Raw genomic sequence first — 461,373 nt, forward strand, 5'->3', positions numbered from 1 at the left:
GAAGATAGTGATGGTCCGGTTCGAAATCGCAAAGGGCGCTCACCACGAAACGGCTGTAGTTTCCCAGCCCGGTGAAATTGTTGAACAGCCGCTTGGCGTCGAAGCCGATATTCACTTGCGATAGGTCTTTTTATAGAGTTCGATGCTCTGCTGGATGATCTCCATGGCTTTGGCTTTCGAATCGAATTCGTCTACCACCACCTTTTTGTTTTCCAGTGTCTTGTAGTTTTCGAAGAAGTGTTTCAGCTCCATGCGGAAATACTCCGGAAGCTGTTCCACGTCGTTGATGTGGCTCACGCTCACATCCTGTTCGGCCACGGCAATGATCTTGTCGTCGGCCTCGCCGCGGTCGATCATGCGCATCACGCCGATTACCTTGGAAGGAATGAGACAGCGTGGCACTACCGTCACCTGTGTGAGCACTACGATGTCGAGGGGATCGTGGTCTTCGCCCAGCGTTTGGGGGATGAATCCGTAGTTGAGCGGATAGTACATGGAGGCGTAGAGCACGCGATCCAACTTGATGAGACCGCTGTCTTTGTCGATCTCGTATTTGGCGCGCGAGCCTTTCGGGATTTCAATGATGCCGTTTACATGTTCCGGCGGATTGTCGCCAATCGATACTTCGTGCCACGGGTGCTTTACCATAAAGGGGTTCGTTTTGCCCGTAAAAATAAATAAAAAAGCCCCCCGATCATTACCGGGGGGCCTTGTCTGGGGCAATTACTTGTCTTTTTTCTCGGGCTCTTTCTTCTCCATCTTCCGCACCTTCTCACCTTCCTTCAACCGTTTGGATACCGCCAGGAACGGCCCGGTGATCACTTCCGTGCTGTCGCCGACACCCGACAGGATCTCGATGTTGTCGTAGTCGCTGATGCCGGTCTTCACCTCCACCATTTTTGCCACGCCCTTTTCGTTCACAAAGATCACGGTCTTGTCCTCTTTTTTCTTCTCTTTCTTCTGGTCGTTCACCACCTGGCGATCATTGTTATTCGGCGGGCCGTCATTCGGTTTGTCGCCTTCCTTCAGGTCTTCCGGGTTTCGGGTGGTCACTGCGGCCAGGGGCACCGACAGGACGTTAGCCTTGGTGGTGGTCTGAATGTCGACACTGGCTGTCATGCCCGGGCGGAACGGGAACTTGTTGCCGGCGGCCACCAGGTCCTGGTAGGATGAACTGAGGATGAGGATGCGCACCTCAAACTCGGTGATGGCATCCGCCGACGCTTTGTCTTTTGCTGTATTGGCGATGAGGGTCACGATGCCTTTGAATTCTTTCTTCTGACTGTTGTAGGCATCCACATCGATCACCGCGGTGTCGCCCAGGTGCACGCGCACGATGTCGTTTTCGTTCACGTTCACGCGCACTTCCATTTTGCGAAGATCGGCAATGCGCAACATCTCTGTACCGGCCATGGTCGCTGTTCCCACCACGCGCTCGCCGTTTTTAACGATGAGCTTGGATACCACCCCATTCATGGGCGCGACAACCGAGGTCTTCCGGAAATTCTCCTGTGCCTCATTCAACGAAGCCTGTGTGCTGTTCACTCCCGAGCGGGAAGCCTCCACGGCTTGTTGCGCTGCGGCAACATCGTTTTTGGCAACCTCATAGTTTTGCTTGGCCAACTGCCAGTCTACATCGGAGATCACCTTTTCGTTGAAAAGTTTTTCATTGCGTTTATACTCCGCCTCTGAACGGATCAATGTAGCCTGCGAGCGTAGCAGGTTGGCCTTGGATTGCTCCAGGTTGGCACTCTGCTGGCCCAGTCCGGCTCTGGCGCGTTGCAGTTGACTCTCCCAGGTATCGGGGCGGATGCGCACCAAGGTTTTACCTTTGATCACCGAATCTCCCTCTTCAATGAGCAGGTCGATGATCTCGCCCGAAACTTCCGGGGCGATCTTCACTTCCGTTACGGGTTGTACGGTTCCAGAGGCGCTCACTTTTTCCACGATCGTCACACGCTTGGCCTTGGCCAGTTCAACTTCAATCTCCTTCGGCTTGCCGATCCAACCCATCGATTTGGCGGCTATTAAGAAAAGTATCAGGAATACGGTGGCCCCGATGAGCCAATAAATCATTTTGTTTGACTTGCGTTTTTGCTGTGCCATTGCGTGGTTTTATTAATATTCGAGTGGTTTGCCTTGATAGAAGTCGAGAACTTTCTTCTTGAAAATAAAATCATATTTCGCCCGCGACAGATCGGCTTGGGCCTGGAACAAGTTGTTCTGGGCGATCTGGTATTCAAAGGAAGTTGCCGATCCTGCGGAATAACGTTGCTCCATCATGCGGTAGGCTTCCGTGCGCGCCGTCACCTGCCGCAACGCAGAGTTGTAGGTCTTGGACGCCGAGATGGCATCGTTGTAGGCAGTCTCTACATTCTGACGAAGGGTTTGTTCAATTTCCTGTGCGTTGATCTTTGCCTGTTGGTTTTGCACGATCGAACGTTGCACCGTCGCCCGGGATGTAAACCCGTTCAGTATGGGGATCGTCAGCTGGAGCCCAAGCGTTTTGTAAATGTTGTCTTTGAATTGATCTCCTAAGCCATAGGTATTTCGGTAGTAGCCATTCGGAGACCGGGTGTATACCGGCTGGCTGGCATCCGCATTCCCCACATACGCCACGGGTTTGTCGCTGAAGGTGTAGCCGGTGAAATCCGGATAAAACTGGGCTTCCTGCGTGCTCGAAAAGTTGGTGTTGATACCACCATTCAAGCTCAATCTCGGATAGAGGTTTCCGCGAGCAGCCTTTACGGCATACAATGAACTTTGGATCTTGAACTCGGCGGCGCGTACTTCCGGCATGGTTTGGCGCGCCACGCTATAGATTTCGTCGCGGCTTTGATCGATCACCAATTCTTCCGGGGTCAGGTTGGGGATCTCTACATCCAGGTCTTGCGTGGCGGGAATGCGCAACGCTTGCTTTAGACGCAGGATCGATAACGCCAGCGCATTTTCCTGCTGGATCAAGGTCACTTCGTTTGTCGCCACCTGTGCATCGAGGTTCAGTTGCTCCGATTTGGGGAGGGCGCCTGCGGTCACCTGCTTGGTGGTTCGCTCCAATTGGTGTTGGCTGGATTCCAATTGAAAGCGGGCGTTGTTTACCAACTCCTTGTTGAAGACGACATTGATAAAAATATTTGCCACATTCAGGATCAGGTCATTCTTTGCCTTGGCCAGGTCCTCGACAGAACCCTGATAAGCATTTTGGTATTGCTTGACCTGGTTATTGATCCGAAAACTGTTGAAAAGGAGCAACGACGAGTTTGTCGACAGGTTAGAGGATTTGATCTCCTGCGTCACGAACTGGTTGCTTACGGGGTCAAGACCGCGACCCCAGCTATAGCCATAGGAAGCGCTACCGTTGAGCGAAGGCAGTCGCGAAAATTGTGACTGGCGCAAGTCCACTTCACTGCTCTCCACATTGTAGGCACTGCGTTGTACGGCCAGGTTGTTGGCCAACGCATAGTCTATGCATTGCTTCAGGGACCATTTCGCGCCCGCGGGCACGTTCTGGGCTTCCTGCTTCAAGGTGTCGATTTGGGCCCAGGTGGTGGCACTACCGGCCATAAGAATCAAAAATGCTAGTACGGTTCTTTTCATGTTGCTATCAGCGATCAATATCCGGTATATAAATAATTTGTTTTACCCAGCTAAGACTCTTTAAGTATGCTAATGTTACATCCTTGAGTCCGGAATCCATTTCAATGACCAGGCCGGCCAGGTCGTTCTTGCCTTTGCGGGAAACCGACATGGTGGCGATGTTGCAATCGTCATGGGCCAGTACATCCGCGATGAAGGCGACGCTGCCCTTGACGTCGGCGGCGGTGATGATGAGGGTGTGCAGGTTGGCGCTAAAGTCAGCCTTGAAGCCGTTCACTTCGGCGATGTTGATGAGTCCTCCTCCCCGGCTCTCTCCCACCACTTCCAGGGACTGATCTCCTTTTTTGATATTTAGTTTGATCGTATTGGGATGCATCGTCGAGGCGTTCCCCACCGATTTGAAATGGTAGGTAAGCCCCTGGGTCTTGGCGATGTCGAGGGCATCTTTGATGCGGGTGTCGTCGGTTTTGAAATCCAGCAAACCGGCGATGATGGCACGGTCGCTGCCGTGACCTTCATAGGTACGGGCAAAGGAATTGTAGAACGTAATGTCGGCCGTGTCGGGGGTTCCGCCCAGCAGCTTCACGGCCGCACGGGCAATGCGCACCACACCGGCCGTATGGGAACTGGAAGGTCCGATCATCACAGGCCCGATCATATCAAAAACACTGCTTTTCTCCGCCATAATGGGTTAGAATACGCAATCTGTCGCCAAAAAGATGAAATAGTTACAACAAATCGGCTGGGGAATTCAAAAAGATGCGGGCGTCGAAATCAGACGGCAATGGGTGCCTTTATGGAGGGATGCGCCTGGTAATTCACGATCTCGAAATCCTCGAACTGGTAGTCAAAGATCGACGCCGGCTTGCGCTTGATCTTCAATTGCGGCAGCGCATAGGGCTCCCGCGAAAGTTGGAGTTGGGCCTGCTCGAGGTGGTTGCTATACAGATGAACGTCGCCACCGGTCCACACGAAGTCGCCGGGGGCCAGGTTGCATTGTTGGGCGAACATATAGGTCAGCAGGGCATAAGAGGCAATGTTGAACGGCACGCCCAGGAAGTAATCCGCGCTGCGCTGATAGAGCTGACACGACAGCTTGCCATCGGCCACATAGAATTGAAACAAGGCATGACAGGGCGGCAAGGCCATCTTGTCTACCTCCGAAGGGTTCCAGGCCGTGACGATGTGGCGGCGCGAATCGGGCTTGGCTTTTATCTGCTCGATCACTTGCGTGATCTGGTCGATATGCCTGCCATCGGGGGCAGGCCAGCTGCGCCATTGGTGGCCGTAGACGGGCCCCAACTCGCCGTTGGCGTCGGCCCATTCGTCCCAGATGCTCACGCCATTGTCTTTCAGGTATTTGATGTTGGTGTCGCCGTTCAGGAACCACAACAGCTCATAGATAATGGAGCGCAGGTGCAGTTTCTTTGTGGTCACCAGCGGAAACCCCTCCGAGAGATCAAACCGCAGTTGCCGTCCAAAGACCGAAAGCGTACCGGTGCCGGTGCGGTCGGTTTTTCGTGCGCCGTTCTGGAGGATATCGTTCATGAGGGCGAGATAGGGCTTCATCGGGACATGGGTTTTCCGGGTGCAAGGTAATGCATCTCCGCGCGGCGGCCAATACGAAGTGGCGTTGAAAAAAGGTGTTTTTTGATGAATTGATATTGTACGATTGGTCCTCAAAGAATGCCGGCCAGGTCGCTTTTTTCTACGGCTCTTGCGATCCCTTTTCTGGCGATTCATGGAACCCCGAAATCCCGCTTCATGAAAATCGTTTTAAAGAAAAAAGGCCGCCTCAAAATTGAGACGGCCATTCTATTTTCAGCGGGCGGACGAGTAAAACCTGCCCGATCAATTCACACTCAAGCTCCGGCTAATGCCGTTGACGGTGATAACCACCGACTTATCGCAAGTGCCATCGCCATAATCGATCGTGATCTCCTTGCTGCCGTCGATGAGGTATTTCTTGATGCCTTCCACGGCAATACCACAGAAGCGCTTGTATTTCAGGGCTTTCGATAAAGAAACCGCATACGTTCTTCCGCCGCGGGTCTTGCCGCTCGCCGTGCTCGCCTGGTCGATCAGCAGGTAATCTTCCAGGGGATTAGCCTCTCTCACCCATTGCCAGGTGATGTTGGACTCGCGTTCGGCCACCGTGCCGTCGGACGTGAAGGTGGCTTTACCATTGGTGAGTACCGCGTTGAATTTGGGAGCCTCCGAGGTGCTGCCCGTTACGTTGGTAAGGGTTCTGACGCCTTCCAGTTTCACACCGTTGATGGTATAGTTGTCGGTCGTGGTAACAATGGTTGAGCCGGGTTGGAACCGACGGCCGTTATAGGTAAAGATCAACTTGCCGGTGCGGACGTTGCCCTTGTTGTCGGGGCAGGCGGTCGTTCCGAAATCCACCGTGAGTACGCCTTTGGGCACATCAGCCGTTGAACCGGCAGCGGGTGTAACGGTGATTACAATGCCGGCGCAATCCAACCGGTCGTCATCCACCGTGATGGTATAGGTAGTCTGCTCGCGTCCACTGGAATATTGGGCATCGGAAGGCGTGCTAACCGACACGCCGGCCATATCGTCCATATCCTGGTAGTAGGAATCGGTGACCGCTTCCTCCGTAATATCCTGCGTATCGGCAAGGGTGAGCTTGTCCTCGTCCTTACAGGAAAAAACAAAGGCGAACATCCCCAAAAGGGACATAGAAGCAATTTTCCCAAATCGATTATTGGCTTTCATAAGGTAATTGGTGGTTTCTGATTTAAATTCGACGCCTTAGACCGGCCTTTTGTATAAAGGTTTAAGGACAAAGTAAATTTTTTTCCACCTTTGGATCATTAAAACCATGCCATGGTAACAACCCGTGTAAGATTTGCGCTCCTGTTCCTTGTTTCCCTGGGCACTTTTGGCGTTCAAGCCCAATTGCGCATGAAAGTGGCCAAACTCAAATACAACGGAGGCGGTGACTGGTATGCGAACAAGACGGCACTCCCCAACCTGATCAAGTTTTCCAACACCGAGATCGGTACCCTGCTTGACCCGGAAGAAGACGATGTAGAAGTCGGCAGCCGCGATATTTTTCTTTATCCTTACATCTATATGACCGGCCACGGCAACGTGGTGTTCTCCGATGCCGAAGCCGCCAACCTGCGCAAGTATCTCACCGCCGGGGGCTTCCTGCACATCGATGACAATTACGGACTCGACAAATTCATCCGCCTGGAATTAAAAAAAGTGTTCCCCGAACTGGAGCTCATCGAGTTGCCGTTCGACCATCCCATCTATCATCAGAAATTCGATTTCCCAAAAGGCCTGCCCAAGATCCACGAGCACGACGGCAAACCCGCACAAGGCTTTGGCCTGATCTATGAAGGACGTCTCGTGGTTTTCTATTCCTACGAATGCGACCTGGGCAACGGCTGGGAAGATCAACGCATTCACAACGACCCCGAAGAAAAGCGAACGCAGGCCTTGCGCATGGGGGCCAACATCCTCAGCTATTGCTTTACCCACTCGATGTAAATAGTGTTCCGACCGTGAAGTCCACCACACGCATACTCCTGGCCGCAGCCGTGGTTTGGATCACCGCTCTTTCGTGCACCAATCAAAACCAATACGAGGAACAAGTGGCGCGGCAATATTGCGGCAGTTGTCATTTGTTTCCCGAACCTTCCCTCCTTCCCAAGCATGTGTGGGCAGAAACCGTTATGCCGCAGATGGCCTTGCGCATGGGGGTTGACTTTGGAAAGCTGGTGGAAATACCAGAAGCCGACCGCCCTTACGTACTACCTTCCTTGCCAGCAACTTCCATGGTGTCTGAAAAGGAATGGAAGGCCATCCAACATTATTTCCAGCGCATGGCCCCGGATTCGCTCAACGTGCCGCCGGTGAGCATAGCCGATACGTTGCGTCAGTTCGATGTCACAGCTTTGTCTCTTTCCAGCCTTGGCCAGCCCATGGCCACGCTGGTGAAAGTGGACACCGTAAGGGATCGCATCTTTATCGGCGGCCGGCATGGTGTGTTACACGAATTTGATACGAAGTTTCAGTGGAAGGCTACTCACCCGCTGAGCAGCCCACCGTCACAACTGCTGCTGTCGGAAAAAGAAGATCCGCTCGTGTTGCAAATGGGCATCATGGATCCCAATGATCAGGCGCTGGGTTCGGTTGCCCAGTGGCATGAGGGGACGCAGACCTTCACGACCTTGATCGATTCGCTGCAACGGCCGGTCTATCTCGAGCGTGTTGATCTGAACCAGGATGCGAAGAAAGATCTCGTGATCTGCTCTTTTGGAAATTATACCGGCTCGCTCGACGTCTATGAGACGTTGGACAGCGGAAAATATAAACGTCACATCCTGCAAAACCTGCCCGGCGCACGCAAAGTGGTGGTGCGCGACTTCGACAACAATGGGCTCCCCGATGTGATGGCCCTGATGACGCAAGGCGACGAACGGGTCATCGTGTTATTGAACCAGGGCAATTTCCGGTTTCGCATCGTCACTTTGCTGCGCTTTCCTCCCGTATATGGATCGAGTTACTTTGACGTAGCGGATTTCAACCACGACGGCAAAATGGACATCCTCTATGCCAACGGCGACAACGCCGACTATTCCACGACGCTCAAACCCTATCATGGCGTGAGGATCTTTCTAAACGACGGCTCGAATCGTTTTACAGAATCCTGGTTTTACCCCCTCAACGGCGTAGGCCAGGCCGAAGCCGTCGACTTCGACAAAGACGGCGACCTCGACATTGTCGCCATTGCCTTCTTTCCCGACTTTCGACATCACCCGGAACAAGGATTTGTTTACTTTGAAAACACGGGCCATGATTTTAAACCATCCATCACCCATCTGGCCACGCAAGGCCGCTGGCTCGTCATGGAAATAGCCGACCTCGACCACGATCGCGACGACGATGTGGTGGTTGGTGCACTGGATTTTCCGGGCACCGTTCCCGAAAGGTTGATGACACAATGGATGAAACGCGACGTTTGGGTTCTTCTTCTCCGAAATAAATTGCATTGATAAACTGAGTGGCGTCCTCGTGTGCCTAGTTCTCCCGGTTCACTTTTTCAGTGATCTGCCGGATGTCGCGCACCAGGGAATAGATAATGGAGAGCGGGTTCAACGCCTGGTTGGCGATCACGGGGTTATGCGCAACACCCTCCATCTCGAGATCGTATTTATTTTTCTTCTCCGAAAGCTGCGCAGCGTGCTGCAACTCTCTTTCAATGGCCTGCGCCAGGCTCTCCAACTCCTGCCGGTTCACGGCAACATTGAACGACTTGTCGGTTGCCAGCGACGTGATGTGGCCGGTAAGCATATGGTTGGCAATGACAAACTGGTGGATGTGCGTGGACTGGTCCAGCGTTTTGGGTTCGGCCAGGATGCGTTGAAAATTATCGGATAAGTTCGTGAGGTTTACCAATGCCTCTTGTCGCGCGGTCTTATAGGCATGGCGTGAAGAGGTGGGATTCAAGAGAAATTGCCAGGTAGCGGCGAAGAAAGCCTGGTTGGCCAACAGCATTTCGCGCATGTTCTTGTCAATTTCCTGGCGCCCCCACGTAGGTAAAACATAACGCGAGGCGATGGCCGCAATGATGGACCCGATCAACGTATCCAACATCCGTTCCTTCACCAGCGTGTTCAGGTCAACGGGATAGAGGAAATGAAACGTGATCACGATATAAATGGTGAGGAACAACACAAACCCAAAATAATTGAGGCGGAGCAAACTGTAGCTTATCAACATGCAAAGGATCATGATGACCAGCAGCGCCGTGTTGCCCCGGATGACGAAGAGGATACCCGTCGCTACGATCGCGCCACCCAGCGTGCCCAAAAGGCGTTGCGCATTGCGCTTTCGCGATACGGTGTACACCGGTTTTAGAATGGTGACGATCGTTAGCAAAACCCAATAGGTATGTTGCAACGACAGGAAGGCGGAGACACTGAAGCCCACCAGGATGGCCAGCGTGAGCCGCACCGCATGACGAAAGTCGTTGGATTGCAGCGTCAGGTTCTCGCGAAACGTTTGCCAGTCGATGGGATGCCCGACGATGGCCTTGTCGCTTTCCTTCCCCGTGTCGGTCTTGTTGATCTCTACTTGCAGCCGTGTGTACATGACCAGCCGGTGCAGGCGGTTCACGATGTTTTGAATATTGAAAAGCGTTTTCTCCAGCGCATGCAGGCTGCTTTGCACTTCTGGGTCGACGGTGCTTTGCTGGTGTTCGCGCAGGGCATCCTGCAGGGCGCTGGTGATGGAAATCAAGTCAAGCTCGCGCCGCACGGTGGCGCCCCGCTGAATGGTGATGCCGATGTACTCCAAGGCGGCCGCCACTTGCAGGATGGCGCCATAAAATTTATTGAGCAGACCGGTGCCGTCGAGATTTTTATGAAGCTCGCCATAGTCCTGGTAGGACGATATGGAATGCTCGAAAAGATCGACAGCGTCGAGGAAGATCATCATGAGGCTGCGGCTTTTGGGGCTGGCGTCCATCACGAACTGACGGGTCTTGAAGAGCAGCTCGCGGGTTTGATCCTGGCTCTTCATGACCTTGATCTGTTCTTCCATCACCAACGTAAAGCTGTGGCGAATGTCGGCGCCGTCTTTATACAGTGCGCCACGGGCCCGGATAAAGTCGGCCACGGCGATGAGCATCTCCCCTATGGCTTGCTCGGCCAGCCGGTAGGGTCGCAGCCGGTAGAGCAGCAAACTGAACAGCGTGTACCAGATCCCGCCGGCGGCGATCAGGGCCGCCACATAGAAGCTGTTTTGCGGCACATGGCTCGGCACGAGGTTCAATAGAAGAATGATCAGGGCCAACGTTCCTACGGCCCCCGCGCGGGCGCCATATACTCCCAGCAACGAATAGAGAAAGCAGAACACCATCACCTCTATTAATAGCAGCGCCTGGTGATCGCGCAGCAACAAGGTTACCAGCGCCGTGAACGCATTCAAGGCAACCGATGCCAACAGGCCGTTGCGCCGGTGGTGGATGGGTCCGGGGGCGTCGGTGAGACTGGCGAACAGGGCGCCCCAGAGAAACGGAAGACCGGTGATCAACCAATCGTTCTCGGCAAAGATCAACGTGGGCACCATTACCCCGGCCGTGATGCGCACGCCGGTGCTCCAGTATTGGCTGGTGGTGAACTTCTGTACTTCTTTTAAATAGTCGTTGCCGTTGAGCATGTCTCCCTAAAAATACAAGAAAGAAATCTTTTGCGAAGACCGCACGCCCGGTTGCGTTGAATTAGGTTGAGCGGCTGTCTACACGCCGGAATGGCCTTATCGGGCAATGAAAAAAAAATTCCGCGAACGCTTGCAATTTTATAACTAAGACTTTAGTTTTATACCTAAATACATAGTCAATGAAAGATATCAAGGAACTGACCAAAGCCGAGGATCAGGTGATGCAGATTTTGTGGAAACTCGAAAAAGGGTTTGTGAAAGACATCGTGGAAGAGATGCCGGAACCCAAGCCTGCCTACAATACCATCTCCACGATCGTACGCATCCTGGAAACGAAGGGCTTTGTCGATCACAAAGCGTATGGAAAAACGCATGAATATTTTCCGCTGATCACCAAAGAGAAGTACACCAAGTTCTATTTGAACAATCTTCTCAAGGGCTATTTCAACGGATCGTTTCAAAACCTCGTGTCCTTCTTTGCGAAGGAAAATAAACTGGACGCCAAGGAGATCGAGAAGATCCTTCATGAACTAAAAAATAAATAACACCATGAACGGCTATATCAATTACCTGCTGGAGGCCAACTTCGGGTTGCTGCTCTTCCTGGTTCTCTATGTCTTATTGTTGAACCGGGAAACGGATTTCTCCTTTAAGCGAAAGTACTTGCTGGTAAGTTTGATCGTGTCAGTGTTGTTTCCTTTGTTGAAAATCAGCGGCGAGCAGGGTGCCATTCCCTCGATCAGCCAGTTGATCCCCACGTATTGGCTCCCGGAAATCGTGGTCACCGACGGGCTCCCACGTGCGAGCGCTGAAGCCGCGCCGCTAAATTTCTGGCCCATCGTTTTCTGGATCTATGCCGCGGGTATTATTTTCTTTGCCCTGCGACTGATCGTGCAGGGTTGGCAGTTGGTCCGGTATATCCGGCGTGCCCATGTCTATTCTGAATCCGGTAAATACCGGGTCGTCGAAATGCAGGAAGCGTTTCCCTCCTTTTCATTTTTCCACCACATCTTCATCGGCCATGCCGGTGATCTGACGGCGGAAGACAAGGCGTTGATCATCCGCCACGAAAGCGTGCATGCCGACCATTTTCATTCGGTGGACGTGTTGTTGCTCGAGGTGTTACGGATCGCTTTCTGGTTCAACCCCCTCCTCCTGCTCTACAAAAAGATGTTTATCAATCTTCATGAATACCAAGCCGATGCCGAGGCTGTGGAAGATCATGATGTGAACCAATATTGCAATCTCCTGGCGAAGGTTGCCTTGATGTCGGCCGACTTCAAACTCGCCAATCATTTTAATCAATCACTCACCTTAAAGCGAATTATCATGATGAAATCCATCAAAAAGAAAATGCGGGTGTGGAAAATAGCGGCCGTTGCACTGATCATGGCCGGCTTCTTCTTCACCGTGGCTTGTCAGGACCAGGTTGTCAGCGAAGCCACCGACATTGCCAAGTCGTCTACCGTGGCCCTCGATATCCCCGAAGAGGTACAACGGACATTTGAGAAAATGCAAAAGGAAAAACCGAACACCAAATTCATTGTCGTCGAGGTAGACGAAGCTGGACAAGCCAAACTCGAGAGCATGAAGCCTGTGATGAACGAGCTGAAGCAAGCTGGCGACAAGGTGATTGCTTCCATGAACGTGATCACTCCAACCGCCAAGCCTTCCGAACCCGTGCGTACCTTCGTGATCGTCGAGTTCAAAAATGAGCTGCAACAGATTGGCGAAAATTCCAAAAACGGCGACGTGTACACGATAGTTGAAGAGTCAGCGAGTCCCGTGGGCGGCTTCGAATCGGTAGCCAAATTGATCGCGGCCAACCTGCAATACCCTGCCGAGGCACGGATGAAGGGAATCGAAGGAACGGTGTTCGTCACGTTCATCGTGAACAAGGATGGCTCGCTGTCGGACTTCGAAGTAAAAAAGGGCGTCGATCCTGTAGTTGACAAAGCAGCGCTGGAGGTGGCACAGATGCTTCCGGCCTGGGTCCCCGGCAAACAAAATGGCAAAACCGTGCGTCAACAATTTGTACTGCCGGTTGCCTTCCGGTTGGGGCCGGATAAACCAAAAGAGACTTCACAAATTAAATCCATTGACCAGCCGCTCAAGGTGTCGACCAACCTTATCCAGGAACAAGGCAAAAACATTGTTAAGGGAACGGTGACCGATGCTTCCGGAAATCCGCTGCCGGGCACCAATATTGTTATCATGGGCACAACAACAGGGACCTCAAGTGATAGCCAGGGAAATTTTAGTCTCGAGGTAGGCCGTTCCGGGCAACTCGCCGTGTCATTTGTGGGGTTTAAGACGGAATTTGTTTCGTTTTGATGATCGTGATGGTATAAAAAAAGGACTGGCTGTTTACTTCAGCCAGTCCCTTATTTCTTCATAAGGAATCAATATTTCTGTAGGGCCCGTGGCAAAGGCTGCGATCTCGTAGTTATTGTAGTAGAATGCGATCCCTTCCTTTTTAAAACCGTAGTTCTGATTCAATTGAAACTTGTCGTCCGCGAATTCAAAATAGTTGGCGTTTAGCGAGGCTGTGTCGGCCAGGTTGCGCACGTGGCGGAACGCTTTCTCGCCTGCTTTAACCAACGCTTCCTGGTAGCCGTGGCGAAGGAGATGGTCGAGCGTGAATTCTGCACCCGTCCGGGGATTCACATTGATGTAGTAAACGCCATAACTGCCGTGTGCGGCACCTGCATAGTATTCTTCATGAACCGATAGGCTCACCAAGGTATCGATCAATGTTTCTACAGTTACATGGCCCTTGTAGTACCATCCCCCGGGCACGTCGGGCGATTCCTTCCGGAAGTCTTCATAGTCCTGGACAAACTCCGCGCCGATCTGCTCCATGGCCTTTCCCTCAGCCTCGGGGTTGCCCATGCTCACCGTGCGGTCGATGTCTCTCTTGAGTTGGATCGCTACGGCGGTGTCGAGGCCCGTAAAGATGGGGTAGGTCACTTCGTAAAAAGCACATTGCAACGAGTCGGTCTTGCACCCTCCCGGCGACTCTACGCGAAAAGTCTTGTTTTGGAACGTGATGTCACCCGCTGTTTTCTCTTCCTTTTTTGCGCACGCCACCACAACAAGGGCAAGCGCGATGGCGGGAAAAAGATGCCTCATCCCAATCCTACTTCGGAGTGTTAAATATTTCGTTCAGTTTTCTCTCCAATGCGGGTCCGCGCAAGTTCTTGGCAATGATCACGCCCTTGGGATCCAGCAACACCGAGAAAGGAATACCGGTGATGTTGTACGTTTTGGCTGCTTCGGACTGCCAGTATTTCAAATCCGACACGTGCGTCCAGGTCAGGTTGTCTTCGCCAATGGCCCGCATCCAATCTTCCTTGCGACGGTCCAGTGACACGCCAAATACGGTGAAGCCTTTATCTTTAAACTTGTTATAGACCCGCACCACGTTGGGGTTTTCCTGGCGGCAAGGGCCACACCATTTTGCCCAGAAATCTACCAGCACATATTTGCCTTTCATCGACGAGAGCTTCACCACTTGGCCGGTAGTATCCGGAAGCGCTATTTCAGGCGCGGGTTGACCGATGGCAATGGTCTTCATGGTATTCACCAGGGTAACGAACGCCTTGGCGTGGTCGTAGTTGGGCCACTCTTTTTTAAGCTTGTCGGCCACGGCGAGATAGACATCAAAGTATTGATCTTTATCGAGCACCGTTCCGCCTTGCAGCAAATTGATCACGCCCAATGAAGGTGGTTCGTTGCGCAGCAGTTCGGCCACCTGGTCGCGGCTCTTTTTTATAAGCTGCATATAGGTGTCCTGGAGCGCTGCCATTTTCTTTTCGTCGTGCGCTTGCACGGCCACCTGGAAGTCGCCATTCAGTTTGGCAATCTCAGGCGACGATTCGCCACTGCGCAGGATGCCTTGTGTCTTACGGATCACCTCGATCTCGGGCGAGCCTTTCACTTCGGCAAACCCGTTTGGATCGTTGCCATCCACATTCACTTCGACATTGCTCTTATACAGGATCAGGTCGATGGATTGCTGGCCATAGAAGTTGATCTTATAATAGCCCGGTTGCGACAACGGTACTTTTTTAGAGAACGTATAGTTGCTTTTCAACTGGATGGTATCCTGCCAGCCACCGCCGTTCTTCATTTCCTGGATCACGATCTGGCCGGTCTGCGGGAAGCCGACCTTACCGGTCACCGTCACTGTCCACGTGTCGCCGCCGACCGCATTTGCTTCAGCGTTCTGCTTCGAAGAAAACGAGCAGGAAAGTGAAATCGCAAAGAGCAGAAAAAAGAATGCCGACCGCTTCAAACGCGGGAGGTTCGATGCACCCTCTTTTGCAGGGTGATTTTTATTTTCGGCGATGGGGTCCATCGCGTTGGGGGTCGTTGTCATACCTCTTCCAGTTTTTTAGTTATCAATGCATTGGCCACTTTCGGGTCGGCCTTTCCCTTGCTGCGCTTCATGACTTCGCCCATGAACATGCTGACGATGCCTTTCTTGCCGTTCTTATATTCTTCCACCTTCAGGGGAAATTCTTTGATCACTTCGTCGACGATGGGGAGTATAGCATCCTGGTTGCTATCCTGGATGACATTCAATTGTTGTGCCACGTCCAGCGCCGACTTGTTCGGATTCTTCAACAGCTCGGGAAAAACCCGTTGTGATGCTGTAGAGAAGCTGATTTTATTGTCGTCTACCAGGTTCATCAGTTCCACCAGCACCTGCGGCGGAATGGGGAATTCGTCCGCAGAAAGGGTAAGCTCGTTCAGACAGGATTTCACGGGGCCCATCACCCAGTTGGATGCCGCCTTATAGTTCTTGGTGAGCTTGCACACTTCCTCAAAATAGAGCGCCACGTCTTTTGAGTCGGTCAACACCTGGGCGTCGTATTCGGAGAGGTGGAATTCTTTTGTGTATTTGTTGTACAGATCGCGGGGAAGTTCCGGCATAGAGGCCTCGATCTTGGCCAGCCATTCTTCCGAGACTTTGAGCGGGCTGAGGTCGGGATCGGGAAAATAGCGATAGTCGTTCAACTCCTCTTTCGTACGCATGCTGTAGGTGAGGCCGGTGCCGGCATCGAACGTGCGGGTCTCCGAAAAGATGACATTGCCTTTTTCGGTTTCGATGATCTGGCGTTCGATCTCGTGATCGATGGCGTGCTGCACGTTGCGGATGGAGTTCATGTTCTTTACCTCCACCTTCTTTCCAAATTCCTTTGCCCCTACCAGCATGACGGAAATGTTGGCATCACAACGCAGCGAGCCTTCTTCCATGTTGCCGTCGCAGATGTCGAGGTAACGCACCAGCTTGCGGACTTCCGTAAGGTAAGCGTAAGCTTCATCGGAGGTCTTAATGTCGGGTTGAGTCACGATCTCAATGAGGGGAACGCCGGCGCGGTTAAAATCCACCAGCGTATCGGTCTCTTGCGCCAAGTGCATGGACTTGCCTGCATCTTCTTCGATGTGAATGCGGTGGAGCTCGATATTGCGTTCACCTTCTTTTGTATTGATCGTCACATAACCGCCCACGCAAATCGGCGTGCGATCCTGTGTGATCTGATAGCCTTTGGGAAGATCGGGATAGAAATAATTTTTCCGGTCGAAGATGTTGAATCGCGTGATCGTGGAGTGGCAGGCCAACCCCATTTTGATGGCATACTCCACCACGGTCTTGTTCAGCCTCGGCAAGGTGCCGGGGTGCGCCAAGGTGACGACGCCTACATTCGTGTTGGGCAAGCTTCCGTATTCTGTCGAGTCGCTGTTGTAGATTTTACTTTTGGTCAGCAACTGCGCATGCACCTCGAGGCCGATCACTGCGATATACTTATCTCTGATTGATTTATCCATGTCTTCTCTTATAAACGTATGCAGGTCCAGTGACCTGGCATTTCATTTTTTAAATACAGCCTTTTCTAATCGGTCGATCCTCTCGACATGATCTGCCAGTTTCAGAATTGATCGTGAATTTTCGGCTGCTATAAGGTTCAACTTTATCATTTCACCCTTCATATCCTTTACGTCTGATTTAAGATCATTCACGTCCGATTTAAGATCATTGACATCTGATTTAAGATCATTCACGTCCGATTTAAGATCATGAACATCTAATTTAAGATCATGAACATCTAATTTAAGATCATGAACATCTGATTTAAGATCATTGACGTCCGATTTAAGATCATTAAAGTCCGATTTAAGGTCATTGACATCCGATTTAAGGTCATTAACATCTGATCTCAAGCCCCCGATCTGATCCGACAGACGATCCGACTTCCTGAGCGACTCGGCCAGCAGCTCTTCAATCCTCGATTGATTCTCCATAACATACATAGTTTTAAAATTTACAACTTGTTATTTTATGAGGATCAAAATCTTGCTTCTACTCTCTTAATTCTTCGACCCGGCTGCTGAGTTCATCCATCCGGGTCGCCAATATATCCAGCTTTATGATGACACCATCCACCTTTTTTGCCAGTCCATCGATCCGGGTACCGAAGTAACCGAGCCGCGTGGTGAGCAAATCCCTTTCATTGGTGGGTAGCTCAAACTTTTTCAACAACTCCGTTAACAATTCCTCTATCCTCATTTGATTTTCCATAACCATTATCATTTAGGTTTAATATGCTATGCATCACGAGGATCAAATCATTGTCAAAAAGACGGGTTTATTTCATTATCAATTTACGTGCTTTTTCAGTAACGGCATCCAAACCGCTTAAGTTCTTTCCACCGGCTGTCGCGAAAAAGGGTTGACCTCCCCCACCGCCGTCGATTTCCTTGGCCAATTCCTTCACCAGGTTGCCGGCATGGTAGGTGTTGGTCTGCGCCAGCTTTTCGCCGATCATCACTGCCACCTGCGGTTTGCCATCCACATCGGCCGCCAACACCAACAAGAGATCGTCGAATTGGTTGCGTAAGCCGTAAGCGATGTTTTTCAACACATCGGCCGTGGGCACAGAAACTTTTTCGAGAATGAGGTGATAGCCATTTTGTTTCACCGCTTTCAAGGCCAATTTATCTTTCAACTGGTTGGCTTGTTCCTGCTGATACATCTCCAGCTTTTTCTCCAGCGCGTGCTTTTCGTCCAGGAGATTCTTTGTCGTGGCGATGAGGTCCTTCGGATTTTTCAAAAGACTTTTCACCTGGTCGAGCATGTCCACCGATTCCCGCACAAAACGCTCGGCTTCCTCGGCCGTGATCGCTTCGATCCGTCGGACACCGGCGGCCACCGAGCTTTCGGACACGATCTTGAACAACCCGATCTGCCCCGTAGACGACACGTGCGTACCGCCACAAAGCTCTACCGAAAACTTCGGATCAAAGGTAATGACCCTGACAAAGTCACCATATTTTTCCCCAAACAGGGCCATGGCGCCCAGGCCTTTGGCTTGCTCGATAGGCACGTTTCTTCTTTCATCCAGCACGATGTCCTCCCGCACCTTCCGGTTCACGATGTCCTCCACCTTGCGGATCTCTTCGGGGGTCATGGCGGCAAAATGAGAGAAGTCAAAACGAAGGATCTTATCGTTTACCAACGAGCCCTTTTGCTCCACGTGCTTGCCCAACACCTGGCGCAGCGCCGCGTGCAGCAAGTGTGTAGCCGAGTGGTTGTCCATGCTCAACTGTCGCTTGTGACGGTCTACCACGGCGTGAAAAGTAGCTTCCATATTCACCGGCAGCTTGTCGGCAAAATGAACGATGAGTTCGTTTTCTTTTTTTGTATCGGTAATAAAAATTTTCTCGTTCGCGCTTTCGATATATCCGGTGTCACCTTCCTGTCCGCCACTTTCTGCATAGAAAGGGGTGCGGTCGAAGACCAGTTGGAAAAGTTCTTTGTTCTTCTGTTTCATCTTGCGATACTTCACCACGGTCACTTCCGATTCCAGGTGGTCGTAGCCGATGAACTCGGGTTTCTGATCGTCGCCCACCAGTACCCAGTCGCCGGTTTCTTTTGCAGCGTCGGCCTTGGAGCGGTTCTTTTGTTTCGCCATCTCCACCTTGAACCCATCTTCGTCGACGGAAAAACCTCGCTCACGCGCGATCAATGATGTGAGGTCGAGCGGAAATCCAAACGTGTCATACAATTCAAAGGCCTGTTCACCGGTCAGGGTCTTGTTCGCGAGCTCACCCTCCAGGCTTTCAATGCGTTTCAATCCCTTATCGAGTGTTCTCAGGAAAGCGTTCTCTTCTTCAAAGATCACTTTGCTGACATAGTCTCTTTGCGCTTCCAATTCCGTGAAGACATCTTTCAGTTGGTTCGACAAAACAGGGAGTAGCGAATAGAGGAACGGTTCCTTAAAATTCAAAAACGAATATCCATAGCGCACCGCTCTTCTCAGGATGCGGCGGATCACGTAGCCTGCGCCCGTGTTAGAGGGAAGCTGTCCATCGGCGATAGCAAAAGACACGGCGCGAATGTGATCGGCTATGACCCGCATCGCGATGTCCGTTTTCTCGCTGCTGCGCAATCGCGGGTTGGTCAGATAGGTAGTGTCCTGATAAGCAATATTCGATTGCTCGGAAATGAAACGGATGAGCGGCGTAAAAACATCCGTGTCGTAATTCGAACTCACCAGATTGATGGCACGACACAACCGTTCGAAGCCCATGCCGGTGTCCACGTTCTTGTTGGGAAGGGGTTTGAGCAGGGTTAGATTGGAGCGTAGCTTTTCGCGGGCTGCTTTCTTGTCGGCTCCTTTATATTCCAGGTCGAACTTCAGCATTTCGCCACTGCCTCCCTTTTGGGGATTCCAGTAGCGTTCGAATTCCATGAACACGAGGTTCCATATTTCAATCACCTGGGGATGATCATTGTTGACCAGTTCCCGGCCGGGCACGGCCTTTCTTTCGGCATCCGATCGCAGATCGACGTGGATCTCCGAGCAGGGTCCGCACGGCCCGAGGTCGGCCATCTCCCAGAAATTGTCCTTTTTGCTGCCTTGAATGATCCGGTCTTCGCTCACGAAAGACTTCCAGAGGTCGAATGCCTCCTGATCGAAGGCCAGGTTATCGTCTTTATCGCCACCGAACACGCTCACGTAGAGCCTGTCTTTGGGCAGTTTATATTCCACCGTCAGCAGTTCCCAGGCCCATTCGATGGCTTCCTTCTTAAAATAGTCGCCAAAAGACCAGTTTCCCAGCATTTCGAACATGGTATGGTGGTAGGTGTCGATCCCCACTTCTTCCAGGTCGTTGTGTTTTCCACTCACTCTCAGGCACTTCTGAGTGTCGGCAATGCGCGGGCTCTTCGAAATGGCGTTTCCCAGAAAAAAGTCCTTGAATTGCACCATACCGGAGTTGGTGAAGAGCAAGGTGGGGTCGTTTTTCAGCACCAAAGGCGCTGAAGGCACGATCGTATGGCCTTTGGAGGCAAAAAAATCTAAAAACTTACGTCTGATCGAACCCGAGTCCATTACCTGTTGTGTGGTTTAAAAATTTTGAACGTTACGATTTTTACTATCTTAGCCCGCAAAAAAATACGGCAAGCCACAAAATTAAGCGCATATGACGGAGAATAAGCAGGTATCGAGGATTTTTTTATGGCTTGGATCACCTTTAAACGCTTAATGTTTTCCCGGACCTGATGTCGAACTTCAAGTATCACTACAATCCAAAAACCTGCCAATACGAACGTGCCCGCTGGGATGTGAAAGACATTTTGTGGTATGTCGCCGGATTGGTTACAATGGGGCTCCTCTTTTGCGGGGCCATGATCTTCGCCCACGACTCCTTCATCGAATCCGAAACCGAAAGGCTGCTGCGAGCGGAAAACCAGGTGCTGGAAAAGCATAAACCGGTGCTCGAAGAACAACTGGCCACTGTGGAAGCCACCCTGGTCAGCTTAAAAGAAGACGATAAGGCGCTATACACCAAGGTATTCAACAGCGACCTGCCACAATCGGAAACCTCCGCCTCCACCCTCTCGAAAGAAAAAATCCTACTCGCCGACGCTGCCGGTTTCAAGGACATGATGGAAATCCTGAAGTCCAAATCGGAAGCCCTGCGAAAAACTTCTGCCAACAGCAACGCCTTCTTTGGCAACACTACCCACATCACCAAAGACCAGTTCGACATCATGGGTTCCATACCCTCCACACAACCCGTGGCGAATACGCAACTGGATTTGTTAGTGTCGGGCTTTGGCGAACGCATCAATCCTTTTCACAAAGGCAACTATAAACATCCCGGTGTTGACTTTGCAGCAGCGCGCGGCACAGCAGTGTCCGCCACGGCGAATGGCAGAGTCGTCACGATCAGCAAAACTACCCTGCAAGCCGGCTATGGCAACTACATCGACGTAGACCACGGCCATGGTTTCGTAACGCGCTATGCGCACCTGGAAGAGATCAAGGTGCAACGCGGGCAAAACGTTTCAAAGGGCACAGTGATCGGCACCGTGGGGAGTAGCGGAGGTTCTACGGCGCCACACCTGCACTATGAAGTGATCCGTGATGGCGAACCGGTGGATCCTGCGCGTTACCTGATGGAAGGATTGTCGAGCGAGCAACACATGAAGTTGCTGAAACTAAGTTCCAAACAAAACCAGTCGCTGGACTAATGGGAAAAGTTAAATACCGATACAATCCGAAAACCTGTAAATACGAACCGTGGTATTTGAGAGGAAAAGCGCTGCAAGATCAGGCTGCTATCTTCATCGGATTGTCGCTCCTTCTGGGCGGACTCTTTTATTTTGGTTATTCGCGCAACTTCGATTCGCTGGAAGAACAGTTGCTGAAAAAGAAAAACATCACGTTGAAAGTAGAGTGGCAGATCCTGGAAGATCGCATTCAGGCGGCCTTCGCCGAATTGAATACTCTTGTAGAGCGCGACGACAAAAACTATCGCGTCATCCTCGACTCCAGCCCGCTGGCACCCGAGATCCGCGAAGGCGGTGTTGGGGGTAGCGAAAAATTCAGCACCGAAGGGTTGAAGGATTTTCCCACCGTGATTTCCGACTACGCCATCCTGGAGAAATTGAAGAGCAAAGTCGACGTGGAAGTGCAGTCCTATAAAGAACTCAATTCCATTTTCACCGAACGCATACAAATGTGGGCGTCGCGTCCGGCGATACAACCCATTAACAACAAACAATTGGAGCGGCTGCACATGAGCTATGGCGCGCGTTTTCATCCCATCTACCACCGCTTCATGGAACACAAGGGCCTTGACTTTGCCGCCGCCAACGGCACGCCTGTATACGCTACGGGCGATGGCAAGGTGATCATGTCCCACTACTCTAGTTCCTATGGCAATGTGATCTACCTCGACCACGGTCATGACTATGAAACCCGTTATGCCCACCTTTCCCGTTTCGCGGTGAAAGAAGGCGACATCGTGAAGCGCGGCCATGTGATCGGCTACGTGGGCAACACCGGAACGTCGGTTTCGGATCACTTACATTATGAAGTGCTATTCAAAGGCCAGCACGTGAACCCCATCAATTTCTTCCAGCGCGACCTGAATAACAAAGAGTACGAACGACTCATCGAAGCCGGCAGCACCGACGCCAAAGTGCTGGATTGATTTCCTGGATAAAATAATGTCCAGTCCATGAGCACCTTGAACGAAGCAGGAAGCATCCCTTCGTTTTTTGCTTGTAGCTTTATGAAATCTCCCTTTCTTTGTGTTCCGTTCTACAAATCTGTTTCGCATGCGCCTTTTATTCCTGTTCATTTTCGTTTCGATCTCTACTGCACTAACCGCCCAGGTGGTGGATAGCACGATGGTGGATAGCACCGCGGCCAAACCACCGGCACCCCATGTGGTGAAAGACACCGTGACGCTGGTTGGCGTGGGCGACATCATGATGGGAACGAACTACCCGGAAAGCATGCTTCCCCCGGACGACGGCGCCTTCCTGATGAAAGACGTTGAGCCTTACCTGAACGATGCCGATGTCACCTTCGGCAACCTGGAAGGCACGCTGCTGGACACCGGCGGAACTCCAAAGACCTGTCGCGATCCAAAAGTGTGTTATGTCTTCCGGACACCCGTCCGTTTTGTAAAGAATTTGAAGAGCGCAGGGTTCGACATGATGAGCCTGGCCAACAACCACGCCGGCGATTTTGGCGAAACGGGCCGTCAAAGCACCATGAAGACCCTGAATGCCGAAGACATCAAACATGCCGGCCAAGTCGTGCAGAAATATGTGTTGTTCACCAAAGACAGCCTCACCTATGGCCTTGTCGCCTTCGCTCCCAATAGCGGCTGTGTGAACCTGAACGACCTGGAAGGCGCAAAACAATTGGTAGCCCACCTGGATTCGATCTGCGACGTCGTGATTGTGTCGTTTCACGGGGGCGCTGAGGGTGCTCAATACCAAAACGTGCCCCGCACCCACGAGCTCTTCCACGGCGAGGATCGCGGTGACGTCTATAAGTTCTCGCATACCCTGATCGACGCAGGCGCCGATGTGGTGTTTGGACACGGACCGCATGTTACGCGTGCCGTTGAGGTCTATAATGAGCGGTTCATTGCCTATAGCATGGGCAACTTTTGCACCTACCGGGGCATTAGCGTATCAGGGGTGAATGGTCTTGCCCCCATTATCAAGCTTTATACCGATGCGCATGGCAAGTTTTACAAGGGTAAAATCACACCCACCTATCAAACTTATGGCGGCGGCGTGAAAGTTGATCCTCAAAATCAGGTAATTAAGAGGATACAGGAGCTCACAAAAAAAGATTTCCCGGAATCAAAAATTCAGATTGCCGAGAATGGTTTAATTACTTACCTTGCTCAATAACATGGCGTATAAGGAAAAGGAAATCGAGAAACTTTACTACTCCATTGGAGAAGTTGCAGAAATGTTTAGCGTGGCTCCATCACTCATTCGTTTTTGGGAATCGGAGTTTGACCTCATTAAGCCGAAGAAAAACCGCAAAGGAAATCGTCAGTTTACCAAGGAGGACATCGATCATGTCCGGACGATCTACCACCTCGTAAAAGAGAAAGGCTTTACCCTGCAAGGTGCCAAAGAGATGCTGCGCAACGACACACAAGCCGTGCGCGACAAAATGGAGTTTATGGACTCCTTGAAAAAAGTCCGCAGCTTCCTGGTGGAGCTTCGCGAAAAGTTACATTGATCGTTTTCCTCCTTTTAACCAAGATGTTGTAGACACGCGAAGAAAACCCTTCGCCCATCTTTTGTTCGATCCTCCCTTATTTTTTTACCCGCATGGATCAGAACAGGCTTTCATTGCTCGCTCTTCACTTTATTCCTGGCATCGGAAATCATCTTGTCCGCCAGCTAATCAGCTATTGTGGCTCGGCTGAAAAAGTCTTTCGCACACCCCGCGGCAAGCTCTTGAAAATTCCCGGCGTGGGCATGGTCACGGCCGAAAGCATTCTGTACGGCCGTCCCTTTACCCTGGCGGAGGCCGAAGTGCTTCACGCGGAAAAAGAAAACGTGCAACTCATCTTCTTCACCGACAAGAACTATCCCTCACGCCTGAAGCAGATCAATGATGCTCCCTCCCTGCTCTATGCCCGTGGCAACATCGACTTTGAAATACCCAAAACGGTGGGCATCATTGGCACGCGGCGGGCCACCCCGTATGGCAAACAATGTGTCGATGACCTGATGACCGCATTGGTGCCGCACGCACCCCTCATTGTAAGCGGGCTAGCCTATGGCATCGACATTCACGCCCACCGGCAGGCATTGAAAAATAATCTGCCAACTGTGGGTGTCATGGGTAGCGGCATCGATGTGATTTACCCTTCGCTCCATACGGAAACCGCCCGACGCATGGAAGCCCAAGGTGGCCTCATCACTGAAAATCCTTTTGGGGCCCGGCCTGACGCACATAATTTCCCAGCCCGCAACCGCATCATCGCCGGGCTGTCGGATGCGCTCATTGTTGTAGAAGCTGCCGAGAAAGGCGGCGCGCTGATCACGGCCGAGATCGCCAACAGTTACAACAAAGATGTGTTTGCTTTTCCCGGGAATGTCGGGCAAAGTTATTCGGAGGGATGCAACGTCCTCATCAAATCCCACAAGGCAAATCTGCTCACCCACGTGAAAGACCTGGAGTATCACATGAACTGGAGCGCCGGTGTGAAGCCCCTGAAAAAGAGAATACAATTCGATCTTGATGAATACGACGCCGACGAGCAGGAGGTATTAAAGCGGCTCCTTGAAAACAACCACCAGCTCACCATCGACGAGATCAGTTGGCGGACGGCATTGCCGATCGGCAAACTAGCATCTATTTTATTGGGATTGGAATTAAAGAATATTGTCGCGGCGCTTCCCGGAAAGGTGTATAAGCTGCTGGTGGGATAAATCTTATTGTCCCTGGTCTTTCTGGTTACATTTTTCCTTGATCACCTCATAGGCTTTCAGATCGCCCAACTCGCCGGCTTTGCTCAGGTCGAGGCAACCATTTTTCATATCGCCGAACTCGATGCGCAGGATACCCCGCATATAGTAAGCATCCACATTCTTGGGATTGATCTGGATGATCTTGGAACAGTCGTTGATCGCATCTTCATAGGCTTGCAAGAACTGTTTGGCTTTGCCCCGGTTGAAGTAGGCTTCGATATAGTTTTCGTTGATGGTGATGGCCGAGGTGAAATCGGCAATGGCGCCGTAATAATCCTGGAGCTTCATCTTCACGTTGCCACGGGCAAAGAAAGCGTCGGCAAATTTCGGATTCTTTTCGATGGCGGTGTTATAGTCCTTCATGGCGCCGTGGCGATCGTCGAAGTTGTCTTTGATGTTGCCGCGAATGAAGTATGCCGGAGCGTAGTTGGGGTCGATATCGAGGGCCTTGTTCAGGTTCAACAGCGATTCCATGAACTCATGTTTCTCATACAGCTCACGGCCTTTTTGGGTAAGGTCCTTGGCATTCTGCGCGTGGGACAAGATCGAAACGAGTAACAAGCCAAAAAGAATAAAACCGGGGCGCTTCATATTATCGAATTTAATCAAAGTTAACAGATTAAGATCAGGCCTTCGGCGAGAAGTAATATTTTCAATGCTTTGGGAATATTTCGTCCGCCATTTTCCATGCGGCGCTGAATTGGGTTGGATCAATGCCGGTGGCCACGCCTTTTTCTTGCAGGTAGGACAGGATGGTTTCGGTGGCCAGGTTGCCGACCAGGTCGTCGTTGGCCATCGGACATCCGCCAAAGCCTTTGATGGCCCCGTCGAAGCGGCGACAACCCGCCTCATAGGCGGCTTCGATCTTTTCGCGGGCCGCTTGCGGTGTGGAGTGAAGATGAACGCCTATTTCGGCTTGTGGATAGCGCGTCGACAGGGTGGTGAACAAGGACCGTATCGCCGGCGGCGTGGAAACTCCAATGGTATCGGCCAGGGACGTGACGTCGGAGCCAAGGATCATCAGCCGGTCCACAAATTGAGCAACACCTTCGGCGTCGTATGGATCGCCATAGGGATTTCCAAAACCCATGCTGATGTAAGTCACCAATTTTTTACCCGACCGCAGGCAGATGTTCTTGATCGCCTCCAAAGTTTGCAACGCTTCGGCGATGGACTTGTTGGTGTTGCGTTGTTGAAACGTTTCGGACATCGACAACGGGAAGCCCAGATAAGTAACGCTTTCAAAGGTCGCCGCTTCTTCCGCACCCCGGGTATTGGCCACGATGACCAGCAGCTTGGATGGCCCCCCATCCCAATCCAACTGATTCAATACGTCGGCTGTATCGCGCATTTGAGGGATCGCTTTTGGCGATACAAAGCTTCCCGCATCGATTGTGTCGAAGCCTGCTTTCAGCAACTGGTTAATATATTTAACTTTCAACGTTGTGGGTATAAACGTGGAGAGGCCTTGCATGGCATCGCGCGGACATTCGATCAGTTTCATAGGCGATTATGCATTTTTTGGGAAGCGGGGGAGAAAAAAGCCGGATTAAACATACAAACGAAAGCCGGTAACTCGCAACGGAAGGGAAATATTTACAACTAACGGTGACTAATGCGCTTCATCCCCCATTTTTATAGTTTTACAAGGAAAGCAAGATTAACCCTCTATTGAAACCACTCTACCACTAACACTATGCCTCTACCGGAATTTAGCGGCGCCCTGGGAATAAAACGAGCCGCCCATCTGTTACGACGGGCAACGTTCGGGGCGACCAAACAGCAGATCGACGCCTTCGCGGCGTTGACCCCTGCACAAGCCATCACTTCCCTTTTCCGGCAATCACTACCCGACCCTGCCCTACCCATCGATCCCAAAACGGGCCAGGTATGGGTGCTGTCGCCGGTAACGGATGCCAACAGCGACGACCTCGACAGCTTCCTCCGGAAATGGATCATCGGTCAGATGATCAGCGCCGGGGTACCCTCCGGGATCTCGCTCGCCTACAGTGCCCGCGAAAAGATGGTGCACTTTCTGCACACGCACTTCACCACCATCATGTCGAAGGTGAGCAACAGCCGTTCGATCTATTACCAGAACCAGTTGTTCCGAACGTTTGCCCTGGACGCCCTCAACGGCAACCCCGACATCAACTTCAAGAACCTCACCGTAAAGGTCAGCGTCGACAACGCCATGTTGCGCGTGTTGGATGGCAACCTGAACGTGAAGGGAAGCGAAAACGAAAACTATGCCCGCGAATTGCTGGAGCTCTACACCATCGGCCGTGGCCTCGAGGGCACCCTTCCGCCAACGACCGAGCAAGGCGACTACGGTGTCTATAAAGAAGACGATGTAAAAGCCGCAGCCAAAGTGCTGTCGGGCTGGGATGTGGATGAAGACTTTGCCAACCTCGACCCTGACACCAACCTGCCCCGGGGCAAAGTGAAAGGCTCTCCGACCAATGCTTCGTCGCACGACAATACCGTAAAACAATTCAGCGTACACTTTGGAAATGCAACGGTCCAACCCGACCCCACCCTGCTGAGCGGCGGCAACCCCACCGAAAAAAGTGCCCTGGACGAAATCCGCCAGTGGATCGACCTGATTTACTCCAGCCCCCAAACCGCGAAGAACATTTGCTGGAAGATCTATCGCTTCTTTGTGTATGCTCCGCATACACCGGAAGAAAGCATCGCCATCGACGGCGCCATCATTACTGAAATGGCCAATACGTTTAAGGCCGGCGGTTATAAACTGCAACCCGTTATCGAGAACTTGTTGCGCAGTCAACATTTCTATGAAGCCACCTCCGGCACGGTGACGGACGATAACTTTGGAGGCATCATCAAGTCGCCGCTTGACCTGATCATCCCAACCCTGCGGTTCTTCGACATCACTGTACCGGACATCGTCTCGTCCACTACTGAGTTTTATGATGCCACCGGCGAGATCGAATCACAGGTGACCACGCAGGCGATGAAATTCTACGAGCCCTCCGACATTGCCGGTTACGAATCCTATTTCCAATTCCCCATCTATCACCGCTGGTGGATCACGCCGAACACCTTGGCCAACCGTTATAATTTCATCCGCACGCTCATCACGAGCATGGAGCAAGGCATGTTCAAAGTGAACGTCTACGATTTTGTAAAAAACAACATCCCGAATGCCATCGCCGCCGACGCCCGACTGCTCACGATGGAACTGGCCAAATACCTGCTCCCGGTGACGGACAATTTAACCTTCGACGATGCAGCCGATGATACCTCGGGCCTGACCGCCAAGCGCCTCAACTATTTTAAGGAACGCTTCCTGCAAACTTTTGACGAAGCCTATTGGACCACACGCTGGAACGCCAACGAACCCGATTTGCGCGACCAGTTGGAATACCTGTTCAACAGCATGCTGCAGTCGCCCGAATATCAACTTGCATAAAGACAAAAGACATGAACAAATCGAGAAGAGACTTTTTAAAGAAGCTTCCGTTGGCGATGAGCATACCCTTCGCGATCGGAGGTATTCCCCTGCGTGTGTTAGGCGAAGGCAGCTCATTAGCGCGCATGGCGGCGGCCAGCGGCAACGACCGCGTGCTCATCATCCTGCAATTGGCCGGTGGCAATGACGGATTGAATTGCCTTATCCCCGTTGAGAAATACGACGAGTACCATACCCGCCGCGCCAACATCGCCATCCCTGCCAAGAACAGCTTGCGCAAATATATTCCCCTGGACAGCACGTTGCCGTCCGACGCACAAGTAGGGCTTCACCCAGACATGCTGGCCATGAAGGGCCTGTATGACCAGGGACGTGTCACCTTCGTGCAAGGCGTATCGTACAAGAACAACAACGGCTCTCACTTCCGCGGACGCGACATCTGGTTCATGGGCGGCTCGGCCGATGACTATTATCAATCCGGTTGGGTTGGACGTTATTTGGAGGGAGAATTCGCTCCGAAGAAATACCCGGAAGATTTCCCCAATCCGGAAATGAAAGACCCGCTGGCCATCGAAATGGGCAACGACGTGTCGCTCATCTTTCACCAGCAAGGAAATATCCCCACATCGATCTCGATCAGCAGTCCGGAACAATTCGCGCAACTGGTAGGCGAACTGGAAGGCTTCCTTGACGAAGAAGTGGATCCCCGTGGTTTGCCACCCGATTATTTGAAAGGATCTCCCTACTATAAAGAGTTGGACTGGATCCTGAGCCTGGAAGATAAATCCAAGGACTATGCGCAACGCCTGGCCGAAGTGTATGAAGCGGGCGGAAGCAGTTCGGTGACGTACCCGGAAAACTACCCCTTCAATGCGCCCAAGGGAAGCCTGAAAAATCCTTTGTCGGGACAATTGAAATTGATTGCCCAATTGCTGGCAGGCGGATGTCAGACAAAAGTATTCCTCGTGAAGGTGGGTGGTTTCGACACCCACGCCGACCAGGTTGAAAAATACGACACCACCATGGGAGGCCATGCCGCATTGATGTATCACATCTCCACGGCCATGAGCGCGTTCCAGGAAGACCTGCGTTCGCGCGCCTTGGAAGAGCGCGTGCTGAGCGTAACGACTTCGGAATTCGGACGACGGATACAATCCAACGGAAGCTATGGCACCGACCACGGTACCGGCGGGCCGTTGTTTATTTTTGGACGCGGCGTTCAGCCTGGCGTGGTCGGTAAGGTGCCGGACTTGTCGAAAGGCAACGTCGACATGCAATACGACTACCGCCTCGTCTATGGGAACATCATGAAAGACTGGATGTTGGTGGACGACACCCATCTGAACGAAATTTTCCCCGGCCTGATGACCTCCACCGGCACTACCGATGGGGTGACCTTCCAAACGCTACCGCTGGCACAACAGATCATCACCGGCACGGAAGGATTCATCAGCGACCGTTTCTCGCTGGGAGAATGCTTCCCGAACCCCGCCAAGGACAAGACTTCCTTGTCGTTTACGTTGAACAGCACCAACCAGGTGAATGTGGACTTAATGGACAACCAGGGAAAAGTAGTGAAGGCCATGGTGAACGGCGTATATGAACCGGGTGAGCACAAAGTCGATGTAGAGCTAACCGGTTTGCCGACCGGGCACTATATTTATCAGTTCAAAACCGGATTTTATAAAGAATCCAAGAAACTAGTTATCATAAAATAAAACCCTAAGACCTTACCCGTGATGAAACGACGCTATCTCGTGCTGCTATTTTTTCTCGTAGCCGCTACGGTCCACGCCCAGGAAAAAAAACGATCCGGTTCCGACAAAAAAAGAAAATCGGCCGCCTACAACAAGAAGTCAAAAGAAGATGACAAATTTCTGGAGAAGCAATGGTGGCTCGGCTTCAAAGCCGGTCCCAACTTGTCGAAGGTGTCGGTAGATAAGAGTTATGCGGTGGTCTCTCCCACCAATTATGATGCATCCAACATCGGCAAAACCTACAAGAATTTCAGTTTGATGGGTTCACAAGCCACCCTCGAGGTGTCGTTTTACTTTAAGGGATTTCTGATCAGCTTCCAACCGACGTATCAGCGAAGCCGGTTTGAGTACAGCAACCAATTCAACTGGATGGATACCATCCCGGAGCATAACGTGACGTTGAACTATCACCAGGAGCAAAAACTGAGTTACGCCGTGCTCCCGCTGTTGGTAAAATACGATTTCCTTCATGGCCGCCTGCGTCCTTATGTGCAGTTGGGCATTTACTCCGCGTTGTTGTTGGATGCCACCACCATCGTCACCGTGAGCGGTGTGGACCAGGCCAGCGGGGGCGCTAACGAATTCAAAAATGAACCCATCATCGTAGGCTCGAAAGATCTGTTTGCCAAATCGCATTGGGGTCTTCTGGGGGGCGTCGGATTGAACTATAACCTGGGCAATAACGTCCGCCTCAACTTCGACGTATCCTATAAGTATGGCATGAGCAACATTTCGTCTACCAAAAACCGGTACAGCAGCGACCGGTTGTCGGGCGTGGGCGATGCAATGGACGACCTGACCCTGGACAACGTGGCCGTTACCCTAGGGTGTCTGTTCCCGCTGCGTTTCCTCTCCAGTGGTTTTAAAACATTAGATAAAAAATGATTTCTGTCATGCTAAAAAAATACTATTCGTTGCTGCTGTTGGTCTGGGGAGTATCGCTCTTGTCCGGATGTTCGGAAAAATCCAACCCCACATTCGATCAGCAAAATTTCGCTTCGATCTTTGACAACAGCAAGTTCGACGCCTCCTACTTCCCCATCGACATGCGCGAGACCCCCGACGGTGGCTACATCGTGCTCGGTGGCCGACGCCTGAGTGAGAACTCCGACTTTGCCGGCATCTACCTCTTGAAAGCCGATAAGTATGGAAAATTTGTAAAAGAGATCGAAGTTCCAGCCTCCACCGGTGTTTATCCCGTGGGCAAGCTCATGGAATATCAGACGAAGTACTACTTCTTCTGCATGGACGCGCAATCCCTTCAGGCTCAGATCGCCAACGTGGATGCCTTGTTAGAAGCCGTAAGCGTTACACCCGTACAAGGAGACCTCACGTATCCGGCGGCAGCATCGTTCGCCAACAATAACTTTATATTGCTCAGTTACAATAACAACGACAAGCTTTCAGTGATCTCCGTCTTGAATACAGACGGTGGCATTCTGAAATCCAAAGGCTACGACATCGGTGTAGGCTCCGACGACCAGATCATCACCGAAAAATATGTCATCGAACACTACCTCCGTACCGGAAGACAGTGGCCCTTTGAAGCCGGCGTGATGGCGAATGGGTTGTACTATTTTAATGGATTCTATAACTACACGTTTTCCCTCGTGTTCACAAACGCGTCGTCAGACGAACCGTCGAATGTGGCTCAGGGACAAAGTGATAAGGGTGGATTGAGCGGTGTCTCCTACCTGGGCGCCAACAAGTTCGCGTTGTCGCGCTTCAGCTATGGCAATAATTATTTCCTGCCCGGCAAAGACATTCCCGGTGGCGACCCGGCGAGTTCCGACTTTGGTGGCTTCACCCTTCCCGAACTGGTGCCCGACGCTCCAGTGAAGATCCTGCAAGCCAAGACCGACACCAAGAATGCGTTGGTATACGCCAGCAACACGAAGTCGAAACAGATCGGTTTATATTTCTATGAACAGGAAACCGGAACCTTTATCAGCAGCCGTTACCTGGGATTCTCCAATCCCTATGAGATCGCCAGTCTCATCCAAACATCCGACGGCGGCCTGGCAGTGTGTGGTACCACCTATCTGGCGGGACGGTTCCCCCGGATCTGCATCTTTAAAATTTCCAAAGACGAGTTGAGCGGACAGCTCGACAAATAGTATCGCGCGATGCGCAAGTGCATTACCCCGGGGTAAAGGACCAACCTATATCCCGGGGTAATTACTTTTTTATACCTTGCCAGGGAATCTTTTGCGTATGAATGTCCAGGAAAACGTAGAGTTGCTCCCCTACAACACCTTTGGGATCAAAGCCAAGGCAAGATATTTTACTGCGATCCGGTCCATCGCCGAAGCACAGGCGTTGATCGCTTCCAATCTCTTCCGGAAAGAGAAGCACATCTTTTTAGGCGGTGGCAGTAACATTTTGCTGACCAAAGATTACGACGGACTGGTCGTGAAGGTGGAACTGCGGGGCAAAGAGATCGTTCGGGAAGACGACAACACGGTGACGTTGAAAGTCGGCGCGGGCGAAAACTGGCATGCTTTGGTTATGCATTGTGTGGCGCAGGATTGGGGTGGCGTGGAGAACCTTTCCCTCATTCCGGGCACCGTCGGAGCCGCTCCGATGCAAAATATTGGTGCTTATGGGGTAGAAATAAAAAAAAATATTTTGGCCGTTGAAGGGGTGGAAATCGGCGGCGGCGAGGTGACTTTGATGAGCAACGAAGCATGTCATTTTGGGTATCGCGAAAGCGTCTTCAAACATGAAGCAAAGGACAAGTTTTTAATCTCAAGTATTACTTTAACCCTCACCAAAAAAAATCACGCGTACAACATCAGCTACGGTGCGATCGAAGAAACGTTGAAGCAAATGGGACGCGAAAAGTTGTCGGTAAAAAACATTAGCGATGCAGTTATCCACATTCGTCAAAGCAAATTACCGGACCCCGCGCGCGTTGGAAATGCCGGAAGTTTTTTTAAAAATCCTTCAATACACGCTGATTTACACGATTTTTTAAAGAAGCGTTATCCTTCCCTCCCATCTTTTCCATCGTCCGATAGCCTTGTAAAAATTCCTGCAGCATGGTTGATCGAGCAATGTGGATGGAAAGGAAAAACATTCGGAGCCATCGGTGTTCATCCGCTTCAACCCCTGGTGTTGGTGAACTATGGAGGTGGTGAAGGCGAAAAAATATGGCAACTCGCCATGGACATTCAAGGCAGTGTAAAAGAAAAATTCGACATCATTCTTCAACCTGAAGTGAATGTTTTATGAACGATGAAGTGATGAAAATCCGATCGATCATGCATCACTTGCACATGAAAAAAAATCTCGCCTTGAAAAAATTTTTCGTAAAAAATTTTTGTGTGTAAATATTTTGTTATAACTTTTCGTATCGTTTAACAAAAAAATCAAAACGCTATGGCAAAAACAGCGAAGAAAACAGCTAAAAAAGCAGCCAAGAAAACTGCTAAGAAAGCTGCTAAGAAGAAGAAGTAATTAGGCAAGGCCTAAGGAAACTTTGCGAAGGGAAGTAAATTAGATTTACTTCCCTTTCGTTTTTCATAAGCGTTGTGTCGCCATCAACGGCATTTTAATTTCCATCACACCGTCGCTCATCGACCGTTACATCTTCCCCTCCTCGTCTCTTTCCAATTCCATGGTTGCTTGAAATATGTCGTGATGCAGGCCCGGTGTTAAACTTTTGCTTGAACTCGCCGCGTATTCATTCGGTTGCGTAAAATTTATAAATCAACTGCTTGTCTTCCCCGGCGAACGCGTGTAACTTACTCACATCAAAACACTTTAACCCACTGGTCATGGCAAAAACACCCGCTAAAACTCCGGCAAAGACGCCCGTAAAGAAAGCTTCCACTCCTGCCAAACCGAAGGCCGCGGCATCCAAAGCCAGCGTCTCCATCGACAAAGTTTGTGAGGAAGCACTGAGCAAGCTGAAAGCACTCGGCATCGACACGCAGCTTCAGGCCGATCTCGAATGGTGCCTGGGAAGTTACAAAGCCGATAAAAATCCTACGGGTCTCTACGAAATGGCCGACCGCGCCCTGGTCATCTTCAACACCGAGAAAGCCAAGAAGACCAAAGGCGTTACCGCCAAACTCACCGGCGATCTCGAAAAAGCATTGAAGAGCCGGTAAGCCGTCACCTTGTTGGCGTTCGTCACCAACAACCTCACGCGATCACCCCTCCTTTTGTTGGCATTCGCCAACAACCTGTATCACTCGCCCCAATCTCAAAAGCATACCCAGTCATTCAAAAGAATGCAGCATCACCTTTGTTGGTGTCCCACCAACAAAGTCTCCATCCTTACCCTCCCCTATTTGAGTTCTCTACACCAGAAAGATTACCACCCAACGGCAATCATCTCACCCTAAATCATATGTGTAACATTCGAAAGTTGGCCCTGATACCGGTCCACCTCCACACCAAACCGTTTTAAAAAGTCTACACCCTCATCCGAGGGTATCCCTTTATATTCGGCATACGACCGCAGGTAGATCACGCGCCGGATGCCCATCGAAAAAATAATGCGGGAGCAAGCCAGGCATGGCGACAATGTAATATAGAGCGTAGCCCCCTCCACCGAAGTTTTATTTTTTACGGCATAAAGAATGGCATTTTGTTCCGCGTGTATGGCCAGCGAGCAACCGCCCTTCGAATCACGGGGGCAGCCGGTCTCAGGCCATTGTTCGTCGCAGTTGTGGGTGCCGGAGGGCGGGCCGTTATAGCCGATGGAGATGATGCGCGTATCTTTGGTGAGCACGGCCCCTACGTGCCGCTTGATGCAGTGGGAACGCTTGGCCAGGTTCACGGCCAACTCCATATATATATCGTCGAATGCGGGGCGTGTCATAGGTGAAATAAGTTTTTACAAAATCAGAATTCAGCACGGTTTATGCAAAGGAACACAAGGTTGTAGTCTAAATTACTATCTTTAAAACGCTATGTGGGGTAAACGACTTCTAATTTCCGCCATGTTCCTATCCCTTCTGGCCCTGGTTACCGCCCGGGCGCAGGAAGCCGCCAAGCCTCGGCCCAGTCCCATGGCCGTGACCACGGTGAAATATAAGGACGCCTACATCAAGATCACTTATTCGCAGCCCCTGAAACGCGGACGCGAGATCTTTGGAAGCCTCGTGCCCTATGGTCAGGTCTGGCGCCTCGGCGCCAACGAGGCAACGGAGATCACCACCACAAAAAATATTTCACTCAACGGCTTCCTGCTTAAAGCCGGCACCTATTCCATGTTCGCTATCCCTCAAAAAGATAAGTGGACCATCATCATCAACAGCGAATTGGGTTTGTGGGGCGCTTATAATTATAATTACCGGCTCGATGTGCTCCGTTTCGATATCCCCGTTCAAACCACGACCGACGCTGTTTACGAACCATTCACCCTGCAATTTGACCAGCGAAACGACGTCGCCGACCTTTTGATACTCTGGGATAGGATTAAACTTTCCATTCCTGTTAAGTTTATAAATTGATGAACATACGCGTAGTTACTGCCCTTCTATTATTCGTCGTCGCTGCCCCCTGTTTTGGTCAGGATACGTTGGAGCTCGACAAGCGAAACGGATTCAAAGACATCCATTTGAATGCCCCCATCGATTCGGTGACGGGCTATAAACTCATCAAAGAGTTTAAAGAGAAAGATGAATTCCCAGCCAAGCTCTATGAAGTGGTCAATCCCTTGTACGAGAAGATCGGCGAAGTGAATGTAGAGAAAGTCGAGTTAAAGACCTATAAAGATATGGTCTATGAGATCCGCATACTCGCCGACAAAGATCCCCGGCTCATGAAGGCTTTGGAGTCACTCTATGGCAAGGCAGACTATGATATAAAAAATGAAACGTACTTCTGGAAATCCGATAAGCTCATCCTCAAATTTCACGCCGCCGGCAAACACAAGCTGGAGATGCTCTACATCTCCTATGGCCTCCACAAGATGATGAAAGCTGACAAGGACAAAAAGGTAGACGACATTGCAAATGATTTTTAACTCTATAAAAACTATGACCAGGATCCATAAACCCGTATTGTTCATCGCCGCTCTGACCTTGGGGGTTGGGGCCGCTTTTGCCCAACCCAATCCGAAGGCCACACCCGAGTCATCCGAAGTATGGGAACCTCAACCCAAGATCGTTACACCCGGCGACAAGCCCAGCGACGCTCCCTCGGATGCCATCGTGCTGTTCGACGGAAAGAATCTCGACAACTGGGTGAGCATCGACGGTGGCGCGGCCAAGTGGCCTGTCAAGGACGGTGCTTTCACGGTGCTGCCCGGCGGCAAAGACATCAAAACAAAAAAAGAATTCGGCGACTTTCAATTGCATGTGGAATGGCATTCCCCCGCCGAAGTGAAGCCCGAGCAAACCAGCCAAGGCCGCGGCAACAGCGGTATCTTCTTGCAAGAGCGCTATGAAGTGCAGGTGCTCGACAACTACAACAACAAGACCTATGCAAACGGCCAGGCCAGTGCTATTTATAAGCAGCATATTCCCATGGCCAACGCCTGCAAAAAACCGGGTGAGTGGCAATACTACGACATCTATTTCACGGCGCCTCGTTTCGACAAGGACGGCCGCGTATTGCTTCCGGCCTATGTTACCGTAGTGCACAACGGCGTGCTGTCCCTCAATCACGTGGCCATCTGGGGACCGACGGAATACATCGGCTGGCCTGTATACAAGCCTTATGAAACCGGCTCGATCCGTCTGCAAGATCACGGCAACCCGGTGGCGTACCGGAACATCTGGATCCGCGAACTATAATCTCTTTGACCTGGGCTGGCCGGGCGCACGGCAACATTCGGCCAGCCCCGGTTGTTATCTCGTGTAAAGTTTTAACTTTACATAGACCGACATTTTTCTGCCATGAAAAAACTCCTCATTCTCTCGCTGGCATCCCTCGCCCTCTTTCAATGCAAATCCTCTAAAACTTCTACCGCCACTACGCTTGAAAACACGCGCTGGAAACTGGCGGAGATGAACGGCATACCCGTCATTACGCCCGACAATGGCAAGGAAGTTTACTTCCTGTTGAGCGACAAAAAAGTGCAAGGCTTTGCCGGATGCAATACCATCACGGGGAGTTATACACTTACCGGGGAAAAGATCACCTTCACCACCGCCTCCACGCGCATGATGTGTGGGAAAGAGCAAATGGATATCGAAGAATTTTATACCTACGCCCTCACGCACGCCGCCACCTACAAGATCGATGGTAATAAACTGGAGTTGTATGAGGGAGAGACTTCGTTAGCGGAGTTTCAGGCGGTGAAATAAATTCATATTGAACCACAGAGACGCAAAGAGCGTAAAGTTATCGCAGAGAATTCTTTGCGATAACTTTACGCTCTTTGCACGTCCTCTCTGCTTCGCCGAAACTTTAAGCGAAGCGAGGCGGGTTAACCTTTATACGATATCCGATAGATCACATTCGCCTGATCATCCGAAACTAACATCGATCCATCCGGCAATAAAAGAACATCCACAGGCCGCCCCCAAACTTTCTGCGATGCGTCATCCATCCAGCCGCTGGCAAACACTTCGTGACCGGTAACTTTATTACCATTCAACTTCACCAGACTCAGATTGTATCCACTTTTCTTGCTCCGGTTCCAGGAGCCATGTTCAGCAACGATCAACTGATTCTTATACGACGCCGGAAACATGCTGCCGGTATAGAACTTCAATCCCAGCGGCGCCACGTGTGGTCCGAGCTTATCGGCGGGTGCCGTGAACTCCGAGCATGGTCGCTTATCGCCAAACTCAGGATCCTTTATGCCGCCTTCATGACAATACGGATATCCGAAATGCATGCCAGGCTTTGCCGCCAGGTTGAGCTCGCACGAGGGCACATCATCGCCCAGCATATCGCGGCCGTTGTCGGTGAACCACAGTTCCTTCGTGACGGGGTGCCAGGTGAACCCCACGCTATTGCGTACACCCTGTGCAAAGATCTCGCGGCCCGACCCATCCTTATTCAGACGTGTGATGCTGGCATAGATCTCATCCTTCGATTCACAGATGTTGCAAGGTGCCCCTACGGGTACATACAGCTTGCCATCGGGACCAAAGGCAATGTATTTCCAACCATGATGGGTTTCTTTCGGATAGTCGTCCTTGATCACGACCGGTTTGGGTGGATTGTCCAGCTTAGATTCGATGGCCGGGAGCTTGGTGATGCGGCTCACCTCAGCCACATACAAGTCGCCGTCGCGGAAGGCCACGCCGTTGGGCATGTTCAGGCCACTGGCCAGTACCCATTTCTTGTCGGCCTTGAAGTCGCCGTCGGTGTCTTTGAGGGCATACACCTTGTCTTTATTTCTATTGCCCACGTAGATCACGCCCGAGGGGCTTATCGCCAGCGAACGGGCGTCTTCCACTTCGGCGTACACCTCGATCTTGAAGCCGGCAGGGAGCTTTATTTTGTCCAGGGGCAAGGTGGCCGCGTAATCGGTCAGGGCCGGCGCGCTGGCGTCGGCCTTGGATTCGGGTGGTCTCACTTCCGTGGAGTTGCCACAGGCCAGCATAACGACCAGCGCGGCGGCGGGAATAGTCTTTAGGGTTATCATAAGTGGTTTTTTCCAGTGAAAGTTGAAATTTAGAGGTTTCCGGTCTCATAAAACAGCCTCTTTTATGAATGGTTTAGGCTGGACGGATGTTGTAAGTTTTTAAAAATCGAAGGAGCCCAAATCCTGGCAATCCTTCCTTATTTTTGCGCCATGATCTCAGTTTCCAACATTTCCTATTTTATCGGCGGCCGTGCCCTGTATGAGAACGCCAGCATGTTCATCAAACCCAAGGACAAGATCGGGCTCATCGGACTCAATGGCCGGGGGAAATCCACGTTGCTGAAGATCATCAATGGCGAACTCAAGCTGGACGCCGGCTCGGTGAGCAAAAGCGGCGACTGCACCATCGGGTTCCTCAACCAAGACCTGCTCTCCTACCAAACCGAAGACTCTATCCTCACGGTGGCCATGGGCGCCTTCAAAGAAGTGGTGGACATCGAACGGGAAATGGAGCACGTCATCAAAACCTTGGAAACCGAATATTCCGACGCCTTGGTGGAAAAACTCTCCAAGCTCCAGGAAAAATACGATCACCTCGACGGCTACACCATCCAATCCAAAGCAGAAGAAGTGCTGGAAGGGATCGGCTTTGCCACCGCCGACCTCCACCGCCCCCTGAAACAATTTTCCGGCGGCTGGCGCATGCGCGTCATGCTCTCCAAACTGCTCCTCGAAAAGCCATCGCTGCTCATGCTCGATGAGCCCACCAACCACTTGGACCTTCCCTCCATCGAATGGGTGGAAAACTATCTGCGGAGCTATGAAGGCGCCGTCATGATCGTCTCGCACGACAGAACCTTCATCGACAACGTGGTGAGCAAGATCGTGGATGTCACACAACAACAGCTCATCACCTACGAAGGCAACTACAGCTTCTACCTGGAAGAAAAAGAACTTCGTCAAGAGATCCAGCAAGGCGCTTATGAGAATCAGCAACAAAAAATAAAACAAACCGAGCGCTTCATCGAGCGCTTCCGCTCAAAAGCCACCAAGGCACGCCAGGTGCAGTCGCGCGTAAAAGCGCTGGAACGGATGGACCTGGTCGAGGAAGTGGTTGACGACACCGCCGCCGTAAACTTTAAGTTCAAATTCAACCAGCAGCCCGGCCGTTTCATCGTGACGCTAAAAGATGTGTCCAAAGCATACGGCCCGCTGGAAATATTGAAACATACCTCCATCTCCATTGAACGGGGTGACAAGATCGCGTTGATCGGCGCCAACGGAAAAGGAAAGTCCACCCTGCTGCGCATCCTCTCCAATACCGAGCCCGTGGACGGCGAACGCATCATGGGCTTCAACGTTATCCAGGCATTTTTTGCCCAGCACCAACTGGAGTCACTTCACCTGGAGAACGAGATCCTGGAAGAGTTAAAACAGGCGGGATCCGGCAAGTCCGAACAAGAGCTGCGCGGCGTGTTGGGATGTTTTCTTTTTTCGGATGAAGATGTGTTTAAGAAGATCAAAGTCCTTTCGGGAGGTGAGAAATCACGGGTTGCACTTGCCAAAACGCTTATTTCCGAAGCCAACTTCCTGTTATTGGACGAACCCACCAACCACTTGGATTTCATCTCCGAGAACATCCTGATCCAGGCGCTGCAACAATACCTGGGCAGCTTTGTGGTCGTGTCGCACAACCGCCACTTTGTTTCGCAGATCGCCAACAAGATCTGGTATATCGAAGACAAACAGATCAAAGAATACCCCGGCACTTACGACGAATATGAATACTGGCGCAAAAAGAACGAAGCCAGCGGCTTGAAAAAGGTCGAGCCCCCCAAAGCGCAAAAGAAAGCCGAGGAGCCCAAGCCCAAACAAACCCACACGCCTTCTGTCGACGCCAAGCTGAAAATGCTGGAGAAGGACTTGAGGAAAGCCGAAGACCTTGTCACCCAACTCGAAGGCCGCAAGGCCTCCATCGAGCAAGCCCTGGCCACTCCCGAGGTATTCAGCAATGTGGAAAAGCTAAAGAGCACACAGGCCGACTTCAAAAAAGTGCAGGAAGATCTGGCCCAAGCCAACAAAAAATGGGAAGCCCTGGCCGAAGAGATCGATCAGCTCAACGCACAGTAGGGCAATCTGATTTGGACACCCCTTCCCTCTTTTGCACCACGACCGACGCCAGCGTGGCGACAACCAGAAGAACAGCGCTAAGGAAAAACGAAATCGTGAGGTGAATCTCGAACCCTTCGGCTAAACATTAATGCCAGCCAAAGCCCATCTGCAGGACAAGCCGTTGCATGTCCTCCCGGATCGTATACTTTGGAGGTTCATATGAACTGGCAAAGTCGTCGTATGGAAGGTAATTATAGCCGTAGGTATATGTATTTCGTTGAAATTTATAGCCCATAGCGATGTAGATCCGGAATCTGTCGGCCTTGATCCGGTAGCCCAGCATGGGATTGAACATCTTCCCACCACCATTGTCGAGATTCATCATACCTTCGCGATCACCGGTGTAAATGGCGCGGCCATAGCCCCCGTTCATTTGAATAAAAAAGGCATCATTTTTTACACGGGCAAAATCAAATGACGCACTGGCAAACAGCGGAAAGACTTTCCAATCGCCATACGCATCCAAGCCGGTTCCTAACCCCACCGCCAGACGTCCCACGCGAACACCATGGATTGTGGCCAGAGAGAAGGACGTTTGTTTGTGATCTCCCTGAAGACCTCCCAAAAGGAAATTATTCCAGTACCGGACCTTTCTGCCGGCATGACCAACACTGTCGGTCTGCGCAACGGCCTGGTACGTCAGGAGCGAAAACAGAAGAAAGAAAAGACGAGATCTAGTCGACATGGGGAACTACTTCGATATGACTGAGCAACGTGATCTTGGAAGTATTGGAATAGTCATATTGATAGATGCCGTCCGTGCCGATCATCATCAGCACATCTTCGAACGGAATAACATCGGTGGCGTTGATATTTTTGTAGTGGGCCAGCATGTGCTGATCGATGGCGTTCACGTCGGACGCATCGAAGGCCTTGAGGCCGTCATCACCATCGCATATGAACAACGTGGTGTTGTCGATGCCCAGGCCATGAGGATTCGTAAAGGGATAGATCTTCACCACCTGGGGTGAGGCCAGGTTCTTAATATCGATCACTTCCAGTTGATTGGAGAACCCTTGGCAGGTCGTTCCCGAGCGGAGGGTAACGTAGGCATACTGCCCGTCTACCACTACGGGGTCGCAACTCCGGATGTGCTCGTAGGTGCTCACCTTCGCCGGGGCTTCGGGTGTGGAGATGTCATAGATGTACATGCCCGCCGTGGACCCCACGAAAATATTCTTGTCGTATGGAAAAATGGTTTCGATTCCCCAGGCCACGTTCAACCGCGCCTTGGCCACGGGACTGTTTTCCGTGGTCACATCGATCACCTGCATGTCGGCGCCGTCCAACATATAGAGATGGCCGGCGTTGATGGCAAACCGATTCAAGGACCCGCCCACTCCAGGGCCAGAGCCGGTCCCCGGAGTGATAGCGGACCTTGCACTAAAGTTCGATGCGGCATCACTCGCCAAGGCGATGCCACCACCATAATATACTCCCCCCCAGGGCTGCAAAACCGTCTCACAGTCTGGTTCGGATAAGGTCACCATTTTCTTTTTCTCCCAATTGGTCACTACGCCGTTCGCATTGACAATAAACCCCAGGGAATTCACATTGGTGAAGACATTCTGCAGCCGGGCGGTTTCGTGGATGTTGTTCAGGTCGCGGATGTCGAAAGCCACCAGGTCCACATAACTATCGGTATAGAGTGTATTGCCTTTCACGGCCAGTTCGAAGCTGCCGGGCACACTCAAAAATTTCTGCGATACGGGGTGGGCCGGGTCGGCGTTATTGATGACGTGAATGCCGTTGCCGGGTTCATTCACAAACAGGGTCTCTCCTTTGTAATAGATCTTACCCACGCTTTCCAGCGGCTTAGGGTCCTCCACGCGGACACTCGAGCGCAGTTCGTCCAGGGTGGTGTAGACCGGTTCGTAATAGGCATACTCGCTGGTCAGTTGACATTTGTCGGAGCAGCCTTCCAGCAGAACACTGATCCCTAAGAGTACCGTCAAAAAAAGCAAGGCATACAGAGATACATGTATCCGTCGCTGCAGTCTGTTCTCTAGTGTATCCATATAACGGTGGGTTTTTGGGTTTACGTGTTAGACACAACCATCCGTTAAAAGGTTGGACAGGCTAGCGAAAAATGTAGCGGAACCGGAGGCCCACATCAAAGGTGAGCGGCGTGGACTGAATACCGATGTCGGACTTGTAGACGGAATTGATAGGATAGCGCAATCCCGGGTTCAAAGCAAGCCTGTAACGTTGTCCGAATTTGTAACTCAATTCTGTTCCCATTAGTCCGCTAAAATTCACCGACCGATACGGTGAATCGTCCCCTCTTCCCTGGGTTGTCTTATCTAAACTGCCACCCTCGGGAGTTATTGTATTCTGGAGGAACAAATCCGTCGACAATCCCGCGTTCAGTTGGAGTCCGAATTTCTTGTTGATCACCAGATAGCCTGCCTGCACCGGCACGCTCACAAATTGAACATTGTTGTTTACCGTATACGGGAAGGTGCCGGCCACCTTACTTCTGGAACTTGCATCCGCAGACTGCGACTGCTGGGTGATATCTCCATACGACGCATTGATGGACTCCGCCTTGAGTGACTGGAAATTGTCCTGCACCACCACGCTGTTAGCAGTATAGTTAGAGGACTGCGTGAGGTAGTTCACCCCCCCTTGAATCAGCCACCGTTTCGAAAGTTTTGCTCCCATACTCACGCCAACCGAGTACGCGACGCCCGACGCTTTGGCCTGCTTATCGGCGACGTTACTGCCATTGGAGGCTGGGCTATTGAACGCAGCTAAGCTTGCAGAAGTGCTAGGTGAAACACTGCTATTCATCGAGTTAAACCCACCTGCCGCAAACCCAACGGACGTCCACAACCTTTCCGACTGCTGCTGCTTTTCCTTCTTATCCTCGGCCGCGTAGGCTTCTTCTTTCAATTTCAATTCCCGCAGCATCTTCTCACCCGGATCGAGTTGATTACCAGGGAGCTTTAAACCCGGAGTCTTCATCTTATAGAAGGAAGGCAATTCCCGGTCGGTAAACACAAACGGCCTGTAGCTATTCCATTCCGTCTCCGATGAGGCTAAAGCCTGGTTCTGAGTGGCGAAAACGTCTTGTTTGGCTACTTTTTGGTTATTCGATTCTTCATTTATTACATCCTTATAATCAGATGATTGAATAGTTGTAGATAAAGCCAAAGATGAAGATTTTTCAAGTGAAACCGCATTTTCTTCTGCCATTCTGGAGGCATTCGACTTCGAATCAAGCACCCCATTTTTCGGATTTGTCACACCCCGATTCGCTTTTTGAGACGCTTCTGCCGTCGCCAAAGCGGGCTGGCCAGCTTGAACCGATTCGGATGTCAATTGATCTTTATCATTGATTGTCTGTGACTTAACCGAAGCCTGGAGCGTCCCAGTTTCCTTTTTTACGGGAGCACTCTTCTTGGCTTGAGCGATCAGGATATCCCCATCACGCGATGTCTCCGGTCTGAATGAAGCATCGTCGCCCTCCTCCGAGCCGTTCACCGTTTCATTACTATTTTTTAATATATCTTTTTGATTATCAGATATTTCAACCGATTCACTTGTAGTTTTATCAGAAGACAAAGTTTCTTCTCCACCAGACGTGCCTTCCGTGCTGTTGATGGCCAAGGTATTGCCCCCTACTCCAGCGTCATTCTTCGTTACGGCATAATAGCCGACACCTGCCACACACATAGCGAAAGCAACCGAGGCGGCTGCCACCAGTTTATAGAAGACGATCCTGCGGCGCATCTTTTCGCCCTCAGCGCGTTCCAGGTCCAGCTCGATGTTTGTCCATACCGTTTCGGTCGGACTCGCCTCGGCGCCCGAAAATGCGTCCTTTACCGCATCCTCAAATTTTCGCCTCTCCATATCGTTCATAGTACGTTGATTCCTTTAATAACTTGGCCTGCAACAGGCTCTTGGCTCGCGCAAACTGCGACTTCGATGTCCCCTCCGATATCCCCAATGACTCTGCTATTTCTTTATGGCTGTAGCCCTCGATGGCAAATAGGTTGAACACGATCTGGCATCCCTGTGGCAGGGCTTGGATCATCTCCAGCAACTGGGTGAAGTGGATCCCGGAAATGCTCATCTCTTCTTCGGGAAGATTGATCTCTGCCACGTCTACCATGGGATAGAGGTATAGTTTTTTGCGCTGAACATTAAGGGCTGTGTTCACCATAATGCGCGTGATCCAGGTCTCCAACTTTGCTTCCTGGCGGAAGTCCTTTATGCCCTGAAATACTTTTACAAACCCCTCTTGCAGAATGTCTTCCGCTTCGGCAGTTGTTTTCGAATAACGGAGGCATACGACCAGCATTTTTCGGCAATAGCGGTCATACAAAGCCTTTTGGAAAGCCCTGCTGCCTTTGCGACATCCCTCAATGAGTTCCTGTTCGCTGAGCATGTAACTCTATCGTTCCGCCATTTTACACATTAGACACCAGCATTAACGGAAAAGTTGGAAATGGTTATCTTTAACGCCAATGAAGTATAGCTACCTTTTCCTGTTGTGTGTCAGCCTGTCGGCCTGCACACCCATCGCTCAAAGTTCGTCGAATTCCGACGGTAATGCTAAAATACTGAGGCTGTTGGACTTTGCCTACGAACCCCAGATCAAAACCATCCAATTGGGCCCCGACGGCGCACCCAACGCACCTGCCGTAACGGCGCTCGGGCAATGGAACCTGTTGCTTCAATTCGACGACCTGCGCCCGGAGCGCGACACCTACTACGTAAAGTTGGTCCACTGCAACCACGACTGGACCAAATCCGATCTGCAGGACCTGGATTTTATGACTACCTACAATGAATTTCCCATCAACAACTCCGAATTCTCGGTCGATACCCACATACCTTTCGTGCACTATTGGGTGGGCCTGCCGGGGGTGAAGATCCCCGGCAACTATGTGGCGGTCGTCTACCGCGGGAGTGATAAGGCGGACATCGTGCTGAGCAAACGCTTCCTGGTGTTTGATTCGCAGGTGAGCTTCACCAGCAACGGCAACCTGCTGGGCCCGGGCGCAGTGGCCAACCTGAACCAGCAGCTCAACTTCAGTGTCAACTATCAGAACCTGGACATCAACAACCCGCTGATCGACGTGCACGTGAGCGTTCGGCAGAACCAGCGGTGGGACAACATGGCCAGCGACATCAAGCCGAGCTTCGTCCATGAAATTGAAAAGGAATTGGAGTACCGCTTCTTCGACGAGTCCAAGATGTTCAGGGGTGGCAACGAGTTCCGGTTTTTCGACCTGCGCTCGCTCAACTACCCGGGCCGGAACATCGCCTTTGTTGACAAGAAACAAAAACCCTTCGACGCCTTCGTTGCCAAAGACAAAAGCCGCAACGGCGAAGCCTATTCGCAATACAACGATCTCGACGGTGCCTTCAACATCGACAACCTGGACTACAACAAGGAGCTGGCCTTTTCCAACTATGTGAATGTGAATTTCTCGTTGTCCAGCCCGCCCGTAGCCGGCGACGTATATGTGACTGGCGCCTTTAACTACTGGAATCTAAACCAGATCAACAAGATGCAATACGACTCAGCCAAGAGCCAATATTCAGCCCGCATTTTGTTAAAGCAAGGCTGGTATGACTATCAATACCTCGTAAAATCAACCACCCTGCCCCCCTATTACTTTGAGGGCAGTCATTTTGAAACGGAGAACTATTACGAGATCCTGGTGTATTACAGACCCTTCCAGCCCCGTGCGGACCTGTTGATCGGTTATATACGGTTGGATAAGAACCCGCGCTAGGCGTAGTTCATGTCGTGCTGGGGCGCACGGTGAATGGAGTCGTTGTTGGCCACGTCCAGCATGCCAAAGCCTTTGTGCGTGAAGTAGCCCAATCCATTTTCATAGATGAACTGTTGCACTTCCTTGGCGGCGTATAGCGTGAACGGGAACGTGTAGCCACGCACTTCGAACTTGACGTCGTTGTCGTATAACGGATAAATACGCGCAAATTTCTTGTGTGAGGCCTGGATACGTTGGATGTAATCGTGGTCGGCCACGATCTGGAATTTATAGAACGAGGCCAGTTGCTCGGCGGTGTACTTGCCAGTGGCTTCCATCCGCGAAAGCGTGGCATCGTAAAGCAGATCGGAAAACTCGTCGCTTTCGGGCGACACGAATTTCTTGCCGCTTTCGTCGTTGAAGGTGGCCGGGATCACAACGATGGGCGAAATGCAGAGGAAACGCGATTCGTCCGTGATCGTTACGGGTTCCTCCTCCTCTACCGATTCGGGCACCAGGTGCATGTTGCCGACAATCACTTCCTTTTGTTCGAAAAGACGCGCAAGGAAATAGTCCATAAACGCCTTGTCGGAACAGGCGAACACGAGCGTGACCTTGGCGGAGAAATAGTGAAGACCTTTGCGGCTTACTTTGGTCTGACCTTTCAGTCCGGAGAAATTATACTGGTTGAATTCCACATAACTTTTCTCGGGCCCGAAGATGAGCAGCCCTTTGATCACTTGCGCCAGCAAGTATTGATGGTGAAATGGAACGTAAGCACCCCTGTTTTTCAGCGAAAAAATAATTCTGGTTCTCAAACCCAAAAAAGTTAAATGGGGTTAAAAAATTACCGTAGCAAAAAGCCTGCTTAATACTGAATATGAGCAGTTTATAAAACTAAGAAAAAAACAGAAAGGTTCTAATGAATTTTACGGGAAAACTTTACACGTTGAAGCGGAAGTGCATTATGTCGCCATCTTCCACTACATACTCCTTGCCTTCAACGGACATTTTACCGGCCTCTTTGCAGGCCTGTTCGGTCTTATATTTCTGATAATCAGCCAATTTAATGACCTCCGCCCGGATAAAACCCTTTTCAAAGTCGGTGTGGATCACTCCCGCAGCTTGGGGAGCCTTCCAGCCCTTTTGAATGGTCCAGGCCCGCACTTCTTTTTCGCCGGCGGTGAAATAAGTGATAAGATCCAATAAATGGTACGAGGCCCGGATGAGCTTATTGAGGCCAGATTCCGTCAAACCGTACTCCTGGAGGAACACCTCACGGTCTTCCTGGCTCTCCAACTCGGCGATCTGCGCTTCAATAGCGGCACTGATCACCACCACCTCGGCATTTTCGTGTTGAACGTGGGCTTTGAGTGCGTCAACATGTTTGTTGCCCGTGTGGATAGAATCTTCTTCAACGTTGGCCACATAAATGACTGGCTTAGCGGTGAGTAGCTGCAAGTCGGCAACGGCCGCTTTATCTTCTTCGCTCACCTGCACAGCACGGGCGTTCTTGCCAGCCAAAAGGGTCTCTTTGTATTGTTGGAGGACAGCCAGTTCCTTCTTCATTTTCACGTCGCCACTTTTGGCAGCGCGTTCAACGCGGGAGATTTTTTTGTCGATCGATTCAAGGTCTTTCAGCTGCAGTTCGGTGTCGATGATCTCCTTGTCGGAAACGGGATCGACGCGACCATCAACGTGGACGATATTGTCGTTTTCGAAACAACGGATCACGTGCACGATGGCATTCACCTCGCGGATGTTGGCCAGGAACTGGTTGCCCAGCCCCTCTCCTTTGCTGGCGCCTTTCACGAGCCCGGCAATGTCCACAAACTCGATGGTAGTGGGCAGCACGCGTTGCGGGTTCACCAGGCCTTCCAGGATCTTTAGCCGGGGGTCGGGCACGCTGATAATGCCCACGTTGGGCTCGATGGTGCAGAAGGGGAAATTGGCGGCTTCCGCCTTATTGTTGGAAATGGAATTGAACAGGGTCGATTTTCCAACGTTTGGCAATCCTACTATTCCGCACTGAAGTCCCATAAAAAGTCTATTTCGATAAATTTCAGGCCGCAAATATAACTGCCTGGCGCATACCGGGACACCCCGGGCCGGATTAAATCCTGGACGGCCCGCCGGCAAGGGCAAATATGGAGGGAGAATCGGCCGGAAAGGCCTAAAAACAAAGAAGCCCCCGATTGCTCAGGGGCTCCTATGGATTTAGATTAGGTAGGTATGTGTCATTCAGTAGTGTTTTAGTCCCACTTGAGTTCTGTATCCAGACCGGGTGTTTTTGCCGTGGTGGTCTCGGCTTCGGCCTCTTCGCGTTCGTGTACGTGGTCGAACTGGCTGAAATCCACATTGGGCATCAGTTCGTGCTTCACGTGGTTTACGGTGTTGTTCAATGCCTCTACGAATTTATTGAAGTCTTCTTTATACAAGAAAATCTTGTGCTTCTCATACGTAAATCCATCTTCCTTGAAACGCTTCTTACTTTCCGTGATGGTCAGGTAGTAGTCGTTGGAACGGGTGGCCTTAACATCGAAAAAGTAAGTTCTCTTACCGGCTTTTACTTTCGTTGAGTAAATTTCATCCCTGCCGTTTGTCTTATTTTCTTCCACAATCCTTCAGTTTTTAGGGTTAGATTTATGTTTGGTTTAGTCTAAGGTAGTATTTTGAAAAATCATTGCAAACAACCGATTTAATATTTTAAATCGGTTTTGTGCGTTTAACCATGCATTTGACCGTTAACGTACAATAGGGCAGGAATGTAAAAACAGCTTTTTAAAACGATTGTGAAGATAGATCAGCAGGACGTAAAGCAGCACGCAAGCCTGGAATTGCTTGCCCGTCAACTAGTTGAGGGGTTCATTACCGGGCTCCACAAGTCCCCTTACCACGGGTTTTCCGTGGAGTTTGCCGAACACCGGCTCTACAACGAGGGGGAGAGTACCCGCCATCTGGACTGGAAAGTTTATGCCCGGACGGATAAACTTTTTACGAAAAGATATGAGGAGGAGACCAATTTACGGTGTCTGATCGCCATCGACACCTCTTCTTCCATGCTTTATCCGGTGGCCACCAAGGCTAAGATCCGGTTTGCCAAGTACGCCGCGGCGGCCCTGAGCTACCTGCTTCACCGGCAAAGGGATGCCGTGGGATTGTGCCTGTTTTCCGACACCATCAAGACCCTCACGCCCGTGAAGTCGTCGGCCACCCACCTCACCAAGATGCTGGGCCTGCTCAACGACATCGATGAAACCCCCGTAAAGGAACTGCAAAGAAGCAACGTGGCCGGTGTACTACACGAACTGGCGGAAAAGATCCACAAGCGCTCCCTGGTGATGATCTTCAGCGACATGTTCGACAGTGCCGAAGACACCGACGACCTCTTCAAGGCCCTCCAGCACCTGAAGCACAACAAGCACGAAGTGATCGTTTTTCACGTGATGGACAACCAGACGGAGCTGCACTTCAATTTCGAAGATCGTCCCATGGAATTTATCGACCTGGAAAGCGGCGATAAGCTGAAGCTAAACCCAGGCGAGGTAAAACTGAACTATAAAACGGAGGCAACACGTTTTTACAACGCTCTGAAAATGCGGTGCAATCAATACAAGATCGACTTCATCGAAGCCGACGTGCAGAGCGATTACAATACCATTTTGCAGACCTACCTGATCAAGCGGGAAAAAATGCGTTAAACATTCGACAAAATAAAAGGCGCAAGATCGAAGCTGTCACGCTCAGTTCTTGCGCCTTCTTCTATAGCCTTGCCGACTCGACAAGCGCCTTCGAAGATCTTTAAGATCTCACAAATTATTCTTGTTCCACTTCCTGGTGCAGCCAGGCCTTTTTGGCGAGAAGCTCTTCTTTCACTTCCACCATATCGGGATCGGGCACGCAGCAGTCTACCGGGCAAACAGCCGCACATTGAGGTTCTTCGTGAAAGCCCGAACATTCGGTACACTTTCCGGATACGATATAATAAAATTCATCGGAAACCGGGGCTTGTGCAGTTTTTGCATCGATCGCCGTACCGTCTTCCAATTCTACTGTTTCTAACTTTGTGCCCCCGGCCCAGTTCCATTCCCGGCCGCCTTCATAGATAGCTGTGTTGGGGCATTCCGGCTCACATGCACCGCAGTTGATGCATTCGTCCGTAATCATTATTGCCATGCTTTTTCTATTTTTGACCCGTTTATCTTACAAAAGTACACCAAACATTTCTTAAAACGGACACGTCGCCGCAAAAGTTTACTACATATGAAAGTTGAGGAAAGATTAAACGCATTTGGTGAATTGGGCCGAATGCTGCGGGAAATGGGTGACGATGCGCTTCAATCGTTAGCGTGGAAAACCCGTAATGAGAATTCGTGGTTTACCGAGGATTCGGTACGAATGGCCGTTAGTGGAATAGCCAAATTTCTCTCTGTGGAAAGCCTCCGCCGGTGGACTTCCGCGTACGATCTGGAGTCCATTGCTCCCAAGAAGATCGCCGTGGTGATGGCGGGCAACATCCCGTTGGTGGGCTTTCACGATTTCTTATGTGTGCTCATCGCCGGCCACTCCATCCTCATCAAGCGCAGTTCGAAAGACAGTGCCCTGATCCAATTTGTCGTGGACAAACTTGTCGGGATCGAGCCGCGGTTTGCTGCACAGATCACGTTCTCCGAACAGTTGAAAGGCTTCGATGCCATCATCGCCACGGGCAGCGACAATGCTTCGCGCTATTTTGAATATTACTTTAGCAAATACCCACACATCATCCGTAAGAACCGGACCTCGGTGGCGGTGCTGGACGGCACCGAGTCGGACGACGATGTCAATCGGCTGGGCATCGACGTGTTCAGTTATTTTGGTTTGGGATGCCGCAACGTCTCGAAACTTTTCGTGCCCACCGGCTACCCGCTCGCCAACGTGCTCCGGCCCTGGGAATCTTTCCGCGAGATCGTCAACCATCACAAGTACGCCAACAACTACGACTACCAGAAGTCCGTACTGCTGGTTTCGCAGACGGCGTTCCTAGACAACGGTTCGGTTATCCTGCAGGAAAATCAAAAGCTGGTCTCCCCCATCTCGGTTGTTTATTATGAATACTACGAAAGCGTTGCTGCGCTTCGGCTGTTGCTGGAGCAATCGAAAGACAAGATCCAGTGCGTGGTGGGCGATTCGAAAGAGGCTAAAATGAAATTTGGTCAGTCACAGTTTCCGGAAGTCGGAGACTATGCTGACCAAATTGATACGTTACAGTTTTTGATCGCGCTTCCTTAAGGCTTCGTGCCTCTCAACACTTCCACCCATCCGGTGTAGGTTGCGCCGCCATCCAATTGCAGGCGGTAGAAGTAGATACCGTCGGAGGCTTCTTTTGCATCCCAGAAATTTCCTTCGTGATAATCGGTTGACTTGAACACCTCGTTACCCCAGCGGTTGCTGATGATGAGCGTGTGTTTGCCACCCGCCGGCAAGTTCAACACTTCAAACTGATCGTTGACGGCGTCGTCGTTCGGCGTGAAGATGTTGGGGACGTAGACGCTGGGATCGAGGTCGATCTGGATCTGTACAATCTTGGGATTACACTGTGAATCATCCTCTACCGTGATCGTGTAGATGCCCGGCGACAGGTAGTCGAAGGACTCCGAGAACTTCTTCTGCGGGTTCAACGTCACGGGCTGCGAGTCGATGACCGTGGCCCCGTTCTCGTCGGTTATCGTGACGTTATAGTACAGCTGATTGTCGGCAGAATGGAAAGGCGTTCCTCCAAAAATGTTATCGATCACGATGCTGCCGGTCCGCTTCGGATTCGGGAACGAAGGCTTCGATGTTACCGTGAGATCCAGTCGTTGATTGATGACCTGCAGCTTGTCGGCCGAAGTGATCGTGCAACTGGTTTGCTCCTGAACGATGACGAAGCGGTATGTATTTCCATATCCTGTCAGGAACGAGTGCTCCGTCGGAGTATAGTGGAACGTCGCGGTCGTGGCGTTCGCGGTTACGGCGAGTTCATCGATCTGGAAGAACGGATCCGCATTGTCGTAAACCTGGATCACCATGGGTTTACCCGGCTCGCCGCTGATGTTGGCGATGGTGATGTCCGGCGTGGAGCAGCTCGGTATGATCTCAAAATCGCCAATCTGATACGGGCCATCCACCACGACGGGATTGTCGGTGCGAGTAGGACAAGGACTTGTGTTGGACTTCACATAGAAGTAGTAGCCGCCTCGCGCCAGTTGATCAAATTTCACGTTGGGCAACACCAGGGTGTTGTAGTCCACGAACTGATCGTCGGCCGGTACGTTGAGCGGGTCTGCACTGATAGCCACTTTGTAGATGCCATCCGGTGCTGAGATCTTAAATAAGATCGATCCGCTCTTGCCACCGTTTGAACAATCGGCGTTGGTCACGGCAAGGGCCGGTATGGTCAGACTCAATCCGGGAGCTTTGATCTGGATCGCGCTCGGATAGGTGGTCACACAGTCGCCGTTGTCTTTGATGTCGACATAGTAGTCGCCTTTGCCAAGATCCGAATAGGATTTTGCAGCCGATACCACGTCTTCGTAGTCAAACAAAACTTCGGTATCTCCTAAAGCGCTGGTCAATCTTCTCAACCGGATCTTCAAAGCACCGGATGTTGTATTTCCACCGCTGATGTTCAATACGTCTATCACACCGTCGCTACCGTTACACGTCGTTACATCGGTCGTGTTGACGGTCATGTTCACCTTGGGGAAGAGATTTTTGATCCTCACCATGGCCGTATCTGGACAAGTGAAGTTTTGGTTGTCGTCTACTTTCAGAATGATGAAATCGGTGTCGTCTGCCGGAAGTCCCTCGGGCAGCGGGGCGCCTGGCGTGAAGGTTTGTGCACTGGACTCTTGTCCCTGGTACACATACTTATACCAATACTGACCGGTCAGTGATCCGTCGACGGTAAGTCTTACATTTCCGTCTGTTCCGCCAAAACAGCTGACGTTGCTGAGCACTTCTTTGTCGAGGATATGCACTTGTGTTTTCAGATCCAGGAAGAAATCAACCGGACCGCACGACTTGCCATTGCCCTCGTCGATAACCGTGTAGGTATACAAACCTGACTTGAGGTCGCTGAAGAGGACTGTTCCATTGGTGAACTTGGTTTGCGTGGTCGGTGGCGTCACACCTTTGTAAGTCCATATCACCCGGAAAGTGGTTGCCGTAGCGTTTGCGCGCTGAATGTTGAATGACACCTCGCCGGCATCGCGATCGCTACACGTCGGTTGTGTGGTGATGGTCGGGATGATCGCGCTGAAGTTAGCACAATCGGAGCCTGTTCCACCGCAGGTAACGTCGTTGGCAGCTTTCACCTGGATGGAGATCGCTCCTGAAACCGGTCCACATCCCGTTGAGGTATATTGTACCGTGACGGTAACCGTTGTCCCGGCCGAGCCGGAGGGGTCGAAAGTGCTTCCCGTGACACCCGTTCCGGTGAAGGTGAAGGTTCCTCCTGCCGGTGTTCCATTCACCAGTGACAGCAGATCCACTGTTCCGCCACCTGGACATACCACAAGGTTGTTTGTTGTGAGCGTCGCATTCGGCGATACATTGATGGTGAATTGTTTTTGCACCGCTACGCAAGAACCAGCGAGCGAATAGTTGACTGTGATCACTTGGTTACCGGTGAGACCGGTAGGATCAAAGTTATCACCTGTAATGCCGGTGGAACCTGCGAAGACGAAGTCACCACCTGCGGGCAATGCGCTCACCAACGTGTTCAGATCGATCACACCGGCGCCTTGACAAATCGCCAGCGCTGCGGCGGGCACGGTAATGTTCGAGGTATTGGTCACGTTCAACGTCAATGTGCCTTGCGGGGCCGAGCAGGCTCCAATCGCATAGTTTACAGTGATCGCGACGGGGCCACTCAATCCGGTGGGATCAAACATATTTCCCGTGATGCCGGGCTGGCCTGAGAAAGTGAAGGTGCCTCCTGTCGGTGTAGGGGTAACAAATGTTGTCAAATCTACCGAACCGTTTGCTTCACAGATCGAGGTATTGTTATAGACCAATGTGGCGCCGTTCACAACGTTTACTGCTACTGTTGCAGGTGTTCCCTCACCGCAAGCATATACGGATGTCACATAATACGAAGTTGTTCCTACCACGGTCACATTGAGTTCGCCCGGGTTTGTACCCAGTGTCGGGGTGAAGTTGGCTCCCGCTCCTACCGGGTTGGTAAGGGCTGCGTCGCTGTACCACTTAAAGCCCGTTACCGAGGGATCTGTGGACGACGCCGTCAACGTGGGCGCTGTGGGGCTGTTCAGACAAATCGATACAGGGCTTGTCACCGTCGGTGGCACTGCCAGCGTGTAGTCGAATGACACACGTGCTATCACAGCGTGTTCGAAATATTCAATCACGAAATCGTGCGAACCCGCTGTAAGGCAGACCGTTCCTGTATAGGTGAGATACGAATGGGTGTTGAATGCTCCCGCTACCGGTACATTATCGATCAACAATCTAACGCCGTCGTCGCCTCCGACCGTGAATGTGTAGGTGCCCGCGACGAAGCTCTTCCGCATTTTGAATCGGATACTGAAATCGTCGTCGTAATCAGCCGGATCGCCGCAGAGGTTAGGTCCCTTCAGAAGGTGATCGGACGACAGGTCCATATCGAACGCATCCGTTGTCGCGTCGTATGCAGACGTTTTTGGCGGATGAATATAACTGAGGGTTACTATATCCGCAGCATCAATGAAGCCCCTGTATTTAGCCGAAGCAAAGTCAACATTGGATAAAGGGGGCACTGGATTGGCTGAATCGTCGTATACATACCCAATCCAGGTGTCGTTGCCAAAGGTAACTTGGTCACCAGGGATGGGATTGATCGTAATGGTGACATTGTCAGATACAGCTGGGCAAGGTCCTGCTGGATTGTTGGTGGTCAGTGTAAGCGTTACGGTGCCGTTAATGCGGTCGGTGGGGCCAGGTGTGTATGTGGCATTCAGGAGCGTGGCATTGTTGAATGTTCCGTCGCCTGAACTTGACCAGGTAGCCGACGTTGCCGCACCATTTATGACACCATTCAAAGCGACTGACGCTGCGCCGCATATGGTTTGCGGAGCACCTGCATCTACCGTAGCCACGGGGTTAATCGTAATGGTGACATTGTCGGTGACGCCGGAACACGATCCAGTGGCCGTCGCCGTCAGCACCACGGAACCAGCAGCGATATCGCCGGTGCCAGGCGTGTAGGTTGAGCTCGGGTCAGTGTTGTCACTAAAAGTACCGTCGCCGGCAGTGGTCCATAGCAAACCAGTAGCCGATCCGGTGAAACTTCCGGACAGCGTTATCGCAGTTGCGGCACAAGTCGTTTGAGGAGCGCCGGCATCCACCGTGGCCGCGGGATTGATGGTAATGATCACATTGTCAGCAGCCGCTGCACAAGGTCCAGCGGTTGTGATGGTGAGCGATACGGTGCCCGCCGCAATGTCGTTAGTACCCGGGGTATAGATCGCGTTGGTGAGGTTTGCATTGTTAAACGTTCCGTCGCCAGCGGTTGTCCACGTGATGCCCGTGCTACCCGAGAATGTACCTGCCAGGGTGGCGCTATTGCCGGCGCAAATGGTTTGAACCGGACCGGCATCTACTGTGGCGCCAGAACTGATGGTTACTGTTATGGCTTGAGCCGTGCTTGAACAAGTGGTGCCCGAATTCGTGACCGTAAGCGTTGCATTGTAAACGCCCGCGGCGGCAGCGGCCGGCACTGCGATGGAGATGGGGCTAGACGGCAAAGTGCCATTCACATCCGCGAAGCCCGCAGCCTCGGCGGCAGCATTGAAATCAATGGTGTATTCATCGGCACCACCTGAGACGGCGCTATAAGGCAAGTCTGCCGTTGTGCTTCCCAGGCATACCAAAGGATTAGTGCCAAGCGTGATCGTGGGATTTGCCAAGATCGTGACCGTGATCGCACTGCTGGTGCTGATACATCCCGATGTGCTGTTTCTTACCGTGAGGGTGGCATTGTATACACCCGCAGTTGCACCACCCGGAACGGCGATGGCAATTGGAGTAGCCGTCAAAGTAACATTCGCCACGTCTGCAAAACCAGCGGCTTCAGCAGCGGCGTTGAAGTCGATACTGTATTGATCCGGCGCACCCGTGGTGGCGGAGTAGCTCAGCGGCGCGCTGGTGCTGCCCGCGCATACCGAGGGGTTGGTACCCAACGTGATCGTAGGGTTCGGTGTAATGGTTACGGTGATCGGTTGAGTACCGCTCGCGCAACCGGCGACCGTGTTCGACACGGTTAACGTGGCATTGTACGTGCCTACACCTGCAGCCCCCGGAACGGTGATGACGATCGGAGTAGTGGGTAACGTGTTTACAATATCAACAAAGCCCGCAGCTTCGGCCGCAGCATCGAAGTCGATGCTATATTGATCGGGCGTGCCTGTGGTCGCGGTATATCCCAAGTCGGCGGTCGTACTTCCCAAGCATACCGAAGGGTTGGCGCTCAGCGTAATCGTAGGACTCGAAATAATGGTTACTGTAATCGGTTGAGCTGTGCTCGCACAACCCGCGACGGTGTTCGACACAGTTAACGTGGCATTGTGCGTGCCCACACCAGCAGTTCCAGGAATAGTGATCCCAATCGGGGTAGCGGGCAGCGCTGTACCTACCACATCCGAGAATCCGGCAGCTTCAGCCGCGGCATCGAAGTCGATGCTATATTGATCCGGCGTGCCTGTGGTGGCCGTATATGCTAAGTTGGCTGTTGTGCTTCCCAAGCATACCGAAGGGTTGGTGCCCAGCGTGATGGTGGGATTGGTCAAGATCGTGACCGTTATTGCGCTGCTGGGACTCGCACATCCCGACGTGCTGTTTCTTACCGTGATGGTGGCATTATATACACCTGCAGCGGCGGCGCCCGGAACAACGATGGTAATCGGCGTAGCCCCCAATGTGGCATTCACAACATCCAGGAAGCCCGCAGTATTGGCTGCGGCGTCGAAGTCGATACTATATTGATCCGGTGTGCCCGTAGTGGCCGAGTAGGGTAACGGCGCGCTGGTGCCGCCCACGCAAACGGAAGGGCTGGCACCCAATGTAATCGTGGGATTCGGAGTGATGGTTACGGTGATCGGCTGGCTGGTGCTCGCACAACCCGAGACCGTGTTTGACACGGTTAACGTGGCATTGTAGGTGCCTGCACCTGCAGCTCCTGGAATGATGATCCCAATCGGGGTTCCGGGTAGCGGCTGATTCACTACATCAAGGAAACCTGCAGCGTTGGCCGCAGCATCGAAGTCAATAGAATATCGGTTCGGGCTACCGGTTGTGGCGGTATATCCCAAGCCAGCAATAGTAGTTCCCAAGCATACCGACGGATTGGGGCCCAACGTAATCGTAGGACCGGAAATAATGGTTACGGTAATCGGTTGAGTTGTACTGATGCAACCCGTCACTGTGTTCAACACGGTTAATGTGGCATTGTAGGTGCCCACACCTGCAGCTCCGGGAACGGTGATCCCAATCGGAGTAGCGGGTAGCGATGTATTCGGCACATCGACAAAGCCGGCGGCTTCGGCGGCGGCATTGAAATCAATGCTGTACTCATTGGCTCCGCCCGTGACTGCAGAATAAGGTAGATCGGCCGTTGTGCTGCCCGTACAAACCGTAGGGTTGGTGCCCAACGTGATGGTAGGCTTGGCCAAGATCGTGACCGTGATCGCGCTGCCGGGACTCGCACATCCCGATGTGCTGTTTCTTACGGTGATGGTGGCATTGTATACACCTGCTGCCGCAGCGGCTGGAACCGCGATGGTGATCGGCGTAGCGCCCAATGCGAGGTTCGCGACATCCAGGAAGCCCGCAGCGTTGGCCGCGGCGTCGAAGTCGATACTGTATTGATCCGGCGTGCCCGTCGTGGCCGAGTAGGGCAACGGTGCGCTGGTACTGCCCGCGCAAACCGAAGGGTTGGCACCCAAAGTGATCGTCGGGTTCGGGGTAATGGTTACGGTGATCGGTTGGCTGGTGCTCGCGCAACCCGAAACTGTGTTCGTCACTGTCAACGTGGCGTTGTACGTGCCGATACCTGCAGCTCCCGGAACGGTGATCCCAATCGGGGTAGCCGGTAGGGGTTGATTTGCTATATCAAGAAATCCTGCAGCGTTGGCCGCGGCGTCGAAGTCGATGGAGTATTGGTTCGGACTACCGGTTGTTGCGGTGTATCCCAAGCCAGCAATAGTAGTTCCCAAACATACCGAAGGATTGGCGCCTAGCGTGATGGTGGGTTTGGCTATGAGCGTAACAGTGATCGCACTGCTGGTGCTGACACAACCCGTCACATTATTGCGAACCGTAAGGGTGGCATTGTATACACCCGCTGCGGCAGCGGCAGGAACAGCGATGCTGATCGGGGTGGCCGGCAATGCAATGTTCACAACATCCAGGAAGCCCGCAGCGTTTGCCGCGGCATTGAAATCAATACTGTACTCATTGGCACCGCCTGCTACTGCGCTATAAGGCAAATCTGCAGAGGTACTGCCCACACATACCGAAGGGTTTGCGCCCAGCGTGATAGCCGGCGTGGCCAAGATCGTGACCGTTATGGCAGTGCCGGGACTCGCACATCCCGATGTGCTGTTTCTAACGGTGAGGGTGGCATTGTATACACCGGCAGCGGCAGCGCCCGGAACCACGATGGTGATCGGCGTGGCGCCCAAGGTGGCATTCACAACATCCAGGAAGCCCGCAGCATTGGCCGCGGCGTTGAAGTCGATACTATATTGATTCGGTGTACCCGTGGTGGCTGAGTAGGGCAACGGCGCACTGGTACTGCCCGCGCAAACCGAAGGGTTGGCACCCAACGTGATCGTAGGGTTCGGGGCGATGGTTACAGTGATCGGTTGGCTTGTGCTTACACAGCCTGTGATTGTGTTCGTCACCGTCAACGTGGCATTGTACGTGCCCACACCTGCTGCTCCCGGGACGGTGATCCCGATCGGGGTAGCCGGTAGCGGTTGATTCGCCACATCAAGAAAGCCTGCAGTGTTGGCCGCGGCGTCGAAGTCGATAGAGTATTGGTTCGGACTACCGGTTGTGGCGGTATATCCCAAGCCAGCAATAGTAGTTCCCAAACATACCGAAGGATTGGCGCCTAGCGTGATGGTGGGTTTGGCTATAAGCGTAACGGTGATCGCACTGCTGGTGCTCGTACAACCCGTCACACTGTTGCGGACCGTAAGGGTGGCATTGTATACACCTGCTGCGGCAGCGGCCGGAACAGCGATGCTGATCGGGGTGGCGGGTAATGCGATGTTCACTACATCCAGGAAGCCTGCAGCGTTGGCCGCGGCATTAAAATCAATGCTGTACTCATTGGCACCGCCAGCTACTGCGCTATAGGGCAGATCTGCCGAGGTGCTGCCCACACATACCGAAGGGTTAGCCCCTAGCGTGATGGTAGGCTTGGTCAAGATCGTGACCGTAATCGCGCTACTGGGACTCACACATCCCGATGTGCTGTTTCTTACCGTGATGGTGGCATTATATACACCTGCAGCAGCAGCGGCCGGAACGGCAATACTGATCGGTGTGGCCGGCAATGCAACGTTCACAAGATCCAGGAAGCCTGCAGCATTGGCCGCGGCGTCGAAGTCGATGCTATATTGATTCGGCGTACCCGTGGTGGCCGAGTAGGGCAACGGCGCGCTGGTGCTGCCCGCACAAACCGAAGGGTTCGCACCCAACGTAATCGTAGGGTTCGGCGCAATGGTTATGGTGATTGGCAGAGCCGTGCTTACGCAGCCTGTCACCGTGTTCAGCACAGTTAACGTGGCGTTGTATGTGCCCACACCTGCAGCACCTGGCACGGTGATCCCAATTGGGGTAGCGGGTAGTGCTACATTCACCACATCAAGAAAGCCTGCAGCTTCGGCAGCAGCATTGAAGTCTATACTATATTGTGTTGGAGTGCCCGTTGTGGCGGTATATCCCAAGCCAGCAATAGTAGTTCCCAAACATACCGAAGGATTGGCGCCTAGCGTGATGGTGGGTTTGGCTATGAGCGTAACGGTGATCGCACTGCTGGTGCTGGTACAACCTGTCACACTGTTGCGGACCGTAAGGGTGGCATTGTATACACCGGCAGCGGCAGCACCTGGAACGGCGATGGTGATCGGCGTGGCCGGCAAGGCAATGTTCACCACATCCAGGAAGCCCGCAGCATTGGCCACAGCATTGAAATCAATGCTGTACTGGTTGGCACCACCAGCCACTGCGCTATAAGGCAAATCTGCTGAGGTACTACCCACGCATACCGAAGGATTGGCGCCTAGCGTGATGGTGGGATTGGTCAGGATCGTGACCGTGATCGCATTGCTGGGACTCACACATCCCGATGTGCTGTTTCTTACCGTGAGGGTGGCGTTGTATACACCGGCAGCGGCAGCACCTGGAACCACGATGGTGATCGGCGTGGCCGGCAATGCAACGTTCACAACATCCAGGAAGCCTGCAGCGTTGGCCGCGGCATCGAAGTCGATACTATATTGATTCGGTGTACCCGTGGTGGCTGAGTAGGGCAACGGCGCGCTGGTACTGCCCACGCATACCGAAGGGTTGGCACCCAACGTAATTGTGGGGTTCGGGGCGATGGTCACGGTGATCGGTTGGCCTGTGCTCACGCAACCCGTGACCGTATTCGTCACGGTTAATGTCGCATTGTACGTGCCCACACCTGCAGCACCTGGAATGGTGATCCCAATTGGAGTAGCGGGTAGCGCCTGATTCACTACATCAAGAAAGCCCGCAGCGTTGGCAGCGGCATCGAAGTCGATACTATATTGTGATGGAGTGCCCGTCGTGGCGGTATATCCTAAGTTCGCTGTTGTACTGCCCAAACATACCGAAGGATTGGCACCCAGCGTGATGGTGGGCTTGGTCAGGATCGTGACCGTGATGGCACTGCCGGGACTCGTACATCCTGCTGTGCTATTTCTTACCGTGAGCGTGGCATTATATACGCCTGCTGCAGCGGCGGCCGGAACGACGATGGTGATTGGCGTGGACGGCAATGTGGCGTTCACAACATCCAAGAAGCCCGCAGCGTTGGCCGCGGCATTGAAGTCGATACTATATTGATCCGGCGCGGCCGTGGTGGCCGAGTAGGGCAATGGCGCGCTGGTGCTGCCCGCGCAAACCGAAGGGTTGGCACCCAATGTAATCGTAGGGTTCGGGGCGATGGTTACGGTGATGGGTTGAGTTGTGCTTACGCAGCCTGTGACCGTGTTCGTCACCGTTAGCGTGGCATTGTACGTACCCACACCTGCAGCTCCTGGAACCGTGATCCCTATCGGGGTAGCCGGTAGCACAGCATTCACCACATCTAGAAAGCCCGCAGCGTTGGCAGCGGCATTGAAGTCGATGGAGTATTGGTTCGGACTGCCTGTCGTGGCGGTATATCCTAAATTTGCTGTCGTGCTTCCCAAACATACGGAAGGATTGGTGCCTAGCGTGATGGTGGGTTTGGCTATGATCGTAACGGTGATCGCACTGCTGGTGCTGGCACAACCCGTCACACTATTGCGAACGGTAAGCGTGGCATTATACACACCTGCTGCAGCGGCACCCGGAACCGCGATGGTGATCGGCGAGGCCGGCAATGCAATGTTCACTACATCCAGGAAGCCCGCGGCGTTGGCCGCGGCGTCGAAGTCGATACTATATTGATTCGGCGTACCCGTGGTGGCCGAGTAGGGCAACGGCGCGCTGGTACTGCCTGCGCACACCGAAGGATTGGCTCCCAGCGTGATGGTCGGCGTGGTCAAGATCGTGACGGTGATCGCACTGCTGGGACTCGTACATCCCGCCGTGCTGTTCCTTACCGTGAGGGTGGCATTATATACACCTGCCGCGGCCGCGGCCGGAACGGCGATGGTGATCGGCGTGGACGGCAATGTGGCGTTCACAACATCCAAGAAGCCCGCAGCGTTGGCCGCGGCATTGAAGTCGATACTATATTGATCCGGCGCGGCCGTGGTGGCCGAGTAGGGCAATGGCGCGCTGGTGCTGCCCGCGCAAACCGAAGGGTTGGCACCCAACGTAATCGTAGGGTTCGGGGCGATGGTTACGGTGATGGGTTGGGTTGTGCTTACGCAGCCTGTGACCGTGTTTGTCACCGTCAGCGTGGCATTGTACGTACCCACACCTGCAGCTCCTGGAACCGTGATCCCAATCGGGGTAGCCGGTAGCACAGCATTCACCACATCTAGAAAGCCGGCAGTGTTGGCCGCGGCATCGAAGTCTATACTATATCGATTCGGACTGCCCGTGGTGGCCGTGTAGGCTAAGCTCGCGGTCGTGCTTCCCAAACATACCGACGGATTGGTACCCAGCGTGATCGTAGGTTTGGCAACCAGTGTGACCGTGATGGGGGCGCTAGTGCTGGAACAGCCCGTCACGCTGTTGCGAACCGTAACGATGGCATTATATACTCCCGCGGCAGCCGCTGCCGGGACGGCAATGCTGATCGGTGAGGCTGGCAAAGCAACGTTCACAACATCCAGGAAACCCGCAGCGTTGGCCGCGGCGTCGAAGTCGATACTATATTGATTCGGACTGCCCGTGGTGGCCGAGTAGGGCAACGGCGCGCTGGTACTACCTGCGCAAACCGACGGGTTGGCGCCCAGGGTTACCGTGGGCAACGGGTTGATGTTCAGGGTCACCGTGTTGGTCATCAACACCGGCGTACAGAAGCCATTGGTGGCCAGGACGGAGATGTTGTTGCCGGTGACAAACTGCGTTGCCGGAAAGGTCATAACAAACGGTCCTGCGCCCGTGCCCGGGAATGTGATGGGTGTTGGCAGGGAGGCTACGTTCTTTAGTATCTCATAGGTTACCCCGACTTCCGAATTGTTCAGGGTAATGGTGATGTTGTCGCCTGTACATATATTCAGCGGCGAAGGGGTGGTGATCGTGAATACGGTCGGCGAGGGATCGGTGATCGTAAAGACTTGCGTCGTCGAACAAGCCGAAAACTTATCCTGGACCAACAATGTGTAGGTACCGCCGCGTAAGCCTCCGAGGCCAAGCAATGTCGCCAGGTTCAGCGGTGCCGCGCCAGCGGTGGTTCCCGTCGCGGTGGGTGTTCCATTCGAACTGCTCCACGAATAGGTATAAGAACCGAAGCCAAAGTTCTTCGAACCACCGGTAATGGTTGCCTGGACCTGACCGTTTTGGGTCACGCATGACGTGTTGTTCGCTTCAATGTCTTTGGTGATACCGAGGGGTGCCGTAGAGAAATCCCTTACCACGAGGTCGGGATAGGTTCCGGGGTCGGCCAGTGAACCGATCGTATTGGTTCCGTCGCCAAGGATCCATCGGTAGGTCCCCGGTGGCAGGTTCTTCGGTGGATTGAACACAAACGTCCCGCCAGCGGGAATGTTTTGTGCGGGGAAAAGGTTTACCGGGCCAAGAATAGCCAACGAAGCATTCACGCCGCCTTCGGTAGAGTTTATCTTAAAGGTGATGAATCCGTTTCCTGTAGGGGGTGTTGAACACGAGTTGGAAGTGGTAATGTCGACCGACAGCGTTCCGAACGTATAGGAAACAGCTTGGGCCCAGCTCGCAGTGGCCAGACCGAAGACGAGCGCAACGGAAGCGATGAGGGAGCGTCCTAATTTAGGTAGTAGAGTTCTATCCATTATCTGTTGGCGCTTTCGTTGAAGTCAATTGTTTTGGTACAGCCCTTGGAATCGACCACCCGGATCAGCTTTGGCAGGTTGCCCTTGTCAGCGGAGTGATTGCTCTTCTTGAAATCCCAGGTCAGCGGATTGTTTTTCTTATCCAGAAAGAAATAGTAGTAGGGTTCTTCGCCGCCGGAGACCCGCACATCGATGTTCACTTTGTCGCCGAGGGTTTGGGTGGTGTAGGACACTTCCAGCCGCGCGCAATCTGCAGAGGGATTGACAGGGGGATTTGCGTTCACACCGGTAAAAAGGGTGAGGAAGAATAGAATTGTTACATTCATACAGGCTTACTTACGGCATGGTACATAATGAATAACCTTTAAAAAAATATTGTAACCCGTGTAAAAAAATATATCCGCGTGCTACAAATCAGTCAAAAAAATTTATGTTCTCTAATGCATGTAACATTTAATCGAACAAACTAGAATTTGCGCTGGAGTATTTCACTCATCACAAAGGCCTTTCTGAAACCTTCAGGGTCCTGAAATTCTTTCAGATACTCCGCCATCAGATCGCGCTCTGTCGCTTGTTCGAATACTTTAAACTTACCGAATTTCACAACGGTATCTTCTACCCGCATGGTCTCCTCCAGTGAAGGCCGGTTGAATGCCTGCCGCTTTGCCTCTTCGTACGTCTCATACACCTTGTCGTGCTGGCGGTAATCGTAGTTCACGTCCTCGAGGTATTTGGCCTCGTCGTCTACCGGTTGTTGGGGAGTATATTTAGCCACCGGACGCGGTTGGCTGGGGACTGGTTTCTGTTGTTTCTGGGTTGCAATTTCCTGCAACAACTCCTCGAAGGTCAGCGACTTCTGTGGTGTGCTGGCCGGGGCCGGTTGTGGGGCGCGCGGGGTTGGTTTTGGAGGAGGCATAGGCTGGCTTTTGGATTCTTCAGGGCGTTTCTTCAGTAACCTGCTGAGCAGGTACACGATCCCTATGATCACATAAAGCCATAACTTAAAATTATCCATTGAAAACAAATTTATGAAAAAAAATGAAAAACCCATTTAGAGGTACTTTTTTGATGCTTTATGCGTTGTGATGTCGCTTCGTCGACGGGTAAGAAAATCGTCGGAATAGTCTAGGGATAACGTTGGGTCGACGGGGCCTCCAAAACGCTAAAAATGAGGTTCTTTTGCTGAAAAGTGGCCTTTTTAGGCTTTTTTGGCACCTAAATTTTTATTTTGAATTGCCAGCGGGATCGGTTTATCTTTGCCCTCCCCTTTTGAACGGAAAGGCAGCCACACAGCGGTTCTGCGTCGCTCAACCTCGCACAGCATCCATTCTTCGTGTACTGTTTTCCAGGCAAAACTGCGGGATATACCAAAACAACCACTAACAGCATGCAATTAGCGAAACTGGAGATCAAAGGCTTCAAGAGTTTTGCCGACAAAATCGTTATCAATTTTGATGAAGGGATTACGGGGATTGTTGGGCCAAACGGATGTGGCAAGTCAAACGTAGTGGATTCCATCCGTTGGGTGTTGGGCGAGCAAAAGACCAGCGCCCTGCGTTCGGAGAAGATGGAGAATATCATCTTTAACGGCACCAGCGCGCGCGGAGCCCAGCAAATGGCGGAGGTTTCGCTGACCATTAACAACACGAAGAACATCCTGCCTACCGAATATGCACAGATCACCATCACCCGCCGCCTCTACCGCTCGGGTGAAAGCGAGTATCTGCTAAACGGCGTGGTCTGCCGCCTCAAGGACATCACCAACCTCTTCCTCGACACCGGGGTGGCTTCCAACAGCTACGCCATCATCGAGTTGGGCATGGTGGACGACCTGCTGAACGACAAGGACAACAGCCGCCGCATGCTTTTCGAAGAGGCCGCCGGTATCTCCAAGTTCAAAAAGCGGAAAAAGGAAACCCTCAAAAAGCTGGAAGACACCGACGCCGACCTGGAACGGGTGGAAGACCTCTTGTTTGAGATCGAAAAGAACATGAAGAGCCTTGAAAAACAGGCCAAACAGACCGAGAACTATTACAAGATCAAGGAAGAATACAAGGAAAAAAGCATCCACCTGGCCAAGGTGGTGGTGAACAAGCAGAAGGACAAGTTCAACCACATCACCAAGCAGATCGAACAGGAGAACGACCGCAAGATCGGTCTGGCTGCCGAGATCTCGGAGAAAGAAGCCGTGATCGAAAAGGCAAAGGCGGAGCTGATCCTGAAAGAAAAAACGCTTTCGTCGCGTCAAAAGGCCATCAACGAGTTTGTGGCCAAGATCCGTCAGTACGAAAGCGAGAAACAGATCAAGAATGAACGGCTGAAATACTTGAACGACCGTGCAGCCGGTTTGCGCGAGCAGATCGACCAGGACCGCAAAAGCAACGAGCGCGCCCGCTTCAGCATTCAAAGCCTGGAAACGGAGAAGAAATCTGCCGAAGACATCTTCGAAGAGATCAGCCACAAACTGGAAACCCTGAAGGCCGACTACGAAAGCCAGAAGAATATTACCTCGGAATTGCAACAGCAATCCGACTCGATCCGCCGCGTGCAGCGTGAGCGCCAGGAAGAAAACTTCCAGATCAACAAAGACGTCGAGATCCGCGAAATCCAGGTCTCTTCCCTCAAGCAGGAACTTGAAAAAACCGCGAGCGACACCAGCCAGCAAAGCGCCAGCCTGGTGGAGTTCGAGAACAAGCTGAAGATCCTGCAGGAAGAACTGAACGTGAAGAACAACGAGCAGGAGAACCTGAAAAAAGAGGAAGAGGAAGTTCAGGAGCGCATGGTGCTGATCGAAAAAACGATCGACATGATCCGTGAGGAAATGAACGTGACCGGCCGCAAACTCGATGCGCGTCAGAACGAATACAACCTCACCAAATCGCTGGTGGAAAACCTCGAGGGCTTCCCCGAGGCGATCAAGTTCCTGAAAAAGAAAGTAGGCAAGAACGCTCCCCTCCTCTCCGACATCCTCACTACTTCGGAAGAGTACCGTGTGGCGATCGAGAATTACCTGGAGCCCTACCTGAACTACTACATCGTTGAACACGAGTCGGAAGCCTATGAGGCCATCAACATCCTGAGCGACGCAGCCAAGGGCAAGGCGCACTTTTTTATCCTGGATTCATTCGACAAGTTCGAGTCCACCACGGGACGCATTTATGACAACGCATTCCCGGCTACGGAGATCATCGAATACGATCAGAAGTACAGAAAGCTGATGGCGTACATCCTCGATAAGGTGTACATCTACGAAGGCGATACCAAAAATATCCCGTCAACGGACGAGAACACGTTCATCACCAAGAACGGCAAGCTCACCAAGCGCAAGTTCAGTATCTCCGGTGGTTCTGTGGGATTGTTCGAAGGCAAGAAGATCGGTCGTGCCAAGAACATGGAGAAACTCGAGAAGGAGATCAAGGAGTTGACCACGAAGCTCGACGATATCCGTGTCAGCCTGTTGGAAAAACAAGCCGACCTGGAGAAGCTGCGCAACAACAAGATCCGCCAGCAAATCGACGAGGTACAACGCGGCATCCGTCAGGTGAACGACGAGTTCGTTTCCCTGCGCACCAAACGCGAACAGTTCGCACAGATGCTGAACAACGCCGACTTGCGCCGCGAAGACATCCTGGAAAAGATCGACACCCTGTTGCGCGAATTGGACGACCTGAAGCCCCGTGCGCAACGCGCCCTCCACGACCTGGAGGAACAAGAAAACAAACTGGTATCCATCACCAACAACCTGGCCTCGAACAGCGAGGTGCTGAGTCAGAAATCGGCTGCCTACAATGAGCAGAACATCTTCTATCATCAGCAAGAGAACCGCGTGAAAAGCATCGAGCAGGAAACGCGCTTCAAACAGGAGTCGATGGACCAAAGCAGCCAGCGCATCGACGTGAACGTGGAGGAGCTGAAGAAGAATGAAGATGAAGTGAAACGCATCATCGAGACCACCCAATCCAACGACGACGAACTCCTCGGCATGTACGAAGAGAAAGAAGGCATGGAGAAGGGCTTGAGTGAGGCGGAGAAAGAATATTACGAATCACGCGGCTACATCGACCAGGTTGACAAGCAACTGCGCGAAGTACAGCACCAGCGTCAGAGCATCGACACGACGTTGATGGATCTGCAAACGCAATTGAACGAAAGCAAGATGCAGCTGAACTCGGTGAAGGAACGCCTTTCCGTGGAGTTCAACATCGACCTGGATTCTGTTGTGGGGCACACCGCCGCCGAAGAGTCGGAAGACTATTCGAAGGCCGACGAGGACAAGATCCGTCACGACGTTCAAAAGATCCGCGACCGGCTCGACAACATGGGTCCCATCAACCCGATGGCTATGGAAGCCTACACGGAGATCAAACAACGCAATGATTTTATCATCGCACAAAAAACAGATCTCCTGAAAGCGAAAGAATCCTTGTTCAACACCATCGCTGAAATTGAAGGGGTGGCCAGCCAGACCTTTATGGAGGCCTTCAACAAGATCAAAGAACACTTTATTCGCGTGTTCCAGTCGTTGTTTGTGCAAGGTGACGAGTGCGACTTGCGTCTCGTTGATCCCAACAACCCGCTGGAGTCCGACATCGACATCATTGCAAAACCCAAAGGCAAACGGCCGTTGACCATCAACCAGCTTTCGGGAGGAGAAAAAACCCTCACCGCTACGGCGCTGCTGTTTTCGATGTACCTGTTGAAGCCGGCACCGTTCTGTATCTTCGACGAGGTGGATGCTCCCTTGGACGACGCCAACATCGACAAGTTCAACAACATCATCCGCGATTTCAGCAAGGATTCGCAGTTCGTGATCGTGACGCACAACAAGCGCACGATGAGCTCTACGGACGTGATCTATGGTATCACTATGGTGGAGAAAGGTATCTCCCGCGTGGTTCCCGTAGACCTTCGCGAATTGGCCTGATCGTTCTTTTATCGATTTATAGAAAAGACCTGCCCCGTTGCAGGTCTTTTTTTATGCGGTTATCTTTTGGGATCAGGAATATTCCCCCCATCTTCGTCTGCGCCAGTCGTTGATTTTTTCCTCCCGCGTACGATTGGCAAGGCCTTTGCGTTATTCAACCTATGATCTCAAGACCATCCCAAACCGGCCACGCCCGGAACATTCTCCTGCTGCTATTTTGTCTCGCCATGTCCACCCAAGCCCAGGACCTGAAGCCCCTGGTGAAGTGGGGAAAGGAATTTGAGGCACCGCGCCATTCGTCGCTCAACGCCATTGTCGGTCACGACCAAACTGGCATCTACGCGATCAAGGAACGGTATGGCTTTGGAACCGGTGCCACCTTTTCGCTGGAGCATTACGACAACAATTTTCAACCGACCAAAACATTCGACCTGAAGCTGAGCCACGAAGGGAAGAACGCCGATCTTGAATTGATCTTGCAACTGCACAGCCGGCTTTACCTTTTCTCCTCCTTCCGGGACACCCATACGTCGCGCAAAAAATTATTTGTACAGGAGATCAACCGCACCACGCTGGAACCTCTTCCGGACAAACGCCAGATTGCCGAGATCGATTTTGGGTCGGAGTCGCGGCGGAACAGCGGCACGTACACCATCAAAGTGTCGCGCGACAGTTCGAAGGTGTTGGTGTTTTATGCCCTCCCCTACGCAAAGAACGAGCCCGAGGCATTTGGTTTCCAGGTGTTGGACGACGCCATGAATCCGTTGTGGAACAAAGAAGTAAAATTACCCTACGAAGATGGACTCTTTACGATCGAATCCATTCGCGTGGACAATGACGGCGACGCCTATTTGCTGGCGGTCATCTACAAAGACAAGCGCAAAAGTAAACGGCACGGATTGCCCAACTACACCTACAGTGTTTTTGCGTTTGGCGACAAGGGCAAGACGGCAAAGGAATATCCTATCCGCCTGGAAGATCGTTTTCTCACCGATATGCAAATCGAGATCCTCAACAACAAGAATCTCATTTGCGCGGGCTTCTATTCCGAAAAGGGGACCAACAGCATCCGCGGAACATTTTTCCTCACCATCGATGCCGTGACCAAAGACATCAAAACGCAGAGCTACAAGGAATTCGGCATCGACTTCATCACCCAAAACATGAAGGAGGGCGAGGCTGACCGGGCACGCCGCAAGGAGAAAAGCGGGGAAGAGAATGAGTTGTATGAATATGACCTCGACAAGTTGCTCGTGGGCAAAGACGGTGGTGCAATGCTGATCGGCGAACAATATTATGTGAGCCAATCCACCAGCAATATGATGATGAACGGCATGATGCAAAACTACACCACGTATCATTACAACTACAACGACATCATCACCGTAAAGATCGACCCCTCGGGTCAGATCGAGTGGGCGGAGAAAGTAGCCAAGCGCCAGCACACGATCGACGACGGCGGCTTTTACTCGTCCTACACCATGGCCATCGTGAAAGGCCAGATCTGTTTCATCTTCAACGACAACCGGAAAAACGCAACCTACAACGGGACGGGCAAGATCTATAACTACAGTCCCAATAGCCGCAACGAGAACTCGGTGATCATGTTGGTGAGCATCGATCAGACGGGCAAGCAAGTGCGGCAGCCCTTGTTTGGTGCGCTGGACGCGGAAGTGATCACGCGCCCCAAAGTGTGTCAGCAGATCTCATCGAGCGAAGTGATCCTGTTTGGACAGCGAAAGAAGACACAGCAGTTTGCACGGGTTTTCTTTGAGTGATGCCGTCACGTTTCGAGGACGACGGGCTTTGTCGGGTCGATCTTGAACCACAATGCCGCGCTGACGAATAAGCACGCAGCGATGAGAAACAACGGGTAGCTGAAGTTTCCGGTTTGTTGAACCAGGATGCCAAAGATGAGGGTGATGAAGAAGCCACCCAGTTGCCCCGCGAAGTTCATAGCGCCCACGACAACACCTGAGTTTTGCCGACCGATGTCCACACACACCGCAAACGCGACGGGCAGCGCCAGATCTTTTGTGAGCACGGAAAGTGCCAGCAAATAGCCCGAAGATGTTTTACTGTGCAACACACCGGCGCCCAGGAACAAGAGGGCCGACAATCCTAAACCAACGACTGCCACGATCCGTCGACCCGGTTTCAAACCAAATTTCTGGGTAAGCCAATCACTGAGAAAGCCTCCGGTGAGACATCCGATCGCGCCAAAAAAATAAGAAAGGGAAAGGAAATTTTTTGACTCATCCTCCGTCATGCCCAACCCCTCCTGGAAATAGGTGGACGACCAGTTGGTAAAGAAATAGGACCCATAGAAAAACAGATGGCACATGAGCATGAGGATCCACAGATTGGTGTTCCGGGTGATGGACTTCCAGGGGATTCCATGCCGGGCGCTGCCAAGCTTGCGGCCCAATTCAATTTCCGCGAGTTCGTGTTCGGTGACGGCAGGTTTTTGGCGGGGCTCATCGCGAAACCAGATGAACCACACCGCAGCCCAAACAAACCCCAGAACCCCCAGAGCCCCGAAAGCCAGTCGCCATCCAAAGGCATGAACCAGCGGCACAACAATGAGCGGGGTTAACGCCCCGCCTATGCGACCAGCCGCCCAAATGGCCGACTGCGCCCGGGCAGTTTCTGTGCGGGGAAACCAATGGGCGATGGCGATCGATGCATTGGGATATGCGCCGGCCTCGCCCGCCCCGAAGAGGAAACGGATAATAAGTAGAATTATAAAGCTGAACGCCGAGCCCGTAAGCGCCGTGAACACCGACCACCACACGACCACGCGCGTGAGCACCCTGCGCGCTCCAATGCGGTCGCCCAAAGCACCTGTGGGAATTTCAAACAAGGCATAGGACAAAGAGAACGCCGCCAGTATGTAGCCAAATTGTTGATTATCCAACCCAAGGTCGGCTTTCACGTATTTCGCTACCACGTTCATGCACACCCGGTCCAGGTAGGTGATGACCGACAGGAGAACGAGGAGCAAGAGGACCTGGTAGCGTACTTTCAAATGACCCGATGGATTAGTCCTTCAAGATAGAAAGGATTGATCAAATGCCATAGAGCATCCTAACCCAACGTTCAGGCCACGGTTGTTGGTCAGAAGGTAGAGACGTGTAGTTTTTTGTCGCCTTCCTTGAGGAGCGTTCCTTTCTTCTTCACTTCGCTTTCCTGTTTTCGCTCGTCGGTGATGAGCGTGTCCAGGTAGCGTTGCACATTTCCATAGGGCACCGTCACCGGTTTGCCCGTGGTGATGGCCTGGGTGGCATAGGCGTTGACGAGATCGGGATAGTGGGCCATAAACATTTCGTGCGTGGCAAACATATCACACCCTAGGATGACATCGCCCGACACCACGACCATGCCGATCACATCGGGTTCGCTGGCAAAAAGCGGCTTGAAGTAGTCGGTATATTTTTTCAGGCTTGCGCTGAACGGTCCGGAATTTTTCAAGGCGGTGAGTGTGCCGGTGCTCGTGGTGGCGTTGTTTTTCGATGTGGTTTCCGCCACCTTATCCCAAACCTTCTGCTGATCTTTTTCCACGATAGCCGCCTTGCGGACGTCGTTCGTTGAGAACGACGAATACGACTTAAACTCCATACCCTCATCCCCTCCTTTCTGCGGTTGCCAACGACCGGGCTCTACACAGAAGACCGAAATATCCTTTTTGCTTTTGGGGTACAAAAGAAAATCCTGCGCGATGACACGATCTTGTTTGCCGCCCTGCACCACCTCGCCCGAAAGCACCATGATGGTGTCGGATGATACGTTTTCGATGTAGAGTGTGTTCACTTCTCCCCTGTCGCGTTCGGTGATCTTTGCTTTATTTTTTTGCAGGCCATCCTTGAGCGTCACATAGTTTCCCACATGCTTATGCTGTTCTTTGAAGGCTGCGTTCGCTCGCACGGGATACACCTGGAGGTTTTCATAGGCATACTTTTTCAGTGCCGCAGCTGGTTCCAGTTTCAGGTTGGCTTTGTTGTATTGCGCATGGGTTGTGGCGATCGCGATCGCCAGGAGCAGGTTTGTGAACATGAACCGTTTCATATGCTATCGGAGTGGGTTGAAGGTGCTTTTATTTCCAGCTCAAATTTTTTGCCTGGCCGTAGGCCTTCAGCGACTTGATCATGGTAGCATCCAGGGAAGCTGTCTTGTCTGCGGCGGTGCTGTGGGTGTCGATATATTTGCTGCGTTCTTTTTGGAGCGTCTGGATTTCTGCCTGTATGCGGGCACGGTCAGCTGCTTTTTGGGCGATATAGCTTTTGCGTTGCTCCACCGTCATGGAGCGCATTTCTTCGGGTAAGTCGTCGGTTTTGGTTTCGGTAACGATCTTGGCGTTATCCTTTGAGGCATCGATCAGGTCCCAGCTTGAATTGGAATAGACCTTCGAACTTTTGGAAAGGGTGCGCTCTACTTCATTTGCCTTGCCGTATTGCGCAGCATTGCTGTCCTGAACCCGTTGTTGATCTTTTTTGTATGCGCCGGACGCGCCATAGTAAACATAAGTGGCATTCAAGGCCTCATTTTTGGCGCTGATCTGATCATCGAAAGGCGTTGCGATATAGACGGTCTTGCGATTTTGTTCGATGCTCATATAGGCACCTCCTCCTACGTCTGCTCCCCGCTTCCAACTCGTTGCAATGCCTTCGTCAAAGCTTCCGCAGAAGATCGTGTTCACCACGACATCCTTTTCTTTCGCGTATTGACATGCCCACTCATACGAAACACTTCCCTGCGAGAAGGGCTCGTTGCCGGCGATGAAAATCATTTTGAGGTCGTTTTTCTCTCCCGACCATTCCAGTTGTTCGAGTGCCGTACGGATCACGTGTCCACAATATTCCTGGCCGCCATTGGTGGTGAGGGCAAACAATTTTTCGGAGAGTACGTCCAGGTCTCCCGTCAGCGGACTCACCTGGCGGATGTAGCCGTTGCCGGACGACAGCCGGTCGTTGCCATATTCGTAGAGGGCAATGGCGATGTCGGGCGACGCACCGTCGCTGCATTTGGCGGCGGCCAGCTCGTTCACGATCTTCCACAACTGCGATTTGGCTTGTTCGATGAGCCCGTCCATGCTGTTGCTGGTGTCCAGCAGCAAGGCCAGCTTGATCTTTTGGCTTTTCACGGTGGCCGGCTCGGCAGTTGGTCTGGTCTCCGAGTGAGCCGGCTGGCATTCAGTATACAGGCATAGGGCGGCGGTGAAAACGATACCTTTCAAAAGCAGGCCCGCGGCGGTGTTCAGGTGTCTCATGGCTAATTGTTTTTTTTTTAAATCTCACGCGAAAAAAGAGGAATGGGTATCGAAACTGAGGGAGGGCGCCATTCCACTGAGTGAACCGCCAGGCCGGCTTCGGGAAAGCCTGGTTTAGGTTGGTCTCCCGAAAATTTGCATTTTGAATATTGTATTAACTTTCCCGCTCAAAGCTCATTTCATGCGCCAACGAATCGTCATCGTGTTCTGTTTTCTGGGGATCTTGCTCTCGACGACCGGTTATGGTCAGGCCAGCAAAAAAGACTCCTACACGAAATTCAAGAGCAATTCCTCGCGCCAGTCGGTGTCGGTGTTGTTGAATGAAGCGAGTGGAATGAAGGATAAAGACCCACAAAATGCGCTCAGCAAAGTGCGGGAAGCCCTTGGACTAAGCCTGGCCAACGGCGAGTCCTTCAATGAAGGACGATGCTACCTATTGCTGGGCGAGATCAATGAAGGCCTGCAGGAATGGAAGCTGGCCCTGGACAATTATGGACATGCCCGTGAAAAACTTGTTACCCCAAAGGGTGGATACACCGACGAGTATGTGCGTGCCGTGCAAGGCATGGGCAACACCGCCCTGAAACTCGGGCAATACGCTGAAGCTTTGAAGCACTTTGAAGAAGCCTTGCAGCTATCCAGGAATGCCAACCAAAAAGCTGCCTTGCAATTGAGCTTGTCGGAAGTGTATTACCAGATGGAGCGCTACCCGGAAGCGTTGGTCCCTTTGAAGGAGATCGACCTCACCCCGAAGAAAGTAGTGAGCAGTGACAACAGTTTTTCCAACCAAGCCAAGAACCAGGAAGCGAAGATCTATGCCCGCCTTAACAACCTGGACAAAAGCAAAGCCCTGTTTGACAGCTCGGTGAACACGTTGCGCCAAACCAAGAACGTGAGCCCCGAAGAAGACCAGTCTTTGCAAAAGGCCAAAGAGGAAATCGCGGGCGTATTTCGCTCCCAAAACCGTTACGATGACGAGATCGACCTGCGCAATAAGTCCATTGAATATAACCTGGAGTCGAATAACTTTTCTGAAGTGACCAAGGACAAAGTAGAGATCGGCAACGCGCTCGACGCCAAAGGCGAACCCCGCGCTGCGCTGAGGGCCATCGAAGAAGCCGCGCGCATTGCCGACACCCTCCACAATCCCAAGGAGCAGATGTATGCCTATCAAACACTGGCCAACCTCTATGAAAAGAACGGCATGACGTCCAAGGCGCTGGATGCCTATCACAAATTCAGCTTCCACGTCACGCAGGCCGACTCGCTCAACGAAGTGCAGCGTCTCCAGCAGGCCCGGATCCTCAACATTCAAAAAGACATCACCGAACTCTCCAAGAATGTATCGCTCGGCAAACAGGAAGAAAGCCTGGAGCAGGCCACCGTGACGCGTCAACGGATCATCATCTATGGACTGCTGGCCTTGTTGCTGGTGATTGGCACCACCTCGTATTTCACCTATAAGAATGCGCAAGCCAGCAAAATGGCCAACCAACTGCTGGCCTTGAAGTCGCTGCGCAGCCAGATGAACCCGCATTTTATTTTCAATGCGCTCAATTCCGTCAACCATTTTATTGCCCAGCAGGACGAGCGCGCTGCCAACAAATTCCTTTCCGAATTCTCCCAACTGATGCGGCTCGTGCTAGAAAATTCACAAGAGGATTTTATTCCCTTGCAACAGGAGCAGGACATTCTCTCGCTGTACCTGAAACTGGAGCACTATCGCTTCCGCGATAAATTCGACTACACGATCGACGTAGACGCATCGCTGAACACCGAAGCGATGGAGGTCCCTCCTATGCTGATTCAGCCTTACATCGAGAACGCTGTCTGGCATGGGTTGAGGTATCGGGAGGAGAAGGGTCATCTTTCGCTCCGGTTCATCAAAGACAACGGGCAGTTGGTGGTGGAGATCAAAGACAACGGCATCGGCCGCAAACGGTCGGCCGCGTTGAAGACGGCGCAACAGAAAAAACACCGGTCCACCGGCTTGAAAAATATTCGCGAGCGGCTGGACATCCTCAATAAAGTTTACAAGACCCATTACCGCGTTGCCATAGACGACCTGCCGGAAGGATCGGGAACCGAAGTGCGCGTGTATTTACCTATGAAAAATCATACCGCGAGCCTATGAAAGCCGTGATCGTCGACGATGAAAAAGACAGCCGCCAGATCCTGGCGAACTACCTGGCCAAATACTGTCCCGAAGTCCAGGTCTGTGGCTTTGGCGAGTCCGTATCCACCGGGCTGGAGGCCATCGAAGCCCACCGCCCCGACATTGTTTTTCTCGACATCGAAATGCCCTATGGCAACGGCTTCGACCTGCTGGACAAGGTTGGTCAGGTAGATTTCGAGACGGTCTTTGTCACGGCCTTCGACACCTACGCCATCCAAGCCCTCAACCTGAGTGCCGCCTATTACCTGCTGAAACCCATCGACATCGACGAGCTCATCAAGGCCGTGACCAAAATAAAAGAAGAGCGCGCCGCCGAAAACTACAAACACCACGCGCAAGTGCTCCTGGAGAATTTGCGCGCACCCTCACCTCAAAAGATCATGCTGCCCACCCTGGAGGGCTTCGAGATCGTGTCGATCAACACCATCTTATATTGCGAGGCCGTAGATAACTTCACCCGCTTTCATTTCGAGACGGGCACTCCCCTGCTCATTTGCCGCACACTGAAATATTTTGAGGAAGTGTTGGGGGAGCATGGCTTTCTGCGGATCCATCGATCGCATCTTATTCATCCCCATCATGTTATTCGATACTCGAAGGGAAAGGGAGGGTTTGTGACGATGAAGGATAAGCGGGAATTGGAGGTGGCGCCGAGTAGGAAGAAGGAGTTGTTGGGGTTGTTTGAGCGATGAGGTTCAGGAGCCAGAATCCAGGAGCCAGTAGTTAGTGGTCAGTAATCAGTAGTCTCTATTCAGTAAATCATGGCTGGCAAATAGGCAGGATGCACAAGCATTTGGAGGTTGATCTGTAACCATAGGCCATCAATCGCTTCGTGAACTTTAAATCTGAAATAGATGCATTCTCTTCATCTAATCGGCAGAAATCACAAGCCAAACAGCGCCCTAACAACTATCGAATACTGACTTCTGGCTACTAACTACTGGCCACTGAATTCTGGCTCCCCCCTAAAAACAAAAAGCACCACAGCTAAACCGTGGTGCTTTTTTTAGGCTTTGTATGCTCAGTATTACCCAAGCACGCGTCTGTCCTGTTTGAATTACTTCACGTGTTTGTTCACGACTTTAGCCAATTCGAACATGGAGATCTGATCTTTGCCACCGAAAATGGCTTTCAGCTTCACGTCGCCGTTGATCATTCTTCTGTTCTTCTTGTCCTGAAGATTGTTCTTCTTGATGTAGTCCCAGATCTTTTTGATGATCTCTGTTCTGGGGATGGCTTTGGTGCCGATCACTTCAGAAAGGGCTGCGCTGGGAGTCAGAGGAACCATGAAGGCTGCGTTGGGTTTTCTTTTTGCTGCTTTCTTAGGAGCTTTCTTGGCTGCTTTTTTAGGAGCGGCCTTCTTTGCGGCCTTCTTGGGAGCTGCTTTCTTTGCCGCTTTTTTAGCGGACTTCTTCGCAGCTTTCTTAGCTGCTTTTTTCGCTGTTTTTGCCATAGCGTTTTTGAATTTTAGAGTTAATTAATAATTACTTAAAATGTTATGGTTCACACTTTGCTGTGAATATACTATATTTTGAATCACACTTACAATTTTCATCTTTTTCTCACTGTGTTTTACACCCTCCGCGACGTTCATTTTCCCTATGAAAAACACCCCCATCACCACGTGTGATAGGCCTCTTTTGTCTCTGAAAAAACATGCTGTGTGCCCTTCGCGAAGCACTGCCGGATGACCTTCTAACCTTCTGCTTACCCGTCCACATTGGCTTACATTCTTACTATAGCTAGGGAATCATATAGTAAAGAAAAAGAACACGATACGTTGTAAAAAACACTTCGCCACCACCCCGGCTTCCACACCCGGGAGTGCCAAAGTTTTTTCATTCTGCTTGTAGTTTCTCCTGCGGAAAGATACTTTTGATATACTAAAGGCTGACGCCAATGAAGGTACTGATCCTCGACGATGAGAAGTTCGATTTATTTGTAGTAAAAAAATTAGTGGGACTGGAGTTCGAAGCTGAGGGTTTCACCGTTCCCCAGGAGGCGCTGGACTGGGCGCGGGCAAATACTTTCGATGTGGTCATCATCGATTACTACCTCACCACTACCGTACTGGCCCACCATGTGCTGCACCAATTGCGCACCTTCGTCACCCATCCGTTCAAAGCCTTTGTGCTCACCAACTATGTCGATAACCAGCAAGTGACCGAGCTGAAGGCGGCGGGGTTCGACGCCGTGATCCACAAGCCTTTCACCCTGGAATATTTCAAGGTTCAACTGGGGCTTTGACCCCCTCATCCCCTTAGCAACGCAGCTACTTCCGAAAATCCCTTTTCGATCGCCATGTCATAGGGTGTTTGGCCTTGGTCGGTCTTTGCCTGCGGGTTTGCGCCGTAGCGGAGGAGGATCCGGGTCATCTCCAGGTCGCCATAGTGGGCGGCGGTATGCAGCGCCGTGTTGTTGCCTTGCTGGGTAGCCTGCGCGTCGGCGTGATGCTCCAGCAACAGGCGCACGATGTCGGTGGCATGCGCAGCAGCGGCCGAGTGGAGCGGAGCCACATGGAAGGCGTTGCGTGAAGCGAGACTGGGGTCGGCACCTGCGCCCAACAGGTACTCCGCCACCGGTGTCCGGGCAAAGAAGCAGGCTAACCCAAGCGGCGTGAAGCCGTCGGCGGAGAAGGCGTTGAGTTGGTCGCGATTTTCAGTGACGAATCCTTTGACCTTGTCGAGGCTTCCTGCGGCACTGGCTTCAAAGATGTCGAGGTTGGATTTGTGGGCCAGCAGGTAGTCGCTCAGTTCGGTATTTCCATAATAAAAACTGAGCGATAAAAGCGATACACCCTGTGTGTCGCGGGTGTCGACCAGCGCGGGATGTTGTTTCAGTTCGTCGATGAGATCGGTTGTGCGGCGCGCCTTGAGGAGCGTCAATACTTTTTCTTCCATGGTCGGGCTATTGGGTGATGTTACGGAGCTTCAGGAATTCGAGGACCTCTCCCGCCTCTCCTTTCTGGGCGTGCATCAACAGGGTGATGCCGTGAGGGCCTTTGCAGAGATGGGTATCGGGGAAGGCGGCAAAGATCGCTTTCACGATGTCGATCTTGTTCATCATGGCGGCGGTGAAGATGTCCATGCGGGCGCCTTTTCCAACCAGGTACTCCGCGATGTCTTTGCGGCCCATGTGGGATGCCCCTCCGAGGGCGGTTTCAAAATCGCCATTGCCCCAATCGTAGGTCGCGTGGAGTACGGCCGGCATTTCTTCCAGCATTTGTTTGGTGCCGGCCAGGTCGCCGTGACCCAGCCTGACAAACTCTTTTACTTTGTCGACGCTGAGGGGGTCGGGTCGTTTGTCCTGGGCCAGTGCCGGAACACCGGCGAGCGTGAGGATGGGGAGTCCGGTAATAAAATTGCGGCGGGTTATCATAGAAGTGTGGGTTTATAGTGACGAAGCTAGGGTGACGCGGGCGAGTGAACTTCTTTTAAATCACCTTTTTGTATCTTACTTTAAATTACACAATCGTGCTGGCATTCGTACATAAAGATCCCCAAAAGAAACGTGCCCCGGAAGGATCGCTGTTTGCCAGTACGCGCGAAAGTTCCATCATCATGAACAGCAGCGCCCGCTTCCACGATTGGAAAGGCGTGGGCCCGCTGTCGTTGAAAGTGGCGTTGAAAGGCGAGGCGATGTATGAAGTCGAGCACCGGCGCCTGACCGTGGACGAGCATCGTCTCCTGATCCTCAATGACGCCCAGGAGTATCGCGTGCTGGTGAACAGCCCCTTCAAAGCCGAAACCTTTATCGTCTTCTTCGATGCCACCCTGGTGGCCGATGTCCTGCAACATTTTCAGCGTTCGGACGAACGGCTGCTGGACAACCCGGCAAATCCCCTGTCATCTGATTACACCTTCAATCTGAATACCCTTGACCTGGACGATGGGCTCCGGCAGAGACTGGCGCAGCTCAAGCAATCCATCGCGCAAAACGCTCCGATGCTTTCGCTGCGGGAAGACCTTTTCTTCCTCTTCCACGCGTTGCGGGCAACCGAAGCGCGCGCATCATCGCATGCCCTGACGCTGCCGTTTGCCAAGACGAGCACCCAGCAGGAGATTGCCCGCCGGCTGTTGGTGGCCCGCGATTATCTGCATGCCTATAAATCTGAAGCCATCGGTCTGGAAGAATTGAGCGACGCTGCCATGCTTTCACCCAACCACCTGCTGCGCAACTTTTGTGTTTACTTTGGCTGCACGCCTTTTCAATACCTCACCCGCCTGCGCATGAAAACCGCCGAACAGCTCTTGCAATATTCAGCACTACCCATCACCGAGATCTGCCAGGTGGCCGGCTTTGAAAGCCTGAGCTCTTTCAGCTGGTCATTCAAAAAAATAACCGGCAGGTCGCCCCGCCGGTTTAGGATGGATCATCTGCAATAAATGTTCTTATTCTTCTTTCAGTACCACTGCCGGGTTAAGCGACGCCGCGCGCAAGGCCAGGTAGCCCACGCAAATCATCGCCAGGATAAGCTCCGCGCCTCCCGCCAGGATGAAGAGCCAGGGATTGATCGACACCCTGTACTGGAAAGTATCCAGCCACTGCTGCATCACCCACCACGACAGCGGTGTGGCGATGATCAAAGCGACCACCAGCAGTTTAACATACTGCGTATTCATCATCAGGTAGATGCTCGACAGCGAAGCACCAAAAACTTTGCGGACACCGATCTCCTTCTTGCGCTGCTCGGCCGAGTAGGCCACCAGCCCCACCAGCCCAATGATGGCAATGGTGATGGAAAGCACCGTGAAGACGGAGAACAGGGATCCAAGGCGTTGTTCTTCCTGGTAGCGCATCTTCAACTGTTCGTCCAGGAAAGAGTATTCAAAGGGAGTTGCATCCGCGATCTGGTTCCAGCGCTTCTCAATCCTCGCGATCAATGACGCTACGTCGGGCGTGTTGAACCGGATGGATACCGTGCGGAGGTCTCCAAATATCTTGGATTTTATGTTGAAGAACATGAACGGGTTGATGGTCTCGTACAGCGACCGGAAATGAAAATCCTTTACCACGCCAATGATCTCCTGCCGGCCTACATCGTCGCCAACGTAAATGATGTGTTGGCCAATGGCCTGCTCTGGTGTCCACCCGTATAATCTCACCGCGGTCTCGTTCAGGATCACAGCGTTTACGTCCGACGGTCGGTTGGGCTCGAAGCCCCGACCGGCAACCAGCTGGTGTTGTGCCGTTGCCAGGTAGTAGTCGTCTATTTTCATGTAGGTGATAGGCAGCTTCAGGTCGTTGCCTTCCCGCATGAAAATGTCTTCAAACGCTTTGCGAAAATCGGCGGAAGCCGATACTTCCTCTACACCGGGATAGGTGGCGATCTCATCGCGGAAGGATTGCAATTGGTTCCCGAGCTTTTCGCTATTGTTCACGATCAGCATGCTCTCCTGGTTGAAGCCCAGGCTTGCCGATTGGAAATACTTCAGTTGATCGAACACAACCATGGTGGCCACCATCAACGCAATGGAAATGGTGAACTGAAAAATCACCAGCACGTTCCGCAGATTCGACGTGCGCAGGCCCGAGATCATCTTGCCCTTGAGCACCTGTGCCGGACGGAACGAGGTGAGGTAGAAGGCGGGATAAAGCCCTGCCAGGAAACCGACCACCAACGGCAGCAGGATGATGATGGCAAAGAACAATTTATTATCCCACAGGGTAACCGGGATTTCCAGACCTGTGAGCGGCTGAATGAGCATGCGAAGCAGTTCCATTACCCCGAGCCCCAGCAACATGGCCACGAACGTGACCAGGATGTTCTCTACCTGGAACTGGGCGATGAGCGAAGCACGATGGAGGCCCAGGGTTTTCTTGACACCCACTTCTTTTGCCCGGCTGGCACCCCGTGCCGTGGAGAGATTGATAAAGTTCACCACTGCGATCAATAGGATAAACGCGGCCACGATGCTGAAGACATACACATACTTGATGTCGCCTACGGGGCCCAGGCGGTTGCCGGTGTCCGAAGAATATAGCCGCATCTCGCGCACCGGTTGGAGATACACTTCCCACGCACCCCTTTCCTTTATAAATTCGTTGAAGTCAATCCCAATCCGCTGAAAAGTCGCCGGTGCATAACGCATCGGCAGCGTCTTCAGCGTCTTGTTTAACGCAGTGACGTCGGTGCCGGGTTTGAGTTTTACATAGGTGACCACTTGCGTAAAGATCCAACTCCACTCCATCTGCTTTATGATCGGGACAGACGGCATCGACAGGAGATAGTCAAAATGAAAGTGCACGTTGGTGGGTTGTGTTTTTGTCACGCCCGTAATTTCCGCGGTCTCCCGCTGGTCGCCGATCTGGATGAGCTTGCCTAGGGCAGGTTCGTCGCCAAACAGGCGCTTGGCCGCCTCGTCTGAAATCACCACTTTATTTTTTCCTTCCAGGGCGGTGCGCGGATCGCCTTCTTTCAATTCGAAAGCAAAAAATGAAAAGAAGGTGGAGTCGGCGGCCAGCACGCGTTCTTCGTTGAAGGCCACCACGTCGCGGTTGGGTTTGGTGTAGCGCACGATCTGTCCGCCGGGTGTATTGATGCGCAGGACCGTCTCGATCGAGGGATATTCCGTGATCAACGCATTGGCTACCGCCGGTCCCGTAGACCCCCAATAGCCTCCCTTGGGATTCCAGATGTTGGTCATGTTGACGCGATACAGGCGATCCACGTCGGGATGCATGGAATCATACGACAATTGATGGGTCACATACAGGAACAACACCAGGCTGGTGCCCAGCCCCAGGGCCAATCCGGCGATCTTGATCAACGCATAGTAGCGTTCGCGAAAAATGCTGCGGATGGCGGTCTTAAAATAATTCTGGAACATATGATGAGAAGGTTAAGACGTTTAAAATATACGTGAAGATTTTATTCCGTGCGCAGGGTTTCGGCCGGGTTGGAAACAGCCGCCCGCAGTGAACGATAACTTACCGTGAGCAAGGCGATGGTCAACGTGGCTCCCACCGCAATGAGAAATGCCGGCCAGCGGATGTCGATGCGGTAGGCAAAGTTTTCCAGCCACCGGTGCATCGAATACCAGGCCAGCGGCGCCGCCATCACGAAGGCGATCACGATGAGCTTGATAAACTCTTTCGAGAACAGCATCATGATGCTGGTCACCGACGCGCCCATCACTTTGCGGATGCCGACCTCTTTCAGTTTTTGATTGGCCATGAACGAGATGAGTCCGTACAAGCCCAGGCAGCCGATGAAGATGGAGATGCCGGCAAAGATCTTGAAGAGGGTGAACGTTCTTTCGTCCTGACGGTAGAGGGCAGCCAGTTCCTGATCGAGGAATTCGTATTCGAAGAAGTAGTCCGGGAAAACTTCGTTCCAATTCTTTTCGATGAACTTGATGGTCTCCGAAAAATGTTCGGGCGCCACCTTCATACCGGCCGTGAAATAAAATTCGGGCATGCCCATGAGCAATACAGGTTTGATCTTGTCATGCAGCGACGTCACGTGAAAGTCTTCCACTACACCGATCACTTCGGCGTTCGTGCGCCGCACACCGGTGGTGATGAATTTTCCGATGATGTCTTTCGGATCGTGAAAACCCAATGTCCGTACGGCCGCTTCGTTGACGATGTATTTAAATTCCGCTTCGCCTTCCGGCAAACCAAAGTCCGCACGTTTCTCTTCGGCTTCCGTGAACCAGCGTCCCGCCACCAGTTTGAGGCCATACGTGTCGCGGTAGTGTATATCAACTGGTTTTAACCCTATGTCGTAACGTTCCCCAGTGCCCTTCTCTGTCAGGTAGAATCCTGTATTGAAATTATTATTGGAAGTCGGTGCGCCCAAGCAAAAGGATAGCTGTTGAATGTTGGGATTGGCTTCCAGGCGTGCCCGCAAGGCGAGCATGTTTTGCCGGTTGATATCCGGAATGGGAATGTTGATGATCGCATCCTTGTTGAATCCCAGCGGTTTGCTGTTAAAATATTCCATCTGGTCGGCCACGATGAGCGTGCCGATGATGAGCACCTGCGCGATCATGAACTGGAACACCACCAGCACCTTCCGCACCGTGGCGCCGGAACTGCCTTGGGCCGAGATCTTATTTTTCAGAACGGCCGCCGGATTGAACCCCGACAAGATCACCGCCGGATAAAATCCCGAAAAAAGTGTGGCCGCCACCATTAACCCCAGCAAGAACAACACCAGCATCGGGTTGGAAAGAATGTTCAGCCCCAGCGACTTGGTCAGAAACCGGTTGATCCACGGCAACAGCCACTCCGTTGCACAAAGGGAGATGAGCACGGCACACAGGGTGATCAGGAAAGTCTCGCCCAGAAAATACAGGGTGAGTTGGCCGCGCTTGGCGCCAAGCGTTTTCCGGATGCCGATCTCTTTCGATTTTTTTATCGCCAACGCCGTGGCCAGGTTGATGAAGTTGATGCAGGCAATGGCCAGGATGAACAATCCCAGGATGGCCAGCACCACCAGGTCCGAATATTCGGCATTGGAGAACGTTCCGGGATTTTTGGTATATTTTTTACTGAAGTGAATGTCTTGCAAGGCCTGGAGCGAATACGTCTGTTTGATCGATTGGTCCTCCCCCGCCATATATTTTTTCACAAATGCAGCGAAGCGCGGGGTCAGCGAAGCGGGGTCGATCGTTGAGGGCAGAACGATATAGGTAAAACCTGAAGCCGTCATTCCCCACTCATCCAGTGGCAGGCCGCCCAGAAAATCCTCCGTGAGGGAGGGCATGGAAACGACCATGGTAAATTGAATGTGCGACGTGGCGGGAGGATCGGCTACAATGCCGGCTACATCCAGTTGCACTTTGTTGCCGATCTTGATGGTGGTCACGCCTTCATGCTTCAACAGCTTCTTAGCCAGTGACTCGGTGAGAAACACTTTTCCGGGCTGACCTAATTCGGCTTTGGGATTTCCTGAGATCACCTTGAAACTAAACACCTCGAAAAACAACGAGTCGGCAAAAAGGATATTCTCCACTACCTGCTTGTCATCGCCCACCCGCACGAGGACCTCGTCCTGGTAATGCATTTGGGTGACCAGCGGAATCTCCGGAAAATCATTGCGGAAAGCTTGCGCCAGCGGGTAAGGCGTAGCGGCTTCCGACTGAACGCCTGAAGCGCTTTCTGAATCCTGGACAATCCGGTAAAGGCTGTTGTAGTGCGCATGAAATTTATCGAAACTCAGATCATAGGTGATCATCAAAAAGATCACGATGCAGGAGGTGAGCCCGATGCTCAACCCCAGCACGTTGATGAGGGTGTAGTTCTTGTTCCGGAGGAAATTTCGAAGGGCAATGATCAAATAGTTTTTTATCATAATGCATCATCCATTACTAAAGTTGTGCCATTGTTATAATGTATTAATAATCAACTATTTACATAATAACAATGTGATTTAAATCCGATAAGATGTATCAAAAACGATACAAAGAAACGTTTGAATATGATACAATTCCAGTAGCTTTATAAACCAAAAACAAAGGAATTTATGGCTTGGGCTGGCGTTTACGCGCAGGCCGGCCATCCCAAACCGACTCTAAGCTGATCTGATGAACGCTGCAAAGATATTGATCGTAGACGATGACCGCGACGTGCTGGAAACCGCCCGCATGTTTTTGAAACAGGAATTTTCGCTAGTGCAGATCGAAGAAGATCCCGCGAAAATTCCCACCCTCATGAAAAACCAGGACTTCGATGTGATCCTGCTTGACATGAATTTCAAAAAGGGTGTGAACGATGGCGAGGAAGGATTCCACTGGCTGGACCAGATCCTGAAAGCCGATCCCCAAGCCGTGGTCATTCTCATCACGGCCTATGGCGAAGTGGACCTGGCGGTGAAAGCCATGAAGAATGGCGCCGTAGACTTCGTGCTGAAACCGTGGAAGAATCAAAAACTCCTGGGCACGCTCCTCTCTGCCCTGCAGCTCCGGCAGTCGCGCAAGGAAGTGGAAAAGTTGAAAATGGCGCAGGAGAAATTGAGCGACGACATCGATCACGCCTACTCGGATTTTATCGGCGACTCACCTGCCATTGGGCGCGTCCGCGAAATGATCGACCGCGTCGCCGGCACCGACGCCGATGTGTTGATCCTCGGCGAAAACGGCACAGGCAAAGAGCTGGTGGCGCGCGCCATCCACCGGCGGTCGGCCCGCAGAGACCAGGTGTTCATCAGCGTGGACCTCGGCGCCATCACCGAGACGCTTTTCGAAAGTGAATTGTTCGGTTATGTAAAAGGTGCGTTCACCGACGCCAAACAAGACAAGCCCGGTCGTTTTGAGATCGCTTCCGGCGGCACCATTTTTTTGGACGAGATCGGCAACTTATCCCTGCCCCTGCAGGCCAAGCTGCTCACGGTTTTGCAACACCGCAAAGTGCAACGCGTGGGCTCGGGGAAAGAAACCCCGGTAGATTTCCGCCTGCTCTGCGCCACCAACATGCCGTTACACGAAATGGTGTACGAAAAGAAATTCCGCCAGGACCTCCTCTACCGCATCAACACGGTCGAGGTGCGCGTGCCCCCGCTGCGCGAGCGCGCTGAAGACGTCCCCGCCCTGCTGGATCACTTCCTGCAGCGGTACGGACAAAAGTATAAACGCCCTGACATCAAAGTGGACAAGTCCGTGCTGGCCAAGTTAAAGAAGTACCATTGGCCAGGCAACATCCGCGAGCTGCAACATGCCGTGGAGCGCGCCGTGATCCTGAGCGAAGAAAAAGTGATCCACTCGGCCGAGCTCCTCATTAACAACGCCGGCTATTCGCCCAAGAAAGATCACCTGCCCCTGACCCTCGATGAAATGGAAAAACAATTCATCCAGCAATCGCTGCAAGACCACGATGGGCATGTGAGCAACACGGCGAAGACGCTGGGCATGACGCGCACCGCTTTATACCGCAGGATGAAAAAACACGGCATTCAATGATCTACAAGCGCTTCACTTTCCTCATCGTCCTTCGCATCGCGTTCTTGCTGGGCAACGTGCTTTTATTGTCCTGGATCTTTGGCGATCCGCGGTTGTTCTTCAACCAGATCATCCTGTTCCTGCTGCTGGTGGCACAAGTGGTGGAGTTGATCCGCTACGTGAACCACACCAACCGCGAGCTGTCGCGTTTTTTCCTGGCCATCAAGCACGCCGATTTCTCGGTCACCTTCAAGCAGGGGCCGCTGGGGTCGTCGTTCCGGGAGCTGCAGCAGAGCATGGCGGAGATCGTCGATGCCTACAAACAAGTGAAGATCGAGAAGGAAGCACAGTATCACTTCCTGCAATTGCTGGTGGCCCAACTAAAAGTAGGCATCATCTCGCTGGAGCACGACGAAGTGACGCTCGTCAATCCCACGGCTGAGCGCCTGCTGGGGCTCACGGGACTCAAACACTGGAAGGCCATCTCCATGCTCCATCCTAAACTGACCAGCGACATCGAAGCCCTTGGCGATGCTGGGCGGAAACTGGTGGAGGTGCGCACGGCGGCAGAAAACAAATTGCTGGCCGTGGACGTGAGCACGCTGGTCATTCTCAATACGCCGTTGAAGCTCATCACCCTTCAAGACATCAATTCGGAGATTGAACAGAAGGAGATCGAGGCGTGGCACAAGCTGATCCGCATCCTCACCCACGAGATCATGAACTCCGTGACCCCCATCGCCTCGCTCACCGAAACCATGCAAAGCCTGCTGACCGATAAGAGCGGCCAGCCAAAATCGGTCGACCACATCACTCCGGAGACGCTGGGCGATATCCTGTTCTCGCTCGCCACCATTCACAAGCGCAGCGATGGGTTGCTCGAGTTTGTGGAGAACTACCGCCAGCTCACGCGGGTGCCCAAACCAGTGATGGCAACGGTGAACGTCGGGGAATTTCTTCAGACCATCGAAAAACTGATGAAGCCCAATCTCGTCCGCCAGGACATCGCGCTCAGCCTTGCCGTTGTGCCGGACACGTTGCAGGCTTCGTTCGACGCCACGCTGCTGGAGCAGGTGCTGATCAACCTGGTGACCAACAGCACGCATGCCCTGGAGGGCCGGGCGGCCAAACGCATCGACCTGCGTGCGTTCCGCATCGAAAGCTATTTGCGCCTGGAGGTGACCGACAACGGCAAGGGCATCCCCGAAAAGGAACTACAGGAGATCTTTGTACCCTTTTTCTCCACAAAAAAAGAGGGGAGCGGCATCGGTCTGAGCCTTTCCAAACAGATCGTGAGCCTGCACGGCGGCACCTTGAAAGTCGCCTCCACGCCGGGCGAGGGAACAACGTTCTATATCCAGCTTCCGGCGAAGCTTTGACAGCCGTTGCGACGCGTGCCTGACAAACGACAGGGCAAACGCATCACCCGTATTTTTCCCTTCAGTTCCACGGTTTTTCCCCATGGTATAAAATCTTCGTAGTCTTCTTGATAAACGTTTACCCAAGTGATAACTTGGTCATGTATTATCTCCGTCATGTCCGAAGAGAGCCCCTGAGTTCATGACTTACCGGAACATTTCTTCCCAACCCTCTTGCCTGCGTTGCCGCTAACGGGACCCTAAGCAAGTGAACCAAACCCAATAGGCCTATGGACCGGAGAACTTGCCTTCAACACCTTTCTGCTTTAGGTTTGCTGTCGCTATCGTCGGGATGGAAACTTATGGATGAAACGCTCTTAAAGCGCCCGATCCTCAGCGCTTCGGAATGGCTGCCGGCGGTGGGCCTGGGCACCTGGCAAACGTTTGACGTCGGCAGCAACGCTACAGAGCGCGACCCGCTAAAGGCGGTGTTAAAAACGCTGGTAGAGCGGGGCGGCAGCGTGGTGGATAGCTCACCGATGTATGGCCAGTCGGAGAAGGTCGTGGGCGACCTCTCTACCGAGATCAATGTCAACAACAAACTTTTCATCGCCACCAAAGTATGGACTACCGGCGAGCAGGAGGGCATTGCGCAAATGAACCAGTCGTTCAACCTGCTTCAGCGCAAAACCATCGACCTGATGCAGATCCACAACCTGGTGGACTGGCAAACGCATTTGAAGACCCTGAGGGGTTGGAAAGAACAAGGCAAGGTGCGCTACATTGGCATCACGCATTATACCGAGAGCGCCTACAACGCCATGGAGCAGATCATGCTGCGCGAACCGCTGGATTTTATCCAGATCAACTATTCGCTGCTCAGTCTGAAGGCACAGGAGCGCCTGTTCCCGCTGGCGCAGGAAAAAAAGATCAGTGTGCTGGTGAACCAGCCCTTCGAAGAGGGGGCGCTGTTCCACCGGGTGAAGGGAAAGGTGCCGCCGGAGTGGGCCGAGGAGTTCAATTGCCACAGTTGGGGCCAATTTTTTCTAAAATTTATCCTCTCCCACCCTGCCGTAACTTGCGTGATCCCCGGCACCTCCAAACCCCAGCACATGCTCGACAACCTGAGCGCTGGTTTAGGTCGGTTGCCTTCGGAAAAACAGCGGGAAGAAATGGTGAAATTCATCAACACCTGAAATTTACTCTCCGATTTTCGGGATTTGATCCGCAAATATTTACGACGCAGCTTCTTTCGCCGGCCGCTCCTTGTTCTTTAGGCTTAAATATCTAATTTTAGAACACCTGTACTAACCTTTCTCTATGCTGAGATTTTTACCCGGATTGCTGTTCATATTGCTTTCTTCGCTCACCTTCGCCCAGGGCCAGTTGGTGACAGGACAGGTTACGTCTGCCACCGAACCAAACGGCTTGCCGGGGGTGAACGTCGTGGTGAAGGGTACGTCGGTGGGCGCCATCACCGATATTGAAGGCCGGTATACCGTGCAGGCTCCTGCCGGTGCTATCCTGGTTTTTTCTTTTGTGGGGTACCAGACCCAGGAATTCACATTCAACGGACAAACAACGGTCAACATCACGCTGGTGGAAGAATCCACGGAGCTAGATGAAGTTATTGTTACCGGGTATTCATCCGTTCAAAGAAGAGATATTACCGGAGTGGTGTCCTCCATCAAAGGCGACGCCGTGAAAGATCTTTCCATTAATGGTATCGACCAGGCCCTGCAAGGGCAGGCACCGGGTGTGCAGGTGGTGCAATCTTCGGGCACCCCGGGTGGCGGTGTCGCGGTGCGCATTCGCGGCAGCACGTCCATCAACGCTTCCAACCGCCCGCTGTACATCATCGACGGGGTTCCCGTTCAGGTGGGTGCCTTATCGCAACGGGACTTTGGTGGCCAGGACGACAACGCGCTCGCGCTGGTAAACCCCGGCGACATCGAGTCCTACCAAATCCTGAGCGACGCCTCCGCGAAAGCCATGTATGGATCGCGTGCCGCCAACGGGGTGGTTATCATCACCACCAAGCGCGGTAAATCGTCAAAAGCGGCCATCACCGTGGACGTTCAGCGCGGCATGGTGGATATCGTAAAAAAACTGGACCTGCTCAACTCCACGCAATTGCTGGAGCTGCAACGCGAAGCGGTCCGCAATGCCGGTAAAAATCCTGACGGCCTGGGTCTCATTCCCGGTGTGACCGATGCGGTGAACACCAACTGGCAGGACGCTGTGTTGCGCACCGGCATCATGCAACAATATCAACTGTCGGCGTCGGGTGGCGACGACGTCACTACGTACTATATCAGTGGCAGCTATCGCGACGAAGAAGGTGTTCAGTTGAACAACCGCTTCCAACGCCTGGCCGGTGTGCTCAACCTGGAGCGGAAGCTCAACAGCAAACTCACGGTGGGCACCAACCTTAACTTGTCGCACACGCTCAACAAACGCGTGAAGGGCGACAACTTTTTGGATGGCGTATATTCGGGCGCCGTCAAAAGCATGCCCTACTATACTCCCTATGACGAAAACGGCCGGATCGTTGGGCCGAGCTCTTCGCTGTATGCAGGCTTTCCCAATTTTAATCCCGTGGGCCAGGCCTTGTTGCCGCGGTTCGATGCGTTCACTACCAAATTGCTGGGCAACGTCAATGCACGGTATCAAATCTCAGACAATCTTTTCGTGCGGGCGCAGGCCGGCATCGATTATAACGAAGTCCTGGAAGATCAATATGAGTCCACGCAAACCGCTATCGGCGGGGTGCTCGAAAGCGTTGGCGGCAAAGGCTATGGTGTCTACAGCACGACCAACAACGGGTCATTCATTGTCAACGCCACACTGAACTACAGCAAGGCGATCGGCGACAAGCATCACTTCTCGGGTCTCCTGGGCACGGAGATGATCCGGCAAAATTCACGTTCCAGCAGCGTGCAGGGAAGAATTTTCCCCAGCGACGATTTCACCTACATCACGTCTGCCGGTATCGTTGACCAAGGTTCATCCTTCAAAGCGCAAAACGGACTTTTCTCGGTCTTCGGCGAAGTGAAATACGATTATCTCGACAAGTATCTCGTGAGCATCGGCATGCGTACAGACGGTTCATCGCGGTTCGGTCCCGGCAACCGGTTTGGTTATTTTCCCTCGATGTCGGCCGGCTGGCGGATCTCGGAGGAGAGTTTTTTCAAATCCTCTTCGGTCAGCAGCGTGATCAACGACCTCAAGCTGCGGGCGAGCTTTGGCTTTACGGGTAATGAGCGCATTCCGAACTACCAGTTCCTGGGCACGTGGGCCGCAGCCACCTACAATGGCAACTCCGGTGTGTCGCCGGAAAAGATCGGGAACCCCAATCTGAAATGGGAGTCCACGCGCGAGATCAACACCGGTCTCGATGTGTCGTTGCTCGATGGCCGCATCCAGCTTACCACCAACGCCTACTACAACAAAACAACGGACCTGCTGTTTGCCCGCCCCTACCCGTCGACCACCGGTTTCACCAGCGTGTTTGACAACATCGCCGAACTGGAGAACAAGGGACTTGAGCTGGGCATCACATCGGTGAACATCGACAAGCAATTGAAGTGGACCACGACGGTGAACCTCTCCAAGAACATGAACAAGATCCTGTTCCTTGCCGACTCCATTCCCGTCTATACCGGCTACCAGGCCAATGGCGTGGACGGCACCAACGTGCTTAAGGTAGGCGAACCGTTGGGTACGTTCACCGGTCTCCGTTTTCTGGGTGTGGATCCCGGCACGGGCGATGCCATCTATGACGATGTGAACAAGGACGGCAAGATCACCAACGCCGACGCCGTGGTGATCGGCAACGCTCAGCCCAAGCTCATCGGCGGCATCACCAACAAATTGACCTACGGACGGTTCGACCTGAATATTTTCTTCCAGTTTTCGCTGGGAAATAAGATCCTGAATTTTTCAAAAGAGACCTTTGTCAATGCCGGGCAGGACATTCAAAACAACCAGTCGGTGGCGGCCCTTCGCCGCTGGCAGAAGCCGGGCGATATCACGGACGTGCCCCGCTATGAGCTGGGCAACACGTTCAACAATTTGCACAGCAGCCGCTTCCTGGAAGATGGCTCCTACCTGCGTCTGAAGAGCGTGAGCATCGGCTACAACCTGCCGACGCGCATCACCAGCCGGTTGAAGATGGACCGTCTGCGCATTTTTGCTTCCGCCACCAACTTGTGGACGTACACCAAATACTCCGGGGCCGACCCGGAAGTGAGCACACTCGATGGGTCCACCACCTCGCAAGGCATCGACTTCTTTACGTTGCCGCAGGTGCGCACCATTTCCGTTGGACTTAACGCCGCATTAAAATGAAAAAGTCATTCGCCATATTTCTTACGCTCAGCCTGACACTTTTCGTTGCCGGGTGCAAAGACACGCTGGAGCCAAAACCGGTTGACATTCTCACCGACGACGTTGTGCTGAACGAACCCGCCGACGTGCCCAACGTGGAGATCGGTTTATACAATGCTTTCCGGACCGTTGCCCCCGCTACGGTAATTGCCGGCGATGCCACGGCCGATCTGCTGATCAACAACGGTACGTTTACCCAATACCAGGAACTGGGCACCAAACAGATCACTTCGGCCAATGCCTCCGTGTCAACGTTGTGGTCGGCGCTATACGAAACCATCTACATCGCCAACTTCATCCTGGAACGCCTGCCCAACGTGGACGGCGTGCAAATCGCGCAACGAAACCAGGTGATGGGCGAAGCCCATTTCATCCGGGGCTATTGCTATTTCATCGCCGCCTATTCGTTTGGCGCCGTGCCGCTGGTAACCACCACGGCCATCGACGACAACCGAAATATCGGCCGCACCGACAAAGAGGCAATTCTTGATTTTGCCCTGGCAGATTATACCGCCGCCCTGGGCCAGATGCCCACCAAGCCGGTGAGCACAGCCTTTGCAGGCGAGTATGCCTTGCAGTCGGCGCTGGCGCGTTTTCATCTCTACCGTGGAAACTGGGCTGAGGCGGAAACCTATGCCACCAACGTGATCAACTCCAAGCAATATTCACTCGACACACTTTTTTCCTATGTGGTCACCAAAGATTTTCCAGCCGAGTCGATCCTCGAAGGCGCCTACACGCTCACGGACGATCCGGGTACCAACGGCAATATCGGCTTGAACAACATCTTTGTGAGCCGCCGCGAGCTGATTCCCTCCAACCCCACCGTGGTGGCGTTGGCTTCGGATGAATCGGGAGGCCGTTTTAGCAGCATCAGCTTCAGCAGCGACAACCTGAAGGGTAACGACAACGGCTGGTCCGTGGCCAAATACGGCACAGCCGACCAGGACAACAACAACGTGATGTTTTTCCGTTTGGGCGAGATCTACCTGATCCGCGCCGAGGCGCGCGCCCAACTGAATAATGTGACCGGTGACAATTCGGCGCAAACCGATATTAATGTTTTACGGAAACGGGCTAAAGCCCCTGCGATCTCGGCGGTCACCAAAACGCAGATGATCCAAATCATCGAGAACGAGCGGTTGTACGAATTGGCGTTTGAAGGCCACCGCTGGTACGACCTGGTGCGCACCGGGCGGGCCAGTGCCGTGATGTCTGCTTTTTCGTCCAACTGGCAGGACAAATATGAAGTGTGGCCTGTGCCGCAGCGTGAAATTCAAAATAACCCGGCGTTGGTCGGCAATCAAAACCCTGGCTATTAATCATGAAGTATAACAAGGCGATATTGCAAGTGATGTTGTGGGGCCTCGTCGCGGCGGTGTTGAGCTGTGAAACGGAGAAGATCATTTTTACGGGACCTTATCACCTCCGGTTCAGCGACACGCTGCAGACATTGAAAGAAAGCTACAGTCAGCCTGTGAAGATAGAAGTACACCTGGCCGGACCCCAGGTCAAGGACGACATCACGGCCACCTACTCCATCAGCGGCACCGCACGCGAGGGCATCGACTACACCATCGTCGGCGACCGCGGCAAGGTGAAGTTGACCAGCGAGAGCAGTTTCGGCTACATCACCGTGCAGCTCATCAACAACTCGAATAACATCCTGCGCTCGCAAACGCTGATCCTCACGCTGACCGGCACCGACCATCCCGACATTGGCGTAGGGCAAGACGGTGGTGGCATCGGCAAGAAATTTATCTTCACCATCCAGGACGACTGCATCCTGGGAGGCAACTACATGGGTCTTAAAGACGAGCTATCGGTGCCCGTGGAAGACATCACCATCATCAGCACCGATTGTGAGGAGTACACGCTTTCCAACTGGGACATCGATATCTTCCAGTTCCCGCGCGAACGCTCGCTCAAGTTCATCGACAACGGCGACAACACGCTGACCATTCCCGATCAGAAAGATGCCACGCTGCCCGCGGATTCGGCAACCATCAACGGTTCGGGTTTTGTAGATCCGATAACCCACGACATCTTCATGAAAGTGAAGCTGGCAGGCTATAAGGAACAACCGGAATTCTCATTCAAACTCGTAAGGGACTAAAATGCTGCGCCACATGAAAACACGGAACGTCCTTTTCTATAGTCTTCTTCTCCTGCTGGCCGCAGCCTGCTCGGAGGAAGTAAAGCCCATACCCTACACCTATACGCAGCACTTCACGGGCACCACCAGCCGCGCATGGAAGCTCACGGGCCTGGTCATCAAACAAGCCGGCAAAGGCGACATCACTTTCCGGGAGTCGGATCTCCCCCAGGCGTTGGGCAGTTGCGTGGCCGACGACCGCTACGTGTTTTATGCCAACACCCTGCATACCTACGAAGTGCAGGAAGGTGCCAGCACCTGCCAGGCCGGCGACCCTCAACTTTACTTGACTGATGCGTGGACGTTCTCAAATGCCAATGCCACGCTCGCTTTTATTTTTCCCGTGTTGTCGGACCAACAACTCCCCTACTTTGTGCGCAGTGCAGACGATGCACAGATGGAGCTCGAGATTTTTTTGGATGAAAATAATACCAGTAGCTACCGGATGACTTTCAAGGCTACCAACAACAATTAATGACGAAGAGCATGATACGCCGTGTTTTATTTATAGCCGCCTGTACCCTCGCTTCCTGGCACGCCGCCAAGGCCCAATCGATCCGCCAGTGCGCAACCATGGAGCAGGACAGCATCAACAAGCTAAAATACCCGTGGCGTTCAAGCTTCGACGACCTGGAGCAACTCATCCAACAAACCTTGCAGCAGGAAGCCAGAAATCCATCCAACGGAAGAACGGAGGACATCGTCATTACCATCCCCATCATCGTGCACGTGGTGCACAAAGGCGAGGCCATCGGCACAGGACGCAACCTGAGCCAGGCGCAGATCCAATCACAGATCGCCGTATTGAATGAAGACTTCCGCCGCAAAGTCGGCTCGAATGGCTACAGCAGCGATCCCCGATCGGCAGACATTGAGATCGAATTCTGCCTTGCACCAGTTGACCAGCAAGGTAACCCCATGGCCGAACCCGGCATCGATCGTATCGCCAACACCCAGGACACCTGGACCCGCACACAAATTGAAGCTTTCAAACCGCAGACCATCTGGAACCCAAGCAAATACTATAACGTCTGGACGCTGAAGTTTGGTGGTGAGGACGCCAACCTCCTGGGCTATGCGCAGTTTCCCGACAAGTCGGGGCTTAGCGGCATCAGTGATGGTGGCTCGGCCTCCACCGATGGCGTCGTGATTCAATACACTTCTTTTGGCTCGGCACAGAAGGGCAATTTTCCCATCATGGCGGAACCCTACAACAAGGGCAGAACCCTGAGCCATGAAACCGGTCACTGGCTGGGCTTGCGTCACATCTGGGGCGATGGCGTTTGCGCCGATGATTATGTTTCCGACACCCCGCCGGCAAAAGGCCCGAGCCGTGGTTGCCCGGTCACCACGCTCGCCTGCGACAACAGCGGTCCTATCATGCCTCAGAACTATATGGACTATAGCGACGACGCATGTATGAACATTTTTACGAAGGGACAAAAGGATCGCATCCGCGCCGTCCTGGTGAACAGCCCCCGAAGAAAGGCTTTGTATGAACTGGGCTCCTTGTGCACTCCCATCGATCCGACCGCACCTCCGACCGTCAGCTTCTTTGCCGACCGCACAACCTGTGTGTTGCGCGAGGCAAAAGTGCAGTTCACCAGCATCGCCACCAATTTCCCCACAGACTACCGCTGGTACTTCGAAGGCGGCACCCCGGACTCGTCACGGGCTGCTAACCCGACGATCCAATACAACGTAGGCGGCGTGTACCGCGTAGCGCTCGTGGCCCGGAACAGTAAAGGCTATGGCGATACGCTGAACATTGATCAATACATCCACGTATCGAACGAAGGTGTCTGCGGCAGCCTCACCAATTTTGATCCAGCCTACACACCCTCTGTTCTGAACGCAGCCGACTTCGGAAGCAACACCGGATATCTCACCGGCACCAACAGCTCCAAGAACAAGGCCTACTCCGAACGCTTCGCCAACGTCTGTGGCTATGCGTATGTGAGTGGCGCCAAGATAAAATTCGCCAGCCTGGCCGACGCCCCGGATGATGCCACCATAACCGTCACAATCTACAATGCCTTAGGCTACCAAGGCGGCCCCGGCGCGGTGCTGGAGCGGAAGGACGTGTTGCTCAAGCAAGTGAAAGACGACATCGCCAACAACCGCTACACCGAAGTGGTGCTGGACCGCGAGACTCCCGCCGCCTTTGGTAAACCTTTCCATGTGGGCGTGGAGATCAACAACGATGCAGGCTACAAGCTGGCCATTGTATCGTCGGCCAACAATGAGGCGAACAACTCTACGTCGTGGGTACAGGATGCCACCGGTGAATGGAGGCTGATGACCATCGCCTATGGCGCGAACATCGCGATGGATATCGAGCCCATTGTCGGCATCAACCCGTCGGTGCAAATATCGGCTTCCAAACTGCTGATCAACCCTGGCGAACAAGTGATCCTGAACGGCCGCGGCGCTACCATCTTCTCGTGGGATTCGAACGACAACGTGATCCATAATGTACTCGGCCCGCAACTGGTCGTGAACCCTACCAAGACCACGACCTATACCGTGAACGGTTCCGGATTGGAGCTGTGTAACGCCACAGCCGACCAGACCGTCTACGTCGAGGGGGTTACGGCGGTCGAAAAAGCGCTGGAAACCAGTATACAGGTCCACCCCAATCCTGGGACAGCGGTGTTGAATCTTACGATCGATAACGACTATGTCGGCGATATTACGCTGCGCATGCAGTCGGTGTTAGGGCAGGATGTTAATCCGCCGCAGCGTTTGGTCAAGGACAATGCAACGCTGCAGACTTCGCTTGATACTTCGCTTTGGCCTTCGGGGTTGTATCTGATGTCGATACAGATGGGACAACATTCGGTGTTGAAGAAGTGGATTAAGAAGTGAGGAAGGCCTGCGTCATGTCGCAGGGACACGCTTTTTAAAATGTTGCGCCTGTAGTTCAAGACATCCCGAATTTCGAGTGCAGAGAAACGGGATATACCGCAGCACCGTCTAAAACGAAACCCGGCAAATCCCGATAAGCATCGCGCCCACTTCAAAATGCATCACCACACAGATTAAGTGCGCTATCCACGGGGTTCCTTGGGCCACATGCGAAGATCGAGGAAACTTGTGCCTGCGGAATGACGTGCTTCGATTAACGCTCGTGCCCCTGCCCTACTTCATCAACCCATTTTTAAAAGCATAGCTCGCCGTTTGATACCAGGCAATGGCTTGTTCTTCCAAGGCTTTGTCTTCGGCTGTGGGCGTGAGTTTGTCGCTTCCCAAGGTGACGTTGAAGGTCTCCATTTTGCGCTGGGGCGAAAGCACGATCATTTTGTTGTCGTGGATGAAGCCGAGGTTTTGATAGGTGCTGATGAATACGCGCTCGCGGCCGGGTTCCAGTTGGAAGATGTCGTAGCCATAGAATTTGCTGACGTAGGAAAAGTTGAGGAGTCCCAGCATCGTGGGGCCGAGATCGATCTGGCTCATCAGTCGCTCCATCTTTGCCGGGGCGATGTTTGCCGGGGAATAGACGAGGAGCGGGATATGATATTTGTTGATGGGCAGTTCTGACTTGCCGGCGCTGGACGCGCAATGGTCGGCCACGATGACAAAGACGGTGCTGTCGAACCACGGCTTTTTACGGGCCTTTCGAATGAAGTCGCCGATGGCGTAGTCGGTGTATTTTACAGCGCCTTCACGGCCCGTGTGCGAGGGAATGTCGATCCGGCCTTCGGGGTATGTGTAGGGTCTGTGGTTTGATGTGGTCATCACGTGCGCGAAGACGGGCTTGTGACTATCTACGGTCTTGTCGATTTCGCGCATGGCCAGCGTAAACAGGTTTTCGTCGGCCACGCCCCAGATGTTTTCATAGTCAATTTCATTATCGGCAAGTTCTTCGCGGTCCACCACCGTGTAGCCGTTGTTGGCGAAGAAGTAGTTCATGTTGTCGAAGTAGCCGTAGCCGCCGTAGATGTATTTGGTCTCGTAGCCCTTTTCTGCAAACACTTTGCCGAGCGAGAACAGGTGTTCGTTGTTGGGGCGGCGCACGATGGATTGGCCTGGCGTGGGCGGCACGCATAGGGACAAGGCCTCGAGGCCGCGCACGGTGCGTGTTCCGGTGGCGTAGACGTTGGTGAAAAACAAACTGTGTTGCGCCAGGGAGTCGAGAAAGGGTGTGATGTTGAGGGTGCTGCCAAAGGCGTTCATGAATTCGCCGCTGAGGCTCTCCACGGAGATGAGCACCACATTCAGGTGCTTCTCTTCACCGGTGTGTGCAATGCGCCGGCTGATGTCTTCGGGGTGGTTGTTCACAAAGGTAGCTTCCGGCGTGCGGATCATCTCGCGCACATCGCGGAACGACGTTTCCTGGGAGATGGTCTTGTAGAACTGATCATAGCTCAGTTCGTTGTTCAGGTAGGCGGCAAACAGCTCATACATGCCGTTGCCCGAGAGCTCGTTCACGTATGCATTGTTGCTGAACTGATGATACTTCGCGTTCACGGCAAAATAAAGCATCACCGGCAGCACGGCATATCCCAAGAACACAACACTGCGTTTTTTGAACCGCATAGGTTCCGCAGCCGGCAGGCGCTTCACAAGACGTGTCAACGGGACCACAATGAGCGCGCAAAGAACTACAAGACCCGTAATGATCCAGACGATCGGATAGGACTGCTGAATGTTGCCCAGCACTTCATTGGTATACACCAGGTAATCGACGGCGATAAAATTATAGCGGGTGTTAAACTCTTCCCAAAAGAACCATTCGGCAACGGCATTGAACAACAGCAGGAAGGTGAACACCGTAACCAACACCAGCAGCACCACGCCATGCCAACGCTTTCCGTAGAGACGCTGCGGCACCAGCCACAGGTACAACATCATCGGAATAATGAAATAGGCGGCATTGACCAGGTCGTAGAAAAAGCCGAACAGGAATATGCCCAGCAAATTGCCCACGGACACATCGACTTGCGAAAAGGAATAGATGAGAAAGACAATGCGGGTGAGTAGGGAGATGCCGACAAGCAACGATACAAGAAGAACGGCCGCGCCGAATCTTCCGTGGAGGAGCCTGGTGAGTGCGCCCTCCTTTGGATTGGTAATCGCCATGTGAAAGAAGCCTGGTATGGTTTAGGTTTTAGATGCTCAGGTTTACCGAAAGTAACAATTATTTCATTCAAAAATCACGATAATTTCACCGGCAACCCTACATCTGTCCTTTTTAAACCGGACCTCATCCTAACGCCCGCTTGTATTGTTACATTAATTCCACACTACCTCCGCTAAATCAAAAAAAGCATAAAAAAAAGGATGCCCTTCAGCATCCCCTTCTATCAAAACAGTTGTCTTACTTTCTTCTTTACTTTTTCTTTTTATTCGACTCAAAATTAAGCGAGGTGGAATTCACGCAATAGCGCTTGCCGGTCAGCGTAGGGCCGTCGTCGAAGAGGTGGCCGAGGTGGGCACCGCAACGGGCGCAGACGATCTCGGTGCGGATCATGCCGTGGGAGGTGTCTTCGATCTTCAGGATCTTGTCGCCGGCAAGCTCTTTGTCAAAGCTGGGCCATCCGCATTCGGAATCAAACTTCATATCGGACGTGAACAACTCCGCGCCGCAACCGGCACAGGTGTAGACACCTTTTTCGTGGTGCAGGTAATATTTACCCATGTAAGGGGCATCGGTTCCCTTTTCGCGCAGCACATGGTATTGTTCGGAGGTGAGTATGGCGCGCCATTCAGCATCGGTACGCTGGATGACCTTGGCCGTATCCTTAGCGATCTTTTCCTTTTCGACGCGGTTCTGGCTATTGCCGGTGCAGGCGGCAAACAGGGTGATGGCTACAATGAAAACAAATCGTTGCATGGTATTCTGGTTTTATAATGGAAAAACGCTAATCTGAAGTTTTTGGTTTGCCGGAAACTGTCGCGCACCATACATTCCATGGCAATAAAAACGCCAAGTCTCCCACCTCACTTCGTTCAAGCCGGGACTTCATCATTCTGAACCCAAGATACATCCTAAAAATCCTGAGAAAAAGAAAAATCCCGTCTCCCGGTCATATACGAAATACGAACGGGAGCGGGATCTCTCCTGAATAAATTAACTAACCTGTCATTTATGATGAACGATAGCCCATCTCGTAAACTGATTTTACGTGAGGACCAAGGAACACCCGCGCATAGATCCGGATAATCGAAAGGCCGTCGATGATAAAGCTCAACGACACAAAAAACGCCAGCAGGAATTGCTCTTCGTGAATATGGGTAAAGATCAAGTCCTCTCCCACAAACGTGGGGGTGATGGGAAATCCTGAAACACCCAGACACGACAGCAGGAAGATGAACGCCAGCTTGGGGTGTCTGTAGGAATGGCCATGGAACTGGTCCAGGTCAATGTTTTGTTCCAGCGATTTCAACCACCGCAAGCAAAAGTATCCCAGTAATCCGGAAACGAGGATACCACTCAAGTACAGGAACGTCTGGTCGTACTTGAAATGTTCGTTAAAGGAAATGGCCAGGGCGATCCAAAAGTGATTCATGATCACCAGGATCCAGCTCATTTCCACATTCTTTCTTTCGGTAAAGGATTTCAACACCGCGATCAGCGCCAGCAAGGAGAAAAAGATGGGCAACGCCTGGTGGATCGCGGGCGGTATCACCTCTTCGCCATATAAACTGGCCACGCCGATGAGATAGGCCGGCACAAAGAATAACATCACGCGGCTCACGGTGAGGAAGTTCAACCCGCGACCAGCCCACTTCAACGGGTTCCAGAGATAGCGGTACATGAAGGAGTCGAGGTTCCATTCTTTCAGACACAGCATGTACAGCGTGTACTGCATTTTCTTGGGGAATGAGTCTTCGATGGAGCGGGCACGGGGCGTGAAATTGTAGAACTGCTCGCGGATGAGATAGCTCACCACCGAAGGCGACACCAGCAATTGATACGTTCTCAGGAAAGCATTGCCGGCAAAGTGGAACAACGCCAGCCCGCTGAATCCGGCGGCGATCTCGATAAAGATCAACCCGATCTGCGCAATGGACGCGTAGGCGATCTGGCTCTTCACCGACGACTGCACGCGGGCGATGCCGGTCGTGATCACGCTGGTGACAAAGCCCAGCAAGCCGATGAGGATGCGCACCGAAAGCTGGTGCTCCCAGAAGGGAAAGGTCCTCAGCAAAAGGAACACGCCCAAATGCACGGCAAGCGATCCATAGAAGATGGCGCTCGAAGGCGTGGGCCCTTCCATGGCGCGCGGCAACCAGGAGGAGAACGGCAGCTGTGCCGACTTGGCGGCGGCCGAGATGAGGATCAACAGCGAAATGAGCACCCCTACCCAACTGTGGCGTTGCAAATGTTCGTGCACCAACTCGAAGTTGCTCAACTTCGCAAAGGTGACGTTCTCGTGCCACAAGTGGTGCATGAGCCACATGGCCAGGATCAATCCCACGTCGCCGATGCGATAGATGGAAAACACCTTCACGGCATTTTTCACGGGCAGGTAGCGATCGCGATAGAAAGCGATGAGCAGGAACGAAGAAATACCCAGGATCTCCCACCCTACAAACAGCGTCTCCAGGTTGCCGGAGAAGATGGTGAGGTTGTAGCCGAAGTAGAAGAACAGGATCGTGTTAAAGAACCGCTTGTAGCCCACTTCGCGGTGCAAATAGTAGCGGCTATAGATCGTTACCAGGAACGTGAGGAACGCCCCCACAAACAAGTAGGTGGCCGTGACCCGGTCGAAATAAAAGTCGATGAAGAATTCATAGCCCGTGGTTTTGAAGAGCACGATGTCTTTCAGATCATACGGGGGCAGGCCGTCGATAAACCAGTATACGGCAAACACAAGGAAGCTCAACAAATGAAGCCCCACCGTAGAGAAGGCCACGCGCGACATGAGGGTTTCCTGTTTGCCGGGGATGAGCAGGCTCAATAGGAATCCCGCCAGCGGGATCACGATGAAAAGTTGAAGAAGCGATGTCATGATGCGGCGGTCTTATGAAAGTGAGTAAACGGGAAGATTGTCGTGATGCGTCTCGATGATGGCTGTCACGTCGGGAACAACGTCGACCTTGCTGAGCAACGGCTTGTATGCCGCGAACTTGCCTTCCTTGAACACGGAGGCCTGCCGCGTTTCGGGATTGACGGCAGCCAGGTATACCCATTCGTTGATGAACCACTCGTATACTTCGGGGCTTCGCTGTATAACATCCAGCAACATCTCGGGAAATTGCTCCACGATGACCATGAGCCGGATCGGATCGTGCACTTCGATCATTTGACTGGGCAGGCCGGGGCGAAGATCGCCGTCGATGCCGTTGGCCACACCAAAGAGTCCCATCACGTTGTGGGGCAGCTTGGTGCCGGCGCCCATCTTTTGGTTGTCGGTGCGCGAGAAGAAATACTCCAGGTTGATGCCGCCGCACACCGGGCCCACGGGCTTCATCACGTTGTGGAGGATGTTGCCTTGCGGATCGATCCGGTAGTCGTAGGAGTTGAGGAACGAACGGCGGTCGAGGAAGACGTCCTTGGTCAGGCTTCTCCGGCCGATGATGCACAGCGCATTTGTCGCATGGTTCAATTCGGGACGCGGTTCGAAGAGCGACACAGATCGCGTTCTGACCTTTTCGTGAATTCTCATAGGACTCAACGTGGTCGGGATGGATTCGAATCTCCGCGAGCGTTCTTTGGAATTATAGTCGAGCGCGTTAGCAAACACCACTTCATGCTTGCTATGGTTTTCGGCGTTCATTCTGGACAGCGACGCTTCATCGAAGAACATGATCTCGTCGCGTGTGGTGTCGTGGATGCCCCCCACGAATTGGGTGGTCTCGGGGATGGTGATGCCGCGTTCGGCGAGCATCTTTCTCACCTCGGGTTTATTGGCCATGGCACAGATGACGCGGGCATTCACCGAGCCGGCTCTACCCGAGCACGCGCCGCAGTCGTAGGCGGCATAGTGTGGGTTGTTGATGCTGCTGGAGCCGTGGCCGATCACATACACTACCGGCGCAAAGTCTTTCACCAACCCAATACTTTTCAACATACCCTCCAGGCGGTTGGTCATTTCTTCGATGGTGAAACCGATTTGCAGGTCGTTCTCGCGGTGATCCAGTCCTTTATTCTCGATGGTCAGCCTCGACATCTTGTCCATGTGTCTGAACGACGAGGCCGTTGCCGGGCTCATTGACGGGCGGAAGATGTTCACAAACAGTTTGAAGGCCGACCAGAATCCCAACGTCTGGGATATGAGCCAACCGCTGTAGAAGTTATGCGAATGCTTCGAGAAGTGTGCATCTTTCTGGCGCTTGCTTTTCGAACCCACCTCCTTGATGAGGTACTTGGGGGTTACCGGCGCGGGACACAGCTTGGTGTAGAACTTGCCGTCTTCGGGCTGATAGTAGAACTCCACGCTAAAGAAGCCGGGGGTTCCAAAGGTCTCACACGCCGGGTCGAGTTTTTCCAGGTAGCGACGGAGCGAACATTCGCGATCGTCGATACAGAACATGGCCTGGAAGCTTTTGTGGTCCGGCGCCGGTTTAGGATGTTTGGGAAACTGTATGCCTTCCAGCACTTCGTCGTAGTAGGACCATTCGTAGGCTTCCTGCAGGATGTTGAGCACTTCGTTGTACTCCGTGTCGGGCACGGGCACAAACAACCCGAGCGGAAGGCTCTTTATTTTGGTGGCCAGCGGTGACCAGTTGGCTACGCCAAAATGTGTGTCCAGGGCGTCGATCTCCATCAGTAGTTCGAGCACGATAAGGTCGTGGAGCGAGATCTGCCGGTGGTCGAGCAGGGTCTGTGGCTGGTCTTCGATCTGCGACACCATGCCCGACCATCCCTGGTGTGCAAATTGTTGGTCGTATAAATATTGTGCGTAGAGCGACTCGTCCCCTACCAGAACCTTCAGCAGGTCGGCGATCTCGCAGGATGTTCTCAGGAATACTTCTTTTGCCCGGTTCTTATGGAAAAAGCTGGCCAGGCTGTTGCGCTCCATTTCACGCAATGCCGAAAGAAAACTTTTATTGCTGACGGGGAAATCCCAGATGGAAATGCCCTGGTCAAGGTAGCTGCACAACGTGCGGAAGAGAACCGGCTGCACCAATGAATCGAGGTCCATGCGGTATTCTCTTTTCCAGTTGGCGCGCAACTGGCCGATGCGGGGCGAGGTGTTGTTCTCGTATACTTTGATGAGCGCTTTCTCTTTCCATTCCGGGATGGAGGAAGCGCCGTGCCGTTGGGTGATGATCATCTCCAGGATATCTCCCCGGATCCTGTTTGTGGTATAGGCCGACCGGTATTCGTCCAACGTGAGGCCCACTTTGTAGCCAAAAATCTCGGTGGCGCTGCGGATCGCTTTTTCAAACTTCAGCTTCTGGAAAGCATGAAGCGTGTTGTGGTGGATAAAATCCTTGAGGGGGGCCTGAGCCGGCAGGTAGTGCTTCAGGTCGTGAAGTACGGCATGCTCATCGAAGGAAATATTTTGATGTGTTTTCATCTCAATGTCGTGTGAAACAAAGTGACGGACAGCCTGGGGGCCACGGGCGAAGTAAAAAGAGTAGCCTTCCGTGGAGGCATCAACAAAATATGCTAGATCAAAAGGGACCTCGCGGAGAGGTACAAGGGCATATGGGCTGTATTGTCATAAACGCGGTGCGCGTCGGAGATGCTGTTGGATGAAGATCCGGCGATGGTAAACAACACGGACTCGCCGGTAAAGCCAATGAAAACGATATGGTTCTGAACTACGGGGACGAAACCTTTCTCTTCTTCGGTTTCTTTTTCTTCGAAGGTGAGGTCAGCCCACTGGCAGGCCGGACTTAATTTTTCTGTCAGCGCCAGGCCTTCAAACTCGTAGAGGCTGCGAAAGGCAGCCAGGCTATCGGAAACGATTGAGGATGCTAAAAAGAATCCAACCAAGATGCTAGCTAAAAGTCTGATGTGATTCGATTTCTTCATAGAACCTAACAAATGTAAAAAAATTTACCACTTGTCAAATACCTATTCCAGACTGTCAGGGGATTCGATCCTTGTAAATGATACTACTATCCTCTTTCCCGGTTGGAAGGACGCCATTCAATCCTTCTCACTCTAATATACTCACGGCGGGCCTTCCCTCCGGGAAATCAGATAGAGAGCGGCTTTGAAAGGCCCCCACCTTTCGCGGCCGCTTCGGGTTTTAGATGAAGCGGCCGCAGGAAAGTCACAGGGAGATCTGAAAAATATTTTGGCCCGCGTTATTGCAGGGTTTCCTTCACCATGCCGCAAGTCAGCATTTTATCGCCGAAATAGGGGTTTTTAATGGCCTTGTCGTTGGAAAGCCAGAAAGCGCCCGCATTGTTGTTGGCCATGGGACAAAAATCTACATACAGGGTTCCCGACGACAGTTTGGCGCTTTTCACCAGCTTGGCCATTTCATTGCTCAGCGAGGAGAAAGCCAGGCGTTGGGCATCCAGGGTGGCCGCCGTGCTCACTTTCGAGGCTTCGGCAGCGGCTCCTTTTGCGGAGGCTACGCCGGCCAGTTTCTTTTGAAGACTCGTAGCGGCTGTTTTGGCATCGGCGCTTTTGGAGGCGATGAGGGCATCTTTTACTTTTACATATTCCTGGTACGCATCTCCAATGTTCTTATCGACAAAGGAAGGGGCTTGGGCAAAGGCCGTGGCACTCAACACCAGGGCTACGAAAAGGAGCAGGGATGTTTTCATATTTATTACATTTTAGGGGTTATACATTGTTTATTAAGATCTGCAATTCACAACTACTTCAGCGTCTCACTCAACTGGTCGAGCAGCTTCTCTCCGGTCTGTACGGCATCGGTGATCTTTTGTTCATTAAAATCGCGTTCCGTTGTAAACGACTTGAGGTGTTGGTCGAATTCCAGCATGAGTTTTTTGACATTCTTATCGGTTGATTTCGCCGCCTTTTCCCGCAGCACTCTTATTTTCTCTGCGTCGGAAATACCTTCCCGTAATTTCTCAAAACGAATGCCACTGTTTGCGCCAGGGTACACCAGGAAGCAATCTCCCGCGGCCCACGATCCGTGACGCGCATCCCGGGTGGGATCTTCGGGCCATGCATCATAGGCCCATCGCAGAAATCCATCGTAGCCATACGCGACGGCATACCAACTGATCCACCGGCCTTCAATGGGCGGTGAGAAAACAAAATTATTCGGCTTGGCCGGATTGCAACAGACATAGTAGGTAGACGAGGCTCCTCTCGCCGAACGTTCGGCGGCTTCCTTCATGCTGGGTTCCTTTCCATAGAGAAAAGAATAGTCACTCAACAAGAGATCGAGTTCTTTGTGCCAATCACCGGCATAGGTGATCCTCCAATCTTTCGAATGATCTTTGACGACTTGTATCGCCGCCAACGTCTGCTTCATTTCACTTTCGTTTATACCAATATACGTTTTCTCAAACCATCCCTTGCGCTGCAAGTGGGCCTTCAGATCGGTCAGGAAAATATTCCAGAATGCCTTGTATTCTTTTGAATCGGGCGCCATGATCTCGTAGGCATAGTTTCCTGTTTTCCCATCGCGATAGCGAAAGCGATTTCCCCAGGGCACCGGCGAATAGATCGTAATAGCTTCGTCCACGCCGGCTTCCATGGCAAGCGTTACGTATTGATCAAAAATATCGTAGTCAAATTTCCAGCTACCATCTGCTTGTTTGGTCCAGTCGATCATCGTGCCTTCGATCCGAAATGAATTGTCGGCCCAGGGTGAGTGCACAGCATAGGTGGTGATGTATTTTCCACCGGCGTCGGCATAGAGCTTCATGTGTTTTTTCAACAACAGTTTGTGTTCCTCCGACCAGGGCTCCACGTGATTGTACCAGGCCAGCACCCACGGATTCTGCCAAAGATCCAGTCTGAATTTCCATTCGGAAGGCGGAGGCAACGTAGGTTGCTGCACTTTTATCTTCAGCGTTAGGGTAGCGCTATAGTGATCTGTTTTTACATCGATCGTTCCCTGGTACTGACCCGGTTCGGTGCCCGCGGGTACTTCCAAGGAAAGCCATACCGGGCGGGACGTACGTCCGGGCAGTTGAAATCTTTCAAACGGCTCGAATCGATCGGGCATCAGGAACACATCCTTGTAGGGCGAGGGACCGCAGTCGAGATTGCTGGCGCCATAAGGATAGTTCGACAGCACGTAGCGCACGAGATTGAGTTTGATATTCTCCTTCTTCAACACAGCGCCCTTTGAGCCCACCAGATCATGTAAGACAAACCTCACTTGGTCGAGGGTGTCGGGCGACCAGACAACCAATGTAGTATTGAGACGCTCGCCCCTCCATCCTGCTTGCTCCCACACCAGGGACTCGGGTTGCAGGTCGGGCACTTCACTTCTGAAATATAATTTATCGGTCGAGGCAAAGGAGATGTGCAACCCGGGCTTCTCTTTTGTCCAGCGTTGCGGATCAACGGAGGCATCAAAGGTATATTCATCCTGGTAGTGGCCGTCCGGTGTGACCACCTTCGAGGCCTCAATCAAGCCTTTATATGCCTGGCCAAAACCAATCGTCAGGGAAAAAAGAAGAAGAAAAATGAGCGCTGAGATTTTTTGCATGATGCATTAAAGTTAAATGAAGGAGGCCTTTCTTTTTTTATGACTTCTCGCAAATTTACATTATTCGAAGGGGCCGTCTCTCATCAAAATTGTCCGGATCCAGCCGGTTTTTATTCCAGGCGTTTATTTTCATTTTCAATGGATTAGGATTTCCTTCCCTGGCGACTATTCGTGTTGATGAACGGCCATCGGATCGCCGCCCTTCTTGAGCACGATCTCGCTGTAGAGCAAATAGGCCCCGGTGACCGCCACGGTGTCTCCTTCTGCCAATCCCCCGGTGATCTCGACTTTTCCAAAATCTTCCAGCCCCGTTTCCACCTCCCGGGGCTCGAAGGTGCCCGGCAGGGTTTGCACATATACGTGGGCTCCGTGGGCGTCGCGGATTACCGCGTCGGTAGGGAGTGCCAACGCCTGGCGCGACGAGTGGGTGAAGAGCACCTGCGCCTGCATGCCCGGTTTGAAAAGATCATCGGGGTTTACCAGGGTGGCGCGCAGCACCGTCACCACCGTGTTGGCGCGATATTCCGGGCTGAGAAAGGTCACTTTCGCCTCCACAGGTGTGGCCTCGTATCCATTCACCCGCACGGTGATCATGTCGCCCACCTTCACCAGTGAAGTTTCCTGCGGATAGGTCTCCGCTTCCAGCCACAGGGTGCCGATATTTTCCAGTTGATACAGTGCCGCACCCTCTTCCACATATTGTCCTTCGGCTACTCGGATGGAAGTGATCAGCCCCGACGCCGGCGCCAGGAACGTGATCCGCTCTTTAAACACTTTGGACTTGCCGAGCTGGTCAACTTGCGTTGGGGTGAGGCCATAGCGCAGGAGCTTTTGTTCGGCGCTTTTCAAAAACGTTGCATAACGAGGGTTCTCTTTGCCCAACGCATCGAACTGCGCTTTGGCCAGCAGGTACTCGCGTTGCAGCGTCAGCAGGGTCTCGCTGTACAGTTCGTAGAGGGGCTCCCCTTTCTTCACGGAACGACCGGTCTCTTTCAGAAAAAGTTTTTCCACACGACCCGCAGCACGACTGCTGATCACGGAGGAACCTTCTTCATTCAGCGCCAGCTTTCCATTGATCACGATGGTCTGGCCCACCGGCTGGAGTGTTATGGGCGCCGTGGTGATGTTGGCCAGTCGCATTTGGTTTTCGCTCAGCATGAGTTCGATGCCCGCCTTTTTGGGAACCAGGTCCATGCCGCAGATCGGGCATTTCCCCGGTCCATCCTGAACCACCCCGGGGTGCATAGGGCACGTGTACTTTTGAGGTGCCGGCTGTTCTTCGGCATGCGCGTGATCGGCATGCCCGGCAGCAGGCCGCTTTTCGGTGCATGCGCCCAACACGGACAGCAAGGCGATCAATAGGAATACGGTTCTCATCTCAGGGTGTGGTTTTAACAAAGCTTTCACTGTCGATCAGGTAATGGGCATTAGCAGCGATCTCTTCGGAAGCCGCCAGGCCTTGGGTGATCTCGATCCAACCCTTGGCATGGACGCCCGTGGTAACTTTCTTCGGTTTCAACATGGCGCCGTCTTTCACAAACACCAGCCGGTCGCGGCCCATGTCGAGCACGGCGTCGCGGGGCACCCAAAGGGATTCCTTGGCGGTGAGGTGTACTTTCGCGCGCACCAGGTGACCGATGTGCAGGTCTTGCATGTGCTTGGTGTATACGCGCAGTTTCAAAAACTCTTCGCCTTGTGCAAAGTAAGGTTGCACAAAATCGATCGTAGCATCCTCCAGTGTGCCGTTGCCAAAGTCCAGCGTGAGCACATCGCCTTTGCGGATGGCGTTGGCCTGGGCTGCGGGAACATCCAGCTCGATGCGCAGCGCTGCGATGTTCACGATGTTGAAAAGGGTTTGGCCTGCGCTCACATAGTCGCCTTCGCGAAGCAAGGCAGCGCTAGACGTTGCACTAGCAGTCGAAGGAGTATTCGCACTCGCATTCGTCGGAGATCCCATTCCTCCATCACCCATTCCCGCCGGGGATGTACTGTTTGGATTTTTGGGTAACGTCGGAGGCGTTTGTTGTGTGGCCGTCACAACGTAGCCGCTGTACGGACTGTAGAGGGGAAAGGTGTTGGCCACCGTTTTCCTGGCGATCAGTTTTTGAATAAAATCCGCATCCACACCCAGCAGTTCCAGCTTCCTTTTGGCGGACTCGACCAGGGCTGTGTTTCCTGCGTCGCTTTCCAACACGAAAAGCAATTCGCGTTGTGCGGTGATCAGTTCGGGACTGTATAGCTCAGCGACTTTCTGACCTTTGTTCACGGGCTGAAAGGCATACTTGAGAAACACTTTTTCCAACCGGCCGCCGGTCCTTACCGAGAGCGTGTAGCTGTTCCGGGTGTCATAAGTAATGATGCCCTGGGTTTCCTGCGAAAGTGGCAAAGCGCGGTATTCTCCTTTTATGGTCTTCACATGGCTGGCGACCACCTCGTTGGTGGATTTGAGCAAAGGCGTCAGGTCGCCGTCGGCAGCGGATACTTCACCGGGGCGTGCTTTGCGTACCAAGTCCATCCCGCATACGGGGCAGGTACCGGGTTTGTCGGCGAGCACGGTGGGGTGCATGGGACAGGTGTATTCATCGTGCACGGCTTCTTTCTTTGCGCAAGCGCTCAACCACACGAGACAAAGGGCTACCAGTCCCAGGCGAAGCAGGCTGCCCGGGATTCTATTATTCTTCCACTTGTTTCTCATAGTTCGCGATCATGATGTAGTACGACTCCCGTTTGTTCAAATATTCCAATTGTGCCATGTTCAAAGCTTCCCAGCCGTCGAGCACGGCGGGCAATTGTTCGCGGTTCTCTTCATAGGCCAGCAGCATCGATTCGTAGTTCTTGCGCAACGCGGGGATGATCTTCTCTGCATAGTTGGCGAGCTGACGTTGCATGTTGTTGATCGGCCCCACCATGCCGCCCAGCATGCCTTGCGTTTCGATGAGGAGCGCTTCGCGTTGGCGACGCATGGCTTCGATGTCGTGGTGCATGCCTTTCACTTCGGCTTTGTACATGCGCGACGACCATGGTGCGATGGGTATGGAGATCATGGCCATGGCCGTGAACTGTGTGGGCATGTCGCCGATGGGCTGCATGTGGTCGAAGCGGATCTTGAAGTCGGGCTTGGCTTGCATGCGTTGCAATTGCTGGTTCAGCTGCATTACCTGGATGGTCCTGTCGATTTGCCGGACATCGCTGCGTTGCGCACCGATCGCCGCCGTGTCGGACAAGATGGGACTGAAACGGAAACTCACCTCGGTGGTCGTGTCGATTTGCAGGGGTGTTGCCGCCGGCAAGGCCATCAGCGATTTTATCCGGAACGTTTTTTCGTCGATGTCGCCCTGGGTCATCAACAGCATGTTTTGTACTTCCAGCAAGCGGCCTTCGGTTTTATAGATGTTGCCGAGACTGCCCTGGTTGTAGGGATAGCGCACGCGGGCCAGCTTCAGCATGAGTTCCAGCGTTTGTTCGTTTTCGCGAAGCACTTTGATTTTTTCGGTAGCGACCAGCCATTGATAATACAGTGTTCTCGCTTCCGCGCGCAAGGCATTGAATCTTACGGCACGCGCCTCACCTTCCACGGCAGCGCGGGAGGCCAGATAGTTTTGGTTGGCCCGTTGCTTGGCGGGGTTGGGAATTTGTTGCTCCATCGAGATCATGACCGAACCTTTGTCGCGTTCCTCCATCAGGCGCTGGCCGGGATAGGGCGTCATGAATGTTCCGGCACCCACCATGGGGGCCATCCAGCTTTTGGCGCCGCCCGTGTAGGCCTCAAAGGCTTGCGCCCGTTGATCATATTCTTTCAACATCGGGTTCGCGCGGTCGATGCGCGCCAGCACACTGTCGAGTGTGACCACCTGCGCCGTGACCGGAGACAGGCCCAGCACCAGGAGCGGGAGCAGGATCAATGGGTTATGCTTTCTCATATACGTCAAGTTTACCGAGCTTGCGCAGCTCATATTCTTTTGTCATTAAAAAGATGAGGGGCGTCACCAGCAGGATGTGGGTGGACGAGGTGAGCACACCGCCAATCATGGGCAACACGATGGGCAACATCACATCGCTGCCCACGCCCGTCGACCACAACACCGGCACCAGGCCAAAGAGCGCCACCGACACCGTCATGAGTTTTGGACGCAAGCGTTTGGCCGCACCGTGAATAACAAATTCTCTCAGCTCTTCCGGTGTGATCGTCTCGCGTGAGTTGCCGCGAAGTTTTACCAGTTGGTGCATGGCGTCGTTCAGGTAGATCACCATGACCACGCCCGTTTCCACCGCGATACCAAACAACGCGATGAAGCCCACCGCCACCGCCACGGACAAATGCACCCCATAGAAGTAGACCATATAGGCGCCACCGATCAATGCGAAGGGCACGGTGATGAGACTGAAGAAAGCTTCGCGTATGGAATGAAACGCCAGGTAAAGCGAGATGAAGATGATGAGCAGCACCACCGGCAAAATGATCATGAGAGTTTGCTGTCCACGGATCAGGTTTTCGTATTGTCCGCTCCACTCCAAGTAGTAGCCACTGGGCAACGTGCCCATCTGTTTGTTGATGGTTTCCATCGCCTCTTGTACGGTGCCCCCCAAGTCGCGATCGCGAACGTTGAAGAGCACGGCGCCGCGCAACAAGGCGTTCTCCGAAACGATCATCGGTGGGCCATCCTCGAATTTTATATTTGCCACACTCGATAAGGGTACGATGCCCAACGCCGGCGTCTTCACCGGGATGCGTTTGATCTGATCGATGCTGCTGCGAAAATCCTGTGCCAGGCGCACGCTGATGGTGAAACGCTGACGCCCCTCGATGGTCTGCCCGATGGCCGCGCCACCAATGGCCGATTCCACAATGGTGTTGACGTCGTTGACGCTCACCCCAAACCTGCCCAGCGCTTCGCGGTTGGCTTCGATGGTGAGGTATTTTCCCCCGGTGATGGGATCGACATATAGATCTTTTACCCCCGGGACACCCGCCAAGGCCTTCTTCACTTTCTCCGACAGCGCATAGATGCTGTCGAGTTGCTGGCCATAAACTTTTACGCCAACGTCGGTCCGGATACCGGTCGAGAGCATGTTGATCCGGTTGATGATAGGTTGCGTCCAGCCGTTGACGACACCGGGGATCTGCATTTTGGCATCCAGTTCATTGATGATGGCCGCCTTGGTGATGCCCGGGCGCCACTCCGATTTTGGTTTTAGCATGATGATGGTCTCGATCATGCTGATGGGCGAATTGTCGGTGGCCGTATTGGCACGCCCCGCCTTGCCAAGCACCTTGTCCACTTCGGGCACCGACTTGATGATCTTGTCCTGCACCTGCAAAATGCGCTTCACCTCTTCGTTGGAGATGTCGGGCAACGTTACGGGCATAAACAAAATCGACTGCTCGTCAAGCGGTGGCATAAACTCCGTACCCAACGAAAGTAACAGCGGAACGCTTACCACTAACGCGAGGATGTTCACCGCGAGCGTAGTCTTGCGCCACTTCATACAGGCCCGGATGATGGGCTCGTATATTTTCTCCAAACCATGGGTGACCGGGTTATGCTTCTCGCTCCGGAACCTCCCCTTCATAAAAAACGAAATGATCACGGGCGCCAGTGTCACCACCAGCACCGCATCGACCACCAGGATGAACGTCTTCGTCCAGGCCAGTGGATGAAACAGTTTCCCCTCCTGCCCCGTCAACAAGAACACCGGCAAGAACGACGCAATAATGATGATCGTAGAGTAAAACACCCCACGCGAAACCTGCCGTGACGATTTCTCAATGATCGCCAACCGCTCATCTTCCGGTATAGCATTATATTTTTTTCTCATAAGCTCTGCATTTTACTTTGCGTCTTTGCGGTTTAATTTTCTTCCGGATTCAGCTCCTCAAAACGGTGCGATAGATGCTTGTAAGCATTTTCCGCCATAATGATCCCATTATCCACAATCACCCCAATCGCCAACGCCACTCCCGTCAGCGACATGATGTTGGACGTAATATCAAAAGCATTCAAAAGAATAAAGCTCGCCGCCAACGTCACCGGTATCTGAATGAGAATGCTCGCCGCACTCCGCCAATGAAACAAGAAGATCAACACCACCAGCGACACCACGATCATTTCCTCCATCAGCGTCTTCTTCACCGACGACACCGACTCCTCGATGAGCTGGCTCCGGTCATACACCACATTGAACTTCACTCCCTCCGGAAATCCTTTCGACACCTCCTCCATCTTCTGCTTCACCCGCCCGATCACCTCATCCGCATTCTCGCCATAGCGCATCACGACGATGCCCCCCACAGCTTCTCCCTCACCATTCAAATCGAAAATCCCCAACCGCGTCTCTCCCGACGTCTGTACCGCCGCCACGTCGCGGATGCTCACCGGCACCGTGTTCACCGTCTTCACGGGAATGTTCTCGATCTCTTCGATGGATTGCAGATAGCCAGAGGTTTTGATGATGTAGCCGATGTCGCTCATCTCAAACTTGCGCCCACCGGTCTCGTTGTTGTTGGCCCGCACGGCCTGGATCACGTCTTGTACCGACAGGTTGTAGTACGCAAGCTTCGTAGGATTGAGGCTTACTTGATATTGTTTTTGAAAACCACCGAAGGAGGCAATCTCACTCACGCCGGGCACGGTTTGCAGGGCGAACTTCACATACCAATCCTGCAGCGCCCGCTGCTCACCCAAGTCCATGCCGGGTGCGGTGAAGGTATACCAGAGAATATGCCCTACCCCGGTGCCATCGGGACCCAATGTGGGCGTAGCACCTTCCGGCAACAAACGGGCGGCATAGTTCAGACGCTCCAACACGCGCTCGCGGGCCCAGTAGATATCGGTGTCATCCTGAAAGATGACATAGACGAAACTCATACCAAACATCGATGTGCCCCGCACATATTTGATCTGGGGCAGCCCTTGCAGGTTGGTGACCAACGGGTAGGTCACCTGGTCTTCGATGATCTGCGGACTGCGGCCCATCCACTCGGTGAAGACGATGACCTGGTTCTCCGAAACATCGGGGATCGCATCGATCTTGTTTACCCTGACGGCCTGAACACCCCAGACCAACAACCCGGCCGCCACCAGCAACACCAGGAACCTGTTCCGCAAGGACAGGGAGATTATTTTTTCAATCATGATTGAAAATGTAAAAGGAATTGAAATAATAAGGAGATATGTACCGGGCATGCCGGTCACATCAGCCCTCCTTCGCTAAAGCTCCCGTCTTCGCTAAAGCTACGACGGGCAAGTCGGAGGGCCAGAAGATCAGATCAGATCAAATGAGAAAAACCCGCAGCGAAACGGTGCGGTCTGTCGATCGCAAAGGTGGATCGTAAAAATAAAAGGAGATGCGCGCTATGGGCGCCGTAGGAATGATCTCAGCTATCAGCACAGGGGGCTGTTCGATGTCCATCGCAGGTGCGTGGCCAACATGGTATTCAGAAAGTGTATGTTTAAAGCCCTGCCCTTCATGCACCACCGTCTCGTCTTCGCAGCATGGCTTCTGAAGTTGGCGGTGACACGGAGGCATCTGCTTCTCCATCTCACACTTTTCAGCTTTCGTAAGCAAAGCCATGTGTTGCACCTGCCCGCCACACCGGTGTATACCCACGATGAAGCTGCTGGAGGAGATAAACACCAGCAGACTAAAGGTGATGGCCGATATGAAACGAATGGCTTTCATGACAATGGCTACAAAGATAATGTTTTTTTTAATATGAATGATAGGGCCCACGCGAAGCGCCTTTGTGTCAACTTTGCGTGCCCACCGATTGCCCGTGTCGTAGCTTTAGCGAAGACGGGAGCTTTAATGGACGAGGGCGTCCTTAGCGCCTTTCCGTGCTTAGCGAAGGTGAGGCGGTTAAATCACTGCATCCTCTCCCCCGCATACCCAGCTTTCTTCAAGGCCTCCAGGACCTTCTGTTCCTCCCCGTCGACACTAAGGATCTTCGCAGGATTCTCAATATCCACCTTCCAATTCCCAACCCCCACAGCCTCATCCAAATGCGGCGTCACTTTCGCCACACATCCCATACATTTTATATTCGTCTTGAATTTCGAAGTTTCCATATATTTTTTGATTTGATTCTCTACACAAATAAACGCAACCCCTCCACCCCAGGTGTTTCAGAATTACGGAAAAGGTTTACATAATTCCATCAGATCTTCGCCGCCTTCAATCGAAGGCTATTCGCAACCACGCTCACCGAACTCAACGCCATCGCCGCTCCCGCGATCATCGGATCCAACAAAAATCCATTCACCGGAAACAACACCCCCGCCGCCAGCGGAATGCCAATGACGTTATAGACAAACGCCCAAAACAAATTCTGCCGAATGCCCCGCACCGTTTTCGTGGAGAGATTTAGCGCCTTCGGAACATAAGCCAGGTCGGATGTGATCAGCGTCATCTTCGCCACATCCATAGCGATGTCGGAGCCTTTTCCCATGGCGATGCTCACATCGGCCTGGGCCAGGGCTTGCGAGTCGTTGATGCCGTCGCCCACCATGGCCACGATCTTTCCCTTCAGCTGCAACGTCTTGATGAAGTCGGCTTTCTCGGAGGGAAGCACCCCTGCGCGATACGATGCTATGCCGGCCTGGCGTGCTACTGCCGCTGCAGTCTGTTCGTTGTCGCCGGTGAGCATGAACACGTCGATGCCTTTTGCCTGGAGAGCTTTTATGGCACTGGCTGCCGTCGGTTTGATGGTGTCGGCAATGGCGGCTGCGCCCAGCACCTGATTTTGGTTTGCGAAATACACCACTGTGTGGGCTTCGGCTTGCCAACGGGAGGCCGCAGCGTCCACCGATGCGGTGACAGCGATGTTATTTTCTTCCAGCAACTTTTTGTTCCCCACATAATAAACATCCTTTCCCGCTGCGGCTTTGACACCACGACCGGTGAGGCTTTCAAACGAGTCGATCGCATATGGTTCGGCGCCGGCATCTTTCAACCATTGGACCACCGCTCCCGCCAAGGGATGTTCCGATCGCGACTCGATGGTGTACAACAGATCGCGATAGCCGTTGGTTTGCTTTACGCCTCCATCCCAAACCAAGTCTTTCACGGCCGGCTTGCCTTCCGTGATGGTTCCCGTTTTATCGAGTACGATGGCGTTGACACGATGGGCCAGTTCCAGGCTCTCGGCATCTTTGATCAGGATATTATTTTCCGCCCCCTTGCCTACGCCCACCATGATGGCCGTTGGCGTGGCCAATCCCAAGGCACAAGGACAAGCAATGACCAGCACTGTGACCGACGTGAGCAGGGCGTGTGTGAAGGCCTGCTCTCCACCCCAAACCATCCAGGCGCCGAAGGTGAGCAACGCGATGGCCAACACCACGGGCACAAAGACACCGGCGATTTTATCGACCTGCTTTTGCACCGGGGCCTTGCTGCCCTGCGCCTCCTGCACCCGCCTGATGATGTGGGCCAGGAAGGTATCGGCTCCGACCTTTTCGGCATCGAACGTGAAGCTTCCTTTTTGGTTTAGGGTGCCCGCATACACTTTGTCGCCGGTGCGCTTCTCCACGGCCACGGGCTCGCCGGTGATCATGCTCTCATCGACAAACGAAGAGCCGGAAAGCACGGCGCCGTCTACGGGGATCTTTTCGCCCGGACGCACCACGATGGTGTTTCCAATTTTCACCGCTGCGATCGGCACGTCTTGTTCTGTGCCTTCGGTGATGACCCGCACCGTTGTCGGTTGCAGGCCCATCAGTTTTTTCAGTGCGGACGAAGTGTTGGACTTCGCCCGTTCTTCCAGCAGTTTGCCCAGCGAAACGAAAACCACCACAACGGCGGCGGCTTCAAAATAGACGTGGGCATGGAGCCCGCGTGCGTGCCAAAATTCAGGGAAGAATGTATTGAAGGCGCTAAAGAAAAATGCAATGCCCGTGCTCAGGGCCACCAACGTATCCATGTTTGCCTTCTCATGCCGGGCCTGCTTCCAGGCGTTGACAAAGAAATGGCGGCCAAAATAGAATACCACGGGTGCTGAAAGCAGCAAAGAAATATAGTTCCCATACGGCAGATCCATAAAGAACATGCCGATGATCACCACCGGCAACGCCAGCGCCGCTGACCCGATCGTGCGAAATTTGATCGCCTCATAGTGTTTACGCTGGGCCTCTTCTTTAACCGCTTGTGGGTCTTCTACATTGACGACGAGGTCGTAGCCAATGGACTGCACCGCTTTCTGCAGCGCTGCCGGCGAAGTGCGTTGTGCATCGAACTCAACCCAGGCCGACTGGTTGGCAAAGTTCACCCCGGCATCGTTCACACCCGGCGCTGTTTTCAAAATCGATTCCACGCTGACGGCACACGCCGCACAGGTCATTTCCAATACCGGAAAGGATTCGCGCGTGAGCTTGCCTGCTTTTATGTTTAAGGTCTGTTCTGCCATGGTTAAAGTATCCCAGGATTTACCTTCAAAGGATACTACAACATTACAGGGAAAGCCGGGTTTTAGTTTTACACAATTGCCGCTTTGATTTATAGAATTACACGGAAGTGCCGGCTAATTCAGAAAAGGGCGAGGATTTTCAATCCTTCAACGCCGACGTGAGATCGGCGCGGTTCAAGCTCAGGGCCTGGAAGCCGCAAATGGCACTGATGACGACCACACAATAAAGGATGGGGAACAGCGGATCGGTCCAGGAAAAGTGCGTGGCGTACACAAACGTTCGGAGCAATTCTTTCAGTACGATGAACGTGAATGGACCAAAGATCAACATGGCGATCAGCATTTGGCGGGCAAACTCCCGGATGAGCAACTGTGTGATCTTCAAACTACTGGCACCGAATAGCTTGCGGATGGCAATCTGTTTTAGTTTATCGCGAACAATGCTCACACTCAAACCGTAGATGGCACAACAGGACAGAATGCCCGAGATGATGGCCAGGATTTCCGATAATGTATTGAGCCGGTCCTGGTAGGTCAACCACTCCTCAAAACGTTTGTTCAGGAAAGTGATCCGGGCCTTCCCGGTTTCATTTTCAAATTGAGTTGACAGAAATGCTACCGTTCTCCGGATGTCTACCTCCAAGATCCGGACGCAGAGAAAATTATAGTGGAGGTAGGACGCCACATTTATCTTCACCGGTTTTTCGGGCTGATCGAATTCGTCGCTCAGTCCCTCAAAGACACCGATCGCGAGGTGCCGGTCACTCAACAATTGCTTTCCCTTTTTATTGACCACCACCACCGAATCGCCATCGTTGGCCCGGAACCAATTTCCTTCGGTCATGTTCAGGTTAAAAAAATCTTTGAACATCGGGTCGACCGACATGATGTAAAATTCTGAATTCAATTCCTTGCTGCTGATCCTGTTGGGCAACTGCGACGTGGCGATCACGTCGACAATGTTTGGGTTGTATTTTTTCCAGCCTGCCCGCATGCTTCGCAGCCCTTCGTCGGTCAGGTCTTTGGGATAGGAGAGGTAGACCACCTGGTCGTGGTTCCGGCCGGGTTCTTTGAGCAGCGAATAGTTTACCTGGCGGCGGATGACCATGGAGGCCACGATGAGAAAGATGCTGATGCCCAACTGCAGGAAGGTGATGACCCGCTTGAAGCGCGGAAACGTGATGGGTGCCGTGCCCAGAAGCCGGCTTGGGGTGGCCTGTGTGAACCGGAAGGTCATGAAAAGTGGGGCGATGCCGAGAATCAAGGACAATGCTGCGATGATGACGATCAACATCCTGTCGAAGCCCAGGAACAGCGCGATCAGATCCATTCCCAACAACCTTTCGATTGCTGGTGATGCAATCGCCAAACCCACTAACCCCAAGACTAGTGAAATGCCCACCAAAGAAAACGACTCCTTTCCAAACGCCATCAATAAGGTCCAGTGGCTTGTGCCGGCGAGCTTTTTCACGGCCAACTCTTTTGAGCGGTGGGGCAAGGTGAGGGTGGTGAGATTGACAAAGCTGGTGAGTGCCAAAAAGAATATCAAGCCGGAAATACAGATCAGGATGATGATGCTGTAGTGGTCGCCGTGTTTCACGTCCTCTCCCATCACGCGGGGTCCGAAATAGATGTCGGCAATGGGCTGGCAACGGTAGGTCACATCGTCCGATTTGGGTTGCTCGTTTATGAGCTTTTCTACTTGCAGCAACGCGCGCGACCTGCCATAGGCGATGTGATCCTTCGGATTGAAGCCCAGGGTTTGGACGGAAGGGTCATCGAAGCGGATAAGCGTATTGAATTCCGTGTGCGCATTTTTTGGAAAGTCCTTGTAAACCGCTGCCACGCGATAGACCAGTGTGTCGCCCACGGCGCTGATCTTCATTTCCCGTCCCCGCACTTCCACGCCTCCAAAATACTCCTGTGCAGCCGATGAAGAGAGTATAACGCTTCGGGTGTGCGTCTTAAAATCCGACAGCGCGCCGTTTATGATGCTGAAGGAAAAGATATCGGTAAGCTCCGCGTCTGCTGCGTGTATCTTTTGATCGCGAAAGGTCTTGCCTGCGGCACCGATACTTATCTCTTCCATGCCCTTCACGCGCGCCACGATCAACCGATCGCCAGCTTTAGCCTTGATGCGCGTCAGGACTTCGGTTGGGATTCGGTTGGAGAGACGGTTGCCGCTGTAGTCCTCCTTGTTGTTTCTTTGCAGGATCCGGAAAATAGCGTGGTCGTCATCATGGAACCGGTCGTAGCCAAATTCATTTATTGAAAAAAGAATGATGAGTGTCGAGCACGCAAAGGCAATGGCCAGGGAAACGATCTTCAACCCGTAGGCCTCGCGGTTCTTGGCGATGATCCGCAGAAATAGACGGCCTTGCAAAGTTGTCATGGGCATAATGCCTGGCGCATAAGTGGATGATCTACGTCCTTACACGACAACCGCTATTCAATACTCATACCACATTAAAACCGAGTTGTGGCTTCCCCATGGACAACATCCATGGCCAAGCTGTCCGTCTGCGCAGTCTTTTGTCCGTGAACGGACTATGTTGTGGCATTTGGTGATTGCCGTGCTGGTCGCCGCCAGTTGTCCCGACTTATCCATGCCTTATACCCGAGATTGACTGGGGATTGACCTGAGATTGACCTTACGTTGACACGGTATCACAACGGTATCACAACGGTTTCAATACGGAAGATGGTGCAATCATTTGCAGTTATCAACCAGCTTCGCCATGCGTAAATATAATATAGTGAAAGGCCAATCGCGAAGAAAATTCGGCAGGACAGTTGGCGCCTGATAGAACAACGCTACTTTTTCGACTTGCGTATTATATCATTCTCTCTTCCCCCGTTAAACTTGCCTGTCACCCGGCCAGGGATAGTAGTGGAAAGCCCGAAGTGCGGTGGGTGGTGCGTGGCCGGACTTGGAGCGGATAGCCCGACCCGAGGCTTCCGAGGGGGCCGCCTGAATAAAATTTAATGGACGGTGTCCAACGGCTTGCGCGGATGTTCGATGGCGCGGGATTTTTTGAGCTCGGAAGGTGTGAGCCCCGTCAGCTTTTTGAATTGCGCGCTGAGGTGCGCCACGCTGCTGTAGCCCAGCTTGTCGGCAATCTCGCTGAGGGTGAGCTCATCGTAGAAAAGCAATTCCTTGACGCGCTCAATTTTCTGACGGATGATGTATTGTTCCAGTGTAATGCCTTCCATCGACGAGAAGAGGTTGCTGAGGTAGTTGTATTCGTAGTGCGCTTCGTCGGCCAACACTTTGGACCAATTGAATTTGCGGCTCACGCGGTCGGTGTGGTGGATCTTTTGGATGATGGTGTTCTTCACGTGCTCGATGATGCGGGCCTTGCGATCGTCGATGCGCTCGAAGCCGTTTTTGGTGAGGGCGGCATCAAGTTGTTTCTGCTGCTCTTCCGAGAGGCTGGTCTCCTTCAGTGCCACCTCGCCCAGTGTGATCTTCTCGGGATGCAGGCCCAGGCTTTTCAATTCCTGTTCCACCACCGTGATGCAGCGGTTGCAAACCATATTTTTGACGTGTATTGTCATGCGCGTAAAGATAAAGAAGCCGGACGAACCGTCCCTCATCCTAAACCAATACCCTACACGAAATAGTTCTCGCATTGCAACTCCTTTTGGCAATCGCTATTTTAGTCAACCAAAAAAACGCCATGCCCCGCATACAGGCCTTCGAATTTGAGGACTTCCCCTGGTTTCCCGCTTTCATCCGCAACTACATGACCGATTTCCTTCAATTCCTGGCCAATGCATCGGATTTCTTCAAACCGGTGGTACCCGTCATTGAAAAAGCGTTGGCGCACAGCAAGACCAACACGATTGTAGACCTGGCCTCAGGAGGCGGCGGGGGTCTGGTGCGGCTGAGCAAGTACCTGGTGGCCTCCCACCCCGACCTGAAGATCGTCCTCACCGATTTCTATCCCAACCTGGATGCCTTCCGGCACATCACGGAGAAACGCCCGTGCTTTCGCTATGTCGAGGATCCTGTTAATGCGCTGGCTGTGCCGCGAGATCTTGTGGGTTTGCGCACCCAGTTCCTGTCCTTCCATCATTTCGCGCCCATCCAAGCCCGGCAGATCCTTCAAAATGCCGTTGACAACGGAAGCCCTATCGGCATCTTTGAGGCCCAGGAACGAAGCCTGCCCAGCCTGCTGGCTATGTTCGTTTCGCCGATCACGGTTTTGATCACCACGCCTTTTATCCGACCGTTTCGCGCAGGCAGGATCATTTTTACGTACCTCGTGCCGCTCGTTCCGCTGTTCATTTGGTGGGATGGTATCGTCTCGGCGCTTCGCACCTATTCCGTGGACGAGATGCAGGCCCTGGTGGATGGCGTGCGTGGCCAGGAGACCTATGCCTGGGAGATCAAACGCGTAAAATCCGGGCCTGGGGTGGTGTTGTATCTGGTGGGCTGGAAAAAATAGCGGAACCCCTGGAGAATATGTACTTTTGAACCATGACCATACTGACCTACATCGTCTGGGACATGAACCCGGACATCACCACGATTCCCTTTCTCGGCATTCCCCTGCGCTGGTATGGCGTGCTGTTCGCACTGGGTTTTATGTTAGGCCAATTTATCATGTCTTTTATTTATCGCCGCGAAGGCAAACCCTCCGGCGACGTGGATTCACTGACGATCTACGTCATCGTAGCCACGCTGCTTGGCGCCCGGCTGGGGCATGTGTTGTTTTATGATCCGGCCTACTATTTCGCAAACCCTTCAAAGATCTTCGCCACCTGGGAAGGTGGGTTGGCCAGTCACGGCGCGGGTATCGGTTTGTTCATCGGACTGTACTTGTTTGCGCGCAAAACAAAGGTGCCCTATCTATGGATCCTGGATCGCGTCGCCATTATAACATGTCTCGCGGGATGCCTCATTCGTCTGGGCAACCTGACCAATTCCGAAATGGTAGGCATTCCGACCGACTTGCCCTGGGCGTTTATTTTCCCCTTAGTCGACAACGTGCCGCGCCACCCTGCACAATTGTATGAGGCCATCTATTGCTTCATGCTTTTTGTATTTCTATTCTGGATGTGGTATAAACGTCGTGACCAATTAAAAAACGGTTTTCTCTTTGCGTGGTTCCTCATCATTCTTTTCAGTCTCCGTTTTATTGATGAGTTCTTCAAGATCAACCAGGTAGAATTCGAAGATCAGATGATCCTCAACATGGGCCAGCTCTTAAGCATCCCGCTCGTACTGACAGGCATCATCATCCTGATCGTCATCCGCACCAAAAAAGAAAAGGTGGCCACGTTACACGGCGATGCCGCCTGATCCCGCAGACCCATAAACGACCATGTCCGCCGAAAATCCCTTTGCCCACCCGCTCACCGTCACCCCCGCCGACATCGACGAGATGGGCCATGTGAACAACGTAGTCTATGTACGCTGGGTCCAGGAAGTTGCCGCCGCCCATTGGCACGCGCTCGCATCCGCGGAACTGAAAGCCAAATACGCCTGGGTAGTCTTACGCCACGAGATCGACTACAAAAATCCCGCCTTCCTGAACGACGAGGTGACCGGCTACACCTGGGTCGGCGAACACCACGGCGCCCGCTTCGACCGCTACGTCACCATCAAAGCCCGCGGCAAAACCCTGGCCGAAGCCAAAACCACCTGGTGCCTACTGGACGCCAAAGCCATGCGCCCCACCCGAGTATCCGACGACATCACCACGTTGCTCTAATCCGCTTTTGTTGATGCGATCGCCCCCGCCTTTGTTGGTGTTCTTCACCAACAAATTTCCTTCCCCCCGCACAAATCGTGGCCGCCATTTGATGCCTTCATCAACAAAATTTCTCATCCACATTAAAGTGCACCCATCACCCTTTTGTTGGTGTCCCACCAACAAAAAATTCCTTCCCCCCACATCATTCACACCCGCCCCCGCCAAACCATCCCACACCAACGCCCCTACACACAACCTCCATCCCACCCCTCCCAAAAATCCTCACCATCACCCACCCCAATCCCCACCCATCACCCCACTATTTCTTTCCACCCCCACAGATCGTAACTTCACACAAACCTTCCCCCATCATGAAAACACTCCTCGCCCTACTCCTTGGTGTGCTCATCACCCTCATCACCCAAGCCCAACAACTCGTCGACTCCCACCAACGCGAGATCGTCATCCGCCACGTGAACGTAGTGCCGATGGACAAAGAACAAGTGTTGGTAAATCAAACCGTAGTCATCAAGAACGGCACCATCACCGCGCTGAGCCCCAACGCGAAATACAGCAAAGACGCCCTCGTGGTCGATGCCAAAGGCAAATACCTCATGCCCGGTCTGGCCGAAATGCACGCCCACGTGCCTCCCATCGACGACCTGGAACCGATGAAGGATGTGCTCTTCTTGTTTGCCGCCAACGGTATCACTACCATCCGCGGCATGCTGGGCCATCCCAAACACCTTGTTCTTCGCGATATGGTCAACAGCGGCGAAGTGCTGGGCCCTCATTTTTACACGACCGGACCTTCCTTCAACGGCCTCTCCGTCAAGACACCCGAGGCTGCCGAAGCCATGGTACGCAGCCAGCAGAAAGACGGCTATGATTTTCTAAAGCTTCACCCGGGGCTTAACCGGGAGACTTTCCCGGCGATCGTGTCTACAGCCAAAGAGGTGGGCATTCCGTTCGTAGGCCACGTGTCGTATGGCGTGGGCATCTGGCGCGCCATTGACGCCGACTACTCCACGATCGATCACCTCGACGGTTTTGTGGAAGGTCTTGTCCCCGGCATCGACACCATTCCCGAAACACACGCCGGATTGTTTGCGCTATACATTGCTCCCCGCGCCGACACCACCCAAATCCCGCGGCTCACAAAAGGATTGAAAGATCATCACATCTGGGTAGTCCCCACACAGTCGCTCGCCGAGCGTTGGTTTGCGCCGGCGTTTACCGTGGAGAAATTCAAAGGCGATCCCGAAAACAAATATTTGAAACCGGAAACGATCAACAGTTGGATCGAAGCCAAGAACAATTTGCTCAACAACCCGCGCTATAGTGCGGCAGGCGTGGATCAGCTCATATCGCTGCGGCGACGTATCATTCGTGATTGTCATAACGCCGGCGTGGGGTTGCTGCTGGGAAGTGACGCACCACAGGTTTTTAATGTGCCCGGATTCTCCGCACACAACGAGCTTCGTTATATTGTCAAAAGTGGTCTTTCGCCGTATGAGGCGTTGAAGACAGGCACGGTGAATGTGGCGACCTACCTGAACCTGCCCAATTCCGGTGTGATCAAGCAAGGTGCGATCGCCGATCTTGTGTTGATCAGCGGCAATCCATTGAAAGATATTTCACAAACCCGAAATGTAGAAGGCGTTATGTTGAACGGGCGATGGCTGTCGAAAGAGTATATCGAGGCAGGATTGAAGAAGCTTGTGAAATGATGCAATACAATCCACTCGGCACATCCGACCTCAGCGTGAGCGAAGTAAGCTTTGGCTGCATGTCGTTAGGGAGCGACGATGCTGCCAATGCGCAGCTTCTTCATCGGGCACACGATGAAGGGATCAACTATTTCGACACGGCGGATATTTATCACAAAGGTCAGAACGAGATCACCGTTGGCAAAGCGCTCGCCGGCCGCCGCGATAAAGTGATCATCGCTACGAAAGCAGGAAATGTGTGGAGAGCCGATGGCAGCGGACTGGACTGGAATCCTTCGAAGGAACATATTCTTAAATCGGCCGAGCAAAGTTTAAAGCGGTTGCGCACCGATTATATCGATCTCTATCAACTTCACGGCGGCACCATCCTCGATCCGATCGATGAAACCATTGAAGCATTTGAGATCCTGGTCTCCCACGGAAAGATCCGCTACTACGGGATCTCGTCCATCCGCCCGAATGTGATCCGCGAATATGTGGAGCGGTCTAATATCGTGAGCGTGATGATGCAGTATAGTTTGCTGGACCGGCGACCGGAAGAAGAATGCCTGGAGTTGTTGCATAAGAATTCCATCAGTGTGTTGGTGCGGGGAAGCCTGGCCAGCGGACTGCTGATCGATAAGCCGGCAAAATCATATCTCAATTATCCAGAACAGGATGTGACAAAGCTCGTGCAGGCGATGAAAAACGTGAGTCAATCGAAACGGTCGCTTACTGAAATTGCGTTAAACTTCGCGCTGGCTCCGGATGCGGTTGCTTCGGCGGTTGTGGGAATGCGAACGGAGAAGCAATTGAACGATGTCTTGGAAGCGGCTTCAACCCTTCCGCTTACGGCGCGTGAGTTGGATGCGTTGCAGGTGATTCCGGTGAATACTTATCAGGATCATCGTTGAGGCAGATGTACTTGTTGGTGTCTCATCGACAACCCCGCCCTTGTTGGTGTTCTTCACCAACAAGAATCGCCTCCACCCAACACTCCCGAAGCGAACTGTGGCTTCCAGCCATCATTACCGACATACATTTTGTCGAGAGCATCATTTAAAGACACGTGCCGTCAAATTTTGTTGGTGAAGAACACCAACAAAGGCGAGCCATCAACTCTTGTTGGTGAAGAACACCAACAAGGGCGGCAGGACACTTGCCGTCAATTTTGTTAGTGAAGAACATCAACAAAGGCGAGGGCGACGGGCGGTGAATATTGGACTACGGGATGGGCGCGGTGCACTCGTTCCCATCATCAATCCCCAGCATTTTTGACCAACGGTCTGTTTTCGTCCCGGCTTCCCCGTATCTTTCTATTCATTATCCTAAACCACCATGAAAAAGATCGCTTACTACCTGGTTGTCGTAACGCTCTGTGCGACAATGCAGACAAACGCCCAAAGCTTTAATGCGCGCCCGGGCGGAACACAAAAACCGGTGTTGCATGGCAGCCATTGGATGGCCATCACCGGCAAGCCGCTGGCCGCTACGGCCGGCGCCATGACCTTTCAGAAAGGCGGCAACGCCGTCGATGCGGCCTGCGCCATGCTGGCCGCCACCTGCACCATGTGGGACGTGCTGAGCTGGGGTGGAGAAACACAGGCCCTCATCTATAATCCCAAGACCGGCAAAGTGATCGGCATCAATGCACTGGGTGTTGCTCCCACCGGTGCCACACCCGAGTTCTTCAAAGGCAAGGGCATGAACTATCCTCCCGAATACGGACCCCTCGCCGCCGTGACCCCCGGCACCCCCGGTGGGCTCTGCACCATGCTGGCCGAATACGGCACCATGAGCCTGAAGGACGTCCTCGCTCCCGCGATGACCCTGGCCGAAGGCTATCCCATCGAAGCCCAGACCGCCAACAGCATGGAGCGCGGCAAAGACCGCATCAAAGAGTGGCCCTATTCGAAAGCCGTCTTCCTCCCACACCTGGGCCAGGAACGCGAAGCCCCCGCCGCCGGCGAGATCTTCCGCCAAGCCGACCTGCTGGAGACCCTCAAGAAAATGGTGGACGCCGAACAACAAGCATTGAAAAAAGGTAAGACCCGGAAGGAAGCCATCTATGCTGCCTACGACCGCTTCTATAAAGGCGACATCGCCAAAGAATTCGTGCGCGGTGCACAAGAACAAGGCGGCCTCATCACCACGAATGACCTGGCCAACTGGAAAGTGAAAACCGAAGAGCCGCTGAAAGTAAACTACAAGGGCATCGACGTCTACAAACTCTCGCAGTGGACGCAAGGCCCTGCCCTGTTGCAGTCGCTGAACATCCTGGAGAACTTCGACCTGAAGGCGATGGGCTTCAACTCCACGCGTTACATCCACACGCTCTATCAAACCATGAACCTGGCCTTTGCCGATCGTGACTTTTATTACGGCGATCCGGCCGTAGCCCCCGAAGAGCCCATCCAAGGCCTGCTCTCGAAAGCCTACGCCAAGGAGCGCGCCAAGTCCATTCGCTGGGACAAGAACGACGCCAAGGCCGGCCCCGGCGACCCCTACCCTTTCGAAGGCAAGATCAATCCCTACCAAGACTATTTGAAGCAATGGGGACAAGCCAACCTCAACAAACCCGTATCGCCTTTGGACGATCGCTATCTCGAACAATTCTTGTTGGGCACCACCTCGGTGGAAGCCGCCGACAAAGAAGGTTGGGTAGTGTCGATCACGCCTAGCGGCGGATGGTTGCCGGCGTGTATCGCAGGCAAGACCGGCGTGGGCATGAGCCAACGCATGCAAAGCTTTGTGACCGACCCGAAACTGAATCCCTTCAACGTAGTGGCACCCGGCAAACAACCCCGCGTGACGCTTACGCCGACGATGGCCTTGAAAGATGGCAAGCCCTACTTGTCGTTTGCTGTGCAGGGTGGCGATTCCCAGGATCAGAATCTTTTGCAGTTCTTTCTCAACGTTGTCGAGTTTGGAATGAATGTGCAAGAAGCTGCAGAGGCACCGAACATCAACACCTATCAAATGTATCTCTCGCTTGGCGGCGAAGATCGTAAGCCAAAGCCGGGCGCGATATTGCTGCAGTCGGCTACGCCGGAGTTTACACGGAAGGAATTATTTGAGATGGGATATAAACTTTCTTTTGATGACCGTACTTCGGGGCCTATCAATGCGATCTATATCGACTGGACGCATGGAAGCTTTTGGGGTGGGTCGAGCAATCATGGTGAGGACTACGGCATCGGCTGGTAACCATAAAGAATCTTAAATTCAAACTCCTGAGAAAAAGCAAACCATTGCTCATCCCTTCCGGAGTTTTTTTTGATACAAAAAAAAGCGCAGAGATAAAGGAAGCCTTCATCTCTGCGCATGTTTTTTTATCCTGTAACCCGAAGACTAGGTTGCCCAGGTCTTTCCGTTTCCGGCTTCTTTCAAAGGAATACAACCTTTATAAGCGCCAGGCACAGCTTCGTACTGTAGCACTTGCGTGGCGCCGGGTTGAGATGTGAAGAAGCCCAACAAAGTCAACTCTTTCGTAAAGAGAATGAACGAACGCTTCGGCGCAGGCTTGCCCGGTTCTGGTTTCTTGCGATTTCTTTCTTCTTCGACCGCCGCATCGTGGATCTTCTTCACGAAGGCCGCCTGCTGCTCCGGCTTCAGCTCGATGAACGGATCACCGTATTCTTTTTCAGCGGCCTCCTCGAATTCTTTCAGACCCTTGCTGTAGTGCTCTTGCGTCTCCTGGTCGTACGCGTCTTTCAACATCAGGTCGATGAAGGCGGGCACGCCCGTCTCTTTCGCACCGGGAGTATCGGTCTTGGGAATGATGATCTCTGCCACCGTGGCAACCAGGGAGCCCTGGGGTTCGGTAAGGAACACGGGCTTCCAGTCGATGGTGGGCTTGGCGGCGCAGCCTTTCAATACAGCCATGATGGTGGGAGCCGATACGACCCCGCCCATGATCCAGGCTGTGCGCTTTAATGCTTCTCTACGATCCATAGTATTGTCAGATTACAGATTCGATTAAATATTTTGCTTCTTCAATTCGTTTACGGCATGATCCACAGCACGCGCCGTGAAGGCCATGTAGCCCAGCGAAGGGTTGTGGCAAGCCGATGAGGCCATGAACGAGCCATCGGTGACGTACACGTTCTTGCAGGCATGCACCTGGTTGAACTTGTTGAGCACCGACGTCTTGGGATCTTTGCCCATGCGGGCCGTTCCCATCTCGTGGATGCCGAGGCCGATGCCGATCTCGCGATCATAGGGCGTCACGTTCTTGAAGCCTGCTTCGGTCAGCATCTCCACAGCATCGCCGGCCATGTCTTTGCGCATCTTCAATTCGTTCTCGCGCAGGATGGCGTCGAAGGTGAGTGTAGGCAGACCGTGTTTGTCTTTCACTTCTTTGTTGATGACCACGTGGTTGGCGTGGTTGGGCAAGATCTCGCCGAAGCCACCCATGCCCACAGTCCATTTGCCCGGTGTAGTCACAGCCTCTTTCAGCGCAACACCCAGCGACAATTCTTTTATCTGGTCGGCCCAACCCTGGCGGCTGGCGCTGCCCTGGTAGCCAAAGCCACGGATATAGTCACGCTTCTCGCCGCCATAGTTCCGGTAGCGAGGGATATAGAAGCCGTTGGCGCGGCGTCCAAAGTAATATTGGTCTTCATAGCCTTCTACTTCAGCACGGGCACCCACGCTCAAGTGGTGGTCCATGATGTTGTGGCCGAGTTCGCCGCTGTCGTTACCAAAACCATTGGGGAAACGGTTGGAGATCGAGTTCAGCATGATGAAGGTCGAGCCGAAGGTCGAAGCACAAAGGAAGATCACTTTAGCAAAGTATTCTACTTGCTCACCGGTCTCAGCGTCGAGCACTTTCACGCCGGTGGCTTTGCCTTTCTTCTCGTCGTAGATCAATTCGTGTACGACCGAGTTAGGGCGCAACGTCATGTTGCCTGTTTTTTCCGCTGCCGGCAATGTAGACGAGTTGCTGCTAAAATAGCCGCCATAGGGACATCCGCGCGAGCACAGGTTTCTGTACTGACAGGTTCCCCGTTGCGGGCTATGCGGTAGCGGCGCCGTGGCATGGGCCACGCGGCCGATGGTGACCAGGCGGCCAAATTTATCTTTTACGGATTTTTTGAGGTCGCGCTCCACGCAGTTCAGCTCCATGGGAGGCAGGAACTTGCCGTCGGGCAACTGGGGGATGTTTTCCACCTGGCCGCTCACGCCGATAAAGGACTCGACGTAGTCATACCAGGGTTCGATTTCTTTATAACGCAGGGGCCAGTCCACCGCGATGCCGTCTTTGGCGTTGGCTTCGAAGTCGAGGTCGCTGAGGCGATAGCTTTGGCGGCCCCACATGATGGAGCGTCCGCCCACATGGTAACCCCTCATCCAGTCGAAGCGGTTCACCTCGGTGTAGGGGTTTTCGAGGTCGTTTACAAACCAGTGTTTTGTGCTTTGGGAGATAGTGTAGCCGGTGCGGGCTTGTTTGGCCTGTTGCTTCAGATCCTCCTGCGTAGGTTTGCCGGCGTAGGGCAATTGCCAGGGGTCTTTGGTGGCCGTGGGATAGTCGGGGTGTTTCACCATCCGACCCCGTTCCAGCACCAGGGTTTTCAATCCTTTTTCGGTGAGCTCTTTTGCTGCCCACCCGCCACTGATACCCGTGCCCACCACGATGGCATCGAAAGTATTCTGCTTGTCAGCGTCGATATTCAGGTTCATACTCCATAGAAAGTTTGCCTAAAATTATACTATTCAAACGATTTAGGAAGGAAATTATATGGGCGGTTGGAGAATATTGTGTGGGGGTGGAGGAAATGGAGATGAATATGTTGAACGGAAAAACACTTTATTAAAAGACTGACGCTCAAATGGATAAAACCACCATGCATGGGGTTTGTTCTAAGGCTAGCAATCATCCATGTGCAGTTGACCTGCAGATTTTAAATTTTTCACTTTTGTTGCGCAACGCGATGACCAATCTTAAATCTGTAAATCACAAGCAACAAAACAATTAGCGTGACCACAATTCCGTAAACCCACAGAACTGAATAGTAGAAACTCATCAACTGTACCTGCTGGAGATCAATGTTCTCCTTTTCCTCTTCCTGTAGCTGCTCCAATCGCTGGCGGATTTCAGGATTCAGCTCCTCAGGAAGAACCCGGATCACTTCTTCACGCTTTTGAATAAGGTCCCTCAGATGACTTTTGTCCCATCTGTATTGACTCATGAAATAATCTAATCTCGCAAACAAGACGATACCTGCCAAGAACAGTATTCCGAATATAATTTTGTTTTTCATTGGTTCTCTTGACGCTTAGTTGACATCACCAGGGACTGGGATCATCCTCCTTTCTATACTCGTATTCCGGGTTATTTAATACCTTCCTTTTTATATCAGAAAATATCTTGGTCACAATTGAGCTCTCATACTGATATTCCCTGAAAACAAGAATAATGCCCTCGCAAACACAATCCAAATAGCTACTCAGGACATTCTCACTACCAATCACTTTTTCATACGGTATCCATAGCGTATAATCTACCATTTTGTGTTTTTTGCTAATGGACGGCCCCTGAATTGACAAATCCGTTTTACTTTTTTTTGTAGAGATCACGACACCAAGAGAAATGGCTCGCCCTTCACAACAACTTGCTGACTTTCCTTCGGCAAACGTGCTTGCATTTCGTCAATGATAAGATCACCTATCTTATAGGAAATAGAAAACACAACGCCTTCTTCCATATATATTGTTCCGTATCTAAAACTCATAGACTATCTTCCTCCGACTCATTGTGAAAAATCGCGAATGCGCCTCTAAACAATAATCGAAATTTGCGACTTCAAATTTACGTTCCAATTCATAGACACCGCGATCCATTTTAAATTTCAATTCTTGTTTTGTAATGGGTATTAACCAATAGAATTTAATAGTCTTATCTCCCCAATCTTCATTTTCCAAGCCTGGCCCGTCCAAATAGGGCAAGGATATAAAACCATACTCACATTTGGAACTATTTTGCCATGGTTGACCAAAATTGACAGTATGATGCAAATCTAATTTCTCTCCGCTCTTATGATAAAACGCCACGGCGGTAAGAATTTCGACTAAATTTTCATCTGCTTTTTTAGAGAAGATATGCAATTCAATGGGAGCATCATCCATTTCTGTTGACATTCCACACGTTGCATAGGTCCACATTTTACGGTTAACTGTGGGCTCAAACTCTAACGCACGAAAATCGGGATATAGCTTTTCCATTGGCCCCTTCTTCCATTGTTTCGGGTTACACTTAGCCTTCCAAAAGGCCGTGTAGTGCGCCTCGATTGATTGTACATATCCCATAACTAGTTCATCGGCATTTCACTGGTAGCGCAAATTATCGTTCGGATTGCACCGTACTGGATCATTAAAGCAACAAAATTGTTGCCTGATCGAATCCTCGCGCAGATACATGTTGTAAGCTAGTCCAAATTGGATAATGGTCATCCTGTAATTCCTTTCCGTTGTACTGATAGTGATTGCAAGTCGATCCTTCTCTCCTGTTCGAGTTGTAAGTAAGCCCAAACGGATAATACTCCTTTTAGTTAAACCCTGGCCTGAGGTTTTACGAACAAGAAAACCTTATCGCCGCAGCCGTCTGCTGAAAGCGTATCACCCGGCACGGGAACATGCCTCGGCATAATCAAAAATTCTTGCTTACCTGGGTGTTGAAACTTTAGCTTAAACAAAAAAATATTTTTCAAAGAATCACGCTCTAATTCGATTTGAGGAGCATCTGCAGACTCAAGGCTTTCAAAGTCAAAATTTATCTCGCCCGTTAGCTGGAAGCCAAATCTAATTGAAATCAAACAATCTTCGTTGACATTGATAGAGTCATTTTTTATTTTGATAACGGGCACCGCCCTGCTATAAATTTTACGCCCCAAAGAATCCCAGTTCATTATGTAAATTACATTCCCTAAGCTATCAAAAAGCTGTCGAGTAATAATCTTTCCGTTAAAATAGTACCAATCTTCGCGATCTACCTTTATATCATTCCTAAAAAATGCAATGGATAGTAGATCTCCTTTTTCGTTGTATTTTTTAAGGGATCCATTGCGCATATTGTCTTTCCATTCACATGACTGTTTCAAACTTCCACTTTCATAGAAGGCCTCCTCCATGCCATTTTTTCTTCCAGCCTTTTGTGATCCCTGAATGGCCAACTTACCGGATGGGTAAAAGTATCTATAGATACCTTGTGGTTTTCCATCAAAGATCTCAACCCGTGACTTAACCACACCATTAGGGTAGTAACTAACCTCCTCCTTTCTTGCACAACCTATGATTGTTGTTTGCGCAATGAGAATTGAGAGAATATATCTTTGACTTATCTTCATTTATTTTGCGGAAAAGATCAATTCGAGGTCCCTTCTTTTTATTGACAACTTTCTTCAACCGGTTTTCCTTCATACGAACCGGGCTGGACCCAAAATGTCGAAGCTTTCTTTAGAATCATCGATTCTTTTTATAGTAGGATCCCATACCGTATCAGCAAGTGTATATACCTCCCTATTGACATCCGATTTGCCAGCTGTACTCTTCTTTTGTCCGTCTCCCTCAGTGATATTCACAATTTTTCGTCATTCTTTTCCCTGTTTGGCATTCGGATTAAACGGTGCCTCATTATTTTCACCAATCGGATCAATGTCACTTGTTGTCCTTGGGTTACTTTGATTCTCATCAACCGGCTTAAACTCGGGGCTTTTAGGTTTTGTGGTTGCGTCTTTGATCTCCTTATATTACGGACTTGACGTCATTTACGAAGCTATTCCATGCTCCTTGCACTTTCTTGATTTCTTGAGGACCGTAGGAGGATTCAAGACCTTCAAGTTCAACATGTGCGATAACTTTGTTTTCGCTGAAAGCATATGGCGATGTCATCAGACTCCATACCGTCAGGATCAATAAATCTAATAGGACTGTTCAATGCGTAATTGTAAGGAGTCGATCTTCTACTTTTTTCACTGAGTGGATCGACCACTCCCCATCTACCGATATCAGACATATACATCCGGCGCCCCATAATCTAGCCAACCGAGATCAAGTTCATCTTGCAGCTCCTTGCCGTTGTATTGGTAATTCTGTTTAACGCTGTTTTCACGCTGATAGGAGTTGCAAGTAAGTCCGAAGGGATAATAATCTAGGCTGGGTCCAAGCAGTTCATTCGCAATCCGCAGGCGTAGATGCATATTCTTTTAACTTCTTCAACTCTTCACATACTTTCTTTTTCCAGCTGGCTTGAGATTCAGCAATGATTCCGTGTGCGGTATCCTTATCATAGGCTGCCTGCATGTCTGCGCATTCCTGATATAGCTTTTGAATAACTGGGTCGAATGATTCCCCTGTCGGATCTGGCGCTGCCTGTATGGCTTTTCTTAATTTTCGAGCAAGAAGTTCCGTTAGATCAAAATGCAACTGTTCATGAGCTAATAAATAGTCGGCAGTATCTGTTTTCCATGACTTATATCTTTGAAAAATTGATTTTACACGATAGCTAAATGCATTATTTTTTTCAACAAGAATCGGCTCTACTCTAACCCAACTCTGCGCGCGGATGTACAAATTATTTCCATTACCGGGCGCTTTACCTTTAAAGTCCGTCCATCTCAATTTATCGGTATCGCTCCAACATTTTAGACTGTCGGTGTCTTGCGAAAACAGGTCCGATGAAATATGCGTAACAAAAACTACCGCCATCAACCTTAACATTATCATATCGCGCAGGGTCATCATTGAATTAGGGGTTTGTCAATATAAACGTGGCACTCATATTTCCTCCCGTTTTGCCAATTTCTCCTGGAGTAGCTTTCAACTGTGAGGCTGGGATTCCCGCAGCCCTCAAAGCATCATAAATTGCCTGAGCTCGGCTTGATGTTAGTTCTTTCTGGTGCTTCTCAAAAAGCCAGCTCGGTTCGGCATTAACGTTTCCTTTTATTTCCAGATGAAGGTTGGAAGAGCTCTTTAAAGTAATATTCAATTCGTTTATAAGCTTGTCGTTAGCCGGTGTACTATAAAGACTGGATTTGTCAGCTTCGAATTGATATGCATCAAACACCAGTGTACCATGAGGCTTAACGTCAAACGGTGGTCGTGGATCAGGTTGTTTCCTTTTTTCCGGTTCCTCACGCTTGCGCAGAGGAGGCTTAGGCTTTGCCTTGTATATCGGGCCTGGCGGAATGTATACCACTGCCGACTCCTCTTCGGGCTCTTCAGGCTCTTCAACAATGGGTTGCGGCGGCAGAGGTGCAGGCTGAGTTGTTGATATTGGAGGCGGTTTCGGCAAGCCGAAATTATACGGAACTGGTTTGCCCTTACTTCTAGCTACGGGTTTTACATACTCCTGATTGCCCGCTGCTCTGGTGCCGATCAATCTTCCGATACCAAAAAATGCCTTGATTCTTTGCCAGACGGTTGGCGAAAGACCAGTTGGGTCTCCATACAAAACTGGATTGTTCTCTGCAAAATCATACGGACTAATTCCCGAGAAGAAGTCTGTCAATGGGTCGATTTGTAAAAAACGTCCAATCGCTGGGTCGTAGGTACGGAAAAGAGTTGAATACCAACCAAGATTTAAGTCAGTCTGTAATTCAGAACCTCCATTGAATAGACGTCTATTTTGAACGGAGTTCTCCCGTGAGTACGAGTTAAAGGCAAGCCCAAAGGGATAGTAATCATCCTGCTGCACCACCGGAGACTTAACATGCTCCACCTTAAAATCGTCAAAGAACACCTCTACTTCCGTAGGATTTTCATTTTCTTATTCGTATTGTTCTAATTCCTTATCAAGAGCACCTCGCAATTCCTGTGCTGGTATAACGACGCCCTTTTCAGCTGGTGTGTAAAAAATTGCTGCTTTTATGCCGTCCCTAGTCATCCCATTTAGCCATTTCTCAATGAAATCTTCCAGGGAAATCTTTTTCGGTTGATAGTCTTTCCAAGCGTCGGTCGCGCAGAGTTCTGCAAACTCAATTTCGGGCCAAAATGCCAACATCTTTTCTTCGTCATTCGCTAATGTTGCCCAACCGTCGCTATAAAGCCCCCAAACTTGCTCAAAATCAGCTACCTTTCTGATAAAGTAAGAATAGCGTTCGGAAGCAGAGAGATTGATTACATTTTGGACTTTTTTGTTAATATCCTTCATACTTATGCTCTAGTTTATGCAAGTCCGAATCTTGTAGCTTCGCGTTTTTATAGCTATGTCCATCCTTTGCTCTTTGCTTCCTAGGATGTGCCAGTACTTTTCCTGGCCCAGTCGAATTCCGGGAGTTACCAGGTAATCTAATCGTAGCCCTGTTGCCATTCTGAATATGTCTTACTTCATTTTTTATCCATCCTCTATCAGCGCTTCCCACTTTAGGGTCATTTGCCAACTCCTTTAATCTAGCCTGTTTACCACTTCTTCCCACATTCTTTTCTGGCGCTGGTCTCCCCATTGGAATTCCTTCCAAGTTTACCGCTGCTTTAAACAAATTATGGACTGCTTCGCCTGGGGTCTCGGAGTCATGTGCGTCCATGATATTATAAGCAGAATTCAATCCCGGAACCTGACTTACAACTTCCTCTACCTCCCCTTTCATTTTCGCCGTTTCTTCCTTGAGTATCGGAGCTTTTTCCATTGCCGCACCAAAGTTCGCTGCACTTTGAGCTGATCCATCATTCCCATCACCAAATAGGAAACTTACAATAGTTTCAAATAGCTCGGCACCTTGTGTAAACAAGCTCCCAGCGCTGGGGCCCTCAGGCACAGGCTCAGCTTGTTTGAACGGCAAATCCGCTGTCTCCAGTCCCTCTAACTCAATATTCGTCGTGACTTTATTCTCGCTGAATGCATATGGACTGTTGTATACATACTTGTGCGATAACGGGTCAACGTTAAAGAACCTGCCAATATCAGGTTGGTGATTTCTCCATTTGAACGAGTCCCAATTCAAACCAAGCTCGTCAATATGCTCCTGGCCTTGGAATTTCTTGCGATTCAAGACCGAGTTTTCACGTCTGTAAGAGTTGTAGGTTAAACCGAACGGATAGTAATCATCCTGCTGCACCACCGGAGACTTAACATGCTCCACCTTAAAATCGTCAAAGAACACCTCTACTTCCGTAGGATTTTCATTACTCAGATAAATATACAAATATCCCGGTTGTTTCACCGGGTAGCTCAGGGAAAGCTTTTGGTGACAGCCGTTTTGGCCGTGCTCTATGGCATCGGTGGTGATTTGTGAATAGCCCAGATCCGTCGAACTCGCTTGCATATCCCTATCCAGGAACACAAAGTTCAGATAGGCTTTCGGTGCTGTATTGCCTGGGTCATTCGTAAGGTGTGGAATCGGATTGACGAGCATGGGCAGATCCCCCAGGCTTCCTGGCGCGCCACCATCAATAAACGTTCCGGTCGAGATAGAGGCGGCGGAACCCAGGGTGGTGATGAAGTTCACAATAGGCGCGCCGGGGGTCTCTTGGGAAAGATCGACATATTTTGCCCAAACCTCCATGTTCACCGTGTCGCCGGGCATGACGCTTATCGACTGGGCCAGACCAAACTTGGCGGCGGTGTTACCACCGGTTAACCGCGTGGCATAACCGTCCACCGTTCCAAAGCCTGTACATACTCCCTCGGGGACACCGCTATTGTTGTTAGTGTGATCGAACCAATAGTGTCTCACTTTTACGGCTTCGTCGTAGTAGAGGAATTTGGCGCGGTCTTCGTCTTCGTGATCGGGTTCGAGGGTTGCGATAGAAGACTCCGTTTCGCGTTTCGTGGTGAAGGTTAGACGTACGTTGCCCAGGTGGTCCTTCAGGTGATATTGATATTCATTTGTTTCCGTTTTCGCCTTGGCGGGGATGATGCGTCCTTCGGCGTGGTTGATGAATTTCAATGTGTCGTTCTCCAGGAAAAGACTGCCCACATAGTCGCTGCGCTTGGTCATGGCGTTGTTGGCATCGAACACCTGTTGAGCCAGTTTGCGGCCAGTGGCATCGTAGATGTATTTGACATATTCTCCGGAGGTCTTATTTACGCGTGCCGGTAAGTTCAGGTGGTTGTAGGTGATGCTTTGAACGTCTTTGTTCAGGTCGCTTACCATGTTGCCGTTAGGGTCGTAGCTATAGTCCAGGGTGGTGTTGGTGCCATCTTTAAAACCTTTGGCTCTAATAGAGTCATAGGCGTTGGGCGCATCCGTTACGGCCAGCAGCTTGTTGGAGCGTTGCAGGTCCGTGCCATAGCTGTAGGTGAGCGCATCGATGCTCGCACCGTCTTTGCCGGTGCGCTGCAGGTTGAGGATGTTGCCGTTCAGGTCATAACCGCTCTTGCCGCCTGTGCCCATAATGGACTCTTTGTAGGCATTCGTAGTAGCCCAATCGATGGTTTGCCCGCTTCCAGTTGCCTCGAGATGATCCGCTGACGTGAGCCTGTTCATAGGGTCGTAACTGTAGCGATAGGCGCGTTGCGTTGGATTGTTGATGCCCCCCAGCGCCAGATTGCTGCTCCAGCGGATGGCGGAGATATTTCCATTGTAAGCCACTTGGGTGTTATCGGTTATGCCGTCCAAGGGCTTTTCATAACTCAATTCCATACCAAAAAGATCTTGAGGCCCGGCAGCGTTGTCGAGTGTTGTCAGGTCGCTGTTGTTGATCCGGGTGAGCCAGCCGCGGATGTTGTAGCGGTAGTCTACTTCTTGTTTGAAACGGCGGGTATTGTCGTTGGTTTCTTCCGGATCCGTGTTGTAGAGTTTTTTGGTGATCAGTTGACCCAATTCATTGTAGTCATTTAAAGTGAGGAGCACCTCAGGGTCGTCGTTGGTCTTTTGCCATTCTTTCTGGAGACGTCCTGCATGATCATATTCGAAGCGCGAGCTGAGTTCTGTCTTTTGTTCCGTCAGGGGTACGGGGAAGGAAACGCTCACTTCGCCAATCGTGGCAGACTTAGAGAGGAGCACCACCTGGGCGCGATACGCTTTGGTCGGGACAACGGTCGAGCGCTTGCTAAAACCGCCGGTCTTCGTGTAGGTCATCACCAGTTGCCCGTTTTCGATGGTGCTTTCAATTTTGAAAACATCGTTTACTGCGTAGGTACCCGAGGCGATGGTTTGCGTTCCTTCGACTACGTCAAAGAGCCCCCCAGCCTTCAAATAGATGCCATAATCCAACTGGGTAGGCACGGCAATGGGAGTGGAAGAAGCGAGACCCGCTGCCCGGGCCGTCGTGGTCTCCAAGGCCTTGAATTGTACCCAGCCCGGGCCGGACAAGACATTCAACGTGCCGGCGGAGGCATTCCATGCCGCACTGGTAGAAGTTTTTGTAACGGTGTTGCCGGTGGTGGAAACCAAATTTGTATACCCCCATTGCAGTGTGTTCGCCATCGACTTATCGGCACCAAACGAGGCTCGGGCGTTTTTAATCGAGCCCGAGGTCAAGGAGACATCCACAATGAGCGGCGTAGCCGATGTGGCCGGGAAGGAATGGCGGACATCTCCGTTCACCTTCACATAAACCTTGGTCGCTATGCGCTCTACGCGAATCACGTCTCCTTTTTTAATGTCGCCCAGAAAACCGGTTTGCGTGCCGATGGCGTAAGCATAGAGCTTGGATAACGATGTAGTATAAGCACAAAACAGTATTTTATTATACCCGGCATCCGTATCCGTGTCAGTCAAACCCAACATGGCAACCGATGTGCCATCATAGACACTTTCAACCCAGCCGTCTTGCGTTGCGGCAAGCACCTGGCTCGACGATGCTCCAGAGGCAAAGGCTTGCGTGCCGTTGTAGTTTAGCGTATTGGTTTCGTTGTCCAATGTAGTGTTGGCAAACCGGGCCCACACAACATCGAAGCTCTGGTGAATGGTGCTCTGGGATTTGTCCACTTTGCCCACGAAATCATACAGCGACGTACTGCGTAAAATCTTTCCCTGATGATCTTCTTCCACGTGCTGAATGACCCGGAATTTATCATCGTAGTAATTGACCGCTCGCATCCAGGTGTAAGCATCGTTCAGACTTCGTACGCGCGTGCCGGTCACCTGTCCTTTAACTCGGTCAAAGGCCATCGGATTCTGTCCATCCGAATGATCGGACACAAAATCAAATCGGGGATCATTGTACAATGCCTTAAATTGATAGTCATCGTAATAGGTTACCGTGAGGGGTGTAACCGAGGTAGTCGGAAAAATGACGTTGGTGTAGCCAAAGTTTGTGCTGGTTCCATCGTAGGTTTCGTAGTAATTGGCAACCGCTGCAAAGTTGGTATTTACTACCTGTTGCATTTCAGCCTGCGTCACCTCATTACCCGGGTGTTTATAGAGACCCGTCATCACTGGACGGTTCAATACATCGTATTTCGTGTAAACCCATTCGTTGGTAGATTGCTGATTGCCATCTTTTGTAAGCACCAGGCGGTCGCGACCATCGTATACCATATAAGTCCAGTCTGCTCCAGGTGCCTTCTTGGCGATCATCCGTTGCCGCTCGTCATAGCGATACTCAAAAGCCCAGTTGTTACGGATTTTCTGATCAATCGATACCGCCGCAGCCGTGTTGGTGAAGGAGCCGATCACTGCCGGGACCAAACCGCTAGCTGAGTACACTGAAACATCGGCATACAAGGCCTTTGAAGTGGTTATGGTCGTTGTCTTCACCTGTACGCCATTGATGAAGTATTTAATTGCTAATCCTTCGCGTTTTATGGTGAATACATCACCCGCCAACGCATATACGCCCAGTGGTGTCTGGCTACTCTTCTCATAAATAGTAACCAGGCCAGTTCCATAACCAAAATTAAAACCGTACTCGGTGTCGGCGCCCGAGCTGGTCGTGTTCACGCTCGACAATCCCAGCAAGTAGCTGCAGGTCAGCGGTTGGTACACAAATTCCAGCACCGCGTCTTGATTGGCTGCCGCACCGTTGCGCGAGAAGGCTCCGGCGTTCGATGCATTGGTTGTGCCGGTCTTGCGCAGGGTATAATTGCTTTCCCGCGCCATGGTTGAAAGATTCGACCACTCGGCGGCATCACCCAACGTATAGGTATGTGTAGTGGTTCTTCCGACTGCGTCGGTCACCGTAGCGGCAACCGAGCTCCTCGATTTTCCACTCAGTGCAATACCCGTTTCACTCGTTGACCAGTTTACGGTGTAAGGTGGGGTCCCTCCATCTATGTTCAGAGAGATTCCCCCTGAATTTCCACCTGTACCAATGGGGGTCATCACCGGAATGACATTCAACCGTGTGTCAAAGGAACTATACACTACCGGGATTGCTCCCTGGTTCACTGAAATATCGACGACAAACGGGAAGCCCCCCATCGATGACATGGTATAGGTCAATATGCCGTTTTGATAGAAAAGTATATTGGTGCCGTCGCGCTTGATCTTATAGACATCGCCCTTGCGACACAGGCCCACATTTGCTTTTACCAGGTCTTTTTGATAGACGTACATCGTGCCGCCATTTGTCGATATGAATCCAGCTTGAATGCCGCTGTAGGATTGATCCAGATCTACCTGCGAGAGTCCGATATCATAAATGCTCAGGTCTGTCGCCGGAAGCTCAAACTCGATCCACCCATTGTCTGCCGGCAGCAGTGTGTTTATACTTGACGCCCCGGCATCCCAGGCTGCGGAACCAAACTTCAGGAAAGAATTGTCGGACTGAAGTCTTAGGCGGCTGTTGATGTTGGTCCAATCTACGGAATAACCCAATGAGATCTGTTTCGATGTCGTTCTTCCTTCTGCATCCGTGACGGTGACCCCATACTCCCCGGTGGGTTTATTTTTTATGTTGCTATCCGTTGATCCGGTATTCCAGCTATACGTATAAGGAGCTGTTCCGCCGGCTGGGGTTATCTCAATGTCCCCTCCTGTTGCTAGACTTTTAACCGGCTTTACAGACTTTGCCAGCTTAATTCTTGGTTCGAAAGAAGCGAACACCTTGGGGACTGCAGTGCCAGGGCTATACACCGAAACGTCGACCATAAAACTGGGGTCCGTTGTTGCGTAGTTAACCGAACGAAGCAAATACCCGTTGTGAAAATAGTTGATCGTAGTGCCCGTTTTTACGATCCGGAATATATCGCCCACTGCAGCGCGTCCAAACGTCCCCTGCGATGCTCCCGATTCATAAATATAAATGTCGTTGTTGGTGTAAATAAACAGACTATGTTCGATGCTCGTGTAGTTGCCATCCAAGTCGCGGCGCGACAGGCCGATCTGGTAGTAGGCAGCATTTGTCCACGTAAATTCTATCCAGCCATCGGTGTTGGCCGGCAAAATGTTTGACGAAACAGCACCAACATCCCACGCATTTGTAGCAGCAGTTTTGGTCAGGCTATTGTCAGACCCTACAGACAAACCATTGGTCGCGTCGATCCACGAAGACCTATAGCCAATGAAAATGCTCTTGCTTGCCGTACGCCCTTGTGCATCGGTAACCGTTATCTTATAGGTGCCCATGGGCTTTCCACTGATCGTATTTGTTGTCTCACCACTGTCCCACGAATACGTATACGGCGCAGTGCCCTGGCTAACGGATACTGAAATGGCCCCATTTACGCCCCCGTAAACCACAGGTGTTACCGAAGAGGAGATATTCAGAGCAGCATCAAAACTTGCCTGCAAAACGGGCATGGTTAAACTGTATACCGAAACGTCGACAAAAAATGTACTATTGTACGTGTTCGGCATCACGGTGCCCGTGCCTAGCTCTGTAAGATTTCGAAAATAGTGAATCGTATTCGAGGTCCTCACGACCTTGAAGACATCGCCGGCCGCAGCCGTCCCATAGCTGCCTTTTGAGGTGCCTGACTCATATACTGTGATCACGCCATTATTCAATGCAATGCCATACTCAACGGATGTGTAGTTGGCATCTTTGTCGTACCGAGAAAGCCCCACCATATAGGCACCTGTGGAAGTAGCATAGGTAAATTGCACTTGACCGTCGATGCCAGCAAGTAAAAGGTTTGTGGAGTTTGCACCGCTGGTCCAACCATTGGTGCCTGTCTTCGTAAGGCTTTTGTCAGCGTTTACTGTCGCTCCTACCACATTGATCCATTGGATCGGATATAGCGTTTGCGCGCAGAGCGTTTCCGGCAGTGCGATGGATAGGCAAGTCAGGAAAATATAGAAAGTTCTTTTCATCGCTGTAACGGTTAATAGTATTGTTTTAAGATCTCAACAATCGCTTCCGGGGGAAGCACCAAGATCAGTTTATCCTTATTGTCGTAGATGTAGTAGGTGCTGGCGTACAGCTTGGTAGTACCACTGGTGCCGTATTGAACCCGTTTGCAAATCATGCGGCCTTTCTTATCCGTGAACGTGACGATCTCGTTCTCATTTTCGTCGTAGGTCACATCGCCGACAAGCTCATTAGGATCGTAAAAATTTATAGAGGCGCTAGTGCCAACACTGAGACTGTTGGATGCCACATCGTAGGTGAAGAATAACACCTCATCGGCCTTATTAGTCGGGTAGCGTTTTTTTATAGTTTTATCGGTGAGACTATTGATGTCGTTGTTGGGTTGCCATGTAACTCCCGGGGCACCTTGCTTCCATACGCGGTTCAAAGGACTCGGTTCAAAAATGGTTTTGGCAAATGGGGCAACGTCGGTCGCAATGGATGAGCCCGGTTGATTGTAGAACGTATATTGATTTGACGTTACATAGTTTCCGTTGCTTCCGAGGGGGTTCTCCCTGAACCAGCCCGTGCCGCTACCATCGGCATAGGGTAAGTATTTTACAGCCTGTCTACCAAACTCGTCGTATTCGATAGGTTGAATGATATCGGCATGCGATGGCGATGCCTGCCAGGAAACCTCCTGGGTGCTCCATCCCAACCCATTGAAATAACTCGTCTGTCGTTGAACATCTTCTGCCGGCAATGTATTTATGTCGCCTTCAACGGTCACATTTTTCCGCAGCACCGTTGTAGAGACTATATAATTAAGATTCTGACAGGTAATGGTCTTGTCCACGTTAACGGTGACGACTCTCGAGGTGGTGCTCCATCCGCAGGTGGGGCTGTAGGCGCGCAAGTAGTATTGCCCGGACTGTGGAGCCTCAACATCCAAGGTGGAGCTCATGGCCATGCTGGTCCCCTGGTCGGTCTGTTGCCAATACCATTGCACATTGGCCGGAGGAAGTCCACTGTGAATAATTTTGTTCCCACAAGTGTTGAGGGAAATTTGTGGCTGCACAGGCACATTAGGGGGAGAGATTTGAACCGTGACAACAGCATTTTTTGAAAGGGAACAATTTCCGTTCGTGGTGGTTGCCGTGTAGGTGGTGGTTGCTGTGGGGTTAACGGTCTGGCTTGCCCCCGACAATCCGTCGACGCCGCTACCACTCCACGTAATGGTTGTTCCTCCACTGGAGGCCGTCAGCACCACTTGTTGTCCCGGGCAGACCAGCGTGGGAGACGCTGACAGACTAAGTGCGATAGGTGTGGCTGTAACGGAAAGGCTACCATCAAAGGTATAGGGTTCCCACACGCACGGATCGGGGGATTGGCACACGCGGACCAGGGTTTCCAAATGACCCGTTAGCGTTCCGCTGGTGGCGTTCCAAATAACAGAAACGTCATCGTCATTGGAGGAGACGATGGTTCCGCCCTGGATGGACCACACCACATCCCCGCTTTCGGATGCGTGATATTGATACGTTTGCCCTATGCATGTTGCCGTCCCTGCGGTGGTTCGCGTGATGGTCATCGGATCGGCCCACCCGGTCAATGTCCCGAATAGGATGCCGAAGCCAATCGTTGTTATAGAAAGAATGTGTCGCATACGCTACTCTTTAGAATTGACAGGGAGGATTTGAAGACTGTTTTAGAACGGGCGAGCTGGTGCCATCCGAGAAGGAATATTGATATTCTGTGATGCACTTGCCATTCAACTCATAAACATCCAGGAAAATATAACTTCCTGTTTCACACTGACCGTTGATCCATTTCTTATTTGAACCCAGACACGGTTGGCATTGACCTGTATCCCGGCCATTGTCCACCCAGCGCAACTGACTATAGGTGGCACTCAGCGGGTTGGTGTCGGTCTGTTCTTTTTCCTGGTCTCCCGTTGGACCGCTTGAGCCGAATACGCATCTTTTGTTACCCGTATCCACCCACTGCTCCAACGTTGACTGTCCCGCCGAAGCCGACGTGAAATAGTTGTAGTGATAATTCTTCGTGATGTTGCGGTCGTTATCTCTCATGTTCGAAAGACGCAGAAAGTCATCGAAATCAAAATATTGAACCACGTTTGCCACATTTGTCTGTGACGTCTGACCGGTCATTTCATCGTAAGTAAATGTGGTCATGGCAGCATCCTTGGGGTAGAAGCGAACGTCGTCCACCTGGCCGGTAATGTTCAGGGTGTATGAATTATTCGTAACGTCGACGGTCGACGCTTGCAGGGTCCATACCCCATTGTCCTTTTTCCAATAGGTTAACCGATAGGTGCCGTTGGTAAGATTGGAGAGACTGGCGGTGTAGTTGGTTTTACTCTTGTGCCCGGTCTTACTATCGCCATCGGCGCTGTCGCCATCGCCATCCTCAAAACCGTTGTACAGGAAATCGGTATATTTTGTATTTATCGCCTGGGCGACGGGCATATTCCTGGAATCCCATTGATAACTCTTCGTGGCATCCGGTGTGGTGACCTGACGCAGTCTTCCTCCGAAATACGTCAGGTTGGCCTTCAAAACAAAGCTGCTATCGCTTAGCAGGTAAGAATATTTGCCACCGGCTGCGCCTTCCTTGTTTAGCGCGGACTTGGGTTTTGGCGACTCCAGGAGCCAGATGTTGATGGGATGAAAAAGTGTGTTATGAAATTGCGTTGCCTTTGCGTGGACTAAATAATTATCCACCCATGTTTGCTCCTCCACTACGGGATTGAGCACGTGATTAGAGATCAGGGCCTGATGACCCGCTAGTTGCGTGTCGGTTGTGTATTCGTAATCGGTCGGATATTTCAAGTAAGTTCTTGTCGATGCGCCGTCACTGCCCGTGCTTTCGGTAGACGTTAACTGCACGTGGTGGTCGGGGCGATCATAGTTGTATTCGGTTACTTTTTCGAGAATGTTCGCGCCGTCATACGTTTTGACAGTCTGCCGGCTTAGATAGGACCACTCTTGTTGATTATAATAATCGGCAATCTTAAATGCATTCGCGGTGAGTTCGGTGTCCAGCACTCCGGGAACAATGGTATACTGTCCAACTTTCCAATTCACCGCGAGCGCCCGGTGCTCGTTGCGATTGGAATATTCATTTTGTGTAACCTGAAGGGTATCTCCCTGGGCGTTCAATACCACCTGTTCCTTTAATTTCCCTCTGCGATTATCCCGGCTGTCGGCCGGAGCAAACGGAAAATGCTGCCCGCCTGCATCGGGTTCTTCATCGGCCGCCACGTACTTGAAAATATTTGAACCGGTTGATCCGGCTTCGTCTTCGGTGACCACGACTTCCTTATATCCGACATGCGAACCTTCACCCAGTGAATTTCTGACAGACGAAAAAGCCTGATCAAAAATGCAAAGTGTACTGACCACGACATTGCGCACTAGTAGGGCTTTTGTCTGCTGGTTCTGGTAATAGTAGAGCGGCTCTTTTACTAAAATCCCGCTTGAAATCAACTGATCATCGTTGTTCTTGTATTTATAACTAAACAGAACCTTCTTGAGTATTTTTCCATCGATGTCGTAGTTCGTGATTTTGTGTATTCTGGCCCCTCCAACATAGATGGGCTCGGAATCTAGTGTTACATTCCTCGTTTTATAAATATCGAAGGTCACACGGGCGGCGATACGTTTGCTCGTCGTAGTGCGTTCGACGGAAGTGCTCAGCGTATAGGTATGAGCGGGGTCTAAAATTATGTAGTCCTCGTTTGGATCCGACCCCGTATCGTTCTCAATGTGGGAAGAGACAAGCGACCTGTCCCCGTCCGATCCATGGCTCCAAACACTAGCCGTGCCATTGCCCGATGGGTCGGACGAATTTACATTGGTCACTATGTGAGCCGTATAGATGCCATCCACGGTAAGGGTTATTTCCCTCGAGCAATCAAGATCGTCCTCGTGCCCGGGCTCGGGGCACCCTAAAGGATGGGGCTCCGGATAATATTCCGTGGCTTGGCGCATTCCAACCCTGGCTATTTCGTGGGCCTCATAGTCGAATGTTGTCTTTCCCCCGGTCGGATAGGTGATGGACGTTAACATGTTGGCCAGCGTGTTAACGGGATCGGTATCCCTGTTCCCACCCTTATCAAAATACAAGTATGAGCCATCCAACTTTTTTATAATTCGGGGAATAAGGCTTTCTTTATTGTTGTTGTTATAATACCCCCAATGATCCTGCTTATAAGACGCCTGGGAGGGCAACTGAACGGTTTCGTTATACCCCAATTCGTAAGGTGGCAAAGGGTTATTGTTCTTGGAATATTCAATGACCCGCTGCAGTTTCAGACGTTTGTTGTTGCTGGATTGGAAATTACCATATTGAAGACCGAAATATTTCAGGGTATCTCCCTTGCTGTTTTTGATGTAGATGCGATCAAGGCTATGCGCACCGAGCAAGTCCAGACGCTCGGTGATGGAGGGTACGAATTCGACGCTTCCGTGTGAGAAAGATATTTTCGACAATAGCTTTTGGAAATTGTTTGTTATGGTGCCATTCGGACTTGGAGTGTAGGTAGGATTCTCCAGGCAATACCTGGCCAAGGGGTTCTCAACTTGAATTACCGGGATCGTTAGTGTTTCGGAGGGCAAGGACTCGGTTGAAATATTTTCTTCATTGTCATAATAGAACCTGACAACATCCTGTTGGTCCGCCGAAACGATCTTTAACAGATGCCACGCCGATGTAAAGCCTTGTGATGTAGGTCCGCCGTCTTGCCACGAGGCCGTAACGTCCGTTTCCCCATTCAACAAGTCTTCGCCTGACGACTCCGAAGCCGTCATTTTACCCAAGTAATATTGAGTCCCATCCGGCCCCACCACTCTCCAATAATTATGTCCAGTTGTAAAAGGGGATTCTATCAGAATATCCTGATAGTCCACCAAATAAATTTGTTTGTTGTAATCGAAGAAGAATTTGGTGGATAACCCGGGAAGGTTCAAAAAATAGACATCGGACTCGGTATCTGTTTTGCCCTTGGAAGCATCGGACAAAAATTGACCAGAATAACGATTGTCGGGATCAGCAATTTTTGAGCCTACAACAAAAAAACCATACAAGGGATCTTCATCTCTGATGCCTCTCATAACCCGGCTGATCATCCCGCCCGCCTGGAGACTCCACCCCGTTCCCGTCCAGGATGCCTGGTCAGAAACCTTTATACCTGAAGCATGATAAGACAACGAGATGGGTATTTGTATGGAACCTTCCGCGATGTTATAGATAGGAATGCTTATGTTGGGTGTTCCCGTATAGTAACTCACGGGTATATCTCCATATCGCGCTAAGGCAGCAGCATTTGGAGCCGGACCGACAACGGGAGGAGTTAATTTATCATTGAGACCTTCCTCTTGTCCATAAACAAAGCAGGATGTCAGCGAGCAAAGAAAAATTGCCCTGAGACAGTTCGAATAGAATGACATAACCATTTTTTTACAGAATATTTCTTATCCACTAACAAGCCATAAAAGACAAGCGAATTCGGAACAGCTGCTGACTTATGAGATAACACAAAGGCCTATTCACATTTTGGTAGTGGCAAAATGTAATGGCAATGCATTCCTGCGCGCGGGCAAAAACCTGCAGTCAGCAACCTATCGCAATGTCTAGGGGCAAAATCTCAACAGTGTAGGTTTCATCCAGATTACTCACAACTTCACAATCCCACCAATAATGCAGGATCACAATAAGAGTAACGTTGGTCAGGCTCCTTTATTTACCTCAACCGTTGTGGGACAAAACTAAGGAATTCCCGGAATTTTCGTTAAACGGTCGAAAAAAAATATTTAGTTGCGTTATACGCCGTTAAAAGGCTGCAATAAAAAAATTATTGCAAGATTGAATACGGTTCTGGCAGCCTTTCCAAGGCCAGAATTAAGCAAGGTCGCGACATTAAAAGGATTCGAACAGGTATACCGCGTTGTAACGTACCGGGCAAACGCCAAAAAGAAGAAGGTCCCCGGGGGACCTTCTTTATATCTGCCATCGCGAGATCGCTCCGCGGCGTAGATGAACTTAGCTTCGCTTCAGATTTTTACAATCGCGGAATTGTAGATCGACTTGCCTTTTTATTACTGTTTTTGCTTTGGGGGTCTTTTATTTGCTGTAGGATTGTAATATGGATGATCATAATCTCTTGGCTCTTTAACGTCGCGAGGTAGCATTTTTCTAAGGGCAGCCTTTCCTGTCGTGGGTGAAAGTTAAACCCAGGTCTAAATTCGTTCACACAGAGGATGAGTAAATCGATGGCATCTCTTAAAATCGTCAATGGTGCTCGGCCAGGGATTGCAGTGAAAAGCCCGAAGTGCGCTGGCCTTGAGCGTGGACGGACTTGTAACGGCAAGCCCGGCCCCGAGGCCTCCGAGGGGGGCCGCCAAATTACTTACGCTCTTCTGATATTGTCGGAGTGGCCTCTAAACTAGCAGGCGCCTTCTGAAAAGCCTCCAACATCTTCTCACGATCAAACGCCTTCTCATTATTCGAAAGCCACACCGTAGCTACCCCATTCCCAATCATATTCGTAATCGCCCGCGCCTCCGACATAAACCGGTCCACCCCAATCAGCAAAGCAAGCCCCTCGATCGGAATAGACTTCACCGCCTGCAACGTTGTGGCCAACACAATGAACCCGCTCCCCGTCACGCCTGCCGCTCCCTTCGATGTCACCAACAAAATACCAATCAACGTAAGGATCTTATCCATGCTCAGGTGCACGTTGTAAGCCTGCGCGAGAAAGATACACGCCATCGACAAGTAGATCGTAGTGCCATCCAGATTAAATGAATAGCCCGCAGGAACGGTAAGCCCCACGATGGGTTTAGCACATCCCATGCGTTCCAGCTTCTCCATAAGCGAAGGCAACGCCGCCTCACTCGATGAAGTGCCGAGGACAATGAGCAGTTCTTCTTTAATGTATTTTAAAAAGTCAAGGATACGAATGCGATACATCCAAAGAATAGCACCCAACACAATGAACACAAAGATGGCCATCGTTGTGTAGACCGCAGCCATGAGTTTAGCAAGCGACACCAACGCCGAAGGACCAAACTTGCCAACCGTATAAGCCATGCCACCAAAAGCGCCGATGGGCGCGGCATACATGACGATGTGCAAAGCCTTGAATACATATTTAGAAATAAATGCGAGCGGCTTAACAACACGATGTTGTTTATCAAACAAGCTGACAAGCGAACCCACCACGATCGAAACCACCAACACCTGCAACGTCAGGTTATCCTGGAAAAAGTGCAGCCAACTGAATTGCTGGGCGCCGGTGACGTATTTGCCGATTTCGGCGCCGCTGGCCCGCGACGTGTCTACGCCGGAACCGGGTTGGATGACATAGGCTACGGCTACGCCGATGAGGAGGGCAAAGCTGGTGACGACCTCGAAATAGATAAGGGCTTTGCCGCCCGTCTTCCCTACTTTTTTGAGGTCGCCCATGGCGGCGATGCCCAGGGTGATGGTGAGGAAGATGATGGGGTTGATGAAGAGCTTGACGACGCTGATGAAGCCTTTGCCGAGGAATTCCATTTGCACGGCCCGTTCGGGGTCGGCCACGCCGATGACAATGCCGGCGGCGATGGAGAGCAATACCCAGAAGGTGAGGCTTTTCAGGATCGTTTTGGCGGTGGTGCTCACGGGGAAAGGGTCTTAAAAAGGTTCGACGACCCTAGATAGGGAAATTTGAAAAGTATGGCAACCCGCCGGGCGGAGAAATCTGTGAAAGTTCGAAAAAGCAGGGAATCGGGAAAGGTGTCTTGTTATCTTTAACGAAATTTTTTGACGGCATGGAACGACTTCGCGCAGGACAATGGCAGGTGGGATATGAAAACGGTTTTTTGCGCCACCTGCAACTGGGGAGCCACGAGATCTTGCGCATGGTCTACTTCGCCTTGCGGGATGAGAACTGGACCACCCTGGACAAACAGATCCAAAACGAAGTGCGCGACGTAGGCCCCGATTTGTTTCGCATCGCCTACGATTGTGTCAATGTTAAAAACGGCAACACCGTGTTCCGGTGGCACGCGGTATTGGAAGGCCGGCGCGATGGATCTATTACTTTCGAGATTTCGGGTGAGGCGTTGGCCGACCAGTTGAAAAACCGCGCCGGTTTCTGCGTGCTGCATCCGCCGGACACGACGCTGGGCCAGCCGGCAGAAGCATTGCACACCAACGGCGACACCACACGCTCGGCATTTCCCGTGAACGTGGACCCGGTGAATCCTTTCAAAGACATGAAAGGGCTTCGCTGGCAGACGTTGGGTGACTGGTATACGCTGGCTTTCGAAGGCGACGTGTTTGAAACCGAAGACCAGCGCAACTGGACGGATGCTTCGTTCAAAACTTTCTGTACCCCTTCCAACCTCCCCTTTCCCGTGTCGCTGAAGAAGGGCGATCGCGTGCATCAGAAGATCACGTTCATGCCTCCAGCCTTGCCGCCGATGGTGGCGGATGAGGGGCGGATCCGGATCCTGGTTAATAAAGATCGCGTTACGGTGCCGGAGATTGGCGTGGGTGCAGCGTCGAATGTGCAGGTCTCTCCCGCGATTGGGCGCGTGATCCGCGAGATGGGGTTGTCGCATTTCAGGATCGATGTGCGGCCCTTGGGACATGATTGGGTGACGGGATTTTCCGAAGCCTGCGTGGCGGCTTCGGAGTTGCAGTTGGCACCGGAAGTGGCGTTGCATCTTTCGGCGGATTATAAACTGGAGCTCGACGCGTTTACACAGCTCTGTCTTCAAAACCGGCTGAGTTTGAAACGGGTGTTGCTGCTGGGCGACAGCGACGCCGTGACACCGCAGGCCATCATTGATCAGGCATCGTCATTGAAAACACATTTTCCAAAAACACATTTTGGCGCGGGCACGAACTACAACTTTCAACAACTGAACCAGCGGCACATTGATGCAACAGCGGTGGACTTTGTTTCCTTTGCCGCGCATCCACAAGAACATGCCATTGACGATCTGTCGCTGATCGAAAATCTCGGTGCGCAAGAAGATGTGATCTTTAGTGCCCAGGCCCTCTATCCCGATCACGCCGTGCACATCTCTCCTATCACGTTGAAAAAACGCTTTAATCCGTATGCGTCGGATCCGAAAAATATCACCATGAGCGAAACGGACCGCACCGATCCACGCCAATCCACACCCTTCTGTGCGGTGTGGACGTTGGGAAGCATCAAGCATCTGACCGAGGCAGGCGCTTCGGGAGTAACCTACTATCAAACACACGGACCACAAGGCATTGTTTCTGCGGATGGCGCGCCCTATCCGGTAGGTGATACGTTGCGAAAATTGTTGGCATTGCCGCGCAATGTGCTTTCGTCGTATTCCACACAGCCGCTAAAGGTGGACGGTTTTGTTTTTGAGGATAGTCGTATGGTTGTTTGGAATTATACGGCGGAGGAACAAACGGTTCATATTAATGACAGGGTGGTGGCGTTGAAGCCTTATGCTATTCATTGGGATTAGCGGGAATCAGTAGCCAGTAGTCAGTAGCCAATTTCAAAATCCACGAGCGCTGAAGATTTGTATTTTGTTCTCTATTGCATCTGAACCTCACCTATTGAATATTGATCACCCTCTATTGACTATTTGATCATCACCTACTGGCTACTGACTACTGGCTACTGACTACTGGCTACTCCCCTCAGGCACTAACCGTAGCATTCATATCTTTGATCTCACGAATGACGTCGCGTTTAATGCGGCGCTCCGTGCTGGTCATGTGGGCGATCTCTTCGAGGAGCTCGACGAGCTTTTGATTAAGCGCTTCCTGCTGGTTAGTGACCCGCATGAATTTGCAGTACTCCAGGCGTTGTTTGTAGTTGGTGAAGGTGCGGTCCATGACTTCGAACTGGGCCTGGGCTTCGTCGGTCCGGCCGAGTTGGTGGAGCGACCAGGCGTAGGCGATGCCTTCTTCGGAGTCGCGGAAGGTTTTTTCGCTGGCCAGGCGGCTGCCGATGTCGGTCACGGCGTCGTGGTTGCCATCGAGGTAATAGGCCTGGAGAAGTTTCATGCGGAGGATGGGGTCGTCGGCCATGAAGCCCTGGAGGCAGTCGATGTAGAGGTTGATGGCCTCCTTGGGGCGGCCCAGGTGCAGGTAGGCGTCGGCCAGCATGGTTTTGTTGGCGAGGCTGTTGTTGAAGCGTACGGCCTTTTCGAGTTGTTCGAGGCGGTAGTTGCTGTTGGTGACCGTTTTTACGCTTTCGGCGATGGATTGGATGTTGCGGCGGTTATAGAAATTGTGATAGAGGTAGATGGCGCAGCCTACGGCGGGGAAGAAAATGATGAGCCAGTACCAGCGTTGTTCGGAGTTGCTTCGGTAGGCGTGATACAAACAGAACCCCTGCAGCAGCAAGACGGGCGTGTAAAATCCAAGGAACATAGTTATTTGAGATGCGGTTTAGGTCGGGAAAAATAAATTTTTCTATCGGTCCTGCTATTGCTCCAACACGGTCACGAGGTTACAGCTTTTTTCAGGGAAATAAAAACCTCGCAACGCCGGATGCGGCCGTGGTGTGTAACTATTTTTTTTCCGTTGCGTTTGACTCATCGCGGTATTTTATAATTTTACCGCCGAGCCGATAGCTGTCAATTCCCGTTAACTGTCATTCCGGATGTTTCTGGCCGTTTTTCCAGAACCGCTTTATTCCTTCATTTTTTGAGTGATGTCGTTGTTGGTTAATCGCTGACGCAAAGCGCTTTATTGCCGTTGATGCGTTATTTTTAGGCCTTGATGCCCCGTCAAAAGAAATCCAGCAGGACCACTATGGATTTTTGCGATCCTGGCATCTATTGTGCGTTGACACTTCAAAAAATATCCGGACATGAACTTCCTAGCGCGAATTGTAGCCTTGAGCTTGATCTTAAACATTGCCCTGGCACAAACTAAATCCGTTCCCATGACACCCTTCAATTATGAAAAGGCCTGGAAAGAGGTCGCCGATTTCGAGAGTAAAGGATTGCCCCAATCCGCGCTAACCGTTGTGAACACCATCTATGCGCAAGCCAAAAAAGACGCAAACGCCCCGCAGCTGGTAAAAGCCGTTGTGCACAAACTGAAGTTTACCGAGTATGAAGAGGAAGACGAATTTGCAAAGAACCTGGCTGTGGTGGAAGCCGAAGCCCGCACCGCAACGTACCCGGTGAAACCCATCCTGCACACCATGCTGGGGGAAATGTATTGGAACTACTACCAACAAAACCGCTGGCGCTTTAACCAACGCAGTCAGACGGTGAACGTAGATAACAATGATGTGACCACCTGGAGCCTCGACAAGATCGTAGCGGCCACGTTCCATCACTACAAACTTTCGCTGGAGGACGCCGGCAAAAGCAAGGCAGCCACCATCGAGATCTTCCCGGAAGTGATCCAGCGCGGCAACGATGCGGGACGAACCTATCGCCCCACGCTCTATGACTTCCTCGCCCAAAGAGCCATCCAATTCTTCTCCGGCGACGAAGCCAACATTACGCGTCCCGCCGATGCGTTCGCCCTGGACCAGGAAGCTTACCTGTCCACCGCCAAAACCTTTGCCACGCTGTCGATCCGGTCGCAGGACACGTTGTCGATGAAATTCCAGGCACTGGTGTTGCTCCAGGAACTCATCCGCTTTCACTTGCCCGACAAGGACCCTTCGGCGCTGGTGGACGTGGACTTGCAACGCCTGTTCCTGGTGAAAAATAATTTCACGCTTTCCACCAAAAATGAATTGTACCGCAAAGCGCTGGAACAATTGGAGCAAGAGGTCATCGTCCATCCCATCTCAACACGGGTGACCTATGCGATTGCTCAGACCTATGTGGAGGCGAGCCGGCTGTATAAACCGCTGCAGTCGGACGAGCACAAGCAGGATCTGAAGACTGCCTATGCCATTTGTGACGGTGCCTTAAAAAGATTTCCCAAATCGGAAGGTGCTATACAATGTGAAAATTTACAGGAAGAACTCCGTCAGAAATCCATCTCGGCCGTGGTGGAGGAAAACAATTTACCGGACCAACCTTTCCGCAGCCGCATTGAATATAAAAACTTCACGTCGCTATACTACCGCATCATCAAGACCACCCGCCAAACCGTAGCGGCACAACGCAAGAGCCTGGACAAGGTGGACTATGACAAACGGGAGCAAAAGTTTTTACAATACTTCCTGGCGCAACCTGTAGTGAAGTCAGGATCGTTCACGCTGCCCGACGACGGCGACTATCAATTGCACAGCCTGGAAGTGAAACTGGAGGGTGTGCCCGTGGGGGAATATATGATCGTGTTCAGCAACCTGGCCGATTTCGCGACGGAGCACAACGGTCTGGCCTATGCGTTCACTTCCGTGACCAACATCAGCTATGTACACCGGAACAACGCCGATGGCTCGACCGATTTCTTTGTACTTCACCGGCAATCGGGCGAACCCCTGGCCGGGGTAACGGCCAGTGTATTGGTGAGCAACTATAACTATCGCTCAAACAAATACGAAACGAAGGTCGTGACCACCCTTACCAGCGATGCGCGGGGTTTCTTTAAAGTGCCTTTCTTCCAGGACGAAAGCCGGAGAAATTTCTCGGTGCTGTTCACCTATCAAAACGACGTGAACAGCACGCGGGCCATCGACGGCGATGAGTATTACTATGGTGGCATCCCGCAATACATACACGGCGAACGCGAGCACCACATCCAAACCTTTTTCTTCCTGGACCGGGCCATTTACCGGCCGGGGCAAACCGTTTACTTCAAGGGGTTGGTGGTGGACACCGATGGGCGTACGTCGCAGATCCGCAAAGATCATCACAGCACCATTGCACTCTACGACGTGAACGGCGAACAACGCGCCGACGTGAGCGTGGTGACCAACGCTTACGGCACCTTTAGCGGCACGTTTACTGCGCCGGCCAGTGGTCTGATGGGGAATATGCAATTGGTGGATCAATCCAACAACAGCAGCATTGACTTTTCAGTAGAAGAATATAAACGTCCCAAATTCGAAGTGGGCTTTGACCCGGTGAAAGGTACGTTCCGGTTGGCGGATACGGTGAACACGGTTGGTTTTGCGCGCGCTTATTCCGGTGCGAACATCGATGGTGCGAAAGTACACTACCGCGTGGTGCGCGTGGCGCGCTTTCCCTTCTGGTGGTGGTGCCGGTGGGGCTACTATCCTACTTCCCCGGAGGTAGAGATCAAGCACGGCGACACGCAGACCGACGCCAATGGAAAATTCAGCATCGACTTCACGGCCCTTCCCGATGGAACGGTCGACAAGGCTTCGGATCCCACCTTCAGCTACACGGTGTATGCCGATGTAACGGATATCAACGGCGAAACCCATAGCTCGTCCACCACGGTTGAAGTCGGCTATAAAGCCCTGGTCGTGAATGTGGCCATGCCCAACCTGGACAAGAGCAACACAACACAAATGAAGCAAGAGTTTTCCATCCAGGCCAACAACCTGTCCGGTCAACCCGAAGCTGCGAAAGGTGATATTCATATCTATGCCTTGAAGGCTCCGGCGAAAACTTTCCGCCCGCGCTTCTGGGAACAGAGCGACCGGCACCTCTATACGCAGGAAGAATATTACAAACTGTTCCCTTATGATCTGTATGCCGACGAATCCAATCACTTCAAATGGGAACGCGGCACGGACGTATTTGCCTTGAAGTTTGATACGGAAAAACAAAAGACATTCACCATCCAAAACCTGCACCAATGGAAGGAGGGCCAGTACGTGCTGGAGATCACGTCAACCGACAAGTTTGGGCAGCCCGTGAAGGAAGTGAGCTATTTCTCCGTGTTTGCACCACAGGCAAAAACGGTGGCGGTTCCCCAGGTACATTATTTCCAACCGGTGAAACTGAAAGCCGAACCCGGGGAGAAGGCCAGTTTTGCGGCGGGAACGTCGGAAGAAAAAATACGGGTGCTCTATGAAGTGGAGTATGATGGCAAACTGCTTTCGCAGGAATGGGTGACGTTGAGCAAAGAGCAACGCATTTTTGAGATCGCCGTGAAAGAAGAACACCGGGGCAATCTGGGTGTGCATTACACTTTTGTGAAGAACAACCGGTTATACACCGAGAACTTTACGGTGGAGGTCCCCTACACCAACAAGATGCTGGACGTTTCGTTCGAGACCTTCCGCGACAAGTTGCTTCCCGGCCAACAAGAACAGTGGAAGATCCGTGTGAAAGGAAAGAACGCCGACAAGATCGCGGCGGAGATGGTGGCCACTTTGTATGATGAGTCTTTGGACGTATTCAGATTCCATGACTGGTTCGCTGATTTTTATTCGTCTACTTATGCGCAATTGTCCTGGAAGAGCGAGCGTGGATTTTTACAACGTGAACTGACGGGGCGCTCAGAGTACTGGAATCCTCCGCATGTGCGTTATCCGTCGGGAGTCAGTTATGATGCGCTCAATTGGTTTGGATACTATACGTATGGCCGCCACGTGGTGAGGACTGCCCGGTATAGGGCCGGAGGCGCTGCTCCGGGGATGGCTTTGTCGATGGCGGCTCCTATGGAAGAAAAAGAAAGTTCCAAGAAGGCGGAGGGAGAATTGATGCTGAACCAAGACAAGGCGACGTTGGACACAGCAGGCGCAAAACCTGAAGACCCTAAGAAAGCGCAGGCACAAAAAGCACCCGAAGATCTCTCCGATGTAAAGGTCCGCACTAACTTCAACGAAACCGCATTCTTCTTCCCCCACTTGCAAACCAACGAAGCGGGCGAGATCATCGTGAACTTCACCGTTCCCGAAGCTTTGACCCGTTGGAAGATGTTAGGCTTTGCGCATACACAGGATTTGAAATATGGCTTTGCCACCAATCACCTGGTGACACAAAAAGACCTGATGGTCGTGCCCAACGCTCCCCGCTTCTTCCGCGAAGGCGATAAGATGACGTTCTCTGTAAAGATCAGCAGCCTGGTAGACCAGGCGTTGACCGGCCAGGCTCAGCTCGAGTTCCGCGACGCGCTTACTGGCAAGCCCGTCGACGCACAAATGAAAAATATCAACGCCTCGAAGAGCTTTTCAATCGGCGCGCGCCAAAGCACGGCCGTGGAATGGAGCATCGAGATCCCCGAAGGATTGCAGGCCCTCTCCTATCGTGTTGTGGCCAAGGCGGGCAATTTCTCCGACGGCGAAGAGATGACGGTGCCGGTGGTGACCAACCGCATGCTGGTGACGGAAAGCTTGCCGCTGCCCATCCGAGGCAAACAAAGCAAGACCTTCCGTTTCGAAAAATTGTTGGCGAACAATTCCAGCACGCTGAAACATCAGCAGTTTACACTGGAGTTCACCTCCAACCCTGCGTGGTACGCCATCCAAGCCCTGCCCTACCTCATGGAATATCCCTACGAGTGCGTAGAGCAGACGTTCAGCCGTTTCTATGCCAATAGCATCGCATCGCACGTGGCGAACAGCCACCCGCGCATCCGCCAGGTGTTCGAGACCTGGAAGAATGTTCAGCCCGATGCGTTGCTTTCGAACCTGGAAAAGAACCAGGAGCTGAAGTCGGCCTTGCTGGAAGAAACCCCTTGGGTGTTGCAAGCACAAAATGAAACCGAACGCAAACGCAACGTGGGCCTGTTGTTTGACTTGAACCGCATGGCCAACGAACAAGACCGCGCGCTCGACAAAGTGGCCAAAGCCCAAACGCCCAACGGTGGGTTTACGTGGTTCCCCGGTTTCCCCGAAGACCGCTACATGACCCAACACATCGTGAGCGGACTGGGCCACCTGGATGCATTGGGTGTTAAATCCATACGCACAGACAACCGCACCTGGCAAATGGCCACGCAGGCGCTGGAATATATGGATAACAAATTGGCCGACGACTATGAAGACCTCAAGCGACGCGTCAGACGCAAGGAAGCGAAGCTAGAAGACAATAACCTGGGTTATCTGCAAGTGCACTACCTGTACACGCGCAGTTACTTTAAAGATGTGAAGATCTCTTCGCACGCACAGGAAGCCTTCCGGTATTATACCGGCCAAGCCAAGAAATATTGGCTGTCGCAAAACCTGTACATGCAAGGCATGCTGGCCCTTGCCCTGCACCGCTCCGGCGACAAGGTGACACCGGCCGGCATGATCAAATCTTTTTCGGAACGCGCCCTGCGCTCAGAAGAGATGGGCATGTATTGGAAGAGCGACCGCGGTTACTACTGGTACCAGGCGCCCATCGAAACCCAGGCGCTGATGATCGAAGTGTATGATGAAGTGGCCGCCGATATCAAATCGGTGGAAGACTTGAAAGTGTGGTTGCTCAAACAGAAACAAACTCAGGACTGGAAAACAACCAAGGCCACCTCCGAAGCCTGCTATGCGCTGTTGCGCCGCGGCACCGATCTGTTGGCTAGTACACAATTAGTAGAAGTGAAAGTAGACAACAAAGTGGTGGACCCCACGAAACGCGACGACGCCAAGCTGGAAGCTGGCACCGGTTATTTCAAGACCGCCTGGCAAGCCGGCGAGATCACCAACGGCATGGGTAACATCACCGTCACCAAGTCAGACGACGGCGTGGCGTGGGGCGCGGCCTACTGGCAATACTTCGAGCAACTCGATAAGATCACACCGGCCGAAACGCCGCTGAAGCTGAAGAAGGACCTGTTCCTCCAGCAAAACACGGACCGCGGTCCAGTGATCACGCCAGTGAACGACAAGACGCTTTTGCAGGTGGGTGACCTCGTGAAGGTGCGGATCGAACTTCATGTGGATCGCGATATGGAATACGTTCATCTCAAAGACATGCGCGCCGCCGGTTTCGAGCCTGTGGCTACGCTGTCGACCTATCGCTACCAGGATGGCTTGTATTATTATGAGAGTCCGCGCGACCTGGCCACAAACTTCTTTATCGGCTATCTGCCGAAAGGCACCTATGTGTTTGAATATGCGCTGCGCGTATCGCAGAAGGGTGACTTTTCGAATGGGATCACGACGATACAATGCATGTATGCGCCGGAATTCAGCAGCCATTCGCAAGGTATTCGCGTGAATATGAAATAGGCGCCGTGTGGGTCCTTCCATTCGGGACGAAAGTTATTTTTGTATCGAATGGAAGGCATCTTGCGCGGGATTGAACGCGCCGTTGCTCCGGGCCGCTTAGCGCATGGCCAGTTTAAAGATCCCGTTGGAAATATTGATCTGCTTACGGGTTTGGGCGTCGGTGCCCGTGAAGTTGAACGTTCCTCCGATTATTCCGAGATCCCAATTGATCCCTTTGATGGTGATGGTGCCCGCAGTTGATTCATAGTATGCAGGGACGGTGCTGGAAGGATTGGGTGTGTAAAAAGCGCTGGATCCACCGCGCTGACCGGGAGATGTGAGTTGATAAACTTGTCCGATCACGGGATCTTTCGGAAGACGGAGTGTAATTTGGGAGGTGCGGGCCGTATCCATGACCACGATTTCACTTCCACTACTCAATGGAGTGCTTAATGCAGTGTTGTCGACATTAGCAATCCAAAGCTTTCCGTCGACAGTGGCGTGCATAAAAAGGTCAATGGGCGGACGCAGATCGCCGGACGGGGTGTCGTCGGGTGTGCAGACGTTGCATTGGATGATGATGATCTTGGGTTCGGTGCAGGCGGAGAAGAGTACGGCGGCACAAAGGGTAAGGAGAACGAAGAGGGATTTCATAAATAGTAGTTAGTGTTCAGTAGTAAGTAGCCAGTAGTCAGTTGTTCGTGGTTAAGAATGGGGCAAAACTAGGTTGGTCTACTGCAATGGGATTTCAGTTTGTGGTGGGGAGGTATTTTTCTCTTACATGAAAATCTTGTAAGGTTTCACACCGTTCGGTCGGGATTTCAGCTTTCAACGTCCATCCCAGACTGAACTCGTCATTCCGGTTCGGCTGCTGTTTGCATTTTTTTTAGAGAGTGGATTGGCGGTGCGTCTCGGAGTAGATAAAAAATATCAGAAGGTCTATGCCGTTCGTGTAAACCTTCCGGTTTTTAGCATTCGCCCAAACCCTCCACTCGCCTGCTGTTTCTTGCCGCTCGCTCATCGGATACGCCCGGTTGCTCAATGCAAATTCTTCACCTCTGCCTGTGTCGGTAACGTTGCGAAAACTCATGTCGTCATGAAAGCTTTTCCGTATTCGTTTATCAAAAAGGATCAACTGCACGCCTTCCATCAACAACTTTCAAACTACAAGCTCCAGGTTTCGGGGGCCACAGAATTTGTGAAGGCCATTGAGCAGGGAAATCTTGACATTCCGTATGATTCGGGCACGGAAGCGGATGGCGAAAATGCGTTGGCCTCGTCGCTGGTGAGCATGCGCGACCAGATGAAAAAGTTTTCGGCCGAAGAGCGGCAACGCAACTGGGTGTCGGAAGGGCTGGCCAAGTTTGTGGACATCCTGCGTTCCAAGAATAATGACATCACCCAACTGTCGAACGACATCATCAGCCAACTGGTGAAATACCTGAATGCCAACCAGGGTGCCCTCTATATCCTGAATGACGACGATAAGAAAGACGTTTACCTGGAGATGGCGGCATGCTATGCCTACAACCGTCAGAAGTTCCTCACCCAACGGTTTGAATTGGGAGAAGGCATCATCGGACAAGTGGCGCTGGAAAAAAGAACGACCTACCTGAAAGATATCCCCAAGAACTACATCCGCATCACGTCGGGGCTGGGCGAAGGGCTTCCCCGCAATTTGCTGATCGTGCCCTTGAAGATCGAGGAACGTGTGTTTGGTCTCGTGGAGATTGCGTCGTTCAACGAGATCAAAACCTACCAGATCGAATTCGTGGAGCGCCTCGGGGAAAGTATCGCTTCCACCATCTCGGCGGCCAAAGTGAGCTCGAGCACACAGAAGCTGTTGCAAGAGAGCCAGGCGCAAGCCGAACAAATGCGGTCGCAGGAAGAAGAGATGCGTCAGAACATGGAAGAGCTCTCGGCCACACAAGAGGAAATGCATCGCGTGATGAAAGAGATGCAGGGCAAGGAAAAATACATGACCGACCTGATCAATGCCTCCAAAGACTCCATCCTCACCGTGGACCGGAACATGAAGGTGATCAATTGCAACCGGGTGTTCAGAGCCACCTATTCGGGATCGGGTCTGGATATCGACAAGGGTTTCGACATTTCCAATTTGTTTGCCACGCAGGAAGAAAAGACCCGCTATAAGAATCTCTACAAACGCGTTTTCGACGGTGAGACCTTCGATGTTTCGGACCATTATAAGTTCCAGGGCATGGAGGCATACTACATCGTTACCTACAGTCCCATTCACAACGACCAGGGGGAGATCATTGCCGCCGCCGTTTTTGTGAAAGATGTCACGGAGATCACCCGCGCCCGGGATGCCGCCCAGCAGCAAACCGAAGAGCTGAAAGCGCAGGAGGAAGAACTCCGCCAAAACATGGAGGAGCTTTCGGCGACGCAGGAAGAAATGCAGCGCGTGCTCACCGAAGTGCAAAACAAGGAGAAGTATCTGCTGGAAGTATTGAACGCCACGAACGATTCCATTTTCACGATGGACAAGGACTACCGGATCATCGGCTCCAACAAAGTGTTCAGCGGCGCGCTGGAGGCCATGGGGCTAAAGGCGGGCAAGGGTTTTGAAATGCTTTCGCTGTTTGCCCACGACACGGTGCAGCAGGCACAGCAAAAGGCGTATTATGATCGCGCCCTGGCGGGTGAACATTTTGAGGTATCGGATAGGTTTATGACCAACGGGGTGGAGTCTTATTATATGAATCACTACTCCCCCATCCGCGATGCGGAGGGAAAGATCTATGCCATCGCCTGCTATGCCAAAGATGTGACGGCGTTGATGATGGCACGAAACGAGAATACGGCTATGCGGCAGTCGTTGGAGGTGCGTGAAAATGTGTTTGGGGTAACGACCATTCTTTCGGAGGCGGACCTGTTTGGGAATATCACTTTTGTGAATGATAAGTTGTGTGCGGTCTCGAAATATTCCAGGGAAGAATTGATCGGGAAGCCGCATAGCATTTTGCGTCACCCGGATATGCCGAAGGAGTTGTTCAAGGAATTTTGGGATACGTTGAAAAAAGGCGGTGTGTTCCGGGGGATCATTAAAAACAAGGCGAAAGACGGTAGTGTCTATTGGGTGGATGCTTCTATCGTGCCGGTGAAGGATGCTTCGGGAAATATTGTGAAATATGTTGGCGCGCGGTATCCTATCGAGGATGAGGATATTGCTACGTTGATGTATAACCGGCAGGCGAGGAAATTGAAGTTGCCGTTGTTGAAGGAGAATGAGGTGTCTCGATAAGACGCGGATTGGAATCTAGTTTGCGTTGGATTGATATCGGTGTGTTGCATTTACGATGTGTGTGAATGACGGTTATAAGGTGCTGCAGGATAAAATCTAAGTCTATCGCCGCGTGCAGGTAACCCGCGAAAACGGGTTGAATCCAAAAATGCTTGCTTACCCCCAGGTTCGCTGCCCTACGGGCTTGGTCTTTGTTTATTTTAATATGGGGCGTTAGGGGTCGCGGTTGGTGTTAAGCCAATGTGCTTTAAACATGGAAAAATTTGGAGCGGGGTAATGTGATGGGCTGTGGGACAATCAAAGAAAACGTCTAAGTGCATCCCAAACCTGCCCATAAGGGCCATCCCAGGGCATAAATCCGCGTATGCAGGCCGTTAATTTGGTGGATGAGGGCTGGAAGGTGGGATAGCGATTTATCCACCATACAAATTTAATTCAGCTTCTGCAACTCTGTTCCTGTAGATGACTTGTACATTTTTCTTTTTATCATTGTAACACCTTACACGATCAATGGAAAACAATCACCAGGTTCAGGAGCATTCTAAGGTCTCGATCGAAAAAATTATTGACAGTATCCGCGAATCCAGGGATAGTCTTATCTCGGGTTTTCTGCTGGGGTCTACGCTTGTCCCTTTCCTGGAACAAAATTTCAATGTCGCTACATTAAGTCCCATCAAACTTGAATTCCTGAAACGGGACCTCAAGGAATTGCAAATTTCCACGTTGGACCTCGTACATTATGCTTCCCTCATCAAACAAATGCGGGATGCCAACACCTACCTTCCTGTGACCGATCACCCCCTGGTGTTGCAGGAAATACGGACGGTGTGCCAGAAGTACTGTTCCTAGTCCTTTCTCCAAGCTTCTCCCCCATTCTGCGATCGACTAATAGTCGGCTTCCACCGGTTCTTCGGCCGGCACCCTGTTTTCGTCGGCGTCGTGCAGAATCTCCTGGATGCCCTGGAGGGGAATGATCAGCCAATCGGGGCGATTGTTCATTTCGTAGTTCAATTCATAGATGGCCTTTTCCAAAAGAAACGTGGTCATCAGGATCTTCAAGTCTTCGGGGTGGGCCGGCATGAACGGCGCTCCCTTTACGGTTTCCTGATAGGCTTTCATAAAAAATCCGCTGACATAGTGATACCATTGCTCCACATACGGGATGAGCAGGGCGTGATCTTCTTTACGGATCTGGTTGTCGAGGAACAAGCTTCCATAGGCGGCGTAGTGGAAGGACCGGATCATGCCGGCGACATCGCGCAGCGGCGACCGTTTCAGCCTTCGTTCACCAAAGCTGCGGGCGGGTTCGCCTTCAAAGTCGGTGATCACAAAATCGCGACCGGTGAACAACACCTGACCTAGATGGAAGTCGCCATGGATACGGATCTTCATCACATCGATCTTCTTCTTATAGATGCCCCGAAAGGTCTCCATGATCTCACCCTTCCGCGCCAACACCGCTTCCGCCTGCTGCCGGACTTCCGGCGCCAAGGTGTCAAGCTGGCGTTGCTGGCTTTGGAAGGTGGCGCGCACCAGGGTCTGCAACCCTGAAAACAGCGAACGTTGATAATGCAGCGAATAGGGCTCGGGTTTGAAATCGGGATCGGACGTTTCGCGTGCCAGCGCCAGGTGCATTTCGGCTGTGCGCACACCCAGCAGCATCACCCGTTCGGCCACGGCACCTTCGATGAACTGTTGCATTTCCTTGGGCACTTCCTCGTACGACAGCGGGTGGTAAAGATTTCCTTCCATGGGCGGCAGGAACGTGCCTTCACTTTCGGTGAGCACCTTTTCATTGAAGTCGTCGAGGCGGTCCAGCATGTAGGCCCAGGCATCGCTGTTGCTTTCCACCATTTCCTGCATCATGGCCAACACGATCATGTCTTTGCCAATGCGCCATTCGATCTTGCCGGCAAAGGCGGGCACGTTTTTGAAATTCACGGTGTCGCCAAGGTATTGTGAAATTTCGACGTCGGGGTTGACGGCGCGGTCTACCTTGCGGTAGAGCTTCAGGAAAAAACGGTTGTCGTAGATGATGGAGGTATTGCTTTGCTCCACCCCGAGCACGCGGGGTTTCAGTTGGTTTAGGGTGGACGCGTACAGGTGCAGGGCGTCGTTGCCCGTGAACCGCAGCGCGCCCTCCTTCCACGACAGCGAATGGCTTGCCGCCAGGTTCTTAAAGATCATTTCCTGCCACTCGAAGCCATAGATGGCATCATACAAAACACCCTCCTCGCCGTGCACGGTGAGCGTGCAGATGATGGATTGTGGGCAACCGTCCTTTAGTTTCGCGGCAAAGACATCCTTTCCAAAAGCGACCGGCAGTTGATATAAATCGGCCAGCCCGGATTGATAGGTCACTTCGATCAACCACACAATGATGCCGTGCTCCTTCAGCGGCACCGACGCCTGGTTCACGATGCGGAAGTTCTCCACGATGCGGGCCTTGCCGCCGAACCACCGCATCTTCATGATGTAGTCGGGCAGGACTTTTTCGGAAAGATATTCTTGCATGGGCCTGTGCGTGAGGTCGGCCCAGGCCTTCACTTTGACATGAGGCAAGGCGATCTTGCGGTCGATGTTGGGGTGGGCCAATTCCAGCGCATACCAGAGGCAGGCGTGCGCCCCCATGGTGAAGAAATAGTTGCCGTCGTCTTTTATGGAAGGAAACTTATTGTTGCTAAAGATCTCCTTCGGCACATAGCCGCGGAAGTCCTGTAAGTCGAGCTCGGCCGGTTGGATGTAGCGCGAAAGGTTCACAATCACGAGGATCGCCTCTTCCTGGTGTTGGCGGACGAAGGCCAGTATTTTCGGATTTTCACAGTGGATGAATTTCAAATCACCGTGACTAAACGCTTTGTATTGTTTTCGCTTGTTGATGAGGCGCTTCATCCACCACAGCAGCGACGAAGTGTTCTTGCTTTGGATCTCGACGTTCACGGACTCGTAGTGATAGTCCGGGTCGAGGATCACGGGTAAATAAAGCTGGTGTGGGTTGGTCTCTGAGAAGCCGGCATTTCTTTGCGACGACCACTGCATGGGGGTGCGCACACCGTCGCGGTCGCCCAGGTAAAAATTGTCGCCCATCCCGATCTCGTCGCCATAGTAAATAACGGGCGTGCCGGGCAGGGAGAAGAGCAGGTAGTTCAACAGCTCGATCTTGTTCCGGTTGTTGGCCATCAAGGGAGCGAGGCGGTGGCGGATGCCGAGGTTGATGCGGGCCTTGGGGTCTTTCACATAGACGCGATACATGTAGTCGCGCTCTTCGTCGGTCACCATCTCGAGGGTGAGCTCGTCGTGGTTGCGCAGGAAGATGGCCCACTGGCAGTTGTCGGGTATGGCGGGGGTTTGTTCGAAGATGTCGGTGATGGGATAGCGGTCTTCGGTTTGCAAGGCCATGAACATGCGGGGCATGAGGGGGAAGTGATAGTTCATCTGGCATTCGTCGCCCTCGCCAAAGTAAGACGCCGAGTCTTCGGGCCACATGTTGGCTTCGGCGAGCAGCAAGGTGCCGGGATAGTATTCGTCTACGTGGGCGCGGAGTTTTTTCAGGAAGTCATGCGTCTCTTCCAGGTTCTCGCCGTTGGTGCCCTCGCGTTCGAAGAGGTAGGGCACGGCATCGAGGCGGAAGCCATCAACACCCATCCCACACCAATAGTCGATGATCTTGAACACTTCTTCCTGCACCATCGGGTTGTCGTAGTTCAGATCGGGCTGGTGATAAAAAAAGCGGTGCCAATAGAATTGTTGTGCGGCCGGATCCCACGTCCAGTTGGACACTTCGAAGTCCTGGAAAATGATGCGAACGTCCTTGTATTGTGTGGGATCGTCCGTCCAGACATAATAGTCGCGATGGCGTGAGCCTTTTGGAGCAAGACGCGCGCGTTGGAACCAGGGATGGTGGTCGGAGGTGTGGTTGATAACCAGTTCGGTGATCACTTTCAGGTCGCGGTCGTGTGCTTCTTTCAGGAAGAGTTTGAATTGGTCCAGGTCGCCATAGGCGGGGTTGATGCTGTAGTAGTCGGCGATATCGTAGCCATCGTCTTTCAGAGGCGAGGGATAAAACGGAAGTACCCAGATGGCGGTGACGCCGAGGTCTTTGAGGTAGTCGAGTTTTTCCAGCAGGCCGCCAAAGTCGCCGATGCCGTCGCCATTGGTATCGCGAAAAGCTTTGATGTGCAGTTCGTAGATGATCGCATCTTTATACCAAAGGATGTTGTTGTCCCTTTCGATCTTCTTCTCTTCCATAATGCCGTTGTTTAGCGGTTCATTTTGCTTTATCGATGCCATATTCTTCTCCCGCCAAAAAAGACAGCCCCCCGGGTTGAAGGGTGATGTCTATTTCGGTCGGCCCGTCCAGGCTGATGGAGGCGTCGTCGACGTGGACACGTTTTCCGCCCCACACTATTTTCAGTTGTTTTGCTTTGAGTATATTGAAGAACACCGGCTCTTCCACGCCGCGCATCTTGCGTTGCAGGTATTCGGCAAACTGGTCGCGCTGCGATTCGGCGATGAGCACCACTTCAAATTCGCCGTCGCCCGGGTTGGCATATGGCACCAGCATGAGGTTGGGACCGATCGAGCTGATGTTCATGACCTCCACCAAAATGTAGGTGCCCGTGTAATGCGCATCGTCTATTTCGATGGTGCAGGTTCTTGCTTTGTAGGTGAGCACGATCTCACGGAGCAACTCCAGGGCTGTACGCATGTTTTCTTCGGGGGTGCCGTTGTTTCTCTTCTGGTCGCGTATTTCATCCATCAGTTTTGGAAACACGCCAAAGCCGAGTCCTTCCAGGAAGAAGCGTTCCTTTTTCAGCCCGTCCAGCTTACCCACGTCGAAAGAAACCTTTTTGCTGTTTGCCCAATGGCGGATGATGTTACGGTAGCCGCCCTTGATGGCCAGGGTTTGCGCAATGTTGTTGGCGGTGCCCATGGGGAGGATGGCCAGGGGCAGACGGCTGCCCATCAGGTAGGTGGCCGTTTTGCGGACCGTGCCGTCGCCGCCGGCAATGACCACCAGGTCTGCTTCCCTGGTGAATTTCTTGCCCTCCTCCAACTCCGGTGTGGAAGAATAACCACAGTCGTAACCTTCTTCTTTCAGGAGGGTAACGATGTCGGCCATCGTATTTTCTCCTTCTCCGGCTTTTGGGTTATGAATCAGCTCAACAAATTTCATGGATAGGTCTGTTTGTCAAATTGTGGGAAGATAATTGCATGCCAATACCGGTGTAGAAACAGGTTCACGCAAAAATGATCACCGATCATGCGCATTTTGGTAACAAACGACGACGGCATTTACAGCCCGGGCATTGCGGCGCTGGCGCGGATTGCGGCACGTTTCGGCGAGGTTAGGGTGGTTGCTCCCGATGTGGAGCAGTCGTCTATGGGGCATGCCATTACAGCTTCCCGCCCGCTGTTCTATAAAAAATCGCCTGTGACCTTCGAAGGGCTGGAGGCGTACCGCGTAAACGGCACACCCGCCGATTGCGTCGCGCTAGGCTCGCACTTGTGGGCCCAAACCGACGTGGTGTTGTCGGGCATCAACATGGGACCGAACCTGGGCAATTCGATGTGGCATTCGGGCACGCTGGCCGGTGCAAAACAAGCGGCCTTGTTGGGCATGAAGGGCATCGCGCTGAGCACTCCCGTCGGCAAAACCGAACCCGATTTCAAGACGCTGGAGCCCTACGTCGAGAAAGTGCTGGGCCTGCTGTTGGAGAATCCCAACCTCACGCTGGCAAACGTGAACTTCCCTCCCCATCCAACCGGCATTCAATGGACACGCCAGGCCGTGCAGCAATACGATGGCAGGATCGTGCCCGGCACCGACCCCATGGGCCGCAAGCACTATTGGTTCACGGTGGTGCCCCTGGAAGACGCCGAGGAAGGCACCGATCGCTGGGCGATAGACAAAGGATTGGTTTCCATCACCCCCCTGCGGCTGGACCTCACCAACGAAAAAGAACTGATGGCCGTCTTGCAGAAGACGCCGGTGCAATAGTGGACCGCTCTTTGATGTGGAGAATATTCAACAGAATGCTTAATTGATCTACGACAACCTATAAAAACACATCCACGACGCACGGTATTCAAGGTTTAAATACCGGCACTTTTTTGTGGGTGATAACGCAACGGGAATGCAAAACTTAAAAAAATAACGCCATGAAAAAACTCATGTTATCGGGAGCAGGATTGCTCCTGGCGTCGGCCCTTACCTACGCCCAAGTGGACACCACCAGCACACCCCAAAGCAGCACGCCGCAGCAAAGCACGCCGCAAGTAGCGCCTCAGCCACAGGAAAGTCAGAACGCCAACGATCCGTCAAAAACCCAGATCGACACAAAGCACTTGATCCCTTTAGAGGCCTCCGATCTCCCAGGGTCGTTGAAGCGTACTTTGCAGGCCCCGGAATACCAGGGCTGGGAAGATGGAACGCTCTATAAAGACAAGCGCAACAACCATTACATCCTTCAAATCCAAAATGGCGGAAAAATGAGAACCTACCATTTCGGTTCCGATGGCAAACCGACCAGAGATTAGCGATCTCAAATCTTTGTATAAAGATTTTTGTAAAGTCAATTCACGGTGAGAGGGTTTAGATATTGGTTGGAACCGCCACCGATGAATGAAAAGTTGTTCGAGGATCTTTTCCAGGCGTGATGTCTGTAGCGAGATTTCGGGCAACTTTTTTTTGTCTTATCAGGGCCTTCGCTTATAAATTCCATTGAGCGGCAGTGTCTCCCACCCTTTCGTGGAATAAAAGTAGGCTTTGAATTGCATAGAGAGGGTATCTTCTGAAATCACGTGGCCGCTCACAACTTCGCCGTTTCCGAGATTCCTCAGGATAGACACGTTGCCGGTTGTTTCGTCGTATCGGTATCTTGCCAGCAAATTTGTGAAGCCGTATTTCACATCCAGAAAGTCGCCGGACGCGTCTTTAAAAACGTTCGTGAATGGAATCCATAGATCGATCTCTTGATCATAAAAGTCCGGATCCGGATCCCGATCATATATTTCGGTTTTGAATTCCAGATAGTAGCGTGATGTATGGCTGGCTTCGTGCGTTTCTGCGAGCAAATCAAAACTTGGGTTGCCATCCCGGTCCAGATCGATAGGATAGTCGCAGGTAATGCTGATAACGTCATATGTTCCATCAAGCTTGGTGGAGGGAGGAGCCTCCACGGGCTTGACGTCGTTATCCTGGCATGCTACACAGCCAGCAACTATCCCAACCGACAGCAAAAATCTCCCACTCAATTTTTTCATTCGCTTCAATTTATCGTTGGCATATTCAAAAGTTTATAGCTACGCCATCCGTCATTTTAGACGACAACTTTGACAGACACGAAAGTCTTCAACCAATTGTATCAATCTTCATGGTCTTCGTTTATAAACCCCTTTCAGGGGCAAAACCTCCCAGCCCTGGCGTGTGAAAAAGGAGGCGGTAAAGTATATTTCGACGCTATCATCGGAGATCACCTGGGCACCCGTAACTTCACCACCTCCAAGGTTTCCTAAAATAGTGACCTGGTGGGTTGTTTCATTGTATCGATATTTAGCCAGGAGATTTGTAAAGCCGTATTTCACCTCCAGAAAGTTGCCTGCGTCGTCGTGAAAAACGTTCGTAAAAGGGATCCATAAAAAAATTCGCTGATCGTAGTAATCTGGATCCCAATGATATATTTCGGTATTGAGTTCCAGATAATAGCGTGATGCATGATCGGCCTCGTGTGTCTCGGCCAGTAAATCAACGCTTGGGTTACCGTCTCGGTCCAGGTCTACGGGATAATCACATGTAATACTGATAACATCGTACATGCCGTCAAGGCTAGTGGAGGGTGGAGGCTCCACGGGCTTGACGTTGTTGTCCCGGCAGGCTATACAACCGGCGATCATCCCAACGAACAGTAAATTTTTTTTAATTTTTTTCATTCACATCAACTTGCTTTTAGCCCACACTGATGTCACATCACTACTGAACGACTCTGGGCTCCACGCTTATCGAAAAAATATCATTGTAATACTCCCGCGTTAAATAATATCCCAGTCCCGTAAAAATTCCAGGTCCCCCCACCAAAACTTTATCCGCGAAATTTACCGTGGCATGCCCCAGATCATCGCTCTCCATTGTTGTGGTTATATCTATTGTGTTGGAAGCCGTTTTTTTCATGCTGGCACCAAACTTTAACCCTATTTTCAAAATCGTAGCTTGAACATCGAAATTAGTTGCAAACTCAACGGCTTCAGTTCTTGATTGCCGGATGATCTCTGTATTATCAACTTCTTCAACATCGATTCTAAACGTGGTAGCGTAAGATTGCAGATCCCAATTCACCAATGGCATGTTGGTCAACACCCGCTTTGCCGTTACAGATCCAATGGAATAATATGTATACCGAAACGGCCATATCCCTCTTTTGTTCGTGTTGTAGGTGACATCAAATAAATTCGGGCCAGTCCGAAGAAAACTGCTTCTTATTTCACCACCGACCCCATTTTGAGCGTGAATTGCTGCCGTACACCTGATCTCAAAAAAACCATCCGTCCACCCTGAAGATCTTTTGCCCGACTTAATCGCAGGATCCCCGGTCTGCTCCGACATTTTACGGTAGACGGTCAGGGCATCACCCACAACCAAAAAGGAACTGATGTACTCTTTAAAATCATAGGAAAATTGGCCGTTGGGGTTAGCCGGTGTGATGCCGTAATAAATATAGTCCCGTTGCCAACCATCGGCAGGTCCGTAAATATCAAATGCGTCCTTCAGTTTCTGATGAGGTCGGAAGAGTCTCAGCTCACTGGCTTCCTTGGGTGAAGTCTTTGGCAGATACCGATCAAAACCATCATCGACAAATCTGTAGGAAAGACCATTTGGTGCTTTTAGTATTCGCGTCGTTTGCAGGTCGTGATATCCGGATTGTCTTTCCGTGATCAACCGCTCATTATTCTTAACAACAATGACCGGATACCCAGGAATAAGCGCGGGCTCAAGGACCATTTGTTCTCCGGTAGCTTTCACGATCGGAATTTCATTCGTACCCCGCAACCGGATGGCTACATCTGGGATTTGATTTTCTACATCCCAGCTTTCGGCTGAAAAGCTACCTTCCGGTAAAGTAGGCACGAAAATGGTCAGCAGCGGAAGCCTGTCTTCCAGCGCTGCTAAATCTCCTTCCGAGGAAAAATAGGGCAATAAGGTTTCGCGAAAGGTGTGATTGTTGTCCAGTGGCGTGTCTTTCACCAGGTGATAAACAATATCATAATCTTCATCCATCATCTTTTGCGCTTCCGCTTTCAGAAAGCGTCTCACCGCAGGTTCGGAGGCTACGGCTTTGGCCAGTGACCTGGCAAACATTACTTTGAGATCGCCTTCGGCATCCGAGCGGGCGGGATCAGAGGGTTGCGTTTCATTCGGATCACACGAAGCCAACAGGACTGCCGTGACCAGGGAGAAAACAAAAATCTTTACCATGCTTTTCATAATACTTTTTTTGGGGTTAAGAATAATTGAAATGCTGGAAGGTCATCAGCTGTGCAATGGTAGATTACCGCGCGGACAAAATTTGTCCGTTTACAATTCAGTGCATGAATACTTTTGTTTTTTTGCGTTGTATTTGATCACAAAACCTTTGTCGCGCAAGACGTTGATCATCCGGCGAACGGTTCGTTCAGAGCATTCAAACTTCTTTCCTAAAATATGGGGTGACGGAATGTTGTCTTTCCTGGCCAAGTCAACTAGATAATCCAGTCTCGCGGAGTAGGTAATGAAATCCATAAGCGTTGTTTAATCCCGGCTGAAGATTCGGTTTGAAAAATCTTATACATCCTGTAGCAACGGCCACCGGAAATTCAGAGGATCAAAAACTATCCATACGGACACCAACGAAGATCATTAAATTCTTTATGAACCACAACGCCTGGTTTTCCGACACAACCATCGCATAAAGACCACACGCCATTTCAAACGCATCCGCGACCAGCACACCATGGGCTGGCCCACTCTGATTTCTTTATGCCATTCCAATTTTACAAGCCGCCCGGGGTCCAAAGGCCAAGAAACCGGGCCTACAGCCCCGGAATTCCTTTCCGGCGGATCAGGGCCATTAAGGCAACATTTGTTACCTTAGCGTTCCCTAAAAACAATCGAATGCGCTATTCAAAAATAGTAGGCCTCGGCCACCATGTCCCCGAAACCGTCATCACCAACCAATACCTTTCCACCGTCATGGACACCAACAATGACTGGATCATTGAGCGGACGGGCATCCAGGAACGCCGGTGGATGGATCCCGCCAAGGACACCGTTGCCAACATGGCCGCCAAAGCCACCCGCATGGCCCTGACGCGCGCAAAGCTCACCGAAAAGGATATCGACTTCATCGTCTTCGCCACCATCACCCCCGACTATTTCTTCCCCGGCAGCGGCGTGCTGCTGCAACGCGAGCTGGGTCTCGACGGCCGCATCGGCGCCCTCGACATACGCAACGCCTGCTCGGGGTTCATCTACGCCCTTTCGGTAGCCGACCAGTTTATCAAGAGCGGCATGTACAAGACCATCCTGGTGATCGGTGCTGAAATTCAATCCACGGCCCTGGACATCACCACGCGCGGACGCAACACGGCCGTGATCTTTGGCGACGGCGCCGGAGCGGCCATCCTGCAGCCTTCCGACAAACCGGGCATCCTTTCCACCCACCTCCACAGCGACGGCAACTTTGCCGAGGAGCTGTATGTGAAAGACCCCGGCAGCAGCCGGCCCCACGCCGAACGGCAGCCCGACCAGATCACGGACACGTCAACGTTCAAGGTGGTGATGAATGGCAACCAGGTGTTCAAACATGCCGTGGTGCGCTTTATGGAAGTGATCAACGAGGCGCTGGACGCCAACCACCTCAAAAAGGAAGATATCAACCTGCTGGTGCCCCACCAGGCCAACTTGCGCATCAGCCAATACATCCAAGAAAAGCTGGCCCTGACCGACAGCCAGGTGTACAACAACATTATGCGTTATGGCAACACCACCGCCGCCTCCATTCCCATTGCCATGAGCGAGGCCTGGGCCGAAGGGAAAATCAAGGAAAATGACTTAATTTGTTTAGCTGCATTTGGCAGCGGTTTCACCTGGGCTTCTGCTTTGCTCCGGTGGTGATGATTCCCTTACTGACCCATGCTTTGACCTGCTAAACTACCCGATTTAAAAATCATGAAGACCACCTCCTACAACCCCAGCCCGCTTGAAGTGGATTTTGCCAATGCGCTTCAAAGTCTTCAAAAAGAGCTGGAGAAACACCTCCAAGACAACCAGGTGATCCACGTGGAGAGCAACATCCGCCGCGACAACCCGATGGTGAAATTCAGCCTGTTGGACAAGGATGGCGATCCGCATGAAATCGTGGTCCGCATCATTCAGATACCGGACAAATTCTGATCCGCGCATTCATCCGGTTGCGCTACCGGTTCAATTGGATTTTTTACTTACATTTCATTTGAAGTCCGAATCCTAATCTTACCCCTAAGACCGCACGTACATGTCTATACTGATCATCCTGTTTTGCATTGCGCTCCTGGTTCTTTTCATCACCCGTCTCAAGCTCAACGCCTTCCTGGCCTTTTTACTGATCGCGATCCTGGCGGGACTGCTGCTCGGGATCGAGCCGGCAAAGATCACCGGGTCCATTCAGAAAGGTATGGGCGACATGCTGGGCTCCCTCATCATCGTCGTCGCCTGTGGTGCCATGCTGGGCAAACTCACGGCCGACAGCGGCGCGGCACAACAGATCGCCACCGGGCTCATGAAACTTTTTGGCGAGCGTTATATTCAATGGGCGCTTATGATCACCGGGTTCATCATCGGCATCCCGCTGTTTTACAACGTGGGTTTTGTGTTGGTGATCCCCCTGATCTTCTCGGTAGCGGAGAAATACAAGCTGCCCGTCGTCTACATCGGGGTGCCCATGCTGGCCGCGCTCTCGGTGACACACGGTTTCTTACCGCCTCACCCCTCTCCCGCCGCATTGGTAGGCGCATTTCATGCCGACATGGGAAAGACGTTGATGTATGGCGTGCTCATTGCGATACCCACCGTCATCATAGCGGGTCCGTTGTTTTCCAGGGCCTTGAAAAATATCCACGCGCCGATGTTGCGCACCTTCAAGTCGGAAACTTTGCCCGAAGACCAGTTACCCAGCCTGGGGGTTAGTATTTTCTCGTCCCTGCTTCCGGTTCTTCTGCTCGGGCTCACCACCTTTGCCAGCGGCGCCGTGCCTGAAAAAGGACCGCTCAAAACCGTCATGACATTCCTTAGCGACCCCGCCATCGTCATGATCCTCTCCCTGGCCGTGGCCACCTACACACTCGGCCTGCGCATGCACATGCCCATGAAACGCATCATGGACATTTATGGCGAATCGGTAAAAGACATCGCCATGCTCCTCCTCATCATGGGCGGCGCGGGCTCCCTGAAACAAATCCTCATCGACAGTGGCGTCAGCCAAGAGATCGGCGACCTGCTCAACGGCCTCGATGTACATCCGCTTGTGCTGGGATGGGCGATGGCCTGTCTCATTCGCGTATGCGTAGGTTCAGCAACGGTTGCCGGACTCACCGCCGTGGGCATCATCATGCCCGTCATGAGCCGGCCCGATGTGAATCCCGAATTGATGGTCCTCTCCATTGGAGCCGGCAGCCTCATGTTCTCGCACGTGAACGACGCCGGCTTCTGGCTCTTCAAAGAATATTTCGGCCTCAGCATCCGGGACACGATAAAATCATGGTCAATCATGGAAACGATTGTAGCGATCGCGGGATTGATTGGAGTGATGATTTTGAATGCGATTATTTGAGTCAGGAGCCAGGAGTCAGAATCCAGGAGCCAGGAGTTGGGAGTCGGCATTCAGTAGCCAGTAGTCAGTAGTCAGTAATTTTGGTAGTGGGGAGTTAATAGCGGATGAACTTTGTTACGATGTCCTTTGAAAAGGTGGGAATGGAAGCCAAGGGATTCGTCCTGTTGATGCTTCGCATCAATAAGATTCCGGCCATCGCCATTGTTGGTGTTCAACCAACACGTTTTTTGACCCGATACACAAATAAAACCGGTATCACAAAGCGTCCCAATCTATAAGTACCTATCGCATTCCGGTTCACCATCATAGTGTGCTCCAACACACCATCCCTCCTCCTGGATTCTTGCTGCTGATTTCATTACTTTTGGCCACAACATTCTCTAACCTTGAAAACACATTATGTCTGCAACAACCTCGCCTGATCAGAATTTCGAAAAACTTGGCCTCACGCTGCCTCCTGCTCCCACGCCACTAGGTGTTTACAAACCTTTTTTGATCGTGGGTAATTTTGTTTACGTATCCGGTCATGGTACGGTGAAGGAAGATAAAAGCCTGATCATTGGGCGCATTGGCAAGGATATGACGATGGAGGAAGGCAAACTCGCTGCGCAACAGGTGGGGCTTGCCATCTTGGCGACGCTGAAGCAGAACCTGGGTAGCTTCAATAAGATCAAGCGGGTGATCAAGGTTTTGGGTATGGTGAATTGCACGTCCGACTTTGAACGGCATCCTTATGTCATCAACGGCTGTAGCGAATTGTTTGCCAAGGTTTGGGGTGAAGAGAACGGTGTGGGTGTGCGCAGCGCCGTGGGGATGGGGTCGCTGCCGGATAATATTCCTGTGGAAATTGAGGCCATGTTTGAACTGGTGTAGCGTATGAAAACGGATTGGTTTGTTCTTCAAAACGCGGACGAGTTGGATACACCGGCGATGGTCGTGTATCCGGACCGTGTTATCGACAATATCAAAACCCTGGTGAACAGCATCGACGATGTGAAACGGTTGCGGCCGCATGTGAAAACACATAAGTCGGCGGAAGTAACCGCCATGATGCTGGCGGCGGGGATAAAGAAATTTAAGTGTGCCACCATTTCGGAAGCCGAGATGCTCGGCACCGTGGGGGCACCGGACGTGTTGCTCGCCTATCAGCCCGTTGGCCCTAAGGCCGTGCGACTGGCAGAACTGGTTCAGCGATTCCCAAAAACTGCCTTCAGTTGCCTGATCGATAATGCGACAACGGCCAAACAGCTTTCGGATATTTTCCTGGAACGAAAAAAAGTCATCCCCGTCTATATCGACCTCAACGTGGGCATGAACCGTACGGGGATTGCACCGGCCGACGCGCTCGCACTCTTCAAGGCCTGCGAAGCGTTTGAGGGTATCGCCGTCGTCGGCTTGCATGCTTATGATGGGCACCTGCGCGATCCCGATATGTCCATCCGTACACAGCGCTGCAACGAAGCCTTTACTTCCGTGGAGAAATTGCAAGCGGACATCCGGAAGGAAAGCGGCAAAACACTCACCATCGTCGCCGGTGGCACGCCCACCTATTCGATCCATTCCAAGCGCAAGATGATCGAATGCAGTCCGGGGACGTATATCTATTGGGATATTGGCTATGCCAACACCCTCAAAGAACAAGACTATAAATTTGCCGCCTTGGTGGTGACCCGCGTCATTTCGAAGCCGGCGCCGGGCATCATCTGCGTTGACCTGGGACACAAATCCATTGCTTCCGAAAACCCGTTGACGAGCCGCGTAACCTTTCTCAATGGCGGCGCCTTGCAACCCACCGGTCATAGCGAAGAGCACATGGTGTTGAAAGTTGAAGATGGAAGAGCGTATGCGGTAGGCGATGTCTTGTATGGCGTGCCCTATCACATTTGTCCCACCATCGCCCTACACGACCGCGTGGCCTTCGTAGAAGATCAACAGGTTAAAGGCTATTGGACCACCTTATCGCGCAACCGCAAGATCACGGTTTGATCTGAGTACAAAAATCCCAACAAATCATGTTTACGATCGACGCCCACCTGGACCTGAGTATGAATGCTATGGAATGGAACCGCGACTTGCGGAGACCCATTGTCGAAATGCGGGCCCGCGAACAAGGCATGACCGACAAACCCGACCGCGGCAACAACGTGGTGAACTTCGAAGAACTCCGCAAGGGAGACATCGGCGTGGTGGTCGCCACACAAATTGCGCGCTATGTGGCCCCGGGCAATACCCTTCCCGGCTGGAATTCTCCATCCCAGGCCTGGGCGCAAACGCAAGCCCAACTGGCTTGGTACCGGGAAATGGAAGAAGCCGGCGAATTAAAACCGATTACCACGTGGAGTGAATTGGAAAAACATGTGGCGTACTGGAACGACAACACGCCAAAAAACAACAAGGCCATCGGCTATATCCGCAGCCTGGAAGGCGCCGACTCCATCGTCACGTTGAAACACCTGGAGCGCGCCTATGCACAAGGGCTGCGCGCGGTTGGCCCGGCGCACTACGGGCCTGGAAGATATGCGCAAGGCACGAATGCCACGGGTGGCATGGGGGCTGCCGGCAAGGCGTTGTTAAAGGAAATGGAACGCCTCAACATCATCCTCGACGCCACGCACCTTTGCGACGACAGCTTCCGCGAAGCGATGGATAATTTTAACGGCCATGTGTGGGCCAGCCATCACAACTGCCGGGCTATTGTAGATCACAACCGCCAGTTCAGCGATGACCAGTTGAAAGAACTCATCGCACGGGGTGCGGTGATCGGTGGTGTGATGGATGCCTGGATGATGGTGCCGAACTGGGTGCGAGGGGTTTCTACGCCGCGGGGTACGAATTGTAATTTGGAGGTGCTCATCGATCATATGGATCATATCTGTCAGTTGGCGGGGAACGCAGACCACATTGGAATCGGGTCGGACTTGGATGGAGGGTATGGAAAGGAACAGAGTCCCTACGATATCGAGACGATTGCGGATTTACAGACGTTCCCGGGTTTGCTGGCCAAGCGTGGATATTCGGCGGGGGATATTGAAAAGATAATGCATGGGAATTGGTTGCGCTTTTTGAAGAGAGCTTGGAGCTGAAACGCATTTTCACCGCCCTCCTTCGCTAAAGCTCCCGTCTTCGCTAAAGCTACGACGGGCAAGTCGGCGGGCAAGCGAAGTCAACGCAAAGGGAATCCATGCGTTGACTTCGCTATTTAATATTGAGGTTATTGATTTGGTTTTTCTACGTTTATCTTCTGCACTTTTTCGTATCCAAAAACTTCGTCGAGGGAGAGTTGTTTCACTTCGCCGTAGGATTGTAGGTCTTTCAGTTTGATTTTGCTTTTGTCTCCGATCAGCACCACATTAAAATTCTTTCCTTTGATGTATTGCTGTTGGAATTTCGTCACATCCTCTAGAGTGAACTTTTGGGCTTGGTCATAGACGTCTTTGCGGATGTCGTAGTTAAGGCCGCGTTTGCGGGCCTCCTCGTAGTTGAAAAGAATTTCCCATTTATTGATGCGTTCGCTTTCGATGCGGCTCACGATGGCATCGCGGGCTACATCAAAACCATTTTGCGTTTTGGGGAAATCGGTCAAAAGGTTGCGCATCGCTTTCATGGCTTCGACTTGCTTGTCGGCTTGTGTGCCAATGTAGGCATAGAAGAAGTCGTTCTCGCTAGCTTTATCGGCCGAGCCGTAATAGGCAAATGCGGAATAGGCCAGTCCCTGGGCTTCGCGCAGCTCCTGGAAGATGGGAGAGCTCATGTTGCCGCCAAAATATTCGTCAAACATTTGGGTGATGGGCATGCGGCCTTTATCGAACTTCTCTCCCTTCGATAAGAACAGGATCTCTTCCTGCACCATGTCGTAATCGATCCAATACACAGAAGGCTTCTTCACGTCGGTCATGGCAAACTCGACGGCTGGCGGCAGGGGTTTCAATTGATCGGGTAAGACGTGTTCCTTGTTCAGGAGTGTGAGGAGATCATCCGTTTTCTTCGGGCCATAGTAGAGCACACGATGCTGTGTTTTTGTGAAGTCCTGGATCAGCGACACCAATTCACCCGACGTCACGGCCCGCAGATCTTTGTTGCTGAGCACGTTGGTGAACGACGATTGGGGACCATACAGGCCATAGCTCATCAGGCCTCCGAACATGATAGCGCTCTTGTCTTTCTTGGTGTCTTCGCGTTGCTTGAAAATGCCATCCACCAATTTCTTCAGGGCTTCGTCGTCGGGTTTAGGTTGGGCGAGCAGTTTTTCGAAAAGCTGCAGGGCCTTGTCCATGTTTTCGTTTAGCCCGGTCAGGTAGACATAGGTCCGGTCTTCGGCCGCATACACCCCAAAGTTGCAACCCAGTTTGAAAAACTCTTTTTGCACGTCCTCTGCGGGCATCGTCTCGGTGCCCAGGTATTGCAAATACTCCACCGCCACTTTCATGCGCGGGTCGTTGTTGGTGCCCACGTCCGACAGGAAGTAGAGCATGAACAGGTCGTTCTCGGTGTTGGGTGTGTAGAGCACCTCCACGTCTTTGTTCATCTTCAGTTTTTGAACGTCTTTGTCGTAGTCCAAAAATACAGGCTGCAGCTTTTCTACTTTATTGCTCAACAACGTCTCGTGAAACGGCGAACGGTTTTCCTTGTTCAGCGCCACTTTGGTGATGGAAGGCTTTTCTACTTTGCGCGCGTTCGGGTCTTTGCCCGTGCGTTTATACACCACAACATAGTTATTGGCATAATGCTCGTTGGCAAATTTCACGATGTCTTCCTTGGTGTATTTGCGCATGGCGTCGATCTCTCCTACAAAGTCCTGCCACGGGATGTCGTTCGTAAAGGCCAGCACAAGATCGCCGGACCGGGACCAGTTTTGTTGGGAGTTTTCTACTTTTTCTTTTTTCAGATTGTTGATCGCCGCCTCGATGAGGTCGGCTTCAAAAGCACCTTGCTTCACCAACTCGATCTGTTCCTGTAGCAACTTCTGCACATTTTCCAGCGTCTGGCCTTCGCGGGGGCGGGCGGTGAACTCGTGCACGCAATAGTCGTTCAGGTAGTCGACGTAGGCTTGCGGTTCCAGCACGGTTTGTTTTTGCTTGAGGTTGATATCCATCAGGCCGGCCTGCCCGTTGTTGAGGATCTTGTTGACGAGCGTCAGCATCCGGTAGTCGTCGCTGTTCCGGCCTTTGAAGCGATAGGCCAGCGTCACCCACTCGGCGTCGGGTCCCAGCACTTCGCGCACAATGGGTGTCGTGATGGGCGCTTCTTCGATCTTCTTCCATTCGGGAAGTTTCTCGTTGGGCTTCCATCCGCCAAAATATTTGTCGAGGGTGGCAATGGTCTTGTCATAGTCCAGGTCGCCGCTCAGGCAGATCGCTACGTTGTTGGGCCGGTAGTAGGTATCGAAATATTCTTTGATGGCAGTGATGGACGGGTTCTTCAAGTGGTCGATCGTGCCGATCACGGTTTGCGTGCCATAGGGATGGCTGGGGAAGATGGCGGCGTAGAGCGCTTCATACGTTTTCCAGTAGTCGTTGTCCAGGCCGCGATTCTTTTCTTCGTATACCGCCTCCAGTTCCGTGTGAAAAAGTCGGGGCACGATCTTTTGGAAACGATTGGCTTCCAGTTGCGCCCAGTTGTCGAGCTGGTTGGAGGGAATGTCGTTGATGTAGACCGTGCGGTCTTCGGTCGTGTAGGCATTGGTGCCCGTGGCGCCGAGTTCGCTCACCATTTTGTCGTATTCATTGGCGATGGCCAGCTTCGACGCCTGGTTAGAGACCTGGTCGATCAGCTTGTAATAGGCGACCCGACCAACCGAATCCTGCAGCGTGCCATAGTGATTGAACATGTGCTCGATGCTGTCGAGATAGATTCCCTCTTCTTTCCAGTTCATCGTGCCGAAATCTGCGGTACCCTTGAACATGATGTGTTCCAGGTAATGGGCCAGTCCCGTGTGCGATGCCGGGTCGTTTTTGCCCCCGGCCTTTACGGCAATCTGGGTTTGAATGCGGGGTTCGGATGGATATTGGCTCAGGTATACTTTCAAACCGTTCTTTAGCGTGTAAATCCTTACCTTCAAAGGGTCGTCGGGCACGTAGGAATAGGTGAAGCCCTGGCTTTCGGCGGTTTTCAGTTCCGGGGTCTTTTCCTGGCGGCAGGCGTATAAAAACAGGATAAGCACCGCGGCGAGTAACGGAATTCTTTTCATGGGTCTTGTTTTTTCTGTGATTTTTAAAAATACCGAAAGAATAACATACATTCCTTCAATTTTTACCAATTAAATGCTGAATTTTCCCTCTCCGAAAACAGCATCAACCTGATTTGCGGGTTTTACGTGTAGTAGATTTAGTTTGTGCCGCCTCCGTATGATAACGAAAAAAAGAATCATCATCCTCTCCATTCTCGCCGCCACCTGTTTTGCTCTGGCCTCCACGCGCCCGGCGGAACGGTACTTCGAGATCGCCAAAAACCTCGACATTTTTGCCACGTTGTTCAAAGAGGTCAATGCGTTGTACGTCGACGAGATCAATCCCAACAAACTCGTGCGCACCGGCATCGACGCCATGCTCACATCGCTGGATCCCTATACCAACTACATTCCCGAAGATGAAGTGGAAGACTTCCGCACCATCAACACCGGGCAATACGGCGGCATCGGCGCCATCACGCGCGAGATCGGCAACAAAACCATCGTCACCATGCTCATGGAGGGCTATGGTGCGCAACGCGGTGGCCTCAAGATCGGCGATGAAGTCGTGAAGATCGACGACGTAGAATTATCGAAACTCTCCCGCGAAGAATCAGGTCAACTCATGAAAGGCCAGGTGGGCACACCCGTAAGCCTCACCGTGAAGCGCATGGGCGCCGACAAACTTATCCGCCTTGAATTTAAACGCGAAAAGATCAAACTGAACAACGTGCCTTACTATGGCATGGTGGGCAAAGACATCGGCTATATTCAATTGACAGACTTCACACCGGACGCCGCAAAAGAAGTGCGCAACGCCCTCATCATTTTGAAAGACCAGGGCGCCAAAGCGGCCATCCTGGACCTGCGCGGTAACCCGGGCGGTCTGCTCATCGAAGCCGTCAACATCACCAACCTCTTCCTCCCCAAGGGAAAGCTGGTGGTGAGCACGAAAGGAAAAATTCCCGAAAACAATTTGAACTATGAAACGCTGAACGCACCGGTCGATACAGAGATCCCGGTGGGTGTTCTCATCAATCGCGGCAGCGCTTCGGCTTCTGAAATTGTAGCCGGCACGTTACAAGATTATGACCGCGGCGTGATCATCGGCGAGAAATCCTATGGCAAAGGACTCGTGCAAGTGAGCCGCCCGCTTTCCTACAATTCACAACTGAAGGTGACCACAGCAAAATACTACACCCCTACCGGCCGCTGCATCCAGGTGTTGGACTACACGCACCGCCGTGAAGACGGCAGCGTAGGCTCCATCCCCGATTCATTGAAAAAATCATTCAAGACCGCCACCGGCCGTACAGTATTTGATGGCGGTGGCATCGACCCGGACATCAAGACCGAAGCCCACGAAGCCCACGTGCTCACGCAAGTGCTCTTTGAAAAAGGTTTCATCTTCGACTTCGCCGCGCAATACGCCTTCAAACATGCCGAGGCCGTCGACGCCAAAACGTTTACTTTGTCGGACGATGAATATCAGCAATTCGTGGTGTGGATGAAGGATAAGAACTACAGCTACAAATCGTACCTGGAATACGAACTCCAGCAATTCACGGAAGAAGCCCACAAGGAAAAATACTACACCGATCTGAAACCGCAGCTCGAACAAATCCAGGCGCGCATTGCCGACAGCAAAAAGAACGAGCTCAACTTGTACAAGGACGAGATCAAAATGTTGCTGGAAGAAGAGATCGCCTCCCACTATCACCTGGAAAAGGGTGGCATCGAAGCAGGCTTTAAATACGACGATGACATTCGCAAGGCGACCGAGCTCCTGCACAACACGGCCCAATACAAAAAGCTTCTCAACCTGCAATAGTCATGGCCTTCGGTATCGGAAGGAAATTGCGCTGGTTCTTCCTGTTCCTGTTTGCGACCGTGATGATCGTGTCGCATTCCTGCATGACCTTCCGGATGAACTCCAAGGAGATCGATACTTTCTTTAAAGAGAAACACGTCACTGCCAAACAGCTCACATATAAAGCCGGCTTCCGGAACATGCACTATGTCTGCGCCGGCGATTCGCTAAAACCGCTGGTGCTTTTCGTGCACGGATCGCCGGGTTCTCTCAGCGCTTTCATCGACTTCCTGGCCGACACTGCCCTCCTCCATCACGCTTTTTTGATCACGGCCGACCGGCCCGGATTTGGATACTCCAATTTTGGAAACGGCGAAACGTCCCTCCAAAAGCAAGGAGAGATCTTGAAACCCCTATTGGAAGAATACAAAAAAAATCGCCCCATCATCCTCGTAGGTCATTCGCTGGGCGGGCCGCTCATCGCACGCATGGCCATCGACTATCCTTCGCTGGTGGACGGGCTCATCATCGTGGCGGGCTCGATCGATCCGGAATTGGAACCGGACGAAACCTGGTTCCGTGCACCGTTGGCAACGCCTTTCCTAAGCTGGATCTTGCCACGCTCCTTCCGCGCTTCCAATGAAGAGATCTATCAATTGAAACCCCAGTTGGAAAAGATGCTCCCGCTGTGGTCCAACATCACTTGTCCGGTCATTGTGATCCAAGGAAAAAAAGATTCGCTGGTGCCCGCGGCCAATGCAGACTTTGCTAAGAAAATGTTGGTGAACGCGCCGGTGGAGTTTGTATTCAAAGACGACATGGATCATTTCGTGCCCTGGAGCAACCCCGAACTCATCCACGACGCCATCCTGAAAATGATTCAGAAGGAACCCTTGGCGCAAAAGCCCATGCGCTAGTGTGCGCCGTATAGTTTCTTTCCTGCCTCTTCGTATTTATCGCCCTTGATCCAAACGGGTAAAACTTTATCATCGGCAATCCTGAATGTCGTCAGCACAAACGCCCTGAAAAACTTCTCCAGGTAGGTCATGTCCAGCGAGCCCACTTCGTCCGGCGGCTGGTGATAGTATTTCATCAATCCTTCATCAAACGTCTTCACGCCCGGCGACAGGTTGGCGGCGGGCACGCCTTTTATGGCGAAGCTGGCATTATCGGAGCGGTCGTACAGCGTTTGTTCCGGCGCTGGATCGCCACCCAAACCCAACCCGAACGCCGCGCAAGCCTCCTGCATTTGCTTGTCCACTGATGTGCGGTTCAGGGCTACAACGGTAGCGATACTCGTATCGTTGTAGCCACCTCCGTCGCAGTTGAGATCAAACACCATTTTCTCCAGGGGCATCAGTGGGTGATTCACATACCACTCACTCCCCAACAATCCCTTCTCCTCGGCCGTAAAGGCCACAAACAACACCGATCGCTTTGGCGGATGCTGCCCCAGAAAGCGCGCCGCTTCCAGTAGCGCCACCGTGCCGATAGCATTGTCGCGGGCGCCGTTGTAGATGGAGTCCGGCGTGTCGTTGTGCTTCACCCCTACGTGGTCGTAGTGTGCGCTAACCACCACCCATTGCTGGCCCAGGGTGGCGTCTGTGCCCCGGATGATGCCGGCCACATTTCGGCCACGGATGGCCTTTGACCGAATGCCTTTCACTTCCAGCGTACCCTGGGCGTGACGCGATTCCAAAAATGCCTTTAGTGCCGGCGACTCGCTGTTACGCAACACGACGTGCGGAAGGGGTTGTGACGGATCGTTTTTCAGTACGATGCGGTCGGCCGAAAAATAGCTTTGCACGGCTGCCCATGGCATGCCCGGCAGGGCCATCACCTCAACCAAGGCCAGCGCTCCATGGGCAGCGGCCAGTTTATTTTTTGGTGGCGACTCGCGCAGCAGTGCGCGCAACGGTCTTACCGTTTCCGGCGAGCCGGCCAACGCCACTACAATTTTGCCGCGAACATCGTACGTCTCAAAATCCTGGGGTTTTCCATAGCCCACAAAAACGACATCGCCTTGCAGGTTGGCCCCTACTCCGTTCAACTGCACCAGGTCATCTTTCCAGGCGAACACGGTACCGGCCAGCGTGAGCGACCCGGCTACCGGCGGGATGATCTTCTCCATTGGAAAATCCTGGAAATAGCCGTTGTTGTTACCCTCCACCGGGGCTATTCCATTTTGGATGAATTGGGTCTTCAGATAGTTGGCCGCGATGTCGATCTCGGGCGAGCCCGTGTTGCGGCCGCGCATTTCGTCGGCGGCAAGAAACGTGAGGTGGGCCAGCGCGTCGGGGGCCGTGACGATCTTTTCAATATGTCTTTGGATCTTCTTCTGTGCGAAGGATGAACCGGCAAGCGCCATGCAGGTCAGGAGCAAAAGGGAATTCTTGAAGCACATCAAGGCGGTTATTTTTTTGTGCGTCAAGGTATGGCGAGCGCCTTAAAAAAACAAAAACGGATCCTGGTAAGGGATCCGTTTTTCAATCTACAGGTCTAGGTTCAGGTATCGAAAAGTTATTCGAGTACTAGCGGAGGAACAACAATTCTCTGTATTTCACCAATGGCCAATCTTCGTTGTCCACCAGCAATTCCAGTTTGTCTACGGCATCGCGGATCACCTCGAAGTATTTCTCCTTGATGTCGTCGCAGTAGCCGATGGCGCGTTTGTGTGTGTCCGTGATCTTGTTGATGCGCTTGCGCTCTTCGATCATGGCACGTACGTTGTTCTTGATGGTATCGATGTGTCCGGAAATTTCCTTGATCGTTTGAACCACCGTCTTGTTGTCCACACCAAGTCCTTTCAAACCGTTGGCATTCTCGATGAGCTTGGTTTGATAGTTGATGGCGGTGGGCACGATGTGGTTCATGGCCAGGTCGCCGATCACGCGGGCTTCAATTTGCACACGTTTAATGTAGGACTCCAGCTTGATCTCCACGCGGGCTTCGTTCTCCTTGTGCGACATCACGCCGTGCTTCTCAAACAGCTCGGCCGATTTCTTGGTGGTGTAAGCATCGAGCGCGTGAACCATGTTCTTCACGTTGCCCAACTTGCGTTTGGCTGCTTCTTTTACCCACTCTTCCGAATAGCCGTCGCCTTCAAAGCGAACGTCTTTGGATTCCTTGATGTATTTGCGCAGCACGTTCACGATGGCCAGTCTCTTCTCTTCGCCTTTTTCGATTTCTTTCGATACGGCTTCGAAGAATTTTTCGAGTTGGTCGGCCACGATCGTGTTAAGGGCGGTCATTGCCGTTCCGCAGTTGTCGCTTCCCCCTACGGCACGGAACTCGAACTTGTTTCCAGTGAAGGCAAATGGCGAGGTGCGGTTACGGTCGGTGGCGTCGAGGATGATCTCGGGGATCTGATCGATGCCCAGCTTCATATACATGTTGTCGCCCTTCTCGATCTTCACATTTCCTTTTTTCTCCAACTCATCCAACACAGCGGTCATTTGCGAACCGATGAATACGGACATGATGGCGGGCGGTGCTTCGTTGGCTCCGAGACGGAAGTCGTTACCCGGCGTAGCGATGCTGGCGCGCAGCAGGTCGGCGTGTTCGTGTACGGCCTTGATCGTGGTGATGAAGAACGTGAGGAACATGAGGTTGTCGCGGGCGCTGCTGGTGGGCGCATATAAGTTGACACCGGTGTCGGTGATCAGCGACCAGTTGTTGTGTTTACCGGATCCGTTGAGACCGGCAAAAGGTTTTTCGTGGAAAATGATCTTCAGGTTGTGCTTCTCGCCTACGCGCATCATCACATCCATCATCAATTGGTTGTGGTCGTTGGCCACGTTCACTTCCTCGAACAGGGGCGCTACTTCAAATTGGCTGGGAGCCACTTCGTTGTGACGTGTGCGCACGGGAATACCCAACTTCCAGGCTTCGATCTCAAACTCTTTCATGAATTCGTAAACGCGGGGAGGGATCGATCCAAAATAGTGATCTTCCATTTGCTGACCACGGGCCGGCGCATGACCGAACACCGAACGGCCTGCCATCACCAGGTCGGGACGGGCATCGAACAGCGCTTTGTCTACTACGAAATATTCCTGCTCGGCTCCCAGGGAAGCCACGACGTGTTGTATGTCTTTGTCGAAGAGCTGGCAAACTTTTACCGCGGCCAGGTCAACGGCTTTCAATGCTTTTAAGAGGGGTGCTTTGGCATCCAGGGTCTCGCCGGTGTAGGATACGAAGACCGTTGGGATACACAGCGTTGTGCCATAGAGGAACATGGGCGACGTAGGATCCCAGGCCGTATAGCCGCGAGCTTCGAACGTGCTGCGGATACCACCACTGGGGAAAGAAGAAGCGTCGGGCTCTTGCTGAACCAACTCGCTGCCTTTGAATTTTTCGATGCCGGAAAGTGCGTCGAAGAACGAATCGTGCTTCTCGGCCGTTCCGCCCGTCATGGGTTGGAACCAGTGGGTGAAGTGCGACGCACCCTTGGCCATCGCCCAGGATTTTGCAGCAGAGGCTACTGCGTCGGCGGTTGCTTCATCAATTTTTTCGTGGTTCTTAATGGCCTGGCTTACTTTTTTAAATACTGCCGGAGCCAGGGTTCCACGCATCTGCTCCGAGCCGAAAACAAGTTCTCCATAGAATTTGGAAACATTGGGGCCGGGCATGTCTACATGTACTGGGGTACGTTCGCTCAGTTTCTTTAGAGCATCGAATCGTAAATGCGCCATAGGTGGTTGTAATTTTGATCTATTTGTTTCCAAATCTATCGGAATTTTCGAGACACCGTTAAAAACGCAACCACAATTTTAATTTTTTGTTAAGAACACGTTTGCGCTGGGGTTATTTTTTAAGGGGCAGGATGGATTTTTGGGAGTTTCGGCAGTCGGGAGCGGGGGGTTCAGGAGCCAGAATCCAGGAGCCAGTATGTGGGATTCGGTATTCGGTAGCCAGTAGTCAGTAGTCAGTAGCCAGTCGCTTGTGGTCAGGAGTTTGGGTGTCGTGAGGGAGGATTGAGCAAACCGTGGGGTTAGGGTGCTTGCTTAGCGGGTGTTATGTTTTTGTTACGGGGGATCGGAGTCTTTTGGTGGTGTGGCTGTTTTTGTGAATGGCTTTCCATCTGGCAAAATCATTATATTTCGCGATTATACCTGTCCTGTCCTATGAAATTGGCCAAACGGATCTTCTTCTTGTCGCTCATTGCTTTCGTGTTTTCCGGTTGTGATTTTATCAGAAATGCATTCGATTACACCGATACGACGGAGGGCTTTGTTAACTGTCTGTTACAGGGGAATTATGATAAAAGCCTGGAATACATGGCCCTGGATCATGAGATGGCCAGGAACACCAACCCGGACACGCTGAAAGCTGGCTTGGCGAAATTCCGGAATGTGTTGGTTGAAAGCTTCGGGACGGAACTGACGTATAGCCTGGTGACGGCGGAGAAGAAATTCTCTACCAACGCCAGCGAAAACACACCGCCCCATACCACCGTGGCTTTTGTTCAGTTTGCAAACCAGAAAAAATTTGGGGTCTTCCGGATTCTCTTTGATGATACGTCTAAAAAGATCCTGAACATCAACATTTCAGGCAAACCAAAAGACATCCCCAGTATGATTCCCTTTTGGGCCATTGTCTTGTTGGCGCTCACCATTCCCGCGTTCAATATTTACGTGATCGTGCAGATCAAAAGAAGCACATGGAATCGAAAATGGTTAAAATATCTGGCCGTAGCCCTGCTCAATGCACCCACCATTACTTATTCGGCGATGAGTGTCGTTTCCTTTAAATTACTTTTTTTCCAGTTCCTCTTGGGTATATCGGTGAGTACCATGGGTTATCAGGGTTCCGTCGTTTCGGTGGGCATACCGTTGGGTGGATTGTATTGGCTGTGGAAGCTGAAGAAGCAAGGGCAAGACAACTCCTCGTCGCCGTCCCCAACACCGGACGAGATCAGCCCGGTAAATAGCGTGGACCAATCCCCTGCCAATAGCTAGGACACTGTCAATTTGCTTCTACCCTACGACTCTTCACCTCGTCAAAGCGATCATCATAGGCAGGCTGAAGCGTTCCCATCCAACGGTCCCACCAGAGAAAATAGAGTCCGTAGTTGCCTTGGAACGTTTGGTGGTGGAGGTTGTGGTTCACAGAGGTGTTGATCCATTTTCCAACGATGCTTTTTGAAAATCCTTTCGGGTAAAGCTCATAGCCGAGGTGGCCATATACATTATAGACCATCATAAACAACAGAAAAATGGCGATGGCCAATGGATGCACGGGGAACAGGAACGCAATAAAAGCGATGACACTTCCCTCGATGACCGACTCGATCGGGTGGAATGCCATGGCCGCCCACGGGGATGGGTTGGTCGATAAATGGTGGACACGGTGGACGATCTTGTAGACGCTTTTGCGATGCATCCAACGGTGGGTCCAGTAGAAGTAGGCGTCGTGGAAGAGGATCATCAGGAAGATGCTGAAGATGAAATAACCCGTGCCATAGTCGCCGATCTTCCAATAGGTTTGGGTGTATTTTACGAATGGGGTGCCAAACACGCCATAGCCGATCAGGGCAAAGACAACGGCCGTGATGAGGGAGTAGCCGATCTCCCGGTAGTAGTCGCCGTTGGCCGGCAGCTTTTGCTGGATCTTTTTGTAGAAGACCTTTTTCCGGAAGATCACATAATAGAGCAGGAAGCCCAGCGAGGCCAGGAAAACATAGCGAAAGAGGATCACCAGGAGGATGGTCCAGAAGTGTTTGTCGGCCGTGAAATAGGTGGAGACCATACCTAAAGATAACGCTAACCCCCGGTTAGAAGGTTAGCGTTATGGTATGGATTTTTGAATATTTTCTAGCTGGATTTCTTCACCGAGCCGCCGCTGCTGGAGTCGGTTATGGATTTGTTGGGGTTGCCGCGGTAGCGGATGCTGCCGCCGCTGCTGGCCTTGGCGGTGAGGGCGTTGGTCACATTGATGCGGATCGAGCCGGCGCTGCTGGCCCCTGCGGTCACGTCCTCGGCTTCCAGGTCGTAGGCGTCGATTTCCCCGGCGCTACTGGCGTCAACGTTGAGGGATTTCGCCTTGCCTTTTATTTCGGCCTCACCGGCGCTCGAAGCACTGATGTCCACGCTTTCGGCGTTCACCGTCACTTCTACGTTACCGGCGCTGGACGTGCTGATCTCCAGGTTGGAAGCCTGGATAGTGCCCTCGGAATAGATGCTGCCGGCCGAGCTGGCCGATAGCTTGTCGATCTTGACATAGGTGACATATACTTTCACGGTGCCGTGGCGGCTCCCGTGATTTCCATCGCGCATGTGCACTTTCAAGTAACTCCCCGAGACCTCCGTCATTACGTCTTCGGGCCTGATGCCGCCGTCCGTTTCCACCCGCGCACTTTCCTTATCACCTTTGGTCAGGTAGACGTCGACACCTTCGGCCACCTTCACACCCGAAAAACTACCCAAGGCGCGGGTCTGCGATTGCGCCTGGATTAGGGTGGTCGACCCGACAAGTAAGATTATAGCCCATAAATTCTTCATATAGCAATGATATTTAACCTAAAGACCGGGCGCAAATATAAGGGTTGCATCCCGGCCAGATGTGGCAAATTATTTTGTCGATGTACGAAAACATCGTATTTTACAGTAAAAATGAATGTACATTTTCTAACATTTGTACTCCAAAAACAAACTGAGCCTCATGATTTTTGACAAGAAAGCAGAATTAAACGTTCTGATCAACCTCGCCGCCAGCGATAGCAACGTGGCCTCGCGCGAATCCAAACTGATCCATACCATCGGCAAAGCCAACGGCATCAGCAAAGAAGAAGTGGACGCCATGCTGGCAAGCCCCAAACCCATTGGCAGTATTGATACGTTAACCAACGATGAGAAGTTCGAACATCTCTACTACCTCATCCAACTCATGAAAATGGACGGACAGGTATTCCGCAGCGAGATCGTTTTCTGCGAACACATCGCCGAAAAACTCGGCTTCAAGAAAGGCGTGGTAGCCGAAGTTTCCCAACACGTTTACAGCGACCCGACCATCACCGCCGACCGCGATATGGTGAAGACGAAAGCCATGAAATTTTTGAAAGTATAATTCGCTTTTACATAAGACATGAAAAAGGAAGGTTAACGCCTTCCTTTTTTTATGGCTGTTCTGCCGTCTTGGTTTCCTGGATTAGGTTATGCATTGATTTCGGGTAGCGACGGCTGTTTAAGGCTTCGCATACGCCACCTTCCCTCCCACGATCGTCATCGCGATCTCTGTCTTCAAAAGATCATTCTCCGGGACGGTCATGATGTCCTGCGAAAAAACTGTAAAGTCCGCCAGCTTGCCTGGAGCAATGGAGCCTTTCATGTTTTCCTGGAACGCACCATACGCCGCGTCGAGCGTGTAGGAACGCAAGGCCTGTTCACGCGTCATTTTCTCAGCGGGCTCATAGCCGCCTTCCGGCTCACCCTTCAATGTCTTGCGCGTGACGGAAGCATAAAAGCAAGCGATCGGATTGAGCGGCTCAACCGGTGCGTCGGTACCGTTCACGATCTTTGCGCCCGACTTCAGCAGCGACTGCCACATGTAGGCTCCCTCCTTGATCCGCTTCTCCCCCAGCCGGTCGATGGCCCAGGGCCGGTCCGACGACATGTGGATGGCCTGCATGGCAGCAATCACCCCAAGCTGGGCAAAGCGTGGTAAATCCTTTGGGTCGATGTGTTGGGCGTGTTCGATGCGGAAGCGATGGTCTTTCGCCTTCGCGGGATTTTCGGCAAAGGCTTTTTCATAACGGTCCAGCACTTCGCGGTTGGCCCGGTCGCCGATGGCGTGGGAGCACACCTGGAAGCCGGCCTGTAGCGCGATCTGCGAGGTCTTCAACACGGTGTCCATAGACAACGTAGCCATCCCCGAAAAATCGGGGCGGTCGGTGTAGGGTGCCAGCAGCCATGCGCCACGCGAACCCAGCGCCCCATCGCAGTGCAACTTGATGGACCGTATGGTGAGCCAACCGGTCGTGTCGATCTCCGGACCTTTTTTTATCCACTCATAGATCAGGTTACGGTCGGGACCTTCGATCATCGCATAGAGACGCACGCTCAGCTTTCCCTCGTTTTTGAATTGGTGAAACAGCTCCAGGCTCTCGCGCGACGCGCCGGCATCGTGAAAGCCCGTGAGGCCGTTGCGCAGACAGGCTTTCAAGGCCAGGTCCAGGGCTCGCGCGTCGGTCTCGCGGTTGGCGGCGGGGAAGTGGTCGGTGATGAGGGATTGGGCGCGTTCGCTGAACAAGCCCGTGGGGTTGCCCATTTCGTCGCGCAAGATCTCGCCGCCTTCGTTTTGTTCTTTCTTCAGTTTCTCGACCGAAAGCTGGTTCACGCCGGCGATCTCCATGGCCTTGGCGTTGGCAAACCCCGCGTGGCCACTGGCATGCTGGAGAAACACGGGGTTGTTGGGCGACACCGCGCTAAGGGCCTGGTGCAGGGGAAAACCTTTCACCATTTTTCCGGGCTTCACCTCCCATTTGTCCTGGTGCCATCCACGGCCCACGATCCATTGACCCGGCTGCGCTTTGCTGACGGCGTCCTTCACGCGGGCCACGATCTCGTCAAAGCTTTTCACATCCATCAGGTCGAGGTTCAACTCGTTGTAACCCACGCCCATAATGTGCCCGTGGCCTTCGATGAAGCCCGGGGTGAGGGTCTTGCCTTCGAGGTTGATAACCGTTGTCTTCTCGCCGATGCGTTCGCGCGCCTCTTTTTCCGTCCCTGCAAAAACGATCCTGTCGCCCGTCACCGCCACGGCTTCTACCTGGGGATGAGCGTCTTCCATCGTATAGATCTTTCCGCCGAGGATCACGGTATCGGCCGGTGTTTGTTTTTTGCCACACGAAAAAGCGACGGCGGCAAGGACGAGGATGAAGAGTGAGTTCCGCATAGTGCGTTAGGTTTCAGTTTAGGTTGAGACGCTGGCGCGTTTCACGCCAAGGTTAAGCAGAATTTATGGCAGAAGTAAATGCTTCTTATCTTGCCGGACAAATTCCGGGATCAAAATTTCAAAGGGCCGATCCCGGGATCAACGTTTTAAAAACTAAACTTATGAAACTTCTGCGGGGACTGTCTTTCCTTTTTGTGCTGGCGTGTTCAACGGTGCAGGCACAACAATTCGGGCTATCGTTCTCTTACTTCATTCCCAAGAACGGTTATTTCTCCACGCCCATCAGCCCATTCTCCATCCGGGGCCTGGGCTTTGACATCAACCGGTTCCTGGCCATCGAAACGGGTGGGTCGCTCTATCGCATGTCGGGCCTCGGCGTGAAAGACCTTCCCTTCGAAACCAAAGACGCCATCGTGGGACCGAACTTTACCGTGCTCGTGCCTGTAGAGCTGGTGATCCAACTAAAAGGTTCGCGCGTCGAGTTCGACATCAAAGGTGGCGCGTTCGGCTTCTACGGCTTCAGTCAAAAAATCAACTACGGCAACCTGGACCGGGCTATACGCAAAGACATGAACTGGCAAGTCGTGAACAGCGACTTCAGCTTCAAAAATAAACCGGGCTGGGGTTATCACGCCGGTGCAGAGCTGACGGTCTATGTTACCCAACAAGTGGGCGTATCCTTGGAAACCAACTACCTGATGGGCCAGTCAAAATTCCCGATGACCGGAAGCTTCACCGGTGGCAATACTACGTTGGAGACTCGCCAAGTTTCTTATAATGACGCGAAGATCGATTTGACAGGGTTGGAGTTTTCGATTGGGCTGATCTTTGATTCGGGGCAAGGGAAAGCAGGGCCGCCGAAGAAAAAACGGAGACGGCGGTAGCTTCACCGCAGAGACCAAAGGCGCAAAGGAGGAAATACTTACCAACTCGCGAAAGATCGGGGTAGACTACAATCCTTGGATAATCGTATGAATGATCCTAATTTAGAGGAGGAGCAATAGGCCAATGTTGGCGCCTATCGATTAAAGTATACCACCATAAAATCACCAGGCGTTGGCCGTAATTTTTTTATGAAAAGGTTGTTTACATATCTAGCTCTGTTTTTCTCAAGTGCATCATTGGTGGCCCAAAGTAATAGTTGTCTAAAAAAAACTAAGGCGCTTGAAATTGCCTATCAATCTAAATCAGTCAAACTCTTGACTGATTTCCTGGAAGATTGGCACAAAGCTTCCATACAACAATTAAAAGCGCCACAAAAAAAGGATTCGCTCACAGAAATCATTTACTCAATTCACCGAGGGCTGTTTGATCCGTTTGACTATACAAAATTTGGATGGGTCGAGTGGGGGAATCGAACGTGGTTCACCGGGTCAAGATTTATTCTGATACAGGATATGATCCCATATGCGACCCGTTGTGACATTGACATTGACTCTCTAAGTAACCATTTGGACTATGTTTACACCGACACTGTTTTTAACTTTCAACCGGATATTAAATTTGAAGGTGTGAAAACCTTGCTCATGCTGGATCAATATAAATGCGTTGCAAAAAATTTCATCCAAGTAAATACCTTTGAGAAAGAAATAGAGTATTATGAAAAGAAGAACTTTTTAGATACTCTCCTTAAAACTACCATGGATAGGGATTGGAGTGCCATTTTGACTCAACCTACGGTAATAGGAATAGTGCTTTGCAATAATCGGCTCGCAATAGTTGACTATCAAATAGCAAGCACAGGCATGCGTTCCCTGATGAAGCTAGAAAACGGGCAGTGGACGATAAAAGAATCAATTGAACTATGGATAGCCGACTAAAAAACACCCTCCTCCTGGCCTTTCTTTTGGCATGCTTTCCCTCCGTCGCGCAAAAGCAACTGCAGCTTACCATTCTCACATTCTCGGGCGATGTTACCATCGGCGGACAGCCCGTAGCGGCCGGACAGTTGGTATACGACGACAGCAAAAATCTTCTTATCAGAGGAAAAGAAAGTTACGCCAACATCCTGATGGAAACCGGCTACGCCCGAAAGCTGGGAAGCGGAAGTTATTCGCCCATGTCTTTGAACAGCGTATCGGCGAGTGCAAAACCGCAGTCTTTCCACGCAGCGGATTATGAACCCATTGTCGTCCTCACGGCCCCGAGAACATCGACCCCGCACACGACGGTCTTTGGCGACTCTGTTTTCCTGCTGTGGGAAGGAGCCTATTCGCGCAAGCCCCTGCCCCCCTGCACGGTTTCGCTACTCAGCATGTTCGATGATCACCTCCTGGACACCACCTCGCAGAGTTCATTTTGCGCACTGCGTGTGGCCCCGTTTTTCCTTCAGGAAAAGGCCATCGTTATTCAGGTGAAATCAGGTCAGGCTCGATCATCGATGCATGTGGCGGCAAAAATGGATGAGGAGATGCGTCTGCGCATTCAAAACGATTTGCAAACCCTCGTAGCCAATACCGGGACCCAGCGCGCCATCGCCCGCCTCGCCATCTTTGAGATCAACGAACTCATTTACGATGTAACCTATGGTCTCTACAAACTCCGGATGGCAGAGAAAGCGGCAGGGGTGCCGATCGTTAGCTACTACTACCAACGACTGTTGAAAAAATACGGCATGGACACGCTATGATGCGTGATTCAACTTATACGGATACACCTTTCCCGACGCCCACTGTGCCACATACAAGTTGCCATCTCTATCCACACATACATCGTGGGGATGGACAAATAATTTTTCCGCTTGCGCCATGGGCTGCAATTTTCCATCCGCATACACGGGCGGTGTTCCCCCAATGTTAGAGATCACTTTGTTGTTCTTGTCCAGGATCGTGACAAAGCCGGTTCCCTCTGCGCCGAGGTCGGGTGAGCGAAGTACGGCGGCAAAGAGATGATCGCCTTTGATCACGGGGCGACATACACAAGCTCCAGGCAATGCAATGATCTCGATCAATTCTCCTTCCATCGAAAACCGTTTGAAACAATTGCGCGTGCGATCGGTCACTAACAGCGTGGGATTGCCTTTGCGTTTGTCGATCACGATGCCGTGGGCGTTGTCGAGTTTAGCATCGCCTTCTCCCCTGCCGCCAAAATAGTGTTTCAGTTTTCCTGTGGAATCATAATGTAAAATGTATTGGGCGCCATAGCCGTCGGCGATGTAGAAGTCGCCGTTGTCGGCAACAGCCACTTCGGTGGGGACGAATTGTTCGGCTTTGGGATAAAGGTTGTCTTCCTGGGGTGGGTCGATGGTGAGGAGCAGCTCTCCTTTCAGACTGGCTTTGTAGACCTGGTGCTTCACGGTGTCGGTGATGAAAAGGGTGTCGCCGGCGAGCGTGAGGCCGTGGCCGCCGGGGAATTCATGTCCCCAGGTTTGCAAGAGCTTGCCCGAGGTGTTGAAGACCATGATGTTGTTTTTGGTTTCGTTGGTGAGCAGCAGGATGTTTCCGGAAGCGTCCTGCACCATTTCGTGGCAATCGTTCACGGGATTTTTCAGCGGATCGGCTTTACTCCACTGGGTGTCCAGCGTGAACTTCATGTTGCCTTGGCCATAGACGGGGCCGGCTTTGCGGGCCAGCAGATCGGTGGTGATGGTGAGCGTTGCTATGGAGGCGAGGCTGGCGCGTTGGATAAAGGCTCTTCGTTTCATAGGGTTGTAGTTTAGAAATGTTAGCGACAGTTGATGATCATTTTTTATCCCTGCAGGCTTTCGGCGCCCATAGGTTTGACGGAGGTGAGCAGGTAGCGGTTGAGCGGGAAGCTCACTTCCAATAGAACTTTCAGGTGGTTATCCAGGGCATCCGTTACGATGGCCATATCGGTGCGGGAGAGGATGTAGGGATGGGGCTCTACAAAGCCGGGCATGGTCTGGAAGGATTCCCAGTGGATGGCGAGCGTGTCGCCCTCCTGGAGGCGCTCCAGTTCCTGCGGGGGTAATTCTACATAGGTGGTGCAGGAAGAGAGGTTGATTTGGTGCGTTTCCATTGGTGTAGCGATTTACTTCTGGGTTAAGGGGGCGAAGTAAAGCTACTGATTTTTTTAAAAATACATTTTATCCCTCCTTCGCTAAAGCTACGCCCTCCTTTACTAAAACTTCGACGGTCACGTCTTTTCTTGTTGCGTTGCCCTTGGTGGGTTAAAAAGGGATTACGGTTTTAGAATGAGCACTGACGATGTGTTGTTGAGCCATTCGCTGTGGGATTCCATGAGTTTTTTCCAGCTTTCGAGGCTGAGGATGACCAGCTCTTGTTGGGCGAGGAAGGCTTTGTCGATGGATTTGTCTTGTAAAAGGCGGATGTGTTGGGGGGCGTTTTGTTCGATGGCGCGGATGGACTCGCGGATCTCGGCGTCGTGTTTTGCGACATCGTTTAGATTGAGGATGGTGATTTGAGCCTCGGCGTTGTTGATGAGGCGCTGGGCATAGCCGATCAGAAATTTGTCGCGGGGCTCCAGCAGGGGGATGAAGACGCGGTCGATTTTTTCGAGTTCTTTATCGATGAGGATGCCTACGGGCACATGGCTTCGGTTTAGGATGGACCGCGTTCGTTCATCGAACGAGGAGCTGTCGAACAGTTTTTCCTTTCCGGTAACCGTGCTCAGGAGGCGGTTGGGGTTGATGATGCGGGTGGTGAAGCCCAGCACCTTGCCCAACAGGCTGCCTTCAAAAATGGATTGGCCCACCCCCACCAACAACAGGTCGTAGTCGCCGCGGTTGGCCACTTCCGCGATCTCTGCGTCAATGTCGTTGGTGGGTTTAAACAAGGTGGTTATTTTTTGTTGAAGCCGGTGTGACTCTTCCACGACGGGCGAGAAGCTCTCCTTCTCATATTCCTCGACATTGTATTGATTCAATTCATTGCTCGGTGACAAGTGCATAGCCGTGATGGCCGCGTTGCCGTTGAGTTTGCGCGTCAGGCTATTGGCCAGCCGCAGCAGCGACCGTCCCCGCTCAGGGTTGCCAAACGATACCAGGATCTTGAACTTGCTGATCTGGCTCACCTCGGCATCCACCACGGCGGTCTTCGACTTGAAGAGGAAGTTGATGATGTCCAAGGCAGGCCCGGTCATGCCGGTGGTCACTAGCGCCATGATCACCATCATGGCAAACACCTGGGGCGTGAGCACACCGAGGTCGTAGCCGATGTTCAGTACGATGAGCTCCATCAGGCCGCGGGTGTTCATGAGGGCGCCAATGGCGAGGCTGTCTTTCCAGCTTTGTCCCACGAATTTTGCAGCTAACGCGCTGCCAAAGAATTTGCCGGTAACGGCCACCAGGATAATAACACCCGTGATCATCCACAGATACGGATCGTTCAACAACCCGATCTGTGTTCGCAATCCTGTAAAGACAAAGAACAAAGGAAGCAGCAGCACGACGGCGACGTCGTCCACTTTTTCGATGAAGATGTTTCTGAATTTCATGTTCTCGGGCATCACCGCGCCGGCCATAAATGCTCCGAACAGGGCGTGAATACCAATCACCTCCGTGGCGTAAGAAGAAATCACCAGGATGAGAAAGAAAATAGCGACCACCGGTTTGCTCAGGTTCTCGCGTGAAGCATGCAGATCGCCCACGCGTTTCAGGAACGGGCGGATCACGTTCAGCATCACCACCACATAGCCGATGGACAGCCCCATGATATACAGGGCGCTGACAAACGATCCCGCTTTCACAATGGCAATGACCGCTGCCAGAATGCACCATGCCGTGATGTCATCGGCTGCCGCACAGGTGATCACCACGGTGCCCAGACGTGTTTTCTGAATGCCCCGCTCCTGCACAATGCGCGCCAAAACCGGAAAGGCCGTAACACTCATCGAGATGCCTATAAATAAAGCGAAGGAAGAAAACTGGATGCCCTCGGGCGCAAATGACTCGTAAATAAAATACGCCAACCCCATCCCCAGCGCAAACGGGATAATGATGCTGGCATGACTCACCACCACCGCCTCGTGCGCTTTGTTGCGCAGCACCTTCAGGTCAAGCTCCATCCCCACCACAAACATGAACAGGATCAGCCCAATCTGACTCAGGAACTGGATGTTGCCCATCGATTCCTTCGGAAACAACGCCGCCGAGAATTCGGGAAAGTACATTCCCAGTAATGAAGGCCCCAGCACAATTCCGGCGATGATCTCGCCCACCACCGAAGGCTGCCCGATCTTGTTGCATATCCATCCGAATAAGCGAGCAAACAGGATAATGGTCACGATCTGGCCCAGCAACACCGCCAGCGGATGGTGCAGGCTGTGGCTCAACGCGGTGACAAATTCAGCCCAGGGATTGCTCTCCGCAGCACGCACCACGATATTTCTTCCCACCTCCTGCTGCTCTCCCACCAACACAATCCAGTACATCAAAAGCGAAAAAATGCCGATGATGCCGATGTAAAAAAATATATTCCTAAACTTCTTCATGCTCGCTTTGTTACACGTCCGGTAGAACCGCCGTGGCGTGGTTCATTTCCGGGTGCAAATATGAAAAAGAGGGGGAAAGAATGAAGACCGCCGGTCACAGAATGTAATGAAACCGAAGAAAAATGTAACGAAACAAGATATCCCGTGAAGGGCTTACAATTTTACTTTTCTTAGAAAATCCGTCCGATAGATTTCATTGAGCGTGAGCGCGATGGATTTACCCGCTGCGTCGGCAAACGTCGTGGTGATCTGATCGTGCGAAAAATACTGAACGCTTTTCAAAGCGATCATCTGTTTTTTGTTGATGCGGCAAAAATCCGCCGGCGGCAGCAAGCCTTCCAGCTTTTCGAAGGAAATATTTTTCAACGTAAGCGTATGACCGTCCGTAAGTTGAACAAATTTGTCGCGGCTGTCGGTTTCGGAAGCGCTGACGTAGCCGATGGTATCAAAAAATAAAAGCGTTTTCCCTTTGTCGGTATTGAGTTGCACGAAGTTTTTCGAGGGCTCCGTCTTGTTGATGCGCTGCCCCACTTTTTGCACCGCTTGTTGCAACCGTTCTTTCGTGATGGGTTTGCGCACATAGTCTACGGCATCGAGGTCAAAGGCGTCGGCGGCAAATTCGGTGTAGGCTGTGGTGAAGATCACGGGCTTGCCTTTCAACTGCGCGGCGATCTGCAGGCCGTTGGTGCCCGGCATTTCGATATCGAGAATGCAAAGGTCGAAAGCCAGCGTGGGGAGTTCTTTTAGAAATATTTCGGGATTGTTGTAGGCCCGCACCACGTCCAGCTCCGGCAGTTGTTCGCACAACAACTTTAAGTAGGTCAGCCCCGGGAGCTCGTCATCGAGCAGCAAGCATCTTAACTTTGTGTTCAAGCAGGTCTATCTTTAAATGGGCAATGTACGTATCGTTCTCCACAAACCGGTTCAGTTTAAAGTCATCCTGGTAAATAATGCGCAGCCGCTGCGCCAGCGTCTCGGCACCAATGCCGCCTTTTTCTTTGGACAGGCTGGGCTTGGAGGAGATCTTGTTGGACACGGTCAGGTAAAAAGTATTGTCCTTCAATTCGAACACCACAGAAATAAAGGCGTCAGCACGTTGCAGGTCGGCATGCTTAAAAGCATTTTCGATCAGGTCGATGGAAATGAGCGGGGCCAGCACGCGTTGGGTGTACATGGGATCGCTTTCATCGATTTTTGTTTTCACCTTCAATTCAAACAACGGGCTCACCTTGATCTTGTTGATCTCGATCAGATTCAAAGCAAATTCAATTTCCTCTTTCGGTGTCACATAGCGATGACGCGTCTCATACAACAAATAGTCCAGCACGTTCGAAAGTTTGTGAAGCGAAAAATAGGTTTGGTAGGCGTGCGACTGAATGGAATTGAGAATGTTGCGCAGCAAGTGGGGATTCAGTTTTGCCTCCAGCGTTTCCAGTTGCAGCCCGTTCACTTTCCGTTCCAGCACCTCGAACTGGGCCTGCGCCGCCGCTCGCCGCGCTTCTGCCCGCGCCAACTTGCGCCACAAGTAGATCGCCGCCGCGGCCAGCAGCAGCACCAGGGCTGAAAGGATATAAACAAAAGTGGACAAAGCTTTGCTGTTTAAGAAAGCGAAGGTACAAGGTTTTGTCGTCACCGCCTAGCCGCCCACGCCAACTCAAAAGCTGCCGGAAGGAGAAACTAAGATTGCTGATAGCATAACTTGCCAATGTATTCATACTAACCCCAGGCTTTAGCCTGGGGTTATCGGCATAATGAAAAAGGTGCCATAGGAAAGTCGGATCGATCTTCACGTTTCATGGCACCGCCCGCACACGCTGCCTCGGGCTCCGTCGTGACGAGCCCCTCTATCGAGCGTGACATGTCCTTGAGCCAAGTGACCCCAATTGCACTTCGAAGCCAGAGGTAGTGAGGGTGCGCCATGAACATTCGTGCTAACTGTCTTGTCCTGAAATAGGTTTACACTAAACCAGTAAACCTGCAATGAGAACTAAAAAGAGAAAGTGGACCCGTTTAAGCGACGAAGAAAAGAAGCGGCTAATCGAATTGTATCATTCAAGAGGTGGATGCAAAGATGAATTTTGGCGTCAGTTCATAGATAAGGGCAGTAGAAATCAGGGTCGGTTATTGAGGTGGATGCGTCAGCTTGGTCTCGAGAAAAAACGTGTTCCAAGGAAACCCTTAAATTTGCGACCTATGGGTAGTAAGAAGAAGGGCAAAAAAGACTCAGATCAGGCGCTAACAGCCAGGATTAAAGAACTGGAAAAGCAGCTGGAGGATAGCCGACTAAAAGAAGAAGCTTACAGACGGATGATTCAGATAGCGGAGAAGGATCTCAAAATTGACATCCAAAAAAAGTCCGATACCAAGTAATCCATCAAATGAAGTTGCGTTACAAACACATCGCCCTGATCCGGCTATGTCGATTACTTGGTATAACTTCTCAGGCTTATTATCAACATTTCAAACATCAAAACTCTCAGCAGACTACGCTCAAAGTTGTATTGAGCCAGGTATATAAAATTAGGGACCGACATCCTCGCATGGGAGGAAGAAAAATTTATCGAATGATACAGTCTTTTTTGCACGAGCACCAAATCAAAATGGGCCGTGATGCATTTTTTAAGTTGCTAGAAATCAACAACTTATTGGTTGTCCGGAAAAAGAGAAAGGTATTTACGACAAACTCCCAGCACCACTTCCATAAATACCCTAATTTAATTAAGCAATGCATTCCAGATCGCGTAAACCAACTTTGGGTAAGTGATATAACTTATTGGAAAATTAATAGTGGATACGTTTATATCAGTTTGATTACGGATGCCTATTCGCGAAAAATTATTGGCTATCATGTAGCCAAGACACTGGAAGCTACTGGAACTGTCCAAGCATTAAAAATGGCTCTACGTACAATCCAGACGAAGCCCATCAGCCTAATCCATCACTCTGACAGGGGTCTGCAATACTGCTGTCGCCAATACACGCAGTTGCTTCGGGATAGCCTGATTCAAATTAGTATGACAGAGAATGGAGACCCCTATGAAAATGCTTTGGCTGAGCGTGTGAATGGTATATTAAAAGAAGAGTACCTTAACGAATACTCCGTTCACAATTTGAATCAGGCCAAGATGACAATGGATTTGGTAGTTAGGCTATATAATGAAGAACGCCCTCATATGAGCTGTGGCTACCAGACTCCTGAAATTATCCATTCAAGATGTTGAAATATGGATAACTCTCAAAAGTACATTACTTTGAAAGGTATTCTTGTGGAGTTATCCACATTCCAACATCAAAACACGACAATAGTAATGATGTTAAATCTGTAAACTTATTTTAGGACGAGACAAACATTAGGATGCGAGCGTGGCGCAAATACTATGGGTTGCCCTAACCCCAGGCTAAAGCCTGGGGTTATAAACGTTCAATATAGGCTATACACGATCCGTAACTTGTGTACGCAAGACGGCAGCCAAGGGCTACGGCTTGCGCAAATTCAGCGCCGAGAGATCGACCTGGTAGATGTCGCTCAGCCCATTGCCCGCGCTGTGCAGACGCTTGTCCATCTCTGTAGCCGTCTCAGGTTTTGCCGTGGTGGCGGGATTTCTATTGCGCGAGCTCGCAAAGAAAAAGTATTTACCATCCCGCGACACCTTCGGCGAGAACTCGGTCACCCCGGAGTTGAAGGGCTCCGGCAATCGTTCGGCAGGTGTCCACTTTCCGTTTTCGTTGTAGCTCACATACAGGTCGGCGTTGTCAAGGTGATCGGGCCGGGCGGCGAGAAAGATCAGGATTTTTTCGTCGGGGAAAATAAAAGGTTCGTACTCACTCCCGGGCGTGTTGATGGCCTCGCCGAGATTTTCGGGTTGCTGATATTTTCCATCCACCAACACGCTCCGGAAAATGTCCGACCCTCCCAGCCCACCGTCTCTCCGCGAGCCGAAATACAGCGTGCCCTTGTCGGTTAAGGTTGGATAGTATTCGCTTTTATCGCTATTGACGGGCGCCTCCATCCGGACGGGCTCACTCCAGCCCATCTTCGTGCGCTCCATTTTCCAGATGTCCATATCTGCTTTAGCAGGATCGCCGGCTTTGAGGGGACGGTTGGAAATGAAATACAACGTCTTACCGTCCTTTGTGAAGAAGGGATCGGCGTCCATATACTGCCCGGAGAACGGAGCAATCGAAGGCGCGGCCCACGCGCCATTTTTATAATACGAAACACAAATGGTCCACTTGCTGATATCCGGACCGCTCTTCACAAAATACAACGTATCACCCCCCGGCGAAAATGCAGGATGAGATTCGTAGTCACCCGTACTCACAACACCCTCACCAAAAATGCGCGGCTGCAACAACGCGCCGGCTTGTGCATAAGATTTTGGCTGAGCGTCGATGGAGGAATATATCAAAGCAATCGACAGGAACGTAAGGAAATAACGCATAGCTTTTTGGTTAAGGTACAGCATAATACCAAAGCCCAAGATACAGCCGATTGAACTATGTTGCATTTCAACACCCCCAAAACGCTCACACCTTTTGCGGCAATTTCAACCCCGGAAGCTTATTTTTTTAAAAGCCCCAATGCATGACCTCTATGCGTCGCATAAATATTCACCCTCACAAACTCACACCCTACTGGCTCCTGGCTCCTGGATTCTGGCTCCTGAAAATTCCCTCAAATCCCCACATACCAAGCCCACCCAATGTCCCCATTGTCAATAAAATCATCACTCACCACCACCCTTTCCAAAAACTTAATGCTCTTATACCCCACCTGCGTCTCCACCCGTGCGCGTACAGGCGCCCCGTGGGGAATGGAAAGGTCGCGGCCGTTCATGCCATAGGCCAGGAGCGTCTGCGGGTGAAAGGCATCGAGCAAGTCGATGCTTTCGCGGTAGCCGTCGTAGGCCACGAAATTCACAAAGCGTGCGGTGGGCAGGATGCCGGCGTGTTGCAACACCACGCTCAGCGGCACACCCGTCCATTCGGCAATGGCCGACCATCCCTCTTCACAGAGGTGACGTGTGATCTGCTTGCGCATGGGAAACTTCTGAAGGTCGGCCAGCGAATACAATCCCGGTCGCGCCACACGCCCCTCGACCGACAAGCGCCAGTCGCCAAACCCATTTTTAAGAAAGGGACCATACGCCTCGCTATGCACCGAGGGATCGATCGTGCCCGTGGCGGGGAACGACGAGATATCGCCATAGGCATACTCCTTCACCAGCGATTGTCCCGGCAGCAGCGCCCGGTGGGCCTTGTAGGTGAGCACGTCGCCCATGCGGAGGATGTTGCCGTAGGTGGGCGGAAGAGGTTGCGAACAGGCGGGCAACAACATGCCGCTCAGCGAGGTCAACCCCGCGATGATGGCCCGGCGCCGCGTGATGAGATGTTGCTGTTTCATTATTTTCCCAGGGTCATGCCCCGCATTTGTTGTCTGAATCCGGAACGGATCACCATCACTACGTGCACCACCAAAAACAGCACGAGGGCCACAAAGGCAAAGAAGTGGATGGTCCGCGCCGACTGAACGCCTCCAAACATTTTCAGCAGAAATGGATACGCCGCCGTCACTGCCGGCGACATCGTCACACCCGTCACCACCATCAGCGGAAGCAGGAAGAACACGATGGTCACATAGGTACACTTCTGCAGGAGGCCATAGGGGCCACCACCTTTCGGAATCTGCATGCGCAGATGATCACCCACGTCGCGCAAGAACGACCGCCATGTAAATTCATCACGTCGTGGCAGGAGCCGCTTCCGGAAATGTCCCGTGAAAGCCCCGGCTAACAAATAGATTGCGCCCGTGACAAACAAGAACCATCCGGCGAGGAAGTGCAGACTTCGCCCCCACCCGTTCTGGTTGAAAATGTCGTAGGTGCGGCCTGCCGATACGGGCGATCCCGGCCGGTCGAAAAAGGACTCACGTTGCGTCCATCCGTTATGATGATAGTTGCGGCTGACGGGCAATTCCAGCAAAGCCGGCGTGAGGTCGTTGCCCACTTCACCCCAATACAACCGCGGGTGGGTCATCAGCATTTCATAGCCCGAAAACACCAGCGCGACAAAACTCATCGCGATGATCCAATGCGAGATCCTGACCCAGCGTTTGTGCTGACCATTCGTAACCGAGAGAGAGGGCATGGATCAATATACGTTTTTTTCGTCAATGTCTGAAGCCATTCTTCACGCCATCTTCAAACAACCGTAACATCCATCTCTTATTAACGTGCTACATTTGTGCCCGTAACCATCGCATTGTTCATATGCACGTGTTAGTGGTCGACGACCTGAAAGAAGATCGATTCATCATCAAGAAACTCCTCACCCCGCGCTTCAACGTCACCACCCTCTCGTCGGCACCCGAGGCCCGGGCCTTCGCCATGAGCCGCGGCTTTGATGTGGCCGTAGTCAACGCCATGCTCCGCGAAGACCTTGACGGCATCGCCTTGCTCCGCGACCTCAAAGCGATCTGCCCGAACAATTTCCTCGCACTGGCTTGCACTTGCCATCCTGAACCTTCGCGGACGCGGAAATTGTTGCAAGCGGGGTTTAAAGATATTTTGCTGAAGCCTTTTGATGTGAATGCTTTTACGTTTTTGGTGAATGAGGGGCGTGCCTGACGATCCATTAAGATGGATCAGTTAGTGAATAATAACACCTTTCTTGGCGGTTGATGTTTCGTACACCAATGCAGGAAATCCATAGTCGACGTGTATTTGAATCCCCTTAATATCCGTCAGCGGTTTAATAACAAACTCAACTTTGTTCTGAATTACCTTTTTACTGACAATCTGAATTTTTTCTATCTCCTTGAAGTAATCCGGATCAATCCTATACAAACTGTCCGCTACTTTTTCCGTAAGTTCAATATTAAGTCTTGATGCACGGGTTTCCGGCCACCCTTTCGCACTGATCTCAATATCAAGATCGGATGGTGATTTATCGAAGAGTAACCAGACCGTAGCGGATTCCCCTGGCCGAAGCATTATGGTTTTAGTTTTTGGATAGTAGTCGATAAGTCCATTTTTAATCACTTCAATATTTGCGACGGGCGATTGACTGAATCTTTCAGCATTGAAACTCTTGTCGAGCAGTGTCCACTTTTGTTCATCGGGAAGATGGTTGAGAAACATTTTCTCAGGGGGAGTTAGGTAATAAAACATGTCCAACTCCTTCGTAAAGGTATCGGTAACATGTCCGCTTGCCCATGTAGGGTCAATGAGATACCACTTGCCACTGAGTCTTACTGCATTCCAAGCATGCGGCTGCAACTCATCGTTTATCACTCCCTTGGCCATTCCATTTACTACTTCACACGGAATGCCTGCGTGATTACACAGCGATTTGAATAGCCGGGCATAGCCATCGCAAACTGCTTTCTTTCGATTAGCAACGACATTTGCAACCGCTTCATTATATTCAATACTGTCCCGGTAATTCAAGTCGAAGTCTTCGTACATATTATGTCCGGACAGCCATTTGCTATAAATCGCGACATCATATTCAATATTGTCGGTAACCCAATAAAATATAGCATCTAATTTCTTCCTAGGTTCACTAAGACCCCTGGTGATCCTCGACGAAAGTAATTTTAAGGAACTGGAATTGGTATTTTGAGAGAACGCAGGACCGACGGTCACCAGAAAAAAAAGTACGATTACATATCGATGCATAAAAGATTCTCCCCGGTCTGATTCAGAATGTACAGTTCAACAGCTCGTCCAGGTTTTGGGTGTCTATTCGGTTGTTGTGGCTACAAATATAAATTATTCCGGAGATCACCCAAGGGACCGCGTGTGCCGCGGTTGCCGTGCATGTTATACACGCAAAATCAGCTCCCCGCGGGCCTATACATTTCTTACGGCAGAGACTTCGCGTGGACAATTTCGAGCAAAGGTGATGAAGAAGTAATGTAGCTTTGACTAAAATAAACTTCGGAAACCTGAAATAGGAGGACTAAAATTTCTAAATCCAAATTGAGGATCAAAATGATGATTGGCTGCAAAAAGTCTGAGGCTGAATTTATCGACCGGCGGTCTTTTATACTCGTAATTCGTTCTGAAAAAACAATAAATTGGTCCTTCAGCACTAACATTGTGTGTAACGTCAATTCTTTCTGCCGTCGAGAAAGCACTAAAGGATAATTTGATATCATCGCGATCTGGAGAATTCGGATCGTAGAGATAAATTTCTACGTGATTACCCCGCATTCGATAACCGTAGGCCATCACCTGATGATTGCTGCCCAAATCGCCAGGATTCAGAGACTTGATCATGACCAAACCCATAGGCGATAATTTTCCTGAGAGAATATCCTGCCGGATAATAGGAAATTCAACATTGGCCATGATAAATGCCCGGCCATCTGCCAGGCCTAATGCATTGGCAATGTTTTCGTCTGTGTCCGGATAAAGCGGATTCATATATTTTAGGTATAAACTAATATCATCTATATCGAATGAATCGAATAACCGGTTCACCAGGTAAATAAACAGCGGGTCTTGTTCGCCCATTGGCGGATTCCTACGGTCTGGAATGATTGCTGCCGACTCGTAATAGTCTTTCACAGTATACACCATGCCCCCACAGAGACCGTTTTTTGCATTTCCGTATTTCCAGTCAAGATCCGATCCTCGAAGGGGTGGAAGCGAGTAGGGCACATCTCCAAAGCTATTCGCAAAATGGAATCCATTTTTGCTTGGTAAAAAATAGGGAACATAGTGCGGAATGGAACGCAATAAAAAAAAATCCACCGTAGCATCGTCGCCACCTCCACCCGAGTGAAATACTTCAAAAGTATCGTCCGTAAACTGATGATAGGAATTGGAGCCCCAAAATGGGTTATCCCAATGTACATAGACACTTGCGCCGTGGCCATCGTTGATAGCATATCTCGCCGAGCCCTCTGTACCCGTTGCCACACCGTCGGATTCTGATCTCCATTCCGTCACACTATTTGGGTTAATTACATCGGCAGGATACCATGGGTCAGTCCAATCACCATGCGATAGACCGTCTTCGGTTTTTGTTAATGAAAATCCTGTCTGATTGTGGAATACAATTCTGGTTGATCGCGTTGCCATGATATTCGGTTTAAATGACAGCGCATACATCGCAAGCGCTGCCGGTTAGATAACTGAACTTGAGTCTTATTGTAATACAACTAAAATTGGAATCAGTCCTCTTCCGCCGGCCAATGGCGCCAGTGCTTTCCCGATCACCGCGCCAAAAGATTTCATAGGGTCAACTGCTTTCATGGCATACCCTGCTATCGCCGACGTGGTGAGCATATCCCCTGTTTCGATAGGGGAAATATCTGCATCCACTTTGCAATACACTTTTCCCATCATGGCAATTGGCTTTCTGTCGGCATCATCGTTTTGTTTATCCAGTATAATTCCCGGTTTATAATTTCCGGCACCGGATATGACGCCCACCACTTTTTTATCATACGCCTTCGTGCAAGGTTGCAAAGTGTCTGTCGCCGTTAACACCATGACTTCGCCGGGCTCAGCATCTTCTATAACATTGAAATCCTCGGCAAAGTCTGCATTGGTCAGTCGGATATCTCCGGTCACTTCAACGTCACCTTCAAATCGTCCGGCGAGTCTACCGCCTTTTCCAAATACTCCGACGCCGGTCACACTTGTGCCTACGATGCCGGTTCCTGCCCCGCGTGCTTCGCCTTCAACGCCGTTTCCATTGGTAGAACTGCATCGCGCGGCCGCCAATGTTCTACTCACCGCTCTTAAGCCATAGTTCGTATCGCTAAAGGCCGCCACTCCTCTGCCGCTATTCGATTCGCCCCGTAGTCCGTATGCCGTTTCGCTAATGCCATGAACGCCATTACCGGTCTTACTTGTACCTCTAACGCCATCTCCCGCCCCACCGGCTTCACCTTCCACACCCGTACCTTCCGGTGAACTGCATCGGGCCGCCGACAGCGTTCTGCTGGTAGCTCTTAAACCATAGTTGGTATCGCTAAAGGCCGCCACACCCCTTCCGCTATTGGATTCACCTTTTACGCCGTATCCCGTTTCGCTTATCCCGTGAACGCCGTTACCGGTTTTACTTGTACCTCTAACACCATCCCCAGCACCTCCGGCTTCACCTTCTACACCCGTACCTTCCGTTGAACTGCATCGGGCCGCCGAGAGTGTTCTGCTCGTGGCTCTTAAACCATAGTTGGAGTCGCTTTCAGCCACCACGCCTCTCCCCACCTCGCTGATGCCATGAACTCCATATCCGTTCTGACTGTGACCCTGAACACCCTTGCCACCATCATGAACATACTCCGGTCCGGTGCCGGTATAGTCGCCTTTTACCGCCGGCACCTTGGCGTCTTTAGATTCACCGATTACATTATCATGCATTTCAATTTTATTTAAGTTAATTAGAGAATTTACATTACGCTTTTTTCAAAAGTCGTGTAGGGAGGATCATTCGCATATTTTTCATCTGCGGAAAAATCCTGCTTCATTAAAGCGTGGCCGATTTCTCGCAAGCTTTCAGCGATGTCTTTAACAGAAACCGCATCTGCTAAAAGCGTTAACAGTGCTCCATAATAAGCGTGTTCATGCGGCGGTAAAGGTTGTGGATTCAACATCGCTTCGTCCGCCCATGCCCAAGGAACCGGGATTCCTAACCTTATCCCGTCCGTAAACCATGGTTCAGGTTGAGGGCCAACCGGGTGAGGAGGTATGCGCGGGTGTATGGGTGTTAAACACCAGTTGTCATCTTCATAATCCATAGATTCTGCACCCGCCTTAAAGAGGCTCTTTGCCGCCAATTTCAATTGCTTGTCGATAACAGCATCTGTTATCTCCTTCGTGATGGCTTTGACTATCATAGAAGCCATCACATTGCGTGTGCCAACCGACATTTTGGAGCTGTGGGGTATCAGTGCATCATGCACTCCGGGTCTTAGTCGTGCCAGAAATACCAGCGCCGCTGTTTTTTGAAATAAACTCATGATCGTTAAATTTTAAGGGTTAGAAAAATGACTGCTTTGTTACATGCGTTTTCAAAGGCTGTGTTAAAAATCTATCACAAATGTATTCCCAGCACCAAAGGCAATCCATACCATAAGCATGGCAAAAAGTTTTCCTCCTGGAGATTTCATACCATGCACATGGTATAAACCCTGTTGGATCCGGATCAGATCAGTAAACTAAATGGGAATGAACTCAGCCGGATGGGCTGACGCTAAGGAACCGTTATTTATTCCCAAAACGCGCGGCGAGCGCTGCACGGGAATGCACATTCAGCTTTTGGTAGATGTTTTTGACATGAGAATTCATGGTTTCGGGAGAGATGAAACAGTGCGCCGCAATTTCTTTATAGCTTAGGCCTTCCACGAGTAATTTCAGTATTTCATGCTCCCGTTTTGTAAGGTGAAAATCCTGCGCTTCGGGTATAGGCTTTTTGTTGTAGAAATATTCCATAACCTTTTTTGCAATCAACCCATTCATGGAGGCTTTGCCTTCATGAAGCTCCCGGATGGCATCCAGAATTTTTTGTGGTGAATCCTTTTTTAAGAGATAGCCATCGGCTCCTGCTTTAATAGCGGCAAATATTTTATCGTCGTCTTCAAACACGGTGAGCATTAAAATTTTCACACCGGGAAATACTGCCTTGAGCTCAACCACGGCGTCTATACCACTTTTACCCGGAAGGTCAATATCCATAATCAATACATCCGGCGTCTGTTTAACAACATCGGCAACAATGTTCCGGCAGTGTTCCCTTTCAAAAACAAGTTCTATATTATCCGAATTGCTCAAAATCGTACGCAATAGATCCCGGTATCTAACCTGGTCTTCAACAATTGCTGTTTTGATCATATTTTTTGCAGCTCCATAGCAGGTTCATGATAAGAAAGTTCCACCACCGTGCCACTGGTGTTTCCGGGTTTAATGGTAAGGACAGCCGGCAGCATGGCTGCGCGGGCGAACATATTCCTGACGCCGGAACCTGATTCCATCAATTCGATCAACGTCCGGTTCAATCCTCTTCCGTCATCTGCAATCGTGATCACGACATGGCGATCTGAAAAACAAATCCTTGCGTCGATATGGCTACCGTTAGAATGTTTCACAATGTTATTTAATGTCTCTTGTATGATGCGGAATATAATAACCTGCTTGTCGAGTTCGATGTCGATCGGGTCTCCTTCTATGGAATGGGCCACCGTAAACAACTTGGTTTTACAAATCCTGTCCAGTTCGGCAATAAATGAATCTTGCCAGCCCAGCCGGCTGATGTTTTCGGGGTGAATGCTTTTTGATATATCCCGGAGGGTGCCCATCGCCTCGGAGAGCAAGCCATCTGCCGCTCTCACTGTATTTTTTTCTGCTTCCTGTAAGGTCACTTCCAGGGATTGCAAATGCACTATGGCGATAGAGATGAGGGTGCCCACATTATCGTGCAATTCGCGGGATATGCTTTCAAAAGCTTGTGACTGAATTTCCAACTGCGACCGGAGGAGTTCCCGATCGAAATTGTTTTTCAATTGCGATTTGTCCTGCAGATAGCGGTACTTTCTTTTTTGATGAATAAAAAGCGAGAAAATGATAAGGCCCGCGAGCAATAGGATGATCACCGTGCTCCCAAACAAGATAAGTTCTACTTCCGAAAACGGTAATCCTTCCTGCATAAAAAGCCGGCCGCTACAAGCACGTTCATTAAGATAGCAAACGAATTAGAGACATACAAATAATAAAACTTGGCGAAGACCGGATATTTCCCCCACATGTAATTCAGCATTCCTAAAAAAGGTATCGTTCCGCCAAAATAGACCAGAAATCCAAAACTAAACCAAAACCACGGATCGCGGGTAATCATTTCATTTTCCTCGCTCAAGTACAGTTGCCTGAAATAAGCGACCGTGAGAAAAATCATAAATGCGCCGCCCACGACGATGCCTGTAGTATGTAACGTTGTGATTCCCGTAAAAACGGACTCCGACACCGCTAGCAAAAGAAAAAGCACATAAAAATAAAGAATGCTTAAGCGAATGCGTTTGCTCAAAATTTGCTCACGATATAAATAAGCCAGGCCCAGATAAAATATCCAGAAATAAAAATTATAGAGCCAGTGATTTTTTATCCCTGAACCCTTCATCAGGTGGCCCGCCAGGTCTATGAAGAAAAGATCAAAAATCCATAATAACGATAGCTTTCTCAGCGCGATGGGATAACGATAATAGAAACTGATTGTACTGATACCAGCCGCCAACCCTGCCACGATCAAAGGAACAACCGATATCATTTTTTAAAACCTATGGGTTTGTGTCTAACTATTATCTACTGGGGCTGGGTGGGTTTAGCCCTGTTCCTTTATCCCCGATACCGGGCATCAACACCGTGATCTGATCTTCTACCTGGAGGTCGTCGGCCGAGAAGATGAACTCCTCGTCCAGCTTAAAGTTTTTTGTTGGAACCATAACGATCGTTGCCTGGGTGAGGCCTTTCCCGCTTTGGTGCCAGTGGCAACCTTCACGCGGCCTGCCATCTTCCCATAAGATTTTCGCGGTTGGCGTATCGTTCACGGGAAACCTGGCGAAACAGATGCGGACGCTATCGGCATGCTGCTGCCTGATCTTTGAAATGAATTTCTCAAGTTCATCGAGTTCGATGAGGCCTGATTTTGTGACAAAGGGCAATGCTTCATTGTTGTTGAAGTTTGCCGTCCATTCGTACAACTGGGTGGTGGAACATTCTTTTTGCATGCGGGTGGGATTAAAGGGTAAACAATTTCAATGATTAAAGATAGCGCGTGCAGGATGGGTTGCAATACCATGGTTATGGTATATTGGTGGACCTTAGTTTCCCTCCTCATCATTTCCCTCATTTTATCAACAATCCTTTTTCGCAAGCACCCGCGTTCAAACGATGTGGCGCAACTTCAGCGCTCATTGACCTAGACCCTCCAACTCCGTAGGAGGTCTCCATCATAACACCGGGTGCCAACCCAGTGTATACGAACATACAGTCTCCTGCGCCACGTGTTCACGAAAATAGAAGCACGCCGCGATCATGGCGCACACCGCGCTGCGCACGGAGGCAACGTGCATAGGCGCGCCAAACCGTATGAGGCTCGATCAAACTTTCCTGTGGCGCGTTTGCCGTTGCCTCGTTTTCCCCGGATTGAAATCCGGGTTTATGATGGACAACTCCTACGGAGTTGAGGCGAGGGAACCCCGGCCTTCAAAGGACCAAAAGTTCCTTTGAAGGCCACCCTTGGGAAGGGGTTGTTGGATGGGGTTCTAAAATGGGGGTGATTTTTTTGCGTTGGGACTTTCCCCGAGGGGGAAGATGGTGTTGTGGGTGGGGCGGTTGGAGAGGACAACGGCCAGGGATAGCAATGGAAAGCCCGAAGTGCGTGGGCTTTGGAGCGTGGACGGACTTGGAATGGATAGCCCGGCCCCGAGGTTTCCGAGGGGGGCCGCCCGGTATTATTCTTTTACGGCAACAAAATATTTCTTCTCACTATCACACACGTGGCAACGATATGTTTCGGGCAATTCGCTAAACGCTGTGCCGGCCGGGACATGTGCGATCTCGTCGCCGTATTTTTGGTCGTAGACGGTCAGGCAGTTGCTGCATTGATAGATCGAATCGGGATGGCCATTGACCGTTGGGGCGGCTGGGGATTTGGCCGGTTCCTTCTCGGGGTTGAGTTGGCGGAAGTAGAGTTTGCTCAACTCGATCAGCAAGGCGGGGATCAACTCTTTGGATACACGCCGGGCGTAGGGAATGTAGGTGATCGTGTTGGGATTAAAATCTTTGGCGTAGGAGATGTCATAATACTCGCCTGTGGTCGTGCCACCGATCTGGCTCCGGGCAATGACCACGGAAGTGAAATGAAAACTTTCGCGGTTGGTCTTTATGGAAAATGTGAGGCCGTGCGTGCTGATGTCTTGTTGATCCAGCTCGCGGACGAGGAATCGTTTTAGCTCCAGGGCTTCGGCGTCGATCACGGGCAAGTGCCAGTTGAGCTCCAGCGAGGAATGGCGTTCGTTGATCCCGAATTTGCCCATCACCTTCTGCCACCGCAGGCGGTCGCTGGCCTTGATGCCCTTCACGACAAACGCCTTCCAGGGAATGATGTTGATCTTGCTGATGTTGGTTTCCTGGCACAGCCGGCAGGCCGCGCTCATGAATTCGATGTCGTATTGGTTGTTGCGCCAATATAAGCCCAACCAATACTGATTGTTGAGCATGGCGTTCAAGCCTTCGTAGTATGGAAACGCTGTTTCGGTGAAGGCGAGCTTTTCAGTGATCGGGTGATAGTTGATCCGCACGTAGTTGTTCTTCAGCACGAGATACAACTCCTCGGTTGTAAACGGCAGGAACTCCTGAAAGATCTTCTCCAACTCACGGGCGATCTTGGGAATGTCCTGACCAAAGATAAGTTTGGGCCAGCACTCCAGCAGGTTGCCTTTGCGGGTATCGCGAATGTAGAGGTACCAGTAATTCTCCTCGCGCGACGCAATAAAATTCAACTCCCCCGAAAACAACGGCACCAGGCTTTGCATGGGGTCGACGATGTTGATCTTGAGACGCGGCGTGAACTCGAATGCATCGATCAACACATTGTAGGTATCCTCTTTCACCCAGGGCGTGGTGTCCACCACGTTCACGGCCACGTAAGAACTCACGATGTTCTGGTGGACCGATTGGTCGCCCGAGAGTTCGTGTTCTATTTTGATGGCGTTGAACACGGCATCCACCTGGGCTTCGCCGGCCTGGTTGCGGGGAAACATGATGTCTTGTCGCGAACCAAAGAGCACATATTTGTTGCCCAGGCTTTTGGACAGCTCCATGATCTTGAGCAGTGCCGCCGGCGAAAGAAAGCCGCCTTTTACAAATACCCGGATGAGATCGCGTTTTTCGTCGCCTTGCATACCTTCAGTTTCCCGCTTTGATACTAAAAGAATTATTTGTCAATTCCATGGGTCACGCACTAACTTTTGCCGTTTTCAGCATCTGCGCGATCTCCGGCTTGCAGCTGCCGCATCCTAAACCAGCGCCCGACTGCTTGCAAAGGTCGCCCAGGCTGGTACAACCACCTCGGATCAGCGCCTCCAGATTGCCGGCGCCCACCTGGTTGCACGAACATACCAGCTTGCCCAACACCGGCTCGACCGCCTTGCCCGACCGCAGCAACTGCATGCGACGTTCGGAAAGTTCCGTGCCGTTCTCGATCAGCGACTTGAACTCGGCAAACTCGCTTTTGTCACCAATCAGGATGGCGCCCACCAACCGGTCGTCTTTGATGATGCACTTTTTATAATAGCGCATCGACTTATCAATAAACAGGATCTCGTCGTAGTCCTTTTCGTTGGCCGGGATATCCGACAGGCCAATCGAACAAAGGTCCAGGCCCGACAGTTTCAAAATGTTCATGGGCACCGCTCCGTCGTATTCGCTTTGCGCGTCGCCATAGAGAAAACGCGCCAGCACGTCGGCTTGTTTTTCCGCAGCCGAGGTAATGCCCAGCGTCTTGCCGCGATGCTCGGCAATTTCGCCGATGGCAAAGATGTCGGGGTCGCTGGTCTGCAAATAGTCGTTCACGATAATGCCCCTACCCGATTCGATCCCGGCCTCCTGCGCAAACTCGATGTTGGGGCGCGTTCCCACAGCGTAGACGATGGCATTTACATGCACCTCCTTGCCACTGCGCAACTGCGGCACCAGCATCTCGGTGGCCTCATCAAACAAAACCGACTGCACCTGGTCGTTCATGTACACCACGATACCGCTCTCTTCGATAAACTCCAAAAGCAACTCCCCGGCTATCTGATCTACCTGGCGTTCCATGAGACGGCTGCTCAATTGTAAAATGGAAACGGAGATGTCTATTTCGCGAAGGGAAACTGCCAACTCCAACCCCAGCAATCCGCCGCCCACAATGAGCACGTGGCCTTTTGGTTTCAGGTGCGCCTTCAGGCGGTCGGCATCCGGCCGGGTGCGCATGGTGAACACGCCGGGGAGCTTCACAGGAGCGTCGTTGGGAACGTGCGCCCGCGTGCCGGTGGCCAGGATAAGTTTATCGTAGGCATGGCGTTCCCCAAATCTATCGACGGCAAACTTTTCTTTCCGGTTGATCGCCACAATCTCGTTCTCCAATTGCAACCGCACATTCAACGCTTCGAACTCGCCGTCCTGAAATTTCTGAAGCCGTTCCCAGGGCAAATGTTCGTTCACATATTCCGGCAACAACACGCGGTTGTAGAAGGGATACTTTTCTTTCGAGATCACGGTGATCTCGTCCTCCACGTTTAGCGAGCGATAGGTGCAGATAAAACGATAGGCCGCTGCTCCGGCACCCACTACCAGGATCTTTTCCGCCGGTCTGCGGTAGGCATATACCTCGACGGCCGAAAATTTAAAATCGGGTTCTTTCGAGATCGGGTCCACACGCGAACTGGTCACGTTGTTCGCGCGGGCCAGGTCGTTGGTCATGCGCTTTCCCCAGTGCATGGGCATGAAGACCACGCCGGGTTTTATTTCTTCTGTGATCTTGGCACATACGCGCGCTTCCCCATGTTCATTTTTGATCACCACCGGATCGCCTTCGCGGATGTTACGCGCCGCGGCGTCAAAGGGATGGATCTCCAGGAAAGGTTTGTCGATGTGTTGACGCAGGCGGTTCACTTTTCCCGTCTTGGTCATCGTGTGCCATTGATCGCGGATGCGGCCCGAAGTGAGGATGAGCGGATGCGTCGCGGTCGGCGGGTCCGACAAATTTTGTGGTGCATCCAGGGTGAAGAATTTTGCTTTTTTGGATGGCGTATAAAAACGGTGATCTGTAAAAAGACGTGCCGTACCTCCATGTGTTTCATCGGGCACCGGCCATTGCAAGGTGCCTTCGGTTTGCAGCCGTTCATAAGACAGCCCGCTGATGTCAATGTTCGTTCCCTGGGTTAGCCTGGCGTGCTCGGCAAATATTTCCGCCGGCGATGCAAAGTCGAAACCATGAAATCCCATCGCCTTGGCAAACGTGCAAAGGATCTCGCTGTCGGGACGAGCCTCGCCGGGTGGGTCTACAATTTTGCGCAGGTGACTGATGCGTCGCTCGGAGTTGGTCATCGTCCCCTCCTTTTCAAAATGGCCTGCCGCGGGAAGGATCAGGTCGGCGTAAGCAACGGTATCCGAAAGTCTTGAGATGTCTTGCACCACCACGAAGCGCGCGTTCTTCAGCGCCGCTTCGGCGCGTTTCAAGTCGGGCAAACTCACCAGCGGGTTGGTGCATATGATCCACACCGCTTTGAGGTCGCCGCGTTCCAGGGCTTCGATCATTTGCGTGGCGGTGTAGCCGGGTTTGTCCGAGATGGAATCTACGCCCCAGAATTCAGCCACTTCTTTCCGGTGCTGCGGGTTGGCAATCGTCCGGTGTGCCGCCAACATTGTCGCGAGACCTCCTACTTCGCGTCCACCCATGGCGTTGGGTTGGCCGGTGAGGGAAAATGGTCCGGAGCCGGGTTTGCCGATGTGGCCCGTGATGAGGTTTAGGCTGATCAGTGAAAAATTCTTTTTTACGCCGATCACGCTTTGGTTCAATCCCATCGCCCACAGCGTCAGAAATCCTTTCGAGGCCGCAATGTAAGAGGCCGCCAGCCGGATGTCGCTCTCTTTCACGTCGCAGTGGCGTGCGGCTTCAGCCACGGTGTATTGGAAAACCGACGCGCGATATTCTTCGAAGCCCTCGGTGTGTTGGTTGATGAAGTCGTAGTCCACATCGCCGTTCTCGATGAGCACGCGGGCGATGGCGTTGTACAGATAGATGTCGGTCCCGGGAAGAAGCTGCAAATGCAAATCGGCGTTGGCGCAGGTTTGGGTCTTGCGCGGGTCCACGATGATCAGCTTCACGTCGGGGTTGGCTTGCTTGTGCGCTTCGATGCGCCGGAACAGGATGGGGTGGCACCAGGCCGGGTTGGCACCGGCGATGAGAAAACAATCGGCGAGTTCCACGTCGGCGTAAGAGACCGGAACGGCGTCCTCGCCCAGCATGTTGGTGTAGCCGGCCACGGCGCTGCTCATGCACAAGCGTGAGTTGGTGTCGATGTTGTTGGTGCCCAGAAATCCTTTCACCAGTTTGTTGGCCACGTAATACTCCTCCGTGAGGCACTGTCCTGAAACATAAAAGCCTACGGAGTTGGGTCCGTAGGTTTTGATGAGCGAAGAGAACACCGCGGCCGCGCGTTGCATGGCGGTGTCCCACGAGACGCGCTCCATGGGATGATGGCGGCTCTTGCGCATCTCCGGATACAACAGCCGGTCGCGCTGGTCGTGCATGGCGTGGTGCAGGTTCATGCCTTTGGAGCACAGCATGCCGCGGTTCACCGGGTGGTCTTTGTCGCCCTCCAGCGTGAGGTTGTCGTGTCGTCCTTTTTTCACCACGATGCCACAGCCTACGCCGCAGTAGGAGCATGTTGTCTTATAGGTGTTCTTTGTATCGTGCATGTGCGGTCAGGGCTAAAGCCCTTTCGAGTGTTGGTATTGTACCCCGGGCTAAAGCCCGGGGGTATTGTTTATACTTCAGGCTAAAGCCCTTTGATCTCACTTTGTTTTTTTATCCAGTATGCCTTCGGGACGGATCGAGAGCATCACATAGGCCCATTGCGAAAAGTCCGAAGCATTCTTTACGTTCTTCACTTTGGCCGATGTCATCGTGGCGGTAGACGACATCAAAGAATAGCCGCCTTCGATGTTTATGATCTTGGTGAGGCCATAGTTGAAGACGAAGTCCACTTCGGTGCCCAGGGTTTTGCTCAGCAGCGCTCCCGATTCGTCCGTCACGGCGTGGGGAAGGGCGAATTGATGGGCGTCGAGCGAAAGCGACAGGTTGTCTTTCACTTTGTAGCGCGAGCGCAGGTAAGTGTCCACCAGCCCGTTGGCGCCAAAGCCGTCGGCCACGTAGAAGTAATCCATGAAGCCCCAGAACTTGTGCGGGGTGCCATAGAGCGGATCGAAGCGCTGATATTTTTTTGTAGGATCGGACCCGTTGTTACCCGACGTAATGTCCACCCCAGGTCCGACGCTGAACTTGGGGGTGACGGCATAGAGGGCCGCCAGCGACAGGAAATATTCGTCTAACGAAGTGCCTTCGCGATAGTGACCGCCCTGATAAAATCCATCGGCGGTGAGCGCGATCTTTTTAAGAACGGTGCCCGTGAAGTGACTGCCCAGCGTGTACCGGCTCCAAACGCCCTGGTCATAGATCGGCGTTTTCTTCTCTACATCCGTCGCGGCGAAGTGAAACTTGCTGAAGTCATCTTTGAAGGCCAGGAATGAAACGGTGCCAAACGAAAGCTTCTTGGCCGCGTAAAGGAATTGCATCGACTTATACATGACCCCGATGCCATTCGTGCCCGCCGTGTAGCCTACCGGTACTCCGTTATAGGCTGTGTTCGATTTGCGTTCTGCATTCTGATTAAAGGCTGCGCCGGCGTGAAGCGTCCATCCTTTGTTCTCGAATTTCAAAAGCGCCGCATCGTGGCGGCGCGCCTGTTGCAGCCAGTCCAGGTTACCCAGCAAGCGCACGTCGTCGTAGACGAGTTCCTGGCGGCCGATCTTGAGCGTGAAGTTCTTGATCACACTCCCCGTGTCGAGCAAACTGATCTCAGCCCACGCTTCGTGCACCATAAAGCCGTCGTAGGCATCGGTGGTGTTGCGATTGATCGTCGATGCATCCTGTCCCCATACCCGCACATCTTGCAACGAAGCATATACTTTGAAACGGTAGCCTGTGTAGCCCACATTTACCCGCGTGCGTTGCGAGGTGAAAATGGCCGGGACGGTATCTCTCACCGAAGGCGTTCCCTGACCGTCGCGAAATTCCGTGCGCGTGCGCAGTTGTCCGGAGAGGGTCACCTGGGCGCGGAGCGTGGTGGTCACGCCAAAGCTAGCGGCCAGCAGTGTTATGATGAAGTAAAATTTCCGCATATCGATCAGGCTTTAATTTTTTCCATAGCCGGTTGCAATTCCGGTTGGCTCACTTCCACGGTCTTGGGAAGACTCAACAGGAAGGAGATCACGGATACGCCCACCACCACCACACCGATGATGAACAAGCTTTCGCGATACGACAGTGTTTCCGACTTAAACAGAAATCCCGCCAACACCGCGCCCACATTTCCACCGGCTCCTACGATGCCCGACACCATGCCGATGGCGCGTTTATTTATGAACGGCACCACGGAATACGTTGCGCCGTTTGACATCTTCAGGAACAATGCAAAACCGAGCATCACGGCAATGGCCCACGGCAACACATCCACGGCCGAGAACAACATAAGACCCAATCCTTCCACGAGCAGAAAAACGCTGAGGATGACGATGCGCCCCTTCAATCCGAATTTGCGACCGGCCTTGTCGCCAAAGATGCCACCCAGGGCGCGGGCAAAAATGTTCATCATGCCAAACAAGCCGGCAATGATCCCCGCTTCTTTCAACCCCAAATGAAAATTGTCGACAAAATAAAGTGTAGCAATATTATCGATGGTGATCTCGATGCCGAAACACGCACCATACGCCAGGAACAAAGCCCACACACGATAGTCTTTGCAAACGCTCAGCAAGCTTTCGCCCGACTTGGCCTTTGCCTGATAGTTCGGATCGGCCTTGCGCAAATCGCTAAGGTTTCCGGCCGGTGTATCTTGTGTACAGAAATAATAAACAAAGCCCATGATGAACAAGGCAACACCGGGCACCACCATGGCGTAGCGCCATGCCGAAGCGTCGAGATAACCCATGCCCACGAAAGCGCCAAAGACCAACGGCATGACGATGAGCGTCACACCCCCTCCCATATTTCCCCAACCGGCTGCGGTGGCATTCGCAGTGCCCACCACGTTGGGCGCGAACATCACCGACGTGTGATATTGCGTGATCACAAACGAAGCCCCGATCACCCCGATGGCGAGCCGGAACAACAAGAAGGACTCGTAGCTGTTGCTCAAGCCAATGAACATCACCGGCAGCGAACCGGCCAGCAGCAAGATGGTGTACGATATGCGCGGCCCGATCTTGTCGCAGAGCCATCCGAACAACAACCGCGCAAAAATGGTGATGGACACCGACGCGATGATGATGTTGCCGATCTGTCCTTTCGACAGTCCCAGGTCTTCACGCACCACGGGCATCAGCGGCGCAATGCCAAACCATCCGAAGAAGCAAACAAAGAAGGTGATCCACGTAAGGTGGAAAGTGCGCATCGGCACACTTTTGAAATCCAACAGGTTGATGGAGGTCGAGGGTTGGGTTACTTGCATTGTATTACGTATTTGTTACGTAATAAAAGTAAGTAAAATAGGTATTTATTTTACGTAATAATACGTAAATATTTACTTAAACGAGTGCATTAAACGGGAAATCGTTTGCATAAACTACGTAGTTAAAGCAGGTTTTCTTTGACGGTCTTGTTCACCATGTCTACCGCGTTGTTCACGTCCAGTTTTTTCATGATGTTGAACCGGTGGGTCTCCACGGTGCGCACGCTTTTGCCCAAAGAATCGGCGATGTCTTTGTTGTGTTTTCCATCCACGACCATGCGCAAGATCTCTTTTTCCCGTTTGGTGAGGTGATAGGGATCTTCCTTCACCGCCGCCGGTGTTCCGGTAGTTGGCTTGGCGTGGAGCAAGCGGTTGGCCAGCACGTTAGAGACCGCGCCGCTAAAATATTTGTGTCCCCCGTGGATCTGTTTCAGGGCTTTGATGAATTCGTTCTTGTCGGTGTCCTTCAGCAGATAACCATACGCGCCGGCATCCAGGGCCTGCAGCACATACTCTTCCGAATCGTGCATGGAAAGGATCACGGCTTTTGTATCGGGTGCATACTGCTTTAGTTTCTCGGCGGCCTCCAGTCCATTCATGTTGGGCATGCGGATGTCGAGCACGAGAATGTCGGGCCGCAGCGCTTTGGCCGACTCCAGGGCCTCGTTGCCATCGCTGGCCTCGCCTACCACGTTAATGGCGGACTCCGATTCCAACATGGCCTTTATACCATTGCGCACCAGCACATGATCGTCGGCAAGCACGATGTTTATTTTATTCATGGGTAGGTTGTTCTTTACTGTTTAAAACTTATTCTTCTTGTAACACAGCGTTCTGCACCGGCACGGTCAAGGCCACCGTTGTGCCCTGACCCGGGGCGGATTGAATGTCGAGTTTTCCATTGATGTACTCGGTGCGCTCATACATATTGAAAAACCCTCTCCCCGATTCAATGTTCATGCTGCGTGCTTCCACAATGCGCGCGTCAAAACCTTTGCCTTCATCTTTCACCACGATGAGCAACTGTTGCTCGTTGTGCTGCAACACCACTTCGATGGTGTCGGCGCCGGAGTATTTAATGGCGTTGTTGATGGCCTCCTGGATGATGCGGAAGATGTTGTTCTCCACCTTCTGGGGCAGACGCTCCATTTCGCCCGTCGTTTTATAGACCAGCTTGATATCGGTGAGCTTCGCGATCTCGTGGATAAACACTTTCAGCGCCGCTTGCAGGCCATAGTCGCCCAGCACTGTGGGCTTGAGGTTGAACGTGACGCGCCGCACTTCTTTGATCACGTCCTTGATGAGGTGGTCGGCATCGGCGATCTTCTGGCTGGCGGTCTTCCCTTCTTTGACATCGATGGATTCGATCTGGTATTTGAGCGACGTAAGCATTTGCCCGATGCCGTCGTGAATGTCCATCGCGATGCGCTTGCGCTCTTCCTCCTGTCCTTCGAGGATCAACACCGACCGGAACTTTTGCTGGTTGATGGTCTTCTCGATCTCGGCGCGGTTCTTCCGGTTCATGCGTTGTTCGGCCAGCTTGCGGTCGGTCATGTCGCTTCCCAGCACCATCAGTTCTTCTACATTTCCTTGCATGCCGAGCACGGGTTGAATGACCAGGGCCACCCAACATTCCCGCGTCGCCCCCTGGAAGCGCAGCTCTCCGTGCCACGCGCTTCCCTCCGAGACCAGGTCCACTACTTCGTCCATCCAATCGCCGGCGAGCGCCATGCCCTGAAAGAGGTCGCTGAGGCGGTGTGCGTGATCGACGGCCGGTTGTCCCACCAAGAGCGTGAACGCCTCCGAAACAAAGGTCACGTTCCCGCCGTGGTCGGCCTTGGCATAGAGACGCGGATTCTCCACGGGTTCGTGGATCGTCGAAAGTTGTTCATAGGATTTTTCCAGCGAAGCATACAACGCGCCCACTTCCGTGAGCAGCTTGCGCGAATTCTTTTCCGATGCCCTCAACTTGTTCACCGTGCGGCTCACCTGCCGGGCCGTGGGCCGGAAGATGAACAACACCTCGAGCGTGATCACAAACAAGGACACAAACAAGAGCAGATATTCCATGCGCCGCAGCGAGTCGATCTTTTGGCCGGCCTCCTTTGCGTATTGCCGCACCAATACATCCATGCCGGAAAGAAAACGGCCTTCTTGATTTAGGATGATCTGTATATCGTTGTCGAGCGCCGACAAACTTGTCAACGGGTCGGTCGCTAAAAGCGCGCTGATGCGGGTGGCGCTTTCGTAAAGTTTGGTGAAGGGATCATAGATCTCTTTGAACAAGCCGGTCACGGTCGGGCTATTGTTGCCGGGAAGGTGCAGACTGTCGTTGCCTTCCTGGAGTCCTTCCTGGGAGATCTTCCAAAGATGCGCGGCTTCCTGCAAGTTGACGCGAAGGGTGTTTCGTTCCTTTTCGGTTTGGTCAGCTTTTAGGAGCAACACCGTTTTGGCGATCTTCTGGCTCAGCATGCGCTGCTTGCCGGCCACGTTCACCACCTGCGAGTCGCTCAGTTGATCGTGCAAATGCTGCTGGATCAACACCTGTCCCACAATCGAAATAATGGCAATAGCACTCAACGCCAGGATATACCACGTACCCAGGCGGCTGAATTTTATCCTCGAATTGGCCCCAGACTGAAGATTTAAGTGCATATACGTAGCAATTTACGCAAAATCTAGTCGCTATTTACTTAGCTGTACATACTAATAAATAAAGTGCCGCCCTGTCCTGAGGCGGCACTACCCCTAACGGATATTAACCTAAACCAAATAAAAACCTAACGATACTCTATCGGGCGAATCCTATGTAAACAAAACCATCCTCCACCTTCACGGGAAAGACGGCGAGTTTTTCTTCTGTGGCATTGATGCATTCGCCGTTGCGCAGCGAAAATGTTTTCTTGTGAAAGGGACACGCCACCTTGGGCTCTTCCCCGGCCGAACCGATCATGCCCCGCGACAACACCATCTGCATCTTATGCGGGCAGAGGTTCTGACAGGCATACCATTCGTTGCGTCTTGAAAAATTGAAGACGGCAATTTGCTGGTCCTTGTATTTCACGCAGGCCCCTCCATTCTCCGGGAAGTCGATCGTGCGGGCGGCTTTATACCATACTTTGATGTCGCTTTCGGTGGTGGCCAGCGAGCGGATGTCGTTCAGTATTTCCATTCGTTCTTTTTATTTTTTATTCCAGTCGGGCGGGCATTTCTGTCCGCGCATTTCCACGAACGACAGCGTGCTGTCGGTGCTGTCTTCGTTGATAAAGTGTTTGAATTGGGCGCGCAAGGCAGGATCTTCCACCACCTTTTTCCATTCGCAGGCATAGTTGGCGATGAGTTCGGCCATTTCTTTTTCCAGTGCTTCGCCGATGCCGAGGCTGTCGTTCACGATCACGTCGCGCAGGTATTCAAGACCGCCTTCCATTTTGTTGAGCCAGGTGGCCGTGCGGGTGAGCGGGTCGGCGGTGCGGATGTAGAACATGAGGAAGCGGTCCACCAATTTCACGCAAGTGTCGGTGTCCACGTCGGTCACCAGCAGCTTGGCGTGTTGGGGGCGCGATCCGCCGTTGCCACACACATAGAGGTTCCAGCCTTTCTCGGTGGCGATGATGCCAAAGTCTTTCGATTGTGCCTCGGCACATTCCCGGATACATCCCGACACAGCGCCTTTCAATTTATGCGGGGCACGCAATCCCTTGTAACGGTCTTCGATGAAGATGGCGAACGACACGGAGTCTTGCACCCCATAGCGGCACCACGTCGAGCCTACGCAACTTTTGATGGTGCGCAAGGCCTTGCCATAGGCATGGCCGCTTTCAAAACCTTCGTCGATCAGTTCTTCCCAGATCTCAGGCAACTGGTCCACGCGGGCACCAAACATGTCGATGCGCTGGCCGCCGGTGATCTTGGTGTAGAGTCCATATTTTTCGGCGATGCGCCCAATGGCCATCAGCTTCTGTGGCGTGATCTCGCCCCCGGCAATGCGCGGCACTACCGAATAGGTACCCCCGCGTTGAATGTTCGCCAGGAACCTGTCGTTGGTGTCCTGGATGGTTGCCTGCGACACGATGAGTTCGTTCCACACGCTGGCCAGCACCGAGGCCACCAGCGGCTTGCACACTTCGCAGCCATCGCCTTTGCCATGACTGTCCAGCAGGGCGTCGTAAGTTTTTATATTTTTTATCTTGACGATATCGTAAAGTTCCTGGCGCGTGTAGTCGAAGTGTTCGCAGATGGATTTTTTCACCGTATGTCCCAGCGATTCCAGGGTGATCTTGAGGATGTCGTTCACCATCGGTGTGCAACCGCCGCAGCCGGTGCAGGCTTTGGTCGAGCGCTTGAGGTCGTCGAGGGTCTTCACACCCTTTTCGGTGATCTGGAACACGAGGTCACCTTTCGTGATGTTTTCGCAGGCACAGATCTGGGCTGAGTCGGGCAGGTTCTTCACCCCCGCGCCCTCTTCGCCTTTGCCCGGCGCTCCAATGATCAGTGACTCGGGCTGTGCCGGCAGTGGCATCTTGTTGGCGGCCATCTGGTGAAACAGGTTGTATTGCTTGGCGTCGCCTACGAGGATGCCGCCCAACAGGTGTTTTCCATCGGCAGAAATGTTGATGCGCTTATACACCCCGTTGTGTTTGTCCTGGAAGGCAATGGGAATGCATCCCGGTGTTTCCCCCAGGGCATCGCCAAAGCTGCCCACATCCACCCCCATCAGCTTGAGCTTGGTCGACATGTCGAAGCCCTGGAACGTTTTGGAGAAATCGCCGGCGATCTGACGCACCACGATGTCGGCCATTTCATAGCCTGGGGCCACCAAGCCATAGACCATGTTGCTGTGGACGGCCACTTCGCCGATGGCAAAAATATTTTCGTCGTTGGTTTGCAAAAAGTCATTCACCACTACGCCACCGCGCGGGTGCACCTCGAGGCCACACCCTTTTGCCACTTCGTCGCGGGGACGGATACCGGCCGAGATCACCAGCATTTCGATGGGGAGAAACGAGCCGTCCACAAATTCAAGACCGTCCAGCTTGCCGTTACCGGCGATCTCCTTGGTACTCTTATTCAGGTGAACCACAATGCCGAGTTGTGAGAGCTTGTGTTGTAAGATAACCGAACCTTGCTCGTCGAGTTGCCGGGGCATCAGACGCGGGGCGAACTCCACGATGTGCGTCTCCAATCCCAGGTCCACCAGTGCTTTGCCGGCTTCAAGACCCAACAGTCCTCCTCCCAACACGGCGGCGCGGCTCACTTTCTTTCCGTAGTCAATGATCTGGTTCAGGTCTTCAATGGTGCGATACACAAACACGCCGTCGCGCTCCACGCCTTTCACGTTGGGCACGAAGGGACTGGACCCTGTGGCCAGCACCAGGTAATCATAGCGATCGGTCTTGCCCGTGTGCGTGGTGATCGTTTTTTGTTGCCGGTCTATTTCCGTTACCAGCTCGCCGGTGTGCAATACAATATGGTGTTCTTCATACCACGACGCCGGCGCCATCAAAAGGTCTTCGGCCGTTTTGCCGGAGAAAAAGCTGCTGAGGTGCACCCGGTCATAGGCCGGCCTCGGCTCCTCTCCATAGACGATCACTTCGGCGGCCACCCCTTGCTTACGTAGTTTTTCACAAAACTTGTAGCCGACCATTCCATTCCCTACGACGATGATACGTTTCATTGCAAACGATTTAAGTAATAAATGGACAAATATTACGTAATAATACGTATTTATAGACATGCTTTACAAATATTTTACGTATTATTACGTAAATATTTTAAACCTATGGTCAAGGAAAGAAAGGTGATCATTATGGGAGCCGGCCCTGGCGATCCGGACCTGATCTCTGTTAAAGGCGTGAAAGCCCTGCAACAAGCCGATGTCGTTTTATACGATGCTCTGGTGGCGCCTGAGCTATTGCAATACGCTGCACCCCAGTGCAAGCGTGTGTTTGTCGGGAAGCGAAAAGGCAAAAAGGAATTTTCACAAGACGAGATCAACCAACTCATTGTCTTTTATGCCATCCGCCACACGTGCGTCGTACGATTAAAAGGTGGAGATCCCTTTGTGTTTGGCAGAGGGCATGAAGAGCTGGCCTATGTCACGCGGCGTGGGCTGACGGCCGAGATCATCCCCGGCATCTCCAGCGCCTTGGCTGCGCCAGCGTCGGTGGGCATTCCCCTCACCAAGCGCGGTGTGAATGAAAGTTTTTGGGTGGTCACGGGCACCTTGTCTTCGGGGGAGATCGGCCATGACCTTTTCCTGGCGGCGCAATCATCGGCCACGGTGGTCGTGCTGATGGGCATGTCGCAACTGCCGGAGATCGCTGCGCTCATCAGCAAGGAGCGTTCACCCGATGAGCCCATGGCCATCATTCAAAATGCCACCACCCTAAGTGAAAAAAGTATTACCGCCTGTGCCTCGACCATTGTAGCGGAAGCCGCACTTCAAGAGATTGGAACACCTGCCGTGATCGTGATCGGCAAAGTAGTGGCCGAACGTTTGCCACAGGTAACATCATTTGTTTCTGTACACGCTGTAAAACCCTTAACACGCTAAACCATGACCGCGCTCGCCATCGAATATTTCAAGTTTGAAGAAGATTTCGTCGAAGACAACGTCCGGTGCATCCCCATGATCGTCCGTTTCAAGCTCGACGCTTGCGGGGTGAAGTTAAAGCTGGCGGAGTGGAGCAAGTTTTCACCCGAAGAACGGGAAGCGCTTGCTGTGGCGCCTTGTCACTCCGAAGAACAAACCGATCGCTATCGCAGCTACCTGCAACACCTCATCTGGTGGCGCACCGGCAACAAAGCCACGCCCATCGCCATCGGCGAAAATCCACCGTGGTCAGTACTGTCGTCGATACCGGAACTGCTCGCAAAAAAACTTTATGAATGTGGTCATGCGCTTTCGCTGGCGCAGTGGCAAGGGCTCAGCACGCTGCAGCGTTTTGCTTTGTTGAAGCTGAGCAGTTCAGGTCACGAGCACAAGAACCTCGCGAAAGCCCTGCAGGAATTCAACCTGGTTAGAGACCCGGTGGCAGTTGGTGCGGATAATTGATATTTTCAAAAAGGGTCAGATCCTCCACCACGATATGCTTCACTTTGGGTGAACGCAAAAAAGACCGCGGGCTGATGTTTCCTTCCTGCGCATTTTCCAACAAAAGGGAGAACGCCGCGGGCTCCCAAAGACTGAGCAGCGGTTCGGGGGCATTTTCTTGTGGGTTAAGAAAACAGGTGGCCAAACGGTTTGGGTCGCGCTGTGAAAGCAGGGTTTGGAGGGCCCGGGAGGTCACGTTGGGCATATCGACGGCCACGACCAGCCAGGCTTTGTCCGGGTGCAGGGCGAAGGCGCTGAGAATGCCGTTGACGGGTCCGCCAAAATCATAGCGATCGGGCAGCGGATTCAGGTGTTTGGGAATTTCCTGCTCTTTGCGACAAGAAGTAAATACGTTGTCGCAACACTCCGATAACAAATCGAATACGTATTCGCGTTGTGGCTTACCCCCATGGTAGGCGATCAGGGATTTGTCTTTCCCCATGCGCGTGCTTTTGCCGCCAGAGAGAACCAGGCCGTTGGGGATGTTCATGGTGTTAATAAACGCATGTTCTTCTTCTCCTGCAAGTCCGGGGCCCGTCCGAATACGTTGCCGCGCCGCGGAATCCGGCCACGTCATAACACTCCTTTCATATAAAAATCCCCGTTTTTTAGGCCTCGCCGTTGTACCTTCGCCTTACGATGAATATTTCTGAGCTCAGCTTGAAGCGGCCTGTGCTGGCCGTGGTGATGAACGTGATCATTGTGATCTTTGGCGCCATCGGGTTTTCATTCCTGGGCGTAAGGGACTACCCTGCCATCGATCCACCCAACATCAGCGTCCGCACCTCTTATTCGGGCGCGAACGCCGATATTATCGAATCCCAGATCACCGAGCCCCTCGAGAAATCCATCAACGGCATCGCCGGCATCAAGAACATCTCCTCCAATTCCAGCCAGGGCGTCAGCAGCATCAACATCGAGTTCAATCTCGGCGTTGACCTCGAGGCAGCGGCCAACGACGTGCGCGACAAAGTTTCGCAGGCCATGCGCCAGCTGCCGCAAGATTTGGATGCACCACCCGAAGTATCGAAGGCAGATGCCGGTTCGGATTATATTATCTCGGTCTCGGTTCAGAGCAACGCGCGCAATCAACTCGAGCTCACGGAGTACGCCACAAACATCCTCATGGAACGGTTTCAAACCATTCCGGGTGTGAGCTACGTTCGCATCTTGGGTGAAAAGAAATACGCCATGCGAATCTGGCTTGATCCCAGTAAACTCACGGCTTACAGCCTTACCCCACTGGACGTGCTGGACGCGTTGAACAAAGAGAACGTGGAACTGCCCTCGGGAAAAATTGCGGGCGACGCCACGGAACTTACCGTGCGCACCTTCGGCCGCTTGTTTACTGAAGACGACTTCAACAACGTACGCATCAAGACCGGGCCCGCCGGCTCCATTCGCTTGCGCGATGTAGGCAGCGCTGTGTTAGGACCTGAAAACGAAGAGATCATGCTCAAAGGCCGGCTGGTGCCCATGATCGGCGTAGCCCTCATCCCCCTGCCCGGTTCGAATTATGTAGAGATCGCCGACGAATTTTACAAGCGCCTGGATAAGATCAAAAAAGAAGTTCCCGATGACATTACGCTGACGATCGCCACCGATCAAACGATCTTCATCACACGCTCTATACACGAAGTACAGGAGACACTCATCCTATCCTTCCTGCTGGTCGTGCTGATCGTTTTCTTATTCTTTAGAGATTTCATCATCGCCATACGTCCGCTGATCGATATCCCCGTGTCACTCATTGCCACTTTTTTTATTATGTACGTGGCGGGCTTTTCCATCAACGTACTCACCATGCTGGGCATCGTATTGGCCACGGGATTGGTAGTGGACGACGGGATTGTGGTGACGGAGAATATTTACAAGAAGCTTGAAGGCGGCATGAACAAGTTCAAGGCGGCCCGCGAAGGATCGAAGGAAATTTATTTTGCCGTCATCTCCACGTCCATCACCCTGGCCGTGGTGTTTCTGCCCATCATCTTCATGCAGGGCTTTGTCGGACGTTTGTTCAGGGAGTTCGGCTTTGTGGTGGCCGGCGCCGTGTTGATCTCTTGCTTTGTGTCGCTGACGTTGACCCCCGTGCTCAGTGTGAAGCTGACGCGCGATCACCGGAAAAAAACCAGGTTCTACACGCTGACCGAACCGCTTTTCAACGGCATGGAGAACGGCTACCGCCGATCGCTCGCCGCCTTCATGAAAGTTCGTTGGGTAGGCATCGTGATCATCCTCCTCTGCGTAGTCGGGTCCTACTTTATGATCAAAGTGTTGCCTTCGGAGCTGGCGCCCCTGGAAGACCGCAATCAATTTCGGATGACGGTTTCGGCGCCGGAAGGTATGTCGTTCGAATACATGGACAAGTACATCGACGGCCTGACGGAATTTGTCATGGACTCCGTCCCCGAAGCAAACATCGTTTACTCCATGGCGGGCAGTGCAGGCGGAGGAAGTACCGGCGGGGTCAATAGCGGATTTGTACGCACATTTCTGAACGACCCCAACGAGCGCCAGCGTTCGCAGCAAGACGTTGTGAACATGATCAACCGAAATCTTTATCGGTTTCCGGCGGGCAAGGCATTTGTCGCACAGGAGCAAACCATTTCCACGAACCGCCGCGCCGGCCAACCGGTGCAGTTCGTGATCCAAAACAATAACTTTGAAAAGCTGACGGCCGCCCTGCCCAAATTCCTGGAGGCCGCCGGCAACAATCCCACGCTGCTGGGCGTGGATACGGATCTCAAATTTAACAAGCCCGAACTCCGCATCGTCATCAACCGCCTCAAAGCCACCGAACTCGGGGTGAGCGTGGCCGACATTTCGGAGACACTACGGTTGGCCTATAGCAACCTGCGCTTTGGCTACTTCACCAAAGACGGCAAGCAATACCAGGTGATTGGCCAGGTGGACCGCATCAACCGCGACGAACCCGACGACCTCAAGGCCCTCTTTGTCCGCACCACCTCGGGCGATCTCATCTCGCTCGATAACGTGGTCACCATCGAAGAATCCACCACACCCCCGGCCCTCTATCACTTCAACCGCTATCGCTCCGCCACCATCTCGTCTGGCCTGGCCCCGGGCAAAACCATCGGCGACGGCGTGAAAGCGATGCAGGAAATCGCCACCACCGTGTTGGACGACAGCTTCACCACCTCGCTCAGCGGCTCGTCGCGCGACTACGCCGAAAGCTCGAGCAACACGGCCTTTGCCTTTGTGCTGGCCTTGGTGCTCATCTATCTCTTGCTGGCTGCCCAATTTGAAAGTTATATCGATCCGTTTGTGATCATGCTCACGGTGCCCCTGGCCATGACCGGAGCCTTCCTGGCCCTGCTCCTCTTCGGACAAACCATCAACATCTTCTCGGAGATCGGCATCATCATGCTCATCGGCCTGGTCACCAAAAACGGGATCCTCATTGTGGAATTCGCCAACCAAAAACGCGAAGAAGGCATGAACAAACTCGAGGCCGTGATCGAGGCCTCCAAGCTAAGGCTCCGTCCCATCCTAATGACAAGCCTCGCCATGGCGTTGGGGTCTTTGCCGCTCGCATTATCCTTGGGTGCTGCGTCAAGCAGTCGTGTGCCGTTGGGGTTGGTGATTGTCGGTGGGGTGATCTTCTCATTGATCCTCACCCTGTTTGTCATCCCCGCGATGTATTCCTTCCTGGCGCGAAAGAAACGCCATCATGACGCTGAGGAGGAGGACGAGGTGATCGTTGAGAAGGATTTGGTGTATGAGGATTGAGCGTGTCGTTGTGACGCCGTCGCGTCGTTGTTGTGACGCCGTTGTCGCCGTTGTTGGTGTTCTTCACCAACAACATCATTCGACATCACGCCACGTTAACCGGTGACACGATTTCGTTGGGATTACCTAAACCAGCATCATTCCATATCCACTTTGCACGGTTGTTGGCGTTCCGCCAATGACCTTCATTCAGCATCCCCCGATCATCAATAACACATTCCACAACATACCCCCTCCAAAAACACAACTTCCGCATTTCTTGTTAACACCGGGCGGCCATTCCAACTATTTTTCCTGGGGACCACACCGAAAGAAGTTGTTGGTGGGACACCAACAACGGGGGTCGGCGTAATCGGAATGGGGATTTGTATGATTGGTGGGGCTAATTATAAATAGCAATTGACCAAGAGGGATCGGCAAATCAGTCGTCCTGTTCATGGGGGGGTGCACACCGAATGGGTTGTTGGTGAAGAACACCAACAACGGCGCACAACGGCCGGCAACGGTGGACAATGGCGGGTAAATCAGCAAACGTGTGCATATGCCTTTGGAGCCTTATAAATCGCCTTTCAAAAAAATAGTTGGGGTTTGGGGGTGGAAACGGGAACGGAATGGCCCGGGTTTCGTTTAACAATTTTGTTAAACATAAAAGATAAGTGAGCACAATTGCCGAAGCCCAGACGGAGGCCGTGATCAAGGAAAAAGCCAAGACCCTGTTCTTTCAGAAGGGCTTTTTGAACGCGACCACCCAGGAGATTGCCGACGAGGCCGGCGTTAACCGGGCCCTCATACACTATTATTTCCGTTCGCGCGACCAATTGATGGATACGCTGCTGGAAGAGGCTGTCAACGAAAAGCGGGAGCGCGCGCGTGCCGTGCTGTCGTCGGCGCTGCCTTTCCGGGAGAAGATCAGTTTGTTTATTGATATCGTAGTGGAATACGGATTGAAATACCCCTACCTGGAGAACTTCATCATCACCGAAACGGCGCGTAACCCCGAGAAGGTGAAGGTGTTGTGCCAGACGAAGATCAGGTCCAGCGACCTGATCCGGAAAGACCTGGAAGAGGAGATCGCCCAGGGCAGGTTGCTCCCCATCACGGCCGAGCACTTCGTCATTAACCTGATCTCCCTGTGTAACTATCCGTTGTTAGCCAAAACCGTTTTGCAGAACATGCACGGTATGAGCGACACCGCTTATCGAAAATTTCTGCTAGACCGGAAAGAAATTATCTATCACGCCATATTTCATGAACCTCTGCCCCGCATCACCCGTAAAGAAGAACATCCTCATCCTAAACCCGCTAAATAAAAGAAAGACGCAATCCCATATGTACCACCCAACGCAAACAAAACGAAATCTAATCCATTGGCTCCTGGCGCCGGTCTTGCTCCTCACCGTGGTGGCGAGGGCTCAGCAACAGCCTCCCCAGGACAGCCTCTTGCAAAACCCCACCCTCGACAAGGTGGTGGAATATGCACTCACGCATCAACCACAGGTGCAGCAAGCTTTGGCCGATCAGGAGATCACCGACCGGATCATCCAGGGCAAACTGGCCGATTGGTATCCCCAACTGAATTTTGCGGCAAACTACCAGCGGAACATCGATCTGCAAACCAGTGTCATCGGTGGCAACCCGATCAAATTTGGTGTCAACAACACCTCGTCGCTGCAATTCACCGGCACGCAGACCATCTTCAACCGCGACGTGCTGCTGGCCCGGAGCACCGCATCCAAGGTGAGGATCCAGGCCAGTCAGAACACCAGCGCCAACAAGATCGACGTCGTCGTCAATGTCACCAAGGCGTTCTATGATGTACTGGCCACTTCCCAGCAGATCCGCGTAGGCCAAGAAGACATCATCCGTCTGCAACGCAGCCTCAAGGATGCCACAGCACAATACAACGCCGGCGTAGCGGACAAGACCGACTACAAACGCGCCACTATCCTGCTGGCCAACGCCAAGGCTACGCTGAAAACCAACCAGGAAATGCTGGTCTATAAACAAGAGCTGTTGAAGACACTCATGGGCTACCCGGTGAAGGGAGGGCTTGAAATTGCCTACGACACGCTTCAGATGGAACGCGAGATCGACCTGGACACCACGCAGACCCTCTCCTACGCCAGCCACATCGACTATAAATTGATGATCACGCAACGCGAGTTGCAGGAGGCCAACGTGAAATACGCCTGGTGGGGCTTCATCCCTTCGCTGAATGCTTTTGGTGCCTACTTCCTGAACTACCAAAACAACAACTTCGGTGAGCTCTACAATCAGCGGTATCCCAACTCCTATGTGGGTGCCACGTTTTCCTTCCCTATTTTCCAGGGCATGAAGCGCGTGGCCAAAATACAGGAACAGCGGTGGACGTTGCGCAAGCTGGATTGGACGGTAAAGAATCTCGAGAGCAATCTCAGCACGGAATATACCCGTTCGCTTGCGGCCTACAAGAGCAACCTGGCAGCCTATCTCGCCTTGAAAGACAATGTGGAACTCGCCCGCGAGGTCTACGACGTCATTCAACTCCAATATAAAAGCGGCATCCGCGCCTACCTCGACGTAACGGTGGCCGAAACCGATCTGCGCACGGCGCGCATCAACTATTTCAACGCGCTGTACCAGGTGCTGGCCAGCAAGATTGACGTACAAAGAGCTTTAGGACAAATCAACTATTAATTCAAATCTTCTTCTCATATGTTATTGAACGCATTACAACGCTATACAATGCTCGGCCTCTTGCTGGTGGCTGCGGCCTGTAGTAAGAAAAATCAGCAAGGCCCCCAAGGGCCACCGCCCGTCAACGTGGTGATCAAAAATTCCAGTACGACGGACGCGGTGTACTATGAAGAATATCCCGCGGTGGTTCGCGCCCTCAACGAAACGGAACTGCGAGCGCAGGTAAACGGCTACATCACGGCCATCCATTTCACCGAAGGCTCGAAAGTGCGCAAGGGCCAGAAACTTTATTCCATCGATCAGCAACAGTATGAAGCTACCTACGAACAGGCGCAAGCCAATCTCAAAGTGCAGGAGGCCAACCTCGAGAAAGCACAAAAAGACGTGGAGCGCTATCGCGAACTGAACAAGAGCGACGCCATCGCCAAACAACAAGTGGACTATGCCGAGGCCACCTATGCCGCGGCACAACGCCAGGTGGATGCCGCCAAGGCTGCCGTGCGCAGTGTGCAAACCAATGTGCGCTACTCCACCATTGCCGCACCGTTCGATGGCACCATTGGGCTCTCCAACGTGCGTCTGGGCGCAGCCGTCTCCGCCGGTCAAACATTGCTGAACACGATCTCGTCCGATGACCCCATCGCCGTTGACATCGTTGTAGATCAAAGAGAGATCCTCCGTTTCACACAGCTTTTTGCCAGAAAGGGTGTAAAGGGCGATTCCACTTTCCGCCTCGCGGTGGGAACAGCGTTGTATCCGGAACCCGGACACATCAGCGTCATCGATCGCGCCGTGGATTCTCAAACCGGCTCCATCAAAATGCGTCTGGTGTTCCCCAACCACGACCACCTGCTCCGGTCTGGGATGAGCGCCACCCTGCGCGTGCTGGCCTCGTCGGCCAAGTCCATTATCATTCCTTACAAGGCTGTGACTGAACAACTCGGTGAGTTCTTTGTCTATGTGCTGGCCGACAGCAACAAGGTGACACAGCGCAAAGTCGTGTTGGGCACGCAAGTGGGCAAAGACATTGTCATCAAAAGCGGTCTGAACGAGAACGAGTCCGTCGTGGTGGAAGGTGTTCAGAACCTGCGCGAAGGATCGGTGGTGAACACCGCGCCCCCGGCTGCCGCTGCGGCCAAAACAAAATGACCCTTATAACCTTACTGAAGAATCCATGATAGCAGATGTATTTATAAAAAGACCCGTCACCGCCATCGTCATATCGGTCGTGATCGTCTTGGTGGGCCTCATTGCCATGAGCACGCTGCCCATTTCGCAATACCCCGACATCACGCCGCCCACCGTGTCCATCACGGGCATCTACACCGGCGCCGACGCACAAACGGTGGAACAGACCACCACTACGGCCATCGAGACGCAGGTGAACGGAACCCCGGGCATGATGTATATGTCCAGCAACAGCACGGGCAGTGGACAAAGTGCCATTACCGTGACGTTCGATATCGGCACCAACATCGACATCGCGACACTCGACGTGCAAAACCGCGTGAGCGTAGCCGAACCGACGTTACCCGAACTGGTGCGCCGCCTCGGTGTCACGGTGCGGAAACGCAATCCCAGCATCTTTTTGGTGCTCGCGCTCTATTCGCCTAACGGCACGCACGATGCCACCTTCATCGGCAACTTCGCCAACATTTATTTGAAGGATGCCTTGCTGCGCGTGAAAGGTGTCGGCGACATCGTATCGCTCGGCGACGACTTCGGTATGCGCATCTGGCTGAACCCCGAAAAGCTCGCCAGCCTCAACATGACCCCGGCCGAAGTAACGGCCGCGCTAACCGAACAAAACCTGCAGATCGCTGCAGGCTCCGTGGGTGGCAACCCCCAGCGCAATGTCCAGGCCTTCGAATACAACGTGCTGACGAATAGCCGCATCAACAAGCGGGAAGACTTCGAGAACATCGTGGTGCGCACCAATCCCGCGCAAGGCAACCTGGTCTATCTCAAAGATGTGGCACGCGTCGAGCTGGCCAAGTTCAACTACGGCAACAACCCTTTTGTAGAAGGCAAACGCGGCGCCTTCATGCTGCTGTATCTGGCCCCCGGCGCCAATGCACTCACCACCAACGAAGGCGTTATGTCTGTGTTGGGTGAATTGAAAAAGAATTTTCCGAAGGACATCGACTACCTTATTCCGCTGGAAACCACCTCTGTGGTTCAGGTATCCATCGAAGAAGTGATCACCACCCTGCTGGAAGCGCTCACGCTGGTGATCATCGTGGTGTTCCTCTTCCTGCAGAACTGGCGCGCCACACTCATTCCCGTGTTGGCCATCCCCGTTTCGCTGATCGGTACATTCATCTTTTTTATACCGCTGGGCTTCACGATCAACACGCTCACCTTGTTTGCCTTCGTGCTGGCCATCGGTATCGTGGTGGACGACGCCATTGTGGTGGTCGAGGCCATACAACACAACATGGATCATGAGAAGCTTTCGCCGAAGGATGCTACCGTGAAAGCCATGAAAGACATTTCTGGTCCGGTAATCGCCATTGCGCTTATTCTCGCCGCGGTGTTTGTGCCGGTAGGCTTTGTGCCCGGCATCGTGGGCAAGCTCTATCAGCAATTCGCCATCACCATTGCCGTATCGGTGATCATCTCTGCCTTCGTAGCCTTGTCGCTCACGCCGGCATTGTCGATGCTCATGCTGAGACCGGCCAAGAAAGAAGAAGAGAAAAACTTCCTCGACCATTTCTTCGACCGCTTCAACAACGGGTTCAACAAACTGTCGCATTCCTACACCCGCGGTGTGAATTCCTGGATCAAGCGCACACCCTATGTCATCGTTATGATGATCTGCCTGTTCGCCGGTCTTTACATCTTGTTTAAAAACAAGCCGACGGGTTTCATTCCGACAGAAGACGAAAAGCGCGTCATGGTGACCTACGAATTGCCGGAAGGAACTTCCACCACGCGCAGCATCGAGCTCATGCAGGAGATCCAAAAGCGCATCCGCAGTCTCCCCGCCGTGAAAGTGGTGGGTGGTCTGGCCGGCTTGAACATTCTCACCTTCTCCAACAAATCGAACGCGGGCACCGTGTTCGTGAACCTGAAGCACTGGGATGAGCGCGATCCAAAAACAGAAAGCGTTCCCGCCGTGATGGCCGAGATCCAGCGGCGCACCGCCGACATCAAGGAAGCGCGGATCCTCGCCATTTCGCCGCCAGCCATTCCGGGGTTAGGTCAGTCGTCAGGTTTCACGTTCGAGTTGCAGCAAACCACCAGCACCGATGACATTCGTAAATTCGAAGCCACGATGCGTCAATTCCTTGGCGCCCTCAACCAGCGCCCCGAGATTGCCGTGGCCTACTCGTTCTTCACCGCCCGCACACCGGGCTACCAGGTGGACATCGATAAGGAACGCGCCAAAAAACTCGGCGTAAACGTGGCAGAAGCTTACAACACGCTATCCACCTTGTTGGGAAGTGCTTACGTGAACGACTTCAACATCTACGGCCGGAACTTCCGCGTCGTGGCCCAAGCCGACACGCTCTTCCGCCGGAACATCGACGACATTGGCAACTACCGCGTTCGAAACAGCGCCGGGGGCATGGTGCCGCTCAGCGCCATCATTACCTCAAAAGTGATTGAAACGCCTGCGAACATCACGCACTTCAACTTGTATCGCACCGCCGAGATCATGGGAGCTGCCAAACCCGGCTACAGCAGTGGGCAGGCCATCGAAGCCCTGCGTGAAGTGGCCGCCCAAGTTCTGCCCGCCGGCTACAGCTACGAATTCTCGGGCATGAGCCGCGAAGAGATCAAGGCCGGCAGCAGCACAGGCATCATCTTCGCCATCTCCATCGTGTTTGTGTTCCTCTTCCTGGCCGCACTCTACGAAAGCTGGTCGGTGCCGTTCTCGGTATTATTTGCCGTGCCCATCGGTGCCTTCGGGTCCATCCTAACCCTCACGTTGTTGCCCAACCTCACCAACAACATCTATGCACAGATCGGGTTGATCACGCTCATTGGATTGGCCGCGAAAAACGCCATCCTAATCGTGGAATTTGCGAAGGAACGTGTTGACCGTGGCATGGACATCGTTGCCGCGACGTTGGAGGCGGTGCAGCTGCGTTTGCGTCCGATCATCATGACTTCGCTGGCCTTCATCCTCGGGGTGTTACCGCTGGCTTTCTCGTCGGGTGCCGGCGCCGAAGCCCGTAAGACCATTGGTTGGACGGTAGCGGGTGGTATGCTTGCGGCCAGTTCGCTCGCTATCTTCGTGGTCCCGGTGTTGTTCGTGTTCATCACGAAGATCGCTTTCCGCAGAAGAGAAAAGCGAGCTGCTTTGGAAGCGTCTTAAGCAACACAATCTCTACGCGCACAATCGTTGCGTAGTCTTTATAATCTTCAATAAAAAAATCCCGGAGCGTATACTTCGGGATTTTTTGTTTCATGGTGTTTGTCAACGCTCACCAGGCACTGGCTTTATTCAGCGTGGTGATAGCGTCGGCGCTCAGTTTGATTTCTGTTGCTTTGATCAACGCATCGAGTTGTTCGAGACTGGTGGCGCTGGCGATCGGTGCAGTCACCGACGGGCGCGCTATGAGCCACGCCAGCGCAATGCTGGCCTGGGTTGTATGGTATTCGGTGGCTAGTTCGTCAAGAGCTTTCAGAATGTTGAGGCCGCGGGGGTTCAGGTATTTGGCCATGCCACGACCGCGGGTGCTTTTCGCGAAGTCGTCTTCTGAGCGGTATTTACCCGTCAGAAATCCCGCTGCCAATGAATAGTAATTGATCACGCCCAACCCCTGCTTCTGGCAGAGCGGCTCGAGCTCTTTTTCAAAAACCTCCCGGGCATAGAGATTGTATTCCGGCTGATACGTTTCATAACGCGGATAGCCATGCCGCTGGCTGGCGTCCAGGGCGGCTTGCAACCGCGCGGCCGTAAAGTTGGATGCGCCAATGGCCCGCACCTTTCCTTCCTTCACCAGCTGTGCATACGCTTCCAGCGTTTCTTCGACGGGTGTCTCCACAACGTCCCAGTGGGTTTGATAAAGATCGATATGATCGGTCTGCAAACGGCGCAACGAATTTTCAACGGCTTGCAGGATGTGTGCTTTCGAAATATCTTTTTTTCCCTGGCCCATATCACCACCAGCCTTCGTGGCCACCACGACCTGCGCGCGGTTGCCGCGCTTCTTCATCCAATTCCCAATAATGGTTTCCGATTCGCCGCCCGAGTTGCCGGGCTTCCAACGCGAGTAGACGTCGGCCGTATCGATAAAATTGAATCCGGCGCCCACAAATGCATCGAGCAGTTGAAAGGACGTTGCTTCGTCCAGTGTCCAGCCGAAAACATTTCCGCCAAAGGTCAAGGGCGTCACCGCTATCCCGGATTTACCTAATGTTCGTTTTTGCATGTCTTTTTGGAATTATAAAGTTCAAGGTAGAAAAAAGGTTTGGGGCACAAAACCAGTTGCCGGCCATCCTAAATTAACCCGCAAAAAATGATCGTGCCCCTTGATAACTTAAAAAAATAATGGTCAATTGTAACAGATTCCCTCACCATAGCCCAAGCGGCAAATGAAAAAGGGACCTTAACAGCACCCCCGTCATGATAAACCGTTTGCTCCCCGCCCTGGCCTGCACCCTGCTCCTCGCCTGTGGTCAACAAAAACACACGGCCGAAATTGCTACCGACGCCATCAGGCCCCCCGTCGTCACCGACAACGTGCTGTACACCGCCACCACACCCGCCCTGTGGATAAACCCGGTCAACCCCGAACAAAGCCTCATCCTGGGCACCGACAGCGACGCGAACGGGGGACTCTATGCATTCGGCCTGGAGGGAAAGAAGCAGAAGGATCGTTGCGTCATTCCTATGAAGCAACCGCATAGCGTCGCCGTAGCTTACGGCTTTGCCCTCGGCGACTCCACCCTCGACATCGCTGTCGTCACCGAAGCCACCACGCAACGTCTACGCGCATTTCGCCTTCCTGCTATGAAACCCATTGACGGTGGCGGCATCGCCGTCTTCGAAGGTGAAACCGGCGAAGGCTTCCGTGACCCCGGCGCTTTGGCATTATACAAACAACCCAATACCGGAAAACTGTATGCCTTCGTCGCCCGTAAAAATGGACCGACCGACGGCAGCTTCGTGTGGCAATATTTACTCGAAAACAAATCCGGTGCGCTCGCCGCGTCGGTCGTTAGAAAGTTTGGGACGTATAGCGGCAAGAAAGGTGTACCCGGCATCGTCGTGGATGCCACGTTAGGCTACGTCTACTACTCCGACGCTGGCACGGGCGTAAGGAAATACTACGCTGATCCCGAAAAAGGCAACGACGAACTTGCTTTGTTTGCCAACACCGGCTTCACCGAAAACCAAAGCGGGTTGGCCATCTATCCGGCCACGGACAACACCGGCTACATTCTCGTCAGCGATCAACAAGCTAACCGCCTCCAGATCTTTTCCCGCGAAGGCACCGCCGGCAACCCGCATCAACACACGCTGATCAAGACCGTGAACATCGCAACACTGGAAAGTACCGGCTCTACGGTTTCGACTGCAGCATTGAATCCTACATTTCAGTCGGGTCTATTTGCCACGGGGTCGCTGGACAGGACGTTTCATTTGTACCGGTGGGAGGATATTGCGGGGAAGGACTTGAAGGTGGTGAAGGATTCCGTTGCGCTGCAATGATCTGAAAATCCCATTGCTAAAAAAGGGAACTTGCTCCCACCACCAAATGCCACGAGCAAATCTATAGTGGAAACCTAAAATATTTCCATCACCATTGACGGCGCTCCTGGGTCGAGGATGGAATGTGGAAAATTCACAAGAAGATAATATGGGTGAGGGATCTTCTTGCTTCTATATTTCTATTTTAGTCTTTCTTAGGAATTTTTGACGGTCAATTACACCAGAATGCGCTTCAGACAAAGGAGTTTAATGACAAGTATGGTCTTTTTAGTGGCCGCAACAGCATGTCAAAACAGAGTTTATCTTTCAGACCAGGAAAAACTATGGAACCCTTACCGTGTAGGCCAAAAATTAGTATTTCATTCGACGGGAGATCGTTACGACACGCTGGAGATAATACAAGTCGATAATAGTGCATTTTCCGATGGGATCGGAGCCAGAGGCAACGAAAGATTAAAAGTTGTAACACAACATCGCTTGAAGGATTCAAACCGGCTGCACGAATTACTCTTTCTATACATCACTGCTCCCTGGAAGGAGGATCCCAGTGCCATTGATTTTAATTTTTTTCTTCCGGATAGAAGTTTTATGGGCCGGAATTATTCGATAGCCGAGCTTGAAGGATATAGAGAGATCGCTTTAGAAACCCCTCAAGGAACTTTTCATGATGTTATCGCCATTGAAGACAACAGTCACCCTTTAAAAAAACAGGGTATCAAAGTTATTTTTTGGAGTAAGTCAGCGGGCTACGTTCGATTCGAACAATATGATGGAACCGTCGGCGAATTGGTTGATCTTATTAAATAATTTTTCACAAGTTCGTTTTTTCTCATTCTATTTTTCCGTTCATTAATTTCTGACAGCTCTCAACCATACCGCTTACGCCGAAAATTTCCTTCTCCCGACGCAGTCACGGTGATTCAATAGACCAAAGCGTTCTGATTTTCAGACATGGCTTATCCATCACATCCAAAAAAGTCATTCTCCAAAAAATTGTCGAAATAAAAACTAGAAATCACAACAATAAATCTTATAATTACTTAGCCTTCTGCGTCGAGTATTTTGCAAAAAACCTCAACTATGAAGGCATCAAGATTCCCACCCAACTGGCCTTCCATTCCAACGCCAGGGCTATTTACGAATAGCCCGCAGAGATTTCCTCTTTCAAGCCGCGCAAACCATCTTCTTTTCTATGGAACAGCCAATCGAACAATATCGCTGGGTCAATGCCGTAGTGACGGCCAAAGGTTATCCCGCCGAAGTGCATTCCGGATACCTGGCCGCTAACAAAAATCTTCTGGCAGCCCTCCCCAAAACAGGCATCATAAACAATGGGTGGAACAATCCGGGAACCTCCCTGCTCTCCAGCGGCGCCGGCATTCCATCCGAGCTCTTCATCACATGGCTATCCTATGTGGAAAAGAAATTCTGGAAGTTGGAAGCCACCCTGGACACCGATTGGATTGGGCGACTCTTTAGCCGAAAGTTTGTCAATCTCGGCCCCACGAACAACCCACTTCCTCCTGAAAGCTATAATCGTATCGTCGTGGCCGTGGCCCCCGGAGGGGCGGTATCCGTTTTTATAAGAGGCGCTCTCCGATGTGTTGAAGTAGGGCATTACCAGGCTGTGGAAACTTCTGTGGACGTGAATGACTTTTACGACAACCCCTTCCGCGACAACCAAGAACAGTTTTTTACCCGTTGGTATGACCACGTTGTGCCGGCCGAAACAAAGGCGTATCTAACAACGCACCACATTCCTTACGCACATTGGAGTCTATTCCGGAAATTATACAACTACAGATTTGTCTTGCAGTTCTACAAAATGGACAATGAAACCCAACGCCACTGTCTCTATCTAAACGCGGAAGAGGAACAAATCCCAGGTGGCGCACTAAACAGTTATGCCGTCCGGCCTCTGCCCTGGAAAATAGATTTTGCATTTACGAAGATGAAGCGATGGGTAGAAGCCGAATTCGACCCCACCGAATTGTTGGAAGTTTTTCACGAGATCGATAAAGAAGGGCCGGGACATATGCCCATCGATATCATCGGTGATCATCAGATGAAGTTCAGTGCGCTTTATGACGAAAAGATCTTTCCGCTGAACAACGTAAAAATTGGGCTGTGGCTTATCAATCGATTCAGACCCTATTGAAAAATAAAGCTGAGTATGAATTGCATCTTGGTCTTAAAAAAAAATAAAATATCATTCACTGCAAATTCTTTTCAGTCGCCCGTGGCATCTTGCATCTGATGGTTGTTACCGTCGCTATATTTTTATTCTAAGGGCTGCCAAGAAATTGGCAGCCTTTTTATTTCGATAACCCAATTCGTGGGAACGGCGACAAACGCCTTTTGTCGTGCTTCACCTTTACGTATCCGGCACAGCGCTACTTTGGTCTAAAAATCAAGCACCCGACCTGATTTGTGTCTTACTTGATGTTTGTAAAACATCACTCCCATGGCCACCTTCCTTCTCCGCATAAACCAACAATCCCGCGAAGTAGACGTCGATCCTCAAATGCCGCTGCTCTGGGTGATCCGCGATTTCGTGGGGCTCACGGGGACTAAGTACGGTTGTGGCATCGCCCAATGCGGTGCGTGCACGGTGCACCTGGATGGCAAGGCGGTTCGTTCGTGCTCCGTTCCGGTGTCGGCCGTGGGCACCAAGGCCATTACTACCATTGAAGGTCTCTCGCCCAATGGCCAACACGCGCTGCAACGCGCGTGGCAACAAGAAGACGTGCCCCAATGTGGCTACTGCCAGGCCGGCCAGATCATGACCGCCGCAGCGTTCCTGGAGCAGCAGCCTCATCCCACAGACGACGACATCACGCGTGCCATGTCGGGCAACCTCTGCCGCTGTGGCACCTACCTGCGTATTCACGCCGCCATAAAAAGAGCCGCGGCTCAAACCAAAACACCATGAAGCGTCGCGATTTTATCTGCGCCTCTGCCCTCGCCGGCGGCGGCCTCCTCCTCTCCTTTCAGGCTGTGGCCAGGTTCATCGATGGTAAGCCTGTAGCCACAGACGCTGATGCGCTGGGCGACTATGTCAAGATCACCCCGCAAGGTGATGTGTTGTTTCAGTTCGTGAAACACGAAATGGGGCAGGGTGTTTCCACGGCGATGGCGCAGATACTCGTCGAAGAGTTGTGCGCCGATTGGGAAAGGGTGAAGATTGAATTCCCCATGGCCGACAAAAAGTTCGAGCACGACACGGGTGGTAGTTGCACGATCATCTACCAGTGGGACAGGCTTCGTTCCGCCGGCGCCGTGGCGCGCCAGATGCTCATCGAAGCCGCCGCCCGCCAATGGAACACTCCGGCCGCTAATTGCTACGCGGCCAACCATGAGGTCATCAACAAAACCAGTTCCCAACGCCTCGGCTTCGGCGCGCTGGCCAGTGCTGCCGCCAAACTCACACCACCGCAGGAAGCAACGCTCAAAGACAAACGCGACTTCCAGGTCATCGGCCAACCCAAACCGGCCAAGCTCATCCCCGAAATTGTTACGGGCCAATTAAAATACGGCATCGACGTCAACCTGCCCGGCATGCTCTACGCGGTTGTCGCGCGCTGTCCGGTGTTCAAAGGAAAGCTGAAAAGTTTTGACGCAACGAATGCCTTGAAAGTGAAAGGCGTAAAAAAAATCTTCACCACAAAACCCATCGCCGGTCTCCAACTCGAGTCTCCCTACATGCCCCACGACATCCGCGAGGGCGTCGTGGTGGTCGCCGATTCTTTTTGGGCCGCGCGCAAAGGAAGAGACCTTCTTAAGATCGAATGGGACGAAGGTCCAAACGCAAAATACAGCACCGAAGATTTCGAAGCCCTCGCGGCCGAACACGCCCAGCACCGCACCGACCCCACGGGCTATGTAGGCGACGAAAATGCCGTAGCCGATGTCGGCCACGTCCGCAAGACGCTGCGTGCCTCCTACGTCTTCCCCCACCAGATCCACGCCTGCATGGAGCCCCTCAACTGCACGGCCCATAGCCACCCCGATGGATGCGAACTTTGGCTGGGAACACAAGCCCCCCATCTTATCGTGTTTGAATTGAACCGCGTGTTTCATTTCGCCGAAGACAAAATCAAAATTCACCTCCATCCTTCCGGTGGCGGCTTTGGAAGAAGGTATTATCCCGACATGGCGGTCGAGGCGGCTTTCATCTCCAAAGAAGCCGGCCATGTTCCTGTAAAAATGATCTGGACGCGGGAAGACGATCATCTGAACAACTTCGGGCATTTGTTTCAACACCTGGAATACCAGGTGGGCCTCGACAAAGACAACAAGCTCTATGCCTGGTACGAAAAAGAACTTCGCACCTACACCTGGGCTGCCAAATACGCAGATCCCCAACTGCCCTTCATGGCTTACAACATTCCCAACATCCGCTACGACTTTGAAGACCTGATCCAACACGAGCTGGTGCAATCTTCTGCGTGGCGGGGTGTGGTCGGCCACGGCCGTTTCTATCACGAATGCTTCATCGATGAAATTGCCGCCGACCAAAAAATAGACCCTTATCAATTCCGTTTATCGCTCTTGCGAACAGACGATGTATATGTGGGTGACCCTGTTCCCGTATCGGGGTCGCGGATGCGCCGGGTCCTGACGTTGGCTGCCGAAAAAGCAAACTGGGGCAAGCCGTTGCCGGCGGGCCAAGGCATGGGCATCGCGGTGTGCATTTACGGAGGAAGCTATGTGGCGGTGATCGCCGAGGTGACGGTGCGCGATCATCAATTGCGTGTCGATAAAGTCACCATCGGTGTTGATTGTGGCAAGGTGATCAACCCTTCGGGAACTTCCAACCAAATCACGGGAGGGATCGTGTGGAGTCTCACAGCGTTATTCTATGGCGGGCTTCCGATCAAAAACGGGCGGGCGGTGTATTCCAATTTTCATCAAAATAAATTATTGCGTATGAACGAGTGTCCAGCGATGGAGGTTCATTTTGTGGAGACGAATGAAGAACGGCCTGGAGGCGTGGGTGAAATTTCCAGTGCGTTGGGTGTACCGGCCGTGCTCAATGCTATTTTTGCGGCTACGGGAAAGCGGATTCGCAAGGTGCCTTTGGGTGCAGATGCTTTCGCCTGAGAGAATCCCTCTACCACTGGGCTTGTCTTCTCCTTTGTTTTGTCCGGTCATAAAGAAATCCGCCCGCAAATGGAAGAAGTAAGATGATCAGCGCCCATTTCCATTTATTGGAACGTTTGCTTTTCATCTTCAGATCGTATAAGCGGGTGATACTAAATGCCAGGTGAGTAAATACAAAAATAGAAATCAAAATTCCCTTCGGTCCCATAAATCGACGTAATGCGCTTCGCTTCGTTCCGCAAATAACAGCATTGCGTCAAATAAGTTTCAAAACTATTTGTTAAGGATGCATAAACATTTGTTCACAAGCAAAATCCCTTCGCCACAAACGTTTTCTTCCTCATATCATCGAACAGCGCCGAAAAAAAAAACTACACCAACGGCGCGTAGGCATAAATGACGTGTTGCTCATTTTCCGCCAAACATCCTGCCGCAAACAAACTCCCCAACGCTTCTGCCCTGCATCATCCCTTGCTCGCATGCGTCCCGGAAATGAATTCCTCCGTACAACCTGGAGATGGCCGCTTCATTCGCGGCTTGTTGAAAAGAACTGAATTTGCGCTCCGGCAGTCCAAAAAAGATCTCCGACGTGTCGGTATACTCAAATCCATCACCAAAAAATCGCGTCAAGACCACGGCTACCGCCGCCGATACCACGCTATGCCCGCTGGTATACTCCGGAAATGGGGGGGTCTGCAGGAGCGGACGCCACGCCGGGTCGATCAGTTTGTTGATCGCCGCCTCTGGCCGGATGCGATCGCTTTTATATTTCTCCTGCCAGCAACTGATAAACGCGTCGTGCAACGTGAGGGCCACTGCGGTATGAATCAGGATGGCCGAATCAAGAGAAATCCCCGCCTGACGGCACGCGATACCCGTAATGCCCATCCAATGTCCGCCCGGAGAAATTTTTTTCAACCCAATGGCCATGTGGCCCGAGTAGCTTACGGCAAACGGGTTGCAATCCCAAAAGCTGGCAATCGCCCGCTGCTCGGCCGTCAGGTGAAGGCCGGTGACATAGACTTCTTTCATCTGGTGGTAGAACGAACTCGCAGTGTCTTTGCTGTAGGGGGTCGGTTGTGCGGGCGCAAACTGCATGGCGGAGTCCAGGAAAAAAGGAACGATCGTTTTCCATTGTGGCTCTACTGCGGCCATATATTCCGGCGGCGTGGGGAACCAGTGCCCTTCTTCTTTTTTTGGCTTATAGCGCGAATAGGTGCTCAGTTGATTGTAATGATCTGCCCGCGCAAAAGCCACCACCTGCGCAGCGATCCCTTCCGAGTAAGCCACCAGGCTGGCCACTTGCGTGTTGGAAAGTTTGCGTTTCGTTTTAAAGTATTGGATGAGTTTCTTTTGCTTTTCTTCCAATAAATGACCGGAAGGCATCAGTTGCCGCCCTACTTCCAGCATGCTATACAGCGAGCAAAAGGCCCTGTTCCCTTTTTCTGGCGCGGCGGCCGTCGACATCTTCCATCGCAAGTGCAGGTCGGGCAACGTCCCGTGATCCATGGCCGAGGCTTCGTAGGCACCCAACAAAGCGTAGGCATAAAAACGGCTCGCTGCCGGCGGGTTCGCTACATCGTGCAGCATTACTTCTGACAGATTAAAGACATGGTCCGTCAACAACTGAACGTCTTCACGTCGCAGGTCGCTTTTCTGAGCAACGGCCATCGTCGTCAACAAAAGTCCGAGCAAGAAGAGATATCGCCGACGTTTCATTTCTTACGAAGTTTATAGTTTGCAATGCCCACATTGTTCACCCCCAACAACAAGTAATTGTCCTGCCCGGCGCGAATCATCTCCAGCGATTTCACATCCCCTATAAATGTCAGCCCCGATTCGCCTTGCGGCACATAGCGAAAGTTCCCTTTGCCATCGCCGGCCAGCAGTTGCCCGAAGTTGGCGTCGATCACGCCCATGCGGATGCGGATCGAGCTTTGGTTGCCCGCTGCGATCACGTCCATGTGACCGTCGCCGTTGAAGTCCGTCAGTGCAAAGGCATAGAGCGGTGCAAATTGGGCTTGGGTGGGCAATGAATGGGGCACTAGTTTTTGTCCCGTATTCTCTAAGTAAACACTTTCCAGCATTTCAGCTTTCAGCGAAATGGCGTCCTTCAAGTCGCCGCCCGAGAAGACGTCGTTTAGCTGGGCATCGGCATAGGATGCATAGCTGGTAAACTTCTTGCGCATGCTGTACATCTGATCCAGGAGTTCGTCGCGTGTGGGGAACGGGTAAGGTTTTCCTTGCAGATAATAGACCAGGATGGGATCGAGCGATCCGTTGTTATCAAAATCTTTGTATACGAGCGTCAACGGTTCGGTTGCGCTTGCGTGGAGCTGCGTGTTCAGGCCGAGGTTGCCGGCCATAATGTCTTCGTCGCCATCGCCGTCAAAGTCATAGACAATCATTTTATTCCACAAGCCTGTAGCGGAGCGATCGAAAAATTTGTCCGTACTTTTCACCAACCGCTTCCCTCCTTCGTTCACGTACACTTCGATGGCCATAAATTCACCCATCACTACGAGGTCTTCCCATCGATCGCCATTAAGATCAAGCCATGCCGCATCGGTCACCATTCCAATGTGTGACAAGCCTGGTGCAACGGCTTCGGCAACATTCTCAAATTTTCCGTTCTGATTCCGCAACAGGAAACTCTCCGGCGTGGCCGGATATTTCCCCGGAATGACGCGGCCGCCCAGGAAAACATCCACATCCCCATCGTGATCAAAATCCCTGGCCGCAATACATGACTTGCTCACGCGCACGTCGGGCAGTCCTGATGCCAGTGTGAATTTTCCTTTCCCGTCATTGAGATAAAGCCGGTCCTGCAGTGCATCGTCTTTTTCTTTGTACTCGTTGTATCCCCCGCTGACGATGTAGAGATCCATGTCCTTGTCGCCATCCGCATCGAGAAAGAGCGCATCGGCATCGGTGAATTTCTTTCCGAGGGCCAGGCTCGCCACCTCATTGAACGAGCCCGCTGGTGTTTGAACAAAGAGTTTCCCCGGGTTATCCTCTGCTCCACCGACAAACACGTCGGTGAGGCCGTCGCCGTTCACATCTGCCGTCGCCATCACGGGCCCGCATGCCGTTAACATAGTCAGCAACAAAGGCTGCCGTTTAAAATCGTTAAAGCCCGCTTCCACGTGAGCATAGCCCACCAGTGGATCCGCTGCTTCAAAAACGGGATTGAGTGGAGTCATTGTTGGACGCACAGTCTTTGCGTTTTCATCTTCCTTCACCATCAGGACTTGATCTGCCTTCACTTGCCTTAAAGTCTCCTGCTTCCCCGAAGGCCACGTAATGGCGATCGAATCCACCACATCAACCTTCCCCAGCCCCACATGGATGCGATCGCTCACGGCCGATTGAAAACCGCGCGCCGGAACGTGCTCCTGGTATTGTATTTTATCACCGGTATAAAATTTCACTTTCGCTCCGATGGCCCTCGTGTTCATTCCACTCGCCACCAGCGACACCTGCAAATAATGAAGCTCCGGATGTTGTTCGCGCGACAGGTTTTTGAACACCGAGGCCGTTGCATTTTCGTTGTTCACCACCAGGTCGAGGTCGCCGTCGTTGTCCAGGTCGGCATAGGCGGCACCATTGGAAAAATTCGGCGCGCCAAAGCCCCACGCCTTGCTGACGTCGGTAAACGTGAGGTCGCCGTTGTTGCGGTAGGCGTAGTCGTGCACGGGCGTCGAGGTCATGGTGCTGACCAGGTGAAACGTGTCGGCTTTTTCGTGCGCTTTCACTTTCTCAAAATAGTAGTCACCCTTATACTTCAGAAAGTCGCGGTTCGTATAGTCGCGGAAATAGCCGTTGGTAATAAAGAGGTCTTTCCAGCCGTCGTTGTCATAGTCGGCCAGCAGCGGCGCCCAGCTCCAATCGGTTTTCGAAACACCGGCAAGCTGCCCGATCTCGCTATAGGTGCCGTTGCCGTTGTTCAGGTGCAGCATGTTGCGCATGTTTTGAAAATAGAAACCGTTCATCACCATCAGGGCATACTGCTCATAGTTCTCGGGTCCGTAGAGAAGCTTTTGCCGGTGGTTATCTTCCGGCAGCATGTCCACCGTGAAGATGTCCGGCCACGCGTCGTTGTTGATGTCGCTTACATCGCAGCCCATCGAGAAGTAAGAGATGTGCTGCATATACTCCGTCATGCGGTCCGTAAAGGTGCCGTCGCCGTTGTTGATGTAGACATAGTCCGGTTCAACATAGTCGTTGGAAACATACATGTCCATCCAACCATCCTTGTTGATATCGGCTACGGTGATGCCCAGGCCGAAGCCCAGCGGGTTGCCTTTAATGCCCGCCGCTTCGCTGACGTCTTTAAAGTGTCCGTTGTCGTTCCGGAAAAGTTTGTGACCGGCATAGGGGTCGCGCGTCTGTTTTGCTTTCGCATATTCAAATTCGCGGATCACCACCACGTTGTGATTCAACAGGTACATGTCCAGGTCGCCGTCGTGGTCATAGTCAAAGAACGACGCGTGGGTGGAATACCCGGGATCGTCGAGGCCATATTCCGCGGCCCGTTCGGTGAAGGTGAGGTCTTTGTTGTTGATAAAAAGTTTGTTGCGCCGCTTCTCAGGATCACCTTTGCCCGAGAAGCAGACGTACAGGTCGAGATAGCCGTCGCCATTCACATCGGCCATGGTCACGCCCGTTTTCCACGGCACCTCACAGCTCACACCCGCGGCCTTGGCAATTTCCTTGAACTTGAAATTTCCCTGGTTGATGTAGAGTGCGTTTGGCTTCATGTTGGCCGTGAAGTAAAGATCGTCCAGGCCGTCGTTGTTCACATCGCCCACGGCGACACCCCCACCGTTGAAGAAATACTCATAGGTGAGCACGTTCGACTTCGGTGTTTCTTCCAGCATATTCCGGAAGGTCACCCCCGTCTTTGGTGCGGGCAGCGATTCAAACAAGGGGACTTGCGCCGATGCAGAAGGGTGGTAAAAAATCAGCGGGACGATTAGAAAAAAAAGCTGTCGATGCAGGCCTTTCATGAGGACGAAGGGTTCAGGCTGGTTGTCATACAAGATAACATATGTTCTTCCATAAGGTATCCTCCTGGCGAGTTTTTTTTGAAAAAAGTAGCGGTTCTTTCGCGTAAAATGTGATCTTTGATAAGCCCCCTTTTTGGGCTTTGATCCCCTGCCTATGCCGCATGTTCCCGGTGTGTTTTTTCGCCTGCTTTACCGCTATGGATTTGCGGTCGCGATGGGCTTTCTGCTGATGCACTGTGGGAGGCGAAAAAGCGAAGTCGTGTGGATGAAAGATATTGGCGTCATCGGCTCGCAATCCTCGCCACGCACCGCCGACCTCGACGGCGACGGTGTGCTGGACCTGGTGATGGGTGCCGGCAAAAATGAATTTCAAAAAAGTGCTTATGGCATCGTCGCCCTGAATGGAAAAACGGGCGAACTCCTGTGGAAGCAAACCGCCACCGACCAGGTTTATGGCTCCGCCACGTTTTGCGACATCAACGCCGACGGCACCCCCGACATTTTCATCGGCGGCCGTTCCCCCCATCTCAAAGCCCTTAACGGCAAAACCGGCGACGTCCTTTGGGAATATCATGCCTCGGACCATGCACAGGATTCCATCTTGAAATACGCGCGTTTCAATTTCAACAACAGCGTCCTCGTCCCCGATCAAAACGGCGATGGCATCAAAGACCTCCTCACCGTGAACGGCGGTAACGCCGCGGCCGCCCCGGACTCAGAGGTGAACCGGTTCCCCGGGGTGCTCATGCTGTTCGACAGCAAAACGGGAAACATCCTGGCCGCCGACACCATGCCCGATGGCAAAGAGTCCTATATGTCGCCCCTTTGCTTTTCGCAACCGGGTAGTTCCGATCTCACCCTCATCTTTGGGACCGGCGGCGAAACCATCAACGGCCATCTATACGCAGGCCACCTGCAAGACCTCTTGCAACACCGCCTCGCCAACGCTACCGCCATTGCCACGGAAACCGGCCACGGCTTTATCGCACCACCCTCGATAGCCGACATCAACGCCGATGGCTACCGTGACATCGTGGCCATCACACACGGCAGCACCGTCGTGGCTGTGGATGGCAAAACCCTTCAACCCTTGTGGACCCAATCCGTGAAGGGCACGGAGTGCAGCAATAGCTTTGCCGTGGGATATTTCACCGACGATGACGTCCCCGATTTCTTCACCTTTGTCAGCCGCGGCCAGTGGCCCAACAGTGCCGGCTCACGCCAGGTGCTCATCGACGGCAAAACGGGCGCCATCGCGTATACGGATTCCATCGGCTGCACCGGTTTTTCATCCCCCGTAGTCTACGACCTCAACCACGACGGCCGCGACGAAGTCATCCTCAGCGTAAATGAATTCGATTGTGCGTTGGGTTTTGCCGGCAAGACCCCGCCCGTCATGGAAAACAAACTTATCGCCATCGACTTTCGCAAAAGCGACGTGCAGGTGATCGACCAAACCCAAGGCTTCAAAAACATTTTCTCCACCCCCTGGATTGGAGACCTCGACGGCGATGGCTATCTCGACATCGTACATTGCCAGTACTATCACCATGGCAATCTGCTCCTGTTTTTAGGAACCCGCATCAAACGCATCGCCACACCCATCCGTGTCAAAGCGCCGGTGCGGTGGGGAGCGTATATGGGAACGTTTGGCGATGGCATATTCGATGGCGATCATATAAACCCGTAAGTATTGTGCAACCCTGGGCAACATCATCAAAAACACTAACGCTGAGGCTCTGTCCTCCCCTCATGCTCTTTCTGTTGTGCAGTGGCTGCGGTAAAAAAGAAACTGCTTCCCCTGCCACAGCAACGGACAAGACCGCACCGCTCTTCACGTTGCTCGCCGCCGACATCACCGGCATTGGCTTTGTAAATAAAGTAGTGGACGAAGAGAAGTTCAACGTACTTACCTATCGCAACTTCTACAACGGCGGTGGCGTGGCCATTGGTGACATCAACAACGATGGCCTGCCGGATATTTACTTCACCTCCAACCAGGACAAAAACAAACTCTATCTCAACAAAGGCAATTTCGTTTTTGAAGACATCACCGAAAAAGCCGGCGTGGCCGGAACAAAGGTCTGGAGCACGGGCGTTACCATGGCCGACGTGAACGCCGACGGCTGGCTCGACCTCTATGTCTGCAACTCCGGTGATGTCGACGGCGCCTTTCGCGAGAACGAGCTTTTCATCAACAACGGCAATGGCACATTCACCGAAAAAGCGAAAGCCTATAATCTCAACAACGAAGGCTACTCCACCCACGCCGCTTTTTTTGACTATGACCAGGACGGCGATCTCGATTGTTACATCCTCAACAATAGTTTCAAAGACCCCGCCCGCATCGAACTCTACAGCAAGATGCGCGAACGCTCCGACCCCGGTGGCGACAAGCTGATGCGCAACGATGGCGAGAAGTTCACCGATGTCACCACCGCGGCGGGCATCTACAGCAGCGCCGTGGGCTTTGGGTTGGGTGTGGCTGTGAGCGATGTCAACAATGATCTGCTGCCGGATATTTATGTGAGCAACGACTTTTGGGAGCGTGACTATCTCTACATCAACCAGGGCCACGGCAAATTCCACGAAGAGTTGATCGACCGCATCGACTATTGTTCCGTGTCCAGTATGGGGGCAGACATTGCCGACCTCAACAACGACGGCAGCCCCGAGATCTTCACCACCGATATGCTCCCCGCCGACAACTACCGGCTCAAAGCCACCATCGCCTTCGATCCCTATCACCTCGAAGACACCAAATATCGCGCAAACTACCACTATCAAATGGTGCAGAATTGTCTCCACCTCAACGATGGCCACGGTTTTTTCCAGGAAATCGCCTTGCAGGCCGGTGTGTCGGCCACGGACTGGAGCTGGGGGGCGCTCATTTTCGACTTTGAGAATGACGGCCGCAAAGACATCTTTGTCAGCAACGGCATCCAACGCGACATCATGTCCATGGACTTTCGCGAGTTCATCGGCGACGCGCAAAAAAAGAACGAGGTCATCAGCCGCCGCGGCAAATTCGACTATCGCGATTTCATCACGCTCATCCCCTCCCGGCCGTTGGCAAACTATGCCTTTGAAAGTACAGGCGAGTGGTCCTTCCACGACAAAGCACAAGTATTAGGATTGGCGCAGCCCTCTTTCAGCAACGGATCGTCCTATGCCGACCTGGATGCCGACGGTGACCTCGACCTGGTGGTCAGCAACATCAACGCGCCCTGCTTTGTCTACCGGAACGAAGCCAATACCAAAGAGAAAAATCATTATCTCAAGACCACGTTCAAAGGACCTGCTCGCGATCCCTTTGGCATCGGCGCGCAAGTGACTTTGAAAATGGGCTCGCAAATCTTGACGCTCCAAAACTTCAACAGCCGCGGCTTTCAAAGCAGCATTGAACCGTCGTTACTGTTTGGTCTCGGAAAAACAGATCACATCGACACCCTCACCGTGACCTGGCCCGACGGCAAGAAGGAGACTTTGACGCAACTAAAGGCCGACCAATCCCTCGCGCTCGATTATGCAAAGGCCGCACCAAGCCCGGCAATAAATCCTCCATACCTGGCACACAACGATTTTGAAGACGTCAGCGCGCAAGTCCTCCACGGTGACGCTACGCATCATGAGAATCGACACAACGACTTTGACCAGGAAATTCTGCTCACGCGGATGTTGTCCACCGAAGGACCGCGCCTGGTAAAAGGAGATGTAAACGGCGACGGCAAAGAGGATCTCATTCTCCTGGGCGCGTCCGGCGACCCTTGCAAATTGTTCGTCCAAAAAACCGACGGCACGTTCATGCTCAAACCTACACCCGCATTTGTAACCGACAAGAAATTTGAAAGCACCTGCGGCACCTTCTTCGACCAGGATGCCGACGGCGATCTCGATCTCATGATCGGCTCTGGAGGAAACGAACCCGAAATGGATCGTTCTTATTTCCTGGTGCGTTGCTACAAAAACGACGGCAAAGGAAACTTCTCACCCAACCCCACCGCCATCCCACAACTCATCGGCAATTTTTCCACCCTGCTCGCAGAAGATTTTGATCATGACGGCCGCGCAGAGATCTTCCTGGGCGCACGCGCTGTGCCGGGCAACTACGGTTTGCCGCCGCAAAGCTATCTGCTCAAATATGACCACGGCGAATGGCTCAACATTGCCCTTCCCTCGCTGGGCAACGTGGGCATGGTCACCGACGCCACCTGGGCCGACACAAACGGCGACGGATTCAAAGAACTCGTTGTGGTAGGTGACTGGATGTCCATCCACATTTTCAAAAATGACAAAGGCATGCTCACCGACCCCGACACCGTGCCGCACAGCACCGGCTGGTGGAACCGCATCCAGGCGGCCGACCTCGACAAAGACGGCGACATGGATTTCGTTGTCGGCAACTGGGGACTCAACACCAAGTTCAAGGCATCGACCAGCCGTCCCGTAGGGATGTACGTCAACGACTTCGACGACAACGGCAAAAGCGAACCCATCATCACCTGGTATCCCCCACTCGACACGATCCCCTATCCCTTCGTTTCCAAAGTGGAACTCACCAGCCAATTGCCCGCGTTGCGAAAACGCATTCTCAAATACGCCGACTACGCCACAAAAACCTACGACTCCCTTTTCCCCGCTGCCATTCGCGAGCGCTCGCTGGTCTACAAAGCCGAAACCCTCGAGAGCGCTATTCTTTGGAATGATGGGGCAACCTTCCGGCTAACATCGTTGCCGAAGGAAGCACAAGTCTCACCGGTGTTCGCCATCCTCGCCGACGACCTTGATCAAGATGGTGCCATCGACCTTTGGCTCGGCGGAAATTTCTATGCGCTAAAACCCCAGGTTGGTCGCCATGATGCCAGTCGTGGTGTGTTCTTAAAGGGCAACGGTACTTCGTTCCATTACCAACCTCAGGAACATACGTCGCTTTATATGAAAGGTGAGGTTCGCGATGCGGCGGTCATCAACACTTCGCAAGGCAAACGGATCTTTGTTGCGCGTAACAATGCTTCTATGCTGGTGTTTCGTAAGCGTTGATCGAGGCACATCATTCCGCAGGCACAAGTTTCATTTGGCTTGGTACTTCCACAACGAATCCCGTGGAGAGCTTATTGAAGTTGCGTGGGTGTTGTATTTGAAATTGGAGGAACCGGCTTCGGGTCTTTGCCGGGGTTTCGTTTTATCGGGTGCGAAGTATATCCGTGTTTTCTGCATTCGAAATTCGGGGTGTCTTGAACTGCGGGGTGTAGCGTTTTAGAGATTTTGTGCCTGCGACACACATGCTCACAAAAAAAGCCGTCTCGGACGAGACGGCTTTTTGAATTGTGCACGAACGGGGATCTATTCGGGTCCTCCAGCCCACCACACTTTGGTCGTGTAGAGGTTGGGTGATGTTGCGCCAGCGGCGAAGTTGGGGTTGCCGGCCACTTCCGCATTGGGATAGCGGAGGCGTTGCGGAATTGTGCCGCCGGTGATGTTACCAGGATAATTCGTCGGCGTTAACGCGGGGATACCGGTTCTTCTCCAATCCGACCAGGCTTCCCACCAGTTGAGGAATTTACTTGCCCACAATTGTTCGCCGATCATGGCGAGTTTTTCTGATTGTGTTCCTGTATACGGGTAAGTCGCCAGGTAGGTGGCAACCTCGCCATCAGAAACGGTAAGCGTGGCGTCGTAAGGCGTGAACATTTGCATGGCTGCTTTTACACCGGCTGCGTAGTGTGCCGGTGCTGCGCCGGCAGAGAGGCCACCCAGACCGCGCTCGGCGGCTTCGGCCATCAGGAATTCCACTTCGGCATAGTTCATGAGCATGTAAGACTCGTCGTTGTCGAGCATCAACGGATTGATCTTGGAGTACGTCGCATCCTGATCCACGGGTTTGGGTGCACCTTCATAAACCTGGAGGCCTGGTGCATCGTAACCATTGGGCATGCCCTTTTGCTTCAGCGGATCGCTTACCGTGGGTTCCCACTTAGGAGGATTCCAATCGCCAATGCCGCCGCAGATGATCATCAACCGTGGATCATCATCCGATACGTCGTTGGGGTTGGCGCCCTTCAGCCAATCGATAAAGGTCTTGCTCAGGAAGGTAGGTTGACCGCCGTCGCCAGGATAAAACGCACGGCTGATGCCGTTTTGATTCACCCATTGGCTGGGGGCCAGCGCCATCGGCACCCACACGTTGTCGTCGTTGCTCTCGAAACCACCGCCGGCAACCGCTTTGGCGATGTAGGTTTCGGCTGTGGCCTGATCGACATTCGAAATGCGCATGGCCAGGCGCAGCATCAACGAGTAGCCGAATTTTTTCCACTTGTCGATGTCACCATCGTAGTACAAATCGGCTGCTCCAAAACCCTCGTCCGCATTGCCGTCGCTCAAAGCGGCTGTGGCTTCATCCAATTCCTTCAGCAGGTCGGCATAGATGGCCTTTTGCTTATCGTATTTGGGATAGAAGATCTTGTCCACGCCCTGAAGGGCTTCGCTATACGGCACGCTTCCATAGTAGTCGGTGAGCCGGTGAAAAAGCTGGGCGCGTACGATGCGGGCGGCCTGGCGAAGATTCAGGTATTTGCCCTCGGCATATCCGCCGGGTCCGCTTTGACGAAGGATTGCCGCCAGGTTATTCAATTCATCACCATAGATAAATTCAAATGGTGCACTCGACGTTTCTGCATTGTCGGTGTACTTGTCGCCCGGTGCGATACCGCCGCCGGCGTTGGCAAGCTGTTGGATGGCATAAGAACACATGCCGATATTGGTGCGCCAATCGATGTAACGATTGTCACCCGCAGCACCGCCCGAAGCCGAGCCCAATTGCGCAGACGTGAACAGAAAATTCAAATTGAGTTCATTGACGAATTGTGGACTATTGTTGAGGTTGTGCAGGGAGTCCGTATCACAGCCTGCAACAAAGATCACCACCAGAATCGTCGACAGGAGATATTTATGTAATTGCTTCATGTCTTTCAGATTTAAAAAGTTAGAACGATACTCTCAAATTGAAGCCATAGGTTCTCGTGGGTGGCATACCGAAATAATCCAAACCTTGTGCATTGGTGCTGGTATAGGACGATTCGGGATCGATGTTCTCAGCGTTCTTATACAAGATCGCCAGGTTGCGTGCAACAAACGAGAGAGACGCGGTTTGGAAAGGCGTTTTCGACAAAAGCGTTCTCGGCAGGTTGTAACCCAAAGTCACTTGCCTCAATTTGATAAAGGACGCATCGTACACAAAATGATCCTGTGCGCGTTCACCCAACTGGGACCAGTAGTTCTGGGCTTCACCCGGGGCCAGCGCCCTATTGATCGGTTCATAACCTGTCACGGCACCACTGGCATCGGTCACTTCCGTTACGCCATTGATGGTAAGCGGCGCTTCGCCATCCCTGCCCTGCAGGGTTTGTTTGTGGAAGCCGGCTTCGGTCATCCGCACGTTGGTACCGGAGTAGATCTTGCCACCCGACTTGAAGTCGATGAGGAACGCCAGGTTGAATTGCTTATAGGTAAACGAGTTGTTCAACCCACCCGTGAAATCCGGAACCCCTTTGCCGAGAACATAGTAGTTATTATCGGTAAGCGGCGCGCCGTCTTTGTCATAGATCAACTGGCCATCGGGCGATACCTTTTGTTTGACGCCGGTCAATGTGCCAAAGGGTTGACCCACGATCTGGCTCACAAACACGGTCCGGGTCCGGGGTTCTTCGACGTTGAGAATATTCGTTCCCGGAATGAGCGATACGATCTTGCTGTTATTCTTCGCAAAGTTCAAGGAGATATCCCATGTCACGGCACCACGCAGGGGCTGGCCGGTGATCAAGAGTTCGATGCCCTTGTTGGTGAGTTCACCCAGGTTCACCGAGGTTGTTCCAAAACCCGAGGCCCGCGAGATCGGGGCATTTAGAATGTCTTCCGTAGTTTTTTGCGAATAGTAGGTGAGGTCGATACCCAGTCTGCTCTCAAAGAATCGCACATCCATACCGAACTCCGTTTCAGTCGATATATAGGGCACCAGATCGGGATTAGGCAAATTTCCGTTGTTGGTGGTGTTTGCCGAGGAGTAATATCCCAACGGCCTGCTGAGGTGGGTCAGGCCTGTGGTGTATTGCAAATTGGTGCTATACGGCACAACCGAAAATGCGTTACCCACGCGTCCCCACGAAGCCCTGATCTTTCCAAAACTCAGCCACTGCGGCAGTCCAGCAAAAGCATCGGAGAATACAAAGCTGGCACCGATGGACGGATAGAATTTATTGTTGTGCGGGTAATTCAACACCGAGAACCAGTCCTTGCGGGCGGTAGCCGTTAAGAACAAATAGTTCTGGAACGAAATTTCAGCCGATCCGAAGAGCGAGTTGATACCTTGTTTTCTATAATCGTAGTTAAACGTTTTTGATGCGGCGTTGCTGATGGACGCGAGGAAGGGGGTATTGAATCCGTTTCCTGCCAAATCGCTTTTTTCATATTCCGACGTCATCTTGTTGCCGCCACCAAAAGCATTGATATTGAACTTGCCAAAGGTTTTGTTGAAGCCGACGATGTATTCCAGGTTGATCTCTCTCGCGCGCGCTTCGTATTCGGTGAGCGCACCCGGGAGTTGATAACCTGTTCCCTCCGGTGTGAGTTGTGAGCCCCGTTTTGTCGACCAGTCCATACCGCCCTTTACCTGGGCATACAGAAAATTGGTGATGTCATACCGCAACTGGCCGGAAGCAAGAATGCGGTCGCGCGTATCCGTGTTCTTGAATTGATAGGCTGCCCAATAGGGATTTTGTCCCCACAAGTTGGAAGAACCTTGCAACTCCTGGCCATTGCCTTTGCCATCGAGTGGCGTTGGTCCACCTGTCCAGACCGCGCCGGGTTTGTTGGGATCGCCCCGGTATTCGTCGATGTTATAATCGTTGTTGATATAGTATACGGACTGGATCGCATTGCCCGGCGAGTCGGAAACGTTCGGACGATTTTTAGCCTTCTCATTCGAGTACATGATCTTCGTCGTCAACGTTAGTTTCTTGCCAAACTTCGAGTTGGACGCCAGTGAGAGATTCACCCGGTCAAATCCCGAATTCGGCATAACGCTCTTGCTGTTCAGGTTCGCCATCGAGAAACGGAAATTCTGTGTCTCGCTGCCGCCCGTAAAAGCAAGGCTGTTGGTGAACGACGTTCCGGTCCGGTAGAATTTATCCCATTGGTCTCCCTGATAAGAATAGGGATGCGCCTTGCCGTCGAAGTGATAGACCGTCGAGCCATCCATCTTGGGGCCCCATGCCTGGTCGTACCATCCGTTGTCGAAAGCGCTCTGCACATCTTCCGGGTTGCTCGCTTTGGTAGCCACGCGGTTGGCCAGTGAGCCCACACCGGTATACGCACCGGAACCATAACTGTGTTGCCAGTCGGTCAGGTTGTAGATCTTGTCAAAAACGAAGTTGGAGTTGAATTCAATACCCACGCCTTTGCGCGCGGTTCCTTTTTTAGTGGTGATGAGAATAACCCCTTGCGCGGCACGGGAGCCGTAGAGTGCAGCAGCACTGGCGCCTTTGAGGACCGTCATGGATTGAATATCATCCGGGCTGATACTGCTCGTACCGTCGCCCTGGTCACCGCCACCCCACACACCCGCCTGACCGTAGTTGGTGTTGTCCATCGGGATACCATCGATCACATACAAAGGCTGGTTCATTGCCCCCGCCTGCGTGTTCAAAGACTTCGCACCGCGGATAACGATGCGCGACGATCCGGCGGGACCGGACGCGATCTTGGTCACGTTCACACCGGCCACGCGGCCTGCCAGACCATTGGCCATGTTGACCTCACGTGCTTGTGTAAAGTTGTCGCCGCTGATCTGTGTAACCGACGATTGAAGGGCCTTGGTATTTCTTTCAATACCAAGCGCCGTCACCACCACTTCATTGAGTTGCTTCACATCGCTTGCCATTTTCACATCGATGGCGGTTCGCGATCCGACGTCCACTTCCTGGGTGGCATAGCCAATGAAGGAAACGACCAGCGTCGCGGTGCCCTCAGGAACTCCTATCGAATATTTACCGTCGCTGTCGGTGGTGGTACCGTTCGACGTTCCTTTTACGATCACGTTGACACCGGGCATTCCAGTGCCGTTCTCATCCGTGATTAAACCGGTCACAGTTCGGTTCTGCGCCAGTGCCATGGAGGTGAACAGTAGTAGCATGGCCAATGGCAGTCCCATGCACCTGTAGAGTTTTTTCATACGGGTTAGATTTAGGTTAGACAGTTAACTATAAGACCAAAAATGGTTTCACATGAATGTCTTGAAATGAACATCCAACCCTGTCTATCCCTCGCGCGATTCATTCCAAGATGCCTTTCGGCTATTCCTAAAACAAGCTTTGAGAAATGCTAACCGGTATTCTTTCCCTTCAAAAAATGCAGCGGGCAGGCCCCGAAAACGATACTTTAAACGGTGTCATGAAATGAACAAGCAACCAAATCCATCATGGCGTGATTCATTTCACAATGCCTTTGATAATCCGTAAACAAGTCCTGAGAAATGCGAATCGGGCATTCTTTACCCAAAAGGTGCAGCATGCAGGTCGCGAAAAGCGACACCTGATGTAAATCCTGGAATGAACATCCAACCGATCTATCCTCGCGCGATTCATTTCAAGATGCCCCTTGGCAAATCCTGAGAACAAGCCTTTGAGAATGCTAACAGATATTCCTATGCTCCACTTCTTATCATGCGCCGGGCGGGGGACCCCGATAACGATGACTTAACTTATGAAAAAAGGATCAGATAAACAAACCGGAAATAGAAACGTTTGCGCGCACACCAGGGCCCAGGGCGGTTTTTTTGATGAACGGTAGCATTTGCGAAGACACACGCGCACACATCGACAATTGGTGCCGAAACCAATATTTTGCGACAGACTTTATCAGAAAAAGGAAACTCAAAAGACGGCTCTCAATATATAAAGAAGACAAAACCGGCGGTTGTCAAAGATCCGGTCCGGCGGGACTGCACATCAAAATGCCTCATCGTATCCACAATTCTTTACTCTCCATTTTTTCAGGAAAGCCGGTGAAGAAAGTCTTATCGAGTTTAACAGCCCGCTTAAATTCCGGCAATTTCTTAAGCTCATAGGTTGACACTTTGTAATTATAAGCACCATTCTTATTGAATATATCAACCCACGCATCGCCACTTCGGGTGGATGAAGAAACCACTTCAATCCCGGCCTCTTTCAGGCGCGCTTCATTCAATTCAGCAAAACCACTCTGATCCGAGTCCGTCCGAATGACCAATTCATTTTTAGATTTTGATTTCCACTCCACGTTGCGGCCAATTCTTTGCTCCAAAACCAAATATTGACCGGAATTGACCTCTACCAAGCTCATCCATAAACCCGTTGTCTTTTCGGGTGGCAAGGGTGCCATGACTTTCAATTTTAGCGCGTTTGTTTCATAGGAAATATTTTGCACCTCAATTTTCAACGGGCCAACATCAACCCACCCCGTATCCAGGCACATTTTCTTGAGGGAGAGTTGTCCGCGAACGATACTGGATTCGGCATCACTGATCAAAACGTTCACGCTAATCTCATCGCCCACCCGGAGCAAGGGATTGATAATACTAATTTCACCGGTCTGTCCATACGCTGAAAAGGAAACGATCAGCGCCAAGGCGATCATCTTTAATGTACAATGGGTATTCATCATTTTTCTATCGGTTTTAAAATCTATATAAAAAATCTCCGCCAACATCTAAACTGAGCAAAGATTTACCAAGTCAATACCTGGTAAAATTCACCTGCTTACCGCTACGATGTTAACCTATAGGTAGTCATTTTTGATTGATCAATCAAAACATACGCTAAACATTTATAAAGGGAAACACGCTGAGTGAAGTTGTTGGAGAAGAACTCCAACCACGGCGTTGTGAATTTTTTATGTGCTATTTTGGTTTATAGAAATGAATAGGCACCATCACTAAGCCTATCGCCGGCTGCAAAACGCAAGTACCTTCAAAAAGTTTTCAAGTGTAGACCAGTCCGGCAAATCTGGCGACGAACGCCGCGCCGGTGTCTCCCCCCTCCCAGATGTGATCCCCCCGAACACAACAGCCTAAATCCGCGACGTAAAGATCACGTCATGCCTGGAGAAAATTGCTTGCTACCGGTGATAAAATAGCGCGAAGCTACCGGTGACTTTATTGCAGCGAAATCATCCTAAGAAAAAGGAGAAATTTATGAAAACCGTAAATAGAAATTCAAAAATGCTTGTGCTGTCGTGCATGCTCATGGCGGTCACAAGTCTCTCGTTTGCGCAGGGAATGGTCGACAGTCTTTCACAAGATGAGAGCCAGATCATCTCGGCCATTGCTCCCTATTCCAGCGACATGCGTGCGGCCATCCTTGATGTGGCGCAGTATCCGCAGGTGTTGGTGAAGCTGGAAAGGGTACAGGCCCGCACCAGCCAGTCGTTCCAGGATCTCATCGCGGGCTATCCACGTGAGGAGCAGGAAAAGTTCTACCAAGTAACACGCTTCCCGGAGCTGACCAACACGCTGACCACCGGTAACCGAAAAAGCGTCGATGAGGTGAAGACACTCATCAAGGACTATCCGGATAACATCCAGCAACAAATTCTTTCCGTGTACCAGGATCATTACAATGACCTGGTGAAGATCAACGACATCTATCAGTCGTCGCAAGCCACGGTCGATAAGCTTACGGCCAAGTATCCGGCCCAGGTGCAGCAAGATTTCAAGAAGGTGATCGAAACGCCCGATGTCATGAATGTGCTGACGGACCATATCGATCTCACGGTAAGCCTGGGCGAGTCCTACAAAAACGATCCCGCTGCCGTTACACAGCAGCTGGATGATCTCAACAAGAAACTGACCGAGCAGGATGCCAAAGATCTGCAGGAGTATAAGGACGCGGTGGCCAAGGATCCGAAGCTTCAAACGGAAATGAAACAAGCGGCCGGCGAGTTTGCACAGCAATACGACCAGGATGACACCGATCCTACGTATGTCGCTAACAATTCATACGACAACTATCCTTATCCCTATTGGTACGGCTATCCGTATTGGTACACGAGCCCGATGTGGTATCCTACTCCGTTTTATTATCAGACCGGCTTTTACTATGGTCCCGGTGGTGGTCTTGTTGTCGTTGGGTTACCGTCGAGGTTTTATGCCAACTGGTTCTTTGGCTTTGGTTACCATCATTATCCGGGGTTGTATAACCATTACAATACCTATTACAATGTTCACCGGACCGATATCATCCGAAGAAACGTGTTTCGCGGTTTCAACAATGCGGCCTACAGTCATTTCTCCAGGACGACCCGGCCGGCGGTTACCAACGGTCGCACCCGTTCAACCACCGAGCGAGCTGTGAGCCATCAAAACACGCGTACTGTCAGTCCCGCCCGGTCTAACAGCCACGTGAGTCAAATGAATGTGAAGCCTGGTAATTTCAATACGCGTGGATATAGTCATTTTAATGCCAGTTCATTTCATAGTTCGGGCTGGCAAGGGGTTGGTGGAGGTTTTCATGGTGGTGGTGGAGGTGGCTTCCACGGTGGTGGAGGTGGTATGCATGGGCGGCGTTGAAATGCGCGCGATGTGTTACGCCCGCCCGCTGTTGTTGGTGAAACTACAGCGGGCGGGCGCATGTCGTGCTTACCCCCGCCCCGCTGAAGCGGGGCGACCCCTCGTGAGGGGTGTGCTGGGGCAGTAAAGTTTTGACTCCGTTCCCTCCTGTAGACTCCTCTTTCTATATTGTTCTTATCTTTAAAGATATGTCACGAATCGTTATTCTCGTTTTGATCTTGCTTGTCGCCCCCGGGGCTGCCTTGGCGCACGGCTATGGCGTTGGTGAGCGAAATGCTAATACCAAAATACATGCAGGTTTTCTCGACAAGAAACGGCATCCTAAAAGGACCGTGAAACGTGCGAGACATAAATTCAAAAAAGAGGGGTATGTTTACCATGACACTTCCCCCAGGGTATTCAAACGCTTTGTATCATCCTTGGCATTTTTTGGGATCTATTAGAATCCCGCCAGGACATGATACCCCCCGCCCCGACTGCGTCGGGCGACCCCCTCGGGAGTGGTGGTGTGGGGCGTGAAGTAACCGGTCTATATTAACTTCTCCAGATTTGCTTTCGCGATCGCTTCCGATTTGCTGTTCACTTGCAACTTGGAATAGATGTTTTTGATGTGGGTTTTTGCGGTCTCCTTGCTGATGAACAGCTCTTCGGAGATCTGCGTGTACGTCTTACCTTCGGAGATCAACTGCAGGATCTCCGTTTCGCGTTTGGTGAGTGGAGAGTTGGGATTCACGTGGAAGTTGTCTATGACCATACGGGCGATACGACTGCTCATGGGGGCTCCGCCTTTCACGATCTCGTCGAGCGCGCTCAGCAGTTCCATGTAGTTGGCGCTCTTGGTGATGTAGCCGCTGGCGCCGGCCTTGAGGGCCTCGAAGACAAGTTCACTGTCTTCATAGACCGAGACCATGATGATGTCGGTGTGGGGGCTTTTATCTTTAATGACCTTGGTGCCATGGATACCATTCACACCGGGAAGCTCGATGTCCATGAGCACGATCTCGGGTTTGTCGCGGTTCAGGTTGGCGATGGCGTCTTCGGCCGAGCCGTAGGCGTTCACCACCATAAACTTCTGGGAGCTGTTCACGATCAGGGTGAAGCTGTTGCGGATCTCCTGGTCGTCCTCCACGATCATCACGCGTTTTTTAAAAGGCAAGCCCATATTTCAGTGTTTTAGTGAGTTTAAAATTGAGAATGATCTTTGTTCCTTCGTTCCTCGCACTTTGTATACGTAAAACCGCATTGATCCTGCTGGCCCGATCGCGAATATTTTGCAATCCGTTGGATTTTTCAATGTCCTCGGTGGCAAATCCGACACCGTCGTCCTCAAAACAGATCTCGAAGCCGGTGCTTTCGTCGCGCTTCAGCGAAAGGGCTACGTTGCGCGCCCCCGAATATTTAAAGGAATTGGTCATCGCCTCCTTGAAGATGAGGTTGGCTTCGCGGCTAAAGCCATAGGGCAGCTTTATTTTTTCGCGTACTTCGTTATACGCCCTGAAGTTGATCTCCTTTTCCTCAAACAGTTTCTCGCCAAAGTCGCGGATGTGGATGAAGAGCTTCGACAGTTCGTCGTTCACGGGGTCGATCGACCAAATGAAATCGCGTGTGCCGTTATACAGGTATTTGGCTGAATCCTCCACTTTCGTGTAGAGGTCGTGCCCATTGGCGTAGCCGTTGCCGTTTCCATTGCTGGTGCTGTTGAGCTTGAGCAGGCTCACGTAGTTGATGATGCGCGTCAGTTGGTTACCCATCTCGTCGTGAAAGTCGCGGGCGATCTCCTTGCGCAGCGTATCTTGTTCTTTCTGGCGGATGCGCTCCAGCATCATCACCCGGTTGACCCGTTGTTTCACACGCAGGTAAAGGATCAGCGTCACCAGCCCACCCACCAGGATGAACATGCCCAACAGGAAGCTGGCCGTCCGGTAAAACGGTGTGCGTATGGTGAAGGCGTAGGCGATGCGCGTGTCGGCCCAACTGCCTTCGTTGTTGGTGCTCATCACGCGGAACGTATAGTCTCCCGGGGGCAGGTTGCTGTAGGTCACCATGTCCTGGGCCGAGGGTTGCGACCAGGTCTTGTCGAAGTTCTCCAGGATGTATTTGAATTTTACCGACTTGGAGTAATGCTTGTCCACCCGGTTGAACGTAAAGGTGAGGTGGTTCTTGTCGGGTGGCATCGACGGGGTGTAAGGGATCTTGAAAAATCCGAAAGTGCTATCGCTGTACTGCCGCGGCGAATACTCGCCATAGAGGATCTCCACGTTGGTGAGGTGCACGTCGAAGGAACGGGGTCTGTCGCTGCTGTGGTCGTTAAATTCGTAGAGACCGTCCACGAGACCGAAGTACTTTTCCTTTGGGCTGATGTAGAAAGCATTTTGATTGGTCTCCACGCCCGTCAGGCCGTTGTCGAAGTCGAAGTGCAGGTTCTCCACGAGATCGAAATGCTTGTCGAGCTTGATGCGGTTGATCCCTTTCTCGGTGCCGATCCAGGTATAGCCTTTTTCATCGGGTGCAGCAAAATAGATAAAGTCAGAGGCGAGGCCGTCGCGCGTGGTGATGAGCTTGCGCAAATCGCCAAAGGGTTTGATCACCATCAGTCCGGATCCCCCGGTACCCAACAACAACAACGAGTCGCGGTAGCTGTTGATGCTCAGCACCGACGTGTTCACGATCTCGGGTAAGGGCAGCTTGCCGATCGTTCCGTGCTGGAGTGTGTTCATCCCGATCTCCGTGCCGATGAAGAGGGTTTCGGTTTTGGGGTCGTACAGGATCGTCCAGATGCCGTTGGTATAGAGACCATCCTTGGTGGAGTAGTTGGTAAAGGTCTTGCCGTCGAAATAGCTGAGGCCGTTGCCGGTGCCCACAAACACGCCGCGGCCATCAAATGCGAGCGACGTCACGGCCCAACCGGGCAAACCGTCTTCGCGAGTGTACCATTGAAAGCAGTCGTGCTCTTTGTTGTATTTGCCCAGGCCCGATGCTGAGCCGACCCATATCGTACCATCGGGCGCTTGCTTCACCGTGGTGATGGTGTTGCGCGTGGGTTCTTTCGGGTCCACGTAGGACCGTATTTTGCCGTGATGGATCTTCCACAGGCCCTTGGCCATTGTGCCGATCCAACTGGCGCCATCGCGATCTTTGAGAATCGTCATGACGCCGCGCAGATTGTCGGAGCTGCAGCGCTTGAAATCCTGCCGGTAGTATTTGTAGAGACCTCGGCCGTCGGACGCAAACCATGTGTTGCCTTCGGAGTCCACCAACGCCTGGTAGATGCTCACGTCCTTCAACACCGTGTCGCGTTTGATCTCCGCGCCGCGCGTGGTTTCCTTCAGCAGGTTGCTGCCGCTCACGGTCCAGAACACATCGCTCTTGTCATCGTAGAGCAGCACAAAGTTGGGCATGTCCCAGTTCAGCTTCTCTACTTTTTTATTTTTGATGTCAAGCTTGAACACGCCATTGGCGGAGCGAAACAGCACGTCGCGTTTGTAGTTGAAGAGGTTATAGATCTTGCCCACCTCCTCGCCTGCCGGGAACATGAACTTTTGATTGCCCGTTTGGATGATGAACTGGCCATCGCTGGTGAACGAACAGATCTCCCCTGTCGGTGCGCGGTGTGATCCCCACGCCTGGTAATCTTTGTAGAGCGGTTTCTCCCAATAGTAGGCCGAGTCGCGATAAATTTTGCTCGCCATGCCGCTGTTGCTGAGCATGAACACGGTGTCGCCCAACATGTAGATGCGGCGCATCTGACGGTCGGTTAGCAATTGCTGAGGCGCCTGGAAGCGTTTAAACTCGAGACCATTGAAGCGGGTGACGCCGCGGGGGTGCAATATCCAGAGGTTGTCGTGACGATCGAAGCGGAGGCCTACCACCTGGTTGGCCAGCAGACCGTCGAGCGTGGTATATACTTTGAATTCGCGGCCGTCGTAGCGTGCCAGACCGCCTCCCGTGGTGCCCACCCAGAGGTAGCCGTTCTTGTCTTCCAAAATGCCCATCACTTGCGATTGGGGCAGGCCGTCGATGGCGGTATAGTTGCGGGTGGAATAAAAAGTGTCGTCCTGGGCACGGAGCGCAATGACAGCGAGGCAGCAGAAAATTATGGTGATGCAGACCCTGGACATACAGAACACTTTGCAAAGTACGGGCTTCTCCCCTTCCCCGTTATACCCCGTGTGGCGGGATAATTTTCCGGGGGCTTTCCGGTATTTTAATGACCGGAAGGTGCAACCTCGCCCATGGTTTTGCAGTCTTAGCATCATATTTCTCTAAAAAGCCGCTTTATGTTCCGAAACTATCTTCTCATCAGTTTACGAAGTTTGCGAAAACATCGTTCTTATTCCATCATAAATATTGCCGGCCTGGGGCTGGGATTGGCTGCCTGCTTGCTGCTGGTGACCTGGATCGTCCACGAATTGAGCTATGACAAATTCCACGACCAGGCCTCGCGCATCTACCGGTCGTCGCTGGAATACAGCTTTGGAGGCCAAACGGCCAAGACCGCAGTCTCGCCAACGGCCCTGCTGCCTACGCTGGAGAAAAACTTTGCCGAGGTGGAAACCGGCGTGCGGGTATATAATCCCTCGTCGTGGAATCCCTTCATCGTCCGTCGCGGCGAGACGCTTTTTCAGGAAGGAAAATTCTTTTATGCCGACAGCACCTTCTTCAAGATCTTTTCCTTCCCGTTGATCTCGGGCAACGCCACCACCGCGCTCACCGAACCCAACTCCGTGGTGCTCACGCGGACCACGGCGAAAAAATATTTTGGCGAAGAAGATCCCATGGGAAAAACGCTCCAGATAAATAACGACAAAGACTATCTCGTCACCGGCGTCATGAACGACGTGCCCAGCAACTCGCTGCTGCAATTCGATTTTGTCGGCTCGTTCTCGTCCTTGGCGGCATCGAAAGAACAGATCTGGTGGAGCGCCAACTATCAAACCTTCGTGCTGCTGGCGCCCGGCACCAACGTCCAATCGCTCACCAACAAAACTTCCGAGCTGGTGAAGAAGGCTCTCGCCAACGAACTCACCAACCCCGGCGACTATGTGAAATATAATTTCTTCCCGCTCACTGACATTTATCTCCGTTCCGACATGAACGAAAATCAGCCCGTAGGCAGCATTCAGTATGTTTATATCTTCGGCGTCATTGCCTTTCTCGTGCTGAGCATCGCCTGCATCAACTACGTGAACCTCGCCACAGCGCGTGCCGCCGACCGCGCAAAGGAAGTGGGCATCCGCAAAGTGATCGGGGCCATGCGCAAGCAACTGTTCACGCAATTCATCGGCGAGTCTATCATCATCACGATGCTGGCCCTTACCGTAGCTTTCCTGCTTTCGCGGCTGGCCTTGCCGGCATTCGAAAGCATCACCGGAAAATCGTTCGCGGCCAATCTTTTGTATAGCACGCCGTTCGTGAGCGCTGCCGTGGCCGCGACCCTGGTCATCGCTTTTGTGGCCGGAGCTTATCCCGCCTTGGCCATCACCTCGTTCAAGCCGGTGAGCGTGCTCAAAGGGAATTTCAAAACATCGGGCAAAGGCGTGTGGCTGCGCAAGAGCCTGGTGGTGTTCCAGTTTTGCATTTCCATCATGCTCATCGTAGGCACCATGGTTGTGATCCGTCAACTGGATTACCTGCAAGAGAAAAAGCTAGGCTATCAAAAAGAAAACACCGTCATCCTGCCGCTCGATCGCAAAACCGAAAAAGTATTCCCCGCCCTGAAGTCCGAGTTGCTTCGCAGCGGCGCCGTGGCGTCTGTAGCACGCGCCACCGAATCGCCCATTGCCATCAAGGGCGGCTACTCCATCAACCTGCAACAGGGCAGCACCAACGAACAGGGCATGATCGTCACGGCCATGGCCATCGACGAAGAATTTATTCCGACCCTCGGCATCACCCTGGCCACCGGCCGCAACTTCACGGAGGCCGACATGCAAAAAACGAAAGCCGACACCACCGGCAACAGCTACACGTTCATTGTCAACGAATCCACGCTTCGCGAACTCTCGCTGGAGATCGATAAAGCTGTAGGCACCAAGGTGGGCTTGAACGGACGCAAAGGCGAGATCATCGGCGTAGCCAGGGATTTTCACTTTGCCCCCCTGCACCAAAAAATTTCACCCCTGGTGTTGTTCACCGAGGACAACCAGTACAGCTACATCTTCGCCAAGCTAAAAGGCACCGACACCCCCGCGGCCCTCGCGCAAATGAAACAGGTCTGTCAAACCCTCACCCCGCACCGTCCGTTCGAATACACCTTCCTCGACCAGGACTATGCCGCGCTCTACCAAAACGAACAGCGCATGCGCACCCTCAGCACCACGTTCGCCGGCCTCACGGTTGTGATCGCCTGCCTGGGATTGCTGGGACTGGTTTCATTCTCCGCTGCCCAGAAGACAAAAGAAATTGGTATTCGCAAAGTGCTGGGCGCCACAGCTTCCAGCATTGTGTTGCTCATCACAAAAGATTTCACGCGGCTGGTGTTGCTGGCGATCGTAGTGGGTATTCCGCTAGCGTATTGGGTGATGAGCCAATGGCTGAACGATTTTGCCTACAAGACTGACATCGGTATTTGGCCCATCATCACCTCGGCAGTGATGTGTCTGGTCATCGCCTATGGCACGGCGGCTTTTCAGGCAGTCAAGGCCGCGCTTATTAATCCGGCGGATACTTTGAGGAACGAATAGCCATGAAATTCAAATTGGTGAAGAACACATAGGGCCACCCCTTTCAGTGTTCTTCACCAATATTTTTTATCCCACCACCCATTTGTTGGCGTTCCGCCAACAAATTCCTTAATCGATCACCAGTCCCTCCAAATGCAAGCCGGGTTTATTGTGAACCCCAGCGATCTCTTGTTGGTGGGACACCAACAAGAGGGTGTTCCCCATCTATTGTTGTGAGAAGCAACATTTTTTAACCCCACACTTTTTGCTGGCGTCCGCCAACAAATTTTCTGCCGCCGTTGTTGGTGTTCTTCACCAACAACGGCATGGGAAACCCCAATGACCACCAAGCATTTACAACCGAAACAAAACAATTAGCACTTCCCCCCGACAATTCCTGCCCCTTTCCTTGTGACTTTCCTGAAAGCTTTGCATTATTAACACAATTGTAACGCATGACAGACGCGGAGATACGGCAAGAATATGCGATCCTGGAGAAGGCCAAGAAAAATCCGAAAGCCTTCGGCGAACTCTATGAGAAATATTTCGACCGCATCTTTCATTTCATCTACCGGCAGATGGACGACGAAGACGTTACGGCCGACCTGACTTCGCAAACCTTCCTCAGTGTATTGAAACACCTGGACCGCTACCAGTTCCGGGGTGTGCCCTTCTCGGCCTGGCTCTACAAGATCGCCAGCAACGAAGTAAACAAATACTACCGCAAGCGTAAACACGACAAGGTCTTCAGCATCGAAGAAGTGCGGGTGCGCGAGCTCATTGAGCAAGTGAATGAGGATTGGGATGAGGAGATCGTGATGCGGCTGCTGGAATACCTGGGTAACCTGCCCACCGAAATGCTGGAAGTGTTGCAGTTGCGTTTTTTCGAGGACAAAGATTTCAAAGAGATCGCCTTCATCCTCGACATCACCGAGAGCGGCGCTAAAATGAGGACCTACCGCGCGTTGGATAGATTACGTCAGAATTTTAACTTACGGATCAAGTACGATGGGAAGGAATGAGATAAGACTTCGGCGACAAAAACCAAGTTCCGGAAACCTAGCACGTTACCGGAACTATGCGAAGCTTATGGCACGCCACGAACGCAACCAGCGCTGGCAGCGGACGCTCCGGGCGCTCATCTACGTTGTGGTTGTGGTGGTGTTGATCATTATGATGATCTTATTCTTCCTGGTGAAGAACCTGGAGAATATGCAGAAGAATAAAACAAAAGAACCAAAGAATGCTGTCCAGGTGAAGATGCCGGAGAAGGACGTCTGATCACAAAGATGGTGTGTGAGATGACGGGGAAGCGATGCTGAAGCTGCCGTGCGGAGTTCGAGGAAGTGTGAATGTCCGTGCCAACGATCGATTTGAATTTTCCTGTGGCACGTTTGTCTATTCATCCCTATAACCCCAGACTAAAGCCTGGGGTTATTCATTTGGGTCGGGTGAATATCCTGCGGATGGAGGATCTATCAACAAGATCAGAAACCAAAATATGTCTTCGCGTTGGTATAGCTGATATCCTTCACCATCCGTCCCACAAGCTGATAGTCATCCGGAAGCTCGCCTTTCTCTATGTCGTTGCCCACGAGATTGCACAAAATGCGGCGGAAGTATTCGTGGCGGGGGAACGACAGGAAACTTCGTGAATCCGTCACCATTCCCACAAAGCGCGACAGCAGCCCCATATTCGACAGGGTGTTCATCTGGCGCTCCATGCCATCCTTCTGGTCGAGGAACCACCAGCCCGAGCCGTATTGCATTTTGCCGGCCACGGTTCCATCGTTGAAGTTGCCTACCATCGTGGCAAAGAGTTCGTTGTCGGCGGGGTTGAGGTTGTAGACAATGGTCTTGGCCAGTTGATTGGTGTTGTCGAGGGCATCGAAGAAACGGCTCATCATATGACCTTGTGGATATTCGCCCATGGAATCAAAACCCGTGTCGGGTCCCAGTTCGCGCAACAGTCGCGTGTTGTTGTTGCGCATAGCACCCAGGTGGAATTGCTGCACCCAACCTTTTTTATGGTAGAGACGGCCAAGGTTTAACAACACGGCGCTCTTGAACTGGATGCGTTCAAGGGCATCCAACGTTTTCCCGTCCTGCAATTTCTTGAACAGCGCTGGCGCTTCGCTCTCGGCTCGCTCGTCAAAGAAGAGCTGGTCGAGCCCGTGATCGGAGACACGGCATCCGTGCTGGTGAAAAAAGTCCAGGCGGTTTTTCAAGGCCTGTAGCAATTCATCAAAAGATCGTATGGCTGTTCCTGCCGCTGCGCCCAGTTGTTCGATATAACCGAGATACGTTGAAACATTTTCCACGGCAAACGACTTGTCGGGCCGGAAGGTAGGGAACATGCGGAAACTGCAATGTTGCGCGGCAAAGTTCCGGTGATATTCCAGGGAGTCGATGGGGTCGTCGGTGGTGCACAACACCTCCACGTTCATCTTGGCCAGCAGCCCCTGCACAAAGAAATCTTCTTGTTGCAATTGGGCATTACACGTTTCATAAATTTCCAGTGCCGAGGAAGCATCCAGCAACGTCGTGATGCCAAAGTAGTTCTTCAACTCCAGGTGCGTCCAGTGAAAGAGCGGGTTGCGCAGTGTATACGGAACCGTTTCGGCCCACTTCATAAATTTCTCCTGCGGCGTAGCGTTGCCGGTGCAGTAGCGTTCGGCGACGCCGTTGGCGCGCATGCCGCGCCATTTATAATGATCGCCTTCCAGCCAGAGCTCCGTCAGGTTGTCGAAGCGCCGGTTTTCGGCAATGTCTTTTGGCGAAAGGTGATTGTGATAGTCGATGATGGGCTGGGTGGCCGCATACTGTTCGTAGAGGTGTCGTGCGGCGTCGGTTCCCAACAGGAAATCATCTCCCAAAAAAGTCTTCGAGGTCTTTATCATGGTCTTTCGTTCAGCATGCGTTGAATTCCTGCCTCCAGTCCCCGCAGTTCGGCCAGGCCGCGCAGGCGTCCGATGGCCGAATAGCCCGGGTTGGTTTTTTTCTTCAGATCGTCCAGCATTTGGTGGCCGTGATCGGGACGGAATGGGATGGGCGTTTCACGTTGGCTCTGCACCTTTACCAGCGCTTTCATCACGGCATACATGTCCGTGTCGCCTTCCAGGTGATTGGCCTCATAAAAATTGCCTTCGGCGTCGCGGGTGGTGTTGCGCAGGTGCACGAAGTTGATCCGGTCGCCCAACCGTTGCACCATACCCGGCAGATCATTGTCCGGCCTAACCCCAAAGGAGCCGGTGCAAAAACAAAGACCGTTGCTGGGCGATGGGTAGGCCTCCAACAACTGGCGTGCATCTTTCTCGGTGCTCACCACACGTGGCAATCCGAAAATCGGAAACGGCGGATCATCGGGATGGATGGCCAGTTTCACACCCTGTTGCTCGGCGACGGGTGCGACCGCGGAAATGAATTCATATAAATGTTTGCGCAGCACCGCATCGTCGATGGCCGCATATTCATTGAGCGCTTCCTGAAATTCATCGAGCGTGTAGCCTTCTTCGGCACCGGGCAGGCCGGCCAGTATATTTTTTTGGAGCGCCACCAATTCGGTTTGCCAGGCGTTCTCCATATAGGTTTCCGCCTTTTTTATTTTATCTGCCGTATATCCCTCCTGGGCGCCCGCGCGCTTTAACACAAACATATCGAACGCCGCAAAAGCCGTGGCATCAAAGCGCAGGGCCTTGGAACCGTCGGGCAATTCATAGCCCAGGTCGGTGCGCGTCCAGTCCAGCACGGGCATAAAATTGTAGCACACGGTGCGCACGTTGCAAGTGGCCAGGTTGCGGATGCTTTGCTTGTAGCACTCGATAAACCGCTGATAGCCGGCTTTCTGTTTCTTGATGTCCTCGTGCACGGGGATGCTCTCCACCACCGACCACACCAGTCCGGCGGCTTCGATCTCCAGCTTGCGCTTATGGATCTCCTCGATGGGCCACGCCTCGCCGTTAGGGATGTGGTGCAGGGCGGTCACGATGCCGGTGGCGCCCGCCTGCCGGATGTCGCTAAGGCTCACGGGGTCGTTTGGTCCAAACCACCGCCAGGTCTGTTCGAGGGAGCGCGTATAGGTTCCTGCTTTCAAAGGATTACTACATTTAGGAACGTGAGAAAATTTTTATACGCCACAGAAAACACTGAAGCCGCCGTCTACCGCCACCGTTACGCCGGTCACGAATTTGGACGCATCGGAACACAGCCAGATGAGCGTGCCGACCAGCTCTTCGGGTTGGCCAAAGCGCGCAAACGGTGTTTGACGTATGGCGGCCTCGCCCCGTGCGGTGTAGGAACCGTCGGCGTTGGTGAGCAGGTTCCGGTTTTGCTCCGTCAGAAAAAAGCCGGGTGCAATGGCGTTCACACGGATGCCTTCCCCAAACTTCTTCGCCATCTCGATGGCCAGCCAATGCGTAAAATTATCGACGGCTGCCTTGGCCGCCGAATAGCCCACCACACGCGTAATGGGTTTTAGCGACGCCATGGAAGCGATGTTGATGATGACACCTTCTTTGCGTTTGGCCATCACGTCGGCAAAGATCTGGGTGGGCAGCACGGTGCCGTCCAGGTTCAGGGCTACTACGTCTTTGAAGGCCTCCATTTTCAGATCGAAAAACGTCTGGTCGGGTGCGATCACAGCGCCGGCCATGTTTCCGCCGGCAGAGTTCACCAGGATGTCGATGGTGCCATAGGTGGAAAGGATGGTTTCTTTTGCCTTGCGCAGTTGGTCTGCATTCAGTACGTCGGCTTCCACAAAGATCGCTTCGCGTCCCTTGTCGCGGATGGCTTTCACCACCTCGTCGCCCGCTTGTTTACGACGGCCGAGCACCACGGTGCGGGTGCCCGCATCTGCAAGTCCTTTGGCCATGGCGGCGCCTAACACTCCGGTGCCACCAGTGACGACCGCGGTTTTTCCTTTCAAATCAAAAAGTCCTGTCATAAGTATAGTTCAGATATCAGATATAAGACGTTTGTCGGGGCTCCTGTCCCTGTAAAGGTATACAAGTATACCGCTCACAAACGCAGGTGTTACACTGTTGGCTAAATTTCCGGAAAGATGCGCAGGCGTCATAGCAAATTCTCGTTCCGGAAGCGGTCGGTCAATTTTTCCAAGGCCTTATCGGCATCAAACAGCTCCCCGGACGGGTTCCGGTGATGCAGGTCGGGCTTCATTTTCTTCATTTCGGTCTTTAATTCGGGATAGCGTTTCACCAGGTGACGAAGTTCTTCCAAATCGCTCTCACTGGCCTCTTCCTTCAGGCAGCGGGCGATCAAAGACCAATCTCTCGTGGTGAGTCCTTCCATGGTGATATGCTCCAATGAAAAGACGAATTTGCGAGAGCTTACCCTGAATTACAATGGGGGGTGATATGATTTTTACAGGGGCGGCAAGGCACTCCGCAGATGTTTCAACGCGCGCCCCATCTGGGTTTCCACCGTTTTCACGCTGAGGTTTAGCAACGCGGCGATCTCCCTGTATTTTAACCCTTCCTCCCGGCTCAGGGCAAATATCAGGCGACATTGCTTGGGGAGCCTTGCCATGGATTGCTCCAAGGTGGTGTTCAGTTCTTCGTATACCAACAGATCCTGGCTGTCGGTGATGCCGGCAGGTACGTTGATGGCTTCCTCCAGGTCACACCAGGTGGTATTCCTGATTTTACGTAAGTGGTCATAGCCCCGATTTCGAACCGAGGCAAAAAGATAAGCTTTGGGCGACGCGATGATGAGCCGGCTCCGGTTTTTCCAGATGTTATAAAACACATCGCTCACCAACTCTTCCGCCACCTCGCGGGCCTTCACAAACTTCATACAGAATTGGCATAGCGGAGCGTACATCTTTTTGAACAGGATTTGAAACGCCGGGTAATCGTTGTGCTGCACGATTCGGTCCATCAATATTTCCATGTCCTGATCTCCGACAACGGATGGAATTCCCGGGAATTCAATGAGCTTCCCGTGGGATTTCAAAGCGCCTAGACTAGTGGGGGGTAAAGGTTGAATCATATCGGAATCGTTTGATTACACCAATTTTGGCATTTTTTCGATGAATCAAGAGTCTTCCGTATGATTTTTTCTTGATATTTTTTCGAGACCGTTCCCGGGAACGGTCTCGAAAAATTCTATATTTGCTAAGGCTTCATCCCCTGTTTTCCATGGATAAAAAGACGGTCACCATCAAAGACATCGCCCGCATGCTGGGCATTTCAAAATCCACGGTTTCGCGCGCCCTCAGTGGCCGGTCCGACATTCACCCGGAAACCAAACAAAAGATCATGGCGTTGGCCAACGATCTTCACTATGAGCCCAACGCACTGGCTATAAACCTCAAACAACAAAAGACCAACACCATTGGCGTGATCGTCCCCGAAACGGTGAACCGCTTCTTTGCACGGGCGGTGGGCGGCATTCAAAAGGTATCCGACATGGCGGGCGTGAATGTCATGATCTGCCAATCCAACGAGTCCTACATTTCCGAAAAGAACAACTTGCACTCGCTCGTCTCCAGCCGGGTAGACGGGCTCATTGTTTCCATCTCGAGCGAGACCGACCGCACCGATCATTTCAAACCGATCTTCGAACGCGGCATACCCATCGTATTCTTCGACCGCATCTGCGAAGACGTGCACGCCTCGCAGGTGTACACCGACAACTACGAGATCGCCTTCGAAGGAACAGAGCATCTCATCACCCGTGGCTACCGGCGCATCGCCTTCGTGGCCGGGCCCCAGCATTTATTCAACAGCCGCAACCGGCTTCTGGGATATCTCGACGCGTTGAAAAAACACAACCTGCCGGTAAAGGAATCCTATATCATTCACTCGCACTATGGCAGCGGCAAGGTGGAAGAATATACACGCTATCTCATGCAACTACCGCAGCGGCCCGATGCGGTGTTTGCCATCAATGACTATGCGGCCATCGAGATGATGCACATCATGAAAAAGAATGGATTGAAGATTCCGGATGACGTGGCGTTCCTTGGGTTTAATAATGAAGACATGTGCCGGTTTGTGGAACCTCCATTGAGCAGCATCGATCATCCGGCGCATGATATGGGAGCGGCGGCAGCGGAGATCTTGATCAACCAGATGCGCCATCCGGATTTGAAGCCGGAGAGCCGGATCATTAAGAGTAAACTCGTGATCAGGGAATCTTCAGGGGCCCGGCTTGTGCTTTAACCGCAGAGGATCGCAAAGAAAAGGCTGCAAGTTACGGACGTTGCCGTAGGCAAAATCGAAAAAAGCCCTGCTTGTACGTCTGAAGTCCCTTGCTTGTACGTCAGACGTCTCCTGCCTGTACATCGGACGTCCCCTGCCTGTATGTCAGTCGGTTTCAGTAAGGCTTTTTGGATTTTATCAGGAGGGGTTTTCCATGATTCTCTGTGAAAGAAATAGGCTGCCCGGTCGGGGCAGCCTATTTTGCTTTAATGGTTCTTGTTCCTCCGTTTAGTAGCCTGGATTTTGCAAGAATGCCGAGCCGTCGGAGTTCGACGTGCGGTCGATTTGATCTTGGGGGATCGGGCGAAGGACGTTGGTGTCTTTGATGTTGTCTTTCGCTTGGGCGTTGTAGAGTTTCACGCGTTCCACCAGTTTCTTGGTGCGCACTAAATCAAACCAGCGGTGTTGTTCGCCAAGCAGTTCGCGGGAGCGCTCGTCGAGGATGAAATCCAGGGTCACGTCGCTGTCGGTGATTTCCATGTCGGCTTCTTTTCCGGGTACGGCTGCGCGGCGTCTCACTTTGTTGATCATGTCGGCGGCACCGGGTTGGCCCAGCATCAGCAGGGCTTCGGCGCGGATCAGGTAGGTCTCGGCCAGGCGGAAGGCCAGGAAGTCGCGCGATCCTTCAAAGGTGGTCACGTCGGGACGCAGCGGGTCGAGGTATTTGCGCAGTGAGGGGAACAGTTTCTCGGTGTACTTCGAGGGGGTGATCACCTGGAAGTTTTTCTGTGCGATCACGTCGGCCGCCAGCTCCACGCCGGGGAGCCACATGGTGGTGTCGCCGGTAGCCAGGGTCACAGACTTTCCGTTGATGGTGTACGTTCCGGGTTTGTTGCAATAGAACACTTGCTTGAAGTTCTTGTCGTAGCGACCGTCTTTTGTGTGATCATACAAACCCAGCGTGTAGTTGGTGGGTTTGAAGCGCTTGAAGGGGCGGCCGTTGGCGATGTCGCGCATCATGCCGGGTTGTACGTCATATTCCATCAGAAAAAATACATGGGCGTTGTTACCGCCTCCGTTCGTCAGCGGGTCACTGGTGTATTGTACCGACCAGATCACCTCGTCGTTGATCTCACCCGAACCCTGCTCGAACACTTTCGCATAGTCCGTCAGTAACTTGAACGAGTACTTGGTGAGCACTTCGTTCGAAAGATCTGCCGCTTTCTGATATTCTTCCTGTGCCGTGGCAGCAGGGTCCATGGTGGCGCGGGTCAGGTGCACGCGGGCGAGCAGGTGTTGCGCAGCGGGTTTGGTGGCGCGTCCCCAGTTGGGTTGGGTGGCGGGCAAATTGGCAACGGCAAATTCGAGGTCCTCTACAATTGCCGTATAGATGTCCGACACACTGGCGCGGTGCGCTTCGGTGCTGGCCGTCGTGGTCTCGTGCAGCGTCAGGGGAATGGGGCCGAACAATTGCACCAGGATAAAATAGAATTGTGCCCGCAGGAATTTCACTTCGGCCACGCGCTGTGTTTTCAGCGTGGCATCCAGCCCCACAATGTTTTCCGAACGGTCAACGGCCGTGTTGGCCGTATTGATGCCGCGATAGAAATCGGTCCACAACTCCGAAAGGATCGTGGTGCGCGAATCGAACTGTGACGTGTATTGGTTCACAAACTTGAAGCTGCCGTCCGAACCGTTGGTGTACTCGTCGGTGCCGAACACCGACAGGGTCATGCCTCTTTCCGTGGCATAAAAAGAACGCATATACGAATACGTTCCCTTCACAGCATCTTCAAAACCGGGAGCCGTATCGAAATAGCTCGGCACCGCTTTGGTCTTATTTTTTTCCTCCAGCATATCAGCGCACGACTGAAATACGAGGGCGGTAAAACAAAGGAATATAATTTTCTTCATGACGCGACAGATTAAAGTTTAATGTTCAGACCGACCAGGATGAGCTTGCTGCTGGGCGTAGCCGCATCCAACTCGGCGGTGCGCTCCCGTCCGGCCGATGGCGTGCGGGCAAACTCGGGATCGATCCCCTTATACTTGGAACGATAAGAAGCAAAGATGAAAGGGTTCTGCGCGCTGGCGTAGATGCGCACCGACTCGAGCTTCAAACGGTCCACAATGCCCTTCGGCAGCGTGTAGCCAAACGTGATGTTCCGCACTTTCACAAACGAGCCGTCGAAATACGTAAGCGACGAGCCGTACACCGGGAACTCCTGGTTTTGGTTGGGGCGTGGATAGGCGTTGGTGGGGTTGTTCGGTGTCCAGTAGTCCACGTCCAGGTTGTTGTAGCGTCCGAACAGGTTGTTGTAGTTGCTGTGGAACAAGCTGCGGATCATGCCGCCCTGACGGGTGTAGAGGAAGAAAGAGAAGTCGAAGCCTTTGTAATAAAAGCGGTTCGTCATCCCTCCCGTCCAGTCGGGCACGTCGGAACCGAGGATCTTGCGGTCGTCGGCATTGATCTTGCCATCGGCACCGCTCACCAGGTTGCCATCGGCATCACGACCGGCCAGGTCGGCCACCTTGATCTCGCCGGGTTTGCGTTGGTATTGCGTGGCTTGATCCAACTCGGCCGTTTGCCAGATGCCGACCTTTTCATAGTCATAGAACACCGTCATGGGTTTACCGATAAACCAACCGTTGCCGATATCATCTTTCGTAGCACCATAGAGGTTCACGATGGCTTCGCGGTTGGCATAGAAATTCAATTCGGTGGTCCACTTAAAGCTGCTGCTATGGTCAATGTTAACGGAGTTGATGGCGATCTCAATCCCTTTGTTACGGGTCTTGCCCACGTTGTTGAGATAGAGGTTGGACGTTCCCGAGGTCGGGGGCAGTTGTTGCTCCATCAAGAGGTCGGACGTGTTTTGAATGTACACATCCACCGAACCTTGAACGCGTCCGTTGAAGACTCCAAAATCCAATCCCACGTTACCCGACACAGTGGTCTCCCATTTCAAATTCGGGCTCACCAGGCTTAAGGGATGGTATCCATAGGCGCTCGAGCTTCCGAAAGCATACTTGGTTCGCTCCAGTTCACCGAGGGTCTTGTAAGGATCGATGCCGGTGTTCCCGGTTTTGCCATAGCTGGCCCGCAGTTTCAAATTCGAAAAGACGCGGACATTCTTCATGAAATCTTCTTCGATCACATTCCATCCCACGGCTGCGGAAGGGAAGAATCCATATTTCCTGCCATCGGCAAACCGTGACGAACCGTCGGCGCGGCCGGTGATGGTGAAGAGGTATTTGTCTTTAAGCGTATAGTTGATACGGCCCATGTACGACTGAATGGTCCACTGGTTGTAGCTGCTTCCAACGCCTTCGATGATCGGCGCCGCACCGAGGTTGCTGAACTGCATGTATTCAGCAGGCACACCGCGGACCATCGTGTTATAATACTCATCGGTCTGGCGCTGGATGCTGTAGAGACCGGTGATGTTGAATGAATTTTGGCCAAAGCTCTTGGTGTAGTTCACTACGTTTTCCAACGTATAGGCTAGTGTATTGTAGTTATCCGTCCGGGCCGTGGGATCGCCTTTGCGGCGGGCGTTGGTGAGGCTGCCGGTGAACTCTCCCCTTCTGCGGGTCTGATAGTCGGGACCGAAGTTTACGCGATACGTCAAGCCTTCCGCCAATTTCGCTTCCGCGTACACGGAGCTGAAAATGCGCGCGCGTTTGTCTTCGCGCACAATGGCGCCGGGTACAATTTCATTCAGCGGGTTGGAGCGCAGGCCGTCGGTGGTCGGGAGAAAATTCAAAGAGCCGTCGGCATTGTAAGGATTGCCAAGCGGGTTATTCAACAACGCTTCGGGCATCGGATTGAAGCCGTCGCCGTTGGTGATGTTGAACGACGCCAGCGTAGACGTTCCGATCTTCACATTTTTGCCAATCTTGTGATCGATGTTGATGCGGAACGTGTAGCGTGAAAAATTCTGGTTGGGAACAATACCGACATCGTTGAAATAGTTGGCAGAGATAGCAAACGTGGTTTTCTCGTTTCCTCCTAAGATGCCGATCTGGTGATTTTGCTGGTGACCATTGCGGAGCATCAGGTCCTGGTAGTCGGTGGTTCTGCCCGAGGCAATGCCTTCCAATTCAACCGGTTCGAACAGTTTGGCGTCGGCTGCCACAGGATCGGCGTCATTGTAGGTGCCCGTAGCGCGGCGCGATTCGCGTTTGTATTCTGCAAATTGGGCGCCGTTCATCATGTCGATCTTTCCCAGGCTGCTGGTCACACCGTAATAGCCGTCATAGGAGACTTTGGTTTTGCCATCGGTCGTGCCGCGCTTGGTGGTGATGAGCACCACGCCGTTGGCCCCGCGTGAACCATAAATGGCGGTGGCCGATGCATCCTTCAACACGTCCATCGATTGAATGTCCTGCGTGTTGATGTCACTGATGCCGCCGGCCAACGGTATGCCGTCGAGGACATACAAGGGATCATTGCCCGCATTAAAAGAACGTCTTCCGCGAATGCGAACGCTCACGCCGGCTCCGGGTTGTGTTCCGGTCGAAACCACATCCACGCCGGGGATGCGTCCTTGCAAGGCTTGTTGTGCGTTGGTCACGGGCAACTCGGTTACTTCCTTGGTGGAAATGGAACTGACCGATCCGGTAATATCTTTCTTGCGTTGTGTGCCGTAACCCACCACCACGACTTCGGTGAGTTGCTGTACGTCGGCCGCCAGCGTCACGTTCACCGCGGTGCGGCCATTGAGCGGTTGCTCCTGCGAGAGGTAGCCGATAAAAGTGAAAACCAAAACAGTAGAAGCCTCGTCTGACGGCAAGGCCAAAGAGTAAGCGCCGTTCGCGTCGGTGGTGGTGCCGTTGCTGGTGCCTTTCACAATCACGTTCACACCCGGCATGCCCATCCCACCCTCATCCGACACAATGCCGGTCACGGAGTTGGTTTGAACAATCAGAGTGGATTCCATCGTGTGCGCGTAAACACTTCCCGGCACTGCACAGAGCAAGACGCCGAAAAGCAATAGAGAACCATACGGTAACAAACATTTCATAGGCTTAGGGTTTAGTCAGTTACTTTCGTGACGTCAAAAGACGATGCACACCCTACAAATGCGCACGCATTTTCTTTCTGTTCAATCGATGAAACAGAAATGCGGGTTCGTGGTTAAACTACTATCGTCGGTACAATGGTTGAGAAAGGGTGAGGGGAATCACCTGTTCATAAACTGTGAGGAGCCAGAATCCAGGAGCCAGGAGCTTGGATGCGGTATTCAGTAGCCAGTAGTCAGTAGCCAGTAGTCAGTAGTCAGTAGCCAGCAATCAGTATCAAGATAAGTTTGAAGTGAATAGGACATAAGAAGTTTTTATCGTGATCGTAAAACTCTACTGTAGTATAAAGCATTGTTTAGGTCTAAGCATTCAGTGAGCAATTTTAACCTCGTAGAGGTTTCCCATCATAACCCCGGGTGAAACCCGGGGCAACGAATAGGTATAAACCTAGTGCCATAGGGAAGATCGGATCTGGTGTTAAGTGTTCTGGCACGCAACGGTGCGCTTCATCCGGGCACCGCGACGAGCGCATCCGGAATATTCGGCACGTCTGGATGGAATCCGTCACTTCAACGGGAAAGGAGCTTCAAATATGCGCTCACCCTTCGATCAGGGGTTGGGTTCATCTTCAACGTTTGTTGAAGAGCTGATCCGCAAACCAGGACGCGGGACAATACGAAAAACGCTCGAAACACACGAAACTTTATGCCCCACATATTTCACCATAACACTTCTTTCTTTATGTTCGAAACAAAATCCTACGGCATATGAAAACAGTATTGATCACCGGCGCATCCGGCAATTTGGGAAAGGCTTCAGTTGAACGCTTTTTGGCGGATGGCTACACCGTGTTGGCCACGGTAACACCGGGAAAAACATTGGGCTTCGAAACTTCTGGAAAAGTGATCACCTATGAGGCGGACCTCACCGATGAACAGGCCGTGGAGACCGTGGTTGCCAAAGCGATCGCCACACACGGCACGCTCGACGCGGCCCTGCTGTTAGTAGGCGGCTACACCTATGGCGGCATTGCCGAAGCCGATGGCAAGACCGTAAAGAAAATGATCGCGCTGAATTTTGAGACGGCCTACAACGTCGCGCGGCCCGTCTTTCAACAAATGGTAAAACAGGGTGGCGGCCGCATTGTTTTTGTTGGCGCAAGACCCGCGCTGAAAGCAACTGACGGGAAAAAATCGCTGGCCTATGCCCTATCCAAATCGCTGGTCTTCAAATTGGCCGAGCTGCTCAACGCCACCGGCAACGCTTCGAACGTTACGGCTTCGGTCGTGGTGCCCAGCACCATCGACACGCCCACAAACCGCGAGGCCATGCCCCAAGCCGACTTCACCGCCTGGGTAGCCCCCGACGCCATCGCCGATGCCCTCGCCCACATCTGCTCATCCAAAACCAACGACTGGCGCGAAACCGTTTTGAAGATCTACGGCCGCGCCTGACAACGTTATTCGCTGCGCAACGAATTCACCGGGTTGGCCAGCGCGGCGCGTATGGCTTGATAGCTCACCGTGAGCGTGACAATGGCTAGCACCGATGCCAAGCTGATCACAAACGTCAACGACGTGATCTCCGTATGGTATATGAAATTCGACAGCCACTGATTCATAAAATAATACGACAACGGCACGGCCACACAAAAACCGATCGCGATCAATAGCGCAAAGTCGCGATAGATCAGCAACAAAATGCTGCGCACATTCGCGCCCAACACCTTGCGCACGCCGATCTCCTTCACCTTCCGCTGCACCGTGAACAGCACGAGGCCGTATACCCCCAGGCAGGAGATCAAAATGGCAATACCGGTAAAGGATTGAATGATCGTTCCAAAATTCTGGTAGTTGGAATATTGGCTTTGCAAACTCTCGTCGAGGAAACTATACTCAAACGCTTTCTCGGGGAAGAGCTTGTTCCAGTCGGCTTCGAGTTGCTGGATGATGCTTTGGCCTTCCGCGTTGGCAAAGGTAATGCTGAGCGTGTTAAATTGATCCGGGTTCAAATCCATCACCAGGGCCGACATCGGCGTGGTGAGGGAGGCAAAATTAAAATCCTTCACCACCCCAACGACTTTTCCTTTTTTGCCCTCCTTGTTTATCGTTTTGCCCAAGGCTTTGTCCGGTGTTTCCCATTTGAATTCGCGGACGGCGGTTTCGTTCACCACATAGCCCTCGGCCGGATCCGTGCCATAGTTCCTGCTAAAGCCGCGACCGGCAACCACTTCCATATCATACGATTTCAGGAAATCATAATCCACCGACATGTTCGCGATGAACAGGTTGTCTTCCGTTGTAAAACCATCGGGAACAATACCCCGGTACACCACACCCAGCCCGGGCGCGCCCGAAGACAGCGTGGTCTGCTTCACACCGCTCAATCCTTCCGCCCGATCGCGGAAAGTTTGCAGTCGCGTGCTAAAGGCCGAGTCGCGCTGACTGAAGATGCCGTTCAGGTTTTGGCTGGCCAATGGAATGTTGATCACCTGCGACCGCTGAAAGCCCAACGGCCGGTCCTCCAGGTAGCGGAGCTGCTTCACAATGAGCAACGACGCCGACAACAACATACACGCAATGGCCAACTGGAAAACCACCAACGCCTTGCGCAAAAATTGATTACCCCCCTCCGAACCGCCGCGTCCTTTCAAAGCACTCACCGACTCGAACTGGGTCACAAAATACGCCGGGTATCCACCGGCCAGCGCCGTAATGAAGGCGAGCAATAACGCAGAAGCCACGAGCAGCTTGCCGTCCACCACTTCCCAAAACACGAGGTGCTTCCCGGTAAGCAGGTTCAGCAAGGGCAACATAAAATGAAAGGCCACATAGGCAATGCCCATCGACACCAGCGAAAACAAAAAACTCTCCGCCAGGAACTGCAGGATGAGCTGATATTTCATCGACCCCAGGATCTTCCGGATGCCGATCTCCTTGATGCGCGTGAACGACTGCGCCGTGCTCAGGTTGATGTAGTTGATGCATGCAATGATCAACGTCAGCACACCGATGCCGATAAAAATATAGATGTTGGCCATCGTGTTGGTCGACGAGGGCTCGGCCAGCAGCGTGCTTTTCAAATGAATGTCCACCACCGGCATGAGTTGAAAGATCTGGCCCACCAGGAATCGCGGCTGTGCGTATTTTTTCAGGAAGGCTCCCATCTCCTGGTTGATGTGATTTGGCGTGGCGCCGGGTTTCAGCAACACATAGGTGTAGGAATGACTAATGATGAAGTTGATGGCCAGGTTGTTCTTCAGCACCTGGGCCGTCTCCGGCGTTTCCAGGTCGAACATGTTGTCGTAGGGCACCAGCATGTTGAAGCGCAGGTGCGACTGTTCCGGAAAATTTTTCACCACACCGATAACCTTAAAACTCTGCCGCCCGCTAAAAATAAGCGACTCGCCAACGGGGTTGGCATCGCCGAAATATTTCTTCGCCATTTCTTCGTTGATCAGCACCGTGAACTTGTCACACAGCGCGCGTTTGGGGTTGCCCTTCACAAAATCGAACGTGAATATTTTGGCGATGGCCGAGTCGGCAAACAGGATGTCCGACTCCTCGAATGCTTCCGGGTTGTTCGGACGTGTGATGCTGACGTTGCGCTGGTACAGCCGCGCGGTCTCCTCCACCTCAGGGAAATAGTCTTTCAGCACCGGCGCAATGGGCGGCGGCGTGGCGGCAATCTCCAGGCCGTTTGGCGCCGTGTAGCGGAAGCGATACAGACGCTCCGCCTTCTCATGAAAACGGTCGTAGCCAATTTCATTCCGCACATAGGTGATGATGAGCAATGCCAGCGTCAACCCGCAGGTAAGACCCACGAAGTTGATGAGCGAGTAGGCCTTGTACTTCACAATGTTGCGAAAGGCCGTTTTAAAAAAGTTCTTGAGCATAGGATGGCGGTTTGGTCTTGAGTCCTTTGTTGCATTCAATTTACGCACTACGAATGACTATCGGCTAGTGACTAACTTGAAGTACCCCGAAACACGTTAGGCTGGACACCCTGCGCGCATGGGCTAACAGGTTCGGTACGTAAAACAAATTTATGAGGTTGTCGGATTGTGACGGAAGGAACCGGAAGAAAGTTGTAAGGCGCCGCCGATGGTTTAGGATGAGGGCGTGCCCCTCCTTCACCGGATCGGGCCCGCCCGCACCGGACGTGTGACCGGCTCTCTATGGAGCGTACCCCACGGGTATATTCGGGTCGGGCTGTCCGCTCTACTCCTCGCCCCTCCGCACCTGCCCGCGCTGCTGCGGGGTGCCGCTCCCATCCCTCACGCAGTGCCGCACACACCACGCGTCTTGGGGCCGGCATAAATACAGAAGGCAAAGCCTTTATTCAAGGGTCAGACGAAAACTAGGTATCATTCAATTCAAAGGTGCTGGCTAAGCATCAAATGGCAATAAGTCTCAGTAAGATATTGATGTTAGCCAGTTCCACCAGGCTCAATCCAACAATGTAGACAACAGTCATCACTCTATTGCCTTCATCATGGTCTACCCATTCTTTAAACCTCCAATAAGCATAACCCACGAACGAGCTTACCGAAAAAATCAAAATCGTCACGGCAAGTGCAATTATCACCCATTCCGGAAATACCAGCTTGTTGAAATTTACGCCTACTAGGAAAATCGTCGCCAAGAACGACCACCCAATATTGCCAGCGCAACTTCGTGAGTTCATCAGGCGCAGTCTGGATAATACGGAGAGCATGGTTATAGTAAATCAATGTAAAATACGCGATTCCACGGAAAGTTTGCAGTTACCGCTCATACTTTATGAACATGTACACGCCTAAAAAAAATTGTAGCTTGCTAAGCAACACGTCAATCAACATCAAACTCCTAAACCCATATCTCCTATGACCAACAGAAGAGACGCCCTAAAAACAATAGGACTCCTTACCGGCGCCACCGTGGCTCCTCAGCTCAGTTTCGGAAAAGAGCAAAAGAAGCCTGCCGGCAAATTCAAATTCTGTCTCAACACCAGCACCATCAGCGGCCAAAAGCCAGGCCTTCAAAAGTCTATCGACATCGCCGCGCGGGCCGGCTACGACAGCGTGGAGCTGTGGGTACCCGAAATAAAAGCGTTCAAAGAAGGCGGCAACTCCCTGAAGACCCTAAAGAAACTTCTCGACGACAGCCACGTCACCGTCGAGGACGCCATCGGCTTTGCCCCCTGGATGGTGGAGGACGACACACAGCGTGCCGCGGGATTTGCACAAATGAAAGAAGAAATGGAGATGATGGCGGAACTGGGATGCACGCGCATTGCCGCACCCTCGTCGGGAGTGAAGGCGGATGTGCCGCTGGACCTTTTCAAGGTGGGCGAACGCTATAAACAATTGCTGGACCTGGGACGCAAGACGGGCGTGATGCCCCTGCTGGAGTTCTGGGGATCGTCGCCCGTATTCTATCACTTCGGCCAGGCGCTGATGGCGGCCGCCGTGGCCAACGACCCCGATGCACGCATTCTCCCCGATGTCTACCACCTGTTCCGCGGCGGCTCGGGTTTCGATTGCCTCAAGATGGTGAACGGAAAACTCATCGACGTCATCCACATGAACGACTACCCCTCCGACATTCCGCGCGAGCAACAAAAAGACTCGAACCGCGTCTACCCAGGCGACGGCGTGGCACCCCTCAAACAGATCTTGACGGACCTGTCGAACATGGGCGGCACAAAAGTGCTGTCGCTGGAATTATTCAACCTCGAATACTGGAAGAACGACGCGCTGACCGTGGCAAAGACGGGACTGGAAAAGATGCGAAAGGCTGTGGCGATGATATAACCTGCGTCCACAAAATACGAAGGCGCAAAGTTTGACACCAACAAACTTTGCGCCTTCATGCATAAATGACTGCCCCTTTGTTTTAGGGCACGTCCACCGCGATCCCGGGAGGTTCTATAAAATCGACGCCTGCACCAAAGTAGCCAAGGTAGTAGGCATTGAGGTCTTCATAAAAAACCGAATACGATCCTGCGTTCACCTCGAACCGCATCGACGGACCATCGTTCACGATCGCCACCCCTTCGTAATGGCAAGGGATGGTGGTAAAGAAAAAGCGCACCTCGTGTTCGGTGATGATATAGCTCTTTACCAGGGTCTTTTCCAGTTGTTTCTCCGACAACCTCCACCCGGCACATTGCTTATCATACTCCGGATAAACCACCGACGCGTGATCCACCTTCTTTTTGTACTCCACGATCTTCACCTTTTTTATATGCAGGGAGTCCTTCACGCGAACAACGCGTGCACCGGTGGCAGCCTCGTGCAACATCACCGTGTCGACCACGGAAGGCACATCAGCTTTTGCAATGAAATGACAGCAACCGCTGGTCATTAGCATTAAAAACAAATACTTCATCATTTTAAGCATACGAGATTAAATTTTACTAGTAGACAGACACAAAGTTATGGCCGCCTACTGCAATTGGATTGCAGTTTGAGCGTGTGCTTTTTTTGATGAAGTGAATAAAAATGAACCCAAATTCTCCTCGAAGCGGATCCTTAAGCAATGAAACTGATCGGAGGAATAGGAGCTACGGGTGCGGATTGATTTTGATTTGGGGATGTAAGGTTTTGCGAAATCGCAGTGCAACGATCTATAATGTTGATGGAGAAACACTGAAAAACTGGCGACAATAAAAAATTGTTGGTAGTGGTTGATCATCAAATGATGTGAGTGGAAGCTCACTTGTTGGTGAAGAACACCAACAAGGGCAGAGGAACACCAACATGGGCGGAGGAACACCAACATGGGTGGCGGGTGATAGCGGCAGAAATTGCTATTGCGAGGGGACGAATAGGTTCTTGAAACCGTCAATATAATTGCCTTGCTCGTCCTCGATGACTTCCCCATACTCTATTACCAAAGTGTCTGCACTCAACTTTGTAATAAATAATTCACTCTTGGCGTCCTTGCCGTACACACTTAGGTTATGATGGGGCGCACGTCTTAAGGGATCGGTAAACAGAATCAAATATGGATTCCTTTCTCCGAATCCAGGAATCCGTACACCAGCGGAATCACTATACCAGCGATAACAAATTCCTGAAAAGCTTTTCCAAGGTCCTTTTTTAAAGGCGTCGATCGGTGGCAGTTGTAGTGTATCCCAAGCGCAAAGCTCAAAAACATACTCATTGGGAAAGAAAGGTTTTTCGTGCTTTTCGACAAAACAGTTATGCTTGTCCAAGGTATATTGATATTTCCACTTTTTCCCGGGAAGGAACGTTCTTAGGGCGGCCAGATCAAACATGTCTTTCCTGATCGACAGGCAGTCATTTTGTTTTGTTGGCTTGTCAACGCGTGGATGAAACAGGACCTTCCCCCACAATAGCAATCCGGCCGCTATAACCCCTAACAAAATCCAGATCGCTTTCTTTTGCATATTTGTCAATCAGACAGGAAGATGCAAAACATCCCACCGTCCCACAACACCTGGTTAGAAAAAAAGCGGAAGATCAGGCTCGCGATACAACGCTTTCGGTGGCTTTCAGGGCGAAGCTTTCGGCCAGGATTTCATACGACCTCAACCGGTCTTCGAAGTCGTCGGCGAAAGTAGACATCACAATTTCATCGGTGTTGAAGTCTTTTGCCATTTTTTCGATCCTTCGCTTCACCACCTCGGGTGTGCCCACGATGGTGCGGTGGCGGTTGTAGAGCACGCGCTCCCATTCGTCGTGGGAATAGTCATAGCCACGCACCGACTCATAGGACGGCGATTCGTCAACCTTTCCCTTCTCTATGCTGAGCAACCGATAGTCCATCACGGCCTGCACGCGGGCGACCTTTTCTTCCGTGTCGCCACAAAAAACAAAAACACCCACGCTGGTCTGCGGCTCGGGTAATTCTGCCGACGGCTTGAAGTTTTGACGATAGGCTTGCAACGCTTCAGGTCCACCGTTGGGATTGATGAATTGGGCAAACGACAACGCCATGCCGAAATGCGCCGCGATGTAGGCACTCTCGCCGCTGGAGGTGAGCATCCAGAGGGCGGGTGCGGTTTCAATATTGGGAATAGCCCGCACGCGATCATGCACCGCGCCGGCTTGCGTGTCAAGATTCAAAAAGCCTTTCAAGTCTACGAGTTGTTGCACATAGTCTTTGGGGCTGAAGGTGTTGGAGGGGTTCAGTAAAGAAGCCGTGAGCCGGTCACCACCGGGAGCGCGTCCTACACCCAGGTCGATGCGGCCCGGATACAGTGCTTCCAGCAAGCGAAAGTTCTCCGCCACCTTCAGGGCACTGTGGTTGGGCAGCATGATACCGCCCGACCCAAACCGGAGGTGCTTTGTTTCGGCCGCCAGCCGGGCGATAAACACTTCCGGCGCGGCGCCGGCCAGCGTATTGATGTTGTGATGCTCTGAAAGCCAGTAGCGCGTATAGCCCAGCTTATCAACAAAACGGGCGAGGGCGATGGATTCCTGGAGGGCCTCTGCGGCGGTGGTTCCCCGGCGGATAGGAGTCTGGTCCAGCACACTTAATTTCAACTTCATTTCAGGATTGCGGATTCTTGTCCGGATAGAACAGTGTAGCGGGAAAAGTAGTTTGGCTGGTCTGAACTTTTTTTAAACGCCGCCCTTGTTGGTGTTCTTCACCAACAAGTCAGCTTCCACACACACCAATCTAGCGCCTATTACGCTAGCGCATTCTCAATAAACGCAAAACTGATCATATGACAAATACTCATATGCACATCCTCCACCCGCGCATAATGTTTGTCATCCACCACCACTGCATAATCTACCAGGTTGGTAATAGCCCCGCGTTGTCCTCCCAGCAAAGCAATCGTATAAACACCGTTGGCCTTGCACCACTCCACAGCCTTCACCAGGTTGGGCGAGTTTCCGCTCACACTCATGGTAAAGGCGAGGTCGCCCGGGCGCGCCAGGTTCATGAGCTGGCGGACAAAAATTTCGTCATACGAATAATCGTTGCCCAGGGCAGTGAGCCAGCCGATGTTGCTGCTAAGCGAGATGCAGCGAAAGCGTTTCTTCATGTTGTCGGACGCGCCTTTGCCAAGGTCGGTGACGAAGTGGGTGGCGCTCATGGCGCTGCCGCCGTTGCCAAAGGTGAAGACTTGTTGTTCGCGGCTGGCGGCTTCCCGGAATTTTTCGAGGATGTGTTCGAGGCGGTCGGCCGGAAGGGCGCCCAGGGCGGCTTGCAGGTTTTGGATGTAGGAGGTGAAATAAGGTTTCATAAAAATTTGTCTTCTGTTTAGGCGTTAAAAAATATTTACGGTTGCCTCGCGGGCGAGCGCCATGGCCCCAAGGGGAACCACGTCCTCTCCACATTGTGCGACGACAACGGGAGGGCCAGGCAAAAATGCTTTCAAAAGGTGTTGATCGAGTTCGGCAGTGATGGCGTCGGTGAGCGCTGGGCCGATCAGGGAAAGTCCTCCTCCCACGACCATGATATCCGGATGGAACAAATGCACCACATGAGACAGGGCAAACCCCAATGACGCGGCGGTTTCTTGAAGAATGTTCTTAGCGGTCTCATCGCCGTGAGCCAGGGCTTGCGAGAGATGGCGGGCTTCTCCCCCTGCCCCTGCCCCTTCCCCACCCCAGGCCAACTCATACAACTTGCCGGAGGGCTGACGTTGGATGGCCTCTCGTATTTTTTTATCGACCGCCCACCCGGAGCAACACGTTTCCAGGGTGGTGCCCTCGCGGTCGAGGCGCAGGTGGCCAACTTCCACTTCACCGGGCAGGGCGCCATAATACAATTTCTGATCGACGACCATTCCTCCGCCGATGCCACTGCCCAGCGTGATGTAGAATACACGTTCCTTATTCTTTCCTGCGCCGAACAAGGCTTCGGCCAGCGCAGCCGCGTTGGCGTCGTTGTCCAGTACGACGGGAACGCCGTAGTGTTGCTTCAATTTCGCGGCGAGTTCAAATCCAGACCAGCCGTTGACCTGGTGCGAGGTGAGGATGCGTCCCGACAGACGATCGACCGGCCCTCCAAAACCAACGCCGATTGCCGTAGGCTCGATTGAGCGCGTGAGATCGTCGAGCAAGGTTTCCATTTGTTTGAGTATGCCTGTGGCGCCATCTTCTTTTTTGATGGTGGCACGGAGGCGGTGACTGATCCGCAGATCGTCGTCGCCGGCCACGATCTGTAGCTTGGTGCCCCCGATTTCAATACCCACATAGCAGCGACCGGACATGATTTTGACAGAGAGGGCTTAGGCTTGTTTTTCTTTTTCGGCGCGCTGAAGCGCTTCCTGGGTGGCTTCCATTTCTTCCAGGTTTTGGCGCAGCTCTTCTTCCTGCGACTTGAGCTGTTCGGTTTGCACCTTGAAGCGCTCCAATACCAATTTCATTTTCTCGTTGTTCTTTACCGACCCCAATGTCGACGCCGTGAGCTCTCCCACTTTCTCGAGGAACTCTACTTGATATTTCTCAAACTTCTGAAAGCCGGCCAGTTCAATCACAGCTTCCACTTTTTCGTTCGCCTTCATCGGCACAATGAGCAGGCAGGTTGGCGTCTTGTGTCCAAGTCCCGAAGTGATTTCGGTGTAGCCCCCCGGCACATCCGTCAGCACCACGGGTGTTCCTTCCAGGAATGCCTGGCCTATAAGACCCTGGCCGATCTCCAATTTCTTGGTGACAAATTTCCGTTTGTCGAACGCATAGCAAGCCGACATGTCGAGAAACATATGGGTCTCATCTTCCAGGTCTTCCTGCAGAATGAAGAGGCAGCCCTGCTGCGCCTGGAGATACTTGGTGAGAAAGGTGAGGATATCGAGGCTGAGGGCTTCGAGGTTGTCCTGGTTTTTGCGCAGCACTTCCGAGAAACGGGCGAGGCCTTCGGTGGTCCAGTTTCGGATCTCGTCCTGGGCTTTGATCTGCTTCAGCCTGTCGCGCATCAGCACCAGTTCGCCGGCGAGGTTGGTCGTGTTGTATTTTTCATTCTCGGACGTAAAACCATCCCAGGTTACGGCAAAATTTCCGTTCGACACCTGGTTGATAAAGTGAGTGGCGGTTTTGAAGTTCCGGATGGAGTCGTCGATCACGTCGTTCTCTCGTATGTCGTCTGTTGCCGTGCCGGGGTTGAACAGGAAGGCACGGTTATTTTCTTCGAGTTTTGAGAATAGATTTTTCCTTTCCTTCCGCTCTTTACGAATGTTCACGATCAGAAAAAGCATCGAAGGAAACGCAATGATGTTGAGGATGGTCTGCACCACCAGCGTCCGGAAGTTGGCATCTTCGTAGGATGCCTGGGCTTCTTCACTGCGGGCATTTTCAAATCCATTGATCGTACGGGCATTGCGGTCGTAGATAAACCAGGCATCGCGTCCGGGATCGGCGGAAAGCGCGGCGTGAAATTCAGTCATGCTGTCGATCTTGATCAAGTCGACCATTTTTTGGGTGCTGTTGATAAAGGCCTCCACACCGGTGGCCATGCTGTCGATGGCTGCGGGATGTTGGAAGCCTTGTTTTTTGGTGAGTGTCCGCAGTTCGGCAAAAATGATGGGGTTGTCGCGAGCGCCGTCGCGGAGTGGTCCGAGCAGCGACTCGTTCTTGGTGATGGCATAGCCGCGCATGCCCACGTCCATGTTGCGCACCACCTGGTTCCATACCTGGCCCACCAAATAGCCCGCCCTTTCGGTTTCGGCCTTCACGCGGGTGGTGTCCTTTAGCACCCAGTCGTTGTAGTATATAATGCCGGTGTTTACGGTGATCAATGCTAACACGAGAATAGCGGAAAAAGTGAGCGCATTCTTCTTGATAAAATCTAGCCCTGCCATACTTAGAAATAGTTAAAGAAGCAGGAAGATAATCTTTTGACGAATTCCATCCAAAACCTGCACCGGCCATTGCATCCGATTTAATTGCCTCCATTCATATAATTTACCTTTTAACGATCGCACCTTGTCGTACCTTCAAGTGTACGTCCAACCTTTATTCTCAACAAATTATGAACCGGCGTGAAAGTTTAAAAGCACTGATGGCCGCCTCCGGAGGTTTGATCGCCTTGCCCGCCTGGGCCAAACAATGGCAAAAGACCGACGTAGCCACCCATCCCTCCACATTTTCAACGGACGAACAGGCGCTGATCGCCTCCACGGCCGACACTATAATTCCGCAAGGCGCCGTGCTGGGTGCCCTGGTGGTGGGTGTTGATAAGTTCCTCCAAAAATTGTTCGACGATTGCTACGAACCCGAAGTCCAACAAAACATAAAAGACCAACTCAAAAAACTTGACGCCGACGCCCGCGCCTCCTACGGCCGGCCCTTCCCCCAATGCACCCAGAAGGAGCGCGAAACCCTTTTATTGAAGCGCTCCACCTCGGCCGACAAAAACGAAACAGATTTCTTCACGCTTCTCAAAACCGAGACCATCCGCGGCTTCAGCACTTCGCGACAAGTGATGGTGAACATCCTGGAATATAACACCGCACCCGGTCATTACTACGGCTGTGTAAACGCATAACGCATGGCAAACTTCAACATCGACTCCACCGAAAAAAGAACCTACGATGCCATCGTCATCGGTTCGGGCGCCAGTGGTGGCTGGGCTGCCAAAGAGCTTTGCGATAAAGGACTAAAGACGCTTGTGCTCGAAAGAGGCCGCGACGTGAAACACGTAAAGGACTATCCCACGGCCGGCAAAGGCCCCTATGAATTCGAATACCGCGGCAGTGTTCCCCTGGAAAAAAGAAAGGACTTTCAACTGGCCCGCTTCGTGCGCGAAGAAACTTTTCATTGGGCGATCCGCGACGACGAGCAACCCTTCATCCAGGAAAAACCTTTCCGCTGGTTCCGTGGCTACCACGTAGGCGGCAAGTCGCTGCTGTGGGCACGGCAAACACAGCGGTGGAGCGACTTCGATTTTGAAGGTCCTCAACGCGATGGCTTTGCCGTGGACTGGCCCATTCGCTACAAAGACCTCGAGCCGTGGTATGCCCACGTTGAAAAATTTGCCGGCATCGCGGGGAACAAAGACGGACTCGCCGAGTTGCCCGACAGCGAAGTGATGCGCGGCTTCGAGATGAGCTGTATCGAACAATACTTTAAAGAAAGTCTCCAAAAAAATTATGGCGACCGCCACCTGATCCAGGCCCGTTGCGCCCACCTCACCGACCCACAGGAAATACACCGCCAACAAGGCCGCGGCGCCTGTCAAAGTCAGACGATGTGCAACCGCGGCTGTCAGTTTGGAGGATACTTCAGCAGCAATGCCTCCACCATCCCCTGGGCACAAAAAACCGGTAACCTCACGATCAGACCCCACGCCGTGGTGCACTCCGTCATCTATGACGACACCAAGGGACGCGCCACCGGCGTGCGCATCGTCGACGGCACGACGATGGAAACTATGGTGTTCTATGCCAACATCATCTTCGTGAACGCCTCCGCACTCAACAGCAACGCCATCTTGCTCAACTCTACCTCGAACCGTTTTCCCAATGGACTGGGCAACGACAGCGGTGTGCTGGGCAAATATGTTTCGTGGCACAACTACCGCGGAAAAGCCAACGCCGAATACGAAGGTTTCAAAGACAAAAAGACCGACGGCCGCAATCCCAGCAACGCCTACATACCGCGTTTCAGAAATGTGCGCAAACAGGAAATGGATTTTCTCCGCGGCTATGCCATCGGCATCGGCGGCGGACGCGGCACCGGCTCCGACACCAACATGATCGGTGATCAATTGCGCGAGAACCTGCTCAAACCCAAGCTCGGCAACTGGCACATCAGCAGTTGGATGATGGGCGAATGCGTGCCCCTGGAAAAAAATCACGTGCGGCTCTCTACAGATCAAAAAGATAAATACGGCATCCCCCAATTGATCATCTCCTGCGAGTGGAGCGAGAACGACGACAAGATGGTGCAAGACTATATTGCCCAATCCAAAGAAATGTTCGAACGCGCCGGCTTCACCAATATCAGCGCCGTGGATACCCAAACGCCTCCCGGAGCCGACATCCACGAAATGGGCGGTGTGCGCATGGGGAAAGATCCGAAGACGTCGATGCTGAACGGTTGGAATCAGCTGCATCATTGTAAGAATGTGTTTGTCACGGATGGTGCTTGTATGACGTCTACCAGTACGCAGAATCCGACGCTGACGTATATGACATTTGCTGCGCGGGCGGCGAATTATGCGGTGGAGGAGTTGAGGCGGAGGAATTTGTAATCAGGAGCCAGAAGCTCGGGATCGGCATTCAGTAGCCAGTAGTCAGTAGCCAGTAGCTTGACTTCGACGTTCAGTGTCGATAGTCAGGGCCTGTAGTTGGGAATCGGCAATCAGTAGTCAGTAGTCAGCAGCCTGTAGCTGTGGAGTCGGTGGTTGTGGGGATTGGCATTCAGAAGCTGGGGGACGGATTGGGGATTAGTAGCTGGTGGGCCGGGTTCGTGGGATTAGATTTTTAGTTGAGTTAAATTACAAATGCAACACTAAACCAAAACATAAACCTATTATGAAAAAAAACTTTGTCTTGTGTCTTTTTGTTCTTGGCCTTTTCTGCGCGAGTGACGTGGTGTTGGCGCAGGCAAATAAAAATGCTTTATATACTGCGCCGTTTGGGGTGCAGGCGTATACGTTTCGCCGGAGCTTTCCCAATGGGGTTGAGGCTACTTTGGATTCCATCAAGCGGTTTGGCTTTACGGAAATAGAAGGTAGTGGTGGTAAGATGGCTCCGGAAGAATTCAAGAAGCTTTGCAACGAACGCGGGATCACCATTCCTTCTACCGGCGCGGGCTATGAGGAGTTGGTTAAGGATGCTGCTGGTGTCGCGCAACGGGCAAAAGCGCTTGGCGCCACGTATCTGATGTGCGCCTGGATACCCCACGAAAAAGGAAACTTCACCTTAGAGAATGCAAAAAAAGCAGTAGCCGACTTCAACGCTGCCGGCAAAATTCTCAAAGAGAACGGCATCACCTTCTGCTACCACACACACGGCTATGAATTTCAACCTTACGAAAAAGGAACGCTCCTCGACTACATCATCGCCAACACCAACCCGCAATATGTCTCCTTCGAAATGGACGTACTCTGGACACACTTCGGCGGCGGCGATCCCGTGGCTCTCCTAAAGAAATACGGCAACCGCTGGAAACTGATGCACCTGAAAGACCTCCGCAAGGGAACCCCGAAAGACCTCACCGGAGGAACATCAACCGATAACGACGTCGCACTGGGCACAGGGGAAATTGACATCCCGGGAATTTTGAGAGAGGCCAATAAAGTAGGGATCAAACACTTTTTTATCGAAGACGAAAGCAACCGGGTGAACGAGCAGGTGCCGCAGACGATTGCTTATTTGAAAAGTTTGAAGAAATAGAATCAGGAGCCAGGAGCTAGTGCTCGGTACTCAGTAGCCAGTAGTCAGTAGTCAGTAGCCAGTAGTTAGTAGCTTAACATCGGCGTTCAGTAGTCAGGAGTAAGTTGCCAAAGATCCTTGTTCAAGGCCATTACTTGGAGCCAGTGAACGTCCGTGACATCTTGAAGTCTGGCAAGGCAAGTTCTCATTATTTAAAATACACACGGGCCATAGTTTAGCATCAAACTGAACTATGGCCCGCGTATTAGTTACTGACTACTGGCTACTGAGTACCGATCCCAAGCTACCGGTTCCTGATTTTCAATTCTCACAATACTGCGTATTCACCTCCGGATTCACCCCCCCGGGGTCCGAAAACGCATAGCCTACTGCTATCTTGCCATGCATCGCCGTGACATTCGTGGCAATGCTAATAATGTCGTCTGCTTTTACGTCGATGGTGACGTGGAACGGTAGGTCTGGGTTGTTCAGGGTCACTTTGCCGGATGTGCCTTGGTAGGTGATGAGATTGGCAACGCCTGCGCCGGATTCAAGGGTAACGCTGTAGACGACCAGACCGTCTGCCGGAGCTTTGGTGGAAAGGCTTAACGGGCAGTTGTAGGTGCCGTCGTCGTCCTTTTTGCAGGCGGAGATGATCATGGCGGAAAGGAATGTTACCGCAAAGTAAGTGAGGGTTCTTTTCATCGGTATCCGGTTAAAATATTAAAATCGGTCGTCGAACATTTCGATGGATACTGATCTTTGTGTTGTCTGCTCATGCATCCATCCATTTGATTGAAGATACAAAACTTTCTTTACGAAAACCAAGACCCAGTGCGGTCGTCCGGCAGAACAACAAAAGAGGCCGTCGTTTCCGGCGGCCTCTTCTTTATTGTTAAATTTTTGTGATCAGTTGTCGATAAAGTTCAACTGCGATTGGGGGATCGGCAAATAATTATTCACGCCTTCCACATAACCTTCTTCACCCAGCACCTCTTCGCCGCGGCCCTGGCGGATAATATCCCAGAGGCGTTGGCCTTCCATGCCCAGTTCTACTTCGCGTTCGTGATAAACGGCTTGCAGTCCATCCGCGATGGGTGTCGGTCCCATGCTCACGCGGTCGCGTACTTGCTGGAGATAGCTTTGCCAATCGCCGCCGGTGTGTGCCGCGGCTTCTGCAGCCCAGAGCAACACTTCCGCATAGCGGATGACGATCCAGTTGTTGGGGTCGTCGCTTTGCAGGCCCCACTCGCTGGGAGGGATCTGGTATTTTTGTCCCATGTAGAGATCGATGCAGGAAGAGAATTGGTTGTCGGCAACCGTTTCGTCGTCGGTTCCGGGCCACAGCACTTCGCCGTCGTCGATGATGGTGGCATCGCGGCGGGGATCGCCGGCTTCGAAACGGTCAACAAAAGATTGCTTGGGACAGTTGAAGCCCCAGCCGTCGCCGTTGTTGCGGCTGCGGGTGAAAATCACAAACTCGTTGCCTTCGTTGTCGTCGCCCCAGGCGTCGGTGCCCGACGGCGTGAACTGGATCTCGAACACCGACTCGATGCCGTTCTCGTGGTCCAGTTTCCAGTTGTCTTCATAGCTGGCTTCCAGGTCATAGTTGCCAGACTGAATGACTTCTTCTGCCATCGCCAGCGCTTCGGGCCATTTCTTTTCGAAAATGTAAGCCTTGCAAAGGAAAGCTTGTGCAGCACCTTTGGTAGCGCGCCCTACATCTTGTTCTCCTTTTTCCAATAGCACACCGGCCGCGGCTTTGAAGTCGTTTTCGATAAAGGTCCACAGTTCTTGCAGGCTGGACTTGGGTAGGTTGTAATTGCCGGCTTTCATCAGGTGATCGACCAGCGGCACTTCACCAAAGATCTTCACCAGCTCGAAGTAATAGTAGCCGCGCAGGAACCGCGCTTCGGCAATCACCTGGGCCTTCTTGTCGTCGTCGATCATTTCCTTGGTCATCTCCGCCACTTTGTCGATCACGCGGTTGCAACGGTTCACGCCAAAGTAGTAGTGCTGGAAGGGAACGGGCAGACCAGGGTTGCCGGCGTTGTATTGAAAGTTCAGCAACGGTTCGATCCACGGTTGGTCGCCGGGACCTTCACCGCCTTTGTAGGCATCGTGACCGAGGATATCGCCGAGCCAAAAAGGAAAATAGTTGGTATCATCCCAACCCAGGATGTCGTAGCATCCCGTGAGCGCCAGGTTGGCCTGGCTTTCGGTCGTAAAGAAACTTTGTTCCGAAACGCTGGGGGCATTGATGTCGAGGAAGCTGTCCGAGCATGACGTCACCGCGATGCAGGCAGCATAGGCGAGAAATATTCTGAATATCTTTTTCATGGTTCTCATGTTCATCGGTTAGAAGGTCAGGTTTAAGCCACCGGTAAAGATGCGCGGTTGCGGATACGTGGCCCGGTCGATGCCCAGGTCGAGCGATCCGTAGTAGCCCGTGCCGATCTCGGGATCGAAGCCCGTGTACTTGGTCACCGTAAATAAATTGGTGGCACCCACATAAAAGCGCAGCGTCTGGATCTTCATTTTCTCCAGCAAAGCCTTGGGCAGGTTGTAGCCCAACTGCACGTTCTTCACGCGCATGTACGATCCCTTTTCCACATAGCGGTCGGAGAACCAGTTGTTGTTGGCATCGGCGGCATTCAAGCGGGGATAATGCGCATCGTTGGTGCTGCCTTCGCCCGTCCAGCGGTTCAGCATGCGCGTGCTCAAGTTGTAGGCTGCATCGGGACGTTCGGTGTAAACCTTTGTACCATTAAAGACATCGTTGCCATAAATACCCTGAATGAAAATGCTCAGATCGAATGCACCATAGTTCAGTTGCGCGTTGAAACCATACGTGAACTTGGGCAATGGATTGCCAATGGTGCCGAAGAAGAGTTGTCCGTCGGACCCTTTCGCATAGCGAATGTCACCGGGGGCTGCATCGGGTTGAAGCAGGTTGCCGTCGTTGTCTACATGGGCCAGCACCTCGGCTTCATTTTGAAAGAGACCATCGGTCTTATAGCCTTGGAACTGTGCTACGGGACTTCCCACTTTGGTGACCGACACATTGCCCTGGTTGCGCAAGGGTGCGTCCTCGATTTGATCGAGACCACCCAAGTTCACCACTTTGTTGCGGAACATCGAGAAATTACCGCCGACTTTGTAGCTGAACTTTCCGCTGGCATTGCTGCTGTAGTTCAAGTCCAATTCAAAGCCTTTGTTTTCCATGACACCCACGTTCTGATAAGGAAAATCCTGTATACCGGTGTGACTAGGCGGCGGAATGGCCACCAGCATATCCTTGGTGCGTTTGATGTAGTACTCTGCCGTGAAGGTCAGGTTGTCGTTGAACAACGCTCCGTCTATACCAATGTTGGTGGTGTTGGTGGTCTCCCAATGCAGGTTTGGGTTGGCCACGTTGGGGAACGTGATACCGTTGGTGATCTGGTTATTGAACGGATACGATTGTCCGAGCTTACCCGGGTTCAAATAACCAAAGGCCGGAATTTTCTCGTTACCGATGCTACCCCAACCAGCCCGCAGCTTCAGGCTGCTGAGGAAAGCAACGTTGGTCATGAAATTTTCCTTACCGATCTGCCAGCCGGCCGAAAACGAAGGGAACACACCATAGCGTTTGTTCACAAAGTTGGACGAGCCGTCGCGGCGGATGTTGGCGGTGAAGAGATACTTGTCTGCAAAATTATAATTAACACGCCCGAACAAAGAGGCAATGCGCTTCATGTCGGTGGGCTTGCCCGTAGAGGTGGCGTAGATGTTCAACGCGTTGTCTACATAGCGGAACTGGCCATTATCGTCGATGAGGTTGGTGACCCGGGTATCGAAATATTCCACGAAGGTGTTATACGCTTCCGTACCGGCGAGCACGGAAAGATCGTGTTGCCCAAACGATTTGTTATAGGTAAAATAATTGGACCAGGTCCAGGTGGTTCCGTTGGTGGAAGAGTTTTGCAACGAGCTGATCTCGTTTCGTTGCGATGTGGAAACCGTATAGACCGGTATAAAATTCTGATCCTTTCCAAACAGATACGTGACCCCGATGTTGGACCGGAATTGCAGCGATTTGGAGAAGTTAACCTCTCCGAACACATTGCCCACCACATTGAATTGCTTGGAGTAAGCATTGGTATAATTGATCGCCGCTACCGGGTTGCTGGTATCCATGTATTTTGTAGAGGCATACGTGCCATCGGGGTTGCGCACTTTGGTGACAGGATCGATGTTGCTGGCTTCGATCAATATCGACGACCATTCGTCGTCTTCGTTCACCTTGTGTTGCGTAGACGACTCCACCGTAAGGTTCTCACCGACGGTGAGCCATGACTTGGCTTTCACCGAGGTGTTGAGACGAACCGAGGTGCGTTCAAAGTCTGTCTTGTTGACAATACCCTCCTGTTTATAATTGTTGGCACTAATGAAATACGTGACCTTATCGGTTCCGCCGGATATGGATAGGTTGTTATTGCGGGTGACGGCCGTGCGGGTCACCTCATTGATCCAGTCCGTTCCTTTTCCAAGGGTCTGGTAGTTCGCAAGCTCGGGGAAGATGATGGGGTTGCCGGCGTTGTTCTGCGCCTCCGTGTTGAGCATGCCCCACTGCGAGGCATTGAGCAACCCAGGTTTGCGCCACATTTTCGAGAAGCCGATATACGAATCGAACGCGATCACCGTGTTCTCGCTCTTCTTTCCGCTGCGGGTGGTGATGAGGATCACGCCGTTTGCACCGCGCGAACCATAGATGGCCGTCGCGGAAGCATCTTTCAATACTTCCATCGACGCAATGTCGGAGGCGTTGAGGAAGCTGATGTTATCCACCGGGTAACCGTCCACCACGAAGAGGGGCGACGAGTTGTTGATGGTGCCCACACCCCGCACGCGGATTTGCACGGGCGTTCCGGGTGAGCCGGAATTTGAGGTCACTGTCACGCCGGAGGCGCGGCCTTGCAGGGCTTGGTCTACGGTGGCGATCGGCATCTTCTTGATGTCGTCCGCTTTCACGCTGGAGACTGCGCCCGTGAGGTCGCTTTTGCGTTGGGTACCATACCCCACGACGACCACTTCCTGCAGCGCGTGCACATCCGGGGTCATGTTGACATTGATCTGTGCACGGCCGTTTATGGGAACTTCCTGGGCGACATAGCCAATGAAGGAGATCACGAGGGTGGCGTTATCATCCTGAACGGAAATTTTATAAACGCCATCCTTGTCGGTGGATGTTCCATTGGTCGTTCCTTTTTCGATCACGTTCACACCCGGCATGGGCTGTCCGTTCTCGTCGATCACGCTGCCGGTAACGGCAAAGGCCACGGTGCTGATCATCGCGATGGCTTCATCAGCTACGGGTGTTGCTCCGTCGCCCGAGTCATCTTCTTCCAGTGTTGAAAAGGATGTGGTGCCCGAGGAAGCCATTTCCCGTTTCTTTTTCAGGACGATCTGGTCGCCTTTGATCTTGTAGGTGATGCTGCTGTTCCTGAAAAGCTCCGCCAGCACATTGTGGATGGTGGAGTTGGTAAAGGCCAGGGTGACTTTGCGCGACGTGTCCACCACCTTGTGGTTGTAGAAGAAGCGGTAGGGTGTTTTCGACTCCAGGATCGTGAAGGCCTCCTTCAGCGAGGTTTCGTGGAAGGAGACGCTGATCTTTTCCCCTGCCCGGGCGGTGTCGCGGGCCTGCAGCGGCAACATACTGAGGGATGCGAAAATCAATGCTAGCATGGCGCTTTTCGTTAGGGTGTGCGTACGCTGCTCTCTGGATCGCCCAAAGTAATGGCGTAAAGTTTTTTTCATAACTTTGACATTAGGTTTAATAAAGTGTTCCATTTTATTATCCGGCCACGCACCTCCTCGAGGGGCGTGACATAAGGTCGGGAGGTGCTCCAACACTTTCCGACTCTTTTTATTTTAGGGAGGTTATGTGCTCATGGGATTCGGGTTAGGATGTTCATTCAGCGCACAGTTTACCCAGGATCGATACCTGGTCGCCTTCGCGGCGGTAGTCAATATTTTCCGAAGCCTTGAACAGCTCCAGCACTTCTTCCAAAGACTTGTTGTCCACGTTGGCCGAAAAGCGGCAGCCCAGCGATCCGGTGTCTTCCACGTGAATAGTCACGTTATACCAGCGCTCCAGCGCCTGCACGATCTCCGACAGGGGCTGGTCTTCAAAAATGAGTTTGCCCTCACGCCAGGCCGTATATTTTTCCGTGTTCACCCGGTTCTCCAACAGCAGTTGCCGCGACATCTTCTCAAACACCACGCGCTGGTTGGGCAACAGCGTCACCGCCTTGGCTTGCTTGCCGGTGGACTCGATGTTCACCTTACCCCGTACCAGGGTGGTTTCCACTTTTTGATCTTTCTGATAAGAGCGCACGTTGAAGGCCGTGCCGAGCACTTTTACGTTGATTTCGGCTGTATGCACAATGAAGGGTTGGGCTTTATTTTCGGCCACGTCAAAAAACGCCTCGCCTTCCAGCGACACTTCACGCACCGGCTGACCGTCAAAGCTGGAGGGATAGCTGAGCCGGCTGTCGGTGTTGAGCCACACTTTGGTCCCGTCTTTTAAGGTGATGAGCGAGCGCTGTCCTTTTTGCGTCACCAGGTTGTTGGTGTAGGCATGGAGAGGGTCCGTGTCGCTGCGGATCCACAACAAAAGAAAAGCACAGGCAACCAGGGCCGTGAGACTGGCCGCGATGGCATAGACTTTCAGGTCGCTGGTTCTCCGGGGTGTTGTCGTGGCTTCGGCTGGTCGCGGCTCCTGGCGTTCGGGTTGATCCAGCGCCAGGTCAATTCGGCGTTTGAGGTGACTGATGCGCGACTCCAGCACATCTTTTTCTTTTACATGAAAGACCAGTAAAAACCGGCGGGCTTCGTTCAACGGTTGCTGTTGGTCAGGATGTTGCGCCTGAAAAGATTGCCAGAACGCATCGGTTTCTGCGTCGGGGTTAAAAACCCAATGTTGGAAGTATTCGTCCTTTATAAAATCATCGGCCGAGTAGGTGCTGTAGTTCATGAGGGTTCAGGCGCTGTGTTATCTATAAAAGCACAACCCCTGGCGAGTACCCCTCTTTTTCAAAAAAAATATTTTCAGGAAATAAAACGAACCCCTTTGCGCAGGGCGTCGATAGCTTTGCCAATGAGCTTGTAGGTGGATTTTAGATCGATTTCAAGCACCTCCGACAATTGCTCGTAGGTCATGCGCTCATAAAATTTCAGGTAAACCGCCTCGCGTTGCCGTTTGCTGAGTTTGCCTAACGCATCCGTGAGCTGCTGCTGTTGTTCGGATGCCGTTTGAAGCTGAATGATGTCCGTTTCGATCGACGCATAGAGACCGTCGCCCTCTACCGAGGCCAACGTCTGATGCGTTTGCTCACGATGGGCTGCCGAAAGCACACGCACAATGCGGCGACGGAGGCATTTCAACAGGTAGAATTTGATGTTGTCGGTTTGGGAAAGTTGCTCGCGCCGGTTCCAGAGTTCGACAAAAACATCCTGGATGCTGTCTTCCACCAGTGCACCATCTTTGCAAAGCGTGGCGCCGTAGGTATATAAGAGTCGAACGTATTTCTCGAAGATATAATCCAACGCACTGCGATGGCCTTGCTTCAGCAACGACCACACCACACCATCGATCTCGGCCTGGCTCGTGCCTGATTTAAAAAGAATGGATGCGATGTTCACACTTCCGGTGGCGGAACCCTGCAGGTCTTCGTGCGTCATATCGTTTGGACGGTGGGTCATCAGGTTCTGCAGGTTGCAAAAAAAACCTGCTCGGCAACGAAAAGGTAATAAAAAGTTCACACACAAATCAAGAACCTGTTTTGGGTGAACGTGAAATCGGTTGGTCGAACGGCGTTGATGAAGGCGACAACGTCGGGCGTGTGTTTCGAACACACGCCGTGACACGATCGCGGCAAGTAATCGATTGAATATGCTTTTCCATCCTAATTTCCAACAAATCGCCGGATGCAAACCCCATTGTAACTCCACCCGAATCCTGCTATCTTGACGCGGAAAAAATTAACTGCCTGGCGCCTATGAAAATTCTGGTCTGCGAAGATGATGCTATCGTTTTGAAAGTAGTCCAACTCGCATTGGAACAGGAAAAATTCGAAGTGGTGCTGGCCAAGGATGGGAAACAGGCTTTCCAGCAACTCCAATCCGCCAACGACTTCGACCTGATCATCACCGACATCCACATGCCCTATCGCAACGGCGACGAGATCCTGAAATGGGTACGCGAAGACCAGCAGCGCAAAACGCCCATCATCATGCTTTCGTCCGATGGCGAAGAAGAGGTGATCAAGCTGGCGCTGAAACAAGGCATCAACGAATTTCTCGTAAAGCCCGTCGATGCAAAGGACCTGATCAAGAAAGTAAAAAAACTCCTGAATTGAATCACGCTATCCTGTCTTAAAACTTTTATTACACTCACTTCCCTTGCTTATGCGCGTTGCCACCCTTTGCCTTTTTCTACTCCTCCTGATCGCCCCTGCCCTTCAAGCCCAAACGGCCGACGAGGTCATTCAACGCTACACAAAAGCCATTGGCGGTAAGAAACGCTGGGAAGCCATCAAGACGCTTACCACCTCCGGGCTATATGATTACGGTGGCCTCCAATTCCCCTTTACTTCGTATGCGAAAGCCCCGGATCACTACGCGTTCAAAGTCACGTCCAATGGCAAATACTACGCCCAGGGCTTCGATGGAAAGGGCGGATGGAAGATCGACGTCTTCAAAGACGAGACCACCCCAACCCTACTGGAAGGCGACGCCGCCAAGGCCATGGCCAACGAAGCCGATGTGGAACTGACCGGCAACCTCCTCAACTACAAAGCCAAAGGACACCAGGCGCAAGTGGACGGGAAAGATAGTGTGGGCCATGCGCTTTGTTACAAAGTAGTGCTCACGCTCAAGTCCGGAGCCAAGGAGACTTTTTATTTTGATGTCACTTCCTTTCTGCTCATCCAGAAAACGGCCGTCTCCAAAAACGTTGAGTTGGGAGGCGCACTGTTGAATACACGGTTCAGCGACTATCGCGATGTAAACGGCATCAAAATTCCTTTCCGGTCGGAAAGTGAAACCGGTGGCCAGACGATCCTGACCGTTGTCGTCGATCGGGTGGTGATCGATGCGCCGGTGGCAGATGCGGCGTTTCGCCCCTGAGCGTTCGCCGTCGTCTCACCGATCTTGCCCGATGGCGCCCAACCCTGACCGTTGGCGAACGGCGTGTCTTTTCCATAGCCTTGAATATTTCCTGTCCTGGCGTATTTTAAGGTGGCATAAAGATTGAATATCCAACCCAGACCGGCGCAGGCCGGCCATTCAACCTAAACTGGACCCCCATGATGCTGCGGCACACCCTGCTCCTTTTGTTTCGGAACATCCAACGTTTCAGAACTACATTCCTGATTAACCTCATCGGTCTCTCCACGGGGTTGGCCAGCGCATTACTCATCTATTTGTGGGTACACGACGAAAAACAGGTCGACGCCTTTCACGAAAAGCGCGACCGTCTCTACCAGGTCATGACCAACACGCCCATGCCGGACGGCCTTATTACTTCCGGCACCACGGGCGGCGGACTCCATGAAGCCCTCGTGAAGGAAATGCCTGAAGTAGAGCATGCCACCGTGATCACTCCCGCCCCATGGTTTCAAAAATTCACGGTATCGTCCGCCAACCACGATGTTACGGCGCACGGACAGTTTGTGGGCCGGGATTTTTTCAATGTCTTTTCGTATCCGCTCATCCAGGGCAGCAAAGACAACGTGCTGGCCGACAAACAAGCCATCGTCATCTCCGCTACGCTCGCCAAAAAACTATTCAACTCCATAGAAAACAGCCTGGGCAAAACCGTGGATTGGAAATGGCTGAACCTGAAGCGATCATGCACCGTTACCGGCGTGTTTGCCGATGTCACGGCGCAGTCCACACAACAATTTGACTTCGCGGTCTCCTTCGAAACATGGAAAGACATCGTGCCTGTCTCAGCCGATGTGCGCGGCGGGCCGTTTCTTACCTACGTCGTTTTAAAGGAGGGGGCCTCGCCCGGCGATTTTCAAAACAAGCTGGCCGCGTTTCTCAAACAAAAAGATCCTGCATCGACCGCCACCCTGTTTGCGGCGCGCTATGCCGATACGTATCTCTATGGCGACTATTCCAACGGTGTCGCCACGGGCGGACGGATTGCTTACGTGAAATTATTTTCGCTCATCGCCATGTTGATCGTGGTGATCGCCTGCATCAATTTCATGAACCTGTCCACCGCAAGAGCCTCGCGCCGGCTGAAAGAAGTGGGCATCAAAAAAGTGGTGGGCGCAGGACGGCGAACGTTGGTTGTTCAGTATTTGCTGGAATCTGTGTTCGTGGCCATCCTGTCGCTTATCGTAGCCGTTGCGCTGGTGCAATTGCTGCTGCCGGTCTTCAATACCATCATGGGGAAACAGCTCACCATTCCTTTTGAACCAAACGTGGTGCTGACCATCGCCGCGATCACGTTGCTGACCGGGCTCCTCGCCGGAAGCTACCCCGCTTTTTATCTCTCCGGCTTTCAACCGGCGCGGGTACTAAAAGGGCACCTTGGAAAGTCACTGGGTGAGCTGTGGACACGAAAAGGATTGGTAGCGGTCCAATTTGCGCTGTCGGTGTTCTTCATCGTCGCCGTGATGGTGATCTACCGCCAAGTTGAATTCATTCAAACCGCGCACCTGGGCTTCGACCAGGAACGGCTGCTGTATTTTCAAATGGAAGGGGCCATCGCCGAACACCCTGACGCATTCCTGACCGAGTTAAAAAATGTTCCCGGTGTTGCTCAGGCTTCGAGCATGCAACAGACTATCCTCATGGAATCGTTCTTCCCCACCCCAGGCCTGCGGTGGGAAGGTAAGAACGAAGACGATAAGATCGGCTTCGCGCAACTGCCCGTGAACTACGACCTCCTCGAAACGCTGGGCATTACCCTGGCGGAAGGCCGCTCTTTTTCTCGCAGCTTTCCGGCCGACACGGCGGCCATCATCCTAAACCAAACCGCGATCGACCTCATGGAGCTGAAAAACCCCGTGGGCAAAACGGTCACCCTCTGGGGAGCGCCCGTGCAGATCATCGGCGTGGCCAAGGATTTTCACTTTCAATCGTATCGCGAAAAAGTGAAGCCCTTCATCTTTCGCCTGGCGCCCAAGGAAACCATGCTGGTGATGGTGCGGCTCGAAGCGGGAAATGCTTCTGAAACCGTGAGCCGGATTCACGCGCTTCACAAAACTTTCAACCCGGGATTTACATGGGAATATGCGTTCCTGAACGATGCCGTCCAGGCGCAATATGCGAGCGAAAAACAAGTAGCCTCTTTATCGCGCTATTTTGCCGGGCTGGCGGTCCTCATTTCTTGTTTGGGTTTATTCGCGCTGGCGGCGTTCACGGCCGAGCGCCGGCGCAGCGAGATCGGCATCCGCAAAGTGCTGGGCGCCACGGAAACCGCCATTGTGTATTTGCTTTCTGCGGAGTTTACAAAGATCGTGATCGTGGCCATTGCCATCGCGTTGCCTATCAGCTATCTCCTGCTGCAACAGTGGCTGGATCATTTTGCCTATCGCATTTCACTCGACGCTGTCTATTTTATTTTCGGGGGAGGATTGGCCCTTGGACTGGCGTGGTTCACTGTGGGTTTGCAAACATTCAAAGCCGCACGGATGAATCCCGTGAAAAATCTGCGGTCAGAGTGATACGCTCGATGACGGAGTGGATCGAGGCCTGCTTGCCAGCGCTTATAGAGCATCCTAAACTGAACCCAGTTCCTGGTTGATCTGGCGCACCACGTCGTCGATCTCTTTTGCCTGGTCTTCCACTTTCTCGAAAAAGAATGCGGCGTTGTCCTGGTCCATGCGGTAAAGGTTCACCAATCCCAGCAGGCGTGCCACAGGGCCGCGCAAGTGGTGTGCATTCGTGTAAGTATATTTTAGCAGCATCTCGTTTTGTGCATGCACTTTGGCGGTACGGTCCATCACCAATTGCTCCAGGTTCCGGTTCATCGCATTGAGGTTTTCCTGTCCCTGCAACAGCTCTTCATTTTGCGCTTCGATCTCGTTGGCTTTCTCCACCAATTCCTGGTTCGCGTTGTGAAGGGCGTGGTTGACGGTGTCGTAGCGTGATTTCAGCATCCACGTGATGTACGTGAGGATGAAGTACAGCACCAGGTAGGTGATGCCCATCGTGAGCACTTCCGAGGGTTCTTTCGCCACCCGCAGCTCCGGCTTTTGCATCTGGAGGATAAAGATGCCCGCAATAGACGCGCACGTAATGCCATGCATCACCCGCATCAGAACACCGCGCAGCAGCACCGAAAAGATAAATCCCACGATCAGGATGATAGCCATCGACGTAGTCGTGTTCATGGGCACCGCCAGGCATTGCCAAATCATCGACGACAAGGTGAAGCCGGTTGTAATGAGCACGGAGGTCGTATAGCTTTTGTGCATCAGCAAATAGGACAAGCCACACGCCCCCACAATGATCACATCGATGATGATCGACAAGGTGTCTTGCATATAAAAGATGATATCGCTGACCAAAATAAGAGACGCCCCCGCCAGCGAAATTCGCAACAAGGTTCTCAGGAAAAAGTACTCGATAGCGCGGGAGTCACCCATAAAAGGCGGAATTAGGCTTTACGAATATCAGCATTTTAATCCGATGCTAAAAGAAAAGCACTGCCGTTGCCTTCAAAAACGGTTTGACTCTATGCAGGATTCTTTTAATTTGGATGGCCCTACCCAAATGCCCAAAGCATGAAAAGACATCTGCAACCTCATCACCCTCCTATTTTCACCCGGTGCACCACGCGATGGCTGGCGATGGCAGCGATCGTAACGCTTGGGGCATGCTCCCGCGAAGAGCAACACACCACTTGGTCGGTCTACAAAGCCGACGCCGGCAGCAGCAGCTACTCCGCGTTGACACAGATCAACCGCGACAATGTAAAAGACCTGAAGCCGGCCTGGACGTTTATGCCCAACGACACGCCCGAGGGCTCGCATTTTGGAAAAGCCGAGTGCAATCCCATTATCGTGAACGACGTGCTCTATGCCACCTCCGTGCGACACTGGGTCTATGCGCTGGAGGCGGGCACTGGAAAAAAACTTTGGTCGTTCGATCCGTTTGATGGCGCGCGCGGTGGTGGCATGTACCGCGGCGTAACCTATTGGGAAGATGGCGACGACAAACGCATTCTCCTCACTGCCGGAAAATTCCTGCTCGCCTTGAATGCCGTTACCGGCAAACCCATCCCTTCGTTTGGAGAGAATGGAAAAGTAAGTTTGAACTTAATGCCCGACGATCAGCCAGAGGGTTGGGTCGTGCCCACATCGCCGGGGATAGTCTTTGGCGATCTGCTCATCCTGGGCTCGGAAGTTTCTGAATTGTACGGCGCCGCTCCCGGGTATGTGCGGGCCTTTAACATTCGCACCGGTGCGCTGGTGTGGACCTTTCACACCATTCCGCATCCCGGCGAGGCCGGCTATGAAACCTGGCCACCCGATGCCTGGAAATATGTGGGCGGGGCAAACAACTGGGGTGGCATGAGCCTTGACGAAAAGCGTGGCATTGTCTTTCTCCCCTTGGGTTCGCCCACTTATGATTACTACGGCGCCGATCGCAAAGGGCAAAACCTGTTTGGGAATTGCATCGTCGCACTCGACGCCAAAACCGGCAAGCGCCTTTGGCATTTTCAAACCGTGCACCACGATTTGTGGGACTACGACCTCCCCGCACCTCCCAATCTCGTGACGATCGAGAAAGATGGAAAATCCATCGACGCCATTGCGCAAACTTCCAAGACCGGCTTTGTCTATGTGCTGAACCGTGAGACCGGCGAGCCCATCTTTCCCATCGAGGAACGCAACGTGCCCGCCTCCACCATACCCGGCGAAGAGACGTGGCCCACGCAACCCTTTCCCACGAAACCCGCACCCTATGCGCGCCAGACCTTGACGGAAGGCGATCTTACCGATCGCTCACCCCAAGCCCGCGACTCGGCTCTGGCCCTTCTCAGAAGCTTGCGCTACGAAGGCATGTTCACGCCACCGGACTTGCGTGGCACCTTTATGTTCCCCGGCAGTCGCGGTGGGTCGGAATGGGGCGGGGCGGCCTATGATCCCTCCACGGGATGGCTATACGTGAATTCGAATGAGTCGCCGGAAATTGCGAAGATCAAAAAAATAAAGAAAAACGAGTCGTCGCCCAGTGGGTCGTTCTTTGGTTTGGGGAGGACCTTGTATATGAACTATTGCAGCACGTGTCACGGTGCCGATCGCAAGGGGCGCGAACCAAACTTTCCGTCGCTGCGCAATATCGGCGACCGCCTTTCCCAGGAGGCTGTGTTGAGCAAGATCAAGACCGGCGGCGGAAGAATGCCTGCGTTTGCTTCCGTGGTGAAAGGACATGAAGAGGAGATCATCGCATTTCTGTTCGAGATCAAGAAAAATGAATTTCCAAAAGCATCAGCACTTCTCCAGGATACGACTTCGGTCTATCTGAATCTCACGGCCTACAGTGACTTCGAAGGACCCGATGGCTACCCGGCCATCAAACCACCGTGGGGAACGTTGAACGCGATCAACCTGAACACGGGAGAATACGCCTGGAAGATCACGCTTGGAAACTTCCCCGAGGTGCAAACACCGGGTGGCCCGCCCACCGGCACAGACAGCTGGGGTGGCCCGATGGTAACGGGCGGTGGTCTTGTCTTTATCGCAGGCACCCGGGACAACAAATTCCGCGCCTTCGACAAAGCAACGGGTGCGGTATTGTGGGAAACGACATTGCCCGGGAATGGTTTTGCCACGCCCTCAACCTATACCAGCGGCGGAAAGCAATTTGTGGTGATCTCCGTGACCGGTGAAAAAGGTGAACCGGGCGGCAGGATCATGGCCTTCGCGTTGCCGGACTGACCTGCTTTTATGTTAGCCCGCGGTTGATCTTAAAACACACATCGCACACATCATTTGTGTTTGAATTTCCACCTGTAAAAAAATCGCATCAACGGTTTTTGATTTATATTGAAATGATTTCAATACCTACATCACCAATTTTCATTGTCATGACCTCCTTTCGTTTTAAGAACCTCTCCACATGCCTCGTATTTATGCTGCTTGCTCTCGGAGCGACACCTGTGCAGGCACAAAAAAAAGCAAAGTTCCATGTTATCGCGTTCTTTACAGGAAAACAGGATCAGGCGCACATCAGTTATATCCACGAGGCTCATCCTTGGTTTCAAAAGATGGCAGCGAAATACAATTTCACCTACGACACTACGACAAACTGGAGTAATCTGAACACTGCCTTCCTTTCGAAATACCAGGTCGTGGTCTTCCTTGACACACGTCCTGAAGCGCCCGAACAACGGGAGGCCTTCCAAAAATATATGGAGAACGGCGGGGCTTGGTTGGGCTGTCACTTTGCCGGCTTTGCGTTAACGCCTTCCGCTTATCCTCAAAATTGGGATTGGTATCACAACGTGTTCCTGGGGGCAGGATCTTATGTCAGCAACACATGGCGGCCTGTCTCTGCCGTCTTGCGTATTGAAGCTCCGAAACATCCCGCCACCAAGGGATTGCCGGCAACGTTCAAGTCTGCACCCAGCGAATGGTATCGCTGGAGCAACGACCTGCGCACGAACCCTGACATCACCATTCTTCTATCCGTCGATTCCACAAGCTTTCCACTCGGCACCGGCCCCAAGCCACACGAGATCTGGCATAGCGGCTATTACCCGATCGCGTGGACCAACAAAAAATACAAAATGGTCTACATGAACATGGGGCACAACGACATCGACTACGAGCATCATACAAACGAGACCCTATCGCACACCTTCGGCAATGAACTGCAGGACAAGTTCATCATCAACACCATACTTTGGTTGGGAGAAGGAAAAAAGAAATAACCCTCCGCGTTTTGTAGAAAAAAATAGGCACTGATCTTTCACGCAACGTGTCGGATCAACGCCATCGTGAACTTAACCGGCTTTCTTTACTTCATTGATAGATGCGCACGTAGTCCACTTCCATGCGTTGCGGCCATCCCGTTTCGTCCACACCTTCTTTTCCGCCCCAATTGCCACCCACGGCCAGGTTCATGATGAGGTGAAAGGGTTTGTCGAAAGGCCAGCCTTTAAAGTCGTCCTTCGGGTCGCGCGGAACGGAGTGGTAGACGTTATCGTCGACGATGAAATCCATTTTGTCTTTAGTCCATTCAATGGCGTAGACGTGGAATTGATCTCGTGCATCCGGCACGGCCACTTTACCTTCCTTTTGCGTTTTCTTTATGTGGTTGTAGGCTTCCGTATGGATGGTGCCATGTATAATGCCGGGATCATAGCCTACGTGTTCCATGATGTCTATTTCTCCGCTGGCAGGCCAGTTGCCATACGAACGATCCGATGATAGCATCCAGATGGCAGGCCACGTTCCCTTGGTGCGCGGCAGTTTTGCTTTCACTTCCACGCGACCATAGAGCCAGTCGCCTTTTCCTTTCGTCACCAGGCGAGCGGAGGTAAAAGGTTTTCCTTCGAGTGAATCTCTGTGGGCTTCGATGATGAGCTTGCCATCTTCTATTCGCACATTTTTTTGATCGTGTGTATAATATTCCAGTTCGTTGTTGCCCCAGCCGTTGCTGGCGCCGAGGTCATAGCCCCATTTGGTGGAGTCGGGCGCGCCAGGCTGATCGAATTCGTCGGACCATACAAGTTGCTTTTTTTTCTCCGTACACGCCGCCAGCAGGAACACGGCGACAACAAAAATCCTTGACAGGGTAAAATTCATGTTTAGATTCGGGCGTTCAGTTTAAGATTGATTTGATGCGGGTAAATTACAAAACCATCGGCAGGTTGTTTTATTGAAATACGCGAACGTAGTCCACGATCATCCGCTGCGGGAACACCGTGGTGTCGTCGGGACTCCCGGGCCAATCGCCGCCCACGGCCACGTTAAAGAGGAGAAAGAAGTCCTTGTGAAATGCCGCAAACTGAGTCGGGGTAATGTCGATGGTATAATACTCCACATCGTCGATATACCATTTGATGGAAGCGGCGGTCCAGACGATCGAGAACACATGGAACGCATCATTGAATATGCCGTCGCTCAACGGTTTGTTGCCCCCGGCGCTTTCGTGCCGGCCGGCTTGGTCCCAATGGGCCGTGCCGTATACGGTCTTGTCGCCGGAACCACCGCCGATCATTTCCATGATGTCGATCTCACCACAAGCCGGCCAATCCAGCAGGGTGATGTTCGAACCCAACATCCACAGTGCTGGCCAGATGCCTTTGCCCTTGGGCAACAGGGCGCGAATGTCCACGCGGCCATACCGGAATGATTTTTTGAACTGGGTCTTGATCCGGGAGGATGTATATGCGCTGGATTCAACGTTTTCTTTCTTTGCCTCAATCACCAGATAGCCGTCTTTCAACGCGGTGTTTCCCGGTTGGTAATATTCCAATTCATGGTTCCCCCAGCCGTCGGTGGCCGTCCCGGTCTCAAACGTCCAGTAGTCGGTTGTGTTCAAGGCGACACCGTCGAATTCGTCCTGCCAAACCAGGGTCATGCCCGGATAGCTGGTGGGTGTGCTATAGCCGGTTTGGGGAATGACGAATGCATCGCTCCCGCCGGTTACCGCCTCGTCGCTGCCACAACCCAGCATCGGAAAGAGAGCCGCCATTAAAAAAACCATAACCTCTCGTCTCACAATCTTGTTCATTTTTTTTCGATTTAAACCAACGTTGCTCAAGGTAATCAGAAACGCTTCGTGTAACTAGTCTTCTTTGAAGGCCAGGGAAACGGGTGTATCCGATCTGGAACACCGGGATGCCACGATACAAAGAAATATACAAGCCTGAGAAAACCGCTACCGCCTGCGGAAAACATTCACCCGATTCATCATAGAAGCCTGCCGGATCTCATCTTTGACTTCATACGTTTATCCTGGACCTTGTTTCGCTTGCCAAGGTTGTTTACATTTAAAGACCTGCATCGTTTAGGCATCCCTATGAAAATCTCTTCCACCTTTGTATTCAGCGCACTATTCATTGGCGTCTCCGCGTTTCGTTTTGTGTCTACGGGAAAGCCCTGGCAAAACAAAAGTCAGTCCATCCCCGGCCGCGTGCAATGCGAATTTTATGACGAAGGGGGCGAAGGTGTCGCTTATCACGATGCCGACGCTGTGAACAATGGCAGTGGAAAGCTCAATCCTGCCAACGGAACCTACCTCAACGAATTCCGCATGAGCGAGGGCGTAGACATTTCCTACACAAAAGGAAAAGACATCGACAACAATCCTTATAACACCGTGGCGCCCGAAATGGACCAACTGTATGTGGGCTGGACGCAACCGGGAGAATGGATTCACTATACCGTGCAGGTGAAAGAAGCAGGCATCTACACCGTCGGGCTCATGTATACATCGCACGACGATGGCACCATTGCGTTGGATTGGGATGGAAAGCGCATCTCGAAAGATCTTCCTGTAAAATCCACTTACGCTGCCGGCGATACGATTGCCTGGCGCCAATGGCATCATTGGAATAAAGCGGAAACCTTGGGGGAAGTGACTTTGTCAAAAGGGACACACGTACTCACGTTGCATACCGTGGGGACCGGCCAGATGAACTACGATTACCTCGAATTCAAAAAGCGGTAAGTCCCGGCATTTAGCAACCGACCTGATTTTTCCTTGCACTAGATCAGCGCGGCCAATTCTGCGGTGAGTGCAACCGCCAATTCAGGCCTCCCATGAAATTGCGCAGGTGTGTTTTGAAACAGTTCGATACGCCATTCATTTTTTATTTTCGAGGCCACTAAGGTTTGGATCGCATTGAGGCCCGGATTGATGTAGTTCTCTCCTGCGGGGATCATTCCCGCCACGGCATGCAGCAGGGCCGTGTCAGCATTCGGAAAGCGGACCTCCTTCACCATGCCCACATACGTACCGGTTTGATGATCCTTAAAAACGCGCGAAAGCTCTCCAAAAATTCCTTCACGACCCTTAAGCTCGCTGCCGTCAAAACCGACGGCCCAGCCTTGTTCGTGAAAGAGATCCGAAAATCCCTTCGCACTTTTCGCGTTCCATTGATGAAGCAGTTCCCGGTACAGGTCGTGTACTTGATGTTGCGCGGCATGCGCTGTTTTCGATGGTCGAGTATCCATAGCGTTGACAGTTTAAAATGACCTTAATGCCTTCTTCCCCGAAAATGGCGGGCCAAAAAATTATGGACTGCCGGATAAGTTTTCTTGCGCCCCTGCGTTCTAGTTGTGGAGCACCCAGTGTGGAAATTTCACCCAAGACCAAGGGATTTTTTCCCCGCCGGGCGCCCAAAACACCGTGATGTGGCCGGAACGGCTGGAAATCCCCCCATTTATACGCCATCCAAACTCTGGCACACATTTTTCCCGCTATTCCGCAGCATCACCGTCGCGGATCGCCCCATTCAACGCAGAAACCACTAGGCCACATGGATAACTTCACGTACCCCACAGACTATTCCCACAGGGATATCGTTTGCTTCGCCGAACACGGATGGAACTTCACCTCCGACAGGCCCCAACATTTGTTAAAGCGCTTCGCTAAGGGATTCCGGGTGTTCTATATCGAATCGCCCGTCTTCCATGCCAATTCCGACCGGTATGACATCACGCTCACCGAAGACCAGGTCATCGTTGTTACGCCCAATCTGCAGGGTGATTCCACGCAAAGCGATGCCACCACCCGCTGGCGTGAGTTGCTCATCCGCCTCTTCAACGAAGAGCGGATCGACTCGTATATCTTCTGGTACTATTCGGTGCAGGCCCTCAAAGTGAGCACGCATTTCACCCCGGACCTGGTGATCTACGATTGCATGGACCGTCCAACCGAAACCGAAGAAATGCGCGAGAACGAGCGCGAACTGTTGGACTTTGCCGACGTCGTCTTCACCAGCGGTCAGCGTGTCTTCGAAGCCACGCGCAAACTTCACGAAAACACTCATCTCTTTCCCAACAGCATCGATAAGGATCATTTCGCCACAGCGCGCACCTTTAAGTACGATCCGCCGGATCAAGCCTCCATCGGCCGTCCGCGCTTTGGCTATTTCGGCGAGATCGATCAGCGTATCGATTTTGATCTGCTTGTAACCGTATCAAAAAAACGTCCGCAATGGCATTTCATCCTGGTGGGTGCCGTGGTCAACGTAAGCTCCTCGCAACTCCCCAACTACCGGAACTTCCATTACCTAGGCGCCAAACGCTATGAAGAACTTCCGCAGTATATCGGCGGCTGGAACATTGCCATGATCCCCTTTGCACACAACGAGTACACCCGCTTTATCAATCCGACAAAAACAGCCGAGTACCTGGCCGCCGGCAAGCCCGTCATCTCCTCGCCCATCACGGATGTGATCCGCCCCTATGGCATTTCGGGACTTGTCTCTATCGCCGGCACGGCAAATGAATTTATCAAAGTAGCCGAAGAATTACTTTCAGCCGAAGAGGAAACGAAAAGCAACTGGATGTACAAAGTGGACCACTACCTGGCTGGACAATCGTGGGACAAAACCTGGGGTGAGATGATGGGACTCATCGCAACATTGCTTTCCAAAAAAGCACTGCAGGGTCCGAAACATCTTCAGGAGGCATGGATGCAAACCGAAAGCCTCTTGGTGGAAGAACGCCATGTTGAACATTGACCCGGTTGCCGGTTCAACACACCGGATAGCATTCTCTCTGGTTTATATATAAAAAGGCATCGATCCATCTCTGATCGATGCCTTTCTCTTTTATAGTGATCTCCTGTTACGTATGATCTTCTTCTAAGTCCTCGTGGTCATCCCCGCCGAGGCTATAGGAATTGTTTTCCTCGTCCTCGCTTCCGATGCGCTCGCTGGCGTCATCATCTTCCACGCCGGGAATGTCGAGGTCTTCGCCGGAGAAATCGACGGGGTATATGCGTTTCTTCAACAATTCATCATCCCCTTCGTCGGACTCCAATTCGGTGTCGCCCAAGGCTTGAAGGTCGTCTTTGGTCACATCGGACTCGTTGTGCTTACCGGTGGTCTTGCGCACGGTCTTGACCTTGGATGGATCAAGGGGTTCGTCCGCCGCTTCGCCATCCATGCTCATCTCTACGCGGTTGGCACGGTTCATAATATCTTCCTGTGCCGGATATTTCGGGTATCCTGGAAATTTCTCATCCCCCGCTTTTCCCTTCTTCGTGGGTTTTGCTTGCTTCTTCATATTCGTGTGGTTAGATTATTCCTGTGTCAATATTCATGCCTTTCACGGAATGTGTCGCCCAATAGATCCTCCAGTTTTTGCACGGATCATCGGCAGAAAACGCGCCGGGGGATTTATGCGTTTTCCTCACCGCTCCTGCATCACGGAAAGAATGTTGCCTGCGGGATCCTTGAACCACGCCACATGCGGGCCGCGATCGCCGCGCGAAATATCATCCTGATCCGTTTTAAAATCGGGCTCATCATAGTGCTCGAAGTGTATACCGGCTTGCTTCAACTCCTTGACAGCTTTCTCAATATCATCGACCGGAAAGTTCAGCACCGTGAACGTAGCGGCCTCGTGATTCGGCTTGGGGTAAATGAGCACGTTGTTGTTCTTTCCCAAATGTACTTCAAGGTATTCTTTTTTATCGTCTACGTCCAGATGAAGAACGTTGCCGTAAAAATTTTTCGCTTTCCCCAAGTCGTCAGTGGAGAAACTGCTGAAGGCTTTAGTGATCTTTAGCATGGCTGTTTTGTTTTGGTGAATATTCGTTTTCAGGGAAGTATTCATTTTTCCCAGCCTATAAAACACTCCCGGCGGGCCATTGTTTTTTTTGCCGCACCACCTTTGGGGGATTTTGCTCCGGAACATTTCTTTGTCGGGATCGGCCCGCCAAATGTCGCAATACGATCATTCACATCGTGAACGCCCGCTATGTTTACATCATGAATGTACGCTATACCCGAACCAATAAAAAGTCATGAAACAAAAAGAAACCTCAAGCGGGCAAACGGACCCTGGACACTACGATGTCGCTGGACGGCTACGCGGCCGATCCCGATATCAGCACTACCCAACCGATGGGCGAAGGTGGTGAACGGCTGCACCGTTGGATCTCTGACAAAGAGGACCGAAACCGATGACGCTTCGCTGGCCGAGACGGTCGACACGTCCGGCGCGTTCATCGTGGGGTGGAAGAACGTGTTTCGGGCCATCGACGTGGAATGGATATCCCGGTTCAATGTCATTAAATAACAACCCGGTGCAGGCTTGGGATGGTCTGAAAAATAAATTCCCCCTTCGTTGTCGATAAAAGATAAAGACAAGGTGGTCGAATTTATTTTCCACAACCCTGATCTTTTCAACGGCCAGGGCATACCCGGAATCGGCTATCTGCGCCGCTTAACAAAAAATAAATACAAACGCACACGGGATTTCTAAAGATGCGAATAGTTATCTTAGGTAAAGTTAACCCCCTCTTCTATGAAATCCCCCAACACCGTAACAAGCATGCTGCTCCGGCGTGCCACATCAAGTTTTCCATTATGTTTCCGCCCCGATCTTCCATTCTGAAACAATCAGATCACGCTTTCAAGTTTGTCTTAATTCATAAATAAAAAACCCCTCGCCATGAAAAATCTAAACGCCCTCACGAGTGTGCTGGTCTTGGTATGCTTCGTATGTTTATCGTCTTGTTTCGGTCCCGGTCCTTCGCCACAAAAGCTTCGTATCAAAACGTTTGAATGGGAAAACATTCTTTACCGAGCCGAGTATGATGCTTACGGTACGTTGACCAAATTGAACGGCACCGACCGTGACATTATCTTTTTATATGATGAGAACCAGAAGCTTTCTCAGATCGATATCAAGCTCGATGGTCAGCCTGCGCCAAACATACGCTTCACGTTCGTACAAGGTCCCTTGGGAATTACGGAAGTCAGCACCGCGAATACGGATTACTATGGAATCGATCAGCCGCACGGCCATGTCACCATTCACTACCTCTCGCCCACCAAACTGTCGGGGGTCGTCGAACAGGAACTCAACGTCGATGAAGACGGCAACACCACCGTAGGCTTCGAGCTCGACCGCAGGTTTGTCTACAGCGGCAACAACATTGCGCGGGTCTACTGCGTACCGATCTTTACAGAATTCACCGGTTCAGCCTATGATCACAAATCGAATCCGTTTATGATGCTGGCGGACGCCGTGAACAACCCCGCGTTTTTTCCGATCGGATCGGTCAATTTCCCGGTGGGCTCATACAACATTCCTTTGATCAGCGTGTATTCAGAGAACAATCCGATTAAAGGTGTATATCAAATTGAAGGTGCTCCGATCACAGCAACCACCCATGAGTTCAACTATACCTATGACGGCAACCTCGTGAAAAAGATCGTCTGGAATGCCACCTACCTGGGCGACCCCACACAAACCCGCGTATTCAAATTTGAATATGAATGGGCGCGTTGCCGGCCGCACGAGCACCATGGCCATGAATAGTTCATCGCTTACAAGATGTTAAAAAGAAACAGGCGCCGGGATTGTTCTTGGCGCCTGTTTCTTTTATTCGTTATGATGGGTCGGTTTAGGACGGTCATTGATTGGGATCAAAATCCTTTCCGTCATCCGTTGAATCGGCCGGCATATCGCTGTAGCGCGAGGGGTCCAGCGTCATGTCGAGCGGCGTGGAGGGACGTTTGAACTGGCCCTTCTTATATTCAAGTGAGCGGTCGGCATAGACCTTTTGCATATACCGGTCCCAAATGGGACGGGCCGTAGCGCCACCTTGACCCAGGCTCCAGGTTTTGTAGTGGATGCTGCGTTCGTCGCCCCCTACCCAGGCGCCCGACACGAGGTTGCACGTGATGCCCATAAACCAGCCATCGCTGGCGTTGCTGGTGGTGCCCGTCTTGCCGCCCACTTCATTGTCGCCTTTGACTTCCTCGCTCAAAAAATGTGAACCGCCGGTTTTCTCCTCCACGACTCCCCTCAGCATGTACACCATCTTATAGGCCGTATGCTCACTCATGGCCTCTCCGTGGATCTTGGGCGAAAAGCTTGCCACGACGTTGCCATTTTTATCTTCTATACGCGTAATGTAAAAGGGCTCGGTGTGAATGCCCAGGTTCACGAATGTGCTGTATCCTCCCACTAGTTCATAAAGTGAAACATCGCTGACACCCAGGCATAGCGTTGGAACGGGATCGAGGGGACTTGTGATTCCGGCGCGCTTCGCAAAATTCACCACGTTGTCGATGCCCACCCGCTGCAATAGTTGGGCGGTGATGGTATTCTTCGATTGGGCCAACGCTTCCCGCAACGTGAGCCACTCTCCTGTTCCATATTTGCCATCGGAGTTTGCCGGACGCCACGTTGCGCCACCGGCTACCGTGAAGGTGGGAGAAATGTCCTGAAACTTTTGATTGGGGTTGTAACCTTGCTCCATGGCCGTGCCATACACAAAAGGCTTGAAGGTCGATCCCGGCTGACGTGTGCCCTGCTTCACGTGGTCGTACTTAAAATACTTGTGACTGATGCCACCTACCCAGGCCTTCACCGCTCCCGTGTGCGGGTCCATCGACATGAAACCTGTGTTTAAAAAGCGCTTGTAGTAGCGAAGCGAATCCATGGAGCTGAACACCGTGTCGCGCTCGCCATTCCAGGTGAAGACGGTCATTCGCTTTTTGAGGTTCAGCATGATCTTTACTGAATCGCCACGCTCTCCGTATTTGCGAATGAGGTAGCGATAATAATCCGTTTGCTTGATCCGCGATTCGAGAAAGCCGGGGATCTCGCGCTTGTTGTCGTCGATCCAGGGATTTTGTCCTTTCCAATGATCGTTGAATTTCCTTTGCTGGATCTTCATTTGTTCCGCCACCGCTTCTTCGGCATAGCGTTGCATGCGACTGTCGATGGTGGTGTAGATCTTCAACCCGGATTCCCACAGATTGTAGCCATTCTCCTTACACCATTTGGCAAGCTCCGGGGTGATTACGGTCCTGAAGTAGGTTGCCAATCCCTTGTTTTGGTTTTGCACGGAGAATTTCATGTCTATAGGAAGGGCTTTCACGGAATCATACTTTGCCCGCGACAGGTAACCATCCTTGAACAATTTATATAGCACCGTATTGCGTTTGTTCAAGGAGGCTTCAGGGTGATCTTTCGGATTATAGAGCGATGGTGATTGCAACATCCCCACCAATACCGCTGACTCCTGTACGTTAAGTTTGTCGGGTTGCTTATTGAAATAGGTCTCGGCAGCGACCTTTATACCAAAAGCATTGTTATTAAAATTACAGGTATTGAGATACATCGCCAGGATCTCATCCTTCGTAAAGTGCCGCTCCAGGTAAACAGAGATGATCCATTCTTTTGACTTCCGGATGAGCCTCTGTGGAATTCTTCCCAGCTTCGCTAGAGGTCCATCGAGTTCCGGATTTAGCGTGAAAAGATTCTTGGCCAATTGCTGCGTCAGCGTACTGCCCCCTCCGATCTCGGACGACCGAAAGGTGAGCGCTCCAATCACCGCGCGGATCAACGCCTTCGCATCCAGGCCGGAGTGTTCCTTGAAACGAATGTCTTCCGAGGTGACCAGCGTCTTCACCAACACCGGCGACAGTTTATTGAAAGGGACCTGGCTTCGATTGTAGCTGAAGTACCGACCTAAGGAAACCCCATCGGCCGAGATCACATCCGACGACAAGTCGTTCTCCGGATTTTCGATGGACTTCAGGCTGGGCATCCCGCCATACAGCCCGAGGAAGTCGTACTTGACAGAAACAATGTAAAGGGGGCAACCTACCGTGATCAAGAAAAAGAATATCCAGATCGCTTTGACGGCGCGGCGAAACCAAGGGCTGCGGTGCTGAAGCAGTTCCTTGATCTTTGCGGGTTTTCTAACGGCCATTCGGAATGAATTTGCCGTAAGTAAAGATTTTAACCGCAAAGGCGCAAAGCCGCGACGAAGGTCCGATGTCTATTCCGCAGGTATTTTCGGGAGGGCGCTGCGATTGGCCGTTTTTATGCGGCGGGAAGCGGCTTGACGCGGGGACTGTTTTGCCTCCCGGCGATCCTTTTTTCTCCTCCCCCACCAAATGCAAAAGCCCGTGATGGGCAGCGACGCACAAAGCAGGCCGGCACAAAACGCGAGTATCTTGCCGGGCAGGCCGATGATAGCACCTGTGTGAATGTCATAGTTCATGCGTAGCAGTTTGTCGGCCGCGTTGGCTTCGGCAAGCTTGCCATAGACGTGATCAACTTCCAATTCTTCCAGCGTGTAGGGATCGAAGTAACGATAGTCCGTCTTCCAATAGGTTTCGTTGTCAAAATTGACCGTCACGACGATGGGCGATGCCTTGGTTTCGGGCACATGCACCTCCATGACCTGTGCGCCGGGATTCTCGGCTTTCATTTTCATCCAGATCCGATCGCTGGCGGGCAGACCGGCCTGCGCGACGGCCGTAGAATCGACCATAGGTTCGGCATAGAACAGGGATTTCGTTCCTCCCGCCAAGGCATGTGCGCCCTTAGCAAACCATTGAAAGCCCCACACCAAACCCGTCAACGCCAAAATGATCGCTACCCACGATGCATAAAAGCCCAGCACATTGTGAAGATCATAGTTCTTCCGTCGCCAGCGGGCACTCCATTGGATGGAGAAGCGTTGCTTCGCGGCCTTGCGATTCTTTGGCCACCAAAGCACGATGCCCGTGATGAGCATGACCACAAACACCAGCGTGGAAACGGCCACCACAGGCTGACCAATCGCCGGCGGAAGCCACAGGTAATAATGACCATCGAGTACAAAACGGAAAAAGCCGGCGTTCTCGTTGCTCACTTTCAATACTTCACCCGAGTAGGGATCGAGGTACACGAAGTAGTAATATTCCGGGTCAAGATTATAAAAGATCACCTGCGCCGAACGCCCCGCGACGGAATACAACACGGCGTGGATCTTCTTCCCCGGCAATTCTTTTTCAGCGATCGCTTTCAGCTGCGATGGCGGCAGCACCGGTTTGTTCTGGGCCACCGTAAATCGGTAAGGCTGCATCGCATTCTGGATCTCGTCCTGGAACGCATACAAGCACCCGGTGACCGCAATTATAAAAACCACCAGCCCGGACGTGAGTCCGAGCCAGAGGTGCAGCCAACCAATAATTTTACGAAACCAACTTTTTTTCTTTTCTGCCATCTGTGCAAGCGTTAAAAGCGATAAGCCACGTTCAACCGGAAGTTGATGGGCGCTTCCGTTTGCCAGTAGAATTCTTTCTTGCCATCAAAATTCAGATCGTAGGGCGAGCCGCTAAAGAGGTAAGCGTCCAGAATGTTGTTCACATTCAAGCCCACGCTAAAGCTTTCGTTCTGCCACGACACGGCGCCATCCAGGCGGAAGTAGTTGGGCAGCGATTGGTTTGTGCCGTCGAACACATACCACGACGAGCGCTCGACCTGCCATTGGTAGCCGGCGGAAAAACCGAGGCCTTTCAAGGCACCGTTGCTAAAGCGGTAGTTCAGCCATGCGTTGGTCACGTGCTTGGACGTGCCGGGCACTTTTGTTCCGATGTTTTGCTCTTGCGTGTCTTTGGTCACTTTCGAGTCGGTGAGGGCGTAGTTCAACACCAGCTCCAGGTTTCGCACCACTTCGCCGCGCACATCGAATTCGATGCCTTTGGTTTGGGTTTGCCCGATTTGCTTGGAGTAGACCAACTGACCGGTCGTTGGATCGGGATGGTCCGTATCCAACACCAGCACGTTGTTCTTGGTGATCTGATAGGCGGTGAGGCCGGCATTCCATTTGCCATTCATCCAATCGCGTTTCACACCCGCTTCCAGGTTGCTGCCGGTGATGGGATCAAATTTCTTCCCGGCATAGTCGTGACCCGGGTTGGGAAGGAAGGCTTGGTCATAAACACCATACAGCATGGTGTTGGGCGTCAGGGAAATGCTCACGCCCACGCGGGGGGTGAATTTGTTGTCGTCGGTGCTTTCGGAATACGGGTCGGCGTTCTTGGCATTCGTATAGCGTCCAGCCAAGGTCAGCCGCACTTTGTTTTCCAGGAAGGCCATTTCGTCCTGCACGTAAATGCCGGTGGTGCTTTGATTGTAGTGCACACCGCGTTCGCGGATCGACTTCGACCGGTCATAGGTCGGCAGCGCCGAGGCGGGCACCAGGCCATATACCGGTTTATAGATGTTGAACGTATCGCCCCCAAGCGGGCCACCCTGACTCCAATCGGCGTAATAATCTTTATTGCTCAGGTCAATACCGGCCAGGATGCGGTGCGTGATGTTGCCTGTGCGCTCTTCTCCGTTCACAAAGAACTGACCGATCTTCGAAAGCCCCAGCGCATCCCAGATGGAAGCGCCGCGTTGCATATTGCCTTCCGGTGTGACCGAACTGGGCCATAACGATTGGCCTACCTGCTTGTAGTTGTAGTACGCCAGTTGGCCGGTGAAATTCCAACGCTCGTTCAGTTTATGTTGAAAGATGGCCAGCACATTGCGGTCGTTGATGTTGGTGGGATCCAGGTTGGGTTCGGCTGTTGTAAAGTTGCGGGGAAGGTCGCCATAGCCGTTTGCCGAGAAGGCATAGTTGGAACCGATCGCACTCATTTGCGAGAACTGATGTGTGTATTCCACGGTGAGCGAAGTATTGTCGTCGAACAAGTACTTGATGACCGGCACGATGGAATAACGGTTGTTGGATTCAAAGTCCCGGTGAGAGCCCTTCAACTGGCCCATCACGTTGATGCGGTACAGCAGCTTGCCGTCCTTGGTCAGCTTGCCATCCAGGTCCAGCGCGGTGCGATAGGTATTGAAGCTCCCAAGGGTGAGCTGTACGCTTCCTTTGTTCACACCCGTAGGCTTCTTGGTCACCACGTTGTAAAAACCACTCGGTTCACCCGAAGCCAGCATAAAACCTGCAGGACCTTTCACAAACTCGATGCGTTCTACCATGCTCATGTCCTCGGCCAGCGGGCCCCACGGCATCTGCACGTTCATGCCGTTGCGGAAAGCCGTTACCTGCGAGCCGCGCATGTTGATGTAGGCATAGTTGTCCCAATGCTCCAGTTTGGTAACGCCGCTCACGTTGCGGGTCACGCCCTCCAGCATGTCGAATACCTGCTGGTCGTTCAAAAGTTGTTTGCTGATCACCTGGATGTTTTGGGGCGCTTCCAGGATGGGCGTCTTCAGCCGGAGCGAGGGCGACACGGCATCTTCCTTGTAACCGCGGGTGGAAGTGACCACCACTTCGTTCAGCTCCTTTTCGTTTTCGTGAAGCGTGATCTCAGGTACCTGGGTTGTTTCATTTGCCTTTACTTCGATCTCGACTTGTTGAGGTTCCAACCCCACAAACGAGATGAGCAACACGTGCGGGCCGGCTTGTACTTTCCGGATCTCGAACTCGCCTTTGGCGTTGGAGGTGGCGCCTTTGCTAAGGCCTTTCACGGCGATGTTGATGTATTCAGCGGGCTGTCCGTCGGCCGTTTTTACGCTGCCGCGGATGTTGCCCGTCTGGGCCCAGGCGCAGGCGATGGTGAGCACGAAAAGCACAACGTGGAGGACACTGTGACGGGGAGTAAAATATTTCATTTGACGTTGTTTAGTAGGAGATAAAATCAGGTACAAAAGTAGATTCAATACCCTACCGGAATCAATCGCCTGAAGGAGTGGATTTCATATACCCTGTGCGAGGTAGTGCCCGGCGCTACAGAAAAAACAGAGACAAGGCGAATCGGTTCGCGTGGTCACGGCGCGGTTGTAATCGAAAGAAATTAAAAAATTTACTTGGGTCTGATCAGCCCAAAGTCCATCGCATAAATGACAAACTCGGTGGGCGATTTGATGTTGAGCTTGCGGATGATGCTCTTACGATGTGTATGGACCGTGTGGGGGCTCAGGTGGAGGGAATCGGCGATCTGTTGTGTCGATTGGCCGGCAGCCAGCAAGGAAAGGATCTCCGTCTCACGCGTGGTCAGCAGCGACGGGTCGGCCGCGGGCGCTTCGGGAGAAAAATGTTTCTCCATGATGATGTCCAGGATCTTGTGGCAAAAAAACTTCTCGCCCTTCGACGTCGACTGCACGGCCATGATCACTTCCTCGCGCGAACATTCCTTGGTGAGGTAGCCGGTCACTCCCAACTGCAACACCTCCAAAATAGAACTCTTCGAATCGTCGGACGACACCACCAGGATGTGTGGGTTGGACGCTGAGCGTGCCACATCCTGCAGGTCTTCGATGGTGACGTAGCCTGGCAGGTTATAGTCGGCAATCAGTAAATTCGGTTGATGGGTCTCGACGAGGGATAACAATTCCTCGCGGTGGGGTACTTGTCCTACAATTTCCAATTCCTCGCGGTCGGACAACAAATGGACTAGCCCTGCCGCGGTGAGCGCCTGGTTATCGGCCAACAGGATCTTGTATGGGGCATGCCTCACCTTATAGGGATTCTAAAAATTTTATCAACTTGTCGCGATCATCTTGCGAAAGCGTCCGCACAAATTCTTTCGACGCTTCAGCTTCACCGCCATGCCACATGATGGCCTCCAGCAGCGTACGGGCGCGTCCGTCGTGCAGAAAATTTTGATGACCGTTCACGATGCGCGTCAGGCCGATCCCCCACAACGGCGACGTACGCCATTCCACGCCACTGGCATCAAAGTCGGGGCGATTGTCGGCCAGGTTAGGACCCATGTCGTGCACCAGCATGTCGGTATAGGGAAAGATCACCTGGTTGGAGATCTCCGGGAACGCCACATCGGTCTTGGTGCGCAGACGTGGCACGTGGCACTGTGAACACTTTCCATCGGTGAATAATTTTTTGCCTTGCAACACCCCGGCATCATCGGCCGCACGGCGTGCCGGCACACCGAGGGTGCGGATATAAAACGCTACAGAATACAACAAGCTATCGGAAACTTCATATTCATCATCACGCCCATCGTATTGGGGCTGGCCGGTAGCCGACTCGTGGGGGAAGACAAAGTTGGTGATCCCCATGTCTTCGTTGTACGCACCGGCCGATTGTTGCAGCAGCGAGGGGTTCGCGGCTTTCCATCCAAATTTTCCCAGGGTCATTTTACCTTCCGCGACGTTCCAGGCATAGTTGGGTTTCCCGGAGATGCCGTCGTCGTTCCGGTCGTCCGGATCCGCCAAGGCGAGGATGTCGGCTTCGTCCACGGCCTCCAGCAAGCCCAGGCCAAACACGGGCGGAGCCACGCGGGGAGAGAGCATCACGCCGGCAGGCAATGTCGTGTATGGATTTTCTAACGTGTACGTAGGAAAGCGCAACGAATACGGCGTGCCATCGGCAAACGTGTAGGATTGTTCCGTGTAGTCAATGCGCACGGAAGCTTCGGGCTGCGCACCAAAGACGCCGCGTTGCTGAAGTTGTCCTCCAAAACCCGGCACGGGATTGGGTCCACCGTGTGCATCTGTTCCCGGAATGCTGATGCGGATGAGTAAGGATGAAAGTTGTTCGCCGGGCAGCGGCGGCTTCCCCCTCCCATCGTTGATGTGACACGACGTGCACGACACATTGTTGAAGATGGGGCCGAGGCCGGGATTTTGTGGTGCTGGCGCCGTGACAAAGGTTTGCCCGAAAGCCCCGTCGCCAATGGAATGTACTTTTTCACGCGCCGCCGTGAGGTGCGGAAAAGCCGTGCTGAATCCTCCGGCGCCATTGTCAAAAACCGTTTGTGATCCCCCCGAGAGCCATTCGCTGTAGTCTGAATCGTTCAGCGCGTCCGGCTCCACGCAGGAGTAGATGGAGACGATAACCCCCACCACCATCAAAACCTGTATGAAAATTTTATCCTTCCTCATCGCTACACGAGATTCCCGTGAAATGCTTGTTTCTTATTTTGTATGCTGCTGAACAAAAGGCAACAGCTCGGTCTCCAGGATGTCTTTCAAATCATTGATGGAGCTCATAGCCGTTTCAATTTGCATGGCTTGCGTAGTGATCGCTTTTCCAAACGGATCGGTGATCTTTCCGAGCGCGTTGATGGCATTGTCGATCTTCAGCTTGATGTCGCTGTCCAATTGCAGGTTGTATTGACGCACGATGTCCTCGAGGCCTTTGCCATCGGCGCTGTATTTGCCGAGGTATACATCCTGTACGCCTTTGATGTTGTTGGTAAAATCGATGATGGAGTTTTGCGCGAAGGGCGATTCTTCCAGGGAAGGATCTTGCGCGGTGAAAGGTTCATCCAGTTTGCCGTTGGCCACTTCGTCGCAGATGCCCGCCATGGCGTTTACCAGTTCCTGGTAGGCTGCCAGTTGCGTGGGATAAGTTGCATTGCCGGTACCGGCGGTCGTGAATATCGTGTGATAATTTCCGGAAACGGAAGGCTTCCAGGAGTTGTTCGCATCGGCCGTGAGCGTCTTCAGATTGAGGGCAAGGGCCGTGAGGTATTCCATGTCTCTCTCGGAGAGGTCGGCGGCTTTCTTGTTGCCGTCTTCGCCAAAGATCAGGTATTCGATGGGGTGAAAACCTTTCAGGGCGTCGTCGAGGTTGTTGATGTAATCTGCGGTGAACTCGGCGCCACTGTTCAATTGGGCGTTCAGGTCATTGAAGTTTACCGGCCAGGTGTCGATGTGTGGATCGATGTCTTTGGTGGAAACGGGGCCGAACAGGAAGGCTTCCGATTGTTCCCAGGCCTGACGGGCTTGCTTCCAGGTGGTGCGGGTGGCCGCTAACTCATCGTCCGTAGCACCATTGGTTCCCAGGGCCACTACCTGGTCGTAGAGTGTGCTGGTCTTCGTCGACAGATCGCTGTAAACCGCCTGGGGAAGATTGGCGGAAAAATCCAGCAATACCTGCGTATTCAATTCTTCATTTACAGGCGAGGCATTGTCGTTGTCAGAACAATGGGACAAGCTCACGAGCGCGGCACCGGCGAGCAGATACTGTAGATATGACTTTTTCATGATGATATGAATTAGGAATTAAGATCGATAGTGAGCGCTTGATCGGATAAGGCGGTCTTGAATCGTTTCAAGGGCAGTGGTGCAGGTTCCTTGGTCACGTTGCCGTCGAGATCGAACGTGCTGCCGTGTTCCGGGCAATACAATCCGGTCTTGGTGGCCGACACGGGATTCTCGCGGTGGGTGCACTTCATGTAGAGCGCATTGTATTCTTCCGCACCTTTTTTCACCAGCAAGATGTCGTACTGCACCTGCATGTCGCGCACGATTACCAGGTTGGATTCGGCAAACGACGTGAGGGGCACCTCCACGGTTTTCTGACTTAGGTTGGTCTTATACACCGGCAACGACGAGCACGAGCTGAGCTGTGAAAATGTAAAGCCCAGCGCCACCGTGCCCAGGCAGGTGGTGCAGGTATCTTTCAGAAACTCTCTGCGTGTCTTTTTCATGGTACTAAAAGCTATAGCCTAAGCCAATGTTGAAAAATCCGTTCGACGTGTAGTAGGGAAGTTGCTGCGGGAAAGGTGTCACGATAAGGTCCTCGTTGCGCGGCTGTGTCTTGCGCAACACATAGTCCACCTTGATGATCACACCGGTCACCGGCTGGTAGGTAACACCCGTCACCGTATAGGTCTTGTGATTGATGCCGTTCTTGATACCGTTGGAGGGCACGCGGTAGTTCAGGTCCATAAATTCCTCGCGCACAAACACGCTAAGATTCTTGTGCACCTCGGGATTGATCAACTGATAAAAATTATAACCCAGCTCTGCGTAATATCCCACCATCATGCTGGGGGTGTTGTTGGCATAGGCGCGGTTGATCTCATAAGCATCGGGGATGCCCACCACCGTGGCCAGCGCTTTGAAGGCCACGCCATTCTTGTGATACTGCGCATCCGCTTCACCCAACGCTACGGGTGTTCCAAAAACACCGGATTGAAGTTGCAGACTATCGGCCACACGCGGAGTCAGCCCCGCGCTGCCACCATAATAGCCCGACATCTGAAGACGCCAGCTCTTAACATAGTACAGTGCCGAAGCCGTCACCGCCAGGTTAGCCGCCGAGGCGTTGCTCCCCTCCTGGCGTCCTTCCTTGATACCCGAGCCGTTCACAAAGCCTTTGGAGCTAAGTCCGTTCATGATGGCAAACGAATAGTTGAAGCCGGCAATGGAACGCACGCGTCCATAAAGCCCCACCCCAATCTCGCGCCACGTGGCCGGGATGATGAACGTCTCCACGAAGGGGCGGTCGTTACCGTTGAAGGTGGTGGGCAAGTGGTTTTCGTTGGTGATGCCAATGCGGGGAATGAACAAGCCGGCTTGTATGTACATGTCGCGGTTCACGCTGAACTTCAGGAAGAGCTGCTCCATGGAGATCTCACCGCTGGGCTGTCCGCCAACCACCTTCGCGTTTTCAAGCTCCAACTCCGAGAAGAAATAAATGCGGTTGCTGAATTTATGTCCCACAAACAAGACGTTGCGGGTAAGGTTGGCCGTTGCCGTTTTCAGACGAAAGTCGTACTCGGCCTTGATCTGGCCATAGCCGGAGAGTACGGTGGTGTTATTGGACCGGATCAGCCCTGCTGAAAGCGAGTCTTCCCGGGTTAAGACCTGGGCCATCACTCCGTGTAAAGAACTAACAATGAGGAGGATAAGCAGTAACTGCCGTTTCATAAACCGTAACATACGCCTTAAATAGAGCTGCAATACTATTTCTTATTTAGATTTAATCCAAATACACGGAACCAAAATATACAGGTAAAACGGACTTTTGCTACCTTACCTGAAAGACGAAGGATATGAAAAAACAGACCTACACCCCCGCCCGGTCCATTACGCCGGAGATTGAGACGCTATTGAATAAACAGATCGTTATGGAAGGGAAATCATCGGCTGCCTACCTCTCCATGGCCTCCTGGTGCGACACCCAAGGCTATGAGATCTCGGCCGAATTTCTCTACAAACATTCCGAAGAAGAGCGCCGCCATATGCTCAAACTGTTCCGCTATGTGAACGCCGCGGGCGGGCACGCCCTGCAACCCGAGATCACGGGCATCAAACACGAATTCAAAAGCCTGCGCGAAGTTTTCGAGCAGGTGTTATTCCACGAGATCGAAGTCACTAAGTCGATCAACAACATTGTCGACCAATGTCTCCAGATCAAGGACTTCGCCACCTTCAACTTCCTGCAGTGGTACGTGAACGAACAGCGCGAAGAAGAAACCCTCGCCCGCCGCGCCGTCGAGATCTTCGACATCATCGGTGAAGAAGGTGTTGGTTTGTTTATGATCGATCAGGAAGTGGGTAAGCTGGAAGCGTATGCTGCTCGTGTGTCGGGGAAGATCGGGCCGGATAGAGGCTAGTGCTTTCGTAGCGGGTTTAACCGCAAAGGCGCAAAGGGCGCAAAGAAGACGCAAAGGTTAAATACAAGACTCGCGCTTGTTGGTGTTCATCATCAACAAGCGCGTTTGCATTTCTTTGCGTTAACTTTGCGCCCTTTGCGCCTTTGCGGTTAAACTTTTTTCTCCCCTACAACATCCCACCACACCAACCTAAACTCATTCAACATCATCGCCGTAGCCCCCCACACCGTCTCCCCTTCCAGCTCAAAATGCGGCGCCAGCATCCGGATCTTCCCCGCCGCCAAGATCTCTTTCTCCGTCACCGCATCCTCTTTCAAAAGATCGCTGACCCTGCACGCCAAGATCCTCGCCACCTCATACTCACTGCGCATAAACGCCGGAACCACCGGGCTATAGGCCACCACCGGCGTCACCATAAAATTGCTGGGGATCACAAAGAAATTTGTCAACGTCCCCAACACATCTATTCCCTCTAGCCCTACCCCGATCTCTTCATGCGCCTCCCGCAGCGCCGTCTGAATTCCGGATTCACCAGGTTCGGCCTTTCCGCCCGGGAAACTTATCTGCCCGCTGTGTGCACCCGGATATTCCTGTCGCTTGGTGAGTGGGAATTTCACCACGCCGTCTTCTTCGTACAACAAGATGAGCACACCTCCCGGTTTAGGAGGGAGCCGGTGACCAAAGTCGGGCATGGGCTGCCCTACCGGTGTTGCCCTGAGTGGTTCGTGCGCCGCGGGCCCGGGCAACGGGAGCTGCAGCCGCGCTTTCAATTTCTCAACCCATTCCATGCGTGCCCAAGTTGGCAAAAAAAAAGAGGCTGCCGCTTTCGGGTGGCCGTCTTTTTTATTGGACGGGGGAAGTGCCCGTCAACACTCGGACTTTTTAAGGGCGAACGCGAATGATCGTCTTTCCGTTGATCCGATGGGTCGAATTGAGGGTTGCAACAGCGTCGTTGAGAACAGATGTATTGCCGATGTTCGCCCGCAGTCGTCCCTCGCGCAGTCGCTGGACGATCTCACTCAATTGGCTTGGAATGGCTTCAACGACAAAGTCGATTGTAGATCCGTTGGCAGGCCGGGCTTCGATCGGACCCGCGATGGTCACCAGGGTTCCCCCAGACCTGATCAAGCTTGCGGACTGATTGGCAATATCTCCACCGAAGACATCGAAAACCAAATCGACTCCGCCGACGTCTTGCAACTTTTCGTTTTCAAGATCGACATACGCTTGTGCACCAAAATCGAGCGCCGTCTGGCGGCCGTTTGCGCGTCCAGTACCGATGACATAAGCACCGGCTGCGCGTGCGAGTTGCGTTGCCATTGAACCCACCACGCCGGCCGCACCATGTACAAGAACGGTCTGTCCTGCCCTGAGGCGGCCGTGATCGAATAGCCCCTGCCATGCGGTGAGGCCCGGCATCACGAGGGCTGCGCCAACCGTGAAGTCAACATCGCTCGGCAGCGGCGCGAGGTTGCGCGCCTCGACGGCTACATACTCCGCCAGTGTGCCGTCGCGGTACCAGTCCGTGAGGCCAAACACGCGCTGTCCTATGGATAGCCCCGTTGTTCCATAGCCAAGAGAGGTGACGATGCCCGCCAACTCGTGACCGGGGATCGATGGCGTCCTGTCACGGCCGGCGCGATCGATCCAGGTCGAGGGCCACGTCAGTTCATCGCCTGTTATTGCCGAGGCATGGACCTGAACGATAACATCATTTATCGCTGCTTGCGGCTCAGGTCGTTCCACAAGCTGCATCCCGGCCTTTCCCGCGGCTTGATCTTTCACTACGATTGCTTTCATAACACACCTCCTTTTTTGCTCATCAGCAAACACCCACTTGACGACGTGTTGTTGCTGCACAATCTTAATTTCATCATGATCTTAACATTTAAGTTGTACAAATGGCTTTTTGAATCTGGAATAAAATTAGAGCTTAATTTAGGTGCTTTGGTGGACCAGTTTCAAAATACTAAGGGGTCCAGTTGCCACAGAGAACTATACGACTCAGTAACGAAAACGCAGGCTTTAGTAGTTAGTACATGGTCCTGGGTCGCTGCTGGTTGGGTTCTGTCGTGTGGAACCTGGCGGCGTGGTTTGTTTTGGGGAAATAGCGTTGGCAAATGGGAACACATGAATTGACAGGTGACTACTCCGGCCGAAACCATACACTCACTAAAAATACAATTGCAGTATCGCAACGGCATGGAGGTTCGCCGGTGCGCTCGTTAAAAAATTTTCTTTTCTTCGAAAGCCCTTGCGAAGACGGTTGGGTGTTGCCCAACAAAGAAATCTCCGGGCCGACAGCGGTGTCGCACCCGGAGCTTTTCCCTATCTATCCCAAACTAAAACTACTTCTTGTCCCACCAAACATGTCCGTTCAAATCGTTGCTGCCCCCAAGGCGTTGAACGGCCTCGTTGTAATGCTGCGTGTTGTTTTGCTGTTCCTGCGTCGGATATCCTTCGCGCCGTGGGATCTCGCGCCCGTTGTTATCGGTGGGCGCTTGCAGGTCGGGGTAGCCGGTCCGGCGCCATTCGGCCCACGCTTCGTAGCCGTTCATGAACAAATGTACCCACCGCTGGTAGCTGATCTGCTTGATGGCGTTGGCGGGATCATAAGGTATGCCGGCTTGCAGCATCATGTCGCTCACGCCCGTATCGTCGTCGTTGTTCCATTGCATCACCGAGTTGAGGATGGCGTCGTTATAAAATTGTTCGGCCGCCGCATCGCCGCCGCCGATCCATCCCAGCTTAGCCGCTTCCGCTTGTGCAAACAACGCCTCGGCAAAGGTGACGATATAGACGGCCGTTGTCGGCTGCCGCATGGCGTCGCCCAGCATGGAAATGTTTTCTTTTTCATAGATGCCGGTGTTCACTTCCTCGCCGGTGAGGCCATACATCAGGCCCACATAGTCGCCGTTGTCGTTGGTGTTGGCAAAGGTGGGCAGCCGGGGATCGCCCACGGGCTGCATGTAGTTCACCAAGGCTTCGCTGACGGCATACCAATAACGGTTTTGCTGGTCGAACACATCATACCAGGCATTCCAATTGTTGGCGTCCGACAAATGGCGATACACCAGGTTGTCGCCGTTGGATTCCAGGATACCGCGATCCAGGGCTTTGTTGAATTCGGCCTTGCCCTTGTCGGCAGCGATCTTTGACAATCGCAGGGCCATCAACATGTGGATGGTGTTGCCCAGCTTCTTCCATTGATCCACGTCGCCGCTATAGACGATGTCGTTGCTGATGTCGCCGGCAACGAATTGGGCATCGGCTTCGTCCAGCAGCGCGAAGAGGGAATTGTAGATGGTTTCCTGCGTGTCGTAGGCCGGCGTAAAATTCTCGCGTCCTTTCAAAGCTTCGGTATACGGCAGGTCGCCCCAGCGGTCGGTGATGTACCAGAAGAAGTAGGCTTTCATCACTTTGGCCACCGCCAGTTGGTTTGGGATGGGGCCTTCGTTGGCGTTCAGCGTAGTGGACGTGATCACCGCCTCGATGTTCGCGAGCGGTTCGGAATACCAGTCGTAAAAATTATAGAACACATTGTCATACCGCGAAAGCGTGATGTACTCCGCCTCGGACCAGTGTTGCACATACAAGTTGGCCGAAGCGCCGGAAGCCGTCTCCGGCAAGTGGCGCATCGCTTCTGCCAGCAACTGCGTGTTCGACGCCGTGCTGGGCTTGTTGGGGTTCTTGTTGATGTCGTCGTCGAAGTTGTTGCAACCCGACACGACCATGAGCACAAGAGCGATGAGATATATTCTTTTCATGTGGATCTGCATTAAAAGGAAACATTTAAACTCACACCATAGGAACGCACCGTGATCAATTGACCGGTCTCCAGCCAGCTGATGGGCTCGCTGCCGTTGGCCAGCTCTGCGGGGTTCAATCCCTTGGGCGCTTTTTGCCAGATCATGAGCGGGTTGCGGGCTATGAAGCCCACGCTCACCGAGCGCACCGGGAGTTTGCCCAGCATGTCGCGTGAGAAGGTGTAGGCCACTTTCAATTCGCGCAAGCGGATAAAGGAGGCATCATACAGCCACTCTTCATAAATGTCGCGGCCGAGATTGTTCCGGTAATAGGCTTTGGCATCCACGAAGGTGGTCACTTCCTGACCGGTAGTTTTTGAGATGCCATTCACCTGCACGCCACCCCCCTCTGCAACGGGGTCCCTAACATTTTTTCCATTTTGATTGATGGCGGCGGTTTCCACGGCTTGTCCCGATTTCACGGAAAGCATTTTGGTCCAGCTAAAGAACTGACCACCGGCCTGGAAGTCGATCATCGCATTGAGGCTCACCGGGCCATAGCTGAACGTATTTTGAAAACCACCGGTGTAGTCGGGCAACACCGTGCCAAAGTTGTGGTTGGTTTCATAGAGCGGCAGGTTGTTGTCGCCCAGCAATATTTTTCCCGTAGCAGGGTCGCGCGCATACGCCTGGCCGATGAGATTGCCATAGGCCTCTCCGACGTGCGCGTTCACCGACACCGTGCGGCCTGCATAGGTGTTGCTGGCGATGAGGAAGTTGTTGATATCGATGGTGCCGTCGTTGTACAGTTCTTTCACCATGCTGCGGTTGCGGCTGATGTTGAAGGTCATGTCCCAATTGAATTTGCCGCTGCGAATAGGCGTGCCCATCAGGGCAAGCTCAAAACCTTTGTTCTCGATCAAACCGGCGTTGATGATGGTGGTCGTGTAGCCGCTGGCGCCCGACACGGGCAAGGTGAGGATCTGGTTTTTGTTGCGCTGCAAATACAACGTGAACGACATGCCCACGCGGTTGTTGAAGAATTTCAGATCGAGGCCGGTTTCATACGAGTTGCTGAATGAAGGTTTCAGCGTGGGATTGTTCAATTCATCGGGCACGTACAACGAATTTACCGTGCGATCAGGATCCGCATAGACAGTGCCTACTTCATAAAAGTAGGTGGTCTGATACGGCTTCAGGTCGCCTCCCGCCATGGCATAGCTCGCCCTAAACTTACCGAGGCTGAGCGGTTGCCAGTTCAACAGTTCACTAAACACGGCACTTCCCGATACGGAAGGATACCAATAGGAATTGTTATTTGTGGGCAGCGTCGAAGAGTTGTCGTTGCGCAGCGAGGCGTCCAGGAACCACGTGTCCTTGTAGCCCAGCGACACCATGGCGAACAAGCTGCGGATCTCTTTCTCGCGCAGAAACGATTCCACAAAGGGGCGATCGACCGAAGCGGCAATGTTATAAAAGCCCGGCGTCGACAACCCACCCGCTGTGCGCTGGAAGAGGTAGGTATATTTCTGGTGCATCAGGTTGGCACCGGCATTGGCGTTCAACGAAAAGCTGCCCCAGGTTTTGGAGAATTGTGCCAGGAACTCATAGTTCATTTCCTGGTTCTGATATTTTCCAATCGAGTATTCCGACAAATACCGTCCGCCCGCCGCCGTCCGGTTGTCGATGTTCTGTGTGAACATGTCCGAGCGGATCGTGCCACCCAATTTCAACGACGGCAGCAATTGATAGCTCAGCGCCACATTGCCAAAGTAGCGGTCGCGGCTGTCCTGCGAAAAATTTTCATACGCATCGAAGTAGGGATTGTTCCAGTAGAGTGCCTCCGTGTCGATCGTACCGTCGCCACTGGGGCTGCTCAGGTTCCAATGCAGGAACGAGCCGTCGGGATATTTATAGTTCTTCAGTTTCTTCATGTCGATGCTCCGCTGAAACCACTGATTGAAATAGGTCGTGCCATAGTCATAGCCCTGGGGTGGACGTTGACCGCGGTTGTTGGCGTAGTTGAGGCTGGTGGAGACCGTTAATTTGTTCGTGATGTCCATCGATGCATTCAATCCCAGGTTGTTTCGCTTCAGCCACGTATTGGGTTGCACACCCGACGTGGTCGTGCGGTTATAGCTGATGCGGAAAGAGGAATTGGCGCCGCCGCCGCTCACGGAGATGTTGTTGTTCTGCGTGTGACCCAGCTCATAAAAATCTTTGATGTTGTTGGGGTGTGGCACATACGGTGTGGTCTTGCCATAGTCGAAGTCGTCGGGATAGAAGCTGTAGAACTGGCGCACGGGGGTGCCGTCCATTTTGGGTCCCCAGCTTTCGTCCACGCTGGTGTTGGCATAGGGTGTGCCATCGGCCAGTTTGCTGAACGTCTGGGTGCTGCCCCCGCCGTACAGGTTTTGGTTGGGCATGAAGTTGCCGGCTTTCTCCACGGAGAATGCGCCACTGTAGTCAACGTTCACTTTGCGGGCGCCGCGCGATCCTTTTTTGGTCACGATCATGATCACACCGTTCTGTCCCCGTAAACCATAAAGCGCAGAGGCGGCCGGGCCTTTCAATACGTTGATCGATTCAACGTCGTCCGGGTTGATGTCCTGGATAATGTTGCCATAGTCCTGGCCGTTGCGTTCTGAGAAATTCTGGTTCGACATCGGTGTGCCGTCCAGCACGATCAGGGGTTCGTTGGTGCCGTCCAGCAGGTTCACCCCGCGGATCTTGATCTTTTGCGTGCCCCCCATGCTGGAACCGGGCGAGCCGGTGACCTGCACGCCGGCCACTTTGCCAGACAAGGAACCCAGCACGTTTTGTTCTTTGGTGTAGGTAAGATTCTGGCCTTTCACCTCCTGCGTAGCATAGCCCAGCGACTTCTCTTCGCGGGTAATGCCGAGGGCGGTGACCACGACTTCTGTCAAGGCCTGAATGTCCTGCGTCAGCGTCACATCGATCACCGAGCGATTGTCGATGGATACCTCTTCGGTTTTGAAACCGATAAAAGAAAACAGCAACACACCGCCGCCATCGGGTACGGTCAGTTTATATGCGCCATCGGCGTCAGTGGTCGTGCCGGTGGTGGTGCCTTGCAACACGATGCTCACGCCCGCCAGCATGCCCCCTTCGCCATCCGACACCTTGCCGGAGATGGTCTGGTCAATGACTGCAGGGCGTTCGTCGTTAACGCTTCCCTGTTCTTTGCGAACGATGAGGATGTTCTTGCGGATCTGCCTATACGTGAAGGCAGTATTTTCCAGCAGCAGCGACAGGGTTTCAGGAACGGTGCGCCGCGCGCTGGCCAGGGTGAGGTGATTGATATTTCTGATTTCTTCGTTGCGATAGACAAAGCGGAACGGCGTGAGGTTCTCGATCCGTTTCAGAGCCGTTTCCAGCGACTCGTCTTTCAATTCCAGTGTGATGGTCGTGGCGTTCTCGGCGTTCTGCCCATGACCGGGCGTGGCCAGCAAAACGTCGATGCTGGTCAGTAAGATCGCCAATAAGAACACACTGATGCGCATAAGCTGTCGTAGATAAGGGTTCCGGAACCACCGCGCCAGGTTTCGCGCACGCCCGCACGGCCGTCCTCCTTCTGCTTTTGATACAGAAAAATTCATACTTTTGATATGTTTTAAGTGATGCTGAATTATTTAAAACAGCCTGCCACCGATGCCAGTCGAGTGGCAGGCACATTTTTGGACCTCCCTGCCCTGGGCAGAGAGGCACCAAGCACTACGAGCTTAGGTTAAGTATTCTTTTCATATCGCTTAGGTTAGGTTGGTATCGCATCAAGCCTGGTCTTTAACATCCGTCTCCCTTTATCAGCATATTCCCCGCTGCGTCGCGCAGATAGTTCGCACCGTTGAATTCACAAATGATCTGCAGGATCTGATCCAGGTCTTCGCCATGCAGGAAAGTCGCCGTGAAGCGACAATGCCGGGTCTTCTCGTTTTCAAAACGGATGGTCACGTGAAAGCGCTCTTCCAATTGCGCGGCAGCTTCTTCCAGGGTAATGTCGTCGAAGAAAATATCACTGGCCTTCCAGGCAATGGCGGCGTTGCTGTTTACGTTGCGCTGGTAGCTTTGCCGGCCCAACTTGCGGAAGGTGATCTGTTGGTTTGGGGTGATCACGCCCAGGGTCCGGTCGTCATCGTTCACTTGCACTTTACCGCGGGTCACGGTCACGACAATACTATCCTGCTCATCGTACGCTTTGATATTAAAGGCTGTTCCCAACACGGTGGTGGTCAATTTCCCGGTGCGCACGATAAAAGGCTTGGACACATCGTGTTTAATATCAAAATATCCTTCCCCTCTCAACAGCACCTCGCGGTGTCCCATCCCTTCGAACGATGCTGGATATTCCAAATGGCTTCCGGCATTCAACACCACCGTGCTGCCATCGGGAAGTTTTAAAAATTGATGTTCGGTGGCGGAAGGCTGCGAAGCCTGGGCAATGAGTGGTGATTCATCTTTCAGCGAAGTCCTGCCATACCAAGCGGCACCGGCCAGCAAGGCCAATGTAACGGCCGCGGCTACTTTCATCCAGGTGCTGAAAAGCGCGCGTTGTTTTTGAAGGGGCTGCGCGAAGCGGTGATCGGAGGCCGGTAGAATGCGTTCCAATATCCGCTCCGTTTTCTCGGCCGATAGTTTTCCATGCTCCGGAAGCTCTTCCCACAATTTGTCCATCAAGGCTTGGATCGCCTCGTCGCTGGCAGGTTGGGCCAGGGTTTGCATCAATTCCTGTTTTTCAGCGTCGGAACACGTATCGTCTACATAACGCTGAAAAAGATACAACAACCGCGCTTGATCCATGGCTTCCGGGTTTAGATATACCATTAAGACAACCGGCGAAGCCGTCAGGAGTAGTGAGAAACGAAAAAAGTTGAGGAATTATTTCCGGTGCGAAAAACCCGCACGAATTGACTATCCTAATCCAATTTATTCGAACCAGGAAACCAGGCTCAACAGCCAAAGGCCCATCGTGCTGCTGAAATGGGTCTTGATGGTGCGCAGCGCTTGCTGCATGTGGGTCTTCACCGTGAGGCGCGAAATGTTGAGGCGGTGCGCCACTTCTTCGTATTTAAGACCCTGTTGATGGCAAAGGCTATACACCTGCCGTTGTTTGGGGGGAAGCCGGTCGATCACGCGATCGAGCAACCGCTGATAGTCCTCATAGATCACAGCCTCCTCCGTTTCTTCATGGGTTTTCACCAGCACTTTTTCCAGGGCTTGCCTGGCATGAGCCTCATGCGCCAGGTGTTTCAACACATTGAAGGTATGATTCCGGGTGATCGTGTAGAGATAGGAAGGGAAATAATCAATGGCCGAAAGACCCTCGCGATGCAACCAGATTTTCAGAAAAACTTCTTGTACGATCTCCTCTGCCGTGGCGTCGTTGTGGGTAAGTTTTAAAGCAAAGGCATGCACCTTGCCCGCGAACCGGTCGAAGAGCTCGCGAAAAGCAAGCGGATCACCCGAGGCTACGAGATCAACAAGATTTTTCAGTTTAGGTTGCATGCTTTCCCGTGCTTGCGCAACATTAAGGTAATCTAAACTTAACGAAAAAGGAAACGGCACACAAGACCAACGCCGGTTTGGGAGGCGCTTTACACGCCGGCTTTCGCAAAAAAATCGGATCTCAATCCATTGCGGGGAATATTTCCGAATCGCCGAATTTTAACGAGGACACACGATGGATGCGTTCATCCCAGGTCAACGACAAGCGGACGGCAACTTGTCCGCCGGCATTTCACCCCGTGCCACGGCTTTGGTGTAATAGGAACATGCACCCTTCGCATCGCCCGATGCCCGGAGGGCGTCGCCCAGATAAATATAGATGCGGTCGATGAAAGGGTCCATCTCCTCGGCCTGCTTGAACAAACGGATCGCCTCTTGGTCCTGGTGGGTCTTCAGGTAGTAAAGGCCTTTGTTCCGGTAGGCCCAACCGTTGTAAGGATCCAACCCAATGCTCAGGTCAATATCCTTGCGTCCGTTCTCCACATCACCGGTCAGCAGCGCGATGTAGCCGCGGTTGTTCAAAAAGAAGGGATCACGCGGTTGCAAGGTCAGCGCTTCTGCCAACTGCTTCCTGGCGTCGTCATATTTTTCCAGTTCAATGTCCACCATCGCCAACGCATTGTAGGCATTGGCTTCTTTGGGATTCAGGCGTAGCGCGTGTTCAAAGTGCAGGCGCGCGCTGTCGTATTGTTTTTTATAATAGTACACCGTTCCCAGGTTCACCCAGATCTCGGCATTCTGGCTGTCCATCACGCTGGCCATTTTGAATGCCTCTCGCGCACGATCGAATTCCCGCAGCCGGGTATGGATCAAGCCCTTTGAAAAATAGGCAACGGCCGTGTCGGGTTTATGCCTGATCACATAGTCAATGTCTTTCATGGCCCGGTAATATTCTTTCAATTCATACGCGGTGTTCGCGCGATTGAAATAGGCATCGAGGTAGTCGGGGTGACAAGCAATGGCATGATCATAATCGTCCAGTGCCTCCCGGTATTTCGATTTGTTGAAGTGCAGCGTGCCCAGGTTGTTCCAGGCATCGGCAAAACACGAATCGAGTTGCAGCGCCTCCCGCAGATAATGCTCAGCCTCATCCGCCTTCTGGTTTTTGATCATGTCGTTACTCTGCAACAAGAACCGTTGCAACCGGGTCTCCTTGCTATCGCTGCAAGCCAGCAACAACACACTCAACATCATGACAATCCCTTTCTTCATAACCATTGAAACTATAAATCCATTTTCTAAAATCGCTCAACCTAAACCCACTCCACTTAACGTCCGTTCGTAAACCTCAAGAGCGTTGGTGTGCTCGTAATCAGGCGGCCCCCCTCGTTCCTCGGGTCGGGCTATCCGTTCCAAGTCCGTCCACCCCTTTACTCCCCCACTCGAAGATCCGATTAAGCCCATTTGTTGGTGTCCCACCAACAAATCACTTTCAGCATCCCCACCGCACTTCGGGCTTTCCACTACTATCCCTGGCCGGTCCCCCGCGACAAACTCCCCGCAAGCTAACTAGCGTACGGTTCCAAAACTAAAGACAACAGAATGAAAAATGACCTTTTTCCTTTTTATCCCAGCCAAAATTTTGAGATTAAAGAACTATTTGATTTCTTAGCACCCGCAAATGAGAAACGCCATCAACAACAGCAACCACCACCATCATCATGTGAAGCACACGATGCGTGGCACGGCTGTATCTTGATCAATCATAAAAGATTTTCAAAAGGCTTGTCACCACGTGTGGCAAGCCTTTTTTGTTTTACTAGTTAATGCTGAATAAAAAATGAACACCCTACTTCGCATCGCCATTCAAAAATCCGGACGCCTTCAGGAAGGTTCGCTCGAACTCCTCAAAGAAAGCGGCCTCTCCTTTAGTAATGGCAAAGACCAACTCAAAACCCAGGCCCGCAATTTCCCCGTGGAAGTCTTGTTCCTTCGCGACGACGACATCCCTCAATACGTCGAAGACAAAGTGGCCGACGTGGGACTGGTAGGCGAAAACGTTTTCGCCGAAAAGAAAAAGAAGAACCAGATCGTGAAACGTCTCGACTTCGCGAAGTGCCGCCTCTCCATCGCCATCCCCCGTTCCGAAACCTATGGTGGCATTGCATCCCTCCATGGAAAAAACATCGCTACCTCCTACCCCAACATCGTCAAGGATTTTCTGCAGAAACACAACATCACGGCCGGCATACACGAGATCAGCGGCTCCGTTGAGATTGCTCCAGGCATAGGGTTAGCCGATGCCATCTGCGATATTGTGAGCACGGGCAGCACGCTCCTGGGCAATGGCCTGAAGGAAGTGGAAACCGTCATGCAATCGGAAGCGGTGATCATTGCCAACCCCGAGCTGGGGCCGGAGAAACAAAAAATACTCGACAAGCTTTTGTTCCGCATCGAGGCGGTGAAGAAGGCGAAGAACAATAAATACATTCTCATGAATTGTCCGAACGAGTCGATCGAGAAGATCACAACGGTTATTCCGGGGATGAAGAGCCCGACCATCATTCCGTTGGGCCGGCCAGGATGGAGTTCGTTGCATTCGGTAGTGGATGAGAATGATTTTTGGGAGAAGATCGATTTGCTTCGGGAGTGTGGAGCGGAGGGCATCCTCGTCATCCCTATTGAGAAGATGATCGTATAATTCATTTTTCACCGCATCACCTTCGCTTAAGTTTCGGTGAGCCGGCAAAGTTGACTTAAAGGTTTTAAAATTGAGTACTTATGAAAATATTTGATAATCCATCCAGGGATAGCTGGTCTGCGCTGTTGCAACGGCCGCAATTGGAGTTGGAGTTTTTGGAAGGTGCTGTTCGCAATGTTTTGAATCGGGTGAAGAAGTCGGGCGACAGCGCGGTGAGGGAACTCACACTCCAGTTTGACAAGGTTTCGGTGGAGGCGCTGCAGGTTTCGGCGGCAGAGCTGGCGGAGGCAACGGCTTCGCTACCGGAAGATTTGAAAAAGGCTATTCAGACAGCGGCGGCCAACATCGAAAAGTTTCATGCCGCGCAAAAGCGGGAATCGGTCAAGATCGAGACCACGCCGGGTGTTACGTGCTGGCGCAAAGCGGTGGCGATCGATAAGGTAGGGATTTATATTCCGGGTGGATCGGCCCCGTTGTTCTCCACGGTGCTGATGCTGGGCATACCGGCAAAGCTCGCGGGATGTCGCGAAGTGGTGCTCTGTTCGCCGCCCGACAAGTCGGGAAAGATCAATGCGGCCATTTTGTTTGCGGCTCAATTGGTGGGCGTTAAAAAGATCTTCAAGGCTGGGGGCGCACAAGCCATTGCGGCCATGGCCTATGGCACGGAAAGCATTCCGAACGTGTACAAGATCTTCGGGCCCGGCAATCAATACGTGACCAAAGCCAAACAGCTCGTCATGGAGGAAGGCGTGGCCATCGATATGCCGGCGGGCCCCTCAGAAGTGCTGGTGATGGCGGATGAGTCGGCCGTGCCGTCGTTTGTTGCTGCCGACTTATTGTCGCAGGCAGAACACGGCGAAGACAGTCAGGTGATCCTGGTGCTCAACAACGATAAAAACGTGGCCGCCATCCAGCAAGCCATCCAACAACAACTCAACACCCTCCCCCGCAAGGCCATTGCCGAGAAGGCGTTGCTGAACAGTCGTGTAGTGATCCTGCCCAAAAAAGAGGCGGTCGATTTTGTGAATGCTTATGCGCCGGAGCACCTCATCATCAATATGAACGATCCTGAAAGCGTTGCTGCAGAGATCGTCAACGCAGGCTCTGTGTTCCTGGGGAATTATTCACCCGAAGCCATCGGCGACTATGCTTCCGGCACCAACCATACCCTGCCCACCAATGGTCACGCCAAAGCCTTTGCCGGCGTAGCGTTGGAGAGCTTTGTGAAACACATCACCTATCAACAACTCAGCGCGGAAGGACTCCGAAACCTGGGACCGGTCGTAGAAAAAATGGCGGAAGCCGAACAACTGGACGGCCACAAAATGGCCATCCGCGTTCGTCTTGACACTCTGAAATAACCCACGTTCAAAAAGAAATATTCCATGGACATCCAAGCCCTGGTGCGCAAGAACATTCTCAACATGAAGCCTTACTCGTCGGCACGCGACGAGTTCAAAGGCACCGCGGAGATCTTTCTCGACGCCAACGAAAATCCGTACCCTTCGCCCTATAACCGCTATCCCGATCCGCTGCAGTGGCGCGTCAAAGAAAAGCTGGCCGCGCTCAAAGGCGTGAAGCCGGAGCAGATCTTCCTCGGCAATGGCAGCGACGAAGGCATCGACCTCATCATCCGTGCGTTCTGCGAACCCAACCAGGACTCGATCCTCATCACCGACCCAACCTACGGCATGTATTCCGTCTGCGCCGAAGTGAACGCCGTGAACGTACAACAAGTATTGCTCACCCCCGACTTCGACCTCGACCTGGATGCTTTCCCAAAAACATTCGACGCCACCACCAAAGTGCTCTTCCTCTGCAGTCCCAACAACCCCACGGGCAACTTGCTCAGCACCGCCAAGATCGTGGAAGTGTTAAAACGCTTCTATGGCATCGTGGTCATCGACGAGGCCTACATCGATTTTGCTACTGGCAAGAGCTTTGCGCAAGAACTCGCGCACTATCCCAACCTAGTGGTGCTCCAAACGTTTTCCAAAGCCTGGGGCCTGGCCGGATTGCGATTGGGGATGTGCTTTGCCTCTGAAGCGATCATCCGGGTGCTCAACAAGATCAAATACCCGTATAACGTGAACATCCGAACCCAGGAGTTGGCCTTGGATGCGTTGGAGAACGTGCAACAAAAGGAAGCCTGGGTGAAGGAAGTGGTGAAGCAACGCGAGGTTATGGCCAAAGCGCTGCAGCAACTTTCGCTCGTCGAACATGTTTATCCCTCTGACGCCAACTTCCTGCTGGCGAAAGTGAAGGATGCACACGGCACGTACGAGTACCTGATGAACCAGGGCATCATCGTCAGGGATCGCTCGCGGGTGGCGCTGTGCTACAACTGTTTGCGCATCACCATCGGCACCCCCGAAGAAAACCAACGGCTGCTCACGGCCCTGAAAAAATATACCGCATGAAAAAAGTACTCTTCATCGACCGCGACGGCACCCTCATCCTCGAACCCGCCGACGAACAGATCGACAGCCTCGAAAAACTGGAATATTATCCCGGCGTGTTCAACGGGCTCGCCAAGATCGTCCGCGACACCGACTTTGAATTGGTGATCGTCACCAACCAGGATGGATTGGGCACCTCAAGCTTTCCAGAAGAAACGTTTTGGCCCGCGCAAAACAAGATGCTAAAAGCTTTTGAAAACGAAGGCATTGTCTTCTCGAAGATTTTCGTGGACCGCTCTTTCTCAAAGGAAAATAAACCGACGCGAAAACCGGGCACGGGCATGCTCACGGAATTTTTCAACGGGCAATACGACCTGGCCAATTCCTATGTCATCGGCGATCGCGTCACGGACGTGGAGCTTGCCAAGAACCTGGGCGCAAAAGGAATTCTCATCAACAACGGCAGCCTGAAGGAAACCGTTGCCCAAAAAGGCCTCACCGATTTTTGTTCGCTCACCACCACCTCCTGGAACGACATCTATAAACATGTGGCCTCGCCCGACCGCATCGGCACCGTGACCCGCACGACGAAGGAAACCGACATACGCATCACCCTAAACCTGGATGGTCAAGGTAGATCACGCATCACCACCGGCCTTGGGTTTTTCGATCACATGCTGGACCAACTCGCGCGTCATGGCAACATGGACCTCGACATCACCGTGAAGGGCGACCTGCACATCGACGAGCACCACACCATTGAAGACACCGCCCTGGCCCTGGGAGAAGCATTCCTCCAGGCCCTCGGCAACAAGCGCGGCATCGAACGCTACGGCTTCTGCCTGCCCATGGACGACTGCCTGGCCCAAGTGGCCATCGACTTCGGAGGGCGGCCCTGGTTGGTTTGGGATGCGGCGTTCAAGCGCGAAAAGATCGGCGAGATGCCCACGGAAATGTTTTTCCATTTCTTCAAATCGTTTTCCGATACATCCAAGAGCAATCTCAACATCAAGGCGGAGGGCGACAATGAACATCACAAGATCGAAGCCATCTTCAAGGCGTTTGCCAAAGCTATCAAGATGGCGGTGAAACGCGAAGGCAACCAACTGCCCACGACCAAGGGAGTCCTTTAACATCAAGACAAAACAAAGCATGAAGCTTGTCATTATAAAATACAACGCCGGCAATATCCAATCCGTGTCCTTCGCTTTGGAGCGGCTGGGTGTCGACTTCGCCATCACCGACAACGCAGAGGAGATCCGGAAGGCCGACAAAGTGATCTTTCCCGGCGTGGGCGAAGCGAGCACCACCATGCGCTATCTCCGCGAGCATAAACTGGACCAGGTGATCACGGCACTAAAGCAACCCGTCCTCGGCATTTGCCTGGGCATGCAGTTGATGTGCACGTTCTCCGAAGAGAACAACACCGAATGCCTGGGCATCTTCGGCGAAACGGTAAAGCGCTTCATTCCCCAAGGCGACCTGAAGGTTCCCCACATGGGATGGAACGACCTAACCCTGAGCGACAGCTGGATCGATCGCGGCGTGGACCATCAATACGCTTACTTCGTACATAGTTTTTACGTCCCCGTGAATTCGCACACGTCCGCCACAACGGAGTACATCGCCCCGTTTAGCGCCGCCATGCACAAAGACAATTTCTACGCCGTACAATTTCACCCGGAAAAATCGGCCGAAACCGGCGAACGGGTATTAAAAAGTTTCTTAGCCCTTTGACACCATGAGAATCATTCCTGCTATCGACATTATCGACGGAAAATGTGTACGCCTCACACAGGGCGACTACGCTCAGAAAAAAATATACCACGAAGACCCCGTTTCCGTGGCCCGCTCCTTTGAACAAGCCGGGTTGACCGACCTCCACGTGGTTGACCTCGACGGCGCCAAGGCCGGCAAAGTTGTCAATTGGAACGTGGTGGAGGCTATCTGCAAAGCCACGTCGCTCACCGTTGATTTTGGTGGCGGCATAAAAACGGAAGAGGAAGTGCAGCGACTGCTCAACCTCGGCGTGAAACAAGTGAACCTGGGAAGCGTCGCGGTGAAGGAGCCGCTAAAAGTGATCTCGTGGATCACCAAGTTTGGCAAAGACAAGATCATTCTCAGTGCCGACGTCAAAGGCGAGTATGTGGCCATCAGCGGATGGCAGGAGAGCTCTCCCATCACCCTTGCTTCGCTGCTGAAGGATTACACACGCAACGGCATCGAGTATGTTACCTGCACCGACATCAGCACCGACGGTATGCTGAAGGGGCCGAACATCGAATTGTACAAGAACATTCTCATGACCTTCCCCCAACTGCACCTGGTGGCCAGCGGCGGTGTGAGCAACCTCGACGACCTGAGGGAGCTGAAACGCATCGGCGCCGACGGCGTCATTGTGGGCAAGGCCATCTACGAAGGTAAAGTCACATTGGAAGAACTAACTACCCTATAACGCCGCATGCTCACCAAACGAATCATTCCCTGTCTGGATATCAAAGACGGCCGCACCGTGAAAGGTGTGAACTTCGTCAACATCCGCGACGCCGGCGACCCGGTAGAGCTCGGCGCCACCTATGCGCGTCAGGGTGCTGACGAGTTGGTGTTCCTCGACATCTCCGCTACCAACGAAGAACGCAAGACCTTTGCATCGCTGGTAAAAGACATCGCCCGTCACATCAACATTCCGTTCACCGTCGGCGGTGGCATCAGCTCCGTGGCAGATGTGGCACCATTGCTGGAAGCCGGCGCCGACAAAGTGAGCATCAACTCGGCCGCTGTGCGAAACCCACAACTGATCGATGACTTGTCACGGGCCTTTGGCGCGCAATGCATTGTGCTGGCCATCGACGCCCGCAAGATCGACAACCAGTGGACGGTGCACACGCACGGTGGCAAAATGCCTACCGACAAAAAACTTTTCTCGTGGGCCAAAGAAGGGCAAGAACGCGGCGCCGGCGAGATCCTCTTCACCAGCATGGACCACGACGGCACCAAAAACGGGTTCGCCATCGATCCGCTGAATAAACTCAACACCCTCTTGCAAATACCCGTCATCGCCTCTGGCGGCGCCGGCAACAAGGAACATTTTATCGACGCTTTTGTCCTGGGCAAAGCAGACGCGGCGCTGGCCGCCAGCATCTTTCACTTCGGGGAAGTGAAAATACCCGAGTTGAAATCGTTCCTCGATGAAAAGAACATCGCCATCCGTCCCTGATCAACCTAATGCGTAGTACAAAAAATGAAATGCCATGAATGACCTCGCCATAAACTTCAGCAAACAAGACGGCCTCGTGCCTTGTGTGATACAAGATGTAAAAACCCTGCGCGTGCTCATGCTGGGGTTTATGAATGAAGAAGCTTACAAAAAAACGCTACAAGAAAAGAAAGTGACCTTCTTCAGCCGCAGCAAACAACGCCTGTGGACCAAAGGCGAAACCTCGGGTAACTTTCTCCACCTGGTCGACATCGCGATCGACTGCGACAACGACACGTTGCTGATCAAAGTAAATCCCGAAGGTCCCGTTTGCCACACAGGGGCCGATACGTGCTTCAATGAAAAAAATGAACGGTGGGATCTGGCTTCGTTGGAACAGATCATTCAAGATCGAAAGAACAACCCAACCCAGGCGTCCTACACGACATCGCTCATCCAAAAAGGCATCAACAAAGTAGCCCAGAAAGTAGGCGAAGAAGCCGTCGAACTCATCATCGAAGCGAAGGATAACAATACCGATCTCTTCCTCAACGAAGCGGCCGACCTCATGTACCATTATCTGGTTTTGCTGGCGGCAAAGAATCACTCGCTCGACGATGTGCTGACCGTTTTGAAGAAACGACAAAAATAATCTCAGAAGTACAGGCACGGATTAAAAATGAATATCCTGATACACCCCGCTGGTGCTGGTGCGGCAGGAGATCTTCCCTTTCAATGCGTCGGGTTTAAACAGGGACTTCCCTAACAGCATGCGCACACATTCCTGGATGCCTTCCGTGATGGAGGGATGGGGATGGACACACTCGGCGAGCTCTTCAATTCCTTTGTCCATACTGATGAGCAACGCCACGGCCTGGATGGCACTGGACGCATGATTGCCGATGATCTTCAATCCGAGGATCTTCATTTGCGCATCGTTCGTGACCAGCATCTTGATAAAGCCTTGTGTGTTGCGCTTGGCAATGGCGCGGGGAATGCAACTGTAGTCGAGCGTGGCCACTTTATAGTCGAGGCCGCGTTCGCGTGCCTGGGTTTCGTTCACCCCTACGCTGGCCACTTCCGGATTCAGGAACATGATGGTGCTGATGTTCTCGTAGATGAGCTTGCGCTGTGGGTTGCCAAATATTTTCTCTACTGCATAACGGCCCTCGAGTTCACCTACGTTGACCAGGGAAATGTCGGCCGTGATATCGCCCACGGCGTAGATGTTGGTGATGTTGGTCTGCGTGTCGTTGTCTTCGATGCCTCGTTTGGAGATGCTGATGTTCACGGCGTCGTCCCAGAGCTCTTCATAGTTGGGTGTGCGGCCCACGGCCACCAACGCCTTGGCTACATTGAATGTGCCTTTTGTTCCGTCGTCATACTCCAGCGTATATTCTACGCGGCCGTGTTTGATCTCCATGTTGATGAGGCGTGAGTTACGGTGGATGAGCACGCCGTTGTTTTCCATGTTGCGTTCGATCACCCGCACGATGTCTTCATCTTCGAACGGCAGGATGCGGGCGCCTTTGTCGATGAGGTGAACCTTTGTTTTGCCAAAGCCTGAAAAAATGGTGGCATATTCACAACCGATCACCCCCGCTCCCACGATCACCATGCTCTCCGGAAAATCTTCCATGCTCTCGATGCCCTCGCTGGTCATCACGATCTTTTCGTCGATGGGTAGTTCTGGCAAATACCGTGGACGGCTGCCGGTAGCCAATATGATGTGCTCGGCCCAAACGATCTCTTTCTCGTAAGCACCCGTGTCGATCTCGATTTCGTGCGCGCTGATAAGACGGGCGTTGCCTTTGCGGAAGCTCAGCAAGTCGGTATAGCGCGAGTCCTTCATCATGTGCAAGTGTTCCTCCAGCATGCCCTTGCGCTCTTCCACGGCGCTGGCCACTTCGTCCTGGATCTCCTTGTAGTTGATGCTCGGCACCTTCAGATTGAAGCGCTTCAGGTTTTTCCTGAACGAGGCGGTCTCGCGCGACAACTCCCACCAGGTTTTGGATGAGAGCGCACCGTTGGTGACGCCCGCGCCACCCACTTTGTTCTTTTCAATGAGTAATGTTTTCTTTTTGAAATCGAGGGAACGCATGGCGGCTGCGTATCCGGAAGGACCCGCCCCGATGACCACCAGATCAAATTTCTCCATAAAGCCTGACTGCAATAAATATTATACTACAATGTACAATAAAATCGGAAGCAGGAAAGGGATGGCCCTCGTGGATTTTGAGCCGAAGCGTTAACCAAGGCATCGTCAACAAACCGGCTACACTCATATTCCACGAACTTCTTCTTTAATTCCGTAACTTTGCCGATCACAAGAACGTTGACCCTCAATGAGTTTTTTGCGCGCCCTCATTTATTCCGGAGCTGGTTTTGCCAAGTCGCCCCCCGACAAGCGCGGCGTTCTCCTTTCGAATGCCATTGCCCTTATTCTCTTTTCCTTAAGTCTCGTCGCTACCTTCTTTTATTTCATTTGGTACGGTGGCAACATCGTGACCTACCTGATTCCAGTGATCGGCGCCCTGGCCTTGGTGGTGATCATCCTAAACCGGGGAGGCTATATCAACTTTAGCCGGATCTGGATCAGCCTGCTTAGCCCTACGGTCGTGATGGCATTGTCCATCTATTCCAAGTGGGTCTACTACGAAGAGCAGGAAGAGTTGGACTATTTTACCTTTCGCATAGTGGTACTGGGATGCTGTGTCATTCCGTGGATGCTGTTCTCGTTCCGGGAAAAGACGCTGCTCTCCGTTGCCGCCCTCGGTGGATTTGCCGTGCTCATGGCCCACGACCCGCTGCACAGCTTGTTTGGTGTGCCCTATGCGCAGGACCGGCTAAAACTGATGAACTATCACTTCACCAATGTCGTGATCGTGATCACGTATTTCATCATGACCTCCAGCCTGGGATTTCTCAAATGGCTTTCGGAAAAGAATGAGGCAATGAACGAAGAGCTGATCGTAGACCTCAACCAGGTCAACTTCCAATTACTGGAACGCAACGCTGAGATCGAAGCCCAGAATGCAGAGATCCAAGCACAAAGTGAAACCCTGCAAGTGAACCAGGAAAAGCTCATCGACGCCAACCGGCTCATCGAAGAGCAACGGGGCAGGCTATTCAACAAGAACCAGGAACTGGAGTCGGAACTGATCCGGAAGAATAAAGACCTGATGGAAACCAATGCGGAGTTGGTGAAGCACAACAACGAACTGCGCCAGTTTTCCTTTACCGTATCACACAACCTTCGCGGCCCGGTGGCCAGCCTGTTGGGTTTGCTGAAATTCATCAAACCCGAAAACATTCCCAGCGACGCGGCCGAGGTCTTTGCCCACATCAAGTCCTCCACCCTGCGCCTGGACGAGATCATCCGGGAACTCAGCAAGATCATCGACATCCGCCAGGACATTTTTCAGATCCGTCAAAAGATCCACCTGTCTGCTGAACTAAATCACATACACAAAATCCTGGAGAAAGAGATCACGGCCCACAACGTCCACCTCAACATCGATGTCGATCACTGCCCCGTGTTGTATTCGGTGAAGCCCATGGTGCACAGCATTCTGTATAACCTCATCAGCAACGCCATCAAGTATCGTTCGTCCGACCGCGTGCCGGTCATCGAAGTGAGCAGCGCGGAAGAGCCGCGTTATTTTGTGATCCGTGTCAAAGACAATGGCCTGGGCATTGACCTGAAGACGCATCGCGAAAACATGTTCAAGCTCTACCGCCGTTTCCATCACCACACCGAAGGGAAAGGTCTGGGTCTCTACCTGGTGAAATTGCAATGCGAAGCCTTGGGCGGAACCATCGATGTGCAAAGTGAGCTGAACAAGTTCACCGAGTTCACCGTCCACCTGCGCAAGCCCGAAAATGTGAAACGGCAAATGCTGCTGGACGAACCCTATGCCAAGATCTTTTTCGACGCCACCGTCAATTCCACCGGCGTGATCTGGCGCGGCCCCATCAGCAGCGAACAATACCGGATGGTATTTTCCAAAGCGCTGGAGTTCCTGCAAGTCTACAACACGCCCAACTGGATGTCGGACGTGGTCCACCAGGGACCGATCGCACCGGAAGACCAGGCTTGGTTGTTCCAGAACATCATCCCCGAAGCTTCGCGCAACGGCCTCCGCCGCATTGCCTTCATCCGCCCCGACGCCCACGACGAGCGTGTGATCTCCTACCTTCAGAACATCCAATCGGAGGTCAAGCAACTCAACATTTCTTTCCGGCCCTTCCCCTCCATGGAGGAAGCATTTGACTGGATGATGCAGGAAAATGAAAAAGCTACCTTATATTCGTAGCTATGCTTGATCGTTTACTCGAATGGGATAAGGAGCTTTTCTTATTCTTCAATGGTTTGCACGCGCCGTGGCTCGACCCCATCATGTTGTTTTTCACGGAGACCTTTGTGTGGCTTCCCCTCTATCTCTTCCTGCTTTACCTGGTGATCCGCGACTATAAAAAAGATTGCTGGGTACCCTTGCTGGGCATTACCATCACCATCTTGCTGTGTGACCAGATCACTTCTGGTTTTATGAAGCCCTTCTTTGAACGGCTCCGGCCGTCGCAGGAACCTTCGCTTGCCGGACTGATCCATTTGGTGGATGGGTATAAAGGGGGCCTGTATGGATTTGCCTCCAGTCACGCAGCCAACACCTTGGGCACGGCCACGTTCTTTACGTTGCTGTTCCGTCCAACCAAACCCTGGATCACCTGGCTGTATCTCTGGGCCTTTGCCATGACCTATACACGTCTCTACCTGGGCGTTCACTATCCCGGCGATATTTTGGTGGGCGGTGTGATCGGCATTACCTGCGGATGGGTCGGCTACGCCGTTCAAAGCGCCGTGATGGAGCGTGTAGAAAAGAAAAGAACTCCGCCACTGTTGTGAGGAGTTCTTTCCGGTGAGGCTTCGCCGGAGATCCGGCCGTCCTTCTCAATTGAATATTTTTCCCAGCATGCCACCCAGGTCACCCGAACCCTGCGATGAAGATCCACCCGTGACCTTACCCATCAGATCGCCGATGTCCAGGCCGCCGTTGCCGCTGAACGAGCGCATCATGTTCTGCAGGTCGAAGTCCGAGTCGTTCGGGTCGTTGGTTTTGTTGATGAACTGGTTCATCACCTGCGGGATCAAACTTCCTGCAATGCTTTGAGCCGCCTGAGGCGACACACCAAATTTAGAAGCAAAGCTGCCGGCGATGTTGGTGATCATTTGCGCGACCATTGGGTTGCCCGCCAGCGAACCCGACGAGCCACTGAACATCGCGGTCACTTCCTGAAAGTTGCCCTGGCCTACCTGGTTTTGCAGGCCGCCAAAGATCTGCTGCGCCACCTCCTGGATGGCAGAGCTGTTGAACTGGTCGGGCACAGCCTTGTTCTGCACAATCGTATCCCCGGCATGTTGTTCCACGAGTTTGATAAGTTGATCGATCATAACGTCTGAGGGTTTTGTTTCTATGAAGGTAGAGAAACCCCGCCTATACCCGGCACCAAAATCAATTCTTTAACAAACGCTTGACATACTTCCCGATGATATCGAATTCAAGATTCACGGTGTCGCCCACTTTGAGCTGATGAAAGTTGGTGTGCTCGTGGGTATAAGGGATGATGGCCACCCTAAACCGGCCTTCCTCGCTGTTGTAGCAGGTCAGGCTCACGCCATTCACCGCGATGGAGCCCTTCTCGACAGTAACGTTTCCCTGCGAAGCATCATACTCGAAATCGAAAAGCCAGCTCCCGTTGTCCTCCGCGATGGCCTTTACCGTGCCGGTCTGATCCACGTGACCCTGCACGATATGACCGTCGAAGCGGCCGTTGTTGAGCATGCAGCGCTCGATGTTCACCTTATCGCCGGCCTTCAGACGGCCCAGGTTGGACTTTTGGAGGGTTTCGTGGATGGCGGTCACCCAATAGGCGCCGTCGTCAATTTTCACCACGGTGAGGCAAACGCCGTTGTGGGAAACACTTTGGTCCACCCGGAGTTCATGGCTCAGCGTGCTGGCGATCTTAAAATGGGTGTTGGCATTTTCCTGCTCCCGAGCGGCCACGTGGCCCAGGGTCTCGATAATTCCTGTGAACATAGATTGTTGTTAACGCGCCAAAAGTAGAAAGAAGCGCTTTATGTTGAAAACCCGGGCATTTTCAGGATGGTTCATGGGGCCGGGAGTGTTTCCGGTAGAAAAATATTTTGGTTTATATTATAAACTAGTTTACGTCGTAGCCGTATATTTACCCAACAACATGAAATGAAGCGCATTCCTGCTTGAATCGGCCCCTTCATCCCAGGCTCGAAGCGGAAGGCTCATGCAACAAAAGAAAGACTGCTATGAAACCAACGACGAAGCCCTTACCACTCAGCAAAGCCTGGACATCATCACGGAAATGATCAGCCTCACCAAAGGCAACGTCCGGAACAACAGTGTTTACTTCCTGCTTTGGGGATGTGTGATCGCCCTGGCCAACCTGGGCATGTTTGCGTTGCTTCTGGCGGACTATTCGCGTCCCTATGTCGTTTGGTCCATCGCCATTCCAGCGTGGCTGATAACGATCTATATGGCTTACCGGCAAGGACGGAAACAACGCATGGCCACCCACCTCGATCGCATCCACCTGTGGATGTGGCTTTGCTTTGGGGTGGTCATTTTCACGTTGGTTGGCTTTGGGAGATCCATCAACTACCAGCTCAATCCCGTCGTCCTGCTCATCAGTGCGCTGCCCACCCTGCTTTCGGGTGTGATGATAAAATTCAAACCGCTCATGGTGGGTGGGATCTTTTTCTGGGCCTGTGGCTTGCTGGCCTTTGTGGTGGGAAGCCCCTGGCAATTCCTGGTGGGCGCCGTAGCGGTGACAGTGGGTTATATCATTCCCGGCATACTGCTGCGCAAAAAAGAAGCCTGACGCTATGTTCAAGGACCTCGACCCGCTTTTGCATGCCCAGCTGCGACTGGCGGTCATGTCGTTGCTCATGAGTGTGGCCTCGGCAGAATTTACCTACATCCGCGAAAAGACCAATAGCACGGCCGGCAACCTTAGCGTGCAGCTCGACAAGCTTTCGGCCGCGGGCTACATTGCCGTGGAGAAATCTTTTAAAGGAAAGAAGCCCTTGACCACTTGCACCATCACCAAAAAAGGGATCAAGGCTTTCGAAGACTACGTGAACACGCTGAAGCAATACATTCACAACCGTTGACCGGCCTGCACCGGATTCAACACGCATCCAAAATCAAATCATTGTTTTATCACTAAGATCATCGCTATGACCAATGCCACGGAACGAAAAATATTACGCTGGGTTCACATCATCGCCAGCATTCCCATCATCGGCTACATCTATGGGCCTGTGGCCGAGCGGCCCGAAGCGGTGATCGTGGTCCGCTTCATTCTCTTCCCGGCCGTGGTGCTCACGGGGCTGTGGATGTGGAAAGGTCTGTGGTTGAAAAATTGGTGGAAGAAGAAAATGCAGACGGCCTCACGTTGACTTTTATAGGTGAAGTTTTTTAACGGATGCTTCACACGCGAACATTTCCCGCGAACATTTCCATTCTACGTGCATTTTGTACCTTTATCCCCATGGACTTTGGAAAAGTAGAGAACGAAGACATCAGCCAGGTGGACTTCCGCCTGCCTCCCGATGCGGAAGGCACCGGCACGATCCTAAAAAGAAATAAAGCGTTGGGTCATACGCCCCAGATCTTTGTGGGCTGCGCCAAGTGGGGCCGCAAAGATTGGGTGGGAAAGATCTATCCCCTCAAAACCAAGGAGGCAGATTTTCTGAATCACTATGCCAAACATTTCAATTGCATCGAGCTGAACGCCACCTTCTATCGCATGCCCACATTTTCCCAAACCCAAGGCTGGGCCGCCAAGGTGGGCGACGATTTCAAGTTCTGCCCCAAGTTCACCGACCAGATCACCCACATCAAAAGATTGAAAGATGTAAAGGAAAAAACCGACCAGTTCCTGGAGGGCGTCAGCGGTTTTGGAAAAAAACTCGGGCCACTCTTTCTCATGCCTCACCCCGGCATGGCTCCCAAAACACTGGACACGATGGAGGCCTTCATCCAGTCACTACCCAAAGATCTCGATCTTTTTGTCGAGCTGCGCCACCCGCAGTGGTTCAGCGAAGCCGACGCCAACACCGCCGTATTCAATATGCTGGAACGAAACCACACGGGCTCCATCATCACCGACGCGTCCGGAAGAAGAGATTGCGTGCACATGCATCTGTCCACCCCCGAAGCCTTCATCCGCTTCGTAGGTAACGGCCTCCATCCCACCGACTACACGCGCATCGACGACTGGGTGCAACGCATCAAGGCCTGGATGGAGCAAGGCATCGAAAAGGTCTATTTCTTTATGCACCAGCACGAAGAACTGCACTCGCCCGAACTTAGCAAATACCTGATCCAGCAACTCAACAAACACTGCGGCACACAAATCCCAGAACCCGTTTTTGTAGAAGACATCGCGCCGGTAGCGGACCTGTTTGGCGCCGCACCATCGGACAAGAAAACGGCAGTCAAAAAAACAGCATCAAAAAAGAAATCATAACTGCTTCCTCCTTCAAATAAAAAAGCCTTTCCGCATGACGTCACACGGAAAGGGCTTTTATTTTATCATTTAAAACTAGATCGCGCGCAGCGACACCTTTCGAGATTTCCCCGAAGCATCGTAGATCACCACCTCTTTTACCTTGGATGACACCGACAGCTTGCGTGAAGATTGCGACAGATAGCCTGCTCCATAATAAAATTCCACGCGTTGTTTCCGTCCATCTTCGAGGGTCAACTCAGCCCAACGGTCGTTGGGCTCAACGGCTACCACGTGCATCGGCACCGTGGGCTTGCGCGTGAACACCGCCAGGCTGTCGCGGTTTTGCGAGGCCAGGAAGACCTCGGTGTCTTTTGCACCATAGAGTTTCACCAGGGCCTTGGCATCACCATGCGTGTAGAATCCGCTCTTTGCAGAGGGAAGCGTATGAAATCCACCTTTGCCATCGCCCAGTAAGACGAGACCCGTGAAGGCATCGTAGCGACCGATGAACACCTCGTTGCCATAGTCATTGCCCACCATGATCACGTCGGTGTTGCCGTCGCCGTTCACATCGTCGGCTACGAGGCCGTTAACGGGAGCCACCTGCACGAGTGTGGGCAGGGCGTGCACGGCGAAGGTTCCGTTGCCTTTGTTTTCGAGATAGCTGGAGGCCATGTCGTTTGCATCCAGGACCATGGCGTCCTTCAGATCATCCGCCGTAAGCACCTGGTCGGCGGTGGCTTTGCTATATTGCTTATAGCGGGAGTATTTGTTTCTGAACTTGGGGCTTTGCGAGTTCAACTCATCCCAGAAATGCACGGGATACAACTTCTTCTCTTCGCTGTCCATCGACACGCGCATGTAGCACGCCAACACGGGATCCACACTGCCGTTGCCGTCGAAGTCTTTGGCAAAGAGTTTCAGTGGCGTTTCGTTGGTCACGTGGAAGGCATTGTTTTCTCCCAGGTTGCCCACGACATAGTCCGTATCACCATCGTTGTCGAAATCGGCGGCGGCGATGCTATTCCACCAGCCCTTGTGTTGTTCAGCACCGGAAGCATCTATTTTCGTCAGCGTTTTTCCATTGTTCTTGAAGAAGGTCGGCGCCATAAATTCACCCACCACCAGCAAGTCTTCTTTTCCATCTTTGTCGAAATCGGTCCACAACGCATCGGTGATCATGCCGGCAAATGCCAAGGCTTCGCATACCTCGTTGGTCACGTCGGTGAACTTGCCTTTGTCGTTCCGCAGCAAGTAGCTCTGGGGTGGTGTCGGATATTGCGAGGGCACGACCCTGCCGCCGACAAAAAGATCGAGATCGCCGTCGCCATCAAAATCGGCGGCGCGCACGCAGGAGCCGCTCGCTTTTATTTCGGGCAGCGCATCTTTGCTTTGGGTGAAGACGCCCTTCCCGTTGTTCAGGTACAGTCGATCCTGATAGGAATTCACATCGGCCTGACCTTCCCAACTGCCGCTCACGATGTAGAGATCCAGGTCGTGATCGTTGTCGGCGTCAAACAGCAACAGGCCTTCATCTTCTTCGCGCTTCAGTTCATTTTTTTCGTTTTTCACCGTCGGTGCAAAGGTGCCGTCGGGTTTCTGAAGATATACTTGCGCGTTGAAGTAGGTGGAGCCGCCAACAATAAAATCTTCCCGGCCATCGCCGTTCACATCGCCCACGGACAAACCGGGACCGGCTTGCGAAAATTTATGCGGGATGGTGCGTTGCAGGTTGAAGTCAATAAAATCTTCTTCCGGATGTTTGAACAAAATATTCAGTTTCTTATCGCTCTTTTGGAACAGCGTTTCCGCCAAAGCGGGTGATGCCGTCTTCGCTTCTTCTTTTTTATCCGGCGCATAGGCGATGGCCAACACCTGGTTGGTTTTCACATCGCGCACGAGTTGACTGCCACCGTCGGGCCATTCCACCACCACGGAATCCACCGAAGCCGTCGAGTCGAGCCCAAAGTGCAACGTCTCTTCCACCGACGACAGGAAGCCGCGGTAAACTGACTCTTCACTGTATTGCATTTTGCCACCACCATAGCGAAGCGTCACTTTTGCGCCGATGCCGGCGGGGTTCTTTTCTGTTCCCTTCAATTTGATGCGAAGGAAATTCATTTTGCTTTTCTTTTCCTTTCCTGCGTACAAGGTATTTTCATACAACATCGCCTTGTCGTTGATGCTGTTCACGACATAGTCCAGGTCGCCGTCGTTGTCAAAATCCGCAAACGCGGCGCCGTTGGAGAACGAAGGCTTGTCGAGGCCCCAGGTTTTGGTGACGTCGCTAAACGTGAGATCACCGTTGTTTTTAAAAGCATAGTTGGGAATGCGGACGATGGGAATGGAATCGATCAGGCTGCGGTTGCTGGCGACGTTGCCCACATCGGCACGGTAGTTGGCAAAGTCCTTGTCAGTAATGTCTTTGGGAAACCCGTTTGTAATGATAAGATCCTTATTACCGTCATTATCGAAATCGGCAAACAAAGGCGACCAGCTCCACTCGGTTTGGTAAACGCCCGAAAGCTCGCCCACCTCGCTGAACTTGATGTGCTTGTCGGCACCGTTGTTCAGCTGCAGCATGTTCCGCACGTATTGGTATTCGTATTTAAACTTTTCGTTGTTCAGGTAGTTCTGATAGCTTTTGTTGCCGATCGTTGTTTTTTTCCGGGCGCTGGTCTCCGGCAACATATCGAGCGTGATGATCTCGGGCAAGCCGTCGTTGTTGATATCGGCGGCATCGTTGCCCATGGAAAACTGGCTGCTGTGGCCGATGTAGTCGGCAGTAGCGTTCGCGAATTTTCCGTTTTGCTGATTGATGTAAAGAATGTCGTTCGACAAATAATCATTCGACACGTAAATGTCCGGCCATCCATCTTTGTTCACGTCGGTGATGGCCAGGCCCAGGCCAAATCCCTCCCACAAAATACCGGCCTCCAGTGTCACGTCGGTGAAGGTGCCGTTGCCCTCATTCCGGTAAAGTTTGTCGTTGTTGGGGGATGAGCCGTCGGTGATCTTTGGACGGTAGTTGGTGGGCGTGTTGTTGATCTTCTCGTTCACCAGCACGTAAAGGTCCAGGTCGCCGTCGCGATCATAGTCGAAGAAGGCGGCCATCACACTGTGACCGTTATAATCGATCTTGTAATCGGCAGCCATTTCCTTGAAGGTAGGCTCGCCGTTTTTGGCGGCTCCCTGATTGACCAGGAGCAGATTCTTTCGCATTTCCGCGTCGGGATTTGCCGTAGCGCAAACATAGACATCCATCCACCCGTCGTTGTTGATGTCTACGACGGCCACGCCCTGGTTCCACCGGCCCTTTTTACCGTTCACATTGGCATTTTCCGTAATGTCCTTGAATTTAAAACCGCCTTGGTTTAGGTAGAGCCGGTTAGGCTCCTGGTTTCCGCTAAAGAAAACATCCTGCAGGCCATCGTTATTAAAATCCGCGACACCCACGCCCCCACCGTTGTAGATGTATTCGTACGTAAAAATGTTAAAACTGTCGGACTCCGCTACGGTATTGACAAATTCGATACCGGTATCCTCGGAAGATTTCAGCTGAAAAAGGGTATTGGGGTTGGTTGGGGTCTTGCATTGTGTCAGGGTCACACAGGCGAGCGAGAAGAGGATCGAGCCTCGCAAAAGTCTTTTTCTCATAGGGTATACATAAAAAAGTAAGGCCAATTTACATTGGCCTTACTTAAAATCAGATAATTAAATCAATTAATATCCACCAGGGTTCTGCTTCAGGATATCCGGTGTTTGGATATCGATCTGAGCTTGCGGAATAGGCAGCAACTCGTCCTGATCTTTGGTGAACTTGGCACCGGTGAATGCGCCCGAAGGGATCTTCGGTGCTTCATAAGTCAGGTAAGCGTTGATGTCGTCGATGCCATAGGTCGGCGTGGCGCCGAAGCTCCAACGCATGAGGTCAAAGAAGCGGTGACCTTCACCAGACAATTCGAGTTTACGCTCCATGCGGATGTTTTCACGTGCATCGGCTGCAGTAGCGAAATCGGCGGCCGTGTAGAGCGCGATTTGGTAGTCTGCTGCGGGCTTGGTGTAGTCCATCACAGGATTTAGGTAGTCGGTAGTAGCTCCTGCGTTGAAGAGACCCATCACGAAATCGGCAGGGTTCTGTGCACGGGTGCGTACCTGATTCACGTAGTCCATCGCTTTGGTCAGCGAGCCGCCAGCAGCTTCCACTTCGCATTCGGCTGCCATCAGCAACACGTCCGAAAAGCGGATGATGTTCACGTTGATGGCGGTGTAGCCCGGGGTCCAGGAACTGTTGTCTTGGTTGGTGCCTTTATCGGTCTTGTAGTATACATACTTCTTGGTTTGATAAGGACCGGCGTTGGGCTGGTTGCGGATCCAGGCTTTGCCTGGGAAAGGCTTCCAATCCAGGTACTGGATGTAACGGCGACCGATGGTGTGATCGAGACGCGGATCGACAGGACCAGCATCAGGCGTAAACGGATCCTTCGATTCGAGACCCATATCGGTTTTCAGTTCGTTGGCCGGGAGGTCGTAAGCGCGGTTCTTCAACGGCAGACCAGCTGCGGTACGGAACGTGTTACCCATTTCGATTGTAGGTTGGAAGAACGAGCAGCAGTTACCCGGACCGTCAGGACCTGTGTTGTAGGGCCAGTTCAAGTCGAATTCAGGGTTGGCGTTGTTCACGCTACCAGTGTTGGCAGCCGATTGGTATGCCCAAACTGACTCTGCACTGTTATCATTCGACGCTTTGAAGACGTCGCTGAAATTGGGCAGCAATGCGTACTTGGCGCCTTTGGTGGTTTTACCGTTGGCAATCACGTCGTCGAATATTGCTTTGGCAGCATCGAACTTGTGTTGATATAACAAAATCTTGGCCATGTAGGTTTTGGCAGCCCAAGAGTTTACGCGACCAGCTTCCGACCAGGTTTCAGGCAGGTTGTCGATGGCAAATTGCATGTCCGCTTCGATCATGGGCCAAAGGTCCTTGTCGTTGCCTACCAGTTCGATACCTTTTTGATAGTCAACGCTTTCATCAACATACGGTGTGTTGTTGAAGCCTCTCTTCAATTCGAAATAGAAGTGTGCTCTCAGGAAACGTACCTGAGCCTCCACTTTTACTTTCTGTGCTTCAATGGCTGCAGAACCTTTTGCATCCGTTTTGGGCAAGATCCGCATTGTGGCGTTGGCACGGGCCACACCTTCATACAAACCGTTGTATTTGTCGCTGATGACACCTTGCGTTGACTGAGCTTCAAAACGTTGGATAGGGTTGATATCGGAATAGTCGCCAGGGTCTGTACCCTTGTTGTTTTCACCACCTCTGATACTACCCCATACCCAGTTGGAAGGGCTGGCCATCCGGTTGCCCCGGCCGTTGACTTGTGAATAAACGGCTATAAGCGAAGCTTCGATCCCTTGTGGGGTTGCGAGCAAATCCTCGTTCAGCGAGCCTGTGGGCGGCACTTCCAGGAAGCTATCCTTGCAAGCATAGAGCAAGAGCAGCGCTAACAGAACTGATCCTAGTGCCCTTGTTTTAAGTGTATTTTTCATAGCTATATGTCTTATTTATTGAAATTAGAACGCCAGGTTTAAACCACCTGTATAACCTCTTGTTACGGGATAGTTTCCAACGTCAATACCGAAGTTGGTATCAGCAGCACCACCTACCGCAGGGTCGAGACCGTTGTAGCCGGTGATGGTGAACAAGTTGTTGGCCGAAACAAAGAACCGGAGCTTGGTCATCTTGAATTTCTCCAGCAATGCAGTAGGCAGGTTGTAGCCTAATGTAACGTTCTGCAGACGCAGGTAAGAACCGTTTTCAACATAGAACGAACTGGATTGTGTGTTCGTGCTGAAGTTGGAAGCCGATTCGAAGATCGGAATAGTCGCTCCGGTGTTGGTCGGCGACCAGGAATCCTTCACGCGGTTGCTGATGGCTGCACCTTGGAAAGAAGGATAGAAATCGGTGAACCAGCGCGATACGTTGAAGATCTTGTTGCCCAACGAAGTATACAAGTACGCTGTCAGGTCGAAGTTCTTGTAACGCAGGGTGAAGTTCATACCGCCGGTGAACTTAGGCACAGGGCTGCCGAGGAAGGTCCGGTCGGCATCGTTGATCACACCGTCGTTGTTGATGTCCTTGTAGCGGAAGCGACCAATATCTGCACCAGATTGCGTGGCAGCGGTGCTAACTTCTTCCGAGCTTTGGAAGATACCTTGTACTTGGTAACCAAAGAAGGCAGAGATCGACTGACCGAGTTGGTTGCGGATCGGGTTGATGCCGCGGAAACCAGGGTTTACAGTGGTCATGTATTTCTGACCGCCGCCGATCTCCGTGATCTCATTGTGCAGGAAGCTACCGTTCACGTTCACTTCATAGCTCAAGCCAGAGGTAATGTTACCCTTGTTGCCCAAGAAGATATCGATACCCTTGTTCTGCATTTTGGCCACGTTCACATAAGGAGGGGTAGCGTTGTAGCCCACGGTGGCCGGCAGAGGAAGTTGATACAGGAGGTCCTTGGTATCTTTCTTCCAGAAATCGATGATCACGTCCAGTTTGCCACCAAACAATTGACCGTCGATACCGATGTTGGTCGTAACAGCCGTTTCCCACTTGGTGTCTTTGTTACCGATAGACGTGCGATAAAAACCTGTGGTTGCCGAGCTGTTGCTGCCGGAGATGTCGTAAGACGAATTGCCTACGTTACCACCGTAGAGTGTATACTGGTTGTTTTTGTTATACTGCACGATCGGGTTGGAGTTACCCATCGTACCGTAACCACCGCGGATCTTCAAGTCGCTGATAAAAGAAACAGATTGCATGAAGGGTTCCGCTGAAATACGCCATGCTGCGGACACAGCGGGGAAGGTACCATAGCGATGGTTTACACCAAATACCGATGAACCGTCACGACGCAAAACACCAGTCAAAATATATTTCTCTTTGAAGGCATACTTCACTTGTCCGAAATAAGAAGACATGTTTGCACCGTTGTCATAGTAACTGCCTGCTTGACGCGAATTGGTGTTGGTGGTGTTGATGAAGTTAGGATCCCATGAGAAGGGGTTCAAGCCCGATTCGTTGTCATCCCAGCCTTTGCCGGTGTTCAAAGCTTCCTGGCCTACGAGAACATCGATCCCGTGGTCACCGAAAGTCTTCTTATAGTTCGCTGTGTTGGTAAAGGTCCAACCGAACCGATAGCTACCGCCTTCTGAGTATCCGAAAGCCGAGTTGTTTTCGGAGTTTTCATATTGCCAGCGGCTGTAGTTGTGAGCGCGGTTTTGGTAGTAGTTACCGCCGATGCTGGTGCGCAGCGTCAGGCCGGGGATCACATCATATTCCAAGTATATGTTACCAAAGGCCATCGCTTGATACGCCGTGTTGTTGGCTTGTCCGTCGCGTGATGCTACAGGGTTTCTGGGGTTGTTGAAGCCTTTTGCAGCCGTACCGGCGTAACCGCCGAATTCGTCATAGATGGGGATGATGGAAGGCATCCGGAAAGCAGACAAGATATCGTTTTCGTCTGCGGAAATACCTCTACCGCCATCACCACCGGAAAGACCGAGGCGTTGCAGGTAGGTGAACTGGAGGTTTTCACCAAGGCGCAGGTTAGGCAGCACGTCGAATTCAGAGTTCGCGCGAGCAGCATAACGTTTGAAGCTGTTGTTCTTCAAAATACCTTGCTGGTCTTGTTGGCTCAAACCAATGTAGAAGCGGTGTGTTTCGCCACCACCGCTTACGCCGATGGTTTGACGAACGATGGGTGCCGTGCGCGTAATGGCCTTGTACCAGTCGGTGCCTTGCTTGTTGGCTTTTACCACCTGGTAGATAGAACCGTTGCGCGGGTCAATGTTGTATTTCAATTTCTCTGCAGCCAAGTCCACCGAACCGGTTACGCCAGCAGCACCGCCTACGTTAATGTAGTCAGGAATGACGGGTGTAAGGCCACCGCCAAACTGAGGGTGATTAAATTTCGCAAATGCTGTAGCATAATCAGGGGCAACACCACCTGCCCGGGCGTTCGCGTCTTCAGTATTTCGGATAGCATTCCAGGTCCAATCGGCAAAATCCGTCGGATTCATCATGTCCTGTCCTTTACCGGGCGTGGAAACACCGGCCATCAGGTCATAGGTAACGGCCAGCTTTTGGCCTTTTTTACCTTTCTTAGTAGTATACACAATCACACCGGCAGCAGCACGAGCACCGTAGATAGAAGCGGAGCCGGCATCTTTCAGTACAGTTGTTGTTTCAATGTCATCAGGGTTGATGAAAGAGATATCGAGGGTCGGCACACCGTCTACAATGTAGAGGGGTTGGTTAGCACCAAAACCGCCGAAACCACGAACGCGCACCTGGCTGGTAGTACCCGGTTGACCGTTGGAAATAACCGTCACACCGGCCACGCGGCCTTGCAACAGCTGTTCAACGTTACCAGTAGGGGTAACCGTCAAATCTTTCGTCTTCACCGTAGAGACCGAACCGGTCAATTCGCGGCGTTTGTCGAAGGAGTAACCTGTTACAACAACTTCATCCAGGGAAGTGAGGTCAGGTTGAAGATTCACTTCGATGCTTGTTTGAGAGCCTACCTGAACTTCTGTAGTTCCGTAGCCCACAAACGTGATCAGCAGAACGGCATCGTTGCCGGGAACAGACAAACTGAATTTTCCTTCGGAGTCTGAAACCGTTCCTTTTGCAGTCCCTTTCAGGATAATGTTTACGCCGGGCATAAAATTCCCGCTTTCATCGGCTACAGTTCCCGTCACAACCCTTTCTTGTGCCAGGGCGACTGAGGCCAGCATTAGCATGACTGCCAATGACAAACTCACCCTCTTGTAGAGTTTTTTCATAATCATAGTTTGGGTTAAAAATTAATTGGTTGATAGAAATTCTGCAGTTTCCTGATAATCCTAAGATTATTTCGTCCATGCATTCTTCGAATGTAGATATTTTGGGCTGGTATCGATTGAAAACCGGGATTATTTTTTTCCGCAAACGTTTACACAATCGATTACGGTTTCGGTGTAGGTGCAAATGTTGGCGGGCACAGCTTTGGCGAATGTGTCAAAACCACACTTTCCAGGGGATGTCTGCCGTTCTTCAAATCCTTACCGCCTATCACGCCGCAAGTCCGTTATAAGTGTTATTTTGAGCCGATTTTGAGTATGATGCTTTTCGAAAAATACCCCGTACACCTTACTAACTCCCTCACAGGCAGGAAAGAACGCCTGGAAACGATCGTCCCTGGCCACCTCGGCATCTATGTATGCGGCCCCACGGTCTATGGCGACGTGCACCTGGGCAATGTGCGTACGTTCATGATGTTCGACCTGATAACACGCTATCTGCGGTTCCTTCAATACCGTGTCCGCTATGTGCGAAACATCACCGATGTCGGACACCTGGTGAACGATGCGGACGAAGGCGAAGATAAAATCGCCAAAAAGGCCCGTGCAGAGCAACTGGAGCCCATGGAAGTGGTCAAACACTATACCGACGGCTTCCACCATGTGATGCGCCAGTTCAACATCCTCCCTCCCAGCATCGAGCCCTCGGCAACCGGTCATATCGTAGAACAGATCGAAATCGTGAAAAAACTTTTAGAAAACGGTTTCGCTTACGAAGTGAATGGCTCCGTCTATTTCGACGTGACCAAGTATAATAAAGACCATAACTACGGCATCCTCTCCGGCCGCGTGCTGGAAGACCTCATGGAAAGCGGACGGAAACTGGACGCGCAGGATGAAAAGCGCAATAAAGTGGACTTTGCGCTCTGGAAGCGCGCTTCCGCCTACCACATCATGCGCTGGCCCTCCCCGTGGGGCGAAGGCTTTCCGGGCTGGCACATCGAATGCACCGTGATGAGCACCAAATACCTCGGCGAGACGTTCGACATCCACGGCGGTGGCATCGACCTGAAGTTTCCCCACCACGAGTGCGAGATCGCCCAAGCCGTGGCCGCCACCGGCAAAAGCCCTGTGAACTATTGGATCCATGCCAATATGCTTACGGTGAACGGACAGAAAATGAGCAAATCGCTGGGCAATTCCTTTTTGCCCCGGGAGTTGTTTGAGGGAAGCCATGCCCTGCTGGAAAGAGGCTACGGCCCCATGACGGTGCGCTTCTTTATGCTGCAATCACACTACTCCAGCACACTCGACTTCTCTAACGAAGCACTCGGCGCCGCCGAGAAAGGATTCAAGAAGCTGTCGAACGCGATGGTGATCCTGAAGAAGCTGTATCACCCCGGCGCCGCATCGCCCGACAAGATCCTGACCGAAACGCTCGCACAATATACCGAGGACCTCTACGCCAGCATGAGCGACGATTTCAATTCGGCCCGCACACTGGCTGTGCTCTTCGAGATGGCCTCGCGCATCAACGACTTCAAGTCCGGCAACGTGTCGCTGAGCCTGGTGGATGCAGACACCTTTGAGCAATTCAAGCTGTCCTACATCGGCTTTATGGAGGACGTGCTCGGTCTCAAGGAAGAGGAAGAACACAACCACGACCTGCTCAATAACGTGATCGGGGTGCTGATCGACCTGCGCAAGAAAGCGCGCCAAGACCGCAACTTCCCCCTGTCGGACAAGATCCGCGACGATCTGAAAAAGATGGGCGTGCAACTTATGGATGGCAAAGAAGGCGAGATGAGTTACACCATCGACTGAACTACCTTTCGGATGCGCCTGTTTGAATAAGAGGTTTTGACCACGCGGATGCTGAAGAAAATATTCATACTGCCCATACGATTCTACCAGGTTGCCTTATCGCCCTTGTTGGGTACACACTGCCGGCACACGCCGAGTTGTTCGCAATATGCCGTGGAGGCGATCCAGGAATGGGGTGTGATCAAGGGCATTTGGCTCGGCACGAAGCGGATCGCACGGTGTCATCCCTGGGGGACACACGGCTATGACCCGGTGCCGAAGCGACCGAAGCATTGAATTTTCGATGGGATATTTTTTTAACTTCGTTGTATACCACGTTTTTTAACTTCGTTATATGCTACCTGACAAAAACGAGCTGGCAAAACGCTACGCGAATCTCCCAAACGATCAATTGCTGGACATTCTCTATCACCAGGATGATTACACCGCCGAAGCGATCGAGGCGGTGAAGGCTGAAATCAACACCCGGAAAATTGGCGTGGATGAACTGGAGACCTTCACAGTCGAAAAGAAAGTCAGCAAGATCATCAACGAAGAAAATGCCCGCGCCCCACTTTCTTTGAGAGCCAAATTATTTTTCTTTTTTGCGTGGTTCGTACCCGTTGCCCCGTTGGCCTTTGGCATGAACTATCGCGAGGATGGGTTTACTACAAAACTGTGGCAGAGCAGATTCTTTCGAATCACAGGAGTGGTTTCGCTCATCGTGAGTGCATTGCTCTCCGTTTGGCTGGAACTGGGGGACCCTGGCGCCTTTGGGTTGTTGGCCGTATTGTTTGGTGTTTCCTATAGTTTGGATCCAAAGAAAAAAATGACCGTTGAATCGGAGACTTGACCATTTTTCACTCCCCAATCTCCCGCAACAAATCTTCCAGTTGAACGGTGACATTCACATAGCATCGATATACCCACCGGGCGAAAACGAAAAAGAATACAAATCCCAACGGCAAGTACCAAAGCCATGTTCCGGTTTCGATGTGGGTTTTGCCCCCCATCATCCGGACGGAGACGGGCAACGCCACCACCAGCAAGACAAAACCAAGATAGAAGCTGAGTCTCTGTATGGATAGTAGCTTGCGTTTGGCATGCGCATACTGGAGCAATACGTCCTTGTAGTTGCTTGCTTTAATGTCCACACGCCCTACCTGGCGGATGGACCACAGCGAAAGAACCGGCAACACCGAAAGAATGGTCGCCGAGGCGATGGCGCAGGCGAGCAGAAAGGGAGTTTCGAATTTGTTGAGGCTAAGCAGGATAAGCAAGACCATGATAAAACTCAGGGCAGTGCTTATCAGCTCAGGCGTTCTAATTTTGCTTAGCTTTCTTTGATATCGTTCTTGGGTCATCATCATGATCATTTTGTCGGTCAATTTTTTTTGTCCCTCCAGCTTTGCGGACATCTCGGTCCAAAGGTTTTTCATTTCATCCAGTTCCATAGTGCTAGTCTTTTAGCTGCGACCTCAATTTGTCTTTGATCCTGCTCAGACGGGTGCCCACGTTGGTAGCCGTGAAGCCGGTGATGGCGGCGATTTCTTCATAGTTCTTTCCCTCCAGGTGCAGCAGCACGATCCCCTTTTCGATGGTGCTCAGTTTTCTGATCTGGCCGTACAGCTGTGTCAGTCGTTCTTCCATGGCATTGTCGTCTTGGTCGAACCGGTTTATCACGGCCTCGCCGATGGCCACCCGGGCACCCCTCTTTTTCTCCTTGCGCAAATGCGTGATGGAGGTGTTCAGGGCAATGCGGTAAATCCATGTGCTGATCTTCGACTCGCTGCGAAACGAATCGAACGATCGCCAGAGTTGATAGACAATCTCCTGGTAAAGATCCTTTTGATCATCCCGATCCGCGGCATACAGGATCGCGATCTTGAAAATGATCCCTTCGCTCTCCTTTATGACCCGGATAAACTCACTTTCGTTTGGCATCGGAAGAAATTACGAAGGATTAGTTGAAGGCGGGGTAAAAAAATCACACGGAAGGAAAAAAATATTGAGGAACGTCGCCTTTGTTGGTAAGGAACACAAACAAAGGCGAGCGCTTAGTGTGTTTTCCCTCCTTTTATCAACACCACCATCTGCTCTGCCACCCACTGTGCCGAACCGGCGAATGCTCCCGTGACCAATCGATTTTTGGAGTCTATGATTTGGTTGAGCTCTTTGTTGCCATAGGTTTCGGCCGTACATACCGTAAGCTTTGCGCCACGACGCGCCAGGACCTCCTGCATGTCGAAGGCGAGCAGCTTACCATATTGGGAGATGTCCATGAATTTTTTCTCTGCCCATTGTGGGAAGCAGGTCATCGATTTGTTTTCTACCAGGTAAGCGCCGTTGTGCAGTTGCACGTTGATCAGCGAAGCTGCACCATGACCGGCCGTTCCTACCACACCACCACGCTCGTAAATGGCGGCGGCAAGCCTCGCGATACGCTCGTCGTTCACCACGTCAAAATACTGGCCATGTCCGCCGGGATAGAATACGGCGACGTACTCCTTTGAATTAACCTGGGTGGGTGAAAGCGTGGCCGAAGTTTTCGAGATGAACGCGTCGCTGTTCTGAATAAGTATTAAATCCTCGGCTTCGTTAGGGCGTTGATACAGGGCGGCCTTTCCCCCTTTGGGCGTCACAATGTCCACCGTGTAGCCTTGATCGGTGAAGTATTTAAAAGGATATGCGATCTCCCGGAGAAACGTGCCGCTTTGGCTTGCTCCTACTGAATCAACATTGGTGGAAACAATCAGAACCTTTTTTACCTGGGCCGTACTATAAAGGGTCAGTAGACTAAGGCCCAATACCATCAGGAGTTTGCAAGGTGTTGCTAACGTGGTTTGTTTTTTTGATGTCATGTTTTGAGGGTTAAGCGAGGGTATACGGGCGGGAGCTGATGAAAGATTGTTAACGGGTTGTTAACGCTACAAAGAAGGAATGTTTAGCGCTTGTGTTCTGCAACGGGGTTGGACAGCGTTCGAAGCTGAGTTGCTTGGTGGGGATACTAGCAACCCGTGGGGAATACCAAACAATAGTTGACGACGAAAAACAACCGGGGCCACTATCGGGCCAATCAAATGCAGGCCGGTTGGCGGTCAAAGACTGCGGTCATCGTTAGGCACAAATGTGCACACATGCGCCGGTCAATTCCGGATGATCTCTACTTCGATCCTGTCGTTGGCGTTGGCGTTCTCGTAGATGGCCAGCATGGCTCCATAGCCCTTGGTGGCAATGCGGTTGGGCGCGATGCCTTTGCTTACCAGGTAGGCCTTTACTATCTCGGCTTGTTGCCGGGATAGTTCAGTGGCTGAGCCGTGCGTGGCACGATTGTTTGCAGGGTCAAGCGCAAAGAAGTTGGCGCTGCTGCCTTTGGTGATGATTTCTCCGGACGCATCGCTTTGCGTGTGACCAAACAGTCTGATCTTACAACGCGGATTGGCCATGAAATTTACCAACTCCAAAAGTTCGGCTTCCGAAGCAGGTGTGAGGATGGCAGAGTGCTCAAAGAATTTTATATGCTCGAGTTCGATATAGTCGCCGCGGTTGACGGGAACAAGTTTTATGGGGACGATCACTTCCTGCTCCTCTCCTATCGATGCACCTTTGATACTTTTTAAAGGATCGGCAAAATTGATCGTCCGCTTTGCCAGCTTATAACCGATCAGGTTACATACTACCACCAGCTTGCCCGTGGCGGGGGCGGGAACGGAAACCTTTTCGTTGGCCGGGTACTGCTCCACCCGATCGTCTGGTTCTTTGTCCAACAGGTGTACAGGTCCGGATACCGATGTGTTAGCAGTACCACTGGTCAATTGAAAGACAAATGTTTTTACGGGAAGTGCGACAGCGGTGGAGAGCGTGTCGGTGGCCGGTGCCTTGCCGATGGCCGCGGTGTCTGCCGCTGGCTGTTCGTCGATGGGCACGTTGCCCGTGTCGTGGGCTTCCTGTCTTTCTGCTTCCGCTGTGGACTCTGCTACGCCACTGCCTTCGAGCGGACCGTTGTAGATCCAGGCCTTTTTGAATTCCGTTTCGAGTCTTAGCCGGTAGGTCGTTTCGCGGGCTTGCTGTTTGTCTTTTGTTACCCTTACATAGACGTAATACAACTTGCGGTTCGCGTTGAAGGCATAGCGCGCCGGAAAGTTAAGTTCGTGCACATGGGTTGTGAAATGTTCGGCATTTGACTGTGAGGCAAACCCTCCGACAACTACATAATAGTAAGGATATGATTGGCCCTGGGCCTGTGAACGGTTTATGGCAACCGTTGCAAACATGACTACTATAAAGAAAGCGTTCCGTATCCCGGAAACCTTAAGCCTGATCCACTTCATTTGACGCCCAAAGCTAAATAAAACTAAAAAGAATAAAAGTGTTTGGAGATGCTGATTCCGAATATTTCATGCGCAGCCATTGGGGGCGAGGAAAAAAACAGGCACGACATTGATAAAGCTGAATAATCATAATATATAAGCGTACTACAAAAACTTCCACTAAAATCTTTTGCGATCTACAAAGCTCTGAGAGCCGTTAACAACCCTATCGCTACACTTGAGCTGTTTAACAAATCATTACCTATCTTAACACATCATTACCCATCTCCTGCTCTGTTTGCTCTCGCAAATTGCTTCTTTAATTGACGACCTTGAAAAAAAGTAACCTGGGTTAATCCCATACCCTTTCTATAACATGGCTCATATATTCTCATCGTTTACCGTGAGGGCTTGAGTCGATCCAAACCGATAACGTCTCGAACACCCCTTGAGGTCAACGCATTCGGGCGCACGGGAAATAGCTTTGGATTTTTGCTTACGGTACTGCACTATATATATGAGTTGAAACATTGCTTCTATATTCATCTCCCTTATGACGATGCTAAATAGCAAGCTTTACCTCACGTTAAGGCTGGACTACCAATCCAATCAACATCTTCGCAAGTAAGGTATTGCCCGCATTTTAGGGTGTAAGCATAGAAGTTGACGACGCCAAGTCCTTATTTGACCATCCTTCGGGGTCCAGCCCATACGTTCGAACCTCATCGACAGGCACTTAATATCCTCAAAATAGGCCCCTGTATGGGCAAACACCTTTGTTGAAGGGATCCGGGGTGGCTTTGCGGCGCTATTTTGGGCTTACCCGTGTAGGTATTTCCCCTATTCTCTTCAAAATCATGGTTTTTGATCCATTCTATTTGTACTGTTAAAACAAAACAAATCTTATGAAGAAGTTTACAACAGTCCTTTGCATCATGTTTTTTGCAAGCGTTGGTGCTTTTGCCCAAGGCGTTAGCGGTGGTATCAAAGCTGGTCTTAACCTGGCCAACCAGACATACTCCAGCAGCGGCTACACCACAAGCCCCAGCTTTTTGCCTGCTCTGCACGGTGGCGTTTACCTGACCGCCATGTTCTCGGAACACCTCGGCCTCCAGCCTGAAATTCTTTATTCCGGACAAGGCGCTAAGTCGGGTGATCTCAAACTCAAGATGGCCTATATCAACGTTCCCGTGTTGGTTCGTTACAACGTAAACAGCCTGTTGAGCTTCCACGCTGGTCCTCAATTTGGTGTCCTCGCATCCGCGAAAGACAAAGATTCCTCTGGCTCGACCGACGCCAAGGATCAATTCAAGAGCACCGACGTTAGCGTTGCTGCCGGCATTGGCATTGATCTGCCCATGAAATTGAATTTCTCTTTCCGTTTTGTGAAAGGTCTTAGCGACATCGCCAACATTGACGACAACACGTACAATGTAAAAGCAAAGAACTACGCCCTCCAGTTTTCGGTAGGCTACAAATTGTTTGGCAAGTAATTGTGCTCGATCCTCTCGGAAGAGAGGTGAGTATCGTTGATCTGTTAATATGGAACGGCCGTGCGTCTTATCGCACGGCCGTTTCTATTTTATATGCGTTCCAAAAAATGGCGGCGACGGAAATGCGCTCGTAAGCCCTCCTCCCTGAGAAAAAGATCACAGCATGGCTTGCATGGCCGCTGATCTCAAGCCTGTCATCAATGAAAGTATACGACAGAAACCATCCGCGCGGAAGAGTCATAATAGATGGCGGCGATGCCGTCGCGGTAGGCGATATAACGCTTGTCCTCGAAACGAACTACGTGATCCATTTCATAGCAGTCGATAGCGTCGCGGACTACGTTTAGCGGTGGGTCCAGGCGTTGAAAAGAATTTTGCTGTTCGTTCCACGCATAATAGAAGTAGTGGTTGAGGCCAGGGCCTTCCATCATCTGCAGAATGGCCGTAGTCACAATCATGCCGATGATACCGGCACCGGCGCCTCCCATACCGTTCTCATCGTAGTAGTCACCCCATTGAACGATATACTGGCCATCACGCTTCAACACCGCAATCTGTGGCGTGGAGACGTTGGCAGCTTTTAACATGTAGGAAAATTTATGTTTGTGATGAATCACGTTCTTGCGACCATAACGGAAGTAGGTGTTGAAATCGGGTTGTGCCGCGGTCAATTCGCTTTTTGCGATCTGGGTGCTGGTGGCCAGGTCGAAGATGTCGAGTTGAAACTTTTTCTTGGCGTGCAAAATGCGGAATAGTTTTCCATCGATCAGGAACGATCTGAAATCGGCGGCTTCGCTGGACGCGAGAAACGCTTTAAGGTCAGCAGCACCGGTTTGTGGATCCAGCGTCATCGCATACGTGCGACTTCCCAGATCATAAATAACATAGAGTTTGTCATACTTGAATACTTTCACGTGGCTTCTTCCCTGGAATGTGATTTCCGAGGCATCGGTATAAAAATCTACCGGCCCTGCAGCGAGCTCAGGGGCAATGGGTTGTGGCAGGCGAAAGCGTTTCTCACTCACCACACGCATCCGGTTGATCTCCACCAGGGAAAGTTCACTGCCCATTTCCCTGAACGACACTACAAAAAGGTTTCCATCCACATAGCTCCCTATTATTTTTCCGTGCAAGAAAAGGGTGTCTGCAGACTCTACCCGCCCTTTTGTGGAATCGTTGTAAATCCATGTCTTCAATCGGCGCGAGCGCGATTTTCCTTCGAAGAAATAAAAATATTCGTCGCGACCGAATCGCGCAGCCGTGAACACCTCGGCATCCACCGGATCGGTGGGAAGTGCCACAGAATCGGCAAGCCACACGGCATGTTGGGAACGCCGTGAATCGTTCGGGATGTCCTTAAACGAAAACAGCAGGCTATCGCCGAGACGGACGGTAGTGAAGTCCTTTAGCGTGCCCGTGGTGTGATGGGTGTATAAAATTTGCTGGCCTATGGAAAAGAGCGGGCTAAGAAAAACCAGGATAAAGACACCTGGAAAACTGCGGATCGTCATATATTGCTAAAAACAGATAAAATTAAAACCGGATATTGACAGGCAACGCCTGCGTCAATGTTAACAAATTTTCAGGATACTCCACTTTGATACCCTAGAAGAAATCAATTTCTCTATATGATTGCATGGTTTGCAACGCTACTGGTAGGCATTTTATCGCTGGCCCTTTCGATGAAAGGGGTTTTCCAAGGCCGGAAGCCCCTGGCTGTTTTGAAGTTTGAAGAAGGGTCACATGAATTTGAAATCAAAACACCCGGCGATTATTCTATTTCCATTTTTGGGGCTGGATCGGTCCAGGGCGATACGAATCTTGATATTCAGTTGGTTCTGGATGATCAATGGAGGCTCAGGGTCACCGAAAACAGGATGGCGCCGCGGTTTTCTTTAGAAGGAAACGTAGGAATTGAATATTGGCGATTTTCAACCACGAAGGCCGGTCGTTGCGTACTGACCCTTGCCAACCTGGAAGATGTGATCGCAAAAGATTCCATGCTGTGGTCGAAGGCACAGTTTCAGTCACCCAACGATCATCGCAGGCTAAAACTCCTCGTTGCCCAAAGTGTGGAGCCTTTGCACCGAACACTTTCTATTGTAGGATTCGTTGTTGGTGGGGCTTTCGTCATCGTCGGACTATTCATGGTTTTGGTGAAGTTAACTTGCTAGCTCCCTTCTCAATCGCCGTGACTATCCTTCCACTCCTTCGCTCGTTATGATGATATAGCTTCCCGTCTTTTCAATACGGAAGGATTCGAGGTCAAATGCAAAGTATAAATAGGATCCCGTTCCCTGATTTCTGATGTCAACAACCTTGACAACGTGCGACGTATAGGCATTAGCCAAATAGCTCTCCAGGTGAAAGAGATAACTACAAAAAACAATGGCCTCCGCGATGGAAAGGTCTGGGATGATGACGACACTTTCATAAGACTTTTCGCCGGTCTGCGATTCATACGAGATACCGTTCTTGTAGACATACCGCAAGAATGAATAATTTTCCGTACCACGTTCTTCCTTCAGCGTTTTTAATAGTCCGAAGGTTCTGGCAAAATATTCCGGGAGGGGCTCCTTGCTTTCTAAGGGTGGATATCTTAATAGGTATGCGTCAAACACATAGCCTTTTGTCTTTTTAAAACTAACCTCAACATAGCTCCCCGACACCATGACCTTATCATTCTCTTTACCCTTCTCGATCGTTGTGGGCAACGCCTGTATAGAAGCACCAGACTCCGAATAGCCTTGCAGGACCACCTGGTCACCATAACTGAGGCTGCCGATTATTTTCCCATTGGGACGATCGCGCACCTGGAGTTTGTTCCTGGCCCAGACGTATAGCGTGTCGCCCGTCTTGAATCTTGCCTGAGCTCTCCCCTCGGCGAGGTGGAGACCGATAAAAAAAATGATTAGTAAACAAATTCTCATAACAACCCTGCTGGAATAATTCAGGCGGAGCCAATTTAATTATTTCCACGAGTGTTTTCACAGCGAGACAACGTTTATCTATCGCGGTAATCGTCCGCGACAGCCTTTGTTAATTTTTAGGTGTTGCCTATCGTGATTACATTGTTATTGATGAACGGAGCTTCTCCTTCATGTCGCTCAGATCAAACGATTCCTGATCATTGAAATTCTCATAGGATGAGGTGATCACGCTGTCCCCCGCCTTTAGTCCATCCAAGACCTCGAAATTTTCAGTGTTTTTGCGGCCGAGTTTTACGCGGCGCTTCACCGCACGATGTTCTCGTTGGACAACATACACCCACTCGCCGCCGGTGTCTTTATAAAAGCCTCCCACCGGGACGAGCAGAGCCTCTACCGGATCGCTAAGCACAATCCTCAGTCGTAGCGTCTTTCCATCCGCAAGATCGGGTGTCTCATCTTTAAAAATCATATCCACAGAAAAGCGGCCATTCGTTACTGTAGTGTAAACGTGAGTGATTTCCAATGTGTAGTCGGTGTTGTTCACCGTCGTGGTGGCCGTCAATCCCACGGCAATTCGGGAAAAGTAAAGCTCGTCGATGGGGACTTTTACGATCGTTGTGTTCGCGACCGTGTCTTTTGATACTGTTCCGGTTTGAGGAATGAATTCAGTAAATAGGCCGTAATTTACTGATGAAACGGTCATACGTCCAGGGTCAACACCGCATACATGTACTCTCCTTCTGCTCGCAAAAAACCAATTGTAAATTACAAACACGGTTAGCATTGAGATGGCAACCCACATTATCTTCTTCATATAGCATTGACGTTATCTGAACTCCGGCTCCCCAAAAGCATGCCGGAAAAATGAAGGTAAAAATCAGGTTATTCCGATGCGGCTGATCATGTTTTGTTCGGTATTGAACAAACCTGTATCACTTTCAATCATTAAGAACTTCCAGCAGCGTTGCCTTACCAGGTTGCTGGACAAGAAACCTTCTGAAAGCCGGCCCCGGAAAAAGAAGTCCTCCTCCTATAAAGGGTTGAGTTGAGCATACGAAAAAACATTAAATTGACTCTCTGATGATCAATCAAGATGAGATATTGTCCAAGCCGGTCTCTTACCGGTTGGGAACCTTGTCTTAAATATCATTAACTTTTGATCACAACAAAAAACATGAATATCCGGTCATTATATGAGAAGCTGCTCGAACCCTCGCAGCCGCTTATTGAAAGCATCGCCACCCTGGAGGGTGATATCATTATCCTTGGGGTAGGTGGAAAAATGGGGCCGTCCCTCGCAAAGCTTGCCAAACGGGCTATTGACCTGGCCGGCATGAACAAGCGGGTTATTGGCGTGGCGCGATTCTCAGAGCCCGGGCTGGAAGAAGAGCTCCAGCAGCACGGCATCATCACACACCAGGCCGACCTGCTCGACGATGAGGCCCTGCAACGGTTGCCTGACGCGCAAAATGTTTTGTACCTGGCCGGAACAAAATTCGGGACCACGGGAAAGGAATCCTTTACCTGGGCCATGAACAGTTACCTTCCCGGACGCGTGGCGGAGAAATACCAAAAATCGCGCATCGTTGTTTTCTCTACCGGTAATGTCTATCCCTTGGTATCGGTTCAATCGAATGGGCCTAACGAAAGTCACCCAACGCAACCGGTAGGCGAATATGCGCAGTCGTGCCTGGGCAGGGAACGGGTGTTCCAGTATTTCTCGCAAAAACATCAAACGCCCATCCTTATCTACCGGCTGAACTATGCCAATGACGTTACCTATGGTGTGCTCGCGGACATTGCGCTGAAGGTCAGAAATCAACAACCCATCGATCTGCGCATGGGATATGTCAACATTATCTGGCAACAGGAAGCAAACGAGATCGCCTTGCGTTCACTGCACCACTGTAGCGTACCCGCGAAGATCCTCAACGTTGCAGGACCGGAGAAACTTTCAGTCCGTGAGCTTGCCGTCGAATTCGGAAAGGTCTTTGGCCTGGAGCCGGTCTTTACAAACCAGGAGCAGGAAACTGCACTGCTCAGCGATGCCTCTGAAATGCGCCGGCTCTTCGGGGACCCGGCCGTCTCCCTTCGACAAATGATTGAAGTGATTGCCGGCTGGATCGCAGAAGGCGGCAAATTTTTGAACAAACCAACACACTTCCAGGAACGGGAAGGAAAATTTTAAGCACCATGACCCACCCTACCCTCTCTCCTTCCATCAGCCAATTGCTCCGGGAAGGAACTGTCATACCCGCTCACCCGCTTGCCTTAACAAAAGAGCGAAGACTCGATGAAAGGCGACAAAAGCTGCTCACCCAATACTACATGGCTTCCGGTGCGGGTGGCGTGGCCGTGGGTGTACACACCACGCAATTCGAGATCAGAAAACCTGACGTCAACTTACTTGAACCTGTGCTGCGTCTGGCATCCGAACAGATCCGTGAATCGGATCCCGGCAGGCCTTTCATCAAAGTCGCCGGCATCGTTGGACCAACTCCACAAGCCCTTCGCGAAGCAGAACTTGCTGTGAAGCATGGCTATCATCTCGGGCTGGTCAGCATGGGGGGACTGAATGATCAGCGTGAATCTGATCTCATCAAACGACTGACGGCCGTTGCGGAAATCATTCCGGTCTTCGGCTTTTATTTGCAACCTGCTGTCGGTGGTCGATTGCTCTCGTACGATTTTTGGAAAGACGCTGCGTCGATTCCTAATCTGTACGCGATCAAGGTCGCAGCTTTCAATCGTTATCAAACATTGGACGTAGTGAGGGCCGTATGCGCATCACCCCGGCACAATGATATTGCGTTGTATACCGGAAATGATGACAACATCGTCGCCGACTTGCTCACCACCTATCGCTTTGATGTCAACGGAGAGCAGATTGAAAAAAGATTTGTCGGCGGACTTCTTGGGCACTGGGCGGTCTGGACGGGGGCCGCGGTGAAATTGCTGAACTATATTAAACAATCCGGAAATGATAACGGCGTGGTCAGCGAGCTGCTAAGTGTGGGCATAAAAGTAACCGATATGAACGCGGCGATCTTTGATTCCGCCAACGCTTTTCACGGCTGCATCCCCGGGATCCATGAAGTGCTGCGCAGACAGGGACTACTGGAAGGCACCTGGTGCTTGAACCCGGAAGAAAAATTATCGCCGGGACAATTGGAAGAGATCGATCGTGTGTGTCATGCCTACCCGGGGCTAACCGACGACGAACAGGTCAAACATTTTCTTGAAAAAGCGTTTTCGCATCCTCATTAAATTTACTTCATGCTGCGTGACAAGATCAAAGCATTGTCGGCCGAAATACTTCCGGAGATCATCCGGATCCGCAGGCATTTGCATCAGCATCCCGAGCTCTCGTTCCAGGAGCAGGCTACTTCAGCGTATATCAAGTCGCAGTTAGACCAGATCGGTATCTCCTGGCGGCCCATCGCCGATACCGGTGTTCTGGCAATTATTGAGGGGCATACTCCGGCGTCCAACGTCGTGGCACTTCGCGCGGATATGGATGCGCTCCCCATACAGGAACTGAATGCAGTTGATTATGCATCAAAGAATCCCGGCGTCATGCATGCCTGTGGTCATGATTTTCACACCTCGTCGTTGCTGGGAACAGCCGCGATCCTCCAGCGCTGCAAACAGGAATTCAACGGCACGGTAAAACTTCTATTTCAACCGGCAGAAGAAGTATTGCCTGGTGGAGCCACACGGATGATCAAGGAAGGTGCTTTGCGTGATCCCTCTCCTATCGCGGTCATTGGTCAGCATGCCATGCCCCGACTTCCCGCCGGCAAGATCGGCATCCGGAAAGGCAAACACATGGCGTCGATGGACTCGCTCTATGTCCGCATCATCGGGAAGGGCGGTCATGGCGCTGAACCACACACAGTGATCGATCCGGTGGTGATTGCAGCGCATGTAATCATCGCCCTTCAACAAATTATCAGCCGTTCGGCAAACCCCAGGGAGCCGTCGGTGCTTTCATTTGGGCGGGTGATCGCCAACGGCGCCGTCAACGTCATTCCCGATGAAGTCTATATGGAAGGCACCTTCCGCGCCATGAACGAAACCTGGCGCGAAAAAGCACTGGGCCTCATTGCCAACATGGCGGAGAAAGTGACGTCGGCCATGGGCGGAACGTGCGAATTGCGCATCGACCACGGCTATCCCGTGCTCGTCAATGAAGAAAGACTTGCCGCAAATCTCCGGGACTATGCCGTCGACTACCTTGGCGAAGAGAACGTGATCGATGAAGACATCTGGATGGCCGCCGAAGATTTTGCGTATTACGGACAAGTAGCCGATTCGTGTTTCTACCTGTGCGGCGTGGGCAATGTTGAAAAAGGGATCACGTCTTTGCTGCACACGCCAACGTTCAATGTGGATGAGAGTGCACTAGGCATGAGTACGGGGCTGATGGCCTACATGGCTTTGAAAAAACTCGGCAACTAACCAAGAACGACAGTACGCATGAGGTTTAGAAAAATGGAACGCCAGGATGTGCCGTCGGGGCTCGCCCTTTGCCGAAGTGCCACCTGGAATCAGCTCGCGCGCGACTGGGAGATTTTTCTCACGCTAGATCCGGAAGGCAGCAGGGTGTGTGTGGATGACGACGAACATGTTATTGGCACGGTCACTACCCTCCGCTACAGCAATCACTTTTCATGGATCGGGATGGTTTTGGTCGATCCGGCTCATCAACGAAAGGGCATTGGGCTCAAACTACTTGAACAGGCCCTCGAGATATTGAAGAATGAAGACAGTGTGAAGCTCGATGCTACCCCGGCCGGCCGGCAAGTCTACGTCAAACTTGGATTCAAGGATGAATACAGACTCAGCAGGATGTCGACCGCTTCTCTGAACACGCAACACCTGGTGTCCTCAACCGCCACGGCACTGGGAAACGACGACCTTGACAGCGTGGGATTGTTCGACCAAAAAGTGTTTGGCGCTGACCGCATGCCACTCCTTCGTTGGATGAGGGAAGGAGCACCTGATCTGGCTTTCAAAGTTGGCAACGGCGGGCAACTCAGAGGATATTGTTTTGGAAGACCGGGATACCGGTTTACACAGATCGGTCCGGTAGTTGCCACAGACGCTGATGTCGCCAGGGAACTGGTCTCTGCTGCACTGAGGCACTGCGGAAATATACCTGTGGTACTTGATGTGCCTCATCATGATGAATCGTGGAGTGCGTGGATTCAATTGCTTGGCTTCTCGGAGCTGAGGCCGTTTGTTAGAATGTACAAGGGAAACAACCATTGGCCTGGCACTCCCAGGAATCAATATGCCATGCTTGGGCCGGAGTTTGGATAGCGCAATCCAAATTTAAAAATCAAATTACGCACATTAAAGTCCAGCATCGGGTGACGCCGCTACTTTCGCCTTGTACCAGTTGACAATTGCCTTTATTTTTACTTTTAAACTGTCCTGATTCAATTCCTCGAAATGAAACTCATTCTGAATCAAAAGTTTGTTGTCTGCAATCGGTGCTATCAAAAAATCAAGCTTACCACTTTCCTCCTTTTCATCAATCCTAAATAGCAGTACGGGAACTTCAATCATTCCCACATTTCTATAGATTTTCAACTTGGCAAGCTGCTCTTTGATGCCACTCTGAAAATTCACTGTCGTCTTAACCTCAATCGCAAATTGAACCTGGGGGCTACTTTTGAGGGTGACAAAAAAATCAAACAATGGTGTCGGATACTTCTCGATCGACATTTTGTAGTCCGATTTCAAAAGAAAGATTTTCGCAATTTCTTCCGCTCGCCACGCCTTCAGACTACTCAAATTGCTTTTCATATCGAATGTTTAAAGTTCTTTTTATACTTCTTTAAATCAGACTTCTCCCAAAAAGATTTCACTTCATTGAATAGTCTGGTCCTATTTTCCTTATCGAGAAGAAACCTTGTCGGCAAATTACTTACCATCTTCCTCCTATTCCTATTAACGGACATTAAATAGACGGAATTTGATTTTACTTCAACGCCCGCTAAGTAAGTCGGACAGTAATAGGCATTCAGTTCATTTATTTTGTTACTTGTGGCCTTAACCTTCAAATTTCCCTTTCTATCACATCCCCTTGACGTGGCCTTGACCTGAACAATAAAAAAGAAATGTTCTTTTGGGCCTATCAGTTCAACGTAGAAATCAGAAGAAGGCCACTTTTCGCCTAAATGTCTTGGTCGGAAGGTATAATCGCGCGAAATCTCAACGCTAAATATAGCTTCGCCCAAATCACCAATTTCATTCGTCATGATGTATAACAATTTTCAGCTAACGGGTCCCTACAAATCTAAATTTCTTAATCTTAAAAAACCAGGTTATGTCAAGAAACAAAAGCTAACTCTCGCTGTGCCCTACTCCACGTTGAGCCCCGAATTGAGTTGATGCCCCACCAGGAAGAAGGACACCGGGACCATGTATTCAAAATGTTACTGGGCATGCATGGAGATGTTTTTCGAGGTGCTTGTCCTGGCGGAGGATAGTGGATTTGATCAGGTCCCGCGATGAAACGAAAAATTCCTTCTTCCCGGGTCACGAACTAAATCGCTGCGCCTATTTCTAAACTCCCGCAAGATCGAACGAAGATGCTTTGGTTTTTCACTTCGAAGGCAAGTCTTTTAATGCGACTGTCTCAGCTCAAAACTCAAGCGTCGGAGTTCTGAATGCCGGCATCCGGGGCCCTGAACTCGGACGCCACAGTTCCGAAGTAAGGCAGTTTAGTTCAAAACTCCGTTGTCAGAGATCCGAACTCCGATTGTTTAGTTCTGAACTCAACTGCTGTCAGGTTTTTGCGATTGCATTAACGAAAATATTGCAACGGTTCGGGCAACAGACTTACCGGTTGGCCGGCAATGTGAAATATTCAGGCTTTTTCTTCGGTCGATGGGATTTTTTCATCGCAACGCACATAAAAAAAGTGAACCATCGGCACCCGAAGCCCCGCCGCCTCAGTGTACAGCTCCGGCAGCTTGCCTCAGCGCTCCGATCGTTCGGCTCAGAGCTCCGGCGGTTCGGTTCGGAGCCGAATCAGTTCACCTCCGGAACACGATGACTGCCATAACTTCAGTTCGGAGCCTGACACTATCTGCACTAACGATTTGAGGAGCAGTCGACCTGCATCACAGTCTGAAGACTGTGGGGATAATCGGCACAAGTGTGAACACTTGCCCCAGTTCAGAAAATTTGCTGCAGCACGTAAACAATGGCGGAAAACCCCAGCAAAATGGCACATACCATGAGGTCGCCTTTGAGGGCGGCTATGAAACCGCGGATCAGTGTTCTCATCATATCTCAATATACGAATTTTGGCGGTAGGCCGTGATATCCAAAAAACCACCCCAAGTTCCTATTTTTGGGGTTTTAATGACCCAGAAAATCTTTTATAGCCGAACTTGCGCAAACTTTCCATTGTTAGCAACCGTATTGGTACTGAACATTTCCCTATACTTTTCGCATCCCCATGAAGATACTGTTACGCTATTTGAAGAACCATAAGTGGCTCATTGCCCTGGCCCTGTTTCTCGCCGCCACCAGCCAGGTTTTTTCGCTGTTGGACCCGCATATTACGGGAAAGATCGTCGACAATTTTATTGAAAAGAAAAGCGTCCTGTCACGGGCGGATTTTCTAAAAGGCATTCTCTACCTGGTGGGTCTGGGCATTGGGGCGGCCATGGTGTCGCGGATTGCCAAGAACCTGCAGGATTATTTTACCAGCATCGTGGTCCAGAAACTGGGGGCCAAAATGTATGCCGACGGGCTCAAACATTCGCTGGAACTCCCCTACCAGACGTTCGAAGATCAGCGCAGCGGTGAAACGCTGGGGATCCTCCAGAAAGTGAGAACCGATTCGGAGAAATTTATCACGCAATTTATCAGCGTGCTCTTTGCCAGCATCGTGGGGTTGATCTTTGTGACGATCTACTCGCTTTCGGTGAGCTTTAAAGTGACGCTGGTGTATTTTGCTTCCGTGCCCATCATCGCGCTCACCAGCTGGTTGCTGAGCCGCAAGATCAAGGTCGTTCAGAAAAGCATTGTTAAAGAAACCACGGCGCTGGCGGGTTCCACCACGGAATCGCTGCGCAACATCGAGTTGGTGAAAAGCCTAGGGCTGGCCAACCAGGAAATCGAGCGGCTCAATAACACGACCTATAAAATTCTCGGCCTGGAATTGAAGAAGGTGAAATATGTGCGGGGCATGAGTTTCCTCCAGGGCACTACCGTGAACTTTATCCGCAGCGTGATGGTGGTCATTCTCTTGTTGCTCATCTTCGACAACGACATCTCGGCCGGCAAGTACTTTACATTCCTTTTCTACTCCTTCTTTCTCTTTGGACCTTTGCAAGAATTGGGCAACGTGATCATCGCCTATCGCGAAGCCGAAGTTTCGCTTTTAAATTTCGACCGCATCCTCAATCTCCCCAAGGAAGCCAAGCCCAAGAATCCCGAAACCGTGGGCCAGGTAACGACGCTGAGCTTTAACGATGTGGGCTTCAAACATCAATCGGCGAGTACACCTGCGTTGAACAATGTTTCGTTTTCCGTACGGAGCGGTCAGACCATCGCTTTTGTAGGGCCATCCGGATCGGGGAAGACAACGTTGGTGAAATTGTTGGTGGGTTTGTATCCACCAAAAGAAGGAACCATCCTATACAACGACATCCCCAGCACGCATATCGATCTGAATGAACTGCGTGAGAAAATCGGGTTCGTCACGCAGGACACGCAACTGTTCTCTGGAACGATTCGCGAAAATTTATTATTCGTACGCCCCGAAGCAACCGACGAGGAATGTTTGGCGGTGTTGCAGAAGGCGGCGTGTCAATCGCTCCTGGCGCGGGCTGACAAAGGATTGGACACGGTGATCGGGGAAGGTGGAGTAAAAGTTTCCGGAGGTGAAAAGCAGCGGCTTTCGATTGCACGGGCGTTGCTGCGTCAGCCGGATATTTTGGTTTTTGATGAGGCTACTTCTTCGTTGGATTCATTGACCGAAGAGGAAATCACGGAAACCATCCGGGAAGTTTCTGAGATCAAGGATCAGATCACGATCCTGATTGCTCACCGGTTGTCGACCATTATGCATGCGGATGAGATCTTTGTGCTGGAACGGGGACATATTATTGAGTCCGGTAAGCATGAAGAGTTGCTGAGTGAGAAGGGGCTTTACTATGCGATGTGGCGGCAGCAGATTGGGGAGAAGGTTACGGTGGATGCCTGAGGTTTTGTGACCGTCTGAAACCTGATGACTGTCTACATAATCGATACAGGTGGGAACACCTACACCAGCAGCATATTTGGTATATTGTAGTATCAATAAAAACCCACCAAATATGATTTCCATTAACCAATCCGTCGATCGCCGGAAATTTCTCCAGTCAACAGCGCTGTTTACTTCCGGAGCGCTCGGGCTAACCGTCTTACCGGCACCCGTTGTCGCAGATGCCGGGACATCAACTGAAGACATGTCGAACATCATCGGTCCTATGGCCGGCTATGCGCCCCAGGTAGGCACCCTGGTATCTATGATGACCTGGATGCGGAATATGATACTTTTTCCCGTCGTCGGGCTTACGGTAGAACAGTTGGATTATGTGCACGATCCGAAGGCCAACTCGATCGGCGCCATGCTCCTGCACCTGGCGGCGACGGAACGCTTTTATCAGCTGCATACATTTGAGAACAAGAAGTGGGGCGACTGGCCGGAAGCCGATGTGAAACGGTTTTCAGTGGCCAGCGAGCTGGGCGACGAAGGCCGCAAGCTCATCAAAGGAAATCCGCTGACGTATTATCTCAGTACGCTCGAAGAAGTCAGAAGCAACACGCTGTCGGAGTTCAAGAAACGCGACGATGCCTGGCTGATGAGTGTCGACAAAGAATGGTTTTGGGGGCCAACCAATAACTACTGCAAGTGGTTTCACGTCTGCGAACATGAATCCAATCACAACGGCCAGATCAAATGGCTCAAGAGCCGGTTGCCCGGGGCCAAGGCTGGCAAGGATTGATCATTCAAAACAGCAGCGCACTCTATTTGCCATCTTATTTTGGCACATACGGTCCACCCGTTTCTCCCCACCCCCACTTGGGCATGGGCTCGTGTTCCTGTATTGGATTTTCAGTTGTCTTGGAATTAAGAACAGCCAAGCGACTACCCCATTCCAGATAGCCCACGAGTGACGACCGGAATTCGGGATCGTCAGGCAGGCCTACTTCGTCGGCTGTTTCCAAGAGGAGTGCGATCCAGCGTTTTCTTTTTATGTCGTCGAGTTGTTTGCCGATGTGGTGAGCGACCATGTTGGCATGGCTGCCGTGGTCGCCTTCGGTGTAGGCTTTGGGGCCGCCAAAAACTTCGGCCACAAAGTGAGCCACGTGCTTGGAATGTTCGGGCGACATGTTGGCAAAGACAGGACCGAGCAGGTCGTCTTTCAATACTTTTTTATAGAAGGCATCGAAGAGTTTTTCGAAGGCACTTTGTCCTCCGGCCCATTGGAAGAGGGTTGGGATGTTGGCGTTGTTGGTCATGAGATAGTCAACGGAATGGGCGGGGGTTTTGTTTGGGTACGATCACGTTTTTGCTCTTGTTCAATCTCCCCCATCGTCGGTAATGATCAGAAAGTCATTCACTTTACGGATACTGTAAAGCTGGACTTCAAACTTAAATGATAAATAGGTGGGCTCCCGGCCTTGCTCGCCCTCTGCGCGAATGACTGGTCTCTCCGTTTCTATATATTCATCTTTAAAATAACTTTCGAGGCCGCCCACATAACTCAAAAAAACAAAAGCTTCCGTCATTGAAAAATCGGGTATCATCATGACCGTGCTCCAACAGCATATGACGTAACTCCTCGAATAGGTGATACCATTGTTGTACACATACTCCAATTGAAAGGGTTCGTTTTGTTGTTGATCCTTCAGGGTTTTCATTAAGCCAAACGCTCGCGCAAAATAATCCGGAAGGAATTCGCGCCGGCCGCTGCTTAATGTTTTCAAGGGTGGGAATTTCAACAGGTAGGCGTCAAACACATACCCTCTCAGGTTCTGAAAACCAATTTCAACATACGCCCCCCATACCATCACAGGCGGATTCTCCCGGCCGTCAGTAGTCGACGTGGGCAAGGCCTGGATAGGGATCTTTGCATACTCATCGTCCTGGAACATCACCACCCGGTCGCCGTAACTCAGGGCACCGATCACTTTGCCGGCTTTGTCGCGTACCTGCAATTTTTTGAGGGTCCATACATAAAGCGAGTCGCCTGTCTTATAGCGAGGCGCGGCCTGGACATGTGTGATAGAAAGACCGATAAAAACGAATAGCCAAATTCTCATAACGATTGGAGCCGGTGTCAAGCTGACCAAACTTCAAGGTAGCGATTTTCGATAATCGCGTTTTAGGAGCCTGTCTATTTATTTATACGGGCAACGTTGTTTCAGGCGTTTTGTTACACCGGTTTCTAAGACCTGGGGTGATTTTTTTAAACCTTCTACGCTCCTGCTCAGCTTCATTTTAACTTCCTAACAACTTTTTTTTGCTTTGGGTCATCTTTTTTATGGAAGCCGCATACTTTTTGCATCTTCTATTCGTGACTTTTTTCACGATCCCACATTCTGAATAAAATGCAAAGCCTATGAAAAAGTATCTGCTGTTGATGCTGGTGGTATCCCATCTCGGCTATGGTCAGATGACCGAATTCGAGACCTATGACAATGGTCTTATCTATAGTGAAAGCACGATGCAGCGTTTAGGCACCATTGTCGATTCGCTTAATCTCAAGTTCAAGTCGTGCGATCTCTCGCATCCATACTATTCACTTTCGCAGGGACCGGGGCGCTTTGTGAAAGTCCCCTCGGAAGAGGCTCGGAAGGCTATTGAACAAGGAATATCGCTTGATGAATATATTGAGAAGTACGACAAGGAAGCCGGCAGCACGAATATCTGGATCGTGAAATTCTTCTACACCAATTATGATGACAAAAAGATGATCGAATACTCGGGTCTTCCTTTTGGAAGAAACCGCCAGCCTTCCATTACCGCAGCCAACAGCAAAACAAATGATGTGAATAACGGGTGGGTTATAAACGAGGATGGCCATAAAGCACTCTTCATCGAAAAACTTACTCCCTATGAGCTGCCTCAACCTTATGCGCGATTGGTCCAATACGTCGATTGCATGATCGACACCACCACCGAGATCTTCTCACCCCAGGCGGAGGGCCGCAGGTTTCAAACACTGAAAGAAGGATCAAAAGCCGACCAGTATGTCCGGTGGGCACGGACGTTTCCCGGTGCCCCGAAGTACCCTAACTATAAAAGGCTTAACGGCGCAGCGTATGATACCGCCAGGAACATCTATAGGCGAAAGCTTCAGACCTGGAATAGTCTCAGACTTGCCAACGTAGACCAGCACATGGCGAAGAAGGGCTATTGGTCCAGCCTCCTGGCCGAGGCCACGCAGGAAGCGCTCGACTCCGGGAATACAGACGACGAATTTGAATTCTATGTGGCGCGCTATGGAACGGCGGAGGATGCCTTAAAACTGAAAAGGGGCCGCATAGTAGTAGGTGGGTGCAGCCAGGACCAGAGCCCGCGCTATCATGCGATCAACATTTGTTCCCTGGCCGCCAAAACGGCGCAATGGGATATCTTTCTCCGCTCACATCTCGACATCATGAACGACCGCTTTGAGAGGATGAGCGATGGCAGCTACGCCTGGGGCCGTCGCAAAACCTATCTCCGGGAGTTGGAAAAACTGGACATACCCGCCGTGGATCTTTTGCTGGGAACCACCCTGCGCGTACAAAATGTGAGCGACCATCACTACAAGAGTTCCGTCGGCCGCGCCGGCCGGGCGCTGTCTGATGCAGAAGACAAAGACGCACTGGAGACACAGCTCACCAACATGATCTCCAACCCATCACTCGATCCCTTCAACCGCTTGATGACCGCCTATCTCTTTCACAATTATGCCTACAACCTCAGCGACACGGTGCGGAGGGACACCAGCTTAGAGAAACTTAAGCTTGCCGTTCAGACATTGCCGGAGGATGCACTGAAGGTTTGGGATAAAGAATAAACATCGGAAGACGCCCACCTCCGGTTGACAAACACCATACAACGTTAAGCGACTTTGTGTCGTCAATAAATGAGCATCGTGCGGCAACGTAAAGCCAAGTATCAACAGTAGACTGACGTCATGCAACAGTACACAGCCGCGCGTTATCAACAGATTGCACTGTGCGGCTCTGTACTGTTGCGTGTCGTCCGTAGCCTAATATTTAACCACCTTCACACTCTTCTGCGAAACACCTTCCGAGATCTGGATGCAATACATGCCCGCGGGCTGCCCCGACAGATCGAGGGTCACGCTTTCGCCGGTGGTGCGCAACTCTTGTATCGCGTTGCCGCTGAGGTTGAGGATGCGCAATGTGCGCTGGGCCGCCGCCGGGAAGTCCACCTGGACGAGGCCTCTGCTGGGGTTGGGATAGAGCTTGCCAACGAGCACTTCCTCCACGCCGGTGACGATAGATGTTTGGAAGGCTTTCGTGTTGGAATATGTCTCACCGTAGTCGTTCGCGGCAGCAACCCGGTAGATATACGCTGTGTTGGATGCTGCTGTTCCGTCGTGATAGGTCGTGGCGTTGGCGGGGGCGGCGCCGATCATCGAGAAGACACCATTTGTGCCGGCGCGCTCGATGATGTATTGGGTTTCGTCCGAAGCATTATCCTGCCAGGTCAGCGTCGGCACACCCGACAGCGCAGCCGTCACGCTTGTTAACACCGGTGTTTTGGGGGCCGCCGGCATGGCGGTATAAGTGACGTGGAAAATACGGGCTCCGGTGTCGCTGTTTCGGATGGAATACAAGAACGATGTGGGCGACAAGGGCAACACCTCCAGGTAGGCGTCGTAGGCCAGCGTGGTAAAGCTGTTGTCGAGTTTACCCGAGGGGAACATCCGGTTCAAGCCGCTCACACCGGTCACTAACAGGCTACTGTCTTTCAACGGGAACATCTGCATATAGCTGGTGACCTGCGGTTTGACCTGGACCTGGAAATCGTCGCGGATAACGCCTGCCTGATCCAGGCCAATGTAGTTGAGATCCTTCGATTGATCGTCGGGAGCGGCCGGGGAACCAAACAATCCCCCTACGATGATCTTGCCTTTGTCGTGGGAATGTACGTCTGTTACATACCGGACGGGGGTGCCATGGTCGGTCTTGAAGGTGAGATCCAGCGATCCGTCCGGCAGCAGGCGGGCAATCTTCTCTACCGCCGTGCCGTTGATGTGGGTGAAGTCTCCATATACCAGCACTTTGCCGTCGGCCTGTACGCGACAGCCATCCAGGCCGCCGTCAAGCGTCGGGGCGAAACTGGCATCGGTGGCACCGTTGATCATCCGCCGCGTGATATAGGGTCCATAGCGATCGGTGATGTAAAGCTCGTCGTTGAACATCTCGGCGTTGGTGAAGAAAAATGTCGTTTTGCCACTGTAGGAATTGTCGAGCGTGCCGTCGCTGTTGAGGCGCATCATCTGTCCTACTTTCACGCCGTTGTAGGTATCGAATTGCCCGTAGATGACCAGCTTGCCGTCGGACTGGCACTTTAGAAAATTGAACAAGACATAATTGTATTCGATCTGGAAGCCGGTGCCGGTCGCAAAGGTTTCATCAATCGAAAGGTCGGTGTTGAGCCTCACGATGCCCGCGTGGGCCTCGCCGCCAAACGAAACGAAATCGCCCACCATCACGATCTTGCCGTCGGGCTGCGTGACCATTTCCGTGATGCGCCCGGGGTAGCGGGGCCCTTCGAGCGACGTGGGATAGGTGTTGTCTTTTGTGAAGTTGGCGTTCAACCGCAGCGCGCCCTGGCTGTTAGGTCCTGTGTAACCAAGGGCCAGCAGCTTGCCGTCCGGCTGAAACATCAGGTATGAAGCCATGTCGGTCGTGAGGGTAGATACGTCCTTGCCATTCGCGTCCATTTTAGTGAGTTCATGAAAATCGCCTTGGCTGGCATAGACGTTATCCGCGCCATCGACCACCATCGCATCGACCCGGTCGCCGAGATAGGCGACGAAGGTAGGGTCGACGGTGTCGTCGGTATTGAGGCGGATCGTACCATAATGATTTGTGCCGTTGAAATTATAGAAACCACCATTGAGGATCACCTTGTTGGTGGATTGCACGACGATCTGAATGACCTGCCGATCGGCGCCTGTGCCGAACGCGGTGTCGATGGAGCCGTCGGCTTTGAGGCGCACGATGTTGCCAACGGTAGTGCCATTGCATTTGGTGAAGCTGCCGGCTACGAGTATTTTGCCGTTCCACACTTTGAGGTCGTATTCGTATCCTTCGATCGTGGCGGTGAACGTGGCATCGCGCGAGCCGTCGGATTTGATCTTGACCAGTTCGACGTGATACTGTCCGGATTCTTGTACTTGTTTGGAAGTGATGAACGAACCGTCAGGCAACAGGACGATCCGGCCCACGAGTCCATAGGTGTTGTCGGTCAGGTAGGTCGACAGGTTGAACGTTTCGTCCACCGCGCCATCGGGCATGAGCCGCACACCCATCGGGTGGGTCTTGCCATTGAATGTGGAGAAATTGCCCAGCACGATGATCTTGTTGTCGGGCTGGATGGCAATGCGCGAGATCTGCGCCCCGGCATAGATGCCTTTCGGGCCGGTGCCCGCGGAAAAGGTGTTGTCGATAGAGCCATCGGTATTCAAGCGAGCGATGGAGGAGACGTCGACGCCATTGAATTTCGAGAACATGCCCGTAATGATGACCTTGCCATTGCTTTGCATACCAGCCTGGTATACACGGCCACTGGTAAAGATCGCCGGGTTGAAATTGGGGTCGATGGTCTGGGCTGTAGACGTGCCGATAAAGGCACAAAGCAAAAAGGAGAGTAATAAAGCAAAACGCTGCATGAGGGTATCTGTTGTTTAACAGGGCGAAATTAGTATAGAACCTCCGTTGGGGCGCTTTGATGTAATAACTTCCGCCGAATTGCATGAGTGAGTGCGCCCGGCTACCGGAACGGATATGGGCCGGCACTGAAAGTGAAATGATGATGCTTTTATTGTACCGTTGTGTTGCGGTTGCGCGGGCGCGACGGCTTGTTTCAAAGCACCGCGTTTTTTCGGCGTTGGCGCTCTTTTTATGAGGATACAACGGTTGCGCTGCATCTCCTTATGTCTGTTCACTTTTCCGTTTTCCTGTTACTACGTCTGATGATGTGCCCTGGAAGGCGTATGGCCCCAACGTGTTATTGCCATTTTGAGGGCGTTTCATATTCGTGTATGATTAATATTTCGGATTTGTTTTTTCGAATTGATCGCCGGTTTGCCCTCTGTTGTAACCCCCGAAAAAAGGGAGTTGTGGCCCTGTAGGTATGCCCTGACGGCTGTAATGCTTTGATATTTGGGCCAACCCGTTATAAAATGGATTGACGGAGCCGTTCAATGAAGGAAAGTAATTTTCCCGGCCTCATAAATCCCTATCCCATTCATGGTTGTCAGAAACAGCAAAGTGCCGTTGTCTAAAAATTCCATCTTCTTTATGCTCATTGCCACGCCGACAGCCAGTGGCTCGGCGCCCCAGGATAGAGAAGGGTTGATAACGAGTTCGGGTTCTCCCGGCTTGTTATTGGTAAGGCTCATTTTGTAAATGCCACGGGTTGTTGCAAAGTACATGCAATTATCTTGTCGGTTGTAAGCACCCGGACCAATGAACAACCCACCCTCATCTATAACCTTTCCTGTCTTCCGCTCCACTCTCCTCGGCCCATCGCTGGTAAATATCTTGTTCGCCGTGCCACTTGAGTCTATCCTGTAAATGTCTCCTGAATTTGAAAAATGCTGAAGACCGGAAGTGATGAAGATATCGCCATTGGGGCCTTCAAAAACGGATCTTGGGAATATCAGACCGGGGTCTATGCTATCAAACTTGTTGTCCAGGATTTTAAAGTTCCTGGCATCAAAAATTTGAACATCGCCGCCAAACTCGCCAAAACCTGCCGTCATCCAAAGACGGTCTTTTGAATCCATGAATGTATACTGAGGCGGCTGAAAATACTTGTCTGTCTTTTTGAAAAAGAGCCCCAATATTTTCTTTCTATAGATTATGCCTGTCGTGTGGTTCTCAAATTCGGTCCAGCGTTTCCTTCGAATCGGGTCATAGACAGCGTAGGGAATAATAGCCACTGGGTGATTGTCGGAATTGAAGCAGAGGTAATTGGCCGAATATTTCAATTTTCTCTGATGAGACAATGCATTGGTCTCCGGCCGATAGATCAAAATATCTCCTTTGTCGGTTCCAAAATAGATTTGATTATTCCTGTCCTTTGCAACGCATAGAAATTTGTATGCGGCGGTATCGTGACGGGCAAAGGGCAGCGTATCGAGCGTTGTTAAATCCCAGACCACTACATTGCCACGTTCGTTTATCGCATAAATTCGATTTTTATCACAAAGAAAGGACTTATACTTGGTGTTAGTCTTCCGGACATTGACTATCAAACTGTCTGGCTGTGCCATGCCATAGTATGAAATCAAGATAAAGATTGCTAAAGCTCTATACATAATTCTTATTCGATCATCGTTAGCAAGTGAGATGCCAGTTCCCCGAAATTCCATATTGATTGAGTAATTATTTTTTTTGATGATGTTTTGGGCAGGCTTGGCCTCGCGAGTAGTTTTGACGTATATAGTATAAGCCTGTTTTCATGAAAAAACTCCTCATAATTTTCGGTCTCAACAATTTGATTCTAGGGCTCCTCATCGCCTGGGTTCAATCCGAACAATTCGACTTTACGCTCCAGCATATATTGCTTTGCTCTTTGATTGCCCTCCTCATGGTCACAGCCATCGGGCTTCTCCTGAAAAAGCAGTTTGCATGGTCGTCGAATTTAATAATAAGCGCCGCGACGACCGTTATTGGAATACACGCCACTTTTGCCTTACACGAATCCGGCACGTTCGACGTTCCCATGCACCTTGTTTCCGCATACGGAATTCGAATGCTAGGTTTTTATATCTGCATCGGTGTAGCTTTTTTCTCCGTCATACGAACACTGCGGCGAGACTTCATACAACTCCTGCAAATAACACCCGTCCAAAAAAGGCATACTGTGGTGGGTGGAACATTGATTTCTGTTTTGCTCGGATGGGCTCTGACCTATTCATGATCGCTCGCTCGTCACCTACGGTCTCGGAAAGAAAATTACGCTTTCACCAGTTGATGTATTTGAAGTAGTGTCTTCAACGCAAGACCATGGGGTAACCTTTATTTGGCCTGCAGACTGGTTTGATGTATATTGTATGTACTTGTTATCATGAAAAAACTGCTTATACTCTTCGGCCTCAACAATTTGTTGATTGCGTTGCTTTTGGCTTACCCTCTATGGAGTGGCAAAGAGCAACTCGATTTTACGCTCCCGAGTATTTTCCTCTGCTCCATCATCTCCCTCTTCATCATCACGGCCATAGGACTTCCCCTGAGAAATCAATTTGCCTGGTCTTCGAATTTCATATTAAGCGCCCTTGTGGTGATCATCATGCCCTATTTCTTTTTTCTTATGCTCTTGGCAGCGTTCCATGTGTCAAGAGATCTCGGCCTGGAACTAAGCATGCGGCTGCTCGGGCGTTTCATCATTATTGGCGTAGCCCTTTTCTCCATCATCAGAACACTGCGGCAAGACATCACGCAACTCCTGCAAATAACGAAGGTCCAAAAACAGCTCACTGTCGCTGCGGGGCTTTTGATCTTTGTTTTTATTGGATGGAATTTGGTGCGCTTCACTTCGGCGTTCAGAATATTTGACCAGTGAAAGGTCGCTCAAACACTTGTCAAGCCAATCGTATGTTCTTGTCGTCAGTAGACCTGACGATTGGATACAACAACTTCAACTGAGGAAGAACATGGCCGAGGTTTATTGTCAATAAGACATTTTGTTAGTCCGAACAGTTGTAATGGTCACACCGACTATTTGTTTCATTGGTCAACACTGTGACTCTTCTTCTATATGCTTATCTCATCATTATCCTCAGTCCATCACATAAAAAAATATTCAAGCAGGCTTAAATCGCACTTTATCGCATAATCGACTCGAGCCGTTTCGTTTTCATAAAGTCTTTCCCTATCTTTTCACCGTTTGCGGTAACGAGTGCCGTTATATCGATTTCTGAAGAACGAGCTGGACCATACAAACCTCATCAAGGGTCTCAAGAAAGGAGACTCGCATAGCCTGGAGCTTTTGTTCCGGAGGTTATACCCGCGGCTATGCGCGTATGCCAACAAGTTCCTCAACAACATGGATGAGTCGGAGGAGATTGTTCAGGAGGTGTTTTACCGCATTTGGAAAAATCGCGAACAACTGGATGAGAAGCAGTCGGTGAATGGGTATTTGTTTACGGCGGTGAAGAATACGTGCTTCAATACCATGGAACATCAGAAAGTGCAAGATCAATATGCGACACTCTTGCAGACGGTGTATAAACCGTCGGGGGTTGACTTTAGCGCGCACGAGTCGTTTGTGGCCGAAGAGCTTGAAAAAGATTTTCAGCGTGCTTTGGAGCACTTGCCCCCGGAATGTCGCAAGATCTTTGAGATGAGTCGCTTCGAGGGATTGAAGTACCAGGAGATCGCCGAAAGGCTGAACATCTCTATAAAGACGGTGGAGACCCAAATGGTGCGCGCCTTATCGAAGATCCGGCTCGACCTGAAGGATTATCTCACCATGCTCATCATCACCTTGCTCAATCAAAATTAGACTACACTACTATTAAAGAGCGCAGACCGCGCATGGATGGTTCGGTCTGGCTCTTCGTGTGTCTTTATATAGTAATTCATGAAAGCGTCGTGCTCTACATTCTCTATGTACATCTCTGTACATAACAACACTTGTATGTAACACAGTCCGCGCTTCATCCTCCCCGTTGCCATTCATTCTTTATGCTGTACGTGTCACGATCACCTTGGTGTATTGTGTACACGTACCGAATTACGTGTGACAACTTCGGTTTGATCTTTTTTCAATCCTTTGAAAAAAAGTCTGCAATCGTTGTCAGGGGCAAATTCATTCTGCCTGTAGTTAAAGGTATAGCAGTTGATAAATCGCAGATATGGATCAGACGCCACAGGAAATAAAAGCATTGATCATTCGGTTCTTACAGCGTGAGACCACGGAGGCGGAGATCGCCGTGTTGCAGGCATGGATCCGCGAGGATGATGTCCATCGCCAGTATTTTGATGAGATCAATGTCACCTATCAAACTACCGTCACCTTGGGGAGGTTCAATCCCGAGAAGATCGATGCTGCTTGGAAATCGCTCAACCAGCGCATCGAAGAAGATAAAAGATCCAACGACCCCTCTTTGTTCTCCCCTATTCTTCGCCGAACATTTCTTAAAGTCGCGGCGACCATATCCATCCTTGCCATGGTCGCTTATGGGCTCCACACGTTCTGGAACAAAGCAGCACTTTCCAGAGGGGCGGTGGTCTATCATTCCAAAAATCTCAGCACGCGGGTAGACCTTCCCGATGGCAGCAAGGTGTGGTTGAACACCAACAGCTCGCTGGAATACGATAACGGCTTTGGCCTTGTGCATCGCAAGGTGGTGCTCACGGGGGAAGCTTTCTTCGATGTGGAGAAAAGTCAACAGGATTTTATCGTCAGCACCAAAACCATTTCCATCTATGTGAAGGGCACGCGGTTCAACGTGCAAGCCTACGACGATACCGACGTGCGGACCACACTGGAAGAAGGGAAAGTAGAGCTGAAAGTAAAAGGCGGCCGCGAGCTCTACGCCATGAAACCGGGCGACCAGATCATCGTGAATACCGAGCTCAAAAAAGTGGTGAAAGACAAAGTAGACCCCTCCGACTACAGTGCGTGGAAAGAAGAACGCCTCGTGTTCGACAACGTGCCGTTGTCGGAGATCGTGTTGAAGCTCGAGAACCGCTACAAGGTGAACATCGTCATCGATACGGCCTTGGCGCAGCGCGAGCGGCTCACGATGACCATTGAACATGAGACCATCGATGAAGTGATGGAGCTGATCCGGCTTTCGTCGCAGATCAAATACAAAAAGGAAAAGAGTCAAATCGTCATTTATGAATAAAAACTAAAACACTCGTTAAACCCCAACTTAACCCTAATCGCTATGAAGTACTTCTATCAATGTTTGCACCCGCGGCCGATGCCTCCGGGGCGCACGAAGTTGTTTAATCGTTCTCTCCTGCTGGTGGTCGTGCTCCTGGGCTTGAGCCCCGTCCCTGTCCGGGCGACCACACACCGGCAAGCCGTTTTCTCCATTGAACTTCATTTGAAAGATGCCACGCTGAAAGAAGCGTTGCGCGAGATCGAGCGCCAGACATCCTACAGTTTTGTGCTCAACGAAAGCAAATTCAAATACGCGACGCGCCGTGTCACGCTGAACCTGAAAGCCAACAACATCGAGCAGGTGCTCGACACGTTGCTGAACGGCACCAACATCACGTATCAGATCCGGAAAAAGCAGATCACCCTCATCCCCCCGAAGGATGATCGCATGCAACTCATTCCCCTGGCCGACTCCGGCGGAGGATTTTCCGGCATCAACGTGCCCTTCAACACCGGCGATCAGTTCCCCGGCATGGCCGCGCCTGATTTCACGGTGAAAGGCACCATCACCGATGAAGGCGGTAGCGCGCTGCCCGGTGTGAACGTGTTGGTGAAAGGCACTACCGTTGGAACGGTGACCGATGCCGGCGGAAACTTTTCGATCAATGTGCCCGACGAAGATGCTGTGCTCGTCCTGAGCTTTATCGGCTACGAGACGAAAGAAATCCCTGTGAATGCACAGAGCGTCATCACCGCTTCGCTTGCTCCCGACACGAAAACGTTGGAGGAAGTGGTGGTGATCGGTTATGGTACGCAGAAGAAATCGGACTTGACCGGATCGGTGGGAACCGTGAAGGCGGAAGATATTCAGGAGCGCCAGTTGCCCTCCGTGTCGCAGGCGCTTGCCGGCAAAGTTACCGGTGTGGCGGTGAACATCAACTCGGGTCGTCCGGGTGGGCAGACCAACGTGCGCATCCGCGGGTTCAGCTCCATCAGCACCTCCAACAACCCGTTGTATGTGATCGACGGTGTGATCATGCCGGTGGGTACGCAAACCAACGGCTCGTATCCGTTGAACAATGCCATCGACAACATCAACCCCAGCGATATTGCTTCCATGGAAGTGTTGAAGGATGCTTCCGCCACGGCAATCTATGGAGCACGCGGCGCCAACGGGGTGATCCTCATCACCACCAAGCGCGGCAGCACGTCAGGTGGCAAAGTATCATACGACATGCAAATGAGCGTACCTACCATCGGGCCCAATCGCGTACACATGCTGAATGCGAAGGAGTTCCTTGCTACAGAGCAACTGGGTTGGGACAACATCAAAACCTATGATCCCGCCGGCTGGAATCCTGCTACGCAAACCCACTCTTCGGGGCGACGCAATCCCGCATTGGACCGCACGAACCCTGCGCTCTTCGATGCCAACGGCAACCCGCTTTATGACACCGACTGGTTCAAGGAGTCGACGCAAAACAAAATGTCGCAAAACCACCAGCTGTCTTTCACCGGTGGCAACAAGGACAACTCGTATGGCGTGTTCCTGGGCTATCGCAACGACAACGGGTTGTTGCTGAACTCCTACCTGAAGCGCTATTCGGGAAGATTTGTGTTCGACAGTCAGTTGAAGCCTTGGTTGAAAGTGGGCGGAAGCCTGGGCTATAACAACCAGGAAGAAAACATCGTCGACTTTGGAACGGGTGGTTTGAACTCGGTGCGGATGATCACGGAAGCGCTGCCCATTTTGCCGGTGCGCTATCCGGACGGCACGTTCTCGCACAACAAGAATTATTCGCCGTCGATGGAAGGCGGTCAGAACCCGGTCGACCTGATGACCAGTAGAAAATATATCTTGTTAAGCCGGACCGTACTTGGCAACGTTTACGCCAACATCAAGATCGCCGAAGGACTGGAACTGCGCTCCACGTTGGGCACAAACATCCTGGAGCGCGAACAAAATCAATATGACGGACGGCCTGCGCCGGAAACGCCTTCATATGTGTTTCCCGACAACCAAAAAGGATCGGCCCGCGTGCAGAACAACCGCGAGACCTTCTGGTCGTTCGAAAACTACCTGACCTATAACAAACAATTTGGTGACATTCACAACCTGACGGCGCTTGCCGGGATCTCCTGGCAAGAGACCAACATCTACTGGTTCCAGGCCCGTTCGCAGACGTTTATCACCGACTTCCTCGATACCAACAACCTGGGAAGCGCCGCGAACTTCCTGCCCTCGCCTCCGGTGGAATCCAACCGCAGCCGGTTTGCTTTCAACTCTTACTTCGGACGGATCAACTACGCCCTAAAGGAAAAATACTTACTGACCGTAACCGGTCGTATGGATGGTTCATCCAAATTCGGCGAGTCCAACAAGTATGCGTTCTTCCCATCGGCCGCGTTGGCCTGGCGTGTAACGAAAGAGCCCTTCCTGGTGGACAACCCTGTGATCTCCAACTTGAAATTGCGGACCAGCTACGGCTTCACGGGTAACTCGGAAATAAATTCTTATTCGGCGCTTCCTTCGCTGCGCACCGTGACCAGTGTGGCCAGCAATGCCAAGACCATTGGCGTAGCGTTGAACCGCCTGGGCAACTCGGGATTGCAATGGGAGAAGACCGCACAAACCGATATTGGTGTGGAGTTGGGCTTGTTCCAAAACCGCGTCAACATCGAAGCTGACATCTACTATCGCAAGACCACCGACATGCTGTTAGATGCACCGTTGCCGACGTCGTCGGGCTATGCGTCGATCGTGCGCAACGTGGGGAGCATGGAGAACAAGGGCATTGAGTTGGCTTTGAACACAGTGAACATTCAAACCGATAATTTCACCTGGAATACCATCTTCAATATTTCCATCAACCGGAACAAAGTGCTGAAGCTGGCGACCCCCGCTCCTATTTTTGGCGTGGGTAATCCCAACTTCACCAACCAGACCGGCGTGATCAAGGAAGGAGAACCTGTAGGTTCGTTCTGGGGGCTCGTGCGCCTGGGCACCTGGAGCACAGCGGAAGCCGCCGAGGCCGCCAAATATGGTGTGAACAGCTATCGCGGCACGGGCAAGCCCATCTTGCCGGGCGATGTGAAATACCTCGATGTGAATGGCGACTACCAGATCAACGATGCCGACCGCATGATCATTGGCAATGGCAATCCGAAATCGTATGGATCGTTCATCAACACCCTGAAATACAAGAACTGGGACCTGACGGTCGACTTGCAATATTCGTATGGAAACGATGTGTTGAACATGACACATCACTCCGGCGAAGACCGCACGGGCCTGGCCAACAGCTTCAACTCCGTGTTGGGCGCCTGGACACCTGAGAATCAGAATTCGGACATTGCCGCCGTGCGCGACTCCAAGGCCGGCTATGTGTCGAACGTGGACACGCGTTGGCTGGAAGACGGATCGTTCTTGCGCGGACGGAATTTGCTCATCGGCTATTCGTTCAACTCGAACCTGACGGAGCGGTTGCACATCAGCCGCCTGCGCATCTATGCGTCGACGCAAAACTTTTTCCTGAAGACCAACTTCACGGGCAACGATCCGGAAGTGTCTACCTACACCACCCCGTTTGCACAAGGGCAGACCTTCTTCGACTATCCTAAACCGACCACTTATATGCTGGGCCTGAGCCTCGGTTTATAATCACCTCTAAACAACAGAAAGATGAAGCGATTCAATTATAAACATACGACCCACTTGTTGCTCGCGGGCAGCTTGTGGCTGGCGGCGGGATGTTCGGATTTTCTAAAAGAAGCAGACCCTTCCAACATCGCACCGGCCACGTTTTTCACGGTGCCCGAACACGCCCAAGCCGCGGTGGACGGCACCTACGAGAACCTCCGTTTTCACGGTGACGGCGCCGGGATCTTTTCGGCCAACTTCCAGATGCTGGACGCCTTTAGCGGCACGGCCGAAACCGAAACCGGCCAGAACTCCGACCTCAACAACTTGTACAGCTTTCAACACACGGGCGACAACCTGCACCTGAGCCAGTGGTGGCGACAGTTGTATGAAGGCATCGGCAACGCCAACCTCGCCATCGAGAAAATTCCGACCATACCGGCCATCAAAGAAGCCGATTCCAAAAAATGGGTGGGACAAGCGAAGTTCCTCCGCGCCTTCCACTACTTCTGGCTGGTGCGTTTGTGGGGCGATGTGCCCTTGCTGACCAAGCCGATCTACAGCTTCACCGCACCGGAAGTGACGCCGGGCCGCGCCTCTGTGGCCGAAGTGTATGCACTGATCGAAGCGGATTTGATGGATGCCGAAAATGCAGGACTGCCCTGGACCGATCTGGCGGGCAGAGCTTCGCTGTCGGCCGTGAAGTCGTTGCTGGCGAATGTGTATCTGACCGAAGCCGGCTACCCGCTGGACAAAGGTGGCGAGTATTATCAAAAGGCTGCCGCCAAGGCGAAGGAAGTGATCGACTACTCGATTGCCAACCCCGGGCAGGTGAACTTGTTCGCCTCCTATGACGATCTGCACAACAATGCGACGGAGAACCGGATCGAACACATCTTCCAGATCCAATATGCCGCGGGCATCGCGAACAGCAACTACCAGTCGTATTTTCTTCCCAACAACACGAACATCACCGCCTCGGGCGAAGTGGGCACGACCGTTCCCACAGCTTCGTTCCTGAATTCGTTTGAGGTCGGCGACAAGCGTGTGCAAGAGAAGCAATTTTTCTTCTCGTCGTATTATGCCGGTGGCGATGGCGCCGTGTTCCCTTTGAACAAGCCCTACATCTTCAAGCATTTCGACGTGATCGCGAACGGCTCGCCCGGCAATTCGGGCACGGGCAACGCGGGCTTGAATTATCCCCTGATACGGTTTGCAGAAGTGTTGCTGACGTATGCGGAAGCACAGAACGAATCCGGCGGTCCCTCGGTGGAGGCCTATGCGGCGGTGAACCGCATTCGCAGCCGGGCGAACCTGACCGACCTTTCGGGGCTGTCGCAATCGCAATTCCGCGAGGCGGTGTGGCGCGAGCGGTGGCACGAGCTGTGCTATGAAGGCATCACCTGGTTTGACATGGTGCGCTTGCGCAAAATTTATAAGGACAATACCAGCACTTTCGAAGATTTTGTGGGGGGCACCCTGAGCACCGCCGTGGTGCTGCAGCAGAAACATTTGCTGCTGCCGTTGCCTGCGGGCGATTTCCGCAACAATCCGAATTTGCGGCCTGATAATCCGGGATGGTAGTACAAGGCAGACGGTCTTGAAATAATCCTAGTTTGGTTGATCCCTGCTCGCGGAATGTTTTCGGGGCAGGGATTTTTTTCTTAGCTTTCCCCGGGACTGTCCCTATGATCGCCACATCATTTAATCGTGACGTTCATATAAAACCACATTCAGCTCATTGGAAAAGAAGTACCTTTAATGTAAGCTCAATAAATATCTATGCCCGAATTTCAAATCAAGAAAACTCAGAAGGCCTACGACGTGTGTATCGTAGGTTCCGGTGCCGGCGGCGGAATGGCTGCTTATGTGTTGGCGAATGCCGGAATTAAAGTGGTGTTGCTGGAAGCTGGCCCCCTCTATGACCCTGCAAAAAATGTTACCCAACTCAAATGGCCCTGGGAGTCGCCCCGCCGCGGTGCGAGCACCCCCCTGCGCAATTTCGGTGACTTCGATGCGGCCTATGGCGGATGGGAACTGGAAGGCGAGCCCTACACCCACAAGAATGGCACCGAGTTCGACTGGTTCCGTTCGCGCATGGTGGGCGGCCGCACCAACCACTGGGGCAGAATTTCATTGCGCTTTGGCCCCAAAGATTTCAAACACCGCAGCCATGATGGTCTCGGCGACGACTGGCCGATCGGCTACGAAGATGTGGCCCCCTTTTACGACAAAGTAGATAAACTGGTGGGCGTGTTCGGCTCGGTAGAAAACCTGCCCAACGAACCCGACGGCATCTTCCTGCCCCCGCCCAAACCGCGTCTCCACGAGCTCTTCATCAAAGAAGGCGCGAAGAAAATGAATATCCCCGTGATCCCTTCACGGCTCTCCATCCTCACCAAGGCCATCAACAAAGAAAGAGGACAGTGTTTCTACTGCAGCCAGTGTAACCGCGGCTGTACGGTGCACGCCGACTTTTCCTCCTCTTCGGTATTGGTGAAACCGGCCATTGCCACAGGCAATGTCGATATCATCCCCAACGCCATGGTGCGCGAAGTGCTCACCAACGACGAGGGTAAAGCAACCGGTGTTTCGTTTGTGAACAAAGACGACAAACAAGAATATTCCGTGACGGCAAAGGTCGTGATCCTGGCGGCCAGCGCTTGCGAATCGGCACGTTTGATGTTGAATTCCAAGTCGTCGCGTCACCCCAACGGCCTCTCCAATTCCAGCGACGTCGTGGGTCGTTACCTGCACGACTCTACCGGAGCCGACATGGGCGGTATCATCCCTAAACTGATCGGCCGGAAGCGCTACAACGAAGACGGGGTTGGCGGTATGCACGTATACACCCCGTGGTGGCTCGACAACAAGAAACTGGACTTCGCCCGCGGCTATCACATCGAATACTACGGCGGCATGGGCATGCCGGGCTATGGCTTTGGATTTGGTATCCAAGGCACGAACGGCAAATACCCCGGCCGTGACGGCAAGGTGAAAGATGCTGGTGGCTATGGCGCTTCGCTGAAAGATGACTACCGCTACTTCTACGGCGCCGCCTTCGGCATGTCGGGACGCGGCGAGGCCATTGCCTTGCGCGACAACTATTGCGAGATCGATCCGAACACCGTCGATAAATACGGTATCCCCGTGTTGCGCTTCCATTACAAGTGGAGCGACCACGAGATCAAACAGGCCAAGCACATGAAGGAAACCTTTGCGGAGATCATCCACAATTCCGGTGGCGTGGTGACCTGGGGGAACGATGGCACCAAGGAAAATCAATATGGCCTCGAAGCACCCGGTCGCATCATCCACGAAGTGGGCACCACCCGCATGGGCAACGACCCGAAAAATTCGGCCCTGAACAAATACAACCAGGCGCACGAATGCAAGAACCTGTTTGTGGTGGACGGCGGACCGTTTGTGTCGCAAGCCGACAAGAACCCGACCTGGACCATTCTGGCCCTCTCCATGCGTGCATCGGAATACATTATCGACGAACTGAAAAAACAAAATCTATAATCTACCATTATGGACAGAAGAAAATATTTAAAAACACTTGCCGTAGGATCCGTTGGCGCCGGCGTGTTGCTCGAAGCTTGTAACACAGACAAGAAGCCCGAAACTACCGCAACAGCTCCCGCAGCAACGGAGTTGAAATACGATCGCAATGCAGCCGAAGTGGAACGCGAGGCCAAACTTAAGGCCGAGACCTTCTTCGACGCGCATGAAATGAAAACCATCACCGTGCTGGCAGACATCATCATCCCCAAGGATGCCACCTCGGGCAGCGCCAGCGAGGCAGGTGTGCCGGACTTTATCGCCTTTATTGTAAAAGATATGCCGCGCTATCAAACGCCGTTGCGCGGCGGTCTGAAATGGCTGGACCTACAGTGCATGAACCGCTTCAATGCCGACTTCGCCTCTTGCACACCGCAGCAGCAGATCGAATTGGTGGACCTCATCGCCTATCCCGAAAAAGCAAAACCCGAACACCAACAGGGCGTGGCTTTCTTCAACACGATGCGCGATCTGACAGCCACCGGATTCTTCACCAGCAAGATGGGCATCACCGACCTGGGTTATGTGGGTAACCAACCCAACCAGTGGAACGGCGTGCCGCAAGACGTGTTGGATCAGTATGGCTTGAAGTACGATGAGCGCACGCTGGAGATCAGCGTGAAGTTCGATGCGTAGGCATCCCTTCGATACGTAGAACAGGAACAATCAGAAACCCCAAATAAGACGTATGCCTTTAAAGAAAACGACCATTCCTTCGGTAAGCCGCAGGAATTTCATGAAGCAAGCCGGGCTTGCTGCAGCGGCCTTTACCATTGTGCCCCGTCATGTACTGGGCGGTGTGGGATATAAGGCCCCCAGCGACAAAATTTATGTAGCCGGCATTGGTGCGGGCGGAAAAGGCGAAGGCGACATTGCCCAGTTCGCGAAAAGCGGCAAGGCAGAGATCGCATTCCTTTGTGATGTGGACGATCGCCGCGCGGCGAAATCCGTTGCCGCCTTCCCGAAAGCGAAGTACTACAAGGACTATCGCATCATGCTCGAGAAAGAACACAAGAGCATCGATGCGGTTTCGGTCTCCACCCCCGACCACAACCACGCGGTGCAGGCCATGGCCGCCATGCAATTGGGCAAACACGTCTACGTTCAAAAACCTTTGACGCACGACATCTTTGAAGCCCGCGCATTGACGGAGGCTGCCAAGAAATACAAGGTCGTTACCCAAATGGGCAACCAGGGCTCGTCCGGCGACGGCGTGCGCCAATTGATGGAGTGGTACAACGCCGGCACGATCGGCGACGTGCACACCGTCTATTGCTGGACCAACCGCCCCGTTTGGCCACAAGGCATAGCATGGTCTGAAAACAAAGCACAAGTACCCAAAGAATTGGATTGGGATCTGTGGCTCGGCACCGCTCCCTACAAGGATTTTGTAGACAAGCTCGTTCCCTTTAACTGGCGCGGCTGGTGGGATTATGGCACCGGCGCCCTGGGCGACATGGGTTGCCACATTGTGGAACCACCGTTCCGCGTGTTGGGATTGAAATATCCCACGGATGTGACCGCCAGCGTCGGCAGCGTTTATGTTGACGAATTCAAACGCGGCTATTTCCCCGACAGCTGTCCTCCTTCTTCCTATGTGATCCTGACCTTCCCCGGCCAAAACGGAAAGTCGGACATCAAGATGCACTGGATGGACGGCGGCATTCAGCCCCCCAGACCCGAAGAACTGGGCCCCAACGAAACGATGGGCGACGGCGGCAACGGCGTGATCTTCATCGGCACAAAAGGCAAGATGATGTGCGGTACCTATGGTATGTACCCCAGCTTGCTGCCCACCTCGAAGAACAACGAAGTGAAAGTGACACAAACCATCAAGCGCGTTCCCAACGGCGCAGAAGGTCACTATGCTCAATGGGTGGAAGCGTGTCTCGCCGGCTACGGCAAAATGGAAGTGAGCTCCCCGTTCGAGATCGCCGGTCCGCTGACCGAAACGGTGTTGATGGGCAACCTCGCCATCCGCAGCCACGACGTGCGCTACCCGAAGAAAGACAAACCCGATCAGTTCGACTACCCCGGCCGCAACATCAAGTTGCTCTGGGATGGCGCAAACATGAAGGTGACCAACTTCGACGATGCCAACCAGTTTGTGAAACGCGAATACCGCAACGGGTGGAAGCTTTCATAGGTTGAAATATAAACGGTTTAGAGAGAGGCTGCTCATTTGGGCAGCCTCTTTGTTTTTTATAACATCCCCGGTTTCCATAAAAGAGCTATTTACAGTAGCCATAGCGTTGCCAATAGCCTTAGTCTTGAGTCTTTAGTTCTGAACAATGAGTTGATAGTGACTAAAAATTCACGACTCGTTCGACAAGCGTCTTTTGTCGAAAAAAATTTATCATCTGTTATCCGGAAATTGTAAGATATTACTCCTTTCGTGTTTTTCGTCGACCAACCAGAGCAGTCGCGTTTCTTTTCTTGTGGATTTTGTCTAATTTTTTACTGTTTAAAGAAATCATTCACGCTAAACAACCCGATCATGCCTTTGAAGAAAAAAGAAATTCCATCCCCGCATTCGCTTTCTCGAAGAGACTTCATTCGTAATGCAGGGGTTGCTGCTGCAGCCTTCACCATTCTGCCCCGCTTTGTGTTGGGCGGCAAAGGCTATGTTCCGCCCAGCGACACGCTCTACATCGCCGGCATTGGCGTGGGCGGAAAAGGCGAGAGCGATCTTACCGGATTTGCAAAAAATCCAAAAGCCAAGATCGCTTTTCTCTGTGATGTCGATGATCGTATGGCGGTGAAGTCGAAGGCCAATTTCCCGCAAGCGAAATACTACAGAGACTTCCGCGCGATGCTCGACAAAGAAGCCAAGAACATCGACGCCGTTTCGGTGTCCACGCCAGACCACACACACGCGGTGGCTGCTATGGCCGCCATCCAGCGTGGCAAGCATGTGTATGTGCAGAAGCCCCTCACCTATTCGATTTTTGAAGCCCGCGCGCTGGCAGAAGCCGCCAAGAAATATAAAGTGGTGACGCAAATGGGCAACCAATATGCCTCTGCAGACCACGTGCGCACCGCCAAGGAGATGATCGACGCCGGGCTCATCGGCGAGGTCACCAAAGTACAAACCTGGACCAACCGTCCCGTATGGCCGCAAGGCATCCCTACGCCCACGGGAAAATTCAAGGTGCCCGCCGAACTGGATTGGGATCTGTGGCTCGGTCCCTCCAAGTTCATCGACTACAACCCCGCGTATCTCCCCTTCAACTGGAGAGGCTGGTGGAACTTCGGCACCGGCGCACTGGGCGACATGGCCTGCCACATCATGGCCGCCGCCTTCCGCATCCTGCCCATCGACTTCCCCACGGAAGTAGAATGCAGCACCACTACGGCGTGGTCGGGATTCTTTGAGGAAGCCCACTACAACGAAAGCTGTCCCGCATCCTCCATCATCTATATGAAATTTCCCCGCAAGGACGGCAAGGGCAATATCCAATTCTCCTGGACCGACGGTGGCCTCTTACCAAAACGTCCCGAAGAACTTCTCCCCGATGAACAACTCGGCGACTACGGAAGCGGCTACATTTTCGAAGGCACCAAAGGCAAGCTCGCAGGATGCTACAACATCCCACCCACGCTGCTCCCAACATCGCTCATGAAAACCGTGACGCTGCCCAAACAAACCATCCCACGCATTGCCGGCGGCGAAGAAGGTCACTATACACAATGGGTAGACGCCTGCCTTCAAGGCTATGGCAAAATGCAATTGAGCTCTCCGTTCGAATACGCAGGCCCCTTCACCGAAGCCGTCCTAATGGGCAACCTGGCCCTCCGCAGCTACGCGATGCAGGGACCCAATGGCACCACCCCCGGAAGAAAGACGTTGCTGTGGGACGCGAAGAACATGAAGATCACAAACTTTGATGAAGCAAACCAATTTGTGAAGCGGGAGTATCGGGAGGGGTGGATGTTGTAGTCAGGAGTCAGGAGTCAGGAGCCAGGAGTCAGGAGCCAGAAGCTTGTTCTCGGCATTCCAGTAGTCAGCATTCAGTGGCTAGGGCCAGTGGCCAGTTGTCTTGTGCTTAACTTGAATAGTCAAGACTTGATCTGACAGTCAGATCAAATCTTGACTATTTCATTTAAATGCAGATTGGCCTCTGCGTTTTTCTCCTGGCTCACGAGCTACTAACTACTGGCTCCAGGATTCTAGCTCGTGAATTCCAACGCCGGAGATTCTGGCTCCTGGCTCCTGGCTTCTGGCTCCTGAACTTGATATACCGCATTCCCCACCTGGCTCAACGGCAAATTCATTCCCATGACCGATTCGCTGTGTCCCAGGAATAGCAATCCTCCGGGGCGCAACAGGTTGCAGAATTTTCGGATCACTTGTTCTTGGGTGGGCTTTTCAAAATAGATGAGCACGTTGCGGCAGAAGATGATGTCGAGGTCATGCTTGGCCAGGCCGTAGTTGTCGTGCATGAGGTTGACGCGTTTGTATTGGATCTTCGTCCGGTAGTGGGGTTTTATTTTAACCTGTTTGGGATCGGCCTTGTCGCACATGAAATAAGTGTGTCTCATCCCGGAGGGAACGGTCTGCATTTTTTCTACATCGTATTCGCCATGGCACGCGGTGTGCATGACACGGGTGGAGATGTCGCTGGCCAGCAGGGTGTAGGTGAGTTTGGGATGGATCTTTTTGTATTCTTCCAGCGTCATCAGCAAGGAGTAGGGCTCTTCGCCTGTGGAGCATCCGGCGGACCAGATTTTCAGATTGTCGCAGTTGTTTTCTTGTTGGTGGCGGGGAAGAAATTGCTGGGTTAAAAATTGGAAGTGTGAGGCTTCGCGGAAAAATTCGGTCTTGTGGGTAGTGATGAGATCGAGCACGTGGAGAAGCTCGTCTTCGCTGCTTCCGCTATTGAGAATAAAGTCCACAAACTCTTTGTAGGAACTCATGGCCAGGTTTTTCACCTTTTCATCGAGGTGGTTTTCCAATATGGACTTTTTTGTTGCCGGCAGCTGGATGCCATACGTTTGCGTGACGTATTGGCTCAGGCGGGCAAAACTTTCTTCATCCATACGGAAAAATCCATTGGTGGGAGTTTCCATGAACAGGTGTGGGGTTAGAGAGGGTTTGATTTGGGGCCGTTGATCACAAAAGATCGTCCTTCATCCGAGGTTATCCATTGTTTAAGGCATGTTCGATCTGCGAAAAAAACATTTCGGCGCGGTATGGCTTTTTGATCCATGCCGACAAGCCGGCTTCTTTCGCGGCGCGCATTTTATCGGGATTGCTTTCGGTAGTGAGGAACACCACCGGCACATTGGCGATGGAAGGATTGGCCTTGATTTTTTGGAGGAGCTCGAAGCCCGTGCAATCGGGCATGTTATAGTCCGTCAGCACCAGGTTCACTTCGGGTTTGCCGGCCAGCAATTGGTAAGCATGAGTTCCGTTGGCGGCGCCCACCGTGTCGTATCCCTTTCGTTGCAAGATCTCGCAGACGAAGTCGCGGATGCTGGCAAAATCTTCTACCACTAAAATCGTTTTTTTCATCGGGGGACTTTTTATCGATCTACGCATCGAAGGTATTGGGATTTGTTCCCCACTCCTCGCGACAATGAGCAGACGGGCAGCAGAACTTAGCAGGTGGTCTATACGGATCGAAAGCGTGAAGGAAAGGAATCGAAATGAAGAGCTGGTGGGTTTATGTTAGCAAGTGAAAGCGAACGAACGTTATCACCCCTAAACATTATAAGCGGCGAACTTCCATGAAATCGTCTTCACACGAATGGTGATAAAAAGAAAAAGGCCTCGTGATCGTCTATCACAAAGGCCTTTTGAAATCCTGCAACCTAAACCCTAACCTATGCGCAGGAAAAATTACTGTTGTGTTACAAAGGTGCATCCCCTTGGCCGGCCCCGAAACCCCTAGTGCGCAAGTGGTGGGTTTGGTTGAGTAAGTGGGAAAAGAATTTATTACCCGTCGGCATTTTCAGAGCAAGCCCAATGACGCAGCGTCAATCACGGGTATGGAAATGCTGATCCGTTGTTTCTCGGTGGAGAGAAAATGTACGTTCACGCGGGCATTCAGCTTCCAGGCGATCTTCTGGGCGGCAAAGAAATTGAGCAACCGCGGGTAGTGGATCATATCCGTGTAGATGAACTCTTCCTGGCGCATGGCTTTCCGCATGGCGTCTTCCACAAAAAAGCCGTGTGCACCAATGGTGATGCTCAATTCCCGATCTTCCACCAAAAGGCGGAAAAAGATCTGGTTATTCAACTTGCTCTTGGGAAGCGACAATAAATAGAGCAGCAAATTGGTGAGCAGCGATTTTAACAGCACCTCGTTCACCCCTTTCAGGTTTTCGCGTGGCGCCGAATAGTGGAACTCCAGGAAGTCCACAAAGGCGTTCTGTTCGATCACCTTCCGGAGCAAAGCTTCGAAGGTATTGAAGTTGATGCTGTTTTCGGGAGCGTTATCCTCGTCGTCCGACTGCGCGAGGTATACCATGTGATACAGCCGTTCGTCCAGTTTCTGAGCATGGGCGTCCAGTAATTGCAGGATCCGGTCGAGTTCGGAGTTGTCTTCGCGGATCCGCAGCAAGTTCAACAGCCCTTGCATGGTGGCCAGCGGGCCGCGCAGGTCGTGGGCGGCACGGTAAATGAATTTATCCAGCTCGGCTTTCTTCTGTTGCAGTTGCTGGTTGATCAGTTGAACCTCGTCGAGGTTTCGTATCTTCAAAATAATGCGACCGTTGATGTCGCTGATCAGCCCCAGGTAAAAACCGGAAATGCCGATGGTGACCAGGCGGTTGCTTTTCGTGTAGAACCCCACCTGCCGCTCTTCAAAATAGCCTGCTGCCAGTTCTTTCTGTAACAATTGGACAACATCTTCTTCCCGCGCGAGGTAGTTGATGGACTTACCAGCCAATTCCTCGTTGGTGAACTCCAGAAAATCCAGCACGTTCTGACTGATCACGTTGATGTTGAACTGAAGGTCGACCACCATCGAATCCAAAAAAATAGTAGGTAATTTCTGACGGAGCGACTCCGAGGAAATCAATCTTGACGAAATGTCCGGCTCACTGAGGTTCATAGTACTTAACAAAAAAAGAAGTCCCGGTCCGCCTGTTGGAAGACCGGGCACAACTCTATTCAACCTAACCCTAATCTCTTAAATGTTAATTTTGTTTTACACCCCAATTCCAGGTCAAGATCCATTGCGCAAACTGGCTTTGCTGAGGGGCGCGTGCCGTGGTCATTGCTTTCAACGTTTCGATCGAAGTAGGAATGGTAACCCATTCTACGGCCACAGAACCGACTGTGCCGTTCACATACACCTGGATGGCCGAGTTCGTCACTTTTTTGTTGTTCATGGGAATTGTGTTTTAACTATTTGGATCGAATACGGTTGCAGCGGATTGTTTCGCCTGGCCGTGTAAAATGATATACAATTGTACGACAGACAAAGGCCTTGGTGAAGACAAAATGAGCAGGTGGGAACAGTGAGTGAGCAGGTGGCGGACGCCTCCGAAACACAGCGAATGCCGGCCATTTTACCCGGTAGACAAACCTGTTTGTATTTCAGGCATTTCTTACACCGATCTTATTTAGAAAGGCTTCTTTCTTCCGTTTTGAGACGTCCAACGAAATATCATTGTTCAAAATGACGTAGCCGCCCTCGCCTTTCACGTATTTTTTGATGGAATTGAGATTGATGAGGTAGGAATTGTGGATGCGGAAAAAATTGTGTTCGGAAAGCAGGTCCTCATAGTCCTTGAGGGTTTTGCTGACAAGGTATTTCTTGCCGTCGGCGGTGTAGATCTGGGTGTAGTTGCTGGAGGCTTCGCAATAAAGAATGTCGTTGGTTTTTATAAAAATGAGCCCTTCCAACGTTGGCAACGCCAGTTTATAGTTTTCGGAGGAACTCACCCCTACTTTCAGGTTTTGCACCAGTTCCGTGAGCCGGCTGGCGATGTTTCCGTTCATGCGTTTTTCCACCTTCCCCACCGCCTTCTTCAATTCCTCGATATCGATAGGCTTCAACAGGTAGTCGATCGCTGAGAACCGGAAGGCCTTGATGGCGTATTCAGAGTAGGCCGTCGTAAAGATCACTTCAAAGGTGATGTCCTTCAATTTGGTGAGCAAATCAAAACCGGTTTCGCGTTGGAGTTGGATGTCGAGAAAGACAATGTCGGGTTTGTCACGCTCAATGGCCAGAATGGCTTCGGCCACATCCTGGCAAAGGGAACTCACTTCCACGCCTTCCACAAAATCATGCAAGAGAATCTGAAGACTTTCCCGGCTCTTCGATTCATCGTCAACAATTATGGCTTTAAGCATACTGGTATAGAGGGGGGTAAGCGTATCTTAAAATCGTCATGACTCTCTCCTAACAATGGGAACAAACCTAATGAAAGGCGCCTACCCAAGATATTAAGAAATTGATATTTTCTTACATCCTGATCCAAATCTTTACCTGGGTTCCGGTAGCCTTGCCGTCTTCAAAAAGGTCTATCACCTCGTAAGAGGCTTCGTCTTCTTCGTTTATCAGTTTCAAGCGTTCTTCCGTGAGCACGGTGCCCATGGATTTATGTTGCGGGAAGTTCTGCTGCCGCAGCTTCCGGGCGGCCTCGCGGCCAATACCGTCGTCCTCTATCTCGAACAGCACCCGGTCTTCGTCTTCCCGCACGCGAATGCACAACTTGCCCTTGTCCCGTTTGTTGTACAGCCCATGCAAAATAGCATTTTCCACGTAAGGCTGGATAAGAAGGGACGGTATTTCGATGTTGTCGAGGTCCAGGTCCGGGCTTATCTCGAAAACACAGACAAATTTGTCCTCAAAACGAACCAACTCCAGGTTCACATAATGCTGCAACAACTCGATCTCGTCGGCCAGCTTGATCTTGTTCTTCACCGAGTTGGTGAGAATGCCGCGAATCAGCTTCGAAAATGTCGACAAATAATTGATGGCGTTCAGGCGGTCGTTCTTGGCAATAAAAAACTGGATGGAATTGAGGGCATTGAAGATAAAGTGCGGGTTCATCACCGATCGCAAGGCCATCAGTTTCAGTTCGCCGATCTTCTTGTTGGCCTCCATCAACTCGCGTTCGCGCACGACGCGGTCGGTGACGTTGCGCGAATAAATGGCAGCTCCCACCACACTGTGTCCTTCGATGATCGGGTTCACGGAGTATTGCAGGTGTGCGTTGTTCAGCTCGCCCTCGGTTAGCACGATCTCACCGGCCAAGGCACGCTTGAAAAGGGTGGTCCAATATTCCAGCATCTCGGCAGGCACCTTGTCGCGCGACTCTTCGATGATCTGCTGCCCCACTTCATAGGTCAGCCCATACCAGTCGCGCATGTAGTTGACAAAGTTATTGTTCAGCGCCATCAACCGGAACTCTTTGTCCACCGACCAGATGCTCATGTCGGAGTTGTTGATGATGGCGTTCATGTTCAGTTCGCTCTGCCGGATCTTTTGCTCGGCCAGCCTCCGTTCGGTAATGTCTTCGGCAAACACGGTGATGCCCGAGATGAAATCGTTGCGCACGATGGGGCTTAGCGAATATTGAAACTCGCGGTCGCGGAAACGCTTCTCCACTTTCAACGTCTCGCCCGAAAGGACGCGCTCATACCACCCCATCCACTCTTCCAACTGATCCTGCTGGTAGGCCCGCTGAAAGAAATCCAGGATGCTCTGCCCCACCTCCAGGTCTACGCCATAGGTCTGCTTCATATACTTCTTCCAGGGCTGGTTCAGGGAGGTCAATTGGTATTGCCGGTTCAGCGACCAGATAAAGAATTCGTTGTTGTTGATGGTGGCGTTCAGGTTGGCTTCGCTGGAGATGAGCCGCGCTTCGGCTTCCTTCCGTTCCGTGATGTCGCGCACGATGGTGATGATGTGCCGCTCGCCGCCCAACGAGAAACAACTGGACGCGATGGTGCCGTAGAACGTATCGCCATCTTTTTTTATGAAGGTGGCCTCGTAGTAAGCCTCGCCTTCTTTGAAAAGCTGTTCGAAATAATGCTGCCGGTCCTCCATCTTCAGCCAGAGGTTGAAGTCGTTGCTGGAATGGCCGATCACCTCCTCGCGTTTGTAGTGCGAGACTTCCTCCAACTTGCTGTTGGCCTCCACCAGCACCATGTCGCGCTCGCGGAAGATCAGCGTGAGGTCGGGGTTCAGGTCGAAGGCTTTCTGGAATTTCTCCTCGGCCGCCTTGCGCTGCGAAATGTCCTGGATCACCGAAATGATAAAATTCTTTCCTTCGATCTCGATGCGGCTGCTGCTCAAGGCAATCTGGATGGTGCGCCCCTCTTTCCGCCGCCAGGTGCACTCGATCGAAGCCCGGCTCTCCGTGAAGTACTGGGAATAGTAAGCCTGTCGCTCATTACTGTCTACAAAAAAAGCAAAGTCGATCGCCGACTTTCCGATCACTTCCTGACGCGTATAGCCCAGCACCTGGAACACTTTTTCGTTGGCGTCGATGATCACCATGTCGTCTTCCCGCGTGATGGTCATCAGGTCGGGATTGTTGCGGAAGGCTTTAGCAAACTTTTCTTCGCTGGCCTTCAGGCGCTCCTCGGCTTCTTTAAAATACGTGATGTCGTAGGTAAGCCCCAGGATCCTTCCAAAGTTGTCGCCTTCCTGTACCGGGTAGGCCGTGATGCGTACCCATTTCTTGTAACCCAAAGGAGTAATCGTATGGGCCGTGATGTCGAAGGGTAGGTTTTGGCTGCGGGTCATGTTCTGGAATGCTTCCTTCACGAGGTGGCCGCTGTGCTCGTCAAACAACCGGTGGATCTCCGAGAGGTCGTTCACATTGAAGCTGTGATCCACGCCGTAGATGCTGTACATTTCGTTGGACCAGAACATCGTCTTTGACCGCAGGTCGTATTCCCAACTGCCGATCTTGGCCAGGCGCTGGGACTGGGTGAGGATGAATTCGCGCTCCGACAGGATCCGCACATTTTCGGAGAGCTGTTCGTTGATCTGGCGAAGCTCTTCTTCCGTGCTGGTCAGCTCCTCTTCACGCAAGGCCAGCTCTTCATTTAGTCCACGTTGAAATTGCAAGGCTTCTTCCAACACCTTTTCGCGCTGGCGCTCGCGGGTGATGTCAACCCAACCGCCCAATGCGCGCTGGGCTTTTCCGGAAGGGTCGCGGATAATGGTGGCCTGGTCCAGCATCGATGCATAGGTGCCATCTTTTTTCCGGACCCGGTACACATCGATGTAGCGCGTGGCATTCGACAACAACATGTCGTTAAAATATTTCACCACACGGTCGCGATCTTCTTCGTGGATGGAGGCGGCCCAGTCGTCCAGGGAATAGTCCACTTTTTTTAATCCGAATTCGTCCAACGCTTTGCTGCCACTGTACCACGACAACGTGTGGGTGCCCATGTCGAGATCCCACATGGCGGCGTTGGATATTTCGGAGATAAGTTTGAAACGCTCCGTCTCGGCCTCCAGCTTGGACAGGGTTTCTTCGAGGATGTTTTTCTCCCGTTGCTGATCGCTGATGTCTTTCCATGAACCCACCACCCGGTAGGCTTCGCCGTCGGGATGACGGAGAAATTTCATGTGGTCTTCGATATAGTAGTAAGCGTCCTTGCCGCGATAGCGATAAAAATGCCGGAAGGTTGTTGCCGTTTTATCGGCCAGTGCATTTTGGAAACCTGAAACGGCCTGTTCACGATCGTCGGGGTGAACGCCGTGCATCCAGAAGTCGTCGGGCAGGTCGTCGGTGATGTTGTACTTTGTCCGGTTCTCCGTCGATGCCAACCAGGCGCCCTTACCGGTTTTTATATCCTTGATCCAAACGGCTTCCGAGGTGATCTCAAAAATTGTTGCTAAAAATTCCGGCCCAAGCGCTCCATTTAATAGCTGATCCTGAAGTGTATTCACACCTTGAAATTACAAAATAAACTTTTTGGTTTCACCGGGGGCCGGGAAGAATGCTTTTTATTTGAACGCCACATCCTACCTTTACAAACCCCATGACCGAAAAGCTATTCACCTACGAAAATACAACCCTGCATTATGCCGTTGCCGGCGCGGGGCCGGAGGTGTTGCTGCTTTTCCATGGCTTTGGTCAGGACCACACCGCGTTCGAAGCCTTCGACAAAATACTATCGCCCCGCTATACGCTCTATGCTTTCGATCTCTACTTCCACGGACAAAGCACATGGGGCATGGGTGAATCGCCGTTGTTAAAAAGCTATTGGAAAAAAATCATACAGGCATTTTGTGAGACCTTGCCCGTGGCAACCTTCACGGTAGCCGGCTTTAGCCTGGGGGGAAAATTTGCCTTGGCCACCCTGGAGGCATTCCCCGAACGAACAAAGGGCATCGTGCTCATGGCACCCGACGGCATCAAGACCAGCTTCTGGTATAGCCTTGCCACCTATCCCCTGTTTTTCCGTTGGCTGTTCAAAAGCATGATCCTCCACCCGGGCACGTTTATGATCCTCTCGCGGGTGCTCTATACGCTGGGTGTAATGGACAAAGGTTTGATCCGGTTTGCCGAACGCCAGATGAACACACAAGAAAAGCGCGAGCAAGTATATTACTCGTGGGTCGTGTTCCGGCATCTGTGTTTTGATTTGAAGAACATGGCTTCGCTCGTCAATGCGCACCACATCCCGCTGACTTTGTTTGTCGGAAAATATGATAAGGTGATCCGTCCTGAAAACATGAACCGGTTGCTAAAGCATCTGAATACGTATCGCTTTGAAGTGCTGGACAGCGGTCACAATACCATCATCCGCGAGAGCCTGGCGCATTGGAAAACACCGGACGAAACGGGCTCCTGATACGTGAACCATGGCTTAAATTCCTGGCCGGGTTGTTGCTATCATGATCATAACAACTATGCTTTTTATAAATATTTATCATTGACTATCAGTCAATTACAACTTAAAAAGTACTTGTTTAAACAAATATATCGAACTTCTTCTACCTTTATTTCACCAAAAAACAAGAAACTACATTTATGAAAAAAATGAACACACTCTTCGCCCTCCTGTTTGCTTCAGCCGGGGTGTTTGCCCAGACGATGTGGAACGTCGACAAGAACCACACGAATATCCAGTTCAACGTATCCCACATGGTGGTATCGGAAGTGAACGGGAGCTTCACCGATTTCACAGGTGCAGTGAAAAGCAAAACCGATGACTTTAACGGCGCCGATGTAGAGTTCACCGCCAAGGTGGCTTCCATCAGCACCAACAACGAGAAAAGAGACGGCCACTTGAAGTCGGATGACTTCTTCAACGCCGAAAAATTCCCTGAAGTTAAATTCAAAGGCACCCTCGTGAAAGAAAATGGCAAATACCTGTTGAAGGGCAACCTCACACTTCGCGACGTGACCAAGCCCGTGACCTTCGATGTTACGTATGGTGGTACCGTTGACACCGGCAATGGTGTTAAAGCCGGTTTCAAACTGAACGGCAAGATCAACCGTCTGGAGTACGGCCTGAAGTGGAGCAACAAACTTGCAAACGGCGAAATGGTCGTAGGTGACCAGGTTGAGATCGTCTGCAAAATCGAATTGAACAAGGCAGCAGCCTAATTTATCAAGCGACCCCTGTTCAATTCCGGCAGGGGTCGTTCTTTTTTACCGTATGAAAATCGAAGACGAGATCAAGCAGAAAAAATTCATCAACGCGCACCAAAAGGCGGTCATCAACCTGGTGTATACCACGAACTGGATGCAGGGCAAGCACCAGGAGGTGTTCAAGTCCTTTAACATCACGCCGCAGCAATTCAATATCCTGCGCATCCTCAAGGGACAACATCCCAACAGCACCTCGGCCACCGAGATCAAAGCCCGCATGCTGGACAGGAACTCCGATGTTTCGCGCTTGCTGGACCGGCTGGTCGCCAAAAATGTGATCGTCAAAAAAGCGTGCCCCACCGACAAGCGCGCCTTCGATGTGAACCTGACCGAGGCCGGGCTGGAGTTGCTCCGCACCCTCGACAAAAAACAAAGCGAGCTGGACAACATCCTCAACCTTTCGGAAGAAGAGGCTTACCAGCTCAGCGATCTGTTGGATAAGAGCAGGGGCTAACGATCAGATCTTCGCCAGCTCTTCCCGCACAAAATCCATCAATTCCTTTATGTACTCGCGGCTGAAATTGAATTCGATGCCCGCCGCTTTATAGATCTCCGGGATAGAACGAATATAACCGAGCTTCAACGCGTTCTGATACCCCGCCAAACCCTTTGCCGGATTCTTCCGGAAGTTGCGCCACACGGCGATAGCACCCAATTGCGCCATACCATATTCGATATAATAGAACGGCACTTCGTATAAGTGCAACTGCTTCTGCCAGAGATAATCCTTCGCGGCTTGCAACGACGACCAATCGGTGACGGTGTCGGCAAACTGATCGAAGATCGCATTCCACTCTTGCGTGCGCTGCGGCAGCGTGTGTTGGGGGTGTGTATACAACCAATGTTGAAAGCGATCGATGGTGGCCACCCACGGGAGGGTTTCAATAATGTCTTCCAGGTGTTCGCGCTTAGCGCGTTTCAATTCTGCCTCGTCGGTAAAGAACACATCCCAATGATCCAGCGAGATCAACTCCATCGACATGGATGCCAACTCAGCCACTTCCGAAGGGGTTGACTTGAATTCGTTTAACTCCAGGTCGCGGGTGAGAAAGTTGTGAATGGCGTGGCCTCCCTCGTGCATGATGGTCACCATGTCGCGCAGGGTGGACGTGGCATTCATAAAAATGAAGGGCACACCAATCTCCGCCAGCGGGTAATTGTAACCCCCGGGAGCTTTTCCCTTTCTCGACTCCAGGTCTAAGTGGCCCATGGCTTTCATGATGGCCAGGCATTGTCCCAGGAACGGGTCGAGGCGGCGGAACACTTCAATGGTTTTGTCGGTCAGTTCCTTGCCGTTGGTGAAGGGCTTCAAGGCTTCGCGTCCTTCGGGGTCTACGGCTTTATCCCAGGGGCGTAACTGGCTTACGCCGAGGGCTTCTTTGCGCTCTTTGGAGAACTTGTCAAGAATAGGGACCACTTCGTGTTGAATGGCTTCGTGAAAATCGAAACAATCCTGGGGCGTGTAGTCGAACCGTCCCAGGGCTTTGAACATGTAGTCTCTGAAATTTGTGAAATCGGCATTGACCGACACCTGGTGGCGAAGTTTGATGAGCGTGGAAAAAAGATCGTTCAGCACGTCCTTATCCTGCAAGCGGCGTGCACTGATCTTGTGATAGACCTCTTCCCGTTTCGCGCGATCGGTCGACATCAGGTAGACGGAAGCCTGTTGCAGCGTCAACTCCTTGCCATCCACTTCGATGGTCATGGCACCATTGAGTTGCGCGTATTTTTGCGTTTCGGTATTGATCTCGGTATACAACGGCACGTTCGCATCGCGAAATATTTCGATCTCCTTTTTCAGACTGCGGATCATGATGTTGTATCCTTCTTTGCTCGCCAGCTCGTTCAGGTACGGGGAAGCCGCAGCCTGTTTGTTCAGTTGGTCGGCCACCGGTGCCATTTGGGGCTGGATGTTCTCGATGAAATCCTGGTAGCTCTTGCGGTATTCTTCGTTGTCGGTGTAGCAGGTCATGCGGATATAGCGCCATGCCATGTCTTCGGCCAGCACGGATTCGATCTCACTGCGGTCTGAAAACCACTTCTTCAGGTCCTGTACCGAGTTCAATTTGCGTTCCAGCAGGTTGTCGAAAAGCGGTTTCAAACCATCCCACGTGGTCACTTTAAAGTCTTCGGTCGCAAATTTACGGGTAGGGCGTTGGGGAATCTCTAGCACGTCTGCCATATACTTTTATAGAATAGTTATAGTGATGTTGCACGATGCAACACTGATTTTACGGCGAAAGGTTCGAAAATAGTAAAAGACTCCAACACTTGCGAATCACCCCGACGGCCGAAACCTAAAGGCGGCAAAACAAAAAAGTCTCCCGTGGAAAGGAGACTTTTTATATAAACCCAAAAAGTGAAACGTAGTGCTTACTTGGATTGCGCCGTCGAGGTACAGATTTCGTCAACAAAATCGCGCCATTGCAACGACGTGGGCGTGCCGTACTCGAACAGCTTGGTCAGGTCGTCCATTACCGTGAGCGGCAATTGGAAGGCCACCAGAATACCTTTGATGTAGGTGATCTCGTTTTCGTTTACTTGACGGTTGGCATACACCAACTCCATCAGGTCGAACAACATGTTCATGCGGTTGGCCACCGATTCGGGCAAGAACACGTCGTGTTTGGTGGTATCTTGTAAGAGCTCGTCGATCTGCCAAGCTTTCAACCCACGACGCAGCCCAATGCGGGTGATCAGTGCCTTCTCCTCCGCTTCCAGCGAGCCATCGGCCGAAGCAAGCACGATAAGGTTCCTCAGGTAGTTGCGTTTAAAGCTGGAACGCTGATGTTCAAAAAAGCTGGTCATGGTATTTGTTAGTTTTCTGTTGTTTCCTGACATATAATGAAAAATCATTCCAAACCCTCTTCAATTCGGGAGACTTCATAAAACGGCCAAAATGAGGTGTTTTAGCGGTTTTCTGCGCGTTACCCATGCGATTCAAAGAGAAACAAAGTCCCACAAAAGGCACATTGTTTCCAAAATGGGAATGTAATAACTTTTCTTTTTTACGCTCGTTTCCCCCAGATATGCTCCTCCACCAGTTTCCGGATCTGGCCTGGCTGAAAGTACAAGCCGAAAAAAACTTTGCCGACCGGCAGGGTTGGGGTGGTCGCGAGCTGCCGCACGAAGGATGGCCCAATGTCGCCCTCCAGGTTTCGGCTACGGAAACCTGTCGCGACAATATCCGGGGGCCGCTGTCGCTTTTTATGAACCTGTCCGGCGAAAGCGTCGTCACCGCGGGCAAGCGACGGGTGGTTGTTCCGGAGGATTTCTTTTTCGTTACCAATCCGGACCAATACTATACGCTGGAGATCGAACGCCGCCAGGCCGCAGAAACATTCAACATCCATTTTGGTGATTATTTTGCCGATCAGGTCTTCCACGCCTTCTCCCCTTCCGAAGCACACCTCCTCGACCATCCCTTTGAATGCCCGCACGAGCGACTGGAATTTCACAACCGTCTCCATCATCGCAGTCCCGAATTGAATCGCATCGTTGCCGAGATCAGTCAGGCGCCTGAATTGCCATCCCTATGGCTGGAAGAAAAATTGACGGACGTGGTTTATCTTTTATTAAGCGAAGAAAAAAAACTCCTCTCCCTTCGCGCCGGCCTGCCGGTGCTAAAGTCTTCCACCCGCGCCGAGATCTTGCGCAGGCTTCTTCAGGTGACCGACTACATCCATACGCATCTTGACAAGGACATTTCGCTGGAGCAATTGTCGCGCATCGCCTGTCTTTCTAAATTTCATTTTTTGCGTTTGTTCAAGGTGGCTTTCCAGGCCACGCCCTATCAGTTCATCAACACCGAGCGCATCCGCAGGGCGAAAAAAATGATGCAGCACACGACGTTGGAGGTGCAGGAGGTGGCCAAGACGTTGGGATATGAAAATGCCAGTGCGTTTAGCCGGATGTTCTTCCGGCAAGTAGGTATGTATCCCTCACAACTGCGGGGTTGAAGATCACCACAGCGCTTGAGATTATTCTCCGGGCTGAGAACTCGCTTCGGTCTTGGGTATGTCTTGTCTGCGCGTGCCTCCGTATAGTTCATATTCCAGCAGGCGGCAGTCGATCTTCGCGGTAAAAAATTCGATACGCCGCGAGGCTTTCAATCCTATCTTCTTGGCCAAATCCAGGTTGCCCGTAAAAATATAGCCGAGATACCCCTGGCATTTCTTTTTCATGAAATCGCCCACGCGCGAGTAGGTGCCTTCCAATTCAGAGATCTCGCCAAGACGCTCACCGTATTCCGGGTTGAAATAAACCACGCCGGGTTTTTCGGGTAGCGTCGTTTCTTCGAAATCACATTGCTGGAATTGGATCAGCGAATCTACTCCGGCAATCTCGGCGTTCACTTTGGAGATCGTCGCAGCATCCAGGCTAATGTCGGATGCCACAATGGTAAGCCCCGGCACTTCGATGACCTGGTTTTGGATGATCTCCAATTCTTTTTGATACATGTCGTCGTTGTAGCCCAGCACATGCATGAACGCATAGTGGTCGCGATACAAACCCGGGGCGCGTTTCGTAGCCAAAAGCGCTGCTTCTATGGCCACCGTTCCGGAGCCACACATGGGATTGATAAACGGCGACACACGGTCCCACTTGGTGGCCATCACCGTGGCGGCCGCGAGGGCTTCGAGCATGGGCGCTTTGCCCGGAATTTTCCGGTAGCCGTGTTTGGCCAGCGTTTCGCCGGAAGTATCAATAAAGACCTCGGCGCGATCGTCTTTCCAATACAAATGGATCACCGCCCCCGTCAATTCATTCCCCGAGTCCGGCCGCTGCCCGGTTTCACTGCGCATGCGATCGACAATGGCATCTTTCACCTTCACGTTCACAAACATGTTGTTGTTCACGGTGGGGTGGTCCACATTGCTGGTCACAGAAAAATAGCCATCCTTGGCCAGGATCGTCTCCCAAGGGAGGCCATTCAGCACCCGGTATAAAACATCGGGATGATTCACCTTGAATTCTTTCAAGGCGTAGTGCACCTGGCTGGCACAACGCAGGTTTAGGTTGAGCCGGATACAATCCTTCACGGTGCCCTCCAGTTCAACGCCGGTGGAAAACGTGCGCACGGGCACAAAGCCCAGGTCTACCACTTCGCGTTCCAGGTAGGGAGACAATCGTTTGTTGCAAGTGACGATGATGCGGCGGGGTGTGGTGAATATGTTCATGATCGGAGCGCAAACATACCCATACTTTTTCAACTCGCCCAGCCGGGGAAGAATTTGAACTATTCCCTCCCAATCCAGCAAAATGATTCGTATTTTTGCGGCTCAAAATCCTGATCAATCTCCATGATTTTATTCTTCCGTTCGAAGGCCAACACTCTGTACGCGGTTGGTGTGGCGCAGCCTTTGCAAAATTCTGATATTGAGAAACTTACCTGGCTCTTTGGCGAGGCACAGCCGTTGGCCGAAAAGCACCTGGCCGGCTTCTTCGTGGGACCCCGCAAGGAAATGATCACCCCCTGGAGCACCAACGCCGTGGAAATCACCCAAACCATGGGCATCGCCGGCATCCAACGGATCGAAGAGTTCTTCGTCGTGAAAGGCGCCGACGCCAAACACGACCGCATGCTCCAGGTGCTCTACACCACCCTGGACCAGGACCTCTTCACCATCCACCACACCCCCGAGCCCATCCTGGAGATCGACGACATCGGGGCCTACAGCGCCAAGGAAGGCCTGGCCCTGAACAAGCAAGAAATTGAATACCTGGAAAACGTGAGCCGCGAGCTCGGCCGCAAGCTCACCGACAGCGAAGTGTTTGGCTTCTCGCAGGTGAACTCCGAACACTGCCGCCACAAGATCTTCAACGGCACGTTCATCATCGACGGCGAAGAGAAAACGTCCACCCTGTTTCAACTCATCAAGAAGACCTCGAAAGAACATCCCAATTTTCTCGTCTCGGCCTATAAGGACAACGTGGCCTTCATCAAAGGTCCCCGCATCGAACAATTCGCGCCGGCACGCCAGGACATTGCCGATTATTTCAAGATCGAAGACATCGACTCCGTGATCTCGGTGAAGGCCGAAACGCATAACTTCCCCACCACGGTAGAACCCTTCAACGGAGCCGCTACCGGTTCGGGTGGCGAAATCCGTGACCGGCTCGCCGGCGGAAAGGGGTCCCTTCCTCTGGCGGGAACCGCCGTTTATATTACTTCCTATCCCCGCTTGGAAGGCGATCGTCCCTGGGAGAAAAAATTCGAAGCCCGCCCGTGGCTCTATCAAACCCCGGAAGAGATCCTCATCAAAGCGTCGGACGGCGCTTCCGATTTTGGTAACAAATTCGGTCAACCCCTCATTGGCGGAAGCGTGCTGACATTCGAGCATTTTGAAGACGCCAAAAAATTCGGTTTCGACAAAGTGATCATGCTCGCCGGCGGCGTGGGCTACGGCAAAGAGAAGGACAGCAAGAAGGAACACCTCCAGGCCGGCGACAAGATCGTGTTGTTGGGTGGAGACAACTATCGCATCGGCATGGGCGGTGGCGCCGTATCGTCGGTGGCCACGGGCGAATATGGAAACTCCATCGAGTTGAACGCCATTCAACGTTCCAATCCCGAAATGCAAAAGCGCGTGATGAACGCCATCCGCGCCATGGTGGAGTCAGACATCAATCCCATCGTATCCATTCACGATCACGGCGCGGGCGGTCACTTGAACTGTCTGTCTGAATTGCTGGAGGAAACCGGTGGTGCCGTACATTTGGATAAATTGCCCGTGGGCGATCCGACACTTTCCGACAAAGAGATCATCAGCAACGAATCGCAGGAGCGCATGGGCCTGGCCATCAAAGCCAAGGATGCCGAGATGCTCCGCACGGTTTCCGCCCGCGAGCGTGCCCCCTTCTACGAAGTAGGCGAAGCCACCGGTGGCCACGAACTCGTCTTCGACAAAAAAGGACAAGCCGCAACGCCGTTCGATTTGAAAGTGAACCATCTTTTCGGTTCATCCCCCAAAACCATCCTCCGCGACGCAACCCAACCCACCACGTACAGGCCAGTGGTCTATGACGCGTCAAAGATTACCGAATACCTCCATCACGTGCTGCAATTGGAAGCCGTGGCCTGCAAAGATTGGCTGACCAACAAAGTCGACCGCTCGGTTACCGGCAAAGTGGCCACGCAGCAAACTTGCGGCCCCATACAGCTTCCGTTGAACAACGTAGCCGTTATGGCACTCGATTACATCGGAAACAAAGGGGTGGCGACGGGCATCGGCCATGCTCCGGGCGCAGCCCTGATCGACCCGGCAGCGGGTAGTCTCATGGCGATCGCCGAGTCGCTCACCAACCTCGTGTGGGCCCCGCTCACGCACGGCCTGAAGGGCGTTTCCCTCAGCGCCAACTGGATGTGGCCTTCGAAGAACAAAGGCGAAGATGCGCGGTTGTACAGCGCCGTGCAGGCCGTGAGTGATTTCAGCATCGCGCTGGGCATCAACATCCCGACCGGAAAGGATTCGCTTTCCATGACCCAAAAATATCCCAATGGCGACGTCGTGTTTGCCCCGGGCACGGTCATCATCAGTGCTGTCGGAGAAGTAGAAGACATTACCAAGACCGTCTCTCCCGCGCTGCAGCCGGTGAGCGGATCGAAACTGTTATACATCAACCTCTCGCAAGACACTTTCAAACTCGGAGGCAGCAGCCTGGCACAGGTGTTGAACCTGCTGGGCAACGAAACGCCTACCGTGAAAGACGCTGCTTATTTTGCCAAAGGATTTGAAGCCTTGCAGCAACTCATCCGCAAAGGATTGGTGCTGGCCGGCCACGACATCTCCGAAGGCGGTTTGATCACTGCGTTACTGGAAATGTGTTTCGCTGTTCCCAACGTCGGCCTTTCGCTGAATGTCGGCGGACTCGGCAACGACCTGGTGAAGATCCTCTTCAACGAAAATCCGGGGGTTGTCATCCAGGTGAACGACGACGCTGCGGTGACCTCCATCCTAAACCAAGCGGGTATCTCGGCGCTCCTATTGGGCACCGTTTCTTCCGAGCGTAAAGTATCCATCCAGCACCCGACGACCACCCTGTCGCTGGACGTCGACGCCTTGCGCGATACGTGGTTCAAAACTTCGTTCCTGCTCGACAGCCGTCAACGTCCCGTCGCACACGCCACGAAACGTTTTGAGAACTACAAGAAGCATGTCCTGCAATACAAACTTCAACCGAAGTTCGACGGGCAATTCAGCACCTATGGCATTGACCCCACACGCCGGAAGGCCTCCGGTCTCAAAGCGGCGATCATCCGCGAGAAAGGTGTGAACGGCGACCGCGAGATGGCCTATGCGCTTTACCTGGCGGGATTCGATGTGAAAGACGTGCACATGACCGACCTGGTGTCGGGGCGCGAAGATCTTTCGGATGTGAAGATGATCGTGTTCGTGGGAGGCTTCTCCAACTCCGATGTATTGGGTTCCGCGAAGGGCTGGGCTGGGGCTTTCCTGTACAATCCCAAAGCAAAACAGGCGCTGGATAATTTCTATGCACGTCCCGACACGTTGAGCTTAGGGGTGTGCAACGGTTGCCAGCTGATGATGGAGCTCGGCTTGTTGTATCCCGAGTGGAAGGATCATCCTAAAATGCATCACAACGGCTCAGGCAAATTCGAATCGACGTTTATCGCGGTCACGGTTCCCGAAAATAATTCCGTAATGCTCGGCAGCCTGAAGGGTTCCACCCTTGGTGTGTGGCTCGCACACGGCGAGGGACAGTTCCGCTTGCCCGACGATCGCTCAAAATTTAACATTGCCGCGGCCTACACACACACGGAATATCCGGGCAATCCGAACGACTCGGACTTTGCTACAGCGGCCCTTTATTCGAAAGACGGACGGCACCTGGCCATCATGCCGCACATCGAAAGATCGCTTTTCCCGTGGAATTGGGGCTTTTATCCTTCCGAGCGGAAGGCCGACAAAATCTCTCCCTGGATTGAGCCGTTTGTCAACGCCAGAGAGTGGATCAAAAAACATTCCTGATTTCTCAACAAAGGTTCTGGTCATCTGTTGTTCTGGTGTTTGAATAGCCTTATATTCAAATCAGAATAACAGGTGAACCTATGAAGAAGCTATTACCCTCTCTCTCCTTTATCTGCCTGGTTTTTATGGCTAGTTGCCTTGGCTACAAAGAGCTACCGGTGGAGTATGACTACAGCTACAAAGGCAATTTCAAAAAATACAAAACGTTCGACATCATGAAGCCCGCAGGTCCTGCTGATTCGAGCATGACCAACGAAGTGATTGAAAAATCGATCATCCAGCGGATGAAATTTCTCGGCTACCGCCAGAATTCCAATAAGCCTCACCTGATCATTGGTTTTAAAATGTTCGACGACAGCCTGCGTTTCAATGGCTACAATCAGCCCGAAATTGAGGAATGGGTAAAAACACAAAACGAGAACGTAGACTACGATCCCCAGAAATTTGCCATGAACACCGGCACCCTGCTCATTCAGTTCTATGACCGGCGCCAAAACCGCTCCATCTGGCAAGGATATGCCACCACCCAATACGGTTCCATCGATTTCAATAACAGCCGCCACCTGCGCAACGCCGTTATTTCCATCCTGGATAAATACCGGTTCTGGGCCGAAGGATTCATGGAAGGGGCTACCGCCACGGCCGAGGAAAAAGACCTCTAAAATTTTACACTGGGGTTACTATTTCCAAAAAATAATTCTACATTTGCAATCCCAAAATAAGGGTGCCAGTGCTCTTTTTGGCGGTTTTGTCCGATGGTGTAACTGGCAACACGCCTGATTTTGATTCAGGAAAGTCCAGGTTCGAGCCCTGGTCGGACAACGAAAGTAAAATCCCGGTCATTGAGGCCGGGATTTTATTTGTTTGCAAACCGGAGCCTTTTGGAGTTACGGGACCGGGCGCAAGCCGAATGAACGAATAATGGATAATATCCCATGGCGGTAAAGATTTTCAGCGGAAGAGCTACAACCTACCTGGCAGAAAAAATTGCCAATGCGTATGGCGAGCCTTTGGGTGAAGTGAACTATCAGCAGTTCAGCGACGGCGAAATGTCGCCCTTCATCACCGAGTCGGTTCGCGGCCACGAGGTCTTTATCATCCAATCCACCTTCCCCCCTTCCGATCATTTGATGGAACTGTTGCTGATGGTCGACGCCGCTAAGCGTGCCAGCGCCTCCAGCATCAACGTGGTGATCCCCTATTTTGGATACGCCCGCCAGGACCGCAAGGACAAACCCCGGGTGGCCATTGCCGCCAAGCTGATCGCCAACCTCATCTCGGCTGCCGGCGCCAACCGCATCATGGCCTGCGACTTGCACGCCGACCAGATCCAAGGCTTCTTCGACATCCCGGTGGATCACCTGGATGGTTCTTATATTTTCGTGCCCTACCTCAAATCGCTGGGATTGAGCGACATCATGTTTGCTTCACCCGATGTAGGCGGCATCAAACGCGCCCGCAGCTTTGCCAAGTTCTTTGACGCCGAGCTGGCCGTGTGCGACAAATACCGCAAGGAAGCCAACAAGGTCGAGTCCATGCGCCTGATTGGCGAGGTGGAAGGCAAAGACGTGGTCTTGGTAGACGACCTGATCGACACCGCCGGCACCATCTGCAAGGCGGCCGTATTGTTGAAGGACAAAGGTGCCAAGTCGGTACGCGCCGTGTGTACCCACCCCGTGTTGTCGGGAAAGGCCTACGAAAACATCGAGAACTCGGTGCTGGAAGAGCTGGCCGTGAGCGACACGATCCCGCTGAAACAACAGACCAACAAGATCAAAGTGCTTTCGGTGTCCACACTCTACGCAAAGGCCATCCGCAAGATCCACGATAACGAGTCGATCAGTTCACTCTTTATCAAGCTGTAACATTCGAATTTTCAATTATCAAATCAAATAAATAAACACTTATGAAAACCATTGAGATTATAGGGTATCGACGAGCAAATCTCGGTAAGGCTGATGCACAAAAGTTGAGAGACGAAGGTCTTGTTCCCTGCGTATTGTACGGAGGCAACGAGCAAATTCACTTCTACTCTCCCATGATCCTTTTCCGCGACCTCGTGTACACGAACGAAGCACACTTTGTGCACATCAACCTCGAAGGTCTGGAGGCGCAAGCCATTCTGCAGGAAGTGCAGTTCCACCCGGTGAGTGAGATCATCTTGCACGCCGATTTCCTTCGCATCAGCGAGGACAGAAAGATCAAGATGAACATCCCGGCCCGTTTGGTCGGTCAGGCTCCCGGTGTCTCCAAAGGTGGTACGCTGGTACAAAAGAGATCTTCTTTGAAAGTTTATGCTTTCCCGAAAGACATGCCCGATCACATCGACGTAGATGTTACGGCCCTGGATTTCCACCACGCTATTAAAGTGGGCGATATCAAATCTGCAGGCCTGGAGTTCATGGACCCCAAGCAAGCTTCCGTTGCCGTAGTAGAAGTACCCCGCGCTGCTAAAATGGCTGCTGAAGAAGCTGCTGCCGCTCCTGCGGAAGGTGCTGCCGCTGCTGCTCCGGCTGCTGCTGCCGCCGCTCCGGCTGCGAAGAAAGCTGACGCCCCTAAGAAAGAAGAAGGCAAGAAGTAATCGCAATGCCCTTATAAAAATGAAAATCCCCCGGTCAACACCGGGGGATTTTTTGTTTATTGCCGTGACCATAATTTTTTCTTTTAACGTATGAAATACCTCGTTGCCGGATTGGGGAACATCGGTGCGGAATATGAGCTTACCCGCCACAACATCGGTTTCCTGGTGCTGGACCAACTGGCCGATCAACACAAGGTCGAATTTACGTTGCAGCGCCACGCTGAAACCGCCGACTTTCGGTTCAAGGGAAAGTCGATCCACCTGATCAAACCCACCACCTACATGAACCTGAGTGGAAAAGCAGTAGCCTATTGGTTGCAGGAACTGAAGATCCCCAAAGAAAATCTGCTGGTGATCATGGACGACATCGCGCTGCCCTTCGGCAGCCTGCGCCTGCGCCCCAAAGGAAGCTCGGCCGGTCACAACGGGCTGAAGAATATCGAACTGGTGCTGAGCGGCCAAGATTATGCCCGCCTGCGCTTTGGCGTGGGCAATGCGTTTGGCAAGGGACAGCAAGCCGACTATGTGCTCAGCAATTTCTCCAAAGACGAATTCAAACAATTGCCTGATCTGATGATCAAGGCCAACGAAATGGTGCTGTCGTTCTGCACCCAGGGCGTGGAGCGGACGATGAGCCAATACAACGATTGATCAATCAAAAAAAATAGCATCATGAAACATCAGGTACACGTGGCGATCCAGGTCGTCCCCATCGCTCAAATCCCCCACTACCCCATCATCGACAAGGCTATCGAGGTCATTGATGCGTCGGGCGTGAACTATCGCGTAGGGGCCATGGAAACGGTTATGCAAGGCGATTACGATACCATCATGGACGTGGTTCGTCGGGCGCAGGAAGCCTGCTTTGAAGCCGGGGCCGATGAGGTCGTGGTGGCCTTGAAGGTGCATGCACGCAAACGCGGCGACATCACGTGGGAAGAGAAGCTTGAGAAATACGAAGAGGGGCATTTAACCCCTCTCGTGAAATAACTTTAGGCGAGTCAAAAGTAGCCAGTAGCCAGTAGTCAGTAGCCAACCTGACGGAATCGTCTGACTTGGTTAGATGCTCTAACTGACCACCGCGCCGGGCATCACCACCTCGTTGGGTTGGAGCAAGCGCAATTTGCCGTCGCCGTCTTCGGCCATCAGGATCATGCCTTGCGATTCGATGCCCATCATTTTGCGCGGCGCCAGGTTGGCGATGAGGGTTACTTGTTTGCCCACCATTTCTTCGGGCGTGTAGTGCTTGGCGATCCCGCTCAGCACGGTACGCTTGTCCACCCCGGTGTCGACCGTGAGTTTTAGCAGCTTGTCGGACTTCGGCATTTTCTCGGCGGTCAGCACGCGGCCGACACGGATGTCGAGCTTGGCGAAGTCGTCGAAGGTGACCTCGTTCTTTAGCGGTGTCACGGCGTGTTTTGCGGGGTCCATGCTGGCCTTTTTGGCGTGCAGCTTTTCCAGTTGCCGCGCGATGACATCGTCCTCTATTTTTTCAAACAGCAACGACGACACGCCCAATTCATGGCCTTCCGCCAACAGGGTGTCGGAGCCTGCATCGGTCCAGGTGCTGGTCTTCAGGTTCAGCATTTCGTTGATACGCGCCGCACTGAAGGGCAGGAACGGCTCCGCCGCAATGGCGAGGTTCGCCACGATCTGCAGCGCGATGTGCAAAATGGTGCCTACACGTTCTAAGTTACCCTCAGCCTTCACCAGCTTCCAGGGTTCGGTGTCGGCCAGGTATTTGTTTCCCAAACGCGCCAGGTCCATCAGGGCGGCCGTGGCTTCGCGGAAACGGTATTGCTCCAACGCCTCGGCTATGCGGCCAGGTTGCTCGCGCAACGCTGCGATCACCGCCTCGTCGATGGGTTGCAATGCACCTTTTATGGGTACTTGATTGTTGAAATTCTTTTGTGTCAGCACCAATGCGCGGTTCACAAAGTTCCCAAAAATGTTCACGAGCTCGCTGTTGTTGCGCGTCTGGAAATCCTTCCAGGTAAATTCACTGTCCTTTGTTTCCGGCAAGTTCGTCAACAGGCTGTAGCGAAGCACATCCGGCTTGTCCGGAAAATCTTCCAGGTACTCGTGCATTTCGATGGACCATCCGCGGCTGGTCGACATCTTGTCGCCTTCCAGGTTCATGAACTCGTTGGCCGGCACGTTGTCGGGCACGATAAACTCGCCGTGGGCATGCAACATGATGGGGAAGATGATGCAGTGGAACACGATGTTGTCCTTGCCGATAAAGTGTACCAGCTTGGTTTCGTCGTCTTGCCAATATTTTTTCCAATCGTCGGCCTTTACGGTTCCGAATTTGCGTTGGGGTTGCGCGTAGACCAATTTGCCCGAGCTCATCTCCTCGAAGAATGCGCGGGTGGCCGAGATGTAGCCGATGGGAGCATCAAACCAAACGTAGAGCACCTTTCCTTCAGCGTCCGGCAGGGGCACCTTGATCCCCCAATCCAGATCGCGCGTCATGGCGCGGGGTTGGAGGCCGGCGTCGATCCAGGACTTGCACTGGCCGTAGACGTTGGTCTTCCAATCGTCGGCGTGGCCTTTCAGGATCCACTCCTTTAGCCAGCCTTCGTATTGTTCGAGGGGAAGGTACCAGTGTTTGGTCTCGCGCAGCACCGGTGTGTTGCCCGTGATGGTAGACCGCGGGTTGATGAGGTCGCGCGGGCTGAGCGATGACCCGCACTTCTCGCACTGGTCGCCGTAGGCATTGGGGTTGCCGCATTTGGGGCACGTGCCAATGATGTAGCGGTCGGCGAGGAAGAGCTTGGCTTCATCGTCGTAGTATTGTTCGGACACCTCTTCGTTGAGCAGTCCTTTGTTGTACAGTGCGAGGAAGATCTCCTGCGACGTCTGGTGGTGCAGGGCTTCGCTGGTCCGGTGATAGATATCGAAGGCGATGCCGAGCTTTTGGAAGCAGTCGCGCATCTGGACGTGATATTTGTCGATGATGGCCCGGGGTGTGGTGTTCTCTTTTACGGCCTGGTTGGGAATGGCGGTGCCGTGCTCGTCGCTTCCGCAAACGAAAACGACGTCCGTTCCCAACGACCGGAGATAACGGACATAGACATCCGCCGGGATGTAGGCTCCGGCGAGGTGGCCGATGTGTTTGGGGCCGTTGGCATACGGTAAAGCCGCGGTAACGGTGGTGCGTTTAAATGCTTTCATAAAACTGAATATGCTGCTCCTGGCAGCCTGCAAAGATGATAAGAGAAATGGACCAAAAAAAATTCCGTTTGTCAGGCCATATGCGGGATGGCGCGATCCCAGGCCGAGGAAGGAACGGGCGGGAAGATGACATAAAACTCCGTGTACCCCTCCGGGGTAGTGAGCAACCCAACCTTGCCCCCGATCTTTTCGGTGGCCGTCTTGGTGATATACAGCCCGATGCCGCCGGTCTCCGAACGCTCGGAGGCCCGTGAGAACATCTGGAACAATTTGCCCGGGCTGGATTCGCTGATGCCGATGCCGTTGTCGATCACCCGCGCCCGCACCGAGCCGTTCTCCCCTTTCCCGATGTGGATGTGGATGAACGACTGGATGCGCTCCGAATCATTATAGAACTTGATGGCGTTGTCGATGAGGTTCTCCAGCACGATCCGCACCAGTTCCTTGTCCGACTCGATCTGCAGGTCGGGATCGATGAAGGTGTTGATCTGCAACTCCTGGGGCAAGCCCTTTTTCTTTTCCAGCATCAGCACGTCGTTCACGATGACATTGAAGTCGATCTTCTCGGTGGTGATCTTGGAGTTGTTGATCTGGTTGATGATGACCAGGCGTGTGAGGATAGAGTTGAGGCGCTCGGCGGTGGCGTCGAGCTTCTTCAGGTAGTCGAGCGCCACGGGATCTTTCACGTCCATCAGGGCCACGTTGCACATGCCCTTGAGGCTCGCCAGCGGGCCGCGGATGTCGTGCGAGGTCTTGTAGATGAAGTTGTCCAGCTCGTCGTTTACTTGCTTCAGCGACTGGTTTACGCGGGCCAGGTCGAGCGTCTTCTTGTCGACCTCGTTGTCCAGTTGCCGGTTCTTGATCTCGAGCTCGGCATTTTGTTTTTGGATGACCTCTTTGGCTTCCGACAATTTAGCGTTTACACGCTTAATATTCCGGTTACCAAATTGGAGCACGAGGATGAGCAACCCCGCCAGCACGGCAATGACTACCACGGCCGCATTGAGGTCCCGTTGCTGTTTGATGGCCTCCTCTTTGGAAGCGATGGTGGCAATGTTCTCGCGCTCGGCAAAATTGGTTTGGATCTTGGCGATACTTTTCACCAGCTCTTCGCTGACAAGGCTGTCTTTGAGGTGGATGTAGCGCGTCTGATATTTTGAGGCCTGCTCAAAGTTTTCGGTTTTGGTGTAGAGGTGCGAGAACTGCAGGTAGATGTTCATCAGCAGTTCATTGTATCCTAATTCGGTGATGATGCCTTCCGCCTCTGTCAGCAACTTTTCGGCGGTGGCGTTATCGTTCAGGTCGGCGGCGATCTCCGCCATCACGGTCAGGTTTTCGCCCTGGTACAACTTGTCGCCCACGCGCCGGGCAATGGCCAGGGAGATGTTGAGGTGCTTGTCGGCTTCGGGCAGGTTTCGAAGCCAGAAGTAGGAAATGCCCAGACCGTATTCACCCGAGATGCGAATGATGTCGGAGCATTTGCCATCGCAGGTGACGAACGCTTGCTCCACGCTTTCGCGGGCTTCGATGTAGCGGTGCAACTTCCCGTAGCACAGACCCATGTTGATGTAGAGGGCGTCCAGGTCATAGGTGATCCCATTCTCTTTTTTCAACGCCAGACACTCCTCGTAGTACTTCAGTGCCGCCTCGTAGTTCCTCAATTTGAAATACACCAGGCCGATGTTGTTTAGTGTGATGCTGATCTCGGCCTTGTTGCCTTCTTCTTGTCGCACGACGAGCGATTGGAAGTGATACTCTAAAGCTTTGTCGTAGTCTGCTTGAAAGGTATGTACTATCGCCAGGGCGTTCAGTATTTTTTTGTAGTCCTCGCGGAGGTTGTTGCGGCGGGCGATGGGGAGCACTTCGGTGAGGATGTCGATCGACTCCTGCAGTCTGTCGAGTCTTCTTAGCATCTGGCCCTTCATGCGGGCCATGCGCACCAGGCGCGTGCTGTCGCCCAACTTGGTAGCCATTTGATACGCTTCGTCGGCATATCGCAAACACATCTGGTTGTCGATGTCGAAGAGTTCATCGGCGAGCTGTGCCTTTATCTTCAGTATCCGCTGTTCGTCGGGAGCGGTTTGCAGCTCGCTTAGAAGAGAATCTACCACTCGTCTATCTTGGGCCTGCGCGACAAATATGAAAGCACTTCCAAAGAATATTATGAGCGTGAGTTTTACTTCATTGAAAAAGTTATAATACACGAGTGCTGTCCAAAATTTTATTGCGTGAAATAGATCTTTTCTGTATGCCAACTTTGAGTCATCAATTTAGCGCTAAAAACTTATTTAGAAAAAAAAACTTTAACACCCCTAGCCATGAAAAAGCTCATATACATCATAATGCTTTGCATCGTTTCTGCAGGACTGTTCACAGCATGTGCCAAAGAGGAGGTCAAACCCACCAAAGACATCACCGTGGGAGGTGGCCTGTTCTCTGACCCGAAGTGATATAGGAGCCGGCTGGATCGTTATTCGTTCGGCATGATTGTCAACAAGTTGGTTGACAAAACCAAAAATTTTAACCAATCCTTTAACAACATTTATCTAACCATTAAAAACTTAAAACCATGAAAAAGATTATCTACACCCTGCTTTTCGCCTTCGTTACTTCTATGGCCATCACCTCTTGCACAGAAGAAGAAGTGAAGCCCAAACAAGAATCTGGCGGACTTCCTTCCGATCCCAAACAAGCATAATAGCCCTTTCGAATCCTATAGCACAGAAGAACCCTTAACCACTAAAAATCATGAAATCAAAAGTTATAATCCTGATCGCTGGAGCCGCTGTTGTAACACTCTCTTTTACGTTTGTTACTACCAACCGCACCGCTAAAGCCGTATCAACCACGAACAATTCGACCAAAGTGTCTCACAATGAGCCTACTGGCGGGTTGGTTTCGGAAGACAAATTCTAGTCTCCGAAAAGTGACAGGCACCTTCGCTCCCACGGTGGGGGTGCCTGTTGTTTTATAACCCGGGCCCTAAACGACACCTCCACGAAGCGTTCAGCATAGCTGAACTCTCGCGACGGAAATAGCCCTGCGAGGTGTCCCTTTACCCAGGGATATTTTTCAAATCCCTGTTTTAAGGCCAAAAACGAAATGAAAGGTCAAAACGAAAACCTTCATTTCCTTGGTAACCCCGGGATTTAGTTCAAGTTGGTCGTTAACCTTATCTGAGTAGCAATGGGACTGTTTCACCCGAAACCCCCACCCCACTCACCCCCCCAGCACCCCTGGGGTTGTCTTTTAACCGGTTAATGGTGGGTTGGACCCGTTAAAACGACAAAAGATTTTCCCTGCCACTGATCTTTCAATGGCTTAGCAGTGTAATGCGTTTCACATAAAGTAATACTTTAAGGTCGTATTTTGATAAAATCCCTGAAAACCTTACATCACAAAATGTTTAATCTTTCGGCTTCTTTCTTAAACGCCTGGCGGGGTTTGAGCTGTAATTGTTGGAACATTTCCTGGTCTTTTATATAGCCGGGATTGGGGGTGGTCAACAGTTTATCGCCGGCAAAAATGCTGTTGGCGCCGGCCAGAAAGCAGAGGGCCTGCTCTTCGAGATTCATACGGACCCGGCCAGCGGACAGACGCACCATGGCCTTGGGCATAATGATGCGGGCTGTGGCGATCATCCGCAGCATTTCCCACACCGATACTTTGGGTTGATCTTCTAACGGGGTGCCTTCCACGGGCACCAATGCGTTTACCGGCACCGACTCAGGATGCTCGGGCAGCGTGGCCAGCACGTGCAACATGCCGATGCGGTCCTCTTCCAACTCACCCATGCCGATGATGCCGCCGGAACAGACCGAGATCTTGGCCTTCCTCACGCTTTCCAGCGTGTCGAGGCGGTCGTCGTAGGTGCGGGTGGTAATGATATCGCTGTAGAACTCTTCGCTGGTGTCGAGGTTGTGGTTGTAGGCATACAGACCGGCGTCTTTGAGCTTTTGGGCTTGTTCGGGACTGAGCATGCCCAGGGTGCAGCACACTTCCATGCCCATCGTGCTCACGCCTTTCACCATTTCAAGCACTCTGTCGAAGTCGCGGTTGTCGCGTACCTCGCGCCAGGCGGCGCCCATGCAGAACCGGGTGCTACCCGCTTCTTTAGCCTCCACGGCCTTTTGGAGCACTTCGCTCACCTCCATCAATTTCTCCACTTTCACTTGGGTGTGGTAGCGTGCCGCCTGCGGACAATAAGCACAGTCTTCGGGGCAGCCGCCGGTTTTCACCGAAAGCAAGGTGCAGACCTGCACTTCGCCCGCATCGTGATATTGGCGGTGCACAGTGGCTGCTTCATAAATAAGACTCAGTACAGGTTTGTTGTAAATATCGGCGATCTCTTCCCGCGTCCAGTTATTGCGAATCGTTGTCATGTTTTATCGAGGTCTGTTCTGGTTAATGATTTGTTGATGTTCTGCTTTTATTGAATTCTCATTTCAAAGGGCATGCGCGCTTGCGTGCCCTGGTATGACTTGATGTGAAGCCATTGCTGGTACAAATAGTATTGCGCACCCAACTGTTCTTTGAGGGCACCGGTCTCGGCGTCGTCCTCATACTGGGCGATCATTTGTTCCAGGAAAGAGGGTTTGTATTGGGGGTAGAAGCGCACCTTGTAGTCGTCGGAGACGTGGGCAGCAGCAGCGGCGATCTTCACGGCGTCTTGAAAGTTTCCGATGATATCGACCAGGCCGCGTTCCTTTGCCTGCGTGCCGGTCCATACGCGGCCGGAGGCTACCTTCTTGATGTTTTCCACCGACATCTTTCTTCCCTCGGCGGCCTTGGTCGTGAAGGTCTCATACACTTCTTCCGTGCGCTTTTGCCAGATGCTTTTCTCCGTTTCCGTCAGCGGGCGGTCGATGGTGATCAGTTGCCCGATTTCACCGGTCTTGAGTTCTTCGGAGGTGATGCCGAGCTTGTTGTTGAGCAGTCCACTGGCGTCATACAACACGCTGAATACACCTATGGATCCCGTTATCGTATGGGGTTGCGCGACGATGGTGTCGCATCCCATGGCCATGTAGTAGCCTCCCGAAGCGGCATAGTCGGACATGGAAGCGATGACGGGTTTCACCTTGGTGGTGAGTGTGATCTCGCGCCACATGGCATCGGACGCCAGCGAGCTGCCGCCGGGGGAGTTGATCCGCAGCACCACGGCTTTGATCTTGTCGTTCTCGCGGGCTTTGCGCATCTCCTCGTTGAACGACTCGGAGCCGATCATATCTTGTCCGGGGTTTGCCTTGCCGGGAAGGATCGTACCCTCAGCGACGATGACGGCGATCTCGTTCTTGGATTCGCTATAGGTGGAGAACGTCTTTTTGTATTTGCTGTATTTGATAAAGGAGATCTTGTCTTTGCTGCCCAGTCCGAGGCGCTGCCGGATGGTGTGTTGCACCTGGTCGTCGTAGGCCAGCGAATCGATGAGCTTGTATTCTACGGCTTGTTGTGCATTGCGCACCAACATTTTATCGGAGATCTCCTTCAGGTTGGCTTTGGGAATGCTGCGCGATTCGGACACGCGGGTGACCACTTGGTCGTAGATGGAGTTGATCATCTCGGTGAGCTGCAAACGATTGGCGTCACTCATTTTTTCCAGGATGAAAGGCTCCACGGCACTTTTGAATTCGCCGACGCGGAATACTTCGGGCTTCACCTCCAGCTTGTCGAAGAGCCGTTTGAAAAACGTGATGTCCACGGCGAGGCCGTTGAACTCTACGTCGCCTTCGGGATGGAGATAGATCTTGTCAGCGGCAGAGGCCAGGTAGTAGGCCGACTCGGACAGTCCTTCGCTAAACACGATCACCCATTTTCCACCTTTTCTGAAATCCAGCAAGGCCTCACGAATTTCTTCGATCTCGGTATAGCCGGCCATGGGTTGGGTGATGGTGATGTAGATGCCTTTGATCTTCTCGTCGTCTTTAGCGTGTTCGATGGCCTGCCGGAGTTGGGCCAGTCCCATCGGACGCGGCGCGGATCCGCCCAGGAACGGGATTCCTGAAAACGGTTCTTCTTTTTCTGTTTCCACGATGGGAGCATCCATGTCCAGCTTCAATACGGAGTTGTCGCCAAATTCCAACGGCGTTTCGTCGACAGACGATAGCGCGGATATAAAAACGATCAGCAGCACAACAAAAAGTATCATCGCCACAAGGGCTCCCAGACACGACGATACAAAGCTCTTAAAGAAAGTCATACGGAACGATTTAAGTTTTCAAAAGTACATAATACTGCTTCGAATAAAAAAGTATGTTTACAAGCATGAACAATGCTGTTTTCCTTTTGTTGGGCACCAACCTGGGCAACCTGGGTGACAACCTGGCGGCCGCGATTCACCACATCGGGGAGCGTGTGGGAAAGATCGTGCGCGTGTCGTCGCACTATCGCACCGCGGCCTGGGGGAAGACCGATCAGCCGGAGTTCTGCAACCAGGTGATCGAAGTGGAAACGTTTTCCAGCCCGGAAGAAGTATTGACCCAGGTGTTGGCCATCGAGACGTTGCTGGGCCGCGAGCGCAAGGAGAAATGGGGTGAGCGGCTGATCGATATTGACATCTTATACTATGGCGATCGTGCCGTCCATTCTCCGGGACTGATCATCCCCCATCCGCAGCTGCAGAATCGCCGGTTCACGCTCGTTCCGCTTTGCGAAATTGCGCCGGATTTTGTTCACCCTGTGTTGCATAAAACAAACAGCGAACTGTTGGAACAATGTCCGGATCAGCTCGCTGTTCATAAAGTTGAAGAATGATAGATTTTAAATTGTTCTGACTTCGCTCAAAGGCTCATCACCTCCACTTCGGGAGCAATTTTCTTTACCAGTCCCTGCAGCACTTTGCCGGGGCCGCATTCGATAAATGTTTTTGCACCATCCTTCACCATATTTTGTACCGATTGCGTCCAACGCACCGGGCTGGTGAGTTGCGCGATGAGGTTTTGCTTGATGACGTTTACATCGGTGGACGGAAGGGCATTCACGTTTTGGTATACCGGGCAAATGGGTTTGCCGAAGGGAGTGCTTTCTATAGCAGCAGCCAACTCGGCGCGGGCGGGTTCCATGAGCGGCGAGTGAAACGCACCGCCTACCTGCAGGGGCAATGCCCGTTTGGCACCGGCGGCCTTCAATTTTTCGCAGGCGATGTTGATGCCATTGATCGTTCCCGAAATAACGAGCTGACCGGGGCAATTGTAGTTGGCCGCCACCACGATCTCGTCGATGGATGCGCAGATGTCTTCCACAATTTTATCGTCCAGGCCGATGATGGCGGCCATGGTAGAAGGGTTTATTTCACAGGCATGCTGCATGGCCAGGGCCCGTTTGGAGACCAGCTTTACGCCGTCGGCAAACGAAAGGGTTTTGTTAGCCACCAAGGCGGAGAACTCGCCCAACGAATGGCCCGCCACCATGTCGGGAGCGAACGTATCGTTCACCAACGCAACGGCCACAGAGTGCAGGAAGATGGCGGGTTGTGTCACCTTGGTTTGCTTTTGCTCATCGGCGGTGCCGTTGAACATGACCTCGGTGAGTTTGAACCCCAGGATGTCGTTGGCTTCGTCGAAGAGCGCTTTCGCTTTTGGGCTGGCGTCATACAGGTCCTTGCCCATCCCGGTGAACTGGGCGCCTTGCCCGGGAAATACATATGCTTTCATGGTGGTCTACGTCTGATTACGGGGGCAAAAGTAGCAAAAAGTTGAAATGTTCAGTTTCCTACGCTGGTTCGCGCCAAGCACCTGCCCTTTTTACCAGGCCGCAAACCGTTTTTTCAACTCCGGTGTGGGGATCATGCAAGCATCCTTTTTTCCAAAGATCTTATAGCGGGAACGGGCCACCTGGTCATAGAGTGCGTCGCGAAGAAACCGCGGAATGATTCTGAATATGCGCAGCCACGACCACGCACCGTCCATCCGGCCCACGATGTGTAGCACGGCGTCGCTCTTCTGGAAGAGGTTTCCGTTTTCAATAACGATCATGCTGTGAAGCGCGTCGGGATCCAGGCCGTTTCGAACCAACTGATCTCTTCCAAGTTCTGATTGCAGGGAGGCAAACACAATCTTCCCGGTTTTGTCCCGCTTGATAATGAACAACACGGCGCCGTTGCACAGGTTGCAAATGCCATCGAAAAGTACGAGGAAACCGGGGAGCGTGCCTACCGGATCAGGTGCACCCATCCCTTGAAGTTTTGCACTTGGTCGCCGGGATCGACGGTGATAAATTTCACCTTGGCCACGAAGTAATACACGCCCGTGGAAAGTTCGCTGCCGCTGTTATCCCGTCCATTCCAGTCGATATAGATCGATCCTTTCTGATCGCCGACGGTGGTATCGTAGTGATATACTTCTTCTCCCCAGCGGTTGAACACTTTGAATTCCACCTGCTCCACAAAGCGGGCGCATTTCAACATGATCTCGATGGGGATCGGGCAATTGCCTTCCTCGCCGCATTCGTATCCGCGGAGGCTGTAGGCACTGAACAGCTCATTGTATTTGTCGCCATTCGGGGTGAACACGTTGGGCAATTCGTAGTGCGGGCAGTTGTCGATACACATCTCCTCACTCAGCTCCCCTTCGTTACCGGATCGATCGACGGCGGCAATCTTATAACATCGGGCGAACGATCGCAGATTGGCGTCGGTGTAGGTGGTGTCGGTAGTGTTGGCCAGCAGGGCGTATTCTCCACCTTTTTTATTTGTGTAATAGATGTTGTACGAACGCACGTCGTTGCGACAGGACGCATCTTTGGCGCGGTTCCAGTACAGCACGTTGGCGTAGGTGTCTCGGTCGCAGAATTTTGTAAAGTAGTCGTCGCAGTCTTTAAAGTCGGCGGTGCTGCGGATGGGCGGCTCCAGTTTACAAGGCGGTATGGTGTCGCCGGGTTGGGCGCACATGATCTGCGAGAAGTTGTTTAGCGGCTGGGGGATCTTCGGGTTGCCATAGCCACCGCGGGTCATGATGCGATAACAGTAGGTGGTGTTATCGTCCAGGGCGGTTCCATTCCACTGTCCTTCGTCCAGGTAGATAAAACCAGAGCTGCTCACGTCAACGCTGTCGATGAGCACGAGGTCGGCTTCGGTAGCCCCCTCCGGTCCTCGATAGATCAGGTGTTTGTTGGGTACGGATTGTATTTGATTCGACCAGGGCACAAACGCGCTCCAGTTCAACTCGATCTTTTTCACTTGCGACTTGGCATCGAGGCGCACGGAAGAAGCCGTTGCCGAGTTGCCCACGAAGGCACCCGTGGCATCATAGCAGGCGATGCTGTAGTTATAGACGTTTTCTTCTGAGTTGACACCTTGATCCAGGAAAGTAGTATCCGCAAAGTTTGCCGTCGGCGTTATTTTCGTTGAATCCTGACCACGGGCAAAACCTACGGCGCGCCAAATGTCGTAATGGAAGGGCTGTACGAATTGAACCTTGGGTTCAAGCGGTTTTTTCCAGCTCACACGGATCTGGCCCGCGGTGATGTCTGTTTTTTCCACGGACACGTGCGTAATGGTGGGTACGTCGGATGGAACAGGGCCCACGCAAATATCTTTGGAAACATAGCTCTCCCCACCCTTTGGCAATGGGAACACCGCCACCAGGCGGTAGCAGTATTTGGCACCGGGCGCTAACCCATTTCCTTTGTTTGAATCGGTATATTTGGTGACGGGATTGCCGGCCTCATCTTTTATACCCACCACGTCGATGAGTTCATAACCCAGGTAGGCGGGCATGCCGGTCTGGCAGTTGTCGGGTTCAAAGGGCGAGCCGTCAACCTTTCTCCAGATCTGCATGGACGTCGCGTTTTGACAGAAGTAAGGATCCCATTGCAAGCTGGTCCTCCGGTCGACAAGGCTGGCGCCAACCCATTCTGGTGCCGGTCCTACTACTTTAATGAGCCATGTTTTGAAGGTCACCAGACGCGGTCCGTTCTTGGGCTTGTCGGTTATTTTGAAGACCACCTGATAGGGTTGATCTTTCACGTGCAAGCATTGTGTTTGCCAATCGAATTTCGTTTCGGCTGGGGGATCGGAAGGAACAAAATCGTTCACGCCAGGGACCGGCGCATAGGTGGCCGGTGATTGCGCTGCCGGATAGTTAAAAATTTCAGAGAAGGCTTCAATCTTGACGGGGTCCTTGTCGGGATCAGTGCCAAAGATGGTGGCCTTTAGTTCCGTGCCGGCGACCACGCAGGTGTCATTGGGTACAATCATGTCGGGACGCTGATTCTTACAGTCGTCGACCAAGATCTGCATGTCGCGTCGCACGTAGCCCATTTGGTACCATTGTCCATTCCGCTTCCTCCATTCGATGATGTGGAAGGCGATGTTGTATTCGCCGATCGCGCCGGGTGCATCCCAGATGATGGTACCATCAAACTTCGTGGGATCGAAGGAAAATGTTGGCGGGCCGGTACCGGCCTCGTTAGCGTGACCGAAGTCTGTATAGAATTTCGAATTGTTGGGATCCTTGTAGTTGATAACCTGCGTGTTCCGGTCGCTGTAAGGGACCTGCATGGAATACGACAGACTGTCGCCGTCCGGATCGTAGGCGCCGGGGTTGTGCGTCCAGGTTACACCGGGGCAGGCATGGTCGATGGGTGGTACCAACAATATGGGGGTGTTATTACAGCCCAGGAAGGGATCGATGTTGACGACGGTTTCGAGGTAGAATGTGGTGTTCACGGAGGCATCCATGTTCAACACGCCTTCGTTCCGGTTGGGCTCGCGATAGCTGATGGTATATTGACCAATGCCGGAGTAAGTGTGCCGGATGGTATAGGACGCGGTGGCCACGCTGCCATCCGAATCCAGGTCCAGCCGAATGGTGTTTGGCGTTTCAGGCACCAGGGTGGTGTTGCCGTCGCCAAAGTTGAGGACGTCCTGATCGCCACCAAAAAGGACGGTGGTGTTCTTGGTGTTGGTGTATACCCTTACGGTGATGATAAAGGTTAAGCTGTTACAGTTTTCGCGAACGGCCGTGATTTCGCCAGCGCGAAGGTGGGTGGCGTGGCTTTTCACAAGGCATACCATCATCAGTATCGCCGAGATGGCGCCAACCCTGCAAAATTTTCTTACTAAAGCGGTAAAGTTCATGCCTGTGTCAAACGATCTTTTGGGTAATCAAAACACTACGGAGTCGATCAGGGTTACAATATATGACGTTGTTCTTGATCTATAAAATTAACATATAAGGTAACGCTTAAGCTCCTGAATTAGTCCTTAAACGGGTAAATTCTTTTTTTGGTGGGTTAAACTTCTCCCCCATCGGGACATCTAAACGCATATGCAGGATGATCCGAAAACCAAGCATTTTTTAAACCGTGCCGCGTTTGGACCGGCACCGGGTTTAAAAACCCCCGTTCATACTCCAACCTGGATTAAAAGCGCATCGCACAACCGCCCGATCGATGTTATTCCGGCGGCGGGTGGGGCGCCACGGATGCCGGACCAACGCGCTCCAAAAGATGCAAAAGCCCGCCGGGCCAAGTTTCTGGACGAACTCACCCAATTGAATACAACCTGGATCGCACAACTGACGCAACCCGAGACCCTTTGGCGCGAGAAAATGACCCTCTTCTGGCACGACCACTTTGCTTGCCGGGTACGGTCGGCTTTCCTGTCGCAGCAATTGAACAACACGGTGCGCCGCGAAGCACTGGGTTCTTTTGGAGACTTGCTCGCGGCGGTATCAAAAGACCCGGCCATGCTGCAGTTTCTAAACAACCAGCAAAACAAAAAAGACAGCCCCAACGAGAATTTTGCCCGCGAGGTATTGGAGCTTTTCACGTTGGGACGAGGTCATTATACGGAAGCCGATATCAAGAATGGCGCACGCGCCTTCACCGGCTGGGCCTTCCATCCAACATCGGATGCGTTCGTGTTCCGGCCGCGGGTGCACGACGATGGGCCGAAGACCTTTATGGGAAAGACCGGCCATTTTTCCGGCGACGACATCCTCCACATCATCCTGGAAGACCGCCAGACGGCGCGATTCATTACCGAAAAGATCTGGCGCTACTTTGTGCACGAGGGGCCACCCGACGAAGACATCGCCGCTTCGCTGGCGGAGGATTTCTTTCGTTCGGACTACGACCTTCACAAACTGCTGACCACGGTATTCTCCTCGTCCTGGTTTTATGAGCCGCGTTTTGTTGGCAATCGCATCAAGTCGCCCGTGGAACTCCTGGCGGGAATGTTGACACAGACCGGGGGCCGGTTCGAAGACCCCCGTGCAGCGTTGTTTTTTCAGCGCGGGCTGAGCCAGGTTCTTTTTCAACCTCCGAATGTCGGTGGGTGGCCCACGGGCACGGCGTGGATCGATAGTTCCAGCCTCACATTTCGCATGACGGTGCCGGCGCTGATCTTCAAAAATCTCGCAAACGACTATGTGCCCAAAGACGATGGCGATGCCAACAACACCACCAACAAAGCGGCCACCCGAAACCTGAACTGCACGGTCGACTGGGCCTCGCTGGCGCAACAGTTCACGAAAGCATCGACCGGCGAAACGCTGGCAGCCTTGGAAGATCATTTGCTGGCCACGCCCACAACCGCGGCGAATCGTAAACTGGTCGCCACGCAAGCCGCCAGCAGCACGCGCGACGATGAATGGATGAAGCAAGCCTTCACGGCATTTATGTCCTTACCAGAATATCAACTGAGCTGATCATGACTTCCAGAAGAAATTTTCTCAAACAATCTTTGCTCGGTGCCACCGGCACACTGCTGGTGCCGACGTTCCTGAAAGCTTTTGAAAATCCCAACGCTTTCGCGGAAACCAATGACAAGATCCTGGTGGTGGTGCAACTTTCCGGTGGCAACGATGGCTTGAACACGATCGTCCCCTACCGCAATGATTTGTATTATCAACACCGTCCTTCGCTGGCTATCGCCGCCGACAAGGTGTTGAAAGTTTCGGATGCGTTGGGGTTTCATCCGGCGTTGGCTCCGCTGCAAAAATTGTATGACCAGGGGTATCTCGGCGTGCTCAACAATGTGGGTTATCCCAACCCCGACCGCTCGCACTTTCGTTCCATGGACATCTGGCAAACGGCCAGCCCGGAAAGCTATTTGCAAACCGGTTGGATCGGTCGTTACCTCGACGCCAACTGCGCCGGCTGCTCCGTGGCTGATCAGGCCATTGAAGTGGACGACACGCTGAGCCTTGCTTTGAAGGGAGACAACATCAAAGGGTTGGCGATGAAAGATCCACGCAAGCTTCACCAGGCCATTCACCAGTCGTTCTTTCACGACGTGGCGCAGCACAATACCGCCGATGGGGTGAACGACCCATCGCTACACTATCTCTACAAAACCATGGCCGAGACGGTTTCGTCTGCCGACTATCTCTATCAAAAGGCGGGGACTCCTGCGGCCGGGATGGATTATCCGCAAAGCGATTTTAGCAAAAAGTTAAAAACGGTTGCGCAACTCATACTTGCTCGTGTGCCCACACGGGTATACTATGTGTCGATGGCCGGCTTCGATACACACGTGAACCAGCAGGCGCAACATCAACGGTTGTTACAACGCTATTCGGAAGGGATCACTGCTTTCGTGGATGATCTGGACAAGGGCGACCGCATGAAAGATGTATTGATCATGACGTTTTCGGAATTTGGAAGACGTGTAGCCCAGAATGCCAGTGGCGGCACAGACCACGGTACGGCTAACAATCTTTTTGTGATGACGAAGCATTTGAAGCAAAAAGGTTTTCTCAACAGCACACCTGATCTATTAAAGCTCGACAACGGTGATCTCATCCATCAGCTTGATTTCCGGAGTGTTTACGCTACGATACTTGACAAATGGCTTGAAGTGGCACCAAAAAAAATTCTGCCGGGAGCCTATCCGACGTTAGACTTTATCTGATATCTTAGCGTTTACCAAACCTAACCTCATTTTTTAAGCTAGAATGAAATTTGATTCAAACGCCAAAGCCTCGCTCGTTAAGCGCGAAATGGAAATCAAGCGACTTGTCAGACAAATGGAGTTCGATCGCCTCCACAACAGCCCGGTGTACAAAAATCTTTCCCGCGAACTGCAGACCATCCAACAGGAGTTGGTGCAACACCAGGACGTATCTTCCAAAAAGTAAACGTTTTTTTCATTTTCCCTTCACTACATTTGTTGGCTAAACCGTCAATACATGCGTGTTGTAGGAGAAATTCCGCACCCGGAGTGCAAGATCACCATCTTTGCCTGGAACAACCGGTACCTCATTAAGCTGGAGCAAGGCTTGCTGGAGCAGACCTTCAAGGTAAATGAGTACGATGTGACCAGCGAAGCCGAGCTATACCGGATCGTAGACGAGGCTTTCCTGGAGGAAGCTATGCAGCGCTTTGCCAGCATGAGCGAAAGCTTGCGACAAGCCATGCAACGTGCTTAAAATCAGCGCATTTGTGCAGCAGTAGAGGAAATTGTTTTATTTTGCACCCGCTCATGGAAGTTGTAGAGAAGAAAAATAAGAACAAGCGATATAAACCCATCCTGGAGGGCATACCCGATTGGCCGGTTTACCAACTCAGTAAAAACCGCAAGGAGTTTATCGAGGAAGTGGCGCAGAAGACCTTTGCCCAGATCAAGAAGAATCGCCCGACAACCAAACAGCTCATCGACGAACTGGAGGCCACTGTTTACCGCGAACAGCAGCGCATGAAGCGCAACCGCTGGCGTGCCGACGCGGCCGACGAGCCCCGTTTCTGGGCCGGCATCAAAGAAGAACTGGTGGCCCTGACGGGCAAGACGCCGGAAGAAGCCCAACCCATTGCCGAGGAACTGCTCCACCGCATCGTGTTGCGCTATGCCAACGAGATCGCCGGAAACTTCAAGCCCAACAGCTACCGCCTCACCCGTGAGATCGTAAAGTTCTGGTTCTCGCGCCTACTGAACGGCGCCCGCGTCAAGAAGTTCGGAGCCTTCTTCCGCAGCCGCTATACGCTTCGCGACAAGATCCACATCGTGGGCAAAGTGAAGCAACTGCGCACCCTGGCCAAAGAAGGCACGGTGGTGATGGTGCCCACGCACTTCAGCAACCTCGACTCGATCCTGATCGGATGGATCATCCACTCACTGGGCCTGCCCGCCTTTATCTACGGCGCCGGGTTGAATCTTTTCAACATCAAGATCTTTGCTTATTTCATGAACAGTCTCGGCGCCTATAAAGTAGACCGCCGGAAGAAAAATGTCCCCTACCTGGAGACCCTGAAGTTCTATTCCATGTGTGCCATTCAAAAAGGTGCGCACAGCATTTTCTTTCCCGGTGGAACGCGCTCCCGCTCGGGCATGTTGGAAAAACAACTCAAGCTGGGATTGCTCAGCTCCACCATCGAGGCCCAACGCAATCTCTACCTGGAATCGCCGGCCACCGAACCGGTGCGCAAGATCTTTATCGTGCCCGTAACGCTCAACTATCACTTCGTGCTGGAGGCCCCGGACCTGATCGACGAATATTTGTCGTCGAAAGGCCAGGATCGTTATCTGCCGGAACAAGACAAATACGGAAGCTGGCAACTGCTGCAGTTCCTGTTCAAGTTTTTTACCAAAGGGTCTAACATCTCCGTGTCGATCGGCCGCGGGCTGGACGTGATGGGAAATTATGTCGACGATCAGGGCAACAGCCTGGATGCGCAGGGACGGGTGATCGACACCCGCGACTATTTTGTTTCGCATGGCGACATCACCGTCGACAAGCAACGCGAAGATGAGTACACACGCATGCTCAGCCACAAGATCGTGTCGGAGTATCACCGCATCAACCGCGTGTTTGCCAGTCACCTGGTAGCCTTTGTGGCCTTCGAGATGTGGCAAAAGAAACATCCCAAGCTGGATTTGTTTGGCTTGCTGAAATTGCCGGAAGAAGACCAGGTGTTGCAGTTCGAAGAGTTTCGCGCTGCCTGCAAGCGGGTGCGCAAACAAATCTATAAAATGAAAGAAGAGGGGAAAGTCTATCACGCTACCCATCTGAAAGGAAATATCAACCTGGTGATCCGCCATGGACTCGACAATGTGGGCATCTTCCATTTGAAGCGCCCGTTGCTTATGAACAAGGAGGGCAACATCATCACCAAGGATTTCAGTACACTTTATTACTATCACAACCGGCTTGTCGGCTATGACCTCGAAAAGTTTATCTGAAAACGATAAACCGGTCGGTGTGATCGGCGCCGGAAACTTCGGCAGTGTGGTAGCCAACTTGCTGGCCCAACGGCGGCAAGTGTTGTTGCACGTGCGCGACGATGCGGCGATCGAGCGCATTCTGAAAACCCGCGAAAACCGCGGCCACCAGATGCATGCCAACGTGGTTCCCACCAATGATCTCGGCCACATGGCCGATCAGTGCGACGTGATCTTCCCCATTGTGCCCTCGCTGCATTTTCGCACCATGATGAAGGGGCTGTCGCCTTACCTCCACCCCTATCACATCCTCATTCACGGCACGAAAGGTTTTGACGTCTCCCTCCCGGAAGGCAAAACCCTGGACACCATGACCACCCTGGACCGGAGCATGGTGAAGACCATGAGCGAGGTGATCACGGAAGAGAGCGTGGTGGTTCGCGTGGGCTGCCTGGCCGGACCCAACCTCAGCAAAGAACTGGCCGATGGACACCCGGCGGCGACCGTCATCGCCAGCCATTTCAATGAAGTGATCCAGTTGGGCAAGCGATTGCTGCGCACCAATCATTTCCAGGTGTATGGCAACAACGACGTGGTGGGTGTTGAGCTGGCTGGGGTTTTGAAAAATGTTATTGCCATCGCTGCCGGTGCCTTGAGCGGTTTGGGGTATGGCGAAAATGCCAAGGGCCTTTTGATCAGCCGCGGCATGGTGGAGATGGTGTACTTGGGGCGCGCCTTGGGTGGAAACACGAAAGCGTTCCTTGGGGTAGCCGGCGTCGGCGATTTGGTCACTACTTGCAACAGTTCGCTGAGCCGTAATTTTACGGTGGGCTACCGGCTGGCTAAAGGCGAAACGCTCTCTGAAATATTGGCCAGCACCGACGAGATCGCCGAAGGTATCAACACCGTGAAAGTGGCCAAGAAATGTGCCGACTACTACAAAGTGCGTGCGCCGATCACCACCACCCTATACCAGGTCTTGTTCGAGGACATGACCGTGAAACGGGCGCTGGAATACCTGATGCGCTATCCGCTGAATGTGGATATCGATTTTCTGACGGAATAACTTCTTACAGCAACACCTCTTTTACATTCTCGCGAATCTTTCCGGCCAGTTCGTCCAGCGGCAGGTCGTTGATGTCGCGTCCGAACGGGTCTTCAATTTCTTCCGCAATCAACTCGACGCTCAGCAAAACGTAGGAGATCAATCCCACGATCGGCACGGTCATGTAGCCGGTTTGTGTGACAAAGCCGAAAGGCAGGGTGATGATGTAGATGAAGACGAACTTCTTTACATACATCATATAGCTGTAGGGAATGGGTGTGTACTTGATGCGCTCGCAGGCACCCATGAGGTCGATAAAATCTTTCAGTTCTTTATCAAGGTTGATGAGTTGATCGCCGGTGATCTTGTTGTTGCGGTACAATTCGTTTATGCGTTTGTACATCAGGCCGGCGATGCGGTTGGGTTTGTGTTTATATTTTTTCAGGTCATTGAGAAACGTGTCGGAGGGCGGATCCAGCTCGGCCAGTTGCACGCCGTTTCGCAGGCTTTCTTTTACGGCAAAAATGAAATTGGGGATCATCTTGGCAAACCAGTCGCGGTCTTCGTGGTTCTCGGGACTGAGGCAAGCGTTGAGTTTCATAGCAAAGTTCCGGGTGCTGTTCACCATGCCCCCCCACATCCTGCGTCCTTCCCACCACCGGTCGTAGGCCGTGTTGGTGCGAAACACGAGGAACAAACCCAGCACGATCCCCAGCAGGGAATGCATGGCGATGGTGGGTTGAAAGTCGGCTTCGTGCAGCTTGAGACGGTCCAGCATGATGTAGCACAACACGGCGGAATAGACGAGCATGAAGAGGATCACGGGCAACAGGGTCGCCATGACGCGCCGGCTGTAGGCGTGAAAGATGATGGATATCCAATTTCGGGGGTTGTACATGACCATAGATCAAACTTTCCTGCAATAAGCCTATTCAAGGAAAATTTTCCAACACCCGGGAAAATGGTTCGTTACCGGCGATCGCACCCATCAAAATCCCCCATTTAAATCGGAAGAAATTCCGGATAGCATGATGGGAAATTATTTTATCGCTTATCTTTCCGACTGTAAAACTGCATTTATGAACATGAAACGTTCTGGCTTATACCTTTTTGCTTGCTTCTTTCTGACCGTGTGCGCACCGGCCATCGCCCAGGATTATTTGGTGACGGTGACGGGCGATACCATCCACGGGGAGATCAAACCCCTTACGTTTGGGATGGACAAAAAAGTGCAGGTCGTTGGCCCCGATAAAAAGAAGACGCTCTACCCCATGTTCCAGGTTCGCACCTACAGGTGGAAGAATGACCTCTATCAACCGGTGAAGGGCCCCGAAGGTTATGCGTTCATGAAAGTGATCAAGTCGGGCTACCTAAGCTTATATGCTTACCAACTGCCCAATCAAGTGACCTACGACGGACAATTTCTTTCAAAAAAAGATGGCAAGAGCACAGAGGTCCCCAACCTGACCTTTAAAAAGGCCATGAAAAATTTCCTGGAAGATTGTCCGACGGTGGCGGACCGGATCGACCGCGACGAGCTGAACAAGAGAGACCTCCTGCAGATCGTAGACGAATACAACACCTGCATCCAGTCCAAAACGATCGATCATGGCAAGATCATCGCCCAGCGGGCGGTTGCCGAGAAAAAGCTTTCCGCCTGGGATGTACTGGAAGAGAAAGTAAAAAGTGAAGCCGACTTCGAAGGCAAGGCCAATGCCCTGGAAATGATCCAGGACATCAAGGGCCGGATCTCGCGGGCCGAAAAGATCCCCAACTTCGTGCTGGAAGGTTTGAAAAGCTCGCTCACCCAAGACGCCTTCAAGCAGCCGCTCGAAGACGCCCTGAAAGAACTCAACTAGTCTTTTGCAACGACCTGATCCGCGACAAGACCTTGTCTTTGTCGTGAATCAACACGTAGATGCTGCAGAGTGTTACGGCCAACGCCAGGCCAAACAGGTAGCCATGATCGCCCTGCACTGCGATGCCGAGCAGGGTCAGGTGCATACCGATCGCTCCCACCATCAATCCCAGCGCCAGCCCGGCCCCTAACCACGCGGTGGCCGGAACAACGATGAGAATGGCCGCGATCAATTCCATCACCCCCACCCCAATCCTACCCCACGGCTCCATGCCCACGGTCGTAAAAATGTAGACCGATTCCGCGGAAGCGGTAAACTTAAAAAACAAGGTTTGCAGCATGATGACCGCCGCCAAAAGACGTGCGATCCAGTACACTACCGTGGCAATTTTCATAGCGGAAGGGGTTTGTTGACGGGATAAATGTAACCGAATAATTGAAAGTGCTCTGTCAGATAAGCGACAAGGATTTAGTATTTTGCTTGCCAGCCAAACCTCACATCATGACTCCCTTCCACGTCCATCCGGATATCGCGCAGGCAAAAACCATTTCCACCGACTTTTATCTCGACCCCGTTTACCTGGAGCTTTCCAAAGAAAAGATCTTCGCCAACACCTGGCAACTGATCGGCGACACTGACCAGGTGAAGGACCCGGGCTGGGCCACGCCGGTGAACCTGTTGGAGCGATTCCTGGACGAACCCCTGCTGCTCTCGCGCGACAAACAAGGCGACCTGCACTGCCTCAGCAACGTCTGCACCCACCGGGGCAACCTGCTGGTGGAGCGTCCCTGCAAGATCAACGACATCCGCTGTAAATATCACGGCCGCCGCTTCCACCTGGACGGCAAGTTCCTGTCCATGCCGGAATTCAAGGAGGTGGCCAACTTTCCCTCGGAAGAGGACAACCTCACAAAGCTTCCCCTGTATCAATTCGGAAAATGGCTGTTCACCTCCCTCCACCCGAAATTCGATGCCGATACATTTTTAGGTCCGATGCTGGAGCGCGTGGGCTGGATGCCGTTCCAGGATTTTCAATTCCGCCCAGAGCTCTCGCAAGAGTACAAGGTGGATGCGCATTGGGCGCTGTATTGTGAGAACTATCTCGAAGGCTTCCACATTCCTTTTGTGCATGCCGGGCTCAACGCCGTGATCGACTATGGGAACTATACCACCGAAATTTTTCAATACTCCAATTTACAAATCGGCTTTGCGAAAGGCGACGACGCCGTGTTCGAGCTCCCCCCTAGCTCGCCCGATTTTGGAAAAAAAATCGCCGGTTATTACTTCTGGGTTTTCCCAAACATGATGTTCAACTTTTATCCCTGGGGACTCTCCATCAACATCGTCCGCCCGCTCGGCGTGTCGCGGTGTACGGTGTCGTTCCTGTCGTATGTGTGGGACGAGAACAAGCTTCGCCAGGGCGCGGGGGCCAACCTGCACCAGGTGGAAATGGAAGACGAGGATGTGGTGCAGCATGTGCAAAAGGGAATACGATCGAGATTCTATAAACACGGACGCTATTCGGTGAAAATGGAGAAGGGTACACACCATTTCCATCGTCTGTTGGCTGAATATTTAAATTGAGGACCGGATGTCGTCACCCCAGAAATTAAAACCCACCCTGGGCTTGTGGACCAGTATCGCCATCGTTGCGGGTGGGGTGATCGGCTCGGGCATTTTTATGAAGCCTGCTTTTATGGCTTCACAGCTGGGTTCACCCTTGTGGCTGGTAGCCGTTTGGATCTTCGCTGGTGTGATCACGCTCTTTGGCGCGTTGAGCAACGCCGAAGTGGCCGCCATGATCCCGGAAACGGGTGGCCAATACATTTTCTTCGAAAGAATGTACGGCAGGTTCGTAGCCTTTTTGTATGGGTGGTCGGCCTTCATCGTATTCAACACGGCCGGTGTGGCATCCGTGGCGTATGGCTTTGGCACCTACCTGGAATATTTTATCCCCTTGCCGCGCTTCGGCCCGGGTGTGGAGAAAGCCGTGGAGGTTTACATCCCGTTCATCGGATCGATGTATCCGTTGGAAAATATCGGGGTGAAGTCGGTCACGATCCTGGTCGTGTTGGTACTCACATGGGTGAGTTACCGGAGCACGCGATCGGGTGGCAACCTGCAGGTGGTGTTCACGGCATTGAAGATCGCCCTGCTAACGTTGTTGGTCTTTGGATTATTTTTTTCACCGGAAGGAAGCGTCACCAATCTTATCACACCCTCCACCAGCATCCATCCCCAGGGTTGG

General features: G+C 52.2%; 351 protein-coding genes and 1 tRNA gene (2 of these 352 running past the window's edge). 159 read left to right on the plus strand and 193 right to left on the minus strand.

What is annotated here, in order from left to right; genetic code table 11:
• The 7 genes from D4L85_RS28125 to D4L85_RS28155 all read right to left on the minus strand — a co-directional run.
• Positions 1-115 carry the 5' portion of a glycosyltransferase family 4 protein gene (locus D4L85_RS28125; RefSeq protein ID WP_119757431.1) on the minus strand. 1,013 nt of this gene lie to the left of the window's left edge, so 115 of the gene's 1,128 nt are visible here — the first part of the coding sequence; the start codon lies at positions 113-115; the stop codon falls past the left edge of the window.
• Positions 112-648: an inorganic diphosphatase gene (locus D4L85_RS28130; protein ID WP_119757432.1), complete on the minus strand. Its 537-nt coding sequence runs from the start codon at positions 646-648 to the stop codon at positions 112-114. The genes D4L85_RS28125 and D4L85_RS28130 overlap by 4 nt, the downstream gene beginning before the upstream one ends.
• Positions 649-723: 75 nt before the next feature.
• Entirely contained in the window at positions 724-2,076 is a 1,353-nt protein-coding gene (locus D4L85_RS28135) for an efflux RND transporter periplasmic adaptor subunit (RefSeq protein ID WP_228450654.1), read from the minus strand.
• 42 nt (positions 2,077-2,118) lie between these two features.
• A complete protein-coding gene (locus D4L85_RS28140) occupies positions 2,119-3,597 on the minus strand; it encodes a TolC family protein (protein WP_119757434.1) in 1,479 nt (492 codons plus the stop codon).
• A gap of 7 nt (positions 3,598-3,604) precedes the next feature.
• Positions 3,605-4,282, minus strand: coding sequence for an L-serine ammonia-lyase, iron-sulfur-dependent subunit beta (gene sdaAB, locus D4L85_RS28145; protein ID WP_119757435.1), 678 nt, complete (start codon positions 4,280-4,282; stop codon positions 3,605-3,607).
• A gap of 89 nt (positions 4,283-4,371) precedes the next feature.
• Positions 4,372-5,166: a thymidylate synthase gene (thyA, locus tag D4L85_RS28150; protein ID WP_119757436.1), complete on the minus strand. Its 795-nt coding sequence runs from the start codon at positions 5,164-5,166 to the stop codon at positions 4,372-4,374.
• Positions 5,167-5,448: 282 nt separating this feature from the next.
• Entirely contained in the window at positions 5,449-6,300 is an 852-nt protein-coding gene (locus D4L85_RS28155; protein ID WP_160144053.1) for a hypothetical protein, read from the minus strand.
• 147 nt (positions 6,301-6,447) lie between these two features.
• On the opposite strand from D4L85_RS28155, the gene D4L85_RS28160 reads away from it, so the two are divergent.
• Entirely contained in the window at positions 6,448-7,119 is a 672-nt protein-coding gene (locus D4L85_RS28160) for a DUF4159 domain-containing protein (protein ID WP_073131699.1), read from the plus strand.
• A gap of 14 nt (positions 7,120-7,133) precedes the next feature.
• Positions 7,134-8,627 carry an FG-GAP repeat domain-containing protein gene (locus D4L85_RS28165; protein WP_160144054.1) on the plus strand — a complete coding sequence of 498 codons (1,494 nt, stop codon included), beginning with the start codon at positions 7,134-7,136 and terminating at the stop codon, positions 8,625-8,627.
• A gap of 25 nt (positions 8,628-8,652) precedes the next feature.
• On the opposite strand, the gene D4L85_RS28170 is transcribed toward D4L85_RS28165, so the two are convergent.
• Positions 8,653-10,794: an FUSC family protein gene (locus tag D4L85_RS28170; protein WP_119757439.1), complete on the minus strand. Its 2,142-nt coding sequence runs from the start codon at positions 10,792-10,794 to the stop codon at positions 8,653-8,655.
• 188 nt (positions 10,795-10,982) lie between these two features.
• Between D4L85_RS28170 and D4L85_RS28175 the strand changes: the two genes are divergently transcribed.
• Together D4L85_RS28175 and D4L85_RS28180 are read left to right on the plus strand one after the other, a co-directional pair.
• Positions 10,983-11,339, plus strand: a complete 357-nt coding sequence (locus D4L85_RS28175; protein ID WP_073134805.1) for a BlaI/MecI/CopY family transcriptional regulator — start codon at positions 10,983-10,985, stop codon at positions 11,337-11,339.
• Positions 11,340-11,343: 4 nt separating this feature from the next.
• Positions 11,344-13,128, plus strand: a complete 1,785-nt coding sequence (locus tag D4L85_RS28180; protein ID WP_119757440.1) for a M56 family metallopeptidase — start codon at positions 11,344-11,346, stop codon at positions 13,126-13,128.
• A gap of 33 nt (positions 13,129-13,161) precedes the next feature.
• On the opposite strand, the gene D4L85_RS28185 is transcribed toward D4L85_RS28180, so the two are convergent.
• From D4L85_RS28185 to alaS, 6 genes are all read right to left on the minus strand, one after another.
• Positions 13,162-13,926, minus strand: coding sequence for an RsiV family protein (locus tag D4L85_RS28185; protein WP_119757441.1), 765 nt, complete (start codon positions 13,924-13,926; stop codon positions 13,162-13,164).
• Between the two features lie 7 nt (positions 13,927-13,933).
• The gene (locus D4L85_RS28190) at positions 13,934-15,175 is read right to left on the minus strand and encodes a TlpA disulfide reductase family protein (RefSeq protein ID WP_119757442.1); all 1,242 of its coding nucleotides are present in this window, start codon (positions 15,173-15,175) and stop codon (positions 13,934-13,936) included.
• On the minus strand, positions 15,172-16,629 hold the full coding sequence (gene gatB, locus D4L85_RS28195) for an Asp-tRNA(Asn)/Glu-tRNA(Gln) amidotransferase subunit GatB (protein ID WP_119757443.1): 1,458 nt from the start codon (positions 16,627-16,629) through the stop codon (positions 15,172-15,174). The genes D4L85_RS28190 and gatB overlap by 4 nt, the downstream gene beginning before the upstream one ends.
• Before the next feature lie 42 nt (positions 16,630-16,671).
• The gene (locus tag D4L85_RS28200; RefSeq protein WP_160144055.1) at positions 16,672-17,103 is read right to left on the minus strand and encodes a hypothetical protein; all 432 of its coding nucleotides are present in this window, start codon (positions 17,101-17,103) and stop codon (positions 16,672-16,674) included.
• A 58-nt stretch (positions 17,104-17,161) separates the two neighbouring features.
• Positions 17,162-17,380 (minus strand): hypothetical protein, encoded by a 219-nt coding sequence (locus tag D4L85_RS28205; protein WP_160144056.1) that lies wholly within the window; start codon positions 17,378-17,380, stop codon positions 17,162-17,164.
• A 67-nt stretch (positions 17,381-17,447) separates the two neighbouring features.
• The gene (alaS, locus tag D4L85_RS28210; protein WP_119757446.1) at positions 17,448-20,195 is read right to left on the minus strand and encodes an alanine--tRNA ligase; all 2,748 of its coding nucleotides are present in this window, start codon (positions 20,193-20,195) and stop codon (positions 17,448-17,450) included.
• Between the two features lie 170 nt (positions 20,196-20,365).
• Here alaS and D4L85_RS28215 point away from each other — a divergent pair, with 170 nt between their 5' ends.
• The 5 genes from D4L85_RS28215 (at position 20,366) to dprA (ending at position 25,069) form a co-directional block, all read left to right on the plus strand.
• Entirely contained in the window at positions 20,366-21,340 is a 975-nt protein-coding gene (locus D4L85_RS28215; protein ID WP_119757447.1) for a M23 family metallopeptidase, read from the plus strand.
• A complete protein-coding gene (locus tag D4L85_RS28220) occupies positions 21,340-22,305 on the plus strand; it encodes a M23 family metallopeptidase (protein ID WP_119757448.1) in 966 nt (321 codons plus the stop codon). The genes D4L85_RS28215 and D4L85_RS28220 overlap by 1 nt, the downstream gene beginning before the upstream one ends.
• Before the next feature lie 127 nt (positions 22,306-22,432).
• Positions 22,433-23,527, plus strand: coding sequence for a CapA family protein (locus D4L85_RS28225; RefSeq protein WP_119757449.1), 1,095 nt, complete (start codon positions 22,433-22,435; stop codon positions 23,525-23,527).
• Position 23,528: 1 nt separating this feature from the next.
• Positions 23,529-23,867 (plus strand): MerR family transcriptional regulator, encoded by a 339-nt coding sequence (locus tag D4L85_RS28230; RefSeq protein WP_073131720.1) that lies wholly within the window; start codon positions 23,529-23,531, stop codon positions 23,865-23,867.
• A gap of 92 nt (positions 23,868-23,959) precedes the next feature.
• Entirely contained in the window at positions 23,960-25,069 is a 1,110-nt protein-coding gene (gene dprA, locus D4L85_RS28235) for a DNA-processing protein DprA (RefSeq protein ID WP_119757450.1), read from the plus strand.
• Between the two features lie 3 nt (positions 25,070-25,072).
• Here the strand turns inward: dprA and D4L85_RS28240 are convergent, their stop codons facing one another.
• Together D4L85_RS28240 and D4L85_RS28245 are read right to left on the minus strand one after the other, a co-directional pair.
• Positions 25,073-25,699 carry a tetratricopeptide repeat protein gene (locus tag D4L85_RS28240; RefSeq protein WP_119757451.1) on the minus strand — a complete coding sequence of 209 codons (627 nt, stop codon included), beginning with the start codon at positions 25,697-25,699 and terminating at the stop codon, positions 25,073-25,075.
• Positions 25,700-25,760: 61 nt separating this feature from the next.
• Positions 25,761-26,612, minus strand: a complete 852-nt coding sequence (locus tag D4L85_RS28245; protein ID WP_119757452.1) for a hydroxymethylglutaryl-CoA lyase — start codon at positions 26,610-26,612, stop codon at positions 25,761-25,763.
• A gap of 192 nt (positions 26,613-26,804) precedes the next feature.
• On the opposite strand from D4L85_RS28245, the gene D4L85_RS28250 reads away from it, so the two are divergent.
• The 6 genes from D4L85_RS28250 (at position 26,805) to D4L85_RS28280 (ending at position 34,416) form a co-directional block, all read left to right on the plus strand.
• Positions 26,805-28,544: a DUF1800 domain-containing protein gene (locus tag D4L85_RS28250; protein WP_119757453.1), complete on the plus strand. Its 1,740-nt coding sequence runs from the start codon at positions 26,805-26,807 to the stop codon at positions 28,542-28,544.
• Between the two features lie 11 nt (positions 28,545-28,555).
• Complete coding sequence (locus D4L85_RS28255) at positions 28,556-30,262, plus strand: DUF1501 domain-containing protein (protein WP_119757454.1); 1,707 nt, start codon at positions 28,556-28,558, stop codon at positions 30,260-30,262.
• 21 nt (positions 30,263-30,283) lie between these two features.
• The gene (locus tag D4L85_RS28260; protein WP_119757455.1) at positions 30,284-31,186 is read left to right on the plus strand and encodes a porin family protein; all 903 of its coding nucleotides are present in this window, start codon (positions 30,284-30,286) and stop codon (positions 31,184-31,186) included.
• 8 nt (positions 31,187-31,194) lie between these two features.
• Positions 31,195-32,418, plus strand: a complete 1,224-nt coding sequence (locus tag D4L85_RS28265; RefSeq protein ID WP_160144057.1) for a hypothetical protein — start codon at positions 31,195-31,197, stop codon at positions 32,416-32,418.
• A 97-nt stretch (positions 32,419-32,515) separates the two neighbouring features.
• Positions 32,516-33,535 carry a UDP-N-acetylmuramate dehydrogenase gene (gene murB / locus D4L85_RS28270; protein ID WP_119757457.1) on the plus strand — a complete coding sequence of 340 codons (1,020 nt, stop codon included), beginning with the start codon at positions 32,516-32,518 and terminating at the stop codon, positions 33,533-33,535.
• Positions 33,536-34,080: 545 nt separating this feature from the next.
• Complete coding sequence (locus tag D4L85_RS28280) at positions 34,081-34,416, plus strand: hypothetical protein (RefSeq protein WP_228450655.1); 336 nt, start codon at positions 34,081-34,083, stop codon at positions 34,414-34,416.
• A gap of 233 nt (positions 34,417-34,649) precedes the next feature.
• Here the strand turns inward: D4L85_RS28280 and D4L85_RS28285 are convergent, their stop codons facing one another.
• The gene (locus D4L85_RS28285; RefSeq protein ID WP_119757458.1) at positions 34,650-35,132 is read right to left on the minus strand and encodes a deoxycytidylate deaminase; all 483 of its coding nucleotides are present in this window, start codon (positions 35,130-35,132) and stop codon (positions 34,650-34,652) included.
• A gap of 121 nt (positions 35,133-35,253) precedes the next feature.
• Between D4L85_RS28285 and D4L85_RS28290 the strand changes: the two genes are divergently transcribed.
• The 4 genes from D4L85_RS28290 (at position 35,254) to D4L85_RS28305 (ending at position 37,566) form a co-directional block, all read left to right on the plus strand.
• A complete protein-coding gene (locus D4L85_RS28290; protein ID WP_228450656.1) occupies positions 35,254-35,766 on the plus strand; it encodes a DUF2911 domain-containing protein in 513 nt (170 codons plus the stop codon).
• Positions 35,766-36,281: a hypothetical protein gene (locus D4L85_RS28295; protein ID WP_160144058.1), complete on the plus strand. Its 516-nt coding sequence runs from the start codon at positions 35,766-35,768 to the stop codon at positions 36,279-36,281. Before D4L85_RS28290 ends, D4L85_RS28295 begins: the two co-directional genes overlap by 1 nt.
• Before the next feature lie 13 nt (positions 36,282-36,294).
• Entirely contained in the window at positions 36,295-37,053 is a 759-nt protein-coding gene (locus tag D4L85_RS28300) for a 3-keto-disaccharide hydrolase (protein ID WP_119757461.1), read from the plus strand.
• Between the two features lie 102 nt (positions 37,054-37,155).
• On the plus strand, positions 37,156-37,566 hold the full coding sequence (locus D4L85_RS28305) for an META domain-containing protein (protein ID WP_119757462.1): 411 nt from the start codon (positions 37,156-37,158) through the stop codon (positions 37,564-37,566).
• A 122-nt stretch (positions 37,567-37,688) separates the two neighbouring features.
• Here D4L85_RS28305 and D4L85_RS28310 read toward each other — a convergent pair whose 3' ends face one another.
• Positions 37,689-38,858 carry a PQQ-dependent sugar dehydrogenase gene (locus D4L85_RS28310; RefSeq protein WP_228450657.1) on the minus strand — a complete coding sequence of 390 codons (1,170 nt, stop codon included), beginning with the start codon at positions 38,856-38,858 and terminating at the stop codon, positions 37,689-37,691.
• Positions 38,859-39,008: 150 nt separating this feature from the next.
• Here D4L85_RS28310 and D4L85_RS28315 point away from each other — a divergent pair, with 150 nt between their 5' ends.
• Entirely contained in the window at positions 39,009-40,928 is a 1,920-nt protein-coding gene (locus D4L85_RS28315; RefSeq protein WP_119757463.1) for an ABC-F family ATP-binding cassette domain-containing protein, read from the plus strand.
• A 127-nt stretch (positions 40,929-41,055) separates the two neighbouring features.
• Here D4L85_RS28315 and D4L85_RS28320 read toward each other — a convergent pair whose 3' ends face one another.
• The 4 genes from D4L85_RS28320 to D4L85_RS28335 form a co-directional block, all read right to left on the minus strand.
• Positions 41,056-41,655: a hypothetical protein gene (locus tag D4L85_RS28320; protein WP_119757464.1), complete on the minus strand. Its 600-nt coding sequence runs from the start codon at positions 41,653-41,655 to the stop codon at positions 41,056-41,058.
• A complete protein-coding gene (locus tag D4L85_RS28325; RefSeq protein WP_160144059.1) occupies positions 41,645-42,988 on the minus strand; it encodes an LVIVD repeat-containing protein in 1,344 nt (447 codons plus the stop codon). The genes D4L85_RS28320 and D4L85_RS28325 overlap by 11 nt, the downstream gene beginning before the upstream one ends.
• Before the next feature lie 61 nt (positions 42,989-43,049).
• Complete coding sequence (locus D4L85_RS28330) at positions 43,050-44,834, minus strand: outer membrane beta-barrel protein (RefSeq protein ID WP_119757466.1); 1,785 nt, start codon at positions 44,832-44,834, stop codon at positions 43,050-43,052.
• Entirely contained in the window at positions 44,806-45,363 is a 558-nt protein-coding gene (locus D4L85_RS28335; protein ID WP_119757467.1) for an RNA polymerase sigma factor, read from the minus strand. Before D4L85_RS28335 ends, D4L85_RS28330 begins: the two co-directional genes overlap by 29 nt.
• 79 nt (positions 45,364-45,442) lie before the next feature.
• Here D4L85_RS28335 and D4L85_RS28340 point away from each other — a divergent pair, with 79 nt between their 5' ends.
• Positions 45,443-46,720 (plus strand): type IX secretion system plug protein, encoded by a 1,278-nt coding sequence (locus tag D4L85_RS28340; protein ID WP_119757468.1) that lies wholly within the window; start codon positions 45,443-45,445, stop codon positions 46,718-46,720.
• Here D4L85_RS28340 and cas6 read toward each other — a convergent pair.
• The 3 genes from cas6 to D4L85_RS28355 form a co-directional block, all read right to left on the minus strand.
• Positions 46,717-47,517 carry a CRISPR-associated endoribonuclease Cas6 gene (gene cas6, locus D4L85_RS28345; protein WP_084138091.1) on the minus strand — a complete coding sequence of 267 codons (801 nt, stop codon included), beginning with the start codon at positions 47,515-47,517 and terminating at the stop codon, positions 46,717-46,719. The genes D4L85_RS28340 and cas6 overlap by 4 nt on opposite strands.
• Before the next feature lie 124 nt (positions 47,518-47,641).
• Positions 47,642-48,739: a redox-regulated ATPase YchF gene (ychF, locus tag D4L85_RS28350; protein ID WP_119757469.1), complete on the minus strand. Its 1,098-nt coding sequence runs from the start codon at positions 48,737-48,739 to the stop codon at positions 47,642-47,644.
• Positions 48,740-48,951: 212 nt separating this feature from the next.
• A complete protein-coding gene (locus D4L85_RS28355) occupies positions 48,952-49,317 on the minus strand; it encodes a DUF3276 family protein (protein ID WP_119757470.1) in 366 nt (121 codons plus the stop codon).
• Between the two features lie 174 nt (positions 49,318-49,491).
• Here D4L85_RS28355 and D4L85_RS28360 point away from each other — a divergent pair, with 174 nt between their 5' ends.
• A complete protein-coding gene (locus D4L85_RS28360; RefSeq protein ID WP_119757471.1) occupies positions 49,492-50,400 on the plus strand; it encodes a DUF58 domain-containing protein in 909 nt (302 codons plus the stop codon).
• 115 nt (positions 50,401-50,515) lie between these two features.
• On the opposite strand, the gene D4L85_RS28365 is transcribed toward D4L85_RS28360, so the two are convergent.
• Positions 50,516-50,875, minus strand: a complete 360-nt coding sequence (locus tag D4L85_RS28365) for a 4Fe-4S binding protein (RefSeq protein ID WP_119757472.1) — start codon at positions 50,873-50,875, stop codon at positions 50,516-50,518.
• Between the two features lie 87 nt (positions 50,876-50,962).
• Here D4L85_RS28365 and D4L85_RS28370 point away from each other — a divergent pair, with 87 nt between their 5' ends.
• Complete coding sequence (locus tag D4L85_RS28370; RefSeq protein WP_119757473.1) at positions 50,963-51,970, plus strand: acyl-CoA reductase; 1,008 nt, start codon at positions 50,963-50,965, stop codon at positions 51,968-51,970.
• Here the strand turns inward: D4L85_RS28370 and D4L85_RS28375 are convergent.
• From D4L85_RS28375 to D4L85_RS28385, 3 genes are all read right to left on the minus strand, one after another.
• The gene (locus tag D4L85_RS28375) at positions 51,967-64,377 is read right to left on the minus strand and encodes a T9SS type B sorting domain-containing protein (protein ID WP_119757474.1); all 12,411 of its coding nucleotides are present in this window, start codon (positions 64,375-64,377) and stop codon (positions 51,967-51,969) included. The genes D4L85_RS28370 and D4L85_RS28375 overlap by 4 nt on opposite strands.
• Positions 64,377-64,703, minus strand: coding sequence for a hypothetical protein (locus D4L85_RS28380; RefSeq protein WP_119757475.1), 327 nt, complete (start codon positions 64,701-64,703; stop codon positions 64,377-64,379). Before D4L85_RS28380 ends, D4L85_RS28375 begins: the two co-directional genes overlap by 1 nt.
• A 140-nt stretch (positions 64,704-64,843) precedes the next feature.
• The gene (locus D4L85_RS28385) at positions 64,844-65,392 is read right to left on the minus strand and encodes a hypothetical protein (protein WP_119757476.1); all 549 of its coding nucleotides are present in this window, start codon (positions 65,390-65,392) and stop codon (positions 64,844-64,846) included.
• A gap of 372 nt (positions 65,393-65,764) precedes the next feature.
• Between D4L85_RS28385 and smc the strand changes: the two genes are divergently transcribed.
• Both smc and D4L85_RS28395 read left to right on the plus strand, forming a co-directional pair.
• A complete protein-coding gene (gene smc, locus D4L85_RS28390; RefSeq protein WP_119758981.1) occupies positions 65,765-69,301 on the plus strand; it encodes a chromosome segregation protein SMC in 3,537 nt (1,178 codons plus the stop codon).
• A 161-nt stretch (positions 69,302-69,462) separates the two neighbouring features.
• Positions 69,463-71,079: a hypothetical protein gene (locus tag D4L85_RS28395; RefSeq protein ID WP_160144060.1), complete on the plus strand. Its 1,617-nt coding sequence runs from the start codon at positions 69,463-69,465 to the stop codon at positions 71,077-71,079.
• Between the two features lie 5 nt (positions 71,080-71,084).
• On the opposite strand, the gene D4L85_RS28400 is transcribed toward D4L85_RS28395, so the two are convergent.
• The 3 genes from D4L85_RS28400 to D4L85_RS28410 form a co-directional block, all read right to left on the minus strand.
• A complete protein-coding gene (locus D4L85_RS28400; protein ID WP_119757478.1) occupies positions 71,085-72,329 on the minus strand; it encodes an MFS transporter in 1,245 nt (414 codons plus the stop codon).
• 89 nt (positions 72,330-72,418) lie between these two features.
• On the minus strand, positions 72,419-73,366 hold the full coding sequence (locus tag D4L85_RS28405; RefSeq protein WP_119757479.1) for an ARPP-1 family domain-containing protein: 948 nt from the start codon (positions 73,364-73,366) through the stop codon (positions 72,419-72,421).
• A 28-nt stretch (positions 73,367-73,394) separates the two neighbouring features.
• The gene (locus D4L85_RS28410) at positions 73,395-74,567 is read right to left on the minus strand and encodes a vWA domain-containing protein (RefSeq protein ID WP_119757480.1); all 1,173 of its coding nucleotides are present in this window, start codon (positions 74,565-74,567) and stop codon (positions 73,395-73,397) included.
• 181 nt (positions 74,568-74,748) lie between these two features.
• Between D4L85_RS28410 and D4L85_RS28415 the strand changes: the two genes are divergently transcribed.
• Entirely contained in the window at positions 74,749-76,701 is a 1,953-nt protein-coding gene (locus tag D4L85_RS28415) for a tetratricopeptide repeat-containing sensor histidine kinase (RefSeq protein ID WP_119757481.1), read from the plus strand.
• Positions 76,698-77,435: a LytR/AlgR family response regulator transcription factor gene (locus D4L85_RS28420; protein WP_119757482.1), complete on the plus strand. Its 738-nt coding sequence runs from the start codon at positions 76,698-76,700 to the stop codon at positions 77,433-77,435. The genes D4L85_RS28415 and D4L85_RS28420 overlap by 4 nt, the downstream gene beginning before the upstream one ends.
• A 365-nt stretch (positions 77,436-77,800) precedes the next feature.
• Here D4L85_RS28420 and D4L85_RS34860 read toward each other — a convergent pair whose 3' ends face one another.
• A complete protein-coding gene (locus D4L85_RS34860; RefSeq protein WP_228450658.1) occupies positions 77,801-78,031 on the minus strand; it encodes an SWIB/MDM2 domain-containing protein in 231 nt (76 codons plus the stop codon).
• Here D4L85_RS34860 and D4L85_RS34865 point away from each other — a divergent pair.
• Together D4L85_RS34865 and D4L85_RS28430 are read left to right on the plus strand one after the other, a co-directional pair.
• A complete protein-coding gene (locus tag D4L85_RS34865) occupies positions 78,030-78,224 on the plus strand; it encodes a hypothetical protein (protein ID WP_228450659.1) in 195 nt (64 codons plus the stop codon). The genes D4L85_RS34860 and D4L85_RS34865 overlap by 2 nt on opposite strands.
• Before the next feature lie 418 nt (positions 78,225-78,642).
• Entirely contained in the window at positions 78,643-78,990 is a 348-nt protein-coding gene (locus D4L85_RS28430) for a response regulator (protein ID WP_119757484.1), read from the plus strand.
• A 5-nt stretch (positions 78,991-78,995) separates the two neighbouring features.
• Here D4L85_RS28430 and D4L85_RS28435 read toward each other — a convergent pair whose 3' ends face one another.
• Both D4L85_RS28435 and D4L85_RS28440 read right to left on the minus strand, forming a co-directional pair.
• Complete coding sequence (locus D4L85_RS28435; RefSeq protein WP_119757485.1) at positions 78,996-79,643, minus strand: ankyrin repeat domain-containing protein; 648 nt, start codon at positions 79,641-79,643, stop codon at positions 78,996-78,998.
• A 7-nt stretch (positions 79,644-79,650) separates the two neighbouring features.
• Positions 79,651-80,121 (minus strand): hypothetical protein, encoded by a 471-nt coding sequence (locus D4L85_RS28440; protein WP_228450660.1) that lies wholly within the window; start codon positions 80,119-80,121, stop codon positions 79,651-79,653.
• Between the two features lie 95 nt (positions 80,122-80,216).
• On the opposite strand from D4L85_RS28440, the gene D4L85_RS28445 reads away from it, so the two are divergent.
• Positions 80,217-81,128 (plus strand): helix-turn-helix transcriptional regulator, encoded by a 912-nt coding sequence (locus tag D4L85_RS28445; RefSeq protein ID WP_119757486.1) that lies wholly within the window; start codon positions 80,217-80,219, stop codon positions 81,126-81,128.
• Positions 81,129-81,134: 6 nt separating this feature from the next.
• Here the strand turns inward: D4L85_RS28445 and D4L85_RS28450 are convergent, their stop codons facing one another.
• Together D4L85_RS28450 and D4L85_RS28455 are read right to left on the minus strand one after the other, a co-directional pair.
• Positions 81,135-83,573, minus strand: coding sequence for an ABC transporter permease (locus tag D4L85_RS28450; protein WP_119757487.1), 2,439 nt, complete (start codon positions 83,571-83,573; stop codon positions 81,135-81,137).
• A gap of 41 nt (positions 83,574-83,614) precedes the next feature.
• Positions 83,615-86,044, minus strand: a complete 2,430-nt coding sequence (locus D4L85_RS28455) for an ABC transporter permease (RefSeq protein WP_119757488.1) — start codon at positions 86,042-86,044, stop codon at positions 83,615-83,617.
• A 232-nt stretch (positions 86,045-86,276) separates the two neighbouring features.
• Between D4L85_RS28455 and D4L85_RS28460 the strand changes: the two genes are divergently transcribed.
• The 8 genes from D4L85_RS28460 to D4L85_RS28495 all read left to right on the plus strand — a co-directional run bounded on the left by D4L85_RS28460 (position 86,277) and on the right by D4L85_RS28495 (position 98,396).
• The gene (locus tag D4L85_RS28460; RefSeq protein WP_119757489.1) at positions 86,277-87,647 is read left to right on the plus strand and encodes a sigma-54-dependent transcriptional regulator; all 1,371 of its coding nucleotides are present in this window, start codon (positions 86,277-86,279) and stop codon (positions 87,645-87,647) included.
• Positions 87,644-89,005 carry a sensor histidine kinase gene (locus tag D4L85_RS28465; RefSeq protein WP_119757490.1) on the plus strand — a complete coding sequence of 454 codons (1,362 nt, stop codon included), beginning with the start codon at positions 87,644-87,646 and terminating at the stop codon, positions 89,003-89,005. Before D4L85_RS28460 ends, D4L85_RS28465 begins: the two co-directional genes overlap by 4 nt.
• Positions 89,006-89,274: 269 nt before the next feature.
• Entirely contained in the window at positions 89,275-90,180 is a 906-nt protein-coding gene (locus tag D4L85_RS28470) for an aldo/keto reductase (RefSeq protein ID WP_119757491.1), read from the plus strand.
• Between the two features lie 124 nt (positions 90,181-90,304).
• A complete protein-coding gene (locus tag D4L85_RS28475) occupies positions 90,305-93,334 on the plus strand; it encodes a SusC/RagA family TonB-linked outer membrane protein (protein WP_119757492.1) in 3,030 nt (1,009 codons plus the stop codon).
• Positions 93,331-94,695: a RagB/SusD family nutrient uptake outer membrane protein gene (locus D4L85_RS28480; protein WP_119757493.1), complete on the plus strand. Its 1,365-nt coding sequence runs from the start codon at positions 93,331-93,333 to the stop codon at positions 94,693-94,695. The genes D4L85_RS28475 and D4L85_RS28480 overlap by 4 nt, the downstream gene beginning before the upstream one ends.
• A 2-nt stretch (positions 94,696-94,697) precedes the next feature.
• Complete coding sequence (locus D4L85_RS28485) at positions 94,698-95,489, plus strand: hypothetical protein (RefSeq protein ID WP_119757494.1); 792 nt, start codon at positions 94,698-94,700, stop codon at positions 95,487-95,489.
• Positions 95,490-95,502: 13 nt separating this feature from the next.
• The gene (locus D4L85_RS28490; RefSeq protein WP_160144061.1) at positions 95,503-96,003 is read left to right on the plus strand and encodes a hypothetical protein; all 501 of its coding nucleotides are present in this window, start codon (positions 95,503-95,505) and stop codon (positions 96,001-96,003) included.
• Between the two features lie 11 nt (positions 96,004-96,014).
• Positions 96,015-98,396, plus strand: a complete 2,382-nt coding sequence (locus D4L85_RS28495; RefSeq protein WP_160144062.1) for a M43 family zinc metalloprotease — start codon at positions 96,015-96,017, stop codon at positions 98,394-98,396.
• A 273-nt stretch (positions 98,397-98,669) separates the two neighbouring features.
• On the opposite strand, the gene D4L85_RS28500 is transcribed toward D4L85_RS28495, so the two are convergent.
• From D4L85_RS28500 to D4L85_RS28580, 17 genes are all read right to left on the minus strand, one after another.
• A complete protein-coding gene (locus D4L85_RS28500) occupies positions 98,670-100,610 on the minus strand; it encodes an LTA synthase family protein (RefSeq protein ID WP_119757497.1) in 1,941 nt (646 codons plus the stop codon).
• A 250-nt stretch (positions 100,611-100,860) separates the two neighbouring features.
• Entirely contained in the window at positions 100,861-101,364 is a 504-nt protein-coding gene (gene msrB, locus D4L85_RS28505; RefSeq protein ID WP_119757498.1) for a peptide-methionine (R)-S-oxide reductase MsrB, read from the minus strand.
• A 253-nt stretch (positions 101,365-101,617) separates the two neighbouring features.
• Positions 101,618-103,486: a proton-conducting transporter transmembrane domain-containing protein gene (locus D4L85_RS28510; protein WP_119757499.1), complete on the minus strand. Its 1,869-nt coding sequence runs from the start codon at positions 103,484-103,486 to the stop codon at positions 101,618-101,620.
• A gap of 12 nt (positions 103,487-103,498) precedes the next feature.
• A complete protein-coding gene (locus D4L85_RS28515) occupies positions 103,499-106,000 on the minus strand; it encodes a YbcC family protein (protein WP_119757500.1) in 2,502 nt (833 codons plus the stop codon).
• A 92-nt stretch (positions 106,001-106,092) separates the two neighbouring features.
• Positions 106,093-106,461 carry a hypothetical protein gene (locus D4L85_RS28520; protein WP_119757501.1) on the minus strand — a complete coding sequence of 123 codons (369 nt, stop codon included), beginning with the start codon at positions 106,459-106,461 and terminating at the stop codon, positions 106,093-106,095.
• Positions 106,462-106,739: 278 nt separating this feature from the next.
• Positions 106,740-107,207 (minus strand): DUF3347 domain-containing protein, encoded by a 468-nt coding sequence (locus D4L85_RS28525; protein ID WP_119757502.1) that lies wholly within the window; start codon positions 107,205-107,207, stop codon positions 106,740-106,742.
• Positions 107,208-107,260: 53 nt separating this feature from the next.
• Positions 107,261-109,075 carry a DUF4091 domain-containing protein gene (locus tag D4L85_RS28530; RefSeq protein WP_119757503.1) on the minus strand — a complete coding sequence of 605 codons (1,815 nt, stop codon included), beginning with the start codon at positions 109,073-109,075 and terminating at the stop codon, positions 107,261-107,263.
• A 165-nt stretch (positions 109,076-109,240) separates the two neighbouring features.
• Positions 109,241-110,452 carry an efflux RND transporter periplasmic adaptor subunit gene (locus tag D4L85_RS28535; protein WP_119757504.1) on the minus strand — a complete coding sequence of 404 codons (1,212 nt, stop codon included), beginning with the start codon at positions 110,450-110,452 and terminating at the stop codon, positions 109,241-109,243.
• A gap of 1 nt (position 110,453) precedes the next feature.
• On the minus strand, positions 110,454-111,770 hold the full coding sequence (locus D4L85_RS28540; RefSeq protein ID WP_119757505.1) for a heavy metal-binding domain-containing protein: 1,317 nt from the start codon (positions 111,768-111,770) through the stop codon (positions 110,454-110,456).
• Positions 111,748-112,995: a TolC family protein gene (locus tag D4L85_RS28545; RefSeq protein WP_228450661.1), complete on the minus strand. Its 1,248-nt coding sequence runs from the start codon at positions 112,993-112,995 to the stop codon at positions 111,748-111,750. Before D4L85_RS28545 ends, D4L85_RS28540 begins: the two co-directional genes overlap by 23 nt.
• Positions 112,982-114,892, minus strand: coding sequence for an efflux RND transporter permease subunit (locus D4L85_RS34945; RefSeq protein WP_119757507.1), 1,911 nt, complete (start codon positions 114,890-114,892; stop codon positions 112,982-112,984). The genes D4L85_RS28545 and D4L85_RS34945 overlap by 14 nt, the downstream gene beginning before the upstream one ends.
• Before the next feature lie 32 nt (positions 114,893-114,924).
• Positions 114,925-116,208 (minus strand): efflux RND transporter permease subunit, encoded by a 1,284-nt coding sequence (locus tag D4L85_RS34950; RefSeq protein WP_119757508.1) that lies wholly within the window; start codon positions 116,206-116,208, stop codon positions 114,925-114,927.
• Positions 116,209-116,347: 139 nt separating this feature from the next.
• A complete protein-coding gene (locus D4L85_RS28560; protein ID WP_160144063.1) occupies positions 116,348-116,755 on the minus strand; it encodes an HYC_CC_PP family protein in 408 nt (135 codons plus the stop codon).
• A 182-nt stretch (positions 116,756-116,937) separates the two neighbouring features.
• Positions 116,938-117,141 (minus strand): heavy-metal-associated domain-containing protein, encoded by a 204-nt coding sequence (locus D4L85_RS28565; RefSeq protein ID WP_119757510.1) that lies wholly within the window; start codon positions 117,139-117,141, stop codon positions 116,938-116,940.
• An 89-nt stretch (positions 117,142-117,230) separates the two neighbouring features.
• Positions 117,231-119,477 (minus strand): heavy metal translocating P-type ATPase, encoded by a 2,247-nt coding sequence (locus D4L85_RS28570; RefSeq protein WP_119757511.1) that lies wholly within the window; start codon positions 119,475-119,477, stop codon positions 117,231-117,233.
• A gap of 139 nt (positions 119,478-119,616) precedes the next feature.
• Entirely contained in the window at positions 119,617-121,869 is a 2,253-nt protein-coding gene (locus D4L85_RS28575; RefSeq protein WP_160144064.1) for an ABC transporter permease, read from the minus strand.
• A gap of 590 nt (positions 121,870-122,459) precedes the next feature.
• Positions 122,460-123,035: a helix-turn-helix domain-containing protein gene (locus D4L85_RS28580; RefSeq protein ID WP_119758983.1), complete on the minus strand. Its 576-nt coding sequence runs from the start codon at positions 123,033-123,035 to the stop codon at positions 122,460-122,462.
• 122 nt (positions 123,036-123,157) lie between these two features.
• Here D4L85_RS28580 and D4L85_RS28585 point away from each other — a divergent pair, with 122 nt between their 5' ends.
• From D4L85_RS28585 to D4L85_RS28610, 6 genes are all read left to right on the plus strand, one after another.
• A complete protein-coding gene (locus D4L85_RS28585; RefSeq protein ID WP_119757513.1) occupies positions 123,158-123,928 on the plus strand; it encodes a class I SAM-dependent methyltransferase in 771 nt (256 codons plus the stop codon).
• 32 nt (positions 123,929-123,960) lie between these two features.
• Positions 123,961-124,785 carry a prolipoprotein diacylglyceryl transferase gene (gene lgt / locus D4L85_RS28590; RefSeq protein WP_228450662.1) on the plus strand — a complete coding sequence of 275 codons (825 nt, stop codon included), beginning with the start codon at positions 123,961-123,963 and terminating at the stop codon, positions 124,783-124,785.
• A 22-nt stretch (positions 124,786-124,807) separates the two neighbouring features.
• Positions 124,808-125,197, plus strand: coding sequence for an acyl-CoA thioesterase (locus D4L85_RS28595; RefSeq protein ID WP_119757514.1), 390 nt, complete (start codon positions 124,808-124,810; stop codon positions 125,195-125,197).
• A 353-nt stretch (positions 125,198-125,550) separates the two neighbouring features.
• On the plus strand, positions 125,551-126,909 hold the full coding sequence (locus D4L85_RS28600; RefSeq protein WP_119757515.1) for an amidohydrolase family protein: 1,359 nt from the start codon (positions 125,551-125,553) through the stop codon (positions 126,907-126,909).
• Entirely contained in the window at positions 126,906-127,802 is an 897-nt protein-coding gene (locus tag D4L85_RS28605; protein WP_228450663.1) for an aldo/keto reductase, read from the plus strand. The genes D4L85_RS28600 and D4L85_RS28605 overlap by 4 nt, the downstream gene beginning before the upstream one ends.
• A 424-nt stretch (positions 127,803-128,226) precedes the next feature.
• Positions 128,227-130,095 (plus strand): gamma-glutamyltransferase family protein, encoded by a 1,869-nt coding sequence (locus tag D4L85_RS28610; protein ID WP_119757516.1) that lies wholly within the window; start codon positions 128,227-128,229, stop codon positions 130,093-130,095.
• Positions 130,096-130,239: 144 nt separating this feature from the next.
• Here the strand turns inward: D4L85_RS28610 and D4L85_RS28615 are convergent, their stop codons facing one another.
• From D4L85_RS28615 to D4L85_RS28680, 13 genes are all read right to left on the minus strand, one after another.
• Positions 130,240-130,842 carry a gluconate 2-dehydrogenase subunit 3 family protein gene (locus tag D4L85_RS28615; RefSeq protein ID WP_228450664.1) on the minus strand — a complete coding sequence of 201 codons (603 nt, stop codon included), beginning with the start codon at positions 130,840-130,842 and terminating at the stop codon, positions 130,240-130,242.
• A gap of 24 nt (positions 130,843-130,866) precedes the next feature.
• Entirely contained in the window at positions 130,867-132,570 is a 1,704-nt protein-coding gene (locus tag D4L85_RS28620) for a GMC oxidoreductase (RefSeq protein ID WP_119757517.1), read from the minus strand.
• Positions 132,571-132,800: 230 nt separating this feature from the next.
• Positions 132,801-133,151: a hypothetical protein gene (locus D4L85_RS28625; protein WP_119757518.1), complete on the minus strand. Its 351-nt coding sequence runs from the start codon at positions 133,149-133,151 to the stop codon at positions 132,801-132,803.
• A 460-nt stretch (positions 133,152-133,611) separates the two neighbouring features.
• Positions 133,612-134,112: a suppressor of fused domain protein gene (locus tag D4L85_RS28635; RefSeq protein ID WP_160144065.1), complete on the minus strand. Its 501-nt coding sequence runs from the start codon at positions 134,110-134,112 to the stop codon at positions 133,612-133,614.
• A 326-nt stretch (positions 134,113-134,438) separates the two neighbouring features.
• Positions 134,439-135,233 carry a toxin-antitoxin system YwqK family antitoxin gene (locus D4L85_RS28640; protein WP_119757521.1) on the minus strand — a complete coding sequence of 265 codons (795 nt, stop codon included), beginning with the start codon at positions 135,231-135,233 and terminating at the stop codon, positions 134,439-134,441.
• A gap of 494 nt (positions 135,234-135,727) precedes the next feature.
• Positions 135,728-135,919 (minus strand): RHS repeat-associated core domain-containing protein, encoded by a 192-nt coding sequence (locus tag D4L85_RS35170; RefSeq protein ID WP_418219839.1) that lies wholly within the window; start codon positions 135,917-135,919, stop codon positions 135,728-135,730.
• Positions 135,920-136,056: 137 nt separating this feature from the next.
• Positions 136,057-136,629, minus strand: coding sequence for a DUF922 domain-containing protein (locus D4L85_RS28650; protein WP_119757522.1), 573 nt, complete (start codon positions 136,627-136,629; stop codon positions 136,057-136,059).
• Positions 136,630-136,633: 4 nt separating this feature from the next.
• The gene (locus D4L85_RS28655; protein WP_119757523.1) at positions 136,634-137,626 is read right to left on the minus strand and encodes an RHS repeat-associated core domain-containing protein; all 993 of its coding nucleotides are present in this window, start codon (positions 137,624-137,626) and stop codon (positions 136,634-136,636) included.
• A 27-nt stretch (positions 137,627-137,653) separates the two neighbouring features.
• On the minus strand, positions 137,654-138,037 hold the full coding sequence (locus D4L85_RS28660; RefSeq protein WP_119757524.1) for a DUF2750 domain-containing protein: 384 nt from the start codon (positions 138,035-138,037) through the stop codon (positions 137,654-137,656).
• Complete coding sequence (locus tag D4L85_RS28665) at positions 138,024-145,025, minus strand: hypothetical protein (RefSeq protein ID WP_119757525.1); 7,002 nt, start codon at positions 145,023-145,025, stop codon at positions 138,024-138,026. The genes D4L85_RS28660 and D4L85_RS28665 overlap by 14 nt, the downstream gene beginning before the upstream one ends.
• Before the next feature lie 11 nt (positions 145,026-145,036).
• On the minus strand, positions 145,037-146,668 hold the full coding sequence (locus D4L85_RS28670; protein WP_160144066.1) for a DUF6443 domain-containing protein: 1,632 nt from the start codon (positions 146,666-146,668) through the stop codon (positions 145,037-145,039).
• Positions 146,669-146,678: 10 nt separating this feature from the next.
• Complete coding sequence (locus D4L85_RS28675) at positions 146,679-150,314, minus strand: hypothetical protein (RefSeq protein WP_119757527.1); 3,636 nt, start codon at positions 150,312-150,314, stop codon at positions 146,679-146,681.
• 1,114 nt (positions 150,315-151,428) lie between these two features.
• The gene (locus D4L85_RS28680; RefSeq protein ID WP_119757528.1) at positions 151,429-152,691 is read right to left on the minus strand and encodes a cation:dicarboxylate symporter family transporter; all 1,263 of its coding nucleotides are present in this window, start codon (positions 152,689-152,691) and stop codon (positions 151,429-151,431) included.
• 149 nt (positions 152,692-152,840) lie between these two features.
• Here D4L85_RS28680 and D4L85_RS28685 point away from each other — a divergent pair, with 149 nt between their 5' ends.
• Complete coding sequence (locus tag D4L85_RS28685; RefSeq protein WP_119757529.1) at positions 152,841-154,526, plus strand: D-apionate lactonase family protein; 1,686 nt, start codon at positions 152,841-152,843, stop codon at positions 154,524-154,526.
• A 178-nt stretch (positions 154,527-154,704) separates the two neighbouring features.
• Here the strand turns inward: D4L85_RS28685 and D4L85_RS28690 are convergent, their stop codons facing one another.
• Positions 154,705-155,442 carry a tetratricopeptide repeat protein gene (locus D4L85_RS28690; RefSeq protein WP_119757530.1) on the minus strand — a complete coding sequence of 246 codons (738 nt, stop codon included), beginning with the start codon at positions 155,440-155,442 and terminating at the stop codon, positions 154,705-154,707.
• A gap of 442 nt (positions 155,443-155,884) precedes the next feature.
• Here D4L85_RS28690 and D4L85_RS28695 point away from each other — a divergent pair, with 442 nt between their 5' ends.
• Positions 155,885-162,052, plus strand: coding sequence for an alpha-2-macroglobulin family protein (locus D4L85_RS28695; RefSeq protein ID WP_119757531.1), 6,168 nt, complete (start codon positions 155,885-155,887; stop codon positions 162,050-162,052).
• A 96-nt stretch (positions 162,053-162,148) separates the two neighbouring features.
• On the opposite strand, the gene D4L85_RS28700 is transcribed toward D4L85_RS28695, so the two are convergent.
• Positions 162,149-162,685 (minus strand): DUF6252 domain-containing protein, encoded by a 537-nt coding sequence (locus D4L85_RS28700; RefSeq protein WP_119757532.1) that lies wholly within the window; start codon positions 162,683-162,685, stop codon positions 162,149-162,151.
• Positions 162,686-163,127: 442 nt separating this feature from the next.
• Here D4L85_RS28700 and D4L85_RS28710 point away from each other — a divergent pair, with 442 nt between their 5' ends.
• A complete protein-coding gene (locus D4L85_RS28710) occupies positions 163,128-165,299 on the plus strand; it encodes a PAS domain-containing protein (RefSeq protein WP_119757534.1) in 2,172 nt (723 codons plus the stop codon).
• A gap of 510 nt (positions 165,300-165,809) precedes the next feature.
• Positions 165,810-166,148 (plus strand): hypothetical protein, encoded by a 339-nt coding sequence (locus D4L85_RS28715; protein ID WP_119757536.1) that lies wholly within the window; start codon positions 165,810-165,812, stop codon positions 166,146-166,148.
• 36 nt (positions 166,149-166,184) lie between these two features.
• Here D4L85_RS28715 and treS read toward each other — a convergent pair whose 3' ends face one another.
• Entirely contained in the window at positions 166,185-169,547 is a 3,363-nt protein-coding gene (gene treS / locus D4L85_RS28720) for a maltose alpha-D-glucosyltransferase (protein WP_119758987.1), read from the minus strand.
• A gap of 19 nt (positions 169,548-169,566) precedes the next feature.
• Complete coding sequence (locus tag D4L85_RS28725; protein ID WP_119757537.1) at positions 169,567-170,475, minus strand: diacylglycerol/lipid kinase family protein; 909 nt, start codon at positions 170,473-170,475, stop codon at positions 169,567-169,569.
• 87 nt (positions 170,476-170,562) lie between these two features.
• On the opposite strand from D4L85_RS28725, the gene surE reads away from it, so the two are divergent.
• On the plus strand, positions 170,563-171,300 hold the full coding sequence (gene surE, locus D4L85_RS28730; protein WP_119757539.1) for a 5'/3'-nucleotidase SurE: 738 nt from the start codon (positions 170,563-170,565) through the stop codon (positions 171,298-171,300).
• A gap of 161 nt (positions 171,301-171,461) precedes the next feature.
• A complete protein-coding gene (locus tag D4L85_RS28735; protein WP_119757541.1) occupies positions 171,462-171,839 on the plus strand; it encodes a hypothetical protein in 378 nt (125 codons plus the stop codon).
• Positions 171,840-171,998: 159 nt separating this feature from the next.
• On the opposite strand, the gene D4L85_RS28740 is transcribed toward D4L85_RS28735, so the two are convergent.
• The 3 genes from D4L85_RS28740 to D4L85_RS28750 all read right to left on the minus strand — a co-directional run bounded on the left by D4L85_RS28740 (position 171,999) and on the right by D4L85_RS28750 (position 174,780).
• The gene (locus tag D4L85_RS28740; protein ID WP_119757542.1) at positions 171,999-172,565 is read right to left on the minus strand and encodes a hypothetical protein; all 567 of its coding nucleotides are present in this window, start codon (positions 172,563-172,565) and stop codon (positions 171,999-172,001) included.
• A 108-nt stretch (positions 172,566-172,673) separates the two neighbouring features.
• Positions 172,674-173,231, minus strand: coding sequence for a hypothetical protein (locus tag D4L85_RS28745; protein ID WP_119757544.1), 558 nt, complete (start codon positions 173,229-173,231; stop codon positions 172,674-172,676).
• A 40-nt stretch (positions 173,232-173,271) separates the two neighbouring features.
• On the minus strand, positions 173,272-174,780 hold the full coding sequence (locus D4L85_RS28750; protein WP_119757545.1) for a hypothetical protein: 1,509 nt from the start codon (positions 174,778-174,780) through the stop codon (positions 173,272-173,274).
• Positions 174,781-175,446: 666 nt separating this feature from the next.
• Between D4L85_RS28750 and D4L85_RS28760 the strand changes: the two genes are divergently transcribed.
• From D4L85_RS28760 to D4L85_RS28785, 6 genes are all read left to right on the plus strand, one after another.
• A complete protein-coding gene (locus D4L85_RS28760; protein ID WP_119757548.1) occupies positions 175,447-176,448 on the plus strand; it encodes a 3-oxoacyl-ACP synthase III family protein in 1,002 nt (333 codons plus the stop codon).
• 54 nt (positions 176,449-176,502) lie between these two features.
• Positions 176,503-176,727 carry a hypothetical protein gene (locus D4L85_RS28765; RefSeq protein WP_119757550.1) on the plus strand — a complete coding sequence of 75 codons (225 nt, stop codon included), beginning with the start codon at positions 176,503-176,505 and terminating at the stop codon, positions 176,725-176,727.
• A 100-nt stretch (positions 176,728-176,827) separates the two neighbouring features.
• Complete coding sequence (locus tag D4L85_RS28770) at positions 176,828-178,141, plus strand: gluconate:H+ symporter (protein ID WP_119757552.1); 1,314 nt, start codon at positions 176,828-176,830, stop codon at positions 178,139-178,141.
• 399 nt (positions 178,142-178,540) lie between these two features.
• Entirely contained in the window at positions 178,541-179,014 is a 474-nt protein-coding gene (locus D4L85_RS28775) for a RidA family protein (protein WP_174236174.1), read from the plus strand.
• Positions 179,015-179,017: 3 nt separating this feature from the next.
• Positions 179,018-180,127 carry a D-TA family PLP-dependent enzyme gene (locus D4L85_RS28780; RefSeq protein ID WP_119757556.1) on the plus strand — a complete coding sequence of 370 codons (1,110 nt, stop codon included), beginning with the start codon at positions 179,018-179,020 and terminating at the stop codon, positions 180,125-180,127.
• Positions 180,128-180,153: 26 nt separating this feature from the next.
• Positions 180,154-181,224: a dipeptidase gene (locus D4L85_RS28785; RefSeq protein WP_119757558.1), complete on the plus strand. Its 1,071-nt coding sequence runs from the start codon at positions 180,154-180,156 to the stop codon at positions 181,222-181,224.
• Positions 181,225-181,352: 128 nt separating this feature from the next.
• Here D4L85_RS28785 and D4L85_RS28790 read toward each other — a convergent pair whose 3' ends face one another.
• Positions 181,353-184,328: a M16 family metallopeptidase gene (locus tag D4L85_RS28790; protein ID WP_160144067.1), complete on the minus strand. Its 2,976-nt coding sequence runs from the start codon at positions 184,326-184,328 to the stop codon at positions 181,353-181,355.
• A gap of 157 nt (positions 184,329-184,485) precedes the next feature.
• Between D4L85_RS28790 and D4L85_RS28795 the strand changes: the two genes are divergently transcribed.
• Complete coding sequence (locus tag D4L85_RS28795; RefSeq protein ID WP_119757562.1) at positions 184,486-186,138, plus strand: S41 family peptidase; 1,653 nt, start codon at positions 184,486-184,488, stop codon at positions 186,136-186,138.
• Positions 186,139-186,140: 2 nt separating this feature from the next.
• Complete coding sequence (locus D4L85_RS28800; RefSeq protein ID WP_119757564.1) at positions 186,141-187,034, plus strand: alpha/beta fold hydrolase; 894 nt, start codon at positions 186,141-186,143, stop codon at positions 187,032-187,034.
• Here the strand turns inward: D4L85_RS28800 and D4L85_RS28805 are convergent.
• Positions 187,031-188,521 carry a M28 family peptidase gene (locus D4L85_RS28805; RefSeq protein WP_160144068.1) on the minus strand — a complete coding sequence of 497 codons (1,491 nt, stop codon included), beginning with the start codon at positions 188,519-188,521 and terminating at the stop codon, positions 187,031-187,033. The two genes, D4L85_RS28800 and D4L85_RS28805, sit on opposite strands and share 4 nt — an antisense overlap.
• Positions 188,522-188,648: 127 nt before the next feature.
• Positions 188,649-190,811, minus strand: a complete 2,163-nt coding sequence (locus tag D4L85_RS28810) for a glutamine synthetase III family protein (RefSeq protein ID WP_119757568.1) — start codon at positions 190,809-190,811, stop codon at positions 188,649-188,651.
• Between the two features lie 432 nt (positions 190,812-191,243).
• Here D4L85_RS28810 and D4L85_RS28815 point away from each other — a divergent pair, with 432 nt between their 5' ends.
• Complete coding sequence (locus D4L85_RS28815) at positions 191,244-192,077, plus strand: hypothetical protein (RefSeq protein WP_185154861.1); 834 nt, start codon at positions 191,244-191,246, stop codon at positions 192,075-192,077.
• A gap of 7 nt (positions 192,078-192,084) precedes the next feature.
• Here the strand turns inward: D4L85_RS28815 and D4L85_RS28820 are convergent, their stop codons facing one another.
• Both D4L85_RS28820 and D4L85_RS28825 read right to left on the minus strand, forming a co-directional pair.
• Positions 192,085-192,867, minus strand: coding sequence for a sterol desaturase family protein (locus tag D4L85_RS28820; protein ID WP_119757570.1), 783 nt, complete (start codon positions 192,865-192,867; stop codon positions 192,085-192,087).
• Positions 192,868-192,932: 65 nt separating this feature from the next.
• Entirely contained in the window at positions 192,933-193,619 is a 687-nt protein-coding gene (locus D4L85_RS28825; RefSeq protein WP_119757572.1) for a head GIN domain-containing protein, read from the minus strand.
• A 160-nt stretch (positions 193,620-193,779) separates the two neighbouring features.
• Between D4L85_RS28825 and D4L85_RS28830 the strand changes: the two genes are divergently transcribed.
• Positions 193,780-194,184 (plus strand): TerB family tellurite resistance protein, encoded by a 405-nt coding sequence (locus D4L85_RS28830; protein ID WP_119758988.1) that lies wholly within the window; start codon positions 193,780-193,782, stop codon positions 194,182-194,184.
• Positions 194,185-194,301: 117 nt separating this feature from the next.
• Here D4L85_RS28830 and D4L85_RS28835 read toward each other — a convergent pair whose 3' ends face one another.
• Positions 194,302-196,011, minus strand: a complete 1,710-nt coding sequence (locus tag D4L85_RS28835) for an amidohydrolase (RefSeq protein WP_119757574.1) — start codon at positions 196,009-196,011, stop codon at positions 194,302-194,304.
• A 161-nt stretch (positions 196,012-196,172) separates the two neighbouring features.
• On the opposite strand from D4L85_RS28835, the gene D4L85_RS28840 reads away from it, so the two are divergent.
• The 3 genes from D4L85_RS28840 (at position 196,173) to D4L85_RS28850 (ending at position 198,640) form a co-directional block, all read left to right on the plus strand.
• Positions 196,173-196,895: a hypothetical protein gene (locus tag D4L85_RS28840; protein ID WP_160144069.1), complete on the plus strand. Its 723-nt coding sequence runs from the start codon at positions 196,173-196,175 to the stop codon at positions 196,893-196,895.
• 189 nt (positions 196,896-197,084) lie between these two features.
• Complete coding sequence (locus tag D4L85_RS28845; RefSeq protein WP_119757579.1) at positions 197,085-197,831, plus strand: hypothetical protein; 747 nt, start codon at positions 197,085-197,087, stop codon at positions 197,829-197,831.
• Entirely contained in the window at positions 197,816-198,640 is an 825-nt protein-coding gene (locus D4L85_RS28850; protein ID WP_119757581.1) for a hypothetical protein, read from the plus strand. The genes D4L85_RS28845 and D4L85_RS28850 overlap by 16 nt, the downstream gene beginning before the upstream one ends.
• On the opposite strand, the gene D4L85_RS28855 is transcribed toward D4L85_RS28850, so the two are convergent.
• The 5 genes from D4L85_RS28855 to D4L85_RS28875 form a co-directional block, all read right to left on the minus strand.
• On the minus strand, positions 198,635-199,654 hold the full coding sequence (locus D4L85_RS28855) for an NHL repeat-containing protein (RefSeq protein WP_119757584.1): 1,020 nt from the start codon (positions 199,652-199,654) through the stop codon (positions 198,635-198,637). The genes D4L85_RS28850 and D4L85_RS28855 overlap by 6 nt on opposite strands.
• A gap of 44 nt (positions 199,655-199,698) precedes the next feature.
• Positions 199,699-199,989 (minus strand): hypothetical protein, encoded by a 291-nt coding sequence (locus tag D4L85_RS28860; protein ID WP_119757586.1) that lies wholly within the window; start codon positions 199,987-199,989, stop codon positions 199,699-199,701.
• A gap of 162 nt (positions 199,990-200,151) precedes the next feature.
• On the minus strand, positions 200,152-202,422 hold the full coding sequence (locus tag D4L85_RS28865; RefSeq protein ID WP_119757588.1) for a cation:proton antiporter domain-containing protein: 2,271 nt from the start codon (positions 202,420-202,422) through the stop codon (positions 200,152-200,154).
• A gap of 153 nt (positions 202,423-202,575) precedes the next feature.
• Complete coding sequence (locus D4L85_RS28870) at positions 202,576-203,295, minus strand: LytR/AlgR family response regulator transcription factor (protein ID WP_119757590.1); 720 nt, start codon at positions 203,293-203,295, stop codon at positions 202,576-202,578.
• Positions 203,261-204,010, minus strand: a complete 750-nt coding sequence (locus D4L85_RS28875; protein ID WP_119758989.1) for a sensor histidine kinase — start codon at positions 204,008-204,010, stop codon at positions 203,261-203,263. The genes D4L85_RS28870 and D4L85_RS28875 overlap by 35 nt, the downstream gene beginning before the upstream one ends.
• Before the next feature lie 392 nt (positions 204,011-204,402).
• Between D4L85_RS28875 and D4L85_RS28880 the strand changes: the two genes are divergently transcribed.
• Positions 204,403-204,792, plus strand: a complete 390-nt coding sequence (locus tag D4L85_RS28880; RefSeq protein ID WP_119754284.1) for a hypothetical protein — start codon at positions 204,403-204,405, stop codon at positions 204,790-204,792.
• Positions 204,793-204,800: 8 nt separating this feature from the next.
• A complete protein-coding gene (locus tag D4L85_RS28885; RefSeq protein ID WP_119754285.1) occupies positions 204,801-205,643 on the plus strand; it encodes an IS3 family transposase in 843 nt (280 codons plus the stop codon).
• A gap of 255 nt (positions 205,644-205,898) precedes the next feature.
• On the opposite strand, the gene D4L85_RS28890 is transcribed toward D4L85_RS28885, so the two are convergent.
• From D4L85_RS28890 to D4L85_RS28900, 3 genes are all read right to left on the minus strand, one after another.
• Entirely contained in the window at positions 205,899-206,864 is a 966-nt protein-coding gene (locus D4L85_RS28890; RefSeq protein ID WP_160144070.1) for a PD40 domain-containing protein, read from the minus strand.
• 233 nt (positions 206,865-207,097) lie between these two features.
• Positions 207,098-207,826 carry a molybdopterin-dependent oxidoreductase gene (locus D4L85_RS28895; protein WP_119757595.1) on the minus strand — a complete coding sequence of 243 codons (729 nt, stop codon included), beginning with the start codon at positions 207,824-207,826 and terminating at the stop codon, positions 207,098-207,100.
• Positions 207,826-208,569: a cytochrome b/b6 domain-containing protein gene (locus D4L85_RS28900; RefSeq protein WP_119757597.1), complete on the minus strand. Its 744-nt coding sequence runs from the start codon at positions 208,567-208,569 to the stop codon at positions 207,826-207,828. Before D4L85_RS28900 ends, D4L85_RS28895 begins: the two co-directional genes overlap by 1 nt.
• A gap of 122 nt (positions 208,570-208,691) precedes the next feature.
• Here D4L85_RS28900 and D4L85_RS28905 point away from each other — a divergent pair, with 122 nt between their 5' ends.
• Positions 208,692-209,048, plus strand: a complete 357-nt coding sequence (locus D4L85_RS28905; protein WP_119757599.1) for a response regulator — start codon at positions 208,692-208,694, stop codon at positions 209,046-209,048.
• 21 nt (positions 209,049-209,069) lie between these two features.
• Here the strand turns inward: D4L85_RS28905 and D4L85_RS28910 are convergent, their stop codons facing one another.
• The 16 genes from D4L85_RS28910 to nirB form a co-directional block, all read right to left on the minus strand.
• A complete protein-coding gene (locus D4L85_RS28910) occupies positions 209,070-210,101 on the minus strand; it encodes a transglutaminase domain-containing protein (RefSeq protein WP_119757601.1) in 1,032 nt (343 codons plus the stop codon).
• Positions 210,102-210,350: 249 nt separating this feature from the next.
• Positions 210,351-211,511, minus strand: coding sequence for a hypothetical protein (locus D4L85_RS28915; RefSeq protein WP_119757603.1), 1,161 nt, complete (start codon positions 211,509-211,511; stop codon positions 210,351-210,353).
• 66 nt (positions 211,512-211,577) lie between these two features.
• Positions 211,578-212,801: a hypothetical protein gene (locus D4L85_RS28920; protein ID WP_119757605.1), complete on the minus strand. Its 1,224-nt coding sequence runs from the start codon at positions 212,799-212,801 to the stop codon at positions 211,578-211,580.
• Positions 212,802-212,830: 29 nt separating this feature from the next.
• Positions 212,831-213,400: a hypothetical protein gene (locus D4L85_RS28925; protein ID WP_119757608.1), complete on the minus strand. Its 570-nt coding sequence runs from the start codon at positions 213,398-213,400 to the stop codon at positions 212,831-212,833.
• A 244-nt stretch (positions 213,401-213,644) separates the two neighbouring features.
• Positions 213,645-214,271 (minus strand): response regulator transcription factor, encoded by a 627-nt coding sequence (locus D4L85_RS28930; RefSeq protein ID WP_119757610.1) that lies wholly within the window; start codon positions 214,269-214,271, stop codon positions 213,645-213,647.
• Positions 214,268-214,939: a sensor histidine kinase gene (locus tag D4L85_RS28935; protein WP_160144071.1), complete on the minus strand. Its 672-nt coding sequence runs from the start codon at positions 214,937-214,939 to the stop codon at positions 214,268-214,270. The genes D4L85_RS28930 and D4L85_RS28935 overlap by 4 nt, the downstream gene beginning before the upstream one ends.
• A gap of 113 nt (positions 214,940-215,052) precedes the next feature.
• Positions 215,053-215,697 (minus strand): hypothetical protein, encoded by a 645-nt coding sequence (locus tag D4L85_RS28940; protein WP_119757614.1) that lies wholly within the window; start codon positions 215,695-215,697, stop codon positions 215,053-215,055.
• 31 nt (positions 215,698-215,728) lie between these two features.
• A complete protein-coding gene (locus D4L85_RS28945; RefSeq protein WP_119757616.1) occupies positions 215,729-216,157 on the minus strand; it encodes a hypothetical protein in 429 nt (142 codons plus the stop codon).
• A 726-nt stretch (positions 216,158-216,883) separates the two neighbouring features.
• A complete protein-coding gene (locus tag D4L85_RS28950; protein ID WP_119757618.1) occupies positions 216,884-218,335 on the minus strand; it encodes a rubredoxin domain-containing protein in 1,452 nt (483 codons plus the stop codon).
• 52 nt (positions 218,336-218,387) lie between these two features.
• Entirely contained in the window at positions 218,388-221,897 is a 3,510-nt protein-coding gene (locus D4L85_RS28955; protein ID WP_119757620.1) for a nitrate reductase, read from the minus strand.
• Positions 221,898-221,993: 96 nt separating this feature from the next.
• On the minus strand, positions 221,994-223,379 hold the full coding sequence (locus tag D4L85_RS28960; RefSeq protein WP_119757621.1) for an alginate export family protein: 1,386 nt from the start codon (positions 223,377-223,379) through the stop codon (positions 221,994-221,996).
• 5 nt (positions 223,380-223,384) lie between these two features.
• Positions 223,385-224,707: an MFS transporter gene (locus D4L85_RS28965; protein ID WP_185154862.1), complete on the minus strand. Its 1,323-nt coding sequence runs from the start codon at positions 224,705-224,707 to the stop codon at positions 223,385-223,387.
• Between the two features lie 122 nt (positions 224,708-224,829).
• Positions 224,830-225,489, minus strand: coding sequence for a response regulator (locus D4L85_RS28970; RefSeq protein WP_119757622.1), 660 nt, complete (start codon positions 225,487-225,489; stop codon positions 224,830-224,832).
• A 28-nt stretch (positions 225,490-225,517) separates the two neighbouring features.
• Positions 225,518-227,362, minus strand: a complete 1,845-nt coding sequence (locus D4L85_RS28975; RefSeq protein ID WP_119757623.1) for a sensor histidine kinase — start codon at positions 227,360-227,362, stop codon at positions 225,518-225,520.
• 136 nt (positions 227,363-227,498) lie between these two features.
• The gene (nirD, locus tag D4L85_RS28980; RefSeq protein WP_119757624.1) at positions 227,499-227,879 is read right to left on the minus strand and encodes a nitrite reductase small subunit NirD; all 381 of its coding nucleotides are present in this window, start codon (positions 227,877-227,879) and stop codon (positions 227,499-227,501) included.
• A gap of 9 nt (positions 227,880-227,888) precedes the next feature.
• Positions 227,889-230,381, minus strand: a complete 2,493-nt coding sequence (nirB, locus tag D4L85_RS28985) for a nitrite reductase large subunit NirB (RefSeq protein ID WP_119757625.1) — start codon at positions 230,379-230,381, stop codon at positions 227,889-227,891.
• A gap of 105 nt (positions 230,382-230,486) precedes the next feature.
• Here nirB and cobA point away from each other — a divergent pair, with 105 nt between their 5' ends.
• Complete coding sequence (gene cobA, locus D4L85_RS28990; RefSeq protein WP_119757626.1) at positions 230,487-231,260, plus strand: uroporphyrinogen-III C-methyltransferase; 774 nt, start codon at positions 230,487-230,489, stop codon at positions 231,258-231,260.
• Positions 231,261-231,263: 3 nt separating this feature from the next.
• Positions 231,264-231,761, plus strand: coding sequence for a nitrate reductase associated protein (locus D4L85_RS28995; RefSeq protein WP_119757627.1), 498 nt, complete (start codon positions 231,264-231,266; stop codon positions 231,759-231,761).
• Here D4L85_RS28995 and D4L85_RS29000 read toward each other — a convergent pair.
• Positions 231,727-232,290 carry an NTP transferase domain-containing protein gene (locus tag D4L85_RS29000; protein WP_160144072.1) on the minus strand — a complete coding sequence of 188 codons (564 nt, stop codon included), beginning with the start codon at positions 232,288-232,290 and terminating at the stop codon, positions 231,727-231,729. The two genes, D4L85_RS28995 and D4L85_RS29000, sit on opposite strands and share 35 nt — an antisense overlap.
• Before the next feature lie 149 nt (positions 232,291-232,439).
• On the opposite strand from D4L85_RS29000, the gene D4L85_RS29005 reads away from it, so the two are divergent.
• From D4L85_RS29005 to D4L85_RS29025, 5 genes are all read left to right on the plus strand, one after another.
• Positions 232,440-235,550, plus strand: a complete 3,111-nt coding sequence (locus D4L85_RS29005; RefSeq protein WP_119757629.1) for an efflux RND transporter permease subunit — start codon at positions 232,440-232,442, stop codon at positions 235,548-235,550.
• A 656-nt stretch (positions 235,551-236,206) separates the two neighbouring features.
• Positions 236,207-236,860: a TetR/AcrR family transcriptional regulator gene (locus D4L85_RS29010; protein WP_119757630.1), complete on the plus strand. Its 654-nt coding sequence runs from the start codon at positions 236,207-236,209 to the stop codon at positions 236,858-236,860.
• 19 nt (positions 236,861-236,879) lie between these two features.
• Positions 236,880-238,226: a TolC family protein gene (locus D4L85_RS29015; protein ID WP_119757631.1), complete on the plus strand. Its 1,347-nt coding sequence runs from the start codon at positions 236,880-236,882 to the stop codon at positions 238,224-238,226.
• Between the two features lie 18 nt (positions 238,227-238,244).
• A complete protein-coding gene (locus tag D4L85_RS29020) occupies positions 238,245-239,375 on the plus strand; it encodes an efflux RND transporter periplasmic adaptor subunit (protein WP_119757632.1) in 1,131 nt (376 codons plus the stop codon).
• Between the two features lie 25 nt (positions 239,376-239,400).
• Positions 239,401-242,550, plus strand: a complete 3,150-nt coding sequence (locus D4L85_RS29025; protein ID WP_119757633.1) for an efflux RND transporter permease subunit — start codon at positions 239,401-239,403, stop codon at positions 242,548-242,550.
• A 109-nt stretch (positions 242,551-242,659) separates the two neighbouring features.
• On the opposite strand, the gene D4L85_RS29030 is transcribed toward D4L85_RS29025, so the two are convergent.
• Positions 242,660-243,610 carry an aldo/keto reductase gene (locus D4L85_RS29030; protein ID WP_119757634.1) on the minus strand — a complete coding sequence of 317 codons (951 nt, stop codon included), beginning with the start codon at positions 243,608-243,610 and terminating at the stop codon, positions 242,660-242,662.
• A 194-nt stretch (positions 243,611-243,804) separates the two neighbouring features.
• Here D4L85_RS29030 and D4L85_RS29035 point away from each other — a divergent pair, with 194 nt between their 5' ends.
• The 5 genes from D4L85_RS29035 (at position 243,805) to D4L85_RS29055 (ending at position 249,996) form a co-directional block, all read left to right on the plus strand.
• On the plus strand, positions 243,805-244,893 hold the full coding sequence (locus tag D4L85_RS29035; protein WP_119757635.1) for a phytase: 1,089 nt from the start codon (positions 243,805-243,807) through the stop codon (positions 244,891-244,893).
• Between the two features lie 225 nt (positions 244,894-245,118).
• On the plus strand, positions 245,119-245,700 hold the full coding sequence (locus tag D4L85_RS29040; RefSeq protein WP_119757636.1) for a hypothetical protein: 582 nt from the start codon (positions 245,119-245,121) through the stop codon (positions 245,698-245,700).
• 385 nt (positions 245,701-246,085) lie between these two features.
• On the plus strand, positions 246,086-247,051 hold the full coding sequence (locus D4L85_RS29045) for a DUF2931 family protein (protein ID WP_119757637.1): 966 nt from the start codon (positions 246,086-246,088) through the stop codon (positions 247,049-247,051).
• A gap of 306 nt (positions 247,052-247,357) precedes the next feature.
• On the plus strand, positions 247,358-247,825 hold the full coding sequence (locus D4L85_RS34875; protein ID WP_119758991.1) for a (2Fe-2S)-binding protein: 468 nt from the start codon (positions 247,358-247,360) through the stop codon (positions 247,823-247,825).
• The gene (locus D4L85_RS29055; protein WP_228450665.1) at positions 247,822-249,996 is read left to right on the plus strand and encodes a xanthine dehydrogenase family protein molybdopterin-binding subunit; all 2,175 of its coding nucleotides are present in this window, start codon (positions 247,822-247,824) and stop codon (positions 249,994-249,996) included. Before D4L85_RS34875 ends, D4L85_RS29055 begins: the two co-directional genes overlap by 4 nt.
• Before the next feature lie 10 nt (positions 249,997-250,006).
• Here D4L85_RS29055 and D4L85_RS35175 read toward each other — a convergent pair whose 3' ends face one another.
• From D4L85_RS35175 to D4L85_RS29070, 3 genes are all read right to left on the minus strand, one after another.
• A complete protein-coding gene (locus D4L85_RS35175; RefSeq protein WP_119757639.1) occupies positions 250,007-250,204 on the minus strand; it encodes a PLDc N-terminal domain-containing protein in 198 nt (65 codons plus the stop codon).
• Between the two features lie 200 nt (positions 250,205-250,404).
• A complete protein-coding gene (locus D4L85_RS29065; RefSeq protein WP_119757640.1) occupies positions 250,405-251,715 on the minus strand; it encodes a vanadium-dependent haloperoxidase in 1,311 nt (436 codons plus the stop codon).
• Positions 251,712-255,005: a VCBS repeat-containing protein gene (locus D4L85_RS29070; RefSeq protein WP_119757641.1), complete on the minus strand. Its 3,294-nt coding sequence runs from the start codon at positions 255,003-255,005 to the stop codon at positions 251,712-251,714. Before D4L85_RS29070 ends, D4L85_RS29065 begins: the two co-directional genes overlap by 4 nt.
• Positions 255,006-255,159: 154 nt before the next feature.
• On the opposite strand from D4L85_RS29070, the gene D4L85_RS29075 reads away from it, so the two are divergent.
• Both D4L85_RS29075 and D4L85_RS29080 read left to right on the plus strand, forming a co-directional pair.
• On the plus strand, positions 255,160-256,695 hold the full coding sequence (locus tag D4L85_RS29075) for an outer membrane protein assembly factor BamB family protein (protein ID WP_228450666.1): 1,536 nt from the start codon (positions 255,160-255,162) through the stop codon (positions 256,693-256,695).
• A 5-nt stretch (positions 256,696-256,700) separates the two neighbouring features.
• Positions 256,701-260,045: a VCBS repeat-containing protein gene (locus tag D4L85_RS29080; protein ID WP_160144073.1), complete on the plus strand. Its 3,345-nt coding sequence runs from the start codon at positions 256,701-256,703 to the stop codon at positions 260,043-260,045.
• A 303-nt stretch (positions 260,046-260,348) separates the two neighbouring features.
• Here D4L85_RS29080 and D4L85_RS29085 read toward each other — a convergent pair whose 3' ends face one another.
• From D4L85_RS29085 to D4L85_RS29095, 3 genes are all read right to left on the minus strand, one after another.
• Positions 260,349-261,968: a SusD/RagB family nutrient-binding outer membrane lipoprotein gene (locus D4L85_RS29085; protein ID WP_119757643.1), complete on the minus strand. Its 1,620-nt coding sequence runs from the start codon at positions 261,966-261,968 to the stop codon at positions 260,349-260,351.
• A 19-nt stretch (positions 261,969-261,987) separates the two neighbouring features.
• Positions 261,988-265,230, minus strand: a complete 3,243-nt coding sequence (locus tag D4L85_RS29090) for a SusC/RagA family TonB-linked outer membrane protein (protein ID WP_119757644.1) — start codon at positions 265,228-265,230, stop codon at positions 261,988-261,990.
• 785 nt (positions 265,231-266,015) lie between these two features.
• On the minus strand, positions 266,016-266,699 hold the full coding sequence (locus tag D4L85_RS29095; protein ID WP_160144074.1) for a hypothetical protein: 684 nt from the start codon (positions 266,697-266,699) through the stop codon (positions 266,016-266,018).
• A gap of 529 nt (positions 266,700-267,228) precedes the next feature.
• On the opposite strand from D4L85_RS29095, the gene D4L85_RS29100 reads away from it, so the two are divergent.
• Positions 267,229-268,602: a hypothetical protein gene (locus tag D4L85_RS29100; RefSeq protein ID WP_160144075.1), complete on the plus strand. Its 1,374-nt coding sequence runs from the start codon at positions 267,229-267,231 to the stop codon at positions 268,600-268,602.
• A 529-nt stretch (positions 268,603-269,131) separates the two neighbouring features.
• Here D4L85_RS29100 and D4L85_RS29105 read toward each other — a convergent pair.
• Both D4L85_RS29105 and D4L85_RS29110 read right to left on the minus strand, forming a co-directional pair.
• Complete coding sequence (locus D4L85_RS29105) at positions 269,132-269,764, minus strand: response regulator transcription factor (RefSeq protein ID WP_073132002.1); 633 nt, start codon at positions 269,762-269,764, stop codon at positions 269,132-269,134.
• Positions 269,748-272,720 carry a ligand-binding sensor domain-containing protein gene (locus tag D4L85_RS29110; protein WP_160144076.1) on the minus strand — a complete coding sequence of 991 codons (2,973 nt, stop codon included), beginning with the start codon at positions 272,718-272,720 and terminating at the stop codon, positions 269,748-269,750. The genes D4L85_RS29105 and D4L85_RS29110 overlap by 17 nt, the downstream gene beginning before the upstream one ends.
• Positions 272,721-272,879: 159 nt before the next feature.
• Here D4L85_RS29110 and D4L85_RS29115 point away from each other — a divergent pair, with 159 nt between their 5' ends.
• The 3 genes from D4L85_RS29115 (at position 272,880) to D4L85_RS29125 (ending at position 276,545) form a co-directional block, all read left to right on the plus strand.
• Positions 272,880-275,285: an ABC transporter permease gene (locus D4L85_RS29115; RefSeq protein ID WP_119757648.1), complete on the plus strand. Its 2,406-nt coding sequence runs from the start codon at positions 272,880-272,882 to the stop codon at positions 275,283-275,285.
• A gap of 434 nt (positions 275,286-275,719) precedes the next feature.
• Entirely contained in the window at positions 275,720-276,286 is a 567-nt protein-coding gene (locus D4L85_RS29120; RefSeq protein WP_119757649.1) for an RNA polymerase sigma factor, read from the plus strand.
• 67 nt (positions 276,287-276,353) lie between these two features.
• Positions 276,354-276,545, plus strand: coding sequence for a hypothetical protein (locus tag D4L85_RS29125; protein WP_119757650.1), 192 nt, complete (start codon positions 276,354-276,356; stop codon positions 276,543-276,545).
• A gap of 206 nt (positions 276,546-276,751) precedes the next feature.
• Here D4L85_RS29125 and uxaC read toward each other — a convergent pair whose 3' ends face one another.
• From uxaC to D4L85_RS29150, 5 genes are all read right to left on the minus strand, one after another.
• On the minus strand, positions 276,752-278,164 hold the full coding sequence (gene uxaC, locus D4L85_RS29130; protein WP_119757651.1) for a glucuronate isomerase: 1,413 nt from the start codon (positions 278,162-278,164) through the stop codon (positions 276,752-276,754).
• Complete coding sequence (gene uxuA / locus D4L85_RS29135; RefSeq protein ID WP_119757652.1) at positions 278,161-279,357, minus strand: mannonate dehydratase; 1,197 nt, start codon at positions 279,355-279,357, stop codon at positions 278,161-278,163. Before uxuA ends, uxaC begins: the two co-directional genes overlap by 4 nt.
• Positions 279,358-279,390: 33 nt before the next feature.
• Positions 279,391-280,206, minus strand: coding sequence for an SDR family oxidoreductase (locus D4L85_RS29140; RefSeq protein WP_119757653.1), 816 nt, complete (start codon positions 280,204-280,206; stop codon positions 279,391-279,393).
• Between the two features lie 128 nt (positions 280,207-280,334).
• Positions 280,335-280,586 carry a hypothetical protein gene (locus D4L85_RS29145; protein ID WP_160144077.1) on the minus strand — a complete coding sequence of 84 codons (252 nt, stop codon included), beginning with the start codon at positions 280,584-280,586 and terminating at the stop codon, positions 280,335-280,337.
• A gap of 57 nt (positions 280,587-280,643) precedes the next feature.
• On the minus strand, positions 280,644-281,270 hold the full coding sequence (locus D4L85_RS29150) for an RNA polymerase sigma-70 factor (protein WP_119757655.1): 627 nt from the start codon (positions 281,268-281,270) through the stop codon (positions 280,644-280,646).
• Positions 281,271-281,419: 149 nt separating this feature from the next.
• On the opposite strand from D4L85_RS29150, the gene D4L85_RS29155 reads away from it, so the two are divergent.
• A complete protein-coding gene (locus D4L85_RS29155) occupies positions 281,420-282,445 on the plus strand; it encodes a LacI family DNA-binding transcriptional regulator (protein WP_119757656.1) in 1,026 nt (341 codons plus the stop codon).
• Positions 282,446-282,712: 267 nt separating this feature from the next.
• Here D4L85_RS29155 and D4L85_RS29160 read toward each other — a convergent pair whose 3' ends face one another.
• Positions 282,713-284,338 (minus strand): RagB/SusD family nutrient uptake outer membrane protein, encoded by a 1,626-nt coding sequence (locus D4L85_RS29160; RefSeq protein ID WP_119757657.1) that lies wholly within the window; start codon positions 284,336-284,338, stop codon positions 282,713-282,715.
• A gap of 11 nt (positions 284,339-284,349) precedes the next feature.
• Positions 284,350-287,367, minus strand: coding sequence for a SusC/RagA family TonB-linked outer membrane protein (locus D4L85_RS29165; RefSeq protein WP_228450667.1), 3,018 nt, complete (start codon positions 287,365-287,367; stop codon positions 284,350-284,352).
• 849 nt (positions 287,368-288,216) lie between these two features.
• Between D4L85_RS29165 and D4L85_RS29170 the strand changes: the two genes are divergently transcribed.
• On the plus strand, positions 288,217-288,903 hold the full coding sequence (locus D4L85_RS29170; RefSeq protein WP_119757659.1) for an SDR family NAD(P)-dependent oxidoreductase: 687 nt from the start codon (positions 288,217-288,219) through the stop codon (positions 288,901-288,903).
• A gap of 5 nt (positions 288,904-288,908) precedes the next feature.
• Here the strand turns inward: D4L85_RS29170 and D4L85_RS29175 are convergent, their stop codons facing one another.
• Together D4L85_RS29175 and D4L85_RS29180 are read right to left on the minus strand one after the other, a co-directional pair.
• A complete protein-coding gene (locus D4L85_RS29175; protein WP_119757660.1) occupies positions 288,909-291,344 on the minus strand; it encodes an ABC transporter permease in 2,436 nt (811 codons plus the stop codon).
• A 500-nt stretch (positions 291,345-291,844) separates the two neighbouring features.
• Positions 291,845-292,165, minus strand: a complete 321-nt coding sequence (locus D4L85_RS29180) for a hypothetical protein (protein WP_119757661.1) — start codon at positions 292,163-292,165, stop codon at positions 291,845-291,847.
• 148 nt (positions 292,166-292,313) lie between these two features.
• On the opposite strand from D4L85_RS29180, the gene D4L85_RS29185 reads away from it, so the two are divergent.
• Complete coding sequence (locus D4L85_RS29185; protein ID WP_119757662.1) at positions 292,314-293,243, plus strand: sugar phosphate isomerase/epimerase family protein; 930 nt, start codon at positions 292,314-292,316, stop codon at positions 293,241-293,243.
• Positions 293,244-293,325: 82 nt separating this feature from the next.
• Here D4L85_RS29185 and D4L85_RS29190 read toward each other — a convergent pair whose 3' ends face one another.
• From D4L85_RS29190 to D4L85_RS29215, 6 genes are all read right to left on the minus strand, one after another.
• On the minus strand, positions 293,326-293,823 hold the full coding sequence (locus tag D4L85_RS29190; RefSeq protein WP_160144078.1) for a hypothetical protein: 498 nt from the start codon (positions 293,821-293,823) through the stop codon (positions 293,326-293,328).
• 418 nt (positions 293,824-294,241) lie between these two features.
• Positions 294,242-294,844, minus strand: a complete 603-nt coding sequence (locus tag D4L85_RS29195) for a hypothetical protein (RefSeq protein ID WP_119757664.1) — start codon at positions 294,842-294,844, stop codon at positions 294,242-294,244.
• 73 nt (positions 294,845-294,917) lie between these two features.
• A complete protein-coding gene (locus D4L85_RS29200; protein WP_119757665.1) occupies positions 294,918-295,949 on the minus strand; it encodes an LLM class flavin-dependent oxidoreductase in 1,032 nt (343 codons plus the stop codon).
• Between the two features lie 140 nt (positions 295,950-296,089).
• On the minus strand, positions 296,090-296,653 hold the full coding sequence (locus tag D4L85_RS29205; protein ID WP_119757666.1) for a D-sedoheptulose-7-phosphate isomerase: 564 nt from the start codon (positions 296,651-296,653) through the stop codon (positions 296,090-296,092).
• Positions 296,654-296,677: 24 nt separating this feature from the next.
• Positions 296,678-297,625, minus strand: coding sequence for an ROK family protein (locus tag D4L85_RS29210; protein WP_119757667.1), 948 nt, complete (start codon positions 297,623-297,625; stop codon positions 296,678-296,680).
• An 18-nt stretch (positions 297,626-297,643) separates the two neighbouring features.
• A complete protein-coding gene (locus D4L85_RS29215) occupies positions 297,644-299,209 on the minus strand; it encodes a CHASE3 domain-containing protein (protein ID WP_119757668.1) in 1,566 nt (521 codons plus the stop codon).
• Positions 299,210-299,379: 170 nt separating this feature from the next.
• On the opposite strand from D4L85_RS29215, the gene D4L85_RS29220 reads away from it, so the two are divergent.
• From D4L85_RS29220 to D4L85_RS29230, 3 genes are all read left to right on the plus strand, one after another.
• Complete coding sequence (locus D4L85_RS29220) at positions 299,380-299,895, plus strand: gluconate 2-dehydrogenase subunit 3 family protein (protein ID WP_119757669.1); 516 nt, start codon at positions 299,380-299,382, stop codon at positions 299,893-299,895.
• A gap of 3 nt (positions 299,896-299,898) precedes the next feature.
• On the plus strand, positions 299,899-301,602 hold the full coding sequence (locus D4L85_RS29225) for a GMC oxidoreductase (protein WP_119757670.1): 1,704 nt from the start codon (positions 299,899-299,901) through the stop codon (positions 301,600-301,602).
• Positions 301,603-301,885: 283 nt separating this feature from the next.
• Positions 301,886-302,749: a sugar phosphate isomerase/epimerase family protein gene (locus tag D4L85_RS29230; protein ID WP_119757671.1), complete on the plus strand. Its 864-nt coding sequence runs from the start codon at positions 301,886-301,888 to the stop codon at positions 302,747-302,749.
• Positions 302,750-303,049: 300 nt separating this feature from the next.
• Here the strand turns inward: D4L85_RS29230 and D4L85_RS29235 are convergent, their stop codons facing one another.
• The 5 genes from D4L85_RS29235 to D4L85_RS29255 all read right to left on the minus strand — a co-directional run bounded on the left by D4L85_RS29235 (position 303,050) and on the right by D4L85_RS29255 (position 310,453).
• Positions 303,050-303,433 (minus strand): hypothetical protein, encoded by a 384-nt coding sequence (locus D4L85_RS29235; RefSeq protein WP_119757672.1) that lies wholly within the window; start codon positions 303,431-303,433, stop codon positions 303,050-303,052.
• A gap of 204 nt (positions 303,434-303,637) precedes the next feature.
• Positions 303,638-305,068 carry a RagB/SusD family nutrient uptake outer membrane protein gene (locus tag D4L85_RS29240; protein ID WP_160144079.1) on the minus strand — a complete coding sequence of 477 codons (1,431 nt, stop codon included), beginning with the start codon at positions 305,066-305,068 and terminating at the stop codon, positions 303,638-303,640.
• Positions 305,069-305,086: 18 nt separating this feature from the next.
• Positions 305,087-308,455: a TonB-dependent receptor gene (locus D4L85_RS29245; protein ID WP_160144080.1), complete on the minus strand. Its 3,369-nt coding sequence runs from the start codon at positions 308,453-308,455 to the stop codon at positions 305,087-305,089.
• 226 nt (positions 308,456-308,681) lie between these two features.
• Positions 308,682-309,746 carry a FecR family protein gene (locus tag D4L85_RS29250; protein ID WP_119757675.1) on the minus strand — a complete coding sequence of 355 codons (1,065 nt, stop codon included), beginning with the start codon at positions 309,744-309,746 and terminating at the stop codon, positions 308,682-308,684.
• Positions 309,747-309,820: 74 nt separating this feature from the next.
• A complete protein-coding gene (locus D4L85_RS29255; protein ID WP_160144081.1) occupies positions 309,821-310,453 on the minus strand; it encodes an RNA polymerase sigma factor in 633 nt (210 codons plus the stop codon).
• A 317-nt stretch (positions 310,454-310,770) separates the two neighbouring features.
• Between D4L85_RS29255 and D4L85_RS29260 the strand changes: the two genes are divergently transcribed.
• From D4L85_RS29260 to D4L85_RS29270, 3 genes are all read left to right on the plus strand, one after another.
• Positions 310,771-311,130, plus strand: a complete 360-nt coding sequence (locus D4L85_RS29260) for a response regulator (protein ID WP_119757677.1) — start codon at positions 310,771-310,773, stop codon at positions 311,128-311,130.
• 49 nt (positions 311,131-311,179) lie between these two features.
• Entirely contained in the window at positions 311,180-311,899 is a 720-nt protein-coding gene (locus D4L85_RS29265; RefSeq protein ID WP_119757678.1) for a hypothetical protein, read from the plus strand.
• 179 nt (positions 311,900-312,078) lie between these two features.
• Entirely contained in the window at positions 312,079-314,454 is a 2,376-nt protein-coding gene (locus D4L85_RS29270; RefSeq protein WP_228450668.1) for an ABC transporter permease, read from the plus strand.
• A gap of 54 nt (positions 314,455-314,508) precedes the next feature.
• Here the strand turns inward: D4L85_RS29270 and D4L85_RS29275 are convergent, their stop codons facing one another.
• Entirely contained in the window at positions 314,509-315,378 is an 870-nt protein-coding gene (locus D4L85_RS29275) for an ATP synthase subunit B family protein (protein WP_119757679.1), read from the minus strand.
• A gap of 138 nt (positions 315,379-315,516) precedes the next feature.
• Between D4L85_RS29275 and D4L85_RS29280 the strand changes: the two genes are divergently transcribed.
• Together D4L85_RS29280 and D4L85_RS29285 are read left to right on the plus strand one after the other, a co-directional pair.
• Positions 315,517-317,676, plus strand: a complete 2,160-nt coding sequence (locus tag D4L85_RS29280) for a pyrroloquinoline quinone-dependent dehydrogenase (protein ID WP_119757680.1) — start codon at positions 315,517-315,519, stop codon at positions 317,674-317,676.
• 194 nt (positions 317,677-317,870) lie between these two features.
• Positions 317,871-318,671 (plus strand): ThuA domain-containing protein, encoded by an 801-nt coding sequence (locus tag D4L85_RS29285; RefSeq protein WP_228450669.1) that lies wholly within the window; start codon positions 317,871-317,873, stop codon positions 318,669-318,671.
• A gap of 91 nt (positions 318,672-318,762) precedes the next feature.
• On the opposite strand, the gene D4L85_RS29290 is transcribed toward D4L85_RS29285, so the two are convergent.
• Together D4L85_RS29290 and D4L85_RS29295 are read right to left on the minus strand one after the other, a co-directional pair.
• Complete coding sequence (locus D4L85_RS29290) at positions 318,763-319,548, minus strand: glycoside hydrolase family 16 protein (protein WP_119757682.1); 786 nt, start codon at positions 319,546-319,548, stop codon at positions 318,763-318,765.
• Positions 319,549-319,618: 70 nt separating this feature from the next.
• Positions 319,619-320,479: a glycoside hydrolase family 16 protein gene (locus D4L85_RS29295; protein WP_119757683.1), complete on the minus strand. Its 861-nt coding sequence runs from the start codon at positions 320,477-320,479 to the stop codon at positions 319,619-319,621.
• A gap of 288 nt (positions 320,480-320,767) precedes the next feature.
• Between D4L85_RS29295 and D4L85_RS29300 the strand changes: the two genes are divergently transcribed.
• On the plus strand, positions 320,768-321,418 hold the full coding sequence (locus D4L85_RS29300; protein WP_119757684.1) for a carbohydrate-binding protein: 651 nt from the start codon (positions 320,768-320,770) through the stop codon (positions 321,416-321,418).
• Between the two features lie 38 nt (positions 321,419-321,456).
• On the opposite strand, the gene D4L85_RS29305 is transcribed toward D4L85_RS29300, so the two are convergent.
• Positions 321,457-321,924, minus strand: a complete 468-nt coding sequence (locus tag D4L85_RS29305) for an SgcJ/EcaC family oxidoreductase (protein WP_119757685.1) — start codon at positions 321,922-321,924, stop codon at positions 321,457-321,459.
• A gap of 305 nt (positions 321,925-322,229) precedes the next feature.
• Here D4L85_RS29305 and D4L85_RS29310 point away from each other — a divergent pair, with 305 nt between their 5' ends.
• Entirely contained in the window at positions 322,230-323,438 is a 1,209-nt protein-coding gene (locus tag D4L85_RS29310; RefSeq protein WP_119757686.1) for a glycosyltransferase, read from the plus strand.
• Between the two features lie 106 nt (positions 323,439-323,544).
• On the opposite strand, the gene D4L85_RS34880 is transcribed toward D4L85_RS29310, so the two are convergent.
• From D4L85_RS34880 to D4L85_RS34560, 3 genes are all read right to left on the minus strand, one after another.
• Positions 323,545-323,985, minus strand: coding sequence for a hypothetical protein (locus D4L85_RS34880; protein WP_228450670.1), 441 nt, complete (start codon positions 323,983-323,985; stop codon positions 323,545-323,547).
• A gap of 126 nt (positions 323,986-324,111) precedes the next feature.
• Positions 324,112-324,492 (minus strand): VOC family protein, encoded by a 381-nt coding sequence (locus D4L85_RS29320; RefSeq protein WP_119758995.1) that lies wholly within the window; start codon positions 324,490-324,492, stop codon positions 324,112-324,114.
• Between the two features lie 233 nt (positions 324,493-324,725).
• Positions 324,726-325,073 (minus strand): hypothetical protein, encoded by a 348-nt coding sequence (locus D4L85_RS34560; RefSeq protein WP_160144082.1) that lies wholly within the window; start codon positions 325,071-325,073, stop codon positions 324,726-324,728.
• A 304-nt stretch (positions 325,074-325,377) separates the two neighbouring features.
• Between D4L85_RS34560 and D4L85_RS29325 the strand changes: the two genes are divergently transcribed.
• Positions 325,378-326,250 (plus strand): hypothetical protein, encoded by an 873-nt coding sequence (locus tag D4L85_RS29325; protein ID WP_119757687.1) that lies wholly within the window; start codon positions 325,378-325,380, stop codon positions 326,248-326,250.
• A 94-nt stretch (positions 326,251-326,344) separates the two neighbouring features.
• On the opposite strand, the gene D4L85_RS29330 is transcribed toward D4L85_RS29325, so the two are convergent.
• The 8 genes from D4L85_RS29330 to D4L85_RS29365 all read right to left on the minus strand — a co-directional run bounded on the left by D4L85_RS29330 (position 326,345) and on the right by D4L85_RS29365 (position 337,299).
• The gene (locus D4L85_RS29330) at positions 326,345-328,657 is read right to left on the minus strand and encodes a transglycosylase domain-containing protein (protein WP_119757688.1); all 2,313 of its coding nucleotides are present in this window, start codon (positions 328,655-328,657) and stop codon (positions 326,345-326,347) included.
• A 69-nt stretch (positions 328,658-328,726) separates the two neighbouring features.
• Entirely contained in the window at positions 328,727-329,941 is a 1,215-nt protein-coding gene (locus tag D4L85_RS29335; RefSeq protein ID WP_119757689.1) for a PepSY-associated TM helix domain-containing protein, read from the minus strand.
• 11 nt (positions 329,942-329,952) lie between these two features.
• Complete coding sequence (locus tag D4L85_RS29340; RefSeq protein ID WP_119757690.1) at positions 329,953-332,343, minus strand: TonB-dependent siderophore receptor; 2,391 nt, start codon at positions 332,341-332,343, stop codon at positions 329,953-329,955.
• A gap of 191 nt (positions 332,344-332,534) precedes the next feature.
• On the minus strand, positions 332,535-333,188 hold the full coding sequence (locus D4L85_RS29345; RefSeq protein ID WP_119757691.1) for a response regulator transcription factor: 654 nt from the start codon (positions 333,186-333,188) through the stop codon (positions 332,535-332,537).
• A gap of 1 nt (position 333,189) precedes the next feature.
• Positions 333,190-334,575, minus strand: a complete 1,386-nt coding sequence (locus D4L85_RS29350; RefSeq protein WP_228450671.1) for a di-heme oxidoreductase family protein — start codon at positions 334,573-334,575, stop codon at positions 333,190-333,192.
• A 33-nt stretch (positions 334,576-334,608) separates the two neighbouring features.
• Positions 334,609-335,682: an imelysin family protein gene (locus D4L85_RS29355; RefSeq protein WP_119757692.1), complete on the minus strand. Its 1,074-nt coding sequence runs from the start codon at positions 335,680-335,682 to the stop codon at positions 334,609-334,611.
• 11 nt (positions 335,683-335,693) lie between these two features.
• Complete coding sequence (locus D4L85_RS29360; RefSeq protein ID WP_119757693.1) at positions 335,694-336,128, minus strand: QcrA and Rieske domain-containing protein; 435 nt, start codon at positions 336,126-336,128, stop codon at positions 335,694-335,696.
• A gap of 4 nt (positions 336,129-336,132) precedes the next feature.
• Positions 336,133-337,299 carry a hypothetical protein gene (locus tag D4L85_RS29365; protein WP_119757694.1) on the minus strand — a complete coding sequence of 389 codons (1,167 nt, stop codon included), beginning with the start codon at positions 337,297-337,299 and terminating at the stop codon, positions 336,133-336,135.
• A 179-nt stretch (positions 337,300-337,478) separates the two neighbouring features.
• Here D4L85_RS29365 and D4L85_RS29370 point away from each other — a divergent pair, with 179 nt between their 5' ends.
• A complete protein-coding gene (locus D4L85_RS29370; RefSeq protein WP_119757695.1) occupies positions 337,479-338,042 on the plus strand; it encodes a ferritin in 564 nt (187 codons plus the stop codon).
• A 149-nt stretch (positions 338,043-338,191) separates the two neighbouring features.
• On the opposite strand, the gene D4L85_RS29375 is transcribed toward D4L85_RS29370, so the two are convergent.
• The 7 genes from D4L85_RS29375 to D4L85_RS29410 form a co-directional block, all read right to left on the minus strand.
• On the minus strand, positions 338,192-338,830 hold the full coding sequence (locus D4L85_RS29375; protein WP_119757696.1) for an NUDIX hydrolase: 639 nt from the start codon (positions 338,828-338,830) through the stop codon (positions 338,192-338,194).
• A gap of 94 nt (positions 338,831-338,924) precedes the next feature.
• On the minus strand, positions 338,925-339,842 hold the full coding sequence (locus D4L85_RS29380) for an NADP-dependent oxidoreductase (protein WP_119757697.1): 918 nt from the start codon (positions 339,840-339,842) through the stop codon (positions 338,925-338,927).
• A gap of 548 nt (positions 339,843-340,390) precedes the next feature.
• On the minus strand, positions 340,391-341,809 hold the full coding sequence (locus D4L85_RS29390; protein ID WP_119758997.1) for a SusD/RagB family nutrient-binding outer membrane lipoprotein: 1,419 nt from the start codon (positions 341,807-341,809) through the stop codon (positions 340,391-340,393).
• A gap of 11 nt (positions 341,810-341,820) precedes the next feature.
• Entirely contained in the window at positions 341,821-345,408 is a 3,588-nt protein-coding gene (locus D4L85_RS29395; RefSeq protein ID WP_228450672.1) for a SusC/RagA family TonB-linked outer membrane protein, read from the minus strand.
• Positions 345,409-345,592: 184 nt separating this feature from the next.
• On the minus strand, positions 345,593-346,606 hold the full coding sequence (locus D4L85_RS29400; protein ID WP_160144083.1) for a FecR family protein: 1,014 nt from the start codon (positions 346,604-346,606) through the stop codon (positions 345,593-345,595).
• Between the two features lie 126 nt (positions 346,607-346,732).
• The gene (locus tag D4L85_RS29405; RefSeq protein ID WP_119757701.1) at positions 346,733-347,311 is read right to left on the minus strand and encodes an RNA polymerase sigma factor; all 579 of its coding nucleotides are present in this window, start codon (positions 347,309-347,311) and stop codon (positions 346,733-346,735) included.
• A 195-nt stretch (positions 347,312-347,506) separates the two neighbouring features.
• A complete protein-coding gene (locus D4L85_RS29410) occupies positions 347,507-348,523 on the minus strand; it encodes a tetratricopeptide repeat protein (protein ID WP_160144084.1) in 1,017 nt (338 codons plus the stop codon).
• A gap of 330 nt (positions 348,524-348,853) precedes the next feature.
• Between D4L85_RS29410 and D4L85_RS34565 the strand changes: the two genes are divergently transcribed.
• The 9 genes from D4L85_RS34565 (at position 348,854) to hisIE (ending at position 356,199) form a co-directional block, all read left to right on the plus strand.
• Positions 348,854-349,078: a hypothetical protein gene (locus D4L85_RS34565; RefSeq protein WP_160144085.1), complete on the plus strand. Its 225-nt coding sequence runs from the start codon at positions 348,854-348,856 to the stop codon at positions 349,076-349,078.
• A gap of 13 nt (positions 349,079-349,091) precedes the next feature.
• A complete protein-coding gene (gene hisG, locus D4L85_RS29415) occupies positions 349,092-349,952 on the plus strand; it encodes an ATP phosphoribosyltransferase (protein ID WP_119757703.1) in 861 nt (286 codons plus the stop codon).
• An 80-nt stretch (positions 349,953-350,032) separates the two neighbouring features.
• Positions 350,033-351,313, plus strand: a complete 1,281-nt coding sequence (gene hisD, locus D4L85_RS29420; protein WP_119757704.1) for a histidinol dehydrogenase — start codon at positions 350,033-350,035, stop codon at positions 351,311-351,313.
• A 24-nt stretch (positions 351,314-351,337) separates the two neighbouring features.
• Complete coding sequence (hisC, locus tag D4L85_RS29425) at positions 351,338-352,372, plus strand: histidinol-phosphate transaminase (protein ID WP_119757705.1); 1,035 nt, start codon at positions 351,338-351,340, stop codon at positions 352,370-352,372.
• Entirely contained in the window at positions 352,369-353,484 is a 1,116-nt protein-coding gene (gene hisB, locus D4L85_RS29430; RefSeq protein WP_119757706.1) for a bifunctional histidinol-phosphatase/imidazoleglycerol-phosphate dehydratase HisB, read from the plus strand. Before hisC ends, hisB begins: the two co-directional genes overlap by 4 nt.
• A gap of 19 nt (positions 353,485-353,503) precedes the next feature.
• Complete coding sequence (gene hisH, locus D4L85_RS29435; RefSeq protein ID WP_119757707.1) at positions 353,504-354,088, plus strand: imidazole glycerol phosphate synthase subunit HisH; 585 nt, start codon at positions 353,504-353,506, stop codon at positions 354,086-354,088.
• 4 nt (positions 354,089-354,092) lie between these two features.
• On the plus strand, positions 354,093-354,806 hold the full coding sequence (gene hisA, locus D4L85_RS29440; RefSeq protein WP_119757708.1) for a 1-(5-phosphoribosyl)-5-[(5-phosphoribosylamino)methylideneamino]imidazole-4-carboxamide isomerase: 714 nt from the start codon (positions 354,093-354,095) through the stop codon (positions 354,804-354,806).
• Positions 354,807-354,812: 6 nt separating this feature from the next.
• Positions 354,813-355,568 carry an imidazole glycerol phosphate synthase subunit HisF gene (hisF, locus tag D4L85_RS29445; protein ID WP_119757709.1) on the plus strand — a complete coding sequence of 252 codons (756 nt, stop codon included), beginning with the start codon at positions 354,813-354,815 and terminating at the stop codon, positions 355,566-355,568.
• A gap of 34 nt (positions 355,569-355,602) precedes the next feature.
• On the plus strand, positions 355,603-356,199 hold the full coding sequence (hisIE, locus tag D4L85_RS29450) for a bifunctional phosphoribosyl-AMP cyclohydrolase/phosphoribosyl-ATP diphosphatase HisIE (RefSeq protein ID WP_119757710.1): 597 nt from the start codon (positions 355,603-355,605) through the stop codon (positions 356,197-356,199).
• A gap of 21 nt (positions 356,200-356,220) precedes the next feature.
• On the opposite strand, the gene D4L85_RS29455 is transcribed toward hisIE, so the two are convergent.
• A complete protein-coding gene (locus D4L85_RS29455) occupies positions 356,221-357,705 on the minus strand; it encodes a dihydrolipoyl dehydrogenase family protein (protein WP_119757711.1) in 1,485 nt (494 codons plus the stop codon).
• A 187-nt stretch (positions 357,706-357,892) separates the two neighbouring features.
• On the opposite strand from D4L85_RS29455, the gene D4L85_RS29460 reads away from it, so the two are divergent.
• The gene (locus D4L85_RS29460) at positions 357,893-359,863 is read left to right on the plus strand and encodes a sensor histidine kinase (protein ID WP_119757712.1); all 1,971 of its coding nucleotides are present in this window, start codon (positions 357,893-357,895) and stop codon (positions 359,861-359,863) included.
• A gap of 2 nt (positions 359,864-359,865) precedes the next feature.
• Complete coding sequence (locus tag D4L85_RS29465; protein ID WP_119757713.1) at positions 359,866-360,453, plus strand: phosphatase PAP2 family protein; 588 nt, start codon at positions 359,866-359,868, stop codon at positions 360,451-360,453.
• A gap of 45 nt (positions 360,454-360,498) precedes the next feature.
• On the opposite strand, the gene D4L85_RS29470 is transcribed toward D4L85_RS29465, so the two are convergent.
• Together D4L85_RS29470 and D4L85_RS29475 are read right to left on the minus strand one after the other, a co-directional pair.
• Complete coding sequence (locus D4L85_RS29470) at positions 360,499-360,999, minus strand: DUF937 domain-containing protein (protein ID WP_119757714.1); 501 nt, start codon at positions 360,997-360,999, stop codon at positions 360,499-360,501.
• Positions 361,000-361,060: 61 nt separating this feature from the next.
• The gene (locus tag D4L85_RS29475) at positions 361,061-361,645 is read right to left on the minus strand and encodes a riboflavin synthase (protein ID WP_119757715.1); all 585 of its coding nucleotides are present in this window, start codon (positions 361,643-361,645) and stop codon (positions 361,061-361,063) included.
• A gap of 223 nt (positions 361,646-361,868) precedes the next feature.
• On the opposite strand from D4L85_RS29475, the gene D4L85_RS29480 reads away from it, so the two are divergent.
• The 4 genes from D4L85_RS29480 (at position 361,869) to D4L85_RS29495 (ending at position 364,115) form a co-directional block, all read left to right on the plus strand.
• Positions 361,869-362,462, plus strand: coding sequence for a hypothetical protein (locus D4L85_RS29480; RefSeq protein WP_119757716.1), 594 nt, complete (start codon positions 361,869-361,871; stop codon positions 362,460-362,462).
• A gap of 4 nt (positions 362,463-362,466) precedes the next feature.
• Positions 362,467-362,754 carry a winged helix-turn-helix domain-containing protein gene (locus D4L85_RS29485; protein WP_119757717.1) on the plus strand — a complete coding sequence of 96 codons (288 nt, stop codon included), beginning with the start codon at positions 362,467-362,469 and terminating at the stop codon, positions 362,752-362,754.
• A 66-nt stretch (positions 362,755-362,820) separates the two neighbouring features.
• The gene (locus D4L85_RS29490; RefSeq protein WP_119757718.1) at positions 362,821-363,042 is read left to right on the plus strand and encodes a hypothetical protein; all 222 of its coding nucleotides are present in this window, start codon (positions 362,821-362,823) and stop codon (positions 363,040-363,042) included.
• A gap of 92 nt (positions 363,043-363,134) precedes the next feature.
• On the plus strand, positions 363,135-364,115 hold the full coding sequence (locus D4L85_RS29495; protein ID WP_119757719.1) for a DUF72 domain-containing protein: 981 nt from the start codon (positions 363,135-363,137) through the stop codon (positions 364,113-364,115).
• Positions 364,116-364,190: 75 nt separating this feature from the next.
• On the opposite strand, the gene D4L85_RS29500 is transcribed toward D4L85_RS29495, so the two are convergent.
• The 3 genes from D4L85_RS29500 to D4L85_RS29510 form a co-directional block, all read right to left on the minus strand.
• On the minus strand, positions 364,191-367,754 hold the full coding sequence (locus D4L85_RS29500) for a VCBS repeat-containing protein (RefSeq protein ID WP_228450673.1): 3,564 nt from the start codon (positions 367,752-367,754) through the stop codon (positions 364,191-364,193).
• 66 nt (positions 367,755-367,820) lie between these two features.
• The gene (locus tag D4L85_RS29505) at positions 367,821-369,647 is read right to left on the minus strand and encodes a RagB/SusD family nutrient uptake outer membrane protein (RefSeq protein WP_119757720.1); all 1,827 of its coding nucleotides are present in this window, start codon (positions 369,645-369,647) and stop codon (positions 367,821-367,823) included.
• Positions 369,648-369,671: 24 nt separating this feature from the next.
• The gene (locus tag D4L85_RS29510) at positions 369,672-372,950 is read right to left on the minus strand and encodes a SusC/RagA family TonB-linked outer membrane protein (protein ID WP_418219840.1); all 3,279 of its coding nucleotides are present in this window, start codon (positions 372,948-372,950) and stop codon (positions 369,672-369,674) included.
• 309 nt (positions 372,951-373,259) lie between these two features.
• Between D4L85_RS29510 and cysS the strand changes: the two genes are divergently transcribed.
• The 3 genes from cysS to D4L85_RS29525 are packed head-to-tail and all read left to right on the plus strand — an operon-like array spanning position 373,260 to position 375,597.
• Positions 373,260-374,765 (plus strand): cysteine--tRNA ligase, encoded by a 1,506-nt coding sequence (gene cysS / locus D4L85_RS29515; RefSeq protein ID WP_119757722.1) that lies wholly within the window; start codon positions 373,260-373,262, stop codon positions 374,763-374,765.
• Between the two features lie 48 nt (positions 374,766-374,813).
• Positions 374,814-375,041, plus strand: coding sequence for a membrane protein insertion efficiency factor YidD (yidD, locus tag D4L85_RS29520; protein WP_119757723.1), 228 nt, complete (start codon positions 374,814-374,816; stop codon positions 375,039-375,041).
• A gap of 58 nt (positions 375,042-375,099) precedes the next feature.
• A complete protein-coding gene (locus D4L85_RS29525) occupies positions 375,100-375,597 on the plus strand; it encodes a hypothetical protein (RefSeq protein WP_119757724.1) in 498 nt (165 codons plus the stop codon).
• A gap of 7 nt (positions 375,598-375,604) precedes the next feature.
• Here D4L85_RS29525 and D4L85_RS29530 read toward each other — a convergent pair whose 3' ends face one another.
• From D4L85_RS29530 to D4L85_RS29545, 4 genes are all read right to left on the minus strand, one after another.
• On the minus strand, positions 375,605-376,198 hold the full coding sequence (locus D4L85_RS29530; RefSeq protein ID WP_119757725.1) for a hypothetical protein: 594 nt from the start codon (positions 376,196-376,198) through the stop codon (positions 375,605-375,607).
• Between the two features lie 4 nt (positions 376,199-376,202).
• Positions 376,203-376,688: an RNA polymerase sigma factor gene (locus tag D4L85_RS29535; protein ID WP_119757726.1), complete on the minus strand. Its 486-nt coding sequence runs from the start codon at positions 376,686-376,688 to the stop codon at positions 376,203-376,205.
• Positions 376,689-376,801: 113 nt separating this feature from the next.
• Positions 376,802-377,605: a type 1 glutamine amidotransferase domain-containing protein gene (locus D4L85_RS29540; protein ID WP_119757727.1), complete on the minus strand. Its 804-nt coding sequence runs from the start codon at positions 377,603-377,605 to the stop codon at positions 376,802-376,804.
• A gap of 285 nt (positions 377,606-377,890) precedes the next feature.
• The gene (locus D4L85_RS29545) at positions 377,891-379,075 is read right to left on the minus strand and encodes an OmpA family protein (RefSeq protein WP_119757728.1); all 1,185 of its coding nucleotides are present in this window, start codon (positions 379,073-379,075) and stop codon (positions 377,891-377,893) included.
• A gap of 884 nt (positions 379,076-379,959) precedes the next feature.
• Here D4L85_RS29545 and D4L85_RS29550 point away from each other — a divergent pair.
• Positions 379,960-380,547: a porin family protein gene (locus tag D4L85_RS29550; protein ID WP_119757729.1), complete on the plus strand. Its 588-nt coding sequence runs from the start codon at positions 379,960-379,962 to the stop codon at positions 380,545-380,547.
• A 197-nt stretch (positions 380,548-380,744) separates the two neighbouring features.
• On the opposite strand, the gene D4L85_RS29555 is transcribed toward D4L85_RS29550, so the two are convergent.
• Positions 380,745-382,058 carry a hypothetical protein gene (locus D4L85_RS29555; protein WP_119757730.1) on the minus strand — a complete coding sequence of 438 codons (1,314 nt, stop codon included), beginning with the start codon at positions 382,056-382,058 and terminating at the stop codon, positions 380,745-380,747.
• Between the two features lie 117 nt (positions 382,059-382,175).
• On the opposite strand from D4L85_RS29555, the gene D4L85_RS29560 reads away from it, so the two are divergent.
• The gene (locus D4L85_RS29560) at positions 382,176-382,721 is read left to right on the plus strand and encodes a hypothetical protein (protein ID WP_119757731.1); all 546 of its coding nucleotides are present in this window, start codon (positions 382,176-382,178) and stop codon (positions 382,719-382,721) included.
• Positions 382,722-382,742: 21 nt separating this feature from the next.
• On the opposite strand, the gene D4L85_RS29565 is transcribed toward D4L85_RS29560, so the two are convergent.
• Both D4L85_RS29565 and D4L85_RS29570 read right to left on the minus strand, forming a co-directional pair.
• Positions 382,743-383,477 (minus strand): hypothetical protein, encoded by a 735-nt coding sequence (locus D4L85_RS29565; protein WP_119757732.1) that lies wholly within the window; start codon positions 383,475-383,477, stop codon positions 382,743-382,745.
• A 136-nt stretch (positions 383,478-383,613) separates the two neighbouring features.
• On the minus strand, positions 383,614-384,291 hold the full coding sequence (locus D4L85_RS29570) for an efflux RND transporter periplasmic adaptor subunit (protein WP_119757733.1): 678 nt from the start codon (positions 384,289-384,291) through the stop codon (positions 383,614-383,616).
• 360 nt (positions 384,292-384,651) lie between these two features.
• Here D4L85_RS29570 and D4L85_RS29575 point away from each other — a divergent pair, with 360 nt between their 5' ends.
• From D4L85_RS29575 to D4L85_RS29590, 4 genes are read left to right on the plus strand one after another with little or no spacing between them, the layout of a single operon-like run.
• Positions 384,652-385,665, plus strand: coding sequence for an NAD-dependent epimerase/dehydratase family protein (locus D4L85_RS29575; protein WP_119757734.1), 1,014 nt, complete (start codon positions 384,652-384,654; stop codon positions 385,663-385,665).
• A 5-nt stretch (positions 385,666-385,670) separates the two neighbouring features.
• The gene (locus D4L85_RS29580; protein WP_119757735.1) at positions 385,671-386,744 is read left to right on the plus strand and encodes a dihydrodipicolinate synthase family protein; all 1,074 of its coding nucleotides are present in this window, start codon (positions 385,671-385,673) and stop codon (positions 386,742-386,744) included.
• A 9-nt stretch (positions 386,745-386,753) separates the two neighbouring features.
• Positions 386,754-387,938: a M20 metallopeptidase family protein gene (locus tag D4L85_RS29585; RefSeq protein ID WP_119757736.1), complete on the plus strand. Its 1,185-nt coding sequence runs from the start codon at positions 386,754-386,756 to the stop codon at positions 387,936-387,938.
• 18 nt (positions 387,939-387,956) lie between these two features.
• Entirely contained in the window at positions 387,957-388,802 is an 846-nt protein-coding gene (locus D4L85_RS29590) for a GNAT family N-acetyltransferase (RefSeq protein WP_119757737.1), read from the plus strand.
• 33 nt (positions 388,803-388,835) lie between these two features.
• Here D4L85_RS29590 and D4L85_RS29595 read toward each other — a convergent pair whose 3' ends face one another.
• Together D4L85_RS29595 and D4L85_RS29600 are read right to left on the minus strand one after the other, a co-directional pair.
• Positions 388,836-389,291 carry a hypothetical protein gene (locus tag D4L85_RS29595; RefSeq protein ID WP_119757738.1) on the minus strand — a complete coding sequence of 152 codons (456 nt, stop codon included), beginning with the start codon at positions 389,289-389,291 and terminating at the stop codon, positions 388,836-388,838.
• Positions 389,288-389,746: a DUF4365 domain-containing protein gene (locus D4L85_RS29600; RefSeq protein ID WP_119757739.1), complete on the minus strand. Its 459-nt coding sequence runs from the start codon at positions 389,744-389,746 to the stop codon at positions 389,288-389,290. Before D4L85_RS29600 ends, D4L85_RS29595 begins: the two co-directional genes overlap by 4 nt.
• Before the next feature lie 1,208 nt (positions 389,747-390,954).
• Here D4L85_RS29600 and D4L85_RS29605 point away from each other — a divergent pair.
• Both D4L85_RS29605 and D4L85_RS29610 read left to right on the plus strand, forming a co-directional pair.
• Entirely contained in the window at positions 390,955-392,709 is a 1,755-nt protein-coding gene (locus tag D4L85_RS29605; RefSeq protein ID WP_119757740.1) for an ABC transporter ATP-binding protein, read from the plus strand.
• A gap of 112 nt (positions 392,710-392,821) precedes the next feature.
• A complete protein-coding gene (locus tag D4L85_RS29610) occupies positions 392,822-393,493 on the plus strand; it encodes a DinB family protein (RefSeq protein ID WP_119757741.1) in 672 nt (223 codons plus the stop codon).
• A gap of 34 nt (positions 393,494-393,527) precedes the next feature.
• On the opposite strand, the gene D4L85_RS29615 is transcribed toward D4L85_RS29610, so the two are convergent.
• Positions 393,528-394,010, minus strand: coding sequence for a group II truncated hemoglobin (locus D4L85_RS29615; RefSeq protein WP_119757742.1), 483 nt, complete (start codon positions 394,008-394,010; stop codon positions 393,528-393,530).
• A 60-nt stretch (positions 394,011-394,070) separates the two neighbouring features.
• On the minus strand, positions 394,071-394,814 hold the full coding sequence (locus D4L85_RS29620) for a hypothetical protein (RefSeq protein WP_119757743.1): 744 nt from the start codon (positions 394,812-394,814) through the stop codon (positions 394,071-394,073).
• A 299-nt stretch (positions 394,815-395,113) separates the two neighbouring features.
• Here D4L85_RS29620 and D4L85_RS29625 point away from each other — a divergent pair, with 299 nt between their 5' ends.
• On the plus strand, positions 395,114-396,559 hold the full coding sequence (locus D4L85_RS29625) for a hypothetical protein (RefSeq protein ID WP_119757744.1): 1,446 nt from the start codon (positions 395,114-395,116) through the stop codon (positions 396,557-396,559).
• Between the two features lie 195 nt (positions 396,560-396,754).
• Here D4L85_RS29625 and D4L85_RS29630 read toward each other — a convergent pair whose 3' ends face one another.
• Together D4L85_RS29630 and D4L85_RS29635 are read right to left on the minus strand one after the other, a co-directional pair.
• On the minus strand, positions 396,755-399,412 hold the full coding sequence (locus D4L85_RS29630; RefSeq protein WP_119757745.1) for a T9SS type A sorting domain-containing protein: 2,658 nt from the start codon (positions 399,410-399,412) through the stop codon (positions 396,755-396,757).
• 531 nt (positions 399,413-399,943) lie between these two features.
• Positions 399,944-401,119 (minus strand): hypothetical protein, encoded by a 1,176-nt coding sequence (locus D4L85_RS29635; protein ID WP_160144087.1) that lies wholly within the window; start codon positions 401,117-401,119, stop codon positions 399,944-399,946.
• A gap of 89 nt (positions 401,120-401,208) precedes the next feature.
• Here D4L85_RS29635 and D4L85_RS29640 point away from each other — a divergent pair, with 89 nt between their 5' ends.
• The 10 genes from D4L85_RS29640 to D4L85_RS29685 all read left to right on the plus strand — a co-directional run bounded on the left by D4L85_RS29640 (position 401,209) and on the right by D4L85_RS29685 (position 415,730).
• Positions 401,209-401,670 (plus strand): hypothetical protein, encoded by a 462-nt coding sequence (locus D4L85_RS29640; protein ID WP_119757747.1) that lies wholly within the window; start codon positions 401,209-401,211, stop codon positions 401,668-401,670.
• Between the two features lie 147 nt (positions 401,671-401,817).
• Positions 401,818-402,312 (plus strand): hypothetical protein, encoded by a 495-nt coding sequence (locus D4L85_RS29645; protein ID WP_119757748.1) that lies wholly within the window; start codon positions 401,818-401,820, stop codon positions 402,310-402,312.
• Positions 402,313-402,648: 336 nt separating this feature from the next.
• The gene (locus tag D4L85_RS29650) at positions 402,649-403,254 is read left to right on the plus strand and encodes an RNA polymerase sigma-70 factor (RefSeq protein ID WP_119757749.1); all 606 of its coding nucleotides are present in this window, start codon (positions 402,649-402,651) and stop codon (positions 403,252-403,254) included.
• Between the two features lie 352 nt (positions 403,255-403,606).
• Positions 403,607-404,605, plus strand: a complete 999-nt coding sequence (locus D4L85_RS29655; protein WP_119757750.1) for a FecR family protein — start codon at positions 403,607-403,609, stop codon at positions 404,603-404,605.
• 42 nt (positions 404,606-404,647) lie between these two features.
• A complete protein-coding gene (locus tag D4L85_RS29660; RefSeq protein ID WP_119757751.1) occupies positions 404,648-408,247 on the plus strand; it encodes a TonB-dependent receptor in 3,600 nt (1,199 codons plus the stop codon).
• A 21-nt stretch (positions 408,248-408,268) separates the two neighbouring features.
• Positions 408,269-409,810, plus strand: a complete 1,542-nt coding sequence (locus D4L85_RS29665) for a RagB/SusD family nutrient uptake outer membrane protein (RefSeq protein ID WP_119757752.1) — start codon at positions 408,269-408,271, stop codon at positions 409,808-409,810.
• Between the two features lie 198 nt (positions 409,811-410,008).
• Positions 410,009-411,751: a GMC family oxidoreductase gene (locus tag D4L85_RS29670; protein ID WP_119757753.1), complete on the plus strand. Its 1,743-nt coding sequence runs from the start codon at positions 410,009-410,011 to the stop codon at positions 411,749-411,751.
• Between the two features lie 9 nt (positions 411,752-411,760).
• Complete coding sequence (locus tag D4L85_RS29675; RefSeq protein ID WP_119757754.1) at positions 411,761-412,426, plus strand: gluconate 2-dehydrogenase subunit 3 family protein; 666 nt, start codon at positions 411,761-411,763, stop codon at positions 412,424-412,426.
• A 52-nt stretch (positions 412,427-412,478) separates the two neighbouring features.
• Positions 412,479-413,936, plus strand: a complete 1,458-nt coding sequence (locus D4L85_RS29680; RefSeq protein WP_119757755.1) for a Gfo/Idh/MocA family protein — start codon at positions 412,479-412,481, stop codon at positions 413,934-413,936.
• Between the two features lie 351 nt (positions 413,937-414,287).
• Positions 414,288-415,730 carry a Gfo/Idh/MocA family protein gene (locus D4L85_RS29685; RefSeq protein ID WP_119757756.1) on the plus strand — a complete coding sequence of 481 codons (1,443 nt, stop codon included), beginning with the start codon at positions 414,288-414,290 and terminating at the stop codon, positions 415,728-415,730.
• A 230-nt stretch (positions 415,731-415,960) separates the two neighbouring features.
• On the opposite strand, the gene D4L85_RS29690 is transcribed toward D4L85_RS29685, so the two are convergent.
• The 6 genes from D4L85_RS29690 to D4L85_RS29715 form a co-directional block, all read right to left on the minus strand.
• Entirely contained in the window at positions 415,961-416,860 is a 900-nt protein-coding gene (locus D4L85_RS29690) for a CheR family methyltransferase (RefSeq protein WP_119757757.1), read from the minus strand.
• Between the two features lie 70 nt (positions 416,861-416,930).
• Positions 416,931-417,305 (minus strand): response regulator, encoded by a 375-nt coding sequence (locus D4L85_RS29695; protein ID WP_160144088.1) that lies wholly within the window; start codon positions 417,303-417,305, stop codon positions 416,931-416,933.
• Positions 417,306-417,744: 439 nt separating this feature from the next.
• Positions 417,745-418,848: a histidine kinase dimerization/phospho-acceptor domain-containing protein gene (locus D4L85_RS29700; protein ID WP_119757759.1), complete on the minus strand. Its 1,104-nt coding sequence runs from the start codon at positions 418,846-418,848 to the stop codon at positions 417,745-417,747.
• Between the two features lie 85 nt (positions 418,849-418,933).
• The gene (locus D4L85_RS29705; protein ID WP_119757760.1) at positions 418,934-419,128 is read right to left on the minus strand and encodes a hypothetical protein; all 195 of its coding nucleotides are present in this window, start codon (positions 419,126-419,128) and stop codon (positions 418,934-418,936) included.
• A gap of 208 nt (positions 419,129-419,336) precedes the next feature.
• Positions 419,337-420,095: a LytR/AlgR family response regulator transcription factor gene (locus D4L85_RS29710; protein WP_119757761.1), complete on the minus strand. Its 759-nt coding sequence runs from the start codon at positions 420,093-420,095 to the stop codon at positions 419,337-419,339.
• A 112-nt stretch (positions 420,096-420,207) separates the two neighbouring features.
• The gene (locus D4L85_RS29715; protein ID WP_119757762.1) at positions 420,208-423,660 is read right to left on the minus strand and encodes a PAS domain S-box protein; all 3,453 of its coding nucleotides are present in this window, start codon (positions 423,658-423,660) and stop codon (positions 420,208-420,210) included.
• Between the two features lie 92 nt (positions 423,661-423,752).
• On the opposite strand from D4L85_RS29715, the gene D4L85_RS29720 reads away from it, so the two are divergent.
• From D4L85_RS29720 to D4L85_RS29730, 3 genes are all read left to right on the plus strand, one after another.
• Positions 423,753-424,568 carry an alpha/beta fold hydrolase gene (locus D4L85_RS29720; protein WP_119757763.1) on the plus strand — a complete coding sequence of 272 codons (816 nt, stop codon included), beginning with the start codon at positions 423,753-423,755 and terminating at the stop codon, positions 424,566-424,568.
• 179 nt (positions 424,569-424,747) lie between these two features.
• Positions 424,748-425,326 carry a YceI family protein gene (locus tag D4L85_RS29725; RefSeq protein WP_119757764.1) on the plus strand — a complete coding sequence of 193 codons (579 nt, stop codon included), beginning with the start codon at positions 424,748-424,750 and terminating at the stop codon, positions 425,324-425,326.
• 52 nt (positions 425,327-425,378) lie between these two features.
• Positions 425,379-425,825, plus strand: coding sequence for a MarR family winged helix-turn-helix transcriptional regulator (locus tag D4L85_RS29730; RefSeq protein WP_119757765.1), 447 nt, complete (start codon positions 425,379-425,381; stop codon positions 425,823-425,825).
• A gap of 3 nt (positions 425,826-425,828) precedes the next feature.
• On the opposite strand, the gene D4L85_RS29735 is transcribed toward D4L85_RS29730, so the two are convergent.
• A complete protein-coding gene (locus tag D4L85_RS29735) occupies positions 425,829-427,553 on the minus strand; it encodes a M3 family oligoendopeptidase (RefSeq protein ID WP_119757766.1) in 1,725 nt (574 codons plus the stop codon).
• 191 nt (positions 427,554-427,744) lie between these two features.
• Positions 427,745-428,179 (minus strand): tellurite resistance TerB family protein, encoded by a 435-nt coding sequence (locus D4L85_RS29740; protein ID WP_119757767.1) that lies wholly within the window; start codon positions 428,177-428,179, stop codon positions 427,745-427,747.
• Positions 428,180-428,400: 221 nt separating this feature from the next.
• Between D4L85_RS29740 and D4L85_RS29745 the strand changes: the two genes are divergently transcribed.
• Positions 428,401-429,330 (plus strand): AraC family transcriptional regulator, encoded by a 930-nt coding sequence (locus tag D4L85_RS29745; RefSeq protein ID WP_160144089.1) that lies wholly within the window; start codon positions 428,401-428,403, stop codon positions 429,328-429,330.
• Positions 429,331-429,351: 21 nt separating this feature from the next.
• Here the strand turns inward: D4L85_RS29745 and D4L85_RS29750 are convergent, their stop codons facing one another.
• Positions 429,352-430,551 (minus strand): THUMP domain-containing class I SAM-dependent RNA methyltransferase, encoded by a 1,200-nt coding sequence (locus D4L85_RS29750; protein WP_119758999.1) that lies wholly within the window; start codon positions 430,549-430,551, stop codon positions 429,352-429,354.
• Positions 430,552-430,674: 123 nt separating this feature from the next.
• On the opposite strand from D4L85_RS29750, the gene purL reads away from it, so the two are divergent.
• The 7 genes from purL to D4L85_RS29785 all read left to right on the plus strand — a co-directional run bounded on the left by purL (position 430,675) and on the right by D4L85_RS29785 (position 437,935).
• Positions 430,675-434,364 carry a phosphoribosylformylglycinamidine synthase gene (gene purL, locus D4L85_RS29755; protein WP_119757769.1) on the plus strand — a complete coding sequence of 1,230 codons (3,690 nt, stop codon included), beginning with the start codon at positions 430,675-430,677 and terminating at the stop codon, positions 434,362-434,364.
• An 80-nt stretch (positions 434,365-434,444) separates the two neighbouring features.
• The gene (locus tag D4L85_RS29760) at positions 434,445-435,026 is read left to right on the plus strand and encodes a DUF4136 domain-containing protein (RefSeq protein ID WP_119757770.1); all 582 of its coding nucleotides are present in this window, start codon (positions 434,445-434,447) and stop codon (positions 435,024-435,026) included.
• An 87-nt stretch (positions 435,027-435,113) separates the two neighbouring features.
• Positions 435,114-435,186: transfer RNA gene (locus D4L85_RS29765), tRNA-Gln, on the plus strand.
• A gap of 113 nt (positions 435,187-435,299) precedes the next feature.
• Positions 435,300-436,229 carry a ribose-phosphate pyrophosphokinase gene (locus D4L85_RS29770; protein WP_119757771.1) on the plus strand — a complete coding sequence of 310 codons (930 nt, stop codon included), beginning with the start codon at positions 435,300-435,302 and terminating at the stop codon, positions 436,227-436,229.
• A gap of 41 nt (positions 436,230-436,270) precedes the next feature.
• Complete coding sequence (locus D4L85_RS29775; RefSeq protein WP_119757772.1) at positions 436,271-436,945, plus strand: 50S ribosomal protein L25/general stress protein Ctc; 675 nt, start codon at positions 436,271-436,273, stop codon at positions 436,943-436,945.
• A gap of 90 nt (positions 436,946-437,035) precedes the next feature.
• Entirely contained in the window at positions 437,036-437,596 is a 561-nt protein-coding gene (gene pth / locus D4L85_RS29780) for an aminoacyl-tRNA hydrolase (protein WP_119757773.1), read from the plus strand.
• Between the two features lie 21 nt (positions 437,597-437,617).
• The gene (locus D4L85_RS29785) at positions 437,618-437,935 is read left to right on the plus strand and encodes a thiamine-binding protein (RefSeq protein ID WP_119757774.1); all 318 of its coding nucleotides are present in this window, start codon (positions 437,618-437,620) and stop codon (positions 437,933-437,935) included.
• 78 nt (positions 437,936-438,013) lie between these two features.
• Here D4L85_RS29785 and metG read toward each other — a convergent pair whose 3' ends face one another.
• Both metG and D4L85_RS29795 read right to left on the minus strand, forming a co-directional pair.
• Positions 438,014-440,122 carry a methionine--tRNA ligase gene (metG, locus tag D4L85_RS29790; protein WP_119757775.1) on the minus strand — a complete coding sequence of 703 codons (2,109 nt, stop codon included), beginning with the start codon at positions 440,120-440,122 and terminating at the stop codon, positions 438,014-438,016.
• Positions 440,123-440,193: 71 nt separating this feature from the next.
• Positions 440,194-442,233, minus strand: a complete 2,040-nt coding sequence (locus tag D4L85_RS29795) for a tetratricopeptide repeat-containing sensor histidine kinase (protein ID WP_160144090.1) — start codon at positions 442,231-442,233, stop codon at positions 440,194-440,196.
• 207 nt (positions 442,234-442,440) lie between these two features.
• On the opposite strand from D4L85_RS29795, the gene D4L85_RS35000 reads away from it, so the two are divergent.
• Together D4L85_RS35000 and D4L85_RS35005 are read left to right on the plus strand one after the other, a co-directional pair.
• Complete coding sequence (locus tag D4L85_RS35000; protein WP_257791771.1) at positions 442,441-442,572, plus strand: hypothetical protein; 132 nt, start codon at positions 442,441-442,443, stop codon at positions 442,570-442,572.
• Between the two features lie 119 nt (positions 442,573-442,691).
• The gene (locus tag D4L85_RS35005) at positions 442,692-442,820 is read left to right on the plus strand and encodes a hypothetical protein (RefSeq protein ID WP_257791772.1); all 129 of its coding nucleotides are present in this window, start codon (positions 442,692-442,694) and stop codon (positions 442,818-442,820) included.
• A gap of 697 nt (positions 442,821-443,517) precedes the next feature.
• Here D4L85_RS35005 and bioB read toward each other — a convergent pair.
• Positions 443,518-444,504 (minus strand): biotin synthase BioB, encoded by a 987-nt coding sequence (bioB, locus tag D4L85_RS29800; protein WP_119757777.1) that lies wholly within the window; start codon positions 444,502-444,504, stop codon positions 443,518-443,520.
• A 47-nt stretch (positions 444,505-444,551) separates the two neighbouring features.
• Positions 444,552-446,321, minus strand: coding sequence for a signal peptide peptidase SppA (gene sppA, locus D4L85_RS29805; RefSeq protein WP_119757778.1), 1,770 nt, complete (start codon positions 446,319-446,321; stop codon positions 444,552-444,554).
• 65 nt (positions 446,322-446,386) lie between these two features.
• Between sppA and folK the strand changes: the two genes are divergently transcribed.
• The gene (folK, locus tag D4L85_RS29810) at positions 446,387-446,875 is read left to right on the plus strand and encodes a 2-amino-4-hydroxy-6-hydroxymethyldihydropteridine diphosphokinase (RefSeq protein WP_119759000.1); all 489 of its coding nucleotides are present in this window, start codon (positions 446,387-446,389) and stop codon (positions 446,873-446,875) included.
• Positions 446,876-446,901: 26 nt separating this feature from the next.
• Here folK and fabD read toward each other — a convergent pair whose 3' ends face one another.
• From fabD to D4L85_RS29825, 3 genes are all read right to left on the minus strand, one after another.
• Positions 446,902-447,774, minus strand: a complete 873-nt coding sequence (fabD, locus tag D4L85_RS29815) for an ACP S-malonyltransferase (protein ID WP_119757779.1) — start codon at positions 447,772-447,774, stop codon at positions 446,902-446,904.
• Between the two features lie 90 nt (positions 447,775-447,864).
• Entirely contained in the window at positions 447,865-448,293 is a 429-nt protein-coding gene (locus D4L85_RS29820) for a thiol-disulfide oxidoreductase DCC family protein (RefSeq protein ID WP_119757780.1), read from the minus strand.
• Positions 448,272-451,199 carry a T9SS type B sorting domain-containing protein gene (locus D4L85_RS29825; RefSeq protein ID WP_119757781.1) on the minus strand — a complete coding sequence of 976 codons (2,928 nt, stop codon included), beginning with the start codon at positions 451,197-451,199 and terminating at the stop codon, positions 448,272-448,274. Before D4L85_RS29825 ends, D4L85_RS29820 begins: the two co-directional genes overlap by 22 nt.
• Positions 451,200-451,389: 190 nt before the next feature.
• Here D4L85_RS29825 and D4L85_RS29830 point away from each other — a divergent pair, with 190 nt between their 5' ends.
• The 6 genes from D4L85_RS29830 to D4L85_RS29855 are packed head-to-tail and all read left to right on the plus strand — an operon-like array spanning position 451,390 to position 457,287.
• Complete coding sequence (locus D4L85_RS29830; protein WP_119757782.1) at positions 451,390-452,772, plus strand: DUF1800 domain-containing protein; 1,383 nt, start codon at positions 451,390-451,392, stop codon at positions 452,770-452,772.
• A gap of 2 nt (positions 452,773-452,774) precedes the next feature.
• Positions 452,775-453,977: a DUF1501 domain-containing protein gene (locus tag D4L85_RS29835; RefSeq protein ID WP_228450674.1), complete on the plus strand. Its 1,203-nt coding sequence runs from the start codon at positions 452,775-452,777 to the stop codon at positions 453,975-453,977.
• A gap of 43 nt (positions 453,978-454,020) precedes the next feature.
• A complete protein-coding gene (locus tag D4L85_RS29840; protein WP_119757784.1) occupies positions 454,021-454,203 on the plus strand; it encodes a hypothetical protein in 183 nt (60 codons plus the stop codon).
• Between the two features lie 51 nt (positions 454,204-454,254).
• Positions 454,255-454,494, plus strand: a complete 240-nt coding sequence (locus tag D4L85_RS29845) for a hypothetical protein (RefSeq protein WP_119757785.1) — start codon at positions 454,255-454,257, stop codon at positions 454,492-454,494.
• Between the two features lie 53 nt (positions 454,495-454,547).
• On the plus strand, positions 454,548-456,242 hold the full coding sequence (locus D4L85_RS29850; RefSeq protein WP_119757786.1) for a 1-acyl-sn-glycerol-3-phosphate acyltransferase: 1,695 nt from the start codon (positions 454,548-454,550) through the stop codon (positions 456,240-456,242).
• Complete coding sequence (locus D4L85_RS29855) at positions 456,220-457,287, plus strand: NAD(P)H-dependent glycerol-3-phosphate dehydrogenase (RefSeq protein ID WP_119757787.1); 1,068 nt, start codon at positions 456,220-456,222, stop codon at positions 457,285-457,287. The genes D4L85_RS29850 and D4L85_RS29855 overlap by 23 nt, the downstream gene beginning before the upstream one ends.
• A 4-nt stretch (positions 457,288-457,291) precedes the next feature.
• Here the strand turns inward: D4L85_RS29855 and D4L85_RS29860 are convergent, their stop codons facing one another.
• Positions 457,292-458,170 carry a bestrophin family protein gene (locus D4L85_RS29860; RefSeq protein WP_119757788.1) on the minus strand — a complete coding sequence of 293 codons (879 nt, stop codon included), beginning with the start codon at positions 458,168-458,170 and terminating at the stop codon, positions 457,292-457,294.
• A gap of 181 nt (positions 458,171-458,351) precedes the next feature.
• Here D4L85_RS29860 and D4L85_RS29865 point away from each other — a divergent pair, with 181 nt between their 5' ends.
• A complete protein-coding gene (locus D4L85_RS29865) occupies positions 458,352-459,125 on the plus strand; it encodes a hypothetical protein (RefSeq protein WP_160144091.1) in 774 nt (257 codons plus the stop codon).
• Here the strand turns inward: D4L85_RS29865 and D4L85_RS29870 are convergent.
• Positions 459,118-459,519 carry a DoxX family protein gene (locus D4L85_RS29870; protein WP_119757790.1) on the minus strand — a complete coding sequence of 134 codons (402 nt, stop codon included), beginning with the start codon at positions 459,517-459,519 and terminating at the stop codon, positions 459,118-459,120. The two genes, D4L85_RS29865 and D4L85_RS29870, sit on opposite strands and share 8 nt — an antisense overlap.
• Before the next feature lie 107 nt (positions 459,520-459,626).
• Between D4L85_RS29870 and D4L85_RS29875 the strand changes: the two genes are divergently transcribed.
• Both D4L85_RS29875 and D4L85_RS29880 read left to right on the plus strand, forming a co-directional pair.
• A complete protein-coding gene (locus tag D4L85_RS29875) occupies positions 459,627-460,709 on the plus strand; it encodes an aromatic ring-hydroxylating oxygenase subunit alpha (protein WP_119757791.1) in 1,083 nt (360 codons plus the stop codon).
• Between the two features lie 7 nt (positions 460,710-460,716).
• A protein-coding gene (locus tag D4L85_RS29880; protein WP_119757792.1) for an APC family permease crosses the window boundary here: on the plus strand, positions 460,717-461,373 show its 5' portion. Its footprint extends 780 nt past the window's final position; 657 of the gene's 1,437 nt are visible here — the first part of the coding sequence; it begins with the start codon at positions 460,717-460,719; its stop codon lies off the right edge, out of view.

The sequence above is a fragment of the Chryseolinea soli genome (assembly GCF_003589925.1).
GTDB lineage: Bacteria > Bacteroidota > Bacteroidia > Cytophagales > Cyclobacteriaceae > Chryseolinea > Chryseolinea soli.

Bases quoted from the DNA above. Each gene is read 5' to 3' on its own strand.
- D4L85_RS29335 (WP_119757689.1), bottom strand. From the start codon at position 329,941: ATGGCAGAAAAGAAAAAAAGTTGGTTTCGTAAAATTATTGGTTGGCTG.
- D4L85_RS28455 (WP_119757488.1), bottom strand. From the start codon at position 86,044: ATGATAAAAAACTATTTGATCATTGCCCTTCGAAATTTCCTCCGGAAC.
- D4L85_RS29165 (WP_228450667.1), bottom strand. From the start codon at position 287,367: ATGGAATCCACTCTGATTGTTCAAACCAACTCCGTGACCGGCATTGTG.
- D4L85_RS29645 (WP_119757748.1), top strand. From the start codon at position 401,818: ATGAAAAAACTGCTTATACTCTTCGGCCTCAACAATTTGTTGATTGCG.
- D4L85_RS29860 (WP_119757788.1), bottom strand. From the start codon at position 458,170: ATGGTCATGTACAACCCCCGAAATTGGATATCCATCATCTTTCACGCC.
- D4L85_RS29005 (WP_119757629.1), top strand. From the start codon at position 232,440: ATGAATATTTCTGAGCTCAGCTTGAAGCGGCCTGTGCTGGCCGTGGTG.
- D4L85_RS28750 (WP_119757545.1), bottom strand. From the start codon at position 174,780: ATGAAAAGCATGGTAAAGATTTTTGTTTTCTCCCTGGTCACGGCAGTC.
- nirB (WP_119757625.1), bottom strand. From the start codon at position 230,381: ATGAAACGTATCATCGTCGTAGGGAATGGAATGGTCGGCTACAAGTTT.
- D4L85_RS28760 (WP_119757548.1), top strand. From the start codon at position 175,447: ATGCGCTATTCAAAAATAGTAGGCCTCGGCCACCATGTCCCCGAAACC.
- D4L85_RS29775 (WP_119757772.1), top strand. From the start codon at position 436,271: ATGAAAACCATTGAGATTATAGGGTATCGACGAGCAAATCTCGGTAAG.
- D4L85_RS29830 (WP_119757782.1), top strand. From the start codon at position 451,390: ATGCAGGATGATCCGAAAACCAAGCATTTTTTAAACCGTGCCGCGTTT.
- D4L85_RS29530 (WP_119757725.1), bottom strand. From the start codon at position 376,198: ATGGAACTGGATGAAATGAAAAACCTTTGGACCGAGATGTCCGCAAAG.
- D4L85_RS28405 (WP_119757479.1), bottom strand. From the start codon at position 73,366: ATGAAACGGTTCATGTTCACAAACCTGCTCCTGGCGATCGCGATCGCC.
- D4L85_RS29495 (WP_119757719.1), top strand. From the start codon at position 363,135: ATGGACTTTGGAAAAGTAGAGAACGAAGACATCAGCCAGGTGGACTTC.
- D4L85_RS28500 (WP_119757497.1), bottom strand. From the start codon at position 100,610: ATGGCGATTACCAATCCAAAGGAGGGCGCACTCACCAGGCTCCTCCAC.
- D4L85_RS28595 (WP_119757514.1), top strand. From the start codon at position 124,808: ATGTCCGCCGAAAATCCCTTTGCCCACCCGCTCACCGTCACCCCCGCC.
- D4L85_RS29710 (WP_119757761.1), bottom strand. From the start codon at position 420,095: ATGCTTAAAGCCATAATTGTTGACGATGAATCGAAGAGCCGGGAAAGT.
- D4L85_RS28765 (WP_119757550.1), top strand. From the start codon at position 176,503: ATGAAGACCACCTCCTACAACCCCAGCCCGCTTGAAGTGGATTTTGCC.
- D4L85_RS29280 (WP_119757680.1), top strand. From the start codon at position 315,517: ATGAAAAGACATCTGCAACCTCATCACCCTCCTATTTTCACCCGGTGC.
- D4L85_RS29105 (WP_073132002.1), bottom strand. From the start codon at position 269,764: ATGGGCTTGCCTTTTAAAAAACGCGTGATGATCGTGGAGGACGACCAG.
- D4L85_RS28815 (WP_185154861.1), top strand. From the start codon at position 191,244: ATGAAATTGGCCAAACGGATCTTCTTCTTGTCGCTCATTGCTTTCGTG.
- D4L85_RS29205 (WP_119757666.1), bottom strand. From the start codon at position 296,653: ATGAAACCTTATTTCACCTCCTACATCCAAAACCTGCAAGCCGCCCTG.
- ychF (WP_119757469.1), bottom strand. From the start codon at position 48,739: ATGGGACTTCAGTGCGGAATAGTAGGATTGCCAAACGTTGGAAAATCG.
- D4L85_RS29725 (WP_119757764.1), top strand. From the start codon at position 424,748: ATGAAAAAAATGAACACACTCTTCGCCCTCCTGTTTGCTTCAGCCGGG.
- D4L85_RS29225 (WP_119757670.1), top strand. From the start codon at position 299,899: ATGGCAAACTTCAACATCGACTCCACCGAAAAAAGAACCTACGATGCC.
- D4L85_RS28245 (WP_119757452.1), bottom strand. From the start codon at position 26,612: ATGAAACTGATCGAATGTCCGCGCGATGCCATGCAAGGCCTCTCCACG.
- D4L85_RS29240 (WP_160144079.1), bottom strand. From the start codon at position 305,068: ATGAAAAAGATATTCAGAATATTTCTCGCCTATGCTGCCTGCATCGCG.
- D4L85_RS28140 (WP_119757434.1), bottom strand. From the start codon at position 3,597: ATGAAAAGAACCGTACTAGCATTTTTGATTCTTATGGCCGGTAGTGCC.
- D4L85_RS28620 (WP_119757517.1), bottom strand. From the start codon at position 132,570: ATGAACCTGAATATCGACGCTGACAAGCAGAATACTTTCGATGCCATC.
- D4L85_RS29305 (WP_119757685.1), bottom strand. From the start codon at position 321,924: ATGGATACTCGACCATCGAAAACAGCGCATGCCGCGCAACATCAAGTA.
- hisIE (WP_119757710.1), top strand. From the start codon at position 355,603: ATGAATGACCTCGCCATAAACTTCAGCAAACAAGACGGCCTCGTGCCT.
- D4L85_RS28430 (WP_119757484.1), top strand. From the start codon at position 78,643: ATGAAGGTACTGATCCTCGACGATGAGAAGTTCGATTTATTTGTAGTA.
- D4L85_RS28265 (WP_160144057.1), top strand. From the start codon at position 31,195: ATGCTAAAAAAATACTATTCGTTGCTGCTGTTGGTCTGGGGAGTATCG.
- D4L85_RS28710 (WP_119757534.1), top strand. From the start codon at position 163,128: ATGAAAGCTTTTCCGTATTCGTTTATCAAAAAGGATCAACTGCACGCC.
- D4L85_RS29620 (WP_119757743.1), bottom strand. From the start codon at position 394,814: ATGAGAATTTGGCTATTCGTTTTTATCGGTCTTTCTATCACACATGTC.
- D4L85_RS28435 (WP_119757485.1), bottom strand. From the start codon at position 79,643: ATGGAAGAAAAAGTATTGACGCTCCTCAAGGCGCGCCGCACAACCGAT.
- D4L85_RS29845 (WP_119757785.1), top strand. From the start codon at position 454,255: ATGCGTGTTGTAGGAGAAATTCCGCACCCGGAGTGCAAGATCACCATC.
- D4L85_RS29110 (WP_160144076.1), bottom strand. From the start codon at position 272,720: ATGTCCAGGGTCTGCATCACCATAATTTTCTGCTGCCTCGCTGTCATT.
- hisH (WP_119757707.1), top strand. From the start codon at position 353,504: ATGAAGCTTGTCATTATAAAATACAACGCCGGCAATATCCAATCCGTG.
- D4L85_RS29025 (WP_119757633.1), top strand. From the start codon at position 239,401: ATGATAGCAGATGTATTTATAAAAAGACCCGTCACCGCCATCGTCATA.
- D4L85_RS28250 (WP_119757453.1), top strand. From the start codon at position 26,805: ATGCCTCTACCGGAATTTAGCGGCGCCCTGGGAATAAAACGAGCCGCC.
- gatB (WP_119757443.1), bottom strand. From the start codon at position 16,629: ATGGATAAATCAATCAGAGATAAGTATATCGCAGTGATCGGCCTCGAG.
- D4L85_RS29655 (WP_119757750.1), top strand. From the start codon at position 403,607: ATGGATCAGACGCCACAGGAAATAAAAGCATTGATCATTCGGTTCTTA.
- D4L85_RS29070 (WP_119757641.1), bottom strand. From the start codon at position 255,005: ATGAAAGGCCTGCATCGACAGCTTTTTTTTCTAATCGTCCCGCTGATT.
- D4L85_RS28375 (WP_119757474.1), bottom strand. From the start codon at position 64,377: ATGGATAGAACTCTACTACCTAAATTAGGACGCTCCCTCATCGCTTCC.
- fabD (WP_119757779.1), bottom strand. From the start codon at position 447,774: ATGAAAGCATATGTATTTCCCGGGCAAGGCGCCCAGTTCACCGGGATG.
- D4L85_RS28185 (WP_119757441.1), bottom strand. From the start codon at position 13,926: ATGAGGCATCTTTTTCCCGCCATCGCGCTTGCCCTTGTTGTGGTGGCG.
- D4L85_RS28835 (WP_119757574.1), bottom strand. From the start codon at position 196,011: ATGCGGAACTCACTCTTCATCCTCGTCCTTGCCGCCGTCGCTTTTTCG.
- D4L85_RS29595 (WP_119757738.1), bottom strand. From the start codon at position 389,291: ATGAAAAGCAATTTGAGTAGTCTGAAGGCGTGGCGAGCGGAAGAAATT.
- D4L85_RS29615 (WP_119757742.1), bottom strand. From the start codon at position 394,010: ATGACCAACAACGCCAACATCCCAACCCTCTTCCAATGGGCCGGAGGA.
- D4L85_RS28340 (WP_119757468.1), top strand. From the start codon at position 45,443: ATGAAGTATAGCTACCTTTTCCTGTTGTGTGTCAGCCTGTCGGCCTGC.
- D4L85_RS29115 (WP_119757648.1), top strand. From the start codon at position 272,880: ATGTTCCGAAACTATCTTCTCATCAGTTTACGAAGTTTGCGAAAACAT.
- D4L85_RS28365 (WP_119757472.1), bottom strand. From the start codon at position 50,875: ATGGCAATAATGATTACGGACGAATGCATCAACTGCGGTGCATGTGAG.
- D4L85_RS29295 (WP_119757683.1), bottom strand. From the start codon at position 320,479: ATGAACAAGATTGTGAGACGAGAGGTTATGGTTTTTTTAATGGCGGCT.
- D4L85_RS29485 (WP_119757717.1), top strand. From the start codon at position 362,467: ATGTTCAAGGACCTCGACCCGCTTTTGCATGCCCAGCTGCGACTGGCG.
- D4L85_RS28225 (WP_119757449.1), top strand. From the start codon at position 22,433: ATGCGCCTTTTATTCCTGTTCATTTTCGTTTCGATCTCTACTGCACTA.
- treS (WP_119758987.1), bottom strand. From the start codon at position 169,547: ATGGAAGAGAAGAAGATCGAAAGGGACAACAACATCCTTTGGTATAAA.
- hisB (WP_119757706.1), top strand. From the start codon at position 352,369: ATGAAAAAAGTACTCTTCATCGACCGCGACGGCACCCTCATCCTCGAA.
- D4L85_RS28460 (WP_119757489.1), top strand. From the start codon at position 86,277: ATGAACGCTGCAAAGATATTGATCGTAGACGATGACCGCGACGTGCTG.
- D4L85_RS28470 (WP_119757491.1), top strand. From the start codon at position 89,275: ATGGACCGGAGAACTTGCCTTCAACACCTTTCTGCTTTAGGTTTGCTG.
- D4L85_RS29855 (WP_119757787.1), top strand. From the start codon at position 456,220: ATGACCTCGAAAAGTTTATCTGAAAACGATAAACCGGTCGGTGTGATC.
- D4L85_RS29075 (WP_228450666.1), top strand. From the start codon at position 255,160: ATGCCGCATGTTCCCGGTGTGTTTTTTCGCCTGCTTTACCGCTATGGA.
- surE (WP_119757539.1), top strand. From the start codon at position 170,563: ATGCGCATTTTGGTAACAAACGACGACGGCATTTACAGCCCGGGCATT.
- D4L85_RS29865 (WP_160144091.1), top strand. From the start codon at position 458,352: ATGAAACGTTCTGGCTTATACCTTTTTGCTTGCTTCTTTCTGACCGTG.
- D4L85_RS28920 (WP_119757605.1), bottom strand. From the start codon at position 212,801: ATGCATGATAATGTAATCGGTGAATCTAAAGACGCCAAGGTGCCGGCG.
- D4L85_RS29040 (WP_119757636.1), top strand. From the start codon at position 245,119: ATGCGCTTCAGACAAAGGAGTTTAATGACAAGTATGGTCTTTTTAGTG.
- D4L85_RS28580 (WP_119758983.1), bottom strand. From the start codon at position 123,035: ATGACAATACACGTCAAAAATATGGTTTGCAACCGCTGCATCACGGTG.
- D4L85_RS28670 (WP_160144066.1), bottom strand. From the start codon at position 146,668: ATGCGACACATTCTTTCTATAACAACGATTGGCTTCGGCATCCTATTC.
- D4L85_RS28395 (WP_160144060.1), top strand. From the start codon at position 69,463: ATGATCTCAAGACCATCCCAAACCGGCCACGCCCGGAACATTCTCCTG.
- D4L85_RS29610 (WP_119757741.1), top strand. From the start codon at position 392,822: ATGATTTCCATTAACCAATCCGTCGATCGCCGGAAATTTCTCCAGTCA.
- D4L85_RS29125 (WP_119757650.1), top strand. From the start codon at position 276,354: ATGGCACGCCACGAACGCAACCAGCGCTGGCAGCGGACGCTCCGGGCG.
- D4L85_RS29490 (WP_119757718.1), top strand. From the start codon at position 362,821: ATGACCAATGCCACGGAACGAAAAATATTACGCTGGGTTCACATCATC.
- D4L85_RS28385 (WP_119757476.1), bottom strand. From the start codon at position 65,392: ATGGATAATTTTAAGTTATGGCTTTATGTGATCATAGGGATCGTGTAC.
- D4L85_RS29605 (WP_119757740.1), top strand. From the start codon at position 390,955: ATGAAGATACTGTTACGCTATTTGAAGAACCATAAGTGGCTCATTGCC.
- D4L85_RS29020 (WP_119757632.1), top strand. From the start codon at position 238,245: ATGTTATTGAACGCATTACAACGCTATACAATGCTCGGCCTCTTGCTG.
- D4L85_RS28995 (WP_119757627.1), top strand. From the start codon at position 231,264: ATGACCGCGCTCGCCATCGAATATTTCAAGTTTGAAGAAGATTTCGTC.
- D4L85_RS29370 (WP_119757695.1), top strand. From the start codon at position 337,479: ATGAAAAAACAGACCTACACCCCCGCCCGGTCCATTACGCCGGAGATT.
- D4L85_RS34565 (WP_160144085.1), top strand. From the start codon at position 348,854: ATGAAAAATGACCTTTTTCCTTTTTATCCCAGCCAAAATTTTGAGATT.
- D4L85_RS28895 (WP_119757595.1), bottom strand. From the start codon at position 207,826: ATGAAACAGCAACATCTCATCACGCGGCGCCGGGCCATCATCGCGGGG.
- D4L85_RS28560 (WP_160144063.1), bottom strand. From the start codon at position 116,755: ATGAAAGCCATTCGTTTCATATCGGCCATCACCTTTAGTCTGCTGGTG.
- D4L85_RS29405 (WP_119757701.1), bottom strand. From the start codon at position 347,311: ATGCAACCTAAACTGAAAAATCTTGTTGATCTCGTAGCCTCGGGTGAT.
- D4L85_RS28420 (WP_119757482.1), top strand. From the start codon at position 76,698: ATGAAAGCCGTGATCGTCGACGATGAAAAAGACAGCCGCCAGATCCTG.
- D4L85_RS28135 (WP_228450654.1), bottom strand. From the start codon at position 2,076: ATGATTTATTGGCTCATCGGGGCCACCGTATTCCTGATACTTTTCTTA.
- D4L85_RS29220 (WP_119757669.1), top strand. From the start codon at position 299,380: ATGAACCGGCGTGAAAGTTTAAAAGCACTGATGGCCGCCTCCGGAGGT.
- D4L85_RS28885 (WP_119754285.1), top strand. From the start codon at position 204,801: ATGAAGTTGCGTTACAAACACATCGCCCTGATCCGGCTATGTCGATTA.
- D4L85_RS29365 (WP_119757694.1), bottom strand. From the start codon at position 337,299: ATGGCCCAGGTCTTAACCCGGGAAGACTCGCTTTCAGCAGGGCTGATC.
- D4L85_RS28810 (WP_119757568.1), bottom strand. From the start codon at position 190,811: ATGGCGCATTTACGATTCGATGCTCTAAAGAAACTGAGCGAACGTACC.
- D4L85_RS29090 (WP_119757644.1), bottom strand. From the start codon at position 265,230: ATGAAAAAACTCTACAGGTGCATGGGACTGCCATTGGCCATGCTACTA.
- D4L85_RS29695 (WP_160144088.1), bottom strand. From the start codon at position 417,305: ATGAAAAAAACGATTTTAGTGGTAGAAGATTTTGCCAGCATCCGCGAC.
- murB (WP_119757457.1), top strand. From the start codon at position 32,516: ATGAATGTCCAGGAAAACGTAGAGTTGCTCCCCTACAACACCTTTGGG.
- D4L85_RS29470 (WP_119757714.1), bottom strand. From the start codon at position 360,999: ATGATCGATCAACTTATCAAACTCGTGGAACAACATGCCGGGGATACG.
- D4L85_RS29045 (WP_119757637.1), top strand. From the start codon at position 246,086: ATGGAACAGCCAATCGAACAATATCGCTGGGTCAATGCCGTAGTGACG.
- D4L85_RS29400 (WP_160144083.1), bottom strand. From the start codon at position 346,606: ATGGATCAAGCGCGGTTGTTGTATCTTTTTCAGCGTTATGTAGACGAT.
- D4L85_RS28335 (WP_119757467.1), bottom strand. From the start codon at position 45,363: ATGCTCAGCGAACAGGAACTCATTGAGGGATGTCGCAAAGGCAGCAGG.
- D4L85_RS28545 (WP_228450661.1), bottom strand. From the start codon at position 112,995: ATGAGAAAGCATAACCCATTGATCCTGCTCCCGCTCCTGGTGCTGGGC.
- thyA (WP_119757436.1), bottom strand. From the start codon at position 5,166: ATGAAGCCCTATCTCGCCCTCATGAACGATATCCTCCAGAACGGCGCA.
- D4L85_RS28180 (WP_119757440.1), top strand. From the start codon at position 11,344: ATGAACGGCTATATCAATTACCTGCTGGAGGCCAACTTCGGGTTGCTG.
- D4L85_RS28770 (WP_119757552.1), top strand. From the start codon at position 176,828: ATGTCTATACTGATCATCCTGTTTTGCATTGCGCTCCTGGTTCTTTTC.
- D4L85_RS28450 (WP_119757487.1), bottom strand. From the start codon at position 83,573: ATGTTCCAGAATTATTTTAAGACCGCCATCCGCAGCATTTTTCGCGAA.
- D4L85_RS28845 (WP_119757579.1), top strand. From the start codon at position 197,085: ATGAAAAGGTTGTTTACATATCTAGCTCTGTTTTTCTCAAGTGCATCA.
- D4L85_RS28635 (WP_160144065.1), bottom strand. From the start codon at position 134,112: ATGGAAAAGCTATATCCCGATTTTCGTGCGTTAGAGTTTGAGCCCACA.
- D4L85_RS28320 (WP_119757464.1), bottom strand. From the start codon at position 41,655: ATGTCGACTAGATCTCGTCTTTTCTTTCTTCTGTTTTCGCTCCTGACG.
- D4L85_RS28480 (WP_119757493.1), top strand. From the start codon at position 93,331: ATGAAAAAGTCATTCGCCATATTTCTTACGCTCAGCCTGACACTTTTC.
- D4L85_RS35005 (WP_257791772.1), top strand. From the start codon at position 442,692: ATGAAAAAGATTATCTACACCCTGCTTTTCGCCTTCGTTACTTCTATG.
- D4L85_RS29785 (WP_119757774.1), top strand. From the start codon at position 437,618: ATGAAACATCAGGTACACGTGGCGATCCAGGTCGTCCCCATCGCTCAA.
- D4L85_RS28415 (WP_119757481.1), top strand. From the start codon at position 74,749: ATGCGCCAACGAATCGTCATCGTGTTCTGTTTTCTGGGGATCTTGCTC.
- msrB (WP_119757498.1), bottom strand. From the start codon at position 101,364: ATGCAACGATTTGTTTTCATTGTAGCCATCACCCTGTTTGCCGCCTGC.
- D4L85_RS28570 (WP_119757511.1), bottom strand. From the start codon at position 119,477: ATGGCAGAACAGACCTTAAACATAAAAGCAGGCAAGCTCACGCGCGAA.
- D4L85_RS29150 (WP_119757655.1), bottom strand. From the start codon at position 281,270: ATGATTCAACCTTTACCCCCCACTAGTCTAGGCGCTTTGAAATCCCAC.
- D4L85_RS29180 (WP_119757661.1), bottom strand. From the start codon at position 292,165: ATGCTCTCCGTATTATCCAGACTGCGCCTGATGAACTCACGAAGTTGC.
- D4L85_RS29690 (WP_119757757.1), bottom strand. From the start codon at position 416,860: ATGGAAACTCCCACCAATGGATTTTTCCGTATGGATGAAGAAAGTTTT.
- D4L85_RS29555 (WP_119757730.1), bottom strand. From the start codon at position 382,058: ATGACGATCCGCAGTTTTCCAGGTGTCTTTATCCTGGTTTTTCTTAGC.
- D4L85_RS29550 (WP_119757729.1), top strand. From the start codon at position 379,960: ATGAAGAAGTTTACAACAGTCCTTTGCATCATGTTTTTTGCAAGCGTT.
- D4L85_RS28530 (WP_119757503.1), bottom strand. From the start codon at position 109,075: ATGCAAAAAATCTCAGCGCTCATTTTTCTTCTTCTTTTTTCCCTGACG.
- sppA (WP_119757778.1), bottom strand. From the start codon at position 446,321: ATGACTTTCTTTAAGAGCTTTGTATCGTCGTGTCTGGGAGCCCTTGTG.
- D4L85_RS28725 (WP_119757537.1), bottom strand. From the start codon at position 170,475: ATGAAATTTGTTGAGCTGATTCATAACCCAAAAGCCGGAGAAGGAGAA.
- D4L85_RS28825 (WP_119757572.1), bottom strand. From the start codon at position 193,619: ATGAAGAATTTATGGGCTATAATCTTACTTGTCGGGTCGACCACCCTA.
- D4L85_RS29575 (WP_119757734.1), top strand. From the start codon at position 384,652: ATGAATATCCGGTCATTATATGAGAAGCTGCTCGAACCCTCGCAGCCG.
- D4L85_RS28130 (WP_119757432.1), bottom strand. From the start codon at position 648: ATGGTAAAGCACCCGTGGCACGAAGTATCGATTGGCGACAATCCGCCG.
- D4L85_RS28745 (WP_119757544.1), bottom strand. From the start codon at position 173,231: ATGAAAAAAATTAAAAAAAATTTACTGTTCGTTGGGATGATCGCCGGT.
- hisD (WP_119757704.1), top strand. From the start codon at position 350,033: ATGAAAATATTTGATAATCCATCCAGGGATAGCTGGTCTGCGCTGTTG.
- D4L85_RS28860 (WP_119757586.1), bottom strand. From the start codon at position 199,989: ATGGAAACGCACCAAATCAACCTCTCTTCCTGCACCACCTATGTAGAA.
- D4L85_RS28290 (WP_228450656.1), top strand. From the start codon at position 35,254: ATGTTCCTATCCCTTCTGGCCCTGGTTACCGCCCGGGCGCAGGAAGCC.
- D4L85_RS29120 (WP_119757649.1), top strand. From the start codon at position 275,720: ATGACAGACGCGGAGATACGGCAAGAATATGCGATCCTGGAGAAGGCC.
- D4L85_RS29230 (WP_119757671.1), top strand. From the start codon at position 301,886: ATGAAAAAAAACTTTGTCTTGTGTCTTTTTGTTCTTGGCCTTTTCTGC.
- D4L85_RS28600 (WP_119757515.1), top strand. From the start codon at position 125,551: ATGAAAACACTCCTCGCCCTACTCCTTGGTGTGCTCATCACCCTCATC.
- D4L85_RS29570 (WP_119757733.1), bottom strand. From the start codon at position 384,291: ATGAAGAAGATAATGTGGGTTGCCATCTCAATGCTAACCGTGTTTGTA.
- D4L85_RS29175 (WP_119757660.1), bottom strand. From the start codon at position 291,344: ATGCTCAAGAACTTTTTTAAAACGGCCTTTCGCAACATTGTGAAGTAC.
- D4L85_RS29625 (WP_119757744.1), top strand. From the start codon at position 395,114: ATGAAAAAGTATCTGCTGTTGATGCTGGTGGTATCCCATCTCGGCTAT.
- D4L85_RS28230 (WP_073131720.1), top strand. From the start codon at position 23,529: ATGGCGTATAAGGAAAAGGAAATCGAGAAACTTTACTACTCCATTGGA.
- D4L85_RS29260 (WP_119757677.1), top strand. From the start codon at position 310,771: ATGAAAATTCTGGTCTGCGAAGATGATGCTATCGTTTTGAAAGTAGTC.
- D4L85_RS28325 (WP_160144059.1), bottom strand. From the start codon at position 42,988: ATGGATACACTAGAGAACAGACTGCAGCGACGGATACATGTATCTCTG.
- D4L85_RS28465 (WP_119757490.1), top strand. From the start codon at position 87,644: ATGATCTACAAGCGCTTCACTTTCCTCATCGTCCTTCGCATCGCGTTC.
- D4L85_RS29745 (WP_160144089.1), top strand. From the start codon at position 428,401: ATGCTCCTCCACCAGTTTCCGGATCTGGCCTGGCTGAAAGTACAAGCC.
- D4L85_RS28700 (WP_119757532.1), bottom strand. From the start codon at position 162,685: ATGAAATCCCTCTTCGTTCTCCTTACCCTTTGTGCCGCCGTACTCTTC.
- D4L85_RS28640 (WP_119757521.1), bottom strand. From the start codon at position 135,233: ATGAAGATAAGTCAAAGATATATTCTCTCAATTCTCATTGCGCAAACA.
- D4L85_RS29535 (WP_119757726.1), bottom strand. From the start codon at position 376,688: ATGCCAAACGAAAGTGAGTTTATCCGGGTCATAAAGGAGAGCGAAGGG.
- D4L85_RS29510 (WP_418219840.1), bottom strand. From the start codon at position 372,950: ATGATTATGAAAAAACTCTACAAGAGGGTGAGTTTGTCATTGGCAGTC.
- D4L85_RS28900 (WP_119757597.1), bottom strand. From the start codon at position 208,569: ATGCCCTCTCTCTCGGTTACGAATGGTCAGCACAAACGCTGGGTCAGG.
- D4L85_RS29460 (WP_119757712.1), top strand. From the start codon at position 357,893: ATGAGTTTTTTGCGCGCCCTCATTTATTCCGGAGCTGGTTTTGCCAAG.
- D4L85_RS34865 (WP_228450659.1), top strand. From the start codon at position 78,030: ATGAAGGCTGCGTTGGGTTTTCTTTTTGCTGCTTTCTTAGGAGCTTTC.
- dprA (WP_119757450.1), top strand. From the start codon at position 23,960: ATGGATCAGAACAGGCTTTCATTGCTCGCTCTTCACTTTATTCCTGGC.
- D4L85_RS29700 (WP_119757759.1), bottom strand. From the start codon at position 418,848: ATGAACCTCAGTGAGCCGGACATTTCGTCAAGATTGATTTCCTCGGAG.
- D4L85_RS35175 (WP_119757639.1), bottom strand. From the start codon at position 250,204: ATGGGACCGAAGGGAATTTTGATTTCTATTTTTGTATTTACTCACCTG.
- D4L85_RS29310 (WP_119757686.1), top strand. From the start codon at position 322,230: ATGGATAACTTCACGTACCCCACAGACTATTCCCACAGGGATATCGTT.
- hisF (WP_119757709.1), top strand. From the start codon at position 354,813: ATGCTCACCAAACGAATCATTCCCTGTCTGGATATCAAAGACGGCCGC.
- D4L85_RS28160 (WP_073131699.1), top strand. From the start codon at position 6,448: ATGGTAACAACCCGTGTAAGATTTGCGCTCCTGTTCCTTGTTTCCCTG.
- D4L85_RS28510 (WP_119757499.1), bottom strand. From the start codon at position 103,486: ATGACATCGCTTCTTCAACTTTTCATCGTGATCCCGCTGGCGGGATTC.
- D4L85_RS28260 (WP_119757455.1), top strand. From the start codon at position 30,284: ATGAAACGACGCTATCTCGTGCTGCTATTTTTTCTCGTAGCCGCTACG.
- D4L85_RS28820 (WP_119757570.1), bottom strand. From the start codon at position 192,867: ATGGTCTCCACCTATTTCACGGCCGACAAACACTTCTGGACCATCCTC.
- hisC (WP_119757705.1), top strand. From the start codon at position 351,338: ATGGACATCCAAGCCCTGGTGCGCAAGAACATTCTCAACATGAAGCCT.
- D4L85_RS28925 (WP_119757608.1), bottom strand. From the start codon at position 213,400: ATGAGTTTATTTCAAAAAACAGCGGCGCTGGTATTTCTGGCACGACTA.
- D4L85_RS29255 (WP_160144081.1), bottom strand. From the start codon at position 310,453: ATGACGCACGAAGACCTGCAGGGTTCCGCCACCGGAAGTGTGAACATC.
- D4L85_RS28475 (WP_119757492.1), top strand. From the start codon at position 90,305: ATGCTGAGATTTTTACCCGGATTGCTGTTCATATTGCTTTCTTCGCTC.
- D4L85_RS29525 (WP_119757724.1), top strand. From the start codon at position 375,100: ATGCTACCTGACAAAAACGAGCTGGCAAAACGCTACGCGAATCTCCCA.
- D4L85_RS28785 (WP_119757558.1), top strand. From the start codon at position 180,154: ATGTTTACGATCGACGCCCACCTGGACCTGAGTATGAATGCTATGGAA.
- D4L85_RS29270 (WP_228450668.1), top strand. From the start codon at position 312,079: ATGATGCTGCGGCACACCCTGCTCCTTTTGTTTCGGAACATCCAACGT.
- D4L85_RS28960 (WP_119757621.1), bottom strand. From the start codon at position 223,379: ATGCGGAAATTTTACTTCATCATAACACTGCTGGCCGCTAGCTTTGGC.
- D4L85_RS28485 (WP_119757494.1), top strand. From the start codon at position 94,698: ATGAAGTATAACAAGGCGATATTGCAAGTGATGTTGTGGGGCCTCGTC.
- folK (WP_119759000.1), top strand. From the start codon at position 446,387: ATGAACAATGCTGTTTTCCTTTTGTTGGGCACCAACCTGGGCAACCTG.
- D4L85_RS28155 (WP_160144053.1), bottom strand. From the start codon at position 6,300: ATGTCCCTTTTGGGGATGTTCGCCTTTGTTTTTTCCTGTAAGGACGAG.
- D4L85_RS29140 (WP_119757653.1), bottom strand. From the start codon at position 280,206: ATGACAGGACTTTTTGATTTGAAAGGAAAAACCGCGGTCGTCACTGGT.
- D4L85_RS29580 (WP_119757735.1), top strand. From the start codon at position 385,671: ATGACCCACCCTACCCTCTCTCCTTCCATCAGCCAATTGCTCCGGGAA.
- D4L85_RS29685 (WP_119757756.1), top strand. From the start codon at position 414,288: ATGCCTTTGAAGAAAAAAGAAATTCCATCCCCGCATTCGCTTTCTCGA.
- D4L85_RS28615 (WP_228450664.1), bottom strand. From the start codon at position 130,842: ATGGATCGTAGAGAAGCATTAAAGCGCACAGCCTGGATCATGGGCGGG.
- D4L85_RS29500 (WP_228450673.1), bottom strand. From the start codon at position 367,754: ATGAGAAAAAGACTTTTGCGAGGCTCGATCCTCTTCTCGCTCGCCTGT.
- D4L85_RS28950 (WP_119757618.1), bottom strand. From the start codon at position 218,335: ATGCAAGGCGACGAAAAACGCGATCTCATCCGGGTATTTGTAAAAGGC.
- D4L85_RS28610 (WP_119757516.1), top strand. From the start codon at position 128,227: ATGAAAAAGATCGCTTACTACCTGGTTGTCGTAACGCTCTGTGCGACA.
- D4L85_RS29635 (WP_160144087.1), bottom strand. From the start codon at position 401,119: ATGGAATTTCGGGGAACTGGCATCTCACTTGCTAACGATGATCGAATA.
- D4L85_RS29665 (WP_119757752.1), top strand. From the start codon at position 408,269: ATGAAGCGATTCAATTATAAACATACGACCCACTTGTTGCTCGCGGGC.
- D4L85_RS28930 (WP_119757610.1), bottom strand. From the start codon at position 214,271: ATGATCAAAACAGCAATTGTTGAAGACCAGGTTAGATACCGGGATCTA.
- D4L85_RS29505 (WP_119757720.1), bottom strand. From the start codon at position 369,647: ATGAAAAATACACTTAAAACAAGGGCACTAGGATCAGTTCTGTTAGCG.
- D4L85_RS29095 (WP_160144074.1), bottom strand. From the start codon at position 266,699: ATGATGAATACCCATTGTACATTAAAGATGATCGCCTTGGCGCTGATC.
- D4L85_RS28215 (WP_119757447.1), top strand. From the start codon at position 20,366: ATGTCGAACTTCAAGTATCACTACAATCCAAAAACCTGCCAATACGAA.
- D4L85_RS28200 (WP_160144055.1), bottom strand. From the start codon at position 17,103: ATGGAGAATCAATCGAGGATTGAAGAGCTGCTGGCCGAGTCGCTCAGG.
- D4L85_RS29750 (WP_119758999.1), bottom strand. From the start codon at position 430,551: ATGAACATATTCACCACACCCCGCCGCATCATCGTCACTTGCAACAAA.
- D4L85_RS28910 (WP_119757601.1), bottom strand. From the start codon at position 210,101: ATGCATCGATATGTAATCGTACTTTTTTTTCTGGTGACCGTCGGTCCT.
- D4L85_RS28565 (WP_119757510.1), bottom strand. From the start codon at position 117,141: ATGGAAACTTCGAAATTCAAGACGAATATAAAATGTATGGGATGTGTG.
- D4L85_RS28515 (WP_119757500.1), bottom strand. From the start codon at position 106,000: ATGAAAACACATCAAAATATTTCCTTCGATGAGCATGCCGTACTTCAC.
- D4L85_RS29325 (WP_119757687.1), top strand. From the start codon at position 325,378: ATGAAAAATCTAAACGCCCTCACGAGTGTGCTGGTCTTGGTATGCTTC.
- D4L85_RS28520 (WP_119757501.1), bottom strand. From the start codon at position 106,461: ATGAAGAAATCGAATCACATCAGACTTTTAGCTAGCATCTTGGTTGGA.
- D4L85_RS29160 (WP_119757657.1), bottom strand. From the start codon at position 284,338: ATGAAGAAAATTATATTCCTTTGTTTTACCGCCCTCGTATTTCAGTCG.
- D4L85_RS29195 (WP_119757664.1), bottom strand. From the start codon at position 294,844: ATGCAAAAGAAAGCGATCTGGATTTTGTTAGGGGTTATAGCGGCCGGA.
- D4L85_RS28660 (WP_119757524.1), bottom strand. From the start codon at position 138,037: ATGAAGGATATTAACAAAAAAGTCCAAAATGTAATCAATCTCTCTGCT.
- D4L85_RS29560 (WP_119757731.1), top strand. From the start codon at position 382,176: ATGATTGCATGGTTTGCAACGCTACTGGTAGGCATTTTATCGCTGGCC.
- D4L85_RS28955 (WP_119757620.1), bottom strand. From the start codon at position 221,897: ATGCACGATACAAAGAACACCTATAAGACAACATGCTCCTACTGCGGC.
- alaS (WP_119757446.1), bottom strand. From the start codon at position 20,195: ATGGACTCGGGTTCGATCAGACGTAAGTTTTTAGATTTTTTTGCCTCC.
- D4L85_RS29215 (WP_119757668.1), bottom strand. From the start codon at position 299,209: ATGGCAGGGCTAGATTTTATCAAGAAGAATGCGCTCACTTTTTCCGCT.
- D4L85_RS28535 (WP_119757504.1), bottom strand. From the start codon at position 110,452: ATGAGAACCGTATTCCTATTGATCGCCTTGCTGTCCGTGTTGGGCGCA.
- D4L85_RS28850 (WP_119757581.1), top strand. From the start codon at position 197,816: ATGGATAGCCGACTAAAAAACACCCTCCTCCTGGCCTTTCTTTTGGCA.
- D4L85_RS29480 (WP_119757716.1), top strand. From the start codon at position 361,869: ATGCAACAAAAGAAAGACTGCTATGAAACCAACGACGAAGCCCTTACC.
- D4L85_RS35000 (WP_257791771.1), top strand. From the start codon at position 442,441: ATGAAAAAGCTCATATACATCATAATGCTTTGCATCGTTTCTGCAGGA.
- D4L85_RS28315 (WP_119757463.1), top strand. From the start codon at position 39,009: ATGATCTCAGTTTCCAACATTTCCTATTTTATCGGCGGCCGTGCCCTG.
- D4L85_RS28865 (WP_119757588.1), bottom strand. From the start codon at position 202,422: ATGAAGAAGTTTAGGAATATATTTTTTTACATCGGCATCATCGGCATT.
- D4L85_RS34875 (WP_119758991.1), top strand. From the start codon at position 247,358: ATGGCCACCTTCCTTCTCCGCATAAACCAACAATCCCGCGAAGTAGAC.
- D4L85_RS28800 (WP_119757564.1), top strand. From the start codon at position 186,141: ATGGCCTTCGGTATCGGAAGGAAATTGCGCTGGTTCTTCCTGTTCCTG.
- D4L85_RS28965 (WP_185154862.1), bottom strand. From the start codon at position 224,707: ATGCAAGTAACCCAACCCTCGACCTCCATCAACCTGTTGGATTTCAAA.
- D4L85_RS28740 (WP_119757542.1), bottom strand. From the start codon at position 172,565: ATGAAAAAATTGAGTGGGAGATTTTTGCTGTCGGTTGGGATAGTTGCT.
- D4L85_RS29840 (WP_119757784.1), top strand. From the start codon at position 454,021: ATGAAATTTGATTCAAACGCCAAAGCCTCGCTCGTTAAGCGCGAAATG.
- yidD (WP_119757723.1), top strand. From the start codon at position 374,814: ATGCTGAAGAAAATATTCATACTGCCCATACGATTCTACCAGGTTGCC.
- bioB (WP_119757777.1), bottom strand. From the start codon at position 444,504: ATGACAACGATTCGCAATAACTGGACGCGGGAAGAGATCGCCGATATT.
- D4L85_RS28775 (WP_174236174.1), top strand. From the start codon at position 178,541: ATGTCTGCAACAACCTCGCCTGATCAGAATTTCGAAAAACTTGGCCTC.
- D4L85_RS28945 (WP_119757616.1), bottom strand. From the start codon at position 216,157: ATGCAAAAAGAATGTTCCACCACCCAGTTGTACGAATGGACGGCAAAC.
- D4L85_RS29760 (WP_119757770.1), top strand. From the start codon at position 434,445: ATGAAGAAGCTATTACCCTCTCTCTCCTTTATCTGCCTGGTTTTTATG.
- D4L85_RS29850 (WP_119757786.1), top strand. From the start codon at position 454,548: ATGGAAGTTGTAGAGAAGAAAAATAAGAACAAGCGATATAAACCCATC.
- D4L85_RS29835 (WP_228450674.1), top strand. From the start codon at position 452,775: ATGACTTCCAGAAGAAATTTTCTCAAACAATCTTTGCTCGGTGCCACC.
- D4L85_RS28780 (WP_119757556.1), top strand. From the start codon at position 179,018: ATGAAAACGGATTGGTTTGTTCTTCAAAACGCGGACGAGTTGGATACA.
- D4L85_RS29200 (WP_119757665.1), bottom strand. From the start codon at position 295,949: ATGAAGTTGAAATTAAGTGTGCTGGACCAGACTCCTATCCGCCGGGGA.
- D4L85_RS29380 (WP_119757697.1), bottom strand. From the start codon at position 339,842: ATGAAAGCAATCGTAGTGAAAGATCAAGCCGCGGGAAAGGCCGGGATG.
- D4L85_RS28890 (WP_160144070.1), bottom strand. From the start codon at position 206,864: ATGCGTTATTTCCTTACGTTCCTGTCGATTGCTTTGATATATTCCTCC.
- D4L85_RS29660 (WP_119757751.1), top strand. From the start codon at position 404,648: ATGAAGTACTTCTATCAATGTTTGCACCCGCGGCCGATGCCTCCGGGG.
- D4L85_RS28170 (WP_119757439.1), bottom strand. From the start codon at position 10,794: ATGCTCAACGGCAACGACTATTTAAAAGAAGTACAGAAGTTCACCACC.
- lgt (WP_228450662.1), top strand. From the start codon at position 123,961: ATGACCATACTGACCTACATCGTCTGGGACATGAACCCGGACATCACC.
- nirD (WP_119757624.1), bottom strand. From the start codon at position 227,879: ATGGAAATACTGAACGACATCCGCTCGCTGGCCACCACCGAAAGCGAC.
- D4L85_RS29330 (WP_119757688.1), bottom strand. From the start codon at position 328,657: ATGGCCGTTAGAAAACCCGCAAAGATCAAGGAACTGCTTCAGCACCGC.
- D4L85_RS28735 (WP_119757541.1), top strand. From the start codon at position 171,462: ATGAAAAAACTCATGTTATCGGGAGCAGGATTGCTCCTGGCGTCGGCC.
- D4L85_RS29390 (WP_119758997.1), bottom strand. From the start codon at position 341,809: ATGAAAAGAATATATCTCATCGCTCTTGTGCTCATGGTCGTGTCGGGT.
- D4L85_RS29630 (WP_119757745.1), bottom strand. From the start codon at position 399,412: ATGCAGCGTTTTGCTTTATTACTCTCCTTTTTGCTTTGTGCCTTTATC.
- D4L85_RS28665 (WP_119757525.1), bottom strand. From the start codon at position 145,025: ATGAAAAGAACTTTCTATATTTTCCTGACTTGCCTATCCATCGCACTG.
- D4L85_RS29640 (WP_119757747.1), top strand. From the start codon at position 401,209: ATGAAAAAACTCCTCATAATTTTCGGTCTCAACAATTTGATTCTAGGG.
- D4L85_RS29275 (WP_119757679.1), bottom strand. From the start codon at position 315,378: ATGGGTGACTCCCGCGCTATCGAGTACTTTTTCCTGAGAACCTTGTTG.
- cobA (WP_119757626.1), top strand. From the start codon at position 230,487: ATGGTCAAGGAAAGAAAGGTGATCATTATGGGAGCCGGCCCTGGCGAT.
- D4L85_RS28525 (WP_119757502.1), bottom strand. From the start codon at position 107,207: ATGAAAACATCCCTGCTCCTTTTCGTAGCCCTGGTGTTGAGTGCCACG.
- D4L85_RS28840 (WP_160144069.1), top strand. From the start codon at position 196,173: ATGAAACTTCTGCGGGGACTGTCTTTCCTTTTTGTGCTGGCGTGTTCA.
- D4L85_RS28295 (WP_160144058.1), top strand. From the start codon at position 35,766: ATGAACATACGCGTAGTTACTGCCCTTCTATTATTCGTCGTCGCTGCC.
- purL (WP_119757769.1), top strand. From the start codon at position 430,675: ATGATTTTATTCTTCCGTTCGAAGGCCAACACTCTGTACGCGGTTGGT.
- D4L85_RS28280 (WP_228450655.1), top strand. From the start codon at position 34,081: ATGGCAAAAACACCCGCTAAAACTCCGGCAAAGACGCCCGTAAAGAAA.
- D4L85_RS29055 (WP_228450665.1), top strand. From the start codon at position 247,822: ATGAAGCGTCGCGATTTTATCTGCGCCTCTGCCCTCGCCGGCGGCGGC.
- D4L85_RS28220 (WP_119757448.1), top strand. From the start codon at position 21,340: ATGGGAAAAGTTAAATACCGATACAATCCGAAAACCTGTAAATACGAA.
- D4L85_RS29290 (WP_119757682.1), bottom strand. From the start codon at position 319,548: ATGAATTTTACCCTGTCAAGGATTTTTGTTGTCGCCGTGTTCCTGCTG.
- D4L85_RS29740 (WP_119757767.1), bottom strand. From the start codon at position 428,179: ATGACCAGCTTTTTTGAACATCAGCGTTCCAGCTTTAAACGCAACTAC.
- D4L85_RS34950 (WP_119757508.1), bottom strand. From the start codon at position 116,208: ATGATTGAAAAAATAATCTCCCTGTCCTTGCGGAACAGGTTCCTGGTG.
- D4L85_RS29250 (WP_119757675.1), bottom strand. From the start codon at position 309,746: ATGAACTACAGCACCTACTCGGCCGATGATTTTATAAAGGACGAATAC.
- D4L85_RS28830 (WP_119758988.1), top strand. From the start codon at position 193,780: ATGATTTTTGACAAGAAAGCAGAATTAAACGTTCTGATCAACCTCGCC.
- D4L85_RS29545 (WP_119757728.1), bottom strand. From the start codon at position 379,075: ATGAAGTGGATCAGGCTTAAGGTTTCCGGGATACGGAACGCTTTCTTT.
- D4L85_RS29320 (WP_119758995.1), bottom strand. From the start codon at position 324,492: ATGCTAAAGATCACTAAAGCCTTCAGCAGTTTCTCCACTGACGACTTG.
- D4L85_RS29675 (WP_119757754.1), top strand. From the start codon at position 411,761: ATGGACAGAAGAAAATATTTAAAAACACTTGCCGTAGGATCCGTTGGC.
- D4L85_RS29825 (WP_119757781.1), bottom strand. From the start codon at position 451,199: ATGAACTTTACCGCTTTAGTAAGAAAATTTTGCAGGGTTGGCGCCATC.
- sdaAB (WP_119757435.1), bottom strand. From the start codon at position 4,282: ATGGCGGAGAAAAGCAGTGTTTTTGATATGATCGGGCCTGTGATGATC.
- D4L85_RS29085 (WP_119757643.1), bottom strand. From the start codon at position 261,968: ATGAAGCAATTACATAAATATCTCCTGTCGACGATTCTGGTGGTGATC.
- D4L85_RS29000 (WP_160144072.1), bottom strand. From the start codon at position 232,290: ATGAACATCCCCAACGGCCTGGTTCTCTCTGGCGGCAAAAGCACGCGC.
- D4L85_RS29565 (WP_119757732.1), bottom strand. From the start codon at position 383,477: ATGAGAATTTGTTTACTAATCATTTTTTTTATCGGTCTCCACCTCGCC.
- D4L85_RS28695 (WP_119757531.1), top strand. From the start codon at position 155,885: ATGAACTTCCTAGCGCGAATTGTAGCCTTGAGCTTGATCTTAAACATT.
- D4L85_RS29265 (WP_119757678.1), top strand. From the start codon at position 311,180: ATGCGCGTTGCCACCCTTTGCCTTTTTCTACTCCTCCTGATCGCCCCT.
- D4L85_RS29035 (WP_119757635.1), top strand. From the start codon at position 243,805: ATGATAAACCGTTTGCTCCCCGCCCTGGCCTGCACCCTGCTCCTCGCC.
- D4L85_RS28855 (WP_119757584.1), bottom strand. From the start codon at position 199,654: ATGAAACGAAGAGCCTTTATCCAACGCGCCAGCCTCGCCTCCATAGCA.
- D4L85_RS28650 (WP_119757522.1), bottom strand. From the start codon at position 136,629: ATGATGACCCTGCGCGATATGATAATGTTAAGGTTGATGGCGGTAGTT.
- D4L85_RS29190 (WP_160144078.1), bottom strand. From the start codon at position 293,823: ATGATGAAGTATTTGTTTTTAATGCTAATGACCAGCGGTTGCTGTCAT.
- D4L85_RS34880 (WP_228450670.1), bottom strand. From the start codon at position 323,985: ATGAAGAAGCAAGCAAAACCCACGAAGAAGGGAAAAGCGGGGGATGAG.
- D4L85_RS29465 (WP_119757713.1), top strand. From the start codon at position 359,866: ATGCTTGATCGTTTACTCGAATGGGATAAGGAGCTTTTCTTATTCTTC.
- metG (WP_119757775.1), bottom strand. From the start codon at position 440,122: ATGAAAGCATTTAAACGCACCACCGTTACCGCGGCTTTACCGTATGCC.
- D4L85_RS29340 (WP_119757690.1), bottom strand. From the start codon at position 332,343: ATGAAATATTTTACTCCCCGTCACAGTGTCCTCCACGTTGTGCTTTTC.
- D4L85_RS28975 (WP_119757623.1), bottom strand. From the start codon at position 227,362: ATGCACTTAAATCTTCAGTCTGGGGCCAATTCGAGGATAAAATTCAGC.
- D4L85_RS29170 (WP_119757659.1), top strand. From the start codon at position 288,217: ATGAAAACAGTATTGATCACCGGCGCATCCGGCAATTTGGGAAAGGCT.
- D4L85_RS29680 (WP_119757755.1), top strand. From the start codon at position 412,479: ATGCCTTTAAAGAAAACGACCATTCCTTCGGTAAGCCGCAGGAATTTC.
- D4L85_RS29770 (WP_119757771.1), top strand. From the start codon at position 435,300: ATGGCGGTAAAGATTTTCAGCGGAAGAGCTACAACCTACCTGGCAGAA.
- D4L85_RS28715 (WP_119757536.1), top strand. From the start codon at position 165,810: ATGGAAAACAATCACCAGGTTCAGGAGCATTCTAAGGTCTCGATCGAA.
- D4L85_RS28440 (WP_228450660.1), bottom strand. From the start codon at position 80,121: ATGATAACCCGCCGCAATTTTATTACCGGACTCCCCATCCTCACGCTC.
- D4L85_RS29300 (WP_119757684.1), top strand. From the start codon at position 320,768: ATGAAAATCTCTTCCACCTTTGTATTCAGCGCACTATTCATTGGCGTC.
- D4L85_RS28795 (WP_119757562.1), top strand. From the start codon at position 184,486: ATGATAACGAAAAAAAGAATCATCATCCTCTCCATTCTCGCCGCCACC.
- hisA (WP_119757708.1), top strand. From the start codon at position 354,093: ATGAGAATCATTCCTGCTATCGACATTATCGACGGAAAATGTGTACGC.
- D4L85_RS28880 (WP_119754284.1), top strand. From the start codon at position 204,403: ATGAGAACTAAAAAGAGAAAGTGGACCCGTTTAAGCGACGAAGAAAAG.
- D4L85_RS29245 (WP_160144080.1), bottom strand. From the start codon at position 308,455: ATGCTAGCATTGATTTTCGCATCCCTCAGTATGTTGCCGCTGCAGGCC.
- D4L85_RS29730 (WP_119757765.1), top strand. From the start codon at position 425,379: ATGAAAATCGAAGACGAGATCAAGCAGAAAAAATTCATCAACGCGCAC.
- D4L85_RS29735 (WP_119757766.1), bottom strand. From the start codon at position 427,553: ATGGCAGACGTGCTAGAGATTCCCCAACGCCCTACCCGTAAATTTGCG.
- D4L85_RS35170 (WP_418219839.1), bottom strand. From the start codon at position 135,919: ATGGGGCGCCGGATGTATATGTCTGATATCGGTAGATGGGGAGTGGTC.
- D4L85_RS28410 (WP_119757480.1), bottom strand. From the start codon at position 74,567: ATGAGACACCTGAACACCGCCGCGGGCCTGCTTTTGAAAGGTATCGTT.
- uxaC (WP_119757651.1), bottom strand. From the start codon at position 278,164: ATGATAAAGACCTCGAAGACTTTTTTGGGAGATGATTTCCTGTTGGGA.
- D4L85_RS29540 (WP_119757727.1), bottom strand. From the start codon at position 377,605: ATGACATCAAAAAAACAAACCACGTTAGCAACACCTTGCAAACTCCTG.
- D4L85_RS28940 (WP_119757614.1), bottom strand. From the start codon at position 215,697: ATGATATCGGTTGTTCCTTTGATCGTGGCAGGGTTGGCGGCTGGTATC.
- D4L85_RS28300 (WP_119757461.1), top strand. From the start codon at position 36,295: ATGACCAGGATCCATAAACCCGTATTGTTCATCGCCGCTCTGACCTTG.
- D4L85_RS29030 (WP_119757634.1), bottom strand. From the start codon at position 243,610: ATGCAAAAACGAACATTAGGTAAATCCGGGATAGCGGTGACGCCCTTG.
- D4L85_RS28380 (WP_119757475.1), bottom strand. From the start codon at position 64,703: ATGAATGTAACAATTCTATTCTTCCTCACCCTTTTTACCGGTGTGAAC.
- D4L85_RS28490 (WP_160144061.1), top strand. From the start codon at position 95,503: ATGAAAACACGGAACGTCCTTTTCTATAGTCTTCTTCTCCTGCTGGCC.
- D4L85_RS29410 (WP_160144084.1), bottom strand. From the start codon at position 348,523: ATGAAGAAAGGGATTGTCATGATGTTGAGTGTGTTGTTGCTGGCTTGC.
- D4L85_RS29210 (WP_119757667.1), bottom strand. From the start codon at position 297,625: ATGTCCGGTCGCTGCTATGTGGGTATTGAAATCGGGGGCACCAAGCTA.
- D4L85_RS28790 (WP_160144067.1), bottom strand. From the start codon at position 184,328: ATGAAAAGAATTCCGTTACTCGCCGCGGTGCTTATCCTGTTTTTATAC.
- D4L85_RS29600 (WP_119757739.1), bottom strand. From the start codon at position 389,746: ATGACGAATGAAATTGGTGATTTGGGCGAAGCTATATTTAGCGTTGAG.
- D4L85_RS29155 (WP_119757656.1), top strand. From the start codon at position 281,420: ATGGATAAAAAGACGGTCACCATCAAAGACATCGCCCGCATGCTGGGC.
- D4L85_RS29065 (WP_119757640.1), bottom strand. From the start codon at position 251,715: ATGAAACGTCGGCGATATCTCTTCTTGCTCGGACTTTTGTTGACGACG.
- D4L85_RS28205 (WP_160144056.1), bottom strand. From the start codon at position 17,380: ATGGAAAATCAAATGAGGATAGAGGAATTGTTAACGGAGTTGTTGAAA.
- D4L85_RS29875 (WP_119757791.1), top strand. From the start codon at position 459,627: ATGACTCCCTTCCACGTCCATCCGGATATCGCGCAGGCAAAAACCATT.
- D4L85_RS29455 (WP_119757711.1), bottom strand. From the start codon at position 357,705: ATGGAGAAATTTGATCTGGTGGTCATCGGGGCGGGTCCTTCCGGATAC.
- pth (WP_119757773.1), top strand. From the start codon at position 437,036: ATGAAATACCTCGTTGCCGGATTGGGGAACATCGGTGCGGAATATGAG.
- D4L85_RS34945 (WP_119757507.1), bottom strand. From the start codon at position 114,892: ATGAGAAAAAAATATAATGCTATACCGGAAGATGAGCGGTTGGCGATC.
- D4L85_RS29015 (WP_119757631.1), top strand. From the start codon at position 236,880: ATGTACCACCCAACGCAAACAAAACGAAATCTAATCCATTGGCTCCTG.
- D4L85_RS29705 (WP_119757760.1), bottom strand. From the start codon at position 419,128: ATGAACAACAAAAAAGTGACGAACTCGGCCATCCAGGTGTATGTGAAC.
- D4L85_RS29720 (WP_119757763.1), top strand. From the start codon at position 423,753: ATGACCGAAAAGCTATTCACCTACGAAAATACAACCCTGCATTATGCC.
- D4L85_RS29395 (WP_228450672.1), bottom strand. From the start codon at position 345,408: ATGAATTTTTCTGTATCAAAAGCAGAAGGAGGACGGCCGTGCGGGCGT.
- D4L85_RS29350 (WP_228450671.1), bottom strand. From the start codon at position 334,575: ATGAGGAAGGATAAAATTTTCATACAGGTTTTGATGGTGGTGGGGGTT.
- D4L85_RS29100 (WP_160144075.1), top strand. From the start codon at position 267,229: ATGAAAACCGTAAATAGAAATTCAAAAATGCTTGTGCTGTCGTGCATG.
- D4L85_RS29475 (WP_119757715.1), bottom strand. From the start codon at position 361,645: ATGTTCACAGGAATTATCGAGACCCTGGGCCACGTGGCCGCTCGGGAG.
- D4L85_RS28575 (WP_160144064.1), bottom strand. From the start codon at position 121,869: ATGACAACTTTGCAAGGCCGTCTATTTCTGCGGATCATCGCCAAGAAC.
- D4L85_RS29355 (WP_119757692.1), bottom strand. From the start codon at position 335,682: ATGAAAAAGTCATATCTACAGTATCTGCTCGCCGGTGCCGCGCTCGTG.
- cysS (WP_119757722.1), top strand. From the start codon at position 373,260: ATGATGCTTTTCGAAAAATACCCCGTACACCTTACTAACTCCCTCACA.
- D4L85_RS28625 (WP_119757518.1), bottom strand. From the start codon at position 133,151: ATGAAAAACAAAATTATATTCGGAATACTGTTCTTGGCAGGTATCGTC.
- D4L85_RS28605 (WP_228450663.1), top strand. From the start codon at position 126,906: ATGATGCAATACAATCCACTCGGCACATCCGACCTCAGCGTGAGCGAA.
- D4L85_RS28310 (WP_228450657.1), bottom strand. From the start codon at position 38,858: ATGATAACCCTAAAGACTATTCCCGCCGCCGCGCTGGTCGTTATGCTG.
- D4L85_RS28585 (WP_119757513.1), top strand. From the start codon at position 123,158: ATGCCCCGCATACAGGCCTTCGAATTTGAGGACTTCCCCTGGTTTCCC.
- hisG (WP_119757703.1), top strand. From the start codon at position 349,092: ATGAACACCCTACTTCGCATCGCCATTCAAAAATCCGGACGCCTTCAG.
- D4L85_RS28305 (WP_119757462.1), top strand. From the start codon at position 37,156: ATGAAAAAACTCCTCATTCTCTCGCTGGCATCCCTCGCCCTCTTTCAA.
- D4L85_RS28540 (WP_119757505.1), bottom strand. From the start codon at position 111,770: ATGAGAAACAAGTGGAAGAATAATAGAATCCCGGGCAGCCTGCTTCGC.
- D4L85_RS29360 (WP_119757693.1), bottom strand. From the start codon at position 336,128: ATGAAAAAGACACGCAGAGAGTTTCTGAAAGATACCTGCACCACCTGC.
- D4L85_RS28330 (WP_119757466.1), bottom strand. From the start codon at position 44,834: ATGAACGATATGGAGAGGCGAAAATTTGAGGATGCGGTAAAGGACGCA.
- D4L85_RS29670 (WP_119757753.1), top strand. From the start codon at position 410,009: ATGCCCGAATTTCAAATCAAGAAAACTCAGAAGGCCTACGACGTGTGT.
- D4L85_RS28240 (WP_119757451.1), bottom strand. From the start codon at position 25,699: ATGAAGCGCCCCGGTTTTATTCTTTTTGGCTTGTTACTCGTTTCGATC.
- D4L85_RS29820 (WP_119757780.1), bottom strand. From the start codon at position 448,293: ATGGGTGCACCTGATCCGGTAGGCACGCTCCCCGGTTTCCTCGTACTT.
- D4L85_RS34860 (WP_228450658.1), bottom strand. From the start codon at position 78,031: ATGGTTCCTCTGACTCCCAGCGCAGCCCTTTCTGAAGTGATCGGCACC.
- D4L85_RS28370 (WP_119757473.1), top strand. From the start codon at position 50,963: ATGAAAGTTGAGGAAAGATTAAACGCATTTGGTGAATTGGGCCGAATG.
- D4L85_RS28190 (WP_119757442.1), bottom strand. From the start codon at position 15,175: ATGACAACGACCCCCAACGCGATGGACCCCATCGCCGAAAATAAAAAT.
- D4L85_RS28905 (WP_119757599.1), top strand. From the start codon at position 208,692: ATGCACGTGTTAGTGGTCGACGACCTGAAAGAAGATCGATTCATCATC.
- D4L85_RS29185 (WP_119757662.1), top strand. From the start codon at position 292,314: ATGACCAACAGAAGAGACGCCCTAAAAACAATAGGACTCCTTACCGGC.
- D4L85_RS29235 (WP_119757672.1), bottom strand. From the start codon at position 303,433: ATGAAAAGAACCCTCACTTACTTTGCGGTAACATTCCTTTCCGCCATG.
- D4L85_RS29590 (WP_119757737.1), top strand. From the start codon at position 387,957: ATGAGGTTTAGAAAAATGGAACGCCAGGATGTGCCGTCGGGGCTCGCC.
- D4L85_RS28285 (WP_119757458.1), bottom strand. From the start codon at position 35,132: ATGACACGCCCCGCATTCGACGATATATATATGGAGTTGGCCGTGAAC.
- D4L85_RS29285 (WP_228450669.1), top strand. From the start codon at position 317,871: ATGCTGCTTGCTCTCGGAGCGACACCTGTGCAGGCACAAAAAAAAGCA.
- D4L85_RS29585 (WP_119757736.1), top strand. From the start codon at position 386,754: ATGCTGCGTGACAAGATCAAAGCATTGTCGGCCGAAATACTTCCGGAG.
- D4L85_RS29375 (WP_119757696.1), bottom strand. From the start codon at position 338,830: ATGGAATGGGTTGAGAAATTGAAAGCGCGGCTGCAGCTCCCGTTGCCC.
- D4L85_RS28495 (WP_160144062.1), top strand. From the start codon at position 96,015: ATGATACGCCGTGTTTTATTTATAGCCGCCTGTACCCTCGCTTCCTGG.
- smc (WP_119758981.1), top strand. From the start codon at position 65,765: ATGCAATTAGCGAAACTGGAGATCAAAGGCTTCAAGAGTTTTGCCGAC.
- D4L85_RS28690 (WP_119757530.1), bottom strand. From the start codon at position 155,442: ATGTTCCTTGGATTTTACACGCCCGTCTTGCTGCTGCAGGGGTTCTGT.
- D4L85_RS28915 (WP_119757603.1), bottom strand. From the start codon at position 211,511: ATGGCAACGCGATCAACCAGAATTGTATTCCACAATCAGACAGGATTT.
- D4L85_RS28685 (WP_119757529.1), top strand. From the start codon at position 152,841: ATGGAACGACTTCGCGCAGGACAATGGCAGGTGGGATATGAAAACGGT.
- D4L85_RS29870 (WP_119757790.1), bottom strand. From the start codon at position 459,519: ATGAAAATTGCCACGGTAGTGTACTGGATCGCACGTCTTTTGGCGGCG.
- D4L85_RS28255 (WP_119757454.1), top strand. From the start codon at position 28,556: ATGAACAAATCGAGAAGAGACTTTTTAAAGAAGCTTCCGTTGGCGATG.
- D4L85_RS28805 (WP_160144068.1), bottom strand. From the start codon at position 188,521: ATGTGCTTCAAGAATTCCCTTTTGCTCCTGACCTGCATGGCGCTTGCC.
- D4L85_RS28970 (WP_119757622.1), bottom strand. From the start codon at position 225,489: ATGAATAAAATAAACATCGTGCTTGCCGACGATCATGTGCTGGTGCGC.